The following is a 456,877-nucleotide window of genomic DNA, read 5'->3' on the forward strand; positions in this document are numbered from 1 at the left end:
GCTGCTCCTCGCCGATAAAATAGACATCACCCAGTCTGGCATTGGTCTGCTGAAGGTTATCCGACATCAGTTCCATCACATTCGCCGTGACGAACTGTTGATTGGCATCCAGCTGGGCGAACACCGAAGACCCCCAGTCAATCAGCGCAATATTTTCAGTGCGGGCGTCAAACACCAGGTTGGACGGTTTGATGTCGCCGTGAACAATGGGGCGGCCGGCGGGCCCGTTTTCCCGGCGCAGGCAGCGCAGAATATCCGCCAGTTGGTCCGCAATTCGAATAACAAGTCGGGGCTTCAGGCGGCCTTCCTGCAGGGAGACTTCTTCCAGATTGAGCCCCGCAGCTCGCTCCATGACCAGGATAGGTTGGTTGTTGGCGCGCTGGAAGGCGATCAGTCGCGGCACTCTGGGGTGATGCACCTGCTCCAGAATGAAGGCTTCGTCTTCCAGGCGATCCTGTAGGTGCTGGGGCAGGTTGATGCGAGTGAATTTGAACACATGCTCCGGGCCTGGTGTGTCCAGGCCGGGAAAACGGCCGGCAAACACAAACCCATAGGCGCCCTTGCCAATCAGTTCAACATCCCGGTAACCCAGTTGGCGGAGCTGGGCAACGCAAAGCGCCACCCAGTCCTTGAGCTTCTTGGCATCATCGTGGCTGAGCAGGTAGATCGACTGCTCTTCCGGTATATAGAATTGCTGAAGATGCTTTTCCTGCTCCATCACAGCCCGTCAGCCCATATGCAACAGCATGGTCTGGGGCGACTCCAGATAGCTTTTCCATAGATTGCAGAACCGCGCGATGGTGCCGCCATCAATAATGCGGTGATCGCCGGCCCAGCTGATCGTCATGATCGCCCGCTCAACCACCTGACCATTGGCGTCGAAACGCGGTAGTTTCTGGGTGCGGCCCAGTGCCACAATCGCCACTTCCGGTGCGTTGATGATGGGCGCTGCGTAGGTGCCGCCCAATGCGCCGATATTGGAAATGGTGATGGTGCCGCCTTTGAGATCATCCTGGCTGACACGTCCGGAACGGGCGGCCTCAGTCAACCGAGCGATTTCCTCGGCGATACCCAGCAGGGTGAGCTGTTCAACATGCTTGACGTTGGGCACTACCAGGCCAGCTTTGCCATCTACCGCCATGCCAATGTTGCAGTGGGGCAGGTAGTGGATTTCGGTCACGTCCTCGTTTAACTGACTGTTCAATACCGGGTATTCCTGAACAGCCAGGGCCATGGCCTTCATGAAGAATGGCATGAGCGTTAGCCGGGTGCCTTTGGCTTCAGCCTCCGGCTTCAGCTGTTCCCGAAGCCTGAGCAAGTCGGTTACATCAATATCCTCACTGTAGATAAAGTGAGGGATGGTGGTTGCGGATTGAACCATCGCCTTGGCCATGGCCGCTTTCATGCCTTTGATCGGTTCCACGCGGACTTGCTGATCACCTTCGGCGTGGCGGCGAGGCGCCGTGCTGGGTTCAGCCTGACGTTCGGTGGCGCTGGGCTCTGATTTGGGCTGTTCCAAATGCGCCAGAACATCTGCCTTAAGCACCCGGCCATCCTTGCCGGAACCGGCAATGTCGCCCAGGTTCAGCTCGTGCTCGCGCACCAAACGACGGACCGCCGGGCTTGCTGGAATCCGGGCCCGGGTGCCGGTTTCCACCGGTGTCGCTTTTGTGGGCGCGGCGTCCGCCGACGGCCTGGATTCACTCTTTGGCTGAGGAGTCTCTTCACGATCCCGTGGGATGAAGGCAAACAGCGGTGAATGCACCCGCGCCATGGATTGCTGCTCGTGGTAGAGCTTGGTGATTCGTCCGGCCTTGGGGGCGGTGATCTCAACCATGGCCTTATCGGTCATCACGTCCACGACCGGCTGATCTTCTTCGATCTCGTCGCCCTCGGCGACGCGCCATTCAACCACCTCGCACTCGACAATCCCTTCACCGATGTCGGGTAAAATAAAGTCTTCAGTCGCATTATCGTCCCCGCCTTGTGCGGGTTCCGCTTTGGCTACAGCTTCCGGGGCAGCATCTACCTGCGACGACTCTTCAGCGCTTGCTGGTGCCGGCACCCCGGCCTCGCCACTCTCATCCACCAACTCGAACAGTGGCGCATGCACCTTCGCGATATCGCCTTCCCTGTAATAGAGACGGGTAACCCGGCCCTTGTAGGGGGCAGGAATTTCCACCAGCGCCTTGTCAGTCATCACTTCGGCCACCGGCTGGTCTTCCTCGATGACGTCGCCTTCAGCTACCAGCCATTTGACCAGTTCACATTCCACGATACCTTCGCCGATATCGGGCAGAATAAAATCACTCATGCTTGTTCTCCTGTCCTGATATCCGCCTAGAATTCCACGCTTTCCCTGATGGCCTCGTAGACCTTCAGGTGATTCGGCAGGTGCTCCTTCTCAAGCACCAGCGGGAAGGGGGTGTCCATCCCGGTTACCCGCGCAATGGGAGATTCCAGGTACAGGAAGCAGCGCTCCTGAATGGTCGCTGCAATTTCGCCGGCAAAGCCTCCAGTGAGAGGAGCTTCGTGGGTAATCACAAGGCGCCCGGTTTTGAGCACGGAATTGGCCACGGTTTCCACATCCCAGGGCAGGATCGACCGAAGGTCAATCACCTCGCAGGAAATGCCTTCCTTTTCAGCGCGCTCAACCGCCTGATCAATTACGTCCATCTGGGCGCCCCAGCCAAGAATGGTCACGTCAGTGCCTTCCTTGGTGATCTCGGCTTCACCCAGAGGCAGGCGGTAATCTTCATCAGGCACTTCGCCCACAGACGCCCGGTACAGGCGCTTGGGCTCAAAGAACAGTACCGGGTTCGGATCGTGGATGGCTGCCAGCAGCAGGCCCTTGGCCTGGTGCGGGTTGCGGGGTACTACAATCTTGAGCCCCGGGGTGTGTGCGAAATAGGCTTCCGGGGATTGTGAGTGGTAAAGGCCGCCGGCAATGCCACCACCGTAGGGTGCACGAATGGTCAGACCACCAACGTTAAAGAGGTTGCCGGAGCGATAGCGGTATTTCGCCGATTCGTTCACGATCTGATCGAAGGCCGGGAAGATGTAGTCGGCAAACTGGATTTCAGCCACCGGCACAGAGCCCTGGGCGGCCAGACCGTTGGCAAAACCGATAATGCCCTGTTCCACCAGCGGTGTGTTGAAACAGCGGGACTTGCCGTATTTCTGTTGAAGATTACTGGTAGCGCGGAACACGCCGCCAAAAACGCCCACGTCTTCACCGAAACACAACACTTTGTCATCGGCCGCCATGGCGGTATCCAGGGCATTGTTGATGGCCTGGAGCATATTCATCTTGGTCATCTCACGCTCCTCCCTTAACGTGTTCGGCGCTCTTTGGGTACTCATCCGGATATCGACGAATGTGAGCCTTCAGTTTCTCAAACTGCTCGGCCAGCATGGGAGGTACTTCGTCGTAGACATCGGTAACCAGAGTTTCGAGGGCTGGTGGCGAACGCTTCTGGGCCCGCTTCATGGTTTCCAGCACTTCCCGGCGCATGTTTTCCTGGAACTGTTTTTCGTCGTCCTCACTCCACCATTTCTTGCTTTCCAGCCACAGGCGCATGCGCAGGATCGGGTCTTTCTCGCGCCATACCGCTTCCTCGTCTTTGCTGCGATAACCGGACGGGTCGTCGGAGGAGGAGTGGGCCGCAAGGCGGTAGCTCATGGCCTCGATCAATACCGGTCGATTGTGTTTGACGGCCAGCTCCCGGGCGGTTCTGGTGGCTTCATACATGGCCAGTACGTCGTTACCGTCTACCCGGATAACGTCCATCTTGTAGCCATAGGCTCTGGGTGCTACGCCGTCGGCTGCGAACTGTTCGGCTGCGGGGGTGGAAATGGCATAACCGTTGTTCCGGCACAGGAAGATGACGGGTACGCGATGGACAGCAGCCATGTTCAGGGCCGCGTGAAAATCACCCTCGGACGCGGCGCCTTCGCCAAAATAGGTGATGGTGCAGTGGCCGTCTCCCGCCAGCTTCTGGCCATAGGCATAGCCTGTGGCCTGGGGGATCTGGGTGGCCAGGGGCGAAGAGATGGTCATGTAATTCAGCTTTTTCGAGCCGTAGTGCACGGGCATTTGCCGGCCCTTACCATAATCAAGCTCATTGCCGAAAAGCTGGTTCATGAATTCGTCGATGGAAAAACCGCGGTAGGCGAGGGCGCCTTGCTCCCGGTACTGCGCCATGATCATGTCGTTATCATCCAGCGCGGCGGCGCTGCCGATCACGGCGGCTTCTTCACCGGTACACTGCATGTAGAAGCTTAGACGCCCCTGGCGCTGGGCAGCAAGCATACGCTCATCGAGAATCCGGGTGGTGACCATGGCCCGGTAGATGCGAAGGGCTTTGTCTTTTTCAAGATCCGGCGCTTTGGCGCTCTTATAGAGCTTGCCATCCTGCTTAAGGAGCTTGAACGTGGGAATACGGAATTCCGCACCATCGGTGAACGAGGGGGAATACACAACTTTCGATTTTGTTGTTGTCATAGTCCTCTTCCTGGGGTGTTGGCCTGAGGAAACAAAACACGCCTTGTGGGCGTGTCGTTAATGTCATTGTAGACAACCTGGGGAAATCTGGTGTGGATCATTCCAGGCTTGCCTTTACCTTAACGTAAACTGCATCCGTCGGGTAGGCCCAGAATGCGGATTTTTATTTAACTGTGCCACACCGATGAATTTCCCGTGTTGGCCGCAAGCATGCTAACGTCAACACAGGTACTCTATTGAATAGCTTCATTAAACGGACTCTGGTGGGCAGGCATATGAATGTGATCGTGATCGGCGCAGGAATAATGGGAACCACTTTTGCCACCCTGGCGAAGGAGCTGGCGCCCGAACTGGATATCACCATTCTGGAGCGACTGGACAGCCCCGGCGCGGGCAACTCCTGGTCTTTCAACAATGCCGGCACAGGCCACGAGGCCAACTGCGAGCTTAACTATACGCCGGTGGATGGCGAGGTAATCTCGGTGGAGAAAGCCTTGAAAATCCATGCCCAGTTCAACGTTGCCAAGCAGTTCTGGGCCTACCTTGTTCGAAAAGGTGCGATAAAAGAGCCCACTAGCTTCATCAACCAGACCCGCCATTGCACTCTGGTCTCCGAGCCGTCCATCGAGGAACTCAAGCTACGCTTCAAGGAAATGTCCGCTCACCATTTTTTTGAGCGCATGCGCTTTTCCGAGGAGTTTGACGAGATCAAGAGCTGGATTCCCTACACCATGGACGGCCGGCCCCGGAATGAAAAAATGGCAGCGACCGTTGTGGAAACGGGAACCGATGTGAATTTTGGTGCCCTGACTGAACAGATGGCGGAATACGCGACGAAGCAGTTGGGCGTAAAAGTCGAGTATGGCGTCCATGTAAAGCGGGTGCACCGAAACCCAGCGGGGAGCTGGTTGGTAGAAACACAAAGCCGGGGCGCTGCCGTTCAGCATCGAGCCGACATACTGTTTGTTGGCGCGGGCGGGGGTGCCTTCCCCATTCTCAAGAAAAGTCATTTGCCGTTTGCCCGGCGGTTTACTGGTTTTCCGGTGGGCGGGCGTTTTCTGCAGGCGGAAATTACCGAAGAGCAGGCCCGTCAATACCGCGCAAAAACCTACGGCAAGGCGGAAGTTGGCGCACCTCCAATGTCTGTGCCGCATCTGGACCTGCGGGTGTCTGATGGCAGGCATTATTTGCTGTTCGGCCCATTTGCCTCATTCAAGCCCGTTCTGGAAAAAGGGCGCGGATTCATTGATTATCTGAAGGCCATGCGCCTGCACGATATCCCCGGGTTGCTGAGCGTCGCGATAGAGCATTTCCCTCTCGTGAAATACCTGGTTTCTGAGACCTTCAAAGGTGAAAAAAGCATGCTGGAGTCGCTGGAGAAATTCGCTCCGGGCCTGAGCTCCAGGTTTGACTGGAAGCCTGTTGAGGCTGGCCAGCGGGTTCAGATTATCAAGGATGGGGATCTGCAGATGGGCACAGAGATTATCGTGTCGAAGGATAAAACCTACGGCACAATACTTGGGGCGTCGCCTGGCGCTTCGGTGTCACCTGAGGTGATGCTGCGTGCCCTGGAGCAATTGTTCCCGGCGGTATTTGCCGGAGAATCCGCCAGATCCAAGCTGAAAGAGATGTTCCCTGAGGACAATCTGGATACACTGATCAGCAATCCGGAGCGGTATCGCGAGATTCGGGACGCCGTAAACTCAGCCTTGGGCATCCAGTCAGAGATACCAGCGTAGCCAGGCGTTCTCAGGGACGAACACAAATAGTGAAAGCACTTGAACTCAAGGTTCCACCCGTTGTTCTGGTTATCCTTTTCGGGGCGGCCATGTGGGCTATTTCGAGGCTGTTGCCGTCTGGCTACTTTACGGTTCCGGGCAGGCTGATTCTTTGTACCCTCATGGTCCTGGCTGGCGCAGGTATTGCCCTGGCCGGCGTTCTGGCATTTCGTGCAGCAGGCACCACCGTGGACCCTCGTACGCCTCATCAGTCTGCCAGCCTGGTGGTTGACGGGATTTACCGTTACACCCGCAATCCCATGTACCTCGGATTTCTGCTGATGCTTATTGCGTGGAGCCTGTATCTGGGCAGTGTATTTGCTGCGCTGTTACTGCCTCTGTTCATGCTGTACATGAATCGCTTCCAGATTAAACCCGAGGAACGTCATATGCGGGCATTATTCGGGGACGATTACGCCCATTACACCTCACGTGTTGGGCGATGGTTCTAACCGGGGAGCGGCATATCGCCGGGCTGCACATGTAATGGCATCAGGCAAACCAAGATACCAAGTTCTCGAGGCATCTCTGCGCGAAGGCATACTGTCGGGGCGGTGGCGGCCTGGCGAACGCATACCTTCAATAAGAAAGCTATGCCAGAACCATAGCCTTGCCAAAATTACCGTTCAGCACGCACTGCAACGTCTGGAAGCGCAGGGGTTGGTCGAGGCTCGTGAACGCAGTGGCTTTTTTGTGTCTATGGCGCCAAACCGATTTGAGAGCCCAAGTCATCCTGTAACGCTGGAAGCGCCTCAGCCCGTATCCGTCAGTCAGGTTTTTCAGGACATTATGAGCCGAAGTGCGGCTTTCGATCTGCTACCGGGCTCCGACAAGAATGAAGTACCTGCTGGCATCGTGCAGCTGAATCGCTCTATTTCCCGGGCATTGAGGCGCCAGCGCGGAGACTTTCAATACTATGATGAGCCGGCAGGAGACCCTTCGTTACGGCAACAGATAGCGCTGCGGGCGGCAAAACGTGGTTGGCAGGCAGAAGCAGATGAGCTTTGCATCACGTCTGGTTGCCAGCAGTCACTGTTCCTTGCGCTGATGGCGGTATGCCAAAAGGGTGATGTCGTTGCGGTTGAAGCACCCGGTTTCTATGGAGTTCTTCAGTTGCTGGAGCAACTGGGGCTTCAAGTAGTAGAGATTCCGGCATCGGCGGAAACGGGACTGGATGTCGGTGCTTTTGAGCAAACATTGCAGCGTTGGGACATCAAAGCCTGCGTGGTCTCTCCGTCGTTTGCTACCCCCACTGGCGCTTCAATGTCACTGCATTCCCGAGTACATCTGATAGAGCTCGCAGAACGCCATGATCTGGCGATCATAGAAGACGACATATACGGCGAGTCTGGCTGGCTGGTCGTGCCGGATACACTGAAAGCCGTCGACCACCCGAACAGGGTCATCCACTGTAGCTCGCTTTCCAAAGTGCTTTCCCGGGACCTGCGTTTGGGCTGGATATCCGGAGGGCGATGGCACGACGACATCGTTCGGCTGAAGCTTACATCACAGCTTGCCAGTAGCCGGTTCATTCAGCGCGGAGTTGCAGATTTTTTCGCGGATGGCGGGTATGCGGCCTACCTGCGGCGATACCGCCAGCAACTGCAGTGCCAACGAGACCAGTTGCTCGATTTGCTGGGTACATGGCCCATCCCGATTCGGGCAACTTCTCCGGCAGGAGGGTTGGCGCTGTGGCTGGAATTGCCAGAGCATGTTGACACCATAAAGCTGTATAACCGCGCCTTGGACGAGGGTGTCGTGATCACTCCAGGTGAGCTATTTTCGATGTCCGGGAAATTCTCAAACTGTTTACGGCTCAGTTTTGCGCACCCCTGGACGAGAGCCAGAGCTGAGGCATTAATGCGGCTCCCCGGTCTGATGGCCTGACACAAACCCTCATCTGTCCCTATCAATTTCAAAAAATGTGGTCCTGCCTCTAATAAACCAATACCTCTATCCTGCCGCCACTCGATCACATCCGATGACAGGTAAGGGGTGCAGCGGTGACCCAGCTCATTTCCGTAAAACAGCTCGACCAGGCGCCTGGCGCCAGAGGAAACCAGAAAATACAGCCACGATCCTTTACGGGCCTTTATCGACGCTTGAGGCTCTGCGGAGGAGCTGTACTGTTCGCCCTGTATTTTGGGGTCGTCTGGCTGAACTGGAATGACCGTCAGGCCGTGCTTTGGGATCTGGCGGCGAAAGAGTTCCATATCTTTTCAGCCACGTTCTGGCCAGAAGATCTCATTCTGTTATCGGCAATTCTTCTGATATGCGCATTCGGACTCTTCTTTATCACGATGTGGGCCGGCCGTGTGTGGTGTGGCTATGCCTGCCCACAAAGTGTCTGGACCTGGGTATTCCTGTGGGCAGAGCGCTTAGCCGAGGGCGATCGCTCCCGAAGAATCAAGTTGGACAGAGCCGGGCCAAGTGTAAATAAAGCAGCCCGAAGAGCCTGCAAACATGGCCTCTGGCTCATAATCAGCCTGATTACCGCGATTACGTTTGTTGGATATTTCACCCCGATCCGGGCCCTGACTGGAGATTTGGTGAGCCTGGAGGCGTCTGGCTGGGCTGCGTTCTGGGTCTTCTTTTTTACCGCAGCCACCTATTTGAATGCGGGCTGGCTCAGGGAGAAGGTCTGCTTTCACATGTGCCCTTATGGCCGCTTTCAATCTTCCATGGTCGATGCCGATTCGATGGTAGTGAGCTATGACGCGGCGAGGGGAGAGCCCCGGGGTTCTCGTCGAAAGGGTGAGCAGCGCGCCCCGGACGACGGCCTCGGAGACTGCATTGATTGCCAGTTGTGCGTTCAGGTCTGCCCGACAGGTATCGACATTCGCGACGGACTGCAAATGGAATGCATTGGTTGCGCGGCCTGCATTGATGCCTGCGATTCCATCATGGACAAGATGGGGTACGACCGGGGACTGGTTCGCTATGCGAGCGAGCGGGAACTGGCCGGTGGCCTTACCCGTGTGCTGCGACCCCGTCTGATCGGCTATTTCCTCCTGCTGGTTTCGACGATCGCCTTGTTCTCCTGGGGCGTCGCGTCCCGGCCGCTGGTGACCCTTGATGTAGAGCGGGATCGAGGGATGTACCGGTTTACTGCAGACGGTCAGATTGAAAACAGCTATCTGTTGAAAGTAAGAAACAAGGACAGCGAGGCGAGGTTTTTTATACTTGACGCAGTAGGACTTGAGCATGGCGAATATCAGGGGCCAGGCAGTCTGGCGCTGGAGCCCGGGGAAAAAGCCGAGATTCCCGTATCCGTTACCTATCCGCCCGAATATCTCTCCAGTGCCGATGTGAATATTCAGTTTGAAGTCATCTCAATGGACAGTAAGGGTGCGCCTGTAACCTCCCGATCAACCTTCCTCGGGCCCAGGTAGTGTCTGGCCACGGCGAGCATCCTATCTCTTGCCGTCACTACATGCCAAATGCTGGCATGCCCGAGAGGGTGTGCCAGTTACCGGCATGGCGCGTCACTTGTGCCAGCAGCTGGCATCGCTATAATTGGCGCCCGCTTCGGCGTGCCCAGGCTGCGATTTTACCGCTCGGCCCCGGCTACGCCAGAAACTGGCACCGGCAGAAGCTTGTGCCACTTGTTGGCATGACGCCTCCAGAGAGTCTATGTACCGCGATTTCAAGACCACCCTTGAGCTCATTACCACTGTGCTGGATAACGCTGATCTGACTTCAGATGAGATCCGAAGACGTTATGCCAACATGCCTGACCGGACATTTAAGCGACACATGGCGATTGCCCGCAAACACGGCGCACAGATGGAATGTGTCTCTGATCCTGCCGGCCGCTATACCTGGATTTGTCGCAACAGAAATCAGATAGAGAGCCGAGTCCGAACCTGGCTGATCTTTGAGCGCGAACGAACACTGGTGGGCGATTCCCAGCTCGACCTTTTGCATCAGTCGCTGTAGTGGCTGTCGCCACCATTGCCTCGATTTTGCTAAGCTTTCAGAGAGCAGGGAGAAGATGCAATGGCCTTCCATAACCCGGATCCGAAAATCCGTGAAATCGAACGTGACAATGCCCGACTACGTGCCGAATTTTTCGCCGAACTGTTTGGCGGTGCCTGGCGTGTGTTTCGCCGGGTTTTGTTGCGCTGTCGGGTCCGCCAGCCGCGCGTTTGTTGCATGAAAACGGAGTGCGCACCCCACGAACATTCTGATCAGCGAAGTGCAAGCTGCTCACAGGTACCGCGCTGACGTTTGCCCCGTATACCTGACGAACAACGACGAGATTGGCATTTTATGGCTGCGGCAACCGAAAGTGAGCTTCGGAGTAACCGATATATGCACCCGGTGGTGGCGACGATTGCGGTGCTTTTCAGGAACGATGAGGTTTTGCTGGTGCGCCGTGCTAACCCGCCGGACGCGGGTCGCTGGGGGTTTCCGGGTGGAAAAATGGAACTGGGAGAGACTATCGAAGCCGCCGCTGTCAGGGAGTTGTTCGAAGAGACCGGCATTCGGGCGACCGCCGGTAAGGTATTCAATGCTGTGGATGCCTACGACGTCGGGGCTGAAGGGCATCTTCGTTCCCACTTTGTCTTGATCGCCGTTCTCTGTTATTGGGAGGAGGGTGAGCCGATAGCCGCCGACGATGCACTGGATGCGGCGTTCGTTCCGATGGCGAGCCTGGGCTCAAGCGACCTCGCTCTGAGTCTTGATGTTGAGGAGATTGCGCGAGAAGCCTACCAGCTGACGCTTACAGCTAGCTCTGACACATAGTCAAGTATGTTTTTTGGGGTCGTGGTGCCGCGAAAGGGATAGGGCTTTTTAACAATCATGGCGATGCGATGTAACACCCGAGCCGGCGGGGTTACTGATAGACAGCCTTAACAACGATTGTAGCAACCTTCAGGAGCCCACCATGGCGCATAAATTTGCGGAAATCGCTTTTACCCAGGCTGTTAAGCAGGTTCAGGAGGAAATGGGCAGCCGGTCGGGTTACTCATCCATTGAGACTGGCCCGGACCGAAATCATCTGTTGAGAGAGCGGGAACGCTCGTTCATCGAAGCGCGTGACAGCTTCTATATCGCCAGCGTTAGTGAGACAGGCTGGCCATACATTCAGCACCGAGGTGGGCCAGTCGGTTTTTTGAAGGTAATGGATCAGTCGACGATCGGGTTTGCTGATTACTCGGGCAACCGTCAGTACGTCACAACGGGAAACGTCCTGAACAATGATCGCGTGGCGCTGTTCCTGATGGACTATCCGAACCGTAGGAGGCTGAAACTGCTCGGCCGGATGGCGCTTGTGGGTTCCGACCAGCCGTTGATTCTGGACGATCTGCAGGACGGTCATTATGACGCGAGAGTAGAGAAGGGCATGCTCATTCACGTCGAAGCCTTCGACTGGAATTGTCCGCAACACATAACCCCTCGCTACACTCAAGCAGAGGTCGAAGCCCTGCTCGAGTTCATGCGCGACGAGGTCTGAACCAATATCACAGGGAAGACTGAAGCTTACCGCTGTAGTGCCGGAGTTTGCCTACGGTTACCGACCAGTCATCTGCCCCTACCATATCGGTAAACTCTCCGTGAGCTTCTTCCCATCGTACCAGTGCTTGCTGATATATTTCCTCGCCCTCCGCCGTCAGAGCCAGGCCTAGTGAACGCTTATGGCCAGTTGGCTGGGACTGCAGCAAACCCTTGGCAATCAGTTTTTCAACCGTGCGCTGGAGTGATGTCCGCTCCATGCCGAGTAGCTCCGCCAGCTCGTTGATAGAGTTTGGGGGTGACAGTTTGATGGCGTTCAGAATTGAGAACTGGGTAATCCTGAGACCGGTATCGGAAAGGTGATGGTTGTAGTGCCGGGTTACCAGCCGGGAAAAAACGCGGGAGTAGAGCGCAGCGCAGGTTCTGGCAACATCAAGCGGCGTTGTTTCCTGATCGACAGACTGCTCAGACATGTTGGGCTCCTGCCCTTGAAGTGTATATGCATGATCCTAGGTCGTAGTACATGCATTGTCCAGACAATCGGATAAATGGATTTGCTGCGAATCTGGCGTAGCTCCAGTAACAGATAGGCCCGCTGGACGTCTGTGCAGTAAGGATCACTCTATAACGTCCTCATCAAACACGAGGGAGGCACCATGAAAAACCAGGAACTTAACCTGTTACACGTGTTCAGCGCCATCATGACGGAAGGTTCAATCACACGAGCGGCGGACCGCCTAGGTATGACCCAGCCAGCGGTTTCGAACGTGGTGTCCCGAATGCGGACGGCCTGGAAAGATCCTTTGTTTGTGAAGCGGGGGCGGCAGGTAGAACCGACCTCGTATGCGCAAAGCCTTTGGGAACAGATCCGCAATCCGCTGTACGAACTGTCCAATGCGGTAAACTCCACACGCTTCACGCCCAGTGAATCCCGCAGGACGTTCAGGGTAGCTGTTACCGATCTGATTCTCGAGATGGTCTGGCAACCGCTGGTCTCCGAGCTGCAGAGAAGTGCGCCGGGGATTGATCTCCATGCGGTTCCTTTCTCGCCCGCCACTGCAGCGAACCATCTGCGTGAGGCAAGTGTCGATTTCGTGATCGGTTTTTTCGAGCAGCACGATCACAGCCTGAGAAGCCTCTGGCTGTTCGACACCGGTTATGCATTGGCCATGAGAAGTGGCCATGAACTGAGCGGCCGGGCAGTTGATCTTGATTCCTTTCTCAGTGCTCAACATCTGCTGGCAACCATGTCTGGCGAGGCCCATGGTGTTGTCGACGATACACTCAACCGGCGTGGTCTGGAGAGACGCGTGGCGGTGACGGTAAACCACTTTTCCGCGGTTCCGAATCTGCTCAGGAATTCCGACCTGGTTGCCACCATCCCGGAAGTTATTACCGGAGACTGCGAATTCTGCGCAGGTATTTCCATCACGAGTCTGCCAATTGAGGTGGAGCCTACCAGCCTGTACCTCGCATGGCACACTCGCCACGACCGGGATCCGGGCATTATCTGGATTCGGAGCGTGATCGAACGGGTCGCAAAAGAGCGTTGGGCAAACGCGATGGCGGCCAGAGCGCTCGATTGCGGTCCGCTAACCGTGATTAAACCCGCCCTGGACAATCGGCCCATTAACTAGAACGCTTGTCCCTTTGTGGCGGTGCTCCGGTGGTTACTATTTCTCTCGTAGACATCAACCACTGGATAAACCAACATGAAAAACATCACTGCCAAAGCCTTGCTTCTTGTTTCCATCGCCCTGATCTCCGCTTCCGCCAGCGCAACCCTGGCGGACCGAAAATCAGACATCGAAGATTACAGTCACTCCGTGAGTAGCCTGTACAGCGGTCAAAAAGTCATTCGCGGCCAGGTTATTCTGAAGTAAAGCGCAATACCAACTAAAAAGGGGCAAGGATTCAGAATCCTTGCCCCTTGGCTGTTGCAGCTCTATCAGGCCACGTTTGCGTTTTCCTCAACTACGTTTTTCTCAGCTTCGGCGGCTGTCGCGTTCAGTTTTTTCCACTCCCTCGGCGTCATGCCTGTATTCTTTTTGAAGGCCCTGGAGAATCCAGAGGCGTCCTCATAGCCCACCTCAAAGCAGATAATCGACATAGGCTTGTCCTTCAGGATGAGTTTTTTCGCCGCGGATATCCGTGAGTTCTGAACATATTCGCCAGGTGCCAGACCGAGCACGTTCTTGAAGTGCTGAATAAAGGTCGAGCGGGACATCATCGCAACTTCAGCAAGCTTCTCCACGGAAAGGTCCCCGTTCAGGTTGCTGTCAATGCGATTCAAGACCTTGCTGAGCTGTCGATCCGCAAGCGCGGATAGCATTCCCTTGGGTGTTTCCCCTTCGGAGACAATGTGCCGGAGCACATTCACGAAAATCACCTCGACCAGTCGGTTCATAACCGCGTCCCGTCCCTCCTGGGCAGCTTCGGCTTCAGCGAACAGCACATCCACGAATGATCCGAGGCCCTGAACCGAAGAGAGTGGAAGTACGACTGTTGGAGGTAGCGCACCAAGGACCGGGTTGCGCGACCCAGTCTGAAACTTGATTGACGCGCAAATCATCTCGGCGCCTTCCTTGTTGGCACCGAAAAGCTGATGGGGCTGGGACCGCACTGAGAAAATCATGGTTGGTTCTGTGAGCGTAACCTTCTCCCGGTTGCCTTCCATGATGTCGAGCACCCCCGAACGGAGTACATGGATGTAACCGGTTCCTTCTTCTTCAAAGGAAGCGAGACCACAAAGCTGACCCCGAAAGAACACGCCGGCGTTTACGTTGAGCTGGTCGAGAATGTAAGAAAGCCTGTCCATAAGCCACTCCAGATAATTGGCATAGAAGTTTGAACGATCGTACTCATTCAGTACCGCCCGAGGTCTTAATGTTTCAAACGTAGTCATCATTCATTCAAAGGAGATACCCAATGACTCGTTTCAACAAACTTCGTGCCTTCGTTGCTGTTGCTGCCATGAGCGCTGCCTCTGTTGCTTTTGCTGCTGATATCGACATGAATGCCGACGCCAATGATGTTGCCATCAGCGGCTACGATCCTGTGGCTTACTTTTCCGATTCAGAAGCTACCAAGGGTTCTGCGGAATACACCGCCACCTACAAGAACGCGATCTACCATTTCTCCAGCGCCGAGAATCGTGATCTGTTCCGTGCCGACCCCAGTGCCTATGCGCCTCAGTACGGTGGTTACTGCGCGTTTGGCGTAACCATGGAGAAGAAGTTCGACGTTGATCCCGAAGCCTGGCGGATTGTCGATAACAAGCTCTACCTGAACCTGAACAAAGACGTGCAGAAGCGTTGGCTCACCGATGTGCCCGGTTTCATCGCCAATGCCAACGACATCTGGCCGGAGATCAAAACTGTGGAAGCAGCCGAGCTGTAATTCCCTGCCAATGATATGAGCACGTCCCGGGGTCCTTGGCGTTATTGCTCGGGGACCCTGAAACAAACTGTGAAGGTGATAGATATGAACCAGAAACTTCTTTTCAGCGCGGCACTGGCGGCGGCATTGGCCGGCGCCAGTGCCGCGCCCCTGGCTCACGCAGGTGGCAAAGAAAAGTGTTACGGCATTTCGCCTGTAGGTGGTAACGATTGTGCGAACCTTGCCGGAACCCACTCCTGTGCAGGGCAGTCCAAAGTCGCCAACGACCCGGGTGAGTACAAGATTGTCGAGAAAGGCACCTGCGAGGATCTGGGTGGTTTTGACAAGGAAACGGCCCTGAAAATCATTGCTGAGAAAAGCAAGGGTTAAGCGCCATGAGTAATCGTCAGGCCACAGTCCAGAGCCAGCCGGAACTCAAGAAGACCGCCGTTGGGGTAGGGCTGCGATCCGAGCACTATCAGGACGTACTGGAACAGGCACCCGCGCTCGATTTTCTTGAGGTTCATTCGGAGAACTTCTTCGGAGACGCCGGCATCGCTGTCGATCTGCTACAAGAGATCTCGGCCAGCACGCCGATCAGTCTGCATGGCACCTCGGCAGGTCTAGGGTCTCTTGAGTCTGTTCCTGACGATTACCTCAAAAAACTGAAACGCCTCGTGGAACGGGTGGATCCGGTGCTCGTGTCGGACCACCTGTGTTTTACCTGGGCGAGGATCGGTGGAAGGCTCTTTCACGGTGGTGATCTGCTACCCATTCCCTACACCAAAGACAGTTTGCAGCATGCAGTGAACAATATTGACCGCGTGCAACAGTACCTTGGCCGTCAGATCGCTATCGAGAATGTCTGTGCCTACATCGAGTTTGACCAGAGTGATTTCGACGAGGCGAGTTTTCTCAGTGAAATCGTAGCTCGCACGCAGTGTGGCTTGATCCTCGATATCAACAATCTGATGGTGAACGCCCGAAATGGGCAAGTCTCAAATCTGGAGAACTTTGTTGATCGCTACGTCGGATCACTCGACCACTCTGCGATCACCGAGATTCATCTTGCGGGCTCGACGCCCGTGGGTGAAGAAGAGCTGCTGATCGACGACCACGCCTGCCCGGTATCTGAGGCTGGCTGGCAAACCTACGAACGCGCACTCAATGCGATCGGCCCAAAGCCCACCTTGATTGAGTGGGATAACAACCTCCCATCCTGGCGCGAGCTTCTTGGGGAGGCTACCAAGGCCAGAAAGGCTCAGCGCCGGGTACTGGGGAGGGAGCACAGCCATGAATCTCTCTGATTACCAGGCTCATTTCCTCGAATTCCTGTTCGGCGGCACGAGCAATCCGGTGCGGCCCAATTCAGAGGTGTATCGATTTGGGGTTGAGGCAAAGGCAGTTCGAGCCCTCGAGCAAGGTTATCCAACCGTGAGGGCACTGGTAGGCCCTGCCGACTTTGAAGGGCTGGCCCTCGATTATTTCAGGATGATCCGCAAACAGAGCGGAGACTGGGGCGATTTCGGCTGGGGCTTCCCGAGCTGGATTATCTCGCATCGGATCTCAGACCGCGTTCCTTATCTCTCCGATGTGGCGCGCCTCGACAATTACATCGGGCGAGTCGAGAGAAGCCAATATGAAGAGGTGAACGTCGACAGCTTCGCCGTAATTGGAGAAGACCTGGCGTCCTGCTCTCTGATTCTCAACAAAGGACTCCAGTTTTTCCGCTCCATGTACCCGGTGGTCAGTATCTGGGAGGCGCACAAAAGCGAGACACCGAAGGACACACTCAGTTTTGCTCAGGCGAAGAGAATGATCGCCAGGGGCCGAGGCCAGAATGCGCTGATCTATCGCGCAGGTTGGAAAGGGATGGCGGAACTCATTCCTGAGAAAGACTTATTGTTGCTGGAGTCAGTCAGAAACCAGCGGAGTATTGCCGAAGTCTTTGGCGAGGATGTTCTGAAAGACACCAGCTTTACCCATTGGCTGCAAGACATGATCGCAAAAGGCGTCATTGTTGGCGCCAAAGCCATTCATTAAGAGGAGATTGACATGAAAACGTTGGCATACAGTTTCTATGGTTTGAACGATTCGGTTCAGCGACTGATTGGCAGCCTGCTACCCATTGCACTGCTTCTCGGGCGGCTTTATGTGGCCTGGGTCTTTTTTAAAGCTGGTCTCACAAAGATTGATGACTGGGGAACCACGCTGTTTCTGTTTGAGGAAGAATACAGTGTTCCGCTGTTGAGCCCCGAGTTTGCGGCCTTCCTGGCGACCTTTGGTGAACTGGTTTTTCCGGTGTTGCTGGTCATTGGCCTGTTTTCCCTGGTGTCTTCGTTGGGTCTGTTCGTCATCAACATTGTTGCGGTAATCAGTCTTGAAGCGATCGCGCCAGCAGCGGAACTGTATCACGTGGTCTGGGGCTTGATCCTGATGGCTCTGGCTATGTGTGGTCCGGGTGTGTTCTCCCTGGATAAGCTGATTGGCGACCGGTTGAGAAAAGCCTGAGCCATAATCGTTCACCCCTTGGCGTATTCGGCATTTACCCTCGCATCGATATTGTTCACCGAGTACGCCCTTTTTATTCTTCAGAAAGTTCCCGGAGGAACCTCGTTGTGCCGATTGTAAATCTGAATACGTTTGACGAATTGGGCGATCTCGCCAATAAACACGAATGGTTGCTCCTGGATTTCTGGGCACCCTGGTGTGCGCCATGCAAGGTCATGAATCCCGTGCTTGAACAGTTCAGTGAACTGAATCCTGATAATGCCATCATCAAGGTGGATGTGGATCAGGAGCATGAAATCGCTGCCAAATTTGGCGTCAGGGCCATTCCGACACTGGTTCTGTTGAGACGAGACCAGTTCATGGGCCAGGAAACCGGGTCGAAATCCCTGAAGGATCTGAACAAGTGGATCGACGGCCTGAAACATAAGGTATCGCAGTTGGCGTGAGTTGTTGCCGGTTTTAAGAGTACACTCAGTTTGCTGGGCTTAACCCCGGCTTTTTTATTTGCAAACCGGGTAAGATGTCCACTCATCCTCCATCCCGACGAAACCCATGCACGTGTTTAAGAAATAGATCAGACGATGACAGGCAACATACCGAAATGCCAGTCTTGGGGCTCCCCAGCCTGTACCTAGATGTGTGCGCAGATGTGCCCAACGGGGATTGATATTAGCGACGATTCGCAGATTAGGTGCACCGGATGTGCGGCATGCATGGATTGGTCCGACCAGTGTTGGGACCTAACCCGATTGGCATCGCAAATCGGGGCCGGCTTTTGATCGAAAGGCCGCCCCGAATGAAGCCTACGGATTCATAATGCGCTTGAATTCATTTTCTGGCGGCAGCCCAAGCCGCACTCCAACAGTCCCGGTGCCGTCTTTGTAATAAATTCCGGGAGTGGCACTGACACCAAGCTCCGACATCAGCCGGTTATTAGCTTCTACTTTGGCCTGGCCACGCTCGGACGCATCGTCTACCGGCACAATGCCGCCGCTTCGGAAGGACTCAAAGTTTTTGATGTAGGCTCCGAGGGGCTTCTTCGAACCAAGGATTGTTGCAGCTTTTGCGACGCTGTCGTGGGCCAACACGCCTACCACGATATGTCGGATTTGAACGGTACCGGCATTGAGCCAGGGCAAAGCGGCTGTGCGAAACCTGTGGCAATAGGGGCAATTGGGATCGACGAAGGCGTAAATGACGGTTTCGGCGTTTGGGTTGCCGTCCTGAATCCAATGGCTATTCTCGAGCTTGCTCCACGCTTGCTTATTCTGGGCATCGATGAACAACTCCTGCACCTTTGGCGCTGAGAGGTTGGCGCCATTCTTATCAATCAATGTTCCAACGAATGCGTGTTCGCCATCGCGCGTAACATAGATCGTGACCGGGGAGCCTTTTGAATCCAGTACATATCCGGTCATTCCGTCGACAGCTTTGAAAGACGACACAACTTTCAGGCCTCGATCTGTCACCTGTCTAATGATTTCTGAGTGGCCGCCGGAAGCGTGGGCTGTTGCCGAGAAAAGAAAGGCTGCGCTGATTAAAGCAGACAGCCCGGAGGTTGATTTTTCTATGATTGCTACCCATTTTCACAATTGGATCAATTGGTTGATGGGGTAATGTATTTCGAATCATGGTTGGAAAGGCGGCAGATTATGCCGAAAAATCTGCAGAAGGTTTTAAGTACTCGAACCCCGGCGAGTCTGAATTTAACTATTGCCTTTCACTCTGGCTACGTTTTAATCTAAAGGTAGTTGCAAATAACAACTAAAGAGCATCTGAGACGTTACAGACGCAGGATGTAACAGGGCCCATCTCCGAGGGCAGTGCCATTCCGTATGATGAGTGGACTGAAAAACTGGGCACTGCTTATGGGCTTTGGAAGCCGAGGAAAGCCCCGTCTGATGACTTTACGGCAGGAGTCGTTCATCGTTCCGTTGGTAACTTCGGGATCGTCAACTGCGTTTGCGACCCCTGTGGTGGTGCTCGCCAGGCTAAAGAGATATCCGGCGATGACCTGGAGACAGTCATCTTGCAACTGGTTCTTTCGGGGCAAGAGAGGTTCACGATTGATTCGAAACGCTTCGAACTTATGGCCGGGGATATTATTTTATGGAATACAACGCGCCCAATGACATTCGATGTTACGGAAAAGCTGCACAAGATCTCGGTGCTGATGCCACTGGCGCGTTTAAGGAACTGGCTGCCAGGCTCTTGGCATCTGATTGATAATAAATTCGCCAGAGACTCCACCACAGCATCTTTGTTATGCGCGTTGATACAGTCAATGGCGCCGCAATTTCTAGCCGGCAGGCTGGAGAACAGCGACGCTTTAACGGATGCGCTGATGGGTACACTGGTCAGTACTCTCGGACCGCCGACTAGTCGCGGCGAGTTTTTTGAACGTCATCAACTAATTCGGATCAAGCGTTTCATCGATACACATTTGAATAATCCGGACTTATCCCTCCAGGGTATTGCTTCTGCGCACCAAATTTCCTTGAGGCACCTGCATTCTCTTTTCCAATCGGAAGGGCAAACTGCATTGCAATATCTGATAAGCCAGCGCCTGCTGCGCTGTCGGCGGGATCTTTCGAATCCTGCGATGACGGGCCGAACGATCACGGAAATAGCGCTTGGCTGGGGTTTCCAGCATCCCACTCACTTCAGCAGACGTTTTAAGTCCGAGTTTGGCTTGACCCCCTACGAATTTCGGCATACCTCGAATGCCGATTGACTTTGCCAAGACCGAGTGAACAAGCCTGCACGGACAGTTCAAAGAAGATTCACCCAGAAGCATGCTGCCACCTCTGAATCCCCCTAATGTGGATGCATAACTGATCTATCGAGATGTGTCCCCAAGGCGGAGCTGGAGGAGTGCAGCATGAATATCCAACCAAAAAACATTCGGAAATTAACCGCCTTTGAGCGGGAGGCTGATTTAATAGAAGGCTTGCAAACCGGGCATCGGATCGCTTTCGATGAAGCGTATCGGAAATACCACCCAGTGATGCTGAGGGTGGCAGCTAAATACGCCTCTACAGCGGTTGCCGAAGATATTGCCCAGGAGGCCTGGTTGGCTGCAATTGGGGCTATCGCGTCTTTCGAGGGCCGTTCGTCGCTGAAAACCTGGCTGTGCCGGATAGTGACCAATAAAGCGTTTAATACCTATCGGGAAAAGCGGCCGGAATTCCCTGCGACGCCAAGCCTTGCAATGCTGTCAGACCAATCAGCCGAGAACCAGGGAGTGCTTCCTGTCATCTCAGCGAACCGGAACTCGCTGTGCAGACGTCCAGAGACCGGGAGCGCATTCAGATTGAAATGAAGAATATGAACCGGGAGCACGCCCACGCGATTCTGTTGAAAGGTATGACCCAACTGACGGGCTCGCAGGTATCTGACGTTCTGCAGATTTCCCATGGAAACCTCCGGGTCATTCTGCATCGAGCGAGAAACGAGCTAGCGGCCGTCCTCCAGGCATAAGGGTAGCGACCGCGCTCTTAAAGTTAATAGTCCGCCAGCTCGATAAGGTATCAGAGCCCCAGATCGCTCAAGCCGGGGTGATCATCCGGTCTGCGCCCCAGGGGCCAACGGAAAAGACGATCTGACTCTTTGATGGGACTGTCGTTGATGCATGCAAAACGGCGCTGCATGAGACCGTCCGCATCGAATTCCCAGTTTTCATTGCCATAGGAACGGAACCAGTTCCCGCTGTCGTCATGCCATTCGTAGGCATAGCGCACGGCGATGCGGTTGTCGGTATAAGCCCAGAGCTCTTTGATCAGACGGTAATCCAGTTCACGATTCCATTTGCGGGTAAGGAATTCTTCAACCTCCTCGCGGCCATTGGCGAACTCGGCCCGGTTACGCCAACGGGTGTCTTCCGTGTAGGCGAGGGCGACCTTCGCAGGGTCACGGCTGTTCCAGCCATCTTCTGCAAGGCGGACTTTTTCAATGGCGCTTTCACGGGTAAAGGGAGGTAGTGGTGGACGTTGGGTGCCCATATAGTTTCTCCAGTTTTAGCAAATCACAGATAAAAAGCCGCCTGGCTCAGAGCAGAGCGGCCAGCTCGTTTCGTGCACGGTGCAGGATGACCCGCAGGTTTCCATGGGAAATCTGCAGAACGTCAGATACCTGCGAACCGGTGAGCGGGCTCATCCCCTTCAGCAGAATTGCGTTGGCGTGATCCCGGTTCATATTCTTCATTTCAACGCGAATGCGTTCCTGAACCTTTGCAGTCTGGGTAGCCAACTCAGGTTCGCTGAGATGCCCGGCGGCGCCATTTAATTGGTTATCCGGTGAGTTATCGGACAACAGGGCAAGGCTGGGCGTCGCAGGGAATTCTTTACGTTTTTCCCGGTAGGTATTAAACGCTTTATTGGTCACGATCCGGCACAGCCAGGTTTTCAGCGACGAACGGCCCTCGAAAGAAGCAATGGCTCCAATGGCTGCCATCCAGGCCTCCTGAGCGATATCCTCGGCAACCGCTGCAGAGGTGTATCTGGCCGCAACTCTCAGCATCACTGGATGATATCTCCGGTAAGCTTCCGTAAAGGCTTTTGGTTGCCCGGCCTGCAGGCCATCTATCAAATCAGCTTCAAGCCCAAACACGGGCGCTTTCCGCGTGGTTTTGATTTGTATGTCCATCGTGCTCTTCTCCGTGTCGTATTCGCTGGTGGTTCGTAAATGGCACCGACAACAACACCAGTCAAAAAACACCTTGTTCATAACGCCCGTGGCATTTCCTGAAGTAGACAGGTCGGTCTATTTTTAATTCTAGACAGATCTGTCTAATTTGGTCAAGATATATTCAGTGAAAAAAATAGAGGTCTGGAGATGGGACGAAGACAGGATTTGATCGATACGGCATTGCGACTGTTCTACGAGCACGGAATTCATGCTATCGGTATCAACCAGGTGCTTCAGGAGTCGGGTGTCGCAAAGCAAACGCTCTACAACCACTTCGAGAGCAAGGACAGCCTGGTAGAGGCGGCTGTCGAACATCGAGACAAGCTGTTTTTCCAATGGCTGGAGTCGCGAATGAACAGTCGACCGGCAGGAAGGGAGGCTCTCATGGAAATGTTCGATGCCGTTCACGATTGGTTCAATAACCGCGTACCGACACTGCATCGTTTCTACGGGTGCTTTTTTATCAACACCTGTGGTGAGTACAGTGATCCCGAGCATCCGGTACACAAACGATGTGCGGCTCACAAAAGCAGGATTTTTGAACTCCTGAAGCGGCATGCTCTGGAAATCTACAGTTCAGAAACTGATGCAGAAGAGTTGGCTAACGCTCTGTTTTTACTGAAAGAGGGCGCTATTGTTAAGGCCCACGTTGAAGGTGATCTGGATGCTGCGCTGAAGGCAAAAGCGATTGCCTCAAGGATGATTTCGCCGCACTGAGAGTCAGCGCGGCGAAATCAGGGTAGTTAACGATACCTGGAAACGGGCACATTCAGCCCGGAGGATTTCTGGCAATCCCGCTCGCTGGACAGCTTGCCGAGCATGAAAACGCAGAATGGAACGCAGTAGGTCAAGGCTGCCGGCAGCCACTGAATCTTCTCGTATCCGAACAACGCATCATGCTGGTTGATCAGCGACAGAATCGAACCTACTACGAGGGCAACCTTGGCCGCCTGTTTGTGGTAACGCCTGAACAGTTCAAGCAACTGCATGGGATACCTCCTCACGTTCTATCTTTTTCAGCTGTTCTGCGGCATCCCGGAAGGCGGTGCGGACACCCTCTTCAATAACCGGGTGATAGAAAGGCATCCCGAGTATCTCGTGTACCGTAAGAGACTGCTGCACGGCCCAGGCCAGTAGGTGGCCAATATGCTCCGCAGCCGGTCCAAACATTTCTGCGCCCATTAGAGTGCCGTTGTGCTGGTCTGCGTAGACCTTCAGCATTCCCTGGTTTTTGGCCATTACCCGGCTTCTTCCCTGATTGTGGAAGCTAACCTTCCCGGTAATGAAGGTGTGTGGCACCAGTTCGTGGGCTCGCTTGCCCACACTGGCAATCTGGGGGTCGGAAAAGACAACGCCCAGCCCGGCACGTCGATGACCGGGTTTTACAGTGGGAAAGGTTCCCGCGTTGCTGCCCGCGATACGCCCCTCATCGGAGGCCTCATGCAACAGGGGCAGCTCGTTGTTGGCATCACCGGCAATAAAGATGTGCGATGCACTGGTTTGCATGGTTAATCGATCGAAGACAGGAGCGCCGCGGGTGTCCAGCGCGATTCCGGTATTTTCGAGGCCGAGCTTGTCAGTGTTTGGTATGCGGCCGGTTGCCGCCAGAACATAGTCAACCACAACCGTATGAACGATGCCTCCTTGCGTGCGGTAGGTGACCTGAACACCGTTCAGGATTTCTTTTGCTGCAAGGACCTCGGCATGAAGGACGAGATCAAATTCGGACTGGAAAGTATCCGCCGCAATTTTCCGGATTTCCGAGTCGGCAATGCCTCCGATCGATTCTTTGCGCGACAGCATCGTAACCTTGACGTTGAGCCGGCTTAGAGCCTGCCCCAGTTCCAGACCGATAACACCTGTCCCGACAACCAGTACGGATGCCGGAAGTTGCTCCAGTTCGAATACATCGTCATTAACGAGCAGTCGGTTACCCGCGTCCTTTAGTGCTTCGGGGATAAATGGTCTGGACCCTGTTGCAATAACAATCCGGTCGGCAGTGATTTCGAGACCGTTATCGATCTGCAAACGATGGGCGTCCAGGAAGCGTGCGTAACCACGGACCTTATGGCTATCATCAAAGTCGTCGACGTCTTCGACAACAAACCCGACGAAGCGGTCGCGTTCTCTCTTTACCCGGTCAAGTACCGCTGAACCGTCGGTCTCGACGGTCGGCACATTGAGTCCGAATACCCCTGCATGCTTTGCGCCGTGGGCGGCCTCTGCAGCGGCAATCAAAAGTTTACTGGGCATACAGCCCACACGGGCACAGGTGGTGCCATAGTGGCCACCCTCTATCAGCGCGATGCTGTCGATATGTTTGCGAGCTTCCCGGTAGGCACCCATACCCGCTGTGCCCGTGCCAATGATGGCAACATCCACTTTTCGTTTGAGCATGCTTGCTGTCCTCTATGTCTCTGGGATCTTTCACACGGTTTGTTCGTGATCAGCTGCCTGGGCAGCATGGCGCTGAAGGAAGCGGACGATGTCCTGGGATTCGTAAAGCCAACGCACCTCTTCGTTCGATTCGATTCTGAGGCAGGGAACCTGCGCTCTGCCGCCACCTTTGATCAGCTCAGCCCGATAGACCGGGTTTCGGGCGATATCTCGTTCTTCCACTTTGATGTCGATGTGCTTCATCGCGGAGCGCGTGTATGCACAAAAAGGGCATGAGCGATAGTGGTACAGAGAGAAAGATGTGGTTTGCGAACTGACGGACATGGGTTGTCTCCTTCTTCGTGAATGTGCCTGCCATTCTCTGCTCTTTGGCCGGAATGGAGGCGGCAGGAAGGTTGGAATAGTTGTCCATCTGTTTGAGCGGCCGCTGCTGGTCAACCATATGTGCAAGAAATGAACAATTTCACTTGCATTGCATTAAAAGGTGTATATACACTTTAAATAGGCTGATTCGATATGGGAAGAGGTTGCCCGGAATCAGAGGCTTTTTTCAGGTTGAGGAAAACGGAAATGAATCTTTCTTTGAATCTATTCCAGGCTGCGTTTGGTGTTTACAGCCGATTGCTGCCATCGCGGGCTGCGTCTAAAGCCGTGGAGCTTATGACCAGCCCACGAATCAAGGCTGAACGGCGTGCTTCATCCCGAGAGCTATTCCACACGGTCGTGCCCCTTCGTAACAAAGGCTTTCTGTCGATTTATGGAAGTGGCCCGAAGAAAATTCTGCTCCTGCATGGATGGTCGGGCTGGATCGGACAATTCAAGGATCTATTGAGTGTGATAGATGCTGATGAATACATCGTTTATGCCGTCCATCCGGTCGGGCATGGCGAATCGCAAGCCACCGAATCACATCCGGGTCGCTTTATTGAGTCGGTTCTGGAAGCCCATGAATACGTGGGTGGTTCGTTTGATGTTGGGGTCGGTCACTCACTGGGTGCCGCGGCGCTTGTTTATGCCCAAGCCAACAATGGGTGCTTTGATCGCCTGGTATTGGTCTCAGGCCCGGCAACGATTAAGGGGGTTCTCAGCCGGTTCGCCCGGTTTGTGAACCTTGGCCAGCGGAGTGAACGTGTTTTCGTGCGTGATATGGAAGAAACGGTGGGGCTGAGTGTTGATCGCCTGGATTTGCTTGCGCTTGCGCCTGCGATCAAGACACCTGTGTTGCTCATCCACGATGATCTGGATTCAGAAGTCCCGGTTGCCGAATCCCGGGCCCTCCAAGAGGCTTTTCCGAGGAGCCGTATGATCCATACAACGGGATATGGCCATAGCCGGCTGTTGCAGAATCCAGAAGTGGTTCGCGAAATTGTCGAGTTTACCAGTTCGCCATTCCGGCCTTAATTCGAGATTAAAAACGCACCGTCCCTGGTGCCAAGACGCAAAGCAAACAGCTAAATCTCAACCGTGGCTTTCGGGCTGAACCTGGCCACGGATAACAATCTGACCGCTGTATGGAGCCGGTTTGGCCGTATGGTTCTTAGCGTCGCGATCCTGAATTTCACCGCGAATCACAATCTGGCCGCTGTACGGAGCGGGCTGAGCCTGTTCGGAGCGCGGCTCATCGGATTTACGGTCTGCCAGGGTAGCGTTAGCGGGCAGGGCGGCGGCGGCAAAAAGCGAAGCCAGGGTGATCAGTACAAATTTACGCATAACATATTCTCCAAAGTTCGATGGGTTGATGCTCATACCGGAGTCGCCAATGGACTCGATATCAGATGGAGCGAAGTATGGAGTTGAAGAGTCGTAACGAATAATTCCCAAACGGTATGCAATACATCATTTTGGGTGATGGGCACTTGGCAGAAGAGCTCAAATAATGCACGTATAACTACCTACCCATAAGCATGGGTGATGTTTTGAATACCAACGCTTTATTAGTCCTGAGCGCCAGTCAATCGAAGAATAGCGCCAACTTTACCGACACACTTTTCGGAGTTGGCTATGAATTCTCGTTTTCTGGTACCGATGTTTGCGGTTTCCCTGTTGGCCTTTACCGCCCATGCCGAGTCCTCAGACTCGGTGATGGCCCTCTCTACGGACAACGATCTCTTTGCCCCAACGCAGACAGATCGGGATTACACCGCCGGGGTGGCCATTACGTATTCCTCGAATTCCGAGGAATTCATTAAGAACTCGGTTTCGAGCATCAGTCAGGGACTGGATGGGTATGTGCTGCCATTCCTCGGAGGAAAGGTGGCGGAGCCAGAGAGCGCGGCGCTCGAGTTTGGGGTGTATGGCTTCACGCCCGAGGAGATCAAAGAGTCGGCCATTGACCGGAACGATCGTCCATACAGCAGCCTGGTTTACCTGTCGTCGAGCCAGAGCTATCAGGCCCTGGCCGCGAAATCGGGCTGGACGACATCAATGACCGTGGGCGTGCTGGGGCTGGATGTTTTTAAATCCGGCCAGAATGCGGTTCACAAGGTTGTCAGTAGCGACCGGGCAAATGGCTGGGGCCACCAGATTTCCAATGGCGGAGAGCTGACCTTCCGATATTCAGCTGCATACCATCAATACCTGGATGCCAGTCAGCCGAATCAGCAGTTCAAACTGACGTATTTCGGTTCAGCCGGTTACCTGACTGAGTTCGGTGCGGCCCTGGTTTTCAGGGATGGTTTGATCTCATCACCGGATAACCGCTTTAACCCCGAATTGATGGCTTACGGTGAACGCGCCCCCGGTGTGTCCGCCCCGGGTGGGCGCGAAAACTACTTCTGGGGCGGAATATCAGTCAAAGCTCGTGCCTACAATGCTTTCTTGCAGGGCCAATTCCGGGATTCGGACCATGAGCTGGATGCCAATGAGCTAAACATTCTCCTGGCCGAGGTCTGGGCTGGTTACACCCACAACTTCCTGGTGGGCGCCGAACTGAGTTATGTGCTGCGCGTTCAGAGTTCCGAAATCAAATCCGGCACAGGGAACCGTACGCTTGCGTGGGGTGGGCTGGTGTTTAGCAAACGACTGTGAGAGCCAGACCGGAAATCATCATTACAGGAAATGGAACTTATACAGTCCTGCAATTGGTTTTCAGTGACAGAAGGCCTCAATGTTCGAAACAGATTTAAACGTAGAGGAGGTTTGCCGATGAGCAACATAATAGAAGTAACAGATGTAAATTTTGAGCAGGAGGTTGTGAGGAGCGATCGCCCCGTGCTGGTGGATTTTTGGGCGCCCTGGTGCGGCCCCTGCAAGACGGTTGCACCAATGCTTGAGGAAATCGCAGACGAGTTTGGTGAACAACTGACGATTGCCAAAGTGAACGTGGATGACAGCCCGGACATTACTGCCAAAATGCGTATCCGGGGCATTCCGACACTGTCCCTGTTCCAGGGCGGCGGTGTTGTTGCCCAGAAGACAGGGGCTGGAAGTCTCAGTGAGCTGCGGGCATTTGTAAAAGGCCACCTTTGATGCACATAAAAGCCTCCTGAACGGGGGCTTCTTCGTTTAAGTGGTGAACATCGCCTTTGACGGAATGCCGCAATTGCGGTCGAGTCATTTGCCAGCCAGAATTGACCGGTGCTCAGGATCAGGAACGTTAGATGAAGACACAAGAACTCCAGCTGTTGTACATATTTGACGCCATTATGACTGAGCGCTCGGTGACCCGCGCTGCAGACCGGCTTGCCATGACCCAGCCTGCCGTATCCAATGCGATCTCAAGGATGCGCCAGATCTGGAACGACCCGCTGTTCGTGCGAAAAGGCCGAAACATCGAACCGACATCCTATGCACTCAGTCTGTGGCACCAGGTTGGCGATCACATGTATGCGCTAACCAATGCGGTGAGTGCGACTCAATTCGATCCGGCCACATCAAAGCGAAAGTTTCGCATCGCCGTAACGGATGTAACTGTTGAAATGATCTGGCGCCAGTTGATTGAATTGCTGGAACGTGACGCGCCGGGAGTGGACGTCCACGCGGTGCCGTACACGCCGGAAGGTACGTACGACGATCTGCGCGAAGCCCATGTGGATCTGGCGGTAGGTATGCTTACCCAGCACGATCACAGCTTGCGAAGCACCTGGTTGTTTGAAGGTGGATACGTTCTGGCAATGCGTGCCGACCACCCGCTTGCCGGCCGGCAGATCACCATGGAGGAATTCCTTGAGGCCCGACACCTGCTTGTGACAATGTCAGGGGATGCCCATGGTTTCGTGGACAGTTACCTTGACCAGAAGGGGTGCAGCAGGCGCATTGCTGCCACAGTTAACCATTTTTCGATTGTTCCCCAGATTCTCAGGGAGTCGAACCTTATTACGGCGGTTCCGGAACTGATCAGCCAGGACTGTGGCTTCGTGGATGGCCTATGGATGGGGCAATTACCTTTCGAAGTAGATCCGACCAGTCTTTACCTCATTTGGCACACCCGCCACGACCGTGATCCCGGAATTGTCTGGCTGCGGAACCACGTTGAACGGCTCCTTCGCGAACGCTGGCATGACATTATGACCAGCTCGCCATGTGGCCATTCGACCGTAAAGGCAATTGCCTGAAGCGTGTAGAAGCTGAGTCATCACTTTTCGTGATGACAAAGATACCGCAACAGAATTATTCAGCCTCCCGAAAACCTCCAATAATCCTGTGCAGGTGCCGCAAGTCGCGGCACTGGAAAGGGTTGGTTAAACCGCAGTTTATGCGGTCGGCTTGCCCAATAACCTGCATATCCTGGAATTTGGAGGGGGAATGAGCGGCCAAACAAACTGCCCATCTGTTGACTCACGCTGGAATTCGGCAGCACTCGATGATTCCGGTAGCCAGAAATGGTATAAGCCAATCGTCTCTGTAAACGTCGATAACAGCGGCAACAGGCACATTTACAAGGCGTTCAGATTCTCCCGGGGCCTTCTCGGGAACTACTTCAGATTTCTCGCATCTCACGAATTCAGGATGTTGAGAAGAGTAGAACACCTCGATTTCACGCCTGATCAAGTCTCTCGGCCATCAGACGTCTCGCCCACCGTCCATTATCGCCTGATAGAGGGGCGGCCTATAAAGAACGTTGCGGAAAGCGGCAGTGTCCCAGGCGGCTTCTTCTCTCGACTTTTCAGTGATGTGAAAACCCTGCATCAGCATGGAGTGGCGCACATGGACCTCGGCAATTCCGGAAACATTCTGGTTTCGGAGCACGGCGACCCTGCGATCATTGATTTTGGTTCCGCTATACCTTTGAGCTGGCTTCCATCGTCTGTTCGAGCCTGGGCCTGTCGCAAGGATATCGTTGGCGTTCTTAAGCTCTGGTATCGCTTCGATAGGGGGTCCATGCCGCTGTTCCTTCAGCACTATTACGAGAGCAATTATCGCAAAAACATCTACACGCCAAAGCGTTTTCTGAAAGCGTTAAGGCGGTGGCTATCGGGTGGCGCCGACACGGATGGTGTTTCCGGATTAACGATTGTGATCAGTGTGTTTTTCAGCCTGCTGGTGTTGGTTTCATTCACCTGAAGAGCGGCAAGAGAATATAGAGCAGGGCAGGTTGCTGGAAGTTCTGCCGAAGGTGAACCGCCCGGACCTCACGTTATACGCGCTTTACCCGAACCGGCAGTATACGCAGCCAAAACTGCTTAGCTGCATTGAGTTTCTTCAGTCCTGGTTTCTGTCTCGGGGTCTGGATTAGGGGTGGCTTTTCATTGAGGGAATCAGGGCTGACTCAAGGAGTCCTCTGGCAGTGATCCATCTACCCGGCAACCCGTCGCATGAGCGCTTCGATTGGCCCGCGCTTGAAGAATCGATGCCATATCAAGGCATAGATTGTTGCGATCACACAGAACAATGCGGACGCGAAAAGCGCGGTTACAAGGCTTTGACCACCTAGCATACCGAGTCCCTCCAGCGTTCCCATTCCCACCAAAATGTGGGCGATGTAGAGCGATAAAGTCTGGCGCCCCGCCGGCGTCAAGACATGCAGCAAACCGAGTTTTTCCAACTGGCCTGAAAACCGAAGACAAAGACCAATCACTGCACTCGCGGCTCCTGAACCTGCCAGCAGATAAAGCGGCATTGGCGGTACGGGCTCGGTGGTGGCGAGTATGCCAAGCTCTGGATCAATTGCGTTGAGAGCGCCCGTTAACGCCAGGCTCAATGCTTCAGCGACAACGAAGGCTGCGACCCCGAATAGGATCAGACGATGCTGGACACCGCGTTCCGCAAGTTTGAGCCTGCTGAGTACAATGCCGAGTAGCAGAAAACCTAGCCACGGAATCACCGGGTGCCAGCCGTTGAAAAATAAGTTACGGATAAATCCCGCCGGAGACCAGAAGTCGGAATAGGTATAGTCGTCCCAGTTCCAGCCTTTGTCGTAATCGAGCGACAACATCATGACCACGAACAGAGTATTCAATAGCACAATACTGGTGACCAGCCAGTGATTGCTGAGCGATAGCAGCAACACACCGAAGAGAAAGTAAAAGGCGTAGTAGTGAAGGATGTCCGCATCGAAAACAAGAGAATTCAACAGCCCGACAACGAACAGGAATATCGCTCGCTTGATTGTCACAGATACCGTTTGTCCCAGATCGCTGCGTAATGCTGCCAACCCCAGGCCAATGCCCGCTAAAACGACAAAAGTTGCTGCAGCGCGCCCTTCGAGAGCGCGAGTCAGGAAATTGAGCACGCCAGTGTCGCCTTCGGCACCCATAGCAATCTTGAAATTAACGATCACCATCCCAAAAAACGCGACAAAGCGCGCAAGATCCAAACCATCGAGGCGAGGGGAGGCGCTCTTGTCTGGCGTCAGAGTTCGCTGATTATTAGAGCTCGATGAGCCCGACAAATCCGAGATTCCATTCTTTTGAGGCCGCATGTTATTGAGCCTATCCAAAAAATTCGGTCCATTTTAGATTAGAAAAACCGGCATGACAGAGTCTTGAGCAGGAAATTATCTCCTGAAACGATCCCGTTGCAGCGAAGAGCAGATTGCCTTCGCCCTGAAGCAGGAACAAAAAAGCTGCCCGAAGGCAGCTCTTGATTTCAGGGTGTGCAGGGAAGGTGACCTTAACGGCGGTTCTCCAGCTTGTAGTTGGCGGGCACCTCAAAGCGGCTTGCCCGCTCAGGCTGAACCTGTGCGCTGGTGACATCGTAGATGTAAGTGAAAACCGGCTTATCTTTGCCGTATCCCATGTAGTCTTTGGCTTTGTCTTCAGCCGCGTTTTGCAGCATATTACCGGCCAGTTTGCCAAGGGAGCCGACAGGATCGCTCACGTCAAATCCGCCAGTGCCAGACGTGGCCTGTTTTTGTTGCTGACAGGCCTGGTTGTCGGCGAACCATTCCAGCTTAATGGATACCGGGTAACCTTCCAGCTGGCTCAGCCCTTTGAGAACCTCGGAGTCAGAGTCCAGTTCCTGCTTTTCGATGTCACCTGAAATCATGGCGACGACTTTATACACGTTGTCGGTGAAGAACTTCGACAAGGGATTGTTGGCGTCGGCTACGGCCTTCAGGTAATTATCCTGAAACTGGCCATTGATGCCCCACACGTCTTGCATGGCGGGATCGGTCTCGGTCATCCAGAAATCCATGGTCATGACATGCTTATCTTCACGCCCCAGTTCATCCTGTGACACCATCTTCCACTGGGCAACAAACTGGTCGGCTGAAAAGCCGTTGACGACCCGGCCTTTATCCTTCGGCGTCACCGAAAAGCTGAACTCCGACGTGGTCATCTGGCAGGCATCGCCGCCCGAGGGATCGTACACTTCCTCTTCTTCACTGGCTTCGCCGTCTTCCAGCTGTTCCCAGATACTTTGGTCGCTGCAGCCCTTGAGGGGGCATTCGACGTAGTTCTTCCGGGTGTGATCGACCTGCCACTGGAGGTTTTTATCCAGGCGAGCGATATCCGCTTCGTGGGTTTCTCCAAAGATCTGGCGGGAAATCCAGGAATCAAACTCGACGGTATTTTCGATGGTGCGACGGTCGGCCAGGGTATAAGTAACCTGCTCTCCGTGGGAATCCGGAAGGATGTAACCACCAATGATGTACTTGGCTTTGACAACGCTTGTATCTACCAGCGGCGTATTATCAACCACTTTTGGGGTGGAACACCCCGCCAGCCCCAGAGCCACAACGGCGGCAGACAGCAAGGACAATGAATACTTCACACAAAACTCCCTTTATGGATCTTCATTATAAGGCGATGAGACTGACGGAAGGCCTTGTCAGTCATATGGCGACCAGGAATCTGCCCTGATGCGCCGGGGTAGAATACCGGAGAGAGGTGTCTGATTGGTATGAATTTTTTGAGTTTGACTGGAGCTGAGAGGCCCGGTTATCGGGCACTCTCTTTACCGAGTGTTGGAGAGGATGCCAGGACAAGCTCACCGCGCGCCCCGAAGGTGAAGGTGACCTCCAGTGGTTTGGCCGGGCAGCAGAGTGGGTCTTCAGCTGCATAGCCAAACCCGGACAGGACGAGGCCTGTTCCGGTTTCGCGAACGCCAGTGAACAGACGGTCACCCTTGCCTCCAACGTGACGAACAGAAAGCAAGCGGTAGGTTTTGAGCGGCGACATACCAGCAATACTGTCGTTGATAGCTTACAAGGCAAGGTACTGATTGTTGGTTGCTCCGCCTCCCCAGCCCTCCAGAGTCATGAGCACGGCCACACCGTTGCTGTAACCGGGGCCACTCAGCGATGAGAGGGGGAGGTAAGAGGCACTTTCGGGATAGAATACCGCCCGCCCATCACTGAGTATGCTTCCCAGCATGCCGGCCTCCTCGGCAAGCTCGTCTGGCAGGGCGGCAGGGGCTGCCAGAGCAAAGCCGCTCCAGAGCAGAAACAGCAGCACTAGAAGGGGATTCATGAACGGACGGACTCCTGCCAATAGTGATACAGATCCCGGATGTTACCAGAGCAGAGTGATGGCATCGCAGCCTGAATGGCGTACAGCGGCCAGCCCCACCAGGCCATCAGCCTGCTAATGATTGGTCATGGGGTCTGGAAAGTTCCTGATTCCTTACGTGTTTCCTGGCGTTGAGGGCTAGCCCATTCTGGTGAGTGTGGCGGGCCCAGGGCAAACAAACGAGGGGGCTACATTACTCACAGGTTCCGTTTTGGAACCCCTGGGTGTGCTGGACGATCACACTAAATGCTATATTCGTCGTCCGACCTAGGACTAGTATTCAAGATAGTCGTGGTCCGAAAAGTTGGGGGGGCAGGTCAGAGGGTTAATATTTCTGTCAGAATGACGATAATGAGCCTCTGTAAACAAGGCTGACATCTGATGGGTTTGATTCGCAGAAAGCATCGAATTTTCGGCGCCCGGATCGCCCTTCTGGCCATGCTGCTGATCTACCTTGGGCCACTGGTTACCAAAGCTCAGGTAGCCCATACGTCGAACACGCATTCGGCCCACGCCTCTGCTGCGGAACAGATGGATCATTCCTATCCGTTGCAGCACATGTCTCATGGGGATTGCGGATATTGCGTGCTGCTTACCAAGCTGCCCGCCATGTCTCCCCGGGGAACGGCCGCTTTCCCTAGAAATGCCATAAGTGAGGGCAACCCCAGCGCGCCTCGACTGATTTCAGCTCCGCAGGGGCTTCCCGGATTCCCTAACGCCCCGGTACGTGCTCCGCCAGCCATGGTCTGACTTCACAAATCACGAATCTTGTTACATTTAAGGGAAGACCATGACCGACTCTCAATCTTCCAGCGTTCCGCGCTGGGGGTATGCTTTACTTGCGCGTCTGCATTTCTATGCAGGCCTTCTTGTTGGCCCGTTTATTTTTGTGGCGGCACTTTCGGGGGCACTGTTTGCCCTTACACCTCAGATCGAAAACTGGCTTTATCAGACCGAACTGACGACAGAGACCACGGGCGACGCCCGTCCGCTGGCTGAACAAATTCAGGCGGCCCGAGTTCAGATAGGAGAAAACGCTACCCTGGCCGCGGTCCGGCCTGCACCAAAGGCCGGCGAGACCACCCGCGTAATGTTTGCGACGGACGGCCTTGAGCCGTTCGAGCATCAGGCGATCTTCGTGGACCCGGTTTCCCTGGATATTCGGGGCAGCCTGGTGGTTTACGGTACCAGCGGCACACTGCCTTTTCGCATCTGGATAGACTATGTACACCGGCATCTGCATCTTGGCGAAATCGGACGCTATTACAGCGAACTGGCGGCGTCCTGGTTATGGCTGGTGGCACTGGGAGGCATGGTTCTTTGGTGGAGCCGACGTTCAGCCGCCGGCTCAGGCAAGGACACTGATCGGAACCGGCTTCGCAACTGGCACAGCCGGATCGGTTTGGTCTTGCTGCTGGCCTTTCTGTTCTTCTCAGTGACCGGACTGACCTGGTCCAAGTGGGCCGGGGCAAATATTACCGAACTGCGGGCGCAGCTTGGCTGGGGAACGCCCGGCCTGAATACCGACCTGTCCGGAAGACCGGCTGAGCATGGAAAACATGAACACGCTGGCCACGGTATGACGACTGATGTCGCAGAAGGGCAGGACAACGCACGGATTTACGATCTTGTTCTAGAACGGGCCCGGGCGGCAGGCATCGACGCCGATATGCTGGAAATTAAGCCGGCCGCGAGTACTGGCCGTGCCTGGGTTGTGCGGGAAATCGACCGCAGCTGGCCCACCCAGGTAGATATGGTAGCCGTTGATCCTCGGACAATGACGGTGACCGACCGGGTAGACTTTCAGGCTTACCCGGTTGCGGCCAAACTAACACGCTGGGGCATTGATGCGCATATGGGGATTTTATTCGGCCTGGCCAATCAGTTGTTCGTCGCGGCTTGTGCTCTGGGCCTATGCGTGATGATCGTACTGGGTTACCGCATGTGGTGGCTCCGTCGCCCAACCCGTTCAGCCGCCCATCAGCGCTCCGCCCAAAGGGTATGGACTGAGCTGCGCAAGGCGCCGCCGCTGGTCCTGATATCGATGGCCCTGATAGCGGCCGGTCTAGGCTGGTTTGCTCCGGTGATGGGGGGCAGTCTCGCGATGTTTCTTGTGGTGGATGCCTCGCTGACGCTCAGACAGAGCCCTCGTCGGACATCTTTTTCCGCCGGAAAAGGCCGAGAACATCGTTAACGCCTTGTCATAGCGGTTGTGGCCTCTCCTGTCGCGGCCACAACCCCAGAGGTAATCGACGTTGCTATCCTCCAAAATCTTCTGGTCGCCTTTAGCCAAAAGGGCTTCGGCTAGTTCCTGATGAGTAAGGCAACGCGACCAAAGCATCCCTGAACTCAGCTAAACAAATGCGAACATAAAGAAATCAGCGACCACGCAAAAGATTTAACGTACGTGGCCGCTGTTCACCGCAGATTCTATTGGTCCCAGTTTGGAGCAAAGTCTGGATCTGCTATTCGGTGATTGCTATCCAACGTTGCTATTTCAGACAGTTCCTTGTCAGATAAAACCAATTCCATCCCCTTCAGATTCGATGCCAGATGCGCTCGTTTGGTAGATGAGGGAATCGCGACAATATTCCTTTGTCTTAACCAGGCAAGCACTACTTCTGGGATTCTTGCGTTGTGGCTTTCAGCAATTCTGTGCAGAGTGGCGTCTTCTAGAACTTTGCCGACTGCCAATGGCATGAAACCCGTGACCTCAATACCATTTCGTTGGCAGAACTCGACTACCGCGTCATTCTGTAGGAAAGGATGGACCTCCACTTGGTTAGTCAAAATTTCGCCCTTTCCGGCAATGCCGATGGCACGTCTGATCTGTTCGATGGTGAAGTTGGAGATTCCGATCTCTCGCGCAAGACCCAGTTTTTTGGCTTCGACCAGTTCGGAGATATACTCCTGCATCGGAACTTCCTCACCGGGCGACGGCCAGTGGATCAGCAATAGATCGACGTAGTCTGTCCTCAATTTGGTAAGGCTCTCGCGCACACTGGGAATGAACTTGTCGCGTGCCAAATTTTCGTACCAAACCTTGGTGGTGATGAACAGATCCGACCGATCAATGCCCGAGGCAGAAAGCAGGTTCCCAATTTCATCTTCGTTTTCGTAGATCTGAGCGGTGTCGATGTGCCGGTACCCAAGGTCAAGCGACTCAGTAACAGCGGATTTCAGAGCATCGCCTTTTAGGCGGAAGGTTCCAAGACCGGGATTAGGGATAGCGGTTCTCATATTTTACTCCTGGTTTGCAAAATAGCGGACGTCGATGACCGTCTTTAGCGGACGGTCCTGGGTTGTGGTTGCCTCCAGCGCTTCTGGGAGCGCTGTGATGGGTTCGATGCGTGGTTCCGGGGCGAGCAGTTTTTCACTAGCCACCATTTTGAGAAGTTCCTCTCCGGCTTGACGGAACTGAGCCCATTGGCGCTCGGTGCCTGCGCGAAACAGCGCGTTCAGAGCCACCTCATGCAGAGACAAGGCTTTGTCAAAGGGTGGCACCGGAGGTGTCTCCAAACGATCCTGAATACAAACCAAGTGGCCATTGGCCTCAATCAAGTCGGCCATCGACGCAGCATGCTGCGCGTTGACGGTGTCAAACACGGCGAAGAACTGGCTTTGAGAAGAATTGGTTTCCCAGGCGATTACAGTTTCGGCTCCCAACTGACGAAGCGTCTTGTGGTGCCGGGCCGAGGCCATGGCCGTCACCAGGTAGCCCCGCTGCGCTGCCAGCTGAACTAGAAATCGGCCAACCATGCCGCCGGCTCCCGTGATCAGAACATCCGCCTCCGCTCGACGCGGGACTTTTTCGATCGCCTGCCAGGCCGTCATCAATGGGCAGGGCAGCGCTGCTGCCAGAACCAGAGGCAGGATGTCAGGAACTTTCAGTAGGGCCCGGTTATCGACCACCGTGTGGCTGGCAAAGCTGCCGTTCCGGTGCAAATCCTGGTGGTACGCAACCCTTTGCCCGGGAACAAGACTCTTCACGTTCTCGCCCAATTTGAGCACAGTGCCTGCGCCGTCAACGCCGGGTGCGTGAGCGATATTCCAGTTCTCTGGCCAGTTCCGGATCATTTTCCAGTCAACCGGGTTCAGGCCGATGTATTCATTCCGGATGACCACATCTTCCGGGCCTGGGGTCGGTATAGAATTCAGATTCTTCCGTTGAAGGGCGATGGCGGGTCTGTCTTTTCCCACCACGCCCCAAGCTATTGGTCTCTCAGTTTGTTTCATGAAACACTCCCAGAACATCTTGGGCAACGAGTCGAAGTGACTCATCCACCGGCGCCTGATTGCGCCGGAAATGAAGCCCGATGTGGTTCACGCCTGCACTCTGCATTTCCTCCAGCTCCCGGATCAGGCCATCCCGCCCGGTCTGAAGCCCGAAGCGATGGCGTCTACGCGGCGCCTTGGGATCGTTGAGGTAGTCCAAGTGAATAAAGGACACATAGGGCTTGTCACCGGCGACGTTGCGCCACAGGTTGACGCGATGCACGTGCTCCTCCGGCGTTCCTGGATATGCCAGCCAGCCACTCATATGCTGGCCGATCCACTCCGGTGACTGCTGTGATAGCCCGGCGGACAGCAGGGGTGGCGTTCGGGTATCCGGTAAAATGGCCTGGCCCGGTGACAATCGCGAGTCCTGTTTGCCGGTCAGAATCTCCACGCTGTTCCGGAAGGATTGTCCGCGGTTTTCATAGTCTGCGCCAAACAATGGGTATTCCGAGGGGCGGTCTCCACTCGCCACTCCGAGCATCAAGCGGTCCTGGCTCAGTGCCTGAACCGATGCCGCGGATTTGCGTACGATCCAAGGGCTGCGCAGTGGGAGAACAACTGCCGCAGTGCCAAGCAGAATGTTTCGGGTTATCCCGGACAGGAAACCCAGATACACCAGTGGATCGAAAACTTGGGCGGCGTCGCCGAACGACGGGTCGTATAGAGGAACATCCCGAATCCACAAGGCCCGGAACCCGAGTTCGTCGGCCAGTCTGGCCAGTGACTGATGTTGGCTGAGATCCGGTACACCAAACGGCCGCTTGTCGAGCATGCGTTGACGCTGGCCGTCCTGGGTCCAGTCGTTGTCTAGCGGAAGCTCCAGCCCAATGGTCAGGGGGCCGGCGGTTAGCTTTGAAAGCGTCATAGTACACCTCAATGGACCTCCCTTCCGGGAGGCCTCTGATGGTTCAGGCCGTAGCCGGTTCGCGGTTATCCAGTGTTGAAGAAATCCGGGTCAGTAGCAGGGCGCTCAGTACAATTACCCCACCAATCCAGGGCGTGTTCATCAGCCCCATATCTTCGACCACGTGTCCACCGAGCCAGGCGCCGCCGGCAATGCCGATGTTGAAGGCCGCGATGTTTAATCCGGATGCAACGTCAACGGAATAGGGCGTAAACCGTTCGGCGAGCTGGACGACATACACCTGAAGGCCAGGTACGTTGCCGAAGGCAAAGGCGCCCCAAACAAGCAGGGTGATGACTGCGGCAATTGGATTGTAGGCCGTGAAGGTGAGCACAAAGAGGATGGCGGCCAGGCCACCGAAAATGATGTACAGCGCTGACGTCGGCCCAAGACGGTCAGCCAGCTTGCCACCCCAGATATTGCCAGTGGCTACTGAGATGCCATACACCAGAAGCAGCAGACTGACCATGCCAGGCGCAAATCCGCTGACATCCTCCAGAATGGGTGTCAGATAGGTAAATGCCGTGAAGGTACCGCCATAGCCAACGGCAGTCATGGCGTACACCAGCAGCAGCCGCGGATGGGTGATAACTTCAAGCTGTTGGCGAAGCGTGGCAGGCGCTGATTTCTTCAGGTTTTTCGGCACCAGCAGTGCGCTGCCAATCAGTGCAATGGTACCCAGGGCAGCGACGGTCAGGAAGGTCGCGCGCCAGCCGAAGGTTTGTCCGATAAAGGTGCCCAGTGGTACGCCTGTCACCAGTGCCACCGTCAGGCCGGTGAACATGATGGCGATGGCGCTGGCCTCTTTGTCTTTCGAAACCAGGCTGGTGGCGATCGTTGAACCAATCGAGAAGAACACGCCGTGAGCGAGCCCCGTCAGGATTCGAGCGGTCATCAGAGAGGCGTAATTCGGGGCCATCCAGGCAAGCACATTACCGATGATGAAAAGACTCATCAGGGACAGCAGAACCCACTTCCGATTCCAGCGTCCTGTTAGTGCAGTAAGGACAGGCGCGCCAACGGCGACACCAAGGGCATACAAGCTGATCAAGAGGCCGGCTGACGGCAGGGTAACGCCCAGATCCTGGGCGATTGTCGGGACCAGACCGACAATCACGAATTCGGTGGTCCCGATTGCAAAGGCGCTTAATGTAAGCGCAAATAATGCAATAGGCATAACGTATCTCCATTGGAGTTGATTGACGCTGCCTAGTGTCCTCTTCCATACTTTTGCGATAAACAGTGCTTTTTGAAAATAACTTTTGCGGTAAATGAAATGAAAAGCCGGTCGGACGATCTCCACTTCCTGCTGTCAGTGGTCGATAGTGGGAGCTTCAGCAATGCGGCAGAACAGCTGGAGGTATCGGTCACGCGGGTCTCCAGAGCCGTCACTCGTCTCGAACAGTCCCTGAATACTACTCTGCTGAATCGAACCACCCGAAAAGTGGGGCTTACTGAAGAGGGGCGGGTGTTCGTTGACAAGGTTCGTGAGGGGCTTGCCTCCCTGGAGGAGGCAGAAGAACAGCTGGCTGTTCGAAAGCAGAGACCGGCAGGGCGATTGCGAGTAGACGCCGCGAACCCTTTCCTGCTGCATCAGATTGTGCCCCACGTTCGGAAATTTCGGGACACCTATCCAGATATTGAGCTCGAATTAACGGCCAGCGATCAGATCGTCGATCTTTTGGAGCGACGGATCGATATCGCGATCCGGATTGGCCCGCTGGACGATTCGACGCTTCATGCCAGAGCGCTCGGCCGCTCGCCATTGTCTGTGGTGGCTTCACCGGAGTATCTTCAACGTCGTGGGCTATGCCGCTCTCTTTCAGACCTGGCACAGCATGAAATCATCGGCTTCACTGCGCCAGAATCGCTGAATCTATGGCATCTGGGGGAAGGGTTGAAAGTGAGCCCGACCATCCGTGCCAGCAGCGGAGAAACCGTGCGCCAACTGTGCCTGGAGGGAAACGGACTGGCCTACCTGTCTCATTTCATGATCCGCGAGGATCTCGCCTCGGGCAGATTGGTAGAAGTGTTGAACGATCAGCTGGTCCGACCTAATCCCCGTGAACTGGTCAGCGCCGTTTATTATCGGAACACTTCGCTATCGTCTCGTATTCAGGTGTTTCTCGATTTTTTTGAAGATCGCTGGAATGCCGGCAAGGACTGAAGTCTTTGCCTGCGTGTGGTAGGAATTACCGGTGCCCGGATGCAAGCCTCGATAGACTCTGGCATCATCCGCGTTTTTCTCTCTGTGTTCCCGGCACCGGTTATGAAGATTCCCTATCCGGTTTCGATTCGCCCGTGTTTATCCATCAGATTCAGGACTCGTATGAACCAATCAAAAGGCGCCGCTTTTTTTCTCTGGGCAGCGGCATTTTCTGCCATTTTCATGGGCACCATTGGCGCGATTTCGGTATTCGCGAATGCCAGGGCAGAAGTCGTAACCTTCTTCCGCCTTTTTATCGGCGCCGTGCTCATGGCGGTTTATTTGCTAGTCAGTGGGCAACGCCAGAAGGCGCTGATGTGGCCCGGTGGCAAGGTTCTTCTGACCGGCGCGTTTCTGGCCGGGTTCGTCGTTTTTTACATCATGGCGGTTGATTACACGGCAATGGCCAATGCGGTGATGGTGCTCTATCTGGCGCCAGTCACGGCCTCGCTGGTGGCTCATTTTTTCCTGGGAGAGCGATTGACCTCCTTGGGCGTAGGATTGATTGGCGGGGCATTGCTGGGATTTGCCATGATGATGGAGTTCAATTTCAGCATCAGTGGCCGTGCAGACGAGGCGATTGGGCTAGCTTATGCCGCGCTGGCGATGCTCTGCTACACCGCCTTCATGCTGACCAACCGTCTGATTGATGACCGTATTCCGGTATTGACCCGCAGTGGTTACCAGATGCTGTCGGGTGCGCTATGCATGCTGCCGCTGATGGCGCTAGAGATAGAACCAATGAGCCTCAATCAGTGGGGCTGGCTGGTCGCAGCCGGGATTGTTCCAGGCTTTCTCGCCATCATGTTGGCCGTGATCGCTCTTAAGTCATTGCCGGCTGCAACATTCGGCACACTGGCCTATCTTGAGCCGATTACCGTTGTGGCGCTCGCCTGGGTGCTTTTCGATCAAGGCCTGAACAACCTGCAGCTGGCCGGGTGCGCATTGATCATAACCTCAGGCATTGCTCAGGCCTGGCTTTCTACCCGCTCGGCGGAACCTGAAAATCTAGAAACTCCGCTCGATGAGCTACTGGCCGGGCAGGTCCGTTGACGTTGCCGGTTGGGGTAAAATAGCGATCCATCCGCCTATCCCGACCTGCCTGCTGCCCGATCATGAGTGGCCCGGGCGGCAGCCAGCAGGCATTCGTGAAGAGGTTCATTAAAGCTGGAGCTCAGGGTGCCAGCGGTGATGATATTCATGGTCAATTGCCTCTGCCCCGGCAGTTGGTTCAGTCGAACCGGTCGGACTTTGGGCGAGATTACAGAAGATTCGGGGAGTAGGGCCATGGCCATTCCTGATTCAACTGCGGCGTAGAGATTATCTACGTCAGTGCTTGTCAAAACCGCCTCGTAATTGAGGGAAGCTCGCTTCATTCCCATGCGCTTACACGACCGCAGAAGGCATGCTCGAAAAGGCTGACTTGAAAAATGGCGAACGGATACTCATTACCGGCGCTTCGGGCGGTGTCGGGTCAGCGGCTATCCAACTGGCCAAGCGCCGGGGAGCTGAGGTCATCGCCGTCAGTGGCGAGTCCAAGTTTGAGGAGGTTCGCAGGCTGGGAGCGGATCAGGTCATTGCGCGGGGGCAGTCGCTGCTGAATAGTCTGGAGAAAGACAGTATTCAGGTTGTGGCTGATCTGGTGCCAGGCCCCCAATGGCCGGAGCTGTTGGAGGTATTGGCAAGGGGTGGTCGGTATGTGGCCTCCGGTGCCATTGCAGGGCCAATGGTGGAGCTGGATGTTCGCACTCTGTACCTGAAAGATCTGAGCCTTTTGGGCTCCACTTGGCAGCCCAAAAAGGTGTTCGAGAATCTGATTGGCTATATTGAGCGCAATGAAATTCGCCCCGTGGTGGCAAAAAAATACGCTCTGCGTGATGTTGTAAATGCCCAGGAGGATTTCATGGCCAAACGCTTCTCGGGCAAACTGGCGATTGAGGTCGCCAACCAGAATCTCTGAACAAGAGATGAGCGAGTCCGGCGAGCCTCGTGGTTGCCGGACTTAAACGTTACGGCTTTGAGCGGCCGACCAGCTCTTCGATACCCGCAACTATCGATGCGCACTTCGCTCCGTTCAGTGCGTCCGGATGCGGCGGGCCGAACTGTCCCTTGTCGTTGTCGAAATAAAGGCCTGAGGCACCGGCAAACTCTTCTGAAAGCGCCGCTCGAACGAGGACGTCTGCTCCGATCGACAGGCTTTTCCCCGCAATGCCAAAGCCCTCTTTAACCATTTTGGATGCCAGCAAGGACCCCGGATTAACGGCAACGAATACCGGTCCTTCGTTGCTGTATGATGCGGCCAGAGCGTTGTTCCACATCGTTAATGCCAGCTTGCTTTGGGCGTAGGCCTGCATGTCTTCGAGAAGGCGTTTTTTCCCGCCGAGGGCGTCAAGTTCCACTGGAGCCTGCGCGGCCGATGAGAGGTTGACCACCCGTGATGCTGGCCTCATAAGCGGCAAAAGGCGCTTTGTCAGGAGATAGGGGGCAACCGTGTTCACCGCAAACCGCACATCCAGTCCGTCCTGGGTGATGGTTTCAGGAACCCGCAGGACACCGGCGTTGTTGATGATGACGTCCAATTGGTCATGCTCTTTGGCGATGACGTTTGCGAGTGAATCCACTTCTGACAGGCGCGATAAATCCGCTTTATAGGTGTAGATCAGTCCCGCGCCTGTACCATTTGCCAACGTTTTTTCTGTCGTCGCCAGCTTTTCTGCGTTCCTTCCGTGCAACAGCAAGGTGTGGCCCTCGGAATAAAGACGCTTTGCGGTTTCCAGCCCGATTCCATCCGTGGCGCCGGTGATCAGTATTTTCTTGGTCATGGTGTGTGTCCTTATGCCGGGAATTCAGGGAGCAGGTCTTCTGCCAGGTACAGTAGCGTATCTTCAATATCCACCTGGTTGAATCGCAGGTTCAGCGCTACATGGTTTACGCCGATTTCTTCGAGTGATTTGAGGTAAGCCTTCAGGAACTTCATGCCTGATCTGAAGCCCAGATGAATGGGCTGAGGTGGAGCATTGGGGTCTGCCAGAAGGTCAATGTACAGGGATTGCATCACGGGCTTTGAAAACCCTGTTTCATCGGGGATGCTCTCACGCCAGGACCTCACGGCGTTTGCCTGGTCGTCAATGTTCCGTGGGTAGGTAATCCACCCATCACTGTGGCGAGCGCCCCATTGCGGGGTCTGTTGGCTGCCCCCGGTAATCAGCATCGGAATCTTTTCTGCCGTTGGCTTTGGCGGCATGTCCATCTCACCGTTGGTCTGGCCATAACGGTTTTCGAATGCCGGCGCGCTATCGGCCATCCTGCGGATGTATTCGAAACTGTCCCGAAAACGCTCACCCCGGTTTGCGTAGTTCTCGTTGAGAGCAGGGTATTCATCCGGTCGGTCGCCCGATGCGATCCCGAGTATCAAACGACCACCGGACAGTTGATCGGCCGTTGCTGCGGCTTTCGCAACGTGAGCGGGGTGCCGAAGCGGTAATATCATGCTCGCAACACCCAGGGCGATCCGTTCAGTCTGGCCCGCCAGAAAACCGAGGTAAACGAATGGATCGAATACCTGGCCGGCATCACCGAACGAAGGCACATTGAACGGGACATCGCGCAACCACACCGCGGAAAACCCGGCCTTCTCCGCCAATCGCACGCGTTCAAGGTGGCGATCCATCGTCGGCACGGGTCCCTTGGTATATCTCTCCAGTGGCGCAACCAGACCAATACTCAACCGATTTGGCTGAAACACCTGATTGTAGCCACGATTGATACGGGCGAATGTCTTTGTGCTCTCGTTCAGTGCCGGCATTGCTTAAACCTCCACGACAACCTTACCGATGGCCTGGCCACTGGTCAGACGATCATGGGCCTTGCCCACTTCGGAGAGACTGAATGTCTGCTCATCCAGAAGCGGCTTGACGCCCCCCAGATCCACAATCTGCGCTAGTTGGGCCAGGATTTCACCGTGCGCTTCCCGGTGATGGTTGTGCAGCATGGGAATCAGCATGAAGACAACGTGAATCGACAGGCCTTTAAAGTGAGCGGTGGTAAGATCCAGTTCAACCATGGCGACAGTCGTACTTACATGGCCATTGAGGGCTGCCGCATCAAAGCTGTTGGTCATGTTTGCGCCACCGACCGAATCGAAAACCACGTCAAAGCCGGCACCTGAGGTGTGAGCCTCCACATAGTCTGCAACGGTTTCAGTTCTGTAATCGATCGGTGTAGCGCCGTAGCTTTTGATGATGTCGAATGCCTGTTCACCGGAGGCGGTTGAATAAACAGTGGCACCAAAGTGTTTGGCCAACTGAACCGCGGCATGGCCTACACCACCGGTACCACCGTGTACCAGCACTTTCTGTCCGGCCTTCACGCCGGCTCTTTGCAGGCCCTCAAACGCTGTGATCCCAACCAACGGCAATGCAGCTGCCTCACGCATCGACAGACGTTTGGGCTTGTGGGCAATCAAGCGTGCGTCGGCGGGCATCAATTCGGCGAGCGCGCCCTGCAGATCGGCCAAACCGCCAGCACAACCATACACTTCATCACCGGGCGCAAAACCGCTCACGCCTTCGCCCACTGCCTCAATGGTTCCGGCGAAGTCCATGCCGAGCACTGCCGGCAGGTCCGGTGCCAGCGGGAGGTCCTTGCCCATCTGGCGAATCATGGTGTCGACGGTGTTGATGCTCGTTGCCGCAACGCGGACGATTACCTGGCCGGGTTGTGCCGAAGGCGCCGCCATGTCGGCCTGCTCAAACGCTGCATCAGGGCCGTATTGATTGAGAACCATTGCTTTCATTGTGTGACTCCAGTTTGCTGGTGGTTTGTCCAAGCGTGTGAGAACAGATTAAAGGGTCGCAAAAAACGAATAAATGTCCAATAATGGTTTTCAGAATTCGTAAAATGGATATAAAGTCGTGGACACCGAAGGAATTAAGCTGTTTGTTCTGGCGGCTGAAAGGCTCAACATCAGTGCCGCCGGACGGGAGCTGGGGATGCCGCCAGCGGTTGCCAGCGCAAGGTTGGCAAAGCTCGAGAAAGCTGTCGGAGCAGACCTTTTGCGGCGATCAACCCGCAAGGTGGCGCTGTCTACAGAGGGCGCAGAGTTCCTGCCTTTTGCCAGGGAAATTCTGGCCCAAGAGAACGCTGCGATGGCCGCGATGGGATTTGGCAATGAAAAGGTGTCTGGCACTCTGCGATTTACCGCCTCCAGCACCTTTGCCCAGCAATATATCGTGCCCTTAGTTCCAGAGTTTCTGGAGATGTATCCGGGTATTAATCTGGACTTGCGATTGTCCGATATGGAGCTGGACCTCATCCAGGGCAGTTTCGATCTGGCATTAAGAGATTCGGTGCTGCCGGACAGCAACCTCAAAGCCCGTAAGCTGGCTGAGGACCGCCGGATTTTCTGTGCATCTCCGGATTACCTGGCCAAGTGGGGATGCCCTCAGAGCCCCCGCGACTTGAGTGCCCATCAACTCATAGCCTTTAAGACGCAAGCAGCGATCACTTTAATGGGACGAAACGGCGAAAAAGGAGAGTTCAATCCCCGCAATGGCCGTAACCGACTAATCATTGATGATGGCCTGAGCTACAAGATCGCAACTATGGAAGGTGCAGGGATAGCCATGCACGCACTCTGGAGCGTGCACCACGAGCTGAGTATAGGCGCGCTTGTTCAACTTCTGCCCGAGTACCGGATGGACTCCGAGCCAGCGCTCTGGTTGGTGTACCCGAAATCAAATGTCCTGACAGCAAAAGTGAGAGTTTTTATCGATTTCCTGTTGCAGCGGATTGGTGAGCGGCCACCCTGGTTGGAAGGTTTTGGCGGAAATGAACAACCACGGCTGACCGACCAACAGACATGAAACGCTAGCGGAATACCACGATTGCGCTTGGCAACCCCATGTTGAATTCTTGCCGTTCTTACTAACCGGAAAACAGTGATGAAAACGCAAGAGTTGCAGCTGCTTTACATTTTCGACGCGATTATGACCGAGCGCTCTGTTACCCGTGCGGCAGATCGCCTGGCCATGACTCAACCGGCAGTTTCGAACGCCATCTCTCGGATGCGTCAGATTTGGAATGATCCGCTCTTCGTTCGGAAAGGTCGCAACATTGAGCCAACCTCGTATGCCCTGAGTCTCTGGGACCAGGTAGGGCATCATATGTTCGCTTTGACTAACGCGGTCAGCGCAACCCAGTTTGATCCGAGCACGTCAAACCGCACCTTTCGTGTTGCGGTCACGGATGTAATTGTAGAGATGATCTGGCGTCAATTGGTGCAGATGCTTGAAAGTGAAGCGCCTGGTGTTGATGTGCACGCGGTACCTTACACACCCGAAGGCACCCACGCCGATCTGCGAGAAGCCCATGTTGACGTGGCGGTGGGCGTTTTATCTCAACACGATTACAGCCTCCGAAGTACCTGGCTTTTCGAGGGGGGCTACGTGCTCGCCATGCGCGCCGACCATCCGCTGGCCGGTCGACAGATCACCATGGAAGAATTCCTTGAGGCGCGGCATCTTCTGGTAAGTATGTCAGGCGATGCCCATGGCTTCGTGGACAGCTATCTCGATCAAAAGGGTATGAGCCGCCGGATAGCGGCGACTGTTAATCATTTCTCAACAGTTCCGGCAGTACTCAGAGAAACGAACCTCATTGCTGCTGTCCCTGAATTGATCAGCCAGGATTGTGGTTTCGTGAACGGCCTATGGATGGGTGAGCTTCCCTTCGACGTCGATCCGACGAGTCTATACCTGATCTGGCACGCCCGTCATGACCGCGACCCCGGAGTCGTTTGGCTCCGGGAGAAGATGGAGAATCTGCTCCAGGAACGCTGGCATGACATTATGGTCAATTCTCCCTGTGGACGGCACCAGCTGAAGGCTGTCTGAGTCGATGCAGCGTTTCAGGCGGTGGTTTGCAGCGCCATAGTTGCCGCTTGTGGTGGCTGCCCGTAAAATCGCTTGAACTCCCGGCTGAACTGGCTGGCGCTTTCGTAGCCAACCAGAGATGCGGCCTGGCTGACCTTCACACCCTGATCTGAAAGCAACTCCCGGGCTCGGGTGAGCCGGATGCGTTTGATGTACTGGATGGGGGACTGCGCAGCCACCTGCCGAAAATTGCGGTGGAAGGTCGCCGGACTCATGTTGGCAAGAGCGGCCAGCTGTTCGACATCCAGCGGTTCCGAAAAGTGCGCGTGAACATGCTTGAGCACCGGCTCCAGTCGGGAAAGTTGAGTGTTGTGTCGCACCAGATCCACCAGCGAGGCGCCGTTCGGGCCCCGGAGCGCGTGTAGCAACAGCTCCTTTTTCAGGCCCGGCCCGAGGGCCTTGGCCGCCAGCGGGTCATTCAGCGCCTCGGCCAGCCGCACCACGCTGGCGTTGAAGGCGCGAGTGGCCGGAGCCACGTACAAGGTGTGCGCATTCAACGAAGGAGCGTTGGCGCCGCCGGTCTGCCGGCACTCATCAAAAATCCGCACCAGCTCATGCAATGCCGACAGATCCAGGTCCATGACCAGGGAGAGCAGGGGACCGTCGGGTGGCGTGATTGCCTCGCAGTCAGCGGGCGTGGGCAGGGTCAGCACCAGGTAGTTGTCGGGGTTGTACTCATACACCTGGTTGTCGAGAAACACCCGTTTGGTGCCCTGGGCCATGATAATGATGCCCTGGCTGTAACAGAGCGGTTCTCTGCCCGTGGTTTCGTTGCTTCGGTAGATCCCGACGCCCTCGATCGGTGTTGGGTTGTAGCCCTCGGTCGCTGCAAGTGGGGTCAGCAATTGGGCGAGTGTGGGCATCGGTCGGTCTCCTGAATGGGGGAAGACGCCATCTTACCTGCGACGCTCTAAAATGCCTAGTCGTGTCGTTAATGATAGAAAAAGGCATGCCAATGATCGAAATGCCCATTCTGATCTGTCCTGTCGGCGATACAATCTCTTCACGCTTTGATGAGGAGAGAGGATTATGCAAAATTTCGATTTCTACAACCCAACCCGCATCGTGTTCGGCAAAGACCGTCTGCAGGAACTGGATCAGCTCATTCCCAAGAATGCCCGTGTGCTGGTTCTGTACGGTGGCGGCAGCGTCAAGCGGTTCGGTACCCTGGATAAAGTGCTGGCCGGCCTGGGCGATCGGACGATGTTCGAGTTTGCCGGCATTGAGCCCAACCCGCGCTACGAAACCCTGATGGAAGCGGTGGATCTGGTTCGCCGGGAAAGTGTCGATTTCCTGCTGGCCGTTGGCGGTGGCTCGGTGATGGACGGAACCAAGTTCGTTGCCGCGGCTGCCCCGTTTGAGGGCGACGAGGAGAGCCTGCTGGGGCATGGCTTTGCCGGCCTTCCGGTGGAGCAGGCTCTGCCACTCGGTACCGTTGCCACCCTGCCGGCGACCGGTTCTGAAATGAACATGGGCGCCGTAGTCTCCCATAAGGGTGGGAAATGGCCGGTAATGAGCCCGCTGTTGTATCCGACGTTCTCGTTCCTGGACCCGTCGCTGACCTTTTCCCTGCCCACCAGGCAGGTCGCCAACGGCGTGGTCGACGCCTTCGTGCACGTGGTTGAACAGTATGTAACTTATCCGGTTAACGCGCAGATCCAAGACCGCACTGCTGAAGGTATTCTCAAGACCCTGATCGAGGTGGGCCCGGTCACCCTGGCCAACCCGGAGGACTACGATGCCCGTGCAAATCTGGTCTGGGCGGCTACCTCCGCGCTGAATGGCTACATTGGCGTGGGCGTTCCCCAGGATTGGAGTACCCATATGATTGGGCACGAACTGACCGCCATGTTCGGCATCGATCACGGGCAGAGTCTCGCCATTATCCTGCCGTCGGTCTGGAAACTCCGTAAAGAGCAGAAGCGGGAAAAACTCCTGCAGTACGCCGAGCGAGTATGGGGCATTGTCGACGGCTCTGAGGAAGAGCGCATCAACCAGGCCATCGCCCAGACCAGAGCCTTTTTCGAAAGTCTGGGAGTTGCAACGCGACTGGATCAATACGGGGTCAAAGAAAATCAGGTGGCCGACATCGTCGAGGCGTTGAAAGCCCATGGTATGACCGAGCTCTCGGAGCGGGGCGACATGACACCAGAGATCAGCCACCAGGTTTTGATCGATGCCTTCAGTGAGTGAGAAATCCCGGAGCGTCGATCGATAACCTGCCCGAAGTGAACGCTGTTCTGTATGATGCGAAGCCATGAAGAACGCGCGATCAAAAATCCAACTGAAGAGTTACAGCGATCATGGGCAAACACACGCCCATGATCATCATCAGTTGGTGCTGCCCTTGGTGGGAAAACTTTCTCTGTCGGTAAATAGTCGGGCCGGGGAAGTGGCCGAGGGCAGAGCGGCGATCATCGCCGCCGGTCAGGATCACGATTTCGAAGCCCGGGATGACAACCGGTTTGTGGTCGCAGACGTTCCAGATGGCTTGGCTCCGATGCTGGACCGTCTGCCCTGTTTCGTGCAGCTCGATGCCGGACTGGAGCATTACGTGCAGTTTCTCCATGCCCAGTTGCAACAGGGCGCGGAAGGCTCTCAGACTCAACACCAGATGTTGCTGTTGCTGATCCAGCTGCTGCATGAGCGCTTCGGAGACCGTTTACGGCTGGATCGTCGAGTGGACGTGGCGAAACGCTTCATCGACGAACATTACCATCAGAAGATCACCGTCAATCAACTGGCCACCATCGCGCACCTGAGTGTGCGGCAACTGAACCAGCTGTTCCGGGAGCAGGTGGGCTTGACGCCCCATCATTATCTGACCGAGTTGCGGATGCAGACGGCGTGGCAACTGCTCGAGCGGGGTGACCTGTCGATCCAGCACATCGCCGACGCCGTGGGCTATAGCTCACTGTCAGCCTTCAGTGATCGATTCGCCCAACATTTCGGGCACTCTCCCAGTCATTTTCGCCGACTTTCTAAATAACTGTTCCGAATTCTGAAAGCCTGTCCATCACCGGCTCAATAAGCTGTTGCGTCTGAACTGATTGATCTCTGACTGAGAGGGCGCAACTATGACCGCGGCATCCGCCACCTGGATTGGCTCAATTTCGGTGCTTTTATGGGGCACCCTGGCTCTGCTGACCAAGCTTACCGGCGGGCAGATCCCGGAATTTCAACTCATGGCCATGACCTTTACACTGGCTTTTGCACTGATGTGTGTCCGCTGGTTTAAGGACGGGCACACCGGCATCCGCTTCGCGAAGCAATCCACCTTTGCCTGGGCCATCGGTGTGATGGGCCTGTTCGGCTATCACTTCGCCTACTTCAAGGCCATGACCCTGGCACCGGCGGTCGAGGTCAGCCTGCTGGCCTATCTCTGGCCGCTGTTCATTGTCCTGTTTTCGGCGCTCTTGCCGGGCGAGTCCTTGCGGGCACAGCACGTCGCCGGGGCGGTGATATCACTGGTTGGCTGCTGGTTGCTGATCGGTCGGAACAGCGGCGGCTTCAGTGCCCAGAATCTGGACGGCTACTTGGTGGCGTTCGCCTGCGCCTTGATCTGGTCGTCCTATTCGGTGCTCAGCCGTCTGGTAAAATCTGTGCCTACCGATGCTGTTGGCTGGTTCTGTGGTGTTACCGCGGTCCTGGCTTGGATGTGCCACCTGATGTGGGAGCAAACGGTGTGGCCGGATGGCGCAAGCCAATGGGTCGGAGTGGTCGGCCTCGGCCTTGGTCCCGTGGGCATCGCCTTTTTCACCTGGGATTACGGGGTAAAACACGGGAACATCCAGCTGCTGGGAACACTTGCATACAGCGCACCTCTCATTTCGGTCATCTTGCTCATCGTTTTTGGCTTCGGCGAGGCAACCATGGCCGTTGCGGGCGCCAGCACGTTGATTGTGTCCGGATCACTGGTAGCTGGAAAAACCCGAAACACAGAGACTGCCAAAACTGTAAATTACGAAGCTGTGTAACTACGGAGGATGAAGAATGATTTCCTGGGAAGATTTTGAAAAAGTGGAATTACGGGTTGGCACCATTGTCGAAGTTCAGCCGTTCCCTGAAGCCAGAAAACCGGCCTACAAACTGAAAGTGGACTTTGGCCCGGAAATTGGTGTGCGAAAATCCAGTGCCCAGATTACGGAGCTGTATTCTAAGGAGGGCCTGCTGGGCAAGCAGGTATTGGCTGTCACGAACTTCCCTCCGAAGCAGATCGGTCCGTTTGTCTCTGAATGTCTCGTAACCGGATTCAAAACCGAAGCAGGCGTGGTAACTCTGGTAAGCCCTGATTCTGAGGTCGAGAATGGGCAACGGCTGTTTTAATCTAAAGACTGCCGTTCGCTGCGTCCCCGTGCCTTCTCTCTTACAAAATCGATCAGCGCCCTGACTCTGAGGGCGTTTTGGCTCTCCAAATCCCCCTCCTGCATAAATCCTGAGCATTATCACCGGTGATGATGAGTGCAATACCGCATGGTGATTATTTTTAGCGTGCTCCAGCAAAGATAATTCCCGCCACGAACCACTCCGGCGCGGGTCTCATGACCAATCTGTCCGCGCCGGCGCCGAAGTCCCCATCATGAACGATTAAGGATTTAGTCCATGACTTATCGAATTCTTGCCGTGCTCAGCGCGGCCGTGTTTGTTCTTGCCGGCTGCGAAAGCGCAGCTCAGGGCACCGCGAGCCAGCCGGAGCCGCCTTCGGTAGAGGTGGTTGCCGCCGCCAGTGCCCAGGTTCAGCCCCAGAAAACCTACACCACCCGTATTGAGGCACCGGAAAACGTGGAGCTGCGGCCCCGACTATCCGGTGTGGTTGATGAGGTGCACTTTGTTGAGGGGCAGAAGGTGAGCAAAGGCGACATCCTGTTCCAGCTGGATGATCGCCACCTTACAGCCCGAGTGGAACAGCTGAATGCCGAACTGGCCCGGGCAGAAGCAGCCCTCTATCAGGCCAAGGCGGAAGCTGCACGGGCAGGGCGCCTGCTGCGCAGCAACGCCATCTCCGAAGAACAGGCTGAGCTAAGAGATTCCGCGCGCCAGCAGGCCGAGGCCGAGGTTTCCTCTCTCAACGCCCAGCTCAAGGAGGCGGAACTGCAGCTGAGCTATGCCACGATCCGTTCGCCAATCGACGGGGTTATCTCCCGGGCCAACATTACTGCGGGAAATACCGTGACCGCGAACCAAAGCCGGTTGACCACCATCGCCTCGAATCAGGACCGATATGCGTACTTCGATATGGATGAGGGAACCTGGTATCGATTCTTCCGCGCCCGCGATCGCGCGCTGGGCTCGCCGGTGCGTATTCAGCTAACCGGAGAACAGGACTTCCCCCATGTGGGCGAGATTGACTTCGTCGATAACGCCATCGATACCAACACGGGCACCCTGCGTCTGCGTGCGGTATTGGCCGATTCCGGAGAGGCTCTGGTACCGGGTGCCTTTGCCCGGGTGAAGATTGCTGTGGCCGCAACCGAGCAGAAGATCATGGTTCCTGATCGGGCTATCGCAACCGATCTCGACAGCCGCTTTGTGCTGACGGTCAACGAGCAGGGCGAGACTAACTACACGCCGATAACCGTCGGTGAGCGTTTCGGCAGCTTCCGTGTGGTCGAGCAGGGCATTGCCGAAGGCGATGTGGTGGTGGCGAACGGGACGGCCAAGGTAGGTCCTGGCATGACCATCGCTCCGGTTATGCTGTCAGAAGCACCGTCCGACGTGGCCTTCACACTTGAAGAACACGCACCGGAAGTTCAGCAGACCGCTGGCGTAAAGTTCTGAGGCCCGAACGATGAAATTTCCCCATTTTTTTATCGACCGGCCAATATTCGCCTCCATGCTATCCCTGATCATTCTGATCGGGGGTGGCATCTCTCTGTTCCAGTTGCCGATCAGTGAGTATCCGGAAGTGGTGCCGCCCACGGTGGTGGTCACAGCCAACTACCCGGGCGCAAACCCGAAGGTGATTGCAGAAACGGTCGCCTCACCGATTGAGGATGAGATCAACGGCGTGGAGAACATGCTGTATATGTCGTCCCAGGCAACGGCCGATGGCCGTATGACCCTGACGGTAACGTTTGCGCTGGGTACTGATCTCGACAAAGCGCAGGTTCAGGTCCAGAACCGGGTTGATATTGCTTTGCCCCGTTTGCCGGAAGAGGTGCAGCGCCTGGGTGTGGTGACTGAGAAATCATCCCCGAACCTGAGCATGGTTGTTCACGTTCACTCTCCGGATGAGAGCCGGGACATTACCTATCTGGCCAACTACGCCGAGCTGAATCTGAAAGATGAACTCTCCCGCCTGGGCGGCGTTGGCGACGTTCAGTTGTTCGGTGGCGGTGAATTTGCGGTCCGTCTCTGGCTGCAGCCGGATGAACTGGCCGCCCGGAATCTCAACGCCTCGGATGTGGTGAACGCTGTCCGTGCCCAGAATCGCCAGATTGCAGCCGGTACACTTGGTGCACAGCCTGCACCGAACGACAATCAGTTCCAGTTGATGCTGAACGTCCGCGGACGCCTGACCTCGTTGGATGAGTTTCGGGACATTGTTCTGAAAATCGGTGACAACGGAGCTATCACGCGTCTCTCTGACGTTGCGAGAGTCGAGCTGGGCCAGAACACCTACGCCCTTGAAGCGGGTCTCGATGGGAAGCCGGCGGTTGCCATGCCGATTTTCCAGCGCCCGGGGGCTAACGCCATTCAGCTTTCCGACGATGTTCGGTCAACCATGGCGCGGTTGTCGCAGGATTTCCCGCAGGGCGTTGAGTATGAAATCGCTTACGACCCGACTGTGTTTGTTCGCGGGTCCATCGACGCGGTCATCACCACCTTGTTGGAAGCGATTCTACTGGTTGTGCTGGTCGTGGTGTTGTTCCTGCAAACCTGGAGGGCGTCCATTATTCCGCTCGTTGCGGTGCCTGTATCACTGGTGGGCACCTTCGCCGTGATGCAGTGGTTGGGCGTTTCCATCAACACGCTGTCGCTGTTCGGAATGGTGCTGGCGATCGGTATCGTGGTTGATGACGCCATCGTGGTGGTCGAGAACGTGGAGCGGAACATTCACCGGGGGCTCTCGCCTCGTGAAGCCACCAAAGTGGCCATGAACGAGGTAACCGGCCCGATCATTGCCATTGCACTGGTGTTGTGTGCGGTCTTCATTCCGACGGCCTTCATTTCTGGTCTTTCCGGTCAGTTTTACAAGCAGTTCGCATTGACCATCACGATTTCAACGGTGATCTCCGCTTTGAACTCGCTGACCCTGTCGCCGGCGTTGTCCGCGCTGCTTCTCAAGGGCCACGACGAGAAGCCCGACCGGCTTTCCCGGGTTCTGGAAAAGGTGTTTGGTCGCTTTGTGTTCCGCCCGTTCAACCGGTTCTTTGACCGCACAGGTAATGCCTATGAAGTTCTGGTCAAGAAGCTGATCCGCTACAGCGCCATCGTTGGCGTGGTGTATGTGGGATTGACCGTTTTCGCCGGTGGCCTGTTCAACGCGGTACCGGGTGGTTTCATTCCGCAGCAGGACAAACAATACCTGGTCGCAGTTGCCCAGCTGCCGGATGCGGCTAGCCTTGACCGGACCGTGGACGTGGTCAACGAAATGCAGCAGATCGCGCTGGAGACCGAGGGTGTGGCAAACACCATTGCGTTCCCTGGCCTTTCGGTGAATGGTTTCACCAACAGCCCGAACAGCGGCATCGTGTTCCTGCCGTTGACCGATTTTACCGAACGCACGTCTCCGGAGCTCAGTGCGGGGGCGATTGCAGGCAAGTTGAACGGCGCGTTTTCAGGCATTGACGAAGGGTTTGTGGCGGTGTTCCCACCACCACCGATCCTGGGCCTGGGCACCACGGGTGGCTTCAAACTGCAGATCGAAGATCGAAGCAGCAAAGGCTTTGAAGCCTTGTTTGATACCCTGCAAACCACCATCAACGAAGCTCGCAAGCATCCGGCACTGACGGGTCTATACTCCAGCTTCCGGGTTCAGGTACCCCAGTTTGACCTGGATATCGATCGGGAGCGTGCGATGCTGCTGGGCATTCCGCTGGAGTCCGTGTTCGACACACTGCAGGTGTATCTGGGGTCGGTGTACGTCAATGACGTGAACATGTTCGGCAGTACCTATCAGGTGATTGCCCAGGCCGAGTCCGACAAGCGCCTTGATCCGGAGCACATTCTGAATCTGAAGGTTCGCAACCAGCGGGGCCAGATGATCCCGCTGTCCGCGGTGATGAGTGTCGAATCGACCATCGGCCCGGACCGTGTGATGCGTTACAACGGCTATCCAACGGCTGAACTCAATGGCTCTCCGGCCCCGGGCTTCAGTTCGGACCAGGCTCAGGCTGCTATCGAAGAGGTTCTCGCACAGACTCTGCCCGAGGGCATGGCGTTTGAGTGGACCGAGGTGACTTATCAGCAAAAACTCGCTGGCAACACCATGGTCTATGTGTTCCCACTGGTTATCTTGCTGGTTTTCATCGTACTGGCGGCTCAATACGAAAGCCTGCGACTGCCGTTTGCCATCATTCTGATTGTGCCGATGACCTTGCTGTCAGCTCTGGCCGGGGTCTGGCTGACTGATGGTGACAACAACATGTTCACCCAGATTGGCCTGATTGTTCTGGTGGCATTGGCGAGTAAAAACGCCATCCTGATGGTCGAGTTCGCCCGTGACCTCAACCTCCAGGGACGCAGTCATTATCAGGCCATCGTAGAGGCGTGTCGTTTGCGTTTACGGCCTATTCTGATGACCTCGATTGCCTTCACTGCAGGCGTGGTACCGCTGGTTCTTGCGAGCGGAGCCGGTGCGGAGATGCGTCACGCTATGGGCATAGCGGTGTTTTCGGGAATGATAGGTGTCACCGTGTTCGGCCTGCTTTTCACCCCGGTATTTTACGCGGTGATTCAGCGTGCGAAGGCCGATACCGAGGCGCCTGCCAACGCCAAGGCAATCCCTGAACAGATCACGGAGAACGACCATGCTTAAACGGGCGGTTAGTGTCTTGCTCGGGTCAGCGCTGCTGGTTGGGTGCGCTGCAACCCCGAATTATGAGCCCCAACAGGAGGCGGACGAACGTTACCTCGACAGCCTCGAGTTCGGTGTTCAGAGCACAGACGCCACCACAGCAGAGTGGTGGAAGAGCTACGAGGATGACCAACTCAATCAACTGGTCGAGGTTGCGCAGGCCGCCAACCTCGATCTGTTGGCAACCCGGCAGCGGGTCCGTCAGGCGCTCGCGGATTTGGGTGCGGACAAAAACCGCTTGCTTCCTCAGGGAGGAGTAACCGGGGAATACGAGGCGATCGATCGAAACAGTGTCCAGGAATCCTCTGCCGTCGGTCTGGCGGCCACCTGGGAAGTGGACTTGTTTGGCCGGCTTAGAGCGCTAATCGATGCCAGTGAAGCCAACCTTGAGGTTGCCCTGAACAACCAGCGAGCGGTGTTGAAAGAAGTCACCGTTGGTGTTGTCCGGTCTTATCTGGAGTGGGAAGCCGCTCGCCAGCGGGTTCAGTTGATCAAGGCGGACATTCGAGCATTGGAAGACACCCGGGAAGTCATGGCCCTGCGCGTGGAGGAAGGCATCTCGCCGAACCTGGATCTCGCCCGCGCAGACACGCTGCTGGAACAGCAGCGTGCCAAGCTTCCTGACGCGCGAGCCCAGCTTTATCGTGCCAAAGCGGTGCTGTCCGTGCTCGTCAATGAAGATCCCGAATCCCTGGTCCTGAAACCGGCCCCACGTGCACTGGCCGCTTCCATTGGGGTACCGGAGGCGGAGCGGGCCAACGAGGCCATGCAGCTGCGTGCGGATATCGGCGGTGCGCTCGCAGCACTGGCCCGGGATGTGGCGGTTGGCAACGCCCTTCGGGCAGAACTCTATCCCCAGTTTTCGGTCGAGGGATTTCTGGGCTTGACCAACGTGGCGGAAGTGTCCGATGGCTTTGAGGGTACCGGCAGCATCGCTCCTCGCATCTCCTGGTCTCTGTTGAGTTATCCGGTGATACTGCAACGGGTCGAAAGCCAGAATGCAGTCTCGGAAGAAAGTTACATCCGTTATCGCCAAACCATCATTGATGCGGTCGCCAGTGCGCGGGTTGCGATCTTTGCTTACGGGCGGGCCTTGGAGGCTGATCAGGCAACGGGCAGGGCGTTTGAGGCAGCCAACGAATCGTTCACCATCGCCAGAACTATGCATCGTGAGGGTGCCATCGGCTATCTGGATTTACTGGACGCCAACCGAACCTTCATTTCCGCTCAGCAGGACCGGCTTTCCGCCAGATTGTCCTATGCGGCGGCCCAGCTTGGGGTGATTGAGGAATTCAGTGGGGTTTGGTCGTCGGAGGCGCACCGGCGAATGCTGAAGGCAACGGGTGGCGAGTCTTGAGGAAGAGGGTATGGTTTAGCTGAAAAAGGGGAAGTTCCGGGCTTTAGCGGCAAGAAAGGAAATGGCGCTTTCAAAGGTCATGTTTTCTCCGCAACGAAAAAGGGGGCTAAAAGCCCCCTTTCGATACTATGCTCCGACTCAATACTATGCTTCGGCTAATTCTTCGAGGTAAGGGTAGTCAATATACCCCTCCGCTCCCTGGGTGTAAAAAGTCGAGGGATCTGCTTCATTAAGCTCGGCCCCAAGCTTCAGGCGCTCCGGAAGGTCCGGGTTGGCAATGAAGGGCACACCAAAGGCGACAGCGTCGGCCAATCCGGATTCGATGGCCTGTTCTGCTTCTTCACCGGTGTAGCTCATGTTGAGGATCAACTTGCCCTTGAAGTGCTCGCGGACCGGGGTAATCACGTCTGCTTGCTGCTCCCCAAAAAAGTCGCTGCGCATTAAATGAACAAAGGCCAGGCCGTAGTCGTTCAGACGCTTGGCGAGCCAGGTGACCAGGCCGACCGGATCACTGTCCTTCATGCTCTGGAAACTGTTGAGCGGGCTCAGTCGAACACCGACGTTCTCGGAACCGAACACTCCGGATACGGCTTCAATCACCTCCAGCAGCAGTCGGGCGCGATTTTCGATCGGGCCACCGTAAGGGCCTTCTCGATGGTTGGAACCATCACGGAGGAACTGGTCCAGCAGGTAGCCGTTGGCGCCATGAACCTCAACACCGTCAAAGCCGGCGCGCTTGGCATTCTCGGCGGCGGTGCGGAAACCGTCGATGATGGCCGGGATTTCGTTGTCAGCCAGTGCGCGGGGAACCGTGTAGGACTTCTTGCCTTCCGGTGTGTGCACTTCATCGCTGGTGATGGCAATGGCGCTGGGCGCTACCGGATCCTTCCCGTTGTTTAACACCGGGTGACAGGCGCGGCCGCCGTGCCAGATCTGCAGATAAATCTTGCCACCTTTAGCGTGTACCGCATCACTGACTTTCTTCCAGCCTTCAACTTGCGCCTCGGAATAGATGCCAGGCTCGCGCCAGAAGGCTGAATTGCCTTCGATGGCCATGGTGGCCTCGGCGATGATCAGGCCGGCAGACGCACGCTGAGCGTAATACTCAACCATCATGTCCGTGGGAACGTGATCAGCGTCGGCACGGACGCGGGTGAGGGGGGCCATGAAGACCCGATTGGCCAATTCACTGGCGCCCATTTTCAGGGGAGTAGAAAGTGTGTTCATAGCATCCTCGGGAAATATTGTGCAAAACCATAAACTATCCGCCCGTGGGCCGGGCGGACTAATTCGGATGAGATATATCAATCATCATCCTGGCTGATGCGACAGGCTGGAATCCGCCTTCGCAAGTTTCCCTTGGGGACAGGTTCGATGATGACGTAGCCATCGCGCATCATCGTCTCGAAATCCTGCTCGATCTGCCTCTATTGCGTTCGGGACCTGGCTAGAGCCTGTGATGGGTTTTCGTGGTCGGCTGGTTGCAAAGAGCCTGCAGACCAACCTGATTTTTGCCTGAACCCCGCGCACTTCAGTAGGGCACCTACTTCGGTATACGCCTATATTTTCGGTTTGAAAATAAGTGAACGTTCATTTATTTTAGGCCGACCAATTTGAAGCGTTGAGCAGACAAATGCGGCAAAGAGACGACTCGAAACGAATAGCCTTCCTGGAAGCTACCGTGAGGGAAGTAGCAGATCACGGTTTTTCAGCAACCTCGGTTGGCAAGATAGCCAAGGCTGCGGGTTTGTCACCAGCCACGCTGTACATCTATTACGAAGATAAAGAACAGCTTTTATTGGCGACATTTTATTACGTCAGCGATCAGGTCATTGATGCGGCGCTGGACAGTTTTTCTCGCGGGAAAGATCTGCGTGAAGGACTGCGACGCCAGTGGCACACACTGTTCCGGATCGGCCTTGAGCGTCCGGAACTATTCCGCTACCACGAGACGTTCACGCATTCTGCTTGGATGACTCCCGAGATCCAGGCACGAAACGAAAGCCGAGCCGCAAATCTTTTGAATGCAGTTGATCAGGGAAAGCAATCCGGGCTGATCAAACCGGTACCTTTTCCACTTCTCGAAACGTTTATGTTCCGCCCGATTTACCACCTCGTTCAACGATGCCTGCAAGGGTCGTTCGAAGGTACCGATGAGCATATCGAATTAGCGTTTAATATGGCTTGGGATGCGGTTGCCGATCGTCGGAATACCTAATTTTTTCTGGAGAGTGACGCGTTATGAAATTCAAGATGGTCAGTACCGCCATGCCCTTGAGAGGCCTACAAGCGCTTGCAATGCTTTCGAGCCTCCTGGTGATGGGATGTTCGGCGGAGGCGCCCCCTCTGACACAGCAAACTGTCTACCCGGTAAAGCTCATGACGCTGGAGCAGGCGCAGTCAGGCACGCTCAATCAGTATCCGGGCAGAGTCTCGGCGTCTGACCATTCAGAACTCTCTTTCAGAGTGGGAGGAGAGCTGACGGAGCTGGCCGTTAAAGCAGGCGACACTGTGGAAAAAGGGGAGGTCGTTGCCCGCCTGGACGATCGGGACGCAAGAACCCGCCTGGAAAACGCCCGGTCAAATTTCAATCTGGCACAGGCCACCTTCGAGCGAATGCGAATATCGTTGGAGCGCCAGGCCATCAGTCAGGCCCGTTTCGATGAGGCCGAGGCCGAGTACCTCTCTGCCAGAGCGCAACTGGCCAGCGCGGAGGACCAACTTTCCTATACCGTTCTCAAAGCGCCATTTGATGGCGTCATTTCACGGGTGCCGGTGGATGTCTTTCAGGTTGTATCAGCGCAGCAGGCCATTGCCGAACTGCAACGGCCCGGCTCTATCGACGTCTCGTTCCAGATGCCTGAACAACAGGTCCGCCGCCTTCAGCCACAGAGATCCAGGAACGTTCGCGCCAATGGCAACACTATCGCGTGGGTACAGTTTCCCGAGCTTCCCGATAAACGCTACGCCGCGAGCTACAAAGAGCATGACAGCAATGCCTCTCAGGGGTCGCTCAGTTATGAGGTTACCGTAACGCTCCCTGAACCCGAGGACATCACAGTGCTTTCGGGGATGAGCGCGACCGTTCTGCTTGATTACGGCACATTGGCTGGAGAGAGCGCCCCGTCGTGGCTGATACCAACCGCGGCGCTTGTAACACCTGACGCAGAACCCGGCACTAGCGTGGTTTGGCGATACGTGGCTGCTGCCGATGGTGAGAATGGCGATAACACGGGCAGCGTCGAGCCGGTGGATGTCGAGCCGGGTAAGAAAATGAACGATGGCGTGCTTGTTCGGGGAGAGCTCAGCCCGGGCGACAGAATCGTGGTTGCCGGCGCTCACCGGATGAACAGGGATCGTTCGGTCCGTCCCTGGGAAAAAGAGGGCGGGCTCTGAGATGGTCGATTATTTTCTTGATCGGAAGTCCATCAGCTGGATGGTCACGCTGTTGCTTGGGGTTGGGGGCATGTTCGCGTTTCTGGGTCTCGGCCAGCTTGAATTCCCGGAGTTCACGTTACGTTCCGCCTTGGTGACCACCCAATATCCCGGAGCAACGCCTCTTGAAGTCGAGGAGGAGGTTACGCTGCCTCTGGAAAAAGCGATCCAGCAGATGCCGGGCATCGATGACATTACTTCGGTGAACTCGGACGGCTTGTCGCAGATTACTGTCCAGCTCAAGAAGACGGTCAGAGAAGGGGAGTTAGACCAGTATTGGGATATCCTCCGGCGAAAGATTAATGATGCCCAGCCTGGTCTGCCACCAGGCGTGAACACGTCCATCGTGAACGATGACTTTGGCGATGTCTTCGGCCTGCTGCTCACGTTGCGTGGCGACGGCTACTCGCTGAAAGATCTTGGTGACCATGCGGATCTCATTCAGAGAGAACTGCGATTACTGGAGGGCGTCGCAAAAGTCAGTATCGGCGGCCGTGTCGACGAGCAGATGATCGTGTCCCTGGACCGTGACCGTATGCGTGCTCTTGGCATATCGCCAGAATACCTGGCGAGCCTTCTGAATGCGCAGAATACGGTAGGCAACGCGGGCCACCTGCGCAGTGAGGGACTGTCGTTATCCGTTCAGCCAACCGGTCAGCTTGATTCCGTTCAGGCACTTGAGCAACTGGCAGTTGGAAGCGCTGATTCGGGTATTATCCGGCTCAGCGATCTGGCCGAAGTTCGCAGGGTGACCAATGACTCACCCGCCTTGCTTTACCATTCTGACGGATTGCCTGCTTTGACCATCGGCGTGTCATTTGCAGAGGGCACCAACGTTGTTGATGTAGGTGAGCGTCTCAATGAGGCTTTGAAACGCCTGGAAAAACAGCAACCCATCGGTATGACACTGAACACAGTGTATAACCAGCCTGAAGTAGTCGAGGAGGCAGTATCTGCTTTTCTCATGAACCTTGCCCAGGCGGTGGGCATTGTCATTATTGTGCTTTTGCTGTTCATGGGGCTGCGAAGTGGCCTGCTCATGGGGCTGATCCTGCTGATTACCATCATGGGTACATTCGTGCTTATGGCAATACACGGTATTCAGCTCCAGAAGATTTCATTGGGTGCGCTGATCATTGCGCTGGGGATGCTGGTCGATAATGCCATCGTCGTCACCGAGGGCATGATGATTGGCCTTTCCAAGGGCAAGTCCAAAAGGCAGACAGCCAAAGAAGTGGTCTCGCAGAATCGGTACCCGCTGCTCGGCGCTACCGTGATTGCCATTACGGCCTTTGCTCCTATCGGCCTATCGCCAGACACCACCGGTGAATTCATTGGCTCCCTGTTCTGGGTTCTGTGCTACTCGCTTTTCCTGAGCTGGCTGACAGCACTCACTCTGACCCCGTTTTTCTTTGATATGTTCTATCCCGACAAGCTCGAGAGTGTCGGGCAGTCATCCGATAACGACCCCTATAAGGGAATTGTCTTCGTCGTCTTCCGCCGCCTGCTGACCTACGCAATTCATTATCGCTTCGTGACATTAACACTTGCCATCGCGCTTCTGGCTGGGGTTCTATCGTTCTCGGGACAGGTGAAGAATGCTTTCTTCCCGAATGCCACAACGCCACTCTTTTTTGTTGATTTGTGGTTGCCCGAAGGGACCGACATCTTGCAAACCGAAGAGACCGTGAAGCGGCTGGAATCGCGCATGAATGCAATGGACCAGGTTGTCCAGGTGACCAGTGTCACCGGCGGCGGAGCCCAGCGTTTTACGTTGACGTATTCACCGGAGCAGCGATACGCCAGTTTTGGCCAATTGATCGTAGAGACCCGGGACAAGGCGTCGAGAGAGGCGCGTATGGAGGAAGTCATTCAGCAACTGCGTACAGACTTCCCGAACGTTCATTACAAAGTGCAGGCTTTGCAGGTGGGGCCCTCAGCCAAAGCCAGTCTCGAAGCTCGTATCTTTGGAGAAGATCCCGAAGAACTCCGGAAAATCGGTGCGCGCGTGCAGGCAATTTTTGAAAATGAACCTCTGGCCGACAGCGTGCGCTTGTCCTGGGGTAATCGGGAAGCCGTGATCGTACCGGAGTTCCTCGAAGAACAGGCCCGGCGCCTTGGCGTATCTCGCGAATCACTGCACCAGGCGTTGTTGCTGAATAATCAGGGGCAGCAGGTTGGAGTGTACCGTGAGGGGAGCGACCTCATTCCGATCATTATGCGGTCAAGAGAGGAGCAGCGTTTTGATATCGAAAACCTTACCTCGATCAATGTCTGGAGTGAAGAGCAGGGCCGCTATGTCAGCGCAGGCAACGTCATCAATGCCATCAATACGGAACTGCGGGACCCGCTGATAAAGCGCAGAAACAGGGAGCGGATGTTGGCGGTTTATGCCGAACCCATGCCTTTATCGGGGGAGACAGCGGCGAGTGTGCTGGAGAGGATCCGCCCGCAGGTCGACGCGCTGGAGCTTCCCTACGGCTATTCGATTGAGTGGGGTGGAGAGTACGAGACCTCAACCGAGGCGCAGACTTCGCTTTTCTCCTCGCTGCCTCTTGGACTGCTCGGCATGTTCATTATCTCGATGCTGTTGTTCGGCAGCTTCCGACAGGCTCTCTCGATCTGGATAATTGTTCCTCTCATGATGATTGGAATCATTGGTGGACTGGTATTGCTCGGCGCACCCTTTACGTTCATGGCACTGCTCGGGACTCTGAGTCTGATCGGTATGGTACTGAAGAATGCCATTGTGCTGGTTGAGGAGATCAAGATTCAGGTAGAACAGCAGGATGATGCATTCACCGCGGTGGTTGAGGCCGCGGTAAGCCGGGTACGACCTGTGCTAATGGCGGCCGTAACCACCATGTTGGGAATGATTCCTCTGTTCAGCGATGCCTTCTTCGCGAGCATGGCGGTGGTTATCGTGTTCGGTTTGGGTGTTGCAACGATATTGACGTTAGTGGTGCTACCAGTGGTGTACTGCACGCTGATGAGAATTTCGTACCACGGATAGCCAGCTCACTCAGTATGTTGACGCCAGGCCCTCTAGAGTCTGCGGCCAACAGGCTTTACAGCGGCTACGCAACAAGTCGCTGTGGCCAATGTCTTTCAGGCCAAAACTGCCTGGTTCCAAGAAATGTTTTTTTATCTGGGCGTTGGGCAGCAGGCGCAGAAAGTCTTCCACGTTTGCAGGCACGGCAATGTGGTCATCTGTTGCGGTTAGCGACAGCACGGGGGCTTTTATATCCGCATAGTGATGCTGCCTTATTTCCTCTCCAAAACTGTTTTCTACGTACCCTGGCGAACGGCACCACTGTCGCCATTGCCTGGCGACACCGGCGGGAAGATCCTCACCGAAACCGATAATTTTGGTCGGCCAGTATCCTTTGACTGCAACGGAGAGCGGTTGCCAACCGTGGAACAGTAGTTTGGCGGCCAGCTTTGTTTTCAGTTTCAGGTTATCGAAATGGCCTGACGATGCTGCAATCAGAACGTAGCTGTCTATTTGAGCGAAGTTGGGCATTAAACCGATCAACTGCGCACCGGCGCTATGGCCAACAAGGCTTACCGGCAGACCTGGTGCGAGGGCGATGAGTTCCTCCAGCGCGGCCGGCAGGTCCAGCGAACCCCAGTCGACCAGGTCGCCAGAGATCTCAGCTAGAGGGATACCGTTGCGAGAATCCCCAATGCCTCTGTTGGAAAACGTCAGCACGGCGAAGCCTTGCTCGCTCAGCCAGGTCGCAAAACTGAAATAGACTTGATGTCGAAACCCGGTGGCGGGGGCGATGAGAACGGCACCGCGAGGAACGTCTGTTGCTGGTCTGAAAAAATGCCCGGTGAGCCGATAGCCGTCGTCACAGGTTATTATGGTTTTTTCCATCATTTACCCAATTAGTAAGCCGCTGTTGCCAAAAAAATTCGGCAGTAGTGAAATAAAAGAACAATATTCGGTAAAAGAAGATTATTCTGTTTTTGCCGAAGCTGTCAAACGGTAGAATGAAGGTCACGGCTAGTTCAAACAGGCTAATATCGATTTGATGAACCAATTCCATATTTTAGAAAACAGGTTTCCGGGCCGCAGGGCTGCGCTGAAAAGGGACATCCTGGAACAGGCGCTCTATTGTTTTATTGAGCTTGGGGTGGAGGCCACCACGATCGATGCCATCAAAGCCCGCTGCGAAACGAGTGTAGGGGCGATTTATCACCACTTTGGCAACAAGGAGGGTATTTTAAGCGCACTCTTTTTTGCAGCTCAGGATGATCAGCGACAACATCTGGACCAGGAGTTAGCCAACACCAACAGCCTTCGCGAGGCTGTGTATTCAGTTATCTGTAGTTATCTCGACTGGGTTGTCGCCAACCCCGAATGGGCAAGGTTCCTGTATCAGGCGCGATCAGCAGTCGCCAAAGGGCCATTTCAGGAGGAGCTGAAAGATAGGAATGCGAAAGGCTTCCGGGAACTCAAAGCAAAGTTGCTTGGCTTCGGTAACGAAAGTAACAGCATTGTTCAGCCGTTCGAGATCGTAATCTCTCTGATCGTCGGCCCGTCGGAAAATTACTGCAAAGCCTGGCTGGCTGGCCGGGTACAGACTTCGCCTCGGGATTATCGGGAAGAATTCGCGGAATCCGCATGGCGATCGCTTCAGAGGTGATCCAGCTGAAAATATTTGCCTCGCGTTGTTCCTGGATCATATTCCGCCACAATGGGTGGACGACCACACAAAGTACTAAACTTCCTCCACGGTAATTCAGTGACTTACCCTCCAAAATCCACACAAAGTGCTAAACAGACTTAAAGCTGGTTCGAGAATAGCGCGCTCCTTCCGGGTTCCACACAAAATGCTAAATTTGGCGTCCGGCTCGGAGTACCGAATAATCTCACTGGAACGGAAAGATTGGAGGCAAGCAACAAGCCTTGTTGGCAGGGGACGCTCTTAAACAAAAGCGAACATTCGAGTAAGTGCTTTGCTACAGAGCCGCCAAGCTAATTACCTCCGGAACCGACAGGGATGATCAAAGGGGAGCTTGAAGGCCCACCAAGCCGAATACAGGCCCTAGCGGGAGATCGAGTGGTAAAGTTCGATCGCATCTTCTTTGGAGCGCACAATGTATCTGTGGGGTTCCGGGTCTCTCCATTCGGCGCAGCGCACCACCTGGCAATTGTTTCTGTCAGTGGTTTCAGTGACACATTGCCTTTTGGGAGCGCGGTTGCGGGGGTAGTCCCAGGATGCTTTAAAGGCAGGCATCAGTTCCACGCCCACCCAGACTTTCTCCGGCTTGAACTGGAACCCCCAATGGTAATCGCCCCAGCCATTGCAATGCTCGTTTCCCCGTTTGATGTTGTACTGGTAGCTGTATATTTGTTGAGTCGACGGATACCACCAGCCTCTCTCGTAGTCATACCCGGTCTTGAAGTATTGGGGGTAAGCGGTTTCTACGGTGACTGCTTTAAACTTATACCGGCCGGATTGATCGGCCGGCAAAGTGACAGACATTTTTGACACGCCGTTAACGGATACCAGATACCACCCATCGGGTGAGGTAATCGTGGCTGGTGTTTCCCGTCTTTCCCTCTCTCGTATCCGGGCTTTGGCTGCGGCCAGCTCACGCTGGTTCGCAGCCTTCTGCGCGCGCTCCAGGAGCTCGCCCATGACCTCATACGATATCGCTTCTTCACAGTAATCAGGGTACACCGTCGAACGCGTTTTGCTCTTTTGGGCATTGAGTGAGCCACAGGCTGAGAGATGAAACATCGCGGCAAATTCAGCGCCGCGCTTCCAGGCCAGGTAGGCGTAGTGGGCAGATTTGGTGTAATCCCGGGGCAGGCCCTTGATGTGATCACTGGAATAGACGAGGGCCAGTACCATCAGGGAATCTTTCGTCTTGGCCTTGATCAGCGAATCAATTGAGTTTTGCCGGACTGCCTGGTCATACAGCGCCTGTTGTTTTGTATTGAGTATTTTCAGTGTGCCGGCATGCACTTGCATGACGGGTAGTACCAGAAGACACAGCCATACCAACCCGCCTTTTATCGTCACCTTTGCCTCCTGATTGTTTCATGTGTTGCCTGCCTTCGAAAATTGCCCTGACGGAGAGTATAGGCTGAAGTTAGGTAATAGCGGCAGATTGATTGTGACCGCCTGAAAGACAGCCCTCCACCGGACGCCCTTGTCAGGGCGCCGCTGGACGACCAGGCAAAGAACTAAGCTTCTGCAACCGTTATTCAGTGACTTACCCTCTAAAATCCACACAAAGTGCAAAATTGACTAAAAGTAGATTCGAGAATTGGACGCTCCTTCCGGTTTCCACTCAAAATGCTACATTCGGTGTCCGGCTCGGGGTAAGGAATAGTCTTACTGGAACGGAAAGACTGGGTGCAAGCAACAAGCCTTGTTAGCAGGGGGCGCAACAAACACGGAGGTACCAACCTTTCGTTTCTCCCGCTGGTTGCTCGCTCAAAAGGGAGGCTGAAGACTGGTTTCACGCCAAAGCTGAATGTCCGCTTTGCGACCATTTTGAGCTTTCAGAAAGAATTGAGTCGGCTACTCAGAAGTCGGTGGCGAGGCTTTCGACATACTTGCCTTGTCCTTAACCATCGGCTCGATAGTCACTGCACCGGCTAGGTCTTGCCCATTGTTGATTAATAGAGTGAACTCATCGTTAGGGTGGATGTCTTGCTCCAAGCACTGAGTTTTTCGAAGCCAACCCTCACTGCACAATCCACTGAAAAAAGCCGGTAGTCCGTTCTCTGAGACGTAGGGCTGCTCACGGACCGGGAGGCTCAAAGAAAGGCGTGGAAGTCTTTTGTCCACATAATCAGCGCTGTACTGGAAGCTAACAGAGTTGCCTTTCCTCTCAAGTGTCCCGGCGACGCGATCATACAATTTAACGATAGCTTTCATGACACTTCCATACAGTTATTGTAGATGTCGGCGCGTGCTGGTAGATGCCCCTGCGGCTTTTTAAACCTTGCTGAACATGGTTGAAAATCCTTGATCGCCAGCCCTAGAAGCCTGTCCTTTTCGGAGCAGTTTCTCCAATCGCATTTGCCCCTGAGCGTATTCATCTGCACCCTTGACGATCACACCACGCAAGGAGTCCACAGTTTGACGAGTCCGGCCCCAGACGGTTGATCAAACTCGCGTAGGCGACGGCGAGCATTTCAGCACGCTAGTACATTCGCCGCGTCACGGGTTTTCAGTACTTCTACCGTTACCCAGATCTCGTGATGATCCAGTTTTCGCGGCTCTGACTCCCACCAAGGGAAAAAATCAGAATGCCGCTCGCCAGGCTCGTTATTCTTGAATATGCGGTAGATATCCCTATTAGTGAGCGCTTCAGGGTCAGCGCTACATGTCGGGCCATCGAACATTGTACTTGATCTACTGTTCGCGCAGTGTTGAACCCGTTCCCATGAATCCAGGTTGAGGCGCACATCGTGCAATGGTGAGCCAGGCCAGTATCGAATGGCTATTTGGCCATTTTCTTCACGCACCTCCATGATCTGTGACGGATGGAGCCTTCGCTGGAAGCGATTTTGAGAACCATGATAGCCAGTCATACTGTAGCAAACCGACGGATCGGCTGCTCTTTTACAGAGCCAAAGCGCGTAGTTTAAGAACTCCGAAAAAGCGTAATCTGACGCCCTTATGAACATCCAGCGCTCAAAGCTGGGGGAGGGCCGTAGGTCGCCGGCTGGGCTTTGAACATAGACTCCGAATGGAATTTTTGGATGACTGAAGTAATGACCAAGCCCGAGGAGTGCAGGGAGCTGTTGGTTCGGTTTTTGTCTCGTAAACTTCCGATTGATTAAACGACACCAGAGGGTGAACGCGATGCAAATCGGGCATGGGGCATCGGGCTTCCGAAAATCTTCCGGCCTGAAACACTCCAGGTCAAGCCAGCGAAGTTGGTGGCCTTGGAGTAACACAGTCTGCTGCGATTTTAGGAAACGCCTCAATGAAATCGTCAGGAGTGAGGTGAACTCGTTTTTTGTTTTTTCTCTCTTGGCAAGATGGGTATGTGATTCGAGAGGGACAGGACGCGGTCTGGACGAATTTCCCTGGTCAGACCAGCGATACAACTTGGATGTGCGGCATTTGAGTGCGTGAGGGTGGGTGATTGCCTCTAGGTCTTTCAGTCGCTTTCTCTCCTTCCCGCCCACACGTTCGGCTTCAAAAGCAAGATAAAATGGGCTGTATGCATCGGGAGGAGAGAAAACAGAGTGCTCAAAGGCGCGACCTGGATTCAGCTTGTCGTGAATATCCCGCACCGTTAGTTGGCGATAGCGCCGCTTTTCTTTCTCGCATCGTTCGACCCACCGTGCAAGCCAACTGAGTTTTCGATAGTCGCGGCTCTTGAGTTGTGTTTTCCCCCGGCGCTCTTTCGAAAGTGCGCCACAGGTGCTGCATTTGGCTCCCCCGGATTTCAACGAACGATCCCACGCTAACCGACATTCCGGACAGTCCAACGCAAAGGGACAATGATGTATGGGGCAACGCGCCAAAGCCGGGGCTTGATAGAGTTCGATGTGGAATGCCCGAATAGCGCATTTCGGACATTGACGAACTGGCTCAGTCCAACGTCCCAAAAAGGGTCGAAGGTTGACCCGCACGACCCCCGGGTTCGCGGATAGTAGACGTCGGGCGTGGGCATAGCCACTTTCTAGTGGGTGCTTCCAAAGGAGCCCATCGTTCAGTTTGCGGGCACCCTCATTCCCGTCAGTCATTGTGTCCGACCAGTGTCACGAGGCTTGATACAATACCGGCGCCTTCCAGGCTTTTAATAACGCATGCTTCTAAGGTCAGTAGGTCGTCTTTGTCATCGCAGTGTGGCAGATAGTCCATCAGCAATAGGTGCGTTGTCCTAACAAATTGGGCCATTCCCCAGGATTCTTGGCCCAACGGAATACCGTATCGCTCCCGATAGTTCTGCCAGAAAATCGGGGCAATGTCAGTCAGCCGCCAACTCTGTTCGTACAGCGTCGGGCAAAAATACTCAGTGGCGCAGATTCTCGGTGTCTCTGACACGGCATAGTCGTCGTAACCGGCTAAGCAGTCTTTCAGTTCGGATTCGGATCGAATGCCGTAGAAACGAACGACGTTGTTAAAAAAACGCTCTCTCAAATAGCGTTTTTCCGGGCGCAACAAGGCGTTGGCTAACGAATGGAATTGGTCTGAGTTTGCAATAAACAAAATGCTGCAGTTAATGTGCAGGTTGACCAGATCGTTATAGATTTCGGCGAAGGCATTGAGCTGGTCGATCGTTAATAACTGAGCCTCATCCACGGCGAGCGCGACTTGCCGTGTATCGTTCCCCATGGCGGCATCCGCAAGTCGTATGACGATGTGGTCGAGCAAGGTGTCGGCACTTTGTCGCTTTACGTCAAAACCGAGCGCGCGTGCGGTCTTGGCAAACACCGCACGAATGGTTCCCACGTCCCGGAGCCCGTAATGTGTGTAGAAGACTCGGATGGACTGGCCGCTTCGATTCGTCAGTGCGTGCTCAAGCGCCCTCATTGCATTGGATTTCCCCAGTCGAGCCTCACCGATGATGAGCATCCCGGTGTGGCCACAGCTGACCAAAGCATCGATCTGATGTTTTATCGACTCGAACATGGGCGTCGGTATCCAGAAACCACTGGCGTCCTCGAGCAGTGAAGCAGCTGACATAGGATACCTCACCTCCGCTTTTTAACCATGGCTGGTGACCAGTCCGGCAGCTCCGACAACGCCTGGGCAAGAGCGGGATTATTTGTCGTTTTTGTATACCTCTTTCCGGGTTTCTCTGATGGGGTGACAGCCGGTTGAGAGATAGAATCTGTGAAGCGCATCAGGCTAAGCGCTTCACGAGGCAGATGGCAATGAGCCAGCATATAATCGACAAACCCACCCATGGGATCCGATCGGGACAGTACATGATCACGGACTAGTCGGTTTGCCCGCTTTCGCATCGATACGGAATGGGGATATCTCATCCACGTCCCCGACACATAGACTTCGCCCAATCCCTCACCGCTGAGCGTCGAGACCTTTAACTGACGTATGTCCCGAATGTCGAACACGATCGTCACTTTTTGGTTTATCAACTGGGCGGCGTTGATCGCTGCGCCAGTGTACTGGCAGCCCTCGAAGTTGATGCGCGGTTCGTCCGCTGTAAACCCTTTCCGAACCATAGCCTGCTGACTGCGCTCGTAGGGTCCGAGTCCGGGGACCGGGTTGCTGGCACGCAGAGGCAACAGATGATTAGCCATCTGGTATCGCATCTGGTCGATCGGTGAGATACCGCCCATGTTGGCCAGGGGACGGTGGTTATGTTCGATCAATAGCACAGTTACCGCTTCCTCGAGAGCGCGCAGTGACACAAACGGAGGTTCCTTTTTCAGCCGCCCTGGCTCTCGTCTGACGTCGGTTGGGTGACTGCCTGTGGTCGAGGGTAAACGATGGATGTCCACGTTCAGCTTCTTGAACGCCTGCTCGATGCAGGCTCGCGCCTTGGGATTCTTGGGCAGCCCGAGATTGGTAGTTGCCGCGAGGTGATCGCAAACCATCCGGCGAACCTGGTGGGACAGGTGAGCCAAGGCATTGTCGAAGCGAATTACGCCAAACGCCGGCCGGCAAAATGCTTCATCCAAAGCGGAGGGGAAGCCGATTGCAGACGGATAGGCCAGACCCGGTGTGGTGAGTTTCGGCGGCTCCCAGGGTTGAATCAATTGCTCCAGTAAACCAAGGACATCGGCCGCGTTGGGATGAGCTGAGAGGGCGAATGTCGCTCCGAGGTAGCAGCCCGTGGCAACATCGCGGGCCAACAGTAGTGAAATCCGACCCAGACGCACGGGCTTCATTTGCCCGTGCAGAACCACGGCCGCAGCGCCATGGCAATCGAGATGAGCCTCGTCAATGTGGATTTCTTGGAAAGCACCGACCGGTGGAATTTTGGATCCGATGACTCGCGATGACCCCCATGACATCTGCAGCTCAAGCACAGACGCGATCAGAAAGCGACGACACGATTCGGCCCCTAGCGAGGGATGGTTGAAGGGGTAGGTATCCTGCTCCCAGCCGGCGGTTCGAAGATAGTTTATGAAGCTGGCGTGAAAGGCTTTCGCAGTGAGGTTCTGGCCGCGACGATGGTGATTAACAGACCGCTTTATTTGTTTCATCAAGTAGGAATACAAGCCCGGTACCGAGTGCAGTACAGACTGAAACGAGCATCTTGCACCGCGGGGTTCGGTCAGTGTGCCCAGTTGAGTTTTGCGTTTCGACTGTCTCACGTGTTGGTGGGGGATCAGACCCGCCGACAGGGCCGGCGGCGAGTCCTCGTCGCCGGCCAGACAGCGTTTCATCAATTGCGAAACCCAACTCAAGGACACCTGCGTACTCTGAGCCACATCCTGTAGTTTTTGGCCGTCCAGAACCGCAGTGACGATACGAAGATTTCGGAAATACAGAGTACGGTCTGTTTGCGTTAGGGCGTGAGGATCGACAAACGGCCAACGCTGGATGTTTCCCAACTCGGGTTCCTGTAACAAGCGGGCGCGCCAGGTCAGCTCCATGCGGTAACCTCCGTGTCGTAGTCGAGCGACTTCTCCGACAGGTCGCAATGCAGGTCGTGGCGGTGCAGTAGACGGAACAACGCCAATTGCCGCCGATAGTGCTCCGCATCCAGGGTATCGCCGAGCAGGGTTCCAACGCTTAGGGATGATACTTGTTTTGCGTCGTCAAACAGGCGTTGCTCTTCGACGGCCGTATCCTGGCCCTGATATTGTGCCTGAGCAAGGACTTGAACAATGTGAAGCCAATGCAGGGCCAATCGCTCTTGTGTCAACACGGATTCATTACTGACCACCCGGAACTGCATGTCGTATCGCTCAAAAAACGCTCGCAGCGCCACCTCCTTTTTGGACTCGAACTCGCCCCGAGGCTTCAGTTCCAAGACCTCCATACGCGCATCCCTGACGACGTAGACATCGGGTATATAGGGCTCCCGGCCCACCAGCATGCGGAAAGGTTGGGGCACGAAACTCGTGACCTGGGGGGTCGCTTCTAACAAGAGTGCGTGGAGGAACTCCGTGTAGCAGTGGAAGCAGGCGCGATCGGGGTATTTGACGCATCGCTGTTCGTAATAATCTGCCCGCCGGGTCAGTTTGAGGCTCGTCGGCTGCTGGGTCGGGATCAAGGAGTTCTCCTGAAGGCGAACAGAGAGCTGGCCCAGCGAGGACGTGAGACGCGGATGGGACGGAGCCATGGTATACCCCCCCCCGACGGCTATGGACTTTTAAGTATAGACGGTGATCAACAATTGACCAGTATAGAGCTGCTTGACGTTTACCTGTAGTTCGTCAACCGGCCTCCGTTTCTTGCGGTTTTCCCGCCGGTTGCCATACTTATGAGACCGGAAGAGGGCGCTTGGCCAGGCCTGTAATTCCACCCCAAAATTGACAGAACCCCGGAGGGGAAATGTCAAAATCCATCACCAGCGCGCGGTCATTTCCGCGCCCACGCCCAAACAAGCGCTCGCTCGGGTTTCAGGAGCGTCCGCTGGTGTCGTTCCCGATCACCGAGGTGACCATCGATTGGGACCGGCTCATCGACAAGCGGCCGTTGCTGCTGGAGACCCTCGACACCATGCCCAAGTACCTGCTCAAGCCCGAGGTGCTGACGCTGCTGGAGGCCGAGACCCACCCCATGCACCGGCTGATCCTGGATCTGATGTGGTGCACCGGCGCGCGGGTCTCCGAGGTGCTGGCGATCACGCCGGCGAGTTTCATGGATGACGGCTACGACTTCGGGGTGGTCCTCAAGACGCTCAAGCAAGGGGCAGGGCGGCCGAGCAAACGCAGCCTGCAACGCTCGCCCAAGCGGTTTATCCCGATTCTGGATAGAGACTTTCAGACCCGGATCCAGAGCTACCTGTGGATGGGCAAGTTTCGGAAGGACGAGCGGATCTTTCCGATTACACGCCAGGCGGTCAGCGCCAACATCGACCGGCTGATTGAGCAGGTGGGGGGAGAGCCGCCGTTCAAGATTGGGTGTCACACCTTTCGGCACAGTTTCGCGGTGCATCTGCTTCTGCATGGCCGTCCGCTGAAGTTTGTAAGCCAATTACTCGGGCATCGAAGCGTCGAATCTACAGAGGTGTACACGAATGTGCTGACGTTCGATGGAGCCCATTTTTTGGAAGGCGTGGAGTTTCATTAGCGGGCGCCTACCATTCAAGCCGAGGTTAAAAATTAGACCAAGTATCGCTCTTTCGCTGATAAACCAAATTGCTACTCTCCACGTTAGATGGACGCCGCTCTGTTAAGTAACTCCCAGCAAATGTATTTAACGAGGTCCTCAGAAACAGGGGTTACTTAAACCGAGTAGTTAGCATATATTTATCTGAGTCGATTGTGGTCAACCGACCTCTCTGTCAGCGGAACTCACTAATCTGTGAGTCTCAAAGAAAAACATTAAAATAACGGTTCAATCCGTAAGAAGCTGTTCTTAAGGAATTTATGTCCAAGGTAGACCTCGTTCGACCTAGCAGGGATGGAGACCAATTTCACTATAACTGGGCAGCACGTCAGTGCCTGCAACTATTGCCCGGGCAGACGGATCTTGTAGCGATCACAATTGAAGGAGCGTCGACGCAAGAAGCTAAAGGTGGTGAGATTGATGAGGGAGAAGAGCTGATTGATGTCGGGCTCTATTTTGGTTCCGAGAACATCGATCAAGCTGATTTAATTCGTTATGTTCAGTTGAAACATTCCACGCGTGCGAATGCTGTACCCTGGACCGTTGGCGGACTAAAAAAGACGATTCAAGGCTTCGCCGGCCGTTACAGAAAGCTTACGGAAAATTTCTCCGATGAGGATGTAGCGCGGAGGTTTCGATTCGAATTTACAACGAATCGCCCAATAGATCCCAAGCTTCAAGAAGCGTTAGCCGATTTCGCTTTAGGAACAAAGAAGCGCCATCAGGCAGTGCATAAGGCTCTACTAAATTACACCGGCCTGGAAGAAAATCGCGCAGCGCTTTTCTTTAAGTTGTTTGTAGTTGACGGTGAAGAGGACGATCTCTGGGGACAGCGAAATCTCTTGGTGCAGGATCTTTCCTCTTACCTTCCAGACGCAGATTGCGACGCTCCATTGCAGTTGAAAGACCTCATTACGCGCAAGGCGACTACAGAATTTAAGTCAAATCCGTCCGTTCGCCGATACGATGTGCTTCGCGCCCTGAAGTCATCAGAAGATGATCTACAACCTGCTCCTTGTTTAATTCCGGATCCCTCGGGCACCCTTCCTCGCGACCAAGAAAATGAAATTCTTAGAGAGTTCCTTGCCGCAACATCCCCTATTGTAATTCATGCAGAAGGCGGTGTTGGAAAGTCAGTGCTCGCTTCTAGATTGGCGGCTGAAGTTCCTCCCGATTCTGAGGCTGTTCTTTACGACTGTTTCGGTGATGGTCTTTACCGAAGTTCTCTTTATTCTCGTCATACTCATGCTGACGCCCTCGTGCAAATGGCCAATGAGTTGGCAGCGAGGGGGTTGTGTCATCCGCTGATACCGACTGCGCATGCTGGCACCAAGCAGTATATGCGCGCTTTCATACACCGACTCGCCCAGGCTATTGGGTTGTTGCAGGCCAGGAATTCAGACGCAAAGCTTTGTCTAATTATTGATGCTGCTGACAATGCAGAAATGGCGGCAAAGGAAAAAGGAGATTCTTCCAGCTTTGTTAAAGACCTTATCCGAACCCCTCTACCGGAGGGAGTGCGTCTTGCATTTACTTGTCGGACCCATCGTTGCTCGATGCTTGAAGCACCCCCTGATGTTCAAGAGATAAAACTGCGCCCGTTCAGTGACGAGGAAACTGGGAGACATCTTCGCGGTTCCTATCCTTCGGCAACCGAGCAAGATATTTTGGAATTCGCTGTTCTGAGCAGCTCGAATCCGCGTGTGCAGGCATTGGCACTCTCACAAAACTTACCGCTTCAAGAAATGTTGAAACGACTGGGCCCTGAGCCCACGACTGTCGACCGTGCAATAGGTGACCTGCTTGACCGTGAAGTGGCCAGACTGCGTGATAAAGAGGGGGCCATCGAAGCTTCTCAAATTGAGGTTATCTGCCAAGGGCTTGCGATCCTTCGCCCGCTGGTACCTATCCCTGTTCTCGCCAAGCTTTCTGGAACCTCGGAAAGCGCTGTTAGAACCTTTGCCCTAAGTTTAAGTCGTCCATTGTTGGTGAAAGGGAATAGCCTGCATTTCCGTGATGAGCCCAGCGAAACTTGGTTTCGTGAACGGTTTAAGCCAGAAAGCTCAGACTTGTCTCGATTTCTTGAACGACTGAGACCACTTGCGACACAAAGCTCTTACGCCGCTGCGGCACTTCCACAACTACTTTTGGAAGCTGGGAAGATAGGCGAACTCATAGAGCTCGCCCTTTCTGGAGAGGGCTTGCCTTCTGATAATCCTCTAGAAAAGAGAGATGTCGAGCTTCAGCGCCTTACTTTTGCATTGAAGGCTTGCCTAAAACAGAAGCAATATTTGGCAGCTACAAAAATTGCAATTAAGAGTGGTGCTGAATGTGCAGGAGAACAACGACAGAACAATCTGATTCAAGACAACACTGATATCGTCGCTGAGCTTATGGCTCCTGATCGTGTGGAGGAACTTGTCTCACGGAGAATCTTTGCCTCCACCTGGATGGGGTCTCACCACGCTTACTATGCTGGCATCCTTTCAGGGCGCGAAGAATTCTTTGCTCTTGCCTCCAGCCGACTCCGAATGGCACTTGATTGGCTCTGGACTTGGGCCAAATTGCCTGACGAGGAACGAAGAACTGAAGATGTCAGTAACGAAGATAAAACAGAGATTGCGCTGGCGATTCTTCGCTTACGCGGTCCTGCAGATGCAGCCAGTTTTCTGAGGCGCTGGAGGCCCCGTCGGATTGCTTTTGAAGTCGGGCGCCGGTTGGGAAAACGCCTCGTGGATCTCTGTCAGTACGAGAAAATCGATGCTCTTGCGGAGGCTGCCGGCAACGATATTTGGTTGCTTTTGGGCCTGATTTCGAGCGTGAGTGATACCAATTATTCTATTCCCACTTCTCCTTTAGCAAGGCTGATACATTTGCTCTCTGATCGGCGTGTCGACCCGACAGGATCCGAGACTTGGAATACGAAATGGACCATTCTGGACGCCATTCGATCCGCCATTGAAATGGCTGTCCGTGTGTTGCCGACGAAGCCAGATGAATGGGCTAGGACACTTCAACGTTACCTTCCTGCTCAGCCACCTCCCGATCTTTCCGACCGCTTTGGATCTGGCCGGATGCCATTGCTTCGAGCTTATGCACTTGACGCGGCGCTCAGAGAAAAGCGGCTTAGCCTGAAAGATATCGCTCCCTTAAATGTGCGTGAGCACTTGGATTCCTCACACCATTATGGCCACAGCCGTGAGGTGGATACTTTCCAGAGAGAGGTTGGCGGGCTATTGCCGTGGATTGTTCTATCCGCTGAGATTATTTGTGGCCGTCAGCCTGAAAACTTGGCGGAGACAATAGAACATGCTCTTCAACAGACCTCGGCATCGGAGTCACGAATTTACCGAGAAGACAAGGGTCTCCGACAAGCGATGGTACTTGAGTGGTTACGCATCTTACGAGTATCTTCCTTCGCAACCCCCTCACCACAGATAGAAACCTTCAAGTCATGGTTGGATAGCCAGCAAGACCTACTCTGGCCAAATACACTTACTGCGTTATGCCACGAATCTGCCAGGGTGCCTGGATTCGAGTCATTAGCGGTGGACTTTGCTTCTCAGGCATACCAGGTGTTAGAAGTTTCGCGAGAACCTGCGGAATCACGCTCTGACTCGTACCTGGACCTGGCGCGTGCAATATTAGCGGTAAATCCAGCAGAAGCCCGGGGCTATTTTGATCGCGCTGTGGATATTGCAAGCCGTATTGGTGATGAGAACCTTGATCGCTGGACAGCTTTTCTGCATCTCGCAGAATCTGCAGGTGAGCAGAGCAAACCACTTCCGCATACGGCGTACCGACTTTCACGCATAGCCGAACTTACATACGAGTACGTGGCACGTGATAAGCATTTTGACTGGAACGGAACCACTAGTGCTTTGACCAACCTCTGTGCTTCATCAGCATTGTCCATCCTCAGTCGGTGGCGTGATCGAAGATTCGGTGAGACCGGGCGCCTTCTGCCGATCGTCATATACCATCTTGTTGCCCAAGGACAACTTACGGAAATCACTCCAGTAGCATTCGGTGGGGTAGAAGCGAGATGGGATCGGGTATCAGATCTAGAGCGCCTGCTGAGCACAGAAACTGATACATCAAAGCGTACATTGTTTGCTCAGGTTGCGTATCGCTACATTCGAGTTCAGGAATCCGCTCCGGCAGTTTCGAGTGAAATTAAACATCTCGCCGTTGAATATGGACTGGAGTTTCCGGACATTGACCGTCTTATTGCTGCCGGCAAGAGAAAAGCTTCGGTTGAAGCGTCTAAAGCGCAGACATTCGGGCCTACAGATACGGATACTGAGAGATGCTCACCAAACTGGGACACCCTCTTCCAGAGCGTTGATTTTACTGACCCTGGAGACCTTAGAGCAGCGTATGCTGAGTTGCGAAACTTTGATCCGCCTTTTGAAATTGAGACCTTTTTTCGGGAAGCTTTTGCAAGATTGAAAGTAGGTCAAGAGCCCCAGTTGATTGGTTGTATAAGCTCCTGGCCAGATTTCAGAATCTTCGAGTTAAGATATCTGCTGGATTCAATACCCCATCAAGCGCTCAAACAGTTATCAGTTAAAAATGCTCTAAAAAATTCAGTGCTTTCGGTGTGTCGACGTGAACCCGAGTTTATACAAAGACGTGGCTGGGGCGTGTTCTTGCCCTTCGAAAAACTCGACAACGAGGGTCTGGTTCCAGATTCAGAAGTTATTCAAGCAATCCTGGAAGGCTTCCTCTTGCGGTTAGACAAGCTCGACGCAAGAGGATTATTTCAGTTGGTTGACCCTCTTGCGGACTGCCTTTCCCCTGAAGAGGCCAATGAAGCACTGAATTTCGGTTTTGACCTTCTTGAAGAAGTGCTTCGACCAGAGGACGGAGATGGTGCATGGCGCCCAGAACTGGAACCTCCGGAAACTCTGTTATCTGCCCTTGCCGGTTATGTTTGGGCCGGCTTAGGAGCGCCAGAATCGTCAGAGCGTTGGCAGTACGCGCACGTTGTAAGATCGATTGTCGAGCTTGGATGGACGGAGTTTGTCGAGGAGATCGTTTGCGTTGCTGAATTAAAAGCCGGCGGGCCCTTCATAGATCAGTCACTGCCATTCTATTTATGGCATGCACGCTTGTGGCTACTGATCGGACTTACGCGGGGTGGAATCGAAAATCCGTCTGCCTTGCTACCGATAGCGCCAGTTTTAAGACGATGGCTCAATGAAGAGCATGTTTTGATCAGAGAACTTTCCGCTCAAGCGCTTCGGAATGTCTTGAAGGCCGAGAAAGTCCAAACGCGCGAGTTAGAGGAGCTGGCCTTCATCAATAGTCCCAGCTTACCTGAAGAAGTTTATGAAGGATGGCGTGATCCAGCGGACGATGAAGAATCCTCCGAGGAAGAAGTGCTTAGCGACGACAAAAGGTTTTATTTCGGCATCGATATCGGCCCCTACTGGTTAGCCCCTCTTGGACGCGCATTCGGACTGACAGAAAAAGCTACCGAAAGACGAGCACGTCAAGCTTTGCGGAAGCATATGGGTTGGCAGGGAGAGAATACTCGAAGAGGTGATCCTCGGTACCTTAGGAGAATTTTTGGCGAAAGAGAAACAAGTCATTCACATGGAGAGCTACCCCGAACAGACGACTTGTGCTCTTACCATGGATATCACGCGATGATGTTTTCGGCAGCGGTTTTATTAAATGAGAAGCCAGTGCGACGAAATGTCGATGATCCCCAAAACGAGTTCCATGATTGGCTGTCGCGCTATCTGCCAGCTCGCAATGATGGAGGTTGGCTTTCAGATCGCCGCGATCCAAGACTTGTCGAAGATCCTCCCCTTCGAAACCGCTATAACGACAGCAACTGGTGCTGGGAGGTGACGAAAGAGTATATCGACCAAAAACTTTCTGCTGATGATGGTTCCACTGTGCTTTGGGGGCATTGGACTGGCGGAGAGGACAATCGCGGTGAGACGGTCTCAATTCGTAGTGCCTTCGTCTCAAAATCAGTTGCTGAAGCGCTAGTTGCAGCACTCCAGACTGCGACGGAGTTGGATAGGTTTTCCCTTCCTAGTTTTGAAATGAATGACAATATAGGGCGTACGCCGTTCAACTTGTGGGGATGGGTAACTGACTATGTTGCTGCGCCAGGCCTTGATAAAGGAGACCCGTGGTCTGAAAAACTCGAGTACCCGGGGCCAGCACCATCTGAGAGCATTATTGGACGCCTTAAACTAGAGGCCTCCACTGATGGGCGTATATGGAAAGCCAACAACGGGGCAGTGCTTAGGAGTGAAATCTGGACCCGAAAGCAAGGCTATGGCTTGAATGAAGAGACGGTACCAGGGGCCAGACTTTGTGCAAACCGGGGATTTCTGCGCGACCTATTGGCATCATGTCCTGACGAGCGGCTCATTGTAAGTGTATCGGTCCGTCGGCTTCCCCCGAAATACGGGCCTGACAGGGATATCTTCGAGTCGTACCCCTGGCCCTACGTTCGTTACTATCTGATGGAGGATGATGGTGTCGCTTACGCGCTCTGAAGCAGTTATTCAACTTGGGAAACGTCTTGCTAAACAACTCGATGCCAGCGATGACCTACTGGCTTCCTGGATGGCACATGATATCGCACAGAAAATCGAAGATGCACAAACAGCCACTTCGAGGGAGAAGGAAGAGGCTCACAATGTTTGCGCGAGGGCTATATTCGAACTGTGGGAACATCGCAGCGCGATACCAAAACACCTTCAACCATTGCGCGAGCTGGGGCCCATAGTTCGGACTATTGCCTCTATGGATTTGGACCAGGCAAGTTATCGATATTATCCGGAAGTTCTCCGTAGGGCTGCCACCGCAGAAGCAGACGAAGCTACAAAGAAATGGCTCGAATTAGCAATGGGGTTGGACTATTCGGCACGAGTTCTTATTTCGTTTGCGCTCCGATCTGCTGCTCAAAGCAGTATTTCTGATGCAGAGGCTTGGGTTGAATTAGCTCGAGAGGCGGGGGCGGACGAAGGATATGAATCTCCAGTTGTGCGATTTATTCGCGATAACAATCTTTCCGGAGAAAAGCCTGACGAAACTGAAAAATGGGAAGAGCGTTTGTCTCGCCTCGAGGGTTTTGCTGAGCTTTCCTCCAGTCTCGCTAATGAATTGCGAGAGGAATTAGGGGTAAAGAAGAATGAAGACAGCTAGTCTCGCCGAAGCATCTATGCAATCTGCGTGGAAGTTAAGTACGTTGGCAGCCCCCTCAATGCAGGCGGCAAAAAGCATTCTTTCCAATATAACGAGATAGATTTGGCCTTGAAGCATTGCCAACAGGTCATGACAGAACCGGGTACAGATATCCGGTTGATATCAGATCAGCAAAAACTAAAAAGGACACAGACATTCGAAGTTTAGAAACTGAAAGTCAAAAGGGACAAAGAAGAGGACCAACCTGGGGATAATTTTCGCAGCGGCTTATCGACTGGGACAATCTCCGGGATCATGACTGATGCTTGATAAAGATTCCTCTCAAAAGGTCCTCTACCAACGATAGAGTGAGATTAATGGCTTACCTTTATATCCTTTCAAATAAGTCTATGCCGGGGCTTTTGAAGGTCGGGATGACCACTAACTCGCCGCAGGAGCGAGCAGCCCAGTTGTCTACTACGGGCGTCCCGGGTGAGTTTATAGTTGAGGAGTATTGGGAATGTAGCCCTGATGATTTGCGCAAATCTGAGAGAGATATTCACCGGACGCTTAATCCTTATCGTTATCAGAAGAACCGTGAGTTTTTCAAAATATCACTTGAGAAAGCTAGATCTGAAATTGAGGGTTATTTTAAGAAAATCAGTAATCTTCAGATAGAAAGAGAGCAGCGAAGGGAAATAGCAGCTGCCAAAGAAGCCAGAATTCAGCGTGCGCTTGAAACAAGAAGGCGGCTTGAGGGTGAAATAATAGACGGTGTTAATGAACTCGTTAATAGGATTAACGAAAAAAGCAAAGGTATTGAGTCCCAACTGGAAAGAATAGTTCCTGCAGAGCAGGTAGTCAGATTTATTTACCCTTCGAAGAAAAAGGAGATGAACGGTCGACTTGTTTCTCATTCTGGATGGGAGCTGAAATCGACATTCTTGGGGTTTAATCGGGGAAAGATTCCTCGAGAGTTGCAAGAGGATCAAGTAAAAATTTACATATTTATTGCTGTGACAACAAAGCCTCTTTTTGGTGAAACCCGCAATTATGGAGGCTTTTTTGCTGTCTCCTACATGCTGCACAGCGGAAAGATTGAGTCACTTAGGGAAGATGCTAACGTCGTAAACGATCAATTCGGACACAGCGTATTCCCCAAAACCTTGGCTGAATTCTTTTCCAACCTAGGTTTTGAGGACCTGGCGAATGAATGGAAAAACCGGTTTGGCGAATTTTCAAGACTAAAACAGGAAGTTAAAGAAGGTCTGCAGTGTCCGTCATGCGCGGATGGCACTCTTGTCATGAGACGGAGAAAAAGGGATGGACAGCCGTTTTTAGGCTGCTCTTCGTGGCCCTCATGCAACTTTACGTTCAATGCCCAATCCCCAGATGCTGGAAGTTAGCGATGAGAAGGTCCGAGGACTTAGCGTCACACTCACTCGGGCCATCAAACCGTCGTTAAATGATCAATGTGGCCCAGTTACACTCGTCTAATGGGCTAACCAACATATTTGTACCCAGCGTCCTGCAGTGCTTTCTTAAGTGACTCTTCTGGAGGCTCTTCATAAATCAACGTTGTTGACGGTGAAACATGGCCGGCGATTGTTTGTGCAATTTTTACGGACTTTTTTGATCATGAATGATATTTGTCATCAATGTCCGGCGCCCGCTGTGGGAGCTTGCTCACTCAATTCCTGCCCAGTGCCGCTGCATGAGAGCGAAGTGTTCCTGGAGAGTATTGGGAGAGTATTGGGAGAGTAGGGGCCTCCTTTTTGAGTCAGAAATAGGGGGCGGTCTTTTTCACTGAGGGATGTGCTGCAAGGCGGATCGCAAGGTGATTTTCTATCGCAGTTCTCAGCGCAACGTCATTCATCGGAAGATCACGTGATTTACCACGATGTTTTTTGACCTCAGGATAAAAATCCTCCGGCTTGATCTCGGCACCGGCCTTGACCATGGTTTCAATTCGCTGAATAAGCTGATTGAAATCGTGGACACTAAAGCTGATTCGACGCCGCTGGTACGTGGATTTGGATCGCTTTAACGCATCGGCAGCTTTAGTGTAGGCCGCAGGCAACGCCAGAATTTCTTTAAGCTTGAACGAGCGCTGACCAGAACTTTCAGGGCCGAGCTCGGCGACGTCCTTGATCTGAAGAAGCGCGATCTCCTGAACTCGCAGTCCAAGCTTGAAGCTGATCTGAACCAGCGCCGTGTTCTTTTCCGGGTAGCGATGCTTCTGGATAGCACCTAAGAGGTGGGCGAACTGTTCGGGCGTGAGCACGCGTGCCTGGCCGGTTTTGCTCATCGGATAAGCTCCTGGTAAGCCGCTCGGATGCGAGGAGAGGGTAAAGATATAATCCGTAATAATGTTTTTAACGGATTTTTCCCAGATCGATAGGGAACTCTCACTCCCAGGGGCAGTCTGGGCTTCCCCATTCATTCCCGACGGGGCCGCCAACAGCCCCTTGCAGTTTCCGCTTCTTTATCCAGGCGATCGCAATGTCATCCATAATCGCGGCCGGGATTTCCACGACTAGGTTATCGATAACACCGTCCCGCGTTGTCTCTTTCGAAATCGTGAATTCGCGGGGCCGGGTGAGTTCAAAGAAAACGTTCTTAGGCTCAGTATTCAAATACTCCTGGAAGTAGAGATGGTGTCGTTCACCAGCGGTAATTGATGCTTTGGTACTCATAGGATTCTCTCCGCGAAACACCCACGACCTAAGTGATCGGTATCACCGTCAAATTATGATTCCATGCTCCAAGCGTGCGATCAATGTCCTAACTCGATCTATCCCTTCACGAGTTTCAAAACACTCTGCAGGAGTTTTGTAACCAAGCCCTAGGACGGGGCTTTTCAACCAGCGCTCGGCTTCGTCTTGGTTGCCATGAAACATTTGCAGGGCCTCACGTGAAGCCTTTTCACGTAGCTCCGCAAGGCTTTCTTCAGGGGTAGCCATAAATCCTCCGATAGCATTCGCTGGTAGAGAAACCTGCAATGTTGAAGTACAAGTTTACGCCTCCGACACGGAATTAATAAGGGAACAATGGATTTCCAAGAAATCACGAGCTTCTCACAGAAAAAATCACGCGGTAACAGGGCAAAACGCCTGAATTAGTACTTTGCGTGGAAATTTAGAACTTTGTGTTGAAAAATTTAGTACTTTGTGTGGACGTCTAGTGGTCGTATACCGTAATAATGTTATTTGAACGGATACCAGACTGCGCATAATGTATATTATGTTAAATCATATGTTATGAGGCATAGCGTACGCACTTTATGGAAGCTGTCACTCCCGCCTCTTCGGTACAGACGTTGAGCGCATCCCTGCGTGCGCCAGCCAAACCTAAAAAACATAAATGAAGCCAACGCCTATTTCCGCCTCATAATCATTTCGAGTGATTGGGCTGTCGGATACATCACTCCCGAACGCTTCGTACAGAGCTTCTCCGAAGATCTGCCAGTTCTTGCCCAGGTAATTGCGGTAGCTGACATTAACGCCCGTCGATCTATACCCACTATCAACATCAGTTTCCGGCAGCCCCGAATCGATGGATTGTTGTGTGGTCACGCCAAAGTCCCGGTTTGCGAGCTTACTATCGTGGAAAGTCACGGCAGCACCCACTTCCCAGCCAGTACCATCAGCCTGGCACGCCAAGCACGTTCCTGCGCCGAAAATTCCGAGCGTACCAATTTCTCCTGCTGATACGCGCCCATCCAAAAAGTAACGCCAGTCGTCAGTAAGCGCGTAACGTGCTTCCAGCAGTACTGCTACGCCGGAATCCGACTCACCTAAACCGTCGAGTCTTCCATCTTCAGAGTCACTCTCTTCCCGGCCTTCCTCATACCCTATAGATGTCTGAAATAACCAGGAATCCTTCACCAGCGTTCGCCACCCAACGGCTTCGCCGGCCCAGAAAAAGATGTTTTCTCCGGTTCGCCACTGAACACCACCAGCTGGGTCGGCCTCAAACTCGAACTCATCCGAACCCTCGTAAGCGGTCTCATACTCAACGCTCACCCCAAGACCAAAGCCCAAGCCGTCGCCATTGGTGAAATCATCGATAGAAGGAAGTGGAACGAGAGGAGTTCTAATCTCTGTCGCATTAACCACACCGAGAAACGTGAAAGCGCCAACAACGGTGGCGACTTGGAGGGCTGCTTTCTTCATGGTTCTTCCTCTATCAAACAGTCATCGATATTACGACTTACTCATCGCAATGGATGATTGTGCAGCGATCAAGAGGAAGAAGGCCCGGTTTGATTGGTTTTCGGCGTTACTGGTTTCCCTGGCGCTGATTCTGAAGCATTTGTTCCATCATCAACTGCATCTGGTCCATCCGTTGTTCCATGCGCTGCAGCCGCTGATCTTCGCTCATGGCCGGGTTGCCTTGCCGCATTCCCTGACCGCTGTTGCCAGGCCCCTGATTCTTCATCTGGCCCTGACCAGGATTTCGGTTGCCCATGCCGGGGCCCTGGCCGTTCATTCCCATGCCTTGCCCCATCATTCCCGCGCCCTGGCCCATCATGCCTGGACCCATTCCGGACTCTCGCATAATCTGCAGGTGTTCCTGCATGTGCTCCATATGTTCCTGCCGCAGGCGTTGGCGTTCTTCTCTGGTCGTCGCATTCTGCATCTGCTGCATGGTCTGGTTCATTCGATCCATGTTCTGCTGCATTTGCTGAATCCGTTCCTGGTTCATCATTCCTGCCTGACCGCCCTGCCCGGATCCGCCCTGGGCAAAGGTAGCGAGTGGCAGCGAAATCAGGGTGGCACAGACCAGCGTTCTCAAACTGTGTTTCATAACTTTCTCTCCCCGTTGTGACTGTTCCATCAATAACAGAAAGAGCGAATGCCCTTTTGATGTGCGTCAGATTCAAGTATAGGCAGTGTTCCGTAGTTTACTAATCTTGGAGGCTCCCGCTAATGGGTTTAGAATCGCTGCCTAATCTTCCCCGGGGTTCAGGATTCCAAAATGCCGATTCTTGAAGCTGTTCTGATTGCTGTTGCCATTTTGGCGCTGCTCGGCGTCATCTTTGAAGAAGTCATTCACGTCAACAAGGCGAAAACCACACTGTTCTTTGGCACGCTCAGCTGGGTTCTCCTGTTTCTGTTCAGTTCCGGTGTAGACGAAACCGCTGCAGTTTCCTCTGGCCTTTCGGAAAGCATTGCCGAGATCGCCGGGTTATGGCTGTTTCTGGTGGCGGCGATGACATTTGTGGCCTACCTGAACAAGAAAGGCATGATCGAAAACATGATTTACCTGATCATGCCTCGTCAGGTCACCGAGCGGCGATTGCTGTTTCTGACCGGTCTGTTCTGCTTCGTGTTTTCTTCCCTGGCCGATAACATCACAGCAACACTGGTTTCCTGCTCCCTGATTCTCTCTTTAAACCTGGATCTGAAGAAGCGGTTACAATTTATTGTTTTGGTTGTATTTGCAGTGAACTCCGGCGGCGTTTCACTGATCACCGGCGATGTCACCACGCTGATGATCTTCCTGGCAGACAAAGTGGAAATCCTGACGCTGCTGACACTGGCCATTCCCGCTTCAATCACGGTGTTTTTGCTGGCCGTGCTTCTTTCTGGCGGTCTGTCCGGCACCGTTACCCTGAAAGCCAGTTCCAATGAAGTCCGAACCGTAGACGCGGTAATCGCGGGCCTGTTTCTGGTTACAATCATTGCCACCATTACTGGCAACGCGTTATTCAGTATTCCTCCGGTGCTGACCTTCCTTTTTGGTCTTTCCATCATGTTCCTGGTGTCCCGCTTCATGAGCGACGACTCGGATCTGGACCCGATTCTCGAATACATCCGGGTTATCGAGTTTGAAACCCTGCTGTTCTTCCTGGGTATCCTGCTGCTGGTGGGCATGCTCAAGGAGATTCATGCTCTGGATTCGTTGGTGGCAATTTATAATGTGATGCCGCCGGTATACGCCAACTATCTGATGGGCATCTTCTCCGCAGTCATCGACAACGTGCCTTTAACGGCTGCGCTTCTAAAATCCGGCATCAATATGAGCCCGGCGGAGTGGATGGGGTTAACCTATGCCGTTGGTGTGGGCGGTTCGTTGTTGGTAATCGGCTCTGCGGCGGGAATTGTAGCCATGAGCAAAATCGACGGGCTCACCTTCGCGGCTTATCTAAAGTACGCGTTACACCTTCTGGCCGCGTATACGGTGGGTTATGCCGGGGTCATTCTGCTTGGCTCTGTGATGAACGGCTAAAGTCGAAAAAGCCTGCGAGGTTCCACCCCGCAGGCTGTGGCTATCTTACTGTCAGAAGTTAACCTGAACACCCAGGCCGATGCCGTCTACGGTAATGTCATCGTCATCGTAATAGCGCATGTATTCGAGGTTGCCTGAGAGGTTCTGGGCAAACTTCACGTTCACGCCGGCACCGTACGAGAAATCCGAATCGTCGTCTTCCACTGAGCCAGCTTCGGCCTCAATGCGCGTGAAGCCGAAAACAGCGTAGGGTGTTACCGGGCTCTCATTAACCACGTTCACCGTGCCGTAGCCACCGAAGAAGTTATCGATTTTTACGTCAACACCGCCGATTCGGTCATCATCCACGCCAAAGCCCGCCCGGGCTTCAACACCGAAATAGTCCGTGGCCATCACGCCGACCTTGCCAGACAAGGTGCCGGTGTCGGCTTCTGCCAGGCCATCGAAATCGGTTTCCATGAAGGTGTAATTCAGGCCGGCGTAGAGCCCGCCAACACCGGATTTATACATGTCCTGGGCAGAAGCAAGCCCCGCCAGGGCCAGCCCGGCGAAGGCAGTTGATGCAACAAGAACCTTTCTTGTGGTCTTCATAATCTTTCTCCCTGTTCATACAGGCCTTCACGGCCTGACAGTAAACGTGCATCAGTCCGACGATTCCCGCCATAGGTGGGTTCCGTATTTACCCGTTTTTTACGCCGATTTAATTCCGGGTTAATACTTCTGTCCGGGGCCTGTTTCCTTGCGGTTGAGCAAGCCCGCGGGTATGCTGACGCCGTCTTTTTGTCAGCTGGCTTGAGCGTGCCTTGAGAAACCTAGCCCCTGTCGTCTTCATTGTCAGCGTCATGTTTATACTTCTGAGTGTTTTCATGACGTTACCGGTATTGCTGTTGGCTGCCACCCCTTCCGGTGCACCCAATGCCATCGCGTTTGCCGAATCGGCGGCTATTGTTTGCGTGCTTGGTGTTCTGGGGCTGTTGCTGACCTACCGTGAACCCCGCGAACTGAAACCGCGCTATATGTTCGTGCTCACGGTCTCCAGCTGGTTTGTCATCGCCCTTCTATCTGCCCTTCCCTTTTACCTGAGCGATAACGACATCTCGGCGGCAGATGCGTTTTTTGAGGGCACTTCCGGTATCACCACCACGGGGGCTACGGTGTTCACCGGCCTGGACACGATGGACAAGGATCTGCTGCTCTGGCGCTCGATCCTTCAGTGGCTGGGCGGTATCGGGATTATCGGCATGTTCGTTGCCGTGCTGCCTTTCCTGCGGGTAGGCGGGATGCGCCTGTTCGCTACCGAATCGTCTGAGTGGACGGAAAAGGCTCTGCCACGCATGAAGACTCTCAGCCGGGGCCTACTGTTGGTGTATCTGGTGTTTTCCGTGGTTGCGGTTGTCACCTACTGGCTGTCTGGTATGTCTCTGTTTGATGCGTTCAACCATGGCCTGACCAGCATTGCCACAGGCGGCTTTTCAACCTCAGACCTGTCCATGGGTAAGTTCAACGACCTTATCCTGCTGGAAGCCACCTTTTTCATGATCATCGGCAGCCTGCCGTTCTTCCTGTTTGTGCGGGAAATGCACGGCCAGCATGGGGTTCTGTTCCGTGATCAGCAGGTTCGTCTGTTCCTGGGGATTCTGTTCGCGGTGCCGGCCATGCTCACGCTCTATCGCTGGTGGGTATCCCCGGTACCCTTCGATCCGATTCACAATTACGCAGCCACGCTTTTTAATGTGACTTCCGTTGTTACGACCACGGGCTACGCGTCTGAAGATTATTCCGCCTGGGGGCCTCTGGCCTTTGTGGTGTTCTTCTTCCTCATGTTTGTGGGCGGCTGCTCAGGCTCAACCGCCGGTGGCATGAAAATCTTCCGGTTCCAGCTATCGCTGATCATTCTGCGAGAGCAGTTAATGCGGCTGTTGCACCCACGGGCCGTATTTACCCGTAACTACAACGGCCGTGCCGTCAGCGACGAAATCATCTCCTCGATGATTGCCTATACCTTCATCTTCCTGTTGTGTCTGCTGGTGATCACCGTGTTGCTGGCATCCCTTCAGCTCGACTTTGTCACTGCCCTTTCCGGCGCCCTCACCTCACTGACCAACGTTGGTCCCGGCCTTGGCGATATCATTGGCCCCGCCGGGAACTTCTCGCCGCTGCCCGACGCTGCCAAGTGGATTCTGTCAGTAGGCATGCTGATGGGGCGTCTGGAAATCCTGAGCGTGGTGATCGTGCTCTCACCGGGCTTCTGGCGCGGCTGATTAGCGCAGCCAGAGAATGTGAGCGTCTTCCAGGGGCAGATTTAGCCTGGGTTCATGACTACGGATGCGCGGAGTGAAATGCTCTAGAGGGCGTGGTGGCACGGTGCAGTAATATCGGTACGTTTGTTCGGCTTCCTGTAGTGGCCCGTTAAACGCCATAGACTGCACCAGGCGTGGGCCGAAGCTTGAGGATTCTGCCACCAACTCTACGGCGACCAGTTCCGGGCTCAGGCCATCCAGATACACATCCAGATCGAAGCGCAGTTTTTGGCCTTCCTCCCGTGCGTCCATTGCGCCAAACCTAAGGCGTGGCCAGTGTCGGGCTATGGTTTCTTTTACTGAAACTAGTTCGTCAGCACCTACTGCACTGCGCTCCGCGCCTTGGGCCACCATGGGCAGGTAGAAATCCGTGACATATTCCCGCACCATGCGGTTGGCCGAGTATCGTGCAGTTAACTCGTTCATGCTGGCCCGGATTCTCGCCAGCCAGTTGGCCGGTAAACCCTGTTCATTACGCAGGTAGAACTCCGGCACAACCTGATTCTCCAGCAACTGATAGAGTTCTTCGGCATCCGCCTCATCGTGTTTATCCGTCTGGCTCAACTCCTCGAAGGTGGCTCCCGGCCGAATGGCCCAGCCCAGCTCAGGCTGCCAGGCTTCTGCCCACCAGCCATCATACTGGGACAGGTTCAAACCACCATTTACCAGCACCTTCATGCCACTGGTACCGCAGGCTTCCCAGGGATGGCGGGGGCAATTCAGCCAAACATCCACGCCCTGAATAAGTTCGCTGGCCACCGCCATATCGTAGTCTTCAATGAATACCACGCGCCCCTCTACTTCCGGCAGACGGGTAAACTGCTTCCAGCGTTTGATGATGTCCTTGCCTTCGTTGTCGTGAGGGTGGGCCTTGCCCGCCAATACAATCTGCAGGGGCCGGTCCCGATTGCTGAGGAGTCGGATCAGTCGTTCCGGATCTGTCAGCAGCAAGTCCGGGCGCTTGTAATCGGTAAAGCGGCGAGCAAAACCTAGCGTCAGAGACTCAGTATCCAGAAGCAGACCACACGCCGCTTCCTCGCTGTTGCCGTAGTTGTGCTCACAATGCTGGCTCTGCAGTCGCGCTCGCAGGTAATACACCAATCGATGTCGCTGGTTTCTGCGCATCTGCCAGAGATCATGGTCAGTAGTCTCTTTCAGCGGGCAAAGGTCCGTCATAGGCTGTCGCCAGCGGTCCTGGCCACAGGCCGACGTCCATAATTCGTCCGCCTCCGGAGAATCCCAGCTCGGGGTATGCACACCATTGGTAACGTATTCTGCTGGCACATCGGCCGCCGGCCAGCGCCCGAACCACGGCTGGAAAATGGATTGAGTGACCTGTTTGTGAATCTGGCTGACACCGTTAAAACGACCGCTCATACCCAGCGCAAGCCCCGACATGTTCAAATCGCTTGAACCGCCATTGGCAACGGTCAGTATGGTCTCCAGCGACTGGCCGATCTCCTGCAACCAGGGCTCCAGGTACAATCGGGCAAGTTTCGTCGGGAACCGGTCAAAACCCGCAGCTACCGAAGTGTGGGTGGTAAAAAGGTTGGTGGCTCTGGTTGCCAGCCGCGCCACTTCAAAACTGGTCTCATTCTGCTGTTGCCAGTGCACCGCGCGCTCAACCAACGCCAATGCGCTGTGGCCTTCGTTAATGTGGCACAAAGCAGGTTTGCGCCCCAATTGTGCCAACAAGCGCCAGCCGCCAATTCCAAGCACCATTTCCTGTTGCAGGCGTTTTTCCGGATCGCCGCTGTAGAGCTCGCTGGTAATACCCCGGTCGCCGGGCTCATTCCGGGGGTCATTACTGTCGAGCAGCAACAATTCACAGCGCCCCACCTGTCCTTTCCAGGCCCTCAGGCGAACCGTACGGCCGGGAAAAGGTACGTTTACCCTTGCCCACTCTCCGTTGCTGTCCCGTAACGGAGTAACCGGGAGCATGGTCGGATCGTTATAGGGGTGAAACTCAAGCTGTTCCCCCTCAGCGTTCAGGGCCTGCCGGAAATAGCCCTGCTGGTAGAGCAAGCCCACGGCGGTGACCGGCACACCCAGATCGCTGGAAGCCTTCAGGAAATCCCCGGCCAGAACGCCCAGGCCGCCGCTGTATAACGGCAGGGATTCAGACACCCCATACTCCATGCAGAACCAGGCGACGCCAGTGGCCAGCTGGTTTCCGCAGTTTTCAGAATACCAGGTCGGGCACTGGTTGAAGGCCTCATGGCGATTCAGTTGTTGCTGGTACCGGGTCAGGAATTCCGGGTCTTCGGCCAGCTGTTGCAGCCGCTCTGCCGAAGCGCTGTTCAGCACCAGCCAGGCGTTGTGGGTTGCCTCCCAGATTTCTTCATCGAGCTGCCGCCACAACTGATCACATCCGTGGTGCCAGCTCCACTGCAGATCCAGTGCAATCGCCATCAGCCCAGACAACTGTGCTGGCAGGGCCCTCATGGTATACGCGGCCAGAGTCATGGGGCTTCAGCCGTTAATGCGCGGTATAGCCGCCGTCGATAACCAGTTCGCTCCCGGTCATGAATTTGGACTCATCAGAGGCGAGGAAAACAATGCCCCAGGCAATGTCGTCCGGCTCGCCCATCCTTTCAACCGCCGCTTTGCCAATGCCCAGTGCGCCGCCGGTTACCGCAGCTACTTTTCCTTCAAGTCGTGCCATGCCAGTCGTCCCTTACAGAATCAGTTGTTGTCATTATTAAAGTCAGTGCATTTGCTTGCGAACTCGCCCGGCAAGAAGGTCGGTAGAAGCCTGCTCCTGCAGGCAGGCAATCAGCTCAGAAATGGTCAGCGCATCGTTATCGACGCCGTCAAAATCAACCCCCAGGCCGCCATCATCAGTCCGAACCACATGGGCGCTCAGTGTGCAGTGCCCCCGCTCCGAACGTTCCGGAAACCGGAAGGACAGCTCGATCGTCTGGTTCAGCCTCACATCTGAATAATCGGTCGCGATAAACAGACCACGCCTGGACGCGTCCCGGATCATACCAGTTGCTACTGGCATGCCACGTTTGTAGACCAGAATGGGCAACCCGCCTTCTACTCGTTGGCTTAGTCGATGTTCCATGCCGTTTCCTCCTGTCAGCTTGCCGAGTGGATACCGCAACTCCTCCACTTTACACCTGATCAAATATTGACCATCTTGATTCTGATCAAGAGGGTGATCACTCAGCTATCGACCGTATAGGTTCACAATATTTCTCAGCCCTGGCAGGTCGATCCTCGCTCGATAATCCTCGGGTAAGGTCCATTTCCAGTTACCCTGGATCGTGCCGGGCGTGTTGAAGCGTGCCTCGGATCCGAGAGCCAGAAGATCCTGTATCGGGACGATCACCAGTCGTGATACCGAGCCCATCGCAGCCTGTATCACGGGCCATGGCATATCCGGGCTGTTAATTCTCAGATACCGGTTAACATGCTCCCGGGTTCGCTCATCCAGGCTCTGGTACCAGCCCAGTGTGGTGTCATTGTCGTGGGTGCCGGTATAGACCAGGTCCCATTCCTTGTGGTTGTGCAAAAGATGGGGATTGGTGGCACTGCCATCAAAACCGAATTGCATCACCGTCATACCCGGTAACCGGAAACGGTGTCGAAGGGCTTCCACATCTTCCCCGATGATGCCCAGGTTCTCGGCAACCAGCGGCAAACGGGGTAACTCCCGGAAGCAGGTTTCCAGAAAATCATCGGCCGGGCCCGGCACCCAGTAGCCATCGACCGGGCGCGGATTCTCCGCCGGAATCTCCCAGTAAGCCTGCAGCCCCCGGAAATGATCAATTCTAAGGAGATCGAACCGTTCCTGCTGGCTGGCCAGGCGCTGCACCCACCAGTGGTATCGGTCCTCCGCCATTCGCTGCCAGTCGAATAGTGGGTTCCCCCAGTGCTGACCCTCCGGCGAGAAATAATCCGGTGGCACTCCGGCAATCACCCTTGGCTTGCCCTCACTATCCAGCTTGTAGAGATGGGGCGCCGCCCAGACATCGGCGCTGTCGTGGGCCACAAAAATGGGAATGTCGCCAAACAGCCAGATTCCCCGCTCGGCCGCATAATGGCGCAATGCTGTCCATTGTTCGAAAAACAGGTACTGCTCCAGGCATACCCGTTCCAGTGTACTTTGGTGGGATTCTCTCAGGGCCTCCAGGGCGGCCGGCTTGTGATCGCGCAGGTCTTCCGGCCAGTCCAGCCAGTTCACGCCCGGAAACGCCTCTCTGGCTGTCATGAACAGCGCAAAATCATCCAGCCACTGATGGTGCTCCAGAAAATTCTGATAGGCCTGTGCGTTGAGGGCTTCTGACTCACGATAGCGACCGGCATGGAATCGCTGGCTGGCATGTTCCAGGGCTTCGGTACGGGTAAAGGCGGTAAGTTCCTGGCTATCGAGAAGACCGGGCGCCACCAGTTCCTCAAGGTCGATCAGAACGGGGTTCCCGGCATGGGCCGAGAGCGACTGGTACGGCGAAAGGTCTGCATGAGAGGGCCCCAATGGCAGTGTCTGCCACACCGTGATGCCTGCCTCGGCCAGAACATCCACAAACTGCCGGGCAGCGGCGCCCAGCTTGCCGGAAACGCCAGGTAATGCGGTCGGGTGCAACAGCACACCGGCACGCCGCCTTGCCAAAACCGGATTGGATGGCATTTCTACAGTCATGAATCAGCCTCATGCCCCGGCCGCATGGCACCGCCCTTGGCGGGCTCCCCTCCACCCTGGCTCAGGGGCTGGAACAGGCTGGACGGCGCCGGGTAGCCAATACGCTCATAAAGGTTGGCCAGGTGCCGGCGATACAGCTGCTCGAAATCCCGAACCACCGCTGCCGGGTTGTAATCGCCAAACCACCAGAACCAGTCCGAGCCTTCACACAATCCGAGCTGATGTGTGGCCGCCTGCTTCTGATCCATGTTGAGGGAGCCATTATCAAGCGCCCGGTCAAAATGCTGCTTGGCCTCACACAGCAGGTCCCAGGCCCGGTTTTTGTCGGAGTCGCCTATCCAGGTGGAAAAGGTTCCATAAATCCAGCTTCCAGCCACCAGTTCCGGGAGTTGCACAGGCTCTGTGTAATGCTCTTCCTGAAGGGTCGAATAAGTGGTCAGCCGCAGTTTCGGGTGTTTCTCAAGCACCCGGTACAGCTCGTCAAGAAAATGGAAGCCGTTCTCCGGGTAGTACTCCCAGGCATTCTCGCCGTCCAGAATCACCGAGATCACCGGGTCCTTGTCTTCTCTGGCGATGTTTTCCATGTGATGCACCAGGTCGCCAACCGCGTCCCTGGCGTGCCAGTCGGCATAGGTAAAACCAATCAGATCCGATAACCCATCGTCACGAAAAAAAGCCGTTACATTGGCATCAGTAAACCGGTACGGCTGATGGATGCTGGCACCTTCAGGCAAGGCTTTATTCGCCCTGGCCTTGTTGATGCTGTTATTGATGACTGAATCACCGGAAGCGGTCCATCGAAAGCCTTGCTCGCCAAGCAACAGCAGCGTGGCCTGGCTCAACCCACCTTCAGATGCCCAGCAACCCGCAGGTTCGGTGCCGAAAAAGCGCTTGAAGGCTCGCCTGCCCTCGGTCAGATGCCAGATGGCCCGCTCTTTCCCCCCTGGGTAGTGGTCGTGCTCCGGAAGCGCAATGTCTGGCATCGCTTCTCGGGCGGCACTGAAATCCAGCAACAGGGGCACGATGGGATGGGCCCAGGGGCTCATGGCCAGTTCCACCTGGCCGGTATGCGCCAGGTGGCGGTAGCGCGGACCTATGCTGGCCATCAATTCTGCGATCACGTCCAGCAATGCCTTGCGATCGTCCAGTGTGTACTGATGGGCCTTTTCCTGAAGGCTTTGTACCACGCCATGTTTGCGGCGCACGGTTTCCGCCATCCAGCCCAGGTGGTACCACACCAGCAGATCGGCAAGAAACTGGGTAGAAAGATAGCGCTGAATGTCGGGCCGGGTTCGGTATAGTTCGGCCATTTCCGCCAACCGGGCATAGGCGGGAAAACGCTTGATAATCCGCTCGGCGTTTGCCCTCAGGCACTTTTCCATCAAATCCTGAAATGCCGGTGAGCCAGGTTCCGGCAGCGCCGGATCAACCAGAGCCGCAAGCAGAGGATCGCCGATGGTTTGCCCTCCATGGCGCCATCGCTCAATGTGGTACAGATAGGTCTCAATCTGTTCCAGCAGCACCGGCGCGAAGTTCACCACCGCACGGGCATCCGGGTGGGCTTCCAGGTGCGCAGCCATGTCCACATAATCCTTGATGCAGTGCAGATAGACCCAGGGGAACAGGAACTGCCCATTGCTGTGATCCTGATAATCCGGCTGGTGCATATGCCAGCAAAGTACCACTGGCGTGCGGGGGTCAGAGGCCATGGGGATAATCCTGCCCGAGCATCTCGGGAGTGATCAGCACAACACCTTTAGACGACACGTGGAAGCGTTTTTCATCTGCTGTCCGATCAAAACCAACCCGGGTGCCTTCCGGAATCCGGCAGCCGCGGTCAATCACCGCTTTGCGAATGTGGCAATCGCGTCCAATGTCCACGTCCGGGAAGATTACAGAGTCCTCCACCTCACTGAAGGAATGCACCCGAACCTGGGAGAACAACAGCGAGTGTCGAACGTGAGCGCCAGAAACGATGCAGCCGCCGGCCACCATGGAATCGACGGCCGTGCCCCGACGGTTGTCATCATCGAACACGAACTTGGCCGGCGGTAACTGTTCCTGGTAAGTCCAGATCGGCCAGTCCGAATCGTACAGATTCAGTTCCGGGCTGATACCGATCAGTTCCAGGTTGGCCTGCCACAGGGAATCGATGGTTCCGACATCGCGCCAGTATGCCACCTTGTTGTTGACTGGATCCCGGAACGGGAAAGCCGTAACCCGAAGGCGCTTGATCACCGAGGGAATAATATCCTTGCCGAAATCATGGGAAGAGTTACCGTCCATCTTGTGATCCCGCAGCAGTTCATCAAACAGAACTTTCGTGCTGAACACGTAAATACCCATCGACACCAGCGCTGTCCCCGGTTTACCCGGCATAGCCTTGGGGTGGGCCGGCTTTTCCTCGAATTCGGTAATGCGTAAATCTTCATCCACCGACATCACCCCGAACGCCGAAGCTTCTTCGACGGGCACCTCAATACAGCCCACGGTAATATCCGCCTCCTGCTCCACATGGGCAGCCAGCATGGTGCCGTAATCCATTTTGTAGACATGGTCACCTGCCAGAATCAACACGTACTCCGGCTGGTGGCTGCGAATGATGTCCAGGTTCTGCAGCACGGCGTCTGCTGTGCCCTCGTACCAGGAGGTCTCAATGCGCTGCTGGGCCGGCAACAGTTCCACAAATTCATCCAGCTCCCCCCGCAGGAACCCCCAGCCGCGCTGAATGTGACGGATCAATGAGTGGGATTTGTACTGGGTGATAACGCCTACCTGACCAATGCCGGAGTTGATGCAGTTGGACAACGGGAAATCGATAATCCTGAACTTACCCCCGAAGGGAACGGCGGGCTTGGCTCGCCATTTTGTGAGGTCGTGCAGTCGTGAGCCCCTGCCGCCAGCCAGCACCAGGGCCAGGGTTTGACGAGTAAGGCGACTGACGAAACGCTTGGCGGTTTGCATAGCAGCTTCCCTGTTTAAACCGGATACGCGCCGACACAAATTTGACGTTTGTTCTTTCAGAAAAACACTATCATTGAATTATGACGTACAATTGTCTTAGGTCATATTTTGTACAAACGCAAAAACGATTCATGGTCTAACCTCTGATTTCCACTTTTGTTCAGGAATCTGTGGTCTATGGAAAGCCCCGCCCTGAGTGAGTTCGACCTGCACCTGTTTGCCGAAGGCAGGCACTGGCATATCTATAATGTTCTGGGTGCCCACCTCGGGAATCAGCGAGGAATCGAAGGCGCTCGTTTTGCCGTTTGGGCACCCAACGCCCAGGCCGTGAGTGTGATCGGCGACTTCAACGACTGGGACAGCGGCCGTCATCCCATGGCGGTTAACAAAGATTATGGTGTCTGGTCGGTATTCATTGGGGGAGTAAAGCCGGGAGACCTTTACAAGTTTGCCATCACAACCCGAAACGGCCACGACATCACCAAAACCGATCCCTATGGTCAGGCCTTTGAGCACCGGCCTTCCAATGCCGCAGTGGTGACCGAGCGGGGGCAATACGCCTGGGGCGACGGCGACTGGCTTGAGTGCAGAAACCGGTTCGACTGGCAGCGGAGCCCTATTTCTGTCTATGAGGTACACCCTGGCTCCTGGCGCCATCACGGTTCCGGGCGCTGGCTGACCTATCGGGAGCTGGCCGATCAGTTGGTGCCCTACGTGTTGGAAACCGGCTTTACGCATATTGAGCTGCTCCCGATTACCGAGCACCCGCTGGACGAATCCTGGGGTTACCAGACTACCGGCTATTACGCCCCCACCAGCCGTTATGGCAGCCCGGATGATCTTAGATATCTGGTCGACCTGTGCCATCAGAACAACATCGGCGTGATTCTCGATTGGGTGCCGGGGCATTTCCCCGATGACGACTTCGCCCTCGCCGAATTTGATGGCACGGCACTCTATGAACATGAAGATCCCCGCCGCGGGCGTCACCAGGATTGGGGCACACTCATCTATAACTACGGTCGCCACGAAGTCCGGAACTTTCTCATAGGCAGTGCGCTTTTCTGGCTGGATACCTTTCACATGGACGGGCTGCGGGTGGATGCGGTTGCTTCCATGCTGTACCTGAACTACTCCCGGAATGAGGGAGAATGGCTGCCGAACGAACATGGCGGCCATGAGAATCTGGACGCGATCCGGTTCCTTCAGGATCTGAACCGGGTATGCCAGAGCCGGTTTCCCGGCGTGCTGATGATGGCGGAAGAGTCCACGTCCTGGCCCCGGGTGACGCGGCCGCCGGAGATTGGCGGTCTTGGATTCAATCTGAAATGGAACATGGGATGGATGCACGACACCCTGCACTACCTGCAACAGGACCCGGTGTATCGCCAGTATCACCACGACAAGCTCACCTTTGGTTTGCTTTATGCCTTTTCGGAAAATTTCGTGCTGCCGCTCTCCCACGACGAAGTCGTACACGGCAAATCCAGCCTGATTCAGAAAATGCCGGGGGATGACTGGCAACAAAGAGCCTCCCTGCGCCTATTGTTCAGTTACATGTTCTCCTACCCCGGTGCGAAGCTGCTGTTCATGGGTGGTGAATTTGGCCAGCGCCAGGAGTGGAGCGAACGTCGCGAACTGGACTGGTACCTGCTGCAATACCCCGAGCACCAGGGGCTGCGTAAACTTGTTCAGGATCTCAATGGGCTCTATCGCCGCTACCCGGCTCTGCACCGCAAGAGCTTCACCGGCGAAGGCTTCGAGTGGATTGATTGCCACGATTCCACCCAGTCTGTGATCAGTTTTCTGCGCAACCCGGGAACGCCCGAGCATGGGCCGCTGGTGATTGTTGCCAACTTTACTCCTATACCCAGGCATCACTATCGCATTGGCGTGCCAACAGGAGGTAACTGGCAGGAAATTTTTAATTCAGACTCCACCTGGTATGGCGGCAGTAACCTCGGCAATCCTCTACTCTTGCAAGCTGAGCCCACACCCTGGATGGCCCGCCCGTGTTCCGTGGAGCTTACGGTACCGCCCCTGGGCCTAGTTATGCTGAGGCCAGCGACATGACCCGGGTACTGTTTGCCACGAGCGAAGTCTTTCCTCTGGTCAAAACCGGAGGTCTTGCGGATGTTTCGGCAAGCCTTCCTGAAGCTCTTTGCCGCCTGGGCTACGACTGTCAGATCCTGCTCCCCGGCTACCCTGCAGCGCTGAAGGCTGCGCGCGAGTCCGGGTCCCGCCGTAAAACCCGATTTCGCTACGGCCAGTACGATGTATCCCTGTGGCAAACCCGATTGCCGGGCACCGCCGTTACCCTCTGGCTGGTGGATTGCCCAGCCCTGTTCGACCGTGCTGGCGACAGCCCCTATCAGGACGAAGAAGGCGAGGACTGGTGGGACAACGCTCACCGGTTTCACCTGTTCGGACGAATCGGTGCCATGTTGGCGCTCGGGCAACTGGGCCTGGCCTGGCGGCCGGACATCGTGCACTGTAACGACTGGCAATCCGCACTGATCCCGGTGTTTCTGGCAGATAGTCAGGACGCCCCGAAAACTGTGTTCACCATCCACAATCTCGCTTACCAGGGGCTGTTTTCCCACGAAACCTCTCGCGCCCTGGGCCTGCCGGACTCACTTTGGCGATACGAGTTCCTGGAGTTTCACGGCCAACTGTCCTTTATCAAAGGCGGACTGGTATTCAGCGATGCCATCACCACCGTCAGCCCCAGCTACGCAGATGAAATTCAGACACCCTGGTTCGGTAACGGTCTGGACGGTTTGCTGCGCCACAAGTCATCCCGGCTTCACGGCATTCTCAATGGAATTGATACCCGCCAATGGAACCCGGAAGCGGATCCACACCTGGAGTTCCACTATGGCGCGGACTATCCCGCCAACAAATCACAATGCCAGGCAAGGCTGCAGCAGGAACTCGGGCTGGAGGTTTGCGGGGCTCCATTGCTGGGGTTCGTCGGGCGCCTGGTGGAACAGAAAGGGCTGGACTGGCTGCTTGGGGTCATCAAGCCGTTGCTGGAACGAGGATGTCAGTTTGCCCTGCTCGGCTCCGGCGAACACCACTACCAGGAAAGCCTGAAAACCATGGTTCGTGAATGGCCCGGGCAATGTTCACTCACCCTCGGTTACAACGAAGGCCTGGCGCACCGGATAACCGCCGGGGCCGATATTTTCCTGATGCCTTCCCGGTTTGAACCCTGCGGACTGAACCAGATGTACAGCCTGAGATACGGCACCGTACCTGTGGTGCACGGCGTCGGCGGCCTTAACGATACGGTGTTTGACCCCAATGAGGAAACAACGGAACAAGCCAATGGCTTTGTGTTTCGTGAGGCGACGCCAGATGCATTACATGCCGCCATTACCCGTGCGCTGGCAGCGCGGGAGGACCGGAAAACCTGGCGCAAACTGCAGGAAAACGGCATGAAAGGCGACTATTCCTGGAAGAACCGGGCCGGCGAATACGCGGCCCTGTACCGGAACCTCATTACCGTCAACGACCGGATATATGAAGACTGACACGGTGCCCCTGGCCCAAGGAGGTCATCACCATGCACACCGCAACTGAATTCCGGCTGGAAGCCCGCCCCAGACTACCAGAAGCACTGGAGCGACTTGATGCGCTGGCCAATGACCTGTTCTACAGCTGGGATCATGGCGTGCGCAGTCTGTTCGCGCGGATTGATCTCCGTCTCTGGCAAAAAGTGGAGCACAACCCGAAACTGTTCCTGCGACGGGTGGCCCAGGCCCGGCTCGATCAGGCATCGGAAGACCGCGCCTTTCTCGCCGAATACCGTCGAGTATTATCCGCTTACGACGCTTATCTTGAATCCGAACCCGGCACCGAAGTGCTGGAGGCACTGAACCCTGAAGATAGCCTTGTGGCCTACTTTTGCGCCGAGTTCGGGTTTCACGAGAGTTTCCCGATCTACTCCGGGGGCCTTGGCATACTGGCTGGTGACCATTGCAAGGCGGCCAGTGACCTGGGGTTGCCCTTTGTCGCCGTCGGGCTACTGTATCAGCAGGGTTATTTCATTCAGACCATTGATGCCCAGGGGCACCAGATTGCCCGTTATCAGTGCCACTCCAGCGATGAGCTGCCAATCACGCCGGTAGAGGTAGATGACAAGGCACTGACCGTCTCTGTGCCCTTCCCGGGGCGCGAAGTGCATGCACGGGTCTGGCTGGCCAGGGTCGGGCATATTTCCCTGTACCTGCTGGACACCAACACCGCGGAAAATACAGATGAAGACCGGGAACTTACCTTACAGCTTTATGGCGGCGACTCCGCTACCCGCATCAGCCAGGAAATGCTGCTGGGCATTGGAGGCACCCGGGTTCTGGCCGCACTGGGTGTTCAGCCTACGGTGTGGCATATCAACGAGGGCCACGCAGCCTTCCAGATACTGGAACGGTGCCGTATGGCCATGACCGAAGGGCTGTCTTTTGGTGCCGCCCTCGAGTCGGTAGCCGGATGCACCTTGTTTACCACCCATACTCCGGTGCCGGCGGGCCACGATATCTTCCCCCGCGACCTGGTGGAGCACTTCCTGTCGCCTTTTCTGGACCACTCCGGGCTGGATTTCGATGCCGTTTTCGGGCTGGGTAGCAAAAACGGTGATCAAAGCTTCAACATGACGAGTCTGGGCCTTCGGGGCTCCCGGTTTCATAACGGCGTAAGCCGGATTCACGGCGGTGTAGCCGCTCGGATGGAAGGCGATATCTGGCCACAGATACCGGCGGCCGAGAACCCTCTTGGCTACATTACCAATGGTGTTCACGTGCCAACGTTCCTGGCGCCGGAATGGGCAAGTCTGTTCGATATCCAGGCGCCGACCTGGAAAAGTGAACTGCGAAACCCGACATTCTGGCAGTTCATCGACAAGATCCCGGACTACCATTACTGGAGCGTTCACAAGGCCCTGAAACAGCAGATGGCCGAGTTCATCGTGCGGCGCCTGAAACGCCAGCACAAGCGCAATGGCACGGGCCATTCGGTCACTGAGCGGATGGCCCGCAAGCTGGTGTCGCCGGAAAATGACGCGCTGGTGGTCGGCTTCGCCCGCCGCTTTGCTACCTATAAGCGAGCTACGCTGATTTTCTCCGATCTGGCCCGCCTGGAACGGCTGCTCACCAATCCGGAGCAGCCGGTTGTGCTGGTATTTGCCGGCAAGGCCCATCCCCAGGACAAACCCGGGCAACAACTGATCAAGGTCATACACGACCTCTCCATGCAGCCCAACCTGATGGGGCACATTATCCTGTTGGAGGATTATGATCAGGCCATGGCGCGCCGGTTATTGAGCGGTGTTGATGTCTGGCTCAACACGCCGGAATACCCCAAGGAAGCCAGCGGCACCTCTGGCGAAAAAGCGGCCGTTAATGGTGCCCTGAATCTGAGCGTGCTGGACGGCTGGTGGGGTGAAGGCTATGACGAAACCAATGGCTGGGCGATTACGCCGCGGGACATCGAACTGGATGTGGAGTTTCGCAACCGCGAGGAAGCCCGAGACCTATTGGACCTGTTGGAGCAGGAAGTCATTCCGCTCTATTACAACCGAGCCTCTCAGGGCTACTCGCAGGGCTGGGTAACGCGCTCGAAAGCGTCCATGAAAACCATTACGCCCCGGTTCAACGCCCAGCGCATGGTGATGGACTATGTTCGCAACTATTATCAGCCAGCCACCCGGCAGGGCGCGCGGTTGAGAGACAACAATGCCGCACTGGCGCAGGAGCTGGCAGAGTGGAAAGCCCGGGTGCAAGAGGCCTGGAGCGGCGTGTCCATCCATGTGGACGGCTGCGTGTCAGATCGCTGTCACTGGGATGAATCCGTGGAGCTGAAAGTGTCGGTGGCTCTGAATGGTCTGGCGCCCGATGATGTACGGGTGGAATGCCTGGTTGAGCCTGAATGCACCGGCACTCACACTGGCCCCGGACCAGACGCATTTGTGCTGGAAGCCAGCGGAGAGAAAGACGGTAAAACCCTGTTCAAAACCCGGGTCCAGCCACCCTACCCGGGATTACAAACGCTGCGATTGCGCATCTATCCGCACCACAAGGCGTTAACCCACCCGCTGGAGATGGGGGCCATGCTCTGGGCATGACACTTAGTCGGTAGTCGGGTTCAGCGGTTGCTCGTGGTTATTCGCGGCCAGTGCGTTGACCACCGGGTTGGCATACATATCCAGCAAATAAGGGCGGATCGCCGGGTCACAGGCTTCCAGCCGGCGCTCCATTTCTGCCGTGGCAGCGTCCATATCGGCCGGAGACCAGGTCTCGGCGGTTACCACGCTCTCACTCACACTCCCCGGAGTCTCATGGGCATCCGGATGAACTCCCCGCATCTGGTACGCCACCAGATTGGAGGCGTGCAGGTGGTAATTGGCGTGCATTTCATGGTCAATGCGTGCGGCCAGTGCTTTCGGGTTGTCCGGTGAATCGGCAATCGGGGCCCCGAAATGGACATGAACGTGGCCTTTAAAGCCCGTCAGCCCTTTAACGATCTGGTCTGTGTCTTCGCCTTCCGTCTTCTGATAGGCGCCGGTCCGGCCCCGTACTTCCAGTTCTTTGGCCTTGTCGGCATCGCAGGGGTCGTATTCGTAGGCAATGGATACCGGCACGATGTGAAGGCGGTTCATGGCTTCATCGAACGCCAGCCCCGATTTTTTCCGGCTCATGTAGAACATCTTGATGATCGCCGGGTCGGTAGCGTCAATGCCGTCTTTCGCGCGGCCTTCGCGCTGAGCAATCCAGATGCTGTGATTGGTATCAATGCTGTGATTGATGAAGCCGGAAAGCGTGAGGTAGGCATCACGCATTTCCCTTGGGCTGGTCATGTTACGGCGCACCACAAAACTCTTGTTCAACCGCATCATTTCCGCAAACACCCGATTGGAGAGCAGGTTGTCGCCAATGGCAATCCGGGTTGTGTGGAAGCCGTTCTGGAACAGCAGGTAGTTGACCACCATCGGGTCAAAAACAATGTCCCGGTGATTGGAAATAAACAGATGGGCGCTGTTCTTGCTGAGGTTTTCCAGGCCACTGTGGGTAACGCGGGTGGTGGTATTTTCCACCAGTTCTCCGACGTATTTCGAAACCCCGGCCTGCATATCATCTACCCGGGTGTAATGCCCGAAATGGCCGATCAGCCAGCGGCGAATAAACATCCTCAGAACGCCCGGCGCCCATTTTGCAACGGTTGGCGACTTGAACCGCCCAACCATATCCAGGAATTCCCGGTCGTTAACCAACCTCTGGATGGTTGGCGCGGTTTCTTCATCCGAATAGGGACGGATTGCGTCAAATTCCTGCATGCAAGCCCTGTTGTTGTTCGCAGCGTTGATCACAGTGTACGAAAGGGGCGCTATTGTATCCTTTCTCTTGCCGGTTTGCCTCCACCCGAATGGCCAGTTGACCAAACATCCGGAAGGATCTGGTAGAATCGCGCTGCTTAATCACTCCGCCACGGGCCGACCACTGAATGTACATGGACCAGGACTTCGACCAACTCGCCACTGAACCACCCACCGCTGCGGGCCGAAATCCGGAGCAGGTTCTGCACGAGGTCTTTGGTTACGAGAGTTTTCGGCCCCTGCAGGGGGATATTGTCCGGGAAGTGGTCAACGGCGGTGATGCCCTTGTATTGATGCCCACCGGGGGCGGTAAATCCCTATGTTACCAGGTGCCCGCTCTGGTCCGGCCCGGCACCGCCATTGTGATCTCACCGCTGATCGCGCTTATGCAGGATCAGGTGGCGGCGCTACGCGAGCTTGGAGTGAGAGCGGCGTTCCTGAATTCCACCATGGATTTCGAACAGGCCCGTGCCACCGAATACGCCCTGGCGACCGGCGAGCTGGACCTGCTCTATTGCGCGCCGGAACGGCTGATTCAGCCGCGAACCATTGAGCTGCTGCATAACGCCTCCCTGTCGTTGTTTGCCATAGACGAGGCTCACTGCGTCTCCCAGTGGGGGCACGATTTCCGGTCCGACTACCTTCAACTGAGCATGCTGGCCCAGGAATTTCCCGGCATCCCCCGTATCGCACTGACAGCGACCGCTGATGAGCGCACGCGAAAAGAGATTGCTGAACGGCTGTCGCTGACAAAGGCCCGGCATTTCATCAGTGGCTTTGATCGCCCGAACATTCAGTATCGGATTACACCAAAGACCAACGCAAACAAACAGTTGTTGGATTTTATTAAAGCAGAGCATGAAGGTGATTGCGGTATTGTCTATTGCTTGTCCCGAAACAAGGTCGATGCCACCGCCCGATTACTGAGCAGCAAGGGCTATACCGCACTGCCCTACCATGCCGGGCTTAGCGCCGAAGACCGCGCCCGCAATCAGGAGCGCTTTCTCAGGGAAGAGGGCGTTATTGTGGTGGCAACCATTGCCTTTGGCATGGGCATCGATAAACCTGATGTGCGTTTTGTCGCCCATATGGACCTCCCCAAAAGCCTGGAAGCCTATTACCAGGAAACGGGCCGGGCGGGCCGGGATGGCAAGCCGTCCACCGCGTGGATGGTGTATGGCCTGCAGGATGTCATCAAACTCCGGCAGATGCTGGAGGCCTCTCAGGGTAACGATCAGTTCAAGCGGGTTGAGCGACAGAAACTGGATGCCATGCTTGGGCTGTGCGAAGTGACCCAGTGCCGGCGACAAGTGTTGTTGCATTATTTCGGAGACAATCTGGAGACTCCCTGCGGAAACTGCGATACCTGCCTGAACCCTCCGGAAACCTGGGATGGCACGGTGGCGGTGCAGAAGGCCCTCTCCTGCGTGTACCGCACCGGCCAGCGTTTTGGCGTTAACTACGTCATTGATGTACTTCGCGGGTCAGAGAATGAACGAATCCTGCAATCCGGCCACCAGGCGATCACCACCTATGGCATCGGTCAGGAACTGTCAGCGAACGAATGGAAGTCGGTATTCCGGCAACTGGTGGCGAACGGCTACCTGCGGGCAGACCCTGAGGGCTATGGCGCGCTTCAGCTAACCGAGCGCTGCCGCCCCCTGCTCAAGGGCGCACAGGCGATTGAACTCCGGAAAGACCCGGTTGCCCGCAACACCATTGGTGGTAAGTCATCAACGAGCCGCCGGAGCGGCCAGAACGTGCGGGACCAGATTACCGACCACGCCGGGTGGGATGCGTTGCGGGCCTGCCGCAAAGAGCTGGCGGACAAGCAGGGCGTGCCGCCCTACGTGATCTTCCACGACACAACCCTGTTCGACATGCTTGAACGCCGCCCTTCCACGCTGGAGGAGCTGGCCGAGGTCAGCGGCGTGGGCGCCGCCAAGCTGGAAAAGTATGGCGATGTTTTCCTGCAGGCGCTACGCTCTATCAATCCTGAGGCTTGAACCCCTTCTTGCGCACCCGGTAATGGGCGATGGAGGTGGCAACGTGGTTGCCTTCTTCATCTCTCAGAATGCCTTCCAGAGTAAATTTAGCCCTACCGGTGGCGTCTGCATCGGCAAGGATGGCAGCCACCGCCTCTGGTGGTAATTCAAATTCCACGGTCACATCTGAATTGGCCGGCTGCAGAAACTCCAGAGTCATTTCCTTCAGAATTGGCGTATAGGCAGGGCCAAGGTCGAAGAGGGTCAACACCCCACCGGGAATCTCCGCCACCAGGAAATAGGCGCCAGCATACAGGCTACCAAAGTGGTTTTTATTGCCCTTGAGGCGCACGCGGGCTTTGACGTAGCCCGGGCGAAGCTCCTCAACGCTGAAGTGATTACGGGGCGCGAATGGTATCGCCATACCAATAATGCGGTTAACCGCGGCATAACTGCCGGTCTTCTTGAGCCATTCCAACGGTTGCAGCAGAGTTGCCTTGGGGTCACTGGAGCTTACCCATTGGCCGGCGGAGCCAATCAGAGAATCAATAAGAGCCATAAAGTCATATCCCGAAGTACAGAAAAGGCGATCTTTACAGTCAGATACGGCTACTTCAAGAATCTTTTACAGTTTTTTTGAAACCTGTACGTTTCGAATAACGCTTTCTGATCTAAGCTGTAGCCAATGTCTGTAACGTTACCGTTGCTTGCAGCCGGATAACAGGGAAAGGGCACGCAGTTGTACACATTCAATAAAATGATAACGCGCCTCTGGCCAGTTCTGGCGCTTGCGGCGTGCATTCACGTTCAGCCAACGGCTGCGTCCGAATCCAAATCGGCTCCCACACGAGACTACATACTCTGGTACCGCAACTACGATAACCCGGCCATTCACAATCTGGTTGAACTCGCATTGCGCAAAACCTCGGAGTACGGTGAGTTCCAGATTATCCGCAGCGAAGAAATAAGCCAGGGGCGCGCCCTTCGGGAATTGGCTAACCCTCGGAGTCGGATTCTGGATATTGCGAACGTGGCGACGTCAGAAGAGCGGGAAACATTTCTGAACGCCATTCCGGTACCTGTGGACGGCGGACTGCTCGGATTCAGGGTATGCCTGGTGTTGCCGGAACAGCTCAGTCTGTTTGAGGGGGTATCCAGCCTGGACGACCTGCGCCAGCGAGATATCCGTATTGGCCAGGGGGCACACTGGCCAGACACCCCGATTCTCGAAGCTAACGGCGTTACCGTGATCACCCACACCCGCTATGAAATACTCTTTGGTATGCTTCGCAATAAACGCTTCGACTGTTACGCCCGCGGTGTGAGCGAAGTGCTGTTCGACCTCGAACATAACAAAGCCGACGACCTGGTAATCGAGCCAAACATCCTGCTGGCCTACGCCATGCCATCCTACCTTTTTGTGGCCCCGGACGATCACGAAACCGCGCAACGCCTGCAACTGGGTCTGGAGCGAGCGATCCTGGACGGCAGCTTCGCGGTGTATCTGAAAAACTGGTTTGGCAGAGCGGTATCATCACTGGGCCTTGATCGGCGCACAGTAATCACGTTGGAGAATCCGTATCTTAGTGAAGAATCCAGATATGTCGGGCGTCGAACCCTGGAAAACCTGGAGCGCCGCGTTGAGCTACTGAGTGTCGGAGACTAGCGGGCCATCCCTGGCCGCCACGAATTACACCCGGAAACGGGTTACCTTGTCATTCAGCACACCGCCGATAGTCTCGATGTGGCCACTGTAAACATCGTTCTCGCTGGCCGCCTTGGCCGCTTCCTGGCCCTGGTCAGCAATGCGGGTGATGGACGCATTCAACTCTTCGGTCACCGATGTCTGCTCCTCGGAGGCCGTGGCGATCTGTGAGGTCATCTGACTGATGGCGGTAATCGCCTCCACAATCCGGTTCAGAGACTCCATCGCATCCTGCGCTTTTTCCATACTCACGTTGGATACCGCCGTAGAGGCTTTCATTACGTCTACCGCATCGTTGGCGCCTTTCTGCAGCCGTTCGATCATGTTATTGATTTCTTCGGTGGAAGACTGGGTACGCTGAGCGAGATTCCGAACCTCATCGGCCACCACCGCAAATCCGCGTCCCGCATCCCCTGCCCGCGCCGCTTCGATAGCCGCGTTCAGTGCCAGCAGGTTGGTCTGCTCTGCAATACCCTGGATCACCTCCAGTACAGTTGTAATCGACGAAACATCCTTGCCAAGGGTGTCGATAACCTCGGCGGCGGCATTTATTTCACCCACCAGTTTCTGCACTGCATCCCGCGAGGCGGTGACGGTTTCCAGGGAACCCCGGCTTTCCTGGTCTGCATTCTCTGCGGCTTCCGCAGTTTGCTGGGCATTCTGGGCAATCTCACCCGCCGCCGCGGACATTTCGTTAATTGCCGTCGCGATCATGTCGATCTCATGCTGCTGGTTTTCAACACTGGAGCGACTGTCGCTGGACGTCTGCCGGAGCGACTTCACGTTTTCCTCAAGCTCATCGCTGCCTTCTTTTACCTCTTTAACAACCTGCTGGATGTTGGCGACGAAGGTATTGAAACTTGCCGCGAGCTTGCCAAATTCATCGGAAGCCGAGTCATCCAGCCGCTGGGTGAGGTCTGCATCGCCTGAGGCAATATCCGACATCGCCTGGTTCAGACGACGCACAGGTGCCATCAGAGCTCTGATGCCGAAATGGAGAATAACCAACGCGATCAACAGGCCAACTATAGCGATCGTTATACCCGTAGCACGAGCGGCAACAACAGGCTCGTGAATCTTGTCCCAGTTCACAACAGAGCCCATGTACCAGTCGACGCTGCGGGCATCGGAGATTGGGAAAAAGGCTACGCTCCAGGTTGTGTCCTCGCGGCTGAACTGCGCCGGAACACCGTCCAGTGACGGTGCGAAACCAAGCAGATCATCAACGTTTTTACCGATCAGCGAGTTGTCCGGGTGGAAAAGAATGGTGCCTTGCCGGGTGATCAGGACTGCGTAACCGGAATCGCCTAAGGTAATCGTTGAAAGCAGATCCTGAATGGCGTTCAGGGTGATATCCATTCCGGCCACCCCTTGAAAGGTGCCTGAGGAAACCGGGGCAATAGCGGAGAGCACGGTCTCGCCGGTTTGGGCATCCTGGTAAGTTTCCGTAAACGATGCCCTGCCCTCATTCATCGCTTGTTGATACCAGAGGCGCTGACGGGGATCAAAGCCGGCCGGTAGAGCCTGCTCTGTTTCAACAGTACGCATCATCATGCGGCCATCCGTTGTGCCAACATAGACATCCTTTGCGCCGCTGCCCCGGGTGATGCCATCCAGCAGATTGCGAGCCATGTTATCGGTGCGAATGTCCCGCAGAGATGACGCGGCAGCTTCTGTCATATCCAGTCGCGTGTTGAGCCAATCCGCGATGCTCGCCGTACTCTGCTTGACGGCATCATCAAGCATTGCCGTCACGTAAGTTTCGGTAGTGTTTTGAAGGCGCTGATCCGCTGCAAATGTAAATACAGACATGATCACAACGATAAGAACGCCTACTGCGACAAGCAGTTTCTGGCCAAAAGATAGCTGCACGATGGGAACTCCTCCTGAAGAAGGTGGGCCATGATAATGATCACGGTTGCTCTGCGCTGTTACTGTTTGTTTCGGCCGAAAATGAAAAGTCTTTAATTCCTGTGATGCGGTAAGCCGAATGAACGGCTCGTTTGAGGGCGAGAGCTAAAGCAGCCTGTCTGCTAGAATGCTCGAAACAGCACCGCATTACTGCCAAAGCTAATTGATGGAGAGTTTGTTAATGGCTCACGAAGAATTGCACCTGAATCTGCGTAACCTGACACTGGACGACTACGCCCAGCTGCAAGAGCTAATGGATCGGGTTTACGACGATATCGGTGGCGCGTGGCCAAAAGAAACCATCAAGGCTCTGGTAGAACAGTTTCCGGATGGCCAGATCTGTATCGAAGACAACGGCCAGTTGGTGGCGGTGGCGCTCACGGTATGCGTGAAATACGAAAGATTCAGCAACCCTCACGCCTACGACGACCTGATTCTGCGTAACGAGAAAATCTGGCACAACCCCAACGGCGATTCGCTTTACGGCCTGGATGTGTTTATAGACCCCGAATACCGGGGCTATCGACTGGGGCGTCGCTTGTATGAAGCACGAAAAGAGCTCTGTCGTTCCATGAACCTGCGGGCCATCCTCGCCGGCGGGCGGATTCCCAGCTACTTCAAGTACGCCGAGCAATACACTCCGGAAGAATACATTCAGCGCGTTGATCGCAAGGAAATCTACGACCCGATCCTGACGTTCCAGCTTTCCAACGATTTCCAGGTTACCCGGTTGATGCACAAATACCTGCCGGAAGACCAGAAATCCCTCGGATATGCGACGTTGCTGGAGTGGAGAAACATTCTCTATACGCCTCCCTCATCGGTACTCAACGTCAAAAAAACCCAGGTGCGCATGGGGGCGGTGCAGTGGCAGATGCGGGAATTCACCTCGGTGGAGGAAGTGCTCAAGCAGGTTGAGTACTTCGTGGACGCACTGTCGGATTATAAAAGCGACTTTGCCCTGTTCCCGGAATTTTTCAACGCGCCGCTGATGGGGCTGACCGACCAGATGGATCAGACTCGTGCCATTCGGTTCCTCGCCGGCTTTACCGAACAGTTCCGCAACGAAATGTCGGAAATGGCCGTCAGTTACAACATCAACATTATCACCGGCTCCATGCCGCTGATTGAAGATGACCGGGTCTACAACGTCTCATACCTGTGCCACCGTGACGGTCGTGTAGACGAGCAGCGCAAGGTCCACATTACCCCTCACGAACGTCGCGACTGGGTTATTGAGGGTGGTGATAAATTCCAGGTCTTCGATACCGATGCCGGCCGTGTCGCCATCATGATCTGCTACGACATTGAGTTTCCGGAACTGGGCCGTATCGCCGCCAGTCAGGATGTGGACATCATCTGTGTCCCCTTCTGGACCGATACCAAAAACGGCTATTTGCGCGTGCGCCATTGTGCCCAGGCCCGGGCCATAGAAAACGAGTGCTACGTGGTGATTACCGGTAGCGTGGGCAACCTGCCGAAAGTGGAAAACCTGGATGTTCAGTACGCCCAGTCTTCGGTATTCTCGCCGTCGGATTTCGCATTCCCACATGATGCAGTGATGGCAGAAACCACACCGAACACTGAAATGATCATGTTTTCAGACATGGATCTGGAAAAGCTCAAACTGGTCAGAAACGAAGGTTCTGTCACCAACCTGAAAGATCGACGTGTTGACCTTTACGAGCTGAAAACCCGGTAATGGGCAGATTTGGCCCCGCACAGGGGGCCAAATCCTGATTATTTCCATGAACGGGCTGCGGTAGATAGCTGACGGCATTGCCAAAAGTTTCTGGCCCGTCTATTGTTTAATTAATGTTCAGCATATATCTGGCCGACCTCAATAGCAGAGCAAGCGTTCCATGAACGAAGAACTACCCGACCTGGTCGCGCGTTTCCGAATCCGACACGGCATTTTTCGCAAGGAAACCGTGGAAGCGCGACTTTATGAACTCGACAGTTACGGCTGCGTGATGAAAACGGACAAGCTGTTTGAACCCGGGGATACCGTGGTTCTCGACCTTGTTATGGATATGCCGTTTGAAGAAATCCGTGCCGAAGGCTTGACCGGCCTGGTTACCGAAAAGAGAAAACACTGTAGCAACTTCTTCTACTCACTTGATTTTGTTGAGCTAAATGCTCGAGACGAATCGCCGCTCTCTGACAAACTGCGGCGGATAAGAGAAGTTGTTCTCAAGAAACAGAGCCTGAAATCCCGGCGTGGGTCGAGTCCCGCTTCCGGTATGCGACAAATGGCCTGATGCCCGTTCACTTCACCCGCACTTCCCTTCCGTAAGGAGACACTCCATGGCAAAGAAAGCCAAGCCAAGCGTTGATAAGATCGTCAAGAAAGTAAACAAAGAGTTCGAGAAAACATCCTCCCAGATTGAAGGGCTGATTAACGACGCCCTCAAGCAGTTCGACAACCTGCAAAACCAGGTTCAGGAGCCGGTACGCAAGCTCCTGAAAGACATGGATGAGCTGCGTGATCGTGAAATGAAGCGCTTTAACGACGAATTTGAGCGCCGCATGAATGAATTCCACGAACTGCAGTCGGCATTGCTGGAGCGCCTGGGTATCGCTTCAAAGGAAACTGGCAAGTCAGTGTCCAAGTCCGGCGAATCAACCTCGAAGGCCAGTGGTACCAAGAAAGCGGCTCCGGCCAAGCCGGCCGCCAAGAAAACGAGCACTGCCAAGCCCAAGGCCGCAGCTCCGAAGAAAGCGGCCAAGCCGGCAGACAAGTCTGACCTTACCCGCGTGAAGGGCATTGGCCCGGCAACCGCAAAGAAAATGAAAGAGGCTGGCATTACCTCCATCGAGCAGATTGCCAACCCCAGCGATGCGGACAAGCAGAAACTGGAAGCATTCAAGAGCCTGAAAGGGTTCAGCGAGTTGTCTGCCGAAGCGAAAAAGGTACTCTGAAACCTGTCTCGCAACCCAATGCCTTGAAATAAAGGGTAGGCCCGTCGGCCTACCCTTTTTTGCATCTGACCAGGGCCAGTTCCAGGCTTTCCAGCTCGCGCTCCGGGGTAAACGTAGACGCAAGAGCGGTTACCTTCGCCCGCAATTCCGCAAGAAATTCCGCGTCGGTTTCCGCACGCAACATCAGCCTCGCCAGAGCCTCATCGTCTTTGACCGGAAAATAACCAGGATAGTCATCGCCCAGCAAACCACGGTTGCCGGGAATGTCAGACGCCAGAATCGGCAAACCCGCCCGGCAGGCTTCCGACACGACATTCGCCCCACCCTCCATAACGGAACTGATCACCATAAGATTGCTTACGGCCATCAGGTGTTCCAGTTTTGGCGTGTCCAGCTCACCCAGATAATGAAACCGGGGATTGGACCGGCTCTCTTCCAGCGCCTTTACTCGCCACTCCTCGTTGTGGGCCTTGCCGGCGCAGGAAACCACGATGCGGGAATCCTCCGGCAGGTGGTAGCAGGCCCAGGCTGCACGCAAAGAATCCTTTTCATCACGGAGATGGCCAATAACGCAAACGTGGAACTGGTCTCGCTCTGCGCGGGCGCTGCCGGCGACTGAAGGCTTGGGCGCGGATTGCCGCAGGCACAGCAATTTGTCGTGGTAGCGTTCGGGAATATCCTCGGCCACCAGATCATGCAGCCCGATCAACAGATCAGCGGCGTCCATGGAGGCCCATGTGATGTCCGGAAACTCGTGCTGAAAGCGGTATATGTCTGTGCCGGTAAGTACCACGATCACAGGTTTCTCGGGCCATGTTTCCCGGTACCGCTTAACCGCGTCAGCACTTCGCCAGGCGTGCAGGGCAATCAGGCAGTCCGTTTCCTGGCCCTGGTATTCTGTCACCACTTCCACCTGATGACTGGCTGCTTCCAGCAGACTCTGCCAACGCAGTGCGGTGGCCCGATTACCTGCTTTCGAATCCGGGCCGGCTGGAGTTACTATGGTCAATCGCATGGCGGTCACTTGTTCTGTTTTTGAAAAATTCTGCATGTGGCACTGCGCCAGGTAAAGCCTTCCCTCGTATACCGGTTCAGACTTGATAGAAATCACGGTATCCTGACTGGGTTTTCAAGTACATGGCAACGTTTTTCACCAAACCCCACCTCGCAAAGGAATGATTCATTATGGCAATCAGCAACCTCAGAAAATGGCTGGCGACGGGCTTGCTCTCCCTGGCAGCCGTAACCACCGTTCAGGCAGACACTTTCGTGTTCACTGCCATTCCGGATGAAGATGAAACCAAACTGGTCGAGCGCTTTCGTGGCGTGGCTGACTATCTTCAGGAGCAGCTGGATGTTGAGGTGCGTTACATCCCGGTGAAATCCTACGCCGCTGCGGTCTCCGCCTTCCGCAATAACCAGGTACAACTGGCGTGGTTTGGGGGCTTGTCTGGTGTTCAGGCCCGTCGACTGGTTCCGGGTTCCGAAGCCATTGCTCAAGGCGTTGAAGACGAAGCCTTCGAGACCTACTTTATCGCCAACACCAGCACTGGAATTCAGCCGGCCGACAGCCTGGATGAGCTGGAAGACGAACTGCGCGGCAAAACCTTTACCTTCGGTTCAAAAGGTTCGACCTCGGGCCGCCTGATGCCGGAGTTCTACATTCGGGATGTCTTCAATGAAGCGCCGGATTCCCTGTTCTCCCGGGTTGGTTTCAGTGGCAACCATACCCGTACCCTTCGCCTGGTCGAGGCCGGAACCTATGAAGTGGGCGCCCTGAACTTCCAGGTTTGGGAAAAAGAACTGGAAAACGGCAACATCGATACTGATTCCGTTCAGGTAATCTGGAAAACGCCTTCCTACCCGGATTATCAGTGGACCATCCGTGGCGATGTCGACGAGCGTTTTGGTGATGGCTTCAAGCAGAGGGTCACCGAAGCCCTGCTGAAGCTAGACGATCCTGCCTTGCTGGAGAGCTTCCCCCGCTCCGGCTTCATTCCGGCGTCCAATGACGACTACGAGCCCATTCGTGCAACAGCGGAAAACATCGGAATTCTCGATTGATGTCAGGCTTTGATTTCCATGGACTGACCGCCAGTTTCGATGGAGAGCGGGTTATCGGCCCGCTCTCCTTCCGAATCAATGAAGGAGAACACGTTGGTCTGGTTGGTAAAAGTGGTGCCGGCAAATCCACGCTTATCCGCTTACTTTATGACCGGCTCGAAGGCAAGGCTTCACTCGTTCCCCAGGGTCTGGGATTGGTTAACGCCCTTCCTGTCTTCCACAATGTGTTTATGGGGCAACTTGACCAGCATGGCACCTGGTACAACACGCTCACGTTGATCCGCCCGTTCCGGCGGGACAAAGACGCCATCCGGGCGTTACTGACCGAACTGGGTATACCAGAAAAACTCTGGATTCCGGCGGCGGCATTGTCTGGCGGGCAACGGCAACGGGTGGCCATTGCGCGGGCGCTTTATCGGCAGGCACCGACGCTGTTGGCGGATGAGCCCATTTCCGCCCTGGACGGGCCAATGGCTCAGCAGGTGATGACCATGCTTACCAATCAATTCACCACCAGTATTGTTGCGCTGCACGATGTCGAAATGGCGCTGGCGCACTGTACCCGCATTATCGGTATTCAGGATGGCCAGATTGCTCTGGACCAGCCGGCCAGCGAGCTGACCGCCGCTGATATTTCCGTTCTCTACTGACAGGCACCGACTCTCAGCATGTTCGCCTACCCGACCGTACGAGCCAGCCTTATCTTTCTTGCCGTTGCGCTGCTCGGGCTGTTGGTTGCGGACATTGCCATTACCACTGCCAACCCCTGGCAGGATCTCGGCCGCTTCTTTCTGGGCGTGGCCACACCGAATTTCTTCAGCACTGAAGGCTTACTCACCGCCCTGCTGCGGACCGTGGCTTTTGCCTTTGTAGGCGTAACCCTCGGGAGTATCTGCGGCTTCCTGCTGGCGCTGGTGTACCGTTTTCTGCCGGTACGAATCTTCTGCGCCTTTATCCGCGCCATCCATGAGCTTTTCTGGGCGCTGATCTTCCTTCAGTTTTTCGGCTTCCACCCGCTCACCGGCGTGCTGGCTATTGCCATTCCCTATGCCGGCATCTTTGCCAAGGTTTATTCCGAAATTCTGGAAGAGGCGGACCCGGAACCCGGTCGTCTGCTGCCACCGGGAACCTCCTCCATTGCGGCTTTTCTATACGCCCGCATCCCCGATTGCTGGGTTCAGATGCGCACCTACACGGCCTACCGACTGGAGTGTGGCCTGCGTTCCTCTGCCATTCTGGGCTTTGTGGGGCTACCGACGCTGGGCTTCTACCTGGAGTCCTCGTTCTCCCAGGGGCTGTACTCAGATGCCGGCGCCATGCTGATTCTGTTCTATGTGCTGATCGCCACCATGCCATTGTGGCTTCGCCCAAAACTGCTGCCGCTCTACATTCTCGCGGCGCCGTTTTTCCTGGGGGATGGTCTGCCCATTGTCTGGGGCAACGTGGAGCGTTTCTTCACCCAGGACATCATCCCTTCACCCATCCGGGATGGCGAGGGGCTTGCGGCTATCTGGGCCTGGCTGTCGGATGTGATGGTCACGGAAGCGCTGCCAGGCATCTGGAACACGGTGGTACTGACCCAGATTGCGCTGGTGGCCACCGGCATTCTGTCACTGCTGGCGTTCCCGCTGATCTCGAATCATTTCGGTGGCCCGGTGCGGCGTACCTCCGGCCATGTTCTCCTGGTGATCGCCCGGTCCACGCCGGAATACATTCTTGCTTACATTCTGCTGCAGTTGTGGGGGCCTTCCATGCTGCCGGCGGTGGTAGCTCTGGCCCTGCATAACGGTGGCATAATCGGTCACCTGATCGGCCGGCAGACCAACACCATCCACCTGCGCCCGGACGCCCCGGTGGGCTTTTTCCGCTACAGCTGGGAACTGGTGCCTCGCATCTACCGCTCATTCCTGGCATTCCTGTTCTATCGCTGGGAAATCATCATGCGAGAAACAGCGATACTGGGCATCCTTGGCATTTACACCCTCGGCTTTTACGTCGACAGCGCCATCCAGAACATCCAGTTTGATCGTGCGATGGTCCTGATCCTGATTACCGCCCTGCTGAACATTGGTGTTGACGCTCTGGGCCGGTTTATCCGCCGCAAACTGGCCCTGCAGACCATGCCCACCTGCTGATCCCCTGGGACTGGCATCACATTTTTCAAAGCTAAACCGGTCTTCAGTGCCATTTTCGGGGTTTGCCCACTGCCCTACCGATTACACAACGTTACAATCACCCGATGATTCAGCTTGTCGCTCCGTTTTCAGAGGAATACCACGATGGTCAATGGATTGGTCACAATGACAGAACTGGGGCTGATTGCCCTGCTGGCGCTGTTAGCCGCGCGGGTGATTAACCTGTCCCGGACAGAATCCTTTGTTCCAGCCGGTGCCGCAAGCGCCGATCCGCAAGCCGATAATTCCGGGAGTTCCGCGCGCAGGGTCGCCAGTTCGGGCAATGAAGCGCGTCGCTACAAAGGCATGACGGCACCGGATCGAACTGAACTCTTTACCCAATTGCACATTTTGGCGGGATTGCAGGAGCGGGATTGCCGGGTGAAAGGCCTGGTACTGTCAGAATCGCCAGAGGCGGTGCGCACTTATGCCGCGGCCTGGCTTTACGGTGCCAGCTGTGCCCTGAGCCCGAAACCCGTTCGCCACTCAGAAGCGCTGGCCGGTATGGTTGCGGGCATTGTCAGCCGAAAGACAGGTATTCGGCAGCCAGAGGCGCTGCAGGCTATTTCGACGCTTACCGGTAGCAGTGTACTGATGGCGTGTTACCGTGCCGGGCTGGAAGGAGCGGAATTCTGGCAGGCCAACCATTTTGTGCCTGCCAGCTCGAGCCTCTATGAGGCGGTGACCAGTAACGCGTTTATTTAGCGCTTTCCAGAGTCCAGTCGCTGCCCAGGTTAACGGTCTCCCGGCTGGACTCATCGTTGGCAGGTGTGCCGGTAACTACAGGTTTGGTGAATTCGCCATCATCGGTGTAAGCCATGGATTCCACATCCACAGCGCGCACTACCCAGGACTGGCCATTGGCAGATACGGTAGCCCGGTGGGTAAGCCCAAACACGAAGCGGCAGTAATCCAGCTTGAGCTGAACGAGATCCTGCTCGGCCTTGCGGATTTTGCGCAACAGCACCTTCTGAACACTTTCCCCGTAATCCATCACTGTTCCCTGGAAATCATCGAAATTTGACGGGATTTAACTATTTCTCAGCCCGGAACACCAGTGCCCAGGGCACATTTTCCATTACTTTCTGGCCATCCTGCAGGTCAATGCGCCAGATCATCTCCGCGCCCGTGGTGCAGAACGGCGCCGTAAACGTTGCCTGATAGCTCAGGGGCTGCTGACGCTCCATGGGCACCGGATATTCACCCATGTACATGGACTGCCCTCTCAGTACCGCCAGAAAGCGGTCCGGCGCTTCCGGCACGGTAATCGCCAACCGGTATTCCATGCCCTGATCGCCTTCTTCGAGGGTTTTCAGCTCCACTTGCCACGTGCCTTCGTCGGTCTCCCAGGTACAGGCGCGGGAAAGCAGGTCGCATTCTGGTCGTTCCTCGGCGGTGCCGGCAGTTTCCAGCCATTGTGGGCCAAACGCCAACGCCACAATTGCAGCCAACACTAAACCCAGAACCACGATGGTTCGTACCATACCCTGCCTCACAACCAGATCCGAAACCGGCATTATGGGGATAATTCCCGACATAGCAAAGGTTTCTAAACTGCTGCCAGCATGAGAAAATGTGCGGCTTTCTGGTCTACCACCAACAGAACAGGACACGCCCGTGCAACCGGACATATCCGTTAAGCACCTGAACAAGATCTACGAAGATGGCTTCCAGGCCCTCAAAGACGTCAACCTGGAAATCTACCCCGGCGAGATCTTCGCGCTGCTCGGCCCCAACGGTGCTGGTAAAACCACCCTGATCTCTATCATCTGCGGCATCGTCAACAAGAGCGATGGCGAGGTCAAAGCCGCCGGCCACGACATCGTCAAGCAATACCGCAAAGCCCGGGAGGCCATCGGCCTGGTACCGCAGGAGCTGAATACCGACTCCTTTGAAACCGTCTGGGATGCGGTATCTTTCAGTCGCGGCCTGTTCGGCAAGGCACCCAAGCCTGCCCATATCGAAAAGGTTCTGAAAGACCTTTCCCTCTGGGACAAGCGCAACAACCGCATCATGTCACTGTCTGGCGGTATGAAACGCCGGGTGATGATCGCCAAGGCGCTGTCCCACGAACCGCGCATTCTGTTCCTGGATGAACCTACCGCCGGAGTGGATGTGGAGCTACGGCGCGACATGTGGGAGATGGTGCGCAAACTCCGCGAGAACGGCACCACGATCATTCTGACCACCCACTATATTGAAGAAGCGGAAGAAATGGCCGACCGCATTGGCGTTATCCGCCAGGGCGAGATCATTCTGGTGGAAGACAAGAACCGCCTGATGTCCAAGCTGGGCAAGAAAGAACTTCGCCTGCAGCTTCAGCAAAAACTGGACAAGCTGCCCGGGGAACTCACCCTGGAGCCAATCGAGCTTTCAGAAGACGGCTACGAGCTAATCTACACCTTCGACTCTCAACAACAACAGGCCGGCGTGGCCCGACTGCTTCGCACCCTGGGTGATCTGGACATTGAGTACCGTGATCTGCAAACCCGGGAGAGTTCCCTGGAAGAGATATTCGTGGGCCTGGTGCACGAGTAACCTCCCGCCCGAACGGTCCTCACGGAGAGAACAATGAATCTTTACGGTGTTAAAGCAATCTACAAGTTCGAGATGGCACGCATGAAACGTACGGTCATGCAAAGCGTGCTGTCGCCCGTTATCTCCACCTGCCTGTACTTTGTGGTATTCGGCTCAGCCATCGGATCCCGCATGGGCGATATCGACAACATCAGCTACGGAGCCTACATCATTCCCGGCCTGGTGATGCTGTCACTGCTGATGCAGAGCATCTCCAACGCCTCCTTCGGCATTTACATGCCGAAATTCTCCGGTACCATCTACGAGGTGCTGTCTGCGCCAGTATCCTACGTGGAAATCGTGCTGGGTTATGTGGGTGCCGCAACCACCAAAGCCGTGATACTGGGTCTGATCATTCTGGCCACCGCGAAACTGTTTGTAGACTACTCAATACTCCATCCGTTCTGGATGTTTTCGTTCCTGGTGCTCACAGCCATGACCTTCAGCCTGTTCGGCTTCATCATCGGTATCTGGGCGGATGGCTTCGAGAAGCTGCAGATTGTGCCAATGATGATTGTGACGCCACTGGTGTTCCTGGGCGGCACCTTCTATTCCATCGAGATGCTGCCCGAGATCTGGCAAACCATCAGCCTTTTTAATCCAGTGGTGTACCTGATCAGCGGCTTCCGGTGGGCCTTCTATGGGGTTTCGGATGTGCACGTGGGCATCAGTGTGGGCATGACCATGGTATTCCTGACCATGTGCATGACCGCCGTCTGGTGGATCTTCAAAACCGGCTACCGTCTGCGTTCATGATGACTCGCTTTCTCTCCCTGCTGGTTGTAAGTGCCCTGCTTGCAAGCTGTGGCTCGGCAGGGGCCAAAGATTCCGGGCACCTGCCGGTGACCCAGGCCTGTTTCGTCACAGAGACAGCGCGACATCCAGTGGTGCTGGAAGTGGCGAGTGACAGCAAAGACCGACAGAAAGGCCTGATGGGTCGGGAAGCTCTGGCAGAAAACGCCGGCATGCTGTTCATCTACGATTATGAGCGCAGCCCGGAGCAAGGCTTCTGGATGTACCAGACCCTTCTACCGCTGGATATTGCCTTTCTGGACAACGAGGGCGTGATCGTCAGCATCCGCCAGATGCACCCCTGTGCATCGTCGCGCAGCAACGATTGCCCCAGCTACCCCGCAGGCGCCTCCTACTGGCACGCCGTGGAAATGAACGCCGGTTACTTCAGTAGCCGGCAAATCGAAGCAGGAGACCGATTGGTCCGGGACCAGCCAGCCTCCTGCAATCGCTGATTACTTGTGTTGCCAGTCTGGGTCCCGCTTATCCAGAAACGCAGAAATTCCCTCCCGGGCATCATTCGATTGCATGTTCTCCGCCATCACATTGGCGGTGTAGTCATAGGCATGGGCCAGCGGCATTTCCAGCTGCTTGTAGAACGCCTCTTTACCAATTTTCAGGGTATGCCCGGACTTTGCGGCGATGGTGGCTGCCATGCCGTACACGGTCTCATCCAGAGCTTCCGGCTCGACCGCTCGATTAATCAGCCCGATCTGTTCTGCCCGGGCCGCATCAATCAGCTCACCGGTCAAGAGCATCTCCATGGCATGCTTGCGGCTGACATTGCGGGACAGAGCCACCATGGGCGTTGAGCAGAACAGGCCAATGTTCACACCTGGCGTGGCAAAACGGGCCCCCTTCTCGGCCACTGCCAGATCGCAACTGGCCACCAGCTGACAACCAGCGGCCGTCGCTACGCCAGCGACGCGGGCAATCACCGGTTTGGGCAGGTTCACAATCTGCTGCATCACCTTGCTGCATTGCCGGAAAAGCCGCAACTGGAAATCGTGGCTGTCGAACTGCTCGCGCATTTCACGAAGATCGTGTCCGGCACAGAACACCTTGCCGGCAGCAGCAAGTACCACCACGCGCACATTACCGTCCCCGACAATCTGCTCAAGTACCTCTGAAAGCGCTTCCAGCAAGGCCATTGAAAGACTGTTACGCCGCTCCGGTTGGTTCAGGGTTACTGTGGCCACGCCGTTTTCAGCGTGCAGTCGCACCAGTTCATCAGATGCCGCCGTCATACAACACTCCCCTTGTTTTTTTCGAATATTTCTTGGTGTCAGTATTCCCAAGGCCGCCGCCTATGTCGAACCGACCTTCGGCGTATGGTTGCAATGCCAGGAATTGCCCTCAGGGTAATAACATGTACCCGACACAGGAGGTGATGCATGTCTCGCTCAACATTGCTCAAAGCCGTTGTTGGTCTTGCCATTATCGTTGGCGGTATCGTCGTGATTATCAAGGATGAACCGGCCGCCCCCACCGGCGACATCAACAGCATTGAGCCCCTGCCAGAACAGGACAGCCCGGATCGTTAGCCTCTGGGTATGTCCGTTTTTTTTACAATTAAGCTGATCAAATATCACCCAGTCGCAAAGGTGACACTCCTTTCATATTGTTAAACGGGCAGTTTTTAAGATCAGGCATCCCCGTTGCTGATTGTCTACCGGAGCTCAAGGATTACACCTTCGAGCGACGGTAAACAAATGACGAAGCCCACAGGGAGTGTCACCAATGAATAAGAAACTATTGATCGCCAGCGCCGCCGTGGCCCTGTTTGCCGCAGGCTCCGCCCAGGCCGCGGTGATTCAGCTAACCGGTGTTAGCGGAATCTGGACCGCCACCAATCCCGTAAGCCCGGCCGTATCGGGTGGTGGAACCAATGAAATCCGTTGGGGAACACCGGCCATTTTCGGAGGACAGCAGAGTGGTTACCGTTTCGACGGCTCAGCGCCCCCAGCCGTCAACGTCAATGAGAACGTTGACTTCAACCTGGGTACCTTCACCCACTACAACTGGCCTATCTTCGAACCGTCACTGAATACTGCCCAACTGACCGTCGAAACCAACCTGACCATCGACGGAATGGCAGAAACCATTTACTCCGTGTTTGAGTTCGAACATTGGGAAACACCCAACAATGACCGGCCCTGTGCAGACGGCGGCACCAATGGTGTCGGCGTTAACAGGAACGGCTGTGCAGACAGAGTGACCTTCGCGCTCAACGTCGGTGCCTCTGATTCTTTCCTGATTGATGGCGTTAACTACTTTGTAGATATCTCAGGTTTCTTCTACAACGGCGCACTGGCCAGTGAATTCTGGACCAAGGAAGAGAAAGACAACGATGCCACACTCAAAGGTGTCATCACCTCACGGCCGGTTTCCGTGCCGGAACCCTCTACCCTCGCCTTGCTGGGCCTGGGTTTGCTGGGATTTGGTGTAAGGAAGCGGATGGCTAAGGCTGCTTGATAGCTTTCCACCACAAACAAGAAAGCCGCGCAGGAGAACGTGCGCGGCTTTTTTATCTGAAATCAAAGTTTGCTGAACTTCGCGTCAAAATCCGTTGCAGCAGCGTCTGTAAATTCAAAATGTTTTCGTATGTACGCCAGCGTCGCTCTTTCTGTGTCGGTAACGCCCGGGCCATCATGAGCCGATGCGAAAAGCTCCGCAACTTCATCCTTGGACAACTTGCCTTCACCTCGCCCCGTGGTGTGTTTGCGGGCCAGATCCAAAAGTTCTTTTTCGTATTTTTGCCCATCTATATTTTCGTAAGCCATAGCCTGCAACTCCGTTTAAGACAGCTTTAGCCCAAAAACCTGCATGAATCACATCAGTGGGCCAGAAGCTCGGAAAAGGCTGCATCCAATCCTCAGCCCGTCTCTTTGATCAAAGCACAGACGAGCGGATTGCTCAATTTTTGAACACACAATATAGATGTGGATTGGAGTGCCACTATGTAACTTGCTGAATTAACTCATCAGAATGGTGCCCGGAGCCGGAATCGAACCGGCACGGCCTTGCGGCCGAGAGATTTTAAGTCTCTTGTGTCTACCAATTTCACCATCCGGGCATCGGAGGGGAGATTCTTGAAGGGCGGAATTGTATAAGGGCCGGTGGCGTAACGCAATTCTGTTTCCCAGCGGCCTTTGAATCCGCTTTCTATGCCGCCTCCGGCTTGGTCGCCCTGCCCTTGTAGATGTAGCCCGCGATTTTGGGCGCTTTGGGGATGTAGAGGTTTTCCAGCTCCCGGATTTCGAAGCCCGCTTCTTTGATCAGGTCCGCTATATGGCGGTTCAGGTGGCAGCCACCGGCCAGTTTGCGCCAGCCAGGTGTGATGCGGTGCTGCCATTTGCGGGTGGCGTCGTGGGGGGATTCGCCGTGTTCCAGGAATAACAGGTTTCCGCCCGGCCGGAGTACCCGTTTCATTTGCTGCAGCGCGGCGTGCCAGTCCGGGATGGTGCAGAGGGTGAAGGTCAGCAGCACGGTGTCCACGCAGTTGTCTTCCAACGGTATTTTCTCCCCCGGCAGATCCAGCCACTCTACTTTTATGGGGGAACGTTGCAGGTTGGGTAGCGCTTTTCGGCGCATGCCTTCTGAGGGTTCGAGACCGTATACCATCTCAACGTGGTCCTGGTTGTAGAACTCCAAGTTGATGCCAGAGCCCATGCCCACTTCCAGTACCCGGCCCCGGGCCTGGGGAACCACCTGGCTGCGCAGTTTCATCACCTGGCCCATTGAACAGGCCTTGTCTATGATGTGGGGGAGAATTCGTTCCTCGTAAAAGCTCATCTGGCTCACCATAATTGTTTTATATCAAGGGGTGCGACAAACTGCCCTATCGAAATCTGCTACGATTTGCGTAGCATCGTAATCATCTGCCGGTAATAACAACATAACAAAATCAACTAAGGCAGCGGCTGAACGGGTTCGCTGACCCGTTTGTTATGACTTGTGCGAGTTACCGGAGGTTCCTATGGAACTAGATCCTCTCATCCTATCGCGAATCCAGTTCGCGTTTGTGGTGTCATTTCACGCCATTTTTCCGGTGTTTACCATCGGGCTTGCCTCCTACATTGCGGTACTTGAGGGCCTGGCCTTCAAAACCCGTAATCCGGTGTGGACCAAATTGTCGACCTTCTGGACCAAGGTATTCGCCGTGGTCTTCGGTATGGGCGTGGTCTCGGGCATTGTGATGTCATTCCAGTTCGGTACCAACTGGAGCGCGTTCTCTCAGGCCTCGGCTAACTTCCTGGGCCCCATCCTGAGTTATGAGGTGATCACCGCATTCTTCCTGGAGGCGGCGTTCCTGGGGGTACTGCTGTTTGGCCGCGACAAGGTACCCGCCGGCGTTCATCTGTTCGCCGCCATCATGGTGGCCACCGGCACCTTTATCTCGTCCTTCTGGATTCTCGCAGCCAACAGCTGGATGCAGACACCGGCCGGTGTCGAATTCCGTGAGGGCGTGTTCCATGTAGTGTCCTGGAGCGAGGCCATCTTCAATCCGTCCTTCCCGTATCGCTTTATGCACATGGCACTGGCGTCTTTCCTTACCGGCGGTTTTGTGGTGGCGGGTGTCAGCGCCTGGTACCTGTTACGGGGGCGTGAGTTCGAAGCCAATCGCAAGGCGCTATCCATGTGCCTGTGGTTGTTGCTGTTCATTGCCCCCGCCCAGGCGGTTGTAGGTGACTTCCATGGTCTGAATACTCTGGAACATCAGCCCACCAAAGTCGCAGCCATGGAAGGCAACTGGGAAACCTCCCGCAATGTGCCGCTGTTGCTGTTTGCCATTCCCGACCAGGAAAACCAGACCAACCATTTCGAGATTGGCATTCCCAGTCTGGCAAGCCTGATTCTTACCCACGATTGGGATGGCGAAGTGCCGGGTCTGAATGAAGTGGCGGTCGAAGAGCAACCACCGGTGGCGATTGTGTTCTGGTCCTTCCGGATTATGGTCGGCATTGGCGTCCTGATGATTCTGTTTGCACTCGCAGGCCTGTTTCTGCGAGCGGGTGGCCGGCTTTACAAGACCCGCTGGTATCTTCAGGGGATGCGTTTTATGAGTATTGCGCCCTTCTTTGCCGTGCTCACCGGCTGGTTTGTGACTGAGGTGGGCCGGGCACCCTGGCTGGTGTACGGCATGATGACCCAGGCCGAATCGGTAACACCTTCGCTTACCGGTGGCATGGCGCTGTTCACGTTGATCGGCTATATCGTTGTCTATGCCCTGGTGTTCAGTGCCGGCGTGTATTACCTCATGCGGGTGCTTTACGTTGGTCTTGAAGATGCTGACGACGAAGAGCACGCCTCTGATCGCCCTGCCCGTCCGCTCTCTGCGGCCCATGTGCCGTTCGAGATTGAATCTGGCTCACACGGCGTTCATCAGGCAAAACCGGCTAACGAAGGGGGGCACTGACCATGGAACTGTTTGATCTCGCCCTCATCTGGGCATTCATTATCGGCTTCGGCATCATCATGTATGTGCTGATGGACGGCTTTGACCTGGGCGTGGGTATCCTGTTCCCGTTCGCTCCGTCGGAAGAGGACCGGGACACCATGATGAATTCGGTGGCTCCGGTCTGGGACGGCAACGAAACCTGGCTGGTGCTGGGCGGTGCCGGCCTGTTAGCCGCCTTCCCGATGGTGTATTCCATCTTCCTGCCGGCACTCTACATTGGTGTGTTCCTGCTCCTGGCAGGGCTTATCTTCCGGGGTGTGGCGTTTGAATTCCGATTCAAGGCTCGTACCTCAAGGTACCTGTGGAACTGGTCGTTTGCCGGTGGCTCTACCATTGCCGCATTCGCTCAGGGTGCTGTGGTCGGGGCTTACATCCAGGGTTTCAATACCGTGAATGGCGCCTACGTTGGCGGCGCGCTGGACTGGCTGACACCGTTCACCGTGCTGACAGGCCTGGGGATGCTGGCCGGTTATGCCCTGCTGGGTTCTACCTGGCTGATCATGAAAACTGAAGGGCGCCTGCAAGAGTGGGCCTACCGGGTAAGTGCACCACTGCTGATTGCCGTGTTAGTGGTGTTCGGCATTATCAGCGTATGGACGCCATTTGTTGACGACATGGTGCGGGAGCGCTGGTTCTCCAATCTGAGTGTGATCTGGATTCTGCCGGCCCTGACCCTGCTGTGTGCCTTCCAGATCTGGCGTTCGGTACGCAACCGGTTTGAAGGTATGCCATTCGTGGCCACCATGGGCCTGTTCATCACCACCTACCTGGGACTTGTGGTGAGCAAGTGGCCGTATGTGGTTCCGCCCAACTACACCCTGTGGGACGCAGCTTCCGCCTATGAATCCCAGCTGTTCCTGCTGCTCGGCCTGCTGTTCGTCATCCCCATTGTTCTGGCCTATACCGCCTGGACCTACTGGGTATTCCGCGGCAAGGTGCGTGCGGGCGAAGGGTACCACTGAGTGGCAGATCCGGCCCGGTCAAAGATTCGCGCCTGGCTATCGGGTCTGGCCCGCAATAGCCAGCGCTGGATCACCGCAACCGTTCTGGCCGGTGTTCTTGCCGGGCTGGCCACCATCGTACAAATGGTGTTGCTGGCCTGGCTGATTCACCAAGGTGTGATTGAAAAAACGCCGGTTTCCGAACTCACGCCCGTATTTCTGGCCCTGCTTGCGGTTCTGGTGATTCGGTCCGCAGGCCAGGGGCTGCAAACCCGCTTTGCAGCCCGCTGCAGCGAGCAGGTGCGGCGCGATGCCCGCCGGCAACTGCACCATCACTGGAAAGCCACTGGCCCGGTGAATCTGGCAGATACGTCTGCTGCATCCCTGGCCCGGGAGTGGCTGGATCACGTGGAGGCGCTGCACGGCTATTTCGCCCGTTTTCTGCCGCAGATGACCCTCTCTGTGGTGATTCCCCTGGCAATCCTAGTTCTGGTGTTCTGGCTGGACTGGCTGGCTGGCATTTTCCTGGTGCTTTCTGCCCCGCTGATTCCGCTGTTCATGGCGCTGGTGGGCATGGGCGCAGACAAGCTGAACCAGCAGCATTTCGAGACGGTCAGCCGGTTGTCTGGCCAGTTTCTGGATAAGGTCCGGGGGCTGACCACGCTTCAGCTGTTCGGGCAAACAGAAGCGGCCAGCCGCACGCTGGAAGTCCGTTCCGACCAGTATCGAAAGATCACCATGAAAACCCTGAAAGTAGCGTTTCTGTCATCGGCGGTACTGGAGTTCTTTGCCTCCGTCGCGATTGCCGTGCTGGCCATCTATATCGGCTTCGGATTGCTGGGTTATATCGAATTTGGCCCCAGCGACGAACTTACGCTGTTCAGTGGTTTGCTGATTCTGCTGCTGGCTCCGGAGTTCTTTCAGCCCTTGCGCACGCTATCCCAGCACTATCACGACCGGGCAGCCGCCCTGGGGGCCGGTGCCGAGATTCTGGCCAGGCTGGAACAGTCTGTCGACAACGCAGAGCCGATCCGGCCAGACAACAGCATTAGCAATCAAGGCATTCAGATCTCCGGGGTCACGCTCCGTTACGGCGAGGGCCCGGTCATCTTCGATAACCTGGATATCCGCATCAAGGCCGGTCAGGTGATCGCCCTTACCGGCCCCTCTGGTGGAGGCAAATCGACCCTTTTGCATCTGCTGGCTGGCTTTATTCAGCCAGAGGCAGGTGCTGTGTCAGTATTCGGCGAGGCTCCCGGCAATCAGCCGTTCGGATGGCTTGGCCAGCGCGGTTTCTGGATTCAGGGCACCTGGGCCGACAACCTGCGGCTAACCACCCCGGATGCCACGGATATTGCCATCGACTACGCGTTGCGGCAGGTCGGCCTGGGTGAACTGGTGGATAGCCGGGCTGAAGGCATTCACAGCCGCATTGCCGAGGATGGTTTGGGGCTGTCCGGTGGTCAGGCCCGCCGTTTGAGCCTCGCCCGCATCTTCCTGGCGGACTATCCCCTGATTTTGCTGGATGAACCGACGGCCGGGCTGGATGCCACCAGCGAGGTGTTCATTCTGGAGGCCCTGCACAAACTCAGCGAATCCGGCAAAACACTGGTGTTCTCAACCCATCATCAGGCACTGCTGACATTGGCAGACCGGGTACTGATTGTGAATGACGGCGAGGTGCGCGATGCCTGAACTGCGGCCCTGGCTGGCACTGATCTTTCGTCGAAAAGGGCGCCTTACGGTTGGTGCCGGTTTGCTGCTGGGCACCCTGCTTTCCGGTATCGGTCTGCTAGCGTTGTCTGGCTGGTTTCTGACCGAAACCGCGCTGGTTGGCCTGTTGCTGGCGACAGGGATACAGGCCTACATCAATCTTTATGTGCCGGGCGGCGGTATCCGTTTTTTTGCGGTGTCCCGAACGGTATTTCGGTATCTGGAGCGTGTGTATAACCACAATACCGTACTGCAGCTACTCACCGATATTCGGGTGGCTCTGTTTGACCGACTGGCGGCCCGGCCGCGAACGGAGCGCAGTTCCCGCTCTGGCGCCCAGTGGCTTTCCCGACTCACCGCCGATGTCGATGCTCTGGACACGCTCTATCTCAGGCTGATTGCCCCCGCCGCCCTGGCAGCGGTGGTTACCTTGCTGCTCACCGCAATGGCCTGGCTGTTGTTTGATGGTGTGGTAGCGTTGATTCTTCTGGCGATTCTGTCGCTATCATTCCTGATATCCACCTGGCTGGTGTATCTGCGCACCTGCGCTGCCTCCGGGCAGTTGAGTGATCAGCAGGAGAGCCTTCGGGGCGAGCTGATTGAACATCTTGAAGGCTTTGCCGAACTCACCGCCGCCGGCCGCACCGGCAAACACACGGCCCGGCTGATGCGGCGTAGTGTTGAGTTGTCCCGGGATCAGGCCCGGATCGACAGCCGAACCGGGTGGCATCAGGCCGGCTCTCATCTGCTGATCAATGTCGCAGCAGTGGCGGCCTTGTGGCTGGGTTTTCGCCTGTTCCAGGAAGGTGCTCTGAGTGGTCCGGTACTGGTGCTTCTGCCCATTGCCCTGCTGGGCCTGGCCGAAGTCTACGCCATGCTGCCGGATGCCTTTGGCAAACTGGGAGCGACTCGTGCTGCTGCGCGCCGCCTGAACTCTGACCACGGTCTGGAAAGGGCCGCGACATCACCCGCTGGTTCTGCTGGCGAACTGCCGGAGGGCTTCTCTCTTCAGGCCTGCGATATCACCGTGGGTCACGCGGGTTATTCGCCCTTACTCAGTCACTTCACGCTGACGCTTCGCCCGGGCGACACCGTCGGTATCGTTGGCGTCTCCGGCAGTGGCAAATCCACCCTGGCAGATACCCTGGCCGGGCTGGCAGAGCCATGCCGGGGAGAACGTCATTCCCTGCCCTGCGCCTATCTCACGCAAGCGACCGTGGTGTTCGAAGACACCGTGAAAGCAAACCTTCTGTTGGCGAGTCCAGACGCCGAGGACGGCGATTTGTGGCGGGTACTGGAACTGGTGGAACTGGCCGAACGCTTCGCTCAGGAAGCCGAAGGCCTGGATACCTGGCTGGGCAGTGCCGGCAACCGGCTGTCCGGCGGGGAGGCCCGGCGATTGGTGCTTGCCCGGGTATTACTGAGCCGGGCACCGGTGGTGATTCTGGATGAGCCTTTCACCGGTGTGGACGAGGCAACCCGTACACGGATTTCACCCCAGATCAGCCGTTGGCTACAGGGGCGCACCGTGGTTTGTCTCGGGCACGGGCCGGACGCCCTGCTGGCCTCCGACCGTATTCTGCACCTGGGTTGATCAGCGGGTTTCGACCACTTCAAACGTCAGACCGGCATTGGCCTGCAGGCGCTCGAGCAATTTGCCATCGAGGGCCGAGGCCGGTGTCCAGAAGCCACCTTTGACGTCCTCTTTCACATCAAAGGCCAGGCACAGGCCGGCTTCACCCAGCATTTTCGCGGTGGAACCGTAACCGGGGTCGCGATCGCCGGTTACCTTGGTGATCATGGTCTTGCCATCGGTGGTTTTGCCCACGAAACGCAGATCGTAGAAGCCTTTTTCCTGATCTTCGGGGCTCGGGCCCTCACCCGGCTTGGGTACGAGCTTCTCGACCACCCAGCGTGTTGGCTTAATGGCGGACGCGGTGAAGAACGCACCCAGCGCGCCGACCATACCGTAAGCGGTCAGGCGGCCTTTGGTGCCCTTGCCGGTCATGATGGCTTCGTCGTAGGTAAACTCTTTGCCGTAGCGGGCACCCTGCAACGCATTGGAGCGGTGCACCACTCGTGTGTTGATGGCGCCCATCACAAACGGGGCCAGCCAGGCATTGAAGTTCTTGTCGAACTCAGCAGATTTCAGGCTTGGCTGGCGCTTCTCGGAGCGATGCTCCTGCGGGCAGATAGAGAACGGGTTGGCCAGTTCCTTGCGCAACTTGGGGTCGGCTCCGGCTTCCTTGGCTACGTTGATCATGGAAGCCACCGTGCCGCCAGAAAGGCCGCCCTTGGCCACTTTCACTCTCATGCGCACGTCCTGACAGGGCTTGCCGAAGGTTGCTTCCGCTTGCTGCTGCAGGAACCACACGCCCATGTCCGAGGGAATCGAATCAAAGCCGCAGCAATGCACAATCCGTGCGCCGCTTTCTTTGGCCTTGGCCTCGTAACGCTCGATCATCCGGCGGATCCACTGCACTTCACCGGTCAGGTCGCAGTAATCCGTTCCTGTCTCGGCGCAGACTTTAACCAGGGTTTCGCCGTAAAGGGCGTAAGGGCCCACGGTGGAGATGACCACCCGGGTCTGGCCGCACAGGTCGCGCAGCGCAGGTTCGTCTGCGGCGTCTGCCAGAATCACCGGGATCGATGCAGCGGCCCCGCCCAGGTCCGACTTAAGCTGGTTCAGCTTGCCTTCAGAACGGCCGGCAATGGCCCATTTGATGTCCTTGTCTGCACCGTAGTTTTCCAGCAGGTAGCGAGCCAGAATCTGGCCGACGAAACTGGTGGCACCGAACACGACAAGGTCATAGTTCGCAGCTGTGGTGTCTGTCATGGTCTGTCCTTGTTCAAACAAATGTATGAATGGATGGTAACAGGTTTATTCTGTGGTGCTACTTCCCGTGAACTCGTTAACCGGCGTCGGGCCGGCCAATCGTTTGTCCTGCGGACTGCGGCACACTCTGCCCAATCATTGAAGGAGGAGAGCCCCTTTGACCGTCTTTCTGATCATTATCAGCCTGTTTCTCCTGACTTGCAGCGCGCTGCTGCTCTGGCAAGTGCTTGAGCAGCGAAAGATGATTACGCAAATGCTGGAAAGCGAGGATATCAGCGACACCCATCAGGATCCGGAACTGGTGCTTACGTTACGGGTACGAGATCCGATTGCCCTGGCCAAACGCGAATCCCGCACCGGACGGGTGCTGGCCGACCGCCTGCCAGTAATGACCCGGAAAATGGTCTATCAGGAAGTGATGAAAGAGCTGGAGCGGGAGCTGGACGAGCGGGACATTGAGGTAGATATGCACATTGAGTATCGCTAGTACAAGAGCAACAGGAGCCCTGCCATGCTGTTACTGATCGTTAGCCTGATGTGTCTGGCCGGCAGCTCAATACTGTTGTTTGCTGCATTCCGGCTGTCCAATGGTAACCGGCGCGACCTGAGAATCCTGAATGCCCATCGTATAGGTGCCCTGAGCGCTATTCAGAAAAGCCGGATGGACCTGATGGAGGTTCGCAACCGCGCCCGGTTGTTGGAAGAAACGGTGTCCGGCGGCGCGACTGCAGTCGAGAAAGTCCACAAAGCCATCGCCAACACCACGTTTGGCCTGATTGACCTGTTTTCCCGGGACGATGAGTTCCGGGACAGCGCCCGCCGGATAAAGCAATCCCACCACCAGAAGAGCGAGCAGGTGTACAAAGCGGTGAGAACCTCTAACCGGGCACTGCATATCCTAGCGGATACACTGATCATCGGCAAAGCGGAAAAACGCATTGTTTCAAAAACAAAGAAGGCGCCCTGAGGCGCCTTCTTTTTCTTAAACTTCAGAAAGTTACAGAACTTTCTTCAGTTCCTCTTCCAGCTGCGGAACTGCTTCGAACAGGTCTGCAACCAGGCCGTAGTCGGCCACCTGGAAGATCGGGGCTTCTTCGTCCTTGTTGATCGCAACGATCACCTTGGAATCAGACATGCCCGCCAGATGCTGGATGGCACCGGAGATGCCAACCGCAACGTACAGCTGCGGAGCAACGATCTTGCCGGTCTGACCAACCTGCATGTCGTTCGGCACGAAGCCGGCATCAACAGCGGCACGGGAAGCACCAACCGCAGCGCCCAGCAGATCAGCAACCTGCTCCAGCATCTTGAAGTTGTCGCCGTTCTGCATGCCACGGCCACCGGAGATAACGATACCGGCAGAAGCCAGGTCCGGACGATCAGACTGGGCTTTCTCTTCACCAACGAAGGAAGACAGGCCAGCGTCTTTTACTACGTCCAGCTGCTCCACAGAGGCAGAACCACCTTCAGCGGCTACCGGGTCGAAGGCGGTCGGACGAACCGTCACAACCTTGATGCTGTCGCTTGCCTTGACGGTCGCAATGGCGTTACCAGCGTAGATCGGACGCACGAAGGTGTCTTCGGATTCAACGCGTATAATGTCAGAAACCTGGGCAACGTCCAGCAGCGCAGCAACACGCGGCATGAAGTCTTTACCAGTGGTGCCGGCAGAGGTCAGGATGTGGCTGTAGCCCTTGCCTACTTCAGCAACCAGCTCAGACAGGTTTTCTGCCAGGAAGTGACCGTAAGCAGCGTTGTCGGCAACCAGTACCTTGTTCACGCCTTCTGCCTTGGCAGCGGCTTCAGCGACGGCGCCTACGTTCTCACCGGCAACCAGCACGTCGATGTCGCCACCGATGGCCTTGGCAGCCGCTACAACGTTCAGAGTAGCCTGTTTCAGGCTGCTGTTGTCGTGTTCAGCAATTACCAGGATGCTCATTTAGATCACCTTCGCTTCGTTCTTCAGTTTATCCACCAGCTCAGCTACGTCAGCCACCTTGATACCAGCCTGGCGTGCAGCCGGGGCTTCGACTTTCAGGGTGGACAGGCGAGCGGCAACGTCAACGCCCAGGTCAGCCGGAGACATGGAGTCCAGCGGCTTTTTCTTGGCTTTCATGATGTTCGGCAGAGAAGCGTAGCGCGGCTCGTTCAGGCGCAGGTCTGTGGTAACAACCGCCGGCAGGTTCAGAGCAACTGTCATCAGACCGCCGTCTACTTCGCGGGTTACGTTAACCTTGTCACCGTCAACAACCACTTCAGAGGCGAAGGTGCCCTGGCCCATGCCAGTCAGAGCAGCCAGCATCTGGCCAGTCTGGTTGTTGTCGGAATCGATGGACTGCTTGCCAAGAATAACCAGCTTGGGCTCTTCTTTCTCAACAACAGCCTTCAGCAGCTTGGCCGCTTCGAGGGACTGAACTTCTTCGTCAGTCTCGATGTGGATACCGCGGTCAGCACCCAGAGCCAGGGCAGTACGGATCTGCTCCTGAGAAGCCTTCGGGCCAATGGATACAACAACGATTTCACTGGCAACGCCCTTCTCTTTCAGACGAACCGCTTCTTCAACTGCGATTTCGCAGAACGGGTTCATTGCCATCTTGACGTTGGCGAGATCAACGCCGGTGTTGTCCGGCTTGACGCGCACCTTCACGTTGTAGTCGATAACTCGTTTTACAGCGACCAGAACCTTCATAGATTCCTCGTTCTTCTACGATGGGTTTAATGAGTCTTCACAGTCAAAGGACCGGGTTGACCCGACCTGACAATGAGACGATACTAAAAATCGACTCAAAACACACGATATTTCGGTGTGTACGTACAATGCCAAAGGTTAGTGCAGATTTCAAACAAACGTTTGTTTGATTCTTCAAATGCGTTATCCTTTCGGGACAAATAGCCGTTTTGAGCGGTTTTGGGCTGTCGTCTATACGCATTTTTACCGGTATGATGGCGCCCCTGATGAGGCCTGCGGGCAAACAATATCCATTAAAAGCTGTTTGAGGAGACCAACGTGGAACGCGAATCGATGGAATTTGATGTTCTGATCGTCGGCGGCGGCCCTGCGGGCCTGTCGGCAGCCTGCCGCGTCATGCAACTGGCGCAGGAAGCCGGCGAAGAACTGACCGTTTGTGTGGTTGAAAAAGGTTCTGAGATCGGCGCGCACATCCTCGCCGGCACCGTATTCGAGCCCACGGCCCTGAACGAACTCTTCCCGGACTGGAAAGAGAAAGGCGCCCCCCTGAATACCCCGGTTACCCGGGACGACATTTTCCTGCTGAAGAATCAGGAAAAAGCCACCAAAGTACCCAATGCCTTTGTGCCCAAGAACATGCACAACCACGGCAACTACATCATCAGTCTTGGCAACCTTTGCCGTTGGCTGGCTGAGCAGGCCGAACAGCTGGGCGTTGAAGTGTATCCGGGCTTTGCCGCCTCTGAAACCATCGTTGAAGATGGTCAGGTAAAAGGCATTATCACCGGCGATATGGGCGTTGCCCGTGACGGTTCCGAGAAAGACGGCTATATGCCGGGCATGGAACTGCGCGCCAAGTACACCCTGTTTACTGAAGGCTGTCGCGGTCATCTGGGCAAGCGCCTGATCAACGACTTCAAGCTGGACGAAGGCAAGGATCCGCAGCACTACGGCATCGGTATCAAAGAGCTGTGGGACATCGACCCGGCCAAACACGAGCCAGGTCTGGTTGTTCACACCACCGGCTGGCCGCTGAACGAATCTGGCTCCACCGGCGGCTCTTTCCTGTATCACCTGGAAAACGGTCAGGTTTATGTTGGTCTGATCACCGATCTTTCCTACAGCAACCCGCACCTGAGCCCGTTCGAAGAGTTCCAGCGTCTCAAGTACCATCCGGAGATCAAGAAATATCTGGAAGGTGGCAAGCGTGTTGCCTACGGCGCCCGTGCTATCGCCAAGGGTGGCTACAACGCCCTGCCCAAGATGAGCTTCCCGGGCGGTCTGTTGCTGGGTTGTGATGCCGGCACCCTGAACAGCTCCAAGATCAAAGGCTCCCACACCGCCATGAAATCTGGCCTGCTGGGCGCGGAAGCTGTATTCGAAGCTCTCAAGGAAGGCAAATCCGGTGAGGAAATCACCAGCTTCCAGAAGCGTTTCGAAGACAGCTGGCTGTACAAGGAGCTTTACGCCGAGCGTAACTTTGGCCCGGCCATGCACAAGTTCGGCAATATCGTCGGCGGTGCCATCGCCTTCTTCGAGCAGAACATTCTGCGCGGCAGCCTGCCGATCACCTTCCACGACACGACTCCGGACTACGCCACCCTGAAGCCGGCGTCTGAGTGCAAGAAAATCGACTATCCGAAGCCGGATAACAAGCTGACGTTTGACCGCCTGTCCTCGGTGTTCATCTCCAACACCAACCATGAGGAAGATCAGCCGGTTCACCTGAAGCTGACCGATCCGGAAATTCCGCTGAAAGAGAACCTGCCGAAGTACGACGAGCCAGCGCAGCGTTACTGCCCGGCTGGCGTATACGAAGTGGTCGAGAAAGACGACGGCAGCGGCAAGAAGTTCCAGATCAATGCCCAGAACTGTGTTCACTGCAAGACCTGTGACATCAAGGATCCTGCCCAGAACATCACCTGGGTAACGCCGGAAGGCGGCGGTGGTCCGAACTACCCGAACATGTGATCCACGATCACTGTTTCAGAAAACCGGGGCTTGCCCCGGTTTTTTTATGCTCGCAGATTATTCCGGGCATAAAAAAACGGCCCCCGAAGGTGCCGTTTTCTGATCAACCATCAGAAGGCATATCAGTGCACGTGGCCGTGCTCTTGCTCTTCGTCGGTTGCTTCACGGGTTTCTACCACTTCAACGTCGAAGTGCAGAGTCTGGCCCGCCAGCGGGTGGTTGGCATCGATGGTAACGGTTTCGTCGCCAACTTCTACCACGCGAACGACCTGGGGGCCGCCCGGAGTCTGTGCCTGGAACTGCATGCCTGGCTCGATGGTGTCTACGCCCTCGAAAGCAGAGCGCGGAACCGGCTGGATGAGCTCTTCGTTTACTTCACCGTAGCCTTCAGCTGGCTCTACGGAAACTTTAACCTGGTCGCCAGCGTTCTTCTCGGTCAGCGCACTTTCCAGTCCGCCGATGATGTTCTGTGCACCTTCCAGATACGCCAGTGGCTCACGGCCTTCTACGCGGGAGGAATCGAGTTGCTCTCCCTGGTCGTTAGTGAGCGTGTAATGGATGGTGACAACACGAGGTTGGGCCATGTGATCTCCTTGCGTGTCGCAATGACTGTGTATTTAGATTGTAGGCAATCGAAAGTGATCGTGAACAGCCAGACTGCACAGAGGGACTAACGACCACCGGGCCTCGTTAGAGAGCCAGGCTCGATAACAAGTAAGAAACCACAGTTTAACAAGTGACAGACTGCGTTTTCTACCTTATTCATTGGGGTGGTCAGGCGCTTTTCAACCGCCCTGCCCGATTTCCCAGAATTTTCCGTGACTAAGCACCCCGTACACGGTTTTTCCCGCCGCTTCGGTTTCCTCGGCCAGCTCGGCGAGGTCATAGAACGCCGAGGTAACCAGCCGGGCTTCAACGCCGTGGCGCACCTGAATAACTGGCCGAGGTTCGCCAGTCTCGGAGTAGGAACCCACATGTAACGGGTGCTGCTCGCCAATCTCCAGGGTTTCGCCCATGTTGGTGGCCAGGGTGATAACCTGCTCCGCGCCCTCGCCTTTCACCTCCAGACCATGGGCCAGCAGTGGTGCGTCCTCAACCTGGATACGCCATTTCTCGACCGGCGTAACCAGGTAGTACTCGCCGTCGCTTTCCCGCCTGAGAATGGTAGAGAACAGCTTTACCGTGGCCTCCCGGGCGATGGGCTCACCTTTGAAGATCCACTGGCCATCCCGGGTGATCACCAGATCCATGTCGCCGGAAAGTTCGGGGTGCCATTTATCCAGCGGTGGAAGATCCCTGCTCTTGCCGGCGTCTTCGAGGGATTTGGCAATGTCATCGGGTGTCCGGTTCATCGTTTTCTCCCTGATCAGAGCCCACGCATCCATTCTGCCCGCAGAGGCACAGTGCCAGGCTGGGTAATGGCCATGTTTACCTGCTGCAGCAGGCGGTCTTTATCGCGGCCCAGCGTGCCTTTGAGCACGAGGTAATTGGAGGCGTGATCGCTTCGGAAAATGGTGTTGTCCAGTTCCAGGTGCTCCAGAAACACACGAATTTCCTCGAACAGGGCCTGCTGGCCCAGGGGCACGAAATCCGCCCCGAAACCCTCGCGGAATCGCTCTTCACCCTGCGGGAAGCTGACCACCAGGGTAGACAGGTAATCGGGCTGGGTTTCATTGCACAGTGTGGCAGTGTTAATGGCATGCTGCCGTGAAAGAGCTTCACCGCCCAGACCATTGAGCACCATCACCGAGCTCACCAGGCCCGCTTCCCGGATCTTCACCAGGGCCGACCGGGTGGATTCCCAGGTTTCACCTTTGTTAACGCGCCGAAGAATCTCGTCGTCGCCGGATTCCATGCCCACATAAAGGATTTTCAGGCCGGCTTCCCGGAGCTGCGCCAACTCTTCAACCGATTTTTTCGCCAGGTTTCGTGGCAGGCAGTAGCTGGAAACGCGTTCCAGGCCGGGAAAAGCTCGCTTCAAGTCAGCGATTATTTCCAGCAGGCGCCGGGTGGGCAGCACCATGGCGTCTCCATCGGCCAGGAAAACCCGGCGGACGTCGCCAAATGCCGCTGCTGCTTTCTCGATGTCTGCCCTGATGTCTTCGGGCTTTCGAGCCCGGAATTTCTTCTGGGGCTGGGTATACATCTCGCAGAAGGTGCACTGGTTCCAGGAACAGCCATTAGTCACCGGCAGAATCAGTGATTTCGCCTCGCTGGGCGGCCGGAAGACTGGCTCAATGTAATCAATGGGAAAACTGTACATAGGTTCGTTCAGTATCAGAAATGAGTGATGTACTGATTAGATCAGGGAAGAAACTGGGCTTTCAAGTCGGCGCAGCCTGGCCCCACTACAGGCATATCCAGCAGTACAGCCTGAGACGTCATAAAGGGAATGCCCTGCCGATGGCCATCCACCAACAGAGTGGAGAAGCTACCCACGAATGGCATGTGGGAAACCAGCATCAATGGTGAAACCTGGTTGTCCAGAAGCTCATCCAGACAACGGCCAGGGTCATCATCGGGTGTGATAAAGGCTTTTTCCTGGACCGGGCAATTCAGCACTTCCGCCACAATCGCGGCCGTTTGCCGGGCCCGAACATAGGGACTGGACCAGATCTGGGCGGGACGCCACGGGGAAGAGGCAATTTGCGCCGCCACGGCTGCCACGCCGCGGCGACCCGCCTCGGTCAGCTCACGCTCCTGATCCAGCGAATGCCAGCCGGCCTCACCATGGCGCATAACAATCAGATGCACGTGCCTCTCCTTCCGGATGACAATCCCGGGTCACTGGGTAATGGTGCGCGGCAGAATGAACTCCACATCAGAGTTCTGCACGGCCATCATCAGGCTGTTGATCACCGCATTGATGGAAGCGCTTTCATAGAGAATCTCGTAAAGCCCCCGTACCAGAGGCATGTAGATGCCAATAGCCTCAGATTTTTCGCGTACCAGTTTCAGGGTATAGATACCTTCGGCCACCTGCCCCAACTCCTGCACGGCTTCTTCCAGTTTCTGGCCCTTGCCAATGGCATAACCAACCCGGAAATTCCGGCTTTTGCTGGAGGTACAGGTGGCAATCAGGTCACCAACACCCGCAAGGCCCATAAAGGTCATCGGGTTGGCGCCAAGGCTAACCGCGAAACGGCTCATTTCGGCCAGGCCACGGGTAATCAGCATGGCTTTCGCGTTCTCGCCCATGTTCAGGGCCGATGCCAGGCCGGCAACAATGGCGTAGATATTCTTGAGTGCGCCGGCCAGTTCCACACCGTAGACATCAACATTGGCGTAAACCCGAAAGTATTCGCAGCCCAGCAGTTCCTGCACTGTGCGGCGCACATCCGGGTCTTTTGCTGCGATCACGGTGGCGGTCAGTTCCCGGTTGACGATCTCGCCAGCCAGGTTCGGCCCGCTCAGAACACCGGAGCGACACCTGGGAAGCTCCTCCAGCAGGATTTCGCTCATCAATTTAAAACCGTGCTCTTCGATGCCTTTGGTCAGGCTGACGACGATCTGGCCATCGCGGAATTCGCTGCTGTGTTCGCGAATGACCGACCGAAACGCTTTCGATGGGATCGCAACCAGCACAATCTCCGCTTTGCGCACCGCATCGGCCAGGTCTGTTGTCGGCTGAATGTCACCCTCAAGGGTAACGGCGGGCATATACCGGCGGTTAATGCGGGTGCTGCGTATTTCCTCTGCCTGTGCTTCATCGCGCATCCAGAAATGCACAACGTGGCCATTCTCGCCCAGTACTTTTGCCATGGCAGTACCGAAACTGCCGCCACCAAGTACTGCCACATCGTAGGAATTCGCCCCGTGATTACCGGGCGTCGGGTTATCAGGCATAAACGTTCCGTTCTGTTTCTGTCAGGGCCGGGCCCGGTGTAGGACTGGCGTTTCAGCCAGTTTCCTCGCATTCCAGCGCCCGTACCAGATTCTTGAATTCTTCCCTGTTCCGGCTATTCATGCCCATCAGTACTTTATGGGCATCAAGAACTTTATCGCGAACCTGCTGTTCGCTCGCCTTGAGCACGGGGATTTCTTCGAGTTCTTCAATTCGGGAAGCTGGCTCACGGACAATAATGAAAATCTTGTCGAAGCCCATGGACGTAATAATGCGGGTGATATCGGGGTTGGTGGAAATCAGCGTTGGCAGAAAATGACTTTGTTTCTGCGCCGCCAGCGCAATCTTGGCCAGCAGGCCAAGCGTCGTGCTGTCGATGATTTCGGTCTCGGTGAGATCGATAACCACGGTTTTGAATGCCGGATCACGGGTTATGGACTCAACCAGATTGTCCAGCGTCGAACACAGGTTCAGCCGGATTTCCCCAATAAACTTCAGGACGTATATTCCCTGCTGTTCTGCTTGCAGGATTTTATAACCAGCCATTTTTCACACTGCCACTAAGTCGACGACGTGTTATCTGACCCGTTTATGGTATCAGTTACCGATACTATCGCGATATCGTCAGGCAGCTCCGAGATCTTATCCAGCCCCAGAGCGTCGCTCAGCGATGCGATAGTGTGACTACCTCCTGAAACGAGTTCAAGTAGTCTGTTCTCCTTTTCATCCAGAGATTTGGCCGGGATCACTTCCAACAGGCCATCAGAGAACAACAAAAGCCGGAATGGTCGGTCCAGCTTCACCTTGTAAAGCTCCCATTCCGGCGTTTCGAACAGCCCTACCGGCAGCCCGCTGCCTTCCAGAAAACGGGTTTCACCATCTTCAAACGACAGGATGGGCATGGGGAAATGCGCTCCGACCGCATAACTCAATGTACGTTCTGTTGTTGAAATAATGCCAACAAACACGGTGACATGCTTGCCAAGCCCTGTATCCAACAGCTCTGAGTTGATGCGCTCCAGGAAACGTTCCGGGTGCAGGATGTCTTCACTGGACTGACGCCGAAGATTCCGCTGCAAACGATTGGTGAGGTTTCGCAGTAACACGGTAACGAATGCGGAACTGGCGCCATGGCCAGAAACGTCGGCGATATAAACGAGGACCTTGTCTTCACTGATGCGAAAATAGTCGAGAAAATCGCCACTGAGATACAGGGACGGCTTGATGAGGTAATCAACGCTGAGCCCGGAAAGCGTGAGCTGATGGTCTGGCAACATTTTTAGTTGCACCTTGCGACCGGCATTCTGGTCGGCCCTTAGCTCGGCAATACCGTTGCGCAGGTCCCGGTTGGCTTCTTCCAGTTCCTGCCGGTACAACTGGTTCAGGCGGTTTACCCTGACCCGGTCAAACAACTTGCCGATAACGTCGTCCAGTGCATTGCGGTCGTCATTGCAGGGTTTGAGCACCACATCGGCGGCTCCGGCCCGCATGGCCTGGACCACATCGGCGCTGGACTGGCTGCTGGTGCAGGCCACTATCGGCGTGAAACTTTCTGTTTCATCAAGGCGCCGGGACAGGTCTCTGATGGCCTCTGGAGGGAGATCTGCAAAGATCACATCCGGGATATTGTCGTCGAACAATCCTCGGGCAGCGTTTACCCCCGCTGCACCAGTTACGTAAAACCCCCGCGCCTCCAGGTAACGGGACAGATCGGCTCGGGCCTGTTCATCGGCGTCAATTATCAGAATGCGCTCGGTGCGCGAGGTCATGTTGGCTGCCCTAAACTACCAGCGGTAAAGAAAAAAGGCTTTATATGGCCTATTCTGGCATGCCCCTGTGATATAACAAGGCCGCAATCATCATTTTGGGAGAATTGTAACCATGAGACGTGCCGTTAACGATCTGCTCGGAGCCTATGACAAACTGATCATGGACCCGGTGCATGGCGGTATCCCGCTCTACCGGCACGAAATCCAGGTGATTGACCATCCACTGTTTCAGCGCTTGCGAAACATCTGCCAGAACGACATTCTGAGTCTGGTTTTCCCCGGCGCCACCCATTCCCGTTTCCTGCACAGCATCGGGGTGATGCATGTGGGCACACGGATGTTCCGGGCCATGATCGATGCATACCTTCGGGAACGGCAGCTGAGTGAGCAGACCGATCTCAGCCTGAGCCAGCTCGATGCCATTGATTACCTGGCCAAGACCATCCGGCTTGGCTGCTTGCTGCACGACAGCGGTCACTCCAGTTTCTCCCATCAGTTCACCCAGGCCCGGAAGATTCGCGACCTGATGTCTCGCCCTGAACGGTTCCGGGATTTGTGGGAAGGCGTTGACTATTCGGCCTACCACGCCAGTGAACCGGAAGAGCTGGAGCATGAACACTACTCTGTTCGAGTCGCCCATGACGTACTCTCGTCTGTGGATCTGGAGAGCGCCGGGCTGGCTGCTATCGATGTCATCGGCATTATGGAAACCACCGATGTTACGCCCAGCGAAACCTTCTGCCGCCACGCCCAGACCTTCTGGGAATTTATTGCTGGTGATGATGCCATTGCCGGCACTATCCCGCCCCGGGATGTACCGCAGCTGGTGATGGGCCTGCTGTCATCCATTGTTTCGGGGGAAATTGATGCCGACCGGGCCGATTATATGTTGCGGGACGGCTTCCACAGCTCGGTCACCATCGGCGGTTTCAATCTCGATCACCTGCTGAGCAACCTGCGGTTCGGCTGGGACGTTTCTGAACCCTGGATGGGGCTTGCGATTACACAGAAAGGCCTGGGCGCCCTGGAAGACTTCGTGTACAGCCGCCACCAGATGTATCGCAAGGTATATGCGCACAAGACCGCTCTGGGCTTCGACTGGTTGCTGCGTGAGGCCATTAACGAAGTGCTGGAGGACCCGGAAAGCTTCGACTGGGTGGATACCTGCCTGAGCAACATGAAATGGTTTGCCGAGCTGACCGATAACTTTTTCTGGGAAGCCTTCCGCAAGGTGGCCCGCCGGGAGGCCAGGAGCTACTCGTTCTGCATTGTGAACCGCGTGAAGCTGGACCATATCGACACACGAGAGAATCTGGGCAAGACCGAAATCCTGAACCACAGCCGCTGGCTGGCATCGGAGCTGGGCATTAACCCGGACAACGTGGTGACCTGCTCCATGAAGGCCCGCTTCTCGAACATTCAGGACAACTTCAACGGCATCAAGGTGCTGGTGAAGAACCCGATCACCCGGGAGCGCAGCCTGAGGAAAATCACCGAAGTGAGTGCCTTCTTCTCAAAATTCGGCGACGGCACCATCACCCATTTCTACCGGCGGCCGGAGGTCGCAGAAAAAGCTCCCTCGGACCTCACGGAGTAGCCGCACTTACGGCTCAGGGTTTCGGCCCATTGCCTGCACCAGTTGCGAGGCACTTTCCCAGGCGCCTTCGACCCGGCCGCCCGCCAGCCAGTCGCCTGCCAGACCAATGCCAGTATTCTGGTCGAAAAGATAGCCGGGGTTATCGGCGGCTTCCGACCGTGCGTACAGCCAACGATGAGGTACCCAGTCATCCGGAGCCTCTTCATGCCCGGTCAGTGCCTTGAATTCCGCCAGCAGAGCTTCAGCAATGCTTTCCGGAGCGTCATCCACGTGCTCATATGTCCACTCAGGGTTGGCGTGCAGCACCCACCACTGGCCCTCGTCTTCGCGACCGGGTTTGGAGGAGTTGTTTGCCACCCAGAACAACACGTCAGAGTTGGGGCGCGCAGCATCGAACGGGAAATCAACGGGACGATTAAAATGGGCAGCTATCGCCCAACACGGCAGGATATTACCCACGTGCTCCGCTAATGCTTCCGCCAACCGCTCCAGGCCACTGTCCCGGAGCAGTTCCTGGGCCTGGGCCGGCGGGGCCGTGATCACCACCTGATCAAAGCCGTCATATTGGCTACCTTCTGTATCGGTAAGCTGCCATTTTGCATTGCTCTGCGCCAATCGGGCTATCCGAACCCCAGACTCCAGCGTAATGTGCTCAGACAGAGCTCGGGAAATGGCCGTCATTCGCGGAGTCCCAACAAACCGGTGGTCTTCCGGAAACGCCTGCCAGCTGCCCCCTTCCGTCTGATAGCCGAACCGGGCATTCCAGCTCTGGTAGCTCTGGGGCCCGGCCCAGCGATCCAGAAACCGGGTGAAGCCGGGATTGCGGGAAGTGAAGTATTGCGCGCCGATATCGGCGGAGCCGTTCGCTACGCGCTTGGACGCCAGACGACCACCGGGGCCGCGACTTTTCTCGAATACCCGGACATTATGGCCCGAATCGCCAAGAAGAATTGCAGCCGTCAGCCCCGCCAGCCCTGAACCAATAACCGCGATGCTGCGTATTGATGTGGTGTCTGATGTTACTTCACGCATGGTTGTATATGACCCGAGTAAATAGTTGGTTAACAAACATTCTGAGATGGTTCGATTCCGAAGCTGGATCAGATCACCTGGATACGGACTCCCGCACCTTTAACTGGGTACGAGTCCTTCCCTTCATCGCTCTCCACCTTGCCTGTTTGCTGGCACTTTACACCGGTGTCAGTACCTTCGCAGTGGTTTTTGCCGTTGCATTCTTCCTGGTAAGGATGTTCGCGATCACGGGCTTCTACCATCGCTATTTCTCCCACAAAACCTTCAAAACCAGCCGGCCTGCACAGTTCGCGTTTGCCATTCTGGGGGCCAGTACGGCCCAGCGGGGTCCTTTGTGGTGGGCCGCGCACCACCGGCACCATCACCAACACTCGGACAACGAGCAGGATCTGCACTCACCACACCAGGGTGGGTTCTGGTGGTCCCATATGGGATGGTTCACCTGTGATGCGGGCTTTGCGATGGATGAACGCCGGGTGCGCGACTGGCTGAAATTCCCGGAACTCCGGTTTATCAACCGCTTTGATTCACTCGTACCCGCCGCGTTCGCAGTGGCTATTTACCTGTTTGGCGAGGCACTGGCCCTGTGGGCGCCCGGGCTCGGCACCAACGGGCTTCAGCTCCTGGTATGGGGTTTCTTCATATCAACCGTGGTGCTTTTCCACGCAACGGTATCGATCAACTCCCTGTCACATGTCTGGGGCAAAAGGCGGTTTGAGACCGACGACGACAGCCGCAACAATTTCTGGCTGGCCCTGATCACCCTAGGCGAAGGCTGGCACAATAACCACCACCGGTGGCCGCAATCGGTACGCCAGGGTTTCCGCTGGTACGAAATAGATGTGACCTGGTATGGCCTGTGGTTGCTTTCCAAGCTGGGCATTATCTGGGATCTCAATCCGATTCCGGCTCATATCCAGAAAGAAACCCGGGAACTGGATAACAAGAGGAGGAACCGCTCATGACGACGTCTGCCTCTGCCATTGAAGTCGGGGCACCGGATTCCGGATTGCCTGTGGTACTGGACCGTTTCTGTTCGCTGTATAACGCGCTCGACAAAGGCAATCTCAACAAGCTCCAGCAGGTATACGGCGAGGATATCGAGTTTCAGGATCCTTTTGGCCGGGTGCATGGCCTTGATCAACTAACCGAATACATGGCGGGTGCCTACGGCAACGTTATCCGCTGCCAGTTCAGTTTCCACGAGCCGGTCATTCAGGAATGCTGGTGCAGCCTGCCCTGGGTAATGGAGCTTCAACACAAGCGTGTCCGCGGCGGCAAACCGGTGTTTGTGGAGGGTATCAGCCATCTGGAAATCCGGGATGGAAAAGTGCGTTATCACCGGGACTATTTCGACGCCGGCCAGCTTTTATATGAGAACCTGCCGGTGCTCGGCCGCATGATTCGCTGGGTTAAGGAGCAGGCAGGATGAGCCAATTACTGACGTCACCCAGCAACATCTGGTTAACCGGTGCCTCATCCGGTATTGGCGAAGCGCTGGTTCACGAACTCGCCGGTGCCGGTCACAAACTGATTGTGACAGGCCGCCGGCAGGAGCCATTGGATGAGCTGCTGCAAGCCTTCCCGAACCAGATCGCAACGGCTGCTGCGGACACCACCAGCAAGGACGACTTGCAGCGCGTTAAGTCGCAGCTTGACCACTTCGGCGACCTGGACATGGCCATTCTGAACGCCGGTACCTGTGAGTATCTGGAAGTGGCGGAATACAACAGCGATGTTATTGCCAACAATGTGACCACCAACGTGATCGGCACAGCGCGCTGCCTGGATATTGCCCTTCCGGCTCTGCGTGCGACCCGCGCCAAAGGCAAGCCGGCTACTCTGGTGATTGTGAGTTCCTCGGCCTGGTGGTTTCCGTTCGGGCGGGCCGAGGGCTATGGCGCCTCCAAGGCAGCGCTTACCTATTTTGCACAGTCTATGAGAGCCGATCTGGCGGCCGAGGGGATTCGGGTTGTGGTGGTATCCCCGGGGTTTGTCAAAACGCCACTGACGGACCGAAACGATTTTCCCATGCCGTTCATCATCTCAGCCGGGGATGCGGCACGACGAATCCGCACCGGGCTTGAGAAAGGCCGTAACGAAATCGCGTTCCCCAAACGCTTTACCTGGTCCCTGAAGCTGCTAGCCGCCCTGCCCCGGAGCGTTATCGACCGCATGGCCGCCTCCATGGCCCGCAAAACCGATCATTGAAGTTAGACCACAGGAATTACCTTGCATGAATCAGGAACGTCAGCGAATTGCCGTAATTGGCGCTGGAGTATCAGGTTTAACAGCCGCCTGGCTGCTGGCCGACAAGCACGATGTACATCTGTTTGAAGCCGGCGACTATGCCGGAGGTCACACCAACACGGAACAGGTTGAAGCTGGTGGCCGTACCTGGCCGGTGAATACCGGATTTATTGTGTTCAACGACTGGACCTACCCCAACTTCATCAAGTTGATGGATCGGCTCGGGGTGGCCTCTGAAGTGAGCAACATGAGTTTCAGCGTGGACTGCCATGCCAGTGGACTGCAATACAACGGCACCAGTCTGAACACACTGTTCGCCCAGCGCCGGAACCTGTTTAATCTGAATTTCCTGAAAATGATCCGGGAGATTCTCCGGTTCAACAAGGAAACCCGTGCCGACCTGGCCGCCGGCACGATTCCGGACGGCGTGACACTCGGGGAATACCTGAACCGCAACGGCTACAGCCGGTACTTCCGAAACTACTACATTGTCCCCATGGGCGCGGCTATCTGGTCTGCGCCGGAGATTGTGCTGGAACAGTTCCCGATCCGGTTTTTCCTGCAATTTTTTAACAACCACGGCATGTTATCTGTGGATGACCGGCCCACCTGGCGAGTGATTTCCGGAGGTTCGGCTACCTACGTAAACCGGATGATGGACAAGCTGGGCGAACGTACCCATCTGAACAGCCCGGTAACTTCGGTAAAACGGGATGACGAGGGCGTTACCCTAACGGCCAACGGACAGGAACATCGTTTTGACCAGGTCATTTTCGGCTGCCACAGTGACCAGGCCCTGGCCATGCTGGATGACGCCACTGACGATGAGAAAAGCATCCTCGGAGCCATCGCATACCAGAAGAACGACGTGGTTCTGCACACGGACGCCAGCGTGCTGCCCTCGAACCGTCTGGCCTGGGCCGCCTGGAATTACATGATCCCGGAACACAGCACGCAACCGGTTTCCGTAACCTACAACATGAACGTTCTTCAGAACTTCGACGACGCTCCGGAAACCTTTTGCGTCACCCTGAACCGCAGTCGGGATATTAATCCGGAAAAGGTGATCAAACGGTTTGAATACGATCACCCCGTCTTCACTCTGGACGCCGTTGCCGCACAGGAGCGCTACGATGACATCGGTAACCGGAACCGCACACACTTTTGCGGTGCCTACTGGTTCAATGGCTTCCACGAAGACGGTGTGCGCAGCGCACTGAGAGTTACCCGGGCATTCGGGGTGGAGCTCTGATTATGGCCAGTGAATGGCTGGAAGGCACCGTAAGGCATCGGCGCAAGCTACCGGTTCAGCATGAGTTCAGCTACAACATCGGAATGCTCGCCCTCGACCTTGATGACTGGTCCACGGTAACCAGAACCAGCCCGTTCTTCTCCCTCGAACGTTTTAACTGGCTGGGACTCTACCGCCGGGATTACCTGGACCCGGAAGTGCCCAGCCTGCGCCAGGCCGTATTCAACCGCGTTAAAAGCGCCACTGGTTGGGCACCGGACGGGCCAATAGAACTGGTTACCCACCCACGCTATCTTGGCTACATTTTCAATCCGGTCAGCTTTTACCTTTGCTATGAAAGGGGCTGCAGGCCGGAAGCAGGCGCCATACCCCGAGTGATCGTCGCCCAGATAACCAATACACCCTGGAAGCAGCGCCATGTGTACTGCATGGAGTGCATCCAGCCAGGGCCAGGCTCCGATAGCGCCTGGCATACCGAGCGTTTTGCCTTCAGCAAACGCTTCCACGTGTCGCCATTTAACGGCATGAACCAGCACTACCAGTGGCTGTTCAGTTTTCGCGGCAAGGACATGCGCGTTCACATGAATGTGGAAGAGGAAGGCCGCAAGCATTTTGATGCCACGCTGGTAGTCCAACGCACCCCTCTTGATCGTAAAACCCTGCACAGGAGCCTGAGACGGTTTCCCCTGGAAACCATCAAAGGCATTGCCGGTATTTACTGGAATGCCCTGAAGCTGAAACTCAAAGGGGCACCCTTTTACACCCACCCGGACAAACTCGATGCAACCGACAGCGCCTACCAGCGCGGTATCGAAGATCTGGGGCTGGACGTAACGGAAAAAGCACCGGCACAACAAGACAACGCATTTGATTCGGCAGGAAGGGTAAGCTCATGGAGAACCTGAACACCTCGGTTGAACACCAGCGCACTGGAAACACGGGGCTTTCGTTGATCAGCCGTGTCGCAAAGAGCCTGGTTTGCCAGCAGCTGGCGCAGCTTGGTCATGGCAAGCTTGTGATCAGGGAGGCAGGTGCACAGGACCTTGTATTCGGTGATGGCGATGAACGCTATCCCCAGGCCGAGTTGGTAATCCACAATCACAGCACCTGGCGGGATCTGGTGACCGGTGGCAGCATCGGTGCTGCTGAATCCTACGTGGCAGGTGACTGGAGCTCACCAGACCTGACCGCCCTGCTCCGGTTTTTTACCCGTAATATCGACACCATGAACCGGTTCGAAGACCGCTTTGCCTGGATCAGCAAACCTGCGCTCAAGGCGCTGCACTGGCTGAACCGCAACACCCCGGAAGGCTCCCGCAAGAACATCAGCGCCCACTACGATCTGGGCAATGACCTGTTCCGCCTGTTCCTGGACCCGACCATGATGTATTCCTCCGCCATTTACCCCCGCGAGGATGCAACCCTGGAAGAAGCGGCCGTTCACAAGCTGGATACCATCTGCCGGAAGCTGGATTTGAGGTCGGAGGACCGGGTGTTGGAAATCGGTACTGGCTGGGGTGGTTTCGCCATTCACGCCGCCAAACACTATGGCTGCCATGTCACCACAACCACCATTTCCAGGGAGCAGCTGGAGCTGGCCCAGGTGCGGGTGAAAGCGGAAGGTCTGGAAGACAGGATTACGCTGTTGTTTGACGACTACCGCGATCTGCAGGGACAGTTCGACAAACTGGTGTCCATCGAGATGATCGAAGCCGTTGGCCCTCAATTCCTCGACAGCTACCTGTCCCAGATCAGCCACCTGCTGAAGCCGGATGGCCTGGCGCTGATTCAGGCCATTAACATGCCGGAACAGCGTTACCACCGGGCATTGAAGAATGTGGATTTTATCCAGCGTTACATTTTCCCTGGCAGCTTTATCCCATCATTCGGCGCTATTCTGGGCTCTATGAACCGGGGCTCGGACCTGGTACTGACCCATGCCGAAGACTTCGGCTTTCACTACGCCCGAACGCTGAGGGACTGGTGTGATCGGTTCATGGCGCGCCGTCAGGAACTGGAACAGCTGGGATACGACCAGGCCTTCCAGCGCCTGTGGCATTTCTATTTCGCGTACTGCGAGGCTGGCTTCAGCGAGCGGGCGATTGGCGTTGCCCATCTGGTCATGGCCAAGCCGGCCAACAAACGCGCGAACATTCTGAGTGTATGATCACTTCAAAAACAGCCCGTAACCTGCTGAACTTTATACTGTTCCAGGCAGGCTGGCTGGCCTGCGTGCTGTACCCCGGGCTAGCTACGGTGGGGCTGATCCTGGTGTTCCTGGGCCTGCATCTTGCTCTGGTCAGTCAACGGCGGTTTTCCGAACTGCAGTTTATTGGCTTTGGCGTGGTGCTCGGCGGCCTGATGGACACGCTCTGGTTCCGGACCGGGGTTCTGGCCCTGGATTCAGGAGCCGAGGTGCTGGCGGCCCCGCCTTGGCTAATCGCGATCTGGGCCATCTTCATGACCACCCTGTGCCATTCCCTGGGCTGGATTGGCCAGCGCCAGTGGCTGCCGTGGGTTCTGGCCCCCATTGCCGGGCCGTTTGCCTATTGGTCTGCCAGCCAACTCGGCGTGGTGGCGCTGCCGGACCTGACCATCTCCCTGGCCGCCATGGCCGTCGGCTGGCTTGCACTGTTTCCGTTGCTGCTGTTCATTCGAAAGGCCCTGTATACGGAGCTCGAAACATGAAGCCAAGTACTTCAGCCGTTCTCGCTCTTCTGGCAGCCGCCGCGCCCCCCGCTGCTGGAGCCGTATTTGAATTCACAGGTACGGCCAAACAGGATGGGAACGTGCTTTACCAGGAGGATCATCGGGTTGATGGTACCTGCTCCGAGGGGGTCTTTGCCCCGGTTGATCACCAGGTTTCCTACCGGAATCCGGAAAGCGGTGACGAGTTCGCCAGCAAATCGCTGTCTTACAATAAATCTGCGTTCAGGCCTCAGGTTGAGTTCCGCCAGCCAAGCTTCGGTGAAGCGTTAACCATCACCTACCCCCAGGAGCAGGCTCTCAACATTGTCTGGCAGGAGCCAGCGGGAGACACCCGTGAATTCACGGTGCCCTTCGACCAACGCCTGGTGGTGGATTCAGGGTTTGACTACTTTGTCCGGGCCAACTGGGAACAGATCCAGCAAAGCGAGTCGGTGGAATTCCGGTTTCTGGCGCCCACCCGGGGGGAACACTACGGTTTTGTTCTCGAGCCCGCCACCTCCGTCAAGGTGAACGCAGAGGTGACCGTGCAGATCCGCCCCACAAGTCTGGTATTACGGTTTCTGGTGGATCCCATCGTGCTGGGCTATAGCTCAGACGGCGCACTGACCGACTATCTGGGGTTAACCAACATCCGGCAAGATGCCGAATCCAACCACATCGCCCACATTCGCTATCAGGTTGCCCGCTTACCGGATTGTGAACTGACACGGTAATCCGGTCGCCGCTGCCAGACGGCACCGGGCCTGGGGTGTGTTAAACTCCGGAAAATTTTTCCGGAGATTCTGCGCCCATGATGTTTGTGTCGTTCAATGTGAACAGTATCCGCACCCGCCTGCATCAGCTCGAAGCCGTGATTCAGCAGCTTAATCCGGATGTCATCGGTCTTCAGGAAACCAAGGTCACTGATGAGGAATTCCCGGTCGAAGCCATTCGCGAGCTCGGTTATCACGTTCACTTTCATGGCCAGAAAACCCACTACGGTGTTGCCCTGTTATCCCGCGCGGAGCCGGAAGAGGTCATCAAGGGCTACCCCTCCGATGGCGAAGACTCCCAGCGGCGCCTGATTACCGGCCATTTCACCGTTAACGGCGAGCCCCTGACCGTCATCAATGGTTATTTCCCCCAGGGGGAAAGCCGGGACCACCCTGTAAAGTTTCCTGCCAAGGAAAAGTTCTACGCCGACCTGATGGCCTACCTGGACGAACTGGCCAAGAAACCCGGCCATATTATGGTAATGGGCGACATGAACATATCGCCCACAGACCGCGACATCGGCATTGGCGCCGACAATGCAAAACGCTGGTTGCGTTCCGGAAAATGCAGTTTCCTGCCGGAAGAGCGGGAATGGCTTGGGCAGGTTGAACAACGGGGCTTTACCGATGTATTCCGCCATCTGCACCCGGACGAAGCCAACACCTTCAGCTGGTTTGACTATCGCAGCAAAGGCTTTGAGCGTGACCCGAGGCGAGGCCTGCGCATTGACCTGATCATGGCCAGTGACAGCCTCCTGCCCAAGGCAAAAGCAGCAGGAGTGTCCTACGATATCCGGGCCATGGAGCGACCATCCGATCACTGCCCGGTGTGGGCCTCATTCGACCTCTGATTGACCGGGCCATTACGGATGAAGAAAGTCAAAACCAGGGATCGGATCCTCGACACCAGCCTGCTGCTGTTCAACAGCCTTGGGGAGCCCAACGTCACCACCCTGCTGATCTCCGATGAGCTGGAGATCAGCCCGGGCAACCTGTATTACCACTTCAAAAGCAAAGGCGATATCGTTGAGGAATTGTTCCGGGCCTATGAGGCAGAGATGCTGGATCTTCTGGCGGTGCCCGAGGAAGCAGACGTGCCCATGGACCAGTTCAGCTTCTTCCTGCATCTGCTGTTTGAAGCCGTGGCCCGCTACCGTTTCCTGTACCAGGATCTGGTCAATGTCCTGTCCCGTTACGATCAGCTTCAGGTTCGGTTTCGCAGGATTCTCAAAAAGAAGGAATTGGCGTTCAACACGCTGTGTGAGAGTTTTCGCCGGCAAGGCATCATGAACATCGGTTCGGATGAACTGGCTTCGGTGTGTGAGCAGCTTACCCTGACGGTGTGTTACTGGAGTAGCTTCGACACGCTTTCGCATCTGGATGACAGGGAGTCAGTGGACCCGGGCCGCGGGGTCTATCAGATGCTGCACCTGTTGCTGCCCTACCTGAACGAGGACGAGCAGGAACAGGTGCGGCTCACCAGCCAGACCTATCTCTAAAGTTTATTCTTCCTCGTCGCGCGCAGTGTTCTGGCCGCGCAGTCTGGACAGCTCACTTTCCAATGCCTCGATACGGCGCTCCATAGCTTCGATTTCTTCCCGGCGATGAATGCCCAGACGACGGAGTGCGCCAGAAACCCGCTGGTCGAACATATGCTCGAGCTTGTCCCAGGTACCGGTGGCCCGCTCACGAACCTCGCCTACCCGATCTTCCACGGTGCGGATCTGTTTCTCGACCACACCCCGGGTTTTGCTCTCCAGCTGTTCGCCTTCCTGAACCAGACGATCAAAGAACTTGCCGGCGTCCTCTTCCGCTTTGGTGTAGGCGCCAAGCCCAGCCAGCCAGATTTGCCGGGCGGAATCCTTGATCTTGCCCGCCAGTTGCGGATCATTTTCAGGATTTTTGTCGTCGTGCTCAGACATGCATACCTCATGGGAGTCGGGCATTAGCGGTAGCTGTCATTGTATTACAGCCGGGGCCGGATTGCAGTGGTGGCCCTGAGAACCGCATAACGAAAGGCCGCAGTATAACCACTGATGCAATATGAAAAAATGTTTTCAAACGAAAGCGCCTCTCACTTGAACTGTTCGAATTATGGTCAATACTTCCCAATACCGGCATCCCTGTTGATGTCGGTTTGTCTGGAAGTCTTTCATGGATACTACTCGCACGCCTCTGCCCGGCATTCCCTGCCGGGCTTTTTTTGTTATTATTTCTCCCCATTATATGGTTATTCCAAAACCGATATCTCGCGGGAGTCTATGAATGATTGATATTGCCTGGAGCCAGTTTACCCCTGGCGCTGCACTGACCGGCGGCCTGCTGATCGGCCTCGCCGCTGCAAGCTTCCTGCTTTTGAACGGCCGCATTGCAGGAATAAGTGGAATACTGGGTAGCCTGTTGGTGCCTGCTCGCCGCGATATACTCTGGCGGGTGGCTTTTCTCGCCGGGCTTGTAGGCACCCCAAGCCTGTGGCTGCTGTTTTCTGAACTTCCACCCATTCAGGTTGACGCAGGTTATCCAGCCCTGATCGTTGCCGGATTGCTGGTGGGTATAGGCACTCGCTACGGCTCAGGCTGCACCAGCGGGCATGGTGTCTGTGGATTGTCTCGTCTGTCGCCTCGCTCACTGGTCGCAACCCTGAGTTTTATGGCAACAGGATTTTTAACGGTGTTCGTAATTCGCCACCTGATGGGAGTCTGAATGATGAAGTACTCTGTCACCTCACTTCTGGCAGGACTGATTTTCGGGTTGGGGCTCATGGTATCGGGTATGGCCAATCCGGAAAAAGTGCTTGGTTTTCTCGATATCGCCGGGCTTTGGGACCCTTCACTGGCTTTCGTGATGGGAGGCGCAATCATCGTCGGACTGGTCGCTTTCGCCGTGGCGCGCAGGCGTACCCTGTCGTTCCTCGGATTCACCATGAAAATGCCGGCGAACAACCGTATTGAGCCCAGACTTGTTATTGGCAGCATGATGTTCGGTATTGGCTGGGGCATTGCCGGTTTTTGTCCAGGGCCCGCCCTGGTGGCTCTTGGTGCCGGAGAAATCAAGGCCGTGGTCTTTGTTGCGTCCATGGTGGCCGGTATGATGGCATTCGAAGTGATCGAGCGGATTAAACGACCGTCGTTGGGAGACACGCGTGGATATCAGAAAAATTGATGACAGTATTTCCGTAGCGCCACAAATCGCTATTGATGACGTTGCCGAAATTGCGCGTCTGGGGTTTCGGACCCTGGTCGCCAATCGGCCCGACCATGAAGAATACGGCCAACCGGCCATGGCCGACATTGAGGCCGCAGCGAAAGCAGAGGGCCTTGAATGGGTCTACATGCCGGTTGAGTCTGGCAATATTACCGACCAGGACGTAGAACGTTTCGCTCCCATGATCCGTGATGCCGAGAAACCCGTACTAGCCTTCTGTCGTTCCGGCACCCGCTGTACGGTACTATGGGCCCTGAGCAGTGCCCGCGACCACCAGCCTGAGGAAATCCTGTCCCGGGCACGGAATGCAGGTTACGACATTACCGGGCTTATTCCCCGCCTGATGCAGCAGGCCGGCAAGCGTTAATTTTCACCTCACGGAACGTCTCAATGCCTTACAACGGGATCGATAACTACCGCCACAATGAGCCGGACCGGCTCGGTGTGCTGATCACCAACCTTGGAACCCCCGACGCACCTACTACTCCCGCCTTGAGGAAATACCTCGCGGAATTCCTCTGGGATCCGCGGGTTGTCGAGGTACCGCGCCCCCTGTGGTGGCTGATTCTGCACGGCGTCATTCTCCGCATCCGCCCCCGGAAAAGTGCGGAAGCCTATGCCAGTGTGTGGGAAAAGGAGGGTTCTCCCCTGCTGATTCACACGGCGAAACAGGCTGAGGGTATCCGTGAGGCCATGAAACGGCGTTTCGGTACCAATGTGGTGGTTGGGTTCGCTATGCGTTATGGCAACCCTTCCATCCCCCGGGTACTGGAAGAGATGCAACAACAGGGCGTGCGCAAGCTGCTGGTACTTCCGCTGTATCCCCAGTATTCGGCCTCAACCACAGCCTCAACCTTCGATGCCATTGCAAAAGACTTTACCCGGCGGCGTTGGCTGCCCGATTTCCGGTTTGTTTCCCATTACCACGATTTCCCGCCGTACATCGAAGCCATGGCGCGCCATATTGAATCGCACTGGGCTGAACATGGCCGCAAGGAAAAACTGATTCTCTCCTACCACGGCGTACCGCTGAAATACCTGCTGAAGGGCGACCCCTACCACTGCGAATGCCATAAGACATCGCGGCTGCTGGCGGAGCGCCTTGGTCTCGGTAAAGACCAGTACATGACCACTTTCCAGTCCCGATTCGGGCGGGAGGAATGGCTGCAACCCTATACCGATGAAACCCTTAAAGCCTTGCCCGAAAAAGGGGTAAAATCCATTGATGTATTTTGCCCTGGTTTCTCCGCCGATTGTCTGGAAACGATCGAGGAGATTAACGAGGAAAACCGCGAATACTTTATGGAGTCCGGCGGCGAAGGCTTTAGCTATATTCCCTGCCTGAACGCCACTCCGGGGCACATCGATGCCCTGGTGACACTGGTTGAGGAAAATCTGCAGGGATGGGGTATTCCCGAGAATTCGCCGGAGTCCCTGGAACAACGGGCCAGACTGGCGGAAGAGCGCAAACAGGCCACCTTCCCGGGCCGCAGCGACATCTGAGGAGAGACAGGACAGCGCCATGAAACTGAATTGCGATCTGGGGGAAAGCTACGGCGCCTGGCAAATGGGCCAGGACGACCTGGTTATGCCCCTGATCGACATGGCCAACGTGGCCTGTGGCTTTCACGCCGCAGATCCTATGGTGATTCGCAAAACACTGGCACTGGCAGCTGCCCATGACGTGGCGGTTGGCGCTCACCCGTCCTATCACGACCTGCCCGGCTTCGGCCGGCGCTCGATTCACCACACGCCGGAAGAAATCGAAGCCCTGATGCTTTATCAGCTCGGGGCGCTCGAAGGCATGTGCCGCAGTGAAAGCCTGACGCTAAGCTACGTCAAACCCCATGGCGCCCTGAACAACGACATGATGCGGGACAATAGACTGCTTCGCGCCGTGATGGAGGCCGTACGCACCTTCCGGACCGATCTGGCACTGATGATTCCGGTCACCAGTAACTACCGCGAACATCAGCAAATGGCGGCCGACGTTGGCCTGCCCCTGCTGCTGGAAGCCTTTGCAGACCGCGCCTACGATGACGAAGGCCAGTTGGTTTCCCGGCGCCAGGCCGGCGCCGTACACGAGGATCCGGACATCATCGTTCGCCAGGCAAAGTCGTTTGCTGACAAAGGTGGTGTGTTCAGTACCACCGGCCACTGGCTTGAGCTTCCCGCAGACAGCCTGTGCGTGCATGGCGATAATGATGCCGCACTGGAGGCGATCAAAGCCATCCGCAAGGCGCTCGGCAAACCCGGCCAATGATTGAACCGGTTTCCGAAGACACCATCCTGATTACCCTGGCCCCGGCCATTGACGATACCCTGCCCGCTCGCATTGCCAGCCTCGTCGACAATATTTGGCGTGCCGGTTTTCGCTGGCTGGTGGATATGGTGCCCTCATACACGACATTGATGGTGGTCTACGACCCCATGCTCATCGATTTCCGGCAGTTAACCGCCGAACTCAGGCCCATCATTCACAGGCTGAGCACACAGGCGCACCAGGCGGAATTGAAAAGCCGCCTGGTGGAACTGCCGGTATATTACAGTGTCGAGACCGGGCCTGACCTGCAATGGCTGGCCGCGGAGAGCGGCCTCGATTGCGAGGAAGTGATTCGTCGACACAGCTCGGTTGAATACCGGGTGCATGCGCTCGGTTTTGCCCCCGGCTTCGCCTTTATGGGGCAGGTTGACCCCACCATCGCCGCGCCCCGGAAAACCACTCCTCGCAAACAGGTACCCGCCGGAAGCGTTGGCATTGCCAATCGGCAGACAGCAGTTTACCCGCAGGTTTCTCCGGGCGGCTGGCAGCTGATTGGCCGCTGCCCGACACGCCTTTTTGATCCAACGAACCTGTCGCTCCTCAAGGTGGGCGATCGGGTGCGCTTTACCCCCATCAGCCGGGAGGCGTTTCTGGCCGCCGGTGGGGAGCTCATTTCATGAGCTGGCTGGAGGTCATTCATCCCGGCGTGCAAAGTTCTGTGCAGGACAGTGGTCGCCGAGGTTATCGCCACCACGGGCTGGCCGCAGGCGGCGCCCTTGATCTGATCAGCTTTACCTGGGCCAACAAACTGCTGGACAATCCTCGCCATGCTGCCTGCCTGGAAATCATGTTAGGGGGATTCCGCGCCATTGCCCACGGCTCGCTCCAGATTGCCATCACCGGCGCCAGAACCAGGGTGGCCGTGAACGGTGAACCGGTTGAGCTGTGGCGAACCCTGAACCTGAATGACGGTGACGAGCTGACCATCAGCCACTCGGTTCATAACCGGCTTATCTACCTGGCCGTGGCGGGGGGATTGGATTCACCGGAGCAGTTCGGCAGTCGTACGGTGGTTGTTCGGGAAAAGTTCGAGGGCCGGGGCCCGTTAAAGCGCGGAGATAAACTGGTACCACGGGAACCGCAACGAAAAGTGCCGAGCCGGGAAGTGCCCGCACACCAGCGCCCTGATTTCAGTTCAGAGGTGGTTATCGGCCTGATAGCGGGCTATCAGTACGCTCAGTTTCAGCGTTCAGATATCCTGCGGCTGACAACCAGCAGCTACACCGTTAGCGATCAATCCGACCGTATGGGTTTCCGGCTTCAGGGCCCGGCCCTGGACTGCCCTCCTCCCGGCATCATATCCGAAGGTATTGCACACGGATCCGTTCAGATTCCCGGCGATGGTCAGCCTATCGTACTGCTGAACGATGGCCAGACGATTGGAGGGTATCCCAAGCCCGGCGTAGTACCAGCGCTGGATTGCAGCCGCCTGGCTCAGCAACTACCCGGTGGCCGTGTCCGGTTTGAATTATGCGATCTGGCTACGGCGCAGAATCAGCGTCGGCTTTTTGAGCTTCACTACCAGAACACTCGCTGGTGTCAGAATGGCCAGGCACTTGAGTGGCTTTAATTCCCCCGGCATGCTCAAGATCGGGAACGGCCTGGCAAAAAGTGCATTCTTCCGTATCTACGGCGGCCCCACCCGTCTCTACATAACGCACGCGATGGCTCGCCCTGCCTCGATTGGCTGACACGGCGAAGCGGCGGTTTTTGCGTTCTGTCTGTTCCTGGTTTTCCGGCTGTTCAGCCATGGACGAATTCTCCCAATTATGGAGAGTGACGTTTAGAATCCAACTGGGATATCAGTGTAACTAAGGTATTGGGGTATCGAGAGGAAAAACAAGAAGAAAATGGCGGTGGGCCAGGGATTCGAACCCCGGGACGGCTATTAACCGTCGGCGGTTTTCAAGACCGCTGCATTCAGCCACTCTGCCAGCCCACCGTCTTGTCGAAGCATTGGGAAACGCTTCGGCTTGCTGCCTTGTCGACAGCGGGAGGAATGATACCGGATTTGCCTCCTCTGTCAACGCCCTGCAAGAAAAACAAAGTAAATTCCGTGGCTTCTGGTCAGCACTTAGACAAGATTACCGCGTTTTAATGGAATCCATTTGGTGTTTCTCTGTCGTAAATGATTGAAAGTTGCGGTTTCGACATTATGATGGTCTACAGTATCCAGTTGCACTAGAGCACTAAACGGAGATGACAATGGAAGACAGACGTTTCGGCGTTCAGAACAACCAGGCGGCCTACTCGCCGGCTAGCGAGACCAGTCGCGCAACGACAGGTATCAGCGACGACGCCATGAAGGTGTTGCGTAACACCTACATGCTGCTCGGTATGACCCTGGCGTTTTCAGCCGTGACTGCGTTCCTGAACATGAATGGCACGCACCCGGGCTTCCTGATTACCATCGTGGGCTACATCGGCCTGCTGTTTGCCACCTATAAACTGAAGAACAGCCCTTGGGGCATCGTCACCACCTTCGCACTGACTGGCTTCATGGGTTATACCCTTGGCCCGATCATCGGTGCGTTTGTTGCCGCCGGCGCCTCGCAGATTGTTGCTCAGGCACTGACGCTGACTGCCGTCGCGTTCGTGGGCCTGTCCGCAACCGCTATCATCACCAAGAAGGACTTCAGCTTCCTGTCCAGCTTCCTGACCGCTGGCGCATTCGTGCTGATTGGCGCCATGCTGCTGGCTTTCTTCATGGAAAGTTCCGCACTGCACCTGGCCGTTTCCGCAGGCTTCACGATCTTTGCTTCGATCATGATCCTGTTTGAGACCAGCCAGATCATCAAGGGTGGCGAGCGTAACTACATCATCGCCACTGTGGGCCTGTATGTGTCCATCTACAACCTGTTCGTCAGCCTGCTGCACCTGCTGTCTGCGTTCAGCGGCGAAGACTGATCATCAATCTCAGTCCAATGCCTTGAGAAAACCCCGGCCTATGCCGGGGTTTTTGCTTTAGGTAAACTTGCAAGGTTTCCATCAGCCAGCATTCGAATCCATGCCGCAGTCTCTCAGTTACACACTCGTGATTACCGGTGCCCCCTGGGCAACACAGGCACCCCAGACTGCCCTGTCATTGGCTCAGGCCCTATTGAAAGCGGGCCACCGCATCGACCGGGTATTCCTGTATGGCGATGGCGTGCACCTGGCGTCAGCCCTGAGCGCTCCTCCCTCCGATGAGCAACACTGGCCGCGACTGTGGTCTGAATTCCTTTCCGGGAACAACATCGCAGCGGTCGCCTGCATTGCTTCGGCACTGCGCCGTGGCATTGTCGATGAGACCGAGCAGGCCCGTTACGAGCTGACCGCCAACAATCTCAGGGCACCCTTCGAGATTGCAGGTCTTGGTGAATGGGTAGAGGGTAACCTGAAGTCCGACCGGGTTCTTTATTTTCACGGGGCGCACTGACCATGACCACCCTGATTGTGATCGATCTGCCACCCTATGGCTCCTGGACAGGGCGGGAAGCGCTGGACATGACTTTCTCCCTGGCGGCCTTCGACCAGCCAGCCGCCATGCTGTTTCTGGGGGCTGGCGTCAACTGGCTGTGCAAAGGCCAGGCAGCAGAAGCCGTCGGACAGAAATCCGTCGAGAAGAATCTCTCTGCAGCCGCCCTTTTCGGTGTTGAACAGATATTGGTGGATACCCGGGCTTGCGCAAAGTACGGGCTGGAGACCGGCGATTTACTGCCAGGGACTACGCCAGCGGAGTCAATTTCCGAAACCCTGGGCCAGTATAGCCGCGTCGTTTTTGCCGGATAGGAACCTGTCATGCCTGAGAACGTCAACACTACCCTGCACATCATCAATAAGGCTCCGGAACACGCCAGGTTTCGGCATTGCCTGGCATCGGTTCAACAGGGTGACACGTTACTGCTGATTGAGGATGCGGTGCTCGCACTGCTTGATCGGGAAAGACAGCTGCCAGGGGCGTCTTATGGCCTGGAGGCAGACGCGAATGCGCGCGCCGTGGCTAACCGCGTGCCCTCAGAGCAGCTGGTCGACTACGCCGGTTTTGTGCAGCTGACCGTCAATCATTCACGAATCATCAACTGGTAAACCATGAGTGCTTCGAATTCGCCTGTGAGAAACAACGAAGGTTTTCTGGAGGACGCGGCCACCTGGACCAATGAGGTAGCCCAGGAAATCGCTCAGGAAGACGACATTGAGTTAATGGAAAAACACTGGGAAATCATATACTTTTTAAGGGATTTTTATAAACAGCATGAGATGTCGCCACCGTCGAACCGGTTGTTCGTGAAGGCCGTAAGAGAGGCACTGGGGGACGAGAAAGGCGACAGCATCTACCTGATGACGCTGTTCCCCGGAACACCCGCCAAAACGGCCTGCCGGATAGCCGGCCTGCCTCGCCCTACGAACTGCCTCTGAACCAGTGGGAGATATCTCCCCTGTTATCTGTCCCGCTTTTCGGCTGACCGTGCCCGGGCCGCTTGCTGCTCTTCGGCAGCGGCACCCAGAAAGGTGCTCAGCCCGTTTTCAAACAGGTTCGAGCCAAACTTGAGGAACTGGCGAGTGGATTCACGGGTTGCACCGTCCCAGGCGCTTTGGGGTATCTGCCGGATAGATTCTGCAACGCCCTTCTGAACGCCACTGGTGACCTTCGGCTCAATCTCATTGGCGGTGTCGATCAATTCCTGGATGCGCTCAGCCAGCCATGGCTTTACCACCCAGAACCAGAAACCGAAGAGAACGGCCGTTACGGTGGCCGCTGTCAGTAAAACCTGCGTGAGGATCTGTGCCCAAACTGGCATACGCTATTCTCCCTGGTGTGGTCAGCCCAGTACGGCCTGGGGCAAGCCGGTCATGGCAAGAAACTGAACGAGCCCGGCCACGGCACCAAACAAGCCACCTACGAACATCAGCTGAATTTCTTCCTCCCGGAACGCCGGCCTGAGGATGTCCTGGAACTCTTCCGGTCGCAGGGCTTTCATCTGGCTTGCCAGCACCCCCGCGACGACCGGCGCGCGCTCACGGTTGAAAGCGGGATCACTGAATACATCCCGGGTTGCCAGCACCGCTTTCTGATTCATCACACGCTTGAGCTCGGTGTAACCGGTCATGCCTACAGACACCTGAGCCGCCAGCTTCATGACCATGGAATTGTCGAGCATGGGGCGCAGGTGTTTCTGGATAATGGCACGGGTTCGGTCACCGTGCTGGCCATTGATCATGGCATCGGCGACTTTCTCAACCGTGATCAGTTCCTCCGCCACCAGGCGCGCCCAGATATCACTGATTTCATCCTGGCGCCGCAGAAACAGCCCCTGCAACTGCCAGAAAAATACCCGGCGCGGGCGCACCGGTGCAAAGATCAGGTTTATGGCAATCCAGTTAGTGATAAAGCCAATGAAAAAACCGCCCACCGGCAGTAACCAGGGCTGGGGGTAGAACACCGAAACCGGCGCCAGCACTGCGCCCATCAAGGCACCAATAATCGCGCCCCGATTGATGACGGATCTGAGTTCAACCGCGCCGGCCTGCTGGAAGATACGATTCATCAGGTCCGGATGGTTCTGCAACTCCCGACTCAACAGCGCCTTGAGATCGACCAGCTCATCCAGGTCGTCACCAAAATCCTCCACCAGTTCTTCTACCCGATTGGGTAACTGTTGCCGCGCCCACTGATAGATCCGGGCACGAACAAACAGCGGCAGGTTATCCCAGAGTACCGGCTGGATTTCATACATGACTTCATCAATGTACTCATCCATACGGGGCGTTACCTGAGCCACCACCTGTTCCACAATCCGGTTGGGCTCCAGCTTCTGGTACACCGAATTCAGGTCGCCAAACTTCTGCAAGGTGCGGTCGATGCAGATATGGGCCATCTTCTCCGCCTTGCGTGGAATTACCCCTTGCCAGCCAATAACCCCAACGCCGATAAATCGGACAGGATGAAAGGACATCTGAATGGCCAGCCAGTTGGTGAACCATCCCACCACTGCAGCCATTACAGGCACGGACACAAGAGCAAGGTCAGTCAAGCGTTACCCCGAAATCAAGAAAAGCGTTCGCTCATACGGCACGGATAATACCCGGGCTTTGGTTCTGTTTATGTGACCGATAATGAAGTATTGCGCTTAACAGGCCATTGGCCGTGTAGCCAGGTAAGGCAGGTGTTTCTGGCAGCCGCCAGCAATCGAGCGGCTGCCGGAGGGAGGGTGCAACTTATTGATAGTAAGCGTTTTCAGTGTTTGAGTGGTCGGTCACATCCCGCACTGCGGAGATTTCGGGAACGCGTTCCTTCAAGGTTTTCTCAACGCCCTGCTTCAGCGTCAGGCTGACGGCAGAACAACCCTGACACCCACCACCAAAGCGCAGTACAGCCACCGATTCCTCGACGATTTCAACCAACGACACATCGCCGCCGTGGGCCGCAAGGTTCGGATTGATTTCAGAGGCCAGAACGTAGTTCACACGGTCCGGCAGCGGCGCATCGTCAGCCACCTGCGGCACCTTGGCGTTGGGCGCCTTGATGGTCAGCTGGCCGCCCATCTGATCCTTGGAATAGTCGACGTAGGCGTCTTCCAGGAACGGCACCGAATTATGGTCCAGGTACAGGGTGAACTTCTCCAGGTCGACCTGCTCATCGGTTGGCACAACTTCATTGGGCGGACAGTACGCCAGACAGGTTTCTGCGTTGCGGGTGCCGGGCTGGGTCACGAAAATGCGTACGCCCATGCCTTCAACATCCTGCTTTTCAATCAGTTGCGCAAGATAATCCCTTGCGGAATCAGTCACAGTTACCAGAGCCATGCTTCCTACCTGTTATCAAGTGTGACTGCCATTTTATGAGAGATCGCGGGAACATAAAAGACCAAGTAAAATAGTCGGGCATTAATGGGGTAATCAATTTCCCTTATGCCAGCGAACGACTGCCAAACCGGAACTTGATAATGATCATCCGTACTAAGACGCCTTTCGGCATTTTTGCTATGATCCCGCGCCAAAACGTAAAACACGACGTTAATAACGACACCCGGAAGAGTTTTCTATGACCGATCGTAATACACGCCTGGAACAGCTGCACCAAGCCCTCAAGGAACGTATTGTCATTCTTGATGGTGGCATGGGCACCATGATCCAGAACCAGAAGCTGGATGAAGCCGCATTCCGGGGCGATCGGTTCAAAGATTACGAACGGGAAGTTCAGGGCAACAACGACCTGCTGAACCTTACCCAGCCTGCCCTGCTCCGCAACATCCATGCAGAATACCTGGATGCGGGCGCCGACATTATCGAGACCAACACCTTCAACTCCACCAAGCTGTCACAGGCCGACTACGGTCTGGAAGAGCTGGCCAGGGAACTCAACGTGGCTGCGGCGAAGCTGGCACGGGAAATCGCCGACGAGTTTACGGCCAGGAATCCCGACAAGCCGCGGTTTGTGGCCGGTGCCGTGGGCCCCACCTCCCGCACCGCCTCAATTTCACCGGATGTAAACAACCCCGGTTACCGGAATGTGGATTTCCAGACTCTGGTCGACAATTACTACGAGGCGGTCTCCGGCCTGGTCGAGGGCGGCTCAGACCTTATCCTCATTGAAACCATTTTCGACACTCTGAACGCCAAAGCGGCAATCTACGCGACCCAGCAGTTCTTTATCGACAGTGGTATTGAGCTGCCGATCATGATTTCCGGCACGATCACCGATGCCTCTGGCCGAACGCTTTCCGGGCAAACCACCGAAGCTTTCTACAACTCGGTTGCCCACGCAAAACCGATTTCCGTGGGCTTGAACTGTGCACTTGGCGCGGACGCACTTCGGCCTTATGTGGAAGAACTGTCGAACAAGGCCGAAACCTACGTATCAGCCCACCCCAATGCCGGGCTACCCAACGAGTTTGGCGAATACGACCAGACCCCGGAGGAAATGGCCGAGATCATTGAAGGCTTTGCCAAAGACGGCTTTCTGAACATCATCGGCGGCTGTTGCGGCTCGCGCCCGGATCATATTGAAGCCATCGCCAGGGCAGTGGCCAAGTATCCGCCCAGACAGATTCCTGAACGCCCGAAAGCACTCAGACTCTCCGGCCTGGAACCGTTTACCGGTGACGAAAACACTCTGTTCATCAACGTGGGTGAACGCACCAACGTAACCGGCTCCAAGCGCTTCCTGCGGCTGATCAAGGAAGAACAGTATGAGGAAGCCCTGAGCGTTGCCCGTGATCAGGTTGAGAACGGTGCGCAGATCATCGATATCAACATGGACGAGGGCATGTTGGATTCCAGGGAGGTGATGGTTACGTTCCTGAACCTGGTGGCCTCTGAACCGGACATTTCCCGCGTACCCGTCATGATCGACTCGTCCAAGTGGGATGTGATCGAATCAGGTCTGCGCTGTATTCAGGGCAAGGCCGTGGTGAACTCCATCAGCCTGAAAGAAGGTGAAGAGGAGTTCATCAAACGTGCCAGGGACTGCATGCGCTACGGCGCTGCCGTGGTGGTGATGGCCTTTGACGAAGACGGCCAGGCCGATACCTTCGAACGCAAAACCGAAATCTGCAAGCGCTCCTATGATGTGCTGACCGGCATCGGCTTCAACCCGGCCGACATTATCTTTGACCCCAACATCTTTGCCATTGCCACCGGCATTGAAGAGCACAACAACTACGCGGTGGACTTCATCAACGCCACGCGCTGGATCCGGGAGCATTGCCCCCACGCCTCTATCTCCGGTGGCGTCAGCAACGTGTCATTCTCGTTCCGCGGCAACGATGCGGTACGTGAGGCCATTCACTCCGTCTTCCTCTATCACGCGGTCAAGGCCGGCATGAATATGGGCATCGTGAATCCCGGCCAACTGGTGATTTACGACGAGATCGAGCCGGATCTGAAGGAACTGGTGGAAGACGTGGTGCTAAACCGCCGGGATGACTCCACCGATCGCCTGCTTGAAGCCGCCGAAAAGTTCAAAGGTAAAGGCGGCCAGGCCAAAGAAGAAGACCTTGCCTGGCGTGAGTGGCCCGTTGAGAAGCGCCTGGAGCATGCCCTGGTTAAAGGCATTACCAGTTACATTATCGACGACACGGAAGCCTGCCGTCAGAACGCCAGCCATCCCATTGAAGTGATCGAAGGCCCTCTGATGGCCGGCATGAACGTGGTCGGCGATCTGTTCGGTGACGGCAAGATGTTCCTGCCTCAGGTGGTCAAGAGCGCCCGGGTAATGAAGCAGGCCGTGGCGCACCTGATTCCGTACATCGAAGCTGAGAAAACCGAGGACCAGCAGGCCAAGGGCAAGATCCTGATGGCTACGGTCAAGGGCGACGTACACGACATTGGCAAGAACATTGTTGGCGTTGTCCTGCAGTGCAACAACTACGAGGTGATCGACCTGGGCGTAATGGTGCCCTGTGAGAAAATCCTGGAAACGGCCCGAAAAGAGAATGTCGACATGATCGGCCTGAGCGGCCTGATCACACCGTCACTGGATGAGATGGTGCACGTGGCCCGGGAAATGCAGCGGCTGGACTTCAATATCCCGCTGATGATTGGCGGTGCCACCACCTCCAAAGCCCACACTGCAGTCAAAATCGAGCCCCAGTACAAGAATGACATTGCCCTCTACGTGTCTGATGCCTCCCGCTGTGTGAACGTGGCTTCCCAGCTGTTGAGCAAAACCGCCAAGCCGGCTTTCGTGGAAGCAGCCCGCACCGAATATGATGAAATCCGTGAACGCCGGAAGAACCGTGGCGACCGCACCAAACTGGTGTCGCTGAAAGAAGCCCGTGCTCGTGCACCGGAAATCGATTTCGAGAACTACCAGCCACCCAAGCCGGCTTTTACCGGTGTCCAGGTATTCGAAGACTATGATCTGAACGAACTGGTGGACTACATCGACTGGACACCGTTCTTTATTTCCTGGGACATCGCCGGCAAATACCCGGCCATTTTTGACGACCCGAAGCGTGGCGAAGCCGCCCGCACCCTGTTTGACGATGCCCAGAAACTGCTGAAGCAGATGATCGGGGAAAAACGTATCTCCGCAAGAGGCGTTATCGGGTTCTGGCCCGCCAATCGTCGGGGTGATGACATTGTGGTGTACACCGATGAGTCCCGAACCGAAGAGCTGACTACCCTGCACCACTTGCGTCAGCAGGATGAGAAAGCTCCAGGCAAGCCAATGATGGCGTTGTCCGACTTCGTGGCGCCGGAGAGTCTGCATCTGGGCGATTACGTGGGCGGCTTTGCGGTGACCACCGGCATCGGCGTCGACGAACTGACCACTGAGTTCAAAAACGCCCACGATGACTACAGCGCCATTATGGTCCAGGCCCTGGCAGACCGACTGGCCGAAGCCTTTGCCGAACGCATGCATGAGCGCGTGCGCAAGGAGTTCTGGGGTTATGCCACCGATGAACAGATGGCCAACGAGGACCTGATCAAGGAACGCTATCGTGGTATCCGCCCGGCCCCCGGCTATCCCGCCTGCCCGGACCATACGGAAAAGGCCACCCTGTTCAAATTGCTGGACGCCACCGCCAACACCAGCCTGCAGCTAACGGAGCATTTTGCTATGTATCCAACCGCAGCAGTCTCCGGTTGGTACTTCGCCCACCCGGAAGCCAAGTACTTTGCCGTTGGCAAAATTGGCGTTGATCAGGTTGAGGACTATGCTGAACGCAAAGGCCTGACCAAAGCCGAGGCCGAACGCTGGTTGATGCCAAGCCTGGCGTACGATCCGGCGGAATAACCTGAGGCGGATTCCATGAATGACGTGACCGAAAACAACAATAACAATGAACGCCCCCGCAGCCCGGGGGTTCTGAAGATCATGCAAAGCATCCTTGCAGGCGCTTTCGGTGTGCAGTCTGACAAGCGCCGCCAGGAAGACTTTTCACACCACAGCCCGCTGCCCTATATCATTGCCGGCGTTCTGTTTACCGTCGCGTTTGTGGGCGGGCTGATCATCGTGGTCAAACTGGTATTGGCCGGGCAGTAGCCTACTGCCCGGATACCCAGACCACCGCAAAAGCAACTGCCAGCAGCACGAGCAATACCGCCGCCACTGCATCGGCCTGACTGTCTGATTGCACGGATTTTTTCATGGCACTTCCTCCTTCCTACCCGAAGTTGTTGTTTTTCTGGCTTTCCCGATCAAGTAAAGCAGCAAATTGACATTCGTCCAGTTCCGGCGGCGATCACTTATCACCTGAATCGATAATGTTATGTTGAAATAATCATTTTGAGAATAAAAACACGATGGTATCCTGCCTCGCAGGAATAAGGCCCGGTCCATGAAACCCGGCCGGAAATTTGAGCTCTTCTGATGTAGCAGGCAGGACGTTCCACTATGTACGTTTATGATGAGCACGACCGGCAGATAGCCGCAGAGCGTGTTGCCCAATTCCGCGACCAGACCGAGCGCGCCCTTGCCGGCGAGCTGGCTGAAGAGGAATTTCTTCCACTTCGACTGCAGAACGGCCTTTATGTTCAGCGTCTTGCGCCCATGCTGCGTATCTGTATCCCTTACGGCATGCTACGTTCCGAGCAGCTTCGGCGGTTGGCGCGCATCACCCGGGACTATGACAAGGGCTATGCCCATTTCACCACCCGCACCAACATCCAGCTGAACTGGCCGAATCTGGAAGACGTGCCGGATATTCTGGCAGAGCTGGCTGAAGTGGAAATGCACGCGAATCAGACCAGCGGCAACTGCATCCGGAACACCACCACGGATCCGTTCTCCGGTGTCCAGGTAGACGAAATTGCTGATCCTCGCCCCTACTGCGAGATTATTCGCCAGTGGTCGACATTCCACCCGGAATTTGCGTTTTTGCCACGTAAATTCAAAATTGCCGTGAATGCCTCTGAACACACGGATCGTGCGGCTATCCGGGTCCATGACATCGGCTTGCAGCTGGTGCGCAATGACCAGGGCGAACTCGGCTTCCGGGTGCACGTCGGTGGCGGACTTGGTCGCACCCCCATGGTTGGCCCGGTCATCCGCGACTTCCTGCCGGAACTGGATCTGCTGACTTACCTGGAAGCCATTGTCCGGGTTTACAACCGCTACGGCCGCCGTGACAACAAGTTCAAGGCGCGTATCAAGATACTCGTTAAGGCACTGAGCCCGGAAGGCTTCGCCGAGAAAGTGGAAACAGAGTGGGCCCACATCAAGGACTCTCCTTCAAGGCTGACACCGGAGGTGGTGACCAAATTCCAGGGCTACTTTACTGAGCCGTCCTATGATGCACTGGACAATGCCACCGACCTGCTGGCAACGCAGCGCTTTGAGAACCGTGAGTTCGACAAGTGGCTGACCCACAACGTCAACAGTCACAAAAAGCCCGGCTACGCCATTGTGACCCTGACACTCAAGAAGACCGGTACGCCCCCGGGGGATGTCACCGACTTCCAGTTGGAGCAGATTGCCGACCTTGCGGATGAGTACAGCTACGGCGAAGCCCGGGCCACTCACGAGCAGAATGTGGTGCTGGCAGACGTCCGCCAGGATCGGCTGTTTGAGCTCTGGCAAAAGCTTGTGCCTTTGGGCTTCGCAACCGCGAACCTGAACACACTGAACGACGTCATCTGCTGCCCTGGCGGCGATTTCTGTGCCCTGGCGAACGCCAAGTCGATTCCAGTAGCTGAGGCGATCCAGCGCCGTTTTGATGACCTGGACTTCCTGTACGACCTTGGCCCCATCGACCTGAACATTTCTGGCTGCATGAACGCCTGTGGCCACCATCACGTGGGCAACATCGGTGTTCTGGGTGTCGACAAGAAAGGCGAGGAGTTCTATCAGATCAGCCTGGGTGGATCGTCACACCACGACGCCACCATTGGCAAGATTCTGGGGCCCTCCTTCGCTCGCGAGGAGATGCCAGAGGTGATCAGCAAGCTGATCAATGTCTACGTGGAAAACCGGACGGAAGAGGAAACCTTCCTGGACACCTATCGCCGGGTCGGTCTGGATCCTTTCAAGGAGCGGGTATATGCCTGATGTAATTGCCGCTGACGGCACGATTCGTAATGACGACTGGGTTGTGGTGCCCCGCCCTGCGGCGGGTGAATCCATGGATATTCCTGAAGATAAGCCGGTCTTGATTCCGGCAGATCTGTGGCTGGCCGGCCATGAGCACTTTGCCGGAAAGCCCTCCGTGGGTGTCTGGTTTGACAGCCACGATGAGCCGGAGCTGCTTGGTGAGAAAGTGAATGAATTGCCGCTGATCGCGGTTAACTTCCCGCGCTTTGTCGATGGCCGTGGTTACAGCATTGGCCGTTTGCTACGTGAACGGTTTGGTTATAGCGGCGAGCTGCGAGCCATTGGCGATGTACTGCTTGACCAGCTTCAGTTCATGAAGCGCTGTGGTTTTGACAGCTACGTGCTACGCGCTGACAAGGATATTGCGAAGGCACCGAAGTGCCTGAGCTTCTTCACCCAGACTTACCAGGCTGCGACCGACACGGATCAGCCCCTGTTCCGCCGTCGGGCCTCCTGAGAGCAAGCACCAGCGCATGAATCTTCATGCGCTGGTATTCACTTCTGATTTACTGAATTTTCTGATTCCGGAACGCACTCAGGATTTTCCAGACGGTATGTTCGAGCGCCGCGCTGGTAGCCAAACCGAGCTTTTCCGGCAGTGTACGTTTGCGCTGGAAAGACACTGAGATCACGTCTCCCCGCTCACAAGCCTCAATCAGGTATTCGTCAGACGTTTTGATCTCATCGATCAGCTTCACGTCCAGGGCGCGTTTGCCGAACCAGATATCTCCATTGGCAACCGCCTGAATATCCAGATCCGGACGCCGCTCACTCACATACTCCTTGAACAGGACATGGGTATCCTCCAGGTCCTCGAGGAATTTCTGGCGTCCCTTGTCGGTATTCTCACCAAAGATTGTCAGCGTTCGCTTGTGTTCACCCGCGGTGAGCACCTCAAAGTCAACGTCGTTCTTTTTCAGGAACCGGTGGAAGTTCGGGAGTTGCGCCACCACCCCGATGGAACCGAGCACGGCAAACGGCGAAGCAATAATGCGATCAGCCACGCAGGCCATCATATAGCCGCCGCTGGCCGCAACCTTGTCGACGCAGGCGGTCAACTTGATACCTTTGCTGCGAACACGATCCAGCTGGGCTGCCGCCAGCCCATAGGCATGAACCAGACCACCGCCGCTCTCCAGGCGAATAACCACTTCGTCCGTTTCCGGATTGGCAACACTCAGAACCGCCGACACCGAACGCCGCAGGGTATCGGTATCGCTGGCTTTAATGTCACCGTCGAAATCGAGCACGTAAACCCGCGCCGTTTTCTCTTCGGTAGCGTCAGATTCTGGCTGCTTCTTCGCGGCTTTCTTTTCAGCCTTGTCCTCTTTTTTCTTTTTCTTCTGCCAGGCCTTTCGTTCCTGGTCTGTCATCAACCTGGCCTGGATTGACTCTCTGAGCCGGCGATACTGATCGTTCAGCTTGCGTATTTTCAGCTCACCCTCACCTTCGTGATCGTCCCGGTCTTTCTGGGTTGCCGAGACAATGATGGACACGAGCACAATCGCCGCCACCACGAAAGTCGCCACCTTGGCGAGGAACAGGCCGTATTCGGTCAGAAATTCCAAAATGCAGTCTCCACACGTATTTGCAAACCCCGAAGTGTACCGCCTCGGCACAGGCCTGATAAGCCCGCGATAAAATTAAAACAAGCGTTCGATCAAGCTTGACACGAACCGGCTCTAACCATAAAGTCGGATTGCGAGGTTGGCGCTACCCCGGCTGCTGTACAGGCTGCCTCTGCCAGGGATCACTAGTCGTCACCACCATGACAAGACAACCATCAAAAAGGGTAAAACAATGTCTGTAGCTCAGGTATTTGAAAAACTCGAACAGAACTTCAACGCAGACGCAGCACAGGGCCTGGACCTGGTATTCCAGTTCGACATCGAAGACGACAAGACTTACCACCTCGTGATCAATGACGGCACCTGCAAGCTGCACGAAGGCGCACACGACGATCCTTCTGTTACCCTGATCATGAACTCTGAAACCCTGCAGGGTATTGTCTCTGGCGAGACTGACGGCATGCAGGCGTTCATGGCTGGTCAGCTGCGCGCCGAAGGCGACATGATGCTGGCAACCAAGCTGGGTGAACTGTTTAACATGGGCTGAGCCCGGTTAAACACCAGCTATAAAAAAACCTGCGCGAACCGCAGGTTTTTTTTATGCCATTCAAAAATTCAGGCCAACCTTGGCACCTACAGACCAACGTCGTCCAGCGAACTCTGAGCCAGCTTGAGCAGGTCAATATTCCGATCTTCCCGCCGACCAACGCCTTCAATGTAGTATTCAAGAGAAGTGAGAGCATCTGCCAGCGCTTCCAGCACTTGTGACGCGGGCGCTTCCCGGGCATCCAGCAAGCGCTCCTGAATAGACGTCGCCACTCTGGCAATGACGTCTGCTGCAATGGGGTCGTCCACCATTTGCAAGCCACCCCAGATACTGCGCAGCGTCCCCGGCAGGTTGGCCAGATGAAGCTTGTCGTAATCAGATTCGATAAACGCTGTAATCGCTCGCTTGGCAAGGGTCAACGCACTACGGGCCTCGTCCGCTACTACCCAGATGGCTTCCTGCAGATACACGGATTCGTCCCGGCTCCGGTCTGCACCAGCAAGGGCATCGGTCTCTGAGGTAATGCCACGGGTCACAATCTGCATGACCGCATCCTCTACCCCCAGCACGGAATCCGCCAGACGATAGAGCTCCTCCTCCGCCGGCAGGCGGTTTTCCTCTTCCCATTTACGCAGTTTGGCCGCTTCTTCACGGGAAATACTGGCCAGGCGGTTCAGATCGAGCATCACCAGCGTATTGGCCAGGCGCTCCAGAGTATCGGCAATCGAGGCAAGTTCGGCCAGATCCGGTTCTATTCCGCGCTCGATGATGTCCAGCTTGTCTTTCAGCTGATTAAGCTCTTCCTGCAAGGCTTCAGACAGGGATTTGAGCACATCCGTGCCAGGGCCATAGAGGCGCCGGGAATGAGCCTCAAGAAGTGCGTCCGGGAATTCGGCAGGACCGAGCTGATAAGCAGAGAGTACCCGCGTCACCTCAGGGTTGGCTGAGCCACTGCGGTAAAGCAGATAGACCAGATCTTTGATCAGCGATTCGGGGGCGTCCTTGGCGGTAGCTACCTTGCCGACATACACCACTTCCCGCGCGTATTTCTCGATTCGCATCAGCAGACGCTTGCGGGCCTTGCTAAAGCCCATGGCACGATCCAGCATGGTATCGGAGACCAACGCCAGCAGGCACCACATCTGCCCCATAGGCACTCCCTGACACAGCCGTGCGAGACCACGGGCAGCCCTGGCAATGAGCTTCTTGCTAACCGCTTCGTTGCGCTCGCGGAGAATGCCGAGCAGTGCCACCTGGAAGGTCAGGCGCATGCGACGGGCCAGGATTTCATATTCAGACTCTGCATCATCCATGGGCCTGAGTCCCAGATCGCTGCAAAAGTCCGGGCGCTCCTTGATGTCGATATCAAAGAAGCAGGATTCGGGATAAGGTTTCTCACGACGGGCTTCACGCAGATCATTGATCACGGGCAGCAGCAGCTCGGGATGATCTTCACGTTGCTGATGGTAGTACTCGACGTAACGGCGGAGAATGAACAGCGCGCTGTTAAGTGCTGTCAGCAGTATATTCTTGTCGTCGTTGGCACCAACTGGCACATCATTGGCGAGATTAACCGCCTCCTGGCAAAGCAGGGTTCCGCCCCGGAGCTCCACCAGAATGAAGATTCCCCGAAGCTGGTTCAGGTAATCAACACAGTTCTGCAGATCTTCCCCGCTCTCGCGGTTTTCCTGAAAGCGCTCAAGGCTGGATTCTGCCTGCTTGATGGTCTGTTCGATTTCACTTTTGACCAGATCAAACGACTGCGATTTCGTCGCCAGAGACGATTGAACCATAAACGCTTCCTGTTAATTTGCGGAGACTACCGCATCCTGTTCATGAACTGCAGCCTGCATAGGGGCAGGTCCTTCCTGTTCAGCGAGGCAGCCCTTGCCCATATCTGAACGGTTCGCAAAAAACTGGCGAACTTATCATTACTTATAACACAAAACTCAAGTAGCTCAAGAAAGCCGGAATGTAACAAATGGTACAGCTGAACGTGGTTCTCATTCTGTTGCCTGCAACCGGGACCACACCGTTTCGCCGGCCTGCTTCTCCATCATCGCCATGAACTCATCATGGGCAGAGGCTTCATCACTGGTGGCCCGAACCACCGCCAACGGCGCGCGCTCACCGGAGATCCGGCGAATACCGCCATCGCCACCTTCATCGCCGGAGCCGGCATCCAGGGACAGCGCGGTCTGACCGCCGGTCATCAACAGATAGACGTCTGCCAGAATCTCGGCGTCCAGCAATGCCCCGTGAAGGTCACGGTTGGAGTTATCCACTCCATAGCGCTTGCACAGGGCGTCGAGATTGTTTTTCTGGCCCGGGTGCTTTTTCCTGGCAATGGCCAGTGAATCGACAATGCCGCAGTGGTCTGCTGTTTTCCGAACCGGTTTCAGGCGGGCGAATTCGGAGTCCATGAAGCCCACGTCGAACGCGGCGTTATGGATGACCAGCTCTGCGCCCTTGATGAACTCAAAGAACTCGTCGGCAACCTCCGCAAATTTTGGCTTGTCGGCCAGAAATTCATTGGTGATACCGTGAACGGTGATAGCCTCCGCTTCTACCTCCCGCTCAGGGTTAATGTATACGTGATAGTTGCGACCGGTCAGCTCGCGCTCGATCACTTCCACGCAACCAATTTCGATAATGCGGTGACCTTCGTTCGGATCAATACCCGTGGTTTCGGTATCCAGTACGATCTGTCTCATGCAACTGCGCTCTCACTCACTGCTCATTAATCGGTTTTCCAGGGGGCCAGGGTTCAGGCCCCGTTCAGTTCGCGGACTCCGCGGTTGGCCAACTCATCCGCCAACTCGTTATCAGGATGCCCTGAATGTCCCTTCACCCAATGCCAGTTAACGGTGTGCCTGGCAGTTTCAGCATCGAGCTCCTGCCACAGATCCGCATTCTTGACCGGTTTCTTTGCCGAGGTTTTCCAGCCATTGCGCTTCCAGCCGCTCATCCATTCGGTAATGCCCTTGCGCACGTATTGTGAGTCCGTATACAACTCCACCTGGCAAGCGCGCTTGAGCTCCCTCAAGCCTCGAATGGCCGCCATCAGTTCCATCCGGTTATTCGTGGTCTGCAGCTCGCCACCGTGCATGGTCTTGCACGCATCGCCATAGCGCAATACGACACCCCACCCCCCGGGCCCAGGGTTACCTTTACAGGCTCCGTCGGTATACATCACTACCTTACCAGCCATTACTGCTCCTGTTCTGTTCTCCGCCTGTCCACCCTGCCTGAGCTATGGCTGGCACAGCCACTGGATACCCCCACGGTTCCGGGCAAAGATATTACCTTGCCCTTGCGCCAGGATGCCCTGGTCCGGATCCGGGCGTATTCGCGTTTGCGCGCAAGGATACAGTAATAGGCGCCCGTGGGCAGTAAATGAGGGCGGCTACTGGCGGCCAAACGCTGGCGTCTTCCGGATGCCCCGTGTTTTCGCTGCAGCGGAAGGGTACAGAAATAGGTGCCACTGTTTTCCAGCTCGAACCCCAGCAACCTGAGCCAGTCCTCCATTCGTGATCGCATCAGGAACCGACCACCCCAGGGGCCAAACCGATGGCGGGAAACCAGTCTTCGTACGCCCCAGAGACTGAGGGGGTTGAACCCAACCAGAGCGATGCGCCCCTCACCTCGCAATACGCGGGCGGACTCGCGAAGCACCTGGTGCGGATCCGGGGAAAAGTCGGCCGTATGATGAAGGATCACAAGATCCATGGAATCACCGGGAAACGGCAACTCGTCTGCATCACAAACCGCCACGCCCTCCGGCATATGGGCATGCCAGGCCGGGCAGGTAATAATCTTCTGGGCAAAATCGGTACCACTCGCCAAAGGCAATCGGTGACTCAGGCCAACCTGAAGTTGTCTTGCCCCGGTAAGGCCTTGCAGCTCCTTATCAAGTACTGCTCTCTGGCTGGCCAGCAGGGAGCGGCCAAGGGGGGTCTGCACCCAACGTTCAAAACTCTCATGTCGTGCTGAATAGTCAATCACGCCGCTGGTTGTCACGCTGGCTCCCCTACCCGGTCCACTAAAGGCTTGATTGCTCGAGCAACCTGCCGCTCCTTGGGCTGTACTCGCTGTTGCATTATCATAACAGGCACATTCATTGAACACATGGGGTGGCCACCTTGCGCATTCATCCGGTTCCGGCATTCTCAGACAACTATATCTGGTGCCTTACCAACCTTGAGTCCGGCAAGACCCTGATAGTCGATCCCGGCCAGGCAAAGCCGGTGCTGGATTATCTCAGTGACAGCGGTTTCTCAGCAGACACTATCCTGATCACCCATCACCACCCGGATCACACCGGCGGTGTGAAAGAGCTTCAGCAACAGTATCCGGACATCCGTATTGTTGGCCCGACTGATTCGCCCTTCAAGGGTGCCACAAACACGGTCCATGCCGGCGATGAAGTCGTCTGGGAAGGCATCACGTTCAATGTCCTGGCAGTTCCCGGCCATACACTGGATCATATTGCCTATTACAGCGACACCCAGGTAAATGACAAACCCGTCCTGTTCTGCGGCGACACACTGTTTGTCTGCGGCTGCGGACGACTGTTCGAAGGCACACCGGAGCAGATGCACACCTCGCTCCAGACCCTGCGGGACCTTCCGGATGACACTGCAGTATACTGTGCTCATGAATACACCTTGGCAAACCTTCGCTTCGCCCGTCACTGGCTACCCGAAGATAAGGCGTTGGCCGAGTTTGAGAACGCCTGCAAAGACCTTCGGGAACGGGGTAAGCCCACCGTGCCGACCACGATTGGCCAGGAGAAACAGCTGAATCCATTCCTTCGGTGGGATGATGCCATGGTCATAGAGGCCGCCGAGAACTACAGCACCACACACCGCCTTGCCACCGGCTCGGATTGTGCGGTTTTTGCAGCCGTGCGGCACGGCAAAGACAACTTCTGAGCGTGCGGGCGGTCACTGCTTAACAATTTATCTCACAGCCGTAACATGGCTCAGCTTGACCGCCCGGAAAGCGCTCCCATAGAATTTCGAGCAATTATCGAACGTAACCTGTTAAATATGCCGGCTATTTTTACAGATACCCGCCGGCTCCACCCGGAACCCTGTGTTTATGCCGGTAAAACGACTGCCCTTCATTCTTCTCGCGTCAACCCTTTTCAGCGGCTGCAGTACCAGTCAGATCGTCGAAAACTGGCATACACCTTCGGCCTGGTTCGGGACCGAGGAAAAGAATCAGCAAAAAGACCCCCTGGACTCACAGCAAGTGGTTGTTGCCAAGGGCGATGAGGACCTCAAGGCTGACGTCGCTGCCGGCAATGGAGAGGACAGTGCCAGCGGGGCACCATTAGATGACGCCATCTCCCCGGAGCTTCAGGCCAAGGCCCAGCAAGCTCGGGAAAAACTGGACAATCCCGCCCGGCAATCTGACGCATCCACCAGAACAGACGATCTGTGGTCACGACTTCGCGACGGTTTCACCATGGACCACTCCGTCGACAATGCCAGGGTACAGGCTCAATTGGACTGGTACGTGCGCCACCCCCGTTACATCGATCGCGTGGTGGAAAGAGGCTCCCGGTACCTGCATTACATTATCAATGAAACCGAAAAACGCGGCCTGCCCAGCGAACTGGCTCTGTTGCCAGTGGTAGAAAGCGCCTTTGATCCTTTTGCCTACTCCCACGGTCGCGCTGCCGGGCTTTGGCAGTTCATCCCGTCTACCGGCAAATACTTCGGGCTGACCCAAAGCTGGTGGCATGATGACCGACGGGACGTGATTGCGGCTACCGATGCTGCCCTGACTTACCTGGAGCGCCTGGCCAACCGGTTCGATGGCGATTACACCCTGGCCCTGGCCGCTTATAATTCCGGGGGCGGGACCGTATCCAGCGCCATGCGTCGTAACCGCAACGCCGGAAAATCCACAGATTACTGGTCTCTGACATTACCGACGGAGACCCGCCACTATGTGCCCAAACTGATTGCCCTGGCAAAAATTTTCGACGATCCGAAAGCCTACGGTATCGACCTGCCACCATTAAAAGACGAACCGTATTTCGAAGTGGTGGATACCGGCTCCCAGCTGGATCTGGCCCAGGCCGCAGAATTAGCTGGCGTGGATATTGATGAAATCTATCTGCTGAACCCGTCCTACAATCGCTGGGCAACCAATCCGGATGGCCCCCATCGCTTGCTGGTACCCAAGCAACAGGCCGAGGCATTCCAAACCGCACTGTCAGAGTTCCCAAGCGAACAGCGTGTATCCTGGCAGAACTATAAAGTCCGCAAGGGTGACAGCCTGAACACCATTGCCCGCAAGTTCGCCACTACCCCATCGGTCATTCAACAGGTCAACAAACTCAACAGTGACCTGATCCGGATTGGCCAGCAACTGCTGATTCCGTCTTCCACCAAGGGCTCCGACGCCTATGCGCTAAGCCAGGCCCAGCGACTGGAGCGGACACAGGATCGCAAGCGCAGCGGCAACAAGGTACGGTACACCGTGCGCCGGGGCGATACCTTCTGGGATATCGCCAGGGAGCACCGGGTTTCGGTTCGGGAAGTGGCTGCCTGGAATGGCATGGCACCGGGAGACCCCCTGATTCCAGGCAAGGAACTGGTCATCTGGTCGAAAACTTCAAAGCCGACCATGGTAGCTTCGAATACCCGTGGCAAGGCCATGGTGCGCAAGGTGGGATACCGGGTTCGCAGCGGCGACTCCCTGTCCGCCATCGCCAGCCGGTTTTCGGTGAATGTGCGTGACATCGCATCATGGAACGATCTTAATACGGACCGTTATCTCCAACCCGGCCAAAGTCTGGTACTCTACGTGGACATAAGAAACAGTCCGTAACGTGCGAGAACCATGACAAAAAAACCAGAAGCACCCTTGCTGACCAGAATTACCGCGACGCTGGCTCTGGCAGCGTCTGCCTGTTTCGCCTCAGCCGATGAAGGCGTCACCGAAAACCCCACTCCTGTGCATGGCATCGCCATGCACGGTGAACTGAAGTACCCTGCGGATTTCAGTCACTTCGACTACGTCAACCCGGAGGCCCCGAAAGGCGGCGAACTGAAGTTATCCGTGGTTGCCAACGGCTTCGATAGTTTTAACCCCTTTGTCATCCGGGGTATCTCTGCGGCGGGTATTAACGCCTACGTGTACGATACCCTTCTGGAGTCTTCTGCCGACGAGCCGTTTTCCGAATATGGGCTGATTGCCGAATCCGTTGAAGTGCCGGAAGACCGCAGCTTTGTCATCTTCAATCTGAATAAAGAGGCCCGCTTCCAGGACGGTGAACCAATCACCGCTGAAGACGTGGAGTTTTCCTACCGGATTCTGACCACCGAAGGCCACCCGTTTTACCGCAACTACTACGCGGATGTAGACAAGGTCACCATTGAAAACAGTCACCGGGTCCGCTTTGACTTTGCCCAAACCAACAATCAGGAACTGCCCCTGATTCTTGGCCAGATGCCCGTCCTGCCAGAACATTTCTGGCAGGATCGAGAGTTTGAAAGCAGCGGCCTGACCATCCCGGTGGGCAGTGGCCCTTACCGGATTGCCTCTTTTGACGCAGGCCGCTCCATTACCTATCAGAGGGTTGACGACTACTGGGCAAAAGATTTGGATGTACGTAAAGGCCGTTTTAACTTCGACACCATTTCCTATGAATACTACAACGACGACACCGTCGCCCTGGAGGCTTTCAAAGCCGGTAATTTCCATTTCCGCCAGGAAACCTCCGCCAAGAACTGGGCCACTGCCTATACCGGTCGTCAGTTCGAGAGCGGCGATATTGAGAAAGAAGCCATTGAGCACCACCGCCCCACCGGCATGCAGGGCTTTATCTTCAATACCCGCAAGCCGGTGTTTCAGGATCCTCTGGTTCGGGAGGCGCTGACCTACGGTTTTGATTTCCAGTGGGCCAACCAGAACCTGTTCTTTGGCCAGTACACTCGCACCAGCAGTTATTTTGAGAACAGCGATCTTGCCTCGTCGGGCTTGCCTGAAGGGCGAGAGCTTGAAATTCTTGAAGCCTATCAAGATCAACTAAGCCCCGACGTTTTCACAGAGGCCTATGTCCCACCGGATACCGGAAACGGCGTCAGCCTGCGGGACAATCTGCGTACCGCACTGAAACTCCTGACGGAAGCCGGGTATCAGATCAAGAATGGCAAAATGGTCCATCAGGAGACCGGCAAACCACTGGCATTCGAGATCCTTCTGTTCCAGAAAAGCTTTGAACGAGTGGTTCTGCCCTTCAAACAGAATCTTGGAAAGTTAGGTATCGACGTCTCGGTGCGCCTGGTCGACAGCAACCAGTATGTTCAGCGGGTTCGGAGTTTTGATTTCGACATGATCACCCAGGTGCTGCCTCAATCTGATTCTCCGGGTAACGAACAACGGGACTACTGGCACTCGAGTAATGCCGATGTAACCGGCTCCCGCAATTTCATGGGCGTTAGCGATCCCGTCATCGATGAACTGGTCAACATGGTCATTCAGGCGCCGGACCGGGAAGAGCTTGTACACCGGGTGCACGCGCTGGATCGTGTACTGCTGAATGGCCATTACGTGATCCCGCACTGGCATTTGCGCAAGGATCGGGTGGCCTACTGGAACCATCTGAAACGCCCGGCCAACACGCCCAAGAACGGCATCGACCTTAACAACTGGTGGACTGAACGCTGATACCGTTCGCTATCACGACGCTGTAGTAAGGACTGCTCCCTGAATGGGCATTTACATACTCCGCCGCCTCGCCCTGATCACCCCCACCCTGGTGGGGATCATGCTGTTGAATTTTGTCATTGTTCAGGCCGCTCCCGGTGGCCCCATTGAACAGATTCTCGCGGAGATGGAAGGCCACGGCAGCAGCGCTCTGGCGCGCGCCGGTGGTGGCGATGTCGGCAGTGAAGTGGCAAGCAGTTCCGGAGACAGCCGGGCCTCCCGGGGCCTGCCGCCCGAACTTCTGGAAGAACTTGAGGCCATGTACGGCTTTGACAAGCCTGCGCACGAACGCTTTTTCAAAATGCTGGGCGATTACGCCACCTTCGATTTCGGCGATTCCTTTTTCCGGGACAGAAGCGTCGTCGAACTGATTCTCGACAAGATGCCGGTCTCCATTTCACTCGGCCTCTGGTCCACGCTGATTATCTACCTCGTGTCCATTCCACTGGGCGTCCGTAAGGCGGTCACAGATGGCTCCCGGTTCGATGTCTGGACCAGTTCTGCGATCGTGGTCGGCTACGCCATTCCCGGATTCCTGTTTGCCATCCTGCTGATCGTATTGTTTGCCGGCGGTAGCTATTTCGATCTGTTCCCGCTCCGGGGCCTGACCTCGCCGGATTTTGACCAGATGACCTGGTACCAGAAGGTTGCTGATTATTTCTGGCATCTCGCCCTGCCCGTGACCGCAAACGTGATCGGCGGGTTCGCTACCCTCACGCTGCTGACCAAGAACTCGTTTCTGGACGAAATCAGCAAGCAGTATGTGGTCACCGCCAGAGCCAAGGGCCTGGAAGAAAAGCAGGTGCTTTATGGCCATGTGTTCCGCAATGCCATGCTGATTGTCATTGCCAGTATGCCCGGCGTTCTGGTGGCGCTGTTCTTTACCGGCTCGTTGTTGATTGAGGTAATCTTCTCGCTGGACGGCCTCGGCCTGCTTGGTTTTGAAGCTGCCCTCAACCGGGATTATCCGGTCATTTTCGGCACTCTCTACATCCTGACGCTGATGGGGCTGGTCATGAAGCTGATCAGCGATCTCACTTATGTCGCTGTTGATCCGCGCATCGATTTCGAAAGCCGGGAGGGTGCGTAATCATGGCAACCCTCTCGCCGATTCAGCGCAGACGACTCAATAACTTTACCGCCAACCGGCGCGGTTTCTGGAGTCTCTGGATTTTTCTGGTGCTGTTTGGCCTTTCGCTATGTGCCGAACTGATCGCCAACGATAAACCCCTTGTGGTTTCCTACCACGGCAACTGGTACTTTCCCGTCATTCAGCAGGTGCCCGAAGAAACTTTTGGTGGGTTTCTGCCCACGGAAGCCGATTATCGCGATGACTTCATAGCGGGCGAAATCGAAAGCAATGGCTGGATGCTTTGGCCTCCCATCCGCTTCAGCTATAACACCATCAACTACGATCTGACTGTTCCCTCACCTGCGCCGCCCAGCGCCGAGAACTGGCTGGGAACCGATGATCAGGGTCGGGATGTGGCCGCCCGGGTGATCTATGGTTTTCGCATTTCGGTGTTGTTCGGCCTGACGCTCACCATCGCCAGCTCCATCGTTGGCGTTGCCGTTGGTGCACTGCAGGGCTACTACGGTGGCAAGATCGATCTGTTTGGCCAGCGTTTTATCGAGATCTGGTCTGGTTTGCCTATGCTGTACCTGCTCATCATTCTGTCTTCGATTGTTCAGCCCAATTTCTGGTGGTTGCTGGGCATCATGCTGCTGTTCAGCTGGATGGGGCTGGTGGATGTGGTCAGGGCTGAGTTTCTCCGCGCCCGTAACTTCGAGTATGTGAAAGCCGCCAGAGCGCTCGGCCTGGACAATCGCAGAATCATGTTCCGGCACATTCTGCCCAATGCCATGGTGGCAACCCTCACGTTCATGCCGTTTATTCTCACCGGCGCCATAACCGGGCTCACGTCTCTGGATTTCCTGGGGTTCGGCCTGCCCTCGGGTTCACCGTCACTGGGCGAGCTGATTGCCCAGGGTAAAGCCAACCTTCATGCACCCTGGCTGGGTATTTCCGCATTCGTGTCACTGGCCGTCATGCTTACGCTGCTGGTGTTTGTGGGAGAAGCGGTTCGCGATGCCTTTGACCCGAGAAAGAACTGATATGAGTGACCTGCTTTCCATCTCGGACCTGTCCATCACCTTCGACCACGGCCCACGGGTGGTTGACGGGCTGTCATTCAGCATCGACAAAGGCCAGACTCTCGCGCTGGTTGGCGAAAGCGGCTCCGGCAAGTCGGTATCTGCCCTGTCGATACTTCGGCTGCTGGATGAACGTCATGCGGATTATCCCGCCGGACAGATCCTCTACAAGGGCGAAGACTTGCTGCAGGCGCCGGAAAAGCGCCTGCGTCAGATTCGTGGCCGGCATATCAGCATGATCTTCCAGGAGCCGATGACCTCGCTCAATCCGTTGCATACCGTTGAAAAGCAGATTTGCGAGACCCTGGAACTACACAAAGGCATGCGCGGCCCCCAGGCCCGTAAACGCTGCCTGGAATTACTGGAACTGGTCGGGATTCCGGCCCCGGAGACCCGCCTGACGAGCTACCCACACCAATTATCGGGTGGGCAAAAACAGCGGGTAATGATTGCCATGGCGCTGGCCAATGAACCCGATCTGCTGATTGCGGATGAGCCCACCACGGCACTGGATGTGACGGTTCAGAAACAGGTGCTGGAGTTGCTGAAATCATTGCAGCAGAAGCTGGGCATGGCAGTGCTGTTAATTACCCACGATCTGAGCATCGTCCGCCGGTATGCCGATTACGTGGTGGTGATGGAACGGGGAAAAATGGTCGAACAAGGCGCGACAGAAGCGCTGTTCAGGTCGCCCTCTCATACCTACACCCGTAAACTCATTGACGCGGAACCACCGGAGCACCCTCTGCCAGCCACCAGTGGTACCGAAACCCTGATGACCGTAAACAACGTGAATGTGCATTTCCCCATTCGCAAGACCCTGCTGGGCAAGGTAAAAGAAAGCTTCCACGCGGTACAGGATGCCAGCTTCGAGCTGCGGGCCGGTGAAACCCTCGGTATTGTCGGCGAAAGTGGCAGTGGCAAAACCACACTGGGCCACGCCTTGCTGAAACTCACTCCGAGCACAGGCCAGTTCAGCCTCTGCGGCACAGAGCTGTCCGCCCTTTCCCAGAAAGCGTTCCGGCCATGGCGCCGGCGCGTTCAGATTGTCTTCCAGGATCCGTTTGGCAGCCTCAGCCCGCGGATGTCCGTTGAAGAAATCATCCGTGAAGGACTGGAAATCCACGAGTCCGGGAGTTCCGGGCAGCACGAAGCCAGAGTTATCCAGGCCCTTCAGGATGTGGGGCTGGATCCAGACGCACGGCATCGGTATCCACACGAATTCTCCGGCGGCCAGCGCCAGCGTATTGCCATAGCACGCGCGCTGGTTCTCCAGCCAGACCTGATGATTCTGGATGAACCCACCTCCGCCCTGGACAGAACGGTACAGAAGCAGGTGATCGAGCTTTTACGGGAAATTCAGGCCCGATATAGGCTAAGCTACATCTTTATCAGTCATGATCTGGCCGTTGTTCGCGCACTCAGCCACAAACTGCTGGTACTCAGGCAAGGCCGGATTGTGGAATACGGCGATGCAGAGACCATTTTCCGGGAAGCGCAACAGCCGTATACCCGGGAACTGCTGAATGCCGCATTTTTCTATCAGTCTACGACCAATTGAGCGTTACCCGACCCTGGCAGGTCGGGGATAATGCGCCGAAACCACGGAACACAGGGAGCAGAAACCCATGGGAATCCTCAGTGGCAAAAAAGCACTGATTGTTGGCGTCGCCAGCAAACATTCCATTGCCTACGGCATTGCCGAGGCCTTCGCTCGTGAAGGCGCCGAAATGGCCTTCACCTATCAGAACGAGAAACTGCAGTCCCGCGTTGAGAAGTTCGCGGAACAATGGGGCAGCAAACTGACTTTCCCCTGTGACGTCGCCAGCGACGAGCAGATTGACCAGGTATTCGAGCAACTGGGCAAACACTGGGACAACATCGACATCATCATCCATGCGGTTGGTTATGCCCCAGCCCATGAGCTGGATGGAAACTACGTGGACGTCACCACCCGTGACGGATTCCGGATTGCCCACGATATCAGCTCATACAGTTTCGTGGCCCTCGCCAAGGGCGCGCGTAAGATGATGCACGAAGGCAGCAGTCTGCTGACCCTGAGCTACCTGGGCGCCGAGCGGGTGCTGCAGAACTACAACGTGATGGGTCTGGCCAAGGCGTCTCTCGAAGCCAACGTACGCTATATGGCCGCCAGCCTGGGCAAGGAAGGCATCCGGGTGAACGGTATCTCAGCGGGCCCGATCAAGACCCTGGCCGCTTCAGGCATCAAGAGCTTCCGCCGCATGCTGGCCGAGAACGCCAAGCAGGCCCCCCTGCGTCGTAACGTGACCACAGAAGAAGTCGGCAACGCCGCCGCCTTCATGTCGTCCGACCTGGCCTCAGGCATCACCGGTGAAATCCTGTACGTGGACGGTGGTTTCAACATCACCGGCATGGCGGAGATGGACGCCTGATCGGTTCCTGACTTCCGCCATAGCAAAAGAGCCGGCGCGATGCCGGCTCTTTTCGTTCAGCTTTCCGAGAGCGCTCTTGCAACCGCCTCGATCCAGTCCAGATAGTCGGTTTCATCAGACTCAAGTACCCGGACGCCAATCAGGTACCCCCACTCAGCCTCGCGGCACCACATCACCTCAACACTCAGCCGGAAGTGCTCTGCGTGTTCGCCCAGACTTACCTCCGCAATCAAAATCGAACCGATGCTGAGCGACGCCTCGCACAACAGGCTGATTCCACGGGCCGATATGTCACGTACCTGGCATTCCAGTCTGCCGGACACGCCATCCGGTGTAGTCGGCTCGACCTCTGGTTCCGGAGATTCCGGCAGTATCCAGGCCCGAGCCCGGGCCGTTAACCGATATTCCTCCCGAAGGTCTTTCCCTGACGGCAACTCGTCCTCTATTCCGAACCCATAATCATCATCGATCATCGTTCACCTCAGTTCCGACCAACACGGATACGCCCGACAACGCGGCTCAGGGTGTCATCAAACTCGGCCGAACTGCCAAGCACGCGAATTCGACCTTCCACGATTCCGTTAACCAGTTCGTCCTGGAGAAACTCCCGGCGATTGAGCCCCAGACGATCCACAAACACATATTTCCGCGAAGCAGAAATCTTGACGGCGAGCTTGAGCCGGACGGGGTCGTCATCCCGGGTTTCCTGAGTGAGCACAATCCAGCCGCCGAGCGCGATACCTTCAACCTGTTTGGTGGCCACCAGCTCTGCCTCTTTTCGCAAACGCTCCTGCTCTGCCTTTTCATCTGCCACCCTTTGGCGCTCGGCCTCTTCACGTTCCCGTTCGAGTGCCTGCTGGCGTGCAAGCTCCTCTTCCCGACGGCGTTGCTCGGCCGCTTCCCGTTCCTTTCGAAGCGCGTCGGCCCGGGCACGGGCTTCCTTGGCCGCCTTTTCCCGTTGTTCCAACTGCCTGGCGCAGACTTTAGACAGCACTTCGAGGGTTTCGGCAAGCACCTGGCCAAAGGCTGTGGACTCCGGAAGCGGCCTGAGTCCTCCGCTGGCAAGCTCGGCCTGGAATTCCTTCCAGGGCTGCAGCCCAAGTTTGACGCCGGCACCATTGGTCCAGAGCACTTCTCCGCTGTCAGGTAACAGAGCAAAGAAGAAACGTCGCTGCTCCCGTGCACCCTCACCCTCTACAAACCACTGACCGACCAGAGGTTCGGATTCATCGGCCGGCACCGGCTCATTCACCAGCCAACTGCTATCCCAGGAAAAATCGGAATCGGGCAAAAGCGCGGGCTCCAGTTCTGGTGTTTCCCCGCGGATCCGAGCCACAATCACCGCCTGGATATCGTGCAATGCCTGTTCGGGGGCACCCTCACCCAAGGCTCTGGTCCAGACATCGCGGACACGGTCGCCGAGTTGCTCTCCGACGTGATACAACCGGTTACGATCGCGATCAGAAAGCTGGGGGTCGCCCACCCAGACCAGCCACTCCAGTAACTTGTTGGCGTGCCGATGCACTTCACTGTCAGTGCCTTCGGCCCAGACACTCTGTTTCAGTACCTTGTGCCAGTCAGTGAGGATAAAGCGGGTAATCGGCGGCGGCAGCTGGCGACCCGTCAAGGCCCGGCCGATCAGTGCTCTGGCCACCTGATCGGACAAACGCTGGCGTGAAGCCCCCTGCTCGGTTTCCAGCAGCCGTTCCCGGAGCCGCGCCACCTGATCATCCCGCTTTCGGGTATCGGCAAGCCATTGGCTGCAGTAGTGCTCCAGCGGATCGCGGCTGCCGGCCTCAAAGCTGCCGGATACAGTAATAACCAGGCTATCAAGCTGATCCAGCAATACGCGGGATGATCGACCACCGGTATCACTCCAGCCACGCCATTCCTGAAGGTTATCAAGCCAGTCCAGAAGCACCCCGCTGAACACCTCCGCACCACACAGATCCAGTTGCCATGCCAGCCAGAACCGCAAGCGCGCTATGCGCCCCACCAGGGCGGCATGCAGGCCTGAGGTTTTCAGGAAGACATCCATGATCCGGTCGGAGAGGTAGGCCGCATTCACCTGTCGGACGGTCCACTCAATCTGAACCGAACGCAGCACTTTGGTTACCCGCTCATCCCGCTGTTCCGTCCAGCAGGACATCAATAAGGGACGCCAGTCCGGTTCCTGCTCCGGAGAAGACTTACTGGCGGGGTATGGCAGATCGGGCACCCGGATCCCGGACAGAACCTGGGTAATCCTTTCTGAAACCACCTTTCGGGAGGGAGCGACAGCCTGTGGTTTCGTTGATGAGGGCGACATCCGTTACCTGTTGTCCTGAAGCGTTGAGAAGCGTTGAAAAGGGCCTGCAAATAACGCAGTATAACCAACTCGCCGGGGTTTACTGCAACCTAGTATCCCACTCGCACTTATTATTCAATCATCCGGACAAAAGAATGAATATACCGGGTGAGGTAACGACAAGATTCGGGGAAGCACAACAAGATGTCGGGTAAGAAACTGGAAAACCTGAACGTGGCCAGCCAGGAAACACTGATCACTCCTGAAGCACTGAAGCAAGAGATGCCACTGTCAGACAAGGCAGCCGAAACCGTTGCCAATGGTCGGCAGGCCATCTACGACATTATGGATGGCAAGGACCACCGTCTGTTCATTGTGGTGGGCCCCTGCTCGATTCACGATGTTGAAGCTGCCCGCGATTATGCGGCCCGACTGAAAAAGCTCGCCGATGAAGTCAGCGATACACTGTTGATCGTCATGCGCGTGTACTTCGAGAAACCACGCACCACCGTAGGCTGGAAAGGCCTGATCAACGATCCGCACCTGAATGATACCTTTGATATCGAGCAGGGGCTGCACATTGGTCGGCGACTGCTGCTGGATATCAATGAGATGGGCCTTCCGGCTGCCACCGAAGCCCTGGATCCGATCTCTCCCCAGTACCTGCAGGACACCATTGCCTGGTCTGCTATCGGTGCCCGTACCACCGAATCCCAGACCCACCGGGAAATGAGCAGCGGCCTGTCCATGGCCATTGGCTTCAAGAACGGCACCGACGGCAGCCTGGACGTTGCGGTTAACGCCATGAAGTCGGTCTCTCATCCCCACAGCTTCCTGGGCATCGACCAGCAGGGCAAAGTTGCCATTATTCGCACCAAGGGCAACAACTACGGCCACGTCGTGCTTCGTGGTGGTGGCGGCAAGCCAAACTACGACTCCGTCAGCGTAGCCTTGTGTGAACAGGCACTGGATAAGGCCAAGCTGCGCAAATCCATCATGGTGGATTGCAGTCACGCCAACTCCAGCAAGGATCCGGCTATTCAGCCTTTGGTAATGCAGGATGTGACTCACCAGATTCTGGAAGGCAATCAGTCTATCCAGAGCCTGATGGTGGAAAGCCACATCAACTGGGGTAGTCAGTCTATTCCGGAGAACCTGGCTGACCTGAAATACGGCGTATCCATCACCGACGCCTGTATCGACTGGGAAACCACCGAAAAAGCCATTCGCGACATGCGTGAGAAGCTGAAAGACGTTCTGCCCAAGCGGACCGCCTCTGCCTGAAGTCTGAAGCCGGGCCTCAGCGCCCGGCTTCTGCTCCCAGCCAGTCCAGACGGTTTCGAAGAGAAACCACATTGCCGATAATCACCAACGTCGGCGCCTGAGCCCCCTTCTCCTGAACCCGATCCACAATTGTTTCCAGAGTGCCGGTAATCACTTCCTGTTCCGGCGTGGTGCCGCGGGATACCAGTGCCACAGGCATATCCGCCGGCATGCCGTGTGCCATCAGCTCCCGACTGATGATCGGTAAACCGACCAGGCCCATGTAAAACACCAGCGTCTGGTTATTCTGAACAAAATCCTTCCACGGCAGATCACAGGTGTCATTCTTCAGGTGCCCGGTAATAAACCGCACCGACTGGGCGTGATCCCGATGGGTCAGCGGAATGCCGGCGTAAGCAGCACAACCTGAGGCGGCAGTGATACCCGGCACAACCTGGAAACGGACGCCGGCCGAGGCCAGGGTTTCAATCTCCTCGCCACCACGGCCGAAGATGAAAGGATCACCACCCTTCAGGCGCACCACCCGATAGCCTTCCCGGGCCAGATCCACCAGCTGCTGATTGATCTGATCCTGCGGCAACGTGTGGTTCGAGCGCTGTTTGCCAACGTGGATTTTCTGGGCGCTCTCAGGGATGAGCGCCATGATCTCCGGAGAAACCAGGCGGTCGTACAACACCACCTCCGCCGACTGGATCAAACGCCAGGCTTTCAGGGTGAGCAACTCCGGATCGCCGGGGCCGGCACCGACCAACGCCACTTCACCGGCCGAGTTGTTTGGGTTATCCGTAACCGGATTGGCACTGTACCGCGCCGGTGCAGACCAGACGGGTACGCCCTTTACTGGTGCATCCCTGGATTGATCATTCATTGAATACGCTCGACGCCTCCCATGTAGGGTTTGAGTACCTCGGGCACCAGAATACTGCCGTCCGCCTGCTGGTAGTTCTCCATAACCGCAATCATGGCGCGACCTACGGCCAGGCCGGAACCATTGAGGGTATGGACCGGTTCGGGCTTTCCGGTGTCCGGATTACGCCAGCGGGCCTGCATACGCCGTGCCTGAAAATCACGGGTGTTGGAACAGGAAGAAATTTCGCGGTATTTGCCCTGCCCCGGCAGCCAGACTTCCAGGTCGTAGGTTTTGGCGGCGGAAAAGCCCATGTCGCCGCCACAGAGGGTGACCACACGGTAAGGCAGTTCAAGCAGCTGCAGGATCTTCTCGGCGTGTCCGGTCAGTTCCTCTAGCGCCTGAGTGGATTCCTCCGGGCGAACAATGTGCACCAGCTCCACCTTGTCGAACTGATGCTGACGAATCATGCCCCGTACATCCCGGCCGTAAGACCCTGCCTCACTCCGGAAGCACGGCGTATGACAAACCAGGCGCAGCGGCAGTTCGGCATCATCCAGAATGGTATCCGCCACCAGGTTCGTGGCCGGCACTTCCGCGGTAGGAATCAGGTACAGAGGATTGTCGCCGGCTGTGCGGAAAAGATCTTCTTCAAATTTCGGCAGCTGGCCCGTACCAAACAGAGTGTTGGCATTCACCAGATAAGGCACATAGGCCTCGGTGTAACCATGCTGCAGAGTATGCTGATCGAGCATGAACTGAGCCAGTGCACGGTGCAGGCGCGCCAGCTGTCCGCGCATAACAGCAAAACGGGAATGGGCCAGCTGAGTCGCCTTCTCAAAGTCCAGGCCTTTCAGCTGCTCACCCAGGGCCACGTGATCCTTAGGCTCAAAATCGAATTCACGGGGCGTACCCCAGACACGCGTCTCGACGTTGTCGTCTTCACTGGCGCCCGGTGGCACGTCGTCGTCGGGAAGGTTGGGAATACCGGCAAAGAAGGCATTCAGGGATTCCTGCACGGAACGCAGTTCGTCCTCGGCGTCACCACGTTGCTGCTTCAGGCTTTCGACTTCTTCCAGCAACGGTTTGATATCCTCACCGGCCGCCTTGGCTTTGCCGATGGATTTCGACCGTTTGTTCTGCTCGCTCTGCAAGTTTTCCGTACGAACCTGAATGGCCCGGCGGCGTTCCTCAAGCTGCTCGAAGGTGGCAATATCAAACTCGAAATTCTTGATAGCCAGCCGACGGGCGATCTCTTCAGTCTGTGTACGGACACGTTTCGGATCGAGCATGTTGTTCCTGATTTCCGGTTAACGAATGAATGGTTATGCGGGCATTATACCTGCCGTGAATGCGCTGACCACCACCGGCCGGGCACAGGCGGGAAAATTGGCAAGGGATGGGGCTTAGTACCGCTTTTTCGGGCTGTTGGCATCCAGCGAGTCCAGTCGTTCGCGCTTCTCAGCCAGCTTGATTTCCAGCCCCCGCTGGACCGGTTGGTAATAGCGGCGCTGATGGATCGCCTCCGGCAGGTAGGCTTCTCCTGCCGCATAGGCATCCGGCTCATCGTGGGCGTATCGGTACTCTTCTCCGTGCCCCATGCTTTTCAGCAATTTGGTGGGCGCATTACGCAGATGTACCGGAACTTCATAGTCCGGATCGCTGCGGATATCCGCGATGCATTGATTGTAAGCTTTGTAAACGGCATTGCTTTTGGGGGCAAGGGCCAGGTACGTAACGGCCTGCGCCAGTGCCAGCTCACCCTCCGGGGAGCCCAGACGTTCCTGAGCATCCCAGGCCTGCAGGGTAATCTGGAGCGCCCTCGGGTCGGCATTACCGATGTCTTCACTGGCAATACGAACCAGGCGCCGGGCGACATACAGCGGGTCGCAACCTCCGTCGAGCATCCGGCACAACCAGTAAAGTGAACCGTCCGGGTTGGAGCCCCGCACCGATTTGTGCAGCGCCGAAATCTGGTCGTAGAAGACATCCCCACCTTTATCGAAACGGCGGAGACTGGTCTGCAGTACCTGTTCGAGAGTTTGAGCGGTAACCCGATTATTCCCGTCATCGTCCGGCTCAGCGAGGTCGGCGGCCACTTCCAGAATGTTCAGCGCTCGCCGGGCATCGCCACCTGACGCTTCCGCCATGGTCGCCAGCACCGACTCCTCTACCCGAAGCTGGCCAGCAAAGCCCTGTTCGCTCTCAAGGGCACTGTCCAGCAGCCGTCGTATATCCGCTGCCTCCAGGTTTTTCAGGACATAAACACGGGTACGGGACAGCAAGGCACTGTTCAGTTCGAAGGATGGGTTTTCGGTGGTTGCGCCCACGAAAATGAAGGTGCCATCTTCGATGTGGGGGAGGAATGCATCCTGCTGGCTCTTGTTGAACCGATGCACTTCATCCACGAACAAAAGCGTATCCCTGCCCTGGGACTGTTTACGGTTGCGAGCGCGCTCCACCACCTCGCGAATTTCCTTAACGCCACTGAGGACTGCAGAGATGGTTTCGAAGGAAAGGTCGCCGACATTGGCCAGCAGGCGAGCAAAGGTGGTTTTTCCGACTCCGGGCGGACCCCAGAGAATCATGGAATGCAGCTGCCCCTGTTCCACAGCCCGGCGCAGGGGTTTTCCAGGGCCGACCAGGTGAGCCTGGCCGACATAGCCTTCGAGAGAGGTCGGCCGCATACGAGCGGCCAGGGGCTGAAAGCCGGTCTCAGTCTGAAACAGGCTGTCCTGCATCAGGCACCATCCCGAATCACGTCAACCCCCTCCGGATAATCGAGGCGGAAGACACTGGAGTCGAGTGCCTGATTCAGTTCAATATGGTCGAAGCTGAGAATGCTCATCTGGGACAATGAATCCCGCATGCGCATTTCCTGCAGCTCTCCGTCATAGAAGCTCAGTCGCAGAGAGGTAAACAGAGAATCCTGGCTACGGGGTACCAGAGTGAACTCACGGGTGCTTTCGCCAAGATCCCGAACGCTCACTTCGTAACTCTCATCCAGGTTCTCTACTTCGCCGCTTAACAGCAGTGCCGGCGTGGTCTGAACCCGTTCATCAAGGGAATGAACGGTTACCTGCTCCAGATCCGGATCGTAGACTTCGACTTTGTCGCCATCGCTGACAATAAACTGGGACAAGGGTGCACCGGTCTCCCAGTAGAACAAACCAGGCCGTTTGGCTTTGAGCGATCCACGGGTTTCCTGAACCTGACTGCCATTCTCGTTGACCACAATCTGTATGAAATCCGCCTGATAGGTCTCGTAGCCTTTCAGAATGGAGGTCAACTGCTCAGCCGCGCCCCGGGATGCCTGTACGCTCTCAGCCTGGGACAGGCCAGACCACGTTGCTGCCAGCATCAACAGGATTCCTGAAAACATTCTGATCATCTGATAACTCCTAGTCTCTGGGAGGCGGCGGTGCGAGAACTTCTCTGGCACCGTTGTGGCCCGCCGGGCTGACTACCCCCGAGGCTTCCATGGCATCCACCAGATTGGCGGCACGGTTGTAGCCGATCTTGAATTTACGCTGGACCGACGAAATCGACACCCGCCGGTTTTCGGTAACAAAGGCGACAGCTTCGTCAAACAGGGCGTCGCCCTCTTCGCCACCACCGGCGCCGCCCTCGCTAAGCGTGGGCACGCCAGGAAGGTGCTCGCCCTCGGCGCCATTCAGTACATCATCCACGTACTCCGGCTCACCCCGGGCCTTCCAGGCACTGACGACGCGGTGAACTTCGTCATCATCGACAAAGGCACCGTGCACCCGCACCGGTAAACCTGACCCAGGTGGTAGATAAAGCATGTCGCCATGGCCCAGCAACTGCTCTGCACCGCCCTGGTCGAGAACGGTACGGGAGTCGATCTTGGAGGACACCTGGAACGACATCCGGGTGGGAATGTTGGCCTTGATCAGGCCGGTAATCACATCAACGGAGGGCCGTTGGGTTGCCAGAACCAGGTGGATGCCGGCCGCCCGTGCCTTTTGGGCAATCCGGGCAATCAGTTCTTCCACTTTCTTGCCGACGATCATCATCATGTCGGCAAATTCATCGATCACCACCACAATAAACGGCAGTGTATCCAGCTCAGGGCGTTCCTGCTCCTCATTGGCCAGGTATTCATCCGGCTTCCAGAGTGGGTCCAGCAGCGGTTCTCCCTCCGCCCGGGCATCTTTCACCTTCTTGTTGTAGCCGGCAATATTGCGAACCCCCAGGCTGGCCATCAGCCGGTAGCGGCGCTCCATCTCGGCCACACACCAACGCAGGGCATTGGCGGCCTCTTTCATGTCCGTGACCACTGGCGCCAACAGATGCGGGATCCCGTCGTAAATGCTCAGCTCAAGCATCTTCGGGTCAACCATGATAAACCGGACCTCGTCCGGAGTGGCCTTCAGCAACATACTCAACAACATGGCGTTCACCCCCACCGATTTGCCGGAACCGGTAGTGCCGGCGACCAGCAGGTGGGGCATCTTGGCCAGATTGGCAACCATGGGGTTGCCCCCGATATCATTCCCCAGAGCCAACGTCAGTGGAGAGGAAGATTCGGTGAACACTTTGGCGCCCAGCACTTCGCTCAGGCGTACAATTTCACGCTCCTCGTTGGGAATCTCGATGCCGACCACGGATTTGCCCGGAATCACCTCGACCACCCGCACACTGAGCACGGCCAGGGATCGGGCCAGGTCTTTTGCCAGGTTGGAGATCTTGCTGACCTTGACCCCGGGCGCCGGTTTGATCTCAAAGCGGGTAATCACCGGGCCGGGGTTAACCTCGACTACCTCAACCGAAACCCCGAAATCGCTGAGCTTCTCTTCGAGCAAACGGGACATGTGCTCCAGAGACTCTTCCGAATAGCCTCGTTCCTTGTGCTCCTCGGGAGGATCCAGCAATGAAATCGGCGGGATCGGGCTTTCAATGTCTTCCAGCAGCGAGCCCTGGCGATCATCACCCTTTTTCGGCGCACCGCCCTGCTCTTCTTTCTTGAACGGCGAAATCTTCAGGGAACGGGCCTTGGCCTTTTCAGCCGGGGGAGGCGATGGCTCTGACTTTTCATCCCGAGAGCTGAAACTCTCCAGGTGCTCTGGTTCCGCTATGGATGCAGGCAGCCCTTCGATAGCCGGTTCTTTCCGCTCGCGCTGGGGCTCCCGGGTCCTGGTATCCTCTGCGGGTTTTGCACGACGACCAAATATCCGCTGCCACCAGCTCCGCCGGTCTGACTTGTGGTCATTTTTACCCTTCTCGCGAGCCCGGACTTTGTCACGCACAACCGGGGGTTCCGGTTCCGGCTTTGGCACCTCCGCCCTGACTGCTGGAGTTCCCTGGCCGGTGTTTTTTTCAGACTTCTTTCCTGCCCCGGCGAATAAAGCTTTGGCGGCCAGGGCAAACTTCAGAGTCAAGCCTCCCACCTGGTCCATCAGTCGGAACCAGGACAAGCCGATCGTCACCGTCAGGGCAAACAGAAAAATGGCAATCAGCAGCAGCGTGGTCGCCGGAAGATTAAAAAACCGCACCATGGCCTCAGACACCGCCGTGCCCAAAACGCCACCAGAGGAAGCCCCCAGGCCAAAAACGGAGTAGAGAGAAAGCAGACTGGTCGCAGACAGCAGAATAAGAACAAAGCCACCAAAGCGAACCATGAATAGTGGCCAGTGCATATCCAGCGGTTGGTGCCGACGACGAATCAGCATGATGGCGTAACCGGCAACCATCACCGGAAACAGCCAGGACACATGGCCGAAAAAGTCCATGAACAGGCTCGCCAGCCAGGCACCGGTGCGGCCTGCGTAATTCTGCACACGGATATCATGGCCAATACTGGCCCAGCCTGGGTCAGCCGGATTGAAGGTAAACAGGGCCATGGCGAGATAGATGCACAGCACAATCAGCGCAATAACCGCGCCTTCTCTGGCTCCCTGGGCCATCAGGCGACGAAATCGCTTCTGCTTGTCGGTCAGTTCTGTGGCTACTGCTTTCTTCGCTTTCGCGGATTCCGCCATGAATGCTCAAACCGTCCGGTTGTTAGTCTTTCAACGCCTGGAAACCTCTGTCCAGATCGGTTTTCAGATCCTTGATGGATTCGATACCGACGGACAGACGAATCAGGTTCTCGGTAATGCCTGCCCTCGCCTTGTCCTCGGGAGAGAGGCGTCCATGAGTGGTTGTCGCCGGATGAGTGATGGTGGTTTTCACATCTCCCAGATTGGCGGTGATGGAAATCATCCGGGTCGCGTCAATGAACTTCCACGCCTGTTCCCGACCACCCCTTACCAGGAAGGAGAGCACGCCACCAAAGCCGTCCTGCTGTTTTTTCGCCAGCTCGTGCTGCGGATGGCTCTGCAAGCCTGCATAGTAAACTTTCTCCACACAGCCCTGCTGTTCCAGCCACAAAGCCAACTCTAACGCATTGTCGCAGTGGGCGCGCATACGAATCGGTAAGGTTTCCAGGCCCTTCTGAAACACCCAGGCATTGAACGGACTCATGGTCGGGCCCGCGGAACGGATGAAACCATAAATCTCGTCCAGGTACCTGGCCGGCCCAACCACCACGCCACCGACACAACGGCCCTGGCCGTCGAGATACTTGGTGGCTGAATGGATAACGATGTCGGCGCCCTGCTCCAGTGGCCGCTGCAGCACAGGTGTGCAGAAGCAGTTGTCGACCACCAGCAAGGCATCGCTTTCGCGCGCGATCGCAGACAAGGCGGCAAGATCCGCCACTTCACACAGCGGATTGGACGGGGTTTCCAGAAACAGCATCCGGGTGGCGGGACGAACCTCAGCCTTCCACTCATCGGTGTTCGTCAGGCTGACAAAGCTGGTTTCTACGCCAAATCGGGCCATGTACTTCTGAAACAGGACATTGGTCGTCCCGAACACACCTCGGGAGCAGATCACATGGTCGCCGGATTTCAGCAAGGACATGCAGGTGCTGAGAATCGCAGCCATACCCGAAGCGGTCGCAACACCACGCTCTCCCCCTTCCATGGCGGCAATTCTGGCTTCAAATGCCTGCACGGTCGGGTTGGTAAACCGGGAGTAGATATTGCCGGGCTCCTCGCCGCCAAAGCGGGCAGCCGCCTGGGCCGCGCTGCCATAGACAAAGCTGGAGGTCGGGAAGATTGCATCGCTGTGTTCGAGCTGCCCGGTACGAATCTGCCCTGCCCGCACGGCCAGGGTATCGACTGACATGCCTTCCAGGTCCGATTCGGGAATCCAAACGTGTTCGTCTCGGCCGAACGTCATGACAGTCTCCTGGCGTAGTTGCGGGTGTCAGTCTTCATCATTGTGCAGGTCAATAATGGCGTTGTCGTCATTGGCCACCTGGCTGGTTGAACGCGTCTCATCCTTGCGAAGATCCTCCAGCCTGGTCAGGTAAGCTTCATCCACGTCGCCAGTAATGTAATCCCCGGTGAACACCGAGCATTCCCAACCATTAATGTCTTCGTTGACATCGTTGACACAGGAAATCAGGTCATCCAGGTCCTGATACACCAACCAGTCGGCGCCGATCAGATCCCGAACCTCTTCCACCGTGCGGTCATGGGCAATCAGTTCGCTGGCCGAGGGCATGTCGATGCCGTAAACGTTGGGATAGCGCACGGGGGGCGCCGCCGACGCAAAATAGACATTGCGCGCTCCGGCATCCCGGGCCATCTGCACAATTTCCTTACAGGTAGTGCCCCGGACGATGGAATCGTCCACCAGCATGACGTTCTTGCCACGGAATTCCAGGTCAATCGGATTAAGCTTCTGGCGTACCGATTTCTTGCGCATCTTCTGGCCGGGCATGATAAAGGTGCGGCCAATGTACCGATTCTTGATAAAGCCTTCCCGGTACTTCACGCCCAGCTGATGGGCCATTTGCATAGCCGACGTACGGCTGGTGTCCGGAATCGGAATCACCACGTCGATATCATGGTCGGGCCGCTCGCGCAGAACCTTGTCTGCCAGCACTTCGCCCATCCGAAGCCGGGCCTTATAACAGGAAACGCCGTCCATGATCGAATCCGGACGGGCAAAATAAACATGTTCAAAGATACACGGATAGAGCTTGGGCGATTCGGCGCACTGCTCTGAATACAAGGTGCCATCGGTTTCGATATAGACAGCCTCGCCGGGAGCGATGTCACGAACGATGGTGAAACCAGCAGCATTGAGGGCGACGCTTTCCGAAGCAATCATGTATTCCTTCTGGCCCTCTTGATTTTCCCGGACACCGTAACACGCTGGCCGGATACCGTTCGGGTCCCGGAAGCCAACGATGCCATAACCGGTGATCATGGCAATAACGGCATAGGCACCCTTGCAACGCTTGTGCACTGCGCGGACCGCCGAAAAAATCTCATCTTTGGTGGGGTTCAACTTGCCCAGTTTCTGGAGTTCGTGGGCGAACACGTTCAGCAGAACTTCAGAATCAGAATTGGTGTTGATGTGGCGCAGGTCGGTACGGAACAGATCACTGCTCAGTTCGTCGGCATTGGTCAGGTTGCCATTGTGCGCCAGGGTGATGCCGTAGGGACTGTTTACATAGAACGGTTGGGCCTCCGCTGAGCTGGAGCTGCCCGCCGTGGGATAGCGCACATGCCCGATACCCACGTTACCCACCAACCGGCGCATATGGCGAGTATGGAAAACATCACGCACCAGCCCGTTGTCTTTACGCAGAAAGAATCGGTTGTCCTGGAAGGTAACAATACCCGCCGCATCCTGGCCACGGTGCTGAAGAACAGTCAGTGCATCATAAAGAAGCTGATTGACGTTGGAAGTACTGACGATACCGACAATGCCGCACATGGCTGGAAATATCTCCGAGTGTTAAAACTGAATGTTAACGGGATGCAGACGCGGGTTCCACGCCTTCAGGTTCTGCGGACGCCTCCGGGGCGGCCTGAGCACCCTGCTCCGGACCGAGGAAGCGGGCAAATTCGTCGCCGAGCGTGCGTCTGGACCAGTCCTCAACTACCGCAAGGCGTTCAATCATGATCGAGGTTCTCCACCAGGTATCCTCGGCCAGCGGCGTATAGCGCGTGAAGGCAATGGCCACGATCACAACCACAACCCCTCTGAGAAGACCAAAACCCATGCCGAGTACCCTGTCGGTCGCTGACAGACCGGTGGCACGCACCAGGTGGCCAATCATATTGTTGATGATCGCGCCAACGATCAGGGTGCCAAAGAAAAGGATGGCAAACGCTGCAATCAACCGCACCAGCGGTGTTTCCACCGTGGACTCCAGAAGAGATTGCATCTGGGGGTGAAACGTCCGGGCGATGATAAATGCACCAACCCAGGTAACCAGCGACAGCGCTTCACGGACGAAGCCCCGCTTCAGACTGATAAGCGTGGAGACGGCAATGAGGGCAATGATGACCCAGTCTATCCAGATCAGCGCTTCCATGGAAAACCCGGTGGAGAAAACGAAAGGCGGATTCTAACAGGAAACCGGGTGACACCAAACTGCCGAAGCCAGATTAAATCCGGCAACGGCCAGTTATTTGTCGCCGGTGGTGACCAGGCTGTTCAAGCCGAAGGCTTTATCAAGGGCCGCCTTGGCTTTCTGGGCATCGTCTTTGTTGACGAACGGGCCGCTGAATACCCGGGTCAGGGTGCTATCGCCGCGATCAACCTGTTGCAGGTGGGCGCCGTACCCCATGTCGAGAACCTTGTCCCGCAAACGCCGGGCGTTGTCCTGGTTACCAAAACTGCCAAGCTGCACCACCCACGCACCTTCAAGTGAACCGGTAAACTCGGCCTTATCGCCAGGTTCTGCAGCGCCTGTGGAGGCAGCATCTTGCTGTTCGGCTGGCGCCGCAGGCTCCGGCTCAGCGGAGGATTCTGCCGGTACTGGTTCCACCTGTTGGGAATTCGGCTCCGGGGCGGGCTCCTCCTCGGCAACAGCGTCTTCCTCGATGATCCGGAAACCGGCCGCCGGCTCGTCGTTAACGGGCGGCGCGGAACTCCTGGGTACCTCTGCGCCGACGGTCTCGTTATCCGGATACTGAGATTCAGGCATCTCAACTTCGGGGAACGGAGGTTCCTCGGGAATGGTGATGGGGGTTGACTGTCTCTGGGAATGGGGCTCGTCAAAAATCATCGGCACGAAAATAACCGCGAGTGAAACCAGCACCAGTGCGCCAATGATCCGCTGCTTCAGTCCATCCACCTGAGAGGGCTCCCGTTAACAACCTGTTTGATCACGATACTAACCGGCCACTCGCCAGAACTCAAAGCTTCCCAGGGGCCTATGGACAAACTTTAAGACGCTTCCGAAGCCGGCAGAAGCTCTTCCCTGGCCAGAGCAACCGTGAAGAACGAACCGAACACCACGACCCGATCACCGGACACTGCCTCGCCCATGGCCGCTGCGAGAGCCTCAGACACAGAATCAAAAACGCCGGGCGTTCCCTGAAATGGCACGCTTGCGATACGCTTCATCAGGCTGTCGGAATCAAGCCCTCTGGCAACATTCAGGCCCGCCAGGTACCACTGATCAACGACGGACGACATGGCACCGACCACACCCTCCACGTCCTTGTCTCCCAACGCGCCGTACACAGCCAGAATACGCCCGTGGCCATCACCATCACATCGAAGGCTACGGAGGTTGTCAGCGAGCCAGGCAGCAGCATGGGGGTTGTGACCAACGTCTATAATGACATCCGGATCGTGATGAATGGTTTCAAACCGGCCTGGAACCCGCACGCTATGTATCGCATGCTGAAGGCTTTCCACTGAAAGCTCCGGTACGAGTTGCCGGGAGAGCACCGCCGCAGCCGCCACACTCTGGACAGGCAAGGGACCGGCTGGCAACTCTATCTGCTCGGCGCCAATAGTGAGCAAAACCTGTCCGGGAGCACCGGGCGCAAGCATATAATCACGGCCGGTGAGCTTCAGCGCCACCTTCTGCGCCGCGGCCTGTTGAAGGACCGAGGATGGAGGATTTGGATCCGCACAAACGGCGGGAATACCCGGCCTGAGGATCCCCGCTTTTTCAAAACCAATGACTTCCCGGTTATCCCCCAGAAAACCAATATGATCGATATCTACTGACGTGATCACCGCGTAGTCCGGATCCAGCACGTTGACTGCATCCAGGCGACCTCCCAACCCGACTTCCAGCACCCAATTCTCAACGCCGGCGTCTGCAAATGCGACAAAAGCGGCCAGCGTTCCGAATTCAAAATAGGTCAGAGTCACCCCGCGGCGAGCCGCCTCCACCCGCTCGAAGGCGGTCACCAGGGCCGCATCGGAAATTTCCTGGCCACCAATCCGAACCCGCTCGTTATAGCGAAACAGATGGGGGGACATATAAGCCCCGGTGCTCCTGCCGGCTGCCAGCAAAATCGACTCAAGTGCCGTAACCGTGGTGCCTTTGCCATTGGTCCCTGCCACGGTAATGATGCGAGCCTGAGGCTTGCGCGGGAACAACCGCCGCAGAACCACCAGTACCCGGTCCAGACCGAGATCTATTTCTGTGGGGTGAATGGCTTCGAGCCAGTGCAGCCATTCTTGAACAGACGCCCCGCGGGCCGGAGGCCCAACGGGGGCTGAGGAGGATTCACTGCCCTTCTGGTTCATCAACGTCCGGCTTTTCAGTAACTTCAAATTCGATGGGGGCTTCGGTGCCGGGCTTTTCCTGGGCAGTAAACTTCGCCAACAGATGGGCGATGCGCTCACGCATCTGATGACGATGCAGAATCATATCAATGGCACCATGTTCCAGCAGAAATTCGCTGCGCTGGAAACCTTCCGGCAGTTTTTCGCGCACGGTTTGCTCGATAACCCGCGGGCCCGCGAAACCAATCAGAGCGTAAGGTTCAGCAATATTGAGGTCACCCAGCATAGCGAGGCTGGCCGATACACCACCAAAGACCGGATCGGTCATCACTGAAATGTATGGTATGCCTTCCTGCTTGAGCTTCTCCAACACCGCCGCGGTCTTGGCCATCTGCATCAAAGATAGTATGGCTTCCTGCATGCGGGCACCGCCACTGGCGGAAAAGCAGACCAGGGGAATCCGGTGCTCAAGAGCCACATTCGCTGCCTGGACAAACTTCTCGCCAACCACCTGACCCATCGAACCACCCAGGAAGTTGAACTCGAACGCGCAGGCAACCAAAGGGACACCCATGGTTGTGCCACGCATGGCAATCAGCGCATCTTTTTCGCCGGTCGCTTTCTGCGCCGCCGCGAGTCGATCCTTGTAGCGCTTGCTGTCTTTGAACTTCAGCCGATCTGACGGTTCGAGGTGAGCTGCCAGCTCCTCACGCCCGTCTTTGTCCAGAAAGATATCCAGTCGACGACGTGCAGACACCCGCAGATGGTGATTACACTTGGGGCAAACGTCCAGGTTCTTCTCGAGCTCCGGCTTGTACAGGAATGCGCCGCATTTGGGGCATTTCTTCCATAACCCTTCCGGCACTCCGGTACGTTGCCGCGATTCCGAGCGAATCTTGCTCGGCATGATTTTGTCCAGCCAGTTACTCATGCTCTCGTCCTGTCCTTTGATGCCTGGATAATGCCCGCTCAGTGAGCGAGGCTGTCCAGCGCTTCGCGCATCGGGTGCAGCAGATCCGTCAGTGCGTTACGCAAAGCGTCAGGATCTGTCTGATGTCGGGCTATTGTATCGACCAGAACACTGCCAACAATTACACCATCGGATACTCTGCCCACTGCAGCGGCAGTTTCCGCATCCCGGATACCAAAGCCCACACCCACCGGTAACGCCGTGAGCTCGTGCACGTGGGCCACTTTCTTCGCGACTTCATCAACATCAATGGTTGCGGACCCGGTCACGCCCTTGATAGAAACATAGTACACATAGCCGGATGAGTGCTCGCTGATCGCCTTGATCCGGTCATCCGTGGTTGTCGGCGCCAAAAGGAAAATCGGATCCAGATGGCGGTCGGCAAACAGCGGTGCTACCTGATCAGCCTCTTCGGGAGGCAGGTCAACCGTCAGAACGCCATCGACACCTGCGTCCGCTGCCGCATCTGCAAACGCTTCATAGCCCATGGCCTCCATCGGGTTCAGATAACCCATCAGCACCACCGGGGTATCCGGATCGGTCTTGCGGAACTCCTTGACCATCGCCATCACCTGACGCAGCGACGTACCGTGCTTGAGCGCCCTTTCACAGGCCAGCTGAATCACCGGACCATCAGCCATCGGGTCCGAGAACGGCACGCCCAGCTCGATAATATCAGCACCGGCAGAGACCAGGGCATGCATCAGGCTGACCGTCTGATCCGGATGTGGATCGCCCGCGGTAATATAGGGAATAAGCGCCTTGCGGCCCTGCTCTTTCAATGCTTTCAATACGCCTTCAATTCGGCTCATGCCTGCTCCTGATACCTTCAGATCTCAATGCCATCAAGCTGGGCAATGGTGTGAATATCCTTGTCGCCGCGACCGGAGATGTTGATCACCAGCATTTGGTCCTTGTCCATGGTTGAGGCCAGCTTCACGCCATAAGCCACGGCATGGGCGGTTTCAAGTGCCGGCATAATCCCCTCCACGCGTGTCAGTTTACGGAAGCCATCCAGGGCCTCGTCATCAGTCACCGACACGTAATTGGCTCGGCCAATGTCTTTCAACCAGGCATGTTCGGGGCCGACCCCGGGGTAGTCCAGACCAGCACTGACGGAATGCGTTCCGGCGATCTGGCCATTCTCATCTTCCATCAGGTAGGTCCGGTTACCATGCAGCACGCCGGGGCGACCGGCACAAAGCGGCGCCGCATGTTGTCCGGTTTCAATACCCAGACCACCGGCTTCAACACCATAAAGCTCCACGGACTCATCCGCCAGGAACGGATAGAACATACCAATGGCGTTAGAACCGCCACCGACGCAGGCCACCAGTGCGTCCGGCAGTTTACCCACTTTTTCCATGGCCTGTTTACGGATTTCACGCCCAATCACCGACTGGAAATCACGCACCAGTAAGGGATAGGGATGCGGCCCTGCCACTGTGCCGATGATGTAGAAAGTATCATCCACATTCGCGACCCAGTCACGCATGGCATCATTCATGGCGTCCTTGAGGGTTTTCGTACCGCTCTGGACGGCGTGGACGGTCGCGCCTAGCAGTTTCATACGGTAGACGTTCAGGGACTGACGCTTGACGTCTTCTGCCCCCATGAATACGTGACATTCAAGGCCCAGACGGGCACACACCGTGGCGGTGGCCACACCATGTTGACCGGCGCCAGTTTCGGCAATAATGCGCTTTTTACCCAGAAAACTGGCCAGCAGGGCCTGGCCAATGGTGTTATTCACCTTATGGGCACCGGTGTGGTTGAGGTCTTCGCGCTTGAGCCAGATTTGTGCGCCTCCGGCTTCCCGAGTCAGGCGCTCTGCGAAATACAGCGGGCTGGGACGGCCAACATAATCGGCGAGGTCACTATCAAAAGTCGCCTGGAATTCCGGATCCTCCTTCAACCGAAGGTACTCCTTTTCCAGGGTCATCAGAGAATCCATCAGGGTTTCTGAAACAAACCGTCCACCAAAGGCACCGAAGTGACCTCTCGCATCAGGAAGCGCCTTCAACATTTCTTCAGTCAGTTTTACAGACACGGTGAACCTCTTTGAAAAATTGAGACAATTTGGTGGCGTCTTTCTTACCCTTGCTCTCTTCCACCCCACCGCTGACGTCAACAGCCCAGGGGCGTACCTGCTCAATCGCGCGGGCTACGTTATCAGATGACAACCCACCGGCCAATATCAGGGGCAAGGGCCTGCTTTCAGGAATCAGTGACCAGTTGAACGACTGGCCGGTACCGCCATAGCGGTTTGGATCCCAGGCGTCCACCAACAAACCGGAAGCCTGATGATAATCGGCAAACGCCTGTTCGATCTGCCCGGGCTCACGCACCCTGACGGCCTTGATCCAGCGCCGGCCAAAAGACTGGCAGAACTCCGGACTCTCATCGCCATGGAACTGCAGGAGATCCAGTGGCAAAGCATCCAGAACTGCTTCGACATAATCGCGCTCAGGATTCACGAACAGTCCGGTAGCCGACACGAACGCAGGAACCTTGGCGGCCAGGATTCGGGCCTGCTCCAGATCGACCGCTCTCGGGCTCGGCGCATAAAACACCAGACCTATGGCATCGGCGCCACAGGCTACCGCGGCTTCCACATCCTGCGGGCGCGTCAGGCCACATATTTTTACGCGGGCTGTCATGCAGGAGCCTTTCCCTGTTTCGGGTGTATGTGAGTTGGTATGATCGGCGCGTTGCTGGCCGGGTCAAACCAGGGAGTAACGAACGCCGGTCCGCACAATGCCTTGGGAATCCCGAAGGACTCAGGGTAACCGACATCCACCAGGTAGAGCCCGTAAGGAGGGGCGGTCACACCGGCAAGTTTGCGATCACGGCACTCCAGAATATCACCAATCCAGTCTTCAGGCTGCTGACCATTACCAACCGCCATCAAGGCACCGGCAATATTGCGTACCATATGATGAAGAAAGGCGTTGGCCTGCACATCTATTACGACAAACTCTCCGCATCGGGTTACCGAAATCTGCTCCAGAAACCGAACCGGGGTCCGGGACTGGCAACCGGCAGCGCGAAATGAGGAGAAGTCATGCTCGCCGACCAGTGCCTGGGCTGCACGATGCATTCTTTCGGCATCCAATGGACGAAAGGTCCAGGACACCTGTCCACGCTGGATCCCCGGGCGCACCGGATGATTGTAGATCACATACCGGTAACGTCGGTAAATCGCGGAAAACCTGGCGTGAAAATCGCCCCGGCCGTTCCCTGCCCAGTGCACAGAAATGTCATCAGGTAATGCCGTGTTCATCCCCATGACCCAGGAACGAAGGTTTCGAACCGATGGCGTGTCAAAATGGGCTACCTGAAAACTGGCATGCACGCCGGCGTCGGTGCGACCTGCACACACCAGGTCGACCGGATGGTCGGCAACGCGGGCCGCGGCCCGGGAAAGTTCTGCCTCCACCGAACGCACGCCACTCTTCTGCAATTGCCAGCCATGAAAGGCCTGACCGTCGTACTCAAAGATGATGGCAACCCGTCCATTACCAATGGCGTTATCTGTGGTGAGAGGCTGAGGCGTGAGGAACAAGTGCTGACCCGATTGCTGTCCACTGAAAAAGCAAAACGCCGGCTCAATGGCCGGCGCTTGCCGCGGTTAGTTGATTATAACGAATCAGGAGAGATTTTTAAGAAGCTCTTGTGCTTCTGCCTTCTGTTCTTCGTTACCCTCAAGAGCAACTTCCTCCAGAATATCCCTGGCACCGTCACTGTCACCCATTTCGATGTAGGCCCGTGCCAGATCAAGTTTGGTGGCGGCTTCATCGGTACCGGCGAGGAAGTCAAAGTCATCCTCGTCGTCCAGAGCGCTCTCATCAATATTCAATCCGCTATCACTGCGAGCGAAGCCTTCATCGAGTGAGTCTGACGCCACAGGCACTACTTCGTCCTCCAGCTCTTCAGGAGCCGGTTCGGCCTCAGCAACCTCTTCTGTCTGCTCCGCCAGCTCTTCCGGATTCTGCTGATCAACGCCCGGCTCATCAGCCTCGGATTCGCTGAGTGCATCTTCCAGCCCAAGCTCATCTTCCAGGGATGGTTCGTCTTCCTGAGGACCTGCAGGTTCTCCGTTATCAGAGAACTCTTCCATCAGCGCCAGATCTTCATCAGATACATCCAGCTCCAGGTCATCCAGATCGGATTCTCCAAGCTCCAGTTCAGAAGGCTCATCGTCCTCGCCGGCAACCTTATCCAGCTCCGCATCAAGCTCGTCCAGGAAGGACTCGTCAAGCGAATCAGACTCCAGGTCCAGATCCGATACCTCGGTGCCTTCCTGCTTAACTGGCTCTTCTTCCGTCGACTCAAGGTCGTCATCAAGATCGAAGCCCAGCTCAAGATCGTCTTCCTGATCCGAACCTGTACCAGACAGATCCGCCCCAACCGGCTCCGCTTCATCGGCTTCCAAGGAGGGCTCACCTGAACCGGCGAGCGCGTCGTCTTCAAAGGCCGACTCGAAATCCAGACTGAAGTCATCTTCTTTGGATTCGGAAGTCCCGGTTGCCTCATCCAGACCGGAATCCAGATCCAGGGAAGCGTAATCGGTTTCGGTGGCGGACTCGTCTTCAGACTCCGATTTTTCACCAATGCCGGACAGATCGTACTCAATCATGTCATCCCGGCCATCGGATTCTTTGCTGACATCGGATTCCAGCTCACCGAACTCATTTTCGTCGGCGGACCCTGAAGTGGCTTCAAATTCGTCCGCTTTCAGTTCGTCGGAGATATCCCAGTCATCCGAAGCCTGCTCGGTAGCCGGCTCCTGCTCTGGCTGACTGCCGAACGAATCCGAACGCAGTTGAGATTCAAGGTCGTCGATGCTGGGCATCGCTTCAGCTTCAGCAAGGCGCTCCCGGAGCGATTCAGCTTCCTGGATAGCGGCCTCATCATCCAGCGCTTCAACTTCACGGTACTGCTTTTCAAACGCGTCACGATCCTGATTGTCCGCATACACAGACAACAGCTTCAGGCGCAGATCAGTGCGGCTGGGCTCACGTGAAATGGCGTTTTCGAGCACCTGGGCTGCCTGATCGTGACGACCGTAGGCAACATAGGTTTCTGCTTCGGCAATGGCATCACCGGCTTCCGCCTCTGCCTCACCCTCATCTTCGAGACTGAGGTCGAACGAATCACCGCCTTCGCCCTCATCACTGTTCAACTGGTCGTAGAACTCTTTCTCGCGATTGGCATTGCGTCTTGCCACGAGCAGCAACAACAGAAGCAGAAGGATAAGGCCACCACCGAGGGCAATCTGATACATCGGATTGTTCAGAATACCGTCAATAACGTTACCCGGAAATGCCTTTTCAGGCGCCGTTACTGGCTGCTGCGGTTTTGGCTGCTGGGCCTGGGGGACGGCCGCTGGCTCAGGTTCAGATGATGATTCCTGCTCGGTAACGGCAGGCTGCTCTGCCACCACCTCATCCGCAGCGCCCGCGTCGACATCACCACCAAACGGCTCTTCACCTGCAATATCTGGTTCGTCCGGGGCCATGACGCTCTCTTCTTCCGCCATCGCTGTGTCGGCCGATTCACCATCAGCGGCTTCATCAGCCTGGCCGTCTGCTACCGGTTCTTCGCCGGTGCTGGCACCCAGATCACCTTCTACAGGTGCTGTCGCTGGGTCAGCGTCAGACTCGGTCACGCCAGTGTCGGTCGGGGCCGGAGACTCTTCCTCCGACACCATACCCTGCATGTCCGCCAGTTGGCTGTTCTTCAGCTCCAGCAACCGCTGCAGGGTCTCAACCTGGTCCTGCAGATCCTGGACACGGGTATTGAGCTCGTCATTTTCGCGTTTTGCGGCTTCCAGCTCTTCCATCGCAACTGCGGAACCGGCATCAACACCGCCAGGCAGATCACCATCACCACCGGCAGAACCACCGTCTTCGGTAGACCGGGATTCCGATTCATCGGCAACCAGCAGGCGCAACTCATCACCCGCTGCCGCCTGAGTAGCACCCTGGCCTGCTGCGGCCTGGGCGGTATCCGTTGCATCAACGGTTCTCGGAGACTGGAATTCCTGGTTCTGCTGTGCAACTACCCGGTTGGCTTCAGCGCGGCTACGGCTCCGAATCTGATCCAGAGAGGGAATCCGCAACACCTCACCACGCTTCAGGCGGTTAATATTCCCACCAATGAACGCGTTAGGATTCTGATCCTGAATCGCGAGCATAACCTGCTGCATGGAAACCGAACCATCCGGACGTACCTGCTGGGCAATAGTCCAGAGTGTGTCGGAGGCACCTGTCGGACCAAACGTATCTGCCCGATAGCCCCGCGACACTGAGCCTTCAGCTGCCGCCTGACGGCGGACAGATTCCTGGCTGCGCGCCGGCTGCTGTCGGGTGGCTGTCGTGGCCGGAGCACTGATTTGCTCCTCAATACCAGATTCCTCGGCGTAGACCGGAGGATCGACCAGCACGGCATATTCCCGCATCAGGCGACCATTGGGCCAGGTCAGCTCGAGGAGGAAATTCAGATACGGCTCGCGTACCGGCGCCCGGGAGGAAACATTGATGGCCAGGTTGCCATCCGTCCCGGTAACCACTTCAAACCTTAATTGACTCAGAAACTGGTGGCGGTCCAGGCCGACGCGCTCATAGGCGGCCTCCGGTGCCACATTGACGAACACTTCACCGGGATCAACACCGCGACTCTGATTCAGTGATATTTCTGCATCCAGTGGCTCATTCAGCCAAGACTGGAGCTCAATTTCTCCAAGTCCAAGCGCCTGAGCCATTCCAGAGCCGAGCCCTCCCGCCAGCGCCAGGGCAACCGCAAGCTTGCGTACCTTCATGCTTATTCCTTTCCAGTCTCCGTTATTCTTTACTGCCGTATCTCAACAGAATCGGACGAGGTTGGATGACTTTCGCCTTGTTATTTCTCGTTTTTATATCGCAATTATACCGTTCGGTTTGGCAAGTATTGTTGATAAAACCCGTTTTATCAATCAATCAGCTGCAATCCTTGCACCGTTTTTTTATCTATCGGGCGGAACTCCTTAGCGCCCTTGAAAATAACAGGGGCGGACGCTGAAATCAGCCTCCGCCCCTGACCGGCTTGCAAAAAACCGGACACAGTTGGCATTAATTACCGCTGTGTAACACTTTTTAACGTTCCTGAAGGATTCGCAGCATCCGACGCAGCGGTTCTGCAGCACCCCACAGCAACTGGTCACCCACTGTGAAAGCGGAAATGTATTCCGGCCCCATAGACAACTTGCGAATACGACCAATAGGAATGCTCAATGTGCCGGTCACTTTCGCCGGAGTGAGCTCCTGCATGGTGGCATCGCGATCATTGGGAATGACCTTTACCCAGTCGTTGGCCTTGGCCAGAATGCCTTCGATTTCGGAAACCGACAGATCTTTCTTCAGCTTGATGGTCAGCGCCTGACTGTGGGAGCGCATGGCGCCAATCCGCACGCAGATACCATCAATAGGAATCGGGTTATCGCTACGACCCAGAATCTTGTTGGTCTCGACGCCCGCTTTCCACTCTTCCTTGCTCATGCCGTTATCGAGCTGCTTGTCGATAAACGGAATCAGACTGCCCGCCAGCGGCACACCGAAATACTCGGTAGGGAAATCGCCGGAACGCATGGTATCGGTCACCTTGCGATCGATGTCGAGGATGGCAGAAGACGGATCATCCAGCTCAGATTTGACGCTCTTATTCAACGCGCCCATCTGGTTCAACAGTTCCCGCATATTCTGGGCACCAGAGCCGGACGCCGCCTGGTACGTCATCGGGGACACCCACTCGATCAGATCCTGCTCCAGCAGGCCACCCAGGGCCAGCATCATCAGGCTCACGGTGCAGTTACCGCCGATATAATCCTTTACGCCCTTATCCAGGGCCGCATCAATCACGTTACGGTTAACCGGATCCAGCACGATCACAGAGTGATCGACCATACGCAGGGTGGATGCCGCATCAATCCAGTAACCGTCCCAGCCTGCATCACGCAGCTTCTGGTAAACCTCGGTGGTGTAATCGCCGCCCTGACAGGTAACGATCACATCCATCCCCTTGAGGATGTCGATATCGAACGCGTCCTGCAGTGGTGGAACGCCGTCTTTGCCTACGTCCGGGGCCGGCTTCCCTGCCTGGGAAGTGGTAAAAAACACCGGATCGATGTCGGCAAAATCATTTTCTTCACGCATGCGTTGCATGAGGACCGAGCCCACCATGCCACGCCAACCTACAAGTCCAACTCGCTTCATGTGCGACCTTTGAACCTCGTTTTATGCCCACCCTCTACCGTTATCGCTGGCAGGGACAGGATGGATGATCCCGCAACGGCTGCATCCTGCCGTTGTCGGGTCTCGATTAAGTAAACCAGTGGTGCGTTAAAGCGCGTTCAGAACCGCTTCACCCATGTCGCGGGTAGATACCTTCTGACCGCCTTCCGACATAATGTCGGCGGTACGCAGCCCCTGGTCCAGCACCTTGCTGACCGCCGCCTCGATGGCCAGGGCAGCTTTCTCCTTATTCAGGCTGTAACGTAACATCATTGCAGCACTGAGGATGGTAGCCAGCGGGTTGGCAATGCCCTGTCCGGCAATATCCGGCGCCGAGCCGTGACACGGCTCATACATACCCTGCTTGTCGGAATTCAGTGACGCAGAGGGAAGCATGCCGATAGAACCGGTAAGCATTGCCGCTTCGTCAGAAAGAATATCACCAAACATGTTGCCAGTCACAATCACGTCAAATTGCTTTGGCGCACGGACCAGCTGCATGGCAGCGTTGTCCACGTACATGTGGGAAAGCTCCACATCCGGGTACTCGCGCTTCAGGTCTTCCATGATTTCCCGCCACAGCACGGTTACTTCCAGCACGTTGGCCTTGTCAACCGAACACAACTTCTTGCCCCGTTGCTGGGCCGCCTCGAAGGCAACCCGGCCAATACGCCGAATCTCGGACTCGGTGTACTGGTAGGTGTTGTAGCCCTGGCGCTCACCGCTTTCCAGCTCACGCACACCACGAGGCTGTCCGAAGTAAATACCACCGGTCAGTTCGCGGACGATCAGAATGTCCAGCCCGGAAACCACCTCAGGCTTCAACGACGAAGCAGACGCCAGCTGCGGATACAGAATGGCCGGACGCAGATTGGCGAACAGCTCAAGGTTGGAACGCAGGCCCAACAGCCCTTTTTCCGGGCGCTTCGCCATCGGCAGGCTGTCCCACTTTGGACCGCCTACGGCCCCCAGCAGAATCGCATCGGCCTTACGGGCCTTCTCCAGGGTTTCTTCAGGCAGCGGCGTATCGGTTTCATCAATCGCCGCACCACCAACGAGAGCAGACTCAAAACTCAGACCCAGACCGAACTGGTCATTCACCTTATGCAGAACCTTCTCCGCTTCTGCCACAATCTCCGGACCAATGCCGTCGCCCGGCAGGAGCAATACATTACGGGACATAATCCAATTCCTTGTTAGTCAGTTTCCAGTATTAAACAACCAGGGAGCGGTCTTGCGCCGGGATTCTTCATAAGCGCGAATGGTATCCGCATCTTCCAGGGTCACGCCGATGTCGTCCAGACCGTTCAGCAGGCAATGACGACGGAAATCGTCCACCTCAAAACTGAACGACTCGCCACCGGGCGTCGTCACCGTTTTCGCTTCGAGATCGACCGTCAGCTGATAGCCTTCATTCTCTTCAGTTTCCCGGAACAGCCTATCAACCACTTTTTCATCTAAAACAATGGGTAAAAGTCCATTCTTAAAGCAGTTGTTGTAGAAAATATCAGCAAAACTCGGCGCAATAATCACCCGGAAACCGAAATCATCCAGCGCCCATGGCGCGTGCTCACGACTCGAACCACAGCCAAAATTGGTCCGCGCCAGCAACACGCTGGCGTTTTTGTAGCGATCCTGGTTCAGCACAAAGTCCGGATTCAGGGGGCGGTTGGAGCAATCCTGATCCGGATTGCCTTCATCCAGATAACGCAGCTCATCGAACAGGTTCGGGCCAAAGCCCGTGCGCTTGATGGACTTCAAAAACTGCTTGGGAATGATCATGTCCGTGTCCACATTGGAACGGTCCATGGGGGCAACAGTGCCCTGGTGTTGCGTAAATGCTCGCATGGTCTCTCTCCTGTGGCTCAGTTCATCAATTCACGGACATCAACGAAGTGGCCAGTCACCGCTGCCGCGGCGGCCATGGCCGGGCTCACCAGGTGAGTACGGCCACCAAAGCCCTGACGACCTTCGAAGTTCCGGTTGGAGGTAGACGCACAATGCTCGCCCTGCCCCAGCTTGTCGGCGTTCATGGCCAGACACATGGAACAACCCGGATCACGCCACTCCAGACCCGCCTCGATAAAGACCTTGTCGAGACCTTCCTGCTCCGCCTGGGCTTTTACCAGACCGGAACCCGGAACCACCATCGCCTGCTTGAGGCTGGCAGCCACCTTACGGCCCTTAACCACCGCCGCAGCTTCCCGCAGATCCTCAATCCGGCTATTGGTGCAGGAACCGATAAACACGCGATCCAGCTTGATATCGGTAATCTTCTGGTTCGGCTGAAGGCCCATGTACTTCAACGCGCGGACGATCCCCTCGCGCTTGATGGGATCCTCTTCCTTTGCGGGATCCGGCACCGCGCCTTCAACACCAACCACCATCTCCGGCGACGTACCCCAGCTCACCTGAGGCTGAATGGCGGAACCGTCCAGCTCAACCACTTTGTCGAACACCGCATCATCGTCGCTGTGGAGTGTGCGCCAGAATTCAACCGCCTTGCCCCAGGTCTCACCCTTGGGAGAAAACGGACGACCTTTGACATACTCGATGGTGGTGTCATCCACTGCCACCATACCCACCCGGGCACCGGCTTCGATGGACATATTACAAATGGTCATCCGGCCTTCCATGCTCAAACCACGGATCGCCTCGCCACCAAATTCAATGGCGTAACCGGTACCACCGGCGGTACCAATCTCGCCGATGATCGCCAGAACCACATCCTTGCCGGTCACACCCGCGCCCAGCTTGCCGTTCACCTTTACCAGCATGTTCTTCATCTTCTTCTGGACCAGGCACTGGGTCGCCAGAACATGCTCCACTTCAGACGTGCCGATACCATGAGCCAGACAGCCAAAAGCACCGTGAGTAGAAGTATGAGAATCACCGCAGACAATGCTCATGCCCGGCAACGTCGCACCCTGCTCCGGCCCAATCACGTGCACGATACCCTGGCGCTGATCCTTGATCTTGAACTCGAGAATCCCGAATTCGTCACAGTTCTTGTCCAGCGTCTCCACCTGGGTGCGGGACACCGGGTCCACAATCCCGTCGATGCCTTTGTCACGATCCGTGGTCGGTACGTTATGATCCGGCGTGGCGATGTTGGCATCAATCCGCCAAGGCTTACGGCCGGCCAGACGAAGGCCTTCAAAGGCCTGAGGTGATGTCACTTCGTGCAACAATTGACGATCAATGTAAATCAACGCGGAACCATCGTCCCGCTGCTTGACCAAATGGTCGTCCCACAATTTGTCGTATAAAGTCTTGCCCGCCATGATTCTCTCTCACTCTCTGGGGGTTTCTGTTTCTGCTTCGAATGGTGACATCATACCCCTGCGTCACGAATAACCTCAATTCATGTTTTTTATGCTTTGCATTCCAAACAGGAATCAACAATAGTAGAGCCATACTTCGGCGCAGGTCACGAACGGGCGGGTAAGGCCCCATACGCTCTGCGCGCCTGCTGGCATTTGTCACCAGACGGCATGCTGTGATTACCGATAGCGGGTTTGGGTGGCCTCTCCCGAAAATGTCGGAGGCCATGGATGGCCGGAGAGAAGCGCACATGGATGTGCTTGTAGCGGTTTTCGGGAGAGGCCACCCAAAGCCGCGCTCACACCAACGTCAAAGGTTCTGCCCAATGGACGCAAACTCCCTGAAAGCATTCCTGACAATCGTCGACCAGGGTTCCTTCTCAGAAGCCGCTGAAACCCTGCACCTGACACAGCCGGCCATCAGCAAACGCCTGGCCGCCCTCGAAGGCCAGCTAGGCACCCGACTGATCGACCGCAGCAACCGCGAAATCCGCCTGACCGAATCCGGCACAAGGCTCCTCCCCCATGCCCGCAAAATCCTCGACGAAATCCACAACGCCCGCATGGCCCTCACCACCAGCGCCGACAGCATCGGAGGTGAACTCCACGCCATCGCCAGCCACCACATCGGCCTGCACCACCTGCCCAACTGGCTGCGCCGCTACCGCCGGGAATACCCTCAAGTGGATCTGCATCTGCAATTCATGGAATCCGATGCCGCCTACGACCAGATGAATAAACGCAATGCTGAACTGGCCTTTGTGACCCTCAGCGACAGCATGAATCCGGAGTTCTCCATCCTCGCCCAGTGGCCAGACCCAATGGCCTTCGTGGTTGGGAAAGAACACCCTCTCGCAACACTGGCGAGCCCTTCGCTTTCTGACCTCGCGCCACACCCGGCGCTGCTACCGGATACCAGTACCGCCACCTACCGGGTGGTCAGCCGTCTGTTCCTGGAAGCCAACCTCACCCTGAGACCCCTGATGCCAACCAACTATCTGGAAACCATCAAAATGATGGTAAGCGTTGGCCTTGGGTGGAGCATTTTGCCGGTCAGCATGCTCGATAACAGCCTGAAAGTGCTTGAAGTTCCCCACCCTGTTACCCGGGTTCTGGGTGCCGTGGCGCTGTCCCGCCGACAACTGGGTAGTGCCGCGCAGGCATTGCTGCAGATAGTGGAAGAGGAAGAAACGCGACCAGAGTCCGGTCAATGAGCTAGCTGGGGTTCCGGCGGCGGCTGCAAGCCCCGCCAGGTCACGATAATCGCAAGGGCCATTGCGGCGGCACCACCCCAGAACGCCGCGGAGGTACTGAAACCATCCACCAGGAAACCGGATAACCATGCACCGAGCGCCCCGCCGGCGCCGAAGGTCAGGCCACTGTATAGAGCCTGACCCTGGCCATGATGGTGCTTACCGAAAAAGCCCTGAATGTATTGGACGGATACTGCATGCAACGCGCCGTAAGAAGCCGCATGCAGCAGTTGGGCAAAGATCAGTACCGGCAATACCGACGTCAGCTCGGCAATCAGGCCCCAGCGGATCATCGTCAGCACCAGCGCCCCCAGCACCACCTGCCGTACACTAAAACGCCGGGATAGCCTGTGCATAATCAGAAACAAGCCTATCTCTGCGATGACTCCGAGTGACCACAGTAACCCGATGGCCAGTTTGCCGTATCCATGTTGTTCCAGGTGGATACTGAAGAAGGTGTAGTAGGCACCATGTGATACCTGAAGCAGAAAATTCATCGCGAAAAAAGCGATCACAGCCGGATGAGTGACAATTGCTTTGAGGCTACCGACAGGTGCAGATTGCTGCTTGCGCTCGCCACGCTCGGAAGGCACCAGAAATGCCGAGACCGCAATCCCTGCAAATACCGGCAATAACAGCCACGGCAAGTACTGAATCTCCACCAGTTCCAGTAGCCCGCCGACCAGAGCCACTGCGCCGATAAATCCTACAGAGCCCCAAAGACGAACCTTGCCGTACTTGTCCCGATGCTTGCCGAGTACCCGCAGGGTAATGACTTCATACAGCGGCAAAATGGCGTTCCAGAAAAAGGTGAACACCAGCATGACCAGCAACAGACCGTAGAATCCGGGTTCCAGAAACACGCCGGCGAAAAACAGCGAGCCGAAAATAGCACCAAATCGTACCAGGCGGACCCGCTGGCCGGTCCGGTCACCGATGTAACCCCAAACGCTGGGTGCCACGATCTTGGTTAGCTGGATGGTCGCCATCAATGTGGCAATCTGGAGATAGGAGTAGCCCTGCCCCTCAAGATAGAGGGACCAATAGGGCAAAAGCCCTCCAAGGAGGGCGAAAAACCAGAAATAGAGGTTCGACAGCCGCCAGTAGATGGTAGCGCCTCCCCTGAATCAGAGCTGGCCGAGGACCGGCGTGGTGACTTCTACATCGCCGTTCTGACCGCGATGACGCAGGTAATGGTCCATCAGGACGATCGCCATCATGGCCTCGGCGATGGGCGTCGCGCGGATACCTACACAGGGGTCGTGCCGACCAGTGGTGATCACCTCCACCGGGTTGCCGTCTACATCAATACCCTTGCCGGGCAACCGCAAGCTTGATGTTGGCTTAAGGGCGATACTGGCAACAATCGGCTGGCCGGAGGAAATGCCGCCCAGTACACCACCGGCATTGTTGGAAAGGAAGCCTTCTGGCGTCATCTCATCCCGGTGTTCTGTTCCTTTCTGCTCGATGCAATCAAAACCGGCACCGATCTCCACACCCTTGACCGCGTTGATGCTCATCAGGGCGTGGGCAAGATCGGCATCCAGACGATCAAAAATCGGCTCACCGAGGCCTGGAGGAACCCCCTCCGCAACCACATTGATGCGGGCGCCAATCGAATCCCCTTCCTTACGCAAAGCATCCATGTAGGCTTCCATTTCGGAGACCTTGTCTGCATCCGGACAAAAGAACGGATTCTGGTGAACCTGCTCCCAATCCAGCTTGTCTGCCTTGATCGGCCCTAACTGGGAAAGATAACCCCGAACTTTGATCCCGAGACGCTGCTCAAGAAACTTCCGGGCGACGGCGCCGGCAGCAACCCGCATGGCGGTTTCCCTGGCGGAAGAGCGGCCACCCCCACGATAATCCCGGGCACCGTACTTATGGTGATAGGTGTAGTCTGCGTGGGCCGGGCGGAACTGGGCAGCAATCTTGGAATAGTCCTTGGAACGCTGGTCGGTGTTTTCGATAATCAGACCAATCGGTGTGCCCGTGGTTTTGCCCTCAAACACACCAGACAGAATCCGAACCTCGTCCGCCTCACGACGCTGGGTCGTATGCCGGGAAGTACCGGGTTTGCGGCGATCCAGGTCCCGCTGCATATCCTCTTCTGACAGCTCCAGGCCCGGAGGGCAACCGTCGATAATGCAGCCCAGGGCCGCGCCGTGACTTTCACCAAAGGTGGTGACGGTGAACAGCTTTCCGAATGTATTTCCCGACATAATTCAGCACTTTATACAGGTTTTGTAATTTACGATCTTAGCTTTTTCGGGCCTGCCATTCACGCAGATCCCGGGCAGTGACCAGGAATACGCCATCGCCGCCGTTCTCGAATTCCAGCCAGGTTAACGGCAAATCCGGGTAGGCATCATCCATGGCACCCCAGGAGTTGCCAACCTCCACAATCAGGAGTCCGTCGTCGGTGAGGTAATCGGCAGCCTGGGCAACTATGCGGTGGGCAATGTCCAGCCCATCGTCTCCGGCAGCCAGGCCCAGTTCGGGCTCATGGTGATACTCGGCCGGCATGTCTGCAAGGTCTTCCGCATCCACATAAGGCGGATTACTGACGATTACGTCGTAGCGACCTTCAATGTTGTCGAAAACATCCGACTGAATCGCGCGTACGCGACCCTCCAGTCCATGAAGTTCAATATTGGACTCAGCTACGGCGAGGGCATCCGCCGAAACATCAGACAGATCCACTTCCGCCTCGTCAAAAACCGTCGCCGCGCCAATACCGATACAGCCGCTGCCAGTACACAAATCCAGAATTCGTTGAACCTGCGTAGCGCCCAACCAGGGCTGAAGACCGTTCTCCAGCAGTTCGCCAATCGGCGAACGGGGAACCAGAACGCGCTCATCAACGTTGAACGGCATCCCCATAAACCAGGCTTCGCCAAGCAGGTAAGCAATCGGAATACGCTCGTTGACCCGACGCTCTACGCGCTCGAGAATCAGTTCCCGCTCTAAACGGGTCAGTCGCGCATCCAGAAACAGATTGTTGTTTTCCAGCGGCAGATGCAGGCTGCGCAATACCAGCTGAACGGCCTCATCCCAGACGTTATCAGTGCCATGGCCAAAGTAGATTGGCGAAGCCGCAAAACGGGAAACCGTGAACCGAAGCAGGTCACGGATAGAGTGCAGGTCGTCAACGGGACTGGTCAAAACTTAGCTTCCTGGTCTGGCTAATGGTGCGCGGCATTATACGCGCATTGCGGCGCGGGCTGCAGCTCTTGTGGCTCAGAGAGCCAACGGGCCGGAGCTGCTGCGGCTTTGTTCAAACCGGTCCAGAGCGGCCAACATTCGCTCCCGGCCCAGTTGTATCAGCTCCGGGGCCTTGTGATAGTCGTAGCTTCTGCAGGCATTCTTGGGAATGTTAACCAACAGATCCGGTGGGTAGCCGGCAATCTTGTACTGCACTAACGCGCTTTGCATGGTCTCGATGGTCAGGTTCATTACATCGAATTTGCCAATGCCCAGCTTGTCCCAGTCGATGGTCTCGTGCTCGTCACGATGTCTGGACCGCCCCGATTCGTCTTCACGCTTTTTCTCGGGCGCCGTCTTTTTTGCCATTTCCCGGCTTATTTTCTGTTCCGGCGACTCACCGCTCTCGGATTTTCGTGAACCCAAGGTTTTCAGGGTATCCCAATCAAACCAGCGGGACGCCTTTTCGCGAATGGCATCGACCCATTCATCCATATCGCTACTGGTTTCTTCCGGAGCAAACGCCGCGTCTGGAATGCGCCTTTGTTGGTCATCCTCACCGCTCAGGTTAACGGCCATTACCAGATCTGCATGGGCTGAGATGGTGGGAATAATAGGCAACGGATTTAGCAGTGCGCCATCCACCAATACCCGGCCGTTGAGCACCAGAGGCGTCACCACGCTGGGTATGGCAATGGAGGCGCGGATAGCCTGGTCCAGCGGGCCTTCCTGAAACCAGATTTCCTTATGGGCCAGAAGATCTGTTGCTACGGCGGTGTAAGCAATGGGCAGATCCTCAATACGCGTATCGCCCAGAATATCCCGCACCACAGAAAAGACTTTTTCTCCACGAATAGCGCCGACAGAAGTGAAGGTCACATCCAGCAATCGCAAGACATCAAACTGGCCGAGCCCGGTCACCCAGTCCTTGTAGTCTTTCATCTTACCGGCACCGTACATGCCACCGATCAGGGCGCCCATGGAGCAGCCGGAGATGGCAACGATCTCGTAACCACGCTCCTGAAGGACTTCAATCGCACCGATGTGGGCATAGCCACGGGCGCCGCCGCTACCAAGGGTGAGTGCAACGGTTTTGCCCTTGCCAGGCAATGGCTCCATGCGCTCGGTACTGGCCGGCGCTGACGCCGCAGAAATACCAGAACTGGTCACTACCGACGTGACGCCGTCCTCCGCGGCTGCGGTTCTGCCGGACGCCTCCTTTTCCGGGCTATCCTTTTCTGCCATTTCCTTACCTCTTGATAACCAGCACCTCAACCCGGTTACCCTGCCGAGTCGGGTCATTCATCGGGACGGCCGGCCCAACCGGAACAATGCGTATCTGACTCAGCGAAATACCCGTCTTGCCCAGCAGCGCGGCCAGGCTTTCGGCCGCAGCGCGGGAACGCTCCAAAGCCGCTTCGAGCGGCTCATCCTGCTCGAGATCGGTGAACGAGGCCAGCACCACTTCCGCATCATCGCCAGCCCAGTCATTCAGGGTTCGCCGATCATCCGCTGACCACTCAAAACGAAACGTCACTCCGCCGGACCAGGGGATCACCAAAGGCCCCTGAATCGGGCCAACTCCAATGGTATACCCGGGAATGGCCGCACCGAAACCAACATTCAGATGCTCAACCCAGACATACTCTCTCAGGTTGCCTCTTGTCACGGTGTAGACAAGGGTCAACCACTGCTGTCCGTCCTCTGCCGTTGTGGCGGCAACCAGGTAATCCTGAGTGGCGTCCCGCCCCAGAAGGCGGGATTGCTGGAAAATCTGGTTGGCCCAGACATTACTGCGGCCACAGGCGATGCCGGCACACTCAAATAGAATTTTCGCACCACCGGCAGACAATTGCTGGTAGTAATGGGCCCGCGCAGCCTGACGATTCGCATCCCTGGAGATTTCAAACAGCTGGCCCTGCCCCTGCACCGGCAAACGAGCCATGGTCTCGGAGCGGATTTCATCACGGATTTCCCGAACCGGACTAAAAAGCACCAGATGGCCAGCAGACTGTATCTCGACCGTGGATTCAAGCGTTGACTGCGGAAAAGGGGCTGGCGCGTCTTCAGGCCACGCCGCCATTGCAGGAATGGTAAAACATAACCATACAAGGCCGGCCAGCGCACCGACCATCGAGGAATTACCACGATCAATCATGTAAGAGAAACCTGTTAATCGCTTCGGCAACGGGAGTCACCTCCCCGTCAAGATGACAATGATGCCCACCGGGCACATCGACTGTTTCAAGGTTGGGGACCAGATCGGCACGACTATCGAGCCCGCCGCGGGAAACCAGCAACCCTTCTTCTGCCCTTACGAATAAAGAGGGTGTCTGGATGGCAGACAAAGACGCCCTCACCTGTTCTTCGGTCATCATCAGCGGTGTCGGGTGGCGTAAACGGGCATCCGTGCGCCATATAAACCCGCCAGTTTCCGTGCGCATGTTTCTGGGCACCAGCGTTCTTGCCGCCTCGGGGCTCAGGGGGCTCAGCCCGCCCTCACGGATTCGGGCCGCGCTCTGAATATCCGGATAGACCGCCGGAGCAGCCGAACCAGCCCTGCGTTTCTGTAATGCCCGCCGCAACTGGGGGATCGTCTCACGTGCTGGCCGACTGAGCGCGCCCAGACTGTCAATCATCACCAGTCTGCGCACCCGTTCCGGGAATGCGGCGGCGTAAAGTGCGCAGACAATCCCGCCGAGAGAATGCCCCACAAGATCCAGAGGGTAACGTTCGCTTTCAGGAAAATGCCGTTCCACCAGTTCGGATAGATCCCCGACGTAGTCCATCAGCCAATAGCTGTAACCCGGTGGCCGGTGGCCCGAGTGTCCGTGCCCTGCCATATCCACCGCATGTACCGTGGTGTTCTCGGCCAACAACGGCGCCAGTCGGGCAAAAGACATGGCGTTGTCGAGCCAGCCGTGCAGAAGGATTGCAGGTGGTCGTGAGCTTTCCTCGCTGGAGCTCGGCCAGGTCAGACCCGAAAGAGTTATGTTATCCAGGGGCCAGTGCATTTCATGGCAGCCGGCCTGTGGTTCTGGAACGCTACCGGGCAACGAGGTCTCCGTCATTCGGTAGCGGCCTTACATGGTGTGGGTGGGACGATCGGAACTCAGCGAGCCGGCCAGGTAGGATTCAATCTTGGTGCGGGCAGTTTCGTCATCGCCATTGAACTGCACGCCAATGCCTGCGGCCCGGTTTCCCTGAGCACCCTTGGGGGTAATCCAGATCACCTTGCCAGCCACCGGAATTTTCTCCGGCTCATCCATCAGGTTGAGCAGCAGAAACACCTCATCGCCCAGCTGATATTGCTTCTGGGTAGGAATAAACAGGCCTCCCTGGCGGATATAGGGCATGTACGCCGCATAGAGAACCGCCTTGTCCTTGATCGTCAGGGTTAGAATACCGCTGCGTGCTCCGAATCCGGGCCCCATATCAAATACCTTTTACGCAAATTTACTGATATTTCGCAATGATAGCAGTTGATCCTGAACAACGCTCACGTTGTCTGCCGCTTCCGGGGCATCAACTCCCGCCAGGCCAGTAGAAGCTGAGTGGCCTCAAGCTCCGGGCTTGCGTTATATACGCCCGCACTCCGGCTTTCCCGAACCCGCTCCAGCAATTGATGAGCGCGCCACGGCGGGTTGGATCTGGCCAGATAGCCCAACATGTCTGCTGCCTCCGGGTCCTGAACTTCGCCCCCGGCACCACAACGGGCCAGGTCCGCGGCCCAGCTTTCAAACAGCCATAATGTATCGTCCAGTCCCAGCGTTTTGAAGCGGCGGGCGGCGTCTCCTACCGTCATCTGGCCTTTCATGAACTGTCGAAATGCCTCGAAGGCCTCATCCCTCTGCGCAAGAAACTCGCCAGTGGCATACTCCAGCGCCAGCCTGGGAGCATTACCCGCCAGCATCAGGCTTTTGGCCAGAGTGTCCGGCGACGGGCGGATGGATTCCTCCAACTCGGATACCCGGGCAGACAGCCATCGCCCGGCATCCTCGGCATCAGGTAACGGTATTGTCAGGGCCTGGCAGCGGGATCGTATGGTGGGAAGTACCGGCCGCCCGGATTCCTGGAGCAGCAACAGGGTCACATCCGGCAAAGGCTCTTCCAGAGTTTTCAGCAATGCGTTGGCGGCGTTGATGTTGAGCTGATCCGCCCGGTCGACTATGGCCACCTTGCGGTGTGCAACCTGTGGCGAGGCCACGGCAAACGTCGACAGCGCGCGGATCTGGTCCACCTTTACCATCCGGGACTTTTCCGGTGAATACACCCGGACATCGGGATGACTGTTCGCCGCGATCAACTGACACTGACGACACTGACCGCACGCTATCGGTGCTCCGTTGTCTAGCCCGACCTGCTGGTCGCACAACAGCAGCCCAGCGACGGCTTCTGCCCACGCCCTTTTCCCCACGCCCTGCTCACCAACGACCAGCAGCGCGTGAGGCAACCGATCCTGGGCAAGGCGTTGCTGCACCGTGCTCCAGGCGCGGCCGAGCCAGGGCATGTCCTTCGCGATATCAGTCATGTCGGAACGTCCGTGAAGCGGGTTCAGGTTTACGACGGAGCTGTCGTTTCATCGTTTTCAATAGCCGGGTAAGCCTGCGCGCTTCGTGCGCGGAAGCTTCCTGTGTTGAGGCCGTATAGTAATGGCTGTTTACCGCCCGGGCAAAGAGACGGGCCGAAGATTCAACCTCCGGGCGCGCATCCGCCAGGCGTTCTGCCAGCGTCGCAGGGGTTTCACCGGTACGGACCGGCACGCCAACCTGTTCGCACAGCCGATGCCAGGCCAACACCACCCGACCGAATGCATCCTTGCGGGCGCCGCGGCGAATCGAAAGAGCCGAGACAATACCTGCGATCAGCAGGGTGAAGCCAACCACTCCGGCCGTCAGGTAGCCAAGTTCCTTGAGCCCGAAATTGCCCGGCAACCGGGACATCAGATCCATCTGACTCTGCCCCTGGTAACCTACCACCCATCGCTGCCAGTGATAATTGATGCGATCGAGCTGGAGCGACGCCCATTGCAGGATCGCGACATCACCGTAGCGCTGCGGCGAGGTCAAATCATTTTCCAGGAACGAGCCCTCATCGGCCACCGCATCCCGCAATCCGGATTCAATCCTGCTTGGCGCAATGGCAGCTGTCGGGTCCACCCTCACCCAGCCCTGGCCTTCCAGCCACACCTCCACCCAGGCGTGGGCATCGTACTGACGGACAATGAGGTAATCTCCGCCCGCCCCGGCGTCGCCGCCCTGATAGCCGACCACAATTCGGGCAGGAATCCCGGCGGCCCGGAAGACAAAGGTCGCCGCACCGGCATAGTGGGCACAAAAGCCCCGTTTTTCATCAAACAACAGCGCATCAACACCGTCGTCTGGCATGGTGGGCGGGCGCAACGTATAAAAATAGGCTTGCTCCCGAAAACGGCGGAGCAACGTGTTGACGACTTCCCAATGGGACAGATCTTGAGATAGTTCTCGTGCCAGCTCCCGGGCCCGGGGGTTCCCGGATGGAGGAAGCTGGAGATAGCGCCGGGTTTCTGCCGGGGAAAGGACTTCAGCCGGCGCTGGCACAGCGGAAACCCGGGCCAGGCGATAACGCACCGGGCTGTCGGCGGGGCGCTGAAAGCGGAACAAATCCTCCGGCGTACTTACCACGTTGCCCGAGACGGCTACCGAGTTATCAAGAGCAAACGCCCACCGCTGGTCTGTTGGCTCCAGCAGGATATCGTATTCATTACTTCGCAACGGCCCGACACCACCGTCGTTGTCTACCCTGGCTGGCCGCCGGAAACCGTCGGGGTCGCTCTGGCGCCAGGTCTCATCATCCAGATAATCGAGAATCAGACCCCGCCAGTAACGCTCCCGATATGGTGGCGACTCGCCCCCGAAGGTTACCCGGAACGCCCTTTCACTACTCTGGGCCAGATTGGAAATGTCGCCTGGTCGCATGGTATCGGAAATCCCGCTGCGGGCCTGACCGGACACCAACGGAACACTCCAGAGCGGCGCCATCCGTGGGAAAAAGACAAACAGCAGGACAACCACTGGCAGGGTTTTCAGTAGCAGCACACCCAGGCGCTTCCAGCCAGCCCTCAGGCTGCCGGGTAGATCCGGTGCATTGAGAATCTGAAGGCCCACCATCAGGCACCCAATGGCGGCGAACGTCAGCAATGCCCAGGCAATGTCCTGTTTGAACAGGAAGTTCACGGCCGCAAGATAAACCTGAATAAAAAACAGCACATAGAAATCCCTGGCGGACCGGGTTTCGAGCCATTTCAACCCAACGGCCAACACAAAGAACGACGCGGCGGTATCCACGGTGAATCGCCCCTGCACGGTGGCCGCATAAACACCAATCAAAGTCACCATGATTCCTGTGCGCAGCAGCCGCCCTGGCAGTTTCACCCGGCCCTTTTGTGCCAACCAGCGCCAGCTTGCCAGCACAGCGCAGGCCGCGATGAGCCACCAGGGCAGGCGATCCCATTGGGGAACCAGGAGCAGTGCAAAACTGGCAATCAACCACAAAAGCGCGTTACCGGGGATGGCTTCGATGGGCGCCTGTTCTGCCGGTTTTGCGGAGAAAACTCTGGCTATGGTCAATCTCATCCAGATACTCCCGCTTTCGCATTCTCGGCCTGACGGGTACCAAAAGGCTGACCATCTGGATCCCTCGGCGGTTGCTCGCCCCACACCGCTAGCGCACGCAGACAACGCTCTCCATGCAGTGAACCACTATCCGGCTCTATGGTATCGCCGGGCAAACTGAGACCAAACCTTGCATTCTTCTGTACCCGGTCCGCCACCATCCAGGCCAGATAACTCAGCCGCAACTCGGCATCAACGCCAGGAAACGCCTGGAAATCCAGCCAGTGCGGACTGCCTTGCTCTCCCTGCCAGTCGGCCACAATCATCTGGCCTGTGCGGGCAAAGCGTTTCCACATGACCCGCTGACTCATATCGCCTTCACGCCAGGGACGAAGGTCGGCATTGTCCTGGCCGGCCAAAGGCGCAGACGACGCGGCTTCGCTACCATCCTGCACGGTCCCGGCAGCATCGGGTGCCGGTAGAGGCCTGGGAAAGGCCACTCCGGCAGACGAAGGACGCAACCATGACCAGGCCTTTAACAGCCCGAACGGAAAACGGGTTTCGATACGGATCCGATCCGGACGAAGATAGCCGCGATGGGCAGACGGCACTGGCAGCACCACGTCCCGGGATTCACCCGGCGATACATGCACGCTCTCAACCGATGAATCCTCAACCGACAGGCTCAGGCCAAGGCCTGGGTACTTGCCTGCAGTTACCCGCAGCACAAACGGAATGTCATCACCCGCCCGACCTTCACCGGGACGGACCAGGGCAACAGAAAGACCGGACAGATTTCTGTGGGTCTGGTGCATGGCCCCCACAAACAAGGCTCCGAGAATAAACGTAAGCAGATAGATAAGGCTGTTCTGGTAATTGATTCCGGTAATCAGCATAACCAACAGCAACAAGCCGTACACCACGCCGGCCGCGGTGGGCAGAATGAAGATGTTCTTCTGGCTGAGGGTCTGGCTGTCTGCTCTCGGGATTCGGCGATTGATCCATCGTCGCCAACGGGCGTTTAAAGAGTTTCGCATCATGCTCCTGCGACTGGGTTCAGGCCCAAAAGTTCATGGAATGTGGTTGCCAGTAATCCGGACATAAAACCATAAAAATAATGGTTCCTTAACTATTTACCCTCGAGCACCGGATTCTGATCACACACCAGGCACTTTACGGTTGAAAAACTGTCGGACAAACCGAATACTGAAAAGTGATAGTATGAAGCGTATTGACTGAAGCAGTACACTCAGCAGCGCCTCTTTTGAACCGATTCAGCATGAGGCATTCACAAATGCGTCGCACACTGCTTGCAGCCGCGATCACGGCCACCACATTCACACCGTCCTGGGCCGGTGTACAAACCATGACCTCCGACGAGATGGTAGAAACCTACGTGGAGGATTCCGCCGTTATTATTGTCCCACGCCAGCAACAGAAGTCCGAAGCGGATCGTGAAAAGATTATCCGTGCCCTTACCATCTCGCCAGGTGAGCCCGTACTGAGCGAAGCTGAAGAGGAAGCGTATCGGGAAGCTCTTCGGCGTTATCTTGATGAGGGCAAGAAAGATGCGCTCTCCGATGCCGAAGAGGAATTCCTGCGCAGAGCCCTGCTGCTTCCGGTCGACGAACTGGCCAGAGCACAGCCTCCGGCGGACTTTACCCCGAGGACACTGCCCATTATCTTTGGTCAGCAACCGGAAATTCCGGATGAGCCCTTCACCCAGACGTTCCTGAATGATCAGTTGGGCATTGGCTTCGATGGCCAGAATCTGAATTTCAGTATCGGTAACCCCCCGGGCATCGATCAGATCCAGATCCCCGAAGCGATCAACGAAGGCCCCATTACATTGACTCCCCGTCCGGGCGGAGGGTTTGACCTTTCCATTCAGGTGCCCGACCAATAATTACTCAACCCCTGAAACGAAAAGCGGCGACCAGAACGGTCGCCGTTTTTTTTGTCTGCTGATTCGGTCAGACAAAAAAACGCCCCGCAGTGCGGGGCGCTATCACCACGTTAAGGTGTCAGGTCAACTTACTGGTGACCATAAACCTTCATAGTGGTGTTGGTTACAGCCAGGTTGTCTACACGGAAAGAACCGATAGACTCACCGCCGATCTCAACCGCGCCAACACCGATGTCAGCTACGAACTGAGGAATGCTGATTTCCAGAGCGTCGCCACCGGTGGCAGCAGAGGTGCCCTTGCCAACAGTGATCTGAGCCTGAGCGAACATGCTGGCTGCGTCAACAGCGCCGCCGTTCTCATAGTAGGTAGCACCGTAAACGGTCAGGTCACGTACGTTGACACCCAGGAAGTCCACGTCCATATCCATATCAGTCACGTTGAAGCCAACGTTCATGATCAGGTTGTCAGTGGCGGTATCCACACGGATGTTCAGCAGGCCGAGGTTACCCTCGATACCGATGTTGCTGGCCAGCAGAGTGGAGTCACCGCTGCCGTCAGTGGCGTTCAGAGAGGCAGAACCAACAGCCATGGCGAAATCGATCGGAGCGCCAGAGATGCTGTGAACGTCGATGAACGCGTCACCGTCGGCTTCTACGTCGATGTCGATAACCAGGTCATCCAGCATGCCGGATACGCCAGTTACCGCGCCGTTGGCATCACGCTCAACGGAGCCGCCACCGATGGAGATGTCGTTAACTGCCAGGTAACCTTCGTCAGTGTAGCGGAACTCACCGATGGAAACTTCGGTTTCCAGTTCGATGGTCACACCGGCCTGACCGGTCACGTTACCCATGGTGGTGTCGTCAAGCGCTTTCAGATCAGCTTGAGCGGCAAAAGGAGCTGCAGCAACGGCCGTTGCCAGTGCGATTTTTTTCAGGCCTTTCATAACGTTCTCCTAATTGGAACAGTTTGTTGTTATTTCCATCTTGTGCAGACTGTTTGGTGTACTTTTGTATCTGCACGGCTACAGAGTACTGCAGAGGTAACTGAATGTTCCGTGACCACCTTCACGTAATCGATACTTGGATTGTCGGACACAAAAACACTATTCAGCCGGCTCCTCATCCACATTGATGTTGAAGATCTTGTTCTCCATCTCCACAACAACCTGCTCGCCAAAAAGCGCTTTGCCTTCATCAATGGTGAAAGGCACCAGTTGGGCCAGCGTTGGTCCGAAGATATGCTCCATCTCGACCACCAGTACCCGGTCCGCCTCCGACTCTTTATTGGGATTGGCGGTTGTGTAGAACACTGCGGTCGCGCCGATCTTGCCTTTCTTTACCAGTGCAACGAGCGAACGCCGGAGTACCTCAAGGGCGACATCCGCCGGCATTTCCTCAATCTGCTTGATCCGAATCGTTTTGGTCTTGTCTCCCGTGTCGGTTACCACGGCAAACGGCTTTACCCCACCCGTCACCACGATCCGGTTTTCAAGGTCATCGACACCCTTCTGGTACATCCGCTCAAACTGTTCCTGAATCATCTCCTTGATTTCAGTTTCAGACGGCTGCTGGGCATTGACGTATCCGGGTGCCATCAGCAGGGGAACCAGAAACATCAGAAAGGTCATCAAACGGGATTTTTGCTGTGTCATACCTACTCCACTTTCCTCAGAAAGCTCGCGCAACAGGAGCGCACGGCTTTTACATTGTTTTTATGCTGGGGGTGCCCTGCTATCTCGGTTAGAATAGCCACCGGCTTTTTCTCCCCGTCCGAACAGGACGCTATTTCATTAGATCAGTGCCGCCGCAAACGCTACAACGCTGTTTTTGTGGCCTGTTTATCATTTCAGCAAGATTCCGGAGGACCCTTGGGCCGGGCAACAACACGGGAACTTACCCGGGCGACCTACCACCAGCTTATGATGCATGCCTGCCGGGCGTCTGATTTCGCCTTTCTGGGTAGCGCAGGCTATGGCTCCGGTCGCGGCACCTTATGTGGTTTCTCGGCCTTGGCCGTATGCTCGCAGGAACTGCCTGGTGCCAGTTCGGCCGCCGTTGATACCGCCAGTCTCGCCCGGGAAATGGAAGATCTTGCCGCACCATTTCAGGTAGAGCGCGGTACCGACCCGAATCATCTCACTGGCGGCTGGATTGGCTATCTGGGGTACGAACTGGGCTACGCCCGGGAACGGCGGCTGGCGCAATTGCACGAGGCCTCCACCGTTCCGTTAATGCACGCCGGGCTCTATCTCTGGACCGCAAGTTTTGACCGGAATAGCGGTCGCTACTGGCTCTGGATTCACCCGGCATGCCCTGCTTCGATTCAGGAGCAGATTGAACAATGGCTGTCGACCCCGGCAAACCGCCAGATGCACTGGCACATGGAAGCCCGGTTTGCTCCAGTACAAACGCCAGAAGAATTCAAATCGGGTGTCGAAGCCGTCAAGCGCTACATAGAAGCTGGCGATTGTTATCAGGCCAACCTGTCCCAGGCATTCTCTGGCAAATTCTGCGGCTATCCATGGCTCGCCTTCGAGAAGCTCACGGAAGCCAATCCGACGCCCTACAGCGCCTTCCTGAGAGTCGGAGACGACTCGATTCTTTCCATATCGCCAGAGCGGTTTCTGAAAATAGATCAGGGTGTAGTCGAGACCAGCCCCATCAAAGGTACACGCCCCCGGGGCTCCTCGCCGGAATCCGATGTCAAATTGGCAAATGAACTTCAGGCATCCGAGAAAGACCGCGCCGAGAACCTGATGATTGTGGACCTGTTGCGGAATGATCTCAGCCTCCATGCTGAGGCCGGAAGCGTGCAGGTTGAGCAGCTGTTTGCCCTTGAATCCTACGCCAATGTCCACCACCTGGTCAGCCATATCAAGGCCAGTTTAAAACCGGGAATCAGCCCACTTCAGGCGTTGTTCGATGCCTTTCCTGGCGGCTCCATCACCGGCGCTCCGAAAATCCGGGCGATGGAAATTATTCGCGAACTGGAACCTCACTGGCGAGGGCCCTATTGTGGTTCTGTCTTCTATTACGGACTTGATGGCCGGCTGGACAGCAACATCGCAATACGAACTCTGCTGTGCGAGTCCAACGGTACGATTCGTTGTTGGGGGGGCGGAGGCATCGTGGCGGATTCTGACCCGGAGGCCGAGTATCAGGAGACACTCACCAAGGTCAAACCACTGATGGACTTTCTGGAAAAGCTGAAGCTCTGATCTGCACCACAGCCGCACAGCCGCGGCACAGATCAGCGATTCGAAGGATCAGGCGCTGTGAATCGCGCTCGCCTTCAAAAATTCCTGTTTCAGATCGTCAAAGTTGTGCACCGCCGGGAACTGCGGGAACTCATCAATAACGTTCTGGGGCGCGTGGAACAGAATGCCCGCCTCTGCCTGGCCGAGCATGGTGGTATCGTTGTAGGAGTCACCAGCGGCAATTACCCGGTAGTTCAACAACTGGAATGCACGCACAGACTGGCGTTTCGGATCCCGCTGACGCAGCAGGTAATTGGTGATCTGACCACTCTCCGCCACTTCCAGTTTGTGGCACAACAACGCCGGATAGCCGAGCTTCTTCATCAGCGGCATGGCGAACTCGTAAAAGGTATCCGACAGAATCACCACCTGGAAACGCTCACGCAGCCAGTCGAGGAATTCCCGGGCGCCCGGCAGCGGGTCCAGAGTACCGATGACTTCCTGGATTTCCGGCAGCCCATAGCCGTGCTGGTCCAGAATACGCAGGCGCTGCTTCATCAAGACATCGTAATCAGGGATATCCCGGGTGGTTGCCTTGAGTTCTTCAATGCCGGTTTTTTCTGCAAAGGCGATCCAGATTTCCGGAATGAGTACGCCCTCAAGGTCAAGACATGCGAGTTCCACAACGGTCTCCTGAACGATAAATAAAAAGATGAGGCACCTGCGCCCCGGTTGGTGGGCGTATGATATGAAAAAGCGCGGCCAAATGCATCGTGTATCCGGTGTTGCCCATCTTTGATGGCATAAAGATATAGATCCTCATTCCTTCAGAGCATTAAAGGTTTACTGCTAAGCTAGCCACACAAGTTATTGGTACAGACTGGATGATTATGACTGATATCGACTCTCTCCGGGCCGAACTGGATGGTCAAAGCCCCAGGGCGATCCTGAAAGCCGCCCTCGCCCACTATGGCAACATTGCCATTTCGTTCAGTGGCGCCGAGGACGTCGTGCTGATCGAAATGGCTCACAAACTGACCGACAATCTCAGGGTGTTTACCCTGGATACCGGCCGACTGCACCCGGAAACCTACGAGTTTGTCGATCGGGTGCGAAAACACTACGGCATCGATATTGAAGTCCTGTTCCCGGATGCCAAAGAAGTTCAGGACATGGTCAACCGCAAAGGCCTGTTCAGTTTTTACGAAGAGGGTCATTCGGAATGCTGCGGTATCCGCAAGGTTAACCCGCTGCGCCGTAAGCTTGCCACACTGGATGCCTGGGTCACAGGCCAGCGTCGGGACCAGAGCCCCGGTACCCGGAATGAGGTGCCGGTGGTCCAGCTGGATACCGCCTTCTCAACTGATGCAAAACCACTGATAAAATTTAACCCGCTGGCAAACTGGAGTTCCAAAGAAGTCTGGGATTACATCCGCATGTCTGAGGCGCCCTATAACCGGCTACACGAGCAGGGCTTCGTCAGTATTGGTTGCCAGCCTTGCACCCGCCCGGTGCTCCCTGGCCAGCACGAGCGCGAAGGACGCTGGTGGTGGGAAGAAGCCACACACAAGGAATGCGGTCTGCATGCCGGCAACCTGATCGGCAAGTCTGGCTGAACGGCCCGAAGCTGCGCCCACAAAAAAGCCCGCGTCGCCTTAACGGCCCGCGGGCTTTTCATTGGCCCCAACCTCAGTAGGTAGGCAGCTCGATATCCTTGAACAGCTCCTGAATCTCGGAACGGCTACCTTGGTGGGCCACGGCTTCATCCACCTTTTCCTTGGTGAGATGGGGCGCGAACCGTTCCATGAAGTCGTACATATAGCCCCGCAGGAAGGTGCCTTTACGGAAGCCAATACGGGTGACCGAGGGCCTGAACAGCTTGCTGGCATCCAGCGCCACGAGATCGGTATCCACCTTGGGATCGAACGCCATACTGGCAATAATGCCGACACCCAGCCCCAACCGCACGTAGGTCTTAATGACATCGGCATCAGCTGCAGTGAACACCACTTTCGGGGTCAGTCCCCGTGACTGGAATGCCTCATCCAGCTTGGACCGACCGGTGAACCCGAATACGTAGGTAACCAGCGAGTACTCCGCCAGTTCCTCCAGAGTGAGTTCCTGGCCCTTGGCCAGAGGATGATCCTTGGGAACGATCACGCAACGATTCCACTTATAGCAGGGCATCATGATCAGGTCGTTGAACAGGTCCATGCCTTCCGTGGCGATGGCAAAGTCCACCGCACCGTTGGCGGCCATCTCTGAGATCTGCATCGGCGTGCCCTGATGCATATGCAGGGACACATCCGGGTATTCCTCGATAAAACCCCGGATCACCGGCGGCAGCGCATAACGCGCCTGGGTGTGGGTGGTCGCGATGCTCAGGTCGCCTTTACGCTGGTTACTGAACTCCTGGGCAATTTTCTTGATGCCCTCGACCCGACGCAGGATCTCCCCTGCCTCCCGGATGATGATCTCTCCTCCGGGAGTAATGCGAGTCAGGTGCTTGCCGCTGCGGGCAAACACCTCAAGCCCCAGCTCGTCCTCGAGCAAACGAATCTGTTTGGAAATGCCCGGTTGTGAGGTGAACAGGCTCTGGGCGGTGGCGGACACATTCAGGTCGTGGTGCGCAACTTCCCAGATATAACGCAGCTGCTGTAATTTCATTAATCTTGTCGCTCCCTGGATTTCCGGCCCTGAGTCAGTGCCTCAGGCTCAACTCGTGAACGCTGGTGGATTCATAACCGGATAATACGCATAAAGGATCAATTTTTCATTCTTTTTTGGTATACAAGGCAATCTGTATTCAGTGTAGACCAAATCTCTGGTTTCGCTGGCCCGACAACACCTTGCGTCAACACAGCCCTTGACTTGTGTGTGACAAAGCACACAATCGCTAGTCAAACGTGCCCAGATCCCGGGAAGCCATGCTGCTGACAACCAAATTCCTCCGGCCAACACCCGATTCCAGAGCCGTTCAACGTCAACGGCTGGATACCCTGCTGCAACCGGAATCCGGCAAACGACTGAATCTGGTTATTGCTCCGGCGGGTTATGGCAAGACCACACTGGTCAGCCAGTGGTGCGCCGGCAACAGCATGCCCACCGCCTGGCTCTCACTGGACGAGCAGGACGACAAGCCAAGGCAGTTCTGGCAGTACGTAATTGGCGCCTTCGAGCATGCCGGCCTGATAGGACTGGAGGACTGCAAGAAACTGTTGGCCAGGCAGGACGACGACGAACTCACACCCGCCATTACCGGCCTTTTGAATGTTCTCGCGGCAGATGGCAATGCCTGGTCTCTGGTGGTGGATGACTACCACGTTATCAGTAACGACACCCTCCATCGCCAGCTCGCGTGGTTTCTGGACTATCTGCCACCCGGTATCCTGGTGACCCTGGCGTCACGAACTGAGCCACCGCTGCCACTGGCCCGCTGGCGCGTCCGTCGTCAGGTTCAGGACATCCACCCCGGTCTGCTGGCGTTTTCCGAAGAGGAATGTCAGGAATTCTTCCGTAGTACGATGGCCATGGAGCTGTCCGAGGACGACATTCGGTCGATATGCCGTAAAACCGAAGGCTGGGTAGCCGCCATGCAGCTTTCAGCATTGGCCGGAAAGAAAGAAGCCGTCCTGCCCGGTCAGGCCTTGAGCTCACCGGACAGCCGACTGATTTCCGATTATGTCCTTACAGAAGTGCTTGAGCAGCTTCCCGAAGATTTGAAGGACTTCCTGCTGGAAACGGCTTGTTGTCCGCGCTTATGCGCCCCTTTGTGCAATGCCGTCAGGCAGCGCCAGGACAGTCAGGAAAAGCTGTCCAGCCTTCTGTCCCAGAATCTCTTTCTGATCCCGCTGGACAACAGCAATGAGTGGTTTCGTTACCACGACCTGTTTCGGGAAGCCCTGTTACAGCGAATCCAGAGTGCCGCCCCCTCCCATGCCTCGGAACTGCAATCCCGAGCCATTGACTGGCTACTACGCCATGGCCATGTCCAGGAAGGGATTGTCCAGATTGTCCGGCGCAACGATACAGACCATCTGGCGGCGGTTCTGGCGGAACACGGCAACAACCTGATTCATGGCGGCTATCACCTTCCGGTACTTGAATGGCTGGATGCTATCCCTGCCCACAAGATTCAGGACAGCCCGCAACTGCAGATGCTCAGAATCTGGGGCCTGTTTTTCGCAAACCGGGTGGAAAGCCTGGACCCGCTTCTGCTGGAAGTTGAGGACCTGCTGGACCGCCGTGTTGCCGATTCACACCCTGACGCGGAAGGCGCCCTGGCGTTGCACAGCGAGATTTCGCTGGTGAGATCCTACCTGGCCCGCACCCGCAACGATGAGAAAAACGCCTCGGATCTTACCCGCCAGGTGCTGAAGGACATTGATCAGATCAGCATTCCCCTGAAGTCAGTCACCTATTACGGCCTGGGCCTGGATTATTTCGGGAAGGGCGAACTGAATGACGCCGAGGAGGCTCTGGAGTCTGCCGTTCATTATGGCCAGGTAGAGCGCAAAGCCAGTACCGTTCTGTCATCCGGCGGCCTGCTCGCCTGGATTCAATACCACCGTGGCGATACCGATCTTGCTCTTGAGACGACGGGGCGAGTACGACAATGGGTGGACGAACACTATGCGGACCCCAGCCAGCCGAGACTGATCTCCTGCTGGCAAAACAGTGCATTGACAGAAATCTATCGCGAGCGAAACCAGATCAGCACCGCCGACGGATACCTGGCCCCCCTGCTCGATCATGTACGAAAGGGTACCGAACCGGGCCAGCATGTGGTGATCCAGTACGTACGGGGACACCTCGCCTTTACCCGGGGTGACCTGGAAACGGCGGTTGAGGCACTGGAAGATGCCGTGACAACCGGCCGGCGCCGGAGGGAACACATTGTATTCGAGCCCCCGGCCGCTTCCGCGTTGCTGGCAAGGTGCTACCTGAGTTCCGGCCATGCCGAAAAAGCTCGCGCCTGTTTGCAGCCCACCCTGGATCAACCAGCCACCAACCCGCTAAACCGGGAGCAGAACCAGATTGCCCTGGCCCGGGTACAGAATGCACTGGGCGAATATCAGCAGGCTCAGGACACCCTGTCCGCCCTGATACCAGCCGCAGAACGCAACGCGCACAATCGACACCTGGTAGAGATTTTACTGGTGTACGCCGAGGCGCTGGCCCACGAGGGCCGCAATGACGAGTCCGATGCCATGCTGGAGAAAGCACTGGACCGGGCCGAAAACGCAGGCTTTCTGCGCCTGTTTGCGGAAGAGAGCACTGCACTACGGGACATGCTACTGGATTTTCCCAGACTACGAACCCCGGGGCGGTGGAACCGGGAACTGCTCGGGATGCTCAGGGATCTGGCCGCCGGACAGCCTGGCGAGGCGTCTTTTAATGGCTCCCAGGAAGCCAATCACCCCATCGATACTGCCCGCCCGGGGGGCGAGCATGTAAATGCCCTGACAGAACCGTTGAGCCAGCGTGAGCAGGAAGTTCTCGTGCTGATCCACCAGGGGCTTGCCAACAAAGAAATTGCTGAGCGCATGTCCGTTGCCCCGGCTACCGTGAAAGCGCACATCAGGAACCTGTACGGCAAGCTCGGCGTGAGCCGGCGCACCGAGGCGCTGGCGAAAGCAAGGGAGGTGGGGTTGCTGGAGGATGTCGCAAAAACGTGATAAACATCACATTTGACACCAATTAAGCCTGGTCACTACGCCCTTTGGACGATCCGTTTACGCCCCTTTAAGCCCTATCATTTAACCATGGTGAGGTTAACGCCTTACCTCGAAATCTGAAATTCAGGCCTTCAGACTTCTTGTTCCGCGTTGTTTCGACGCCCGGGTTCGTTAAGAACCCCTTCCATGAGAGCCACCCCTTGCGGGCTGGCTCTTTTTTTATGGGTCAACTTACAGGCATGAGAGAAATCTAGTGTTCAATGATGCGGCGAAACGGCGGGAGTGCATCCAATAGCAACTGCCCGTAGCGTCGTGCCACAATCCTGCGGTCCAGAATGGTCACCCGCCCCGTGTCCTGTTCCGTTCGCAGCAGGCGGCCAACGGCCTGCACCAGTTTGACAGAAGCGTCCGGCACCGTGATTTCCATAAAGGGATTGCCTCCACGTTGGGTCACCCACTCGGCCAGACTGGCTTCAATGGGGTCATCCGGTACCGAAAAGGGCAATCGAGTGATCACCACGTGGTGCAGATAGCGCCCCGGCAGGTCAATGCCCTCTGCAAAACTGGCCACACCAAACAGTACACTGGGCTTACCTTCGTCAACCCGGCTGCAATGCACCCTGAGCACCTCATTCTTGGCCATATCGTCCTGGGTCAGGATCAGTTCCGGGTACTCAGGCGCCAGCGCATCACGAACCTGCTGCATCTGACGGCGCGACGTAAACAGCACCAGTGTCGCCTTTTCTCCGGCCCAGAGCTCCGGTAAACGCTTGACCAGGGCATCGGCGAAACCATCGTCGGTAGGCATCGCGACCATGGCCGGCACTTCCACCGTCGCCATTTCGGCGTACCGGAAAGAACTGGGCACTACCAGATAACGGCTGGCCTCAGGCAATCCGGCCCGTGAACGAAGGCGATCAAAGCGCCCGAGCGCCGTCAGCGTGGCGCTGGTAAGTACCGCTCCGTAAGCCCTCGACCACAATCTCGAATACAGCAGGTTATCGGCCAGTACCGGCGAGCTGAACAAGGTAATGTCTTCAGCATGGTCCCAACGCTGGCGCACTGCCCACCTTGCCGCCGGTGGGCCTTTACGGGCAGGAGCTTCGACCACCGGCTCCTCTTCATCACTGACGATGGCGACACCTTCGCTCCAGGCAATCCACAACCGCAGTTGATCTTCCGCCCTTGCATGAAAGGAACCTACTACCGGATACCAGGAATCTGCTGTGTCCCGGTCCAGCTCGGGATCCTTGCGCTCATCGAATGCGCTCTGGAGTTCATCGACCAATGTTCCGAGGTGCCGACACAGCCCTGCCGTGGCGATTCGTGTTTCCCCAGCCAGTTCGGCCAGCTTCTCGGGCAAGGCACCATCCGGATATCGCCACTGGGCACTGCGGCGCTCTTCGTTGAATTCCCAGCCGGTATTCTGCTCAACCTCTTCGTACACGCGAGTGAGAGCCAGGTCCAGGTCCCGGCCCGCGGTACTGATCTTTTCAACCGCTTTGGCGGCCTGGGAGCCCGCTGGAAGCCAGGGCTGCATCTTGACCAGCGCCTGGGAAAGCTGTTTCAGCCATTGCCGGGTGGAGTTCAACGGCACTGACGCGGCGAAATGGTTCAGGGCCTTGTCTGGCAGGTGATGGGCTTCATCGAAGATGAACAGCGCGTTCTCCGGCTCCGGAAGAATGGCGCCACCGCCCAGGGCCAGATCCGCCAGCACCAGGTCGTGATTGGCCACCACCACATCGGCATCGTCCAGATCCTTGCGGGCATCAAAGAACGCACAACTGTCAAAGTAGGCGCAGTGCCGGTTGGAGCACTGGCGATGATCAGTCGTCACCTGACGCCAGATTTCATCGGGAATCTGTTCCGGCCAGTGATCCCGGTCGCCGTCCCAGTCCCGGGAACCATAACTGGCAAGCATGTTTTCAAAGGTGGCCCGGCTACGGGCTTCGTCGTATACCGGCTGATCCAACAGGAACAACGGCATGGTATCGCTGTCACCATGGCCCTCATCGTGCAGCCTCGCTTCCAGTCGCGACATACACAGGTAACGACCACGGCCTTTGGCAAGAGTCCAGCTGAAATCCAGCTTGCTGTGTTTACGCAGGTCTGGCAGATCTTTCAGAACGATTTGATCCTGAAGCGCCACCGTGGCGGTGGAAATCACCAGAGTCTTGCCAAGGGCTTTCGCCACCGGAATGGCGGCGATGAGGTAGGCCAGCGTTTTACCTGTACCGGTACCAGCCTCCACCACGCAGGTAGCCGGCGGGGAAGTGCGCTGGCCATCGTTATCGGTGATTTCCCCCATATACCGGGCAATCTCCGCAATCATCAAGCGCTGGCCATAACGGGCACGGATATCCTTGCCCGCCAACACATCCCGATAGGCTTGCTGAATCTGCTGTTTAACGTCCTCTGTCAGCGCCATTATCTCGGGCTCACCCAGTCACGTACGGTACCTACACGGAAAAACTGGCCGTTCTTGCTGAGCACCACGCCGTCTTCGGTAATACGTTCTACCAACAGCGGCCCAAAGCCATCTCCCGGCTTCAGGTAATGGCCATTGATCATGACACGACTGGCAGAGGGATCGGATGCAAATATGTGACTGTTAAAGGTCAAATCAGGGACACTCTTCTGAAAAGAAAGGGGTAGTTCCACAAGGTGAGGCACCCTGCCCTGCGGCACCCGTTCCGTCAAGGCAGATTGTGGCAACGGCTCACTTTCGGACCGACTTGGAACAATGACTACAGGTTCGTCCCAGGACTGCTGGTTGACGCCGGACTCATCTGACATGGCATCATCACCTGCCTCAGTGACCACGCCCGTACCTTTTGCCTGAGACAGGTCCTGCCCTCCGGAAACCCGGACCGGATCCGCTATTTCAGTCTCTGGAAGCGGCTCAGGCTCATGCTGAGCCGCCGGCACATCGGGTACCGGTTCGGACTGTTCCTGGGCTACAGCAGGAGCCTCCTGCACCGTCACGATCTTTGCGTCTCGCTCCGGCCAGAACAACCAGGCCAGCACACCCGCGTTCACTAACAAGGCCAGTGCAATCCACACCACGGCCGATACCGGCTTACGTTTGGGGTGGTATACCATCTGTACCGGTTGTCCGAGATCAGGCGCTTTGCCCTGTCGGCGCTCCGCTTCGGATTTTCGGAGCGCATCGAGAATATACGACATACGCTACCCGCTCCTGGCCATCACCGACGAAACCAAACGTGGAGTATTCTCGGCCAGATCGTTGTTCATCTGGATAATGGTCATGGCGCCTGCAATACCATCCACAGTGAGCCCACGTTTTTCCTGATACCAGCGCACCTGGTCCGTCATCTCCATACGCTTCACCCGGGCCGCCTCCTGCCCACCACTGCTCAGACGCTCTGCAAGCTCCATCATCCGGGCACCGATCCATAACTGCTGGCCAGAATCATCGCCGTAGAAACCATCGCCGGTCATGAATTCAGGAATTCGCCAAAGTACCCTGAAATCACCGTACCAGTATTCCTCAATCTCGCGAAACGGCACTTGTTGGCTGCCCACCGGCGTCGCAATCATGGCCAGCTCACCATCCAGCTGTTCCACAACTACCTGGCGGGTACGACCGCGTTCATCCCTTAACTGAAGGATGGCCGGCCGATTGATAAACTCCAGGCTTCTCCGACTGCCCTGGCGTTCAAGGCAGGCCAGCCCTACCGTTGCGGCGTAATCACAGGCGATCGGGTTGGCCGACGGTTCATAATTCTTGCCCCACAGATCAAACAAAGCGCCGAAGGCCTCAGCCAACGACTGGGTGTGCTGGTTGAACACGAACCCCTGCGATGTTGGCTCCGGCGCCACGATTTCCGGCTGGTCAGAATCTGATACCGTTTGCGGCTCAGGCTCTGCCTCCCGTTCAATCACACCTGCAACGGACCGTTCGGCCTTGGGCTCGGCGAGTGCCGGGGTGGGTGAACCAGGAAGTTCAAGCAGCCACAAGGTGCCAATGATGGCCAGTATGACCGAGGCGACAACCAACCATACATGGCTGCCCCGGCTTCGGAACGTCCGGCCGGCCGGGGCCATCGCCAGCCCGCCATTGACCTCTTTTGCCGCTTTGCGAATGTGGGTGACGGAGATCAGATGATCTCCCTCCGCATAGGCGCCGAGCAGTGCCCGGTCGCTGATCAGATTGATAAGCCGGGGTACGCCCTGACTTTCCCGATACAGTCTACGGACCGCCCCGGGGGTAAAAATATCACCCCGCATACCGGCAACATTAAGCCGGTACTGCAGATAAGCAGGCAATTCCTGCCGGTCTATTGCATCCAGGTGGTAGCGTGCCGTGACCCTTTGATTAAGCTGGCGAAGTTCCGGCAGAGCCAGGATCTCCTGCAATTCCGGCTGGCCAAGCAGAACAATCTGCAGCAGTTTCTTTTCCGAGGTTTCCAGGTTGGTCAGCAGGCGCAGCTGTTCGAGCACCTCAGCGGAGAGGTTCTGGGCCTCGTCAATAATCAAAACCTTGTGCCGGCCCGCAGCGTGGGCTTTCAACAAATCCTGGTTGATGCTGTCGACCAGGGTTTTGATACTGGCATCAGGTTGATGCGCTATTTCCAGTTCATCACAAACGGACGACAACAGTTCCCTGGCGGACAGGCGCGGATTCAGGACCAACGCAATATCCACATGTGCCGGCGCGTTTTCTATGAAGCAGCGACAAACCGTGGTTTTACCGGTGCCCACCTCGCCAGTGATCACAATGAAACCGCCCTGCCCCTGCACACCGTACATCAGGTGCGCCAGTGCTTCCTTGTGGCGATCGCTGAGGTAGAGATATCGGGGGTCGGGAGCGATTGAAAATGGCGGCTCACGAAAGCCGAAGAAATCGTAGTACATGGTTCCTCAGGGCCTGGCCGGGGTATCACCGCTTACCAGTTTGAGTTCCGCTGCGCGCCGGTTTTGCTGTTTCAGGCGGCGAACGCAACGCTCCAGGGTTTTCGAGATCCGTGCGTGGGAGCGGATCATGGATATCTTGGGCCAGGTCGCCCGCTCACCTTCCAGAATCATCTCACGAACATACTCAGGGCTCGGGTTGGCAAGCATACGCCGAAAATGTCGCAGGGAATAGTTTGGTGCGATGGTCACATCGCCGGAGTATCGCTGAGCCATAATGGTATACATCTGGCCGGAAAGCTGCCGCAGGATCTCTGGCCGAACACGTTTTCGAAGGTAATCGAATACGCCTTGTCCGTGGAACTGTATCTCGGATTTCAGCAAGTGGGACGGCAGATTGGTCAGCGACAGTTTTTCATCCTGGCCACGATCCGTCAGAAACGGCACCACGTGAGGGTTGGTCTGGCTGACAATGGTGAAATTTACATCATAAAGGTGCATCAGTCGTTCAATAGGCAGATCGCTCACAACAGAGCCGTCCACAAACTTGAGCCGCGGCATGTAGGGCAGCGAATTACCGTTAAGATCTTTTTTCATCAGCGTTACTGGCGGGAAAATACCCGGTACAGCGGCACTGGCCAGGGCGGCACTCCACACCAACAGGTACGGTGACGTGTAACCGCACAGCAAGCGGGCTTTCTGATGCGCCTGCACCGGAGACACACTGATATTAATACTGCGCCCCGTGCGCTGGTAGGCTTCCTCAAAGGTATAGTCGCCAATATTCTCCCGCAGGCATCGGCGCAATGTGTCCTGGTCCATCAGTCCGGTTCCGCGCATGGCGCTTAACAACCCCCGCCATTTCCATGCTTTCAGGTTATGGCTTTCAGGCACCAGCATTTCAGGAATTTCAGCATCGGTATGAACCCCCAGAATGCCGGCGATAATGGCGCCGATGCTGGAGCCGGCAATCACCTGCGGCAAAAGGCCTTTCTCCCAGAGCGCCTTGATAACCCCAAAATGGAACATGCCCAGACTGGCGCCACCACTCAACAGTAAGGTGGGCCGCCCGTAGCTTGTCAGGGTGTCGCGGAAAAACTGCAGTTTGTCATACACCGGGAAACCAGGGACCGGGTGGTCACACAGGTAATCCAGCGACTCACAGACCTGAGTGATGTATTCTTCAATCAGGTGTTTGGTACCGACGCGGGAGCGGGTGTACAGCGCCGGATTCCCCATGTTGCCAAGGTCGTGATGCAACCCTTCCCTGAGCGCGCGCTTCAGGCGCTCGAAATCATTCTGTTGGCGATACTGCTTGAGATTGGACAGGCGATCATAGATCAGCTCGTAATGGTAAAGATCGGAGGCAAAATCCTCTTTCCATTCGGCATTGCCCTCAAGAAAATCCAGCTCCAGTGCGGCCGCTTTCCACTGTTCATAATTCGTGGCCTGCGCCAGCATTTTTCGGAAACGGGTTATTCTCGGGTCCTTGATCACCTGTCGCCTCCCGGCTTGTACACTCAGAAATCGTCGAGCATCAGATCGTCATCATCACTCGCGAAAGGATCTTCGGTGATCTTACCATCGTTAATCAGGAATTCACGACGCTGCAGGAAGGCATTGCGCATAAACGTGTACCGATCCCCGGAAATGAAATTCTCCGCCGGGATCAGGTCTGCCCGCTTATCCACAATCTGGAGCATTCGCAGGTAATACCATTCGGGGTTCTCGACCGAGTCCCACGCCGAAGGCAGCATGAACCCGTCCGCCGCCATACCCGTGAAATACCGAGGCGTGGACGGCCCAAGCAACGGCAGCATCAGGTAAGGACCGGAATCCACTCCCCAGGTTGCCAGGGTCTGGCCGAAATCCTCTGGCCGCTCGGGCAGCTCGAAGGCGTTGGCAACATCAAAGAAACCACCAAGGCCGAAAACCGTGTTGTAGGTAAAACGGCCAACCGCCACAACCGCAGACTCACCCTTCAGCTGCAGAAGGCTGTTGGTGAAGTTACGGATTTCGGTCAGGTTATTGAAAAAATTGGTAATCCCCCGGTCCACCAGATCTGGTGTGACGGTGCGATAGCCCTTGGCTACCGGCCGGAGAAACCACCGGTCAATAGCATCATTAAAGGCGAAGACCTTTCGGTTCCAGTTTTCATAGGGATCGCCGGTTTCAACCGGCATAGTCTGTTCACCCGGGGGCTCCTGGAGATTCTGGGCCGTGGCCGGATTAAAGACCGCCAGGGCCGGGAAAACTGCGATGACCATCCAGGATGACCAGCGCCGGGACTTACGCTCTTTCATGTCGCTCTCTTGGGTTGTTTAACCTGTTCAGTTTCGTCAACAATACCGGCGCTTTATTATTATTTTTCAACCTTCCGGAGGAAATCCGATGTCAGTACCGGGAAATCCCGTCAGCTCCCTCGCCATGGCACTGCGATGGGGTGATATGGATGCATACGGCCACGCCAATAACACAGTTTACTTTCGTTTCTTTGAAGAAGCCCGGATTGTCTGGCTTGCCTCACTGGAACTCGGTGGTGCCGAAGACGCCACCGGGCCGGTCATTATAAAGACCAGCGCCACATTCCTGAAGGAGCTGACTCACCCCGCCAATGTGGTGGTGGAAACTTACGCGGACAAAGCCGGAAATACCAGCCTGGACACTTACCACCTGTTGAAAGACAAGGATACCGGAGATATCTACGCGGAAGGCTATGCGAAAATCGTCTGGACGGACCGGGCGACACGCAAATCCACCCCGCTGCCAGACACCTTGCGGGCGCTGGCAGCGAGATAAACAGGCTCAGCGGTGGCGAACCACGACGCTGCCAATGGAATAGCCGGCGCCGAATGAGCAGATCACGCCCAGATCGCCGGCTTTCAGATCGTCCTTGTATTTGTGGAACGCGATGATGGAACCAGCGGAACTGGTGTTAGCGTATTCGTCCAGAATCACCGGAGCCTCTTCCACACTGGCATCGCGACCCAGAACCTTGCGCGCAATTAACTGGTTCATATTCAGGTTGGCCTGATGCAGCCACATCCGGGTGAGATTATCCGGGCTGAGGGAAAGGGATGCCAGGTGGCCCTGAATGGTCTCGGCCACCAGGGGCGAGACTTCCTTGAACACCTTCCGCCCTTGCTGGATAAACAGTTTGTCCGCCTTGCCAATGCCGGATTCATCGGCACGATTGAGGAAGCCGAAGTTATTCCGGATGTTGTTGGAAAACTTGGTTTTTAGACGAGTACCCAGAATTTCAAAACCCTGGCCGGCTTTAGTGTCTTCCTCACGCTCAACCAGTATCGCCGTGCAGGCATCACCGAAGATAAAGTGGCTGTCCCGATCCCTGAAATTCAAGTGGCCGGAGCAGATTTCCGGGCTGACCACCAGCACCGAACGTGCTGCACCATTTTCGACCGAGTTGACTGCCGCCTGCAGGCCGAAAGTGGCAGAACTGCACGCCACGTTCATGTCATAGGCAAAGCCTTCAATACCCAGGGCTTCCTGCACTTCAATGGCGATGGCCGGATACGGCCTTTGCAGGTTGGAACAGGCAACAATGACGGCATCGACATCGGCCGCCGTTTTACCCGCCTGGGCCAGGGCTTCCTTGCTCGCGGCCACAGCCATATCGCACTGTACCGACGGTTCATCGTTGCTGCGCTCCGGAATGTAGGGGGTCATCCGGTGGGGATCAAGAATACCATCCCGATCAATAACATGCCGGCGCTTGATACCGGAGGCTTTTTCAATAAAGGCAGAAGACGAGGGTTGCAGGGCAGCGACCTCACCACGGGCAATTTCGTCGGCATGCTCGTTGTTGAACAGCTCCACGTACTGATTGAACGCTTCAACCAGTTCATCATTCTCGATAATGGCGGGCGGCGTATACAGGCCGGTCCCGCTGATGACGGCTTTAATCACAATAACCCCACGTCACAATTATAAAAACGGTTTCTGACATCACGATGTCAGAAATACTAACACAGTCCGGCAGAATTGCCCGTGGGACTATCGTCCAGTGGCCCCGTTATAGTGCATCCGAAAACGTTATATACGGGTCTTTTCCCATTGTTTATCCAACCGCTTCGCCGAAACCGTCATTACCGTGCCCAGTTGTTGGGCAAAAAACGACACCCGGAACTCCTCCATCATCCAGCGGTAGGTTTCCAGCTCCGGGTCTCGCACGCCCTGGCGCTTCTGTTGCTCCAGTTTCGCGGCATACCGCGCCCATAATGGCTCAATGATGTGAAGAAATTCCCGCTCACGCCCCATTTCCCGCGCCATTTTTTCCAACCGGATGTCCGCCGCTTCAAAGTAGGTGCCGAACCGTTCCAGCCACTGAGCCGGGGCATTGACCAGGAATCCCGGGTACACCAGATGTTGCAACTGGAATTTGAGGTCGGCCATGCTTGCCGCCAGCGCCAGATTGATCTTGCCCTTGAGCTGTTTCGCGACTTTCTGGTAGCCGTTCATAGCCTGAAACAGACGCTCGTCAGCAGCTTCCAGAGCAGGAATGAAGTCCCCCCGGTGGCGGTCGAACAGCTCTGCGAACGCCTGTTCGGTTCTGGGCAGTTGATCCGCCAGAAAATGCTGCATAACCGTCGACAACACCAGATCATCCAGCAGTCCCTTTGCCTGGCCGATCGGTGCAAACATCAACGCAGACTGCTTGAACCGGGGCAGCTTTCGTTCAAGATCCGCCAGGGTATTGCCGAACCGGTTCACAATCAGCCGCGCAACGCCGCGACGATGGGTATCCTCTGCGGTGAGCTTGTCCAGACAACGAGAAGCCCGCACCTTATTACCCAGATCCTCCAGAGCCGGGTAAACCGTGACCTGCATACCGCCTTTTTCTGTTTGAACCTGCTCCGGGAAGGTGCCGAATTGCCAGTCGGTGTATTCACCCGCCTGTTTTTTCCCGGGTTCATCTCTCGTCGCCGAGGCCAGCGCTTCTTCGGCCCGGCCCTCCAGTCTGGCCTGGAGCTCATCGGTGTCTCGGCTTTCGGCGATGACCTTGCCTTTATCGCCGGTCACCCTCAGGTTCATCCTCAGGTGGCGGGGCAGTTCCTCCTCCGGCCAGGCATCCGGATCAATCTGGACCCCGGTCATTCGTCGCAGCTGTTCACCCAGTTTGATCGCCAGAGGCTCGTTGCCCGGCTGCAGGTTGGCCAGAGCCGCGTCGACAAAGTCCGGCACCGGCACAAAATTCCGGCGCAACGCTTTCGGCAATCCCTTGACCAGGGCAATGCATTTTTCCCGAAGCAACCCTGGCACCAGCCACTCCAGACGCCGGGCGGGGATCTGTCGCAGAGCCATCAGGGGCACATTCAGGGTTACGCCGTCGCGCTCACTGGTTGGCTCAAATTCGTAGCTCAGAGGGTACTTCACCCCCTCCCATTCCAGGTAGTCGGGATACTGCTGGGCCGCGGATTCATCCAGAGGCCTTTGCAGAACGTCGGCCTCTGTCAGCTCCAGCTTCTTCAATTCCTCAGCAGATAATCCTTTCCACCAGGATTCAAAATGTCGGCCACTGACGATATCCGATGGCAGTCTCTGGTCGTAGAACGCCACCAAAACTTCATCATCCACCAGAAGATCCCGCCGCCGGGTTTTCTTCTCCAGATTCTCGACGGTATCCAGCATTTCGCGGTTACGGGCAATAAACGGCGCCCTGGACTGGAAATCCCCCTCAACCAGGGCACGGCGAATAAACAGATTCCGGCACTCGGCGGGGTCAACCTTGGCGTAGGGAATACGGCGCTTGGGGACCACATCCAGGCCATAAAGTGTGACCTTCTCGTACCCCATCACCTGGGCACGCTTCTGCTCCCAGTGGGGCTCAAAATAGTGGTGCTTTACCACGTGGCCTGCCAGCGGCTCCACCCATTCGGGCTGAATGGCCGCCACCATTCGGGCAAACACCTTGCTGGTTTCGACGATCTCGGCCGCCACAATCCACTTGGGTGCCGTCTTGCCGACTTTGGAACCCGGGAAAATCATTACCTTGCGGTTTCGGGTGGCCAGATACTCCCGCTTTTCCACTTTCACCGCCACCTGGCCAAGCAAGCCGGCCAGAATGGCTTTATGCACTGCGTCGTAGTTGGCCGGCTGGCTATTCAATGTCAGCTTCTGCTCCCGGCAGATCAGAGTGAGCTGGCGGTGTATGTCCCGCCACTCACGCATTCGCATCCAGCTCAGGAAGGTTTTCTGGCACAGTTTTTTGAGCTGGTTCTGGGACAATTCCTGGCGCTGCTCTTCGAACCAGCTCCAGATATTCAGCAGGGTGGCGAAATCCGATTCCTTGTCGTTGAACGGTGCATGAGCCTGGTCGGCCGCCTGCTGCTTGTCCTGTGGGCGTTCCCTGGGGTCCTGAACGCTCAGGCCGGCAATCACAATCAACACTTCCGCCAGACTGCCCTGCTCTGCTGAGGTCACCAGCATCCGGGCTAACCGGGGATCCAGCGGCAATCGGGCCATGGTGCGCCCAAGCCTGGTGACACGCCGTTTGTCATCGACGGCGCTAAGCTCTTCCAGCAGCTTGTAACCATCGTTGACCTGACGACGATCCGGCGCCTCAAGAAACGGAAAATGCCGGATCTCACCCAGTCCGGATGTCGCCATTTGCAGGATAACGGAGGCCAGGTTGGTTCTCAGGATTTCGGGATCGGTGTATTCCGGGCGGTTCAAAAAGTCCGTTTCGTCGTACAGACGGAAACAGATCCCCGGCGCCACACGGCCACACCGGCCTGCCCGCTGGTTGGCACTGGCCTGGGAAATCGGTTCAATTGGCAGCCGCTGTATTTTCGAGCGCACACTGTACCGGCTGATGCGCGCAACGCCAGTATCAATCACGTAGCGAATACCGGGCACGGTCAGCGAGGTCTCAGCCACGTTGGTGGACAACACAATCCGCCGTCCCTTGTGGCCCTGAAACACCCGGTTCTGTTCCTGGTTGCTCAGGCGGGAATACAACGGCAACACTTCGGTATGACGCAGGTCGGCGTGGCGCAGCACCTTGCTCAGGGCCCGGATCTCGCGCTCGCCTGGCAGAAAAACCAGTACATCGCCCGGAGGCTGCTTTTCCTGCCGTTCATGCTGTTCAATCTCGTCCAATGCCGAGAGAACACCATCGGTCCAGCCCTGATCCCTGTCGTCCTCGTCCCCAACCAGGGGGCGATATCGAATATCTACCGGAAAGGTACGACCGCTGACTTCGATCACCGGCGCTTCGTTAAAAAACTCGCTGAAGCGCTCCACCTCGATCGTGGCCGAGGTGATGATGACTTTCAGATCCGGGCGCTTCGGCAACAGTTGCTTGAGATAGCCGAGCAGAAAATCAATATTCAGGCTGCGCTCGTGGGCCTCATCGATAATCAGCGTGTCATAGCGATCCAGAAAACGGTCATGCTGCACTTCTGCCAGCAGGATGCCGTCGGTCATTACCTTGACCCGGGACGATTCCGAGGTGTTGTCGGTAAACCGCACCTGGTACCCGACCTGCTGGCCTACCGTCTCACCCAGTTCTTCGGCAATCCGGCTGGAAACACTGCGCGCGGCGATACGCCGGGGCTGGGTATGGCCAATAAGCCCGCGGATACCCCGCCCCAGGTTCAGGCAAATCTTCGGAATCTGAGTGGTTTTACCGGACCCGGTCTCACCAGCAATGATCACCACCTGATGGTTGTTGATGGCATCACTGATGTCCTCGACGCGATCGCTGACCGGCAACCCTGCGGGAAAGGTCGCCGGCTTGTGCAATGCCTGACGCTTACGCACCTTATCGAGCCCCTGATCCAGCCATTGCGCCATCTTTTCCAGGTCCTTGTTACCAGGGTTACCCTTGCAACGGCTTACACGACGAATGATGCGGGCGGCCTCCTGCTGGTTACAGGCGTCCAGCTGGCTCATCATCGCTTTGACAGCGGCCCGGGAATCAACGGGAGTTTCGGAACGAGTGTTGTCAGTCATTAACAGCTGCAGGCTCATCAATGGATAGGTGGAACGTCAGGGCGAAACAGTCTAACGAAAACCGGAGCCAAGAAACACAAAGACCCCGCCGAAGCAGGGTCTTTGGTTGGTATGCGGGCCTCGCCTGTTACTTGGCGTTGGCCTCGTCCCGCAGCTCACGGCGCAGGATCTTGCCTACGTTGCTCTTTGGCAGTTCATCACGGAACTCAAAGTGCTTGGGTACCTTGTAGGCGGTCAGACGCTCCCGACAGAACTCCTTGATTTCGTTAGCGGTTACACCTTCTTTGGTGGGCACTACATAAACCTTCACCGCTTCGCCGCTCTTGGCATCGGGGATCCCCACGGCGGCACACTCCACCACTTTCGGGTGTGTAGTCACAACATCTTCGATTTCGTTCGGGAACACGTTGAAACCGGACACGATGATCATGTCCTTTTTACGATCCACAATGCGGATATAGCCGTCTTCCTGGATCAGGGCCACATCGCCGGTCTTCAGGAAACCGTCATCGGTGAACGACTTCTGGGTATCATCGGGACGCTGCCAGTAACCGCGCATCACCTGCGGGCCTTTCACGCACAGTTCGCCCGGCTCGCCGACCGGTGTTTCGTTGCCGTCGTCATCAATGGTTTTAACCACAGTGGACGGAATCGGCAGACCAATGGTGCCGATCTGGATGGCGCTGCGGGGATTGAAGGTAACCACCGGAGAAGTCTCGGTCATGCCGTAGCCTTCGCTGATTTCGCAACCCGTTACACGCTGCCACATTTTAGCGGTATCGCTGGTCAGGGCCATACCACCAGAGGCAGTCAGCTTGAGGCCAGAGAAGTCCAGATCCTGGAAGTCCTCGTTGTTGCACAGGGCCACAAACAAGGTATTCAGGCCAATAAAGGCAGAGAACTTCTGCTTCTGCAGCTCTTTAACGAAGCCGGGGATATCACGCGGGTTCGGAATCAGAACGTTATGGGCACCTGCTTCCAGCATAATGCCGCAGTTCAGGGTGAAGGAGTAAATGTGGTACAGGGGCAGCGGCGCAATCACCACTTCCTTGCCCTCTTCCACCTGATCTTCCAGCATCGGCCGGACTTGCGTCAGGTTGGCCACCAGGTTGGCGTGAGTCAGCATGGCACCCTTCGCAACACCAGTGGTACCGCCGGTGTACTGCAGCACGGCCAGGTCATCCAGCTTGATATCGACCGGGGTAAACTTTTCACGGGCACCGGCGCTGAGTACCGCCGGCAGCTTATGAGCACCCGGAATGTTGAACGCCGGAACCATCTTCTTGAGGTGCTTCACCGCGGCATTCATCAGGGTACGCTTGATGGGAGAATGCATATCGGCAACCTCGGTCACGATCACGTGCTCGATGCCGGTATGGGGCAAAACCTTCTCCGCGTTGTCCGCCATATTGGCCAGAACAACCAGTGCCTTTGCGCCAGAATCGTTAAACTGGTGTTCCATCTCACGAGTGGTGTACAGGGGGTTGGTGTTCACCACAATCAGGCCAGCGCGCATGGCCCCAAACACAACCACCGGATACTGGGTTACGTTCGGCATCTGTACCGCAATGCGGTCGCCCGGTTTCAGGTCAGTTTTGTTCTGCAGCCAGGCCGCGAAGTTACGGCTCTGAGTATCAAGATCCCGATAAGTCAGGGTAACACCAACTGCTGTAAACGCAGGCTTGTCTGCAAACTTCTGTACCGCCTGCTCAAAAACATCCACCATGTTCTTGTATTTATTGAGATCGATTTCCCGGGGGATGCCAGCTGGGTATTTGTCTTGATAGAACTGCTCAAAATCCATCACCATCTCCTGTCTGATTGGCGCTGTGGGGTACTACCGGATGGGTTCAGAAGCCCCCTGATTGTAATGTTTTGCCAAGACCGATCGCTCGGGAAAATCAACCCGACGAAAGTATCAGCCTCAAAAAAGTGGGGAGAGAATAGCAGTTTTGTTAACGATGAGGTAGTTTTCAGATCAGCAAACGGTACAACCGTACTCGAACACTGAATCACCGGAGCCTGTGATGAGCGATACCCTGGATACGCTGGAAAACATTACCTACAACGAACTGAACGAAGGCGATTCAGCCACGTTCACACGCACCCTCACCGAAGATGAGCTGGTGCTGTTTGCTGCGGTATCCGGGGACGTAAACCCGGTGCACCTGGATTCGGAGTTTGCCGCAGAATCCATGTTCCGGGAGCGCATCGCTCATGGTATGTGGAGTGGCTCACTGATTTCTGCCGCCCTGGCCACGGTCATGCCCGGCCCCGGCACCATCTACCTGGAACAGAGCCTGTCGTTCAAACGACCGGTCAAGCTGGACGACACACTGACCGTCACCTTGTCGGTGCTTCGCAAGGAACCTAAAAACCGTGTCTCTTTTGGCTGCGATGTGCGCAATCAGAACGGTGATCAGGTGGTTACCGGCGAGGCCAAGGTGATTGCCCCCACCGAAAAGATTTCGTTGCAAAAACCCCGCTTGCCGAAAATTACCATCGAAAGCTGAGTTTCGGCCGGCATTACCCCGGAAGGAAATCGATGGGGAATCGAACCTTCCGGGTCTCCACATTGGCGGCACCAAAATTGAACATCTGTACGCGCAGTGCAATGCGCTTTTCCAGCATCGGGTGATCCAGTTCAGAACCCACCACGTCACAGGCTGAGACACTGCCATCCGGCTCAATCACCAGTTCCAGGGTAACCTTGCCCTCAAGGGTTGGATCCTGCCTTAACTCCCGCTGGTACAGGGAATAGAGCACGCTCTTCTGGGCATCAAATACCTGCCGGATATTACTCATGGCACGCTCGCCCACTGACGGCCGGGCGGGTTCCGGCTGGCTTGCCACCTGAGGCGCGGTTTCCCGGGGAGCGGCTACGTCACTGGTTTCATGCTTTGCCAGTTCGACTTCCCGAACTGGCCCTTCGCGGGTTTCAACACCGCCGCTGCCTTGCAGTACCGAATCATTCGGCGTTTCCGGTGCCAGGCCAACCGCCTGACTGTTATTAACATTCGCGACACGCTGCACCTCAGGTGCCGGAGTGTCCACAGACGTCAGAGCACTGAGCCGGTCTTTCATGGCAAACAGGCCGGAACGTGAGGCGGTTTCACGAGCCTGCTCGGTCGTCTGCGGCGCAGGCTTCGGCTCCGTTTTTGCGACAGTCGGCTCAGGACGGGTCTGTGGCGGCTCCTCAACCTGCGTCGGTTCCGGCTCTGGCTCTGGCTTGGGTTGCTCAGGTTCTGGCTCCACAACCGGCTCGGGTGGCTCAACCGGCTTGGGTGGCTGTACCAGCTTCGCCAGCCGAGGCGGCAATTGCTCCGCCTGTTCACGCTCAGGTTCCGGTACCTGCAGGCCCGGAATAATGAGGGCAGGAATCAGAAACAGCGCCAGCATCAGCCCGGTTATCAGGCCGAAGCGGCCTGACTCTGCTCTGTCCCTGGACCAGGGCAGCCGGGAAGGTTGCGACAGCTCCCTGTGATCAACCATTACGAACCTCCGACTCCACCGCCAGTCGTACCTGCCGGAACTGCTCATCGACACAGGTCTGCATGATCTTTCTCAGCAACCGGTAATCGGTATCTTTCGCTGCCATAATCGTAACTTCAAGACCGTTTTCCGGTACCTCAGCCCAACGGTTCCTTCGGTACGCCAACTCTTCGGACAAGCCGGCAATGCGAGTATCCGTGGCTTCTATGCCGTCCAGGCGCGCCACTTCCCGGCCCTGAACCAGAATGGACTGGCCGACCACCTGTACCGTCAGATTTTCCACGGCTTCCTGTTGGGCGGTCGAACTGGGCAGGGGAACATCCGCAGTGTTCTGCATGACCTTAACATCCGAGGAATTCACCATCAGGAAGAACACCAGGATGGTAAAGATATCCATCAGTGACACCAGGTTCAGGCCACCCGCCTTGTGCATCCGGCCATAGTGTCGCTGGCGCAGTCGGGCTCGTCTCGACAACTTCACGCGCCTTCTCCTTTGCCTTCCATGGGTCGCGCGGCAAGATTGCGATCCTCACCAGCATCCATCAAAGACACATCCGGAAAGAGCTCTGCTTCCACAACGCTCGCTGCCACCACCGCCTGGTAAGAGCGCACCGTATCCATAACCGACACCAGAGTCTGGTAGTCAACGTCTGGTCCGACTTCCAGGATCACGTCCGTCTTGTCGGGCATCCGGGATTTAATCCGCTGCAACAGTTCACTCAGTCGTGAATAGGCCTGGCCCTGCCCGGTAACAGGCAACACGTCAATGAGGCCGCGGTCGCTGTCCGCCACCTCAATACCCTCCGGGAGCACCGTCACCACCAGCCGGAACGATTCGGCATCCGGCGCCTGCCCCGCTTCCATGCCCGGAAAGTTAAGCTCGATCATCCGGATCTGGCTGAACACCATGCCCAGAAGCAACACCGGCACCAGCACAATCATCAGATTGAGAAAGGCGGTAATGTCGAGGTCTGCCGAGGCCGTCAGTCTGCGATGTCGACGTCTCATGTTCGGCTACTCCTGATCAGATCCTGGAATGCCGGCACCATCAGGCGGCCGCCGCCGGCCGGTTTGCGGACTCAGACACCATGTTAAGGAGCTTGACCCCCGCCATTTCAAAACTGTCGACAATCTCGTTGGTGCGGGTCTGCAGTACCGCATGGAACAAGAGCAGCGGAATGGCCGACATCAGGCCAAAAGCAGTGGTATTCATGGCCACGGAAATACTTTCCGATAACAGCGATGCCTTCTGCGCGGGGTCTGCGGCAGCAACCGCGGTGAATGCCGCAATCAAGCCAATGATGGTGCCAAGCAAGCCTAGCAGCGTCGCAATGTTGGCCAGGGTGGCGAGATACTGCGTGCGCTTTTCCAATCGGGGCAGCACTTCCATCAGCCCCTCTTCCATCGCGTATTCGATGTCTTCACGCCGGCAGTTATTGATCAACCGGGCAATGCCAGCGCCAAGCACTGAGGCAATTGCGCTGTCTGAGCTGGACGCCGCCTTCATGGCGCGCTGGTAATCACGTTTTTGCAGGGCGGGCAGAATGCCGCGCTCAAATGCCACCCGGTTTCGACGGCGAACCGCTCCGAGATACAGGAAACGTTCCAGAGTGATCGCCAGCCCCAGTGCAAGCACAATGGCAATCGGGTACATGAAGGGACCACCCTCCTGGAAAAAGCGGATAACGGTATCAAGCATGGTGTAGTTCTCCATCTACTGCGACGTTACGGTTGCGACTCGACTGGTGCGGCGCCCTGCCCTGCAGAAAGCGTTGGTGTCAGCACAAGGGGGTTCAGGGTTTCGCGGAACTGGCGGTGGTTCTCCAGAATCGGTTGAGGTACCGGATGCAAGAGTTCCGGTGCCTGTTGATTGAGTTCGGTTCTCGGGCGCCGGGGCAGGCTCGGCGTTTGCCAGGGCAATATGTACAGAATCCTCGGATCGTCTTCGCCGGTGCCAGCGGAGAGCCCCCGTACCTGCAGAACGTTCTGTTGGCTCTGCCCCGCCTCACTGTTGCCTTCTACGGAATAGCCGATGGCCGGCCAAAGCAACAGAACAGACAGGGGGAAACCGCAGCACGTTAACCTGGACAGCATCATTCCAGCCTCCGTTCAAGATCTGCGATCCAGCCGGCAACCTGCGAGCCTTCCTCCCCCACCAGGGACTGGTAGTGCTGGTAATGTTCCAGCGCCTTGTCGAGGTCCAGCAGGTAGAGCTCCGATATCACCGCCAGGTTGTAATGCAGTTCCGCCACCTTCGGCGTCACCTTCAACCCCGCTTCCAGCATCTCGGCGGCTTCCTCAAAGCGCTCCTGCTCTTTAAGAAGCAGTGCCAGATTGTTGCGGACCCTCACGTTGGCAGGATCCGCCGCAACCGCCTGGTGCCAGGCCTCCAGCGCCATCTTCCGGTCACCGGCTTCGTAGGCCTGCCGGCCCTGCCGCTCCCACTCTTTTGACTGTTCCGGCTGATACACCGGCGCCACTTTTTCAGGTGCCGGCGCTTTGGAAGCGCAGCCAGCCAACCCCGCAAGAACCAGAAGAAGTAAAAACCGGAAAACCTGGGGTATCCCTCTCAACCTCATCATGAGCCTCCCTGATTGGTGTCCGTCGTCCAACTCATCCAGCGAAGCTGTCGGTCGTAGCGCCCGGGGTGCATGGTGGCCAGGGCCTCCAGGCTGCGCTGAATCCACTCATCGAAACCCTCCGTGGGGATACGTTCGTGGTTGCGGGCGTGCAGCGCCATGGCCTCTTCCTCAAGTGGAAACGCTTCCTCTTCCAGGAGCATCTGATACTGCATGGCTTCCATTTCGTTCAGTTCCGCAGGTACTTCAGAGGACATGAGGTCAGACGCCAGTGTTCGATAGAGTTCAGCACGGCGATATAAAACCTCCGAACGTACTCCATCGCCGGCAAAGGACTCTGCCTCCTGGAGATACTCCTGAGCCTGCTGCATGGCCGCCTGTTTTCGTGCAAGGGCCTGCTCCAGCGGGTGAACCAGTGCAATGCCGGCAAAACGCTCTGCCGTCTGGGCACCAAAGAACAGTGCAGCATCGGCAGCCCATTTCAGGGTGCCATCGGAATGCCACTGGCTGGCTCTTTCCCGAGCCAGCAGTTGTTCACGTACGGCAATCACCGAGTCTCCCGATTCGATCAGCCGTTGGCGCATGGTCTGATGTTGAACATGCTCGTCGGCGGAATCGGGCGTGGGTGCAACCGCCAGCCAGTTTTTGTAGAGCTGGTTTCTGGAAGCGCTGTCACCCTCTGCGTGGAAAATGGCCGCAGCACGCAGTCTGGTGGGCCACGGGTTCGCAAGCGTTTCTGAGCGATTCAGCAGCTCCTCCGCTGCTTTTAGACCCTGGCCAGATTCCTGATAGGCAAGAACCAGCTTCTCACTGGTTTCAGGCGTAAGCTCATGACTCGGATAATCTATCCGGAAGCGTTGGAGTTCGTTGATTGCAGCCAGCCAGTCGGATGCCCGAAGCAGGGTATTCGCGGCATCATAGCGAGCCTTGATCGCAATTTCAGAGCCCGGCATAACGCCCTCAACCCTCTGGAAATGCGCCACGGCCAAAGTTGCGTCGCCGGCGCGAGCAGCCTTTTCACCCTGCTGATAGATAGCGGACGCAAGTTGTTCCAGAAGACTGCGCCTCTGGCTTTCTGCATCCTGGCTGGCTTCGTCAGCCAATGGCAAAGCCTCGCGCCACGCACGTTCAGCTAGCCCAAATTCGTTGTTTTTCTGTCGAATACGCGCGGTCACCAACCACGCGGCGTAACGCTCGGTAACCCCCGCCCGCTCCCAGGTCAGTGTAGAACTGGCGTAATGCAGGGCACGCTCGAATTCGCCCAGGTCGTACCAACGGTTGGCAAGGTCGGCACGGAGCCCCGACAGACGTTCATCCGGGCCAAACGCCTCTGCATATCGCTGCTCTTCGTTGCTCAGGACGAGCAGCGCCGCGGTTCTGCTCTCTCCTGATGCCAGCTCAAGATCCTCACGAACAATTCGGATAGCGGCCCAGGCCGAATCCCGGGAATGCCCATGGCGATGGTCGTAGGCTGCGGCCCGGAAATTCCTGACGGCTTCAGTCCGATCGCCAGCCAGTAACCGGGCATCGCCTGCGAGATGGAGCAGTTCCCCGGCTTGTTCCGAGCGAGGTGCAAGCCGCTCGTAATAGTGGGCGGCTTTGGCCCAGGCTTCACTGGCGGCAGCCGTTTGGTTCCGGCTACTGAGATCTGTACCGGTGGCGTAGTAGTGATCAGCGAGGAAGCGGCTGTATTGCGCCCAAAGCCCCTTCTGCTCAGGAGTCATCGTCTGGAATCGGGCCTCTGCCCCCAAACGCTGGATGTAATCATCCCGCGCCGCCAGAGCTTTTGAGGTATTACCGGCCAGTTGCCAGTAGGACACACTCTGGGCCAGGAAATCCGGGCTCGCTGTATGGCCCGCAAACTCGGACACAAAGGCGTTGTTGACCGACACCGCCCGTACATAACGGCGTTCCACCGCATGCAGATCCGCAAGCCGGTCGTATAACAGATGCTGCCATGCTGATGACTCACGACCATCCAGCCAGTCGGCGAGGGTCCGGGCATCACTCTGGCGGGACGCCATCAAGGCCAGCACCCGGAAGGTGTCCTCCAGCATATCCATGGAGTGCGCCGGCGGGTTGGCCAGGGCGGAGTGGTCTGGTAACTGCTGGTCCAGTACCGCCATGAAGCTGGCTGACGCACGGGCCCAAGCAGGATTACCCTGTTTGAACTGACTCCAGCCGAGCATGTAGCGAGCTTTGGCGGCGAGTTCCTGGTGGCTGTCATGCTCCAGCAACTGTCGGTAACCGGCCTCTGCCTCCGCGTAGCGCCCGGCCGAGAAAGCCGCTTCCGCAATGCGGAAACGGGCCTCAGGTACCAGTTCCGAGTTCGGGTAAAGTCCAACAAGCTGTTTCAGTCTTGCGATGGACTGCTCCGGTTGCCCGATCAGCGCGTGGGCCTTGGCCATCTGGTACAGTAACTCGTCGAGACGCCCGGAAAAGGACCCTTTAGCCAGAATGCTTTCGTAGCTCTCGAGCACTTCCTCATAGATGGCCGCTTCCCGCTCTTCGGAGAACCCGACGTCCTCTCCCGACCTATCACGGATGTTGTTGAGCCGATTCAGGGCGTCTATCCGCACTTCAGGCTCATCCGAGGACTCAAACAGCTTCTGATAACGGCGAGCTACTTCAAGAGGCGAAATCGCCGGCAGTGGCCGGCTCTCAAATTTCAGAAACACCGGGCGCATATCCCCCAGGGTTTCACCATCCCGCCCCAACTCCACGCGGAACGATTCCTGCGCAGAAACCGACCCATGGGCCAACGTCATAACCGTGACAAGGAGTGCCGCGAAGGACTGCGGAGCAAAAGGCAGATTCACTGTGCACCCTCCCCGAGATTTTCCAGAGCCAGATACTCGTAGAGATGTGCGATTTGCTGCTCGGTTTTGTCCAGCGCGTGAGTCATGCGCTGGGTCTGCTTTTTAACAAACGCCAGTGCCAGTGCATCCAGTTCTCGCGCAGCCTGCTCCCGGAGACTAAGGGTCTTGTAACGTAAATCCTTGGTGGCGTCTCTCAATGCACCAGCGTCGTCCAGAACCGTTTCCAGGCGCTCAGGCCTTTGGACGACCTGCTGATTCAACGCTCCCATTCGGCGGCCGGCTCCTGCCAGGGACTGTTTTAGCTGACGCAACTCTGCGACCTGGGCAGGCGTAGCCGCCTGCTCCACCAACCCATTCAATCTGGATTCCAGATCACTCTGCTGCTGCTCAAGCACCACGGTTTGTGACGCCGCCCCCCCTGAACCGGCCGAGGCCATAAAGCCTTCAAGGGCCTGGATGAAAACCTCCAGGTTGTACTTGCTCGCATCCAGTGTTGCGACCATCTCATCAAGGCGCGCCACCCTCCGCACCGCCACCTGGGCCCCGGGTTCTTCCATGAAGCGCAGAAGATACGCCATTCGTGGCTGGGTTAACGTTCGGTTATCGGCCAAAAACCATTGAATGTCGTCACTACGGGCATCCTGAACCAGAGCTTTGTAGGCTCCTTCAGCCGTGATCCTTTCGGACAACTTGCCAAGGGTAACCCGTTCTCCCTCATAGGCCGCGTTGGCTGCCAACCAGGATTCTCCCGCCTGGCCCGGATACCCGGAAAGATCGTAACCACGGCCCATACCGATCCACGCATCTGAAACACCGGGAAATGCCAGCGGAAATTTCTTGGCACGGTGCCAGCTCTGCATGGCGGCACGGTGGTTGCCTTTGCTCGAGAGGGCAAGGCCATGAAGATAGAGAGCCTGAGGTGTGTGATAACTTTCCAGAGAGACCTTCTCCAGGAAATCAATCGCTTTGTCGTAATCGTCGCTACCCAGTGCGAGATAGCCGGCCCGGAGATTGAGCTGATCCAGCAGTGCCCGGCTCCGGCTGGTGTCGGTATCCTTGGCAGCCATGGCCATGGCAACCCGGAGCGAAACCAGGGCCCGTGACGAATCGAGATCATCGCGGGCGAAATCCGCCGCCAGGTTCATATAGCCCACAGCCGCCCAGTAGCCATCTTCCATACGCGCAAGGTATTGACCGGCCGCGTCGGTCTTCCCTTGTATTCTGGCCAGCTGTGCCAGACCAAGAAGCGCTTTTTGAACCACTTCGCCATAGCCGGTTCTGCGCGCCTGTTGGTACCAGTCTTCCGCACCGGTGAGATCGCCATCTTCCTGTGCCATTTCAGCCAGAGCCAATGCCGCTTCGCCACGGTGAGACGCACCGTTAAATACACCCTCAAACCCAGCCCTGGCCTCGTCGTGCTGCCCCGAGGCCAGCATAAGCCGGGCCTGGAGGTAATCGGCCGATTCGCCTTCAAGCTTCATTGCCAACCCGACAACCGACGAAGCCTCACCGGTATCCAGCGCAAAGCGAACCACACCGGATGCCAACGAGTTATCCATGGCATTTGCTACCGGCGTTGCCACACCTGCCAGCATCGCTGTCATGACACCAATACTGTTTCGGAGAAACAGAGACATGCGCCCATTCATGGCCGGTTATTTCCACTCAACAAATGAGACTTCCGGTTCATAGTCCGGTGCCTTGGCGTTCAGCGTCATCTGCAGGCGCAAAGTGCCGGGCTGTTTCCGGAAATCGTGGACAATCTCCCGGCGCACGAAACGATTGTTGGCCGCCCGGGCGTTGATCACTGCCTTGAGAGTATGTCTTCCATCCGCGAGGTTGCCGATAAACAGTTGATGTACACCGCCCTGGCCCAGTGAGCTCCGTTCGTTTTCTGTGTACAGATGAGCGGTAACCGGCTGCTCATTGACGAACAGTTCTACCGAATCCAGCTCAAGGGCTTGCCTGTTCGCCAACGACAGAAAGACCGCCACCCGGGTATTCACCGGGTGCAGCAGTTTCTGCTCGAGGGCATGCACACTTGCGGTATGCCGGGTAATGTCAGCGTTCAGACGCTCGATCTGCTCATCGAGCGACGATGCGTGGGAGGTTGCCGCCATCGCGGCAATGATCATTCCGGATATACAAAGCCCCCTGATCCCTGGGGCAATCCGGCACTTTTGTGGTTTTTGTCTGCCGAACATCACTTTCCTGCCTTGCCGGGCCGCGCTGGTGCGCGGCTCAGGTAACATTTCGAAATAAAGAGTAACACCCGCTAACAACCAAGAACGGTATCCATTTCACCAAATGAGCATTTGGCCGGGTATCGGCAACGAAAAGCGTCGACTAATTTGACAGAAACAAAGAAAAGGGAGGCGGATCACAAAGGACCGGACGGCCCTATGACGAGGCAACTTATTGATACTAAAAGCAGATACAGGGGCATGGCCCCGGAATTGCTCTACCAGAGATGGCGGGAGCGCCTTTCGGGCAACCCCCGCTTGAATATGCCGAGCCTTGCCGATGCCCTCAACCGCATCGGCTTTTTTTTATTTACTCAACTGCCTCATGGCCGATTCGAGCCCCTCAATGGTCAAAGGGTACATATGATTATTAACCAATTGCTGGGTAATGCCCAGTGAACCACCCGATCCCCAGTAGCTTTCCGGTAACGGGTTGAGCCACACCACCTTTCGGAAATGCTCGGCCACACGCTGGAACCAGGTGGCGCCTGCTTCCTCATTCCAGTGCTCGATAGAGCCACCGGGATGCGTGATCTCATAAGGCGCCATGGTGGCATCCCCGACAAAGATCACCTTATAGTCCGGCGTATATTTATGCAGGATGTCCCAGGTGCTGAGCGTCTCGTTCATGCGACGGATGTTATTCTTCCACACGCTTTCATAAATGAAATTGTGGAAGTAGAAATACTCCATGTGCTTGAACTCAAGACGTGCCGCGGAGAACAGCTCTTCACACACCCGAACGTGAGGATCCATTGAACCGCCCACATCAAAAAAGATCAGAACCTTCACGGCGTTGTGTCGCTCCGGAACCATTTTCAGGTCCAGGTATCCTGCATTGCGGGCCGTTGAGCGGATGGTGTCATCCATGTCGAGCTGGTCTGCCGCGCCCTGTCGGGCGAATTTACGCAGCCGGCGCAAGGCGACCTTGATGTTGCGGATGCCGAGGGTGATGCTGTCGTCCAGATCGCGGAATTCACGCTTTTCCCAGACTTTAACCGCCCGGCCGTGGCGACCTTTGTTCTGGCCGATGCGGAAGCCTTCCGGGTTATAACCGTTGGCACCAAACGGTGAGGTTCCGCCGGTACCAATCCATTTGTTACCACCGGCGTGACGTTCCTTCTGCTCTTCCATGCGCTTCTTGAAGGTTTCGATCAACTCTTCCAGCCCGCCGAGAGACTCGATCTTGGCTTTCTCTTCATCGGTCAGGTGTTTCTCGAATTCGGCGCGCAGCCAATCGTCCGGAATCAGCGCCTCGAGCAGATCATCGAGATTCTCGATGCCCTCAAAATAGGCCTGGAAGGCGCGATCAAACTTGTCAAAGTGCCGCTCATCCTTAACCAGGCACACCCTGGCCAGGTAATAGAACTCCTCCATGTCTGCGAATGCCAGGCGCTGCTGAATGGCCTCCAGCAGGTCCAGGAATTCCCGCAGACTGGCCGGCACCTTGGCCCGCCGTACTTCGAGGAAAAAATCAATCAACATAAAGCAGGGCTCTTGTCGGTGATCAGTTTCGGCGACGCGCCATGAAAGCCAGCTTCTGAAGCAAATGAACGTCCTGCTCATTCTTCACCAGGGCACCATAGAGCGGTGGCAGAGCCGAGCTGGAGTCTTTCTCCTGCAGGGCTTTGGCAGAGAGCTCATCCGCCATCAGCAACTTGAGCCAGTCGATCAGCTCGGATGTCGACGGCTTCTTCTTGAGCCCCGGCACCTTGCGAACGTCAAAAAACACTTCCAGCGCATCCCGCACCACCTGCTGCTGAATTCCCGGGAAGTGAACATCCACGATGTTCTTCATGGTGTCGTGATCCGGGAAGCTGATGTAGTGGAAGAAGCAGCGGCGCAGGAAGGCATCTGGCAGCTCTTTCTCGTTGTTACTGGTGATGACCACAATCGGGCGTTTCTTCGCTTTCACAAACTCCTGGGTTTCGTAAACGAAAAACTCCATTCGATCCAGTTCCAGCAACAGGTCGTTCGGGAACTCGATATCCGCCTTGTCAATTTCGTCGATCAGCAGCACCACCTGCTCGTCTGCCTCAAAGGCTTCCCAGAGCTTGCCCTTCACAATGTAGTTGCGAATGTCTTTGACCTTCTCGTCCCCGAGTTGGGAATCCCGAAGGCGGGACACCGCATCATATTCGTACAGGCCTTGCTGGGCCTTGGTGGTCGACTTGATGTGCCAGGGAATCAGAGTCATTCCCAGCGCCGCGGCCATTTCCTCCGCCAGCAGGGTTTTACCGGTGCCGGGTTCACCCTTGATCAACAACGGACGCTGCAGCGCGATCGCTGCATTGACTGCCATTTGCAGGTCATCGGTGGCTACGTATTTATCGGTGCCGGTAAACTTCATGTGTCTGATTCCTGTTGGTTACTTTTTCGGATTCTCTTTCTTGTCCGCCGGTTTGGATTTTTCGTCCTCCGGAGACTCTTCATTATAATCGGGCAAATCGTCGAATTCGGAGAGGTCGAAGTCTTCCAGACCAAACTCGTCCTCATCAATGTCGAACTCCGACTCGCTGATCTCATCAGCTTCAGAAGGATCTGGCTCCGCCTCGGCGCCAACCGTATCGTCTGCCAAGGGGATGTCATCCTCTTCCGGTTCCAGTTCAGCCGATGGCAGCTCTTCCGTTACTTCGGGTACGGCCTCATCCGGAATCTCGTCCGGTTCGCTGTCAGCTTGCGAGAGTTCCGGAATGTCTTCAGGTTCCGGCTCTTCGGCAGACGCCAGCTCTGGCTCTGTTTCCGGGGCAGGTTCAGGTTCAGCCTCCGCTTCCACCGACTCTGACGCCGCCGCTGCCGGAGGCTCCGGCTCAACCACTGGTGGCTCCTCAGATTCTTCAGCCAGGTCTTCCAGGGTTTCTCGCTCAGCCGCTGCCGCCTGCTCCTGTTCTGCCCTCGTTTTTTTCTGACGCCATGCAAACAAACCAAGGCCCACGATAGCAACCAGCAAGGCTGCGCCAGCACCCCAGGCCCAAACCGGGATACCCAGAAGGGTACCCTTCTCCGGCTCCGTGTCAGCAATCGGCTGTTCGGCCGGCGCTTCGGGCTTCGGCTCAACGACCGGTGCTGGCTCTGGTTCCGGCTCAGATTCCTGAACCGGAGCTTCGACCGGAGGCTCAGCTTCCGCTGGCGGCTCCGGTTCTGAAGAGTTGGCTCCGCCATCAAAATCCGGCAGCGGCTCCGCCTGTTCAGACAGGTCTGGCACCATGGGTTCGGTCACCACCTCCAGAGGTGGCTCTTCCCCTGGCACGGTAAACGTCGTCATGGCGCTGAATTTGCGGGAGAAAGTTCCGCCATCCGCCACCACATCAACCTGATAGCGGCCAGGTGCAGGCAATCTGGGTACGGTGTCCCGATATACGCCGTCTTCCGGCGGGGTATCGGGAGACAAAACCTTGGTACCTTGCCGACCATCACTCGCGGTTATCGACAAGCTAACGTCCATGACCGAGAGAAAGTCTGACCCGGTAATCTTTTCGGCTTCCTCAAAAAAAGCCACTTCAATGGCCAGAGGCTGCTCTTCGGTAAACTCAGCGGGAATCGGATTCACGGCCATGCGCAGATCACTGACCACCGTCACGCGGCTCCCCTGGCCAAGATCGCCAACGATACGCCAGCGGCCCGAGACCGGTTCAGTAACGGTGATCAGATCATAGCCCGGCTCAGATGCCCAACGGACATTATCCGGAGCGCTCTCCCGGGTGAACGGCTCACCACCAGGCTGTGCAAGTGCCAACGGCTCTTCGCCAGAAGCATCCTGTCCTGAGAAGATCAGTGCCGTAAACTCGCTGATGCCATCATCAACGGCAAAGCCATCGCCCTCAATGGGAACCTGTTCCTGCGGCACTGCGGTATTCAGCGCATTGGCAAACGCCAGATTCAACGCCTCGGCAGATTGCGCCAGCTGGAAACTGCCACCGGTTTCCCGGGCCAGGTTACGAAGAAACCGGATGTCCGCTTTCTCAGACAGACCAACCGTATGAATCGTGGCGCCCTTGTCTTTCAGCGCTGGCAACAAGGAATCGACTATGCGTTTTTCCTCTGCCTGACTTGCGTCGTCACCGCCTGGCACGTCGACCTTGCCATCGCTGAGGACAATAAGATGGGTGTTCTCGAGGGTACCGCCAGACAACCAGTCGTTGGCGGCTTTCTCCATAGCCAAACCGAGGTTCGTATGCAGAGCTACCGAATTGATCTGCTCGGAACGCTCAATAGCAGTGTCGCGCCAGGACTGGTCAACCACACCGTAGGGCACCAGCATGTTAACGTACTGCCCGAAAGTCCAGAGACCGGCACTGGCACCTTCCGGCAATGTCCGGGCCAGCAGACGAACCGCCGGGCGGCGGAGATTCTGTGGATCGGTTTCCTTCATGGAGCCGGAAATATCCACCACAATGCGCACATCTGCATTGCCGGGCAGAGACAGTGCCGGGTCCTGCGCACCTGCTTGCCAAGAAATCAGCAGCAAAGCTGCAGCCACCCAAATGCGTTTGAACCCGTTCATTGAACTGCGCCCTTATCTTTTGTAGTTCTCAGAAATCGTCTATTTGCGAACCAGCCGGTACCGAACCAGATCAAGTATCCATACCAGTAGCATAACAATCGCGGCGATGCTGAAATTGAACAGCGCGCGACCGGCGGCATCGGTGTCGCCAAGAATCAGCTCATAGCCCGCAAACAGCCAGGCCGGTATCCACCAGCCGGCCACGTCTGGCGATTCCACGGGGGTCAGCACCAGCACCACAAGCGCAGACAAAAGCAGTGTCCGCAGACCGTAAAAGGGCAATACCCGGAACAGTGATTTCATCATGTAGAAAAACACAACGAAAGCGACTGCATAGGCCGCCCAGAAAACTCCATAAGCGAGTGAAGCGTCTGTATCCATCATTACAGAATCCAGTGAATAATGTGTTCTTCCCAATCCTCTTCCGGCACAGAATCTTCCGACACCACGTTTCCCCGCACCGAAACACGGGCTTGATGAACGGTATCAGGATCTCCGCTGCGAAGCGGGTGCCAGTCCGGCAGAGGCCTTCCCTCGGCGAGGGTCCGGTACGCACAGGTGTATGGTAACCAGTGGTAGCTGAGAACCGTATCGGCGGTCAGTACCGTACACCCCGGTACCTTTTTCAATCGTTGCTCATAGACCGTACAGCCACAGGTATCCAGGTCCATGTAACGGCATACAAGATCGGTGTGATACACCTCCCCCGTATCCTCATCCTCCAGCTTTTGCAAACAACACTTACCGCAGCCATCACACAGGGATTCCCATTCCGGCTGGGTCATCTCTGCCAGTCGTTTGCGCTGCCAGAAGGGAATCTGTGCAATCATTTCCGGTGTTGCTCGATCTTGCGTTTGAAGTCCACGATGTAGGTGTCCTGCTCTTCCGGCATCTGCAGGAAAAAGTCCTTTTCGTCGATTGCTGCCAACACTTCCTTCCCGGTTGTGCGCGCAAGCTTTTTGTCTGGCGTTAGCAGCAGATCCATCGAGTGGATGGGCGAACCGAAAATACCTCTCAGCGCCTCTGGTAAATCGTCCCACTTTTGCCCGCGGCGAACAAAGAGATAGGCGTCGCCTTTCTTGCTGCTGCGAAACACCGATACAAATTCACGTTCAGTCATTGGCTGAGCAGTTCCTCAATATCTTGCTTTACCGGCGCGATAATCTGCGCGCGCCAGCCCTCAAAAAACGCCTGGCCTGCCAGGGTGCCATCCTGGATCAGCTTCTCAATACGCTTACGCGGCGCCAACAATTCCATTGGAATATCAACGCGTTCCGCGGCATTACTAAAGTAACGCTTAACTTTCTTGTAAAGCGCTTGCTGATCCCGGCTCAGCGGTCTTGGAATGAGCTCAAGCCCTGAATTATCGGTATCACGGGCGGCCTGCACAAGCTCAACCAGCTGCTCACCATAACGTTTAACGAAACCACCGGGTACGCCCTGAACATCCCTGATCACGGCAGCTGATGACGGCAACCGCTCAGCAACGGCAATCAGCAAGCCATCGTTCAGGACCCTGTTGCGGGGCCGGTCCTGGCGACGACACTCCTGCTCACGCCACGCGACCAGTGCCCGGAGCACCGCTTGCTGTTCCCGGTTCAGGGTCCAGCCGCCCCGGAGTTTCAGATAATGCTGCTCCGGATCTTCCTGGGTAGCGGCCTCACTGGCAAACCGGCTGGATTCATCCGCCAAAGCATGCTCCAGGTTTCTTTGCCTCAGGTTGGTCAACACCCAGCCGTAGAGTGGCTCCAGAAAACGGATATCGTCCAGGGCGTAGCGCTCCTGGGCCGGCGTCAGTGGCCGTGACACCCAGTCCGAACGGGTGGCTGATTTATCGAGCGCCTCTCCGAACAGGGTCTCAACCAGGCGGGCATAACCAACGGAAAATCCGGCACCGGCCAGTGCGGCACCGATCTGCAAATCCAGCACACCCGCTGGCTCCACATTCAGCCAATGGCGAAATAACTCCAGATCCTCGCTCATGGCATACAGCAGTTTTGGTCGGCTTTCATCGGCCAGCATGGCCCGGAACGACCCAGCGGCCTCGGCTACCTCCGGATCCACCAGCCAGAAATGTCCGTCAGCGCCTAACTGCACCAGGCCTGGAATCGGGTAGAAGGTGGAAACCCGTTCAAACTCGGTATCAAGTGCAACCGGAATGCCGGGTTCAAGACAGCCGAGCCACTGATCCAGTTGCTCGGGTGTCTCCAGCCAGCGAACGGTATCCGGGGCCGCTGGAATGGTTACGGCCGGGTCGGTGTGGGTCATAGACAGAACCTGAGGACTTATTCAGACAGGGGTTTGCGACCCCGGAATGCATGGGTGAGTGTAAAGCCGTCGACATAGCCCAGCTCACCGCCAACGGGAATGCCATGGGCCAGGCGTGTGATCAGGATATTCTGGCCATCAAGGCGGTCAGCAATGTAGTGGGCGGTAGCTTCACCTTCCACCGTGGGGTTGGTGGCCAGGATCAATTCGGTTACGCCTTCACGGCGCACTCTATCAAGCAGACGCTCGATCCCGATCTCCTCCGGGCCCACGCCATCGATGGGCGACAGGTGCCCCATCAACACGAAGTAACTGCCTTTGTAATCACCGGCCTGCTCAATGGCAAGCAGGTCTGAAGGGCTTTCAACGACACACAGTGTGCCATTGCGGCGCTCGGGTTTTTCGCAGATCTGGCAGATTTCAGTATCCGAAAAATTCTGGCAGCTGTCGCAACGGCGCACGCCGTCCATCGCATGATTCAACGCCGCTGCCAGCCGGGTTCCACCAGAGCGCCCCCGCTCCAGCAGATGAAAGGCCATGCGCTGGGCCGTTTTCTGGCCAACACCGGGCAGGCATCTCAGGGATTCCACCAATTCATCAACCAGAGGGCTGAAGGCCATGACTACTCCTCAAAAAATCGATGGCAGGCCGGCTCAGAACGGCATCTTGAAACCGGGCGGCATCCCCATGCCAGACATCATGCCGGACATTTTGTCTTTCTGGTTTGCTTCTACCCGGCGAACCGCATCGTTCACGGCAGCAGCCAGCAGGTCTTCCAGAATTTCCTTGTCTTCAGACAGCAGGGACGGATCGATATCCACCTTGCGGACATCGTGCCGGCCGTTCATGGTGACTTTCACCAACCCTGCGCCGGATTCACCGGTGACTTCAGCTTTGGCGATCTCTTCCTGAGCCTTCTGCATCTGCTCCTGCATCTGCTGGGCCTTTTTCATCAGGTCGCCCATATTATTCATCATCTGCTTATCTCCTGGCTGTTTCTGCGGGGCGGATACTTTCTTCGACGACCCGCCCTTCAAATCGTTCCACAATACTCTTGACCAGAGGATCCTGCCGGATGGACTCTTCCGCGGCTTTCTGGCGCGCAGCTCGCTGGCGCTCCTCAAAGGCGGCGGGCGTATGTAACCCCGGCACACCCTGCTCTATCTTCAACTGTGTGGCGTCGCCGAAGCGTGATCTCAAGGCCGCCAGTATTTTTTCTTCGTGGCGAACATTGAGCAGCCGCGCATGCCCCTCATCCAGAGTCAGCACAACCGCCTGCCCTTCCATTCTCATGGACGAATAGCTGGCCAGGTTTCCAGGCATGCCGGTAATACCCAGCGAGCGAAAATCACGTTCCCAGACAAACCCGTCGGCGGTGACCGGTTGCTCGGGCTCGGCAGGTGCCGGCTCAGGTTCGTTCACCATGGTCTGGTCAGCATTTTGCTCTGACTGCACCGGATCAGGGGCCAAAACTGGTTCCGGCGCTGACTCTGGCGCGGATGTCGCGCTTGCGTCAGGCTCAATACTGGAATCCGATTGCGGGACCGGCTCTTGCCACTCGGGTGATTCAGCCTGAACGCCGTAGTCTTCTGGCTCCCAGGGTGGCGGGTCATCCACCATGGGTGGCTGTGGTTCAAGTTCAGCTACCGGCTCCGGACTGGGAACCGGCTGAGGCGCGGGCTCGGGTTGCGGTGCCGCGGCGACAGCCTGGGTGGGCGCGGTTTGCGAAACCGGGCCAGGCTCAGGTTCTGACTCCGCCGGGCCATTGTTACTGTTGCCAGAGGCCAGCGCCGGCGGTTCCCGGCGATCGGTACCCGGTCGAAACGCCAGCATGCGCAGCAAGGTCATTTCAAAGCCCATACGGGCATCCGGTGTCACCGACAGATCTTTCCGGCCAATCAACGCGGTCTGGTAAAACAACTGGGCATCTTCGGCACTCAGACGGCGGGCCAGTTCCTGCACCTGGGCAGCATCGCCCATGGCGTTGTCGGCACTGCCCGGCACCACCTGCTCCATGGTGACGCGATGAAACAGAGACAGCATATCGGACAGGATGACGCCGTAATCCGGGGCAAAATCCGAGATCCGGTTAATTTCAGACAGCAGGCCGGGGCCATCACGCTCAACCAATGCGTTAACAATGCGCTGGATATCGCGCTGATCGATGGTGCCCAGCATATTGCTGACATCACTGGCAGCCAGGTTCTCGTTGCCGAATGCAATCGCCTGGTCGGTCAGGCTGAGGGCATCCCTCATACTGCCATCGGCCGCCCTCGCCAACAGCCACAGGGCCGGGTCTTCAAACGGGATCTGTTCTTCGGTCAGAACGTGCCTCAGGTGGCCAACAATGTGCTCCGGCGTCATCCGCTTGAGATTGAACTGCAGACACCGGGAAAGCACCGTCACCGGCAGCTTCTGGGGATCGGTGGTGGCCAACAGGAACTTGACATGTTCAGGAGGCTCTTCCAGGGTTTTCAGAAAGGCGTTGAAGGACTGGTTGGTGAGCATGTGCACCTCATCGATGAGGTACACCTTGTAGCGGCCGCGCGTGGGAGCGTACTGCACGTTGTCGGTCAGTTCCCGCATGTCATCTACACCGGTGCGGGAGGCAGCATCGATTTCGATCAGATCAACAAAACGGTTCTCCAGGATCTCCTTGCAGCTGTCGCATTCACCGCAGGGATTCGGCGTTATGCCGGTCTCACAGTTCAGACAGCGGGCCAGCAGGCGGCCAATGGTGGTTTTGCCCACGCCCCGGGTGCCGGTAAACAGATAGGCATGGTGCAGGCGCTGGTGTTCCAGGGCGTGAATAAGCGCCTGTAACACATGTTCCTGCCCCACCATGTCTTCAAAGGTACGGGGGCGCCATTTCCGGGCTAAAACCTGATAGCTCATGATCCATCAACTGCTCTGAAAAATGGGAACAACTCTAGCATGGACAGGCAATGAGAAGAAGCATGCGCTTGCGCAACAAACGGGAGAGGAAACAGGCAAAACAAGTGGCAGGATATGGGGGTGACCCCACCAGCGATCCCCCGGCACACACATCCACCGCTTCGGCTGCTCCCTTCCGGGCCTGACCGGGTTCACGGTTTCATGTTGCGGAGGCACCAATGGGGCCACCATAACGGCGTTTCGGGGCATTTCCCTCGAAAGCGGCGCGCATATTAACAGAAGGGTATAAGGACTACAACGGCAAAGGGACTTCGTCCTGCCGGAACCAACAGGCAATGCTGTACCGGGTGCGATTGGCGGGTAATACCTCGTGGGGCACATCCTCACTCAGAAACAGTGCCGCACGCCCTGCTTCCGGCCGCACCAGACCAACCATCTGATCTTCGTTGTCGGGGCTGAACACCCGCAACTCTCCCCCGTCTTGCAGCTGCCATCCTTCATTCAGATACAGCACCAGGCTGACCACTCGGGATGCCCTGCCCCGGAAACTGTCCAGGTGGCGCTTGTAGAAATCGCCAGGCTGGTAGGTGGCATAATGCGCTTCATAGCGCTTCAGCCCAAGAAACAGGCGCTGGTTCAGACCAACCCGCAGGGCATCAAAGAACCGGAACAGCTCCGACTGGGCGGCGGTATAGCCATCAAGCCAGGCGATTTTATCCCGGCGGACGCTGCGATCACGGGTCAGATCGGCACCGCGCCCAATCCCTGCTCGCCCCATGGCTTCGGTACGGTCCAGTATCTCTACCTCGTTACGAAGCGCAGCGATCAGGCCAACGGGCAAATGACCGAGCAGATCCAGCTCAATCCAGGCTTTCTCGCTCAGGCTATCGGCGAGTTCATCCAACCAGCCATCGGAGACCAACAAAGAATCACAGCGGCCAGCTGCCCCGATAATGTCTCCAGCCACCTTGTCCAACTGGCCCGCGGACTGCTCGAGAAGCGGCTCCGGCATCGGCAAGACCGACGCTACCGGATTTTCTGATTCCATGTTCAGACCCTCACAAATTTGACGCATTGTATTCAGAAACTCGCCGCGCGCACGGTTTTAAATTACTCTGAAGCTACGGAGTTTTACCTAAAGGAAGCCGTTTCTGAATATGTCGGACAGCAGTAGCAAGCCGCCAGCAACCGGAGGCCCGGGCAACTGGTCATTTACCCGCTGGAGTACCATCGGGCAACTGGAGGCACTTGAAGTTCATCACCCATTGTTCCAGGCCACGTTGTTTCTACAGGGGGCACACCTCACCCATTTCGCGCCAAAGGATGAACGCAACTGGCTCTGGCTCAGTGAACTCGCCCGTTTTCAACCTGGCCGAGCAATTCGCGGTGGCATTCCCGTGTGCTGGCCCTGGTTTGGAGACCCACTCCGGAACCCGCCGGAAATCCGCAAGCGCATAGCGTCATCCTCAGCCCATGGCTTTGCCCGCACCGCTTTATGGCGGCTGGAAGATGTTCGGGAAAGCGCCCACGAGGTAGAAGTCAGCCTGTCCCTCAGCGCCAACGACGATTTCCAGGAACACTGGGACGGCCACGCCCTGGCCCTGATCACCTTCAGTTTTTCCATTCGCGGTTGCCAGATCGCACTGACAACCACCAATCTTTCGAAAGCGCCGCTGGCGTTCAGTCAGGCCCTTCACACTTACCTGCCCACTGACGACATTCAGCGAACCCGCGTGCTGGGCCTGGGAAACAGCCAGTACATCGACACGCTGAAAGACTGGGACTACGTCTCACAGGAAGGGCCAGTGTATTTCGAAGGTGAAGTGGACCGGATATACGAAACCGGCGAAGCACTGACCGTAGTAACACCTTCCGGCAAGCGAAAGCTTACGTCTGTGGGTAGCGATTCAACCGTGGTCTGGAACCCGGGCCCGGGAAAAGCGCAGCGTCTTTCTGATTTTCCAGACTCTGCCTGGCAGAAAATGCTGTGCGTCGAAACAGCCAATGCAGCATCGGATTATCGGGTATTAAATGAAGGCCAGAGCCACACACTGGGCGTATTCATCGGCCGCGCCTGAGCGGCAACTTCTTTGACACAGGGAGCGGGCATGGGCCTGGCATCGTATCTGAGATCGAAACTGATACCAGCGGAACTGGACGAACAGGTAAACCGCATTCGCAAACCCATCGGCACACTGGGCTACGATCCATGGGGTTATAACAACGAAGCGGTGAAGTACGGTTTTTCCGTTGCCCGACAAATCTACGAGAAATACTTTCGGGTCAGCGCCTCCGGCGTTGACAATGTGCCGGCAGAGGGCCCGGTGCTGATTATTGCCAACCACTCCGGCCAGTTACCCATCGACGGCCTGCTCATTGGTTATGCCCTCGCCTCACGGGAAAAAAATCCTCGAATTCCCCGCGCCATGATCGAGCGTTTCTTTCCGACGGTGCCGTGGCTTGGCAATCTCCTGAACGAAATCGGCGCCGTGCTCGGAGACCCGGTCAACTGCGCGAAGATGCTCGCCAACAATGAAGCTGTGATTGTGTTTCCGGAGGGCGTAAGAGGCTCCGGCAAGCTCTACCGGGACAGGTATCAACTGAAACGTTTCGGCAACGGTTTTATGCATCTGGCCATGAAGTACAAGGCGCCCATTGTGCCTGTGGGCGTAGTGGGCTGCGAAGAGACCATCCCGGCCATTGCCAACATCAAGCCACTGGCCAATGCCCTGGGCGTACCCTACGTTCCTGTCGCCCTGCCCGTGGTGCTCCCCGCCAAGGTACACCTGAATTTCGGGGAACCCATGTATTTTGATGATACCGAAATCCCTGAAGAGCAGGTCACCGAACGGGTAGAGGCTGTGAAAGCCGAGATCAGCCGACTGATTGACAAGGGACTGAGCGAAAGGAAAAGGCTGTTCTGATGAGCAAGCACCAAAGACCCCGCATTCTGATCACAGGTGCTGCCGGTGCGCTGGCCCAGCAAGTGATCCGCCGCCTGCGAGAAAGCTGCGACCTGGTGGCCGTCGATTTCCGGGAACAGGTTTACCTGGGCGACGACATCCCCAGCTACTGCATTGACTTCAACAAGCGGGTCTTCGAAGACCTGTTCCGACGCTATGAGTTTGATGGCGTGATTCATCTCGGCCGCATCCTCTCCAGCCAACTGACCCGCATGCGCCGCTATAACGCCAATGTACTGGGCACCCAGAAGCTACTGGACCTGTCCCACAAATACGGCATACGCCGGGTGATTGTGCTCTCCACCTACCACGTCTATGGTGCCGTGGCCTATAACCCGGCGCTGATTGACGAGTCCGCCCCCCTCAAAAGCGCGGGCCTGAGCGCGGACCTGGTGGATTCAGTGGAGCTTGAGAACCTCGCCAACATCTATCTTTGGCGCTACCCGGAACTCAACATAACTATTCTTCGGCCCTGCAACATCGTGGGCCCCGGTGTTCGCAATACCATGAGCACCCTGCTCAGCAGTGAGCGGGCACCCGTATTGGCTGGCTTTTCGCCGATGATGCAGTTCATCCATATCGACGATATGGCAGACGCCATTGTCGCCGCCTGGGCAAAGCCCGTAAAAGGCGTGTTCAATGTCGCGCCGCAAGACTGGGTCGCCTACCAGCACGCCCTGAAGCTCTGCGGTTGCAAAACCATACCCATTCCCTCCATTCCACCGAGCGTGCCGAAGGCCATTGCCCGGGTTCTGAACCTGCGCAGCTTCCCTCCCTACCTTATGGCATTCTTCAAATATCCGGTGGTGATTGACGGTCGCGCCTTCGCCCGGGAATTCGGTTTTGAGCCCAAACGGCCATTGAAAGAGATTTTCCGGTATTATCGCGATAACAAAAAACCGGTGTGAAACTCATCGGTAATTTGAGTATTCAAATAGACGAACGGCCCTTTTCGGCGCTACCCTGTACATATTAAATACAGTACCCGGGCACCGGCAGGCCCGGGATTCCCGGTGTTCAAGGAAAGAGCTAATGTTCAGGGATCTCAGCGTGATCAGTCACGGTGCGGCAGCCGCTGTCTTTGCGGTTCTGGCCGTTCTTGTGGCAACCCGTTATCTTCGCCGCGACATTGATCGTGCTCTGTTCCTTGCCGCCATTGTTACCGCCCTGTGGGCCTCCGTCCTGGTTACCCAAAGCCTCTGGGGATCGCCCGGATTCTTCACCCGCTACCTCCTGGAACTGCTCAGAGACACAGCCTGGTTACTCCTGCTGTTCGCCATGCTTCGCGACGGCTTTCGCCAAGGCCGGTTCACCAGTCAAATAAAGAAGGTATTGGGTGCCGCGACGGCGATACTGATCATCACCTTGCTGGCCCTTGGTACACTTGAGTTCGCCCTCCACATCGATCTGGTCAGCGGTAAGACCAAGGTGATTGGCCAGATCGCCCTGTCACTTCTGGGCCTGTCGCTGGTCGAGCAAATCTGGCGAAACTCTACTGTCTTCGGCCGCTCCAGCATGAAATACCTGTGCATTGGCGTTGCCACCATCTTCGCCTTTGATTTCTTCATGTATGCCGATGCGCTGCTGTTCGGGCAAGTCGCGGATTCGTTCTGGAATGCGCGCGGTTTTGTGAACGCCGCACTCATGCCCCTTTTTGCCATCAATGTGGTGAACACACGCAAACAACCTGTGGACTTCCAGTTGTCCCGTTCGGCCGTATTTCACGCTGGCACACTCATCTTCGCGGGCGGATACCTGTTACTGCTGGCCATCGGCGGTTACTACGTACGCGCCCTGGGTGGTGAGTGGGGCGAAGCCCTGCAGGTTTTGTTCATCACCGTTTCCCTGGCGTTTCTGGTCACACTTCTGCTGTCGCGGCGTATTCGCGGCCGCCTGATGGTCTTCATCAGCCAGAACTTCTTCGACTACAAGTACGACTATCGCGATGAATGGCTCAAGCTCACCAAGGAACTTGCCAACCTGAGCAACGAACCACCCCTGCCCGAGCGAGTAGTGCGCATTCTGGCCGGACTGGTGGAAAGCAATGCCGGCGCGCTCTGGATAAAGGGCGAGCAGAAAGATTTCCACCTGAAAGCAAGCGTCAATATCGCGACTCCGAAGTACACCATCATTGACGAAGACTCGGATATGGTGAAGTTCTTTAAAGATCGTGAGTGGATCATTGATCTGAGTGAATACCGGGAAGACCCGGTGAGCTACAACCTGCTGGAAATACCGGACTCCATCACCAAGACCCCGGAAGCCTGGCTGGTCATCCCTCTGTATCTCGATAACGAACTCTACGGCATTGCCATGGTCGGCGCTCCCTACGCCAGGGTGGAGCTTAACTGGGAGAACTTCGACCTGATCAAGGTGGTAGCCCGCCAGACCTGCAACCTCATCGCCCAGAACGATGCCCAGAACCGGCTCTCACGGGCCATGCAGTTTGAAGCCGTCAGCAAGGCCAGCGCGTTCATGGTGCATGATCTGAAAACACTGATCGCCCAATTGTCTCTACTGGTCAAGAATGCGCCCAAACATCGCAACAACCCAGCCTTTATCGACGACATGATTGCCACCACCGATCATGCGGTCCGTAAAATGTCGAACCTCGTGGATCATATCCGCAAACCATCCTCCGGGGCGGACGAGCAACGTGCTCCCATAGACCTGACCCAACTGGTCCGCGAGCTGATTGAAGACAACAGCCGCCGCAGCCCGGCACCGGTGCTACTGGGTGCTCCACCCGCCATCCAGGTATGCGCCGACAAAGAACAGCTGCGCAGCGTGCTGGGCCACCTGATTAGCAACGCCCAGGACGCCACGGCTCCAACCGGGGAAATCACACTGAACCTGAAAACGGCCAAAGGCAGCGTGGTGCTGTTTATCCAGGATACCGGCAGCGGCATGACGGAAGAGTTTATCCGCACCCGGCTTTTCAAACCCTTCGAAAGCACCAAAGGGCTTACCGGTATGGGGATTGGAGCCTATCAGGCCCGGGAATACATACAGGAACTGGGCGGTTCGATCGACGTAACCAGCGAGCCCGGCCTGGGCTCCTGCTTTTCGGTACGTATTCCGCTGGCCAATGCAGCAACCGGCGAATCAGCCGGGAACAAGCCGGAACCGACAGATTCCGGCTTGCAGGAAGGCAGGCAAGCCGTCAATTAACCGACGGAGAAGACTATTTTATTAAGCGAGCATTGCAAAGTGTCAATGTTCAGTTAAGAATCAGAGTCATGGAATCGCGTTCGCCTCATGGGCGTCTATCCGATATGAACACGGAACAAAGGACTGGTTGTTGTTGTGAAGCAGTTATTGATAGTCGAGGATGATCCTGGCCTCCAGAGCCAGATGCGATGGTGCTTCAGTGAAGACATTGAAGTCTCGGTGGCCGCTGATCGGGAGGCAGCGCTAACGGCACTTCGGCGTCTCGAGCCTGAAGTGGTGACGCTGGATCTTGGCTTGCCACCCGACCCCGGCGGCGCCACTGAGGGTTTCGCCCTGCTGGAAGATATCCTTCGCCTGGCGCCCATGACCAAAGTGATCGTGGTGACTGGGCGGGAAGACAAGGAAAACGCCGTCAAGGCCATAGGCATGGGAGCCTGCGACTTCTACCAGAAGCCGCTGGATGCCGACATCCTCACCTTTGTGGTAAATCGAGCATTCCGCCTCGCGGAACTGGAAAAAGAAAACCGCGAGCTGTCCTCGCAAGGCAATGGCACCAACATCAAAGGCATTGTTGCCGCCAGCCCCGAAATGCTGGTGATTTGCCGCACGGTTGAAAAGGTTGCGCCTACCGATGTCACCACCCTGATTACCGGCGAAACCGGTACCGGCAAGGAACTCCTGGCCCGGGCCCTGCACGACCTGAGCCATCGCGCCGACAAACCCTTTGCGGCCATCAACTGCGCCGCCATTCCGGAAAACCTGCTGGAGAGCGAACTGTTCGGGTTCGAGAAAGGCTCCTTTACCGGCGCGACCCAATCCAAGAAAGGCAAGATTGAGAGCGCCAACGGCGGCACCCTGTTTCTCGACGAGATTGGCGATATGCCGATGGCACTGCAGGCCAAACTGCTTCGCTTCCTGCAGGAACGAGTGGTCGACCGGGTAGGTTCGGTAAAACCGATTCCCGTTGATGTCCGGGTGGTGTGCGCCACCCACCGGAATGTTCAGGACCTGATTGCCCAGGGCGATTTCCGGGAGGACCTGTATTACCGGATCAGTGAAATCACACTGGATGTGCCTGCCCTGCGTGAACGGGATGGCGACCCACTGGTGATTGCACAATCCCTCCTGAAAACCCTGGGGAAACAAATGGACCGCCCTAACCTCACGTTCTCGGACGATGCGGTTCAGGCCATCAATGCCTACAGCTGGCCAGGCAATGTGCGTGAAATGATCAACAAGGTGAAGCGGGCGATCATCATGGCCGATGGCAAGCGCATCACCGCCGAGGACCTGGTTCTGCCGCTCGAAGGCTGCGACACCGACTTTCAGCTCAACCTGCGCCAGGTACGTGAAGCGGCAGAACGAAAGGCGATTATTCAGGCCCTCACCACCAGTAATTTCAACATGGCTCAGGCATCGCGCCTTCTGGGCGTTACCCGCCCGACGCTATACAACCTGACCGACAAGTACCGGATTGAGACCAACACCGCCCCGAACGAGGCCTGAGACACCCAATGCTGGAACAGAACAAGACCCGACGAAGGAAGGACCAGGGCATGAAGATAAGAACTATTGCGCGTGCATCACTGCTATCCGCTGCCATCGCTTTGGCCGTGACGGGGTGCAACAGCGAACCGGACATGTCTCAGGAAGACATTCAGTACATCAGCCATGTAGACCAGGCACGGTTTTTCCAGCGCCAGGGTGAGCTGAAAGCAAGCACCATCGAGGCCAGAAGCGCCATCGATCTCCAGCCGAATCGCGCCGCCCCCTACTTTGTCATCATCCACAACCTGCTAACTGCCGGTGATGCGGCGAACGCTGAACGGCAACTGGACAAGCTCCTTGAGAAGACGAACATTGAGGAGCTGGGCCAATCGGAACGCAACCAGGCTGCGTTGATCCGGGCTGAAGCCCGTATTCTCCAGGGTAAACACCAGGAAGCCCTGGAATCTCTGGACCAGATTTCATCGCCCTCTCCGGATCAACAGTTGCAGGCAGACAACCTGAAAGGTCGCGCCTGGTTGACCAGCGGCGACTTTGACAAAGCCGAAGAGGCCTACCAGAGCGCGTTCGACAAACACAGCAATAACGTCGTTGCCATGGTCGGCCTGTCCCGGGTTGCCACCGCCAAGGGCGACTTCGACACTGCAAAGGAACGCCTTGAGAAAGCCATAGAAATTGACGCTGAACACGAGGACGTCTGGCTCTGGAAAGCGCAATTCGCCCATGCCCAGCAACAATGGGCCGAAGCAGAACAGGCGTACATACGCGCACTGGAGACCATCGGCCAGTTCGACGTTATGACCTTCCGGAAATACCAGACCATTTCGGCCCTGATCACCGTTTTGCGTGAGCAGGGCAAATCGGCGGAGGCATTTGTCTACGAGGAAATCCTTGCCAAGTCCGGTCCGGGTACGATCAAAAGCAACCTGGAAGCCGCGGCCTCAGCCTATAATGATGGCGACCTGAATACCGCCGCCAGGTATCTGCAGGAAGTCCTTAACCAGGTTCCCAACCATCAACAAAGCGCATTGATGCTGGGCGTAATACGTTATCGGCAAGGCCGCCCCGAGGAGGCGGAGAAACTGCTTGCACCGCTGGCCGATATGGAAAACGCCGATGAAGTACGCAAACTCCTGGCCGCCACCCGCATATCCATGCGCGACCCGGCTGGCGCAAAATCACTGCTGGAAGACCTGGAGGGCAGCGACGCCGATCCACAAACACTGGCACTGGTAGGCATTGCAAGCCTGGCTTCTGGCGATGACCAGAGTGGCCGACAGCTCCTGGAAAAGTCGCTGGAACTGGCACCAGACAACCACAACCTGCGTTTGCGCTATGCGGCTTACCTCACTCAAACCCGAGATTTCGCCAATGCCATCAAACAGGCCAGACAGATTCCGTCGGATGCCACGGAGGCCCTGCAGGCGACAATCCTGACATCCCAGGCCCAGGCGTTGTCTGGCAATTCGCAGGCGGCAACAGAAACCCTGGATACCTGGCTTAAAGCCAATCCGGACAGCATGGCTGCCCTGATTGCCCGCGGAAACCTGGCCAGCAGCCTGAACAACACCCAACAGGCGGCCAGCTACTTTGAGCGGGCGCACAAGCAACATCCGGAAGAAGCAGCTCCTCTGGTAGCTCTGGGCAACCTTGCCCGCGAACAGCAGAACACGGAGCAGGCGATTGCCTGGTACCGCCAGGCGGTCGAAACCAACCCGAACAACCTGCCCGCCATTCAGGCCCTTGCCGGTGTGATGAAGCGCGATCAACTTACCGGGCTGATGCAGGAAATCAGCACGCAACATCCTGAGGCAAACGGACCGCGGCTGATCCTCCTGGAATCCGCGCTGATCAACAAAGATACGTTGCGAGCCGATGAACTTACCGCCCGGTTGATGGAAAGAGAGCGCGAAGACCAGCCCTCACCGTCTGAACCGCTGGTCGCTGCGGTGTATGAAGGCATTGCCACTCAAATGGCACAGCGCGACAACAGCGAGCGCGCTCTGGAGATCCTGAGCCGCGGACGAGCGCTCTTCCCAGAGAACGAGGCCATCGCCCTAAAAGTGGCGGCCATCGAATTCAGCAATGGCAACGCAACCGCCGCGCGAAGCGCGCTGCAGGATGCCAAGCAGCATCACCCGGACTCCCCCGCGCCCTACCAGGTAGAAGCCAGCTATTACGAAAACCAGGGCGAACATCAGCAAGCTGCTGAGCTTTATCAACTGGCGCTGGCCAAGCGACAAACGGCGGAACTGGCCATCGCCCATGCTCGCGCACTCTCTAACGCCGGCCGATCTCAGAATTCGATAGAAGCACTGCAGGAAGCCAACAAACAATTCCCGAACAATTCGTCAATTCTGCTTACACTGGCGCTTCAAACCCAGCAAGCAGGCCAGACGGATGCGGCCATTGAGCACTACCAGCAGGTTCTGCAACTGACCCCGGACAACGCCCTGGCGCTGAACAATCTCGCCTGGCTGTATTACGAGGCCGGCAACAGCGAAGCGGCATCACTGGCCAAACGCGCCTACGAACTGGTGCCCGAAAATGCTGCGATTGCAGATACCTACGGCTGGATCCTGTTCGAGGCTGGTGAACACGAGCAAAGCCTGGCGGTACTGGAAAGAGCCCATTCCCTGGCACCGGGTTCCCAGGAAATTGCCATGCATCTGGCCGAAGCTTATCGAGCCACCGGCCGCACGGATGCCGCCCAGCAGATCATGGACAAGTTCAGCACAGGCAACAACGGCTAATCATTACTCACGCTATAACCAAAGAGAGGACATAACGAAACGTTCCTAGCCGCCGGTGGCAGCCCTGACACACTGCAACAATACTTTACATATTGTTTCCAATAGCAAGGAAGGTGGGTTATGGCTGCTATCAAAGTGTTGAGCGTAGGCACCGTGGTGGTTCTGCTCAGCGGCTGTCAGCACTGGCAGTTCAGGGATATTGAGGATTTGCCACCGACAGCCGCGTTACCTGAGACGAGCGAGCCTGGAAAGGTCGAGGTCTGGTATTTTGACGGTATCTCCGGGAACTACGTTCAGGGCATGCTGGACGCAGAGAAGTATCCGGATTCGCCCGATGAAATCACTGAACTCACCCAGCTGCGCCAAGCCACCAGCCGAGCCAATAATTACGGCACGCTGATCCGGGGCTTTATCGAGCCCCCCGAAACGGGCGAATACACCTTTTACATCAGCGGCGACGATCAGACACAACTGTGGTTATCTGACTCCCAGAACCCGGACGGTGCGGTTCAGATCGCCTCCACTATGTCCACGCCCCTCGATAATTTCACCCGCTACGCCTCACAAACCTCCGGCGTACAATATCTGGAGGCCGGCAAAAAATATTACTTTGAATTCAGACACAAGGAAGGTGGATGGGACGACCACTTTACCGTCGCCTGGTCCGGCCCCGGCATCTCTCAGCAAGTGATCAGCGGCAGCGCGCTACACAGCTACGCCCAGAAAGCCCCTGACTCGGCCCCCGAGATGACAACTGAAGATGCCTACCATCTGGGTTACCGAATCGGCTACTTTGACGCTGAACAGGGCCTCTCATTCAACAGCCAATACCCACCACTTGATGCGGACAGTGATGATCTGTACGACAACTGGGAGATCGTGTACGGGCTGGATCCATCCAATGCGGCCGACGCCAAATCCGATACCGACAATGACCTGCTTACTGCCATGGATGAGTTCTGGGCCAGGACCAATCCTGGAACCGAAGATACCGATAACGACGGTATTCCGGATGGGTACGAATACGCCTATGGCACGGACCCCACCAACCCGGGCGATGCCAATGTAGATCTTGACGGTGATGGCTACACCATCCTGCAAGAGTACCAGGCGGACACCAATCCCACCGATGCCAGCGACTTCCCTGCCCCTCAGGAAGTGTATGCAACCGGATTCGTCGGCCAGTACTTCACAGGCACCGAGTTTGACAGCTTCGTTTACAGTCAGCGGGATGCGACCGTCAACTTCAACTGGAATAGTGGAAGCCCGTCAGGGGAACTCCCAAGGGACCGGTTCAGCGTGCGTTGGCAAGGATGGTTTACACCACCCCACAATGAAGGAACCCGGGACTACACCTTCACCACCACCACGGATGATGGTGTTCGGCTTTTCCTCAACGGGTCTACCGTCATTGATCAGTGGAAGAACCAATCCCCCACCAGCTACAACGCCACAGCGAATCTCGAAGCGGGGACCCCCGTTGCCATCACCATGGAGTACTTTGAGTTCGGCTGGGGTGCCACAGCACAACTGGCGATTACCGACGCCGCCACTGGAGATGCCATATCCACGACCAACACCGTCCAGCATCTGGCATTGGACAGCGAGTTCGCCGAAAGCACCTTGAACGACGGCATCGACGATCTTTACAAACTTCGCTACGGACTCCCCCTGATGCAACCATCAGCCAGCCGGGTGCTTAACGATAGCGGCGTGACGGTTCTTGAGGCTTATCAATCGGGCCTGCACCCGTACACGCTCGAAACCGTATCGGAGCCAGAATCACCGGTCACCAGCCAGCCCGGTGGTACCGGCGATGCCAGCGGCAGTGTGACACTGTCGTGGACGCCTCCCGGCACCAGGGTAGACGGCAGCAGCATTTCGCTGAGCGAAATTGACCGTTACCGGATCAACTACGGACAGGATGCTGCAAACCTGACTCAAACTCTGGAGGTGCCGGCAGGCACAACCTCAACCACGGTTACCGGCCTGGCGCCCGGCACCTGGTACTTTACGATTCAGGTAATTGATATCAATGGATTGAGTAGTGAACCGTCTGATCCGGTAGAGCATCAGGTTAACTGAGCGAGCATTTTAGTTGTCGAGTTATTTTACAACCAAACAGCAGCGACCAGAAAAGTTCATTAATATTCAATGACTTAAAATCTGGCACGAAGCCTGCTTATTAGAGGATGACGTAACGCAAAGACCACTCACTGGAGGAGTGACTCAAATGAAAAAATTGACTCAAGGCTTGGCAATGGCTGCAGCCGTCGGTTTTGCGGGAGTAGCTCAGGCTGCCTATATCGATTCTGTTGCCAATGCAAACGCACCTGGCGCTGTAGCTGAGCAAAGTGTTCCGGGAGACAACGATTACGCCACTCGCGTAGGTGGTACCTGGACAGCGGATGCACCTCTGTACAACGTAGGTGATACCGTATTGTTCGGCCACAACCTGAAATCCACCAGCTCCGATCCGTTCAAGCTGACCTTCACCTACCTGGGTAAAGAAGCGAACGACAACAACCAGTTTTACTGGGGTAACACTCTGGTATTCGATACCAACAGCAATCCTGATGACCAGTTCAGCGCCGTATTCTACGGTGGTCTTGACGCCCTGCTGAACTTCAAGTTCATCAATGGCAGCGGAGTTACCATCAACAACGATGGCGCCAACGGCAGTCAGTTCAACAACATCGCCAAACCGAACTCCAGCACCAACTTCAACCTCTTCTATGTTGAAGAAGATTACTTCGTAATCAGCCTGGACGATGGCTATGTTGGCGATGACAACCATGACGATATGGTGATCGCAGTTCGTGCCACCAAGGTTCCCGAGCCTGGCACGCTGGCACTGCTTGGCCTTGGTCTCGCTGGCATTGCCGTCCGGATGAAAGGCCGTAAAAAAGCCTGACATCGAGTTCTATGCTACGCTTTAAAAGCCCTGCACTTGCAGGGCTTTTTCATTTCAGGTCAGGTTCATGGATGTACTGATTGTTTATGCCAATAGCGGCAGAGGGCTGCAAAAAGATGCCAGGATACTGGAAGCAGCCCTGCAGCGGCTTGGGCACCAGACCAGGCAGGTTCAACTGCCCCCTACTCCCGTATGGCGTTCCCGCCTTTCAGCCTATCGATTCAAGGCATTAGAACGATTTTGCCCCGGATTTCTCAGCAAACTCTTCTATCGCAGTCAGATCGGCTTGCTCAGGCTGCTACGTCCGGTTCAACAGGCAGATCTCGTCATTCACCTCGAGAATATCTGGATATCTCAATTGGTTGCTGGCCGACACCACTGGCTCATCCCTAACCAAGAATGGTTCGTTGAATCGAGAGGTCCCTATCTCAGCTTTATCAACCGTATACTCTGCAAAACACACCACGCGGTATCGATTTTTTCCGCCTTACATGCAGACACCCAATACCTGGGGTTTACCGGCGGTGAAGTTAGCGCTCAGACCGGCTCAGAGAGGAAAGACTACCGTTTGGCTTTGCATGTAGCCGGCAACAGTCAGTTCAAGGGCACGCAGCGTGTTATGGCATGTTGGCAGAGGCACCCTGAATGGCCAGAACTGGTCGTTGTCTCCCAGCATCTGGACACCACCCCCGCCGCCAATATCAGGATAGAGAAAAACCTCACGAACAATGAACTGAACACACTCTGGGCCCAGGCCGGTTTCGCAGTACTCCCTTCTGAGGTGGAGGGTTATGGCCAGGTACTGGCAGAGGCCATGGCTTACGGCTGTATTACAATATCAACTGATGCACCGCCAATGAACGAGCTGGTTGGGAAGGACAGAGGCTTTCCGGCACACGTGGAAAGAAAGCTGACGTTTCGCCTGGGCACCCGTTACCTTGTCTCAGAGCAAGCTCTGGAGCAGAGTATTCAAGCTGCGATAGACCAGCCACCGGCCACGCTGGCCCACATGTCCAGGCGGGCAATCGAATGGTATTCAACCAATCACGAACAGTTTCTGTCCCGATTAGAGAGCCAACTCAACGATCTGGTCGCGCCACCTCTTGATCAATCTGCTCAAGAATCACCGGAAAGGTAGACTCAATAAACTCAGCGAGCGTTGCAGCGACCTCACAGCCATCGCATGCCACTGCAGAGATGAGTAAAGAGGCATCATCACGGCCACTGAAGAACCCGCCCACCTGAGCAAGCTTCGCGCGCCACTGATCGGTTTCCCACTGCCCCTGAACAAAGTAGCTATACCCCAGATGCACACGTTGTCCGGAAACACGATGTTTCAGGGTGACTCCCTGCACCGGGATATTCAGGCTGTTTTTAACATCAAAGAAGCCTTCCGGAATCCAGAATTCACGGTCATAAAGGCGGTTACTGTACTGGATGAGTTCCGCACGATGCCTCTGATAGTCATAGGTAAACGCGCCGAGATAGTAGGTTGTGCCCAAACCTTGCCCTGCGCGGGCCTGCAAACGGTTGAACAGGGTCTGCGCATACACCCTGTCTGGATTGAGAACGTTGGGGCGCCACCCCTCCAGTGCAGATCCGAACACCGGGGAATACCTTTCAATTAGATCAATGGCGTACCCTTCGGGTTCAGGAGCAATGCTGCCTCGCTTGTCCGGCAAAGCAACCCAGGTAACCAGCCCCAACAGCGCGACAACCGTTACAGCAACGGTAGCTTTACCTGCGGGTTTAGCGTGATATTGCTTCTCGTCATTGTCTTGGCTGGCAACAACCTGGTCATCCCGTTTCTCAAGCTGACGAGCCAGAAAATAGAGGGGAACAAGCGTGCCCGCAAACACCCACCAGCCAAAGTTTTCATGATCCTCGATCAGGCCGGACTGCATGTTCGTTTCATACCCCATGTAAATGATGACGAACACCCGGATCCAGTTGGCAAGTAGAGCGAATGCCACCCCCAAACAGAATAACGTGACGCGGGATCGTAACCTCGACAGGTATAACTCGCCATAAATCAGAACCAGCGCCTGTCCCACCAGCAGATACCGGAGTCCAGAGCACCCATGAGCAACTTCAAAGGTTCCGACACCGATGAGGTAAACGAAAACGCCCTCCACCTCAAAATCAATATCGAAAAAACCCAACAGGACCTTATTAACGGCAACGGTAATTACCTGTAGCGTCCAGGCCAGGAAATCCCACACAGGAATGGTCAGAAACAGCAAACCCAGCGGCACAATGAACCAGCGAGCCTGGCGCCACCCCATCAGCGTCGCGCAGGCAGCAAACAAAAGAGGCACCAACGCCAATTGCTGAAGCGCCTGAAGACGAATCAACCCGCCGACCCAATAGGCAAGCAGACAGGCTATCAAAGGAAGAACCCAAACCGGGGCGAAGCCCGGGGCCACCGGATTGGTCTTCGCCTTTCGCCAGATCAGATACAGCGACACGCCGGCTAACAAAAGACCATGAGAGTATGATTCGTCCCACTTTAACCATCGCGTCACGATTCCCTCCAAAGTAGGGAAAGTAACGAATGCCAGCACACACAAGACAAGCAGGAACGGCCACAGGCGACTCATCAGGCTGATAGACGGCATCCTTTCCATATTCATGACAACACCCGCTCAGAGACGAAAGAAACGATTAATTGAGGACACTAAACGGGGCGGCATACACCCCCTTGCCCCATAAGCCATTTTAAGAATGGGAGAACGAACATACTCAACGGTGGTAAACAACACCTGTTCCCCTCTGAAGTGCTGTTTGTAGAACGTGTTTTTCCCGGACCCGGCCAGCAAGTCGTAACTGACAATACTCGAATCCTGAAAGGATCGCTCAATGGCGTAACCCAAATGGAGCGTGCCCAAGGACAATTTGTTGTGGAAATCCTGCATGAACCCCGCCTGCAGGTTGTATACCCGATTCCCGGCGCGGATATCATAAAGTACAGACACAATCTGATTGTCGGCTCTCAGTACCGACATTCTCGCGGATTGGCTTCCGGAGAGCCGGTTCAGAAGTGCCTCATGGAAGCGAACGGCATTGTCGTCAAAGCAGGGCTTTCCCCAACGCTCGCAATGAAAACGATTGAGTAATGCCAGAAACGTCTCCGGGGTCTGCCATTCCTCGAAGGAACCATTCAAGGTACCTTCAAACAACTCTCGCCGATTATAGGCTTTCAGACGGGTATTCTTTCCAAGCCTGGATAACCAGTCCGTAAACTGCCCCTGAGTTGGAATCACCACACCTTCCGACTCACTCCGAACCACCCGGGAGAGAGCCAGCGTGTGGCTCAGGCCAGATTCGATCATACTCATTGATCTCGCGGAGGCATCCGCAATAATCATCTCATCCCACCGGACCTCAGCGAGATAACTCCCGAGCGCCTGCAGGATGGCCAGTTGCTCACGCCGATCCACAATGACGCCCACATATTCCGTGCGCACCGTAGGCCCCAGCTTCCAGGCATTGCCTACCACATGCAGCCTACGAACTTTCCATCCCAGCGGCGTGCTGACGGCACTCAGGTAGAGCGGAGCCAGGCCAACCAGCGTATCGCCCGGGGCGTATACGCCCAGCAGCAACAGATCAAGGTTCAGTCTATCGCCCCAGGTTTCCCACCAGGACGCCTGCCAGGCCCAGCTCATGAACAGCGGGTCGGCATTACTCTGCTCCAGCAGATGGTCCCAGCTTTCCTGCAACCCGAAAAACTCTTTCTCAGACAAGCGACGAACGGTATATGTCACATTCGCCTCCCTCGGCTGGAAGTTAGCAGCATTTTTACAGCGAACCGCCAGGGGCCCATCCAGAACGGGTCTTTCGACAATGAGCGAAGCAAAGAACGAAAGGCCTGGCGACGCTGACCAGACGAGTACTCATATCGCCCTTTCCGAATAAAAAAATAACTTAACCCCCGGCGGGCCTCACCCCGGGTAACTGCTGAAGGAAAGGCTTTCAGAAAACCCTGGACCAGCTGTTCGTTCGCTCGAAACCTGCTCTCCTTGTCAGAGGAAATCTGGTTTTCCATAACCCGGTAATACCCAAGCACCGCTGGAACATATAGAAACTGATAGCGGGTGGAAAAACGCAACCAGAGCCCGTAGTCCTCCGCCAACCGATCGGCGCTGTCAAAGCCCCCCATCTCGTCAAAGCAGCGCTTGCGGGTCATAGTTGTGTTCATGCTCACAAAATTATCCCGGAGCAACTGCGGCGTGATACGGCCGGAATAACGGGCCATACGATTCACACCATGTTCGTGCCCTTCCCCGTCTATGGTTATGAAATCACCATAGACGATATCCGCCTCGGGATGTTCCTCAAAGGCCTTAAGACTGGTTTCCAGCTTTGTACTCACCCAGGCATTATCAGAGTCGAGAAAGCAGATGAACTGGCCACGCGCCTCGGCAATTCCGCGATTCCGGGCCACACTCTGCCCCTGGTTCTCCTGCTTAAGATATCGAATGCGCGAGTCCGCCAGATACCGCTCCATCAGCTCGGCGGTGCCGTCCGTGGAACCATCGTCAATAACGATCAATTCGAAATCAGGAACCGATTGAGACAGAACGCTCTCAACCGCAAACGGCAGGTAGTCAGCCCGGTTAAATGTTGGCGTAATAACCGACACCAGAGGATTAGAAGACATGACTGCTTACTTCCCTGTCTTATTCATCATTGTTTTTATTTCAGTGCTACCGCAAGCAGCGCTCGCCAGACGTTAGTTTCTGCCGGCGCATACTTCAGCGCTTTCATGATTTCTTTAATGCCCGCAAGCTTTTTACCCACGGCGCCCAGGTAACGCCCCTTCCTGATGTAGAAATGGGCAAATCCCTTATCGAATTCACTAGCACTGAGGGCCTCAGGATACTCTCGGCGAAAGTCGCGAATGATAGCTTCATTGACCCGGAACCGCTGTGTTTTATCCGACGAAATCTGATCTTCCATCACTCGATACCAGGCCCAGTATTCCGGCTCATAGCGAAACTGATACCGGGCGGAAAACCGTAGCCACAAATCATAGTCGTCAGCCACACGTCGTTTTCCGCTCATGCCGCCCATCTCATCAAAGCAGCGGCGCCTTGCCATTGTGGTGTTCATGGCAACACAGTTGTCCCGAATCATCCTCGCGGCAATGCGTCCCGAATAACGCGACATATTCTTGCGGCTGATCTCAGCACCCTGTTCGTTGATAATCACATTATCGCCATATAGCACATCCACTTCCGGATGCTGTTCAAAAACCCTGACTTGTTTCTCCAGCTTATCAAGCGGCCAATAGTTATCCGAATCCAGGAAGCATATGAAGTCGCCGGACGCCTCCGCCAGAGCCACATTTCGGGCCACACTCTGCCCCTGGTTTTCCTGCTGGAACAGACGGACGCGTTCATCCTGCAGGTAGGGTTCAAGCAGTTCCACCGTATTATCCGTTGAACCGTCATCGACGATCAGAAATTCAAAGTTTCCGTACGTCTGCCCCATCACACTATCAACCGCCTGGAGAATAAACTCCGCACGGTTATAGGTAGGAGTGATAATAGTGATCAAAGGGTCTTTAGCCGACATCCGTCATCGTCCTTGTTAATACGTTCTTCATTCCACGCTTCCCGGGCAGACTGCAGCAGTTCGCCATCAGAATCCCCCCCCATAATGAACCAGCCGCTGGTGCAATCTCCGCTTGACGAAACTCGCTGTGGTGATTCCCACACAAAAAATCGGGGTTGCTCACGACCTTGATAGAACCCGTGCGCTTTCATGACCTGCTTCAGCTCCAAATCAGACGTCATGGCAGAATAAGAGGCTGCATTCGGCCATTCCCGCAGCATTGCCCCTACCACCGCCGATTTCAGCGCTGCTGATGCTGCTGGCCCGATGTAATCGACCAGCCGAACCTGTCGGTCATCCGCACGGACAACCCCCAGAGCTTTCAGGGAATCATTCTCGTCCCGTACTTCCAGAAATGAGTACTGTGCAAACGGATGCCGCTGATAGCGCCAGTCAAGGTAAGCCCAGTCTCTCACAACAACCTTGTCGTAGCTTTGCGCAACTGCCGCCCACAACTCATCAATCTGTTCTCTGGGTGGCAATTGCTGCAGGAGAGACGCACGCATGTGTCGGCTCTGCACTGGGCGATTAACCAGTCGAGTGCAAAATTGCAGAAGCATCAAAGCCCAGTCACGAGCGCTACGAGGCTGACGGATTTTACGAAGAAAATGCACCTGGTCGCTGGCACGCCAACCCATCCGCTGCAATACAATGGCGGCGACCGGGCTGATGCCAAACGACATAAGAATAGGAGAGCGTTGTGCCAACTCTACTTTGATCAGCCGACCTACGCCCTTTCCGCGCTGGCGCTCAGACACCTTGAAGTCGCAGCTCCACATGGCCTGTGTTGGCCGGCCATTCCATAGAATACTTACCGGCACCACCCCGTTGAAGCCGACAACCGAACCGTTCTCCTCTGCCACCACCGGAGCAAAGCCACGATCACGCGCACCAGGATTCTCCTGGAACTGATAACTCCAGATATCACGTTTGAACGCCACATCAGCAAACAGGTTCAGCACCTGCTCCCGATGGCGTTGATCATCATAGGGTTTGATTTCAGCCACCCGTGCGCTCCAGCCATGCCAGAAACATCAGAATGCCCCATAGCTCTGCAGAGTAATCCTCCCGCCCTTTGAGGTGCTCCTGCCAATAGGCATTCACAACTGAGCGGTCCAGATAGTCCTGCTTGTCAAAGACAGACGGTTGCAGCAGCGCCTCCGCCCAGGGGCGCAGTGGGCCCCGTAACCATTGCCCCACGGGCACCGCAAACCCCTGCTTGGGCCTGTCCACCAAGGCCTTTGGCACGTGGCGATACAAAACACTACGCAGTACCTGCTTGCCAACGCCGCCATTAAGGTTATAGCTCAACGGTAACGACAGCGCGAAGGAAACCACCTTCGGGTCTAACATCGGTATCCTGGTTTCAAGGCTACAGGCCATCGCTGCCCGGTCGACCTTCACCAGAATGTCATCGGGCAGATACCAATTCAGATCTCGCCACATCAACGCTTTCAAGCCGTCGAGGGGAACACCGCGCGGGATTGCCTGGGTCAGACCATATGTGGGTTCCTGAACATCCCTCCGAAAACACTCGGGCTCATTCCAGAAAGAGACAGACTGCCGATAGAAATCTGACAGATCCGTGGCCGAGGCCAGCGCACGCTCCGCTTTAAGGCGATGACGAATTGCCAGCGTCGACCGACCTCGCTGGGAAGGTACCAGAGCCCGGATCGCCTGAGCCGTCGCCGCCTCTGGTAAGCAGGATAACCAGCGCCGGGCGACACCGGCCGGCTTGCTTCGGCTCCGCCAACGGTTATAAACCGAAGGATACCGAGTGTAGCCACAGAACAACTCATCTCCGCCATCACCTGACAATGCAACCGTGACATGCTTCCGTGTCATCTCGCTGACAAGAAAAGTAGGCAGCTGCGATGAATCCGCGAAAGGCTCGTCGTATAGATCTGGCAACCGCGGCACGAGGTTAAGCGCATCCTCGGGAGTTACATACAACTCCGTGTGTTCGGTTCCCAGATAACGGGCAACCTCTGCGGCATGCTCTGCCTCATTAAAGCCCGGCTCATCAAAGCCAATACTGAACGTTCTCGCGTTCTGGCTTGCACGGGCTTGCATAAGTGCAACCACGGTGGAAGAGTCGATACCGCCGGAGAGAAAAGCACCTAAAGGAACGTCCGATACCATCTGGTCTTCAATCACGTTCCCGAGTAAAGCCTCCAACTGGTCACTGGCAGCCTCAAAGCTTTCCGGCGCCCGGCTCTCTGTAAAGCAATCCTCAAGGCACCAGTAGCGTTGCGGTTCCGGTAACGTACCCGGTGAGGATCCATCAAGAGGAAAACGAACCAGTGAGGCAGGCGGTAGTTTTAAAATCCCTTTGTGAATACTGATCGGTGCTGGTATCACGTTGTGCCGGAGCAACAGCGCCAGCGCCCCAGGCTCTACATCGCCTTGCCATGCAGGATGTGCCCGAAGCGCCTTGAGCTCCGAACCAAACAACAGAGTGTTGCCTTGCCATCCATAATACAGTGGCTTTTCACCCATTCGGTCTCGGGCCAGAATCAGATCCCGGCTTTTCAGATCCACCAGGGCAAAAGCAAACATTCCCGAAAACTTCGGTAGGCTCTCTTCCAACCCCCAACGCTCAATTGCGTGGAGCATCACTTCCGTGTCTGAGTGGCCCCGAAAGGTGCATCCCTCCTTTTCAAGCTCTGCTCGCAGCTGCCGAAAGTTATAGATTTCCCCATTGAAGGCAATAACAAAACGCCCGCTCGCTGACGCCATCGGCTGCGCACCAGCCGGTGACAGATCCTGAATGGCCAACCTGCGATGCACCAGACCCAAACCAAGGTCTGCCTTGAGCCAGATACCTGAATCGTCGGGCCCCCGGTGAGCTATGGCAGCCCCCATGCCCTCCAGGGTGGCCTCCGGGGCTCTACCCACATCCCTGTTTACGAATCCTGCAAAACCGCACATGGACTATTTCCTTCCTGCGATGCGAGCCAGTCGAGCGCCCACGTAATCTCGTTCTTCTCGGTTCAACACCAGCAGCCAGAAGGCTGCCAGCCAGCCAATACTTCCCAGAATCGCACCCAACAAAATATGGCGGTAACTGTCGTACATCAGATATTGACCAACACCCAGAATAATAACTGCCATTAACCCAGCCGGGACGAAGCCAGGCAGCACAGACGAGCGCAAATACTCTCTGACGGGAAGTTCGAGATGGCGGCAGGTATATCGGAGATATAAAGGGACAAAGATCAACCCGGGAACGACGGAAGCAAAAGCTACGCCCTCAAGGCCATACGGGTGAACAAGAACAAGGCTCAGGCCAATATTCAGTGCGGCTGCCAAAGGAGTGAGGCGTGCAAAAATCCCGTGTTTGTCAATCGCCGTCAGATAACGACTGGCGAACGGATTGATGAAAGGCAGCACCGTAAAGAACACCAGAAACACGATAAGCCATTCCGCCTTCTCACCAAACTCGGGCCCCAGCCATACTGAGATAAAAGGCACTCCCAACAACAGAGCCCCCGTGCCCATGGCCAAAAGAATGCTGACAACGTAACGGGACGAAATCAGAAAAACCCGCCGGATGGTGTCGTTCTCAGCCCTCGCACTCAAGCCGCTGAACAACGGCATAAAAGCATGAGTTAGTGTCCACCCGAGGTTTCGGATGTGCTGAGTCAGGTTCGCGGGAATACTGTAGAACGGAACCATAGCAGGCCCCATAATCAAACCAATCACCAAAACGTCCGTAGCATTTTCAACACGGGTGGCAATACCTTGAACGAATGATTTAAAACCGAAAACAATCAGCTCTTTCAGACGCACCCAGGAGTATGAACGCCAACGGGCTCTGATCGCACCAAAGGCGGGGCGTGACAGCAACCACATAAAGAGGATGTACTTTATGGAAATCCCAATGGCGTTGATGCCTGCCAAGAGCACCAGACCGTTTTCAGGAGTGATGAACAGGTAAAGGAGCGTGGAGCCCACGATCGAATTGATAATCGTAATGTTGTTTTTTAGGTAGTACTTCTGGAAACCTTCCAGGTAGCTCTCTGCAACATATCCGGGAAACGAGATTAACAAGTGGGCGCCGATGATGATCAGAAACAGCGTGTATTTCTGATACGGCTCTCCCTCCGGGGCGATCGCACCGGAAAACCAGATTCCCCAGCATAAGAAAAAGGCGAAGAGGAGCAGCCCGACCACCATCATGAACACAAAGGCGGACATGTACACAGACTCAAGTGCCTGTGAATCCTGCTCGGCGTGGTGTTTTGCGGCATACCGACTGATGGCCGGCCGCAGGCCCAGGTCCAATATCCCCATGTAGCCGATTACAGCGCCAATCATCTCCCACAGACCGTAGTCGTACTTCCCAAGGTTGTGAACGAAAACGGGGGTCATAATGAAGGTGATGACCAATTTAACGAGCATCACCAGGACATTTGAGCCGGTGTTGACTAATAAAATACGAATCACCTACCGGACTCCGTATTCGCCAACACACCATCAAAAAGATGTGCCAACTTGCTGGAGGTTTGGCTAACATCAAATCTTAACGCTGCTTCCTCCCTGAATCTGTCCGATTCAAGTTGAAAAGCATTCTGATTTGCCTCAAACAACTGGATCTTCTCGAGAAGCCCACCCAACGAACCGACCTCGAACACCATTGCTGGAGAATCAGCGACCACCTCCTTCATTCCTATACAATTGGATGCAATGAGCGGCCGACCGGATACCATAACCTCCATCGGTAGGAGTGGGCACGCTTCCCACTTCGAAGGCATAACAACGACATCAACTCCCCGTATGGCTTCGGCCATCGAGTCTGTCGCCGGAAAGAAATGAAAAAAAGAATCCAAACCCCGGCTGCGGATATCTGCCTGTTCCTCCCTGATAAAACCTCCCCAGCCGAAGCAACAGACGTGAACCGGCTTTCCACTACTGTGACGATTCAACTGTTCAACAGCATCAACCAGCAGGCCAAACCCCTTCTGGGCCATGAAACGCCCAAAAAAACCAAGTACTAACGCATCGTCAGGAATACCAGCCTCATTTCGAAGGTTCCTGACATGGTCACCAAGAAAGGCCTCAGTCTTAATGCCGTTGCGAATTCCCTTCACGCGCCCGCTAGAGCCCAAAGTGGGGAATGTCTCATCAAAATTTGAAACAGCGTCTTCGCCAACAGGATTGATGACATTCGCCAGGGAAAACAAGCGGGCCATAATCAGCTTCTTTAGCCTTCCAAACCTCCCCTGGAAATGCCCCGGCATAAACACATCATGAGTTGTTATGATGTGAGGAATACGAAGTACCCAAAGCGGAAACGCCGCAATCAGGCCAGCGGTGAATCCATGCGAGTGGACTAATTCCGGCCTGGCTTTGACAACCTGCTTTAACAGCGTCATCAATAACACAATCAGGTTTTCAGAAGACTGGCCAACGACATCAACATTAGGCAACGGCGCGACAAGATTCTGCAGTGCTTCGGACTCTGGTGTCACTAAGCTGAAACAATTGGCACTCTGAGCTTGATCGCCATAAACGTAGGAAAAGTATGTCCTAATACCACCCCCAGGGTGCCTGGCAAAAACTACAATTCTCATCAGAAAATCCTTTTAAATACTAACTTCAATATCGTCGCGGCAAATCAACCAAATTACTAAACTTATTATAATTCTTCATGCCGGCCTCACTCCCGGCTTCAGAATTATCACTAATCCTAATCATTCTATGAGACACAACTACAGAACCAGCAAACAAATACCAATAATATTGTGACAGTCCCCAGTAGTTAAAACTATATGCAGCGTACATCCAGAATACAGCAACTAGAGCCTTATTCAGGTTTATGTAAAAATTTTTGTTTTCTCCCTGCCTGGAAACAAGAAATTTAGAGCTATCCAGCAAACGCCTATAAACTTTAACCAGAAAAGCAATGAATATAAATGCACCCACAAATCCCAACTCAATCAATAGTTCAGCATATAGATTGTGAGATGCTTGTCGGCTACCAATAATATGTGTTTTTGCTTCAGGGGTTGTCCCTAATCCGTGTCCTACTATCGGTCTTTCCAAGCCAAGCGAAAACTCTCTCAACATCCCCTGAATTCGTCCATCTACCGATGCTGCGTTTGATGTTTCCGACTTTCCTACTAACGATAAGTAGCGATCCTTCTGCTCATCAGTCATGACCTGCCAACCAAGCACTGCAACCAGAACGGCGACAATGATCAACATCATTTTTCGCTTTGATTCCTTAAATATAAAAAAACCAATAACGAGCAAAGCTACGAAAGCCCCACGTGATTGAGTTAGAATCAATGCATACATAATTGGAGGCAGCAAGACTAGATAAAGCAACCTTCCCTTAAGATTTGACGACCAAAGGATATAATGGAGGAAAGGAATTACAGTTACGATCACAAACCCCAATTCATTAGGGTTTATTACGTCAGATGGCGCACCTGCTAGACGCTGAGAAAACTCGCCGTGTCCCAAATGGGTACTACTACCCCAATAGCCTTGAGTAACATTGAGAGCCAAAGGCTCGAGAATTCTTAAAATTTGACAAACGACGAACACCAAGAAAAAAATTTTCAGCCTTTTCTCGGTGTCTACCAAAAGCACAGTAAAATAAAAAAATACTACTGCTTTTACAAAATCTCCGAGATTATTCTTTAAAACACTTCCTGGCCACTCAACCAAGGGCAGAGAGAACAAGATGTAGAGTAAAAGCACTCCGAGCGTAGAGACTACCGGGTCTTTGGTCCATCCTTTAAATTTATCTCTTTGTAAAAATAGGCATAAACTAATAATTAAGACAAGAACCAAAGTCGGGCGTATCACACCATAGGCAGGAAATCGAGCCGACAAATGCAGAAAAAAATCGATCAGAAAGAAGATAAAGATTCCGAACGAAAACGAACTGGCAGGCGATCTGTCTCCAGACAACAAACCGGGCGCGGCTTTAGCATTAGAAATAACGCTAGCCATATGGCGTCTCCAGCACTCGCCCTCTCCATTTGAGCCCCAACAACTCGACACCCGATACTGCTTTCAAAAACTGAAACTGATCGGCTGAGACAGAGTGCCTTCGCATCGCATACCGCTGCGCATGCTCCTTGCTATCTGAAAAAGCAACTGCCGCACACATAAACCCGGCTTTTTTAACAGCTTCTACCTGTTCACCGACAAAATCATCGGGGGTGCCGTTTGGATAACAAAATGACCTGACACTCTTCCCCAGGTGCTTCTCCAGATCCTCAGAACTGCCGACAATCTCACTTTCAGCCTCCATTAAAGAGACTCGAGCTAGTGACGGATGCGTTACCGTGTGACCTCCGACTTCAACGCCAGACTGTTGCATTTCCTGCAACTCCTGCCAGGTTACAGCTTCAAACTCTTTCGGAGGCCTGAGTGGAAGCATAATACTCCAAGCATTTTCCATAGCCCTCAAGCAATCAAGTTTGTCACTGTTTTCGGCACGAAGCATTAGCTGGTTTATGCGCCAGTATTCAGACTCAAAATCGGCTTCCAAAATGGGAGTCTGGACTTTAAGAAGCCCGAGATCATATGTACCCGGGGTGCTTGGAGATCTCTCGAGTAGATAACGTAGTTGGTCCGGCCACAACCACAAATCACCGGATACAAATCCTGTTGTTACGTAAAACGTCGCTGGGATCCCATATTTTTTCAGGATTGGCCAAGCCACATTGTAGAAATCACGGTACCCATCATCTACGGTAATCGCGATGCTGTTTTTCGATGCCACGCCACGAGAAAAAATCTCTTCCGCCAATCCAGACACCGTTATCGCATTATAGTGTTGGGCGATATGTCTAACTTGCCACTCAAAAGCTTTAGCGTCCACATACCCTGGTTTCGGCTCTTTCGAAAAACGGTGGTACATGAGGATTCTGGGGTTTCTGGCCGTCAAAAACCGTGCAAAGCGGTAACCTCCACATTCGCCCGCAAGCTTAACCAACCGGGAAATCTTCACTTGACCTCCGATGGGGAGGCTTTGCCAGCGTTCGATATCACATTTTCGTAAAGTGTTGTGTGGCGTTTGACCATATGACCGATCTCATGTCGACTTTGTGCTAATTCAAAACCCGCCTCACCCATTCTTTCCGCGATACCTGTTAAAGGGTCCAGTAAATCTGCCAGGCAAGAGGCCAACGCTGAAACATCACCACACGGATATAGATAACCAGTCTCACCATGGACCACCGCCTCAGCATTTCCGCCAACATCGGAAGCCACAACCGGCAATCTAGCATTCATATATTCGACGATCGCATTGGAGTACCCTTCCGATTGCGAACACAACAAGCCAACATGCATAACCGACAGAATCTCTTTTACATCTGATCGGGCACCCAAAAAGTGAACTCTATCCAGAACACCCTCTTGATTTGCCGTTTCTCGATAGGCGGTTTGGTCGCCACCACCTATAAGAACCAGCTGCGCTTCAGGCACGGCATTCAAAACCACCGGCAACGCTTTTATCGCGTCATTGATCCTTTTGATCTCGCGCAGATTCGCGACCAATACGATAAAACGCCCCTCCTCCGGCAGACCCAGTTCTCTGCGGCGATTCCGCTCTTCACCTTCAGATAGCGCGTGATCTGATCCAACCTCATGAGGATAGCCGTTGTAAATGACGGAAACGCTATTGCTTGTATAGCCTTCCTTTTCGACAGTCACGTTCTTCACCGCCAAACTATTGGTAACCACATGACTTACAAAGCGACGGGTTAACCGAAGGATGCGCAGATACGTCTGCGTGTACCAGAACCCCATATCCCTGCGAGATATGATTGTGGGTATACCTGCTATAAACATGGCAGGTGGAATCAGAATGGAGGAATCGTTGAAAAAAACCTGGCAGACAGATATCCCCTCCGCCCTTTTTCTGACGGCCATGCGGATGACGGAGAGCCAGGTTAATGGGCTCATGACCTTGGAGTGTCCGAGAACCGAAACAGGGCAAGGAAACCCTCCCGCGTCTGTATGCTCGGACGGTCGCAAAACCAAAAGCTCCGGTACAAAACGCTCTCTAGGAAGGTTTTTTATGAGCTGGAGCAATTGACCTTCTGTGCCAGCGTGAGGACTAACAAATTGATCGATAACAAAAAGGATTCGAATTGGACTTCCACTATCCATACAGCTCTCTCTAGCGTTAGCGGGCTTTTTCGAAACCCAGGATTACCGCAATTGACCTCTTGGGGTCACCCAGCCCAGCCCGAATAAAGTGCCAGAGAGCACTCAGTAGCCTACGCTGAAACCAACGCACCTGTCCCATTCTGAAATGCAAGAGCGCCTTACGTTTGCGAATGGTGCTGCTCCGATAGGAAAAACGTTTTTTCGCTCTTGCCAGGATCTCAAACCCCACCATCCACCGACGCTCTAACCCCTGCTGGCTGATTGACTCAGCATGCTTGCGGTAATAGAAGACAATGCCAGGCAGATAAACAAACGGTGCAACTTCAGCGATCCGAACGACCATGTCATGATCCTGGCTTGCCCGGAACGACTCCTCGAAAAAACCAGCTTGATCAAAAACCGACTTTCGCACCATGGCGCCGCCTGGCAGGGCCATATAGCAGTCAAGTAGCAATCGGTTAGGATCTCCCGGCTCAACATGATCATTTGGGGGAATGGGGAATAGCTCTTTGCCATCATTCGAGATAGCCATGGCTTGCCCGTATACCATACCTATGTCCGGGTGACTTTCGAGATAGGCTACCTGTTTGCTGATTTTTTCCGGATGCAACACATCGTCACTATCCAGAATAACGATGTACCGCCCGCTGGCATGTCTTAAACCGAGATTCAATGCAGCTGACTGACCCAGATTCTGTCTGTCCGGGTGAGTAAAAAGACGAAGCTCTCCCCTGAAATCACATTCAGAAAGTAGCTCAAATGTACCGTCCGATGAGCCGTCATCTACTACTATAAATTCGATCTGTGAGTAAGTTTGCGATAATACCGATTCTATAGCTTGGCGAATGTAAGTGACTCGGTTGAACGCCGGTGTGATTACACTTACTAATGGCTCCATGCCTTTACAACCCTCATGGTTCATACAGCGGCCGTTTCAGTCGCCAAAACGAAGCTGAAAGGCCCTTGACCTATGACCTATCGATTCTTGTGTGTAACGCCCAGCAGACACCGCAGTATAGTTACTTGGAGCGCTGTTACAAATTCTAACATACTAGTGACCGAACAGAATCCTCAGTTGGAAGCCCGAAGCCGCATCCGATCAACTTACTGTTCCCAACCTTGACGCTTCGACAAGCCGTGACCCCATGTTTTATCTAGTTTTATTCTCAGCAAATCACCCTTAGAACAGTTTGATGTTAGTGACGAAAAGTACGACACTTTTTGGTGCTGAGACTTTGTAAATTCCTGTTACGGCGTCATACTATTAGTTAGAAATCGTAATACTGGGATGCGCGCCCGCGCAGGAATGATGTCGGTTGAGTAAGCTGACAACCTGAGGGAAATAACAGTTGAAGGTGCCCCTGATGAACGCCCAGAGTCTATACCGAAAAGCAAAAGCGGCCCCAGTGCTGATGTTCGCAGCGCTGTCAGCCGTCGCATTCCATATAAAAGCTGCTCCAACAGTTAGCGGAGCGGTACTGGGAGAAGGGAGTTCAACGCTGACTATTGTTGGGGCGGGATTCGGGCAAAAGTCGCGAGCCGCGCCAATTTTGTTGGATAAGTTGGATACTAGTTATGAAAACGGGGCTGAAAACTCCGCCTACCAGATACTTGATCACGGAGACAAAGTTCCTACATATTCTGAGAGCAGCTCTTCTATCTGGGCGGCTGCATCGAGTGGAGCTTGGGAGTCTGTCAGGCCAGTCGTAACATCCGCCCATCAGCCTCGTCACGAACAGTCAAAAGAGCACTATTTTTTGCAGGGTCAAAACTCTACTCTGGGCAATCCAGTTGCGTATGGTGGCCAGACCGGCTGGAATACGCCTATCGATAATAAACAGCTCTATGTATCTTGGTGGTATAAACCAAAGTATCCACCCCAATGGTATTGGCGCATCTCTCCTGTCGACATGACCGGCCAGTACATACCTGGTGAACCGTTGGTTATTGGCGGAATCACCAAAGGCACCTTTATCGGAGTTGATCCAGACCGCCAACTCAATTTCACCTTTAATCAAGCGCCGCCACCAATTAAAGAGCTGGTCGGTTCAACGATTGTAGGTGTGTCTTCTGGTGCAAAGTCACGTTTTCCAGACCAACACATAAGCACTTCTTCAATCGGGTACGAGAGTCCCGGGTCACAGAAATATATCAGGGTCTGGGAGGATCCGGCGGGCAAAGATGGAATTCGTTTCTCTTGGACCCAAATGCACCAGACAATAGGCACTACTGTAAACTGGGCCGAGGCTCCGCTCCAAGGTGGCAAGTGGAATCATCTCGAACTTGAACTCGACACACAAAAGGGGTTCGCTCGCCTTCACGTCAACTCAAAGAAATTGACGGAATTTTCTTTTGACCCTGCACTTGATCGTGAGGGAAAGTGGAGCCCAACAGTTGCACTCATCGGACTTGAAGGTAAAGTCGGCAGGCTACAAGAGAGTCATCTTGACGACATTTACATTGACAACACCCTACAGCGTGTAGTCCTTGCAAATGCCAAGTCAATCAACGATGCAACCCATTACGAGGTCCAGCAACCCGTAAAATGGGACGATCAATCAATTACCGTCAACATTCACAAGGGTGCAATCCCTGATATTTCCGCATACTATATCTTCGTTTTTGATGATCAGGGCAATCCGAACAAAGAAGGCTATCCAATCTGCGGCGACTGCAAGCTACCGCCTGTAAAGATTGATTTATCCATTGAGTAAAAAAGAACCTCTGCCGGGTCAACTTTCAAGATCCGCCCGGTAGAGCGCTCATTATTAGCTCTGCTCCGATGCAGTAGCGCTCCGAGCCCGGAAAAACCCATTTTTATGTCAAGGAGGACACAAGCTTGAACATCCTTTTGGTCTATAAGGAAGATTATCCGTGGGACGTTCGAGTAGAAAAAATTGCTTTAAGCCTGATATCGAGAGGGCATGACGTAACCATTGTCGCCCGCAACAGGCAATGTAGCAAAACAACGGAGACAGTAAACGGCATTGAGATAGTCCGCTTGCCTGCCCTCTTTAAACCTGATGGTCTACTGAACAAGTTATTGAACCTCCCTGTCTGGTTTAATCCTTTTTGGATCTGGACACTAAGGTCAGCACTCCGAGGAAAGCCTGGAGCTTTGATCATCGTTCGAGATCTCCCCCTAGTAAAAACTGCCCTGTTAGTGGCCAGAGGTGAACGCGCAAAAATTATGCTCGATATGGCCGAGGTGTATCCCTATATGTACGAGTCGGGCCGGCAGTTTTCTAAAGGAACCAATCTTGAATCAATGATAAAAAGCCCTGCCCTGGCCGCAAGATATGAGGCCAAGGTCTTGCCCAAAATAGATCACACCTTAGTAATGATTGAGGAATCCAGAGACCGGCTCTTACAAATGGGCCTGAGCCCACAAAGAGTGTCAATCGTAAGCAATACACCACCATTGGACAAATTCTCAGGCAACACACACCAACATCAAGGGCGAAAACTACGCTTAGTCTATGTAGGATTCCTGACCAAGCTTAGAGGTTTAGACCTGCTAATCGAAGCGGCCTACGAATACGTGAAACTCGGAAACGAGCCGAGTTCTCTTAAGATAGACATAGTTGGAAAAGGAGCAGAACGGGAACATCTAATTGCTTTGGTGAGAGATCTGAAACTCGAAGAATCCGTGACCATTCACGGTTGGCTCGATCATCAACGGGTGGATGAACTAATGGCGCAAGCAAACGTTGGCGCCCTGACATATCGGGTTTGTCCTCACTGGAACCACACGATTCCAAACAAGATATTCGACTATATGCTTGCCGGGCTACCGGTATTGGCTACCGAAGTAACACCAATTAATAGAATAATCAACGAGACAAAGTCGGGGTTAGTGTGTCGAGATCTCGATATTAGAGATATTGCCGAAAAACTCCAGACACTGCGCTGTCCGGAGCTTCGGTCGACTCTCGGCAATAACGGGGTTAATGCCGTTCGAGCAAAGTACAACTGGGCTAATGATGAACAGCGCCTTCACGCTGCCGTCAATTCAATAGCACCCTGAGGTTCAAGTCCCAGTGAGCCGTCTATAAGCAGTGCGAGCCAAGGATTGAATCAGAAAGCCGGGAGGATACCTAAAAAAGTTACGAATAAAGTAACGATAACTGGAATACCTGAATCGTGACTCCTCGACTTTATACCTCCTGACATACTCCTCCTCAGTGGCGGGTTTGTCCTTAATTTCTTGAAAACGCTCCCAAGACAAAAGGGAATCGACTTTTTTCTTAGTCGCTTGGTCGGCCACTCTTAGGCAAAAATCACTTCCGATAATGACAGGCACCCAGCTAAACCGTGGCGGCTCGCCGATCTCAAGTTCAACATTGGCTACCAGAGTTTGCTTTGTGCTGTCAGACCAAAGGTCAAAAACAAAGTTTCCAAGAGAATAGAAAATCAGCCCCTTTTTGTACCTCTCAACTGGCTGCACGACATGCGAATGATGACCAAAAACCACATCAACTCCAGCATCCACTAGCGCCCGACCAAACTCTACTTGTCTCGTAGAGGGGTAATCCAAGAATTCAAGTCCCCAGTGGATTGAGCAAATAAGAAAACCAGGGCAGTTGGCTCTGAGCCTTTCAACTTCCGCAAGCAATGCTTTGTGGTCCTGCCGGTTACTGTAAGGGAGACTATCTTTGTCTTCTGCCCATTCTTCAGGTCTCAATGAAACGTTAAACAAATGGCTATCCAGGCCACCGTGCGAAATGACATGGACATTAGTGCTTCCTGAGGCCTCGAGACCGATTACGTCCATACCAGATTTTCGAATGTTGGAAACTGTGTCCCAAAACGCCGGTTCTCCATGCTGCATAGCGTGATTGTTAGCAACACCCAGAACATCAATGCCGACCTGGTTTAGGAATCGAAGGTGCTCTGGATTGCCACGCATTTCGAATGAGGCCAATTTCCGCGATTCCAACCCGACATCAGAGGTAACTGTCTCCAGATTACCGATAACAATGTCTGCGCCCTCAAAGCACTCCGTCATTTCTTCAAGAATACTAAATCCTCGCCTGCTGAACGCACTTCTCATACCGTGTCCAACACAGACAGGGTGGTCTCCAAGCGAAATATCTCCAACCGCCGAGATCTTTAGGTTTTTATTTGCCTTCGTCATTTATATCCAGATCCTGAAAAAAATAGGTGTGCTTTCCGCTGCGCATAAAACGCTCTCCGGCGTAAACGGCTTTAATCAAATCCTGCGACACGCTCAACTGCGCCTGCAACTCTGTGTTAATCCAGCGTCTGAGATGCGCATCACCAAGATGAGGTTCGGAAGATACATGGAGATGAAAAATGCCGTATTCGGTTTGTGATACCGTGAACCTAAAGCAGTCGTTAAACTCTTTCATATACGCATCTATAGCCCGGCCAAATACAACAGCGTGGAACTTAGTGTTTTTTGTCAAATAGGCGAATTGCTGTGCAGTCCGCCCATGCAGTTCCTCAATGACTCCTTTTCCGCCAAGCAATTCGCAACCACTATCACGAAGTTCCGCAGCATCTCCCAACTTGTAACGCACTATGCTTTGAGATTTGCGAGAGACATCCGTGATCAACACCGTGTCTTCTTCTTCCTCAACCCAAAGCCAGGGATTCACCAAGTGCAAATGCCCTCTTGAACATTCAAAGGCGATGACATCGAACTCGGTGGACCCATATTCCTCAAAAACCGGAGCTCCAAACACCTCTGCGATAAACTTCTTCTGCGCGGGCAGGATCGACTCCGCCGTGCAGATCACGGCTTTTACGCCCCTTGGCTTAAGTCCCTTCTTTTGCGCAATCTGCGCGGCCTCAAGGATGAGCGACGTATATCCATACAGATACTCAGGGCTCCACTTGACCAGTTTTTCAACCGTTTCTTCAGCGCCATCCTCCGCCGGGTAGAACACCTTACGGTTCAACAAAAAATCGCGGATCTTTGCCGTTAGGGAATTGGCTGCCCTACCCCATACTCGCGCTTCTCTCTGACCCAGTTTCAGACCGTGCTTGTTATAGCAATACGCCCTGACGGCAAGCATCTGCGCCAGCTCAGTTCTGGACAGAGAAATATGTGTTGGCTCTCCGGTAGTGCCCGCAGTGTGCCGGGAAAAACCCGATGCCACAGCGCTGCTGGCAGCGGACATTGCTCTGAGATCAGCCTTGCTCATTGGCGGTCTATCCGGCAATTCCGACAGAGAATGCACTGCCACACCCTGGGCATCTTTAGGCTGATTCTTGTTGAGTATACAAGACAGCCGCTGCAGTCTTTCGTTTGGCTCTACCCCCCAAAGGTCCTCTACTTCAGCCTGAAACCTGGCAACAGGAAGCCGCAGAACCAGGTAGGTTAAGCGCGCCAAGACATACCGAAAAAAGAACAAAGCCTTCAAGATGCCACCACCCCGTTATATACGCGCAGATACTGTTCGGCCATTGATCTTGCAGACAACTCTCCGGAGACTTTATGAAAAGCTTGCTCAGTTTTCCGATGAGTGGCCTCTGTCTCGTTGAGCACGAGTTCTATGGCATCAACCAACTCTGAAGCAGGATCCTTTACCAGAACGCCGCTATCCCCTTCATCCAGAACAAACGAGATCTCGCCAACGTCGGTAGATACAACGGGCAGGCGGACAGCCATCGCTTCTAGCAAGGTGATCGGCAAGCCCTCGGTAGACGAGGAAATAACCAAAGCAGACGAGCGCGCCATCAAAGCAGGCACATTGTCGCAATACCCGGGCAAGCAGACATCGCTACCAAGACCGAGACGTGCAACCTGGTCTTCCAGATCCTTACGCAGCATTCCATCGCCAACGATCAGCAATCCAGCTTTAGGAGCAGATTGTTTGATCTCACGGAAGCTATCAACAAGATGACTGAAGCCCTTTTCCTTGGATAGACGACCAACCCCGATAATCACCGGCTCATGGGTGCTAAAAAAGTCTTCCAACGCCTCTGGCAAGGGTTCAGATGCCTTGCGCTGGGTGTCGTCTACCGCCAGTCCGTTTCTTATTGTCGTTAGGCGACGGGGGCGAATCAGGCCCGTTGATAGTTCCTTCTTCATCGCCGCGCCAACCATGATCACTCCATCCAACCGACTGATCGCCAGTCGATCAAGCAATTCATATACCCACATCCTTGAAAAGCGAGGCGCGTGAACGTACCCGTGCAAGGTACTCACAACGGGAACCTTCCGACTAAACCGACCAAAGAGAGACATCAGAATATTGAACTTGTACCCGTGAGAATGCACCAGTTCGACGCCCCAATGCTCGGCCCACTCACAAATTTTCCGAGTTTCCGGGTAGTTCAAGCCCGGAGTCATTCGCCAAACTACAAGCGGCAATCCCAGTTTCTCAGCCTCGATCTCAAGCGGCTTTTGGTGAATCCCCTGCTCGCCGGCACTGAGAATCATGGGCTCCAGCCCCTGCTTGATTTGCTCTGCTACCAGAGCCAACAGCATTCGCTCTGCGCCGTACAGGCCGCCACTATCAATCAGGTGCAATACCTTCAACTGGAACGCTCCCTGGCCGCGAGGCTCTCCATTCCGGATGGATTACCCGCCTTCGGTGAGCGTCCAGGCTTTGCTCCCACTACCTCATAGCGGTGCTTTAATCGCAGGAATCGTTTTTCGAGAAAATGGTAAGACGCTGAGGCAAGCACACCACTGAGAATCACGCCAGCCAGGAGCTGTAACCACTCGGGGAGAAAATTCAGTTTGTCGCCGGCCTGCAGGCCCCATACATGCCACAGATAGATCGGGTAGGATATAACTCCGAGATAGACCGACACAGGGTGATTCATCCAGCCCCAGAAAGCCCCTGAGCTGAGCCTGATCAATTGCAGCAATAGAATCGCGAGTAACAACGCATCAACCGTAAACGCCGGGCCGTAGGCATAATCGCCGCTGCCGTACTCTTTTGACAGGAACAACAGGCCCAAGGGGATAAAAGGCATCCAGAACCGGCTGCTGATGCTATTGAACACAGACAGCCAACGCGGCTTTTGCGCCAGAAACGCCAAAAGGCATCCCAGAGCCAGATTATCAAATCGCGTATCAAACGCGTTGTAGGCGTAGGATGGTCCGTAGTCGAGGTAGGTGTAGGAATAGGAGCGCCAGGCCAATACAACCAAACTGGCAATAATCAGGAAAGCAACCGCGTACTCTCGGCCGCGCCTCATCAGAAATACGAAAAGCATCGGCCAGATCAGATAGAACTGCTCTTCAATGGCCAGAGACCACACATGCGCAATGGACGACGACGAATGTCCCTCCAGCGCGTTGTGGTAGTTCATAAAATAGAACAAGCCGGGGACTATGGCTTCTTTGATGTCGTCATTTCCGCGGAACAAATCCCACGAAATCGATACCAGTAAGAAGGCGTAGTAAGCCGGGAAGATGCGAAGAGACCGGCGCATGTAAAACTTTCTGAATGAAACGGTTCCCGTTTTGGCATGTTCCTTTAGCAAGAGCCAGGTAATCAAAAACCCACTCAGAACGAAGAAGCCAGCCACGCCATGGCGTGCCGAAAAGAACAGCGTGCCTACCCCTGAGTGAGCCAGTACCACGGCCATCACGGCAACCATTCGAAATCCATCAAGCCCGGGGAGTTTTTTCTCCTCCAGCAAGGCTTCCAGGTTGGGCAATGCCATTATCCCTTCCTTGGATTCCAGACAACCTTCTTCTCGCCCTTGGAGAAGGCGACAAATGCCTTAAAGGACGCAAGGTTTAACAACACGAAGTAGTAAGGCAGGGCATAAATGGTAGAAAGCGATTGCCCCCGGCTCTCTTTTTGATAGCCCGCCCACGCGAAATAGAGAAACAGGCCGTACCCTATCGCGGCTAACGCATACAACCCTTTCACCGGCGCCAGGTAAAGGGCAGCAATCGCAAGGGTTATCATGGGTGCAAAGGCCGCGTAGCGCAGCAGCTTGTGGGAGATAAGCTGCCAGGCAAACACTGGATCGTTGGTCGGGCTCATGAGCTGTTTCATGTCTTTGAGCGCCCACAGTGCACGCAGGCTTACCCGCACCCGCATGCTGAATTCACTGCCCCCATCGCTTAACGCTTCTTCCTTAAGCAGCGCCCCAGGTTCATAAACAACGCGGTACCCCTGCTCAACCACTTTGAGTGGCTGAACAAAATCCGGCAACTGATCGGCATTCAGCTCGGAGTGCAGTTCTTTACGCATGGCGTCAATGCCACCGTCTACGCCTACCACAGAGCCTACCAGAGTCTCCTGTGCCCTGAGCCAGTTCTCATACTTCATGTAAGCGCTGCAGCCGTCGCCAATCAGGGCGCCCTCCGGGTTCACGTAGACCATTTTTCCGGTTACGTAACCCACGGATGGGTCGTTGAAGTTACTCACCAGTGCTTTCAGGGCTTGTTGATCCCATTCGGAGTTGGCATCCGAAAACGCCAGGATATCCCCCTCCGCATGCTGTTTGAGCATGTTGAGCCCTGCGGTTTTGCCCTGACGGGGTACCTGACGAAACAGTTTGACCGGGAAAGGCGCATCCGCGGCAACCGCCTGGACAATCTCGTCGGTTCCGTCCTCCGACTCATCGGAAACCACCAGGATCTCCAATTGCTCCCTGGGATAGTCCAACGCCAGCTTGTTTCTGAGCGTAGCCTCAATATCTTTGGCCTCGTTGTAGGCGGCGATAAGAATCGAGACTTTCGGCTGGTCAGCGCCGCTTTTGTTTACGGGCAAGGGTCGTGCGGATGCCAGCAGTCTGATACAGACGGGATAGCCGAAGTAGATGTAAGCCAACAATAGGAAAGATATCCAGAATACTGCGACCATCATGCCATCCCTGCCACAGAGCTGGAACCTAGGGTGTTCGATGAGGGCTCAAGAACCCCTTCGCTTTCCAATACCTGGCTCATGGTGGTAAACCGGAAATCAGAAAGTAATCTGGCCAATCTCTGCTCACACACATCCAGATTGTTGTAATGACGGAAGCGGGAGAACCACTTTACATCCAGACGCGGCTGGTCCGGATCTACTTCCCAGGGGTGAAGGTAGAACACAAAAGGCCGTCCCTGCCGGTTGATGGAGCCCAGTCCGTATCGACTGAACCAGTACGGGAAAAGCCGGAAATATCCACCACCAGCAATTGGAAGGGTGTAACCCGGCAACTTGAACGTGCTTAGCGGGAACTCCGCCAGCTCATATCCTTTATCGGTGGTCAACCGATGGGGCCAGCGTGGCGTGCCGGGCATGCCATAGCGGTCGTGATGCACTGGAAAGATGGACGAATCCCAGGTAAACCCCTGCTCGGCAAGGATATCCAGCGCCCAACGCGATTGATTGGTGATGGAATAGCTGGCCGCGCGATACCCTGTTACTGGCGCACCGAGAATGTCCTCAAGAATCACCTTCGATCGCCGGGTTTCTTCTTTGAAAACGTCCGGCGTCTGGTTATAGATCAGTTGATGACTGTAACCATGGCTGGCAACTTCATGGCCTTGAGCCGCAATCCGTTTCACCAGCTCTGGAGATCGCTCAGCGACCCACCCAAGGGTAAAAAAGGTCGCTTTTACACCTGCCCTCTCGAATAACGCGAGAATGCGATCTGTATTCGCTTCAACCCGATACTCCATGGAGGACCAGTCGTCGTAGCGAACGGCCTCTGCCAACGCAGCTACCTGAAAGTAGTCTTCCACATCAATTGTCAGGGCGTTCTGTATCGGTTCTTTCATGGCCATAGCCTCACACTTCCTGTGTTGATCAGCGCAGTCGGTATTCCAGACCAACCAACACCCAGTTCTCATCGTATTCCCGGCTGGAAATATCGCTGGACTTGGTGTCGTGCCCTACCCTGGCCAACAAGCTCAAATCCCTGGTTGCCTGGTGCTCAGCGCCGATCACAAGCCGGGCAACTTCGTCCTGGGTGTCGTCGCGTTCATAACTCAGGTGGTCGAAGCCCAGCGCCAGGTATCCGGTAGTCAGTTCCGAGAACTGGCGGGAATAGCGGGCATTAATGCCGGCTTTGTCTTCTTTCTCGTCGCTTTCCAGGTAATCCGAGCGATAAGCATAGAGGTCAAGATTCAGTGAGGAGGCGTCGGAAAACTGCTTGTTGATGCCGGTCGACAAAACGCTGTTTTCAACGGTGATGCTTTCGCGGAGGTTGAACTCGAACTCTCCGAAACGAAGGTCAAGCGTGGACGTGCGGTCTGTCAGCTCCCTTGAGGCATTCAGGTACCATTCGGTACTCGGATTGATTTGCCGGGTAAGGTTTATCTGGCCTACCAGCCCATCGCTCGACTGGTTGGTATTGGCGTAATCCGTTTCGATCTCACTCACGCCAACAGAACCGGAAAGAGACGTGGTCGCCCAACGGTTCTCGAAGGTAACCTGGGCACTATTCACATCCACTTCTGCGCCATAGTCGAACTCGGTTTGACTGTGGGAAACGCTCAGCCCCCCGGTGAATGTTGAACTGAACAGGTGGTTCCAGGCGATAGAACCGGTATAGCGCTCACTGTCCGTTTCCTCCGGTTCGTCGTACTCGGTGTTGGCGTAGCGGGCAGAAAGATTGAGCCAGTTGGTGTCATTCAGACGCCAGAGGTATCTGGGGCCAGTGCTGAACACGTTTTTTCGGGTTCGGTTGTCCGGTGTGTCACTCTGGCGAGTGTCCTGGTTCACTTCCCTAAGGTTGTTGTCCACTTCCCAGTAAAGCTGGTTGGCGAGCTCGCAATCGCCCTGGAAGTCCATTTCCGCGAAGCTCTCGCTGTCAAAGCTATCGTCCTGCCACCAGGAATACCCCAGAGTGCCTTGGAAATCAGCGTTGCAGCGTCCGGGATCTGTCTGGTAACCGGCGGTAAGGTAGGCACGGGTCTCGAAATCGCTGTCTTCATTCGTATCTGCTTTGCGGGCATTGTCGGTGAAGCGGCTGTCCAGCCCGAACGTGACCTCACTTTGCGCAAACACGGGGAACGAGCAGGCACCAGCCAGTAACATTACTGGTATTGCCTTTACTGCAACGGGTGTCCCTACCCTCTGCTGATCAGCCATTGATCACCGCTCCTACAAACTTGTCCGGATTGAAAGCCGTCGCAGCTTGTTCGGCCGTCGCCGCAGTGATCTTGCCGTGCGGTACCACCAGCATGGCGTAATCGCAGAGTTCGGTCAGAATGCGGGCATCCGGAGATTCGGATATCGGCGCCGTGTCCAGGACGATGAAACGGTCCGGATAGCGACGACGGATTGCCTGCAGGAATTGCTTCATCCGGAAGGAGGTAAAAAACTCGCCCGGTGTTTCACGGCGACTGCCCGCCGGAATCAGCCTCAGCCTGGGAATACCGGTCGGATAGAGAATCCTGGAAATGTCGTAGTCCGGGTCATCCAGAAAGTCGGTCAGGCCTGTCTCGGGCATCACATCCAGTGTGGAGTGCAAAGACGGTTCGCGCAGGTTGCAGTCGATGATCAAAGCCGTCTTGGCCTGATCAAAGGCAAAGGCCGCAGCAAGATTCAGGGCTACAAATGAGGAACCGGCGCCAGAGCTGGCACCGCTCACGACCAGAGTGAAGTTATTGCCTCCGGAAACCTCCAGCAGCTTGGTTCTCAGATCCCGGAAACGGTTGACCAGCGCGCGGTTGCGGGACTCGGGATAGATAATCCGACGCTCGTCGAGGTCGTCGTGCGTGAGCCTTCTGGGCTCCTGCATACGCACGATCTGCTTACTGATAACGTATTTATCAACCGCGCCGGGGCCCAGTTCCAGAGAGCTTGGCACCAGCATGCGGGAGTCTTCGTCATCCCGGAAATCCAGCTCTTGTTTCAAACGCTCCTTGCGCTTCAGCCAAAAGGAATGCTCTTCACTGCCCGCCGGGCTGCTGCCGGTTGTCTCATTGCCAGAATTCTGGGAACCCTCGGGATCAAATCCGGACCGATCATTTCGTTGTTCTGGCATCAGATCACTCCCATTTGAGCTAGCACAACGATGGTCACATACACTGTTACCGTGAGCACCGCGAAAATTCCGATCAGTAACGTAACCTTTCGATCCCGTCGCTTTTCGTAGGGTGTTCGTACCTCCGGAATCTCAACAAGAACCGGCAAACCAATGTCTTCTTCCAACTGCTTCCTGGCACGAATCCGGGGATCTACCTGTAACAGACCCGCAACCGCTCCGAAGGGTGCCGCCAGCCCCAGGAACAATCCAGCCGCAGCAAACATGGAGAACTGGGGGCCAGAGGGCGTGCGCGGGAACTGAGCGGTTTCATTAATGCGGTAGTTGAGCCCCTGCCCTTCAATGTCGAGGTGCATGGAGACCCGCGCTTTTTCCCGGCGTTTGAGCAGGTCATCGTAAATCTCACGGTTCACTTCCATGTCGCGGGTGAGCTCGGAGTACTGGGCCTTGTTGGCCTGGATGCGCTCCATACGCTTTGCTTGCTGTTCCAGCAGGCGGGAAAGCGAAGTAATTCTTGTATCCACGGTGGCCATATCCGCCCGCGTGGTAGAGAGGTTTGCCCGCAGTTCCTGGTAGAGCGGGTTAACGGCTTCTTCGCCCTCAAGTGAACTCACGTCTGTCGGCCGTTCTGCCGCCTGATCTCGTTGTTTGCGCAGTTCCGCCAGCTGTTCCCGGAGTATCACGATATCCGGGTAGGTATCGTGATATTGCAGCCGCAGACTATCCAGGCGCTCTTCCAGGATCCGGATCCGCTCTCTGTAGGTATCCTCAGTTCGGCCTTGCGTGATCGTGGGCCGGATACCTCCGAGCTGGCTCTGAAGCGAAGCCGCACGGGTTTCAAGTTCTTTTTTCTCGAGTTCGGCCAGTTCCAGCTGATTACGAAGCTGCGCCATGCGGGCATTAGCCTCCTGCTCCGTTCCATCGGTGTTTTCAGAGAGGAACTCCTTGAGCCGGTTCTCAGCCTGGGCCAGTTGCTGCTCGTAGCTTTTGACCTGTTTGTCGATGAAATCGTAGGCGTTGCGGCTTTCGGCCCGCTTACGGTCTTTGGTTTCTTCTATAAAGACCTGCCCCAGTTTCTGGGCAACGCGAAATGCTTCCATCTGGGAAGTGGACGAGAAGCCAATACTGAAATAACTGTCGCCCCGGGGCCTGACCGACAAACCCGAGCGAATGTTAGCAATCCGGTACTCAAGTGCCGCCGGGTCAGAGGGCGCATCCGGATAGATTTCAGGATCCAAAGCCACTTTCTCGATCAGGCTCCGGCTCATCAGTAATTCTTTTGCAGCCGAGGTACGGTCGTTGATCTCCGTGGCCACGGCGCGCCCTTCCATCAACGGCGCAATGATGTTGCGGTCGTCTACGAAGATGATGGTCTCAGACTGATACTTATAGGGCCATACAAAGCCTGCGCCAAGCACTGCAAAACTGACAATCACAAACGCAAGGAACGCGAGGCCCTTCCGGCCCCGGACCTCGCGAATGATCTCCTGCGGTAACTGGGACAACGGTAATGCCATAACCTAACCCGCCTTCAGACCTTTTAGCTCTACAACCACTCAGAAACTGCGCTCTGGAATGGTAAGAATGTCACCCGGCCGCATGCCGTAGTTGGTTTCAACCCGGCCTTTGTTAAGGATGTCGTCCAGTTTTACGGGAATGGCAACCACCTCGCTCTCAAGCTTCCGATACAGCATGGCGTTGTTCAGCGCGGCAAACTCGTTCGCACCACCGGCATTCAGGAAGATATCCAGAACCGTCATGCCGCTCTGGTGAGGCACTGAAATGGGCTGGCGAACCGCACCGGTTACCCGCACCCGGTCTGTGAATTCATGGCTGCCCATGGAGGTCACAACCACACTCACCTGTGGCTCACGAATGTACTCAGTCAGGGAAGTACGAATGGAGCTGGCCAACTCTTCGGGCGTGCGGCCACTGGCCTGCACGTCGCCTACCAGCGGTACGGAGATCTTGCCGTCAGGCCGAACCGGAACGGAGATACTGAGATCCTCGTTGCGCCATACAGAAACCCGTACGACATCGGTTGCGCCCAGTATGTACTGATCCACGCTATCCCGGGTATCAACGGCCAATGCACGCTGGATCTGTTCTGAAGAGGAAGCGGAAGGGCCGGCACAACCCGTTGCCAAAACTACCGCCATGAGGGACACAATAAGCCCTTGGATGAGATACTTCCGTGACATCTTTATTCCTCTCTTGTGAGGTCCGTGCTCTATTCCATGTTCCGGGAACAGCTGACTCCCGAAACTACCTTGATCCTTTTTTGAACAATACCACTTCTACTGTCTGAATTATAATCAACAGATCAAGAAGTAAACTCTGGTTCTTGATGTAGTAGAGGTCGTAGCGCAGCTTTTCCCGGGTGTCCTCTTCGTTGTCCGCATAAGCGAAACACAATTGAGCCCAACCGGTCAGCCCGGGCTTTACCCGGTGCCTTTCTGCATAAAACGGAATCTTTTCAGACAGCTGCTCAACGAACACCGGCCGTTCTGGCCTCGGCCCGACAAAGGCCATGGTGCCATTCAGTACATTAAAGATCTGTGGCAATTCATCAATCCGCACCTTACGGATAAATTCGCCAACGCGTGTCACCCGGGTATCGTTCTTCCGAGCCCAGACTGCGCCGTTCTTTTCCGCGTCGGTAATCATGGACCGAAACTTGTGCACCTTGAACACCTGGTTGTTCAGACCTACCCGTTCCTGGCTGTAAATCACCGGTGCTTTCAATCCGTCTTCCAGTTTGATGGCGATGGCGGTGAGAATCATGATCGGGAACGTGGCCAGCAGAAGCGTACCGGAGGCCAGTACGTCCAGCGCCCGCTTGCCAACGCCATACACCGAAGAAACCGTGAATCCGTCAGAGAACACCAGCCAGCCGCGGGTGATCATCTCCAGAGCCACCTTACGGGATTCACGCTCGTAGAAGTTGGCACCATCGATAATGTTCACACCTTCCATTTTGCATTCCAGAAGGTCTTCCATCGGCAAGCCCCGACGGCGGTCGTCCACCGCAACCACGATCTCCCTCACCGGGTGTCGAAGTACGTAGTCATGCAAGGAGGTTGGAAGATTAATGAGGTACTGCTCATCCACTTCCACCGTGTCATCCGGCATGGGAACGAAGCCGTCCAGTGAAAAACCTTTGCGGTTGAAGGGAGTGGTCAGGTCCTCGAACATCTGTTTTGCCCGGCGGCCGGCACCCAGCACCAGAACCCGGCGCTTGAAGCGGTCCTTGCCGACCACAGCAAAGAACACCACTCTGGCAATGCCCAGCGAAAATATCGCCAGCACAGTCGCCGATGTCAGTAACCCGAAGCTGCCCAGATACCAGAGCCAGTCATCAGCCACGAAATAGGCAAAGCCGTGCAGCGGTATGGCGAGAATCATGGCCATGATGGTGCGTAGCATCATGCCGGACATGCCTTCTTCCACACGGGACTGGTGCACGCCCAGCGCGATCATGACGATCAGATTGAACAACGCAAAGATCGTGATGGAAGGGAGGACAAAAACAAGATTATCGAGGAAGAATTCGAGCTCGCCGAAGAAGCGGAAAAACACCGCCAGTGCGAACGCAAGGCCCATGACGATCAGATCGATCAGGCCGAGAATAACAAAAGGTAAGTGTATATAGTGTCTGAACAACCTGACGTGCGCCACGTCGACTCCTTGTGCGGTTCACACTGCCTGTACTGCAAGCATCCTTTGCTACACACTGTAACAAACCGTTACGGGATTGTACGGCAATTCATTGAAACTGCAATGTGGGCCACTCGCCCATTTCGTTCAATTTTACAAATATTTTATAGTTGCGACACAAACTCGTGCACCGGCATCACCTCAAGCCGCCCCAGACTAGCACAACTGTCCATAATGGCGTCGCACTGTTGGGCAGGAAAGCGTGTCTGAAGATTGGCCCGGAATTTCTCCACCAGCAGCGGCATACCTTCCTTGCGCCGGCGTCGGTGCCCTATCGGGTATTCCACTGCAATCTTGTCGGTACTGGAGCCATCCTTGAAGAAAACCTGTATCGCATTGGCGATTGATCGTTTATCGGCCTCGAGGTATTCACGGGTATATCGTTCATCCTCGATGACCCGCATTTTTTCTCTCAGGCGGTCGATTTCTGGATGGGCCTGGTGAAAGCTGTCTTCGTAATGCTCTGCCGTCAGGTTGCCAAAGATCAGTGGCACCGCCGTCATGTACTGCAGGCAGTGATCCCGGTCTGCCGGATTGGCGAGTTTGCCCTGCTTGGAAATAATGCGAATAGCCGACTCGTGGGTGGTAATCTCTATGCGATCAATGTCTTCCAGCCGGCCCTTCACTTGTGGGTGCAGTGTTACTGCGGCCTCGGCGGCGGTCTGGGCATGAAACTCTGCCGGGAACGAGATCTTGAACAGGATGTTTTCCATCACGTAGGAGCCGAAAGGCTGTGGTAATGCGAAGCTACGTGATGATTCGGGTTTCAGGGCCTGATCTCGATTGGTCTTGCTGAAGAGGACGTCGTAGAAGCCCCATTGTGGCGCCGTCAGCACCCCGGGAATGCCCATCTCCCCTCGCATGGCAATATCTGCCAGGCGAACACCCCGCGAGGTGGCATCGCCTGCCGCCCAGGATTTACGGGAACCGGCGTTGGGCGCGTGGCGATAGGTGCGCAGGGCCTGACCATCGACCCAGGCATGAGACAGCGCGGAGAGCATCTGTTCCCGGTTGGCGCCCATCAGTTTGGCACTGACGGCGGTCGACGCCACCTTCACCAACACAACATGATCCAGCCCGACCCGGTTAAACGAGTTCTCAAGGGCAAGTACACCCTGAATTTCATGGGCCAGAATCATGGCCTCAAGAACGGCCTTCATGGCTAGTGGCGCCTGGCCATTGGCAACGCGCTTCTGCGAGAGGTGATCGGCAACTGCAAGAATGGCGCCGAGGTTATCGGAGGGGTGGCCCCATTCGGCCGCCAGCCAGGTATCGTTGTAATCCAGCCAGCGGACGATACAGCCAATGTCCCAGGCGGCTTTCACCGGGTCCAGGCGGTATGGAGTGCCAGGCACCCGGGCGCCGTGGGGAACGATCGTGCCTTCCACCAGCGGGCCCAGGTGTTTGGTGCATTCCGGAAAACGCAACGCCAGCAAACCGCAGCCCAGGGTGTCCATCAGGCAATAACGGGCCGTTTCCCAGGCTTCTTCGCTTTCTATGCGGTAATCAAGGGCATAGTCGGCGATTTGTTGCAGTACGTCGTCGTAGTCCGGGCGTTCGTTGAGATCGTAAGTGGCAGACATATTACGGCCCTCCTGTCCCAACTATAGGAGCCATCAGAAGCTGTCGCCAGGTACCCTCACCCAACCTTCCATGATAATCCGCGCACTGCGGCTCATGATCGCCTTGGTGGCAGTCCACTGACCATTTACTTCCTTCGCTTCCGCCCCCACCCGAAGGGTTCCGGACGGATGCCCGAAAGTCACATGGGTACGGTCTCCGCCGCCAGCTGCCAGATTAACCAGCGTACCGGGAATAGCAGAGGCCGTTGCAATAGCCACCGCAGCCGTACCCATCATGGCGTGGTGCAGCTTGCCCATGGACAGCGCCCGAACCAGTACATCGATATCGGCCGCATTGATCTGTTTACCGCTGGATGACACGTAATCCGAAGGTTTGGCCACAAACGCCACTTTCGGGGTGTGCTGGCGACTGGCAGCTTCCGCGATATCCGAGATCAATCCCATTTTCACCGCGCCATGGGCGCGAATGGTTTCGAACATGGCCAGCGCCTTGGGGTCGCTGTTGATGTCGTTCTGCAGCTCGGTGCCCTTGTAGCCAATGTCTTCGGCATTGATGAAAATGGTCGGGATTCCGGCATTGATCATGGTGGCTTTCAGGGTGCCGACACCCGGCACTTCAAGTTCATCCACCAGGTTTCCGGTGGGGAACATGGCCCCTTCGCCATCGGCCGGGTCCATAAACTCGATCTGGACTTCCGCCGCCGGGAAGGTTACGCCATCCAGTTCAAAATCACCGGTTTCCTGCACTTCACCGTTGGTGATGGGCACGTCGGCCACGATGGTTTTGCGGATGTTGGCCTGCCAGATACGAACGGTACAGATGCCGTTTGCAGGAATACGCTCTTTGGCAACAAAGCCGCCGTTGATGGCGAATGCGCCTACGGCGGCGGTGAGATTGCCGCAGTTGCCACTCCAGTCGACAAAGGGTTTGTCGATGGACACCTGGCCAAACAGATAATCGACGTCGTGGTCCGGTTGCGTGGGTGCTGCCAGGATCACCGATTTGCTGGTGCTGGAGGTGGCATTGCCCAGGCCGTCGATCTGTTTTTCATAGGGATCGGGGCTGCCGATCACCCGCAGCAGCAGCTTGTCGCGGGCTGCACCGGGTACCTGGCAGGCTTCCGGCAGGTCTTGCAGGCGGAAAAACACGCCTTTACTGGTGCCGCCACGCATGTAGGTAGCAGGAATACGAACTTGGGGAGCAAAACTCATTGAGCGAGCCTCACTTGAATGAATGTTTCAGGCGGGAGCCGGGAACAGCTCCCGCCTGACCTTGCCAAGGCGATCAGGCTGCGCTTTCAGACGCCAGGAAGTCCTGGGCGAAGCGCTGCAGTACGCCACCGGCAGAGTACACGGTGACTTCTTCCGCGGTATCCAGGCGACAGATCACCGGCACCCGGTCCACTTCACCGGTTTTGCGGTGAATCACCAGCTCGAGCTTGGCGCCCGGTGCGGGCTTGCCTTCCACATCGTAGGTCTCGGTACCATCCAGCTGAAGCGTGTGGCGCGTGGTGCCCTCTTCGAACTGCAGCGGCATCACACCCATACCGATCAGGTTGGTGCGGTGAATTCGCTCGAAGCCTTCGGCGACGATGGTTTCCACACCTGCAAGGGCAACACCCTTGGCCGCCCAGTCACGGGAAGAACCCTGCCCGTAGTCTGCACCGGCAATGATGATCAGCGGCTGCTTGCGTTCCATATAGGTTTCAATGGCTTCCCACATACGCATGGTTTTGCCTTCCGGCTCCACACGGGCCAGGGAACCCTGCACCACTTCCCCGTTTTCGTCCCGAACCATTTCGTTGAACAGTTTCGGGTTGGCCAGGGTCGCACGCTGGGCGGTCAGGTGGTCACCACGGTGGGTGGCGTAGGAGTTGAAGTCTTCCTCCGGCAGGCCCATCTTGTGCAGGTACTCACCGGCAGCCGAGTCCATCATGATGGCGTTGGATGGCGACAGGTGGTCTGTGGTGATGTTGTCCGGCAGGATCGCCAGCGGGCGCATACCCTTGAGCGCGCGCTCGGCGGCCATGGTGCCTTCCCAGTATGGCGGCCGACGGATGTAGGTGGACTGCGGGCGCCACTCGTACAACGGGCTCTTGGCCTGCTCGGCTTCATCCAGGTTGAACATCGGAATGTACACCTGCTTGAACTGCTCCGGCTTCACGTATTCGCCGACAATGCGGTCGATTTCTTCATCAGACGGCCACAGGTCTTTCAGGGTGACGGGGTTGCCATCCTTGTCGTAACCCAGGGCGTCCTGTTCGATATCGAACCGAACGGTACCGGCGATGGCATAGGCGACGACCAGCGGAGGTGACGCCAGGAAGGCCTGTTTCGCGTATGGGTGAATCCGGCCATCGAAGTTCCGGTTACCGGAGAGAACGGCAGTGGAATACAGATCCCGGTCGATGATCTCCTGCTGGATTTTCGGGTCCAGGGCGCCAGACATGCCGTTACAGGTGGTGCAGGCATAGGCCACGATACCGAAACCCAGTTTCTCCAGTTCTGGTAACAAACCGGCTTCTTCCAGATACAGGCGGGCCACTTTGGAACCCGGTGCGAAGGAAGATTTCACCCAGGGTTTGCGCACCAGCCCCAGTTCGTTGGCTTTCTTGGCCAGCAGGCCAGCCGCCACCACGTTGCGGGGGTTGGAAGTGTTGGTGCAGGAGGTAATGGCAGCGATGATGACCGCGCCATCCGGCATCAGGCCCTTTTTCTCCTCTTCCAGTGCCTTGTCCAGATTCACGGCAATGCCGCGATCGTGCAGATCGGACGTGGCGACACGGCGGTGCGGGTTGGACGGGCCGGCCACGTTACGGACCACGGTAGACAGATCAAACTCCAGCACGCGCTCGTACTGGGCCCCGGTCATCTCGCTGGCCCACAGGCCGGTTTCCTTGGCGTACTTCTCAACCAGGTCTACCTGCTCTGGCTCACGACCGGTCAGCTTCAGGTAGTCGACGGTCTGCTCGTCGATGTAGAACATCGCGGCCGTAGCACCGTATTCCGGGGTCATGTTGGAAATGGTGGCGCGGTCGCCGATGGTCAGGCTCGACGCACCTTCGCCGAAGAATTCCAGGTAGGCGCCGACCACGCGCTCCTTACGCAGGAACTCGGTAATCGCCAAAACAATATCGGTGGCGGTGATGCCCGGCTGGCGCTTGCCAGTCAGCTTCACACCCACGATATCCGGCAGACGCATCATGGACGGACGGCCCAGCATCACAGTTTCCGCTTCCAGACCGCCCACGCCAACGGCGATAACACCCAACGCATCAATGTGCGGCGTATGGCTGTCGGTGCCCACACAGGTATCCGGGAAGGCAATCGGGTGACCGTCTTCATCCGGGCGGTTCTGAATCACCGGCGACATCTTCTCCAGATTGATCTGGTGCATGATGCCGTTACCGGCCGGAATCACGTCCACATTCTTGAATGCGGTGCGGGTCCAGTTGATGAAGTGAAAACGATCTTCGTTACGGCGGTCTTCGATGGCGCGGTTCTTCTCGAAGGCATCAGGGTCAAAACCCGGGGCTTCAACGGCCAGGGAATGGTCAACAATCAGCTGGGTCTGAACCACCGGGTTGACTTTGGAGGGATCACCACCCTTCTCGGCAATGGCATCACGCAGTCCGGCCAGGTCCACCAGGGCGGTCTGGCCCAGGATGTCATGGCACACCACCCGCGCCGGATACCAGGGGAAATCCAGGTCGCGGCGACGCTCAATCAGCTGCTTGAGGGAATCCGTCAGGGACTCCGAATCACAACGGCGCACCAGCTGCTCCGCCAGAATCTTGGAGGTATAAGGCAGCTTGGCGTAAGCGCCAGGCTGGATGTCTTCTACCGCCTGGCGCGTATCGTAGTATTTCAGTTCCGTGCCCGGCAGGGCTTTACGGTATTGGGTATTCATAGTCTCTCTCAGCTCCGCTTGTCGATGGGCAACCAGTCCTGATGTTCAGGGCCTGTGTACTCAGCGCTCGGGCGGATAATTCGGTTGTTGGCGCGTTGCTCTTTCACGTGGGCGGTCCAGCCGGATACCCGGGACATCACGAAGATGGGTGTGAACAACTCGGTCGGAATGCCCATGAAGTGATAGGCCGAGGCGTGGAAGAAGTCGGCGTTACAGAACAGCTTCTTCTCGCGCCACATGACTTCCTCACAGCGAACGGAAACCGGGTACAGCACGGTATCGCCCACTTCCTTGGCCAGCTTTTCAGACCACTTTTTGATAATGGCATTGCGCGGGTCGGATTCGCTGTAGATGGCGTGTCCGAAGCCCATGATTTTTTCTTTGCGTTCCAGCATGCCCATCAGGCCGGCTTCGGCCTCTTCCGGGGTCTTGAACTTCTGAATCAGTTCCATCGCCGCTTCGTTGGCGCCGCCGTGCAGCGGGCCGCGCAGGGAGCCGATAGCACCGGTCACGCAGCTGTGGATGTCAGACAACGTGGAGGCGCATACACGGGCCGTGAAGGTGGAGGCGTTGAACTCGTGCTCCGCGTACAGAATCAGGGAGACGTTCATCACCCGCTCATGCAGCTCGCTGGGCTTCTTGCCATGCAGGAGCTCCAGGAACACGCCACCAATGGAATCGCATTCGGTATTGGCGGTATCAATGCGAATGCCTTCGTGGGCAAAGCGGTACCAGTAAGTGATGATGGCCGGGAACACCGCCAGCATGCGGTCGATCTTGTCGTCCTGCTCGCTGAAATCCTGTTCGGTTTCCAGGTTACCGAGCATGGAGCAACCGGTACGCATCACATCCATTGGATGCGCGTCCTTGGGGATCTGCTCCAGCACCAGCTTCAGCGCTTCCGGCAGGTTACGCAGGCTCTTGAGCTTGGTTTTGTAGGCATCCAGCTCGGCCTGGTTCGGCAGTTTGCCTCGCAGCAGAAGGTAAGCCACCTCTTCGAACTGGGCGTTATCCGCCAGGTCGGTAATATCGTATCCGCGGTAGGTCAGGCCGGTACCGGTTTTGCCAACGGTGCACAGGGCGGTTTCACCAGCTACCTGGCCACGCAGGCCAGCGCCACCGAGTTTCTTTGCTTCAGCCATGTTGGTCTCCCAGATTTTCTGTTTATATTTTGTTCAGTTTAACGCAATCAGTCTTTTTTCTGAGCGAACAGCTGGTCCAGCTTCTGCTCGAAGTCGTGGTAGTTGAGGAAATCGTACAGCTCCATACGGGTCTGCATCAGGTCAACCACGTCTTTCTGGTCACCTTTTTCCAGAATATTCTGGTATACCGTCAACGCTGCCTTGTTCATGGCACGGAAGGCGCTCAGCGGGTACAGCACCATCGCCGCGCCGGCATCCGCCAGTTCTTTCCGGTTGTACAGCGGCGTGGCGCCAAATTCGGTGATGTTGGCCAGAATCGGCGCATCGATCGCCTCGGCAAAGGCTTTGTAGTCACTCAGTTCGTGCACGGCTTCAGCGAAGATACCGTCGGCCCCGGCTTCGATACAGGCTTTGGCACGGTCAATCGCCGCTTCCAGCCCTTCCTTCTGGAACGCATCGGTACGGGCCATGATGAAGAAGTCTTTGTCTTCACGAGCGTCGGCTGCGGCTTTAATACGGTCTACCATTTCCTCTTTGGAAACGATTTCCTTGTTCGGGCGGTGGCCGCAGCGCTTCTGGGCGACCTGGTCTTCAATGTGCACGGCAGCGGCGCCGGCACGCTCCATCTCCCGAATGGTACGGGCAATGTTAAACGCCCCGCCCCAGCCAGTATCGATATCGACCAGCAGCGGAACATCAACCGCGGCGGTAATCCGGCGCACGTCTTCCACCACGTCATTCATGGTGGTCATGCCCAGGTCCGGCAAACCATAGGAGGCGTTCGCTACACCACCACCAGACAGATAAATGGCCTGGTGCCCTACCCGCTCGGCCATCATGGCCGCGTAGGCGTTGATGGTACCAACAATCTGCAGTGGCTGGTTTTCTTTCAGGGCTTTACGAAAACGGGCGCCCGGGGAGAGTTTGTTAGCCATGGGTTTTTCCTCTCTTATCAGATGGTGAGAACGCCTTCTTCGATTTTCTTCTCGATATTCTGGCGTGCTGCATTAATGTGTCGTTTCATCAGGAATTCGGCGAGTTCGCCATCGCGCTGGGCAATGGCCTCGACGATACGGCGGTGTTCACCCAGCGCCAGATGGGGGCGCCCGGCCGAGGTGCTTAACCGGTAACGGTACATCCGCACCATGTAGTAAAGATCACCCAGAAGCATCTGGGCCAGTTTGGTATTGCGACTGCCGGTGGCAATCCGGTGGTGGAAGTCGTAGTCACCCTCGGCCTGGTAGTAGGCCTGGCCCTGAGCTTCCTCAATCATTTTTTCATGACTATCGAGCGTGGCCAGGAGATCACGGATTTCTTCATCGGGCATGCGTTCGGCCGCCTGACGGGCTGCCAGCCCCTCCATGACTTCACGAATTCGGTACAACTCAAGAAGTTCTGCGGCACTAACGGACACCACCTTCACACCGGCGTGAGGGCGCCTGACCAGTAATCCACGGGATTCAAGGCGGCCCAACGCTTCACGCAGCGGGCCTCGGGTAAGGTTAAAGCGGGAACAGAGCTCGACTTCGCCGATTTTTTCGCCCGGCGCCAGATCGCCCTTCACAATCGCCGTTTGCAGACAATCAAAGGCCTCATCGGCGCGGGTTTGGGTTTGCAGCTGTGCCTGAATCATACTTTGTTAACAATCCAGAGGTTATTTAGCGTGAAACTACGCCTGCATTCCTTGATTGTCAACAATTGTGAGTTAGGCTTAAGTATGATTGTTTACAGATCCTGCAAACCTTGCGCGTGCAGTACGAGATTGCGAACGCGTTGCCCCCAGAATGAGTCCGAAGGCGCACTCCAGGCTCGCCGATGCAGGGCTGTCAGTGCCTGCGGGTCTTCCAGCAAAAGCGAAAGCCGGCCCTTTTCGATTCCCCGGTAGCCTCGGCTGACGCAGGCATCGAGCTCTCCCTCAATGACTTCTTTCTTCAGGCCCTTGGCGCCACGCCCGGCAAGCTGGCGGTGCAGCCGATTGACCGCAGGGACCAGTACCGCCTGTTCCACCGGCGTGAGAGCAACCTTACTCTCTGCTTCCTCTCGAAAGCCCCTTGCATCATCAAGCAACGGCATACGGGTTCGCTCTTCAGGTGTTAACAATAAGCCCCTGCGACTCAGGGACTCACCGCTGCTTGACCGGCTCAGCCAAACCGTTGTTGGCGCTGCCAGTGCCAGAGGGACAGACACGGGTAATGACCATAAAAAGAACATCGGGTCCAGGGTCCAGGCAAAGGCCGACCAGGCGCTACCGATGATAAGTCCGGGCAGATGTCGCATAGCAGCCTCCCGCCAACCGGTCTCCTCGGTACGATTCTGGCCTGCCCAACTCAGCCGAACGTTTAACAGAGCCGAAACGACGGAATGACTGTGGGCAAGCATCCGGATGGGGGCGAGCAACACTGAGACGACGATTTCGAGCAACACGCTGGACAACAACCTGAAAAAGCCGCCAAATCCACTCAGAGCCCGATGGGCGACGACATCAACAATGGCCAGAAACTTCGGCAAAAACAACAGCGCCATGGTGCTGACGACCAGGGTGATGGCCCATGTCGGCCGCCATTCTGGCCACAAAGGAAAGGGGCTCTCGCGCCCGTCCGGAAAATAATCGATAGGCGCGATGGTCAGTTGCACAGCAGCAATCGTTGTCAGTACCAGGAACAACAACCACAACGGTGACGACGCGTACGCCATGATGCCATTCAAAAAGGCAAAACGATGTGCCAGGCGCAATCGAGGCGAGAAGAGCATCAGCGCTGCGTGCTGCAGATTCCCTTTCGACCAGCGCTGATCTCGGGCAAGTTCGTCATCAAGCGTGGGCGGAGATTCTTCATAGCTGGCCCCCAAAGCCGGTTCCAGCCAGACTTCATACCCTGCTCTCCCCAGAAACGCTGCCTCTACGAAATCATGGCTCATGATCGGCCCTTGCCAGATACCAGCGCCTTTGAGCTTTGGCAAACCACAATGCGCCATAAATGGAGCAACGCGTATCACAGCGTTGTGGCCCCAGAATGCAGCATCCCCCATCTGGATGGCAGCCAGGCCCGTGGCGAAAAGCGGCGAGTAAAGCCGATTGGCAAACTGTTGGATACGAGCAAACGCAGAGCGGGCGTTAATAATGGTAGGTGCAGTCTGAAGGATACCAACCTGCGGTTCCCGGTTCATCACCTGCACCATGGTCCGAATAGTGTCACCGGCGAGGAGGCTATCGGCATCCAGAACGACCATATACTGATACTGACTTCCCCAGCGCCTCAAGAAATCAGCTACGTTGCCGCTTTTATAGTTGAGATTAACCCGACGCCGGCGATAGAAGAGCCGACCGTGAGCGCCGAGCTCTTCCACCAGTTTCAACCAGACCTGCTGCTCTTGCAGCCAGACATCAGGATCCTGACTGTCTGAGAGAATATAAAAATCAAAATCATCCAGGCGGCCTGATCGCGCCAGATCGAGGTAAATGGCTTTGAGCCCCTTCAGCGTCCAGCTTACCGGCTCGTGATACAAAGGCATGACAATTGCGGTTTTCGACAGCGGCGTTGCCGCCAGCTCATTCGGCGTATGGCGCTTCAGTAACGATGCCCGATCTCCGCCCAGTAAACGCAGCAGGAAGCCGTATACTGCGATCCAGAAGCCAAAGGCAATCCAAAGGTAAAGCACCGCGAAAACAGCAACAATCAGCCACTCCACCACGTTGCCCCCGTGATAAGGCAGCACCTGGAGCAGAAACCAGGACGCCAGCCCCGTCTGTCCAGCCACAAACGCAGTCAGCACCAGGCGTCGGATCGTCGCCTGCAGGTGCCAGGAGCGGGACGCAGTCGCTGACTCAGTCATCGGTAAAATACCCGATACTGCTGCGGCGAATAGGCGGAGCTACCGGCGGAATACTTGGCTCACCCAACTCGAAGTAGTCAGGAATGCGGGCCAAAAGGTCCTCAAACCGAACGCTGTGTTCGTTTCCGGCGACGCCGTCCGCGAGCAAGGCCAGCGCGCCATTGAACGTTTTACGGTCGTTACTGGCGCCACTCAATTCAAGGTACACCAACAGCTTTCCCAGCAACTGGTAAGAGGTTTGCGCGTCCATACGATCCTCCAGGATCAGGGTTCTGCCCGCAGGCCTGTCCCGGGCGGCAAGGAATAGCTCCACGTCTCCGTGGCGACCTCATCATCCACCATCAGAAAACCCCGCAGCTGAAGTATCTGATCCGGCGCGGGCTTGGCCAGGATCGACAATCGCCAATGATTCTCTGGCGCTACCCACTCCACAAAGTGTTCAAGCACCTCAACACCCTCGCCCCCGGTCACTTTGCTGACTACGGGAGACTCCGCGTTGAGTTCCGACAAGGGACCGCCGGCAAAATCCACCAGAATCCGATAGGCACCGGCCTGATCACCGCCGCCTATACGATCCCCTGCGCCGACGAAGGTGTTCACCACTTTTCCGCCAGGATGTGGCGCCACGCCGGGACCGCCGAACTGAATCGAGTAGTTCAGATCCCGCGACGTGCCTGCGGACACTTCACCTCCCGGACTCCAGAAAGCGACTATGTTGTCATTGGTCTCGTCGTCGGTAGGAATCTCCACCAGAACCACATTTCCTTTCCCCCAGTCCCCCTCGGCGCTCACCCAGGCGCTGGGCCTGCGCTCATAGCGGGCCTCCAGATCTTCGTAGTGACGAAACTCCCGATCACGCTGAATCAGACCAAAGCCGCCGACACGACGGACACTGTGGAAACTTGCGGCAAGTCGATCCGGGTTCATCAGCGGGCGCCATAGCCACTCGCCGGTTGCATCATCATGGATTAACAATCCGTCCGAATCGTGGACCTGGGGGCGCCACTCACCAAGCGGCCTGGGAGTATGTTCCCCGTAATAGAACATGGAAGTGAGTGGAGCGAGCCCCAGCAACTCGATGTCTTCCCGCATAAACAGGCGGGCTTTCACATCTACCCGGGTCTGCTCCCCGGGGTATACCGTGAACTCATAGGCCCCGGTCAGGCTTGGACCATCCAACAATGCGTAGACACGAACATGATCGCTGTCGGGAGCGGGGCGCTCCAACCAGAACTCCGTGAAATCAGGAAACTCCTCACCGGTCGGCAAACCCGTGTCTACAGCGATACCCCGCGCAGACAGCCCGAAGGAGGTTTCCTTACTGACGCCGCGAAAATAGCTTGCGCCCGCGAACACCAGGAACTGATTGGCTACGTCGGGACCATCAAAAGGGAACGTCAACTTGAGTCCGGCATAGCCGAGATCGGCCGGCACCCGTTTTCTGAGCGCCTCGTCGTCGACATTGAACAGACTCTTATCGAACGACAGTGGATGGACGCCCTCGCTGTCCACTACGTGGATGCTTACTGGACGGGTGTAAAATTTACCAGCGGGAATGAGCATTACCTGGAAACGGGAATCCCCTTCTCGCCAGAGGCTTTTTGAAGGATCAAAGCGGATAGACTGGTATTCGTCGTAGCTCAGGCCTGCCATGAAGTCGGGAATTCCAGGGACCGGCTCGTACGCCGCACTCGCCTTCGATTTCGCTTTTTCCACAACATCCTGAAACTGGAACGCCTGGGCATAAAGGGGAGCAAACAAGAACAATCCCAGAACCACCAGACCTACTTTCCCTGCGTGCATCGTTTCCTTCCTCGGTTCACGGTTTGTCCATTCAATGTAGCACCGCGCCCGTGGGCTGCTACAAGTGACAAGTTCGTAAGCGAATCGAAATCAAATGAAACGACGTGAGGCAGAGTTGCTTCAGATCTGCAAGCTCATGGTAAAGCGGACATCCGGTTGATCAGGTACGGCTATGGCATCTGTGGTTGTGTTCAGCACCCGCCCCAGGCTGACATCGGCGCTGAACTGCCGCGCAGATAGCCCCCATGAGACCTCTCCCGACGTCACATGTCCTGCCTGATGCTGCTGGAATGATTCATCAGGAATCCAGCCGCGCAGGACAGAAAGACGAACACTCGACGAAAACCGGGGAAAGAACGGAACGTCGAATTCCGGGCTACGGCTACCCAGGCGCAGCCACCCACCTTCGGCTACGCTAAGTGACTGGCCATTGAAACCCGCCACTAGCCCTGACCCGGCAACCCTCAGGTGCTGAGAACCCGGAATATCGGCAGACGCCAACTGGTATTCCCCGTCCAGCCCCCATTGCCAGGCCAGCAACTCTCGGTCAAGCGATGCACTGAGAACCATGCGCCCAAACTGCTCTTCACGCCGCCCCTGTTCCGAATCGGTCGCACGCTCTATCTCGGCCTCAATACCCGTGACCGCCCGCAGTCCGCTGCTCAGGTCAAAACCACCGTACAGATTGTGATGTCCGTTAGCCTCAAACCCCACAGTCGATAACTGGTAACTGGATCGATGCACTTCATCCGTTCTTCGGGTCCAGTACTGGTTTACGGAAGAGTATCCGGCGCGGCCGAGGAACTGGTAGCCGAACGTAGAGAACAGGGCCCGCCTGCCGGTGATAGTCAGATCCCGGGTGCGTCCTTCTTTCTGAAAACGGGAACCGTCTGCCCTGGACACCTCTTCATAAGCGGTATTCCGGAGTTCAATATCCAGATGGTTACGACCTACAGGAAGGCCATAACTGAAGCCGAGTACGCGGCGCTCATTGCCCACCCGATAGGTCTTGGCATCACTGTAGCGCACGCCGGCACGATGATTCGCCCAGAAAAGGCCATTCAGGCCCACGTTCAGCGCCCCATCCCGATGATCGGTGTCCCGGTTGGTACGCCCGGAAAACTTCATCTTGGAGCGCAGCCAGTGTTCGCGGGTCAGCTTCAGACTGTTCTCGGGAAGCAACGCCTGCCGGCTGGTTTCCGGGGTAGCACCATCAAGCGCTTCCTCTGAACCATAGGCTGGCAGACACAAGCTCGCCGTCGCGCACAGAAACAGTGCAGACAATGAGGAGTGACGAACAGGCAGTTTGAAGATCAATGGCGGCACTCTGGAAAACCCGAAGCAATGTCAATTTCATGTAAACCTATTAATTCGGTGCAACTTTAAAAGATAGGCCGCTCTCAGGCCACCATTATCATCATAAATTTACAAATTTAATGTTACGTAAAATCATGTAGTTAAAAGCGGGACTGAAACAATTTTCTAGGCATTTCAGTCACCCCGGACAGATCGGAACCAGTCGACAGAATTACCAGAAATCAACACTCGGAAATGAAACCCTCCAACTCGGCATACAACTTGGTTACACTTGGCACGCTTTGTGGGTAAACAAAGCGGTAAACCATCTGATTAAGGACGAACAATCATGATCAAAAAGTGCCTCTTCCCGGTTGCCGGATACGGCACCCGTTTCCTTCCGGCCACCAAGGCCATGCCCAAGGAAATTCTGCCGATCGTTAACAAGCCACTGGTGCAGTACGGGGTGGAGGAAGCCGCAGATGCCGGCATTCATGAATTCGGCTTTGTCACCGGCCGCGGCAAACGCGCCATCGAAGATCATTTTGATATCAGTTACGAGCTTGAGCACCAGATTGCCGGTACCGGCAAGGAAGGCCTGCTTACCTCTATCCGGGATCTGATCAACAACAACTCTTTTGCCTTCACCCGTCAGAATGAAATGAAGGGACTGGGCCACGCCATCCTGACTGGCCGCAACCTGGTGGGCGACAACCCGTTCGCCGTTGTGCTGGCGGATGACTTCTGCGTGGGCCCGGAAGATGGTGACGGCGTTCTGACCCAGATGGTCAAACTGTATAACCAGTTCCGCTGCTCCATTGTGGCCATCGAAGAAGTACCGGAAGACGAAACCCACAAGTACGGTGTAATCGCGGGTGAATCCATGAAGGATGGCCTTTACCGTATTACCGACATGGTGGAGAAACCAGCACCGGAAGACGCGCCCAGCAACCTGGCGATTATCGGGCGCTACATCCTGACCCCGGACATTTTCGACATTATCGAGCGTACACCGCCGGGTAAGAATGGTGAGGTTCAGATTACCGATGCCCTGCTGGAGCAGGCGAAGAATGGTTGCGTGCTGGCCTACCAGTTTAAAGGTCAGCGTTTTGACTGCGGCAGCATCGACGGTTTCGTGGAGGCCACCAACTTCGTGTACGAGAATATCTACAAGAAGGGAAAATAGAGGCGACCCGGGCCCTTTAGCGCCCCAATAGCTGCAACACCATGCGCCGGTTATCTGCACTTGCCTTGCGGAACCGGCGCAACAGCTCGGTTTCGTCATCACTGAGCTGGATTCGATTGATCTCCTGCTCAAGCTCTTTCAGCGCCACTGACAGATCATCACTGTTGCTGAACGCCAGCCCTGGCAGTTCCAGTTGCCCATCTTCACCGTCATCGACCATATCCAACAGACGTTCCAGCGGTGTTTCGGTTTTCAGGCAAAAATCCAGCAATTCACTAACCCCGGGGTACCCTCTCTGGCGTGCGTCCGTCGCCTCCCAGCTGCGGACACGGGCCTCGTCCACGCCACACATTTCGGCCACATCCCCCAGGGACAACTGGCCCTGCTCCCGAATACGACGCAGACGACGGTTAAAAGATTGCAGGTACCGCATGGCTCCGTGCCCCTGAAAAGTTGGTCGAAAAAGTGAATCAAACCGGAAATGTATCGTACATATAGCTTTGGACACAATCTGCCTATACTAAAACGAACAACGAACGAGCAGGTACCACATGGCAAATGACGCACTGGACACCGATAACGCTTGGGATCTGGTACTCAGCGCGATCAACCGGAGCAATATCACCCTGCCCGTGCCCGGTTCTGACCAACCCGCGGTGAAGATCAACGGCAAAAGCTGGGAACTCATTCAGCCGGCAACCGAACAGGCAAGAAACCTGTTGTCGTTGTTCCTGCCTCTCTGTCAGCCGGTGAGCACCAACAGCCGGGTGATCGGCCAGCTTGGCCAAAGCCTGGATGGACGGATCGCCACGGTCACCGGCTGCTCCCGGTTTATCAACGGTGACGACGGCATCACCCACCTGCACCGAATCCGCGCCCTGTGTGACGCTGTGGTGGTCGGTGCCGGAACGGCCAGCACCGACAATCCGCGCCTGACCGTGCGCCGAACCTCTGGCCGCAACCCGGTGCGCGTCGTGATCGACCGCCGGCAGCGGGTGCCTGCCAGCCACCACCTGTTCACCGACGGCGATGCTCCTACCCTGCACCTGATTGCCGGCGATTATCAGCCAGGCCCGAAAACGCTGGATCCGACCGGGGTTACAACAGTGCCTTGCCTGGGCTCCGCAGAAAACGAAACCCCTGCTTCTCCCGAACGTATCCTGCAGGTGTTACAGGATTTTGGACTTCGCAAGATTTTTATCGAGGGCGGAGGCGTTACCGTCTCGTCTTTCCTGAAGGCGGGATTACTGGACCGCTTACATGTGATGGTTGCCCCCATGATCATCGGCAGCGGCCGGCCAGCGTTCTCCCTGCCGGAGATTGACCAACTGGATGAGGCGCTTCGCCCCAAAGCCCAGTTGGTGAATCTTGGCAGCGATATGCTTTTTGATCTGGCGTTCGACACCGCCAAACCCTGATTACCGGCGGAACAGCAGCGCCAGGGCACCCGGCAGACTCACCAGAAACACCGCCGCACCATAGCCAACACTCAGCGCCACGCCCTGCTCTGCCGGCAGCCCCACCAATGGCCACAGAATAGCCGCTACGCCCTCTCTGACGCCCCAACCAGACACCGTTAACGGGACCACCATGGCCAATAACAGTAGCGGGCACAGGGCCACGACCAACAGCCAGGGTGTGCCGTCGACAAACAAGCCCATGCCAGTGGCCATCAACATGAACACCGCCATATAGGTCAGGAAAACCAGAACCGAGGTACCAACCTGCACCAGGGCATTCCGCCAACCCAGAAAAGCCCGACGCACATCCCCGCTTAATCGTCGGACATAACGCCTGAACCGGGCCCCGAACCCCGTCATAGAGACCAGCAAAACCCCGAGCACGGCCAACGCGGGCAGAATCAGCCAATAGCCCAGGTTCAGGGATACGCCTGCGTCACCGAACTGGCTATTTAACTGCCCGGTCCACCAAAGCCCGGACACCGCAATCAGTACAACCGGTACCAGCACCAACTGGCCTGACAGGCGCTCCAGCACAACCGCATGGACAATCGCCAGTTGCTGCAAACGCTTCGCCGAACGGCTGTGGCGCCAGGCTCGATTTACGTCCCCCATCACGCCCCCGGGAAGCACCTGATTCAGAAACCCGGCCAGGTAATACTCCCGAAAGGCAAAGCCAAAGCCCATGACTACACCGAGCCGGTTCGCGGTATACCGCCAGCGCCAGGCCGACAGTGCGATCTGAATCAGCGAGACCACCAATACCGCAAGGACGATCGTTGGCGGAACCATCGTCAGCCTCTGGGCTAGCCTATCGATGTCGACGAAAACAAAAACAATCCCCAGGAGCAGCAAGGTGACGCACCAGCGAAACACCCCTCGCCCAAAGCCGGGGACCGGCCTCTCCGGGTTCAGACCTGCTTCGGCCATGCCAGCAGATCCGTATGGCTCACGGTAATGGCGAGGGCGCCGGTATCCAGCTGTTGCCGACGGGTTTCGAGCCAGAATTGGATATCGTTCGCCTGTTCCGGCTGCTGTTCTGTGGCAGCCTCCGCCCAGCCCTCAAGCAACATTGCGGCGAGGCTGGCCTGCTCACCCGTCAATACCCAGGGACTATCTGCCGTTTGGATGTGATAGCCCTTGTTAGACATCAGACGGCTCAAACAGGCCGTGGCGTCCGGGCCGAGCGCAGCGCCACTGCCCTTCTCCCGATGTTGATGGGCATTGACCAGAGCGCGCAGTGTGTCATCGAAGGGATGAGCAGGTTCCAGAGTAAAAAAGCCGTTGTAACTGATGACGACCAACAATGCCGCCTGACGTTTGGCTACCGCTGCAGACAAGGCGCTCAACCAGGGTTCGGAAACCAGGTCGATCAAGGCCGAAGACGTCACCAGGTCGGCGTCTGCGGGCAACGCCGTACTGAGGTTATCTTTCGTCAAGACCATTGTTTCCAGCACAGCCGGTGCATCCAGCTTTTCAACCCGCTGAAGGGCGATCCCGGCCAAAGCTTGGTCCGGCTCAACCAGCGTCCAACGCTGGGGTACCGGTAGTTTCGGGCTAAGGTAGACGGGATTGGAGCCCCGACCGGTACCGAGATCCACAAGGTGAAGGGGCGCCCCCGGTTTACTACCCGACGCCCGACAGTCATATCGTTCGGTAAGCCATTCGGCGAGTCGGGCCGTCAGCCCATCATCACGGGCCTGGTGATCGGCGGGCTCCCTTGCTTCCAGCCAATCCGCGGCAAATTGAACCGGATTACGCGGCCTGCCCTTTTCCAGCCCGGCAATGAAATCTTGCGCGGTTTCAGACCAGCGACGGATCTCGCACCGGGCCTGCATGACGCCGGCGACCAGTACTTCAACGGCATCCGGTTCCGCAATCAGCCGGGTCAATCTGGTGGCCAGAGCCGCTACATTGCCCGCTTCATACAACTCAACCCCTGGTTTGGCGCCAGTCAAAGCCAGCGCGCCACCGTCGGAACTCAACACCGGCAGACCGGCTGCGAGGGCCTCATCGATGACCATGCCATAGCCCTCGTAAAGCGAGGGAAACACAAACAGATCGGCTTGCTGATAAGCCTTCAGCACATCTGCTTCTCCCAACTCGCCAGCAAACTCAACGCGGCTTTCCAGCCCGGATTCACGGACCAGGGCACGAACCCCCGAGGCATAATCCGTGGCTCGCCCGGCACTGCCAACCAGCCTCAAGCGCCAGTCCAGATGTGTGAGTTGAGCAAGCGCCTGAATCAACTGATGCTGCGCTTTTCGTGGAGACAGATGACCGACACACAACAGGTGAATCGCCCTGGTGGCATCACGCCGGCCAATCCGGGGCGACTGCTGAAAAAAAGCATCGTCGACAGCGGGCAAGGCAGTGGTCACCCGCGCCGGCGTCACTCCGAATGCCTGCAGCCGTTCCGCCGTGTAATGACTGGTGGTAAAAACGGCGCCGACACAGGCCAATGCCGTCGTTTCCGAATGCTTGAACCAGGCCTGCTCCTGCTCACTCAGGCCGTTCTCATCCGCCAGCGGGTGATGTACCAGCGCCATCAGGTCCAACCGGCTCTGGTGCCGCTGTAAAACCTCAGGCAGGCCGCTCATCGCCAGTCCATCCAGCACGACCCGGGTTCCGTCCGGCAAGCCCGCAAGGAACCGATCCAGCGACTGCCGGGCAAAGTCATCCGGTTTGGGAAACGCTCCCTCCAGCCCGGCCAGCTTTACCGAAATGCCCGCCTTGACCAACGCCTCGACCAGGCGCCGAACATAACGGTAACCGCCGGTGTTCTGGCCGGGGTCTCCCGGCACCACGAACCAGAGTTCAGATGCCGGCATGGTAGCTGGCCCACGCGATGTGCGACTCGCTGAGGGTCACTTTCAAGCTGACCACGCCTTTACCGTCGTCACCCAGACGCCCGGCGTGAATGGCCGCTGCCATGCGGTCGAACACAACCTTGGTCATGAACTCTGTGGTGGTGTTTCGTCCCGCAAACTGGGGAATATCATCCAGGTTCTTCATGTTGAATTCCGACAACACGTCCTTGAGCAACGCCGAAGCCTGCCCGATGTCGACAATCAGGTCGTTGTTGTCGAGTACGTGGCGCTCGAAAGTAACATCCACCACATAGGTTGCCCCGTGAACGCCCTGGGCAGGCCCGAAAATCTCACCGTTAAAGCTGTGGGCGATCATCATGTGATCACGAACGGTCAGGCTGAACATAGTCTCTCCCTGGTTAGTAAACGATTCGGTGGCAAAGCGCATCGGCGCCCGGCATCAGGATATCTCTGGCGACTTTCGGAAGCTGGTCAAAGCTCGACTCTCCACTGATCAGCGCATCCAGAACCGGCTCTGACAGCAGGGAAAGCGCCAGTTCCAGGCGTCGGCGATGGTGCCAGCGCGGTCTGCGCTCCGGCGATAGCTGGCCCACCTGGCTTGATTTCAGAGTCAGCCGGTTCGGGTGAAACGCGTGGCCCAGCGGCACGGAAACAGGCGTGTCGCCATACCAGCTCAATTCAACCACCCGGGCATCCGGCCCCGCCAGCGACAAGGCTTTGGCCAACCCCGAGGGGTGCCCGGAAGCATGAAATACCAGGTCACAGTTCTGGATGTCCGGCTCGGTAGTGAACCGTACGCCAAGGGCTTGAGCCACCGATCTTCGCCCTTCATTGGTATCAACCGCAATCAGTTCCACGCCGGGAATGCGATTGACCAGCCAGGCCACCAACAAGCCCACCACGCCAAGACCAATCACCGCGACCCGGTCACCAACCGCAGGCTGCCCATCCCAGACTCCATTAACGGCGGTCTCCATGTTGGCCGCCAGCACTGCTCGCTCGGCTGGAACCTTGGCTGGCAAAGGCAGAACCGCGGATGCGGGCACCGCGTATCGCTGCTGGTGAGGATAGAGGCAGAATACGTTCTGCCCCAGCAGGGCTTCCGGCCCGTCCACAACCTCTCCTACACTGGCATAGCCGTATTTCACCGGAAACGGAAATTCGCCTTCCTGAAACGGTGCCCGCATTCTCTGGTATTCGTTTTCAGGAACCTGGTTGTTGTAGACGAGGGATTCCGTCCCCCGGCTGATGCCGGAATAGCGGGAACGAACGATCACATACGGTGTTTCAGAAGCGGGAAATGTCGGCTCGGGCACTGGCCCTAACCTGGCCTCCTGATACCCGGTAATCCAAAAGGCAGTGTTGTTCTCAACGTCCATGAATAGTCCATTTGATGAATGGTCGCGTACGCAAAAGCAGTCTCTCCAAACTATAGTCATAGAATGGGAGCTTGCTAACGCCACTCACAGGCTATACGGACGCAATGGCGTATGGATTCCACCAGCACCTCAATGAAAGGAAGTTTCAGCCCCATCAGTGATCTGATCCTGGGAATGCTGGGCCTGGCTGGCGTTTCGTTTTTTCTGGCCAAAGCCTTTGATCTGCCAACCGGCTTCTGGTTAATCACCTTTGCGTTCTATCTCGGGCAAAGTGTCCTTGTCCTCCGGCACTGGCGTTGGAGAGCCGACTTCGGCTGGGCCAACCGCGCCACGCTGCTGCGCTCGGTTCTGGTGCTGGCACTGATTGGCTGGGCTCCGTTCCTCGGTGACCACTCCTCTTCAGCAGCCTCACCCGCGCTCTGGAGTTATGCGGTTATCAGCCTGATCGCTCTGTTGTTGGACGGTGTCGACGGCAAAATCGCCCGGGCAACAGGAAGCCATAGCGCCTTCGGTGCCCGTTTCGATATGGAGCTGGACGCGCTCTTTATCCTCGGGCTGTGCGTTGCCACACTGGCTCTGGAGAAAGCCGGTAGCTGGGTACTTGCCCTGGGCCTGATGCGCTATCTGTTCATATTGGCCAGTTGGCCGCTGCCCTGGCTGAATAACCCGCTGCCAGACAGCTTCCGACGGAAGACCATCTGTGTCTGGCAGGTGGTCACACTGATGGTCGCCGTTGTGCCCATTACCCCTGCATTGTTCGCCAGCCTGACGCTCGGGCTCGCTCTGGCGTTGCTTGCCTGGTCCTTTTATCTGGACGTGCGCTGGCTCTACCAAAGGAGACAAAATCATGAAACTGTCATTTCCTGAAGCTCTGACAACCTCAATCCTGCTGGCCACCGCTACCAGTGTGTCTGCAGAGCCGGCTAAGTTCGAAGTGGACGAAGAGCACTTTTCCATGAGCTTCGAGATCATGCATATCGGTTATGCCCCGGTGATGGGCATGTTCCGGGATATTGAAGGCCAGTTTGAATACAACGAAGAAACCGGAGAACTGAATTCCGGGAAGCTGGTTTTCAAAGCCAGCAGTGTCTTTACCAACCACGATAAACGGGACGACCACCTCCGCAAGCCCGATTTTCTGGACGCCAGCAAATACCCGGAGATTACCTTTGTGGTGAGTGACTTTGAAAAAACCGGTGACAATACTGGCGTAGTGACCGGCGACCTGACCTTGCTGGGGCAGACCCGGCCGGTCGATGTGAATGTCACCCTGAACAAGGCCGCGGAGTATCCCATCGGCCATGAAGACTACACCCTGGGCATAAGCGCGGAGGCTGTCATCAACCGCAGCGATTGGGGCATGACCTACGGCCTGGAAAACGGGCTGGTGGGAGATGAGGTGCGGCTGCGCTTCGGCTTTGAAGCCATCAAAGACAGTGGCTGGTTCTGACTTTGAGAACCGCCTCTCAAAACGACACAAAACCTCCGCAACTCCGGCCTAAATTTTTGCCGTTTAGGACAATCCGACCCTATGGTTAAAAGTTAACCCAACCATCAACAACAATAACGGGGTCTGACAATGCCGTACCGGGCATTAAGCCTAACCCTGGCCATCACCGCCGGTGTGGCCGGCACCGTGTGGCTGCTCTCTGCCGAGAACGAGGGCAGCTTCCGGGGCCTGCTGCAAGACACCAACTCTTCCGCGCCCCAAATGGCTTCTAATCAGGATACCGTAGCTCCGGCCACACCTGCCGGGCCTGTTCCCGAGCCACCCTCTGAAAACGCGCTGGGCTTCATGCTGGCAAGTGTTGCAGAGGAATACCAACAGACCATTCGGTACCCGGATTATTCGGTGCCGCTGACCAAAGCTCAGGCAGAGGCTTACCAAGGCAACCGCTACCACCCGGTCGTGCTTCCGCTCGAGGGTGATGGCCGCTTTGTGGTGACGCTGGACAAATTCCGCTTCAGCCAGGGTGAGCCGATTCTGGTGGTGGCGTCCCTGAATGGTCGTCAGGTGTTCGGCCAGTCTCTGTCCGCCACCCTGGAGACCGCCGGAGAGCGGGACCGGGTAGCCTCTGCCGAGCTCGAGAATGCAGACCCCGGTTATTTCCAGGGCGCCGTCAGTTCCGATCATCCCCCCGGCGAGTACCGGTTGATTGTGGAGGCCCGGGTAGACGGCAAGCCCGTTCGACATGTGTCTTCACTGACCATTGAACCCGATCTGGGCAGCTTCGAGGGTCTGGAGACTGCCTATGTGTCTGGGAACGACCTGGTCATCCCTGTGCGCTTCGATCCGGAGCAATCCGGCTATTACGCCCTCTCTGCCCAGCTCTACAGTGGCGAAACCCCGCTGGCCCAATTGCAACAGGAAACGTCTCTGGGCAGCAGCTCGGCCGTCATTCGCCTGAAAGCCCATGGCAGCGTGTTAGCCAATCGCGACATTCAGGGGCCCCTGCAACTACGGCATTTGCAGATACGCCGTTTACCCGCCACCCCGGGCGACCGGACCGATTACGCCTTCGGCCCCGAGGAAGGCTATGAATTTTCACCGCCGGATCTGGACGGCCTCCGAGACCAGCCGGCGATGAATCCCGAATCAGAACAACGTGCTGCCCTGCTGCGGCAACTGGCGGACAAGTTCTGATAACACCACAACAATAAATCGGAAAGAAACGGAGCAACCAATGACAATGAAAAGAAGAGGATGCCTGACGAAAACCGCCCTTGCGACAGCGCTGGCTGGCGGCCTGTTTGCCACTGGCGCAAGTGCGCAGTTGGCCGGCCACAATGTGATTCTGGTTCACGGCTTCATGATGGATGATCTTTCCAATCCACCGGCCAACTTCCAGGAAGTCCAGCAGGCCGGCGAAGATAACTGGCGGGAATACTGGCTGAACCGGGCCGAAGCCCGTATCGACTGGGCCAGCAATGGCCGGGTAGAAGGCCAGATCGCCCAGCAGGCTTTTCAGCAACTGCGGCAGATCAGTCAGCAAGGGCTGTGTAATGACTACTGCGTTGTTGTTACCCACTCCACCGGCGATCTGGTAACCCGCCATCTGCTGGAAAACCAGGCGCGCTGGCTGCAATCGGAAGGCCTGCAACCGCTGAAAATCCTGGCAGTACTGGACATGGCCGGTGCCGGTGGTGGCACGGAACTGGCCGACCTGGCCGTGAGCATTGCCTACAACGACAGCTGGTACAACTGGCCGGTGAAACAGGCGGTCAAAGCCTTTACCGGCATTGACCCGGAGCCGGATAATCTGGGTGTGGTCAACGACTTGCAGACCAACGTTGCCCGCAACCTGGCCGTCAGCCCCAACAGCATTCCGCGCCTGCGGTTCGTTGGCGGTGGCTCATCCTACGGAGGTATCACCAAACCCTTTATTGATGGCACCGACGATGGCGTGGTTCCCACCCATTCAGCCTGCGGAGCAACCAGTGCCAGCGGTATTGATTCCTGCGCCAACAGCATCAGCCTGGCCGGTAAAGTCAGCGGACAGAACGGCCCGTCCGGGTTGTATTACAACCACTACCCCGTGCTGATGAGCGAGGGCGCCAACCATGGCGACGTGATCAATACCCAGACCGGCAACACCGCTGTCCCCGTGGTGAACAACACCACCCTGAACGGCCTGCGTGTGGACTTCGCCAGCCGCACCTACAATCAGCGTGCGTGGTGGCAGTTCTGGGGCTCTGGCGATCAGTACATTGAAGTGCCGAACTCCAGCCAGACCAGTCTGTCCAATCTTGTCTACACCACACTCAACAACTGATCGATCGTTGTTGCAAAGGCTCAGGGATGAGCCACTCCCTCGGTTTTCGCTGCTATCTTTTTTAGTTCGCAAACTATAGATTGAGCCCGATGATTTCTATTGATGCCGGTTCAATCATGTCTGACGCCCACAAATCTGATCTTTACCTGGTACTCGTTACCCTGCTGGCGGCGATTGGCTGGATGCTGTCTAAAGAGGCGGTATTGATGATGCCGCCGCTGATGTTCATGGCGGCTCGCTTTCTGATTGCAGGCTCCTTTCTCGCCCTGCTGGCCCTGCCCTCACTGTTGAGGCTTACCCGGGACCAGATACTCCGAAGCCTGGGTGTGGGCTTTGTGTTCGGTATTGCCATGACCTGCTGGATCATGGGGCTGTACCACACTGACAGCATGGGCGAAGGCGCGTTTCTGACCAGCCTGGGCGTGGTGATTGTCCCGATCATTGCCCGCACAGTATTTGGCGAACAACAGCCCCTGAGCACCTGGCTGGCGATACCGATTGCGGTGGCCGGTCTGGCGCTTTTGTCCCTCGAAAACGGCTTCAGGCCAGACCCGGGGCAGCTCTATTTCGTTCTGGCGGCAACCATCTTTGCCCTGTACTTCACGCTCAATACGCGCGCCGCCAACCAACGCATCGTGGTCGACAAGCAAGGCAAAACGGTGGAGAAAAAGAAAGTGCCGGCACTGCCCCTGACCGCCATCGCCCTGCTCACCGTGGGGACCGTGACGTTGGCGGAGTCATCTATCAGTGAGCGTTGGACTCACACCCTGACTAACCCCGAACCCATGCTCTATGTCTGGGTACTGGCCAGTGCCTTGATCGCCACGGCGGGACGGTTCCTGCTGCAGACCTATGCCCAAAGCCTGTCGGTGAACAGCCATGGCGTCGTGATACTGGTACTGGAGCCGGTGTGGGTTGCTGTCTTCGCGGTTGCCTGGTTCGGCGAGACCATGACCCTGCTGCAAATGGCCGGCTGCGCGCTGATTTTTGCCGCACTTCTGGTCAACCGCTGGAGCGCCCTGCGCCGCGCCATCAAGGCTCTGATGAAAGCGAAAAATCCCCCGCAAAGAGGTTGACCAGGGGAACCGAAATCCGTATATTTCCACCCCGTTGCAGGACAGGACCATAGCTCAGTTGGTTAGAGCGCTACCTTGACATGGTAGAGGTCCGCGGTTCGAATCCGCGTGGTCCTACCAATCTTTCAATAACTTAGATTGGACCTGCGAAAGCCTTGGCAAAATTTTGGCAATAAATTGGCAAAATAAAAGGCTTATACAGTATTCAAAAGAGCCGCCCATTGGGCGGCTTTTTCATTTCTGGGAATTGCTAAAGTGGCAACTGATTGGGCCAGTAATATGGCGCAAACAATAGCCCCGAGATCACCACCAAAATCGCCCTGCGTTCAAGCCAATCAAGCGTTTTTTGTAATGGGGTGATAAGTGTTGCTATGGCAAGTACCAAAGAATATTTGCCAAAGCATATCTTCAATAGTATTTTCAAGCGTAAGTCTCCTATGACTTATCTCTGGTTGCCGCGCAGTGTCTTGGTCGGTGTTGCGCGGCGGCTTCCCCTCCTTGGCTTCAATCTCCATTCCTGACAGTCTAAACAGGAAGGCTTGCCTGGGCACCCTTAACTTCCCGAGAATCACTTTAAACTTTGTTACCATCAACCAGCGCATGAGAATCACCACCGCCATGCTCCAAGAGTTGGAGCAATCCATTGCCCCTGACGCCAAAGCAGAAATCCGAATCTATGCCGGCGGGTGTGATATCCGTGTTCGGTGGGATAAAGGCATGAAGGAAGTGAACCAGAATCTGGCCGCGGCTCAGCTGGCCCAGATCGAGGAATACAGGGAGGAAAAGATGCGGCGGGTTTGGGATAGGCTGATTCGGAAGTTCCAGGGGCTGCGGGATCAGGGCTCAAACAAGCCCAACTGAGCAAAGCAAGTAACCGTCCGCCAAGTTGCGCTCGAGTATTTCGTCAATCGGATCCTGGTAGCCACTTACGTGCTGCAGAAGCATCGGCTTTCTGGTTGTGCTGCTGGTCCGGTAGTTCATGCCCACAGAACTGATCGCGTGCACACCTGATCGATAACCTGCGGCCGTCAGCAAATAAGGGCTTCCGATCTTCAACGGCAGCTCCGGATAGACAGTTTCCTGAACACTCTCATTGCTGGCGTTGATACCCGTCACAGCTATTGGGTCCTGACTGTAGGCGCTAATCTCAATGGGGCCCGCCAGCCGCAAAGCCTCTTCCCTTTGGTGCAGCGATCCACCCATCCAGACTTCCACCACTTCAACAATTTCATTCCCGCTGATCGAGCCCGAAGCCTGAACGCCGCCGGTGCCGAAATCCGGATTATCTGAGCTGGTGCTAATGGATTCGTTCAGGTCGTAGTCATAGCCGCCATAGGCCACAGCGCAGAACTCAAACCGGATATCGATGGCCAGCAGGTTTTCTTCCCAATCAATGCCGCCCACTTGGGCAGTGACACTGTTGCTCAAGGTAAACGTGCCGTAGCCAGGCTGAACAAAACTTCCGTTAGCATCTGAACCGGAAACCGTGGCCACGCTGAAATAGTCATACTGGAAGTTGGAGTTTTCCTGCGGCGTGAATGGCATCTGAAACAGCACGCGGCCAGCGCTGGTCACCACAGAGAATGGCGCGCTTCGGGCTTCTGAGGATGATCGGCTTCCAGACCACTCGGATATGGGCGCCGGATGCTCCCTGCTGTAATCGAAGCTGCCCTCTTCAAAATCGTAACGGGCTGAAGCATTGCTGTTCACCGCCGGGCGCACTTCATAGGCAATCACTTCATCGTTGCCGACGAAATCGCAGTAGATGGGCACACTGTGAGGGGCCGCCTGATAATTCACGGTAAGGGTACCGGTTTTGGTCAGCAGCCCACCGGTACCGGTGTTGTTCTCTTGAGTCCAGGTGCTGGTCCGGCTACGCGAACCAATGGGCTGCGCTCGGCTCCAGATCTGCTCAACCGAGAAACCCGATTGAAGATCGTACCTCAGTAGGTCGATATGCAGGTTGTCCGGGTCCAGCAGATCACCGACGATGGTGCAGACCGCCTTCGTTCCGTCTTCGGAAAAGTAGAAATGGCTCTGGTACATCATTTCCACCGGCATCGTGTACTGGTGCAGGAACTCCAGAGCGCCAGTGGGCTGCATGTTCCCGTCAACAGCAACACGGAACACCTTGAACGTTTGCCCAGGGAGGCTGTCACGGACATCGAGGGGGATGAACTCGTTATCAGATGCGACAACAATCAGCCAGCGGCTACCCTCTGTGTCGGTGTGAACGGCAGCACCAAGCACATGATCGAAATTGCCGGCGGCGGCCTCGTTGGTCAGGTCCAGTATGATATCCAGATCATGGAACACATAAGGCCGCGTCTTCCAGACCCGCTTGAAGCCCGAGAAGTCAGGGTCGTACTGATCCAGGCGATGCGCTCGCCCCGGTGGGCCAGACCAGGACAACACCAACTTATCGCTGTTGAACCAGTTCTTGTTGCCATAATTCCTGGCCTTGCCCCGCTCGATGAACAATTGGCCGCCATTGGGTAAAGCCGTCCATGCGCTATCTGTTCCGGAAACGGTGCCAAGCGGGTAGTTGATCGGCCCGTTCACATCGTCGAAGGGCTTACCGTAGGTCTCTTTCACTGCCGTGTAGTTGGTGCCTTGAACACCGGCATACCGGGCAGGCTCGAAGACGAAACCGAACAGACTGCAAGGCACCGGCTCTCGCTCAAAGCCGACAACCAGAGGCCCCGACTGGGTAAAGCGTACCAACACCCGGTCACCGGTTTTAAAGGCGGCCCCATCGCAGTCCATGTAGAGAATCGGTACTTCCGCCAGCACATCCTTTACGTTAATCGGCAGGGCCTGAGCGCTGGAAACTGCAGTATCCAGAGTCACATTGCAGACATCACCGGAAATGCTGGTTATCACGCCAACGCGGTACCGTGGTAGCCACTTCTGAACACCCGGGAGCAAGGCCGCATTGAAGTAGGTCTGAATGCCGGTCTGGGCAAGCGCCGGAAACAGGGCGCCATCGCGCCGGCGGTCATAATCAGCTGCTCCATTGAAGCCAGGCTGTATGATCACGCCCTGCCCGCCCTCGTCATTCACATCGACCAGACCAACCGTCCCGGACAAATCCAGCGTGTAATCGGCACACCAGGCTTCCAGCTCTCGTCCTTCCGGAATCGACTGCAGGAGATTCCTGCGCTTGAGCGCAGCCAGGTTCTCTGCGGTCAGGTCGGACACTTTAATCTGGGCCTGGCGGGCAGCGGATTGCAGCGGCACCAGCTCCCTCTGCAAGTCCACAATCTGTTTCCGGGCGCCATCTACCCCGGCCCGGTAGTCTGGAATCAACAGGTCGATCTTTCGCGCTACGTCTTTAACAGCATCCTCGGCTTCGATCAGTGCCACCTGAGCCGCGGGCAAATCAGTCGCAAGCTTGGCGATGCGCTCGGAAAGCCGGGTGATTTCATCCTTGATGCGCTGAATCGCAAGCTCTTGGCGCACCAGGTAACGCCCCTCCCCCAAGTGCCCCAGAATCACGCCCTTGCTCACCGCTCACCCACCTCGCAGAATTTGTCGTTTTCATTCACGTAGTAGTTAATGAAGTCGGCCTGAAAGGTTTCGCCCAGGGCATCAACCGTCATACCAGGCTGCAGGAAAAGATCGATCTCACAGAAGACCCGACGCTTGCCGTTCTGGGTGGTCTTCGATCGAACGGCTTTAAGAACCCGGTGACCGTTAGAAAAGGGCTTGCCGCGCCGGTATCCAGAGACAGTTAAGGTTCGGGAAAAACGACCGGCTGTTGGCTGAGCATTCTGAAAGTAGGCGCGCATTATTTCTTCGAAGTAGGTTTCCCCAGAAAGCAGCTTGTAGCCCTTCTGGATCACAAGGTCACCATCCTGTCTCGCATCAATCTCTGCCATGTATTGGTCAGCAGCAGGGATCACCGCCTGCAGGTAAGCCGAACGGCTGCCGGCCTGATTGGTGGCTTGCCAACTGGAGATCCCGCCTATAACCAGATCATTGAGGCCATTACGGGATCCGGTGATCACCAGGCGATAGAGCTCCTGAACCTCTACCGGAGGAAGCTTTGCCACCCAGTCCTGGTAACCGAGCACACTAACCTCAAGAGGAAATATGAAGTCGAATCCGACCTCAACGGGGTTAGATATCGCAAGGAACTCGGCCGTGATTGGGAAATCAACATCAACCTCTACGTCGTAGGTGATCGCATTGAGGCTGGTAACCAGCGGCTCTGCCACACCGTCCGTATTCATGGCGGTGACTTCAGTCGCTGTCACCTTTCTGTTCCAGATCGAGAAGTCCTGGAATATTCCGTCCAGCAGGGAGACGCCCAGGTATTCGTTGGCGGAGTCCTTAAAGGCGCCAATGAAGGAAAGGTCTGGATTCTGAGCCGTGTTGTAAATCAGAAACTCCGAAGACCCGGCCATCGTGAACACCTGGCTGCCATTGACGTAGATCTCGGTGCTTGTGGCGTTACCGGTAATGACGACATCGTGCCACTGGCCAGCGGTGAAAGGATCGGAGAACGCTGTGTATCCGGCATCGGTCGTTCCAGCTACAGCCCAAACATCACCGCTGTATACGTCCAGCAATACCCCTTTATCATCGCTCTCGCCCAGAAGGAAGATGGTGGACTGGCGCCCAGAGACCGTGTCGTAAACATGACTCCGGTGAAAGTACCTGAAACGAATGGTGATCGCAGACAGCGCCGAGCTTTCAGGCGAAGTCTGGAGCCTTATTGCGCAGATCTTGTTGGATGTCGCGCTGTTGCCGCCCCAGTTTGCACTTACGTCGCGCCCCTTCCCTGCTGGCGTCGTGACCACGGTTGCATCGAATTCCCCGGACGTGAGAGCCGCGGAAGCGACACACTCCCCATTCCACCCTCCGATTACGTCCTCCACGACTACACCGGCCGTTTCTTCCATCGGCCAGTAGTGGATCAGACCGTCCGCGTTGGCGGTAGCAAGATCAGGATACTTCGCCATCAGACAGGCATCCGGACGACACCAAAGGTGAGGCTCACAGGTTCCCCGGCAACGATGGTGCGAGGATTCACCGTAATCGGCGCCCCATCACCCGAACCGCCAGCCGGCAGATACATAATCTCTTCGCCGGACTTATTGAGGAACCGGGCCCACCCTGCTTCACCACCTGCCGGGGCTGCATCTTCATCAGTCCAACCGCTAAACGTGATAACGCCGTTGGACTCAGCGCCCACCGCGGCGCTCAACACAAACTCCGCCAGCAAGGTGTCTGAAATGGTGTTACCCATCGCAGCGGGCACGGTACCGGTATACAGCTGAATCTTCGGGCTGGCACCAGCGCCAGACGCCAGGTCATTCAGCACGGCCTGGGCCAGCGTGGTTCCAAGCGACACGCGAATCTTCATCCATCAATCCTCTTTTCAACCAGAATCTGAATCTGTGCCTCACCACTGCGCAGGGAGAACGGGCCAGGCGCACCCAGAAAGCAGCCTTCCTCCGTGGCAACGATCAACCGGTTGTAGGTCTTCGCCAGCCTCATCACCGTTTCTACCTTCTGGCGGTCGATTGCCGGCCAACTGATCGTCAGCGTTCGATCCGAGTCTGAGTACCCAAAGTCAGGAATGGCCGCCAGGCCGTCCAATGTGGGGGTGCGGCTGTTACGGCGCTCGAAGTTGGCCAGCCCGTCTGGGTCAACATCGGTCAGCCACACATGGCCTTCCAGATCAAACAGGGGTGCGGTTATGGAGACGTTCATTGGTTAAGCCCCAGCAGCATTTCTTCACCCTCAGCATTCACTTTCACCTGCAGTTGGCCGAGGATCTGATACCAGATGGCTTCTAGGTGCGGCTGAAGTCCAGGAGCGTTTACAGTGATGGCGGATTCGCCCCGGGATATCTTGCGGATCTTCTCTCTGATCAGGTCTACCTGCGCCTGGGTCAGCTTACTCTGGTCATCCAAGGCCTGCTGACGGTATTCATTTTCTTGACGGATCTGCCGGGCCAGATCTATCTGAGTTGACCGACTGGCGTTGTCGAATCCACCGAACAGATTGCTAATTACCGTGCCTGTGTTTTCGAACGTCTTGCCGATAGTGTCCAGCAAAGCTTCAACCTGTTTGGCATTGGCCTCCACCTCAGCAATATCCAAAGACACCTTAGCTTCGACGTTCTTGATCCGTTCATTGCTGGCGATCTTTTCCATCGCCACATAATAGTCTTCGGATTTTTCGACGAGCTTTTCGGTTTTCTTTGCGGCTTCCTCTACCGACTTGCCGGATTTCACGATGGTGCCGGAGAACGAGTTAACCTTGCCGGTCGCCTTGTCGTAGCCCAGCTGCAGCGACTTATTGTTGTCAGACAGCTCTTTCGTCGTTCTGGAGACTTCACCCAGAGCGCCACCGGAATCCCTTGCTGTGCGCTGAAGTTCGTCAACGGCGGTAGTTACTTTTCTCTGACTTTCGGCGACGTCCTCGCCAGACTGGGCGGCCCGGACAAGTTCATCCGCATAAGCCTGCCATTCTGACTGCTGCGCAGAAGTGGCAACCGTTGTCTTCTCCAGAGCTTGATTCAGAAATTCGCTTATTTCTCTGAGGTCAGCAGCGTCTTGTGATGTCCTGCGCAGCTCTGATGCATAGCCTTCCCATTCGCCTTTAGCGATGGCGATCTCTTCAGCGTTCAAATACTCATAAAGGGCACCGCCAATGGAAACACCAAGCGCATCTTCGATTTCGCCGATGATCCCATTGATAACGCTTCCGATACCGTAACCGATCCCCCCCGCACCCAAGAGAGCCAAGCCAACAAGGCCATATTGCCCAGCACCAGCAGCAATACTTTTAACGCTGTTGAGGTTACCGATCAGGGCCTTAAAGCCCTGAGCCCCGGCCAGAGCTGTTAGTCCAGTACCGATAGATTCCAGGCCAGAGCCCAGTCCACCAAGAAGCGGCAGAACCGTATCAATGGCCTTAGATAGGCCAAGCAACTCACCCACGGTCTGCTGCGTAGCGGAATCGAGATCCTGGAATTCCTCAATCCCTGCCCCAATCGCCGAAAACAACGGCTGCAGACCGCTGATAATCCCGGTTGAAACATTTGTCAGCGCTGTAAAAGCATCAACCACCTTTTGTAAGGCCTGCTGCAATCCATCCACAGTGCTCAGGTCGATATCACCGAAAACAGCAGAGAACGAATCCCCAAGCTCATCCCCGAGCCCGTCAAAGGCGGTCAGTAACTGGGAAAAATCCAGGCCCTCGAAAGCTTCAGGCAGATTTTCGGCAATGATATTCACCTGTTCAGAGAAACGTTCCAGGCCACCCCGAAGAGCGTCAAACAGCTTATCCGCGTTGTCACCCTGCAGGGCTTGCTGGAAGGCTTTCACCAGGTTAGTGGTTGCCTGTGTAGCTGCCTTCGTCTCGTCGATGTACTCCATTCCCGTGACTTTGGCCGCCGTGGTAAATGCGGCTCGAAGTTGGTTCAGGGCGAACTCTGCGGACTGGGTGCGAACCTCAAACTCCTGGAGCGTGGAACCACTAGCCTCCATTGCTACCTTGAGAATTTCCTCAGAGCGTTCAGCACCATTCAAAACCGCCAGAAATCGGCTCATCTGCTCGGCGCCGGCAATGACCGTTGCCACGCGCTGTTTCTCGTTGTCATCAAGGCTCTGGGTGGCTTCAATCAGGTCATACAGAACATCTTTGGTGTTTCGGCGCTGGCCGTCGATTTCAAGCTGAATGCCGAGCTCATCCTCCAGCAGCTCCTTTCGCTCCTTGGTTGGCTTGATGAGATTGGAGATTGCCGTTTTCAGGGCGTTGGCGGATTCGGAGCCTGAGCGAGTGACTTCCACCACGGGTGTGAGTAATGCGGCGGTTTCCTCGAAACTCAGCCCAAGCGTTTTGGCTACCGGGGCCAGAACCTTGAAGCCGTCTCCGAGCTGGGCCACTGAAGCGCCAGCATTGTTGGAAACGGCGTTCAGCACGTCCAGCAGGTTGGCGGCATCGGCAGCCGGAGCCTTGAAGCCCGCCAGCGTACCAATCAGCAGGTCTGCTGATTGCTGGGTGGTCAGATCCGCAGCGTTAACCGCCAGCAACGACTGTTCAACAAGGGTTAACGAGTCGTTGATATCGAAACCGGCCTGGCGAAAATCTGCCGTGCTTTGAACGATAGCTCCGGCATCCACTCCAAAGCGGGTAGACAAGTTGCTGAATGTGTCCGCGTAGTCGGCTGCAGCTCCCTCGTTGTCGCCCATCACTTTCTGCAGGTCAATCAGGGCCGCCTCAAAGCTAACGGCTTCCTTGGCTGCAAAGGTGAGAGCGGCAGCGCCCAGGGCAACCAGTGAGGTCTGCAACTTCAGAATACTGTCGGCTGCGCTCGCCAAGGGGCCGGTTATATTGCCAGTTTTATCTGCAAGCGCATCCAGATTCCTGCCTACAGAGGTGATGGCAGGACCGGTTTTATCGACACCGCCAAAAATCAGCTCAACCGTTTTTTTGAGGTCTGCCATGTTTTCTCCGGGCATAAAAAAACCCGGCACATGGCCGGGTTTTGGGAATCTGGTTTACTTAGCGGCAGATATTGTCTCTGTGCCGCCGGGCTTCTCGTATGCGTTGTTCGTGGTACACCTTGTCACTCTGGCTGTAGCCTTGGCGCCTCTGGTCTTCCCAGCGTTCCTCGGCACTTTTCAGCCTGTCCTTCGCTCCCTGGCACACGTAATCAGGGCGGTTGTCGTAACCCTGGCGGATATCAGACACCCTCTGTTCGTAACGCTGCTGGGCGTTGTCCAGGCGCTCCTGCCGGTTCTTAACCTCCAACTCCCGGGCGCGGCGAACAATATCCGACTCCACCGGCTGATCCGGGGATGAGCTGATGGTGTCTCGGATCTTCACTTCCTGTTGCTGACCGGCCGGCGGTTGGGTACCGAAGTGCGTAACACCGTTCTCATCAGTCCATTTGTAGACCTGGGCAACGGCGGAGAATGAGAGTGAAGCCAAAAGCAAGGCAAGAAAGCGCATGGGTTTACCTCCATGTAACGGTTTGTAAAAACCTAGCATACTAACTCTTGCTGTGCGCCTCCAGCCATCGGCACCACAAACACATCTCGGTTTCCGTAAGATAGCCCTCTGGGAAGACATCGGGCCGCGTCTGGAACAGGTAGCTGCCCTTGCGATCCGCCAGCGCTAGGCTGGCTTGGATGCCCGGGTCTTTCCAGAGGGCCTGCGCTTTACCTGGGCAACCTTGCCCTGGCCGGTCAGGTCGTAGATGTGATTGGAGACTTCAAGGAAATCCATAGGGTACGCATCGGCAATGCGCACCACATCCTGAAACTTCAGCTGCGGCTCAACCACCGCCATCTGCACATGGGCCAACTTTTTGGCCAGGGCCTGCGGCGTGTCATCGCCCAGGCCGAGCCCGTCCAGCAGCGCTTGTGCCTTTTCAGACTCAGAGCCCGCCAGCCGTTCAGCAACCTTCACCAGCAACTTGCTGTTGTCCGCCTCGGCATCGGCGCGGGCCAGCTCATCCGCCGTCAGGCCCCGAACCTTGAACACCACCGGCACAGGCTGTGCCTGATCGCCCTCGCCTTCATAGCCGCCAAATCCGCCAGCGGTAAGCCCAGCCAGGGGAACGTCCTGTTCCCGCGGCTGAAACTTCGCCTTGCGAAATGCAGCAAGGTCGAAATTGCTCACAGTGCTACCTCTTTGCCTTTCTCATCCACGTTGATGGTGCAGGCCGCCACAATGTCGCCGCCGGCCGGGTAGGTCCGGGCAATGGACAGAACGCCCTGTTCAATGAAGTGCTGCGGGCGGGTCTTGTCCGGATAGAACCGGAAGTACAGGTTCTGGCCCTGAACGCTGGCGATGGTGTCGCTGATACCGTCCGTCAGGTCAACGCTGAAAGTGGCGTTGTTCAGGCTCTGGGAACGGGTGTTCTTAACCCGGGTGTAGGTCTGCTTACTGGATGAGGAATAACCCACCTCAGAAGGCACGAAGTCGTATGCGTCGAACGCCTCAATGAACTCTGGCGTTGCGAAGCTGGCGAACACACCCTTGGGAGTCTCACCAGTGTGGATCTTTGGCAGTGGCGAACTGAACTGAACCGCGCCATTGATCGGGTCGATGGTCGGGATCGGGAAGGCTGCGCTTTCCTTATGCCGGTTGACCAGCTGGAAGATTTCGCCTTGGGCCACAGGGCCGGCAGTGCCGCTGCTCAGGCGCACCTGGCCAAGCTCGATAGAACCAACCGGAATCAGCGGAGGGCCGCCAGCCGCGCCACGGGTTTCCACGAAGCTGGTGCCTTCAGTGCCAGCCACTGCAGTTACATCACCGGCAGCATTACAAACGATGCTGTTGATCATATGGGTATCGGTGCCGGCCCGGGTAACGGCAACGCTGGCTTCTGCAGCAACCGCCAGCTCCTGACCACTCACGAACGCTGTGAACGCAGCAACCGCCACCGCATCATTACCGCTGGCCGGGGTGATGGCCGCTCCAGTGATCACGCCATCAGGCCGAACCACCGGGGCAAAGCCAGCGGCCTGGGACCACAGCTCTTCACCAGATTCGAAAAGCTGCGCATCACCAGAATCGTTGGTCAGCGCAGTCATAGGAAAAGCATTCTGCCCGCCTTCAAATTCGAGCAGCGCGTTGTCTGTAGACATAATTTATTCTCCAAGTGCTGGAAGCCCGAGCGGGCGTTTACGGACGTTTGGGCACAAAAAAGCCCGCTCGGGGCGGGCTCGTTGTGCGAGGGGTTGGGTTATTGGCTGAATGGGTCACCGTTGGCGGTTTTGAACACCACATCAATGGTCACTGAACAGCCGATGACTTTCAGGCCGGATACTGGCGTGAGCACCATGGCATTTACTTCTGTCATGGACTCAGCCAGGCCGCCCAGAGTGGTCTCAGGATTGCCAGAGGAGTCATTGAAAAGGGCCTGCATCACCTGGCCATACATCGCATTGGCGGCGACAGCGTACGGCTTCGCCGCATCCGCCTTCAGGAACTCAACGACCACCGGCATGGTGTGCTGGTTCGTTCGGTACCGGGTCTTTTCCGTGTCGTGCTCCCCGTCCCACACACAGACAAACTCGTCTTCATCGGCATAGGTTTCACGGCGCAAAACATCAACGGCAGTTAGGCCATCCAGTCTCGCGACGATGGCTTTCACAACCTGCTCACGAATGGTGTCCACTACAGGAATCCTCGATCAATTAGCCCAACCTGACGTTTGAGTTCACCCATCATTTTCTCCGCGGCAATCTGCTCTACTTTGCCCGCCAGCCCTGGGGTCTTCTCGTAAATGGTTGGAACACCTGGGCCAGACTTCCGCCGATATGGACCAAATCCGTTGAAGCGTGGGCTGTCCACGTTGGGCTCGAACACCCCGGTGTATCGCTCTTTGATCAGGGTCCAGATAAATGCGTGACGGTAACGTTCGAGTGGCTGGCCCTTCCAAATTCTGAAAGAGACGCCTTTGGCCGTTTGCCTGGCTTTGTATTCAATCAACGAAATTGGCTCACCCTTGAGTACAACCTTCGCACTCAGGGCGCTAATGCTGGTCGGATAAACCTTGGTGTGTTCCCGAATTGTCTTCTTGGTGAGATTGGCCTTCTTCGCCATCTCATCAACGCCGGTCTTCTGTCCTTGTTTCGCGCCGAAGTTAATCGAACGCTGGATGGCTTTCCGGCTGCTGTTTCGGTACGCAGTCATCAGAGCCCGAACTTCAGCCAGGCTACCCGGCTCAATCTGAATCGTTACCCCGCTCATTCCTCAATCACCACCGCTCGAATGGTATACCCGTCATTGCTAAGCTTTTCCTCCACCACCCAGGACTGAGCGCCCACATCGATCACGTCGCGCTTTTTGAGGGTGCCAACGTCCTCGGTGAGCATTTCTGCCTCGGTTCGGCGTTCCGGGGTTTGAGTCTCGCCAGCGGTGGTGAACTCCACATCACGGGAAAGGTGAACGTGCAGATCGGGCACCACTTCACCGCCGTTGTACCGGGTCAGCGCGCAGGGTACGCCCTGACTTTCCAGCAGGCGGCGGGCCGATCGCTTGAAGGTTCTTTCGCTCATAGGTCAATCTCCACAAACTGAAACGGCCCCGGAATGGGGCCGCTTGGATTTGCAGAGATCAGGCGGTGAGCTTGATCACTGCGCCAGGGCGGGTGCAGATCATGAGCAGGTTGGACTGAGACTCCAGCTCAACCCCTTTATTCATCCGCAGCGGTTCTACCTTGGAGTAGTACGGCAGGCCGTTGGTGCCCACAGTCTCCATGTAGTTCGCCGGAGCGAAGCGACCGATGAACAGATCAGACACACCTTCAGGAACAGCGTAGGCCTCGCCGTCAGCGATGAACTTCACGCCGCCAACCTGGCCGCGATACTGCTCGAAGATCGCGCCGCCAAACTCAAAGCCACCGCGAACGTCATCGCGCAGTGCGGCGCCGTCCTGCCAGCGCTCATAGGCCGCTTTAACTTCAGGATGGCCTACCAGGTTTTTGAAGTAGTCGCGGCCACAGAAGACGCGAACTCCAGTGAACGGCACGCCGTCCAACTTGTCCTCGATCTTGTCCAGCAGCTCCAGCACCTTGTTGCGCACCTTCGTGGTGTTGGTACCCAATACCAGCGAGTGGGTGGTCTGGCTCACGCCGAAGCGGTTGAACAGGTCCAGAAGGACGGTGCTACCGTCAGCGTCCATGATCTGGCCCTTGATAGCGCCAATCATGTGATGCTCAAAGGTGGCATCCAGCTGACGCCGGTGCTTGGCTTGGCGCTTGGCAACGTAGTTTGCCACCGCCTCTACCTCGGTCTCCGTGCCAAAGGCCCGAAGGTTCTGGATCTCATCCGCCATGATGGTGGATGTCTGCGGCAGGTGCAGAGTGTTGAAAGGGATGCTTTCACGCTTGTCGGCGTTAACAACAAGCCCCGGGGCGCCACGGTCACCAGCTGGCACCAAGGCAAGCGTTGCGCCTTCCTTTTCAATGCTCAGAGAGGTGGTGTTGATGCCGTCGTTGTCGAAAAGGCCAAGGGCACCGATGCGGCCGGGTACGTGCGCCTGCTCCATAATGGAAGCAGTCAGGCTTTGCAGGCTGAATGCATCGTCGTTGAAAATGTCCAATGAAGCCATGTTGTTTCTCCTGATTTCAGAATTGGTTCAGCTGTTGGCAGCGATCAGCGGGCGATAATGCCCACGGCGGCCAGATCGGTGATCGCGTCGGCGTCTTCGCCAGTCAGCAACGCTTCAGAGACTTCGGCGTCACGGACAATAGCCGCGGCTGAAACGTCAGCGTCGGAGCCGTCAGCGGCGGACCAGAGCACGGCGGCGGCAGTTTCGGTTCCGTCAGAGGCGCCAGCCGCGTAGGCGGTGTACTTTCCAGACGCGGTGATTTTTCCCAGCACCTGGCCGGCGGGGTATGGGCCGCCAGTCACAGTGATGGATTCACGGGAACGACTGCCGTTAGCTTCTGAGACCAGAAATTCACCGGCGCGGGTTGCTTCAGTAGCCATGATTAACCTCCAGGGTTATCGTTGGTTCAGTTGGTTGTATGCCTTCGAGAAGTCAGGCTGTTTTGCTTTGCCCGGGCCGGGCGTGTGGTGATGATCCAGATCCTGATCAGTCAAAGCTTTCGCCTCAGTGATCGCGGTCCGGAGCATCTGTGTGGGATTGGAGATGTGCTGCATCAGGACATCAGCGTCCAGTCCGCCAGCAGCGGCAATGTCTTTCACTTCTGCGGCGAGCTTCAGGCGGGCCTCAACGGTGGCAAGCGGGAGCTTTTCCTTGGCCATGGCAACGGCCATGGATTCCAGGCCAGCCTCGGCACACATGGAGATCACTTCGTCTGCAGTTGCGACTACTGGGTTTTTGAAGGCTTCAAGTTCTGCCTTTAGCTCGCCAAATTCCTTCGTCAATGACTCAGCCTTGGCCTCGAACGCTGACGCGGTAGCCTTTGCGGCCATAAGGTCAGTTTGCATCTCAAACACGACTGCATCAGTGCATGCAACAGCTTTAAGCTTCTCGCTCTTGGCAGTGGCAAACCCCCATTCAAGGGCTTCGTCCGCACCCATATAATGATCACCCTGCTCAAGCAAGTTGCGAATTTCTGCTTCCGACTTACCTGTTCGGCTGGTGTAGATCTCGATGATGGCGCTTTCGATATCATCAACCCGATCTGCATGATTCCTCAGATCCTCAGAGGTGAACCAGCCCTGCAAGCCGGTGGAGGGCTTGTGCGTCATTACGCGGCTACCCAGAAGCATGGTCCTGGTATCGCCGGACAGAAGGATTACAGAGCCAATACTTCCGGCCAGCCCTTCGACTGTTACGTGCACCTTGGCTTTGTGCTCAATGAGGTAGTTGGCAATCCTGATTCCGGAATAAACATCACCACCCGGGGTATTCAGTTTCAGGTGGATATCGGTCAGATCGCCAAGGGCATCAATTGCTTCAATAAAATCCCGAGCCGATTTCTCGCCAAAGAAATCCACCACCCAATCAGGGGTCCAATCTGAGGCAATGATTTTGTCAATGGTCACGTCAGCCTTACCGTCTCCGGTGGCCAAAGCTTTGAACCAGGTCATGGCTGTTCCTCTTCGGTGAGCTCCGCCTTGCGGAGCATGTCTGACTTGCGTTTGCGGGCGTTGACGTTGGCCTGCTGGATATCCTTACCGCGATAACCACGCTTGGCGGTGGCGGCGTCCAGGCTTTCCAGGTCGTTCTCGATTTCCTTCACGACTGCGTTAACGTCTTGCTCAGGGTGAATGTGCGGCCAGCGCTGGGTGCGCCAGTCACGGCGGTTGTAGTCGTCATACCGCTCGGCATAGCCAGGGGCGCGAACGGCACCGGTCAGAACGGCGGCATCGGTGAACCAGAACCCAACCCGCTCACACACCTGATGGATGGCCAGATGATCCTGGGCCATTTCGATCTCGCGGCGGTATTCGTTGATCATGGCCCGGTACACACGATCATTGATGTTCTTCCAGTCACCGGTCATCAACTCATAGAGCGACTTGGTTCCGGCAGCGATGGCCAGCAGTTGCTGGCGCTGGAAGTCGGAATAGCCGGCACCGGTGTTGTCGCCATCGAACAGAGTGAGCTTCTCGCCGGCGGCGCCAGTCAACACAGTGCCGGGCTGGGCGTTAATCTCTGGCAGAGGGTCGTCGCCATCCACTGGCTCACCGGTGATCGGGTCAAAGTTCCAGTCGTTTTCACCGGAGTATTCTTTCTGCAGAAAGCCAGTGAAAGGCGCCCGGGTTTCCTTACGCACCAGTTCGCTGTCTTCGTAGCTGTCATAGGTCTTGGCCCGCAGTAAGGCCTGAACTACGTCCGGCTCTCCCCTCACCTGCCCGGGGCGAATCGGCAGATAGTGGTGAATCACCTGGCTTGCCGGAACCCGGATGGTTTGCCGCGACATCATGCTGCCGTCCGCATCCTGCGGATGCTCGGTATACATGTGGTAGGCCACGCGCTGACCGCGCTTATTGAACTCAATGCCGGCGATGATGCGGTTACCATTCGGGCGGGTTTCGTTCATCGTCTCCGGCACATGGTCCGGTTCGATAACCTGCAGCTGAATCGGAACGGCCATGCCAAACGATGCCGGCCGGGAGCGCAGACGGATGAACACTTCGCCCGCACTGCGGCGGCTACGACAGGCCTGTGCCAACTGGCCGTAGAAATCCAGAACACCGTCCGGGCTGGACATTCCCGTCCACGGCGTCCAGAGATCGGACAGCCCTTCGTTGAAGTCATCGTTGCTAGACTCGAACAGCGGCGTAATTCCGGTGCCGATCTCGTTGGCCACGTTCCGGCTAATGGCGCGTTCAAGCCACGGGTTATTCCGGTAGGCTTGGCGGGCCCGGTTGCGGAGGGTATTCAGGCTGCCATTCAATGCGCGGTTCGGGCCGGTGGCCGGGGCGCTCCATCCGGAGGCCCGGCGGCCTTGGGTGGCGCCTTCATACGCCTGGGCTTTGAACTGTGGCACTTCACCAGCGCGAACACGGATTCTTGGCTTGGTCACCTTAAACCCCCTTGTTCACATTCAGGCGAACCCCGCGCTTGGGCGCTTTGCCGCCTTTTGCATCGAGCGATTCTTGAATGTGTTGCTTTGATCGCATCAGCTCGTTCATGGAGCGGTACCGGACGCGCTTTCCGTCCGCAAACTGTACTTCCAGCTCGCCGGTCGCAATCGCGTCATTGATTGCTGTCAGATCGTCCTGTGTAAATGCCATCACTGAAACCTGATTCGGGAGCGCCGTTTCTGGCGTTGAGCCGGTGGCACTGTTGATTTGCGGGTTGCGGAGCGTTCGCCATCGGCCTGGATCTCGGAGTTGTTGTCCCAGTCCCGGGCCCACGGCGGGGGCGACGCCCAGTTGATCTTGTCGTAGCCGTAGAGCGTGGCCACCACATCGGCGTACACACAGAGGTCAAAGGCTTCGTTGGGGGCTTTACCTGGCTTCTGCCACTTACCGTTGGTCAGTCGCTGTTCGTACGTCAGCTCGTCAAAGAACCATTCACCCAGCCAGTCCGGGAAATGGAAGTAGTTCGGGCCGGGTTCTTCTCGCTCAAGGGCGTTGCTGATCGTGTCTTTCACCAGGTTGGTGTTGATCAGGTACAGCGGTACATCGCCCTTGGCGCTGGCGTGTCGGTCTTTCCGGCCGGTGTTGTCTGGCCAGGTTTCCTTAACCCGGGGCGCCGAGCGGGAACTGCCGCCCTTTAGTAGCCGTACCTTTCGGTGCAGGCCCTGGCGTTTCAGGATTCGGTAGAACTGGTATGCGCTTTCAGTAACCGAGGCGTGGCCGCCGTTCTTGCCTTCACCACCAGTATCGATGCCAGTAGCCAGCACCGGCATTTCACGGCCACTGCCGTCCGCCAGCGGATACTTTCGGGTGATCACGTGGGTGATCAGCAGGTTCCAGTCCTCGATATGGCCTGCAGGATCAATTCGCAGTTTTTCACCGTTGTCGTCGGTTCTCTCCGACATCCGAAGGCTAAACCGGTCGATAACCCAGCGCTCCCGGTGTTCGCCGTAGCCAAATACCTGGACCACGAAGCGGCGCTTCTTGCCGCCCTGCACATCCACTGAAGCAAACAGGCTGCGAACACCTTCCGGCACCACACGTTCACCGAGAGATTCCGCACGCTCCTGAATGGCGTCACGGCTGCGAACGTTTTCCGCTTTCCGGTATCGGTACGGGCGGCCCCAGTCAACATTGACGACTGTTTTCAAGTCTTCTTGGGAACCAGTCCTTTCGTATACTTCCTCAGCCCTGAGATACTTGGCCGCTAGCTCTTCCCATGTTTGGAATGTTGCTGCAGGACCTTCCATCCAAAAGGATGCAATACGACTTTCCCGCGGGGATCCTATCAGTTCGCCAGAAGTCGTCAGCGTGCAACCTTCTGGAACCCATTCTGCCGATTTGTTTCGCTCTCGCTTCCCTTTCGCAAGTACCCCGCAGTGAGGACAAAAGGGTTTCGCTGCCTGGATGTTAAAGTGCTCAAAAATCGGCTGATACCATTCAGAACAGCTTTCACACTGCCAGTACAACCGCTCCCTGGTTCCAAGATCATAGAGCGCCATAGCCCCTTTTACCGGGGGAGCTGCGTGCGGGTATTTAGGGTCCGGCTTCCAGTCTGCATCCTCTATGTCCCAGCCAGGCGATGTTTCAACAAGGGTCATGCCTGATGACATAAAGGTCTGTGTCCGCTTGCTCGCAAGTTGAAACGGGCTACCGCCTCGGTTCAAGCTGAGCGCAAGCCGGTCATAGTCAGTGAGGGTTACAAAACGATAGTCAGAGCTTGAAAGAACATTTTCCGTTGGCCACTTAATGCCGAGATAGTTTCCAGCCTTGAATGTCTTGTCATGGACGTTATTGTCATGCCCTTGTGAGCTCATTAACGGCGCCAACTTTGGGGAGTTGCGCAGCATCCGATCAATACGCTTCTTGCTGTACTCTCGAGCCTTTTCCTCGCTGATCTGAACAATCAGCATATCGCCGGGATCACAGCTGACCACGTAGGCCACCCACCCATCCAGAAGGCAGTTGGTCTTTCCGGAACGGGCAGGACCAATAAAGATCACAGCGTCATACTTCCGGCTGGACAGGCAGTCCATCGGCCGATTCATGTAGGGCGTTAGATCTTTGCGGAACTGATCGATCTTTCCGCCGCCATCTACGACCTTCATGTTCTCTACGCAAGCATCGCTAACGTTGATGCGACGAGGCGGCTTGATAAGTTCAGCGACTTGGCGCTTGATTTGTGATGCGCTGGCAAGGGAGCCCATTACTCGGCCTCGTCTTCCTCATCCTGCAGGATTCTCATATACATCTGTTCGCGAAGCGTATCGACCGTCTCCTGGACGCGAATTACAGAATCAGGGGGAAGCTCGCAATCGCGCTCAAGAATGTCTGGCAAGCTGTCGAGCGTCGTTGTCACCGACTTTGCAAGCTGACTCATTTCGAGATGAACCTCATCGACCGGGATAAGCTGACGAAGCTCTTTCTCAAGCTTTACCCGTTCGTTCTCCGACTGATACCAGGCTTTCCGCTCTGAGGGCGGTAGGTTCGACGGGTCATCTTCCGGGTCGAATAGAACATGTTCAGAAAACAGGGCCGGCCCAACGTCACGAAGTGCGTATGTGGGATAGCCGTTCTTTTTGCCGCTCGGTGTTATCCGACTGTCTTCAAGGCGTCGAGCAACAGTCTTGCGGTCCATGCCGAAGGCACGGGCAATCTGACTGATCGACCAGTTGTGCGCATCAGCAATGCTGTTGACTTCGCCTGCCACATCGTTCTCGCTCGTTGCCTCGGATACTCAGATGAATCAGATTTAAGTGATTGTTTTTACAGGCACAAAAAAAGACCTCTGGTGAGGCCTCATATGGCGCCAAAAATTTTACGAAAACCGCGTGGTTGCACCGTCCCCGCGGGGTTTTGCCGGCCCCAGGGTCCCCGGAGATTTCCGGCCAGGGACAGCCGGGGCGGGCTTCACAGCTCGGGCGGGCGCTGTAATCTTCACGCCGACACCACAAACTCGGTGGGGCCATCGGAAACGCAGCGCACCGCAGTCACAACTGAGGCCATCACAGCGCTTGTGAATGCAGAAACATCCCCGGCATCCCAGGGACGGGCCTGGGGGGAGCCGGTTTCCAAATCCTCAACCGTGGCCTGGGTCCACTCAACGCGGGCGGATCCGCTGGAAGGCGCGACACTCAGGCAAACATCGCCAATACCGGAGGGGATGATTAGCCAGTCACCTGTAGCGGCGTTCACTGTTTCGGAGTGGAAATAGTGCTGCTTTGCGTCGGCATTGGTTGCAAAGGCTTTGTCTGTCTCATCGGCGGTAAGTGTGTTCACTGGCATGGCGGATTACCTGAATAGTGGCTTAAACAATGACTTTTCGAGCGCTGAGAATAGGGAGTGGAACAGGCCTTCACCCTCAACCACAACGCTGCCACCTGATACCGTTATGGTCCGGTTGAACTGATAGGCCTGGCCGGTCTCAGGAACGAACACGCCCAGCGTGACCGTGGTTGAACCATTGGCAACCGGGGTGGCATAGCTGGAAACGTCCTTGTGGAAGCCATCGTCTGCTTCCAAGGCGTTCCAATTGATGGTGACGACAGAAGCATTGGCATCCGCGATCACCTTCCACTCATAGGGCTGAGTGGTTGCGTAGGCGTTGGGATAGCTCAGCGAGTTTTCGCTGTACTCCGCCTCAGTCGCTGGGTGTGTCAGCTGGTCCCGGTCGTAGCTGTTGGCGTAGGCAATGGTTGCGCCGGCGGTGGTGCCATCCACGCCGACCACCAAATCGGCCGTGTCATCGTCGGCAATCAGGGGTGGTTCGTAACTGTAGGTTTCGGTACCGGCCCCGGTGTTTTCAGAAACAAAGGTGATGTTGCTGCCGGCTTCACCGTTGATGGTGATTCCTGTTGGCGCATTCTCGTTGCCAGACAGGGTGAAAGTAGCTGTCTGGGATTCGTCGGTGATGTCGTCAGCGGCGGTGATTGAGGGGCCGGCTGCCACCTGTACATCAAGACTGAAGCCGTTGGTGTAAGCAAAGGCGTTCAGCTCAGTGTTCGTCAGAGTCAGTATACCGTCGCCAGGTACAGTGCCGGTAAATACAACAGGCGCTTCTACTGGATCAAGAGCCCCGGAATCCGTATAGGACTGGGGCGTCGTGTCGGCGTTTGTTACACCGTACTGGGTGGACCGGCTGCTTCCGTTATTGCCTGCAGCCTTCAGCGTATACGGAGCACCAGCTGGCAAATTCCCAATCTGAGCCGTGTTACCCACATCAACGTAGAAGGCCGAGCGCCACCACTCGAGCGGAAAGTCTGGATCAGGACTTGAGGTTGCCCAAGCCAAAGCCCCAGTGGCCCCGCCGAATGCTGTTGGGTGGGTGAGCGTATAGCCAGTGGGGGTGCCGTCAGGCTCTTGCATATCAGCAACCACCACCCCGGTTGCTGACGGGTCGCTGACATTGTTAAAACCCGCTAGGGCGCTAAAACCACTCGCAGAAGCGTAATAGTTGACCTTTACAAACGGCATCAGTCCCAGCTCCCGATGAGAATCTTGTTGTCGTCGTTATCAGCAACCCACAAGTGCTTACCGGACAAGCTTGAAAACTGCCCATTCCGCTTGAAGAACGTTAGGTCATCAGCGATCCATGCTGTTGGCACCTGGATCTCCATTGCCTTTTGCTCGCCCGGGTTCCATGCCGGCTTGTCCGTAATGTAAACGCGGCACCAGGAGTCATCGATATAAAGGACGTTTGTAAACCAGCGGGCATAACCAGGATCCGCCCAAACCTCGAAATTCATTACCTTGTAATGATTCCAGCGATAAGCAGGGTCTGACGGATCCAATCCGTTATGGGAGTCCTGATTGAGTCTGGAGAATTTCTCTACACCATCCAAAACGCCATACATGCTGGCGTCCGTTGCCCCAGCTGCCGAGGAAATCTCGTGGTACTCCTCTTGTACCTCCCAGTGTTTCGCAGCCCAAGCTGTTGAAAGCTTGTACATCTCTGAGTCGTATTCGCCCGCCGCGTCGCCGAGGAATTGAAACCTATAACTATTCGCTTGATAGTAGTTTGGCGTGTAGGGGGCTCCCGCAACACTCTGGGCGGACTCTGACTGCCAGCGGTTTGCCTTTAGGTTGGGTGCGTAGAAGGTGGGGTCAGATGTAATCGCTTCGATTCTGGCGTTCAGATCAGCAATCGTAAAATCATTATAGGTATCCAAATACCTGAAATACTTTCTCCCGGCATTCGGGGGAAGAGTCAGCGTCTTGTCGCCATCACCGGCGAACAGCGGATCAGTGCCTTTACCACCAATGCCGGCGTCCATAACCATGGCATGCGTTGCGTTAGGCCTTTTGATTTCTGTGCTCGGCCCTGAAGAAGCATTCCAGACAAGAGCCTTTTGATTGCGGCTCAGAGCAGGATGCGGCTGATCCGAACCTGATCCGAAGTCAAAGAACCAAACCGGTTTCGCCGCATTGGGCTTGATGCCAAATCTGGATTGAGCATCGTTGATCGTGAATGTGCCATCACCATTGTCAGTCAGGGTGAAGCCTGGTTGCGCGGCAAAGCCGGAGACCGCACCACCACCTTGACTCAGAGCCATCGCCAGATTCCGAGAAGCAAGGATGTTCGCCGGCGAATCTGAGGTCAGCATTCGTATTCCTCACTGGATTTGATAACACCAAGCCACGCTACCCCGTCAACATTCTTTACATGAATGCGCAATCACTGGCTCTAACGCCCTGTTTTAATTGACTAGGCAGGTTTCTTGCTTTGGCTTCGCCCTCGTCATTTATCAAGGACAGAACCATGAAATGGATGCTTTTCGTTGCACTTATCGTCGCTGGGCCAGCTAAGGCAGCACTTATTGAGTATTCGTATGATATGGAAACCTACAAGCTCGGCCTTGGAACCGGTGTAGTTGAATCTAAAGCCGGAATCGCGACACTGCTTGTGGATACCTCTACCGAAACATTTCTGCAATTCTCGTACAACAGTGGCTTTGCTAACCTTGTCGCAACGAGCGCAGTCGCACCGATCATATCGATCCCACCAGTCGGAACTGCCCAGTACGGCTTTTCTCTGATTGCTTCGTTCAGCGATCCCAGCACCAAGATCTGGCAGTTCTACATGGAGCACAATCAAGGAGACTTTAACGGCTCGGTCCTCAATTACCTGGACACGCTCAACTCTGCTGAAACAATTTTCGACTTTCAGCTTGTGGGCGACGAACACTGGTACGGGGGCGTGATCAGGGCTGCCACGAAACGCGTAATTTCAGTTCCTGAACCAGCCGCTCTATCCCTGCTCGCCCTTGGTCTAGCGGCTATCGGTCTCAGGCGCCGACTGGTTTAACTGGTTGACTCGCTCGGCCTGGTCCTTGTCCCAATCCAGAGCGTCCAGCTTGTCGTCATTGCAGGAGGTGATCGTGTCTTTCAGAACTTCCACGTAGTCCGGGCAGTAGCCAATCACATTAACCTCCGGCCCGGGCGTTGGAGTCGGTTGCAGGTACTCCGCTGGCACCGGCTCCCGAACGTACACGGTCCGGGTCAAGTACTGTGTCTCGGCGCATGATGTCAAAAACAGCATCAGGCCAAGGCTGGTTAACGCAGTCCGGAGCATCTTTCATTGCCTCTTCGAGTTCGCCGCGCACTTGGGCCAGTTCGTGTTCGCGCTTTGCAAGGCGATCCTGGCGTTCCAGGGCTTTCTGATCTCGCCATGCAATGGCTGCGGTCAGGGAATCAATGGCCAACAGGTTCTCGCGGCTGGCATTGGCTGCCTGGCTGAGTAGCTGGCTTTGGTGAGCGGTCTTCTGCAGCAGCTGCTCCCGGTCATTCCAAAGCCACCAGAACGCCCCAGCAGCAACCACCACCAGAGTTCCGATGACCGGCAGCAGGTATGGGGCTGCTTTGGCCTTGAGGGCTTGCAGGATCATTTCTTCTGCCACTCAGCGACGGCATTGCCGCCGTAGTAGTACAAAAGGTTCACGGAGAACACCCAGGCCAGGGTTTCAGCCAGGGGGAGCATGGCCACCGGCACACGGCCGCCGAACATGCCAATCAGCAGCGCGGTCAAACAGGCCAGACTGAAGTAGGCCATCAGGCGGCGGTGATACCACCACTGATTGGGATTCGGGTGACTATCTGCCATTGCTGCGGCTCTGGTATTCGATCAGACGATCAAGCTTGGCGTTGATCATCCGGAGATCGGTTCGGAATTCGTCGTACTGGCGTTGTGCGCTTGCCTGGTCTGAAACGCGGGCTTCCTGCAGGTGCTTGATGTTCAGTTCTGTTTGACTGATGCGGCTCTCCTGGCCAGCCAGGTACCAGATACCCCACAGCACAAAACTGAACGTGGTCAGGATATGGGCAACACCAATACCCTTATCGAGGTGCCAACGGTCTGAGCGGTCAGTGTCAGGCATCCGTAGTCCTTAGAAGCTGATTCGGTGGTCAAACCACCCGAAAACAAAGGATTCGTTGCGTTCGCGCTCCTCGGCAAGCTCTATATACCGGGTGCCCTGCAGGCAGTTCAGCGCTTTCATCAGAACGTCTTCGCCAGTCCTGCCCCGGCGGTCCAGGTAGTCCTTGAGTGCACCAAGGGTGCTGTTCCCGATCAGGCCGTCTACCGACAGGTCGCTGTAGTGCGTGCCCTGGCTGTTCAACGCGTTCAGGCTGCGCTGCAGGAACTTGCCCGCCCATGCAATACCCATGTTGACCCCGGTATCCAGCAGTTCCTCGGCAACCTTCTGGCTCAGCATGGCCACGCGGTCGAAGTTCGGAGCGGTCCAGTACTGATCCTTGTAGATGGCGATAGCCAAAGTCTTCGGCATGTGCGACATAGGACCGTCGAACTTATGCAGCCGCGCCACCTTCTCGGTGATGCCATACATGGTGGGGCCGCCCTTGTCGTCTGCGTGATCGACATAAGCGCCTTCGCGCTCAATCAAGTCATCGATGATTTGAGTGAGTCGGCGCATGGCCGGGCCTCCAGAAACAAAAAAGCCACCGCAAGGGTGGTAGGGGTCTGCTGGCGCACAGGTCGTCAGGTATTCGGGCTGGCCGCGCTGAACGGGGCCGTAACTCTGTCTGCACTTACGGACTGGCAGAAGAGATAAACAGGCACAAAAAAACCGCCAGCTCTTTCGAGGGCGGTTTCTTGTGGGGCAATACTTTGAAGTTACTAATCAGTGTATTCGTTTGTGACCGGTTGTCAAGCAACCTGGCTGACCGGTTGTAGAACATTTTCGATCTGCTGATAAGCACGGCTCACCCGCTTACGGTAGGTGTCCTGGGACAGCCCCAAAAGCTCGGCGCAGTAGGCAGTGGTGTAGGTGATCTCCAGCCGCTTCTCGTTGAGAGGATCGATGGCCACAATCCGAGTTTTTCCGCGCAGGAGCTTGTCCAGGCATACTGCTTCCTGGTGGTCTTCCGCCAGCTGGCCGACGATGCTGTCTGCTTCAACCATTCGGCTGGTTACTTCCTGGAAGCGGATACGATCGACTTTCGCGGCCAGGGTGCAAAAACCACTGAAGCCAGAGCCCCGCGGGATCTCACCGTGCGACTGGTAAATACCCAGAATGTGCCGCCCCTCATGGGCGATATCATCTACCCGGCGGATGGCCAGCAAGTAGTCGATGAAGTTATCCACCACGGCCTCGGCCTTTGCCCGCAACTCTCTCTGCTCTGCCGTCTTCCGGTTCTGCTCAGCCATTCGATTCGCCCTCGCCCTTTCTCTCATTGATCCAGTCAGCCCGCCAGCCAACATACCGATAATCGTTCACTTCGCTTTTGTACTGCCTTGCGGCATTTCTGGTGATGGATTCGTAGACTGCTGGCGGATACTTCTTCTGCAACTCCGCCAGCCGGGCCTTGTAAGATTCACGGTCTCCGGTGTGCGCCAGATCGATCAGCTTGTTGGCCTCGATGTGTTCCTTCAGCACGGAGCTGCCTTACGCCACGCTGCCCAGCCGGCCGATAAACTCCCGGCTCAGCTCGTTATACAAGTCATCGATGGTTCCGTTGTTCTCGATCAGCCAATCACCGTCCATGAAGCACACGCCGGATTCCGACTTGTGAGCTTCCACCAGCTGCAGGTCATCCCGGAACATGTGAATCACCAGCCCGCCATTACGGCGAATAAACGCGGCTTCTTCCTCGAAACGGATATCCGGAACAATCATCCCGCCATTGAATGTGTCAGCCGTTGGCTGGCGGATCTGATCCCATTGGCGCTGGGCCAGCATCACCCAGAGATCAGGGCGGATCATTTCCCGGCCCCATTCGGTGCCCAGGGTCTGCATCAACCGCCGGGGCGAAACTCCCAGCCAGGGAATGACGATCTCTTTCAGGTCGCCGTTTACGTGCTGCTCTGTCAGCCCGAACATTTCCTTGATCCCGGCCTTCATCGGATCCGCAAAGCTGTACTTCAGCAGGCCATGCTTTTTCACCAGGTAGGCAGCTACCGTGTCTTTCCCGCTCCGGGCCTTTCCTGCAATGCCGATCAGTCGCATATCAGAACTCCTACTGAACACCAGAAATTTCAGGGCCATCCCAGTCGAGAACCCCCGTGATCTTGATCGGGAACATCGGCTCGAAGTCAGGGTCAGCCAGCGAGATCAGAAAGCAGCTCACCTCGAAAACCAAATCACAGGCGGTCAGCAGTGTTTCGCAGCCCCAGAACCTGCCCTCAACACCCGGACATTGAGGAATGGTGAAGTCCAAATAGACCGGCACGATGCCGTACATCAGGCCCTTGTGGGTTCGCTTCATCTTCATGCGTTCACCTTCGCCAGTTCCGGCAGCACATGGCTGCTCATGTAAACCTTCAGGCCCATTTTCCGGGCTTCCTCAATCTCAGCCTTTGCACCTGAGCTGTACTGCCAGCCATCCACCAGAACCACGGCATCACACCGGCGCATCATTTCCATGGTTCCGTCCAGCCAATACTGATCGTCAGCCAGCCCGGGGAAATCGTGGTCGAGGTGGGCGGTGTTTACAGTGGGCAGAACGGGGAACCAGCCTTTTTGAACGCACAGGCGGCCAACGTGACGGGCGGCAGCTACGTTCTGGGCAACACCTTCACGGGTTTCGGCGCGATAGGGGCCGGCTACGTAAACCAGTTTCATGCCCTGCTTCTTCTCAGGCTCTGGGTGTCCGCAGATCAGTTCGTGATATGGAACGCCGGGCTCTGCTATAGCAGCAGCGAGGGACGGGTTCCTGCCCAGAATGCCCTCGATTAACCGTTCATATTCCGGTGTTCCTCCTGCCTCTGTCGGCTCGGTGGTTTGGTCGGAGGCGCCTTCGGGCTCATCGTTAACCGTGGGCGGCCGACCATTCAGGTAGTCATTCAGCGGCTCAAAGCATCGAGCGATGTCCTCCGATGAGGGCCACTTAATCGGAGGCATGGTCACCTTGATCGATCGACTGCCGTTCGTATTGACCTCGCCATCCAGAACAACCTTTGCCACCGGGCATGACGCTTTGTGAACGGGAGACAACAGGCCGCAATAGCCGCACTCTCCACCGAGATTTACTGTTTCAACCTCACTCACCGCGCTATCCCCCACCCAATCAGGGCCCAGACCAGCCAGGCAATCAGCGAGACATTCAGAGCTGCAAAGACCGCGAAAACCGTGGCGATCGCTTTGCCGATACCCTCCTGGCAGCCTCTAACCCATATCCGGTGAAAGTGCATGAATGCACCGATGGTGATTGCCAGCGGCAGGAGCCACCAGCCGAGTGTTATGGTCATGCCGCCCCCTTGAGCATTTCTGGCCGAACGTGAATCCGGGAGACTTCCCCAAGCTCACGATGATGGACGATGGCCTTCGTATCCCGCTGAGCGCGGTAGCCACCCCAGTGTGCGTATGCGTCTTTTGCCGCCAGCGTTCGGAACGACTCGACGGTTACCCCGGCATATTCCTTGAGGGCCTGGTGATGAACGTGCCCCATATACCAGTATCTGTGCTCGCTCTCGCCCCAATCCTTGGCGCGGTCTGTGGCCATAACGCCGGGGAGCGCATCAGGCTTGCAGCTGTGGCCGTGATGGCAGCCAATCAGAACCTTTCCGTGGCGGATGTAGTGGAATGCAGAGGGTGAAGTATCCACGATCACTCGCGGCTCATTCTCGTAGACGTTGTGAAGACAGATGGAAAGGAACATAGCGCCGGTATCGTCGTGGTTGCCAATCACGTTGATAACGTGCACTTCGCGGTGCTTGTCCAGCGCGCGTTCGATACACAAGCGCATCACCTTCACACCTACCCGCACCATCTTCGCGTAACGGCCATCCATATCCAGGCTGTGGCCGCTGCGCTGGGTCACGCCCTGCATATTGTCTGCGTGGAACCAATCGCCAAGATTGATCACCACCGCCTTATCGCTGGCCGGTGACCGGTCCACCAAATCGGCCATCGCTTCACAGTGAACACGCTCGGCAATTTCAAGATTCCAGTCCTCGCCAGTTTCTTCCGGCCAACTCAGCATGCCGATATGGGCATCTCCAATCGGGTAAACCGTCATCAAATCGGCGTTGATATCCTCTGGCCCGGATTTCCTGGGCTTTATCCTCGGGAGCGTGTCGGCCATACCTTCAACGGCTTCGCGGAAAATCTCGGTTTGGCGCTCGTGGTCGATATTGGATTTAACCCACTGCAACTTCTGGTTTCCGTCGCCATCGTAGAGGGTGGACGTTCCTTTCAGGTGGAAACCGTCAGGCACAGGGCGCTTCATGTCATGTTCCGGGGAGTAGCCCTGCCTGGAAGCTCGGTTCTTCAGGCGGGCAATAGCCTTATCAACGGCTCGGCGGTTAACGCTCAAAGCCTGAGCGGCCTTCTTCTGAGAACCGTGCTTGTTCACCGCCTTGAGATATTCCTTTTCGCGGTCAGTCGCAAAGTCCAGCAGGGCTTCATCCAGTTTCATGCTCACGTCCTCGCTGCTTCGATCAGTTCTCGAATCGTCTTCACCGCTTCGCCGTTCTTGATCAGCTCGCCGGCCGTCCGGTAAATCGTCCAGCCCATGCGCTGGGCTTCCTGGTACTTCTTCAAATCCTCAATGAAGCCCTTGCCTCGCGTATGACGCCCACCCACCCAGGCACCGCCTTCAACTTCCACCGCCAGCATCAAACCAGGCCAAGCAAAATCGAAACGCCAATCCTTCAATCCGGAATCCGCCAGCCTTTTACGAACGCCAGGGCCGGTGCCGCCAGTTGCCTCTGCCGCAAATCGGTATTCCCGAACTGGCGCTGGTAACTTCCGGGCGCGAATGTGAAAAGCTAGGGTTCGTTCCAGCTCGCTCATGCCGCCACCTTCACGAACTTGTACCCCTGCTCTACCAGCAGGCGCTGTGTGTTGATCACTCCTTCCAGGTGGTACAGATCACGCTCGGCCCGGGTGTGGGTCTTCACGTAACCACCATCCAGCCATTCGTGGCAGGCACTGCAGGCGTAGGCCGCTTCGTGGTCATGGGCTTTCAGGGCCAGGCCGGCGCCATTCAGGTGGGCCAGAACCGTGGTGGACGAATCCCCGTTGCAGATGAACGGCACCCGCACCTGGCAAGGCTGGCCATTTGCGCTCTGGCGAATGGGCGTTGCCTTTGGCCGGCTGGAACGCTTCATCGGGGCCTTGGCCTTGAGCGGAGTCTTTCGTTTGAGAGGGCTACGCTTCATTGTTCCGCTCCCCGAATGCGCTGGCGGCATAAGCTGCCCACGTTGGCTTGAACTCGGACTGCCGGTTGTCCAACTCCTGAATCCGGCCACCACGGGCAATGAAGGCCTCTGTATCACGGCGCAGTTGCTCGGAAATCTGTTGTTTGTCCTGCTTGCGGGTCTGGCCGGTGCCGATGCTGGGCGTATGCACTCGGGCCTTCATCACTCGCTTGAATTCTGCTCGGTTCACTGCTCAGTCTCCCCGGTAGTAGGTGCCCATCGGGCCGTGTTTGTTCTCGGTGGGGCTGGTGTTCAGCAGCTGGCGGCGTAGTCGTTCGATCTCGGTAGCCTTCTCGTTACATTCCAACCTGAGTTGTAGAATTAGATCCTGAACCGACAGAGCGAGATCTGCGTCTTTCGCGACGTAACCGCTACTCTCGCAATCAGGGCACGGCATTTCATGGAACAGGCCACTAACGACTCCCCTGCCGTGGCAGGCCGGGCACGTCTTCAGCTCTACCTGCTGCTGGCGGAATGAAGGGCCAGATCTCTTCACGCAGCCTCCGGCTCTGGTGAATACCCGCCAGCGTTCAGACGGAACAATTCAGGGCCATCCGCCCGGCCAACCATCAACACCATTCCGCTGTCCGCCAGCCGGTGAAGCGATGCCCGGGAATCCTCGGCAGATTCGCTGATGCCGATCGCCACGTTGCAAACGGTCTGGGGCGGCTGCCCCACCAGGAACTCCAGAACCTTCTTGTCGAAGGCCCGCTGTTCAGTCAGGCTTCTCACGGTTTCAGCCCTCCATCCAGTTGACGTACTGCTTCAATCCGGGATTCCAGCCACTGGCCATAGCGCTCGTCGGTTACAGGAACCAGAGGGGCGGTGCAGGTGCCGAGCGGGCACCCTTTGCAGCCCGGGTGCTTCTGGCAGTGGTCGATAACGTCCTGGGGCAACTGGGTCATGGCTTGCCTCCGCAGGTGAACGGAGCCGGGGAGCGGCGACGCGGCTGGTGCCATACGTCGCGCTCTTTGGGCTCAAGGGCCAGTTGATAGCGGGCGCGAGTGCAACCGAATACCTCTGTCTCGGTGCGGTGAAAGCCCTCCGGCGTCACAGGTAGGCCGCGCTGGCAGCCGTCACATTGGTTGGTCACGCCGCCACCCCCATGCCCTGCTCTTTCCGGCGTTCATCCGCCAGCTGGTCCAGCATCCACTGCGGTGCGTTGTGCACCTGGTAAACGTGCACGGTCTCCCCCGCCCTTTTCTCCGTCCAGTGGCGAACGTCCAGGCAGTAGCCCTCGGGCTCGTCTTTCCGGTAATCCCTCAGCCGGGCGGTAATTTCTTTGGCTGGGTGCAGGCCAAGGGCGTCGGTAATGTCGAGCTTGCTGCGGGCCTTGCCGTCCAGCATCAGGCGCAAAACCTTGCCGGCAATGCTGTCGTTGCGTGGAAGTTTCATGCAGCCACCTCCTTCTTCCGAGAGGTCAACGGGTTTACCCAGTCCATCATCCACAGCTGGGCGTCCAACGCCTGAACCGAAATCTGGTGGATCTTGGCGATCTGATCCTTTGAGCGGTATGGGCTCAAAGAGGCCAGGCGGTCACGCTCTTTTGCGCATGCCACGATCAGGCGGCAGTCATCATCAGAAAGCCCTGGAACGTCCTGGCCTTCCAGAACCCGGCAGATTGCGCGTCGGCTGCACTCGAATTTCACCGCCAGGCGACGATCTGAAAGCTGGTTTTCCTCGGCCCTGGCTTCACAGCCAGCGATGTACTCTTCTGCAGCGGCTCTCAGCTTCTTCCCGTACTCAGAATGACTCATGGCTGGGGCGCTCCTCGATGAAACAGGCACGGCCGGCAAGGACGGCTTGCACGGTTTGGCTTGCGAGCAACCCGCAACGGCGGCGCTGTTCTTTCCGCCAGCCAGGCTCAGGCAATGCAGTCGGGAACACGGCATGTGAGCTGTAGGCTTCTGGCTCTGTGGCGAGTGACAGGATTTTGGGAATGTCAGGCCATTCGAAGCGGCGATCATTCCTTGCAAGGCGGCGTTTGAGTTTGTCAAAGATGACCTCCAGCTGCTCGAGAGAAAGCTTGCCAATGTCTTTGGCCCATTCCCGGCGAGTGGTCCGGAACTGGTCTTCGCTGTCGCCCCAGATGGTTTTGGTTTTCGACCTTCCATAGATCGTGACCAATCTGCCGAAAAACATGGAGGTCTTGTCGATTTCTTCATCGGTGAACCTCCTAGTCTTCGAACGTGTTGCGAGCGTGGTTGAGGTCTGTGAACTGTCTGTCGAGCCCAGAGCCTGCTGAATGATCAGTCCCGCCTTTTGCATTGCCTGTACCCCCTTCGCGTAGCGCCTTGCGCTTCATAGCCAACTTCGTCCAGTTCCTCCTGAGTGCACCCGGAGACTCGATATTCCCCTTCCAGAACGAGTCGTTCATGGCGAAGGCGAATAGCGCCTTGATCATCTGATCGGTTCGGTTGTCTTGCTCTCGCATCAGGCGAACGGTGTTTGCCCAGTTGGCCATGTTGCGATTAGCGGGAGCGTCCTGACCCAGACGGTGATCGATCACCTGGGCGATCATTTCCGCCAGCTCGAGATCAGCGGCGTAGCCGTATTGGGTGCCGGATTTATTCTGGATGGCTGCCCCCTCCCGGATTTTTGGAGAGGATTTCGTTGGGGAATTCTGCGAGGAAGAACACGCAGTGTTCTTACTTACTTTTCTTTTGTCTTTGGTGTGAACAGAATTTGTGTTCGTTGAGTGAACAGAATTACTGTTCACTGAACAGTTTTCATTATTACTGTTCACTGAGGGGGTAAAACGGCCCTTTGTGTCCTTCTTTGGAAAGCTCCATTCGGATGTTTTGGTGTTCACCTTGATGGGCGAACGGCTGCCCCCTAGCCGAATCACGACGCCGTATTCGATCAGCTGACTGAGCGCGGTATTACACTGCTGCCTGGTCAGCCCTGATATCTCCGCCAGCTGAGAACAGGCGATAACGTCCTTGGGCTTGCCCCACCCGTAGGTCATGCGAATAACAGCCCACACCACGCGCTGCTGAATCGATGTAAGGGGGTGACTGGCCAGGCCTTCCGCCAGCGCATTAACGACACGGCAGTAGCCTTCATCAAGGCGCGGCTCAGACACGGAAACCTCCGGCTTCAATTGCACTACCTCGCCCATCATCCGGCCCTCCGCTTCGTGGCACGGCCGTGAGGCCTGTTAAACCACTGCCCATTGCTTGTCGGCATAAGTTGCTGCATACTTCCTCCTATCTCGTCCACAGAACCCCGGTAGGCCTGCCAGCCCATGACCCGGGGTTTTGTCTTTTCTAGGCGGTCACTTCCGCCCGTTTCGGTGCCAACACTTCCCTGACTCCGTTATGGTCAGCAGGGCTCACCACTCCATTTACTTCCAGCTCATCCATGAGATGGCTCGCCCGGGTGTACCCAATCTTGAAAACGCGCTGGATTCTGCTGATCGATGCTCGGCGGGATTCGGTAACGAGCTGCACGGCTTCGAAGTACAGCGGGTCAGCGCCCTCCCCCTCCCCATGCCCGGGCATGCCGGCTGATGTGTCCGGCCCGGATGCCATATCCACTCCGATCACCAAGGGGTCATCCTCAACAATCGCAGACCGATCCTCGCCGCCCAGCGCTTCCAACAACGCCGGAATCATTCGCTCCAGCTCCAGAGTCATCAGGCAGAACCCGGCGTCGAACTTCGCCAAAGCGTCATCGGTATCAATGTCGTCCAGCTGCTCTTTCAGGGTGTCGCCGAACTTCACGCGGGTGATCGCCAGGGTTTCATCCAGGCAAAAGGAAACGTTGTCATCCCAGGTCAGAGCCACCTTGGTGACCTGCATCCCAGCTTCCAGGTGATTGCGTACTTCGTCTGCCTTCAGGTCCAGGCCGCGGGCAATGACCTTACCGCCGTCTTCTGAGGGGTCAGCCATCCAGCAGTCGGCGCCAAGCACCGCCACATCGGGCAGATCAATGGTTTCGTTAATCCAGCCGGTGAACGTGAACGCCGGGCTTTGCTCAACAGCAGGCGGGCGTACAGGCAGGGATCCGAGCGACTTGCGCAGTGTGCTGGCGAAGTCTTCCGCCGCTTTGGCGCTTCCGGCATCAACGATCAGGTAACCGTTTTTCGCGGACAGGTAACCGTAGGTCTTGCGGTTACGCGGGAATGCCTGGGGTAGCATTTCCAGAATCACCTGTTCCCGGATCTCGTCTTTCTCTTTCCGGCGCACCTTTCTGCCCTGCTCGATCTCGATGGCTTCGGCACGCTCTTCAACGAATTCCTTGACCACCGGGCCCGGTAACAGCTTCTCCTGGTGCTGCAGACAGATCAGCAGGTCGCCATTGGCAGCGTGCACCAGCTGTTCACTGTGCTTGCCCAGCGGAGTACACCAGCCGCGGCGGTTCTGCTCTTGTGGACCACACGGCTTGAAGGCATCCGCCTGCAGTTTTTCCTCCAGCTGCTCGGCGGTGATCTCGATTGGCCGGGTGAAACGGAACATTCGGATATTTCTGAAAAACATGTGATCCCCCAGTTTGTTGTTCCTCGAATCCGAAGGAGTGGCCTCATTAAGAAGCCACTCCCGGCTTCGTGCTCGTCTGAGCAATTCATTTAGGCGGTGTCAGGGCCGCGTATACCGGTGGCGGCAACGCCAGCTGCACCCCCGGGCAGCGTCTCTTTTGCAGCTACGGTGAGCTTGGAATTGGAGCTACCGCCCCCGATCACGTGCACCCCGCCGGGTGACCCTGGCAATCGTTCCGGTTGGATCAGGTTTTCAGTTACTTCACCCAGGCCACAAACCGGAGTAGTCGCAGCGGATTGCTCCGCCGGAACGAGCTGCAGAACGTGCTCTTCGCTCACTTCCGCAGCAGCTGGCGCTGAGGCCAGCGAACACAACGCAAATACCGCAGAAGCCGATAAGAGAAGTGCAATTCTCCGTCGTGCCATCCGATGTACCTCGTCGTCAGTTGCCGGGCTTTAAGGCGGGCCCGGGTTCGCCTCGTAGGTTTTCAACATGCAGCTTGTCATCGCTGGTGATGCCATTGGCATCGGTGAAATGCCCTCTTGGAAGGTTCCCGTTTTAAACGGAAAGGACACTTCCCGATGCCGGCTCCACCTGGAGCCAAACCACTGGTTGTTTATCCACCCCCAAACAACCGGGTAATCCGCCAGCCCGAATTTGTTGAAATAAACTCATCACGCTGCTTCTCCGTCACGCTTGCTCAGCGGGAGGCCGTCGGCAGGATGTGGGTAGATATCTGGACGAAGTTCATGCGGCGTCACCGCCCAATCGACACTTCTCGATACAGGTATGACGAACTCCGCAGGAACGGCATGGTCTCGATTGAGCCAGTTCCAGATATATGGCTGCGATAGCCCGAGGCTTTTCGCTAAAAGTGTTTGGCTGCCTGCAATCGAAATGGCCTTTCTCAGGGCTTTCGTACTCATCAATGCCTCCCTCCGCATCGGCACAATAACAACACTAGTTGTTTTTGTTGTCAACAGTTGTTGTTGGACGCTTTTATAACATTTGTTTTAAATTGGGTTTTTATGCACTTGAGGTCGCAATGGCATTAGGACAGAGACTCAAAGAAGCCCGGCAAGCCGCGGGCATGTCCCAGAGTGAATTGGCTGAGGCTGTCGGAATGACGCAGGCCGCTATTGGCGCGCTCGAAAAAAGAGACAGCAAGCAGTCCAGCAAGGCCTCAGAACTCGCGAAAGCGCTGAATGTAAGTGTGGAGTGGCTGCTGACCGGCAAGGAACCCGCTCGAGACCAAGTAACGGGATTGTTTGAAAGAATTATCAAACAGGTCGCCGACAAGCATCGTCGGCCAGAAGATAAGGATCTAACTGACCGTGAGATCTTCGACCGATTCAATGACGAGAATATGGGCGGCTTCGACCCGGAGCTTGATGAAGAGCTAATTCAAAGTGCCGCCTATCATGACCAACTCGACAGACAACTAGTCAGAGAGCTCCGACAACCCAAAAAAGACGAGCTTGAGTTCTTCGGGCATATGGACGCTTGGGATAGCCAAACGCCATTGGATGAGGATGAAGTGGAATTGCCTCTATTCAGGGAAGTCGAGTTGGCGGCCGGTGCCGGCGCCACTCAGGTGATAGAGAATCACGGTGCAAAGCTACGGTTTGCAAAGTCCACATTGAGCCGGGCCGGCGTTCCAGCTGAAGCCGCGGCCTGTGCCTTTGTTCGTGGCAACTCCATGGAACCAGTCATGCCGGATGGTACTTGTGTTGGTGTGAACACTGCCGATAAGACCATCAAGGATGGCGAGATCTACGCGATCGACCACGGCGGCATGCTTCGGGTGAAGTATCTGCACCGCCGACCAGGTGGTGGTATCAAGATCGTTAGCCAGAATGCGAGTGAACATCCAGTTGAAGAAGTGACCGCTGAAGAAATGGCAGCCAATGTGCGCGTGATCGGCAGAGTGTTTTGGTGGTCAGTATTGCGATGAGTTACAAGCTTGCAACTAAAATCTAGTTGCATTTCAGATTTGGGAACCTAGAATTGTGGGCAAGCAAGATAAGTTCGCTGAAAAACTAAGGAAGACCCCAACACCGAAGGATGTGCAATGGAGGGAGTTGCGTGCTTTTCTGTTATCTAAAGGTTTTGAAGAGATTCAAAAAGACGGCTCAAGGGTCAGATTCATACTGAATGAAGCGCCCGATGGAGGTGAGCCGGTCAGGTTATTTTTCCACGTTCCGCACCCAAGCCCTGAGGTTAAGCCCAGGGCTCTTCGTGCTGCTGTTGATACCCTTACGAATAGGGGAGTTCTATGAGTGATCAAGTTTTTAAATATAGAGGCCAGATAGGTTCTATGGAGATTGATGCAGACGACTGCTGTCTGCACGGCAAGCTTCTGTACATCAATGACTTGGTAACTTACGAATCAGACTCTGTGGATGGTCTGCGAAGGGAATTTGAGGCCGCTGTTGATGATTACCTGGAGACTTGTGCAGAGCTTGGCCAAGAGCCAAACAAGCCGTTCAAGGGAAGCTTCAATGTTCGGATCGGCCCAGAGCTCCACAAAAGCCTTGCGTATAAGGCTTCAGAATTAGGCATCAACACTAACGAAGCGGTTATAAAGGCCGTTTCCGAATTCGTTCAAGAGGCTCCCTCTTCATCTGATCTTCTGAACGACGTACGAGACAACTTGAAGCGCTATGTGTTCGAGTATCAATCTCAATATCTCGATATAAGCCAGGCTCATTCCGGGTCTACCATTCGTAGAAGGGAGTCACAGCCATCGAGAAACTATCCTTCAATGAAAGGGACATCTTTCGTTATAGAGGTGAGTAGCGCTAATGGCCACTGAAATCAGCGCGTATGACTACAGGCTTTGGGAAATAAGATTTCACCAAATCGACTTCAACGTCCCTGGATACGATGACGATCCGGCGCCTGGTCGCGTCAGTGTAGAAACCACCTTGAACTTTGGGATGGATGAGAATTTTGTTTTCTGCACATTATCGCTCGACCTTGACCTTATCAAAGGCAAAGAAGGCGAAGTCACAGACGACAGTATTGCCGCCTCTCTCAAGTTAAGTGGCACCGGACGTTTTGAGTTGCCGCTTGAGCACGGTTTGAGTGATGATGATTTTCAAGACTTGGATGACAGCGCAGTGCGTAGCTTTAGTAAAATCATGGAACCTTTGATGGTCATGAAGGCTAGATCCATTCTGGCTGACGCAAGCATAGACGCAAGCGGTGTACCGCTACAGTTGGTAGCACCCGAGTAAAAAAGCCCGCCTTTGAGCGGGCTTTTTCTTATCCGCAATAATCCGCCAGCTGCTGCTTGTAACGGTTGAACTTGGCCTGATCTGGCTGCAGGCCGTAGACCTTCACTATCCTCACAAACCGACTGACGTATTGGCATTTGCCGGAGGGCGGTAACCAGCTTTCCGGGCCTTGGGCGCCTTTGCTGCGGTTCAGGCTGGCCTCTACTGGTATCAGGTTTACCGGATCGTTTGCGAATTTCTCCCGCTTTTCCTTCGTCCAGGAGCTGGCGCCGTGATCCCAGGCCCACTTCAGGGGCACCACGTGGTCGATGTCGATATCCCCCGCATTCTGGATCACGGCGCCGGTAAACATGCTGATCCAGCGGCCTGTGACCACCCTGCACCGCTTTTCATCCGCAAACCTCACAGGTGTTGTTGAAGCCGAGATCAGCGCCTCTGCCCTGCTGTCCTGGCAGTCTCCGTCTGCATCATCCCATCCGTGGCCGAACTGGGCTCTGTCATAGCCAGGGCTGGCGGGTTGCCGGCTGATCGGCTCTGCATTGGCAATTGCCGGGTACCCGCTCAGGCTCTTTGGCAGACGGCCCCCAGACTGTAGACACGCATAAACCGAATCGAACGCCAGGTAACTCTTTGTGCGCTCATAGTGAGAGCTTGCTGGCGGATGACAGATTCCGGACTTCGACTTCTTGACCAGCTGGGCCGCAGCGCTGGCCGACCCGAACACCAAACAGACAACAACAACTTTGAGCAAAACTCTCAACTTCACACCCTCCCCTCTTGAGGCGCGCAACGATACCTCATTTCTAAGTCGGTCAAAAACAACTTAAACAACATTTGTTGTTGACACCATAAACAACATCTGTTGTTATTGTTGTTAGTGCAATGACGGAGAGAGTTGTCATGACCCGCAAATTGAAACCGAACTATCCGCGAATGGAAGTGGAGCTTGCCGAGCAGGAATCGCTGCCGCCACGCCGGGCCGAAGTCGTGATGCTCGCCGCTCGCGGAATGAGCGCCAAAGAAATCGCCCGGGAGCTGAGCATTTCACCGGAGACCGTGAACTGGCATCTGGATGAAGCCAAAGACCAGTTCCACGCACACAGCCGGGTCGATCTGATCTGTCAGATGTGGATGCACGGGATTCTGCAGGCGCGGGTCATGAGCTGCGTGCTCGTTTGCTTCCTTTGCATCCTTTCCACCTTCCCCATGGCCAGAACCAGCCGCCCGAACCAGAACAACCGCCAGGTGGTGAGCGTTGTTCGGATTGGTCGGAAGGAAGTGGCCGCGATTATCGGAGGGCTTCACTGATGACTTCCAAGTTTCATGTGGCGCGCCAGGAGGGCGTTAAGGGGCAGAACGCTGTCGCCCCTCTTTTCTCCCTGATTGCCCGCATCACCAAACGCAATACCCTGCGATCTTCCCCGGCTCAGCAAGTAGTCGAGCCGGTCTTTTTGCGGGCCGCAGAGGGCGAATCCGGGTTCTACGAAATCCCGGCCTACATTCGCAAGCGCATTTTCCGGATTGACGACGACAACCGGGCCCGGCTGGCAGCTTATGCCGAGCGCGTTCGGGCCCACTTTGAGGATGCTGCGTGATGGAAGGCTACAACCGTCTTTACGACATCCTACTGCTCGGCATACCGACACTGATGATTGGCGGCTACCTGGTCTGGGACTGGGCTTACAACAAACTGGAGGCGAGAAAGCCATGGAACAACTGAGAATCCACAGCGAAATTCTGATGATCGTCAGCCTGGTGATGCTGATCAACGATCTGAACTCCGACAAGACACTGCACATTTCCGTCACGGACAAGCGGGTAAGCCTTACCTGCTTTGATTGCCACGACAAGATTGAGTTTCAGCGTGATGTTTACGCCTGGGCCCGCCAGCAGCCATTCCTTCCAAAGTTGCGGGTTCTCCGGCATGAGCTGGAACAGATCCGGGATGCGGAGTTCGCACAGAAAGCGGCTGAGGTGTCGGCATGAACTTCAACGATCCCTCAGAGTTCGGCAAAGCGTTTCAGCGCTTGGTGACAGACCCCAAGGAAATCCGGGCGGCCTTTGAAGCGGACCAGATGGCGGAAGACAACTTCGACCTGATGACCGCTGAGGTATTCCAGGCGCCGGACGGCGAGCATTTTGAAGTGGCCTATGTCCGCGAAGACGGGATCCGGGTCACCGATCAAGGCCGCTGGCTCTCCCCCGAGGAATGGACCCTGTGCCGCCAGGTACAAGTTCAGAAGAAAGTGGAGGCCTGATATGTGCAGCCTGAAAGATCTGACAAGCAACGAGCTGCAGGCGCTTGATGAAGACATCCTTCAGCGCCTGACCTTACAGCGCGCCATGGCCGCGAACACCCGGGCCGTGCTGGAGCTGGAACTGGGCATCAGCGATCGCACCATCAGCAACATCGAGGCCGGCCAATACGAGCACGTTTGCCCCTACAAGGTCTCTGCCGAAATCCGCCGAGAAGTCCGGGCCCGCCGAAAGCTCTGGCACATGGGCAACAAGGCCATGCAGGGGTTCACGATTGAAGCCCTGGTTAAACGCCACCGAGTAAGCAGCCGAGTTATCGAAAACCGGATCCGTTACTTGAAGACGGTGGCCAACCGGGTGGAGGTACAGGCGGCATGAATATTCAGGACCTATCACCAGACCACCCGCTTCGCACCGACCCGTCACGGCCATGGCCATACAAGGTGCTGGTGGGCTACCGGGCTCAGGGCAACCGCAAGATCGTGGCCACCCGCTCGGTATATGTCCGGGCCACCAGCGAGGACCAGGCGGAGCAAGCAGGCTTCCGGGAAGCCAGGGTCATGATTCCGATGGTGGTCGATGGCCGCCGACTGAAAGCAAGCCGAATCGTGAGCAGTCGTCCGCTGGATAAGCAGGATGCGATTGGAGGTGTGATGTGAACCAAATGGCTCTGATCGAAATGCCAAAAGCCGCGGGGCCGGTCATCCCTCCAGTCGGTTACTACCTGGACCGCCCCAACATGCGGGAGCTGGTTCAACCGATTATCCCGGGAGTAGTGAGCGGAATCATGCGAGCACTGAAGCGGGGAGCGGCTGGCCGCCAAGAGCTGCACCGGGCGGCATGCCCATACATCTGCTCACACACTCTGGGCAAGCACCTGGACATGCTTATTCAGACCGGTTTCGTAACCGAAACCCACAATTTCAACGCGCAGCTTTGGGAAGAACCGGCCCTCTATTCCCTCGGCGGCGGCCATGCCCGGGCCGCAGGATTCATGATGCCCATTGGCTGGGAAGGCGAGGCGTGAGCTGCGAAAAATGCAGCGCCCTACTGGAGCGCCTGAGCAAACTGCGTGACCGGAAAGACTACTACGTGCGCGAGAACAAGCGGTTGCGTGCAAAGGTGAAGAATCAGCGGAAGAAGCTGGACGAATGGGAGAAGAAGCATGGAGACAATTGAGCAAGATACAGATGGCCTGACTGAGATCGAAATCGAAATCCCTGTTGTATCCGGTGAGCGAAAGATGGTGCCAGCCCTGATCCACCAGTCATGCCCGGGGCTTGCGGTGACCATGATTCCTTTTGGCGTATTTCAAGTTACCCACATCAACACAGGCAGAAAACTGTGCCGGCTCTACCAGAGAACATCATCGGCGCTACTGGCAATGAGCCAGTGGGCCCTTATAGCGCACATGAAAGGCAAGTCTTGGGCTGCCTTGAGCCAGAGCGGAGCTGCCGATCTGCTCAACGAAACAGCTGACGAGGAAGTGCCGTTCGACGACTGCACCAGCACATCCCAGGGCGTTACCCGGAAAATGACTGTTAGTGAGTGGTTCCAGCACCTGCGCATGCCGCTTTTTGATGAATTCCCCTGGGAAGAAACCGACCCGTTTGAACTGGCTATCAGCAACCTGGAAAAGATCGAGGTGCCGGCATGAGCAACGAAAAACCAATCCTGTTCAAAGACGACATGATCAGGGCGATTTTGGAAGGAAGGCAATGCCAGACGCGGAGATTGCTCAAGTTTCATCCAGTGCAACCAGGTCCGGGCTACTACTTTGATGCCTACAACGGTGGCCCTCAATGGAACTGGTGGGACAAAAATCACCGCCAGCACCTGGGCCAGATATTCAAGTGCCGGTATGGAAAGCCCGGTGACCACCTATGGGTTCAGGAGGACTATGGCTACAAAATCCGCAACGTTGGCGGCACACCTCATGAGCAGGCCGCATATCGCGCCACCGATCCTGATGCAGTCTCCTGCTACGACTGCAACGGGAAAGAGCAGCCATTGTTGTGGCAGCCAGCAGAAACCATGCCTCGCGAGGCCAGCCGCATCACGCTGGAGATCACCAATGTTCGAGCGGAGCGGCTGCAGGATATCAGCGAGGAAGATGCTCTGGCCGAGGGCGTGTGCTGCACCGAGTCGTTGGGCGGGTGCCCGAACTACTGGCACTCATGTTATGGCGAAAAATTCGCCACAGCGAGAAGTGCATTCTGTGATCTCTGGCAATCCATCTACGGCCAAGACTCCTGGGACGCCAACCCCTGGGTGTGGGTAATAGAGTTCAAACGCATTGATCAGGGGGCAAAGGCCGCATGAACATCGAACTGAAACCCTGCCCATTCTGCGGCGGCGAAGCCGAAATGATGGGTGACCAATATCCGTATGTTGAGTGCCAGGAGTGTGCTGGAGGCTTTACAGCGAACCATTCATATGACGCTGATGAGGGTGACGCTGCGAACAAGTGGAACGCTCGATCAGCGGCTGGCCGTAACCTAAAACCAATCGCAGAATCCAAAGTCCGCCAGCTGGGCGGCGATGTTTGCGGGGTGCTGGTGCGGACGCAGGCCAGCGAGGTAATGGCTGTGTCCGAGCATGGGCGGTGCACTCGTCTTGATGCTGGGGTTATGGGGCCGGTTGACGGCGCTCAGGGTGGCCAGGGTGCGAAGCCTATTGGATTCACTTGGGATGCAGGACGGTTCGGGCGCCAGTTCACTGCCGATGCAGGCGTTGCCGATAGAGTTAGAGTTGATGGCGTTGCTGTCTCGCCGGTCTACACCCAGCCCCAGCCTGACCGCGCTCAGGGTGGCCAGGGTGCGGAGCCGGTGGCGGAGATTGTCCACGACTACAACGGGATCAGCGTTCAGTGGCTGGAGCCAGCTAAATACGGTCGGTTTCAGTCTGGGCAAAAGCTCTACACCCAGCCCCAGGCCGCCATGCCGGAGGGGTGGCTTGTACGGCGTGTTGATGACCGGATAACGGTTCAGCATCCAGACATTGGCGGATACTGCGCATCGAAAGACGGCAATGATCACTCAGCTATCGCGCCTGTGATCCTTTACCACTTCGCAAGCGCCCTACTCTCCACCCCCACCACGCCCCGGCCAGAGGTCGAGAGCTTTCAAAGCCGAGTTGCCCCATGGATGCAGGAGTGTTTTGGCCCCGAAGTTTCAGCCGACAAGGTGGAGCGCAACCACAGATTCCTTGAAGAATCACTAGAGCTCGTCCAATCCCTTGGCTGCACCAAAGCAGAAGCGTTGCAGCTTGTTGATTACGTGTACGGTCGCCCAGCCGGTGACCCGCCCCAGGAAGTGGGTGGTGTGCGCGTGACCTTGGCGGCCCTGTGCCTTGCGACCGGCATGGATCAGGACGAATGCGCCGAAACCGAACTGGCTCGGATATGGACCAAGGTGCCGCAAATCCGTGCAAAGCAGGCCGCCAAGCCGAAACATTCACCGCTACCCCAGGCTGATGGGTGCCCTGAATGTGGTTCAACTGACCTGAGTTGGCACACCCAATCATCCGTAACAAACGGCACACCGGACGGGAAGTTGCGCGCTAATGAAGTCAGCACTTTGTTTGTTCTTGGCTGTGGCCACTGCTCGGAAACCATCAAGACTCTGACCGCCGCCCAGGTTGCGGAGAACATGAGCCCACAACCACCAGCCGGACGGGAGGGCAATGCATGAACCTTCGCATCCTCAAAAAGCTGAGCAAGCGCGCGCTGCCACTGGCCAAAGAGGCCGGGATACTGCTAGAGCAAGAGCTGTTCCCGGCTGACAAAGGCGAATGCCTTGTTACGCTTCGAAAGCCAGAACGAAAGTCTCTGGATCGAATGCGAGTGAGGCCGCGCGGATTTGTGGGTGATCGCTACGTACCGGGAAAGAGCGGTGAATTTTACATTGCTCTTTACAACCACCCGGCAGCACTAAAGGGCACGCCCATGGCTGGCGCTATGATGGGTTACTACGAGCCCGAGTGGGAAGAAGAGACCGTATGGAATCAGCTGTGTGCCTGGACGCATTGCCAGATAACCAATTGGCGCGCCGATCCACCAGAGTTGGAGTGCCGCAGGCCTAAAAACCCGTCTCAGATTCTGGCCAAGGCGCGGGAGCTGATCAAGGAGGGCTCTGGCGATGAGTGATTACACAAAGCTCCCCCGCGACATTGCAGAGTGCATGAGGCGGGCCGGATCACCGCTGAGTGAAGACCAGAGACTGCTTTTGGCCGGATACCTAGCGCCGGTTCAGCAAAAGCTAGCAGATAGTGAGGCGCGGGTGGCCGAGTTGGAAGGCAGTATCAAGCACGCCATCGGCTGGATTGATGGCGATCTCCGAGAGCTGATCCGGGACATGGGTAACACGGTTTGCACGTACAACGATCTTTATGATGCCGCAGACCGCATTGAAGCGATTCTGGCTCAAAGCCTGAGACAGAAAGCCGCCGAAGCCGAGCGGGCGGGAGGTGAGAAGTGACCGAAACACCAGAAACTATCTACCTGATTCCGGGCGAGGACATAGACGGAGCGCCATGCATGGTCTGGTGCGAAGATCCAGCGCCCGGCGAAGGCATGGACCCGGCTGATGCGGTGAAATATATCCGGGCGGGATCAGCGAGGGCCATTGAGCGTGATGTGGCTTTCCGCCAGCGCGATCTTGCCTATCGGCAGCGCGATGAAATTGAACTGAAGTGGTCGAAGGCTGGCCAGCAACTCCGTGAGAGTCAGATGGAGGCGGATAGAGTCAAAAAGCTCGCGGAAAAAATCAGGGATATCGCTATTGATTCGCCAGCATCCAACAACATGCAGCTGATCTATCGGCTGGCCTGTCAGCAAGCTGAGCATGCGGGAGGTGACCAGTGAGCAGAATCCCACTGAGCGACTGGAAGGAAAAGAACTACCCGGGCAAATGCCCGAGTCTACGCACCTGCCGGAATTGGGCCAACGATGGCTTGATCCCGGGCGCGGTCAAGGTGGGTGGTCTATGGTTCGTGGATGAGTCCATTGAGAAACAGGCCAATGGCAACAACCGGGTGGCAAGGATACTGGCAGCGTAATGGCACCACGTAAGCGGCTTCGCCGAAACACCGATCTCCCCGACAACCTTTACCCCAACAAGGTGGGCGGGGTGATCTATTACCGCTACAAGCGGCCAGATACCGGCACCTTCCACAGTCTCGGAACGGTCAAAGGCCAGGCAATTGCGGATGCCCGCCAGCTGAACGCCATCCTGATGAAACCGGCCGATCGTGTCGGCCAGGTCCTGGGCACGGCTGAACAAACAATGTCGCATCTTATCGGCCGGTACCGGAAAGAGTTTCTGCCAGAGCAAACGTTGGCGCCGAGTACCGTGAAGCTGATCGGTTACAGGCTCAACCGTTTTGAGAAGGATCTGGGCGACAAGCTGGTGGAATCCATCGATGTGAAGGCGCTGGCCGAGTACCTGGACGACAACTTCAAGCGCGATGCCTACATCAAGCACCGGACCACACTGATCGACCTGTTCCGGTTTGCCCAGATGAAAGGCCTGTATCCGTCCGATCTGGACAACCCGGCAGCAGTCACCTACCCCAAGGCCAGCTACGAGAAGCAGCGCCAGAGGATGACCCTGGAACAGTTCAAGGCCATCCATGCCATCGCCCCGACGTGGATGCAGAACGCCATGGAGCTCGGCCTGGTGACGCTGCAAGGACGAACCGAAGTCATCAACATGCAGTTCTCAGACTTCGACGAAAAGACCGGTGTGCTTCGCGTGGTTCGGCAGAAGGTGAAGAAGCACGAGCATGCCTACCTTGAGATTGAAAGCCCATGGCTGAAAGGCATCATTGCCCGGGCTCGGAAATCTGATGTGGCCAGCCCCTACATCGTGCACCGGGTACCGGTTCGCAAGAACGAGGCACAGGACCGCCAGCACTGGACCCAGTTAACGGCCAACCATTTCTCTGCCGAGTTTCGGAAGTGGCGGGACAAGACCACGCTGTTTGACGGTGTGCCGAAAGAGCAGCGCCCTACTTTTCACGAGATCCGGGCCCTGGGCTCATGGCTCTACAAGAAGCAGGGATTCGATACGGAGAGCTACGTTCAGCCGCTCATGGCCCACGCCACGGAGGCGATGACAGAGCATTACCAGAAGGGCCACGAACAGGAATGGGTGCGCGTAAAAGCAGAGCTGGACATCACGAAATTACTGCCGCGGTGACTGGATTTATACAGTGCGTAATTCCCTGATTTCCTTGGTTTCCCCTCTTGCCGTTATTGCCCACCGGGATTAAGGGCATTTCGCTTTAACATCATGTGCTTAGCGGCGTAATGTCGGCACCTTGACATGGTAGAGGTCCGCGGTTCGAATCCGCGTGGTCCTACCAATCCTGCAGAGAAAGTCACTTACAGCTTTGCTGGGCGGCTTTTTTTGTGCCTCGTATTTGCTGTTAGCAGTCGTAGAGGGCAGACCAGAGAAGCCTGCCCTCCTCCTGTCAAAAGTACACAACCACACCTATTTCGTGCCAATCCTCATAACTCTCGACAACCGCACCATCAATCCAGACAGCCGCTGCCTTAGCCGTTCCGCCGGCACTACTGCCGAACCGAACCTCAGACTCACCGTTGCTGGACAATTTCACGATACCCGATATCGGACCGTCGACGTTTTCTGACATCTCCAACGGATCCAGCGTCTCCAGCTGCACATAACCACCAATCGCTGAACCAACAATGGTGCCCCGAACCTCGTATTCCCAGTCCGCGTCCGTTCCCGAGTCCCGGTTCTGAGCATCGGCGATGGCAACGTATCGGCTACCCAGTTTCCTCTCGTACGTTTTGACATCGCGGATATAGCGCCAGCTCGTAACGCCCCCACTCTCAGTCAGATAGTCACTCATGCGGATAACGCCACTGAATCTAAACAGCTCACCACTGAACTTAATCGATCCGGACAGGTCATCGGTGATGGAACTTTTCCAACTTGCTGATGTTGCCGTTTCGCCAACCAGGGCGCTCTCATATCGTGTACTACCGCTTAAAACCACATCCCCAAATGTCATAGTGTTAAAGCTACACTGGTTAAACGAGGTCGTTTTTTCCAGGGTTGTCTCGGTCTCTTGCCAGCGGAACTCAACGGTACCACCGCCCTCACAAGGGTACGTCCCGGCGTTGGTCACTGGCATGCTCTCTGAAAACGCGTTAATTTCGTACAGCAGATGCTGCGTCAACTGAAGGTCTCCCCTCAAGGCCTGGAAGCTTTCCATGCCACCTGAACTGGTTATCGCAACAGCCTTCGAAGCAAGGTCGTTTCTGTCGTAGCTCAACTGAGGCCCAGTCTGCTCTTCAGGCTGATCATTACCCCCACCCCCGCTTCCGCCACCGCAGGCAGATAATACAAGCACCATGGGCAATACGGGCCCCCATCCAATACGGCTCAACTGGATCATGTTCTTTCCTTTTTTCTTATGATTTCAGGCTTATTCTTCAGGCACGATCACTGCCATTCCCGAGGCGACACAGTCTGTGCGCTTCTGGTTGCGGCATTGATGAAAAAGACGGGAGAACTCTTGCAGGAATTACGCACTCGTAGCGGCGACATCCGGTGTCGTCTAGTCCATATCCGGGCAGTGATGTCTAATCATGCGACATATCGTTAGGTCGCGAAAGGTTCAGGCGGGGGCAGACTCAAAAGTCGTGGACTGGTTCATGGTTCTGGCGTTACCAGCTATCCCCCTCTTTTTTATCTTTCGCGTCCTGTTCTGCTTTGCGCTGACGAATCTTCTCAAGCTTTTCTTTGGGGATTTTCATATTGGCCCCATCTCTGAGTAGCAGCAGGCTTCCCACAATCATCGCGAATGCGGCGAGTATAAACAGCCAGCCAATCATTGGCATGTCGATATCTCCTTGAGGTGGCTTTTCATCAGTGTACACCCTCAGCGCTCACTGTCATCAATGTGCCTTGAGGTACAAGCGCCTTGTCGATACATTCCCCGCTCCGTATCATTGCCGGCAATCATCTTGGATCTTCTCCTTCCGGATAAAAACGCCGATGCGCAAACAGTTTGATGTCACCGTAGACCAGAGCACGACGGCTGTAGATGCGCTTGCAGACGCCTCGGGCCTGCCCAAGCAGCGCATCAAGGATGCCATGGCCAAGGGCGCGTGCTGGTGGACTCAGAAGGGAAAGCAGGTGCGTTTACGCAAGGCCAAGCGGGAACTGAAACCCGGTACCCGTATTCAGCTGTTCTACGATGATCAGGTGCTCGCGCGCAAGCCGGAAGCTCCGACGCTGCTGGAGAACAAAGGTCGTTACAGTGTCTGGTTCAAACCCCGCGGGCTGTTATCACAAGGGTCTCAATGGGGCGACCATTGCAGCCTGCTGCGCCTGGCGGAAATTGAACTGAATGCACCCTGCTTTCTGGTACACCGCCTGGACGCCGACGCTGCAGGTCTGATGCTGATCGCCCATGACGGCAAGGCTGCGGCGGCCCTTTCAGAATTGTTTGCCGGGCGCGCCATGACCAAGACCTACCGGGCGCGGGTCGCCGGCAACCTGATGGCGGATGATCTTCGCCTCGACACGCCACTGGATGGCAAGGACTCAATCAGCCGCGTGACGACACTGAGCCGGGATGAAGAATCAGACACAACGGACGTGCAGGTAAGAATCGAAACCGGCCGTAAACACCAGATCCGTCGACACCTGGCTGGCATTGGCCACCCGATTGTGGGAGACCGGCTGTATGGCGCGGCATCTGCGGATGGCCTGCAACTCACCGCCGTTGAATTGGCTTTCCAATGTCCTATTACCCGAAACGCACAGGTATTCAGGCTTCCGGAACAGCGACCATAAACAAATAAGGCCAGCGTCTCGGCTGGCCTTATTCATAAGCTGTGATGGACGCTCAGGCGTTGTAAAAATCCCGATACCAGTCCACGAAGTTGGCAATGCCCTCTTCCACCGTGGTAGACGGCTTGTATCCCACATCGTTGATCAGGTCATCGACATTGGCGTAGGTGGCCGGCACGTCACCCGGTTGCAACGGCAGCAGATTCTTCTCAGCTTTCTTGCCCACCCGCTCCTCAATAATCTCGATAAAACGGGACAACTCCACAGGGTTATTACTGCCGATATTGTAGATTCGGTAAGGCCCCTTGCTGGTGCCCGGGTCCGGCTGGGCACCGCTCCAGTCCTGGTTCGGCTGGGCTACGTTGTCCAGAGTGCGGATAACGCCTTCGACGATGTCGTCGATGTAGGTGAAGTCCCGCTTGTGATGCCCGTGGTTAAACACGTCGATGGGCTCACCGGCCAGGATCCTTTTGGTAAAGATAAACAGCGCCATATCCGGCCGGCCCCAGGGTCCGTAAACAGTAAAGAACCGCAGCCCGGTGGTGGGCAGGTTGTACAGATGGCTGTATGTATGGGCCATCAGCTCGTTGGCTTTCTTGGACGCCGCGTACAGGCTCAGCGGGTGATCCACGTTATCGTGCACGGAGAATGGCATGGTCTCATTGGCCCCGTACACGGAGCTGCTGGAGGCATACACCAGGTGCTTGACCTCGTTATGACGGCAACCCTCAAGGATGTTCATGAAGCCGACCAGATTGGCATCCACATAGGCATGAGGGTTCTCCAGGGAATACCGGACCCCGGCCTGTGCCGCCAGGTGCACCACCCGTTCGGGCTTGTGCTCACGGAAAACCGCTTCCATGGCCTCGCGGTCGGCCACGTCCTGGCGTACTTCAGTGAAACCGGGCTTATTCAGCAGCCGGGCCAGGCGTGCTTCCTTGAGATTGACGTCGTAATAGTCGTTGACGTTGTCCACGCCAATCACTTCATCGCCACGATCGAGCAAACGGTGAGCAAGATGCGAGCCGATAAAGCCGGCGGTTCCCGTAACGAGGATTTTCAAGATCTGTTCTCCATGAAAAATGGCGCCCGAAGGCGCCTTTTAGCGGTCCTGGTCAGAACGCCACGCCAACACTGGCGAAGGGTCCGGACATTTCGACATCCAGTTTGTCGTCATCATCTTCATAGTCGATGGCCATCTGACGATAGCCCGCCCGCAGCTGCAGCATGGCGAATTCGTACTGGCCATAAGCGTTGAAGTCGTGCAGTGAGTCGCCGCTGTAGCTGATGAAATTGCCCTCGGCACCTACGGACACGCCAGTTAACGGCAGGTCAAAACGGGCGGCGAGGTAGCCCATAGGGACGACGGCGTCGACGGAGGTTTTACTGACATTGGCAATATCATTCACGTCCCGCAGAACCAGCTCACCATCAAAATTTCTGGCGGTCAGGCCCAGATCGAGATTCACCCAGTTATCAAGCACTTCGTAGTACAGGGTGACGTCCAGTTGGTCGATATCCAGATCCGAACGAACCGGAGCTCCTGGAAGAATTCCATCAAACTCTTCCAGCCCGATCTCACCACGCCCACTCTGGGAAATGCTGGTGTAATTCAACCGGACGTTCGGCAGCACCGGAATCGGATGCTCGAAAAACGCCGTGAAGTTCGCGTTGCTGTCGCTGTCGAGGTTGAGATCCTTTTCAATATCAACGGCCGAATCCTTGTTGACCACTTCGCCAGAGAAATCGGAATCCCAATAGCTAACGTTGGCGCCAACGCCCAGTACATCAGCATTGGCCAGCGGCGCGGCCAAAGCCAGTGAGCCACCTACAACAATCATCAGTTTACGCATAACGCACCCGTTTTTTGTGGTTGTATTGCCCGGTCAGTCAAACTTTATGCCGAGACGACGACCGACTTCTTCATAGGTTTCGATCACTTCACCAAGGCCCTGGCGGAAGCGATCCTTGTCCATCTTCTTGCGGGTTTCCTTGTCCCAGATACGACAGCCATCGGGGCTGAATTCGTCACCCAGAACGATCTGGCCACCACTGCGGCCGAATTCCAGCTTATAGTCCACCAGCAGCATGCCGGCGTCGTCAAACAGTTTTTTCAGTACGTCGTTGACCTTATAGGTCAGCTCTTTCATCCGGGCCAGCTCATCGGCCTTGGCCCAGCCAAAGCTGACTGCCAGGGATTCGTTCACCATCGGGTCATGCAGGGCGTCGTTTTTCAGGAAGAGCTCAAAGGTGGGTGGGTTCAGCTCCTGGCCCTCTTCCACGCCCAGGCGACGGCACAGGCTGCCCGCAGACACGTTGCGTACCACACACTCAACCGGGATCATCTCAAGCTTCTTGACCAAAGACTCGGTATCAGACAGCAGTCCTTCGAAATGGGTAGGCACTCCGGCCGCTTCCAGCTTTTCCATGATGAAGGCATTGAACTTGTTGTTCACCATACCCTTGCGGTTCAGCTGTTCTTTCTTCTCTCCGTCAAAGGCCGAGGTATCGTCCCGGAACACCAGAACAAACCGCTCGGGATCGTCCGTGCGGTAAACCGATTTTGCCTTGCCGGCATAAAGCTCTTCGCGCTTTTCCATTACTTTCTCCAAACGGCCGGTGGCCACGGCCACCCCGTTAATCAATACAGATGTTCAAAGAGTCGGGTAAGCAGATCTGCTGAACTGCGCTCACCCTCGTAGCTGTCGTGCTGCTCGGCGGTAACGCTCATGGCGTCGGCACCCTGCTGAATCCGGATTGTGTGGGTGTGGACCGGCTTTTCAGCATCGCTGAACCACGAGAACCAGCCCGGACTGCGTTCGCCTTCTGTGCGGAAATCCACCTGCAACCAGCCTTCGCTCCGGTTCAGATCCAGTACCGGCAGCCCCATTTCCTCCAGGGAACGATTGACCTCTGCCCAGGTACGGCCGAAGTCCAGCTCTACCCGAATGGCAACCGCTTCTTCCTGTTCAGACTGCAAGCGTACCAAAGGCTTGGAGACCATGCCCGAGGCCGCCCGCGAGAAGGATTTGTTGTCCTCACGCTGTTTGAGGAAATCCCCCAGCTCGGCCAGCAGCGCCCGCTGGTGTTGCTCGGAGGTTGCATCGGCACCGGTGTCACTGTCCCAGGGCATGAGTTCTTCCGGGGCTTGCTCCAGCTCCAGAATACGCACGCGGATTTCGGTGGTTTTACGACGGATGCCTGGTGCCAGGCGGGCCTGCATCACCACTTTGGGTTCTGTTGCGGTCGGACTGTCAGCGAGCCCCAGCAGCGTTCGGCTGCGCTTGCTGAAGTTTGCCAGTTCACTCTGGAGAATCCCCAGTTGCGGGCTGTCATGGGCAATGCCCAGGCCGCTTTCATTCATCCAAGCACTGACCACGGGCCAGAGTCGGCCCGGCACCTCATTGACCAGCAACCAGATACGGCCGTCCAACTCTTCAATCACATAGTTTTCATCCAGAATCTCGGATGTCATATCTGGCGGACGGGGAATCGACGACGGGTAAAGATTGCGGGAATCGGCCGTGTTGATCGACCGTATCGGCATGGTCTCGCTCAGCCGGGAGCTGTCGAGACCGTCAGGCACCTGAATCGGCTCGCCTTCCGGTGCGTTGACATAGCCTTCGGAACGATCATCGATCAGGCTGCAACCGGCCAGGGCACTGGCAAGCACCAGCGCCGAAACAGGTCGAACGAACAAAACGGTTTTCTTACGGGCTCTTGCAGGAACCTGCATCGGGTTACTCCGGTTAACGGTAACGGTGGCCTCAGAGAACACCTGAGGCCTTGAGCGCGTCTTCCACCTCGCCGTGGAACTTCTCGCTGAGCGGCGTCAGAGGCAGACGAATGCCCTCACCGATCATGCCCATGCGGTACAGCGCCCATTTTACCGGAATCGGGTTGGCTTCCAGGAACAGCTTGCGATTAAGCGGCATCAGCAGTTCGTTCAAGCGACGGGTTTCGTCTTCGTTGCCCGCAATGGCTGCTTCACAGAGCTCAGCCATGGCTTTCGGAGCAACGTTGGCCGTTACCGAAACATTACCTTTTGCGCCCGCCAGCATCAGATCCGCCGCTGTGGCGTCGTCACCGGAATACACCGCAAGGCGGCCACCCAGGGCTTCGATCAGCTCGGCGCCACGGGGAATGTTCCCGGTCGCATCCTTGATACCAACGATATTGGGGATATCGGCCAGGCGAACCACCGTCTCGTTCAACATATCGCAGGCAGTGCGGCCCGGTACGTTGTACAGAATCTGGTTCATGCCCGGTACCGCTTCCGCGATAGCCTTGAAGTGCTGATACAGGCCTTCCTGAGTCGGCTTGTTGTAGTAAGGCACCACGAGCAGACAGGCATCGGCACCGAGTTTGTGGGCTTCGGTGGTCAATTCGATTGCTTCGCGCGTACTGTTACCACCGGTACCGGCAATAACGGGAATCCGGCCGTTTACACGTTTTATGATGTGCCCGATCGTCCGGATGTGTTCCTCCGGATCCAGGGTTGCGGATTCGCCAGTGGTGCCCACAGCAACAATGCCATGGGTGCCGTTTTCGATATGAAAGTCCACCAGCTTGTCCAGATCCTCCCAGTGAATATCACCGTTTGGATACATGGGCGTGACCAGTGCGACAAGGCTACCCGTAATCATAAAAGCTCCGTCCGAATAAAACCGATATGGTAATGTTGGGCTCGAACTGACACAAGGGAATTAAAGGAGATGTCATGTCATCCGTAGCATTGAATCAACCCGTGCCAGAATTTCAGGCTGAGGCCACTGGCGACCAGACCGTTCGCCTGAGCGACCTGAAAGGCCGGAACATCGTTATTTATTTCTATCCGAAAGACAATACACCGGGCTGCACCACCGAGGGCCAGGACTTCCGGGACAGAATGGAAGCCTTCGCTGCCGAGGACACCGAGATATTCGGCGTCTCGCGGGATGGCCTGAAAGCCCATGATAACTTCCGGGCGAAATACAGCTTTCCGTTCCACCTGATTTCCGACAAGGACGAATCCCTGTGCAAGCTGTTCGACGTCATCAAGCTCAAGAAGCTTTATGGCAAGGAGCACCTTGGCATTGAACGCAGCACCTTCCTGATCGACAAGGAAGGCGTGCTGCGCAGGGAATGGCGCGGCGTCAAGGTAAAAGGGCACGCCGACGAGGTGCTGGAAGCCGTCAAAGCCCTTTAACGCCCTATTCCGCAATGGCTGGTGGCGGAGGCGACTCCTTCACCGGCCAGGCGGCGAAGACCGCTTTCAGCATCGTCGCCAGCGGAATCGCAAAAAACACGCCCCACAAGCCCCAGATTCCGCCAAAGAACAGTACGGCAACAATAATCGCCACCGGGTGCAGGTTGTTCACTTCCGAGAACAGAATCGGTACCAGGACATTGCCATCAAGCGCCTGAATAATGCCGTAGATAACCATGACCCAGATAAAATGGCTGCCCCAGCCGAACGCAAACAGGCCGATCACTGCCACCGGAATGGTGACCACCGCAGCGCCAATGTAGGGAATCACCACGCTCAGCCCCACCAACAGGGAAAGCAATGCCGCATATGGCATACCGAGAAACTTGAAGGCGACATAGGTGACGCCACCCACTATCAGGATCTCCACCGCCTTGCCACGGACGTAGTTGGCACATTGCAGATTAACCTCGTGCCAGATGCGAACCATCATTGGTCGCTGCGGAGGTAGCAGGCGGGCAAATGAGTTCACCAGGACCCGACGGTCTTTCAGAAAGAAAAAGACCAGGATAGGCACCAGAACCATGTAGATCAGCAAGGCCACAAGGTCCGGAATGCTGGAGAGCGAGAAAGACACCAGCCATTGAGTCAGGTGCCCTACTTCGGCCGAGATCTGCTGATACATGGTATTCACAGATTCAGCAGAAACCAGATGCGGATATTGTTGCGGCAGAACCTCCAGATAGGACTGCAGCTCGCGGATGATCCGTGGCGCTTCGCCGGCAAGGGTACTCAGCTGGGTCCAGATCAACGGCAACAAACCGAAGATAAAACCCACCAGCACGCCCAGAAACACCACAAACACGCCAATCACGGCGATCAGCTCAGGCACACCCATCCGGTTCAGTTTTGACACCAGTCCCTGCAGAATGAACGCGACAATCAGGGAAGCGATGGCCGGCGCCAGCATGGCCCCGAACCAGATGATAAAGACAGTGCCTGTCACCAGCAGCAAAAACAGGATGACGGCTTCTTCGTCTGAAAAATACTTGTGGGCTAGACCGCGCAGAATTCTGACCATGAATGACTCCGGAAATTAACCGCCGCACTTTATCACGAAACGGTATTCCCCATTACTCTCCGATTGGCTGACAAGCGTATGGGCCGACAACGCCAGCCAGGCAGGTATGTCCCTCAGTGAGCCGGTATCCGTGGCGACAACCACCAATTCCTCCCCGGGCGTCATGGAGTTGAGTTCCAGCTTGGTTTTCAGCAGCGGCATGGGACAACGCAGGCCGCTGGCATCCAGGGTTCTGTCAGCCATAATCAGCATTTACCATTACGTTTCATACAGTAATCAGGCAGGCATTATGCCGCTGGTGTTACTCTATTGCATCACAAGAGTTGGTAATACTCCGGAGAACTTGCCGGCTGCCGCCTTGTCAAACGGGCAACACGAATTCGAGGCATCCTCAGACATATGAAGTACCAGAACGAAGGCCAACACCGCTCCCCCTGGGCCCTGATCGTTTTTCTGGCGCTCAGCATGGCGGTCACCAGCCCGGCCACACGCGCGCAGTCGTCAGACCTGCCAAGCATCGGCGGTAGCGGCGGCCTGATCTCCGGACAGATGGAAGCTGATATTGGCCAACAGGTTATGGCCTCCATTCGCCGTTCAGCCCCGCAACTTCAGGACCCACTGGTCTACGACTACCTGAGCGCGATCATTTATCGTCTGGTGCCGTCCGCACCGCTGGATAATCGCGACCTTAAACTGGTGCTGATTGACAGCCCGGCCATCAACGCTTTCGCCGTGCCCGGCGGCGTAGTAGGCGTAAATGGGGGCCTGTTTCTGAACGCCGCCACCGAACAACAGTTTGCCTCGGTCCTGGCCCACGAACTGGCCCACCTCAGCCAGCGCCATTTTGCTCGCCGAATGCAGCAACAGGAAACCAGCGCTCCGTTAACCCTGGCCGGCATGATCGCCGGTATCGTGCTTTCTGCGGTTACCCAGTCAGACATTGGCATTGCCGCCATCGCCGGCACCCAGGCCATGGCTGTGCAGAACATGCTGGCCTACAGCCGCTCCCACGAACAGGAAGCCGACCGGGTTGGCATGGACATCCTGGCCAGTGCCGGCATGGACCCGAGAGGTATGCCCGAGATGTTCGAAATCATGATGAGACAGAACCGCCTGCAGGGAAATCGCCTGCCGGAATACCTTTCCACTCACCCGCTGACCCAGAACCGGGTTGCCGACACCCGCAACCGGGCCGAACAATACCCTGATACCCGGGTGCAGGACGGACAGGAATATCACCTGGTTCGCAGCCGCCTGCAGGTGCATTACAGCGAATCCCCGGAAACGGCGATAGAAACGTTCGAGGCTTACCTGGCCCGGGAAGACGCCCAGCGCAACGATGCCATTCGCTACGGCCTGGCGGTGGCTTATCAGGAAAGCCGGCGCTATGAGAAGGCGGAGCAGCTAATGCGGGAATTATTGAAAGCCAACCCCGGGCGCATCACGTTCCAGGTATCACTGGCGGAAGTTCTGCTCAGCCAGAAACGGTATGCCGACGCCAGAGCGCTTATGCAGGAGGCCCTGGCGCGCAATCCCGGCAACTATCCAATAACATCCACACTGGCGGCCATCGAGATTGCCGATGGTAACGGCGCCGCCGCTGCCGACTACCTGAGGGAGCTGACTCGCCGCCTGCCCAGCCAGGAGCAACTGTGGCTGAGACTGGCCGAAGCCGAAGGTATGGCGCGGAATATTGTCGGCGTACACCGGGCGAGAGCGGAATACGATGTACTGATGGGCGATCTGAAATCAGCACAGCGGCAATTGCGCCAGGCCCAAGAGAAACTGCCAGCCGGCTCCGCCGAACGCCAGGTGGTGAGTGAGCGCCTTGGTGAGCTGACTAACCGGCTTCAGGCGCGCGAAGCCGGTTAGGAATAACCCCGAAGCCTTCAGGCGTTGCCGGCAGCCTTGAGGTTCATGTTGGCGGTAAAGTCCAGCATCCGGCGCAGCGGGCGCAGCGCGTCTTCTCGCAGCGCATCGTCCACATGCACTTCCTGGTCGCCATGTTCAAGCACGTGCAGCAGGTTCTCCAGGCCGTTCATGGCCATCCAGGGACAATGGGCACAGCTTCGGCAGGTTGCGCCGTTGCCGGCGGTGGGCGCCTCAATCAACGTTTTGTTCGGCGCCAGCTGTTGCATCTTGTAGAAAATGCCGTTGTCGGTTGCAACGATAAACTCTTCGTTCGGAAGCGTTTGCACCGCGTGAATCAGTTGCGAGGTGGAACCGACCACATCCGCCATCTGCACCACCGCATCGGGTGACTCCGGGTGCACCAGGATTGCTGCATCCGGGTACAGAGCCTTGAGGTCTTCCAGGCCACGGTACTTGAATTCCTCGTGCACGATGCAGGAGCCGTCCCACAGCAGAACGTCTGCGCCTGTGGTTTTCTGTACATAGCCGCCCAGGTGTTTGTCTGGCGCCCACAGGATTTTTTCACCTTTGGCGTCCAGATGCTCAACAATGGCCTGGGCGCAACTGGAGGTGACCACCCAATCCGCCCGGGCTTTCACCGCGGCCGAAGTATTGGCATAAACCACGACGGTGCGATCCGGGTGCTGATCACAGAACTCGGAGAACTCGTCTGCCGGGCAACCAACATCAAGCGAGCAAGTTGCCTCCAAAGTCGGCATCAGAACCTTTTTCTCCGGGTTCAGAATCTTTGCCGTCTCTCCCATGAAACGAACGCCGGCAACGACAACGGTGGAGGCCGGGTGCTGGTTACCGAAGCGCGCCATTTCCAGGGAATCCGCCACACAACCACCGGTCTCCTCTGCTAGCCGCTGGATGTCCGGGTCGGTGTAATAATGCGCTACCAGAACGGCATCCTTCTCCTTCAGAGCCACCTTGATCCTGGCCTCGAGATCAGCCTTCTCTGAGGCGCTCAGGGGCTTGGGCTCCGCCTGATGGGCGAGATGTTCCTGAACCAGAATGCGGTCTTGCGCTTTAGTCATCACTTATTCTCTGATTGACGTTAACGGCCAGAGTATATCACTTCTGCCTTTGGTTTCATGATCCTGCAATGTGGGTATGCCAGGCTGCAGGATAGCGTCCGTCCTGTGGGTATAGGTGGGTTCGTGCGGGCAAAAAAAAAGAGCCTTTCGGCTCTTTTTTCCGCAAACCCCGTGGTGACGGCTTGCCTTGTTGGTGGGTCGTGAAGGATTCGAACCTTCGACCAATTGGTTAAAAGCCAACTGCTCTACCAACTGAGCTAACGACCCCTAACTGGCTGTGCTGGCTTTTCATCCAGCGAACGCGCGGCCAAAACCTCGCACTCTGAATTTGGTGGGTCGTGAAGGATTCGAACCTTCGACCAATTGGTTAAAAGCCAACTGCTCTACCAACTGAGCTAACGACCCAAACGAGGCGCACATATTACTGATATTTTTTTGGTGATCAACCCCTTTTTTTCATGGTCGACCAACTTTTTTCAATGACCGATCAAGATCCGTGCAAGTTGACCAGATACCGATCAACCCTGGGCGGAATCAAGATACTTCTTCGCCAACTCTGCCGCCCCTGAATCGGGGTACTGCTCGACAACGGAGGTCATCCGACGCCGCGCCTCGTCTTTTTCGCCCAGGCGATCCAGGGTCACCCCCAGCTTGTACACAGCGTCCGGCGCCTTGCGATGATCACTATAGCGCGTCGCAACGATGGTAAAAGCCTGACGGGCCTGCTCCAGCTGGGGTTTCGCCAGATAGACTTCACCAAGCCAGTAATAGGCATTAACGGTGAGGTCGCCCTCGGGATAGGTATCCACAAACTCGTACAGGCGGGTTATCGCCGTGTCGTAGTCTTTCTTGTTGCGGATAAGGTCGATAATGTCGTTATAGGTTTTCTGCTCTTCCGGTTCCGGCGAGCGATACACCCGGGTCGGCTTCAGTCTTCCACTGTCTGCTGAAGCTCCCGCTGCAGCCGGCTGCTGTGCAGCACTGGCCCCGGACTCGACGGCCTTGGACAGCTCCAGTATCCGCTGATCCAGATCCACATAGCGGTCCCTGCCCTGCTGTTGCAGGCGACCAATCTGGTGCTGCTGTTCTTCAACCTGGCCACGCAGGTCTCGGACTTCGCGCTGCAGTTGCTGAATCATGTAGAACAGCTCTGCCGTGGCCTGGTTGTTGCCAGCCTTACGCTGGGCCTCGGAGCTGTTGTTCTGGAATGCGGGTGTGGACGACTGTGCATGGGCGACTCCCGCCAGGCCAAGGCCCAGCGGGATCAGCACGGCCGCCATGAGCTGTTTTCTCATGGATACGTCCGTCTAGGTCGGTTTTACTGGAATACCAGCTCTACGCGACGGTTCTGTGCCCAGGCACTTTCAGTGGAACCACGCACGGCCGGCTTTTCTTCACCATAGCTTACGGTTTCAATCTGGCCACGGGAAGCGCCGTTTACGATCAGGAAGCGCTGTACGGCGTTCGCGCGGCGCTCACCCAGAGCCAGGTTGTATTCCTTGGTGCCACGCTCATCCGCATGACCTTCCAGGCGTACCTGCTGACGCGGGTTGTCCGCCAGGTAGCGAGCGTGGGCAACCAGCACGTCACGGGCGTCCGGCTTGATTTCGGACGTATCGAAATCGAAGTAGAAGGTGGTGATGTCACGCAGGGCTTCCTGCTCGGCTTGCTCCTGAGCGGCCCGGCGCTCGTCATCGGTCAGCTCGGAGGCGGAAACGCCGGAGCCATCCGCACCACCGTAAACGGTAGAACCGCCATCCTGATCAATCGCGGCCACGTCAGAACCGTAAGCACCCTCTTCCATGTTCTCACCGGTGGAGCTACAACCAGCAACCAGGCCGGCGGACAGGAGCATGGCAAACGCTTTTGTAGAGAAAGACATCTTCATCACGTTATTTCCTCTTTTCAGGTCTTCGTTGAATTAATTCAGTTCAGTACATTTTCAGCGGGTAACCGGCCCCCAGGCCGGCTCCCGCACTTCGCCCTCGGAGGCCGGCAGGCTATACGCCGCACCTCCGTCTGCGGATACCACGGTCAGTACGCCTTCCCCGTTCTGACGGGTTGCGTAGATCAGCAACCTGCCATTGGGAGCCACACTGGGTGATTCATCGGAGCCGGTGCGGGTAATAACCGTCTCTTCGCCGGTCTCCAGGTTCGTTCTGGCAATATGGAAGGCACTGTCGCGCTGATGAACGTAATAGACATAGTCACCCGTGGGGCTCGGTCGCGGCCTTGCGTTGTAGCGACTGCCAAAGGTAATTCGACGCGGCTCAGCCCCCGGGCGTTCCATGTGATAGAGCTGCGGCCCACCGGAGCGATCAGAGGTAAAGTAGATACCCCGGTCGGCATGGTCCCATGCGGCTTCGGTATCAATCGCCCAATGGTCGGTCAAACGCGTCAGATTGCGGCTGGCAAGGTCCATTCGGTAAATCTCGGCGTTACCGTCACGGGAAAGCGTCATCAACAGGGAGCGGCCATCGGCCGACCAGGCCGGTGCCGAGTTCAGCCCCGGGAAGTCTGCGACCTTCTGGCGCTCACCGGTAGCCAGTTCGTGGACAAAAATAACCGGTTTGCCCGTCTCAAAGGAAACATAGGCCAGTTTCTTTCCATCCGGCGACCAGGCCGGTGACAGAATCGGCTCCCGGCTTTCCAACCGGACTTTGGAGCGCTTACCATCCACATCGCTGACCTGAAGCCGGTAACGGGTCTGCTCGCCCTCACCAGACACGGTGATGTAAGCCAGCTTGGTGGAGAATACACCGGGAGCTCCGGTAATAGCCTCATACACCCGGTCACTGATGTGGTGACCCAGCGATCGCAGGTTAGAGGCAGGAACTGCCGCCGTTTCACCAAGAATCCGCTTCTCCTGGTTAACATCAAACAACTCGTAGCGGGCCTGAATCCGATCACCATTGCGGGTCAGCTGCCCAACCAGCACATAGCGCTGCCCCAGCATGCGCCAGTCCCGGAAATACACCTCGGAGCGCTCAGAGGGAAGGCTCAGCATTTTTGATGGTTCTAGCGGACGAAACTCACCACTCATGGTCAGATCTGCCTGCACGATACTGCCCACCTTGTCCCCGGCGGGCATACTGCCACTTTCTGCGAACGGTACAACGGCAATCGGAATGGCCGACCCCGCACCTTCGGTAATACGGATCAACAGTTCCGCCCGGGCACTCAGAGATGCCGTTAAAAACAGCACCAGGCAGGCAATAACCGGTGTCTTCAGAAAGCTACCAGAGCAACGGGATCTGCTTTTCATAAACATTATCAACCTCACCGCAGTCTTTGCGGGTTGAATTCAATCGTGAACTGGCGGAAATAACGCTCAAACGTGTCACGATTATCCGGAATGGGATAGCGGTTCAATGATCGGACCGCACTCAGGGCCGAGTTATCAAACGCAGTGTTGCCACTGCTACCGACCAATTTCACACTGGCCAGTTCACCGGTGGGCAACAGTGTGATCTGCAACCTCGCCGTCATGTTTTCAGTCGCTGAGGACGGCGGATACCACGCCTGGCTTAACCGCTCGCGAATCAACGCCTGGTATTTCTCACTCTCGCTCAGCATCTGTGCTTCTCTGGCACGTGCTGCCGCGGCTTCCTGCTGGCGGCGGGCTTCCGCTTCACGCTCTTGCCTGGCCTGATCCGCCAGCGCTTCCAGCTGCTGTTCACGCAGGCGCCTCTCAGCCTCAAGACGTTTCCGCTCCGCCTCTTTGCGAGCTTCCTCTTCGCGGCGCTGGCGTTCAGCCTCTTCTTTCTTTCGCTGCTCTTCCTGACGGCGCTTTTCTTCCTCGGCCCGGCGTTTAGCTTCTTCTTGCCGCTTGCGCTCTTCCTCAGCTTTCTGCCGTTCCCGCTCTTTGGCTTCGGCTTCCGCTTTCTGGCGCGCCGCTTCACGCTCTCTGGCTTGCTTCTCTGCCAGCTCCTTTGCCTGCGCCTCTTGCTGACGACGCTCTTCTTCGCGCCTGCGAGCTTCTTCCTGAGCCTTCCGTTCCGCCTCCTGCCGGGCTTTTTCTTCAGCCTGGCGCTGGCGTTCAGCTTCTTCCTGCTCGCGCGCCTGTGCCTGCTTGCGCTCCTGCTCTTTATCCGCCTCGTCCTGCTCTTCCACCACCGGTGTCGGCCTTGGTTCAGGACTGATCAGCCGGGCCGAAATACTTCTGGGCTCCGGTTCTGGTGGCGTATTCCACGACCACCCGGCCAGAGCAATACCGAACACCAGCAGGTGCAGCCCTACCGAGACCGCCACCGGCGATTTCAGAGGTGCTTTTCCGGTACTGACGATGTCCCGCTTGTGGCCCTTCAAAATGTCACCATCATCCAATTACTGATTATCATTGGGCGCGTCGGTAATCAGGCCAATCCCGGTGGCCCCGGCAGCCTGAAGCTCAGCCATCAGGCGCACCACCACACCGTAGTCCACGTACTCATCGCCCCGGACGAGCACTTCACCGTTGCTCCGTTGGGACAGAATCTTTGCCACCTGGTTGCGCACCTCGTCCAGCGCCATCGGCTCGCTGGCGTCGTCACCCACTTCCAGGTAGTAGGCCCCATTACTATCCACAGACACGGTGATGGATTCCACGTCTTTGTCCTGCTGAATCGGATCGGAGGTTGTCTCCGGCAGATCCACCTTTACGCCCTGGGTAAGCATCGGTGCCGTCACCATGAAGATCACAAGAAGCACCAGCATCACATCGATGTAGGGGACTACGTTGATCTCAGACATCGGCTTGCGCCGTTGCTGAGGCATCATTCCCATACCTTTCATCTCGCTACACTCCTGTTACCGCCAGATGGCAACTCATGCTGCGGCCTGATCGCTGTTGTGGACCCGGCGATGCAGAATGCTGGAAAACTCTTCCGCAAAGGTTTCATAGTTCTTCAGCAAGGCGTCGGACATGGCCGAGAACCGGTTATAGGCAATGACCGCAGGGATGGCCGCGAACAGGCCCATGGCGGTGGCAATCAACGCTTCAGAGATACCCGGCGCCACCGTGGCCAGCGTGGCTTGCTGCACCTGCGCCAGACCGCGGAAGGAGTTCATGATGCCCCACACGGTACCGAACAGGCCAACGTAGGGGCTGGTGGAACCGACCGTGGCCAGGAACGGCAGATGGGTTTCCAGGCGCTCCTGCTCCCGGGAAAAAGCCACGCGCATGGCTCTTTGGGTACCTTCCATCACGGCGTCGGCATCCCTGCTCTGCTGACGAAGGCGGGAGAACTCTTTGAACCCTGCCCGGAACACAGACTCCATACCGGAAAACGGCGTTGGCACCGCACTCACTTCTTTGTAGAGCTGGCCCAGATCCATGCCGGACCAGAACCGGTCCTCAAATTCCAGCTGAGCCTGACGGGCTTTCCGGAAGACCTGCAGGCGCTGGAAAATCAGAGCCCAGGAGACGACCGATGCCAGCATCAGCAACAGCATGACCAACTGCACCAATATCCCTGCATTCGCAATCAGATGCCAGACTGACAGTTCCGTTTCCACTGTTCACTCCCAAGTAGTTTTGTAAATCTTTCAACAAATTATACGAAATTCTTAAGAATTTCCTGCATATTTTCCGGAAGACGCCGGGGTTTGCCGGTATCCAGTGCAACACAGGCCACACGGACGTCTGCATCACACAGTAACTGCCGATCATCCGCCCGATACACGCATTGCCGAAAGCCCATCCAGACCCGGGATGCCGCTTTCAGCTCAGCCGTAACCAGCAACTGATCATCCAGCTTCGCGGGCATCCGGAAGTGCAGATTCATCTTTTGCACCACGTAACTGATGTTGTGCTCCAGCCCCGCACGAAGCCCAACGCCCTGGCTACGGACCCACTCCGTTCTGGCACGCTCCATGTAGTGCAGGTATTTGGCATGAAAAACAATGCCACCGGCATCCGTATCTTCTATGTAGACCCGAACCGGCAGTTCAAAGCTGGCAGAGGGATCACTCAAAAAGGTCGTCCTCCCGACCGGATCTGGGCGGCACTACTCCGAAATGCTGGTAGGCATTCGACGTTACCATACGCCCTCTCGGTGTACGCACCATGTATCCCTGCTGAATCAGGAATGGCTCCAGTACGTCCTCAATGGTACCCCGCTCCTCACTGATTGCGGCCGCCAGACTCTCCACACCCACCGGGCCACCATCAAATTTCTCGATCATGGCCAGTAACAGGCGACGGTCCATGTGGTCAAAGCCCTGGCTGTCCACTTTCAGCATGTTCAGCGCCTGGTCGGCGATTTCCGCAGTGATATGGCCGTTGGATCGCACTTCCGCAAAATCCCTGACCCGGCGCAGCAGCCTGTTGGCAATCCTCGGGGTCCCCCGGGACCGGCGGGCAATCTCGAACGCCCCTGCCTCGTCGATTTCCACCGACGACAGCCGGGCCGAACGGGTAATGATATGGGTGAGGTCCTGGTGATTGTAGAACTCCAGGCGCTGGACAATGCCGAACCGGTCTCGCAGCGGCGACGTCAGCAGACCAGCACGTGTGGTTGCCCCCACCAGCGTAAACGGCGGCAGATCCAGCTTGATAGACCGTGCAGCTGGCCCTTCACCAATCATGATATCCAGCTGATAGTCTTCCATGGCCGGATAGAGCACTTCCTCCACCGCCGCACTCAGGCGATGGATCTCGTCGATAAACAGGACGTCACCTTCCTCGAGGTTGGTGAGCATGGCAGCCAGGTCTCCGGCCTTTTCCAGTACTGGGCCGGACGTCGTCTTGATCGAGACACCCATCTCATTGGCAATGATGTTGGCCAGAGTGGTTTTACCAAGCCCGGGAGGGCCGAAAATCAGCACATGATCCAGCGCTTCCTGGCGGCCCCGGGCAGCGGAGATAAAAATCTCCATCTGTTCGCGTACCGTAGGCTGGCCCACATACTCGGAAAGCAACGTCGGACGGATGGCCCGATCATGCACTTCCTCATATTCTCCGGCCTTGGCCGATATCAATCGGTCCGATTCAATCATGGCATTATCCGCTTGCTGGGAATAAACAACATGCCCGCTGGCTCACCCTGTAAGTCAGGTTGCACCAATTGTACAAAGGGGCGCTTGTGAGTCACGTTACGCTCTATACACATTGGTGTCATGGTTCTGTGGCCATAGCCGACACAAAAACGCCGGGTTGTTACCCGGCGGGAATCATATTCTTCAGGGCCAGACGTATCAGCGTTTCGCTGTTCATATCCGGGCCGGCCACCTTGCTGATCGCCTTGGCCGCCTCCTGGGGCTTGTAGCCAAGGGCAATCAATGCGGCCTCAGCCTCCTCCCGCGGGTCAGGCCCAGCCTGACTCGCCGTAGCCGCCCCGGCTCCAGTCGGCACATCGGGCTGAGACGGGACGAACTGCCCTTCCAGCTGCCCTATCCTGTCGGCCATTTCAATCAACAGCCTCTCGGCCGTTTTTTTGCCGACACCGGGCAGCTTAACCAGCGAATTCGCGTCCCGAGCCTCGACACAGCGGATGAATTGCTGTGCATCCAGGCCCGACAGAATGCCCACCGCAAGTTTGGGCCCAACACCGTTAACCTTGATCAGCAGCCGGAACAGATTTCGATCCAGACGGGAGGCAAAACCATAAAGGCTCTGGGCGTCTTCACGAACGGCGAAATGGGTATGAAGGGTCACTTCCTGCCCGGTCTCGGGCAGATGAAAAAACGTGGTGTAGGGAATGTCAATTTCGTAACCCAGGCCGGAACATTCCACCAATGCCTGCCCGGGAGACTTTTCAATCAGCATTCCTCGGATTCGACCAATCAAACGGGCTCTCCTGTCGCGGCAAACCGCCGCTTATGGTTGGCGTACGCGGCCGCTTCTGACCTTACCTCCGGTCCTGGCCATACGTAATACACTCTGGTTCATATGGGCATGGCAGAGGGCAATGGCCAGGGCATCGGCGGCATCCGCCTGTGGTTTTCGGGACAGCCCCAGAAGCGCCTGCACCATGTGCTGCACCTGGGATTTATCCGCTCCACCAGTACCCACCACCGCCTGCTTCACCTGCCGGGCAGAATACTCATGGACTGCCAGGCCACTGTTGGCGGCACTGACGATTGCAGCTCCCCTTGCCTGACCGAGCTTCAGGGCCGAGTCCGGGTTGCGCGCCATGAACACCTGCTCAATAGCGAACTCCTCCGGGCGATATTCGCCAATCAGCACGGCGAGACTGTGGAAAATAGTCTGCAGCCTCTCCGCCATTGGCTTTTCACCTACTCGGATGCAGCCACTGTCGAGGTACTCAAGAAGCCGGCCTTCAGAACGAATAAGACCGTAGCCGGTGATGCGGGAGCCGGGGTCTACCCCCAGGATGATTGCCATCCGCCTGCCCTCGGAAGTGAGAGAGTCTGGCCGTGCCGGAGATGGCGCGCCACCTCCGGCATCGTGCCTTTACTCTTTATCTTGTGCCTTGTTGCCTTCAACGGCTTTAGCAGAACGGCGCAGACGAATATGCAGCTCCTTCAGCTGCTTCTCGTCTACCTCGCCCGGCGCCTGAGTCATCAGACAGGTGGCGCTCTGGGTTTTCGGGAAAGCGATGACGTCGCGGATTGACGAAGAACCGGTCATCAGCATCACCAGACGATCCAGACCAAAGGCCAGACCACCGTGAGGCGGGCAACCAAATTTCAGGGCATCCAGCAGGAAGCCAAACTTGGCACGAGCCTCTTCCTCTTCGATACCCAGGATACGGAACACCGCTTCCTGCATTTTCTCGTCGTGGATACGGATAGAACCACCGCCCAGCTCGGTACCATTGAGCACCATGTCATAGGCACGGGACAAGGCGTTCGCCGGGTCTGCTGCCAGATCTTCCGGACTGCAGGACGGTGCTGTGAAGGGGTGGTGAATGGCGGTCAGATTGCCATCCGGCAGCTCCTCGAACATCGGGAAGTCCACAACCCACATTGGCGCCCACTCGCAGGTAAGCATGTTGAGGTCGTGTCCTACCTTGATACGCAGAGCGCCCAGGGCTTCATTCACGACGATAGCCTTATCGGCGCCGAAGAAGACGATATCGCCATCTTCCGCACCTACGCGCTCCATGATGGCCAGGGCAACGTCATCACCCAGGAACTTCACTATCGGAGACTGCAGGCCTTCGGCACCCTTGGCAAGTTCGTTCACCTTGATGTAGGCCAGACCCTTGGCACCGTAAATACCAACAAATTTGGTGTAGTCATCAATCTGTTTACGGGTCAGCTCAGCGCCCTTGGGCACGCGAAGGGCGGCGACACGGCCTTTCGGATCTTTGGCGGGACCTGCGAACACCTTGAAGTCCACGCTTTCCACCAGATCACCCACATCCTGAAGTTCCAGAGGGATACGCAAGTCCGGCTTGTCGCTGCCGTAACGCTGCATGGCTTCAGAATACGGCATGCGCGGAAACTCCGGCAGCTCAACATCCAGCACATCCTTGAACAGGGAACGAATCATTTCCTCGTTCAGGCCCATCAGGGTTTCTTCATCGATGAAAGAAGCCTCGATGTCCACCTGGGTAAACTCGGGCTGACGATCGGCGCGCAGATCCTCATCGCGGAAACACTTGGCAATCTGGTAGTAGCGATCTACACCAGACACCATCAGCAACTGCTTGAACAGCTGCGGCGACTGTGGCAGAGCGAAGAAGGAACCTTCGTGGGTACGGCTTGGTACCAGGTAGTCACGGGCACCTTCCGGGGTGGCACGGGTCAGAATCGGGGTTTCCACATCCATGAATCCGCGGCTGTCCAGGAAGTTCCGGATGTAGCTGGTCACACGGGAGCGGAACCGCAGACGGTTGATCATCTCCGGACGACGCAGATCTACGAACCGGTAGCGGAGGCGAACATCCTCGCCCACGTCGACGTGCTCATCCAGCGGGAACGGCGGGGTGGCGGCTGCGTTCAGAATGACCAGCTCTTTGCCCAACAGCTCGACCTGGCCAGTGGGCATGTTGTTGTTCTCGGTACCCGCGGGGCGACGACGAACGCGGCCGGTCACCTTGATAACAAATTCGCTGCGGACTTTCTCCGCCAGAGCAAAACTTTCAGGGGTGTCCGGATCGACCACAACCTGAGACATGCCATCCCGATCTCGCAGATCCAGAAAGATGACCCCACCGTGGTCACGGCGGCGGTGTACCCATCCGCAGAGTGTGACTTCCTGATCGATGTGAGATTCGTTAATCCCACCGCAATAATGGCTGCGCATATCGGTTCCCGTTCGTTCTGAATGTGTTCGCGTTGAATCAAAGAATTTGGGCGGCTATAGCCGAAAAGCCGCCCATTATAAACACAATGGCTTTGAAAATCAGGCGTCCGGAAACAGAATTGACACCGGATATCCGGCAGCGGGATGACTATCAAAAAACCGGGGGCTAGAATGCATGGTTTGACCGGACCATGGAGTAAGACGTTGGCCACCCGAGCGGAACAGAAACTGAAAACCCGTCGAGCACTGATGGACGCTGCCCTCGCCCAACTGAGCGCAGACCGGGGCTTTGGCAGCCTGAGTTTGCGGGAAGTCGCCCGGGAGGCCGGCATTGCCCCCACATCCTTTTATCGGCACTTCGCCGAGCTGGACGAGCTTGGCCTGGCCCTGGTGGACGAAGGCGGCGTGGCTCTGCGGCAGCTGATGCGCCAGGCCCGTAAACGTATTGCCCGGGACGGCAGTGCAATTTCCACCTCGGTGGACACCTTCATGGAGTACCTGGGTAACAACGCCAACCTGTTCCGCCTGATGCTGAGGGAGCGCACCGGCGTATCCAAGCCTTTCCGGACGGCGGTGAAAGCAGAAATCGACCATTTCGTAACGGAGCTGGCCGACGATCTTGGCCGGTTTGCCGACGAACAGAACAAACCCCTGGCGGAAGCCAGGATTGTCGCCGAAGCCATGGTCACACTGGTCTTCAATCAAGGCGCCGAGGCGCTGGATGCAACCCCGAAAGAGCGAGAAGAACTCAAGCAGAAATTGAAAACCGAGCTGAGAATGATTCTGGTGGGTTCCCAGACCCTGGCCCAGTGGCAGCAGGGTCTGGATTGAGCTACTAAATCTTAGGCAAGTTGCTCAAGTAGCGGCTGCAGCTTTGCTTTCACACTGACTAGCTGCTCTTCTGTGTAAGGTACAGGAGGCTGCTTGCCCCACACCGGGCCCGGCCAGGCCGGGTCGCCCTGATAGCGGACAATATGATGCAAGTGCAACTGGGGCACCATATTGCCCAGCGCTGCCACATTCATCTTGTCTCCCGCAAACAGATCCATCATCCCCTCACTCAGCACCGAGGACTCCGCCAGCAATTGTTGCTGCTGTTCGCTCGCCAACTGGTAGATTTCCCGGATGCCGGATACCCGGGGCACCAGAATGATCCAGGGCCAGGTGCTGTCGTTCATCAGCAAGACATCGCAAAGACGACTCTCTCCCAGCTTGTGGGTATCCGCCGCCAAACGCTCATGAAGCTGGAACATCAACACCCTCCCCGACCATCAGACCGCTGAATGGAACTGGTTACGGCCGCGGCCAATGGCGTAGTAGATCAGGCCATGACGCTCCAGCATTTCCGGCTCGTACAGGTTGCGGCCGTCAAACACCACCGGCTCACTCAAGGTGGAGGCAATCACATCAAAGTCCGGTGAGCGGAACTCTTTCCACTCGGTGCAGATCACCAGTACGTCAGCACCCTTCAACGCCTGTTCTTTGGTACCGCACAAAGTCAGTCCGTCGTGATCCCCGTAGATGCGCTGGGTTTCCTCCATGGCTTCCGGATCGAAAGCCTGCACCTTCGCACCGGCTTTCCAGAGATCTTCCATCAGGGTGCGGGAAGATGCTTCGCGCATGTCATCTGTGTTGGGCTTGAACGCCAGACCCCAGAGCGCCACGGTCTTGCCCTTCAGATCACCCTGAAAGTAGTGCGAGACCTTGTCGAACAGCACATGCTTCTGGGCATAGTTCACTGCTTCCACCGCGTTCAGCAGCTTGGACTCGTAGTCGCAGTCGCGGGCGGTGCGAGCCAGGGCCTGCACATCTTTCGGGAAGCAGGAACCGCCGTAACCGCAACCCGGGTAGATAAAGTGGTAACCGATACGCGGATCCGAACCGATACCCCGGCGCACTTCTTCAATATCCGCGCCCAGCCGCTCGGCCAGGTTTGCCACTTCGTTCATGAAGCTGATCTTGGTGGCCAGCATGGCATTGGCCGCGTACTTGGTCAGCTCAGCAGAACGGATGTCCATGAAGATCATGCGATCGTGGTTGCGGTTGAACGGGTAGTACACTTCCCGCAACAAATCCGCCGCCTTTTCGCTCTCGGTGCCGACCACAATCCTGTCCGGCTTCATGAAATCGTTGATGGCAGCACCTTCTTTCAGGAATTCCGGATTGGACACCACATCAAAATCCAGTTCCAACCCCCGCTTGTCCAGCTGGGCACGAACCGCCGCCTTTACTTTGTCGCCAGTCCCGACCGGTACGGTGGACTTGTCCACCACCACCTTGTAATCCTCCATGTGCTGCCCAATGGATTTCGCCACTGCCAGAACATACTGAAGGTCCGCAGAACCATCTTCATCCGGTGGCGTGCCAACGGCGATAAACTGAAGGGTACCGTGCTTGACCGCTTCCTCGGTGTCCGTGGTAAATGCCAGGCGACCTGCCTCAACGGTGTGCTTGACGATGTTGTCCAGGCCTGGCTCGTAAATAGGAATCTGGCCGTTCTTCAGTTTTTCGATCTTGCCCTGGTCCACATCCATGCACAGCACGTGGTGCCCGACATCCGCCAGACAGGCGCCGGTCACAAGGCCGACATAACCGGTTCCGAAAATCGTAATCTTCATGCAACTCTTCCTGAAAATTTAGAATGAAAACTGTCAGTGGCCTGCTTTCTTTTGCTGCCAGATCTTTTCCCAGGCCAGCGCGGTCCGCACAATGGTATTCAGATCATCAAAATCCGGCTGCCAGCCCAGAACACTCTTGATCCGTGTGTTATCGGCCATCAGCGCAGCCGGGTCGCCGGCTCGGCGTCCGGTTTCCTGTACCGGGAAGTCAACACCGGACTCGGTTTTCACCACATCAATCACTTCACGCACAGTGAAGCCACGACCATAGCCGCAATTAAGCACCTGAGACTCACCGCCTTTGGCCATATAATCCAGCGCCATAACATGGGCCTTGGCCAGATCTTCCACATGGATGTAGTCGCGGACACAGGTGCCGTCACGGGTCTCGTAGTCGGTGCCAAACACGCTCATACCATCTCTCTGCCCGGTCACGCACTCGCAGGCTACCTTGATCAGGTGCGTTGCCTCCGGCGTTGCCTGCCCCAACAAGCCGTCCGGGTTGGCGCCGGCCACATTGAAATAACGCAGAATCACGTAATTCAGACTGCTGGCAGCGGCGAGGTCCATCATCATGCGCTCGCTCATCATTTTCGAGGCACCGTAGGGGTTGATGGGCGCCAGCGGAAGGTCTTCCGTCAGTACGGTTTGTTCGGGCATACCGTAAACCGCTGCGGTGGAGGAAAACACCATGTAGGGAACCTGATAGCGCTCAACCATCTTGAGAAGATTCAGGGTGTTACGGGTGTTATTGCTGTAATACTTGAGGGGGTTGGCAACCGATTCCGGCACCACAATATTGGCGGCAAAATGCAGCACCGCCTCGAATCTGTGTTCGGAGAACACCGCTTCAAGCGCCTGCTCATCGGCGAGATCACCCACCACCAACTCGCCGGCGGTCACGGCCCAGCGATAACCGGTAGACAAGTTATCAAAAACGACAATGTCGTGACCTGCCGCCGCCAGTTGACGCACAACGTGACTGCCAATATACCCGGCGCCACCCGTTACCAATACTTTCATGGAGCTTCGCTTCCCTTCCCTGAGTGTTGTTTGCGACGTTGCCGGATTTCACGGCGACGCCGGCTGAAAAATTCAGATATCACCTGACCACACTGCTCTGCCATCACCCCGGCGGAAACCTCTACCCGCCAGTTCAGGTGCGGTTCTTCCAGGGTTCGCCTGGCTGATTCCACAGCTCCGGCCTTGGGCTCCAGAGCGCCAAATACCAACCGGCTGACGCGACTGTGAACGATCGCGCCGACACACATGGTGCAGGGCTCCAGTGTCACGTACAAGGTGGCACCGGCCAATCGATAATTGCCAACCCGGGCCGCCGCATCCCGTAACGCCCGGATTTCCGCATGGGCCGTAGGGTCACAGCCGGAAATCGGTGCATTGAAGCCCGCACCCACTTCCTTGCCATCAAGCACAACCACGGCCCCTACCGGCACTTCACCGACAGCATCCGCCTGGCTGGCCAGAGCCAGCGCCCGGGCCATCCAGAATTCATCTTCAGCGGCTGTCGTCACCGTCAAACAGCTCCCAGCCGATTATTCCCACTCAATGGTTGCAGGCGGCTTGGAGGAGATGTCGTAGGTTACCCGCGAAACACCGGAGATTTCGTTGATAATCCGGTTTGACACCGTTTCAAGCAATTCATATGGCAGGCGCGCCCAGCGAGCCGTCATGAAGTCGACAGTTTCAACCGCGCGAATCGCAATGACATATTCATAGCGGCGGGCATCACCCACTACACCCACCGATTTCACCGGCAGGAAGACGGCAAACGCCTGACTGGTCTTGTGGTATAGGTCAGCACGGTGCAGTTCTTCCAGGAAGATCGCGTCGGCACGACGCAGAATGTCCGCATACTCTTTCTTGACCTCGCCGAGGATACGAACGCCCAGCCCCGGCCCCGGGAACGGATGGCGATAAACCATGTCATATGGCAGACCCAGCTCAAGGCCGATCCGGCGCACTTCGTCTTTAAACAGCTCACGCAGGGGCTCGACCAGCTTCATCTTCATGGTTTCCGGCAGGCCACCCACATTGTGATGGGACTTGATGACGTGAGCTTTACCGGTTTTGGACGCCGCAGATTCGATCACGTCCGGGTAAATTGTGCCCTGGGCAAGCCAGTTCACGTCTTTGATATTGGCCGCTTCGTCGTCGAACACGTCAATGAAAGTATTACCGATGATCTTGCGCTTCTGCTCCGGATCGTTCACGCCCTTGAGCTTGGACAGGAACAGGTCTTCAGCGTCTACACGGATAACCTTAACGCCCATGTTACTGGCAAACATGTCCATCACCTGATCGCCTTCGTGCAGGCGCAGCAGGCCGTTGTCCACGAACACGCAGGTAAGCTGGTCACCGATGGCTTTGTGCAACAACGCCGCCGTAACCGAAGAATCCACACCACCGGACAGGCCCAGCAACACCTTGTCGCTGCCGACCTGCTCCCGGATCTGACGAACCGCGTCATCCACGATTTTTGCCGGCGTCCAGAGGGCTTCACAGCCACAGATGGTCATCACGAAGTGTTCCAGGATACGCTTGCCTTGCAGCGTATGCGTCACTTCCGGGTGAAACTGAACACCGAACAGGCCGCGACTCAGATCCTGCATGGCTGCAATCGGCGCACTTTCAGTGGAAGCCAGCAGTTCAAAACCTTCCGGCATGGCCACCACTTTGTCACCGTGGCTCATCCACACATCCAGCAGGGACTCACCGGCCGGCGTGAGGTGGTCTGTGATATCCGCCAGCAATGGTCCCTTCGCCCGCACTTTCACCTGGGCGTAACCAAACTCCCGCTTCTCGGAACTGGCTACCCGACCGCCTAGCTGCTCTGCCATGGTCTGCATGCCGTAGCAGATACCCAGCACCGGAATACCACGATCGAACAGACCTTCCGGGGCACGCGGGCCACCGAGCTGGGTGACCGATTCCGGGCCGCCCGCCAGAATAATACCCTGGGGATTGAACTCGTTAAGTTCGTCATCGGTGATATCGAATGCCTTGATCTCGCAGTAAACCCCGATTTCACGAACGCGACGAGCGATCAACTGGGTGTACTGGGAACCGAAATCGAGAATCAGGATACGGTGGTCGTGAATGTTCTGGGCCATGGAGTCCTCGGGCTGTAAAGAAACAACGCGGCCCGGAAACCGGGCCGCGTCTGATCAGGCAAAGATTAACCGATTCGGTAGTTGGGCGCTTCTTTGGTGATGGTCACATCGTGGACGTGACTCTCACGCATACCGGCATTGGTAATGCGAACAAACTCGGGCTTGGTACGCATTTCGTCCATGGTGGCGCTACCGGTGTAGCCCATGGAGGCCCGGATACCGCCAACCAGTTGATGCACGATATTACGCATCGGGCCTTTACAGGCCACGCGGCCTTCAATGCCCTCCGGCACCAGTTTCTCGATGCCTTTGCTGGCATCCTGGAAATAACGGTCGCTGGAACCCTGCCCCATGGCGCCGATAGAGCCCATGCCGCGATACGCTTTGTAGCTGCGGCCCTGGAACAGTTCGACTTCACCCGGAGCCTCATCGGTGCCTGCCAGCAGGCTGCCGATCATGACGCAGTGAGCGCCAGCAGCAATGGCCTTGGCGATGTCTCCGGAGAAGCGGATACCGCCGTCTGCAATCAGTGGCACACCGCGGTCCTTCAGGGCAGCGGCGACATTGGAAACCGCAGAAATCTGGGGCACACCAATGCCGGCGACGATCCGGGTGGTACAGATGGAACCGGGGCCAATACCTACCTTCACGGCGTCTGCGCCAGCTTCGGCCAGGGCGATGGCCGCATCACTGGTGGCGATATTACCGCCAATGACCTGAACATCCGGGTAGTTTTGTTTCACCCAGCGAACCCGATCGATCACGCCCCTGGAATGGCCATGGGCGGTATCCACCACGATCACATCCACGCCGGCTTCTGCCAGTGCGGCAACGCGAGCTTCGGTGTCGCCGCCAGTGCTGACCGCGGCACCAACTCGCAGGCGCCCCTGCTCGTCCTTGCACGCCAGCGGATAGTCCTTGGCTTTCTGAATGTCTTTTACCGTGATCAGGCCACGAAGCTGGAACTCATCGTTTACCACCAGAACTTTTTCAATGCGGTGACGATGCAGAAGCTCTTTTACTTCTTCCAGATCGGCGCCTTCCTTTACGGTAACAAGCTTGTCCTTGGGCGTCATAATGTCCCGGACGGGGGTATCCATGCGGCTTTCAAAACGGATATCACGGCCAGTCACGATACCGACAAGGTCATTGCCATCGACAACCGGGAGGCCGGAGATATTGTTGGCCATGGTGATATCGACCAGCTCACGCACGGTGGTACCCGGAGATACGGTGATCGGATCCTTGACCACACCACTTTCGAACTTCTTGACCTTGCGGACCGCAGCCGCCTGCTGCTCCACCGTCATGTTCTTGTGCATGATACCGATACCGCCTTCCTGGGCCATGGCGATGGCCAGCTCCGCCTCGGTTACCGTATCCATGGCCGCCGAGACCAGCGGAATATTCAGGGTAATACCCTTGGTCAGCTGGGTTTTCAGGTCGACCTGGTGAGGGAGAACTTCAGAATATCCGGGCACGAGCAGAACGTCGTCAAACGTGAGGGCTTCTTCGGCAATACGCAGCATTGGGATCCGCCTTTTGAACATGCTAAGTTGGGAATTTCCGTGCCGCACCCGCGGCGGTGCGACAAAGCAAAATCCTTAATCGATCTATTATAAAGTGGTGCGTAAAGACAGTAAACCGCGCGGTTTTTGCCATTTGGTTGCATCTTTTTGAATTTCCGTTATTTTTGGCCATCTCTTTCGGCTATTGCTTATGAATAATCCTGGAGCCCGCCCTGTGAGCACCCCCTACCCGGACACCCGCCCACGAGCACTCACAGTCAGTGAGCTCAACCACCAGGCGCGCCACCTGCTGGAATCAAGCTTTATGCAGGTCTGGGTGGAGGGAGAACTCTCAGGCTTTTCCAGACCCTCGTCAGGGCACTGGTATTTCTCACTCAAGGATCAGAAATGCCAGATCCGCTGTGCCATGTTCCGTGGCGCTAACCAGCGCATACGCACCCTGCCCCGGGAAGGTGACCAGATCCGGATTCGCGGCAAGGTGACCCTGTACGAGAACCGCGGGGATTTCCAGATCATCGTGGAACACCTCGAACCCGCCGGGCTGGGCGCCCTGCAGCAGGCTTTCGAGGCCCTCAAAGCAAGACTCCAGGGCGAAGGCCTGTTTGACCGGGCCCGAAAGAAACCGATTCCCGCCACGCCCAGACATATTGGCGTGGTTACCTCGCCAACTGGCGCCGCCATCCACGATATTCTGACGGTACTCAAGCGGCGCTGCCCGGCTATTCCGGTCACGCTCTATCCCACCGCCGTCCAGGGCCAGCCGGCCACCGCAGATATTGTCCAGGCCATTGCCCGGGCGCAGCAGCATGGTCTGGCCGATGTCCTGATCATCGGCCGGGGCGGCGGCTCCCTGGAAGACTTGTGGTGCTTCAACGAAGAAGCCGTCGCGCGGGCCATTGCCGCCTGCCCCATCCCGACCGTCAGCGCCGTTGGCCATGAGGTCGACGTTACCATTGCTGATTTTGTCGCGGACTTGAGAGCCCCCACGCCGTCGGCCGCCGCTGAGAAGATCTCGCCCGACCAGCAGGACTGGCTCCGTCGACTGACCGAGCAGCAGGGGCGTCTTGGCCAGTCTGCACGCCGCTTATTGCAAAGGCTGGATAACCAGTTGGGGCACCTGTCTGCCCGGCTCCGGGATCCTCGACGGGAACTACTGGAAAAGGCGCAACGCATGGATGAGCTTGAGCTGCGGCTGAACAAGGCGATCCGTGACAGACTGGACCAGCAGAAGCAGAAAACCGATTACCTGCTTCAAAGGATGAGCGCACAATCCCCACGCCGAACCCTAAAAACGGTAAGAGAACAGACCCAACGTCTCGAGGAACGCCTGACACTCGCGACCCGTCACCAGCTACGCCAAAAAGACGAGCGATTACAGCACATTGCACAAACCCTTCATGTTGTCAGCCCCCTGGCCACCCTCGGAAGAGGCTACGCCATCGTCAAAGACGACAATGACCGGATCGTTCGCAAGGCTGGTGATCTGGAAACTGGCAGTCAGATTACCGCAAGACTTGGTCATGGCTCGGTGTCCGCCCGGGTGACAGAGATCAATTCTTCGAGCGAATAGAGCCGCAGAGCCTGGCAACTACGCCTATGGTCTACTAGCCCCGGATTTCAAAGCTCCTAAAGTTGTCGATAACAACGATAAAACAACAACACGGACAACCGAGGTGGAGCACAATGAGCTACAACTCCGAATTTCGCCGGTCCATTGACCAGCGGGATGATTTCTGGCGTGAGCAGGCGCAGCACATCGACTGGATCAAAGCCCCGAATACGATCTGGCGCGCCCTCGATAACGGCCATGGCGAATGGTTTCCGGACGGTGAGCTGAACACCAGCGACGTAGCCCTGGACGCCAATATCCGTGCCGGCCGCGGCGACCAGAAAGCCCTGATTTATGACTCCCCGGTCACCAGCACCAAACAGTCATTCACCTACAACGAACTGCGTGATGAAGTTGCCCTGTTCGCCGGCGCCCTGCGTGCCCGCGGAGTAGAAAAAGGTGACCGCGTAATCATCTATATGCCGATGATTCCTCAGGCAGCCATCGCCATGCTGGCCTGCGCCAGGCTGGGCGCAGTCCATTCGGTGGTCTTCGGCGGTTTTGCAGCACACGAACTGGCCGTTCGCATTGAAGATGCCAAACCCAAGGCACTGATTACCGCCTCCTGCGGCATCGAAGTTACCAAGGTGATCGAATACAAACCGCTGGTAGACAAGGCTATAGAGCAATCCAGCCACAAACCGGACGCGTGCGTGGTATTCCAACGGCCACAGGTCAAGGCAACCATGCAGGAAGGCCGAGACTTTGACTGGAACGAGATCGTGGCCAACGCCACCCCGGCCGAACCGGTACCCGTCAAGGCCAACGACCCGCTTTATATTCTCTACACCTCCGGTACCACCGGAAAACCCAAAGGCGTAGTCCGTGACAACGGGGGCCACGCCGTTGCCCTCACTTACAGCATGAAGCTGGTCTACGACGCCAAACCCGGAGACGTTTACTGGGCGGCCTCAGATGTTGGCTGGGTGGTAGGCCACAGTTACATTGTTTATGCACCGCTCTTTACCGGCTGTACCACCATTTTTTACGAGGGCAAACCGGTAAAAACCCCGGATGCCGGCGCATTCTGGCGCGTGGTCCAGGACCACAAGGTCAATATGCTGTTTACCGCGCCCACCGCATTCCGTGCAGTGCGCAAGGAAGACCCGGAAGCAGATCAGTTGAGCCGCTACGATGTTTCCTCCCTCAAACGGATTTTCCTGGCCGGAGAGCGCCTGGATCCGCCCACCTATGAGTGGCTGAAGGAGCACACCGGGCTGCCAATCCTTGATCACTGGTGGCAGACCGAAACCGGCTGGGCCATTTGCTGCAACCCGGTCGGCATTGAAATGATGACTACGAAACCCGGCTCTGCAACCGTGCCCTCACCCGGCTTCAACGTTCAGGTAGTGGACATGGAAGGCAGCCAGGTACCAGCAGGCGAACAGGGCCAGGTTGCAGTCAAACTGCCATTACCCCCGGGCTGCCTGATGACCGTATGGGGCGACGACCAGCGCTTCCAGAACAGCTACCTCAAGCCAATCCCTGGCTTCTACAGCTCCGGCGACGGTGGTTTTATCGATGATGACGGCTATGTCTTCATCATGGGGCGGACGGATGATGTAATTAACGTCGCCGGGCACCGGCTCTCTACCGGCGAGATGGAAGAAGTCGTTGCATCCCATCCGGCGATCGCGGAATGCTGCGTAGTGGGCGCTCATGACGATATGAAGGGTCAGATTCCGGTTGGCCTGGTGCTGATCAAAGATGGCGCCACCATTGACCAGGATGAACTGGAGGAGGAGCTGGTAGAGATGGTTCGCGAGAAGATCGGGGCTATTGCCTGTTTCCGCCGGGCCATCGTTGTTGACCGTTTACCCAAAACCCGCTCCGGCAAGATCCTGCGACGTATTATTCGCCAGATTGCCGATGGGGAGGAGTACACGGTACCCAGCACCATCGACGACCCGGCCATTCTGGAAGAAATCAGCGAGAAATTCGGTCGCTGATCAAACCTCCATCCGCTGAGCCAAAGAACACCCGGGGCGCTCTTGATCAAGAGCAGCCCCGGGTTTCACCTTGATTACAACTTATTGTTTTTTATCAATTAAAAAACACTTACTGATCATAAAAAAAACAATTGACGCCTTTCAAAGTCGGTCTATACTGAAAATTGCTGTGTACTTCTGCAGCGTTATTTGGCGAATGCGTTACAACGTCCTGCCCTTGGCTTTTCGTTGCCCCTTCCTCAGTGCGCTCCGGATGTCCCAGCTCGAAAGAAGGTCCCGTGAGGGAAAATTATCAGTAAGACAGGAAAGATCGATGTCCGATACCAAAACCGGCCACGTGAAGTGGTTCAACGAATCCAAGGGCTTTGGCTTCATCGCCCAGGAAGGCGGCAGTGACGTTTTCGTTCACTACAGTGCAATCAACGCAAACGGTTTCCGTACTCTGGCCGAAGGTCAGCAGGTGCAGTTCACCGTAACCCAGGGCCCGAAAGGCCCGCAGGCCGAAAACGTAACACCGCTTTAAGCTGTTATGTCAGCGTCCTGATGCCCCTCACGGGCAGAAACAAGAAAGGCCGGCAGTCCCTGGATTGCCGGCCTTTCTGTTGGTAGAAGGGATTATCCGCTCAGACAGTTTCTGCCGCTTCTGCAGAAACAGACTCGGACCGGCTACCATCGAGCACCTGAGCTACAGCCGAGAACAGGGCCTGCAATGTCGCCGAGGTAGTATCCTCCGCCAGGGCTGCCGCGCTGCAGTGCCTGCCATTAGCTGTCAGCCGGATACACGCCAGAGCATTGGCATTGGTACCTTCGCCCAGCGCGTACTCATCATAGGCTTCGACCGCCACCGAGACCCCAAACTGCCTGGACAGTGCGTCGGAAACCGCCTCAACGGCTCCCAGCCCTCGACCTTCCAGGGTAGCCGGAGCCGCATCGCCACCGACGACCACTTCGGCCCGCACACCATTGTCATCCCGATGCAGGTCGTAGGAGCGAAGAGCCCAGTCGCTGTGTACTTTCAGATAACGCTCTTCAAACAGACGGTGGATAGTATGTGAATCGATCTCTCCACCATTGGTTTCAGCTTCGCGCTGGACCACCTTGCTGAACTCGATCTGCAGCCACCGCGGCAGGGTAATATCGTAGTCGCGCTCAAGTACGTAAGCGACGCCGCCTTTGCCGGACTGACTGTTGATACGGACCACTTCCTCGTATCGGCGCCCGACATCGAACGGGTCGATGGGCAGGTAAGCCACGTTCCAGGCATCGCCCTCTTTCCGACGGGAGAGACACTTGCGAATGGCGTCCTGATGGCTGCCGGAGAAAGCGGTAAAGACCAGCTCACCAGCATAGGGATGACGCGGATGAGTGGAAATTTCGGTGCACGCCTCCACCACTTCGGTGATTTCGGCCATGCCGGACAGATCCAGGGTAGGGTCAATCCCCTGGGAATACAGGTTCATGGCCATGGTGACCAGGTCCATGTTACCGGTGCGCTCGCCGTTGCCCATCAAGGTACCTTCCACCCGGTCTGCACCCGCCATCACCCCAAGTTCGGCAGCTGCCACCGCGCAGCCCCGGTCATTGTGGGTATGCAGGCTGATGCTGATGTGCTCCCGGTAGCGAATATTGTCACAGATCCACTCCACCTGGTCTGCGAACACATTGGGCGTTGCCATTTCAACGGTCGCCGGCAGGTTAATGATGACCGGCTGGCCCTGGTCCGGGCGCCAGACATCGTTGACGGCATCAATCACACTGGCCGCAAAGTCCAGCTCCGTACCGGTAAAGCTCTCCGGCGAATACTGGAAGGTCCACTCCGTGTCCGGATAGCGGGCAGCGATATCCCTCACGATAGTGGCGCCACGTACCGCGATATCGCGAATACCTTCCCGGTCGAGACCAAACACCTGTTCCCGCTGCACGGTCGAGGTGGAATTGTAGACGTGCACAATCGCCCGCTTGGCGCCTTCAAGTGCCTGATAAGTCCGTTCAATCAATTCCGGGCGAGCCTGGGTCAGCACCTGGATTTTCACATCATCCGGGATCCGGTTTTCTTCGATCAGCTTGCGGCAGAAATCAAAGTCCGGCTGGCTGGCTGCCGGGAAACCGATTTCGATCTCCTTGAAACCCAGCTTGACCAGCAAATCAAACAAGCGCTGCTTCTGGGCAACAGACATGGGTTTGACCAGGGCCTGGTTGCCGTCCCGAAGATCTACAGCGCACCACGCCGGGGCTTTCTGGATAACCTGATCGGGCCAGCGACGGTCTTTCTTGGCGACCGGCTGGAAAGCAACGTATTTGCGATGGTCAAAAGCCATGATGAAAATTCCTTCCGAGATCAGACAGTGATTGGAACACACACAGTGTAAAGGCTGGGCCGAGCTATTTGGTTGCCATTTTCTGGCCGCACAACCAAATAATGCCATATAATTCCAGAAAACCGCCAATAAGAGACAGAAAATGCCCGATACAGAGAAAACGCTTATCAAAATTGACAAGCTCGACCGAAAAATACTCGAACAATTGCAAAAAGACGGCTCCCTGACCAATCAGCAGCTGGCCGAGAAGGTTGGGCTGTCCCCCTCTCCCTGCCTGCGCCGGGTTCGCGCCCTCGATGAGGCCGGCATTATCGTGCGGACGGTCACCATTCTGGATCACAAAAAACTGGGACTGTCGCTCACGGCGATTATTCTCATTGGCATGGACCGGCATACACCAGAGCGCTTTGCTGCGTTTGAGGAACAGGTGGGAGAATACCCGGAGGTTCAGGAGTGTTATCTGATCACTGGTCAGAGCGCGGATTACATGCTCAAAGTGGTCGTGCCGGATATGGACCACTACCACCACTTTCTGTTGAACCGGATAACCCGCATTCCCGGTGTCAGTGGTGTTCACTCCAGCTTTGTTCTTCGGCGCGTCATCGACAGCACCGCCCTGCCGCTGGGTTATCTGTCCTGAGCCACCAGGTTGTCCAGATAGGCACGGGCCATGGCTTTCATTTCCTGCACCAACAGCACGCCCTGCTCGTCCGGGAGGGTGGCCGCCAGCCGAAGAATCGTGCCGGCGGAACGGGGTAACAGCAAACTGGCTGTCCAGCGGCGATCTGCCGGCAAATCGGGATACTCCTCCTGCAGGCGGGCATCCAGATCCCGGGCATTGCTGTAGAGTTCGCGAAGATCCAGCTCCCTCAGTTCCGGCATGGCTTCCACGCCGCTCCAGATGGCGGAATAGGCAGGCTCGGTTCGGTAGAAGTCATAAAACAGATCAATCAGGACATCCACTGCATCGCTCAGGCTCAGTTGAGGCAGTTTGGCCCGCAACGCCTGTTCCATCTTCTCGACATGCCCCTCTGCGATGGCGTGAACGATCGCTGCTTTATTGGGGAAATAGCGATAAAGCGATGCCAAAGACATGCCGGACTGGCGGGCAATGGCAGACATACTGGTACTGTCGACGCCCTGCTCGTGAAAGATCCCGGCGGCATGGTGCAGTATGGTGTTCACCCGTTCCCGGCTGCGGGCCTGAACCGGGCGCCGGCGGGGTGACACATCGATGGATTCGTCAGTCATTATCTGTACCTTGTGATGCAGGCTCCGTACAATAACGCCCACTCTACGACAATGAAAGGCTGTGGCGGGCATCCCGCCTTGCCAATTAGTCTGACTCCCACTTTTCTGATGACAGCGGAAGACACGATGCGAGCGAGCCGTTACCTGATAGCTACCCAGAAAGAGACCCCTTCCGACGCCGAGATTATCAGCCACCAGCTGATGCTGCGTGCGGGCATGATCCGTAAACTGGCCGCCGGCCTCTATACCTGGTTGCCACTGGGGTTGCGTACCCTGCGCAAAGTAGAGCGAATCGTCCGTGAAGAAATGGACAAGAGCGGTGCCCAGGAAGTTCTGATGCCGGCGGTACAACCCGCCGAGCTGTGGCAGGAATCCGGGCGCTGGGAACAGTACGGCGGTGAACTCCTGCGCCTGAACGACCGCCATGGCCGGGATTTCTGCTTCGGCCCCACCCACGAGGAAGTCATCACTGATCTGATCCGGAACGAGCTGAAAAGCTACAAGGAGCTACCGGCCAATTTCTACCAGATCCAGACCAAGTTCCGCGACGAACGTCGCCCCCGGTTTGGAGTGATGCGCGCCCGCGAGTTCATCATGAAGGATGCCTACTCCTTCCATCTGAACGCGGAATCCCTGGATGAAACCTATAAGGTCATGCACCAGACCTACTGCAACATTTTCGATCGGCTGGGGCTCGACTACCGTCCGGTACAGGCGGACTCCGGTTCTATCGGCGGAAGTTCATCCCATGAATTCCACGTCCTTGCCTCCTCTGGCGAAGACGCGATCGTGTTCAGCACCAGCGGTGACTACGCCGCCAACATCGAAAAAGCCGAAGCGGTGGTACCAGCCGGTGAGCGCCCTGCCCCCGGCGAAGATCTGAAAGAGGTCCATACCCCGGGCCAGCGCACGATCGACGCCGTTTCCCAATTCCTCGGCATGCCGGCTGAGCGCAGCGTGAAAACGCTGCTGGTGAAAGCAGAAGCGGATGAGAATGGTGAATCCGGCCTGGTGGCATTGATTCTGCGTGGCGATCACACCTTGAACGAGATCAAGGCCGAGAACCTTCCCGGCATTGCCGAGCCGCTGACCATGGCAACCGACGAGGAAATCGAGAAAGCCATCGGCTGCAAGCCAGGCTCCATCGGCCCGGTCAAGCTGCCGGTACCGGTTATCGTGGATCGCAGCGCTGCCCACCTGGCAGACTTTGTCTGCGGTGCCAACAAGGATGACTATCATCTGACCGGCGTGAACTGGGGGCGTGATGCAGAGATCAGCCGCGTGGAAGACCTTCGCAATGTGGTCGAGGGCGATGCCAGCCCGGACGGTAACGGCACACTGGAGATCCGTCGTGGCATTGAGGTTGGCCACATTTTCAAGCTGGGCAACAAGTACAGCAAGGCCATGAACGCCTCGGTTCTGGATGAACACGGCAAGACTTCGATTATGGAAATGGGCTGCTATGGCATTGGCGTTTCGCGCATCGTGGCCGCGTCCATCGAACAGAATCATGATGACAAGGGCATCATCTGGCCAGACGCCATCGCGCCGTTTGAGGCGGCCATTGTCACCCTGAATGGTCATAAATCTCCGGTGGTGGCCGAAGCTGGCGACAAACTATACGAACAGCTTCGCCAGGCCGGTTACGATGTCCTGCTGGACGACCGTAACGAACGCCCGGGCGTAAAGTTCGCCGATATGGAGCTGATCGGTATCCCCCACCGCTTCGTGGTCTCAGAACGCGGCCTGACCGCCGGAACCCTGGAATACAAGGGTCGGCGGGACGAGGAAAAACAGGATATTCCGGTTGATGAGGCCCTCTCGTTCCTGGTAAAGGCGTCGCCCAAAGGCGGCCTGTAACCCTGAACCAAATTCACCGGAAGGCTGTTCCCGGCCTTCCGGTGTCTTGACGACGTCTCCGCAGATCAGGCGTTGCCCACAATCCCCGGTTCCATCTCCAGCTCAACGCCGAATTTCTCAAGCACAGACTGGCGCACGTCATCAGCCAGGGACAGCACATCCTGGCCGGTTCCACCGGAATGATTGATCAGTACCAACGCCTGGCGGTTGTGAACCCCGACCCGACTGTTGCGAAACCCCTTCCATCCGGCCTGGTCAATAAGCCAGGCTGCCGCCAGTTTGACCTGACTATCCGCGGGATAGGACACAACATCCGGAAACCGGGCCTGAAGCTCCCGAAACTGAGTCAATCCTATAACCGGGTTTTTGAAGAAACTGCCCACATTCGGCAATACCGCAGGATCCGGCAGTTTGCGATGACGGACAGCCATCACGGCCTCGGCCACCGCCAGGGGTGTTAACTCAGCCTCGTTAACGTCGCCAAAGTAATCCTGAAGATCCCGATAGCCGATATTCAAAGACGCATCGCGGGACAACCGGAGCCGGATTTCAAGAATGATGTAGCAGCCCGGCCGGTGCTTGAACAGGCTGTCGCGATAGCCGAACTCGCAGGCGCTTGCGGGCAGGTTTTCTACCTCCAGAGTCTGGCGGTTCAGTACCGTGACACTCTCCAGACAGTCACACAACTCGGTGCCATAAGCCCCGATGTTCTGTACCGGGGCGGCGCCGGCCGTGCCCGGGATCAACGCCAGGTTCTCAATCCCGCGATAACCGGAACGGGCGGCATAAAGCACAGCCTCGTGCCAGTTCTCACCGGCTTTCAAGACCAATACCGCGCCGTGGTCGTCTACCTGCTCCCAACTGCGGCCACGCAATGCCATCCGGATGACCAGGCCGGGATAATCGCCGGCAAACACCAGATTACTGCCACCGCCAAGTACCAGAACGGACTGTTCGTGGTTACAGGCCCAGGAAAGCGCCTGTTTGAGCTGCACCGCGTTTTCGACTTCAACCAGGTATCGGGCCGTTGCAGGCACAGCCAGGGTATTCAACCCCTGAAGGCTGGCCCGCTCCTGAATCTCCAGAGCCTGACTCAAGCCAGCCGCCTCCGGATTTCTTCCAGAAGGCCGGAACTGGCGTCGTGAATCAGATCAAGCACGTGCTCAAAGCCATCCTCTCCGCCGTAGTAGGGGTCCGGTACCTCGGCCAGCCGAGAGCCGCCGAAGTCCAGAAACAGTCGGGGTTCGGTACCGCCATTCTGGTGCCAGACCTCACGAACGTCGGCGAGATTAGACCGATCCATCACCAACACATAATCAAACTGATCCAGATCTTCCGCACGGAACTGGCGGGCGCGCAGGTCGCTGATATCGATACCTCGGCGCGCCGCGGCAGCAGTTGCCCGTTCGTCCGGGGATTTACCGATATGCCAGCTGCCGGTGCCGCAGGAATCAATATCCAGTCTGTCGAACAGGCCATGCTCCTGGGCGAGGTGACGGAAAACTCCCTCGGCACTGGGAGAGCGACAGATATTGCCCAGGCAGACAAACAGCACACTTACACGATCAGCCATGGGAACCCCCTCTTTCCATCAGTGCCCGCAGACGGGCCAGATCCTCTTCGGTGTCCACCCCCGGAGCCGGCGGCCGGTCCGCCACATCCACATGAATAAGAGCGCCATTATAAAGTGCCCGCAACTGTTCCAGGGATTCCACCCGCTCGGTGGGGGCCGGCAGCCAGGTGACGAACTCACTGAGCACACTGGCACGATAGCCATAGATACCAATGTGCCGGAAATAGCCAATGCCATCCGGAAGGTCCACATCCTGGGTAGCCGCCCCCGCGGGCCAGAAGTCTCTGGCCCAGGGAATCGGTGCCCGACTGAAGTAATGGGCCATGCCCCGGGCATCGAACACCACTTTCACGACATTGGGATTGAAAACCTGACGAGCATCGTGAATCCGCTCGCACAGTGTTGCAATGGCGGCCTCCTGGTACTGTTCAAGGTTATCGGCGACCTGATTGATCAGTTCCGGCGGTATCAGAGGCTCGTCCCCCTGAACGTTGACCACACGATGGTCCGGATCCAGCTGCAGCTTTCTCGCCACTTCCTCGAGACGGTCTGTGCCACTGGCATGATGGGGCGAAGTCATGATGACTTCGGCACCAAAACCGCGACACGCCTCTTCAATACGGGCATCGTCGGTCGCGACCACCACGCGGCTTGCGCGGCTCTCATTGGCCCGCTCACAGACATGCTGAATCATCGGCTTGCCGGCAATCATGGCCAGAGGCTTGCCGGGCAAACGGCTGGAGGCATAGCGGGCGGGAATGACAACGGTAAATGACATGGTTGCGTCCTGCGGGGTGACTCAGTGTTTGTCGAGGCGCTCGTCCGTGCTGAGGGTGCGGGCTTCAACCGCCAGCATAACCGGAATCCCCTCACGAATGGGGAACGCCATGGCATCCTGGTAGCAAATCAACTCGGTACGGGCGTCGTTGAGCTTGAGCTCTCCCTTGCACACCGGGCAGGCCAGCATGGCCAGCAGTTTCTTATCCATGGTTCGATTCCTCGCTGATATCAGTTTGCAACTGGCCAGAGCTGGCTCTGAGCCGTTCCAGAAAATGCTGTTCAAAAGGTTCCGACAACCGGGCCTGAACCGTCAAGACCCAGGCGTTGTCCGGTGCAAAGCCATGGCACTTCACCGCATCCTTGGCCGTCATCACCAACCATTCAAGAGCACCGGATGCCAGGTCTTCGGGGCGAAAATGATGATGGTCGGGAAAGGGAACTTCATTGACGTGAGCGCCAAGGTTCCGGAGGGTCTCGAAAAATCGACCGGGATTACCAATACCCGCTACTGCCCGTACCGGCTTGCCTTTGAGCTGCTCCGGAGACAGGGTCTCACCGGAATTCAGGTTCACGAGAGCCGAAGGCACCAGCTCCATGGCATGAATCTCCGGATGATCAACGCCGGCAAAACTCTCTATGGTCTCGCCGGCCTCCGGAAACTCAGCTCCGTTAAGAACGACAAAGTCGACACCGTTCAAGCGCTCAACCGGCTCCCTCAGCGGGCCTACCGGAATGATGGCACCATTTCCGGTACCGCGCCGGGCATCGAATACAGCCAGTTCGATATCCCGGGGCAGGCGGTAGTGTTGCAGGCCATCATCACAGATCAACACATCGCCCAGGCCATTCTCCAGCGCCCAACGGGCCCCTCGACAGCGATCCGGGTCCACTATAACGGGGCATCCGGTGGCCCGGGCCAGCATCAGGGGTTCATCACCACAGACACCCGCCGGGGTCCCGTCAGCGACCAGCAAGGGATACTGAGAACTCTTACCACCGTAGCCACGGCTGAGAATCACCGGTTTCCAGCCGTGTTGATTCATGCACTGAACCAGACTGGCAGTAAGAGGCGACTTGCCGGTGCCGCCAGCGGTGATATTGCCCACCACCACAACCGGCACCGGCAGCGATTCATTGCGCGCATGCCAGGCCTTTCGGCGTCTGGACTCAGACACCGCCCGATACAACCAGGCCAGTGGTGTGAGCAGGGCAAGAGGTCTGCCCTGCCCGTACCAAAGCCGGTCAACCAGGCTGGTACTCATGCGTGCTCGCTGAACTGAATCTGATGCAGCTGGGCGTAGGCACCCCCCGCAGCCAGCAGCTCTCCATGACTGCCGGATTCGACAATGCGGCCATTATCCATGACCAGAATTCGGTCGGCTTTCTCAATGGTGGATAGCCTGTGTGCGATCACCAGAGTGGTACGGCCCTGCATAACCGTTTCCAGCGCTTCCTGAATATGGCGTTCGGATTCCGTATCCAGCGCCGATGTCGCCTCATCCAGAATGAGAATTGGGGCGTCTTTGAGGATGGCCCGCGCAATCGCAAGACGCTGGCGCTGGCCACCGGAAAGCATCACACCATTGTCGCCAATCATGGTGTCGAGCCCTTCCGGCATACGGTTGATAAACTCGAGCGCGTGGGCCTTTTCAGCCGCTTCCATAATTTCTTCCCGGCTGCAGTCGCGCAGGGAACCGTAGGCAATGTTGGCGGCGATGGTATCGTTGAACAGCACCACGTTCTGGTTCACCAGAGCAATCTGGGCACGCAGGGACTGAAGCGAAAACTCCTTCAGTTCATGGTCATCAATGCGGATAGCTCCCCCGGTGTACTCGTAGAAACGGGGTAACAGGCTAACCATGGTCGACTTACCACTGCCTGACCGGCCCACCAGTGCAACGCTCTGGCCGGCTGGAATATCGATGGTTATCCCTTCAAGCACATTGTCGAGCTGATCCCGGTATCGGAAAGACACCTGGTCAAATGTGATGTCGCCTTTGACCCGCTGCGGGTTGTAGGAGCCTGGGTCCTCTTCCGGCTTTTCATCCATGGTCTCGAACACATCAAACGCAGCCGCCACACCCTTCTGAATCTTGGCGTGCACGGAAGTGACCTGGCGAATGGGCTTGGCCATCGTCGTCGCCGCGGTGATGAACGCAATCAGCTGACCAGTCGACATCTCACCCCGAATCTCCGGCGCAAGCATGGTCCACACCAGCGCGGCGATAGCAAAAGCCACCAGCACCTGAATGACCGGGACACTGATCGCCTGAGTAGAAGCCATTTTCAGGCTCTGTTTCAGGTTACGGGCACTGACCTCACGAAACCGCTCCCGTTCATAATCTTCGCCTCCGAAGGTGCGCACCACCCGGTATCCGGTGATCGACTCGGAGGCCACATGGGTGATATCGCCCATGGAACCCTGAATACGCTTACTGATTCGACGAAACCGTTTGCTGGCATAATTCACGACCAGACCAATGACCGGACCGGCAGTAAGAAAAATCAGGGTCAACTTCCAGTTGGTGTACAGCATGAAGCCGAGCAGACCCAGTATGGTCAGCCCTTCGCGAAGGGTGATAGTCACCGCATTGGTCGCAGCATCCGCGACCTGCTCAACGTTAAAGGTGAGCTTCGAGACCAGACGCCCGGATGCGTTCTCATCATAGTATCGGGACGGTAAAGACATCAGGCGATCAAACACATCGTTGCGTAAGGCGTTGATCACGTTGCGCCCAACGTAGCTGATAAAATACTGGCTGAAAAACGTACCAACGCCTCTGAAGGCAAAAACACCCACAATCAGCCCGGTCAGTAACATCCGGTTCTGGTCAGACGGATTCTCAATAGCCGTGATCACATATTCCATCGCCGCGGCCATCCCGGTGGATGCAGCGGCGTAAATGATGTTTCCGAACACGGCGAGGGAGAACGCAAACCAGAAAGGCTTGACGTACTTGAGCAGGCGTTTGTAGGTGGTCCAGCTACCGGCAGGTGGCGTCTTGAGCGGCTCCGGCCTTGTCTGCATCACTGGCTTTCAGCCTCCCGCTCTGTGGTTATGCTCAGCTTGGCAAACCCCAGGCGACCGGCAACATCCATGGCCCGCACCACAAATTCATGGGGGGTTTGGGCGTCTGCAGTGATGATGAACGGCAGGCTGTTGTCGCCTTCGGCCAGCTCACTGACGCCACGCTCGAGGGTTTCCCGGCGATTGTTAACCAGTGGTCGGTCGTTCAGAAAGTACTGGCCCTCGGCATTGATCACCACATCAATCTGCCGGACCTCAGACGGAGCTGCCGGCTCTGCACTGGCTTCCGGAAGCTCCACCTGCAGATGACTCTCCCGGGTAAATGTGGTCGACACCATGAAGAAAATCAGCAGCAGGAACACCACATCAATCAGTGGCGTCAGATCTACCCCGACTTCCTGGCTTCGTTGGCGCTTGAACTTCACGGCGTTCAGGCTCCTTCAACGTCGATTTCGCGGTCTCCGTGGACCACTTCCACCAGTTTGATGGCTTCCTGCTCCATGTTGACCACCAATTCGTCTACGCGACGAATGAAATAGCGGTGACAGATCAGAGCAGGAATCGCGACACTCAGGCCAGCCGCAGTGGTGATCAATGCCTCGGAAATGCCACCGGCCAGGTTGCCGGCATTGCCGACGCCGGCCAACTGGATTTCGGCAAACACTTTGATCATGCCGATAACGGTACCCAAAAGGCCCAACAGTGGCGTGATTGTGGCGATAGTGCCCAGGGGATTCAGAAAACGCTCCAGCTCGTGGATAACCTGGCTGGCCTCGTGTTCGATGCTTTCTTTCATGATCTCGCGACCATGCTTGGCGTTGATCAGGCCGCCGGCGAGAATCCGGCCAAGTGGCGAAGATGCCTGCAAGGCTTTCAGCTTGCGACCGTTAAGCTCTTTTTTCTTGATCCAGCGCCAGAGTTCGTTAATAGACTGCGGGGGCGCAACCCGAGAGGCCCGCAAGGTCCAGATTCGTTCCAGAATGATGGCAAGTGCCAGGATGGAACAGGCAACAATGGGCACCATCAGGATGCCACCGGCTTTCAACAGCTCGAACACGCTTGATCTCCCTGATTAGTTACAAGCCGCGCTACTTTAGCATAGCTGCCGGTGCAGGCCACACCCGGATTGTCACGGTATTTTACATTCACTCCTGGCAAGCCCCGGAGACGCTATCCAGAAAGGCTGTGTCTGCCAGAGCTCACTTATAAGCAGGCCTGAATCTGCGAACCTGAGTGTGATCTGGCCGGAGCAGGCCGTGTTCAACGGCACGGCACCACTGGCTCGGTACCGACCGGTTACTTCCGGATGCGGATGCCCGAAATGGTGCCGGTAGCCCGCCGTATAGATCACCTGATCCGGCGCCACCGCCTGTACCCAGCTTGTTGAAGATGAAGTTTTGCTGCCATGGTGTGGCGCCAGCACCACCCGCTGCGCAACGCGGTTCTCAAGCCACTCTGGGCCGCCGCCACCGAGCATCAGTTGCTCAACCTTCCGGCTGATGTCCCCGGTCAATACGAAATCGCTGTTGCTGGACGGGTCGTACACGCGTATCACGCACGAAGCGTCATTCCCGTCCGCAGGCAACGGATTTTGCCACAGCGACATCACCAGACCCGGCCACCGCATATTCCCCGGGCGACAATCTTCCACCGTCGCCGGCACGCGCCCGGCAATAAGAGCAGGCTCTCCGGAAATCACCCTTTTGATCGCGAAGTGTTCAGACAACGTCTCGAGACCGCCGGCGTGGTCATTATCAGCATGGCTCAAGACCAGCAGATCAATAACCTCGACGCCCATTGCCCGGAGATTCGGAACCAGCACCGAATCGGCGGCGGAGTAGACGCCCGCAACTTCCGGCCCGGTGTCATACACCATCACCCGGCCACCGGCGCGAACCACAACCGACAGCCCCTGCCCCACATCCAACACCCGGACTTCAGGTGCCCGTGCGACGGAATTGCCTGCTCCCGTACCTGACCAGGGAACACTGAGCAACAGGAAGGTAACGCCCAGCAATGCCCGCCATCGCCAGTCCCTCCAGCGAATCCCCCAAAGCGCCAGCAACGCCAACCCCGCTGCCAAAGGCAGTGGCAGAGGCTGCATCTGCCCTGCCGGGAACCGGGCCACCAGCTCCAGCCACCACCATAGCGCCCCCAGGACAAGGTCAAACCCGGCCAACACCCAGGGCAGGAGCCCCCCCCCGGAAAGAACGGCGATGATGGACCCCAGGAACAGTACCGGCATGACGGCAAAGGACACCCAGGGCACCGCCAATAGATTGGCCGCGAAGCCTGCAAGAGGTTGGCCCTGATGCACCAGCATCAACATTGGCCACAACCCGAAAAAGACCGCCAACTGGGCTATCAACAAAGCCGATAACCAACCCGACGAACCCAGACGCCCTGAAAATACCGCCAGCAGCACCCCGACAGCGCCAAAAGACAACCAGAAACCCTGGTCCAGAGGCGCAAACGGATCCATCAGAAGCACCACTGCCAGAGCCAGCACAAAGGGCCGCCAGCCGCTCTGTTGTCTTGCCTTGAGCACATACCAGCCGCCGGCAACCACCATCACCAGGGCCCGTCGGGTTGGTACGGTAAAACCGGCCAATAGCGAATAGACAAGGCAACTGAGCACAACCACCAGAAAAACCAGAGAACGCCGGCCCTGCTCACTCAGACAACCAACCGGCAGCAACAGCAAGCCCCAGCGCGCCAACAGACCAACTCCGACCGCCACCAGACCGAGATGCAAACCAGAAATAGCCACCAGATGAATGGTGCCGGTTGACTTGAGTACCTGCCAGTGATGATCTTCCAGAGAACCCCGGTTACCCATTAGCAGAGACGCAATCAGGGGGTAGTATTCCGCTTCACCAAACCAACGCTGCAACTTCTTTGATGCTCGCCAGTGCCAGGCGTGGTACTGACATTGCAGTGCGCATGACAGCTCCGGTGCCACAGAGACCTGTTTGACAGAACCGGTCGCCCGATAGCCGTGACGGAACAACCAGTCTTCGTAGCGAAACCCCTCTGGATTCAGGTTGCCGTGAGGACGCTTGAGAGAAACCTCCAGTGTCAGGCGATGGTCGGGTAGACTGCGCCCCTCCCTGCCATACCAGGATAGGCGCAGGACGCGGGGCAAGTTGTTATCTACCGACACGCCAGGTGCCTGCCAGTGCAGGACACAGAATCCGAATCTCAGACTGTCAAAGCTTCCCGGCGTCGGCAAATCACAGAGATAGCCGGAAACCACAATGCGCTTGGTTTCCCACTCCGAAGGCAGGCGCTCGGCCAGTCTCATATCGGCATTCCAGCCGGCCCAGACCAACCCCAGCGTCGCAGCAACCACCACGGGCCCGAGCCTCTGTATGCGCTGGTATCGACAGGCCATAGCCAGCAACATTAACCCAACCAGCACAAACAGCCATGGATATGGTGGCAAGGTTGCGAGCCGATACAGTAAGATAACGCCGCAAGAGAAGGCGAGAATGCTGGCGAGTCCAACACCGAGCCTGCTGACCCGGTTGGAAACTGGGTTTTCGGACAATCCTTGTCCTCCGATTTTCGATAGCGCTGGCAGCCTCTGGGCTCCAGTGATTACTCAAAGCCAGGAAACAGGCCGAACTTCCTATGCCGAAGAAGTTCATGAAACGGTATTTGCCCACCCCTGAAAAGGTGCAGTCGATGCAATCGCTGCGTTTTCTGGGCGATATCCTCCATGAACCCAACCTGTGGCACATCAACCGGCACTGTGTTGCCAGGGCCTTCCTGGTGGGCGTCTGGTTCTGTTTTATTCCGATGCCTTTCCAGATGCTGGCAGCCGCATTCTGCGCCATCTGGTTTAACGCCAACCTGCCTTTATCCGTGGTTCTGGTCTGGATCAGCAATCCGCTGACCATGCCCCCGATGTTCTACTTCAATTACAAGGTGGGGGCCTGGATACTCAATCGGCCCGTTCTGGCGTTCGAATTCGAGCTTTCCTGGGACTGGATCAGCCACAGGTTGATCGATATCGGCGTGCCGTTGTACCTGGGTTCTCTGGTTCTGGCCACGGTGACCGCCTGCGTCGCTTACCTGATCATCCAGTATCTATGGCGCCGCAAGATCCGCACTGAATGGCAATTACGGCGTCGCCAGCGCAACAAGCGAACGCCCGCGAGCAATCAGGCCTCCTGAACCAATCGCCCCTGCTCCAGTCGCAGTACCCTTCCCAGGCTCCGGGCCATGGTCATGTCGTGGGTAACCATGATGAATGACGTCCCGGAATTATCCCGCAGGTCGCCGATCAGGGCACGGATACCCTCCCCTGTGTGCTCATCCAGATTGCCGGTAGGCTCATCCATCAACACACACTCCGGACTGTTAACCAGCGCTCTGGCTATCGCTACCCGCTGACGCTCACCACCGGACAACTCGCCGGGTTTGTGCCTGAGCCGCTCACCCAGCCCCACCCGTTGCAGCAGTTGCTCCGCCTTCGGGCGGGCCTGCCTGGGTGGCATGCCGCCGAGCGCGCAGGGCAACATGACATTCTCAAGAGCGGTAAATTCCGGCAGCAGATGATGGAACTGATACACAAACCCCAGGTGCTGATTCCGGAACCGCGCCCGGCCTGCTTCCGATAGCTGATGAATATCCTTGCCACAGATCCGGATATGCCCGGACGAAGGGCGATCCAAACCGCCCAGCAGGTTCAGCAAGGTGGTTTTCCCTGCCCCGCTACTGCCCACAATGGCAACCGTCTCGCCGGCCTTAACCTGAAGTGAGATGTCCGAGAAAATCGTCAGTGTTTCCGGCCCTTCACTGTAGGTGCGGGTAACCTTCTGACAATCAATCACCAGAGATGTCGTCTGCCCGTCACTCATAACGCAATGCCTCCGCCGGTTCGACCCGCGACGCACGCCAGGCCGGATAAATAGTTGCCAGCAGGCTCATGGCAAGGCCCGCACCGCTGATAATCAGTACATCCTGCAACTGGAGCTGCGACGGCAGGTAGCTGATAAAATAGACATCAGCGCTGAGAAACTGATGCCCCAGTGCCGATTCAAGCCACGAAATAAAGCCACTGATGTTCAGGGCACCGAAGATCCCCAATGCAGTACCTGTGAGCGTGCCAAACACACCAATCACGGCACCCTGGATAATAAAGATCCTCATAATGCGCCCGGGCGTGGCGCCCATGGTTCGCAGGATGGCGATGTCAGCGGTCTTGTCGGTCACCACCATGACCAGCGTTGACACAATATTGAAGGCCGCCACAGCCACAATGAACATCAACAGCAACCCGATCATGGTTTTTTCCATGCGAATTGCCTGAAACAGGTTGCCGTGGGTGCGGGTCCAGTCCGATACGTAATAGCGGCCTCCCAGGGTCCGGGCAACATCATTGACAACTTTGGGCGCCGCAAACAGGTCATCCATTAAAAGCCGGATACCCTCCGCGCGGCCACCGGTACGCATCAAACGCGCCGCATCATCCATATGAATCAGCGCGTAGTTCCCATCAAGCTCGGCACCAACGCTGAAAATGCCCTTGACGGTAAAGCGCTTGAGTCTGGGCAACACGCCGGCCGGCGTTACCGAAGCTTCGGGCAATACCACCGTGAGTTTATCGCCTACCCCCAGTCGAAGGCTGTTTGCCATCAACCGGCCAATGATGATTCCGAATTCCCCGGACCGAAGCTCCTCAAGGCTGCCTTCGATGAAATGGTTCTCGATAATCGAAACGCTGGCCTCCTGCTCCGGCAGGACACCGTTGAGCATCACGCCCCGGACGTTACCACCACCGGTTACCATGCCCTGCCCCTGGATAAAGGGAGCGGCCGCCAGCACTCGCGGGTAGGCTTCAACCTTCTGGTCAATCTCCTGCCAGTTCTCCAGGGGACCGGAAGCCCCCTGAATCGTGGCATGAGGCACCATCCCAAGAATGCGCTGCTTGAGTTCGCGATCGAACCCGTTCATGACCGAGAGCACGATGATCAGTACCGCAACGCCCAGCATCAGGCCAATCATTGAGGTCAGGGAGATAAAGGAGATGAAGTGATTACGTCGTTTGGCGGCGGTATATCGCAGGCCAATATAAAACGATAAGGGTCTGAACATGTAGGGGTGCCTGTCGCTACCTTGCGGTCCGTCGATTATTGAATCCCCGCTGGCCTCGATCATTACCTGGCCCGGAGATTTGCCAGGCCTCTTACCAGCCGTCGGGAAACTGCTAAACTTCTCTATAATCAATAAAAACCCGTCCGGAGACAGGATGCCAAGCCAGAATAAAACGCCACCGAGCGGAGACAGCCAGCGGGAGCGCCGGGAGTTCTTCCGGATAGACGACCGTATCGGGCTTGAGGTACGCCGCCTGGACGACGCCCATCCCGGCGACGATCCGTTCAATAACTCTCCACTGGAAGCCCTGAAAGCCGAGTTCCGGAGGCTGGACCAGGACGTACGTGCACACCTGGCAAGCCTGGCTGAGCGCGACCGCCTGCTGGCCGGGCTGGTCAAATCCCTGAACAGCAAGGTCGACACGCTGGCGCGCATTATCGCCTTTGAGCAAAATCCGTTGCAACCGGAGGACTGGCAGGATGTAACCCTGAGTGAGGGCGGGCTCTCATTCCGCTGGCCGACAGCAACCTTTGGCGCGGGTGACCGACTGGCCATTCGGATGACTCTACCACCAGAGCTATACCAGCCAAGAGCCATTGCTGAAGTACTGGATACCGAGCACGACAACCAAGGCGGCACACGGGTTCACACGCTGTTTGTTGAACGGGATGACAGCGACCGTCAGCAAATTGCCCGGCATGTGATGCGTTGGCAGATTCGGCAACGCCAAAAAGAGTAAGATACTGAAAAAGTGCTGACTTTTGCTAAGCTTTTCGGGATATTACGTTTTATTCATCTGCCGCAGACAGTGCGCAGTAATCATGCATTATTGGAGACTCCTCTATGACAAACTACCGCAATGTGATGGCTGCCGCCGTTTTGGCTACGGCTGTATTCGCCGGCTCAGCGCCACTGGCCCTTGCTGAGGAACTGAGGGTACCGGTCGGCAGCCAGGCCGACAGAAGCCAGATCAGCCTGCCCGCGAACGGCATGAGTGAAGACTCCGTCCGGAATCGCTGGGGCGCCCCCCAGAACATCAAAGGCCCGGTCGGAGAACCCCCCATCAGTCAGTGGCATTATCAGGATTTTGTCGTCTATTTCGAAGGTAACCGCGTAATACATGCAGTGGTAAAGCAACACAAAGACTGATAAACACCCGCTTCATCAAACACCGGCCAAGGAATGACAATGCACGGGCTGCATTGCTCAGATAGAATGGCGGCTTTTGCAAACCAAGGTGACTTATACAGTGACTTCCAGACGTACGTTGCCTGCGGAGTGGGCTTCCCAAAGCGCAGTCATGTTGACCTGGCCTCATCCCGGAACCGACTGGGCAAAGCGCATGGCCGACGTGGAGCCCGTGTTCGAGGCCATTGCCAAAGCGGTCCTCCGTTTTGAACACCTGGTGATCAGCTGCGAGTTCGTGGCACGTCTCCAGCAACTTGGCCAGCAGCTGAACGCTTATGCCGAAGGCAACGGGTTACCAGGTCGCGTAATCACTGTGCCAGCCCCGGCCAACGACACTTGGGCCAGGGACCACGGCCCCATCACCGTGGATACCGCTGACGGCCCCGCTCTGCTGGACTTCCGGTTCAATGCCTGGGGAGACAAATTTCCCTGGGAAAAAGACGATGCCCTCAACCGGCACCTGGCGAACGCGGGCATTTTCGGCAAACACCCACTGCAGCCAGTGGATTTTGTCCTGGAAGGCGGCTCTATAGAATCCGATGGCGCCGGCACCTTGCTCACTACCAGCGAGTGCCTGCTGACTCCGTCCAGAAACCCATCCATGGATCGGACGGCTATCGAGCAATTGCTGGAGGAAGTCCTCGGGGTCGATCGTATTCTCTGGCTCAACCACGGATATCTGGCGGGCGACGATACCGACAGCCACATCGATACCCTGGCACGGTTCTGCGCGCCTGATCATATCTGCTATGTGACCTGCCCGGATGTTGCGGACGAGCACTACAGCGCCCTGGCGGCGATGGAAGAAGAGTTGCAGGAATTCCGTCAGGCCGACGGCACCCCCTATCGCCTGACGCCCCTGCCCTGGCCCGACCCGATTTACGATGAGGACGGCGAACGGTTGCCAGCGACCTACGCCAACTTCCTGATCATCAACGGCGCAGTTCTGCTGCCAGTCTACGATGTGCCGCAGGACGAAGAAGCCGTTCGCATCATGGCGGGCATCTTCCCAGACCGGGAGATTATTCCAATTGACTGCCGCCCGCTCATTTACCAGCACGGCAGTCTGCACTGCGTAACCATGCAAATTCCTGCGGGGGTGGTAACGGTATGACCAGCACGAACACCAGCTCCAACCTGAAGGTCGCCGCCATTCAGCAAACCTGCAGTCCCGACAAGAACCAGAGTCTCGCGACATCCGAACGCCTGATACGGCAGGCTGCGGCGGATGGCGCGCAGTTGATTGTCCTGCAGGAGCTGCACGCCACCCAGTATTTCTGCCAAACGGAAGACACCGCCATTTTTGAGCTTGCCGAGCCCATTCCCGGGCCCACCAGCAACTATCTGTCTGGTCTCGCAAAAGAATTAGGCGTTGTGCTTGTGGGTTCTATTTTTGAAAGGCGCATGAATGGCGTTTACCACAACACATCTGTGGTGTTCGACACCGATGGCAGCCTGGCCGGGCTGTACCGGAAAATGCACATCCCGGACGACCCGGGCTTTTATGAGAAATTCTACTTTACCCCCGGCGATGCCACGTTCAACGATGGTCGCAGTGGGTTTACACCTATCCAGACGTCGGTTGGCAAACTGGGCGTGCTGGTGTGCTGGGACCAGTGGTACCCGGAAGCGGCCCGGCTGATGGCACTGGCCGGCGCGGAAATACTGATCTACCCGACCGCCATTGGCTGGGATGTGACCGACGATCCAGACGAACAGGCCCGGCAACTGGACGCCTGGGTGACCGTTCAGCGTGGCCATGCGGTAGCCAACAACCTTCCGGTTATCGCCCCGAATCGCGTTGGGACCGAGCCAGATCCTTCCGGCCAAAGCGATGGCATCCGGTTCTGGGGGAACAGTTTCATCTGTGGCCCTCAGGGCGAGTTTCTGGCCCGCGGCAACGAGACTGACGAGTGTATCCTGTCGGTAACCCTGAACCGCCAGCGCACCGAATCCATCCGGAGAATCTGGCCGTACCTCAGGGACAGGCGCATCGATGCCTACGGCGACATTCTGAAACGGGTGAGGGACTGAAACCGGCATGAAACAGAAAATGGACACGGTCGTCAGCGCCCTTAACAAGGTACTGCTGGGCAAGGAGAATCAGGTTCGTCTGGCGCTCTGCGGCCTGCTTGCCCACGGCCACCTGTTGATTGAAGATATTCCGGGCATGGGCAAGACCACCCTCTCCCATGCGCTGGCAAAAATCATGGGGTTAAGCTATCAGCGAATCCAGTTCACCAATGACCTGCTGCCTGCAGACGTCCTCGGCTACTCCATGTATGACAAGCAGGCCGGCGGGCTCGTGTTTCACCCCGGCCCCATCTTCGCCCAGGTGGTTCTGGCAGACGAAATCAACCGCGCGTCACCGCGCACCCAAAGCGCCCTGCTGGAAGCCATGGAAGAAAGGCAGGTATCCATTGAGGGGGAAACCCGACCACTACCTACCCCGTTCTTTGTGATCGCAACCCAGAACCCCATAGAGCAAGGCGGCACCTTTCCCCTGCCTGAATCTCAGCTTGACCGGTTTCTGATGCGCCTTCGGTTGGGCTACCCCGACCCGAAAGCGGAACGGGAGCTGCTGGAGGGCGAAGACCGCAAACACCTTACCGATCGTTTGCAGGCCATACTCCCGCACGATGAGCTGGTGGCCTTGCAGCAGGCCGTGGAAAAGGTATCCGCCAGCCCGGCTTTGCTGGATTACCTGCAACGCCTTCTTGAGCAGAGCCGGCGCATGCCCGGATTGCTTTACGGTTTGTCCCCGAGGGCGGGCCTCGGCCTGCTGAGAGCCGCCAAAGCATGGGCACTGATGGAAGGTCGTAATCACGTACTGCCCGACGACGTGCAGGCCGTCTTCCCCGCCGTAGCCGAGCACCGGCTGGAACAGGGGGAATCCGGTAAAGCCCGGGAGCGGGTGCGCCAGCTGTTAACGACCGTATCGGTGCTTGAATAATCCGGGTCTGACCACATAGCAAGGTTTTATAAGCCGCATTGGCGTAAACAAATGGCAGTCCGGTCATTTCATGTTAGCCTTTTGCCAGATTTCAGATGAGCGGTTCCTGTTCTGCCCTCCGCAGGGACAGAGGAGAGCCGTCGAATACGCATACTTCATTTCAGTGAGACACAGATGAGCGAAACCCGACATTCCCGACTGATCATTCTTGGCTCCGGCCCGGCCGGCTACACCGCTGCAGTCTATGCCGCGCGCGCCAACCTGAACCCGACCCTGATCACCGGTATCGAAGTTGGCGGCCAGCTGACCACCACCACTGACGTAGACAACTGGCCGGGCGACAATGACGGCGTTCAGGGCCCCGAGCTCATGCAGCGCATGCAGAAGCACGCCGAGCGTTTTGAAACCAGCATCGTGTACGACACCATCAACGAAGCTGACCTGAACAACCGCCCGTTCCGGCTCAAAGGCGACAACGGCGAATACACCTGCGACGCTCTGATCATTGCCACTGGCGCCTCTGCCATGTATCTGGGGCTTGAGTCGGAAGAGAAGTTCAAGGGTCAGGGCGTGTCGGCCTGCGCCACCTGTGACGGCTTCTTCTACCGCAAGCAGAAAGTCGCGGTTATCGGCGGCGGCAATACCGCTGTGGAAGAGGCGCTGTTTCTCTCGAACATCGCTGATGAAGTGACCCTGGTTCATCGCCGTGACAAGCTTCGGGCCGAGAAGATCCTTCAGGACAAACTCTTCGAGAAAGCAGAAAACGGCAACGTCAACATCATCTGGGACCACACCCTGGACGAAGTGCTCGGCGATGGCACCGGTGTTACCGGCATGCGCATCCGGAACACCAAAGATGGCAGCACCCAGGATCTGGAGCTGGCCGGCGTATTCATCGCGATCGGCCACAAGCCGAATACCAGCCTGTTTGAAGGGCAACTGGATATGGCTAACGGCTACATCCGGATTCGCTCCGGCCTGGACGGCATGGCCACCCAGACCAGCATTCCAGGCGTGTTCGCGGCTGGCGACGTAGCCGATCACGTCTATCGGCAGGCTGTGACGTCCGCCGGGTTTGGTTGCATGGCTGCGCTCGACGCCGAAAAGTTTCTTGATCAACAAGGCTAACTACTCAGGAGCAGAATGACGTCGCTACCCTGGCTGGATCCTGATCAATTCTGGTTTCCTCCCGCAGAAGAAGCGCTGGAGGATCCCGATGGACTGCTTGCCCTGGGTGGCGACCTGTCTCCGGAACGCCTGATTCTGGCCTATCGGAATGGCATTTTCCCCTGGTTCAGTGACGACCAGCCCATTCTCTGGTGGTCACCGAACCCTCGTTGCGTGCTGTTTCCCTCTGACATCCACATCTCCCGGAGCCTGCGCCGGACGCTGAACCAGCGTCGATTCCATATCACCACCGATCAATGCTTTGGCCGCATCATTCGGCTCTGCGCAAACACCCGCGCTGAGGGCACCTGGATTACTGACGACATGATGGCAGCGTATACCGAGCTGCATAAACGTGGTATCGCCCACTCCATTGAAGTCTGGAATCGCAACAATGAGCTCGCAGGCGGTATGTACGGTCTGGCTATCGGCCGCTGTTTCTTCGGCGAATCCATGTTTTCACTGGAAACCAACGCCTCCAAAGTACTAATGGTGCATCTGGCCCACCAGCTCGGCGAATGGGGTTACCAGCTCATGGATTGCCAGGTAGAGAGCGACCACTTGCTGACGATGGGCGCGCGCAGTATTCCGAGGGCGGAGTTTTTATCTATACTCAGGGCATGTGTCGATCGGAAACCGGACCAGCCAGACTGGAACTTCAGCTGGCAATGGCCCTGCCCGGAGGTGAAATGAGTAATCTCAGAACGCTCGTTTTCTTTGCCACCCCTCCTCACGATTGCAGTTACCTGCCAGACCGTGAAGCGACCACCATGTTTGTGGACCCACGCGCCCACATCGACAGAAAGCTCTACAGCCAGTTAACCGCACTGGGTTTCCGCCGCAGCGGCTCACACTACTACCGTCCGCACTGCGAAAGCTGTAACGCGTGTGTTCCGGTACGCCTGCAGGTAGGCCAATTCGAGCCAGACCGGAATCAACGCCGGGTGCTTCGCAAAAATGCCGACCTCGACTGCAAGCTGGTGCCAGCAGCATTCAGTGAACGCTATTACCGGCTGTATGCCCACTATATAGAGGAGCGTCATCGCGACGGTGACATGTATCCACCTTCAAGAGAACAATTTACCTCGTTCCTCGTGGAGGGGGCTACCGACTCCTGGTTCCTCGAAATGTCTCTTGATGGTGACCTCGTGGGACTGGCAGCCGTCGACCTGCTGGATGATGGCCTCTCGGCCATCTACACCGTCTTCGCGCCGGAACTGGAGCACCGGAGCCTGGGCACTTTCGCAGTGCTCTGGCAGATTGAGGAAGCCAAACGGCGGGAATTGCCGCATCTGTATCTGGGGTACTGGATAAAAGAATGTCGGAAAATGAACTATAAAACCCGATTTAAGCCCATTGAGGCCTTGCGGGATGGCCACTGGCGCGAGATGTCGACCGACTGAGTTTTGCCAAACGTGGAGAATTCAGGCAGAATTGCGCAATTTAAAATCACCGAAAAGTATTCCGAACGAGGTTTCTACTGAATGGCGAAATCAGATGTCATTGAAATGGAAGGCGTTATTGTCGATACCCTTCCCAACACCATGTTCCGCGTTGAGCTGTCCAACGGCCACGTTGTGACCGCACACATCTCCGGAAAAATGCGCAAGAACTACATCCGCATTCTGACTGGTGACAAGGTCAAGGTTGAGCTGACTCCCTACGACCTCAGCAAGGGCCGCATCGTTTACCGCGCCCGTTAATGGTCCGAGCTGACATCTGAAAAGCCCCGCAAGTGCGGGGCTTTTTTTGTATCACACGGCTTCAGCCGGTTCGTCCTCGTAATCAAAGGTCAGCTCGTCGTCCTTGAGCTGAATGAACACATCACCACCGTGCTCCGATAGCCGGCCGAACAGGATCTGCTCCGCCAGCGGACGCTTGATCTTGTCCTGAATCAGGCGCGCCATCGGCCGGGCCCCCATGGTCACGTCATAGCCTTTTTCCGCCAGCCAGAGCTTGGCCGCATCGTCAACGTGAAGCACCACATGCTTCTCGTCCAGCTGGGCCTGAAGCTCGGTGAGGAACTTGTCTACCACGTGCGTGATGGTGTCCTTCTGCAGATCCGCGAACTGGATAATGCCATCCAGCCGGTTCCGGAACTCCGGCGTGAAGGTTTTGCTGATCACCTCCATACCGTCGGTGCTGTGATCCTGCTCATTGAAGCCAATGGAGCGGCGGGCCATGCTTTCAGCGCCCGCATTGGTGGTCATCACCAGAATCACGTGACGGAAATCTGCCTTACGGCCATTGTTATCCGTCAGGGTACCGTGGTCCATCACCTGCAGCAGCAGGTTGAAGACTTCAGGGTGCGCCTTCTCGATCTCATCCAGCAGCAACACGCAGTGCGGGTGCTTGTTGACCGCTTCGGTCAGCAGGCCGCCCTGGTCATAGCCGACATAGCCCGGAGGTGCGCCAATCAGGCGTGAGACAGTATGACGCTCCATGTACTCTGACATATCGAAGCGAACAAGCTCGATGCCCAGCACCTTCGCCAGTTGCTTGGTGACTTCCGTTTTACCGACACCGGTCGGCCCGGCAAACAGGAAGGCACCTTCCGGCTTCTCAGGCGCTTTCAGGCCTGCCCGCGCCAGCTTGATGGCGGTTGACAGGGATTCGATCGCCGGATCCTGACCGAACACCACCATTTTCAGATCGCGTTCAAGATTGCGCAGCAGATCCTTGTCGCTGGTGGAAACATTCTTCGGCGGAATTCGCGCAATATTGGCGACCACGTCTTCGATGTCGGTCACGTCAATGGTCTTCTTGCGCTTGTCTTCCGGCTGCAGCCGCTGCCGTGCACCGGCTTCGTCGATCACGTCGATGGCCTTGTCCGGCAGGTGCCGGTCGGTGATGTACCGGTCTGCCAGCTCTGCGGCTACCCGCAACGCCTTGTCGGTGTACTTGAGATCGTGATGTTTCTCGAAGTTTGGCTTGAGACCCTTGAGGATCTGGTAGGTGTCCTCAACGCTCGGCTCGTTGACATCAATTTTCTGGAAGCGACGCGCCAGGGCGCTGTCTTTCTCGAAAATACCGCGGAACTCCTGAAACGTGGTCGAACCAATGCAACGGAGTTCGCCTGAACTGAGCATAGGCTTAAGCAGGTTGGAGGCATCCATCACGCCGCCCGACGCAGATCCGGCACCGATGATGGTGTGGATCTCATCGATGAACAGAATGGCATGATTCTGCTTCTTCAGGTCACTCAAAAGGCCCTTGAGGCGTTTTTCAAAATCGCCACGATACTTGGTACCGGCCAGTAACGCGCCCATATCCAGTGAGTAGACGACGGCATCCGAGATAATCTCCGGCACCTGCCCGTCCACAATCCTCTTGGCCAGACCCTCGGCAATGGCTGTCTTGCCAACGCCGGCCTCGCCCACCAGCAAGGGGTTGTTCTTGCGGCGGCGAACCAGAATCTGTACCACCCGCTCAACCTCATGCTCACGGCCAATCAGCGGATCAATACGACCCTGCCGTGCCTGTTCGTTGAGGTTAGTGGCGTAGCTCTCCAGCGGACGGGAATGACCGCCCTCTTCCGCTGCTTCGTCCTGGGCAGCGTGATCCGCGCCTTCCTGGTCCTCTGCTCCCTGAACCCGGGAGATACCATGGGAGACGAAATTAACCACGTCAATCCGGGCGATATTCTGCTTTTTCAGCACATAAACCGCCTGACTTTCCTGCTCACTGAAGATGGCTACCAGTACGTTTGCTCCGGTTACCTCCTTCTTGCCAGACGACTGCACATGGAATACCGCTCTCTGCAGTACCCGCTGGAACCCCAATGTGGGTTGGGTTTCGCGCTCACTGTCGGAGCTAGGGATCAGGGGGGTGGTGGAGTCCACAAACTCTACCAACTCTTCCTCAAGGCGCTTCAGGTCTGCACCACAGGCTTTCAGGACACCCACTGCCGATTCATTGTCGAGAAGGGCCAGCAACAAATGCTCGACGGTCATGAATTCATGACGCTTGTCCCTCGCATTTTTGAAGGCCGTATTCAGCGTAATTTCCAGATCTTTACTCAGCATGGGCCACCCCAACGTCTGTCAGTCCGCACGTTCAATCTCGCAAAGGAGCGGATGTTCGCATTCCGAGGAATACTGGTTCACCTGTGCTGCCTTTGTTTCCGCGATGTCTCGGGTATATACCCCACATACGGCTTTTCCCTGCGTATGGACGAGCAGCATCACCTGCGTCGCCTTTTCTTCGTTCATGGCGAAGAACTTCATCAGTACGTCCACCACAAAATCCATGGGTGTGTAATCATCATTCAGGAGCACAACCCGGTAACGCGCCGGGCGCTTCAGGGCAGGCTTCTCCGGCGCAACACTGACCCCCTCATGGCGACCGGGTTGTTCATCCTCCCCCTGATTGAATACTAGTAGAGAATTCTCAATTGTCCGCATGGTTCCATATACCGGTTATTCGGTTCCTGACTTAAATGTGGATGCGTGGCAGCGTGTTTTCAAGCCAACACTGCCCACAAGCGTGCGTTGTTTATCAATACGAACATGATACCGCTTCCAGACCTGCCAGAACCACCTGTTCCGCAGTATCCGGCACTTGACTCAGGCGCCGGTTTGGCCGACAGTTAATGTGCATTGTTAAAGATTGTAAACTCATGCTTCATCGTGTAACCGGAAACCACAGCCAATACCGGTTTCACGTTGTTGGCAACAGTTCAGGCGCCACCAGGGCGCTGTGAATTCAACACACAAGACCAATAATAAGGGAGCACCTGCCGAGCCTCTGGAACTTGCCCGCCATACACGGGCACCAAGTACAGAGGAACAGTCAGCGCCTCCCAAAGTGACAGCAAAGGAACAGGGGAGTTCATCATGCCAAGAGGCAAAGTCAAATGGTTCAATAATGCCAAGGGATACGGCTTCATCATTGAAGATGGCTGCAGCGATGACCTGTTTGCCCATTTCTCCTCAGTCCAGATGGATGGCTACAAAACCCTCAAGGCCGGTCAGACGGTAACGTTCGACAAGAAGCCCAGTGACAAGGGCGTCCACGCCATTAACATTGTTCCGGACGAGGTTCCGGCCAGAGAGTCCGGGGCGAAAACGGCATCGGATTCGTCGGATCAGGCGGCTCAATCCAGCAACAGCAACGAGAGCTACACGCCCCGTGCTGTAAACGGCTGATGCCAGGCGTTGCCTGAAGCCCTCAGCCAACGCTGGCAGCCTGCCATTTCTTTCCTTTTCCCACCGGTTCTGCCGGTGGGCTGGCTTCGTGCTTTTTAATCAACGGTGATTGCAGTAGTCTTGGCGCTTTCGCGCATTTCCGGCACAGGACTTCACCCATGGCGAAGCTGATTCTCTTCAACAAACCGTTTCACGTATTGAGTCAGTTTACCGACGAGCGCGCCAGCCATCCCAGAGCTACCCTAGCCGACTGGATTGATCAACCCGGCGTTTATCCGGCCGGTCGACTCGATTACGATTCCGAAGGGCTTTTACTGCTCACCGACGAGGGCGCAGTACAGCATCGTATCGCATCGCCCACCAACAAAATGCCCAAGACTTATTGGGTTCAGGTCGAAGGTGAGCTCACAGACGAGGCCCTGCAAAAACTTCGCAAAGGCGTAGTGTTGAAAGACGGGATCACGCGGCCGGCCAGAGCGGATCGACTTGAAACACCCGACCTGTGGCCCCGCAACCCGCCGGTGAGATTTCGACAGAATGTGCCTACCACTTGGCTGGCGCTGACGATTACCGAAGGCAAAAACCGGCAGGTACGCAGAATGACGGCGGCGGTAGGCTACCCTACCCTGAGACTGATCCGGGTCCGCATCGGGGACTGGACCCTGGATAACCTGAAGCCCGGCGAATACCGAAGTGTTACGGTCAATCTGCCCGACACTCCCCCGAAACTATCAACCAGGCCCAAAAGGAGGCGTCACCGATCATGACCTGGAAACCCCATGCCACCGTGGCGGTGGTTGTTGAAGACGATCAGGGCCGGTTTCTTCTGGTTGAGGAAGTCAGTGGCGGGAAGGTGGTTTTCAATCAGCCCGCAGGCCATATAGAGGAAAACGAGGCCATTCTGGATGCCGTACGCCGGGAAACCCTGGAAGAGACCGGGTGGGAGATAGAACCGGTTTTTTTCCTCGGCATCTACACCTACAAGGCCCCCGCCAATGGTGTCACCTACTACCGGTTCTGTTATGCCGCCAAAGCCCTCCGGCACGCCACCGACAAGCTGGATACCGGCATCATCGGCCCACACTGGCTGACGCCGGAGGAAATCCGGGAACTCGGTGACCAGCTTCGAAGCCCGCTGGTGCTCCAGTGCATCGAGGATTACCGAAACGGACGCAAATTCCCTCTTGATGTGGTTGTGGATGGACAGACGTAATCACCGGATGATGTTAAAATTCGCGCTTTTGACCGGTTCCCAGACGAAATGACCCAGAATACTGAGCCCCAATCCCCCGAGCACACCCGCGTGATCGTCGGCATGTCCGGCGGCGTGGATTCCTCCGTTGCGGCCTGGCTCCTGAAAGATCAGGGGTACCAGGTGGAAGGCCTGTTTATGAAAAACTGGGACGAGGACGACGGGACCGAATACTGTACGGCAATGACTGATCTGGCAGATGCCCAGGCTGTTGCCGACGCCATCGGCATCAAACTGCACACCGCCAGCTTCGCCGCGGAGTACTGGGACCGGGTATTCGAGCATTTTCTGTCGGAATACAGTGCCGGCCGAACCCCCAATCCGGACATCCTCTGCAACAAGGAAGTAAAATTCCGGGCATTTCTGGATTACGCCGTTACTCTGGGCGCCGACTATATCGCGACCGGCCATTACACACGCCAGCGCCCGCTCAACGATGGTAGCGGCAAGGCCCAGTTGCTCAAGGGGCTGGACCCCAACAAAGACCAGAGTTACTTCCTCCATGCCGTCTCCGGCGAGCGCATCGCCCGCACCCTGTTTCCGGTGGGCGAACTGGAAAAGCCGGAGGTTCGCCGAATTGCTGAAGAGCAAGGGTTCGTTACTCACGATAAAAAAGATTCGACAGGAATCTGTTTTATCGGGGAACGGAAGTTTACCGATTTTCTGAAACAGTACCTGCCCGCTCAGCCCGGCAACATTGAAACACCCGACGGCACGGTGATTGGCAAACATCAAGGCCTGATGTACCACACCATAGGGCAACGTCAGGGCCTTGGCATTGGCGGTCTTGCGGAGTTTGGCGACGATCCCTGGTATGTGGCAGAAAAGGATCTCAACCGGAACGTATTGATTGCCGTTCAGGGCAAGCATCACCCGCTGTTATTTTCGCGGGGACTGGTCTCGGGCCCTGTTGACTGGGTGGCCGGCGAACCTCCGGCACAGAAGTTCCGCTGCAAGGCGAAAACCCGATATCGCCAACCGGATCAGGATTGCGAGGTTACCGTCATAGACGGTGGCGTGAAGGTCGTCTTCGACGACGCCCAGCGCGCCGTAACTCCCGGCCAGTCCGTGGTTTTCTATCAGGGTGAGGTGTGCCTGGGCGGCGGCGTTATTGAACAGACCTGGCGCGATAACGAAGCCTTACCGGCAAGACTTGAGCACCAGGCAAGTGAAGGATCTGACACATGAGCCGCTCCCTGCATGACCAGACCCTGGCGCTGGCCGGCCTGTGTCAGGCTGCGACCCTGGTGCAGCAGATTGCCCATAATGGCAACTGCAATGAAGACAGCCTGGAAACCTGTATTCGCTCATTGTTTGCCACCAACCCGGCCTCCACGCTGGATGTCTACGGCGGCGAATTGTCTGACATACGGGAAGGATTGACGGTACTTTCGACGGTACTGGCCCAGCACGGCCAACCCCATGACGTAGAAATCCTGCGGTACATGTTCAACCTGATCCAGCTTGAAGCCAAACTCAAACGCTCCCCGGACATGCTGGACGTTATCGGCAACAGGATCGAGCAGGCCCGGCATACGGCCAGCCATTTCGGTTACAGTCACAGCAACCTTCTGGGCAATCTGGCCTCAATCTATGCCGACACCATCAGCACCTTTCGTTTGCGCATTCAGGTAACCGGCAACCCGCAGATACTCCAGCGTAATGAAAATGCAGACAAGGTACGGGCCCTGTTGCTGGCCGGCATCCGATCTGCCGTGCTGTGGAGGCAAAGTGGCGGCCACCGCTGGCAACTCATTTTCACCCGCAAGAAGGTCATCAGCCATGCCCGGGAGTTGCTGCGCTGATTCAGCGAGCCGGCTGGTGTATCATTAGCAGCTTCATTTTCCTGTCCCGCTTTTTCTTTGATGAACTGAGAGGTTTTCGATGGAACTCACCGCCCTGACCGCTATTTCTCCGGTCGATGGCCGCTACGGCAGCAAAGTCAGTGTATTTCGCAGCATCTTCAGTGAATACGGCCTGATCCGGAACCGGGTAACCGTCGAAATCCGCTGGCTGCAGAAACTGGCTGCCCACCCCGCGATTACCGAAGTGCCCGCGTTCTCCGCCGAAGCCAATGCCTTCCTGGACAAGCTGGTCAGCGAGTTCAGCCTGGCCGATGCTGAGCGCATCAAGGAAATCGAGCGGACCACCAACCACGACGTCAAAGCGGTTGAGTACCTGATCAAAGAAAAAATTGCCGACGTGCCTGAGCTGCACGCCGTAACCGAGTTTGTTCACTTTGCCTGCACCTCCGAGGACATCAACAACCTGTCCCACGGCTTGATGCTGCGCGAAGGCCTGGATCACGGCCTGCTGCCGGCCATGGACAACCTGGTCGAAAAGCTGGCCGAGCTGGCCCGGGAGCACGCTGAACAGCCCATGCTATCCCGCACCCACGGTCAGACCGCCTCCCCGACCACAGTCGGCAAGGAACTGGCCAACGTGGTCTATCGCCTGCGCCGCCAGCTGATGCAGATCCGTGAAGTGGAAATCATGGGCAAGATCAACGGTGCGGTGGGTAACTACAACGCCCACCTGTCTGCCTACCCGGACGTGGACTGGGCTGCCAACGCCGAAGAATTCATCGAGAGCCTGGGCCTCGACTGGAACCCGTACACGACCCAGATCGAACCCCACGACTACATCGCCGAGCTTTACGATGCCATTGCCCGCTTCAACACCATTCTGATCGATCTGGACAGGGATATCTGGGGCTATATCTCGCTGGGCTACTTCAAGCAGAAGACCGTGGCCGGTGAAATCGGATCCTCCACCATGCCCCACAAGGTGAACCCGATCGACTTCGAGAATTCCGAAGGCAATCTGGGCATCGCCAATGCCCTCTTCAGCCATTTGTCCGCCAAGCTGCCGATTTCGCGCTGGCAGCGTGATCTGACCGACTCTACCGCACTACGCAATCTGGGCGTTGGCTTTGCTCACAGCCTGATTGCCTACGAAGCCACCCTCAAAGGTCTGGGCAAGCTGGAAATCAACCCTGCCCGTCTGAACGAAGACCTGAACAACGCCTGGGAAGTGCTGGCGGAGCCGATCCAGACCGTGATGCGCCGGTACAACATCGAGAAACCCTACGAAAAGCTCAAGGACTTGACCCGCGGCAAGGCCATGACGCCCGAAGTCATCAAGAATTTCGTGGAAACCCTGGAGATCCCGGAACAGGCGAAGGCCGAGCTGCGCGCCCTGACCCCGGACAACTACATCGGTAACGCGATCGACCAGGCCAAAGACATCTAGGCAGGAGCAACACCATGGATATGCTTGGCGGGCTGACAGCCAATGAATTTCTGCGCGACTACTGGCAGAAAAAGCCACTGGTTATCCGCCAGGCGTTTCCCGGTTTTCAGTGCCCGGTCAGCCAGGATGAACTGGCCGGACTGGCCTGCGAGGAAGCCGTTGAATCCCGCATCGTCATTGAGAACGATGCAGGAAAACCCTGGCAGCTTCACAATGGCCCGTTCACTCCCGATCGTTTCAGCGAGCTGCCGGAGCAGGACTGGACCCTGCTGGTTCAGGGCCTGGACCACTGGGTACCGGAAATCGCTGATCTGCTCGACAACTTCCGGTTCATCCCCAACTGGCGGCTGGACGACATCATGGCCAGCTACGCACCGACAGGCGGTAGCGTTGGGCCCCACTACGATATGTATGACGTGTTTCTGCTGCAGGCCCAGGGCCACCGACGCTGGACCTTCGGCGGACACTGTGACCACAGATCGCCCCGGGTAGAAGGTACACCCTTACGGATTCTGAGCAGTTGGGACGGTGAAGAAACCGTGACCCTGGCGCCGGGTGACATGCTGTACCTGCCACCGGGCGTTGGCCATCATGGGGTGGCGGAAGACGACTGCATTACCCTGTCTGTGGGTTTTCGGGCACCTACCGTCGACGACGTACTGACCAGCTTTACCGACTACCTGAGCCAGAAGGAAAAAGCGGCTGAACATCTGGATGACCCGGATCTTCAGGTTCAGGATAACCCCGGAACCATCGGCGCCGATGTCGTCGACCGTCTCGACGCCGTGATTCGGGAGCAACTCGGTGATCGCCGCAATCTGGCGCTTTGGTTCGGGCAGTTCGCCACCGCCCCCAAAAGCATGGACATCGTCGTTCCAGCCGACGAGCCAGCTGAGCCTGATGATCTGGCCGAAGCCATCCGGGCCGGCGAACAGCTGCGCTGGAACGAAGGCTCTCGCTTCGCTTACCATGAGCTGAATGATGAGACCGCTCTGTTTGTTGATGGCGAACAGTTCCTGCTCAAGGGCGACGCCCGTCCGCTGGCTCCCCTGCTCTGTGCCCGCTCCCGTATTGATATGGCGACACTGGCAGAATTTGCCGGCGACGAAGCGTTGCTGGGACTGTTGACCAACCTCTACAACCAGGGCTCGATCTATTTCGAGTAAGCCATGGATCTGAGATTTCGCAAATACAGCTGGCAACTGGCACCCGGGTCGATTCGCGAGATTCGCCAACGGGTGTTTATCGATGAGCAGAAGGTGCCGCCAGAGCTTGAGTGGGATGACACCGACGAGATTGCGGATCACTATCTTGCCGTCGATGCGTCCAACCAACCCGTGGCCACCGCCCGCCTGTTTTCCGCCCTGGAAGAAACCGGCTACATCGGCCGCATGGCCGTGGTACCGGAAGCCCGGGGCAAAGGTGTTGGAGAAGCCCTGCTCAGGCACCTGATCGCCGAGTCTGCCGGCCGTTACCAGGAACTCCGGCTCTCAGCCCAGGAACATGCCACTGGTTTTTACCAACGATGCGGCTTCCACATCTGTTCGCTTACCCCCTATGAGGATGCCGGCATTCCGCACCTCGACATGCGCTGTCTGGCACCGGATCTCGCCCATCGGGCCGGTGCAGGACGCAGCAACCCGTTAATCCTGGGAGCCGATGAGGAATCCTGGCTGTTTGACCAGCCCTCATCCTTCATGAACCTGATGGATTCCCTGGTTGGCCAGGCTGGCCAGCGCCTATGGCTTTACGACCGGATTCTGGACCATGAATTCTACGACCGGCATCGCCTGCGGGAATTGGTCTCTGCCCTCGCCCGTCGCCATCGACTGAGCGAGGTCCGTTTATTGATTCACGACGACAAGCCATTAGTGCAACGACGACACCAACTGGTAGAACTGATGCGCCGGCTCACCAGCCGCATTGAACTCCGGCTGGTGAACGAGGACTACCCCATGGAAGACCAGCCTTTCCTGCTGGTCGACCGCCAGGGCGTGTTGTACCGACACAGTTTTGACAAGCCCGAGGGCTTTGCCGATTTTTCCGCTGGCCGCCGGGTCCGGCTGATGGAGGAGGCGTTCCAGAAAATGTGGGACGCCGCGCGCCCCTCTCTGGAGTTACGCGAACTACCGCTCTGAGTGGGACACCTGAACTGCCTGGGGTGATTCGAAACTGGCCCCGAATGGCGCAAATTCCTCATCCACTTCTTCCGCCACTTCCACAATCAGTTTGCGCAGCCACTGATGGTCCGAGTTGTGCTGCAGCAGCGGGCTCCAGGCCATCTTGAGTTCAAAGGGCGGAATCTCAAAAGGCGGCACCTTGACCACCAGATTTGGATTATCTTTTTGCAGCCAGGCTGCTCTGGATGGCAGCGTGGCGATCAGATCGTGTTGTTCCGCCAGCAGCATCGCCACCTGATAATGGCGCGTAAACACGGAAATCTGGCGCTTGCGCCCCATTCGGCCCAACGCCTCGTCCACCCAGCCCAGGCGTTGAACATCCTTCGGGTTTACTCCCACTCCGACGCCAAACCCGGTCTTGCTGACCCAGATATGGCTGGCGTCCAGATAGGTATCCAGCGTAAACGGCTCTTTCAGGATCGGGTTCCGGGCGTTCATCAGGCACGCAAAGTATTCCGTCCAGAGGGTTTTCTGATGAAACGACTGGGGAATCTTGTCGAAACGGTTAATCGCCATGTCCAGGCGACCCTGCTCCACATCCAGAAAACTGACGTCACTGGGCGTCAGAACATCCAGCGTGACATGCGGTGCTTCCTGTCGGATACGGCGCAACACCCGTGGCATCAGGCAGGATTCCGCGTAATCACTGGCCATGATCCGGAACACCCGCTGGCTCTCACCGGCCGCAAACGGTGTTTTTTCCTGCACCGCCTGCTCGATATCCGATAGAATCCCGCGAACCAGTGGCTGCAATTCCCTGGCCCGCTCGGTGGCCGTCATGCCTTCACTGGTTCGCACCAGCAGGGGATCGCCAAACAGATCCCGCAGCCTCCGCAAACCGTTACTCATGGCCGGCTGAGTGATGCCAAGGTGATTAGCCGCCTTGGTTACATTGCGCTCCCGCAACAGCACATCCAGGTACACAAGCAGGTTCAGATCAACACGGGAAATGTCCATAGGCAGCCAGACCTCACCGTCAGCAGCAGAGTGTATTATTCATTTCCGCAATATACAGGAATCTGAAAATTCACGTAATAAATGAGCCTACTGCCCTGATTACAACCTGAAAAGGACGGGATAGCATATTTCTGCTAGGCTTTCAGGGCGTTACCGAATAATATCAAAACCAATAAAACAAGCCCTCGGGCCAGACGTTCATTCAATCCGGAGCCTAACCCCACACCATGGATACCACTACCATTGTGCTGCTGCTCGCCGCGATCGTCACCGTTTCCCTGGTTATTATCGTTTTCAGCCAGATGCGGGAAAAAGCGAGGATCGAACGCGTTCGCAAAATGACGGCTCAGGAAGATGCCTACAACAAGGCCTACCGCCTGCTTACCGATATTCCCGGCCAATACCTCACGCCAGACCTTAAACTGCTGCTGCTCAAGCGCATGGAAGACGCCTGCCAGGAACTGACCGCGCTGAAGAGTGATCAGCCGGTAAAACAGTGGCTGGAGAACATTGCGCAAACCAAAAAGCAGATTCTGGAAAAGAACGACCAGCGCCCACCCGTAAAAGTCGACTCTCCGGAAAAGTCCACCTACATCAAAGAACTGCTCCAGGCCTTGTTCAAGCTGATTGAGGCTATGCATAAAGCCGGCCGGATAGACTCTGCCACCGCCAAGAAGAATCTGAAGTATGTTCTGTTTCTGGTGCACAAAACCCACGCCGACCTGCACGTTTTCCAGGCCCGGGATTTCATTCGCCAGAACCAGATCCGCAAGGCCATTCACGCTTATCACCTTGCCAGTACTGAGATGGGCAAATCCCGGGACAACCCTCTGGCCATGAAAGCGGTGAAGAGTTTCCGTACCCGCATCAAGGAACTTGAGGAAATGAGCACAGAGGGCAAGATGAATGAGGAAAGCCATTCCAAGCTGGACAAGGAATGGGACAACTTTCTGCAGGACGACGGCACCTGGAAGAAAAAAGCGGATTACGACGACTGAACGCAGCTTCGTAAACGCCCATATCTCAAGGATGACGCAACATCGTGTTTAACAGAATCAGGCAACGGCTCTCCTATCGCCTCACTCGGGACACGGTCCTGGTCGCCATGGTGCTGGGCCTGGTACTGAACCTGATCCAGATCACCCTGGACTACTTCACCGCCCGGGAATCGATGGATCGCGAAGTTCGCGCCCTGATTGAAATCAGCCAGAGCCCGGCATCCCAGATTGCCTACAACATTGATGTCCGGCTCGCGGAGGAGCTGCTCGACGGCCTCTTGCAACACCCTGCCACCATAGACGCCCGAATTATTGACAGCGATGGCCAGACCATGGCTGCGGCCAGCCAGAGCAGCCCGGTTTCCCGCTATCGCTGGATCAGCGATCTGCTGTTTGGCGCCAGCCGCGTGTTCAATGAGGAACTGCAGGTGCCGCAATTGGCGGATCTGCCTCTGGGCCAGCTTGTTGTAACTATCGACACCTATCATTACGGCATACAGTTTCTCACCCGGGCGACCAATACCCTGATTATCGGGCTGCTGAAAAGCCTTGCGCTCTCCGGTGTACTGCTCGCCATTTTCTATTTTGTGTTGACCCGGCCCATGATGAACGTCATCAACGCCCTCAGTCAGGTGCGGGCAAGTTCTCCGGAGAAAGTCCGGCTTCCGATTCCGGAAAACCACAAAGGTGATGAAATCGGCACCATGGTGGGCATCATCAACCAGCACCTGGAAAACATGGAAGTGAGCGTGGCCAAGCTGCGATCCGCCGAAAGCGCCATGAAAAACTATTCCAGCCAGCTGGAACGGGAAGTGGAGGACCGGACCCGGGAGATTTCGGAAAAAAATGAAGCTTTGCTGCGCGGTAACCGGGCGCTGGTCCGCGCCAAAGAAGACGCTGTTCGCAGAGCTCGCGCCCGGGCCAACTTTCTGGCAAGCATGAGCCACGAAATCCGCACACCACTCAACGGTGTTCTGGGCATGTTGGGTCTGGCACTGGAAAGCGAGAAAGACGCAGGTCAACGCAATCGCCTGGAAATCGCTCTGAATGCCGGTGAGAGCTTACTCGGCCTGCTCAACGACATTCTCGACATCTCCAAGGTAGAGGCTGGCAAACTCTCCCTGGAAAGCATTCCTTTCAGCATGAGAAAACTGATTGAAGAATGCGCAACCCTGCACGCTCAACAAGCCCGGCGCAAAGGCATTAACCTGGTTAACGAGACTGCGCCGGATTTGCCAGAGCATTTTCTGGGGGACCCCACCCGTACCCGTCAGATTCTGAACAATCTGCTCAGCAATGCCATCAAATTCACCGATGCAGGCACCGTAAAGATTCGCACCAGCTGGTCCGGTGGCAGCTTGCGACTGGAAGTCATCGACACCGGGATCGGTATGTCGAGAGAAGGCCTGCACCGGATATTCTCACCGTTTTCCCAGGCCGATACTGACACCACCCGCCTCTACGGCGGAACCGGGCTTGGGCTGACACTCTGCCGGCAACTGGTGGAGCGAATGCATGGCCAGATTCTGGTGGACTCCAAGGAAGGCGCCGGAACCCACTTTACCGTGACCCTGCCGCTTCCGGTACACCAGGGCGATGAACCGGAGATCGCAGAAGGCGTTCTACGACGCCTGAGCGATATTGGTATCGCCATGGCCCTGCCCCAGAGCAACCCTCACAGACTGGCCATCGAGTCCCAGTTGCGCTCCTGGAACATACCGGTGCGCAGTGCCAGTCGGCATCCGGAAGGAATCCTGCTGATTGATGCTGCAGATTCGCCCCGGGAAAGCCTTGCCTTTGCCAATGACTGGCGAGGAGAAGGGGTGATTCTGGCCGATCAGTCCGGAACCGCAACCAGCAATCACCCCAGACACTGCGTCGTGGCACTGCCGCTGCGAAGGGACGACCTGTTCCGATGCCTCTGCGCAGCCGGCGGACTGGATTCGGGTGGGCAATCAACACGCCCGGATCGGTCCCTTGGCACAGGCCAGCAACCGATACCGGCTTTAAACATCCTGTTGGTGGAAGACAATCAGGTCAACCAGTTGGTGGCCAGCAGCCTGTTGAAGAAACTGGGGCACCGGGTAGATCACGCGGAGAACGGGCGCAGAGCCCTTGAGGCACTGCAAAACAAAACTTACGACCTGGTACTGATGGACTGCCAGATGCCGGTTATGGACGGTTACGAAGCAACCCGTGCTATCCGCCAGAACCCGCAATGGCAAACGCTACCTGTCATTGCGGTAACCGCCAATGTGATGCAGGGCGATCGGGAGGATTGCCTGGCATCGGGCATGAATGACTACATCACCAAGCCCTACAATCGTGACGAACTCAGAGCGGTTATCGCTCGCTGGGCTCCGCTGTCTCCAGAACCTCCAACAGACTCCTGAGTTCCTGTCGCAGTGACAGCAATCGCTCTGGTTCAATATCCAGACCACACATAAGGCGGCCGGGCACGTTCGCCGCCTTGGCCCGCAGCGCCCGTCCGGCATTGGTCAGCCTCAGCCGAACCACCCGTTCATCCTCGGCTAGCCGAGCCCGTTGCAACAGATCCCGCTGCTCCAGGCGTTTAAGCAGCGGC

General features: G+C 56.3%; 452 protein-coding genes, 5 tRNA genes, 1 other RNA gene and 2 pseudogenes (2 of these 460 running past the window's edge). 187 read left to right on the forward strand and 273 right to left on the reverse strand.

Annotated elements, in window-relative coordinates:
• The 4 genes in view from C7436_RS01390 to C7436_RS01405 are tightly spaced (at most 26 nt apart) and all read right to left on the reverse strand, a layout consistent with a single transcriptional unit that may run on beyond the window.
• Positions 1-718: the 5' portion of a protein kinase domain-containing protein gene (locus C7436_RS01390; protein ID WP_121206422.1), read on the reverse strand. Its footprint begins 1,124 nt before the window's first position; only the first 718 of its 1,842 coding nucleotides appear in the window; it begins with the start codon at positions 716-718; its stop codon lies off the left edge, out of view.
• Between the two features lie 9 nt (positions 719-727).
• Positions 728-2,314, reverse strand: coding sequence for a dihydrolipoyllysine-residue acetyltransferase (locus C7436_RS01395; RefSeq protein WP_121206423.1), 1,587 nt, complete (start codon positions 2,312-2,314; stop codon positions 728-730).
• A 26-nt stretch (positions 2,315-2,340) separates the two neighbouring features.
• Positions 2,341-3,318 carry an alpha-ketoacid dehydrogenase subunit beta gene (locus C7436_RS01400; protein ID WP_022992373.1) on the reverse strand — a complete coding sequence of 326 codons (978 nt, stop codon included), beginning with the start codon at positions 3,316-3,318 and terminating at the stop codon, positions 2,341-2,343.
• Between the two features lies 1 nt (position 3,319).
• Positions 3,320-4,504, reverse strand: a complete 1,185-nt coding sequence (locus tag C7436_RS01405) for a thiamine pyrophosphate-dependent dehydrogenase E1 component subunit alpha (protein ID WP_121206424.1) — start codon at positions 4,502-4,504, stop codon at positions 3,320-3,322.
• A 275-nt stretch (positions 4,505-4,779) separates the two neighbouring features.
• Here C7436_RS01405 and C7436_RS01410 point away from each other — a divergent pair, with 275 nt between their 5' ends.
• From C7436_RS01410 to C7436_RS01445, 8 genes and pseudogenes are all read left to right on the forward strand, one after another.
• Positions 4,780-6,243 (forward strand): malate:quinone oxidoreductase, encoded by a 1,464-nt coding sequence (locus C7436_RS01410; RefSeq protein WP_121206425.1) that lies wholly within the window; start codon positions 4,780-4,782, stop codon positions 6,241-6,243.
• A 29-nt stretch (positions 6,244-6,272) separates the two neighbouring features.
• A complete protein-coding gene (locus C7436_RS01415; RefSeq protein ID WP_121206426.1) occupies positions 6,273-6,734 on the forward strand; it encodes a methyltransferase family protein in 462 nt (153 codons plus the stop codon).
• Positions 6,735-6,768: 34 nt separating this feature from the next.
• Positions 6,769-6,966, forward strand: a pseudogene (locus C7436_RS18875) (GntR family transcriptional regulator); the annotation flags it as partial.
• A gap of 105 nt (positions 6,967-7,071) precedes the next feature.
• A complete protein-coding gene (locus C7436_RS01420; protein WP_228198065.1) occupies positions 7,072-8,169 on the forward strand; it encodes an aminotransferase-like domain-containing protein in 1,098 nt (365 codons plus the stop codon).
• 116 nt (positions 8,170-8,285) lie between these two features.
• Positions 8,286-9,674 (forward strand): cytochrome c oxidase accessory protein CcoG, encoded by a 1,389-nt coding sequence (gene ccoG / locus C7436_RS01425; RefSeq protein ID WP_121206428.1) that lies wholly within the window; start codon positions 8,286-8,288, stop codon positions 9,672-9,674.
• A 241-nt stretch (positions 9,675-9,915) separates the two neighbouring features.
• Complete coding sequence (locus tag C7436_RS01430) at positions 9,916-10,221, forward strand: hypothetical protein (protein ID WP_014421613.1); 306 nt, start codon at positions 9,916-9,918, stop codon at positions 10,219-10,221.
• Positions 10,222-10,554: 333 nt separating this feature from the next.
• Positions 10,555-11,031: an NUDIX hydrolase gene (locus C7436_RS01440; RefSeq protein ID WP_121206431.1), complete on the forward strand. Its 477-nt coding sequence runs from the start codon at positions 10,555-10,557 to the stop codon at positions 11,029-11,031.
• 142 nt (positions 11,032-11,173) lie between these two features.
• The gene (locus C7436_RS01445; protein ID WP_121206432.1) at positions 11,174-11,743 is read left to right on the forward strand and encodes a pyridoxamine 5'-phosphate oxidase family protein; all 570 of its coding nucleotides are present in this window, start codon (positions 11,174-11,176) and stop codon (positions 11,741-11,743) included.
• Between the two features lie 7 nt (positions 11,744-11,750).
• On the opposite strand, the gene C7436_RS01450 is transcribed toward C7436_RS01445, so the two are convergent.
• Positions 11,751-12,215 (reverse strand): MarR family winged helix-turn-helix transcriptional regulator, encoded by a 465-nt coding sequence (locus C7436_RS01450; RefSeq protein ID WP_121206433.1) that lies wholly within the window; start codon positions 12,213-12,215, stop codon positions 11,751-11,753.
• Positions 12,216-12,398: 183 nt separating this feature from the next.
• On the opposite strand from C7436_RS01450, the gene C7436_RS01455 reads away from it, so the two are divergent.
• Both C7436_RS01455 and C7436_RS18785 read left to right on the forward strand, forming a co-directional pair.
• Positions 12,399-13,379, forward strand: coding sequence for a LysR family transcriptional regulator (locus tag C7436_RS01455; protein WP_121206434.1), 981 nt, complete (start codon positions 12,399-12,401; stop codon positions 13,377-13,379).
• 75 nt (positions 13,380-13,454) lie between these two features.
• Entirely contained in the window at positions 13,455-13,625 is a 171-nt protein-coding gene (locus C7436_RS18785; protein WP_170155409.1) for a hypothetical protein, read from the forward strand.
• Positions 13,626-13,690: 65 nt separating this feature from the next.
• Here the strand turns inward: C7436_RS18785 and C7436_RS01460 are convergent, their stop codons facing one another.
• Complete coding sequence (locus tag C7436_RS01460) at positions 13,691-14,560, reverse strand: AraC family transcriptional regulator (RefSeq protein ID WP_121206435.1); 870 nt, start codon at positions 14,558-14,560, stop codon at positions 13,691-13,693.
• Between the two features lie 110 nt (positions 14,561-14,670).
• Between C7436_RS01460 and C7436_RS01465 the strand changes: the two genes are divergently transcribed.
• The 7 genes from C7436_RS01465 (at position 14,671) to C7436_RS18995 (ending at position 18,410) form a co-directional block, all read left to right on the forward strand.
• Complete coding sequence (locus tag C7436_RS01465; RefSeq protein WP_014421588.1) at positions 14,671-15,141, forward strand: YHS domain-containing (seleno)protein; 471 nt, start codon at positions 14,671-14,673, stop codon at positions 15,139-15,141.
• Between the two features lie 84 nt (positions 15,142-15,225).
• Positions 15,226-15,510 (forward strand): BufA1 family periplasmic bufferin-type metallophore, encoded by a 285-nt coding sequence (locus C7436_RS01470; protein ID WP_121206436.1) that lies wholly within the window; start codon positions 15,226-15,228, stop codon positions 15,508-15,510.
• Between the two features lie 5 nt (positions 15,511-15,515).
• Positions 15,516-16,427 carry a DUF692 domain-containing protein gene (locus tag C7436_RS01475; protein ID WP_121206437.1) on the forward strand — a complete coding sequence of 304 codons (912 nt, stop codon included), beginning with the start codon at positions 15,516-15,518 and terminating at the stop codon, positions 16,425-16,427.
• Positions 16,414-17,163 carry an HvfC/BufC N-terminal domain-containing protein gene (locus C7436_RS01480; protein WP_121206438.1) on the forward strand — a complete coding sequence of 250 codons (750 nt, stop codon included), beginning with the start codon at positions 16,414-16,416 and terminating at the stop codon, positions 17,161-17,163. The genes C7436_RS01475 and C7436_RS01480 overlap by 14 nt, the downstream gene beginning before the upstream one ends.
• Before the next feature lie 12 nt (positions 17,164-17,175).
• Positions 17,176-17,631 carry a DoxX family protein gene (locus C7436_RS01485; RefSeq protein WP_121206439.1) on the forward strand — a complete coding sequence of 152 codons (456 nt, stop codon included), beginning with the start codon at positions 17,176-17,178 and terminating at the stop codon, positions 17,629-17,631.
• 107 nt (positions 17,632-17,738) lie between these two features.
• Complete coding sequence (locus tag C7436_RS01490) at positions 17,739-18,077, forward strand: thioredoxin family protein (protein ID WP_121206440.1); 339 nt, start codon at positions 17,739-17,741, stop codon at positions 18,075-18,077.
• Between the two features lie 201 nt (positions 18,078-18,278).
• The gene (locus tag C7436_RS18995) at positions 18,279-18,410 is read left to right on the forward strand and encodes a ferredoxin family protein (RefSeq protein ID WP_370257175.1); all 132 of its coding nucleotides are present in this window, start codon (positions 18,279-18,281) and stop codon (positions 18,408-18,410) included.
• A 24-nt stretch (positions 18,411-18,434) separates the two neighbouring features.
• Here the strand turns inward: C7436_RS18995 and dsbG are convergent, their stop codons facing one another.
• Positions 18,435-19,205: a thiol:disulfide interchange protein DsbG gene (gene dsbG, locus C7436_RS01500; RefSeq protein WP_322934335.1), complete on the reverse strand. Its 771-nt coding sequence runs from the start codon at positions 19,203-19,205 to the stop codon at positions 18,435-18,437.
• 281 nt (positions 19,206-19,486) lie between these two features.
• Here dsbG and C7436_RS01505 point away from each other — a divergent pair, with 281 nt between their 5' ends.
• Both C7436_RS01505 and C7436_RS01510 read left to right on the forward strand, forming a co-directional pair.
• A complete protein-coding gene (locus tag C7436_RS01505; protein ID WP_228198068.1) occupies positions 19,487-20,365 on the forward strand; it encodes a helix-turn-helix domain-containing protein in 879 nt (292 codons plus the stop codon).
• A gap of 147 nt (positions 20,366-20,512) precedes the next feature.
• Positions 20,513-20,953, forward strand: a complete 441-nt coding sequence (locus C7436_RS01510; protein WP_228198026.1) for an RNA polymerase sigma factor — start codon at positions 20,513-20,515, stop codon at positions 20,951-20,953.
• 208 nt (positions 20,954-21,161) lie between these two features.
• On the opposite strand, the gene C7436_RS01515 is transcribed toward C7436_RS01510, so the two are convergent.
• Positions 21,162-21,632 carry a nuclear transport factor 2 family protein gene (locus C7436_RS01515; RefSeq protein WP_014421578.1) on the reverse strand — a complete coding sequence of 157 codons (471 nt, stop codon included), beginning with the start codon at positions 21,630-21,632 and terminating at the stop codon, positions 21,162-21,164.
• Positions 21,633-21,678: 46 nt separating this feature from the next.
• Entirely contained in the window at positions 21,679-22,356 is a 678-nt protein-coding gene (locus C7436_RS01520; protein ID WP_228198027.1) for an RNA polymerase sigma factor, read from the reverse strand.
• 108 nt (positions 22,357-22,464) lie between these two features.
• On the opposite strand from C7436_RS01520, the gene C7436_RS01525 reads away from it, so the two are divergent.
• Positions 22,465-23,034, forward strand: a complete 570-nt coding sequence (locus C7436_RS01525) for a TetR/AcrR family transcriptional regulator (protein ID WP_121206445.1) — start codon at positions 22,465-22,467, stop codon at positions 23,032-23,034.
• 26 nt (positions 23,035-23,060) lie between these two features.
• Here the strand turns inward: C7436_RS01525 and nrtS are convergent, their stop codons facing one another.
• The 3 genes from nrtS to C7436_RS01540 are packed head-to-tail and all read right to left on the reverse strand — an operon-like array spanning position 23,061 to position 25,038.
• Positions 23,061-23,306, reverse strand: coding sequence for a nitrate/nitrite transporter NrtS (gene nrtS / locus C7436_RS01530; protein ID WP_121206446.1), 246 nt, complete (start codon positions 23,304-23,306; stop codon positions 23,061-23,063).
• Positions 23,293-24,714, reverse strand: coding sequence for a dihydrolipoyl dehydrogenase (locus C7436_RS01535; RefSeq protein WP_121206447.1), 1,422 nt, complete (start codon positions 24,712-24,714; stop codon positions 23,293-23,295). Before C7436_RS01535 ends, nrtS begins: the two co-directional genes overlap by 14 nt.
• A 30-nt stretch (positions 24,715-24,744) precedes the next feature.
• Positions 24,745-25,038, reverse strand: a complete 294-nt coding sequence (locus C7436_RS01540; protein WP_228198028.1) for a glutaredoxin family protein — start codon at positions 25,036-25,038, stop codon at positions 24,745-24,747.
• A gap of 246 nt (positions 25,039-25,284) precedes the next feature.
• On the opposite strand from C7436_RS01540, the gene C7436_RS01545 reads away from it, so the two are divergent.
• On the forward strand, positions 25,285-26,115 hold the full coding sequence (locus C7436_RS01545) for an alpha/beta fold hydrolase (RefSeq protein ID WP_121206448.1): 831 nt from the start codon (positions 25,285-25,287) through the stop codon (positions 26,113-26,115).
• A 57-nt stretch (positions 26,116-26,172) separates the two neighbouring features.
• Here C7436_RS01545 and C7436_RS01550 read toward each other — a convergent pair whose 3' ends face one another.
• Positions 26,173-26,424 carry a hypothetical protein gene (locus C7436_RS01550; RefSeq protein WP_121206449.1) on the reverse strand — a complete coding sequence of 84 codons (252 nt, stop codon included), beginning with the start codon at positions 26,422-26,424 and terminating at the stop codon, positions 26,173-26,175.
• Positions 26,425-26,715: 291 nt separating this feature from the next.
• Between C7436_RS01550 and C7436_RS01555 the strand changes: the two genes are divergently transcribed.
• The 4 genes from C7436_RS01555 (at position 26,716) to C7436_RS01570 (ending at position 30,216) form a co-directional block, all read left to right on the forward strand.
• On the forward strand, positions 26,716-27,741 hold the full coding sequence (locus tag C7436_RS01555; protein ID WP_121206450.1) for a lipid A-modifier LpxR family protein: 1,026 nt from the start codon (positions 26,716-26,718) through the stop codon (positions 27,739-27,741).
• Positions 27,742-27,858: 117 nt separating this feature from the next.
• Entirely contained in the window at positions 27,859-28,182 is a 324-nt protein-coding gene (gene trxA, locus C7436_RS01560; protein WP_121206451.1) for a thioredoxin, read from the forward strand.
• Between the two features lie 131 nt (positions 28,183-28,313).
• Entirely contained in the window at positions 28,314-29,267 is a 954-nt protein-coding gene (locus C7436_RS01565; RefSeq protein ID WP_121206452.1) for a LysR family transcriptional regulator, read from the forward strand.
• A gap of 190 nt (positions 29,268-29,457) precedes the next feature.
• Positions 29,458-30,216 (forward strand): BUD32 family EKC/KEOPS complex subunit, encoded by a 759-nt coding sequence (locus C7436_RS01570; RefSeq protein ID WP_121206453.1) that lies wholly within the window; start codon positions 29,458-29,460, stop codon positions 30,214-30,216.
• Between the two features lie 232 nt (positions 30,217-30,448).
• Here C7436_RS01570 and C7436_RS01580 read toward each other — a convergent pair whose 3' ends face one another.
• The 4 genes from C7436_RS01580 to C7436_RS18890 all read right to left on the reverse strand — a co-directional run bounded on the left by C7436_RS01580 (position 30,449) and on the right by C7436_RS18890 (position 33,566).
• Entirely contained in the window at positions 30,449-31,591 is a 1,143-nt protein-coding gene (locus C7436_RS01580) for a DUF418 domain-containing protein (protein WP_228198029.1), read from the reverse strand.
• Positions 31,592-31,764: 173 nt separating this feature from the next.
• A complete protein-coding gene (locus C7436_RS01585) occupies positions 31,765-32,868 on the reverse strand; it encodes a hypothetical protein (RefSeq protein ID WP_121206454.1) in 1,104 nt (367 codons plus the stop codon).
• 167 nt (positions 32,869-33,035) lie between these two features.
• Positions 33,036-33,275 carry a hypothetical protein gene (locus C7436_RS18885; RefSeq protein WP_228198030.1) on the reverse strand — a complete coding sequence of 80 codons (240 nt, stop codon included), beginning with the start codon at positions 33,273-33,275 and terminating at the stop codon, positions 33,036-33,038.
• Positions 33,276-33,299: 24 nt separating this feature from the next.
• A complete protein-coding gene (locus C7436_RS18890) occupies positions 33,300-33,566 on the reverse strand; it encodes a hypothetical protein (RefSeq protein ID WP_228198031.1) in 267 nt (88 codons plus the stop codon).
• Between the two features lie 420 nt (positions 33,567-33,986).
• Here C7436_RS18890 and C7436_RS01600 point away from each other — a divergent pair, with 420 nt between their 5' ends.
• On the forward strand, positions 33,987-34,355 hold the full coding sequence (locus C7436_RS01600) for a DUF2946 domain-containing protein (RefSeq protein ID WP_121206455.1): 369 nt from the start codon (positions 33,987-33,989) through the stop codon (positions 34,353-34,355).
• 40 nt (positions 34,356-34,395) lie between these two features.
• The gene (locus tag C7436_RS01605) at positions 34,396-35,799 is read left to right on the forward strand and encodes a PepSY-associated TM helix domain-containing protein (protein ID WP_121206456.1); all 1,404 of its coding nucleotides are present in this window, start codon (positions 34,396-34,398) and stop codon (positions 35,797-35,799) included.
• A gap of 236 nt (positions 35,800-36,035) precedes the next feature.
• Here the strand turns inward: C7436_RS01605 and dkgB are convergent, their stop codons facing one another.
• The 4 genes from dkgB to C7436_RS01625 are packed head-to-tail and all read right to left on the reverse strand — an operon-like array spanning position 36,036 to position 39,964.
• The gene (dkgB, locus tag C7436_RS01610) at positions 36,036-36,845 is read right to left on the reverse strand and encodes a 2,5-didehydrogluconate reductase DkgB (protein ID WP_121206457.1); all 810 of its coding nucleotides are present in this window, start codon (positions 36,843-36,845) and stop codon (positions 36,036-36,038) included.
• A 3-nt stretch (positions 36,846-36,848) separates the two neighbouring features.
• A complete protein-coding gene (locus C7436_RS01615; protein WP_158595251.1) occupies positions 36,849-37,841 on the reverse strand; it encodes a zinc-binding dehydrogenase in 993 nt (330 codons plus the stop codon).
• Positions 37,828-38,748, reverse strand: coding sequence for a TIGR03571 family LLM class oxidoreductase (locus tag C7436_RS01620; protein WP_121206459.1), 921 nt, complete (start codon positions 38,746-38,748; stop codon positions 37,828-37,830). The genes C7436_RS01615 and C7436_RS01620 overlap by 14 nt, the downstream gene beginning before the upstream one ends.
• A gap of 43 nt (positions 38,749-38,791) precedes the next feature.
• Positions 38,792-39,964, reverse strand: a complete 1,173-nt coding sequence (locus C7436_RS01625) for an MFS transporter (RefSeq protein ID WP_121206460.1) — start codon at positions 39,962-39,964, stop codon at positions 38,792-38,794.
• Between the two features lie 99 nt (positions 39,965-40,063).
• On the opposite strand from C7436_RS01625, the gene C7436_RS01630 reads away from it, so the two are divergent.
• The 3 genes from C7436_RS01630 (at position 40,064) to C7436_RS01645 (ending at position 42,953) form a co-directional block, all read left to right on the forward strand.
• Positions 40,064-40,954 carry a LysR family transcriptional regulator gene (locus tag C7436_RS01630; protein WP_121206461.1) on the forward strand — a complete coding sequence of 297 codons (891 nt, stop codon included), beginning with the start codon at positions 40,064-40,066 and terminating at the stop codon, positions 40,952-40,954.
• Positions 40,955-41,116: 162 nt separating this feature from the next.
• The gene (locus C7436_RS01635; protein WP_121206462.1) at positions 41,117-42,046 is read left to right on the forward strand and encodes a DMT family transporter; all 930 of its coding nucleotides are present in this window, start codon (positions 41,117-41,119) and stop codon (positions 42,044-42,046) included.
• Positions 42,047-42,398: 352 nt separating this feature from the next.
• Complete coding sequence (locus tag C7436_RS01645) at positions 42,399-42,953, forward strand: zinc-binding dehydrogenase (RefSeq protein WP_228198032.1); 555 nt, start codon at positions 42,399-42,401, stop codon at positions 42,951-42,953.
• 49 nt (positions 42,954-43,002) lie between these two features.
• Here C7436_RS01645 and C7436_RS01650 read toward each other — a convergent pair whose 3' ends face one another.
• Genes C7436_RS01650 through C7436_RS01660 form a run of 3 tightly spaced genes read right to left on the reverse strand, consistent with a single transcriptional unit; the run spans position 43,003 to position 45,788 of the window.
• Positions 43,003-43,815 carry an SDR family NAD(P)-dependent oxidoreductase gene (locus C7436_RS01650; RefSeq protein WP_121206464.1) on the reverse strand — a complete coding sequence of 271 codons (813 nt, stop codon included), beginning with the start codon at positions 43,813-43,815 and terminating at the stop codon, positions 43,003-43,005.
• Positions 43,816-43,826: 11 nt separating this feature from the next.
• Positions 43,827-44,798, reverse strand: coding sequence for an LLM class oxidoreductase (locus tag C7436_RS01655; RefSeq protein ID WP_121206465.1), 972 nt, complete (start codon positions 44,796-44,798; stop codon positions 43,827-43,829).
• 3 nt (positions 44,799-44,801) lie between these two features.
• Positions 44,802-45,788, reverse strand: a complete 987-nt coding sequence (locus C7436_RS01660) for a zinc-dependent alcohol dehydrogenase family protein (protein WP_121206466.1) — start codon at positions 45,786-45,788, stop codon at positions 44,802-44,804.
• Positions 45,789-45,906: 118 nt separating this feature from the next.
• Between C7436_RS01660 and C7436_RS01665 the strand changes: the two genes are divergently transcribed.
• Positions 45,907-46,857 (forward strand): LysR family transcriptional regulator, encoded by a 951-nt coding sequence (locus tag C7436_RS01665; RefSeq protein ID WP_121206467.1) that lies wholly within the window; start codon positions 45,907-45,909, stop codon positions 46,855-46,857.
• Positions 46,858-46,935: 78 nt separating this feature from the next.
• On the forward strand, positions 46,936-47,886 hold the full coding sequence (locus C7436_RS01670) for a LysR family transcriptional regulator (RefSeq protein ID WP_121206468.1): 951 nt from the start codon (positions 46,936-46,938) through the stop codon (positions 47,884-47,886).
• 14 nt (positions 47,887-47,900) lie between these two features.
• On the opposite strand, the gene C7436_RS01675 is transcribed toward C7436_RS01670, so the two are convergent.
• Positions 47,901-48,788: an AraC family transcriptional regulator gene (locus tag C7436_RS01675; RefSeq protein WP_121206469.1), complete on the reverse strand. Its 888-nt coding sequence runs from the start codon at positions 48,786-48,788 to the stop codon at positions 47,901-47,903.
• Positions 48,789-48,954: 166 nt separating this feature from the next.
• Between C7436_RS01675 and C7436_RS01680 the strand changes: the two genes are divergently transcribed.
• The 7 genes from C7436_RS01680 (at position 48,955) to C7436_RS01710 (ending at position 58,301) form a co-directional block, all read left to right on the forward strand.
• Positions 48,955-50,118, forward strand: a complete 1,164-nt coding sequence (locus C7436_RS01680; protein WP_121206470.1) for an iron-containing alcohol dehydrogenase — start codon at positions 48,955-48,957, stop codon at positions 50,116-50,118.
• A gap of 64 nt (positions 50,119-50,182) precedes the next feature.
• Positions 50,183-50,914: an AraC family transcriptional regulator gene (locus C7436_RS01685; protein WP_053115238.1), complete on the forward strand. Its 732-nt coding sequence runs from the start codon at positions 50,183-50,185 to the stop codon at positions 50,912-50,914.
• Between the two features lie 88 nt (positions 50,915-51,002).
• The gene (gene yddG / locus C7436_RS01690) at positions 51,003-51,902 is read left to right on the forward strand and encodes an aromatic amino acid exporter YddG (protein ID WP_121206471.1); all 900 of its coding nucleotides are present in this window, start codon (positions 51,003-51,005) and stop codon (positions 51,900-51,902) included.
• 16 nt (positions 51,903-51,918) lie between these two features.
• Positions 51,919-52,251: a tRNA-binding protein gene (locus C7436_RS01695; RefSeq protein ID WP_121206472.1), complete on the forward strand. Its 333-nt coding sequence runs from the start codon at positions 51,919-51,921 to the stop codon at positions 52,249-52,251.
• A gap of 276 nt (positions 52,252-52,527) precedes the next feature.
• On the forward strand, positions 52,528-53,703 hold the full coding sequence (locus tag C7436_RS01700) for an efflux RND transporter periplasmic adaptor subunit (protein WP_121206473.1): 1,176 nt from the start codon (positions 52,528-52,530) through the stop codon (positions 53,701-53,703).
• A gap of 10 nt (positions 53,704-53,713) precedes the next feature.
• Positions 53,714-56,905 carry an efflux RND transporter permease subunit gene (locus C7436_RS01705; RefSeq protein ID WP_121206474.1) on the forward strand — a complete coding sequence of 1,064 codons (3,192 nt, stop codon included), beginning with the start codon at positions 53,714-53,716 and terminating at the stop codon, positions 56,903-56,905.
• Positions 56,898-58,301, forward strand: coding sequence for a TolC family protein (locus C7436_RS01710; protein WP_121206475.1), 1,404 nt, complete (start codon positions 56,898-56,900; stop codon positions 58,299-58,301). Before C7436_RS01705 ends, C7436_RS01710 begins: the two co-directional genes overlap by 8 nt.
• Positions 58,302-58,445: 144 nt before the next feature.
• On the opposite strand, the gene C7436_RS01715 is transcribed toward C7436_RS01710, so the two are convergent.
• A complete protein-coding gene (locus C7436_RS01715; protein WP_121206476.1) occupies positions 58,446-59,528 on the reverse strand; it encodes an alkene reductase in 1,083 nt (360 codons plus the stop codon).
• A 454-nt stretch (positions 59,529-59,982) separates the two neighbouring features.
• On the opposite strand from C7436_RS01715, the gene C7436_RS01725 reads away from it, so the two are divergent.
• Genes C7436_RS01725 through C7436_RS01735 form a run of 3 tightly spaced genes read left to right on the forward strand, consistent with a single transcriptional unit; the run spans position 59,983 to position 64,749 of the window.
• Positions 59,983-60,519, forward strand: a complete 537-nt coding sequence (locus tag C7436_RS01725) for a TetR/AcrR family transcriptional regulator (RefSeq protein ID WP_014420756.1) — start codon at positions 59,983-59,985, stop codon at positions 60,517-60,519.
• Between the two features lie 23 nt (positions 60,520-60,542).
• A complete protein-coding gene (locus tag C7436_RS01730) occupies positions 60,543-61,697 on the forward strand; it encodes an efflux RND transporter periplasmic adaptor subunit (protein ID WP_008172291.1) in 1,155 nt (384 codons plus the stop codon).
• Between the two features lies 1 nt (position 61,698).
• On the forward strand, positions 61,699-64,749 hold the full coding sequence (locus C7436_RS01735; RefSeq protein WP_121206477.1) for an efflux RND transporter permease subunit: 3,051 nt from the start codon (positions 61,699-61,701) through the stop codon (positions 64,747-64,749).
• Positions 64,750-64,758: 9 nt separating this feature from the next.
• On the opposite strand, the gene C7436_RS01740 is transcribed toward C7436_RS01735, so the two are convergent.
• Positions 64,759-65,619: an alpha/beta hydrolase family protein gene (locus C7436_RS01740; RefSeq protein ID WP_211329835.1), complete on the reverse strand. Its 861-nt coding sequence runs from the start codon at positions 65,617-65,619 to the stop codon at positions 64,759-64,761.
• Between the two features lie 154 nt (positions 65,620-65,773).
• Here C7436_RS01740 and C7436_RS01745 point away from each other — a divergent pair, with 154 nt between their 5' ends.
• Positions 65,774-66,388, forward strand: a complete 615-nt coding sequence (locus C7436_RS01745; RefSeq protein ID WP_121206478.1) for a TetR/AcrR family transcriptional regulator — start codon at positions 65,774-65,776, stop codon at positions 66,386-66,388.
• Positions 66,389-66,790: 402 nt separating this feature from the next.
• Here the strand turns inward: C7436_RS01745 and C7436_RS01750 are convergent, their stop codons facing one another.
• The 5 genes from C7436_RS01750 to C7436_RS01770 all read right to left on the reverse strand — a co-directional run bounded on the left by C7436_RS01750 (position 66,791) and on the right by C7436_RS01770 (position 73,913).
• Positions 66,791-67,774: a hypothetical protein gene (locus tag C7436_RS01750; RefSeq protein ID WP_147423414.1), complete on the reverse strand. Its 984-nt coding sequence runs from the start codon at positions 67,772-67,774 to the stop codon at positions 66,791-66,793.
• A 504-nt stretch (positions 67,775-68,278) separates the two neighbouring features.
• Positions 68,279-68,638 carry a HipA N-terminal domain-containing protein gene (locus tag C7436_RS19085; RefSeq protein ID WP_121206480.1) on the reverse strand — a complete coding sequence of 120 codons (360 nt, stop codon included), beginning with the start codon at positions 68,636-68,638 and terminating at the stop codon, positions 68,279-68,281.
• A gap of 1,818 nt (positions 68,639-70,456) precedes the next feature.
• Positions 70,457-71,407: an ATP-binding protein gene (locus C7436_RS01760; RefSeq protein WP_121206481.1), complete on the reverse strand. Its 951-nt coding sequence runs from the start codon at positions 71,405-71,407 to the stop codon at positions 70,457-70,459.
• An 8-nt stretch (positions 71,408-71,415) separates the two neighbouring features.
• The gene (locus C7436_RS01765; protein WP_121206482.1) at positions 71,416-73,290 is read right to left on the reverse strand and encodes a hypothetical protein; all 1,875 of its coding nucleotides are present in this window, start codon (positions 73,288-73,290) and stop codon (positions 71,416-71,418) included.
• Complete coding sequence (locus C7436_RS01770) at positions 73,281-73,913, reverse strand: hypothetical protein (protein WP_121206483.1); 633 nt, start codon at positions 73,911-73,913, stop codon at positions 73,281-73,283. Before C7436_RS01770 ends, C7436_RS01765 begins: the two co-directional genes overlap by 10 nt.
• A 281-nt stretch (positions 73,914-74,194) precedes the next feature.
• Between C7436_RS01770 and C7436_RS01775 the strand changes: the two genes are divergently transcribed.
• The 4 genes from C7436_RS01775 to C7436_RS01790 all read left to right on the forward strand — a co-directional run bounded on the left by C7436_RS01775 (position 74,195) and on the right by C7436_RS01790 (position 83,535).
• Complete coding sequence (locus C7436_RS01775) at positions 74,195-74,935, forward strand: tyrosine-type recombinase/integrase (RefSeq protein WP_121206484.1); 741 nt, start codon at positions 74,195-74,197, stop codon at positions 74,933-74,935.
• A 299-nt stretch (positions 74,936-75,234) separates the two neighbouring features.
• On the forward strand, positions 75,235-81,498 hold the full coding sequence (locus tag C7436_RS01780) for an ATP-binding protein (RefSeq protein ID WP_121206485.1): 6,264 nt from the start codon (positions 75,235-75,237) through the stop codon (positions 81,496-81,498).
• Positions 81,473-82,150 carry an AVAST type 3 anti-phage proein Avs3b gene (gene avs3b, locus C7436_RS01785; protein WP_147423415.1) on the forward strand — a complete coding sequence of 226 codons (678 nt, stop codon included), beginning with the start codon at positions 81,473-81,475 and terminating at the stop codon, positions 82,148-82,150. Before C7436_RS01780 ends, avs3b begins: the two co-directional genes overlap by 26 nt.
• A 356-nt stretch (positions 82,151-82,506) precedes the next feature.
• On the forward strand, positions 82,507-83,535 hold the full coding sequence (locus tag C7436_RS01790) for a GIY-YIG nuclease family protein (protein WP_121206487.1): 1,029 nt from the start codon (positions 82,507-82,509) through the stop codon (positions 83,533-83,535).
• 374 nt (positions 83,536-83,909) lie between these two features.
• Here C7436_RS01790 and C7436_RS01795 read toward each other — a convergent pair whose 3' ends face one another.
• The 5 genes from C7436_RS01795 to C7436_RS01815 all read right to left on the reverse strand — a co-directional run bounded on the left by C7436_RS01795 (position 83,910) and on the right by C7436_RS01815 (position 86,938).
• Positions 83,910-84,437, reverse strand: coding sequence for a hypothetical protein (locus tag C7436_RS01795; protein ID WP_211329836.1), 528 nt, complete (start codon positions 84,435-84,437; stop codon positions 83,910-83,912).
• Positions 84,438-84,537: 100 nt separating this feature from the next.
• The gene (locus C7436_RS01800) at positions 84,538-84,825 is read right to left on the reverse strand and encodes a hypothetical protein (protein ID WP_121206488.1); all 288 of its coding nucleotides are present in this window, start codon (positions 84,823-84,825) and stop codon (positions 84,538-84,540) included.
• A gap of 48 nt (positions 84,826-84,873) precedes the next feature.
• Positions 84,874-85,092: an MbcA/ParS/Xre antitoxin family protein gene (locus C7436_RS01805; RefSeq protein WP_121206489.1), complete on the reverse strand. Its 219-nt coding sequence runs from the start codon at positions 85,090-85,092 to the stop codon at positions 84,874-84,876.
• Positions 85,093-85,479: 387 nt separating this feature from the next.
• The gene (locus C7436_RS01810) at positions 85,480-86,304 is read right to left on the reverse strand and encodes a MipA/OmpV family protein (protein WP_121206490.1); all 825 of its coding nucleotides are present in this window, start codon (positions 86,302-86,304) and stop codon (positions 85,480-85,482) included.
• Positions 86,305-86,410: 106 nt separating this feature from the next.
• Positions 86,411-86,938 carry a hypothetical protein gene (locus C7436_RS01815; protein ID WP_121206491.1) on the reverse strand — a complete coding sequence of 176 codons (528 nt, stop codon included), beginning with the start codon at positions 86,936-86,938 and terminating at the stop codon, positions 86,411-86,413.
• A gap of 171 nt (positions 86,939-87,109) precedes the next feature.
• Here C7436_RS01815 and nhaD point away from each other — a divergent pair, with 171 nt between their 5' ends.
• Positions 87,110-88,363, forward strand: a complete 1,254-nt coding sequence (nhaD, locus tag C7436_RS01820) for a sodium:proton antiporter NhaD (protein WP_121206492.1) — start codon at positions 87,110-87,112, stop codon at positions 88,361-88,363.
• 51 nt (positions 88,364-88,414) lie between these two features.
• Here the strand turns inward: nhaD and C7436_RS01825 are convergent, their stop codons facing one another.
• Entirely contained in the window at positions 88,415-88,954 is a 540-nt protein-coding gene (locus C7436_RS01825; protein ID WP_121206493.1) for a porin family protein, read from the reverse strand.
• A 251-nt stretch (positions 88,955-89,205) separates the two neighbouring features.
• Here C7436_RS01825 and C7436_RS01830 point away from each other — a divergent pair, with 251 nt between their 5' ends.
• Entirely contained in the window at positions 89,206-90,624 is a 1,419-nt protein-coding gene (locus C7436_RS01830) for a TrkH family potassium uptake protein (protein WP_121206494.1), read from the forward strand.
• On the opposite strand, the gene glgP (C7436_RS01835) is transcribed toward C7436_RS01830, so the two are convergent.
• From glgP (C7436_RS01835) to glgC, 6 genes are all read right to left on the reverse strand, one after another.
• On the reverse strand, positions 90,625-93,129 hold the full coding sequence (gene glgP / locus C7436_RS01835; protein WP_121206495.1) for an alpha-glucan family phosphorylase: 2,505 nt from the start codon (positions 93,127-93,129) through the stop codon (positions 90,625-90,627). It abuts the gene before it with no gap.
• 13 nt (positions 93,130-93,142) lie between these two features.
• A complete protein-coding gene (locus C7436_RS19035) occupies positions 93,143-93,328 on the reverse strand; it encodes an SDR family oxidoreductase (protein ID WP_121206496.1) in 186 nt (61 codons plus the stop codon).
• Between the two features lie 42 nt (positions 93,329-93,370).
• Positions 93,371-93,733 (reverse strand): PilZ domain-containing protein, encoded by a 363-nt coding sequence (locus C7436_RS01845; RefSeq protein ID WP_121206497.1) that lies wholly within the window; start codon positions 93,731-93,733, stop codon positions 93,371-93,373.
• A gap of 105 nt (positions 93,734-93,838) precedes the next feature.
• Positions 93,839-95,311 carry a 4-alpha-glucanotransferase gene (gene malQ / locus C7436_RS01850; RefSeq protein WP_121206498.1) on the reverse strand — a complete coding sequence of 491 codons (1,473 nt, stop codon included), beginning with the start codon at positions 95,309-95,311 and terminating at the stop codon, positions 93,839-93,841.
• Positions 95,308-97,020, reverse strand: coding sequence for a glycoside hydrolase family 57 protein (locus C7436_RS01855; protein ID WP_121206499.1), 1,713 nt, complete (start codon positions 97,018-97,020; stop codon positions 95,308-95,310). Before C7436_RS01855 ends, malQ begins: the two co-directional genes overlap by 4 nt.
• Complete coding sequence (gene glgC / locus C7436_RS01860) at positions 97,010-98,275, reverse strand: glucose-1-phosphate adenylyltransferase (RefSeq protein WP_114434095.1); 1,266 nt, start codon at positions 98,273-98,275, stop codon at positions 97,010-97,012. Before glgC ends, C7436_RS01855 begins: the two co-directional genes overlap by 11 nt.
• A 177-nt stretch (positions 98,276-98,452) precedes the next feature.
• Here glgC and glgB point away from each other — a divergent pair, with 177 nt between their 5' ends.
• The 3 genes from glgB to glgP (C7436_RS01875) are packed head-to-tail and all read left to right on the forward strand — an operon-like array spanning position 98,453 to position 104,396.
• Complete coding sequence (glgB, locus tag C7436_RS01865) at positions 98,453-100,348, forward strand: 1,4-alpha-glucan branching protein GlgB (RefSeq protein ID WP_121206500.1); 1,896 nt, start codon at positions 98,453-98,455, stop codon at positions 100,346-100,348.
• The gene (gene glgA / locus C7436_RS01870) at positions 100,345-101,811 is read left to right on the forward strand and encodes a glycogen synthase GlgA (protein ID WP_121206501.1); all 1,467 of its coding nucleotides are present in this window, start codon (positions 100,345-100,347) and stop codon (positions 101,809-101,811) included. Before glgB ends, glgA begins: the two co-directional genes overlap by 4 nt.
• Before the next feature lie 32 nt (positions 101,812-101,843).
• Positions 101,844-104,396, forward strand: coding sequence for an alpha-glucan family phosphorylase (gene glgP, locus C7436_RS01875; protein WP_121206502.1), 2,553 nt, complete (start codon positions 101,844-101,846; stop codon positions 104,394-104,396).
• A gap of 3 nt (positions 104,397-104,399) precedes the next feature.
• On the opposite strand, the gene C7436_RS01880 is transcribed toward glgP (C7436_RS01875), so the two are convergent.
• A complete protein-coding gene (locus C7436_RS01880; protein WP_121206503.1) occupies positions 104,400-105,605 on the reverse strand; it encodes a 1-acyl-sn-glycerol-3-phosphate acyltransferase in 1,206 nt (401 codons plus the stop codon).
• Positions 105,606-105,772: 167 nt separating this feature from the next.
• On the opposite strand from C7436_RS01880, the gene recQ reads away from it, so the two are divergent.
• Complete coding sequence (gene recQ, locus C7436_RS01885) at positions 105,773-107,650, forward strand: DNA helicase RecQ (protein ID WP_121206504.1); 1,878 nt, start codon at positions 105,773-105,775, stop codon at positions 107,648-107,650.
• Here the strand turns inward: recQ and C7436_RS01890 are convergent.
• Complete coding sequence (locus C7436_RS01890) at positions 107,634-108,188, reverse strand: YiiD C-terminal domain-containing protein (protein WP_121206505.1); 555 nt, start codon at positions 108,186-108,188, stop codon at positions 107,634-107,636. The two genes, recQ and C7436_RS01890, sit on opposite strands and share 17 nt — an antisense overlap.
• A gap of 180 nt (positions 108,189-108,368) precedes the next feature.
• On the opposite strand from C7436_RS01890, the gene C7436_RS01895 reads away from it, so the two are divergent.
• Entirely contained in the window at positions 108,369-109,295 is a 927-nt protein-coding gene (locus tag C7436_RS01895) for a transporter substrate-binding domain-containing protein (protein ID WP_228198033.1), read from the forward strand.
• Between the two features lie 24 nt (positions 109,296-109,319).
• Here the strand turns inward: C7436_RS01895 and C7436_RS01900 are convergent, their stop codons facing one another.
• Complete coding sequence (locus tag C7436_RS01900) at positions 109,320-111,206, reverse strand: methyl-accepting chemotaxis protein (protein ID WP_121206507.1); 1,887 nt, start codon at positions 111,204-111,206, stop codon at positions 109,320-109,322.
• Positions 111,207-111,426: 220 nt separating this feature from the next.
• Here C7436_RS01900 and C7436_RS01905 point away from each other — a divergent pair, with 220 nt between their 5' ends.
• The 3 genes from C7436_RS01905 to C7436_RS01915 all read left to right on the forward strand — a co-directional run bounded on the left by C7436_RS01905 (position 111,427) and on the right by C7436_RS01915 (position 114,167).
• A complete protein-coding gene (locus tag C7436_RS01905) occupies positions 111,427-112,947 on the forward strand; it encodes a bifunctional GNAT family N-acetyltransferase/carbon-nitrogen hydrolase family protein (protein WP_121206508.1) in 1,521 nt (506 codons plus the stop codon).
• A gap of 160 nt (positions 112,948-113,107) precedes the next feature.
• Positions 113,108-113,506, forward strand: a complete 399-nt coding sequence (locus tag C7436_RS01910) for a hypothetical protein (protein ID WP_014421463.1) — start codon at positions 113,108-113,110, stop codon at positions 113,504-113,506.
• Between the two features lie 46 nt (positions 113,507-113,552).
• The gene (locus C7436_RS01915) at positions 113,553-114,167 is read left to right on the forward strand and encodes a helix-hairpin-helix domain-containing protein (protein ID WP_121206509.1); all 615 of its coding nucleotides are present in this window, start codon (positions 113,553-113,555) and stop codon (positions 114,165-114,167) included.
• 49 nt (positions 114,168-114,216) lie between these two features.
• Here C7436_RS01915 and senB read toward each other — a convergent pair whose 3' ends face one another.
• A complete protein-coding gene (gene senB, locus C7436_RS01920; RefSeq protein WP_121207020.1) occupies positions 114,217-115,182 on the reverse strand; it encodes a selenoneine biosynthesis selenosugar synthase SenB in 966 nt (321 codons plus the stop codon).
• 170 nt (positions 115,183-115,352) lie between these two features.
• Between senB and C7436_RS01925 the strand changes: the two genes are divergently transcribed.
• The 4 genes from C7436_RS01925 to C7436_RS01940 all read left to right on the forward strand — a co-directional run bounded on the left by C7436_RS01925 (position 115,353) and on the right by C7436_RS01940 (position 119,110).
• Positions 115,353-116,231: a putative selenate ABC transporter substrate-binding protein gene (locus C7436_RS01925; RefSeq protein WP_211329837.1), complete on the forward strand. Its 879-nt coding sequence runs from the start codon at positions 115,353-115,355 to the stop codon at positions 116,229-116,231.
• Positions 116,231-116,881, forward strand: a complete 651-nt coding sequence (locus C7436_RS01930; RefSeq protein WP_121206511.1) for a phosphonate ABC transporter ATP-binding protein — start codon at positions 116,231-116,233, stop codon at positions 116,879-116,881. Before C7436_RS01925 ends, C7436_RS01930 begins: the two co-directional genes overlap by 1 nt.
• Positions 116,882-116,899: 18 nt before the next feature.
• Positions 116,900-118,366: a PhnE/PtxC family ABC transporter permease gene (locus C7436_RS01935; protein ID WP_121206512.1), complete on the forward strand. Its 1,467-nt coding sequence runs from the start codon at positions 116,900-116,902 to the stop codon at positions 118,364-118,366.
• A gap of 165 nt (positions 118,367-118,531) precedes the next feature.
• Complete coding sequence (locus C7436_RS01940) at positions 118,532-119,110, forward strand: hypothetical protein (RefSeq protein ID WP_228198034.1); 579 nt, start codon at positions 118,532-118,534, stop codon at positions 119,108-119,110.
• Here the strand turns inward: C7436_RS01940 and C7436_RS01945 are convergent.
• Positions 119,103-119,399 (reverse strand): hypothetical protein, encoded by a 297-nt coding sequence (locus tag C7436_RS01945; RefSeq protein WP_121206514.1) that lies wholly within the window; start codon positions 119,397-119,399, stop codon positions 119,103-119,105. The genes C7436_RS01940 and C7436_RS01945 overlap by 8 nt on opposite strands.
• A gap of 40 nt (positions 119,400-119,439) precedes the next feature.
• Positions 119,440-119,922: a hypothetical protein gene (locus tag C7436_RS01950; protein ID WP_228198035.1), complete on the reverse strand. Its 483-nt coding sequence runs from the start codon at positions 119,920-119,922 to the stop codon at positions 119,440-119,442.
• Positions 119,923-120,022: 100 nt separating this feature from the next.
• Here C7436_RS01950 and C7436_RS01955 point away from each other — a divergent pair, with 100 nt between their 5' ends.
• Genes C7436_RS01955 through C7436_RS01965 form a run of 3 tightly spaced genes read left to right on the forward strand, consistent with a single transcriptional unit; the run spans position 120,023 to position 122,229 of the window.
• Positions 120,023-120,943, forward strand: a complete 921-nt coding sequence (locus C7436_RS01955; RefSeq protein ID WP_011784939.1) for an ABC transporter ATP-binding protein — start codon at positions 120,023-120,025, stop codon at positions 120,941-120,943.
• A gap of 33 nt (positions 120,944-120,976) precedes the next feature.
• On the forward strand, positions 120,977-121,738 hold the full coding sequence (locus C7436_RS01960) for an ABC transporter permease (protein WP_011784940.1): 762 nt from the start codon (positions 120,977-120,979) through the stop codon (positions 121,736-121,738).
• Positions 121,735-122,229, forward strand: a complete 495-nt coding sequence (locus C7436_RS01965; RefSeq protein WP_113880077.1) for a DUF192 domain-containing protein — start codon at positions 121,735-121,737, stop codon at positions 122,227-122,229. The genes C7436_RS01960 and C7436_RS01965 overlap by 4 nt, the downstream gene beginning before the upstream one ends.
• On the opposite strand, the gene C7436_RS01970 is transcribed toward C7436_RS01965, so the two are convergent.
• Entirely contained in the window at positions 122,230-123,021 is a 792-nt protein-coding gene (locus C7436_RS01970) for an enoyl-CoA hydratase (RefSeq protein WP_121206515.1), read from the reverse strand.
• Positions 123,022-123,168: 147 nt separating this feature from the next.
• Between C7436_RS01970 and C7436_RS18790 the strand changes: the two genes are divergently transcribed.
• On the forward strand, positions 123,169-123,318 hold the full coding sequence (locus tag C7436_RS18790; RefSeq protein ID WP_014421453.1) for a hypothetical protein: 150 nt from the start codon (positions 123,169-123,171) through the stop codon (positions 123,316-123,318).
• 196 nt (positions 123,319-123,514) lie between these two features.
• Positions 123,515-124,249, forward strand: coding sequence for a THxN family PEP-CTERM protein (locus C7436_RS01975; protein WP_121206516.1), 735 nt, complete (start codon positions 123,515-123,517; stop codon positions 124,247-124,249).
• Positions 124,250-124,311: 62 nt separating this feature from the next.
• On the opposite strand, the gene C7436_RS01980 is transcribed toward C7436_RS01975, so the two are convergent.
• The 3 genes from C7436_RS01980 to C7436_RS01990 form a co-directional block, all read right to left on the reverse strand.
• On the reverse strand, positions 124,312-124,557 hold the full coding sequence (locus C7436_RS01980) for a hypothetical protein (protein WP_121206517.1): 246 nt from the start codon (positions 124,555-124,557) through the stop codon (positions 124,312-124,314).
• Between the two features lie 206 nt (positions 124,558-124,763).
• Positions 124,764-124,850 (reverse strand) — tRNA-Leu (locus C7436_RS01985).
• An 89-nt stretch (positions 124,851-124,939) separates the two neighbouring features.
• Complete coding sequence (locus C7436_RS01990; protein ID WP_121206518.1) at positions 124,940-125,569, reverse strand: class I SAM-dependent methyltransferase; 630 nt, start codon at positions 125,567-125,569, stop codon at positions 124,940-124,942.
• A gap of 184 nt (positions 125,570-125,753) precedes the next feature.
• On the opposite strand from C7436_RS01990, the gene C7436_RS01995 reads away from it, so the two are divergent.
• From C7436_RS01995 to cydC, 4 genes are read left to right on the forward strand one after another with little or no spacing between them, the layout of a single operon-like run.
• Positions 125,754-127,193: a cytochrome ubiquinol oxidase subunit I gene (locus tag C7436_RS01995; protein WP_121206519.1), complete on the forward strand. Its 1,440-nt coding sequence runs from the start codon at positions 125,754-125,756 to the stop codon at positions 127,191-127,193.
• Between the two features lie 2 nt (positions 127,194-127,195).
• Positions 127,196-128,197 (forward strand): cytochrome d ubiquinol oxidase subunit II, encoded by a 1,002-nt coding sequence (gene cydB / locus C7436_RS02000; RefSeq protein ID WP_014421447.1) that lies wholly within the window; start codon positions 127,196-127,198, stop codon positions 128,195-128,197.
• Complete coding sequence (cydD, locus tag C7436_RS02005; RefSeq protein WP_121206520.1) at positions 128,198-129,871, forward strand: thiol reductant ABC exporter subunit CydD; 1,674 nt, start codon at positions 128,198-128,200, stop codon at positions 129,869-129,871. It abuts the gene before it with no gap.
• A complete protein-coding gene (gene cydC / locus C7436_RS02010; RefSeq protein WP_121206521.1) occupies positions 129,864-131,483 on the forward strand; it encodes a thiol reductant ABC exporter subunit CydC in 1,620 nt (539 codons plus the stop codon). The genes cydD and cydC overlap by 8 nt, the downstream gene beginning before the upstream one ends.
• Here cydC and C7436_RS02015 read toward each other — a convergent pair whose 3' ends face one another.
• Positions 131,484-132,725: a saccharopine dehydrogenase family protein gene (locus C7436_RS02015; protein WP_121206522.1), complete on the reverse strand. Its 1,242-nt coding sequence runs from the start codon at positions 132,723-132,725 to the stop codon at positions 131,484-131,486. It lies immediately after the preceding gene.
• Positions 132,726-132,882: 157 nt separating this feature from the next.
• Here C7436_RS02015 and C7436_RS02020 point away from each other — a divergent pair, with 157 nt between their 5' ends.
• Positions 132,883-133,212 carry a hypothetical protein gene (locus C7436_RS02020; protein WP_121206523.1) on the forward strand — a complete coding sequence of 110 codons (330 nt, stop codon included), beginning with the start codon at positions 132,883-132,885 and terminating at the stop codon, positions 133,210-133,212.
• Positions 133,213-133,236: 24 nt separating this feature from the next.
• The gene (locus C7436_RS02025; RefSeq protein ID WP_022991234.1) at positions 133,237-133,692 is read left to right on the forward strand and encodes a hypothetical protein; all 456 of its coding nucleotides are present in this window, start codon (positions 133,237-133,239) and stop codon (positions 133,690-133,692) included.
• A gap of 30 nt (positions 133,693-133,722) precedes the next feature.
• Here C7436_RS02025 and C7436_RS02030 read toward each other — a convergent pair whose 3' ends face one another.
• Both C7436_RS02030 and C7436_RS02035 read right to left on the reverse strand, forming a co-directional pair.
• Positions 133,723-134,664, reverse strand: a complete 942-nt coding sequence (locus C7436_RS02030) for an electron transfer flavoprotein subunit alpha/FixB family protein (protein WP_014421441.1) — start codon at positions 134,662-134,664, stop codon at positions 133,723-133,725.
• Positions 134,665-135,414, reverse strand: a complete 750-nt coding sequence (locus C7436_RS02035) for an electron transfer flavoprotein subunit beta/FixA family protein (RefSeq protein WP_011784958.1) — start codon at positions 135,412-135,414, stop codon at positions 134,665-134,667. It lies immediately after the preceding gene.
• Positions 135,415-135,732: 318 nt separating this feature from the next.
• Between C7436_RS02035 and C7436_RS02040 the strand changes: the two genes are divergently transcribed.
• Positions 135,733-137,385 (forward strand): electron transfer flavoprotein-ubiquinone oxidoreductase, encoded by a 1,653-nt coding sequence (locus C7436_RS02040; RefSeq protein ID WP_022991232.1) that lies wholly within the window; start codon positions 135,733-135,735, stop codon positions 137,383-137,385.
• A 122-nt stretch (positions 137,386-137,507) separates the two neighbouring features.
• Here the strand turns inward: C7436_RS02040 and C7436_RS02045 are convergent, their stop codons facing one another.
• The 7 genes from C7436_RS02045 to C7436_RS02075 form a co-directional block, all read right to left on the reverse strand.
• Positions 137,508-137,969, reverse strand: coding sequence for an FKBP-type peptidyl-prolyl cis-trans isomerase (locus C7436_RS02045; RefSeq protein ID WP_011784960.1), 462 nt, complete (start codon positions 137,967-137,969; stop codon positions 137,508-137,510).
• Positions 137,970-138,170: 201 nt separating this feature from the next.
• Entirely contained in the window at positions 138,171-138,737 is a 567-nt protein-coding gene (locus C7436_RS02050) for a DUF1285 domain-containing protein (RefSeq protein WP_121206524.1), read from the reverse strand.
• A 14-nt stretch (positions 138,738-138,751) separates the two neighbouring features.
• Entirely contained in the window at positions 138,752-139,648 is an 897-nt protein-coding gene (locus C7436_RS02055; RefSeq protein WP_121206525.1) for a radical SAM protein, read from the reverse strand.
• Between the two features lie 41 nt (positions 139,649-139,689).
• Positions 139,690-140,139: a SixA phosphatase family protein gene (locus C7436_RS02060; protein WP_022991229.1), complete on the reverse strand. Its 450-nt coding sequence runs from the start codon at positions 140,137-140,139 to the stop codon at positions 139,690-139,692.
• A 30-nt stretch (positions 140,140-140,169) separates the two neighbouring features.
• On the reverse strand, positions 140,170-141,231 hold the full coding sequence (locus C7436_RS02065; protein WP_121206526.1) for an NAD(P)H-dependent glycerol-3-phosphate dehydrogenase: 1,062 nt from the start codon (positions 141,229-141,231) through the stop codon (positions 140,170-140,172).
• 52 nt (positions 141,232-141,283) lie between these two features.
• Positions 141,284-141,775 (reverse strand): STAS domain-containing protein, encoded by a 492-nt coding sequence (locus tag C7436_RS02070; RefSeq protein WP_011784965.1) that lies wholly within the window; start codon positions 141,773-141,775, stop codon positions 141,284-141,286.
• Positions 141,776-141,789: 14 nt separating this feature from the next.
• Positions 141,790-142,998, reverse strand: coding sequence for a PP2C family protein-serine/threonine phosphatase (locus C7436_RS02075; protein WP_121206527.1), 1,209 nt, complete (start codon positions 142,996-142,998; stop codon positions 141,790-141,792).
• 112 nt (positions 142,999-143,110) lie between these two features.
• On the opposite strand from C7436_RS02075, the gene C7436_RS02080 reads away from it, so the two are divergent.
• On the forward strand, positions 143,111-144,595 hold the full coding sequence (locus tag C7436_RS02080; protein ID WP_121206528.1) for an HD domain-containing protein: 1,485 nt from the start codon (positions 143,111-143,113) through the stop codon (positions 144,593-144,595).
• A gap of 6 nt (positions 144,596-144,601) precedes the next feature.
• Here C7436_RS02080 and C7436_RS02085 read toward each other — a convergent pair whose 3' ends face one another.
• On the reverse strand, positions 144,602-145,627 hold the full coding sequence (locus tag C7436_RS02085) for an NAD(P)/FAD-dependent oxidoreductase (protein WP_121206529.1): 1,026 nt from the start codon (positions 145,625-145,627) through the stop codon (positions 144,602-144,604).
• Between the two features lie 8 nt (positions 145,628-145,635).
• On the opposite strand from C7436_RS02085, the gene C7436_RS02090 reads away from it, so the two are divergent.
• The 10 genes from C7436_RS02090 to C7436_RS02135 all read left to right on the forward strand — a co-directional run bounded on the left by C7436_RS02090 (position 145,636) and on the right by C7436_RS02135 (position 154,089).
• The gene (locus tag C7436_RS02090; RefSeq protein WP_121206530.1) at positions 145,636-146,592 is read left to right on the forward strand and encodes an acyl-CoA desaturase; all 957 of its coding nucleotides are present in this window, start codon (positions 145,636-145,638) and stop codon (positions 146,590-146,592) included.
• The gene (locus C7436_RS02095) at positions 146,589-147,059 is read left to right on the forward strand and encodes a nuclear transport factor 2 family protein (RefSeq protein WP_121206531.1); all 471 of its coding nucleotides are present in this window, start codon (positions 146,589-146,591) and stop codon (positions 147,057-147,059) included. The genes C7436_RS02090 and C7436_RS02095 overlap by 4 nt, the downstream gene beginning before the upstream one ends.
• Positions 147,056-147,838, forward strand: coding sequence for an SDR family NAD(P)-dependent oxidoreductase (locus C7436_RS02100; RefSeq protein ID WP_121206532.1), 783 nt, complete (start codon positions 147,056-147,058; stop codon positions 147,836-147,838). Before C7436_RS02095 ends, C7436_RS02100 begins: the two co-directional genes overlap by 4 nt.
• 25 nt (positions 147,839-147,863) lie before the next feature.
• The gene (locus C7436_RS02105; protein WP_121206533.1) at positions 147,864-149,129 is read left to right on the forward strand and encodes an NAD(P)/FAD-dependent oxidoreductase; all 1,266 of its coding nucleotides are present in this window, start codon (positions 147,864-147,866) and stop codon (positions 149,127-149,129) included.
• A 2-nt stretch (positions 149,130-149,131) separates the two neighbouring features.
• On the forward strand, positions 149,132-150,034 hold the full coding sequence (locus C7436_RS02110; RefSeq protein WP_121206534.1) for a DUF1365 domain-containing protein: 903 nt from the start codon (positions 149,132-149,134) through the stop codon (positions 150,032-150,034).
• The gene (locus C7436_RS02115) at positions 150,022-151,296 is read left to right on the forward strand and encodes an SAM-dependent methyltransferase (protein WP_121206535.1); all 1,275 of its coding nucleotides are present in this window, start codon (positions 150,022-150,024) and stop codon (positions 151,294-151,296) included. The genes C7436_RS02110 and C7436_RS02115 overlap by 13 nt, the downstream gene beginning before the upstream one ends.
• On the forward strand, positions 151,293-151,817 hold the full coding sequence (locus C7436_RS02120) for a DUF2878 domain-containing protein (protein ID WP_121206536.1): 525 nt from the start codon (positions 151,293-151,295) through the stop codon (positions 151,815-151,817). Before C7436_RS02115 ends, C7436_RS02120 begins: the two co-directional genes overlap by 4 nt.
• A complete protein-coding gene (locus C7436_RS02125) occupies positions 151,814-152,551 on the forward strand; it encodes a hypothetical protein (RefSeq protein ID WP_121206537.1) in 738 nt (245 codons plus the stop codon). The genes C7436_RS02120 and C7436_RS02125 overlap by 4 nt, the downstream gene beginning before the upstream one ends.
• Positions 152,552-152,628: 77 nt before the next feature.
• Positions 152,629-153,441: an exodeoxyribonuclease III gene (xthA, locus tag C7436_RS02130; protein WP_121206538.1), complete on the forward strand. Its 813-nt coding sequence runs from the start codon at positions 152,629-152,631 to the stop codon at positions 153,439-153,441.
• A gap of 18 nt (positions 153,442-153,459) precedes the next feature.
• Positions 153,460-154,089 (forward strand): TetR/AcrR family transcriptional regulator, encoded by a 630-nt coding sequence (locus C7436_RS02135; RefSeq protein WP_121206539.1) that lies wholly within the window; start codon positions 153,460-153,462, stop codon positions 154,087-154,089.
• A gap of 3 nt (positions 154,090-154,092) precedes the next feature.
• On the opposite strand, the gene C7436_RS02140 is transcribed toward C7436_RS02135, so the two are convergent.
• Entirely contained in the window at positions 154,093-154,512 is a 420-nt protein-coding gene (locus C7436_RS02140; RefSeq protein ID WP_011784979.1) for a phasin family protein, read from the reverse strand.
• Positions 154,513-154,855: 343 nt separating this feature from the next.
• Between C7436_RS02140 and C7436_RS02145 the strand changes: the two genes are divergently transcribed.
• The 7 genes from C7436_RS02145 to C7436_RS02175 are packed head-to-tail and all read left to right on the forward strand — an operon-like array spanning position 154,856 to position 159,687.
• Complete coding sequence (locus C7436_RS02145; protein ID WP_121206540.1) at positions 154,856-155,293, forward strand: YeeE/YedE family protein; 438 nt, start codon at positions 154,856-154,858, stop codon at positions 155,291-155,293.
• A gap of 3 nt (positions 155,294-155,296) precedes the next feature.
• On the forward strand, positions 155,297-155,752 hold the full coding sequence (locus C7436_RS02150) for a YeeE/YedE family protein (RefSeq protein WP_031210549.1): 456 nt from the start codon (positions 155,297-155,299) through the stop codon (positions 155,750-155,752).
• The gene (locus C7436_RS02155) at positions 155,733-156,161 is read left to right on the forward strand and encodes a protein tyrosine phosphatase family protein (RefSeq protein ID WP_022991214.1); all 429 of its coding nucleotides are present in this window, start codon (positions 155,733-155,735) and stop codon (positions 156,159-156,161) included. Before C7436_RS02150 ends, C7436_RS02155 begins: the two co-directional genes overlap by 20 nt.
• Before the next feature lie 23 nt (positions 156,162-156,184).
• Positions 156,185-157,297, forward strand: a complete 1,113-nt coding sequence (gene hemH / locus C7436_RS02160) for a ferrochelatase (RefSeq protein ID WP_121206541.1) — start codon at positions 156,185-156,187, stop codon at positions 157,295-157,297.
• 19 nt (positions 157,298-157,316) lie between these two features.
• A complete protein-coding gene (locus C7436_RS02165; protein WP_121206542.1) occupies positions 157,317-158,057 on the forward strand; it encodes a 5-oxoprolinase subunit PxpA in 741 nt (246 codons plus the stop codon).
• Entirely contained in the window at positions 158,054-158,737 is a 684-nt protein-coding gene (gene pxpB, locus C7436_RS02170) for a 5-oxoprolinase subunit PxpB (RefSeq protein ID WP_121206543.1), read from the forward strand. Before C7436_RS02165 ends, pxpB begins: the two co-directional genes overlap by 4 nt.
• Positions 158,734-159,687 carry a 5-oxoprolinase subunit C family protein gene (locus C7436_RS02175; protein WP_121206544.1) on the forward strand — a complete coding sequence of 318 codons (954 nt, stop codon included), beginning with the start codon at positions 158,734-158,736 and terminating at the stop codon, positions 159,685-159,687. The genes pxpB and C7436_RS02175 overlap by 4 nt, the downstream gene beginning before the upstream one ends.
• A 281-nt stretch (positions 159,688-159,968) precedes the next feature.
• Here the strand turns inward: C7436_RS02175 and C7436_RS02185 are convergent.
• Positions 159,969-160,059, reverse strand: a tRNA-Ser gene (locus tag C7436_RS02185).
• A 263-nt stretch (positions 160,060-160,322) separates the two neighbouring features.
• On the opposite strand from C7436_RS02185, the gene C7436_RS02190 reads away from it, so the two are divergent.
• The 5 genes from C7436_RS02190 (at position 160,323) to C7436_RS02210 (ending at position 162,515) form a co-directional block, all read left to right on the forward strand.
• On the forward strand, positions 160,323-161,024 hold the full coding sequence (locus C7436_RS02190) for a Bax inhibitor-1/YccA family protein (protein ID WP_011785004.1): 702 nt from the start codon (positions 160,323-160,325) through the stop codon (positions 161,022-161,024).
• Between the two features lie 100 nt (positions 161,025-161,124).
• Complete coding sequence (gene tusD / locus C7436_RS02195) at positions 161,125-161,535, forward strand: sulfurtransferase complex subunit TusD (protein WP_121206546.1); 411 nt, start codon at positions 161,125-161,127, stop codon at positions 161,533-161,535.
• 2 nt (positions 161,536-161,537) lie between these two features.
• Complete coding sequence (locus C7436_RS02200) at positions 161,538-161,888, forward strand: DsrE family protein (protein WP_121206547.1); 351 nt, start codon at positions 161,538-161,540, stop codon at positions 161,886-161,888.
• Between the two features lie 9 nt (positions 161,889-161,897).
• Entirely contained in the window at positions 161,898-162,185 is a 288-nt protein-coding gene (gene tusB / locus C7436_RS02205; RefSeq protein ID WP_121206548.1) for a sulfurtransferase complex subunit TusB, read from the forward strand.
• A gap of 3 nt (positions 162,186-162,188) precedes the next feature.
• Positions 162,189-162,515 (forward strand): TusE/DsrC/DsvC family sulfur relay protein, encoded by a 327-nt coding sequence (locus C7436_RS02210; protein ID WP_121206549.1) that lies wholly within the window; start codon positions 162,189-162,191, stop codon positions 162,513-162,515.
• A 23-nt stretch (positions 162,516-162,538) separates the two neighbouring features.
• On the opposite strand, the gene C7436_RS02215 is transcribed toward C7436_RS02210, so the two are convergent.
• The 3 genes from C7436_RS02215 to nfuA form a co-directional block, all read right to left on the reverse strand.
• Positions 162,539-162,898 (reverse strand): hypothetical protein, encoded by a 360-nt coding sequence (locus tag C7436_RS02215; RefSeq protein WP_022991205.1) that lies wholly within the window; start codon positions 162,896-162,898, stop codon positions 162,539-162,541.
• A 21-nt stretch (positions 162,899-162,919) separates the two neighbouring features.
• Entirely contained in the window at positions 162,920-164,131 is a 1,212-nt protein-coding gene (locus C7436_RS02220; protein WP_211329838.1) for a DUF445 domain-containing protein, read from the reverse strand.
• A gap of 184 nt (positions 164,132-164,315) precedes the next feature.
• Complete coding sequence (gene nfuA, locus C7436_RS02225; RefSeq protein WP_029653412.1) at positions 164,316-164,903, reverse strand: Fe-S biogenesis protein NfuA; 588 nt, start codon at positions 164,901-164,903, stop codon at positions 164,316-164,318.
• A 238-nt stretch (positions 164,904-165,141) separates the two neighbouring features.
• Here nfuA and metH point away from each other — a divergent pair, with 238 nt between their 5' ends.
• From metH to C7436_RS02245, 4 genes are all read left to right on the forward strand, one after another.
• A complete protein-coding gene (gene metH, locus C7436_RS02230) occupies positions 165,142-168,840 on the forward strand; it encodes a methionine synthase (protein ID WP_121206551.1) in 3,699 nt (1,232 codons plus the stop codon).
• 15 nt (positions 168,841-168,855) lie between these two features.
• Positions 168,856-169,089, forward strand: a complete 234-nt coding sequence (locus tag C7436_RS02235; protein ID WP_121206552.1) for a DUF2970 domain-containing protein — start codon at positions 168,856-168,858, stop codon at positions 169,087-169,089.
• Between the two features lie 351 nt (positions 169,090-169,440).
• A complete protein-coding gene (locus C7436_RS02240; RefSeq protein WP_121206553.1) occupies positions 169,441-171,093 on the forward strand; it encodes a nitrite/sulfite reductase in 1,653 nt (550 codons plus the stop codon).
• The gene (locus C7436_RS02245; RefSeq protein WP_121206554.1) at positions 171,086-171,592 is read left to right on the forward strand and encodes a DUF934 domain-containing protein; all 507 of its coding nucleotides are present in this window, start codon (positions 171,086-171,088) and stop codon (positions 171,590-171,592) included. Before C7436_RS02240 ends, C7436_RS02245 begins: the two co-directional genes overlap by 8 nt.
• Before the next feature lie 49 nt (positions 171,593-171,641).
• Here C7436_RS02245 and sohB read toward each other — a convergent pair whose 3' ends face one another.
• Positions 171,642-172,703, reverse strand: a complete 1,062-nt coding sequence (gene sohB / locus C7436_RS02250) for a protease SohB (RefSeq protein WP_121206555.1) — start codon at positions 172,701-172,703, stop codon at positions 171,642-171,644.
• A gap of 232 nt (positions 172,704-172,935) precedes the next feature.
• On the opposite strand from sohB, the gene C7436_RS02255 reads away from it, so the two are divergent.
• Positions 172,936-173,250, forward strand: a complete 315-nt coding sequence (locus C7436_RS02255; RefSeq protein WP_011785017.1) for an SCP2 sterol-binding domain-containing protein — start codon at positions 172,936-172,938, stop codon at positions 173,248-173,250.
• An 86-nt stretch (positions 173,251-173,336) separates the two neighbouring features.
• Here the strand turns inward: C7436_RS02255 and C7436_RS02260 are convergent, their stop codons facing one another.
• From C7436_RS02260 to C7436_RS02275, 4 genes are all read right to left on the reverse strand, one after another.
• Positions 173,337-175,043: a chemotaxis protein gene (locus C7436_RS02260; protein WP_121206556.1), complete on the reverse strand. Its 1,707-nt coding sequence runs from the start codon at positions 175,041-175,043 to the stop codon at positions 173,337-173,339.
• A gap of 210 nt (positions 175,044-175,253) precedes the next feature.
• A complete protein-coding gene (dnaQ, locus tag C7436_RS02265) occupies positions 175,254-175,964 on the reverse strand; it encodes a DNA polymerase III subunit epsilon (protein ID WP_011785019.1) in 711 nt (236 codons plus the stop codon).
• Between the two features lie 53 nt (positions 175,965-176,017).
• On the reverse strand, positions 176,018-176,461 hold the full coding sequence (gene rnhA / locus C7436_RS02270; protein WP_011785020.1) for a ribonuclease HI: 444 nt from the start codon (positions 176,459-176,461) through the stop codon (positions 176,018-176,020).
• Positions 176,461-177,270, reverse strand: coding sequence for a class I SAM-dependent methyltransferase (locus C7436_RS02275; RefSeq protein ID WP_121206557.1), 810 nt, complete (start codon positions 177,268-177,270; stop codon positions 176,461-176,463). The genes rnhA and C7436_RS02275 overlap by 1 nt, the downstream gene beginning before the upstream one ends.
• A 122-nt stretch (positions 177,271-177,392) precedes the next feature.
• Here C7436_RS02275 and gloB point away from each other — a divergent pair, with 122 nt between their 5' ends.
• The 7 genes from gloB (at position 177,393) to C7436_RS02310 (ending at position 186,545) form a co-directional block, all read left to right on the forward strand.
• On the forward strand, positions 177,393-178,184 hold the full coding sequence (gene gloB / locus C7436_RS02280; RefSeq protein ID WP_121207022.1) for a hydroxyacylglutathione hydrolase: 792 nt from the start codon (positions 177,393-177,395) through the stop codon (positions 178,182-178,184).
• A 169-nt stretch (positions 178,185-178,353) separates the two neighbouring features.
• Complete coding sequence (locus C7436_RS02285) at positions 178,354-180,096, forward strand: LysM peptidoglycan-binding domain-containing protein (protein WP_121206558.1); 1,743 nt, start codon at positions 178,354-178,356, stop codon at positions 180,094-180,096.
• A gap of 12 nt (positions 180,097-180,108) precedes the next feature.
• Positions 180,109-181,938: an extracellular solute-binding protein gene (locus C7436_RS02290; protein WP_121206559.1), complete on the forward strand. Its 1,830-nt coding sequence runs from the start codon at positions 180,109-180,111 to the stop codon at positions 181,936-181,938.
• 43 nt (positions 181,939-181,981) lie between these two features.
• Positions 181,982-183,067 carry a microcin C ABC transporter permease YejB gene (locus C7436_RS02295; protein ID WP_121206560.1) on the forward strand — a complete coding sequence of 362 codons (1,086 nt, stop codon included), beginning with the start codon at positions 181,982-181,984 and terminating at the stop codon, positions 183,065-183,067.
• A 2-nt stretch (positions 183,068-183,069) separates the two neighbouring features.
• A complete protein-coding gene (locus tag C7436_RS02300; RefSeq protein WP_121206561.1) occupies positions 183,070-184,092 on the forward strand; it encodes an ABC transporter permease in 1,023 nt (340 codons plus the stop codon).
• A gap of 1 nt (position 184,093) precedes the next feature.
• Positions 184,094-185,692: an ABC transporter ATP-binding protein gene (locus tag C7436_RS02305; protein WP_121206562.1), complete on the forward strand. Its 1,599-nt coding sequence runs from the start codon at positions 184,094-184,096 to the stop codon at positions 185,690-185,692.
• A gap of 67 nt (positions 185,693-185,759) precedes the next feature.
• Positions 185,760-186,545 (forward strand): enoyl-ACP reductase FabI, encoded by a 786-nt coding sequence (locus tag C7436_RS02310; protein ID WP_014421393.1) that lies wholly within the window; start codon positions 185,760-185,762, stop codon positions 186,543-186,545.
• A 56-nt stretch (positions 186,546-186,601) separates the two neighbouring features.
• Here C7436_RS02310 and C7436_RS02315 read toward each other — a convergent pair whose 3' ends face one another.
• Together C7436_RS02315 and C7436_RS02320 are read right to left on the reverse strand one after the other, a co-directional pair.
• Entirely contained in the window at positions 186,602-187,018 is a 417-nt protein-coding gene (locus C7436_RS02315) for a PilZ domain-containing protein (RefSeq protein WP_121206563.1), read from the reverse strand.
• An 8-nt stretch (positions 187,019-187,026) separates the two neighbouring features.
• Positions 187,027-188,853 (reverse strand): DUF1631 family protein, encoded by a 1,827-nt coding sequence (locus C7436_RS02320; RefSeq protein ID WP_121206564.1) that lies wholly within the window; start codon positions 188,851-188,853, stop codon positions 187,027-187,029.
• Positions 188,854-189,036: 183 nt separating this feature from the next.
• Between C7436_RS02320 and C7436_RS02325 the strand changes: the two genes are divergently transcribed.
• Complete coding sequence (locus C7436_RS02325; protein WP_011785031.1) at positions 189,037-190,116, forward strand: 3-deoxy-7-phosphoheptulonate synthase; 1,080 nt, start codon at positions 189,037-189,039, stop codon at positions 190,114-190,116.
• 16 nt (positions 190,117-190,132) lie between these two features.
• Here the strand turns inward: C7436_RS02325 and cobA are convergent, their stop codons facing one another.
• The 20 genes from cobA to leuC all read right to left on the reverse strand — a co-directional run bounded on the left by cobA (position 190,133) and on the right by leuC (position 215,049).
• A complete protein-coding gene (gene cobA / locus C7436_RS02330; RefSeq protein WP_121206565.1) occupies positions 190,133-190,984 on the reverse strand; it encodes a uroporphyrinogen-III C-methyltransferase in 852 nt (283 codons plus the stop codon).
• Positions 190,981-192,255 (reverse strand): serine--tRNA ligase, encoded by a 1,275-nt coding sequence (serS, locus tag C7436_RS02335; RefSeq protein ID WP_113880119.1) that lies wholly within the window; start codon positions 192,253-192,255, stop codon positions 190,981-190,983. The genes cobA and serS overlap by 4 nt, the downstream gene beginning before the upstream one ends.
• Before the next feature lie 114 nt (positions 192,256-192,369).
• On the reverse strand, positions 192,370-193,704 hold the full coding sequence (locus C7436_RS02340; RefSeq protein WP_014421389.1) for a replication-associated recombination protein A: 1,335 nt from the start codon (positions 193,702-193,704) through the stop codon (positions 192,370-192,372).
• Positions 193,704-194,324 (reverse strand): outer membrane lipoprotein chaperone LolA, encoded by a 621-nt coding sequence (gene lolA / locus C7436_RS02345; RefSeq protein ID WP_014421388.1) that lies wholly within the window; start codon positions 194,322-194,324, stop codon positions 193,704-193,706. The genes C7436_RS02340 and lolA overlap by 1 nt, the downstream gene beginning before the upstream one ends.
• 40 nt (positions 194,325-194,364) lie before the next feature.
• Positions 194,365-196,965 carry a DNA translocase FtsK gene (locus C7436_RS02350; RefSeq protein ID WP_121206566.1) on the reverse strand — a complete coding sequence of 867 codons (2,601 nt, stop codon included), beginning with the start codon at positions 196,963-196,965 and terminating at the stop codon, positions 194,365-194,367.
• A 22-nt stretch (positions 196,966-196,987) separates the two neighbouring features.
• Complete coding sequence (locus C7436_RS02355) at positions 196,988-198,211, reverse strand: O-succinylhomoserine sulfhydrylase (RefSeq protein WP_121206567.1); 1,224 nt, start codon at positions 198,209-198,211, stop codon at positions 196,988-196,990.
• A 27-nt stretch (positions 198,212-198,238) separates the two neighbouring features.
• Entirely contained in the window at positions 198,239-199,762 is a 1,524-nt protein-coding gene (gene purF / locus C7436_RS02360; RefSeq protein ID WP_121206568.1) for an amidophosphoribosyltransferase, read from the reverse strand.
• Between the two features lie 34 nt (positions 199,763-199,796).
• Positions 199,797-200,366, reverse strand: coding sequence for a CvpA family protein (locus C7436_RS02365; RefSeq protein ID WP_121206569.1), 570 nt, complete (start codon positions 200,364-200,366; stop codon positions 199,797-199,799).
• Between the two features lie 93 nt (positions 200,367-200,459).
• Entirely contained in the window at positions 200,460-201,131 is a 672-nt protein-coding gene (locus C7436_RS02370; RefSeq protein ID WP_121206570.1) for an SPOR domain-containing protein, read from the reverse strand.
• A 92-nt stretch (positions 201,132-201,223) separates the two neighbouring features.
• Complete coding sequence (gene folC, locus C7436_RS02375; RefSeq protein WP_121206571.1) at positions 201,224-202,546, reverse strand: bifunctional tetrahydrofolate synthase/dihydrofolate synthase; 1,323 nt, start codon at positions 202,544-202,546, stop codon at positions 201,224-201,226.
• Positions 202,527-203,456 (reverse strand): acetyl-CoA carboxylase, carboxyltransferase subunit beta, encoded by a 930-nt coding sequence (accD, locus tag C7436_RS02380; protein WP_023010323.1) that lies wholly within the window; start codon positions 203,454-203,456, stop codon positions 202,527-202,529. The genes folC and accD overlap by 20 nt, the downstream gene beginning before the upstream one ends.
• A 38-nt stretch (positions 203,457-203,494) precedes the next feature.
• Entirely contained in the window at positions 203,495-204,307 is an 813-nt protein-coding gene (gene trpA, locus C7436_RS02385; RefSeq protein WP_121206572.1) for a tryptophan synthase subunit alpha, read from the reverse strand.
• 17 nt (positions 204,308-204,324) lie between these two features.
• Entirely contained in the window at positions 204,325-205,533 is a 1,209-nt protein-coding gene (gene trpB / locus C7436_RS02390) for a tryptophan synthase subunit beta (RefSeq protein WP_211329854.1), read from the reverse strand.
• A complete protein-coding gene (locus C7436_RS02395; protein ID WP_121206574.1) occupies positions 205,526-206,155 on the reverse strand; it encodes a phosphoribosylanthranilate isomerase in 630 nt (209 codons plus the stop codon). The genes trpB and C7436_RS02395 overlap by 8 nt, the downstream gene beginning before the upstream one ends.
• The gene (truA, locus tag C7436_RS02400) at positions 206,152-207,060 is read right to left on the reverse strand and encodes a tRNA pseudouridine(38-40) synthase TruA (protein WP_121206575.1); all 909 of its coding nucleotides are present in this window, start codon (positions 207,058-207,060) and stop codon (positions 206,152-206,154) included. Before truA ends, C7436_RS02395 begins: the two co-directional genes overlap by 4 nt.
• Before the next feature lie 84 nt (positions 207,061-207,144).
• Positions 207,145-210,318, reverse strand: coding sequence for a FimV/HubP family polar landmark protein (locus C7436_RS02405; RefSeq protein ID WP_121206576.1), 3,174 nt, complete (start codon positions 210,316-210,318; stop codon positions 207,145-207,147).
• A 313-nt stretch (positions 210,319-210,631) separates the two neighbouring features.
• Positions 210,632-211,747, reverse strand: coding sequence for an aspartate-semialdehyde dehydrogenase (asd, locus tag C7436_RS02410; protein WP_121206577.1), 1,116 nt, complete (start codon positions 211,745-211,747; stop codon positions 210,632-210,634).
• A 126-nt stretch (positions 211,748-211,873) separates the two neighbouring features.
• Positions 211,874-212,947, reverse strand: coding sequence for a 3-isopropylmalate dehydrogenase (leuB, locus tag C7436_RS02415; protein WP_121206578.1), 1,074 nt, complete (start codon positions 212,945-212,947; stop codon positions 211,874-211,876).
• 18 nt (positions 212,948-212,965) lie between these two features.
• On the reverse strand, positions 212,966-213,613 hold the full coding sequence (gene leuD / locus C7436_RS02420; protein ID WP_121206579.1) for a 3-isopropylmalate dehydratase small subunit: 648 nt from the start codon (positions 213,611-213,613) through the stop codon (positions 212,966-212,968).
• Between the two features lie 17 nt (positions 213,614-213,630).
• Complete coding sequence (gene leuC / locus C7436_RS02425; protein WP_121206580.1) at positions 213,631-215,049, reverse strand: 3-isopropylmalate dehydratase large subunit; 1,419 nt, start codon at positions 215,047-215,049, stop codon at positions 213,631-213,633.
• Positions 215,050-215,414: 365 nt separating this feature from the next.
• Between leuC and C7436_RS02430 the strand changes: the two genes are divergently transcribed.
• Entirely contained in the window at positions 215,415-216,302 is an 888-nt protein-coding gene (locus tag C7436_RS02430; protein WP_121206581.1) for a LysR family transcriptional regulator, read from the forward strand.
• Here C7436_RS02430 and C7436_RS02435 read toward each other — a convergent pair.
• The 10 genes from C7436_RS02435 to C7436_RS02480 form a co-directional block, all read right to left on the reverse strand.
• On the reverse strand, positions 216,296-217,450 hold the full coding sequence (locus tag C7436_RS02435) for an MFS transporter (RefSeq protein ID WP_041656303.1): 1,155 nt from the start codon (positions 217,448-217,450) through the stop codon (positions 216,296-216,298). The genes C7436_RS02430 and C7436_RS02435 overlap by 7 nt on opposite strands.
• 18 nt (positions 217,451-217,468) lie before the next feature.
• Entirely contained in the window at positions 217,469-218,563 is a 1,095-nt protein-coding gene (gene aroC, locus C7436_RS02440; protein WP_121206582.1) for a chorismate synthase, read from the reverse strand.
• A 37-nt stretch (positions 218,564-218,600) separates the two neighbouring features.
• Complete coding sequence (prmB, locus tag C7436_RS02445) at positions 218,601-219,506, reverse strand: 50S ribosomal protein L3 N(5)-glutamine methyltransferase (RefSeq protein WP_121206583.1); 906 nt, start codon at positions 219,504-219,506, stop codon at positions 218,601-218,603.
• A 75-nt stretch (positions 219,507-219,581) separates the two neighbouring features.
• Complete coding sequence (locus C7436_RS02450) at positions 219,582-220,790, reverse strand: patatin-like phospholipase family protein (RefSeq protein WP_121206584.1); 1,209 nt, start codon at positions 220,788-220,790, stop codon at positions 219,582-219,584.
• Positions 220,791-220,794: 4 nt separating this feature from the next.
• The gene (locus C7436_RS02455) at positions 220,795-221,703 is read right to left on the reverse strand and encodes a DUF4892 domain-containing protein (protein WP_121206585.1); all 909 of its coding nucleotides are present in this window, start codon (positions 221,701-221,703) and stop codon (positions 220,795-220,797) included.
• Positions 221,696-222,616, reverse strand: coding sequence for an alpha/beta fold hydrolase (locus C7436_RS02460; RefSeq protein ID WP_121206586.1), 921 nt, complete (start codon positions 222,614-222,616; stop codon positions 221,696-221,698). Before C7436_RS02460 ends, C7436_RS02455 begins: the two co-directional genes overlap by 8 nt.
• Positions 222,617-222,628: 12 nt before the next feature.
• Positions 222,629-222,979, reverse strand: coding sequence for a PilZ domain-containing protein (locus C7436_RS02465; RefSeq protein ID WP_008171779.1), 351 nt, complete (start codon positions 222,977-222,979; stop codon positions 222,629-222,631).
• A 65-nt stretch (positions 222,980-223,044) separates the two neighbouring features.
• On the reverse strand, positions 223,045-224,076 hold the full coding sequence (holB, locus tag C7436_RS02470; RefSeq protein ID WP_121206587.1) for a DNA polymerase III subunit delta': 1,032 nt from the start codon (positions 224,074-224,076) through the stop codon (positions 223,045-223,047).
• Positions 224,069-226,159 (reverse strand): transglutaminase TgpA family protein, encoded by a 2,091-nt coding sequence (locus C7436_RS02475; protein ID WP_121206588.1) that lies wholly within the window; start codon positions 226,157-226,159, stop codon positions 224,069-224,071. The genes holB and C7436_RS02475 overlap by 8 nt, the downstream gene beginning before the upstream one ends.
• Positions 226,156-227,178: a DUF58 domain-containing protein gene (locus tag C7436_RS02480; RefSeq protein ID WP_121206589.1), complete on the reverse strand. Its 1,023-nt coding sequence runs from the start codon at positions 227,176-227,178 to the stop codon at positions 226,156-226,158. The genes C7436_RS02475 and C7436_RS02480 overlap by 4 nt, the downstream gene beginning before the upstream one ends.
• A gap of 254 nt (positions 227,179-227,432) precedes the next feature.
• Here C7436_RS02480 and C7436_RS02485 point away from each other — a divergent pair, with 254 nt between their 5' ends.
• Positions 227,433-228,044, forward strand: a complete 612-nt coding sequence (locus tag C7436_RS02485; RefSeq protein WP_121206590.1) for a hypothetical protein — start codon at positions 227,433-227,435, stop codon at positions 228,042-228,044.
• Positions 228,045-228,172: 128 nt separating this feature from the next.
• Here the strand turns inward: C7436_RS02485 and C7436_RS02490 are convergent, their stop codons facing one another.
• Positions 228,173-228,991 carry a DUF6160 family protein gene (locus tag C7436_RS02490; protein WP_014421358.1) on the reverse strand — a complete coding sequence of 273 codons (819 nt, stop codon included), beginning with the start codon at positions 228,989-228,991 and terminating at the stop codon, positions 228,173-228,175.
• 159 nt (positions 228,992-229,150) lie between these two features.
• Entirely contained in the window at positions 229,151-229,699 is a 549-nt protein-coding gene (locus tag C7436_RS02495; RefSeq protein ID WP_121206591.1) for a hypothetical protein, read from the reverse strand.
• Positions 229,700-229,915: 216 nt separating this feature from the next.
• On the opposite strand from C7436_RS02495, the gene pabB reads away from it, so the two are divergent.
• A complete protein-coding gene (gene pabB, locus C7436_RS02500) occupies positions 229,916-231,265 on the forward strand; it encodes an aminodeoxychorismate synthase component I (RefSeq protein ID WP_121206592.1) in 1,350 nt (449 codons plus the stop codon).
• Between the two features lie 48 nt (positions 231,266-231,313).
• On the opposite strand, the gene thrH is transcribed toward pabB, so the two are convergent.
• On the reverse strand, positions 231,314-231,928 hold the full coding sequence (gene thrH, locus C7436_RS02505) for a bifunctional phosphoserine phosphatase/homoserine phosphotransferase ThrH (protein ID WP_011785066.1): 615 nt from the start codon (positions 231,926-231,928) through the stop codon (positions 231,314-231,316).
• A gap of 206 nt (positions 231,929-232,134) precedes the next feature.
• Between thrH and C7436_RS02510 the strand changes: the two genes are divergently transcribed.
• Positions 232,135-232,860, forward strand: a complete 726-nt coding sequence (locus C7436_RS02510) for a phosphoadenylyl-sulfate reductase (RefSeq protein ID WP_081496559.1) — start codon at positions 232,135-232,137, stop codon at positions 232,858-232,860.
• A 73-nt stretch (positions 232,861-232,933) separates the two neighbouring features.
• On the opposite strand, the gene cysB is transcribed toward C7436_RS02510, so the two are convergent.
• Positions 232,934-233,911 carry an HTH-type transcriptional regulator CysB gene (cysB, locus tag C7436_RS02515; RefSeq protein WP_014421354.1) on the reverse strand — a complete coding sequence of 326 codons (978 nt, stop codon included), beginning with the start codon at positions 233,909-233,911 and terminating at the stop codon, positions 232,934-232,936.
• 260 nt (positions 233,912-234,171) lie between these two features.
• On the opposite strand from cysB, the gene C7436_RS02520 reads away from it, so the two are divergent.
• Complete coding sequence (locus C7436_RS02520) at positions 234,172-236,922, forward strand: LuxR C-terminal-related transcriptional regulator (protein ID WP_121206593.1); 2,751 nt, start codon at positions 234,172-234,174, stop codon at positions 236,920-236,922.
• A gap of 250 nt (positions 236,923-237,172) precedes the next feature.
• On the opposite strand, the gene dinG is transcribed toward C7436_RS02520, so the two are convergent.
• From dinG to C7436_RS02545, 5 genes are read right to left on the reverse strand one after another with little or no spacing between them, the layout of a single operon-like run.
• Positions 237,173-239,350 carry an ATP-dependent DNA helicase DinG gene (dinG, locus tag C7436_RS02525; protein WP_121206594.1) on the reverse strand — a complete coding sequence of 726 codons (2,178 nt, stop codon included), beginning with the start codon at positions 239,348-239,350 and terminating at the stop codon, positions 237,173-237,175.
• Positions 239,350-240,108, reverse strand: coding sequence for a general secretion pathway protein GspB (locus C7436_RS02530; protein WP_121206595.1), 759 nt, complete (start codon positions 240,106-240,108; stop codon positions 239,350-239,352). Before C7436_RS02530 ends, dinG begins: the two co-directional genes overlap by 1 nt.
• 3 nt (positions 240,109-240,111) lie before the next feature.
• Positions 240,112-241,800 (reverse strand): ExeA family protein, encoded by a 1,689-nt coding sequence (locus tag C7436_RS02535; protein WP_121206596.1) that lies wholly within the window; start codon positions 241,798-241,800, stop codon positions 240,112-240,114.
• Positions 241,801-241,806: 6 nt separating this feature from the next.
• The gene (locus C7436_RS02540) at positions 241,807-243,294 is read right to left on the reverse strand and encodes a DUF3336 domain-containing protein (RefSeq protein WP_121206597.1); all 1,488 of its coding nucleotides are present in this window, start codon (positions 243,292-243,294) and stop codon (positions 241,807-241,809) included.
• A gap of 23 nt (positions 243,295-243,317) precedes the next feature.
• Positions 243,318-244,100, reverse strand: a complete 783-nt coding sequence (locus C7436_RS02545; RefSeq protein ID WP_022991148.1) for an MlaA family lipoprotein — start codon at positions 244,098-244,100, stop codon at positions 243,318-243,320.
• Between the two features lie 88 nt (positions 244,101-244,188).
• On the opposite strand from C7436_RS02545, the gene C7436_RS02550 reads away from it, so the two are divergent.
• Entirely contained in the window at positions 244,189-244,596 is a 408-nt protein-coding gene (locus C7436_RS02550) for an acyl-CoA thioesterase (protein WP_011785075.1), read from the forward strand.
• Positions 244,597-244,602: 6 nt separating this feature from the next.
• Here C7436_RS02550 and C7436_RS02555 read toward each other — a convergent pair whose 3' ends face one another.
• The 3 genes from C7436_RS02555 to C7436_RS02565 all read right to left on the reverse strand — a co-directional run bounded on the left by C7436_RS02555 (position 244,603) and on the right by C7436_RS02565 (position 251,575).
• Positions 244,603-245,724 (reverse strand): beta-ketoacyl-ACP synthase III, encoded by a 1,122-nt coding sequence (locus tag C7436_RS02555; protein WP_014421346.1) that lies wholly within the window; start codon positions 245,722-245,724, stop codon positions 244,603-244,605.
• A gap of 126 nt (positions 245,725-245,850) precedes the next feature.
• On the reverse strand, positions 245,851-249,771 hold the full coding sequence (gene hrpA, locus C7436_RS02560; RefSeq protein ID WP_211329839.1) for an ATP-dependent RNA helicase HrpA: 3,921 nt from the start codon (positions 249,769-249,771) through the stop codon (positions 245,851-245,853).
• A gap of 127 nt (positions 249,772-249,898) precedes the next feature.
• Positions 249,899-251,575 (reverse strand): long-chain fatty acid--CoA ligase, encoded by a 1,677-nt coding sequence (locus C7436_RS02565; protein ID WP_121206598.1) that lies wholly within the window; start codon positions 251,573-251,575, stop codon positions 249,899-249,901.
• A gap of 223 nt (positions 251,576-251,798) precedes the next feature.
• Here C7436_RS02565 and C7436_RS02570 point away from each other — a divergent pair, with 223 nt between their 5' ends.
• Positions 251,799-252,284 (forward strand): MaoC/PaaZ C-terminal domain-containing protein, encoded by a 486-nt coding sequence (locus tag C7436_RS02570; protein ID WP_121206599.1) that lies wholly within the window; start codon positions 251,799-251,801, stop codon positions 252,282-252,284.
• Between the two features lie 13 nt (positions 252,285-252,297).
• Here C7436_RS02570 and C7436_RS02575 read toward each other — a convergent pair whose 3' ends face one another.
• The 21 genes from C7436_RS02575 to C7436_RS02675 form a co-directional block, all read right to left on the reverse strand.
• The gene (locus C7436_RS02575; protein ID WP_014421342.1) at positions 252,298-253,263 is read right to left on the reverse strand and encodes an AgmX/PglI C-terminal domain-containing protein; all 966 of its coding nucleotides are present in this window, start codon (positions 253,261-253,263) and stop codon (positions 252,298-252,300) included.
• Entirely contained in the window at positions 253,256-253,744 is a 489-nt protein-coding gene (locus C7436_RS02580) for an ExbD/TolR family protein (protein ID WP_011785081.1), read from the reverse strand. Before C7436_RS02580 ends, C7436_RS02575 begins: the two co-directional genes overlap by 8 nt.
• Positions 253,741-254,271: an ExbD/TolR family protein gene (locus tag C7436_RS02585; RefSeq protein WP_011785082.1), complete on the reverse strand. Its 531-nt coding sequence runs from the start codon at positions 254,269-254,271 to the stop codon at positions 253,741-253,743. Before C7436_RS02585 ends, C7436_RS02580 begins: the two co-directional genes overlap by 4 nt.
• A 40-nt stretch (positions 254,272-254,311) precedes the next feature.
• Positions 254,312-254,962 carry a MotA/TolQ/ExbB proton channel family protein gene (locus tag C7436_RS02590; protein WP_014421339.1) on the reverse strand — a complete coding sequence of 217 codons (651 nt, stop codon included), beginning with the start codon at positions 254,960-254,962 and terminating at the stop codon, positions 254,312-254,314.
• Positions 254,963-254,988: 26 nt separating this feature from the next.
• Positions 254,989-255,360 carry a hypothetical protein gene (locus tag C7436_RS02595; protein WP_228198037.1) on the reverse strand — a complete coding sequence of 124 codons (372 nt, stop codon included), beginning with the start codon at positions 255,358-255,360 and terminating at the stop codon, positions 254,989-254,991.
• Entirely contained in the window at positions 255,357-255,845 is a 489-nt protein-coding gene (locus C7436_RS02600) for a tetratricopeptide repeat protein (RefSeq protein ID WP_011785085.1), read from the reverse strand. Before C7436_RS02600 ends, C7436_RS02595 begins: the two co-directional genes overlap by 4 nt.
• On the reverse strand, positions 255,842-258,661 hold the full coding sequence (locus C7436_RS02605; protein WP_121206600.1) for a tetratricopeptide repeat protein: 2,820 nt from the start codon (positions 258,659-258,661) through the stop codon (positions 255,842-255,844). Before C7436_RS02605 ends, C7436_RS02600 begins: the two co-directional genes overlap by 4 nt.
• Positions 258,658-260,298, reverse strand: a complete 1,641-nt coding sequence (locus C7436_RS02610) for a tetratricopeptide repeat protein (RefSeq protein WP_228198038.1) — start codon at positions 260,296-260,298, stop codon at positions 258,658-258,660. Before C7436_RS02610 ends, C7436_RS02605 begins: the two co-directional genes overlap by 4 nt.
• An 18-nt stretch (positions 260,299-260,316) precedes the next feature.
• Positions 260,317-260,781, reverse strand: a complete 465-nt coding sequence (locus C7436_RS02615; RefSeq protein ID WP_224848565.1) for an AraC family transcriptional regulator — start codon at positions 260,779-260,781, stop codon at positions 260,317-260,319.
• Between the two features lie 429 nt (positions 260,782-261,210).
• Positions 261,211-262,389: a vWA domain-containing protein gene (locus C7436_RS02620; RefSeq protein WP_121206602.1), complete on the reverse strand. Its 1,179-nt coding sequence runs from the start codon at positions 262,387-262,389 to the stop codon at positions 261,211-261,213.
• A gap of 22 nt (positions 262,390-262,411) precedes the next feature.
• Complete coding sequence (locus C7436_RS02625) at positions 262,412-263,254, reverse strand: AAA family ATPase (RefSeq protein WP_011785090.1); 843 nt, start codon at positions 263,252-263,254, stop codon at positions 262,412-262,414.
• A gap of 18 nt (positions 263,255-263,272) precedes the next feature.
• Entirely contained in the window at positions 263,273-265,408 is a 2,136-nt protein-coding gene (locus C7436_RS02630) for a vWA domain-containing protein (RefSeq protein ID WP_121206603.1), read from the reverse strand.
• A 39-nt stretch (positions 265,409-265,447) separates the two neighbouring features.
• Positions 265,448-265,792 (reverse strand): hypothetical protein, encoded by a 345-nt coding sequence (locus tag C7436_RS02635; protein WP_011785092.1) that lies wholly within the window; start codon positions 265,790-265,792, stop codon positions 265,448-265,450.
• A complete protein-coding gene (locus C7436_RS02640; protein WP_121206604.1) occupies positions 265,792-266,238 on the reverse strand; it encodes a YcgN family cysteine cluster protein in 447 nt (148 codons plus the stop codon). The genes C7436_RS02635 and C7436_RS02640 overlap by 1 nt, the downstream gene beginning before the upstream one ends.
• The gene (locus C7436_RS02645; RefSeq protein ID WP_121206605.1) at positions 266,235-266,528 is read right to left on the reverse strand and encodes a YcgL domain-containing protein; all 294 of its coding nucleotides are present in this window, start codon (positions 266,526-266,528) and stop codon (positions 266,235-266,237) included. The genes C7436_RS02640 and C7436_RS02645 overlap by 4 nt, the downstream gene beginning before the upstream one ends.
• A complete protein-coding gene (locus C7436_RS02650) occupies positions 266,525-267,676 on the reverse strand; it encodes a ribonuclease D (RefSeq protein WP_121206606.1) in 1,152 nt (383 codons plus the stop codon). Before C7436_RS02650 ends, C7436_RS02645 begins: the two co-directional genes overlap by 4 nt.
• Before the next feature lie 17 nt (positions 267,677-267,693).
• The gene (gene recR, locus C7436_RS02655; RefSeq protein ID WP_011785096.1) at positions 267,694-268,296 is read right to left on the reverse strand and encodes a recombination mediator RecR; all 603 of its coding nucleotides are present in this window, start codon (positions 268,294-268,296) and stop codon (positions 267,694-267,696) included.
• A 33-nt stretch (positions 268,297-268,329) separates the two neighbouring features.
• A complete protein-coding gene (locus tag C7436_RS02660; RefSeq protein ID WP_011785097.1) occupies positions 268,330-268,653 on the reverse strand; it encodes a YbaB/EbfC family nucleoid-associated protein in 324 nt (107 codons plus the stop codon).
• Positions 268,654-268,657: 4 nt separating this feature from the next.
• Positions 268,658-270,571 (reverse strand): DNA polymerase III subunit gamma/tau, encoded by a 1,914-nt coding sequence (dnaX, locus tag C7436_RS02665; protein ID WP_121206607.1) that lies wholly within the window; start codon positions 270,569-270,571, stop codon positions 268,658-268,660.
• Between the two features lie 124 nt (positions 270,572-270,695).
• Positions 270,696-270,792: signal recognition particle sRNA small type (ffs, locus tag C7436_RS02670), an RNA gene on the reverse strand.
• 71 nt (positions 270,793-270,863) lie between these two features.
• Positions 270,864-271,619: a 2OG-Fe(II) oxygenase gene (locus C7436_RS02675; protein WP_023010073.1), complete on the reverse strand. Its 756-nt coding sequence runs from the start codon at positions 271,617-271,619 to the stop codon at positions 270,864-270,866.
• 109 nt (positions 271,620-271,728) lie between these two features.
• Here C7436_RS02675 and C7436_RS02680 point away from each other — a divergent pair, with 109 nt between their 5' ends.
• From C7436_RS02680 to C7436_RS02720, 9 genes are all read left to right on the forward strand, one after another.
• Positions 271,729-272,649 (forward strand): D-hexose-6-phosphate mutarotase, encoded by a 921-nt coding sequence (locus C7436_RS02680; RefSeq protein ID WP_014421327.1) that lies wholly within the window; start codon positions 271,729-271,731, stop codon positions 272,647-272,649.
• A 30-nt stretch (positions 272,650-272,679) separates the two neighbouring features.
• Positions 272,680-273,495 (forward strand): lysophospholipid acyltransferase family protein, encoded by an 816-nt coding sequence (locus tag C7436_RS02685; protein ID WP_022991126.1) that lies wholly within the window; start codon positions 272,680-272,682, stop codon positions 273,493-273,495.
• Positions 273,495-274,442 (forward strand): SDR family oxidoreductase, encoded by a 948-nt coding sequence (locus C7436_RS02690; RefSeq protein WP_011785102.1) that lies wholly within the window; start codon positions 273,495-273,497, stop codon positions 274,440-274,442. Before C7436_RS02685 ends, C7436_RS02690 begins: the two co-directional genes overlap by 1 nt.
• A 124-nt stretch (positions 274,443-274,566) precedes the next feature.
• On the forward strand, positions 274,567-276,705 hold the full coding sequence (prsK, locus tag C7436_RS02695) for an XrtA/PEP-CTERM system histidine kinase PrsK (RefSeq protein ID WP_121206608.1): 2,139 nt from the start codon (positions 274,567-274,569) through the stop codon (positions 276,703-276,705).
• A gap of 135 nt (positions 276,706-276,840) precedes the next feature.
• Positions 276,841-278,211: a PEP-CTERM-box response regulator transcription factor gene (gene prsR / locus C7436_RS02700; RefSeq protein WP_014421323.1), complete on the forward strand. Its 1,371-nt coding sequence runs from the start codon at positions 276,841-276,843 to the stop codon at positions 278,209-278,211.
• Between the two features lie 50 nt (positions 278,212-278,261).
• Complete coding sequence (locus C7436_RS02705; protein WP_121206609.1) at positions 278,262-280,964, forward strand: tetratricopeptide repeat protein; 2,703 nt, start codon at positions 278,262-278,264, stop codon at positions 280,962-280,964.
• A gap of 120 nt (positions 280,965-281,084) precedes the next feature.
• Positions 281,085-283,049 carry a PA14 domain-containing protein gene (locus C7436_RS02710; protein WP_121206610.1) on the forward strand — a complete coding sequence of 655 codons (1,965 nt, stop codon included), beginning with the start codon at positions 281,085-281,087 and terminating at the stop codon, positions 283,047-283,049.
• 148 nt (positions 283,050-283,197) lie between these two features.
• Positions 283,198-283,878 (forward strand): PEP-CTERM sorting domain-containing protein, encoded by a 681-nt coding sequence (locus tag C7436_RS18900; protein WP_226538098.1) that lies wholly within the window; start codon positions 283,198-283,200, stop codon positions 283,876-283,878.
• 67 nt (positions 283,879-283,945) lie between these two features.
• Positions 283,946-285,016, forward strand: a complete 1,071-nt coding sequence (locus C7436_RS02720; protein ID WP_121206611.1) for a glycosyltransferase — start codon at positions 283,946-283,948, stop codon at positions 285,014-285,016.
• On the opposite strand, the gene xrt is transcribed toward C7436_RS02720, so the two are convergent.
• The 12 genes from xrt to C7436_RS02780 are packed head-to-tail and all read right to left on the reverse strand — an operon-like array spanning position 284,958 to position 299,557.
• Entirely contained in the window at positions 284,958-286,511 is a 1,554-nt protein-coding gene (gene xrt / locus C7436_RS02725; protein WP_121206612.1) for an exosortase, read from the reverse strand. The two genes, C7436_RS02720 and xrt, sit on opposite strands and share 59 nt — an antisense overlap.
• A 12-nt stretch (positions 286,512-286,523) precedes the next feature.
• Entirely contained in the window at positions 286,524-287,645 is a 1,122-nt protein-coding gene (locus tag C7436_RS02730) for a GNAT family N-acetyltransferase (protein ID WP_121206613.1), read from the reverse strand.
• Positions 287,642-288,541, reverse strand: a complete 900-nt coding sequence (locus tag C7436_RS02735) for a glycosyltransferase family 2 protein (protein WP_121206614.1) — start codon at positions 288,539-288,541, stop codon at positions 287,642-287,644. Before C7436_RS02735 ends, C7436_RS02730 begins: the two co-directional genes overlap by 4 nt.
• Before the next feature lie 35 nt (positions 288,542-288,576).
• Complete coding sequence (locus C7436_RS02740; RefSeq protein ID WP_121206615.1) at positions 288,577-289,458, reverse strand: glycosyltransferase; 882 nt, start codon at positions 289,456-289,458, stop codon at positions 288,577-288,579.
• Positions 289,437-290,504, reverse strand: coding sequence for a GNAT family N-acetyltransferase (locus tag C7436_RS02745; protein ID WP_121206616.1), 1,068 nt, complete (start codon positions 290,502-290,504; stop codon positions 289,437-289,439). The genes C7436_RS02740 and C7436_RS02745 overlap by 22 nt, the downstream gene beginning before the upstream one ends.
• Positions 290,497-292,428 carry an asparagine synthase (glutamine-hydrolyzing) gene (asnB, locus tag C7436_RS02750; protein ID WP_121206617.1) on the reverse strand — a complete coding sequence of 644 codons (1,932 nt, stop codon included), beginning with the start codon at positions 292,426-292,428 and terminating at the stop codon, positions 290,497-290,499. Before asnB ends, C7436_RS02745 begins: the two co-directional genes overlap by 8 nt.
• A gap of 3 nt (positions 292,429-292,431) precedes the next feature.
• On the reverse strand, positions 292,432-293,946 hold the full coding sequence (locus C7436_RS02755) for an oligosaccharide flippase family protein (protein WP_121206618.1): 1,515 nt from the start codon (positions 293,944-293,946) through the stop codon (positions 292,432-292,434).
• Positions 293,943-295,073 carry a glycosyltransferase family 4 protein gene (locus C7436_RS02760; protein WP_121206619.1) on the reverse strand — a complete coding sequence of 377 codons (1,131 nt, stop codon included), beginning with the start codon at positions 295,071-295,073 and terminating at the stop codon, positions 293,943-293,945. The genes C7436_RS02755 and C7436_RS02760 overlap by 4 nt, the downstream gene beginning before the upstream one ends.
• Before the next feature lie 25 nt (positions 295,074-295,098).
• Positions 295,099-296,463: an O-antigen ligase family protein gene (locus C7436_RS02765; RefSeq protein WP_121206620.1), complete on the reverse strand. Its 1,365-nt coding sequence runs from the start codon at positions 296,461-296,463 to the stop codon at positions 295,099-295,101.
• A complete protein-coding gene (locus C7436_RS02770) occupies positions 296,456-297,469 on the reverse strand; it encodes a polysaccharide deacetylase family protein (protein WP_121206621.1) in 1,014 nt (337 codons plus the stop codon). Before C7436_RS02770 ends, C7436_RS02765 begins: the two co-directional genes overlap by 8 nt.
• Positions 297,466-298,635: a glycosyltransferase gene (locus C7436_RS02775; RefSeq protein WP_121206622.1), complete on the reverse strand. Its 1,170-nt coding sequence runs from the start codon at positions 298,633-298,635 to the stop codon at positions 297,466-297,468. The genes C7436_RS02770 and C7436_RS02775 overlap by 4 nt, the downstream gene beginning before the upstream one ends.
• 16 nt (positions 298,636-298,651) lie before the next feature.
• Positions 298,652-299,557 carry a glycosyltransferase gene (locus tag C7436_RS02780; protein WP_228198039.1) on the reverse strand — a complete coding sequence of 302 codons (906 nt, stop codon included), beginning with the start codon at positions 299,555-299,557 and terminating at the stop codon, positions 298,652-298,654.
• A 442-nt stretch (positions 299,558-299,999) separates the two neighbouring features.
• On the opposite strand from C7436_RS02780, the gene C7436_RS02785 reads away from it, so the two are divergent.
• Both C7436_RS02785 and C7436_RS02790 read left to right on the forward strand, forming a co-directional pair.
• Complete coding sequence (locus tag C7436_RS02785) at positions 300,000-301,349, forward strand: hypothetical protein (protein WP_121206623.1); 1,350 nt, start codon at positions 300,000-300,002, stop codon at positions 301,347-301,349.
• A 125-nt stretch (positions 301,350-301,474) separates the two neighbouring features.
• Positions 301,475-302,662: a glycosyltransferase family 4 protein gene (locus C7436_RS02790; protein WP_121206624.1), complete on the forward strand. Its 1,188-nt coding sequence runs from the start codon at positions 301,475-301,477 to the stop codon at positions 302,660-302,662.
• A gap of 3 nt (positions 302,663-302,665) precedes the next feature.
• Here C7436_RS02790 and C7436_RS02795 read toward each other — a convergent pair whose 3' ends face one another.
• From C7436_RS02795 to C7436_RS02895, 21 genes are all read right to left on the reverse strand, one after another.
• Positions 302,666-303,772, reverse strand: coding sequence for a CapA family protein (locus C7436_RS02795; RefSeq protein WP_121206625.1), 1,107 nt, complete (start codon positions 303,770-303,772; stop codon positions 302,666-302,668).
• A complete protein-coding gene (locus tag C7436_RS02800) occupies positions 303,756-304,805 on the reverse strand; it encodes a class I adenylate-forming enzyme family protein (protein ID WP_228198040.1) in 1,050 nt (349 codons plus the stop codon). Before C7436_RS02800 ends, C7436_RS02795 begins: the two co-directional genes overlap by 17 nt.
• A gap of 215 nt (positions 304,806-305,020) precedes the next feature.
• The gene (locus tag C7436_RS02805) at positions 305,021-306,145 is read right to left on the reverse strand and encodes a glycosyltransferase (RefSeq protein WP_121206626.1); all 1,125 of its coding nucleotides are present in this window, start codon (positions 306,143-306,145) and stop codon (positions 305,021-305,023) included.
• Entirely contained in the window at positions 306,142-307,284 is a 1,143-nt protein-coding gene (locus C7436_RS02810) for an acyltransferase family protein (protein ID WP_121206627.1), read from the reverse strand. The genes C7436_RS02805 and C7436_RS02810 overlap by 4 nt, the downstream gene beginning before the upstream one ends.
• Positions 307,284-308,405 carry a glycosyltransferase family 2 protein gene (locus C7436_RS02815; RefSeq protein WP_228198041.1) on the reverse strand — a complete coding sequence of 374 codons (1,122 nt, stop codon included), beginning with the start codon at positions 308,403-308,405 and terminating at the stop codon, positions 307,284-307,286. Before C7436_RS02815 ends, C7436_RS02810 begins: the two co-directional genes overlap by 1 nt.
• A 32-nt stretch (positions 308,406-308,437) precedes the next feature.
• Positions 308,438-309,337, reverse strand: a complete 900-nt coding sequence (locus C7436_RS02820; protein WP_011785139.1) for an XrtA system polysaccharide deacetylase — start codon at positions 309,335-309,337, stop codon at positions 308,438-308,440.
• A gap of 28 nt (positions 309,338-309,365) precedes the next feature.
• On the reverse strand, positions 309,366-310,652 hold the full coding sequence (locus C7436_RS02825; RefSeq protein ID WP_228198042.1) for an outer membrane beta-barrel protein: 1,287 nt from the start codon (positions 310,650-310,652) through the stop codon (positions 309,366-309,368).
• Positions 310,645-311,550 (reverse strand): P-loop NTPase family protein, encoded by a 906-nt coding sequence (locus C7436_RS02830; RefSeq protein WP_228198043.1) that lies wholly within the window; start codon positions 311,548-311,550, stop codon positions 310,645-310,647. The genes C7436_RS02825 and C7436_RS02830 overlap by 8 nt, the downstream gene beginning before the upstream one ends.
• Positions 311,550-313,067 carry an XrtA system polysaccharide chain length determinant gene (locus C7436_RS02835; protein WP_121206629.1) on the reverse strand — a complete coding sequence of 506 codons (1,518 nt, stop codon included), beginning with the start codon at positions 313,065-313,067 and terminating at the stop codon, positions 311,550-311,552. Before C7436_RS02835 ends, C7436_RS02830 begins: the two co-directional genes overlap by 1 nt.
• A 39-nt stretch (positions 313,068-313,106) precedes the next feature.
• A complete protein-coding gene (locus tag C7436_RS02840; RefSeq protein WP_022991121.1) occupies positions 313,107-313,709 on the reverse strand; it encodes an XrtA/PEP-CTERM system exopolysaccharide export protein in 603 nt (200 codons plus the stop codon).
• A gap of 106 nt (positions 313,710-313,815) precedes the next feature.
• A complete protein-coding gene (locus tag C7436_RS02845) occupies positions 313,816-315,228 on the reverse strand; it encodes a TIGR03013 family XrtA/PEP-CTERM system glycosyltransferase (RefSeq protein ID WP_121206630.1) in 1,413 nt (470 codons plus the stop codon).
• 143 nt (positions 315,229-315,371) lie between these two features.
• Positions 315,372-316,850 (reverse strand): 2-methylcitrate dehydratase, encoded by a 1,479-nt coding sequence (prpD, locus tag C7436_RS02850; RefSeq protein WP_121206631.1) that lies wholly within the window; start codon positions 316,848-316,850, stop codon positions 315,372-315,374.
• Positions 316,851-316,883: 33 nt separating this feature from the next.
• Positions 316,884-318,062, reverse strand: a complete 1,179-nt coding sequence (gene prpF, locus C7436_RS02855) for a 2-methylaconitate cis-trans isomerase PrpF (RefSeq protein WP_121206632.1) — start codon at positions 318,060-318,062, stop codon at positions 316,884-316,886.
• Positions 318,063-318,135: 73 nt separating this feature from the next.
• On the reverse strand, positions 318,136-320,760 hold the full coding sequence (acnD, locus tag C7436_RS02860) for a Fe/S-dependent 2-methylisocitrate dehydratase AcnD (protein WP_121206633.1): 2,625 nt from the start codon (positions 320,758-320,760) through the stop codon (positions 318,136-318,138).
• 8 nt (positions 320,761-320,768) lie between these two features.
• Positions 320,769-321,902: a bifunctional 2-methylcitrate synthase/citrate synthase gene (gene prpC / locus C7436_RS02865; protein ID WP_014421292.1), complete on the reverse strand. Its 1,134-nt coding sequence runs from the start codon at positions 321,900-321,902 to the stop codon at positions 320,769-320,771.
• A 47-nt stretch (positions 321,903-321,949) separates the two neighbouring features.
• On the reverse strand, positions 321,950-322,837 hold the full coding sequence (gene prpB, locus C7436_RS02870) for a methylisocitrate lyase (RefSeq protein ID WP_023010395.1): 888 nt from the start codon (positions 322,835-322,837) through the stop codon (positions 321,950-321,952).
• Positions 322,838-322,854: 17 nt separating this feature from the next.
• Positions 322,855-323,535 (reverse strand): GntR family transcriptional regulator, encoded by a 681-nt coding sequence (locus C7436_RS02875; protein WP_022991114.1) that lies wholly within the window; start codon positions 323,533-323,535, stop codon positions 322,855-322,857.
• 92 nt (positions 323,536-323,627) lie between these two features.
• Positions 323,628-325,733, reverse strand: a complete 2,106-nt coding sequence (mdoH, locus tag C7436_RS02880) for a glucans biosynthesis glucosyltransferase MdoH (RefSeq protein ID WP_121206634.1) — start codon at positions 325,731-325,733, stop codon at positions 323,628-323,630.
• Positions 325,726-325,983 (reverse strand): hypothetical protein, encoded by a 258-nt coding sequence (locus C7436_RS02885; RefSeq protein ID WP_023010038.1) that lies wholly within the window; start codon positions 325,981-325,983, stop codon positions 325,726-325,728. The genes mdoH and C7436_RS02885 overlap by 8 nt, the downstream gene beginning before the upstream one ends.
• 14 nt (positions 325,984-325,997) lie before the next feature.
• Positions 325,998-327,536 carry a glucan biosynthesis protein G gene (locus C7436_RS02890; RefSeq protein ID WP_113880193.1) on the reverse strand — a complete coding sequence of 513 codons (1,539 nt, stop codon included), beginning with the start codon at positions 327,534-327,536 and terminating at the stop codon, positions 325,998-326,000.
• A 120-nt stretch (positions 327,537-327,656) separates the two neighbouring features.
• Positions 327,657-328,862 carry a ShlB/FhaC/HecB family hemolysin secretion/activation protein gene (locus tag C7436_RS02895; RefSeq protein WP_121206635.1) on the reverse strand — a complete coding sequence of 402 codons (1,206 nt, stop codon included), beginning with the start codon at positions 328,860-328,862 and terminating at the stop codon, positions 327,657-327,659.
• 319 nt (positions 328,863-329,181) lie between these two features.
• Here C7436_RS02895 and galU point away from each other — a divergent pair, with 319 nt between their 5' ends.
• Complete coding sequence (galU, locus tag C7436_RS02900; protein ID WP_011785155.1) at positions 329,182-330,018, forward strand: UTP--glucose-1-phosphate uridylyltransferase GalU; 837 nt, start codon at positions 329,182-329,184, stop codon at positions 330,016-330,018.
• Between the two features lie 16 nt (positions 330,019-330,034).
• Here galU and C7436_RS02905 read toward each other — a convergent pair whose 3' ends face one another.
• Positions 330,035-330,451, reverse strand: a complete 417-nt coding sequence (locus C7436_RS02905; RefSeq protein ID WP_121206636.1) for a helix-turn-helix domain-containing protein — start codon at positions 330,449-330,451, stop codon at positions 330,035-330,037.
• Positions 330,452-330,569: 118 nt separating this feature from the next.
• Between C7436_RS02905 and C7436_RS02910 the strand changes: the two genes are divergently transcribed.
• Positions 330,570-331,436, forward strand: a complete 867-nt coding sequence (locus tag C7436_RS02910) for a RibD family protein (protein ID WP_113880195.1) — start codon at positions 330,570-330,572, stop codon at positions 331,434-331,436.
• Here the strand turns inward: C7436_RS02910 and C7436_RS02915 are convergent, their stop codons facing one another.
• From C7436_RS02915 to C7436_RS02930, 4 genes are read right to left on the reverse strand one after another with little or no spacing between them, the layout of a single operon-like run.
• The gene (locus tag C7436_RS02915) at positions 331,437-332,408 is read right to left on the reverse strand and encodes a lysylphosphatidylglycerol synthase transmembrane domain-containing protein (protein ID WP_228198044.1); all 972 of its coding nucleotides are present in this window, start codon (positions 332,406-332,408) and stop codon (positions 331,437-331,439) included.
• Complete coding sequence (locus tag C7436_RS02920) at positions 332,390-334,309, reverse strand: glycosyltransferase family 4 protein (RefSeq protein WP_121206637.1); 1,920 nt, start codon at positions 334,307-334,309, stop codon at positions 332,390-332,392. The genes C7436_RS02915 and C7436_RS02920 overlap by 19 nt, the downstream gene beginning before the upstream one ends.
• On the reverse strand, positions 334,296-334,694 hold the full coding sequence (locus tag C7436_RS02925; protein ID WP_121206638.1) for a 6-pyruvoyl trahydropterin synthase family protein: 399 nt from the start codon (positions 334,692-334,694) through the stop codon (positions 334,296-334,298). Before C7436_RS02925 ends, C7436_RS02920 begins: the two co-directional genes overlap by 14 nt.
• Positions 334,695-334,707: 13 nt before the next feature.
• Complete coding sequence (locus tag C7436_RS02930) at positions 334,708-335,688, reverse strand: zinc-dependent alcohol dehydrogenase (protein ID WP_228198045.1); 981 nt, start codon at positions 335,686-335,688, stop codon at positions 334,708-334,710.
• Between the two features lie 111 nt (positions 335,689-335,799).
• Between C7436_RS02930 and C7436_RS02935 the strand changes: the two genes are divergently transcribed.
• The 7 genes from C7436_RS02935 to C7436_RS02970 all read left to right on the forward strand — a co-directional run bounded on the left by C7436_RS02935 (position 335,800) and on the right by C7436_RS02970 (position 341,398).
• The gene (locus tag C7436_RS02935) at positions 335,800-336,555 is read left to right on the forward strand and encodes a CDP-alcohol phosphatidyltransferase family protein (RefSeq protein WP_121206639.1); all 756 of its coding nucleotides are present in this window, start codon (positions 335,800-335,802) and stop codon (positions 336,553-336,555) included.
• A complete protein-coding gene (locus C7436_RS02940; RefSeq protein WP_011785163.1) occupies positions 336,536-337,138 on the forward strand; it encodes a YceI family protein in 603 nt (200 codons plus the stop codon). The genes C7436_RS02935 and C7436_RS02940 overlap by 20 nt, the downstream gene beginning before the upstream one ends.
• Before the next feature lie 129 nt (positions 337,139-337,267).
• Positions 337,268-338,332, forward strand: coding sequence for a hypothetical protein (locus C7436_RS02945; protein ID WP_121206640.1), 1,065 nt, complete (start codon positions 337,268-337,270; stop codon positions 338,330-338,332).
• Positions 338,333-338,372: 40 nt separating this feature from the next.
• Positions 338,373-339,461 carry a hypothetical protein gene (locus C7436_RS02950; protein ID WP_121206641.1) on the forward strand — a complete coding sequence of 363 codons (1,089 nt, stop codon included), beginning with the start codon at positions 338,373-338,375 and terminating at the stop codon, positions 339,459-339,461.
• A gap of 116 nt (positions 339,462-339,577) precedes the next feature.
• Complete coding sequence (locus tag C7436_RS02955; RefSeq protein ID WP_121207029.1) at positions 339,578-340,537, forward strand: DMT family transporter; 960 nt, start codon at positions 339,578-339,580, stop codon at positions 340,535-340,537.
• 43 nt (positions 340,538-340,580) lie between these two features.
• A tRNA-Val gene (locus C7436_RS02960) sits at positions 340,581-340,657 on the forward strand.
• Between the two features lie 498 nt (positions 340,658-341,155).
• Positions 341,156-341,398 carry a hypothetical protein gene (locus C7436_RS02970; protein WP_121206643.1) on the forward strand — a complete coding sequence of 81 codons (243 nt, stop codon included), beginning with the start codon at positions 341,156-341,158 and terminating at the stop codon, positions 341,396-341,398.
• Here the strand turns inward: C7436_RS02970 and C7436_RS02975 are convergent.
• The 21 genes from C7436_RS02975 to C7436_RS03075 form a co-directional block, all read right to left on the reverse strand.
• The gene (locus tag C7436_RS02975) at positions 341,381-344,047 is read right to left on the reverse strand and encodes a hypothetical protein (protein WP_121206644.1); all 2,667 of its coding nucleotides are present in this window, start codon (positions 344,045-344,047) and stop codon (positions 341,381-341,383) included. The genes C7436_RS02970 and C7436_RS02975 overlap by 18 nt on opposite strands.
• The gene (locus C7436_RS02980; RefSeq protein ID WP_121206646.1) at positions 344,044-345,504 is read right to left on the reverse strand and encodes a LamG domain-containing protein; all 1,461 of its coding nucleotides are present in this window, start codon (positions 345,502-345,504) and stop codon (positions 344,044-344,046) included. The genes C7436_RS02975 and C7436_RS02980 overlap by 4 nt, the downstream gene beginning before the upstream one ends.
• Positions 345,504-345,908, reverse strand: a complete 405-nt coding sequence (locus tag C7436_RS02985; protein ID WP_121206647.1) for a hypothetical protein — start codon at positions 345,906-345,908, stop codon at positions 345,504-345,506. Before C7436_RS02985 ends, C7436_RS02980 begins: the two co-directional genes overlap by 1 nt.
• Entirely contained in the window at positions 345,905-346,258 is a 354-nt protein-coding gene (locus tag C7436_RS02990; RefSeq protein WP_121206649.1) for a hypothetical protein, read from the reverse strand. The genes C7436_RS02985 and C7436_RS02990 overlap by 4 nt, the downstream gene beginning before the upstream one ends.
• The gene (locus tag C7436_RS02995) at positions 346,255-349,002 is read right to left on the reverse strand and encodes a phage tail tape measure protein (protein ID WP_158595252.1); all 2,748 of its coding nucleotides are present in this window, start codon (positions 349,000-349,002) and stop codon (positions 346,255-346,257) included. The genes C7436_RS02990 and C7436_RS02995 overlap by 4 nt, the downstream gene beginning before the upstream one ends.
• Before the next feature lie 58 nt (positions 349,003-349,060).
• Complete coding sequence (locus tag C7436_RS03000) at positions 349,061-349,510, reverse strand: DUF4124 domain-containing protein (RefSeq protein WP_121206651.1); 450 nt, start codon at positions 349,508-349,510, stop codon at positions 349,061-349,063.
• 165 nt (positions 349,511-349,675) lie between these two features.
• Positions 349,676-350,182, reverse strand: a complete 507-nt coding sequence (locus C7436_RS03005) for a hypothetical protein (RefSeq protein WP_121206652.1) — start codon at positions 350,180-350,182, stop codon at positions 349,676-349,678.
• Positions 350,179-351,153: a hypothetical protein gene (locus C7436_RS03010; protein WP_121206653.1), complete on the reverse strand. Its 975-nt coding sequence runs from the start codon at positions 351,151-351,153 to the stop codon at positions 350,179-350,181. The genes C7436_RS03005 and C7436_RS03010 overlap by 4 nt, the downstream gene beginning before the upstream one ends.
• A gap of 98 nt (positions 351,154-351,251) precedes the next feature.
• Positions 351,252-351,686: a hypothetical protein gene (locus tag C7436_RS03015; RefSeq protein WP_121206654.1), complete on the reverse strand. Its 435-nt coding sequence runs from the start codon at positions 351,684-351,686 to the stop codon at positions 351,252-351,254.
• The gene (locus C7436_RS03020) at positions 351,686-352,261 is read right to left on the reverse strand and encodes a hypothetical protein (RefSeq protein WP_121206655.1); all 576 of its coding nucleotides are present in this window, start codon (positions 352,259-352,261) and stop codon (positions 351,686-351,688) included. Before C7436_RS03020 ends, C7436_RS03015 begins: the two co-directional genes overlap by 1 nt.
• Positions 352,258-352,569 carry a head-tail joining protein gene (locus tag C7436_RS03025; RefSeq protein WP_121206656.1) on the reverse strand — a complete coding sequence of 104 codons (312 nt, stop codon included), beginning with the start codon at positions 352,567-352,569 and terminating at the stop codon, positions 352,258-352,260. The genes C7436_RS03020 and C7436_RS03025 overlap by 4 nt, the downstream gene beginning before the upstream one ends.
• A 58-nt stretch (positions 352,570-352,627) precedes the next feature.
• Positions 352,628-353,623 carry a major capsid protein gene (locus tag C7436_RS03030; RefSeq protein WP_121206657.1) on the reverse strand — a complete coding sequence of 332 codons (996 nt, stop codon included), beginning with the start codon at positions 353,621-353,623 and terminating at the stop codon, positions 352,628-352,630.
• A 44-nt stretch (positions 353,624-353,667) separates the two neighbouring features.
• Positions 353,668-354,003, reverse strand: coding sequence for a head decoration protein (locus C7436_RS03035; RefSeq protein ID WP_121206658.1), 336 nt, complete (start codon positions 354,001-354,003; stop codon positions 353,668-353,670).
• A gap of 15 nt (positions 354,004-354,018) precedes the next feature.
• Positions 354,019-355,074 (reverse strand): head maturation protease, ClpP-related, encoded by a 1,056-nt coding sequence (locus C7436_RS03040; protein WP_121206659.1) that lies wholly within the window; start codon positions 355,072-355,074, stop codon positions 354,019-354,021.
• Positions 355,071-356,516 (reverse strand): phage portal protein, encoded by a 1,446-nt coding sequence (locus C7436_RS03045; RefSeq protein WP_121206660.1) that lies wholly within the window; start codon positions 356,514-356,516, stop codon positions 355,071-355,073. The genes C7436_RS03040 and C7436_RS03045 overlap by 4 nt, the downstream gene beginning before the upstream one ends.
• A 1-nt stretch (position 356,517) precedes the next feature.
• Positions 356,518-356,727, reverse strand: a complete 210-nt coding sequence (locus tag C7436_RS03050) for a phage head-tail joining protein (protein WP_121206662.1) — start codon at positions 356,725-356,727, stop codon at positions 356,518-356,520.
• A complete protein-coding gene (locus C7436_RS03055; RefSeq protein ID WP_121206663.1) occupies positions 356,727-358,781 on the reverse strand; it encodes a phage terminase large subunit family protein in 2,055 nt (684 codons plus the stop codon). The genes C7436_RS03050 and C7436_RS03055 overlap by 1 nt, the downstream gene beginning before the upstream one ends.
• Positions 358,781-359,284 (reverse strand): DUF1441 family protein, encoded by a 504-nt coding sequence (locus tag C7436_RS03060; protein ID WP_211329842.1) that lies wholly within the window; start codon positions 359,282-359,284, stop codon positions 358,781-358,783. Before C7436_RS03060 ends, C7436_RS03055 begins: the two co-directional genes overlap by 1 nt.
• A 227-nt stretch (positions 359,285-359,511) precedes the next feature.
• Positions 359,512-359,859, reverse strand: a complete 348-nt coding sequence (locus C7436_RS03065; protein ID WP_121206665.1) for a hypothetical protein — start codon at positions 359,857-359,859, stop codon at positions 359,512-359,514.
• A 6-nt stretch (positions 359,860-359,865) separates the two neighbouring features.
• A complete protein-coding gene (locus C7436_RS03070; RefSeq protein WP_121206667.1) occupies positions 359,866-361,047 on the reverse strand; it encodes a hypothetical protein in 1,182 nt (393 codons plus the stop codon).
• Positions 361,047-362,177 carry a hypothetical protein gene (locus C7436_RS03075; protein WP_121206669.1) on the reverse strand — a complete coding sequence of 377 codons (1,131 nt, stop codon included), beginning with the start codon at positions 362,175-362,177 and terminating at the stop codon, positions 361,047-361,049. The genes C7436_RS03070 and C7436_RS03075 overlap by 1 nt, the downstream gene beginning before the upstream one ends.
• A gap of 155 nt (positions 362,178-362,332) precedes the next feature.
• On the opposite strand from C7436_RS03075, the gene C7436_RS03080 reads away from it, so the two are divergent.
• On the forward strand, positions 362,333-362,878 hold the full coding sequence (locus tag C7436_RS03080) for a PEP-CTERM sorting domain-containing protein (RefSeq protein WP_121206670.1): 546 nt from the start codon (positions 362,333-362,335) through the stop codon (positions 362,876-362,878).
• Here the strand turns inward: C7436_RS03080 and lysC are convergent.
• From lysC to C7436_RS03190, 27 genes and pseudogenes are all read right to left on the reverse strand, one after another.
• Positions 362,843-363,112, reverse strand: a complete 270-nt coding sequence (gene lysC / locus C7436_RS19125; RefSeq protein ID WP_458367881.1) for an Rz1-like lysis system protein LysC — start codon at positions 363,110-363,112, stop codon at positions 362,843-362,845. The two genes, C7436_RS03080 and lysC, sit on opposite strands and share 36 nt — an antisense overlap.
• Positions 362,997-363,458: a hypothetical protein gene (locus C7436_RS03085; RefSeq protein WP_121206672.1), complete on the reverse strand. Its 462-nt coding sequence runs from the start codon at positions 363,456-363,458 to the stop codon at positions 362,997-362,999. Before C7436_RS03085 ends, lysC begins: the two co-directional genes overlap by 116 nt.
• The gene (locus tag C7436_RS03090) at positions 363,455-363,673 is read right to left on the reverse strand and encodes a hypothetical protein (RefSeq protein WP_121206673.1); all 219 of its coding nucleotides are present in this window, start codon (positions 363,671-363,673) and stop codon (positions 363,455-363,457) included. The genes C7436_RS03085 and C7436_RS03090 overlap by 4 nt, the downstream gene beginning before the upstream one ends.
• Entirely contained in the window at positions 363,663-363,947 is a 285-nt protein-coding gene (locus tag C7436_RS03095; RefSeq protein WP_113879706.1) for a hypothetical protein, read from the reverse strand. The genes C7436_RS03090 and C7436_RS03095 overlap by 11 nt, the downstream gene beginning before the upstream one ends.
• 9 nt (positions 363,948-363,956) lie before the next feature.
• Positions 363,957-364,502 carry a glycoside hydrolase family 108 protein gene (locus C7436_RS03100; RefSeq protein ID WP_121206675.1) on the reverse strand — a complete coding sequence of 182 codons (546 nt, stop codon included), beginning with the start codon at positions 364,500-364,502 and terminating at the stop codon, positions 363,957-363,959.
• Between the two features lie 233 nt (positions 364,503-364,735).
• Positions 364,736-365,236, reverse strand: coding sequence for a hypothetical protein (locus tag C7436_RS03105; RefSeq protein WP_121206676.1), 501 nt, complete (start codon positions 365,234-365,236; stop codon positions 364,736-364,738).
• Positions 365,229-365,465 (reverse strand): hypothetical protein, encoded by a 237-nt coding sequence (locus C7436_RS03110; protein ID WP_121206678.1) that lies wholly within the window; start codon positions 365,463-365,465, stop codon positions 365,229-365,231. The genes C7436_RS03105 and C7436_RS03110 overlap by 8 nt, the downstream gene beginning before the upstream one ends.
• 9 nt (positions 365,466-365,474) lie before the next feature.
• On the reverse strand, positions 365,475-366,035 hold the full coding sequence (locus C7436_RS03115; RefSeq protein ID WP_121206680.1) for a deoxynucleotide monophosphate kinase family protein: 561 nt from the start codon (positions 366,033-366,035) through the stop codon (positions 365,475-365,477).
• Between the two features lie 10 nt (positions 366,036-366,045).
• The gene (locus C7436_RS03120; protein WP_121206681.1) at positions 366,046-366,300 is read right to left on the reverse strand and encodes a hypothetical protein; all 255 of its coding nucleotides are present in this window, start codon (positions 366,298-366,300) and stop codon (positions 366,046-366,048) included.
• The gene (locus C7436_RS03125) at positions 366,297-367,076 is read right to left on the reverse strand and encodes a DUF1937 family protein (RefSeq protein ID WP_147423417.1); all 780 of its coding nucleotides are present in this window, start codon (positions 367,074-367,076) and stop codon (positions 366,297-366,299) included. Before C7436_RS03125 ends, C7436_RS03120 begins: the two co-directional genes overlap by 4 nt.
• Positions 367,073-367,276: a hypothetical protein gene (locus C7436_RS03130; protein WP_121206683.1), complete on the reverse strand. Its 204-nt coding sequence runs from the start codon at positions 367,274-367,276 to the stop codon at positions 367,073-367,075. Before C7436_RS03130 ends, C7436_RS03125 begins: the two co-directional genes overlap by 4 nt.
• The gene (locus tag C7436_RS03135; RefSeq protein ID WP_121206684.1) at positions 367,273-368,445 is read right to left on the reverse strand and encodes an oxidoreductase; all 1,173 of its coding nucleotides are present in this window, start codon (positions 368,443-368,445) and stop codon (positions 367,273-367,275) included. The genes C7436_RS03130 and C7436_RS03135 overlap by 4 nt, the downstream gene beginning before the upstream one ends.
• 2 nt (positions 368,446-368,447) lie before the next feature.
• A complete protein-coding gene (locus C7436_RS03140) occupies positions 368,448-368,822 on the reverse strand; it encodes a hypothetical protein (RefSeq protein ID WP_121206685.1) in 375 nt (124 codons plus the stop codon).
• On the reverse strand, positions 368,819-369,190 hold the full coding sequence (locus C7436_RS03145) for a nuclease domain-containing protein (protein ID WP_228198046.1): 372 nt from the start codon (positions 369,188-369,190) through the stop codon (positions 368,819-368,821). Before C7436_RS03145 ends, C7436_RS03140 begins: the two co-directional genes overlap by 4 nt.
• Positions 369,180-369,419 carry a hypothetical protein gene (locus C7436_RS03150; protein ID WP_147423418.1) on the reverse strand — a complete coding sequence of 80 codons (240 nt, stop codon included), beginning with the start codon at positions 369,417-369,419 and terminating at the stop codon, positions 369,180-369,182. The genes C7436_RS03145 and C7436_RS03150 overlap by 11 nt, the downstream gene beginning before the upstream one ends.
• Positions 369,420-369,422: 3 nt before the next feature.
• A complete protein-coding gene (locus C7436_RS03155) occupies positions 369,423-369,725 on the reverse strand; it encodes a hypothetical protein (RefSeq protein ID WP_121206688.1) in 303 nt (100 codons plus the stop codon).
• Positions 369,722-369,961 carry a hypothetical protein gene (locus C7436_RS03160; protein WP_121206689.1) on the reverse strand — a complete coding sequence of 80 codons (240 nt, stop codon included), beginning with the start codon at positions 369,959-369,961 and terminating at the stop codon, positions 369,722-369,724. The genes C7436_RS03155 and C7436_RS03160 overlap by 4 nt, the downstream gene beginning before the upstream one ends.
• Complete coding sequence (locus C7436_RS18725; RefSeq protein WP_158595254.1) at positions 369,958-370,134, reverse strand: hypothetical protein; 177 nt, start codon at positions 370,132-370,134, stop codon at positions 369,958-369,960. The genes C7436_RS03160 and C7436_RS18725 overlap by 4 nt, the downstream gene beginning before the upstream one ends.
• Positions 370,131-370,322, reverse strand: a complete 192-nt coding sequence (locus C7436_RS18665) for a hypothetical protein (protein ID WP_147423419.1) — start codon at positions 370,320-370,322, stop codon at positions 370,131-370,133. The genes C7436_RS18725 and C7436_RS18665 overlap by 4 nt, the downstream gene beginning before the upstream one ends.
• On the reverse strand, positions 370,319-370,624 hold the full coding sequence (locus tag C7436_RS03165) for a hypothetical protein (protein WP_121206690.1): 306 nt from the start codon (positions 370,622-370,624) through the stop codon (positions 370,319-370,321). The genes C7436_RS18665 and C7436_RS03165 overlap by 4 nt, the downstream gene beginning before the upstream one ends.
• Positions 370,621-370,986, reverse strand: a complete 366-nt coding sequence (locus tag C7436_RS03170) for a hypothetical protein (RefSeq protein ID WP_121206691.1) — start codon at positions 370,984-370,986, stop codon at positions 370,621-370,623. Before C7436_RS03170 ends, C7436_RS03165 begins: the two co-directional genes overlap by 4 nt.
• Positions 370,973-371,371, reverse strand: a complete 399-nt coding sequence (locus C7436_RS03175; RefSeq protein ID WP_121206692.1) for a hypothetical protein — start codon at positions 371,369-371,371, stop codon at positions 370,973-370,975. The genes C7436_RS03170 and C7436_RS03175 overlap by 14 nt, the downstream gene beginning before the upstream one ends.
• Before the next feature lie 34 nt (positions 371,372-371,405).
• A complete protein-coding gene (locus tag C7436_RS03180) occupies positions 371,406-372,353 on the reverse strand; it encodes a replication protein (protein ID WP_121206693.1) in 948 nt (315 codons plus the stop codon).
• A 145-nt stretch (positions 372,354-372,498) separates the two neighbouring features.
• Positions 372,499-372,762, reverse strand: coding sequence for a DNA translocase FtsK (locus C7436_RS18905; RefSeq protein WP_322934336.1), 264 nt, complete (start codon positions 372,760-372,762; stop codon positions 372,499-372,501).
• A 24-nt stretch (positions 372,763-372,786) separates the two neighbouring features.
• Positions 372,787-373,710, reverse strand: a pseudogene (rdgC, locus tag C7436_RS03185) (recombination-associated protein RdgC); the annotation flags it as partial.
• A gap of 89 nt (positions 373,711-373,799) precedes the next feature.
• Positions 373,800-374,135, reverse strand: a complete 336-nt coding sequence (locus C7436_RS18670; RefSeq protein WP_147423421.1) for a hypothetical protein — start codon at positions 374,133-374,135, stop codon at positions 373,800-373,802.
• A gap of 249 nt (positions 374,136-374,384) precedes the next feature.
• On the reverse strand, positions 374,385-374,636 hold the full coding sequence (locus C7436_RS03190) for a transcriptional regulator (protein WP_211329843.1): 252 nt from the start codon (positions 374,634-374,636) through the stop codon (positions 374,385-374,387).
• 47 nt (positions 374,637-374,683) lie between these two features.
• Between C7436_RS03190 and C7436_RS03195 the strand changes: the two genes are divergently transcribed.
• The 4 genes from C7436_RS03195 (at position 374,684) to C7436_RS03210 (ending at position 376,949) form a co-directional block, all read left to right on the forward strand.
• On the forward strand, positions 374,684-375,664 hold the full coding sequence (locus C7436_RS03195; RefSeq protein ID WP_147423422.1) for an XRE family transcriptional regulator: 981 nt from the start codon (positions 374,684-374,686) through the stop codon (positions 375,662-375,664).
• 112 nt (positions 375,665-375,776) lie between these two features.
• Positions 375,777-375,989 (forward strand): type II toxin-antitoxin system HicA family toxin, encoded by a 213-nt coding sequence (locus C7436_RS19090; protein ID WP_410110926.1) that lies wholly within the window; start codon positions 375,777-375,779, stop codon positions 375,987-375,989.
• The gene (locus tag C7436_RS03205) at positions 375,986-376,525 is read left to right on the forward strand and encodes a type II toxin-antitoxin system HicB family antitoxin (RefSeq protein WP_121206698.1); all 540 of its coding nucleotides are present in this window, start codon (positions 375,986-375,988) and stop codon (positions 376,523-376,525) included. Before C7436_RS19090 ends, C7436_RS03205 begins: the two co-directional genes overlap by 4 nt.
• Entirely contained in the window at positions 376,515-376,949 is a 435-nt protein-coding gene (locus C7436_RS03210) for a hypothetical protein (RefSeq protein ID WP_121206699.1), read from the forward strand. The genes C7436_RS03205 and C7436_RS03210 overlap by 11 nt, the downstream gene beginning before the upstream one ends.
• Before the next feature lie 28 nt (positions 376,950-376,977).
• On the opposite strand, the gene C7436_RS03215 is transcribed toward C7436_RS03210, so the two are convergent.
• Positions 376,978-377,715, reverse strand: coding sequence for an HNH endonuclease family protein (locus tag C7436_RS03215; protein ID WP_228198047.1), 738 nt, complete (start codon positions 377,713-377,715; stop codon positions 376,978-376,980).
• A gap of 134 nt (positions 377,716-377,849) precedes the next feature.
• On the opposite strand from C7436_RS03215, the gene C7436_RS03220 reads away from it, so the two are divergent.
• Genes C7436_RS03220 through C7436_RS03300 form a run of 17 tightly spaced genes read left to right on the forward strand, consistent with a single transcriptional unit; the run spans position 377,850 to position 385,405 of the window.
• A complete protein-coding gene (locus C7436_RS03220) occupies positions 377,850-378,257 on the forward strand; it encodes a helix-turn-helix domain-containing protein (RefSeq protein ID WP_211329844.1) in 408 nt (135 codons plus the stop codon).
• On the forward strand, positions 378,257-378,544 hold the full coding sequence (locus C7436_RS03225) for a hypothetical protein (RefSeq protein WP_121206701.1): 288 nt from the start codon (positions 378,257-378,259) through the stop codon (positions 378,542-378,544). The genes C7436_RS03220 and C7436_RS03225 overlap by 1 nt, the downstream gene beginning before the upstream one ends.
• Positions 378,544-378,669, forward strand: coding sequence for a hypothetical protein (locus tag C7436_RS19000; protein ID WP_265936656.1), 126 nt, complete (start codon positions 378,544-378,546; stop codon positions 378,667-378,669). Before C7436_RS03225 ends, C7436_RS19000 begins: the two co-directional genes overlap by 1 nt.
• A complete protein-coding gene (locus tag C7436_RS03230; RefSeq protein WP_121206702.1) occupies positions 378,657-378,935 on the forward strand; it encodes a hypothetical protein in 279 nt (92 codons plus the stop codon). Before C7436_RS19000 ends, C7436_RS03230 begins: the two co-directional genes overlap by 13 nt.
• Positions 378,932-379,207, forward strand: a complete 276-nt coding sequence (locus tag C7436_RS03235; RefSeq protein WP_121206703.1) for a hypothetical protein — start codon at positions 378,932-378,934, stop codon at positions 379,205-379,207. Before C7436_RS03230 ends, C7436_RS03235 begins: the two co-directional genes overlap by 4 nt.
• Before the next feature lies 1 nt (position 379,208).
• Complete coding sequence (locus C7436_RS03240; RefSeq protein ID WP_121206704.1) at positions 379,209-379,583, forward strand: hypothetical protein; 375 nt, start codon at positions 379,209-379,211, stop codon at positions 379,581-379,583.
• Positions 379,580-379,864, forward strand: coding sequence for a hypothetical protein (locus C7436_RS03245; RefSeq protein ID WP_121206705.1), 285 nt, complete (start codon positions 379,580-379,582; stop codon positions 379,862-379,864). Before C7436_RS03240 ends, C7436_RS03245 begins: the two co-directional genes overlap by 4 nt.
• 5 nt (positions 379,865-379,869) lie before the next feature.
• On the forward strand, positions 379,870-380,232 hold the full coding sequence (locus C7436_RS03250) for a hypothetical protein (protein ID WP_121206706.1): 363 nt from the start codon (positions 379,870-379,872) through the stop codon (positions 380,230-380,232).
• Entirely contained in the window at positions 380,229-380,384 is a 156-nt protein-coding gene (locus C7436_RS18730; protein ID WP_158595255.1) for a hypothetical protein, read from the forward strand. Before C7436_RS03250 ends, C7436_RS18730 begins: the two co-directional genes overlap by 4 nt.
• On the forward strand, positions 380,371-380,862 hold the full coding sequence (locus tag C7436_RS03255; protein WP_121206707.1) for a hypothetical protein: 492 nt from the start codon (positions 380,371-380,373) through the stop codon (positions 380,860-380,862). Before C7436_RS18730 ends, C7436_RS03255 begins: the two co-directional genes overlap by 14 nt.
• Positions 380,859-381,527 (forward strand): ASCH domain-containing protein, encoded by a 669-nt coding sequence (locus tag C7436_RS03260; protein ID WP_121206708.1) that lies wholly within the window; start codon positions 380,859-380,861, stop codon positions 381,525-381,527. Before C7436_RS03255 ends, C7436_RS03260 begins: the two co-directional genes overlap by 4 nt.
• Positions 381,524-382,897, forward strand: a complete 1,374-nt coding sequence (locus C7436_RS18845; RefSeq protein ID WP_211329845.1) for a Lar family restriction alleviation protein — start codon at positions 381,524-381,526, stop codon at positions 382,895-382,897. The genes C7436_RS03260 and C7436_RS18845 overlap by 4 nt, the downstream gene beginning before the upstream one ends.
• Positions 382,894-383,352: a hypothetical protein gene (locus C7436_RS03280; RefSeq protein WP_121206709.1), complete on the forward strand. Its 459-nt coding sequence runs from the start codon at positions 382,894-382,896 to the stop codon at positions 383,350-383,352. The genes C7436_RS18845 and C7436_RS03280 overlap by 4 nt, the downstream gene beginning before the upstream one ends.
• On the forward strand, positions 383,345-383,683 hold the full coding sequence (locus C7436_RS03285; RefSeq protein ID WP_121206710.1) for a hypothetical protein: 339 nt from the start codon (positions 383,345-383,347) through the stop codon (positions 383,681-383,683). The genes C7436_RS03280 and C7436_RS03285 overlap by 8 nt, the downstream gene beginning before the upstream one ends.
• A complete protein-coding gene (locus tag C7436_RS03290; protein ID WP_121206711.1) occupies positions 383,680-384,069 on the forward strand; it encodes a hypothetical protein in 390 nt (129 codons plus the stop codon). Before C7436_RS03285 ends, C7436_RS03290 begins: the two co-directional genes overlap by 4 nt.
• Positions 384,066-384,263, forward strand: a complete 198-nt coding sequence (locus C7436_RS03295; RefSeq protein ID WP_121206712.1) for an excisionase — start codon at positions 384,066-384,068, stop codon at positions 384,261-384,263. The genes C7436_RS03290 and C7436_RS03295 overlap by 4 nt, the downstream gene beginning before the upstream one ends.
• Positions 384,263-385,405: a phage integrase Arm DNA-binding domain-containing protein gene (locus tag C7436_RS03300; RefSeq protein ID WP_121206713.1), complete on the forward strand. Its 1,143-nt coding sequence runs from the start codon at positions 384,263-384,265 to the stop codon at positions 385,403-385,405. The genes C7436_RS03295 and C7436_RS03300 overlap by 1 nt, the downstream gene beginning before the upstream one ends.
• Positions 385,406-385,679: 274 nt before the next feature.
• Here the strand turns inward: C7436_RS03300 and C7436_RS03305 are convergent, their stop codons facing one another.
• Both C7436_RS03305 and C7436_RS03310 read right to left on the reverse strand, forming a co-directional pair.
• Positions 385,680-386,633: a hypothetical protein gene (locus tag C7436_RS03305; RefSeq protein ID WP_228198048.1), complete on the reverse strand. Its 954-nt coding sequence runs from the start codon at positions 386,631-386,633 to the stop codon at positions 385,680-385,682.
• Between the two features lie 271 nt (positions 386,634-386,904).
• Positions 386,905-387,078 (reverse strand): DUF2897 family protein, encoded by a 174-nt coding sequence (locus C7436_RS03310; RefSeq protein ID WP_011785168.1) that lies wholly within the window; start codon positions 387,076-387,078, stop codon positions 386,905-386,907.
• A 157-nt stretch (positions 387,079-387,235) separates the two neighbouring features.
• Here C7436_RS03310 and C7436_RS03315 point away from each other — a divergent pair, with 157 nt between their 5' ends.
• Positions 387,236-388,039 (forward strand): RluA family pseudouridine synthase, encoded by an 804-nt coding sequence (locus tag C7436_RS03315; protein ID WP_121206714.1) that lies wholly within the window; start codon positions 387,236-387,238, stop codon positions 388,037-388,039.
• Positions 388,040-388,091: 52 nt separating this feature from the next.
• Here the strand turns inward: C7436_RS03315 and C7436_RS03320 are convergent, their stop codons facing one another.
• Genes C7436_RS03320 through dapA form a run of 5 tightly spaced genes read right to left on the reverse strand, consistent with a single transcriptional unit; the run spans position 388,092 to position 392,682 of the window.
• Positions 388,092-389,099 (reverse strand): NAD-dependent epimerase, encoded by a 1,008-nt coding sequence (locus C7436_RS03320; protein WP_121206715.1) that lies wholly within the window; start codon positions 389,097-389,099, stop codon positions 388,092-388,094.
• Positions 389,100-389,151: 52 nt separating this feature from the next.
• A complete protein-coding gene (locus C7436_RS03325) occupies positions 389,152-389,889 on the reverse strand; it encodes a TIGR04219 family outer membrane beta-barrel protein (RefSeq protein ID WP_121206716.1) in 738 nt (245 codons plus the stop codon).
• A 33-nt stretch (positions 389,890-389,922) separates the two neighbouring features.
• Positions 389,923-390,636, reverse strand: coding sequence for a phosphoribosylaminoimidazolesuccinocarboxamide synthase (gene purC / locus C7436_RS03330; protein ID WP_031210967.1), 714 nt, complete (start codon positions 390,634-390,636; stop codon positions 389,923-389,925).
• Positions 390,637-390,677: 41 nt separating this feature from the next.
• Positions 390,678-391,772 carry an outer membrane protein assembly factor BamC gene (gene bamC / locus C7436_RS03335; protein ID WP_121206717.1) on the reverse strand — a complete coding sequence of 365 codons (1,095 nt, stop codon included), beginning with the start codon at positions 391,770-391,772 and terminating at the stop codon, positions 390,678-390,680.
• 31 nt (positions 391,773-391,803) lie between these two features.
• Positions 391,804-392,682: a 4-hydroxy-tetrahydrodipicolinate synthase gene (gene dapA, locus C7436_RS03340; RefSeq protein WP_022991091.1), complete on the reverse strand. Its 879-nt coding sequence runs from the start codon at positions 392,680-392,682 to the stop codon at positions 391,804-391,806.
• Positions 392,683-392,756: 74 nt separating this feature from the next.
• Between dapA and C7436_RS03345 the strand changes: the two genes are divergently transcribed.
• Complete coding sequence (locus tag C7436_RS03345; protein ID WP_022991090.1) at positions 392,757-393,224, forward strand: peroxiredoxin; 468 nt, start codon at positions 392,757-392,759, stop codon at positions 393,222-393,224.
• Positions 393,225-393,228: 4 nt separating this feature from the next.
• On the opposite strand, the gene C7436_RS03350 is transcribed toward C7436_RS03345, so the two are convergent.
• Both C7436_RS03350 and C7436_RS03355 read right to left on the reverse strand, forming a co-directional pair.
• On the reverse strand, positions 393,229-394,305 hold the full coding sequence (locus tag C7436_RS03350) for an AI-2E family transporter (RefSeq protein WP_011785176.1): 1,077 nt from the start codon (positions 394,303-394,305) through the stop codon (positions 393,229-393,231).
• 15 nt (positions 394,306-394,320) lie between these two features.
• Positions 394,321-394,548, reverse strand: a complete 228-nt coding sequence (locus C7436_RS03355; RefSeq protein WP_011785177.1) for a sulfurtransferase TusA family protein — start codon at positions 394,546-394,548, stop codon at positions 394,321-394,323.
• 156 nt (positions 394,549-394,704) lie between these two features.
• Here C7436_RS03355 and C7436_RS03360 point away from each other — a divergent pair, with 156 nt between their 5' ends.
• Positions 394,705-396,177: a M48 family metalloprotease gene (locus C7436_RS03360; protein WP_011785178.1), complete on the forward strand. Its 1,473-nt coding sequence runs from the start codon at positions 394,705-394,707 to the stop codon at positions 396,175-396,177.
• A 17-nt stretch (positions 396,178-396,194) separates the two neighbouring features.
• On the opposite strand, the gene nadA is transcribed toward C7436_RS03360, so the two are convergent.
• The 14 genes from nadA to aspS all read right to left on the reverse strand — a co-directional run bounded on the left by nadA (position 396,195) and on the right by aspS (position 407,451).
• Positions 396,195-397,256, reverse strand: coding sequence for a quinolinate synthase NadA (gene nadA / locus C7436_RS03365; protein WP_121206718.1), 1,062 nt, complete (start codon positions 397,254-397,256; stop codon positions 396,195-396,197).
• A 191-nt stretch (positions 397,257-397,447) separates the two neighbouring features.
• Positions 397,448-397,523: transfer RNA gene (locus C7436_RS03370), tRNA-Lys, on the reverse strand.
• 62 nt (positions 397,524-397,585) lie between these two features.
• A tRNA-Lys gene (locus tag C7436_RS03375) sits at positions 397,586-397,661 on the reverse strand.
• 113 nt (positions 397,662-397,774) lie between these two features.
• Positions 397,775-398,551 carry a tol-pal system protein YbgF gene (ybgF, locus tag C7436_RS03380; RefSeq protein WP_022991086.1) on the reverse strand — a complete coding sequence of 259 codons (777 nt, stop codon included), beginning with the start codon at positions 398,549-398,551 and terminating at the stop codon, positions 397,775-397,777.
• Positions 398,552-398,574: 23 nt separating this feature from the next.
• Positions 398,575-399,144 (reverse strand): peptidoglycan-associated lipoprotein Pal, encoded by a 570-nt coding sequence (pal, locus tag C7436_RS03385; protein WP_011785181.1) that lies wholly within the window; start codon positions 399,142-399,144, stop codon positions 398,575-398,577.
• Positions 399,145-399,198: 54 nt separating this feature from the next.
• The gene (gene tolB / locus C7436_RS03390; RefSeq protein WP_228198049.1) at positions 399,199-400,521 is read right to left on the reverse strand and encodes a Tol-Pal system beta propeller repeat protein TolB; all 1,323 of its coding nucleotides are present in this window, start codon (positions 400,519-400,521) and stop codon (positions 399,199-399,201) included.
• A gap of 14 nt (positions 400,522-400,535) precedes the next feature.
• Entirely contained in the window at positions 400,536-401,564 is a 1,029-nt protein-coding gene (gene tolA, locus C7436_RS03395) for a cell envelope integrity protein TolA (protein WP_221277582.1), read from the reverse strand.
• A gap of 18 nt (positions 401,565-401,582) precedes the next feature.
• Complete coding sequence (tolR, locus tag C7436_RS03400; protein ID WP_011785184.1) at positions 401,583-402,029, reverse strand: protein TolR; 447 nt, start codon at positions 402,027-402,029, stop codon at positions 401,583-401,585.
• A gap of 33 nt (positions 402,030-402,062) precedes the next feature.
• Positions 402,063-402,752 carry a protein TolQ gene (gene tolQ / locus C7436_RS03405; protein WP_121206720.1) on the reverse strand — a complete coding sequence of 230 codons (690 nt, stop codon included), beginning with the start codon at positions 402,750-402,752 and terminating at the stop codon, positions 402,063-402,065.
• Between the two features lie 38 nt (positions 402,753-402,790).
• Positions 402,791-403,210 carry a tol-pal system-associated acyl-CoA thioesterase gene (gene ybgC / locus C7436_RS03410; RefSeq protein WP_011785186.1) on the reverse strand — a complete coding sequence of 140 codons (420 nt, stop codon included), beginning with the start codon at positions 403,208-403,210 and terminating at the stop codon, positions 402,791-402,793.
• Positions 403,203-404,234, reverse strand: a complete 1,032-nt coding sequence (gene ruvB, locus C7436_RS03415; RefSeq protein ID WP_121206721.1) for a Holliday junction branch migration DNA helicase RuvB — start codon at positions 404,232-404,234, stop codon at positions 403,203-403,205. Before ruvB ends, ybgC begins: the two co-directional genes overlap by 8 nt.
• A 160-nt stretch (positions 404,235-404,394) precedes the next feature.
• Entirely contained in the window at positions 404,395-405,024 is a 630-nt protein-coding gene (gene ruvA / locus C7436_RS03420) for a Holliday junction branch migration protein RuvA (RefSeq protein ID WP_011785188.1), read from the reverse strand.
• A 30-nt stretch (positions 405,025-405,054) separates the two neighbouring features.
• Positions 405,055-405,582 (reverse strand): crossover junction endodeoxyribonuclease RuvC, encoded by a 528-nt coding sequence (gene ruvC, locus C7436_RS03425; RefSeq protein WP_011785189.1) that lies wholly within the window; start codon positions 405,580-405,582, stop codon positions 405,055-405,057.
• Between the two features lie 69 nt (positions 405,583-405,651).
• Entirely contained in the window at positions 405,652-407,451 is a 1,800-nt protein-coding gene (gene aspS / locus C7436_RS03430) for an aspartate--tRNA ligase (RefSeq protein WP_121206722.1), read from the reverse strand.
• A 204-nt stretch (positions 407,452-407,655) separates the two neighbouring features.
• On the opposite strand from aspS, the gene fabR reads away from it, so the two are divergent.
• Positions 407,656-408,282, forward strand: a complete 627-nt coding sequence (gene fabR / locus C7436_RS03435) for an HTH-type transcriptional repressor FabR (protein ID WP_014421258.1) — start codon at positions 407,656-407,658, stop codon at positions 408,280-408,282.
• 11 nt (positions 408,283-408,293) lie between these two features.
• On the opposite strand, the gene C7436_RS03440 is transcribed toward fabR, so the two are convergent.
• The 6 genes from C7436_RS03440 to guaB all read right to left on the reverse strand — a co-directional run bounded on the left by C7436_RS03440 (position 408,294) and on the right by guaB (position 414,729).
• Positions 408,294-408,704 carry an HIT domain-containing protein gene (locus C7436_RS03440; RefSeq protein ID WP_121206723.1) on the reverse strand — a complete coding sequence of 137 codons (411 nt, stop codon included), beginning with the start codon at positions 408,702-408,704 and terminating at the stop codon, positions 408,294-408,296.
• A gap of 18 nt (positions 408,705-408,722) precedes the next feature.
• Entirely contained in the window at positions 408,723-410,069 is a 1,347-nt protein-coding gene (locus tag C7436_RS03445) for a UDP-glucose dehydrogenase family protein (RefSeq protein ID WP_023010014.1), read from the reverse strand.
• A gap of 33 nt (positions 410,070-410,102) precedes the next feature.
• Positions 410,103-411,092, reverse strand: a complete 990-nt coding sequence (gene galE, locus C7436_RS03450) for a UDP-glucose 4-epimerase GalE (protein WP_121206724.1) — start codon at positions 411,090-411,092, stop codon at positions 410,103-410,105.
• A complete protein-coding gene (gene tadA, locus C7436_RS03455; RefSeq protein WP_121207035.1) occupies positions 411,089-411,601 on the reverse strand; it encodes a tRNA adenosine(34) deaminase TadA in 513 nt (170 codons plus the stop codon). Before tadA ends, galE begins: the two co-directional genes overlap by 4 nt.
• Positions 411,602-411,622: 21 nt before the next feature.
• Positions 411,623-413,200 (reverse strand): glutamine-hydrolyzing GMP synthase, encoded by a 1,578-nt coding sequence (gene guaA / locus C7436_RS03460; protein ID WP_121206725.1) that lies wholly within the window; start codon positions 413,198-413,200, stop codon positions 411,623-411,625.
• A gap of 65 nt (positions 413,201-413,265) precedes the next feature.
• A complete protein-coding gene (gene guaB / locus C7436_RS03465; RefSeq protein WP_022991076.1) occupies positions 413,266-414,729 on the reverse strand; it encodes an IMP dehydrogenase in 1,464 nt (487 codons plus the stop codon).
• A gap of 190 nt (positions 414,730-414,919) precedes the next feature.
• On the opposite strand from guaB, the gene xseA reads away from it, so the two are divergent.
• The 3 genes from xseA to C7436_RS03480 all read left to right on the forward strand — a co-directional run bounded on the left by xseA (position 414,920) and on the right by C7436_RS03480 (position 418,810).
• A complete protein-coding gene (xseA, locus tag C7436_RS03470; RefSeq protein ID WP_121206726.1) occupies positions 414,920-416,299 on the forward strand; it encodes an exodeoxyribonuclease VII large subunit in 1,380 nt (459 codons plus the stop codon).
• Between the two features lie 62 nt (positions 416,300-416,361).
• Complete coding sequence (locus C7436_RS03475; RefSeq protein ID WP_264673077.1) at positions 416,362-418,287, forward strand: propionyl-CoA synthetase; 1,926 nt, start codon at positions 416,362-416,364, stop codon at positions 418,285-418,287.
• Positions 418,288-418,600: 313 nt separating this feature from the next.
• Positions 418,601-418,810, forward strand: a complete 210-nt coding sequence (locus C7436_RS03480) for a cold-shock protein (protein WP_011785214.1) — start codon at positions 418,601-418,603, stop codon at positions 418,808-418,810.
• 100 nt (positions 418,811-418,910) lie between these two features.
• Here the strand turns inward: C7436_RS03480 and leuA are convergent, their stop codons facing one another.
• The gene (gene leuA / locus C7436_RS03485) at positions 418,911-420,605 is read right to left on the reverse strand and encodes a 2-isopropylmalate synthase (RefSeq protein WP_121206727.1); all 1,695 of its coding nucleotides are present in this window, start codon (positions 420,603-420,605) and stop codon (positions 418,911-418,913) included.
• Between the two features lie 142 nt (positions 420,606-420,747).
• Here leuA and C7436_RS03490 point away from each other — a divergent pair, with 142 nt between their 5' ends.
• Positions 420,748-421,245 (forward strand): Lrp/AsnC family transcriptional regulator, encoded by a 498-nt coding sequence (locus tag C7436_RS03490; protein WP_121206728.1) that lies wholly within the window; start codon positions 420,748-420,750, stop codon positions 421,243-421,245.
• Here the strand turns inward: C7436_RS03490 and C7436_RS03495 are convergent.
• The gene (locus tag C7436_RS03495) at positions 421,233-421,856 is read right to left on the reverse strand and encodes a TetR/AcrR family transcriptional regulator (RefSeq protein WP_121206729.1); all 624 of its coding nucleotides are present in this window, start codon (positions 421,854-421,856) and stop codon (positions 421,233-421,235) included. The two genes, C7436_RS03490 and C7436_RS03495, sit on opposite strands and share 13 nt — an antisense overlap.
• A 126-nt stretch (positions 421,857-421,982) precedes the next feature.
• Here C7436_RS03495 and C7436_RS03500 point away from each other — a divergent pair, with 126 nt between their 5' ends.
• The gene (locus C7436_RS03500) at positions 421,983-423,716 is read left to right on the forward strand and encodes a proline--tRNA ligase (protein WP_121206730.1); all 1,734 of its coding nucleotides are present in this window, start codon (positions 421,983-421,985) and stop codon (positions 423,714-423,716) included.
• A gap of 65 nt (positions 423,717-423,781) precedes the next feature.
• Here C7436_RS03500 and murB read toward each other — a convergent pair whose 3' ends face one another.
• The 9 genes from murB to C7436_RS03545 form a co-directional block, all read right to left on the reverse strand.
• Entirely contained in the window at positions 423,782-424,813 is a 1,032-nt protein-coding gene (murB, locus tag C7436_RS03505) for a UDP-N-acetylmuramate dehydrogenase (RefSeq protein ID WP_121206731.1), read from the reverse strand.
• Positions 424,810-425,289 (reverse strand): low molecular weight protein-tyrosine-phosphatase, encoded by a 480-nt coding sequence (locus C7436_RS03510; RefSeq protein ID WP_121206732.1) that lies wholly within the window; start codon positions 425,287-425,289, stop codon positions 424,810-424,812. The genes murB and C7436_RS03510 overlap by 4 nt, the downstream gene beginning before the upstream one ends.
• Positions 425,282-426,067 carry a 3-deoxy-manno-octulosonate cytidylyltransferase gene (kdsB, locus tag C7436_RS03515; protein WP_121206733.1) on the reverse strand — a complete coding sequence of 262 codons (786 nt, stop codon included), beginning with the start codon at positions 426,065-426,067 and terminating at the stop codon, positions 425,282-425,284. Before kdsB ends, C7436_RS03510 begins: the two co-directional genes overlap by 8 nt.
• A gap of 21 nt (positions 426,068-426,088) precedes the next feature.
• Positions 426,089-426,277 (reverse strand): Trm112 family protein, encoded by a 189-nt coding sequence (locus C7436_RS03520; RefSeq protein ID WP_011785222.1) that lies wholly within the window; start codon positions 426,275-426,277, stop codon positions 426,089-426,091.
• On the reverse strand, positions 426,270-427,331 hold the full coding sequence (gene lpxK / locus C7436_RS03525; protein WP_121206734.1) for a tetraacyldisaccharide 4'-kinase: 1,062 nt from the start codon (positions 427,329-427,331) through the stop codon (positions 426,270-426,272). Before lpxK ends, C7436_RS03520 begins: the two co-directional genes overlap by 8 nt.
• Positions 427,328-429,097, reverse strand: a complete 1,770-nt coding sequence (gene msbA / locus C7436_RS03530) for a lipid A export permease/ATP-binding protein MsbA (protein WP_121206735.1) — start codon at positions 429,095-429,097, stop codon at positions 427,328-427,330. Before msbA ends, lpxK begins: the two co-directional genes overlap by 4 nt.
• The gene (locus tag C7436_RS03535; RefSeq protein ID WP_014421240.1) at positions 429,097-429,522 is read right to left on the reverse strand and encodes an ExbD/TolR family protein; all 426 of its coding nucleotides are present in this window, start codon (positions 429,520-429,522) and stop codon (positions 429,097-429,099) included. Before C7436_RS03535 ends, msbA begins: the two co-directional genes overlap by 1 nt.
• A 5-nt stretch (positions 429,523-429,527) precedes the next feature.
• A complete protein-coding gene (locus tag C7436_RS03540; RefSeq protein ID WP_014421239.1) occupies positions 429,528-430,154 on the reverse strand; it encodes a MotA/TolQ/ExbB proton channel family protein in 627 nt (208 codons plus the stop codon).
• A gap of 72 nt (positions 430,155-430,226) precedes the next feature.
• Complete coding sequence (locus tag C7436_RS03545; protein WP_121206736.1) at positions 430,227-432,647, reverse strand: DNA internalization-related competence protein ComEC/Rec2; 2,421 nt, start codon at positions 432,645-432,647, stop codon at positions 430,227-430,229.
• Between the two features lie 83 nt (positions 432,648-432,730).
• Here C7436_RS03545 and C7436_RS03550 point away from each other — a divergent pair, with 83 nt between their 5' ends.
• Positions 432,731-433,276, forward strand: a complete 546-nt coding sequence (locus C7436_RS03550; protein ID WP_022991069.1) for a DUF2062 domain-containing protein — start codon at positions 432,731-432,733, stop codon at positions 433,274-433,276.
• Here C7436_RS03550 and C7436_RS03555 read toward each other — a convergent pair.
• Positions 433,264-433,962: an ABC transporter ATP-binding protein gene (locus tag C7436_RS03555; RefSeq protein ID WP_022991068.1), complete on the reverse strand. Its 699-nt coding sequence runs from the start codon at positions 433,960-433,962 to the stop codon at positions 433,264-433,266. The genes C7436_RS03550 and C7436_RS03555 overlap by 13 nt on opposite strands.
• Positions 433,955-435,199, reverse strand: a complete 1,245-nt coding sequence (locus C7436_RS03560; protein WP_014421235.1) for a lipoprotein-releasing ABC transporter permease subunit — start codon at positions 435,197-435,199, stop codon at positions 433,955-433,957. Before C7436_RS03560 ends, C7436_RS03555 begins: the two co-directional genes overlap by 8 nt.
• A gap of 154 nt (positions 435,200-435,353) precedes the next feature.
• Between C7436_RS03560 and C7436_RS03565 the strand changes: the two genes are divergently transcribed.
• From C7436_RS03565 to infA, 9 genes are all read left to right on the forward strand, one after another.
• Complete coding sequence (locus C7436_RS03565; RefSeq protein WP_121206737.1) at positions 435,354-435,938, forward strand: PilZ domain-containing protein; 585 nt, start codon at positions 435,354-435,356, stop codon at positions 435,936-435,938.
• A gap of 104 nt (positions 435,939-436,042) precedes the next feature.
• Positions 436,043-436,348: a hypothetical protein gene (locus C7436_RS03570; RefSeq protein WP_121206738.1), complete on the forward strand. Its 306-nt coding sequence runs from the start codon at positions 436,043-436,045 to the stop codon at positions 436,346-436,348.
• A 100-nt stretch (positions 436,349-436,448) separates the two neighbouring features.
• Positions 436,449-437,501, forward strand: coding sequence for an agmatine deiminase family protein (locus tag C7436_RS03575; RefSeq protein WP_121206739.1), 1,053 nt, complete (start codon positions 436,449-436,451; stop codon positions 437,499-437,501).
• Complete coding sequence (locus tag C7436_RS03580; RefSeq protein WP_121206740.1) at positions 437,498-438,421, forward strand: carbon-nitrogen hydrolase; 924 nt, start codon at positions 437,498-437,500, stop codon at positions 438,419-438,421. Before C7436_RS03575 ends, C7436_RS03580 begins: the two co-directional genes overlap by 4 nt.
• Before the next feature lie 7 nt (positions 438,422-438,428).
• Positions 438,429-439,340, forward strand: coding sequence for an AAA family ATPase (locus C7436_RS03585; RefSeq protein ID WP_121206741.1), 912 nt, complete (start codon positions 438,429-438,431; stop codon positions 439,338-439,340).
• A gap of 174 nt (positions 439,341-439,514) precedes the next feature.
• Positions 439,515-440,468 carry a thioredoxin-disulfide reductase gene (gene trxB, locus C7436_RS03590; protein ID WP_121206742.1) on the forward strand — a complete coding sequence of 318 codons (954 nt, stop codon included), beginning with the start codon at positions 439,515-439,517 and terminating at the stop codon, positions 440,466-440,468.
• 15 nt (positions 440,469-440,483) lie between these two features.
• A complete protein-coding gene (aat, locus tag C7436_RS03595; RefSeq protein ID WP_022991060.1) occupies positions 440,484-441,200 on the forward strand; it encodes a leucyl/phenylalanyl-tRNA--protein transferase in 717 nt (238 codons plus the stop codon).
• Entirely contained in the window at positions 441,197-441,910 is a 714-nt protein-coding gene (locus tag C7436_RS03600; protein WP_014421227.1) for an arginyltransferase, read from the forward strand. The genes aat and C7436_RS03600 overlap by 4 nt, the downstream gene beginning before the upstream one ends.
• A gap of 81 nt (positions 441,911-441,991) precedes the next feature.
• Complete coding sequence (gene infA, locus C7436_RS03605) at positions 441,992-442,210, forward strand: translation initiation factor IF-1 (RefSeq protein WP_008938619.1); 219 nt, start codon at positions 441,992-441,994, stop codon at positions 442,208-442,210.
• 51 nt (positions 442,211-442,261) lie between these two features.
• On the opposite strand, the gene clpA is transcribed toward infA, so the two are convergent.
• Positions 442,262-444,532 carry an ATP-dependent Clp protease ATP-binding subunit ClpA gene (gene clpA, locus C7436_RS03610; protein ID WP_022991058.1) on the reverse strand — a complete coding sequence of 757 codons (2,271 nt, stop codon included), beginning with the start codon at positions 444,530-444,532 and terminating at the stop codon, positions 442,262-442,264.
• A gap of 18 nt (positions 444,533-444,550) precedes the next feature.
• A complete protein-coding gene (clpS, locus tag C7436_RS03615; RefSeq protein WP_011785238.1) occupies positions 444,551-444,910 on the reverse strand; it encodes an ATP-dependent Clp protease adapter ClpS in 360 nt (119 codons plus the stop codon).
• Positions 444,911-445,342: 432 nt separating this feature from the next.
• On the opposite strand from clpS, the gene C7436_RS19040 reads away from it, so the two are divergent.
• The 8 genes from C7436_RS19040 to C7436_RS03655 all read left to right on the forward strand — a co-directional run bounded on the left by C7436_RS19040 (position 445,343) and on the right by C7436_RS03655 (position 452,296).
• Positions 445,343-445,654, forward strand: coding sequence for a cold shock domain-containing protein (locus C7436_RS19040; protein WP_011785239.1), 312 nt, complete (start codon positions 445,343-445,345; stop codon positions 445,652-445,654).
• Positions 445,655-445,812: 158 nt separating this feature from the next.
• Entirely contained in the window at positions 445,813-446,421 is a 609-nt protein-coding gene (locus C7436_RS03625) for a pseudouridine synthase (RefSeq protein WP_121206743.1), read from the forward strand.
• Positions 446,418-446,867, forward strand: a complete 450-nt coding sequence (locus C7436_RS03630; RefSeq protein WP_011785241.1) for an NUDIX hydrolase — start codon at positions 446,418-446,420, stop codon at positions 446,865-446,867. The genes C7436_RS03625 and C7436_RS03630 overlap by 4 nt, the downstream gene beginning before the upstream one ends.
• A gap of 48 nt (positions 446,868-446,915) precedes the next feature.
• Positions 446,916-448,094 (forward strand): tRNA 2-thiouridine(34) synthase MnmA, encoded by a 1,179-nt coding sequence (gene mnmA / locus C7436_RS03635; RefSeq protein ID WP_121206744.1) that lies wholly within the window; start codon positions 446,916-446,918, stop codon positions 448,092-448,094.
• On the forward strand, positions 448,091-448,711 hold the full coding sequence (hflD, locus tag C7436_RS03640) for a high frequency lysogenization protein HflD (protein ID WP_121206745.1): 621 nt from the start codon (positions 448,091-448,093) through the stop codon (positions 448,709-448,711). Before mnmA ends, hflD begins: the two co-directional genes overlap by 4 nt.
• Before the next feature lie 79 nt (positions 448,712-448,790).
• Positions 448,791-450,158 (forward strand): adenylosuccinate lyase, encoded by a 1,368-nt coding sequence (gene purB / locus C7436_RS03645; RefSeq protein ID WP_121206746.1) that lies wholly within the window; start codon positions 448,791-448,793, stop codon positions 450,156-450,158.
• Between the two features lie 14 nt (positions 450,159-450,172).
• Positions 450,173-451,324 (forward strand): ribosomal protein uL16 3-hydroxylase, encoded by a 1,152-nt coding sequence (locus tag C7436_RS03650; RefSeq protein WP_121206747.1) that lies wholly within the window; start codon positions 450,173-450,175, stop codon positions 451,322-451,324.
• Positions 451,325-451,327: 3 nt separating this feature from the next.
• Positions 451,328-452,296, forward strand: coding sequence for a GNAT family N-acetyltransferase (locus C7436_RS03655; protein WP_121206748.1), 969 nt, complete (start codon positions 451,328-451,330; stop codon positions 452,294-452,296).
• Here the strand turns inward: C7436_RS03655 and C7436_RS03660 are convergent.
• Entirely contained in the window at positions 452,285-453,295 is a 1,011-nt protein-coding gene (locus tag C7436_RS03660) for a LysR family transcriptional regulator (protein ID WP_011785247.1), read from the reverse strand. The genes C7436_RS03655 and C7436_RS03660 overlap by 12 nt on opposite strands.
• 227 nt (positions 453,296-453,522) lie before the next feature.
• On the opposite strand from C7436_RS03660, the gene C7436_RS03665 reads away from it, so the two are divergent.
• Entirely contained in the window at positions 453,523-454,293 is a 771-nt protein-coding gene (locus C7436_RS03665) for a hypothetical protein (RefSeq protein WP_011785248.1), read from the forward strand.
• 44 nt (positions 454,294-454,337) lie between these two features.
• Positions 454,338-456,686, forward strand: a complete 2,349-nt coding sequence (locus C7436_RS03670; RefSeq protein ID WP_121206749.1) for a hybrid sensor histidine kinase/response regulator — start codon at positions 454,338-454,340, stop codon at positions 456,684-456,686.
• Here C7436_RS03670 and C7436_RS03675 read toward each other — a convergent pair.
• Positions 456,637-456,877: the 3' portion of a MarR family winged helix-turn-helix transcriptional regulator gene (locus C7436_RS03675; protein WP_121206750.1), read on the reverse strand. The gene runs 227 nt beyond the window's last position; 241 of the gene's 468 nt are visible here — the last part of the coding sequence; its start codon lies beyond the right edge, outside the window; it ends in the stop codon at positions 456,637-456,639. The two genes, C7436_RS03670 and C7436_RS03675, sit on opposite strands and share 50 nt — an antisense overlap.

This window comes from Marinobacter nauticus (assembly GCF_003634635.1).
Lineage (GTDB): Bacteria > Pseudomonadota > Gammaproteobacteria > Pseudomonadales > Oleiphilaceae > Marinobacter > Marinobacter nauticus.

What these genes read in the sequence shown, in the direction of transcription:
- C7436_RS01395 (WP_121206423.1), bottom strand. Translation starts at nt 2,314, where the DNA reads ATGAGTGATTTTATTCTGCCCGATATCGGCGAAGGTATCGTGGAATGT.
- C7436_RS01400 (WP_022992373.1), bottom strand. Translation starts at nt 3,318, where the DNA reads ATGACCAAGATGAATATGCTCCAGGCCATCAACAATGCCCTGGATACC.
- C7436_RS01405 (WP_121206424.1), bottom strand. Translation starts at nt 4,504, where the DNA reads ATGACAACAACAAAATCGAAAGTTGTGTATTCCCCCTCGTTCACCGAT.
- C7436_RS01410 (WP_121206425.1), top strand. Translation starts at nt 4,780, where the DNA reads ATGAATGTGATCGTGATCGGCGCAGGAATAATGGGAACCACTTTTGCC.
- C7436_RS01420 (WP_228198065.1), top strand. Translation starts at nt 7,072, where the DNA reads ATGAGCCGAAGTGCGGCTTTCGATCTGCTACCGGGCTCCGACAAGAAT.
- C7436_RS01430 (WP_014421613.1), top strand. Translation starts at nt 9,916, where the DNA reads ATGTACCGCGATTTCAAGACCACCCTTGAGCTCATTACCACTGTGCTG.
- C7436_RS01440 (WP_121206431.1), top strand. Translation starts at nt 10,555, where the DNA reads ATGGCTGCGGCAACCGAAAGTGAGCTTCGGAGTAACCGATATATGCAC.
- C7436_RS01445 (WP_121206432.1), top strand. Translation starts at nt 11,174, where the DNA reads ATGGCGCATAAATTTGCGGAAATCGCTTTTACCCAGGCTGTTAAGCAG.
- C7436_RS01450 (WP_121206433.1), bottom strand. Translation starts at nt 12,215, where the DNA reads ATGTCTGAGCAGTCTGTCGATCAGGAAACAACGCCGCTTGATGTTGCC.
- C7436_RS01455 (WP_121206434.1), top strand. Translation starts at nt 12,399, where the DNA reads ATGAAAAACCAGGAACTTAACCTGTTACACGTGTTCAGCGCCATCATG.
- C7436_RS18785 (WP_170155409.1), top strand. Translation starts at nt 13,455, where the DNA reads ATGAAAAACATCACTGCCAAAGCCTTGCTTCTTGTTTCCATCGCCCTG.
- C7436_RS01460 (WP_121206435.1), bottom strand. Translation starts at nt 14,560, where the DNA reads ATGGACAGGCTTTCTTACATTCTCGACCAGCTCAACGTAAACGCCGGC.
- C7436_RS01465 (WP_014421588.1), top strand. Translation starts at nt 14,671, where the DNA reads ATGACTCGTTTCAACAAACTTCGTGCCTTCGTTGCTGTTGCTGCCATG.
- C7436_RS01470 (WP_121206436.1), top strand. Translation starts at nt 15,226, where the DNA reads ATGAACCAGAAACTTCTTTTCAGCGCGGCACTGGCGGCGGCATTGGCC.
- C7436_RS01475 (WP_121206437.1), top strand. Translation starts at nt 15,516, where the DNA reads ATGAGTAATCGTCAGGCCACAGTCCAGAGCCAGCCGGAACTCAAGAAG.
- C7436_RS01480 (WP_121206438.1), top strand. Translation starts at nt 16,414, where the DNA reads ATGAATCTCTCTGATTACCAGGCTCATTTCCTCGAATTCCTGTTCGGC.
- C7436_RS01485 (WP_121206439.1), top strand. Translation starts at nt 17,176, where the DNA reads ATGAAAACGTTGGCATACAGTTTCTATGGTTTGAACGATTCGGTTCAG.
- C7436_RS18995 (WP_370257175.1), top strand. Translation starts at nt 18,279, where the DNA reads ATGTGCCCAACGGGGATTGATATTAGCGACGATTCGCAGATTAGGTGC.
- C7436_RS01510 (WP_228198026.1), top strand. Translation starts at nt 20,513, where the DNA reads ATGAATATCCAACCAAAAAACATTCGGAAATTAACCGCCTTTGAGCGG.
- C7436_RS01515 (WP_014421578.1), bottom strand. Translation starts at nt 21,632, where the DNA reads ATGGGCACCCAACGTCCACCACTACCTCCCTTTACCCGTGAAAGCGCC.
- C7436_RS01520 (WP_228198027.1), bottom strand. Translation starts at nt 22,356, where the DNA reads ATGAACAAGGTGTTTTTTGACTGGTGTTGTTGTCGGTGCCATTTACGA.
- C7436_RS01525 (WP_121206445.1), top strand. Translation starts at nt 22,465, where the DNA reads ATGGGACGAAGACAGGATTTGATCGATACGGCATTGCGACTGTTCTAC.
- nrtS (WP_121206446.1), bottom strand. Translation starts at nt 23,306, where the DNA reads ATGCAGTTGCTTGAACTGTTCAGGCGTTACCACAAACAGGCGGCCAAG.
- C7436_RS01535 (WP_121206447.1), bottom strand. Translation starts at nt 24,714, where the DNA reads ATGCTCAAACGAAAAGTGGATGTTGCCATCATTGGCACGGGCACAGCG.
- C7436_RS01540 (WP_228198028.1), bottom strand. Translation starts at nt 25,038, where the DNA reads ATGTCCGTCAGTTCGCAAACCACATCTTTCTCTCTGTACCACTATCGC.
- C7436_RS01545 (WP_121206448.1), top strand. Translation starts at nt 25,285, where the DNA reads ATGAATCTTTCTTTGAATCTATTCCAGGCTGCGTTTGGTGTTTACAGC.
- C7436_RS01550 (WP_121206449.1), bottom strand. Translation starts at nt 26,424, where the DNA reads ATGCGTAAATTTGTACTGATCACCCTGGCTTCGCTTTTTGCCGCCGCC.
- C7436_RS01555 (WP_121206450.1), top strand. Translation starts at nt 26,716, where the DNA reads ATGAATTCTCGTTTTCTGGTACCGATGTTTGCGGTTTCCCTGTTGGCC.
- trxA (WP_121206451.1), top strand. Translation starts at nt 27,859, where the DNA reads ATGAGCAACATAATAGAAGTAACAGATGTAAATTTTGAGCAGGAGGTT.
- C7436_RS01565 (WP_121206452.1), top strand. Translation starts at nt 28,314, where the DNA reads ATGAAGACACAAGAACTCCAGCTGTTGTACATATTTGACGCCATTATG.
- C7436_RS01570 (WP_121206453.1), top strand. Translation starts at nt 29,458, where the DNA reads ATGAGCGGCCAAACAAACTGCCCATCTGTTGACTCACGCTGGAATTCG.
- C7436_RS18885 (WP_228198030.1), bottom strand. Translation starts at nt 33,275, where the DNA reads ATGTCGCCGCTCAAAACCTACCGCTTGCTTTCTGTTCGTCACGTTGGA.
- C7436_RS18890 (WP_228198031.1), bottom strand. Translation starts at nt 33,566, where the DNA reads ATGAATCCCCTTCTAGTGCTGCTGTTTCTGCTCTGGAGCGGCTTTGCT.
- C7436_RS01600 (WP_121206455.1), top strand. Translation starts at nt 33,987, where the DNA reads ATGGGTTTGATTCGCAGAAAGCATCGAATTTTCGGCGCCCGGATCGCC.
- C7436_RS01605 (WP_121206456.1), top strand. Translation starts at nt 34,396, where the DNA reads ATGACCGACTCTCAATCTTCCAGCGTTCCGCGCTGGGGGTATGCTTTA.
- dkgB (WP_121206457.1), bottom strand. Translation starts at nt 36,845, where the DNA reads ATGAGAACCGCTATCCCTAATCCCGGTCTTGGAACCTTCCGCCTAAAA.
- C7436_RS01615 (WP_158595251.1), bottom strand. Translation starts at nt 37,841, where the DNA reads ATGAAACAAACTGAGAGACCAATAGCTTGGGGCGTGGTGGGAAAAGAC.
- C7436_RS01620 (WP_121206459.1), bottom strand. Translation starts at nt 38,748, where the DNA reads ATGACGCTTTCAAAGCTAACCGCCGGCCCCCTGACCATTGGGCTGGAG.
- C7436_RS01625 (WP_121206460.1), bottom strand. Translation starts at nt 39,964, where the DNA reads ATGCCTATTGCATTATTTGCGCTTACATTAAGCGCCTTTGCAATCGGG.
- C7436_RS01630 (WP_121206461.1), top strand. Translation starts at nt 40,064, where the DNA reads ATGAAAAGCCGGTCGGACGATCTCCACTTCCTGCTGTCAGTGGTCGAT.
- C7436_RS01635 (WP_121206462.1), top strand. Translation starts at nt 41,117, where the DNA reads ATGAACCAATCAAAAGGCGCCGCTTTTTTTCTCTGGGCAGCGGCATTT.
- C7436_RS01645 (WP_228198032.1), top strand. Translation starts at nt 42,399, where the DNA reads ATGCTCGAAAAGGCTGACTTGAAAAATGGCGAACGGATACTCATTACC.
- C7436_RS01650 (WP_121206464.1), bottom strand. Translation starts at nt 43,815, where the DNA reads ATGACCAAGAAAATACTGATCACCGGCGCCACGGATGGAATCGGGCTG.
- C7436_RS01655 (WP_121206465.1), bottom strand. Translation starts at nt 44,798, where the DNA reads ATGCCGGCACTGAACGAGAGCACAAAGACATTCGCCCGTATCAATCGT.
- C7436_RS01660 (WP_121206466.1), bottom strand. Translation starts at nt 45,788, where the DNA reads ATGAAAGCAATGGTTCTCAATCAATACGGCCCTGATGCAGCGTTTGAG.
- C7436_RS01670 (WP_121206468.1), top strand. Translation starts at nt 46,936, where the DNA reads ATGAAAACGCAAGAGTTGCAGCTGCTTTACATTTTCGACGCGATTATG.
- C7436_RS01675 (WP_121206469.1), bottom strand. Translation starts at nt 48,788, where the DNA reads ATGCCCACACTCGCCCAATTGCTGACCCCACTTGCAGCGACCGAGGGC.
- C7436_RS01680 (WP_121206470.1), top strand. Translation starts at nt 48,955, where the DNA reads ATGCAAAATTTCGATTTCTACAACCCAACCCGCATCGTGTTCGGCAAA.
- C7436_RS01685 (WP_053115238.1), top strand. Translation starts at nt 50,183, where the DNA reads ATGAAGAACGCGCGATCAAAAATCCAACTGAAGAGTTACAGCGATCAT.
- yddG (WP_121206471.1), top strand. Translation starts at nt 51,003, where the DNA reads ATGACCGCGGCATCCGCCACCTGGATTGGCTCAATTTCGGTGCTTTTA.
- C7436_RS01695 (WP_121206472.1), top strand. Translation starts at nt 51,919, where the DNA reads ATGATTTCCTGGGAAGATTTTGAAAAAGTGGAATTACGGGTTGGCACC.
- C7436_RS01700 (WP_121206473.1), top strand. Translation starts at nt 52,528, where the DNA reads ATGACTTATCGAATTCTTGCCGTGCTCAGCGCGGCCGTGTTTGTTCTT.
- C7436_RS01705 (WP_121206474.1), top strand. Translation starts at nt 53,714, where the DNA reads ATGAAATTTCCCCATTTTTTTATCGACCGGCCAATATTCGCCTCCATG.
- C7436_RS01710 (WP_121206475.1), top strand. Translation starts at nt 56,898, where the DNA reads ATGCTTAAACGGGCGGTTAGTGTCTTGCTCGGGTCAGCGCTGCTGGTT.
- C7436_RS01715 (WP_121206476.1), bottom strand. Translation starts at nt 59,528, where the DNA reads ATGAACACACTTTCTACTCCCCTGAAAATGGGCGCCAGTGAATTGGCC.
- C7436_RS01730 (WP_008172291.1), top strand. Translation starts at nt 60,543, where the DNA reads ATGAAATTCAAGATGGTCAGTACCGCCATGCCCTTGAGAGGCCTACAA.
- C7436_RS01735 (WP_121206477.1), top strand. Translation starts at nt 61,699, where the DNA reads ATGGTCGATTATTTTCTTGATCGGAAGTCCATCAGCTGGATGGTCACG.
- C7436_RS01740 (WP_211329835.1), bottom strand. Translation starts at nt 65,619, where the DNA reads ATGATGGAAAAAACCATAATAACCTGTGACGACGGCTATCGGCTCACC.
- C7436_RS01745 (WP_121206478.1), top strand. Translation starts at nt 65,774, where the DNA reads ATGAACCAATTCCATATTTTAGAAAACAGGTTTCCGGGCCGCAGGGCT.
- C7436_RS19085 (WP_121206480.1), bottom strand. Translation starts at nt 68,638, where the DNA reads ATGAAAGCTATCGTTAAATTGTATGATCGCGTCGCCGGGACACTTGAG.
- C7436_RS01760 (WP_121206481.1), bottom strand. Translation starts at nt 71,407, where the DNA reads ATGTCAGCTGCTTCACTGCTCGAGGACGCCAGTGGTTTCTGGATACCG.
- C7436_RS01765 (WP_121206482.1), bottom strand. Translation starts at nt 73,290, where the DNA reads ATGGAGCTGACCTGGCGCGCCCGCTTGTTACAGGAACCCGAGTTGGGA.
- C7436_RS01775 (WP_121206484.1), top strand. Translation starts at nt 74,195, where the DNA reads ATGTCAAAATCCATCACCAGCGCGCGGTCATTTCCGCGCCCACGCCCA.
- C7436_RS01780 (WP_121206485.1), top strand. Translation starts at nt 75,235, where the DNA reads ATGTCCAAGGTAGACCTCGTTCGACCTAGCAGGGATGGAGACCAATTT.
- avs3b (WP_147423415.1), top strand. Translation starts at nt 81,473, where the DNA reads ATGATGGTGTCGCTTACGCGCTCTGAAGCAGTTATTCAACTTGGGAAA.
- C7436_RS01790 (WP_121206487.1), top strand. Translation starts at nt 82,507, where the DNA reads ATGGCTTACCTTTATATCCTTTCAAATAAGTCTATGCCGGGGCTTTTG.
- C7436_RS01795 (WP_211329836.1), bottom strand. Translation starts at nt 84,437, where the DNA reads ATGAGCAAAACCGGCCAGGCACGCGTGCTCACGCCCGAACAGTTCGCC.
- C7436_RS01800 (WP_121206488.1), bottom strand. Translation starts at nt 84,825, where the DNA reads ATGAGTACCAAAGCATCAATTACCGCTGGTGAACGACACCATCTCTAC.
- C7436_RS01805 (WP_121206489.1), bottom strand. Translation starts at nt 85,092, where the DNA reads ATGGCTACCCCTGAAGAAAGCCTTGCGGAGCTACGTGAAAAGGCTTCA.
- C7436_RS01810 (WP_121206490.1), bottom strand. Translation starts at nt 86,304, where the DNA reads ATGAAGAAAGCAGCCCTCCAAGTCGCCACCGTTGTTGGCGCTTTCACG.
- C7436_RS01815 (WP_121206491.1), bottom strand. Translation starts at nt 86,938, where the DNA reads ATGAAACACAGTTTGAGAACGCTGGTCTGTGCCACCCTGATTTCGCTG.
- nhaD (WP_121206492.1), top strand. Translation starts at nt 87,110, where the DNA reads ATGCCGATTCTTGAAGCTGTTCTGATTGCTGTTGCCATTTTGGCGCTG.
- C7436_RS01825 (WP_121206493.1), bottom strand. Translation starts at nt 88,954, where the DNA reads ATGAAGACCACAAGAAAGGTTCTTGTTGCATCAACTGCCTTCGCCGGG.
- C7436_RS01830 (WP_121206494.1), top strand. Translation starts at nt 89,206, where the DNA reads ATGTTTATACTTCTGAGTGTTTTCATGACGTTACCGGTATTGCTGTTG.
- glgP (WP_121206495.1), bottom strand. Translation starts at nt 93,129, where the DNA reads ATGACTCTGGCCGCGTATACCATGAGGGCCCTGCCAGCACAGTTGTCT.
- C7436_RS19035 (WP_121206496.1), bottom strand. Translation starts at nt 93,328, where the DNA reads ATGGCACGACTTGAAGGAAAAGTAGCTGCGGTAACCGGCGGCGCACTG.
- C7436_RS01845 (WP_121206497.1), bottom strand. Translation starts at nt 93,733, where the DNA reads ATGGAACATCGACTAAGCCAACGAGTAGAAGGCGGGTTGCCCATTCTG.
- malQ (WP_121206498.1), bottom strand. Translation starts at nt 95,311, where the DNA reads ATGACTGTAGAAATGCCATCCAATCCGGTTTTGGCAAGGCGGCGTGCC.
- C7436_RS01855 (WP_121206499.1), bottom strand. Translation starts at nt 97,020, where the DNA reads ATGGCCTCTGACCCCCGCACGCCAGTGGTACTTTGCTGGCATATGCAC.
- glgC (WP_114434095.1), bottom strand. Translation starts at nt 98,275, where the DNA reads ATGCAAACCGCCAAGCGTTTCGTCAGTCGCCTTACTCGTCAAACCCTG.
- glgB (WP_121206500.1), top strand. Translation starts at nt 98,453, where the DNA reads ATGGAAAGCCCCGCCCTGAGTGAGTTCGACCTGCACCTGTTTGCCGAA.
- glgA (WP_121206501.1), top strand. Translation starts at nt 100,345, where the DNA reads ATGACCCGGGTACTGTTTGCCACGAGCGAAGTCTTTCCTCTGGTCAAA.
- glgP (WP_121206502.1), top strand. Translation starts at nt 101,844, where the DNA reads ATGCACACCGCAACTGAATTCCGGCTGGAAGCCCGCCCCAGACTACCA.
- C7436_RS01880 (WP_121206503.1), bottom strand. Translation starts at nt 105,605, where the DNA reads ATGCAGGAATTTGACGCAATCCGTCCCTATTCGGATGAAGAAACCGCG.
- recQ (WP_121206504.1), top strand. Translation starts at nt 105,773, where the DNA reads ATGTACATGGACCAGGACTTCGACCAACTCGCCACTGAACCACCCACC.
- C7436_RS01890 (WP_121206505.1), bottom strand. Translation starts at nt 108,188, where the DNA reads ATGGCTCTTATTGATTCTCTGATTGGCTCCGCCGGCCAATGGGTAAGC.
- C7436_RS01905 (WP_121206508.1), top strand. Translation starts at nt 111,427, where the DNA reads ATGGCTCACGAAGAATTGCACCTGAATCTGCGTAACCTGACACTGGAC.
- C7436_RS01910 (WP_014421463.1), top strand. Translation starts at nt 113,108, where the DNA reads ATGAACGAAGAACTACCCGACCTGGTCGCGCGTTTCCGAATCCGACAC.
- C7436_RS01915 (WP_121206509.1), top strand. Translation starts at nt 113,553, where the DNA reads ATGGCAAAGAAAGCCAAGCCAAGCGTTGATAAGATCGTCAAGAAAGTA.
- senB (WP_121207020.1), bottom strand. Translation starts at nt 115,182, where the DNA reads ATGCGATTGACCATAGTAACTCCAGCCGGCCCGGATTCGAAAGCAGGT.
- C7436_RS01925 (WP_211329837.1), top strand. Translation starts at nt 115,353, where the DNA reads ATGGCAATCAGCAACCTCAGAAAATGGCTGGCGACGGGCTTGCTCTCC.
- C7436_RS01930 (WP_121206511.1), top strand. Translation starts at nt 116,231, where the DNA reads ATGTCAGGCTTTGATTTCCATGGACTGACCGCCAGTTTCGATGGAGAG.
- C7436_RS01935 (WP_121206512.1), top strand. Translation starts at nt 116,900, where the DNA reads ATGTTCGCCTACCCGACCGTACGAGCCAGCCTTATCTTTCTTGCCGTT.
- C7436_RS01940 (WP_228198034.1), top strand. Translation starts at nt 118,532, where the DNA reads ATGACAGAACTGGGGCTGATTGCCCTGCTGGCGCTGTTAGCCGCGCGG.
- C7436_RS01945 (WP_121206514.1), bottom strand. Translation starts at nt 119,399, where the DNA reads ATGGATTACGGGGAAAGTGTTCAGAAGGTGCTGTTGCGCAAAATCCGC.
- C7436_RS01950 (WP_228198035.1), bottom strand. Translation starts at nt 119,922, where the DNA reads ATGCCGGTTTCGGATCTGGTTGTGAGGCAGGGTATGGTACGAACCATC.
- C7436_RS01960 (WP_011784940.1), top strand. Translation starts at nt 120,977, where the DNA reads ATGAATCTTTACGGTGTTAAAGCAATCTACAAGTTCGAGATGGCACGC.
- C7436_RS01965 (WP_113880077.1), top strand. Translation starts at nt 121,735, where the DNA reads ATGATGACTCGCTTTCTCTCCCTGCTGGTTGTAAGTGCCCTGCTTGCA.
- C7436_RS01970 (WP_121206515.1), bottom strand. Translation starts at nt 123,021, where the DNA reads ATGACGGCGGCATCTGATGAACTGGTGCGACTGCACGCTGAAAACGGC.
- C7436_RS18790 (WP_014421453.1), top strand. Translation starts at nt 123,169, where the DNA reads ATGTCTCGCTCAACATTGCTCAAAGCCGTTGTTGGTCTTGCCATTATC.
- C7436_RS01975 (WP_121206516.1), top strand. Translation starts at nt 123,515, where the DNA reads ATGAATAAGAAACTATTGATCGCCAGCGCCGCCGTGGCCCTGTTTGCC.
- C7436_RS01980 (WP_121206517.1), bottom strand. Translation starts at nt 124,557, where the DNA reads ATGGCTTACGAAAATATAGATGGGCAAAAATACGAAAAAGAACTTTTG.
- C7436_RS01990 (WP_121206518.1), bottom strand. Translation starts at nt 125,569, where the DNA reads ATGAGCTTTTACGAGGAACGAATTCTCCCCCACATCATAGACAAGGCC.
- C7436_RS01995 (WP_121206519.1), top strand. Translation starts at nt 125,754, where the DNA reads ATGGAACTAGATCCTCTCATCCTATCGCGAATCCAGTTCGCGTTTGTG.
- cydB (WP_014421447.1), top strand. Translation starts at nt 127,196, where the DNA reads ATGGAACTGTTTGATCTCGCCCTCATCTGGGCATTCATTATCGGCTTC.
- cydC (WP_121206521.1), top strand. Translation starts at nt 129,864, where the DNA reads ATGCCTGAACTGCGGCCCTGGCTGGCACTGATCTTTCGTCGAAAAGGG.
- C7436_RS02015 (WP_121206522.1), bottom strand. Translation starts at nt 132,725, where the DNA reads ATGACAGACACCACAGCTGCGAACTATGACCTTGTCGTGTTCGGTGCC.
- C7436_RS02025 (WP_022991234.1), top strand. Translation starts at nt 133,237, where the DNA reads ATGCTGTTACTGATCGTTAGCCTGATGTGTCTGGCCGGCAGCTCAATA.
- C7436_RS02030 (WP_014421441.1), bottom strand. Translation starts at nt 134,664, where the DNA reads ATGAGCATCCTGGTAATTGCTGAACACGACAACAGCAGCCTGAAACAG.
- C7436_RS02035 (WP_011784958.1), bottom strand. Translation starts at nt 135,414, where the DNA reads ATGAAGGTTCTGGTCGCTGTAAAACGAGTTATCGACTACAACGTGAAG.
- C7436_RS02045 (WP_011784960.1), bottom strand. Translation starts at nt 137,969, where the DNA reads ATGGCCCAACCTCGTGTTGTCACCATCCATTACACGCTCACTAACGAC.
- C7436_RS02050 (WP_121206524.1), bottom strand. Translation starts at nt 138,737, where the DNA reads ATGAACCGGACACCCGATGACATTGCCAAATCCCTCGAAGACGCCGGC.
- C7436_RS02055 (WP_121206525.1), bottom strand. Translation starts at nt 139,648, where the DNA reads ATGTACAGTTTTCCCATTGATTACATTGAGCCAGTCTTCCGGCCGCCC.
- C7436_RS02065 (WP_121206526.1), bottom strand. Translation starts at nt 141,231, where the DNA reads ATGCCTGATAACCCGACGCCCGGTAATCACGGGGCGAATTCCTACGAT.
- C7436_RS02070 (WP_011784965.1), bottom strand. Translation starts at nt 141,775, where the DNA reads ATGGCTGGTTATAAAATCCTGCAAGCAGAACAGCAGGGAATATACGTC.
- C7436_RS02075 (WP_121206527.1), bottom strand. Translation starts at nt 142,998, where the DNA reads ATGACCTCGCGCACCGAGCGCATTCTGATAATTGACGCCGATGAACAG.
- C7436_RS02080 (WP_121206528.1), top strand. Translation starts at nt 143,111, where the DNA reads ATGAGACGTGCCGTTAACGATCTGCTCGGAGCCTATGACAAACTGATC.
- C7436_RS02085 (WP_121206529.1), bottom strand. Translation starts at nt 145,627, where the DNA reads ATGCGTGAAGTAACATCAGACACCACATCAATACGCAGCATCGCGGTT.
- C7436_RS02090 (WP_121206530.1), top strand. Translation starts at nt 145,636, where the DNA reads ATGACCCGAGTAAATAGTTGGTTAACAAACATTCTGAGATGGTTCGAT.
- C7436_RS02095 (WP_121206531.1), top strand. Translation starts at nt 146,589, where the DNA reads ATGACGACGTCTGCCTCTGCCATTGAAGTCGGGGCACCGGATTCCGGA.
- C7436_RS02100 (WP_121206532.1), top strand. Translation starts at nt 147,056, where the DNA reads ATGAGCCAATTACTGACGTCACCCAGCAACATCTGGTTAACCGGTGCC.
- C7436_RS02105 (WP_121206533.1), top strand. Translation starts at nt 147,864, where the DNA reads ATGAATCAGGAACGTCAGCGAATTGCCGTAATTGGCGCTGGAGTATCA.
- C7436_RS02110 (WP_121206534.1), top strand. Translation starts at nt 149,132, where the DNA reads ATGGCCAGTGAATGGCTGGAAGGCACCGTAAGGCATCGGCGCAAGCTA.
- C7436_RS02115 (WP_121206535.1), top strand. Translation starts at nt 150,022, where the DNA reads ATGGAGAACCTGAACACCTCGGTTGAACACCAGCGCACTGGAAACACG.
- C7436_RS02120 (WP_121206536.1), top strand. Translation starts at nt 151,293, where the DNA reads ATGATCACTTCAAAAACAGCCCGTAACCTGCTGAACTTTATACTGTTC.
- C7436_RS02125 (WP_121206537.1), top strand. Translation starts at nt 151,814, where the DNA reads ATGAAGCCAAGTACTTCAGCCGTTCTCGCTCTTCTGGCAGCCGCCGCG.
- xthA (WP_121206538.1), top strand. Translation starts at nt 152,629, where the DNA reads ATGATGTTTGTGTCGTTCAATGTGAACAGTATCCGCACCCGCCTGCAT.
- C7436_RS02135 (WP_121206539.1), top strand. Translation starts at nt 153,460, where the DNA reads ATGAAGAAAGTCAAAACCAGGGATCGGATCCTCGACACCAGCCTGCTG.
- C7436_RS02140 (WP_011784979.1), bottom strand. Translation starts at nt 154,512, where the DNA reads ATGTCTGAGCACGACGACAAAAATCCTGAAAATGATCCGCAACTGGCG.
- C7436_RS02145 (WP_121206540.1), top strand. Translation starts at nt 154,856, where the DNA reads ATGATTGATATTGCCTGGAGCCAGTTTACCCCTGGCGCTGCACTGACC.
- C7436_RS02150 (WP_031210549.1), top strand. Translation starts at nt 155,297, where the DNA reads ATGAAGTACTCTGTCACCTCACTTCTGGCAGGACTGATTTTCGGGTTG.
- hemH (WP_121206541.1), top strand. Translation starts at nt 156,185, where the DNA reads ATGCCTTACAACGGGATCGATAACTACCGCCACAATGAGCCGGACCGG.
- C7436_RS02165 (WP_121206542.1), top strand. Translation starts at nt 157,317, where the DNA reads ATGAAACTGAATTGCGATCTGGGGGAAAGCTACGGCGCCTGGCAAATG.
- pxpB (WP_121206543.1), top strand. Translation starts at nt 158,054, where the DNA reads ATGATTGAACCGGTTTCCGAAGACACCATCCTGATTACCCTGGCCCCG.
- C7436_RS02175 (WP_121206544.1), top strand. Translation starts at nt 158,734, where the DNA reads ATGAGCTGGCTGGAGGTCATTCATCCCGGCGTGCAAAGTTCTGTGCAG.
- C7436_RS02190 (WP_011785004.1), top strand. Translation starts at nt 160,323, where the DNA reads ATGGAAGACAGACGTTTCGGCGTTCAGAACAACCAGGCGGCCTACTCG.
- tusD (WP_121206546.1), top strand. Translation starts at nt 161,125, where the DNA reads ATGCCGCAGTCTCTCAGTTACACACTCGTGATTACCGGTGCCCCCTGG.
- C7436_RS02200 (WP_121206547.1), top strand. Translation starts at nt 161,538, where the DNA reads ATGACCACCCTGATTGTGATCGATCTGCCACCCTATGGCTCCTGGACA.
- tusB (WP_121206548.1), top strand. Translation starts at nt 161,898, where the DNA reads ATGCCTGAGAACGTCAACACTACCCTGCACATCATCAATAAGGCTCCG.
- C7436_RS02210 (WP_121206549.1), top strand. Translation starts at nt 162,189, where the DNA reads ATGAGTGCTTCGAATTCGCCTGTGAGAAACAACGAAGGTTTTCTGGAG.
- C7436_RS02215 (WP_022991205.1), bottom strand. Translation starts at nt 162,898, where the DNA reads ATGCCAGTTTGGGCACAGATCCTCACGCAGGTTTTACTGACAGCGGCC.
- nfuA (WP_029653412.1), bottom strand. Translation starts at nt 164,903, where the DNA reads ATGGCTCTGGTAACTGTGACTGATTCCGCAAGGGATTATCTTGCGCAA.
- metH (WP_121206551.1), top strand. Translation starts at nt 165,142, where the DNA reads ATGACCGATCGTAATACACGCCTGGAACAGCTGCACCAAGCCCTCAAG.
- C7436_RS02235 (WP_121206552.1), top strand. Translation starts at nt 168,856, where the DNA reads ATGAATGACGTGACCGAAAACAACAATAACAATGAACGCCCCCGCAGC.
- C7436_RS02240 (WP_121206553.1), top strand. Translation starts at nt 169,441, where the DNA reads ATGTACGTTTATGATGAGCACGACCGGCAGATAGCCGCAGAGCGTGTT.
- C7436_RS02245 (WP_121206554.1), top strand. Translation starts at nt 171,086, where the DNA reads ATGCCTGATGTAATTGCCGCTGACGGCACGATTCGTAATGACGACTGG.
- C7436_RS02255 (WP_011785017.1), top strand. Translation starts at nt 172,936, where the DNA reads ATGTCTGTAGCTCAGGTATTTGAAAAACTCGAACAGAACTTCAACGCA.
- C7436_RS02260 (WP_121206556.1), bottom strand. Translation starts at nt 175,043, where the DNA reads ATGGTTCAATCGTCTCTGGCGACGAAATCGCAGTCGTTTGATCTGGTC.
- dnaQ (WP_011785019.1), bottom strand. Translation starts at nt 175,964, where the DNA reads ATGAGACAGATCGTACTGGATACCGAAACCACGGGTATTGATCCGAAC.
- rnhA (WP_011785020.1), bottom strand. Translation starts at nt 176,461, where the DNA reads ATGGCTGGTAAGGTAGTGATGTATACCGACGGAGCCTGTAAAGGTAAC.
- C7436_RS02285 (WP_121206558.1), top strand. Translation starts at nt 178,354, where the DNA reads ATGCCGGTAAAACGACTGCCCTTCATTCTTCTCGCGTCAACCCTTTTC.
- C7436_RS02290 (WP_121206559.1), top strand. Translation starts at nt 180,109, where the DNA reads ATGACAAAAAAACCAGAAGCACCCTTGCTGACCAGAATTACCGCGACG.
- C7436_RS02295 (WP_121206560.1), top strand. Translation starts at nt 181,982, where the DNA reads ATGGGCATTTACATACTCCGCCGCCTCGCCCTGATCACCCCCACCCTG.
- C7436_RS02300 (WP_121206561.1), top strand. Translation starts at nt 183,070, where the DNA reads ATGGCAACCCTCTCGCCGATTCAGCGCAGACGACTCAATAACTTTACC.
- C7436_RS02305 (WP_121206562.1), top strand. Translation starts at nt 184,094, where the DNA reads ATGAGTGACCTGCTTTCCATCTCGGACCTGTCCATCACCTTCGACCAC.
- C7436_RS02310 (WP_014421393.1), top strand. Translation starts at nt 185,760, where the DNA reads ATGGGAATCCTCAGTGGCAAAAAAGCACTGATTGTTGGCGTCGCCAGC.
- C7436_RS02315 (WP_121206563.1), bottom strand. Translation starts at nt 187,018, where the DNA reads ATGATCGATGATGATTATGGGTTCGGAATAGAGGACGAGTTGCCGTCA.
- C7436_RS02320 (WP_121206564.1), bottom strand. Translation starts at nt 188,853, where the DNA reads ATGTCGCCCTCATCAACGAAACCACAGGCTGTCGCTCCCTCCCGAAAG.
- C7436_RS02325 (WP_011785031.1), top strand. Translation starts at nt 189,037, where the DNA reads ATGTCGGGTAAGAAACTGGAAAACCTGAACGTGGCCAGCCAGGAAACA.
- cobA (WP_121206565.1), bottom strand. Translation starts at nt 190,984, where the DNA reads ATGAATGATCAATCCAGGGATGCACCAGTAAAGGGCGTACCCGTCTGG.
- serS (WP_113880119.1), bottom strand. Translation starts at nt 192,255, where the DNA reads ATGCTCGATCCGAAACGTGTCCGTACACAGACTGAAGAGATCGCCCGT.
- C7436_RS02340 (WP_014421389.1), bottom strand. Translation starts at nt 193,704, where the DNA reads ATGCAGGACAGCCTGTTTCAGACTGAGACCGGCTTTCAGCCCCTGGCC.
- lolA (WP_014421388.1), bottom strand. Translation starts at nt 194,324, where the DNA reads ATGCTGGCAGCAACGTGGTCTGGCCTGTCCCAGGCTGAGAGCGTACAG.
- C7436_RS02350 (WP_121206566.1), bottom strand. Translation starts at nt 196,965, where the DNA reads ATGGCGGAATCCGCGAAAGCGAAGAAAGCAGTAGCCACAGAACTGACC.
- C7436_RS02355 (WP_121206567.1), bottom strand. Translation starts at nt 198,211, where the DNA reads ATGACGTTCGGCCGAGACGAACACGTTTGGATTCCCGAATCGGACCTG.
- purF (WP_121206568.1), bottom strand. Translation starts at nt 199,762, where the DNA reads ATGTGCGGCATTGTCGGTATCGTCAGTACTTCCAACGTCAATCAGCTT.
- C7436_RS02365 (WP_121206569.1), bottom strand. Translation starts at nt 200,366, where the DNA reads ATGGAAGCGCTGATCTGGATAGACTGGGTCATCATTGCCCTCATTGCC.
- folC (WP_121206571.1), bottom strand. Translation starts at nt 202,546, where the DNA reads ATGAACCAGAAGGGCAGTGAATCCTCCTCAGCCCCCGTTGGGCCTCCG.
- accD (WP_023010323.1), bottom strand. Translation starts at nt 203,456, where the DNA reads ATGAGTAACTGGCTGGACAAAATCATGCCGAGCAAGATTCGCTCGGAA.
- trpA (WP_121206572.1), bottom strand. Translation starts at nt 204,307, where the DNA reads ATGAGCCGAATTGAAGGCGTATTGAAAGCATTGAAAGAGCAGGGCCGC.
- C7436_RS02395 (WP_121206574.1), bottom strand. Translation starts at nt 206,155, where the DNA reads ATGACAGCCCGCGTAAAAATATGTGGCCTGACGCGCCCGCAGGATGTG.
- C7436_RS02405 (WP_121206576.1), bottom strand. Translation starts at nt 210,318, where the DNA reads ATGAAGGTACGCAAGCTTGCGGTTGCCCTGGCGCTGGCGGGAGGGCTC.
- asd (WP_121206577.1), bottom strand. Translation starts at nt 211,747, where the DNA reads ATGAAGCGAGTTGGACTTGTAGGTTGGCGTGGCATGGTGGGCTCGGTC.
- leuB (WP_121206578.1), bottom strand. Translation starts at nt 212,947, where the DNA reads ATGTCCCGTAATGTATTGCTCCTGCCGGGCGACGGCATTGGTCCGGAG.
- leuD (WP_121206579.1), bottom strand. Translation starts at nt 213,613, where the DNA reads ATGCGAGCATTTACGCAACACCAGGGCACTGTTGCCCCCATGGACCGT.
- leuC (WP_121206580.1), bottom strand. Translation starts at nt 215,049, where the DNA reads ATGGCGGGCAAGACTTTATACGACAAATTGTGGGACGACCATTTGGTC.
- C7436_RS02430 (WP_121206581.1), top strand. Translation starts at nt 215,415, where the DNA reads ATGGACGCAAACTCCCTGAAAGCATTCCTGACAATCGTCGACCAGGGT.
- aroC (WP_121206582.1), bottom strand. Translation starts at nt 218,563, where the DNA reads ATGTCGGGAAATACATTCGGAAAGCTGTTCACCGTCACCACCTTTGGT.
- C7436_RS02450 (WP_121206584.1), bottom strand. Translation starts at nt 220,790, where the DNA reads ATGGCAGAAAAGGATAGCCCGGAAAAGGAGGCGTCCGGCAGAACCGCA.
- C7436_RS02455 (WP_121206585.1), bottom strand. Translation starts at nt 221,703, where the DNA reads ATGATTGATCGTGGTAATTCCTCGATGGTCGGTGCGCTGGCCGGCCTT.
- C7436_RS02460 (WP_121206586.1), bottom strand. Translation starts at nt 222,616, where the DNA reads ATGACGGAGACCTCGTTGCCCGGTAGCGTTCCAGAACCACAGGCCGGC.
- C7436_RS02465 (WP_008171779.1), bottom strand. Translation starts at nt 222,979, where the DNA reads ATGGGGCCCGGATTCGGAGCACGCAGCGGTATTCTAACCCTGACGATC.
- holB (WP_121206587.1), bottom strand. Translation starts at nt 224,076, where the DNA reads ATGACTGATATCGCGAAGGACATGCCCTGGCTCGGCCGCGCCTGGAGC.
- C7436_RS02475 (WP_121206588.1), bottom strand. Translation starts at nt 226,159, where the DNA reads ATGAGATTGACCATAGCCAGAGTTTTCTCCGCAAAACCGGCAGAACAG.
- C7436_RS02480 (WP_121206589.1), bottom strand. Translation starts at nt 227,178, where the DNA reads ATGATGCGAAACTCTTTAAACGCCCGTTGGCGACGATGGATCAATCGC.
- C7436_RS02485 (WP_121206590.1), top strand. Translation starts at nt 227,433, where the DNA reads ATGCGTCGCACACTGCTTGCAGCCGCGATCACGGCCACCACATTCACA.
- C7436_RS02490 (WP_014421358.1), bottom strand. Translation starts at nt 228,991, where the DNA reads ATGAAAGGCCTGAAAAAAATCGCACTGGCAACGGCCGTTGCTGCAGCT.
- C7436_RS02495 (WP_121206591.1), bottom strand. Translation starts at nt 229,699, where the DNA reads ATGACACAGCAAAAATCCCGTTTGATGACCTTTCTGATGTTTCTGGTT.
- C7436_RS02510 (WP_081496559.1), top strand. Translation starts at nt 232,135, where the DNA reads ATGACTGATATCGACTCTCTCCGGGCCGAACTGGATGGTCAAAGCCCC.
- cysB (WP_014421354.1), bottom strand. Translation starts at nt 233,911, where the DNA reads ATGAAATTACAGCAGCTGCGTTATATCTGGGAAGTTGCGCACCACGAC.
- C7436_RS02520 (WP_121206593.1), top strand. Translation starts at nt 234,172, where the DNA reads ATGCTGCTGACAACCAAATTCCTCCGGCCAACACCCGATTCCAGAGCC.
- dinG (WP_121206594.1), bottom strand. Translation starts at nt 239,350, where the DNA reads ATGGCGCTGACAGAGGACGTTAAACAGCAGATTCAGCAAGCCTATCGG.
- C7436_RS02530 (WP_121206595.1), bottom strand. Translation starts at nt 240,108, where the DNA reads ATGTCGTATATTCTCGATGCGCTCCGAAAATCCGAAGCGGAGCGCCGA.
- C7436_RS02535 (WP_121206596.1), bottom strand. Translation starts at nt 241,800, where the DNA reads ATGTACTACGATTTCTTCGGCTTTCGTGAGCCGCCATTTTCAATCGCT.
- C7436_RS02545 (WP_022991148.1), bottom strand. Translation starts at nt 244,100, where the DNA reads ATGAAAGAGCGTAAGTCCCGGCGCTGGTCATCCTGGATGGTCATCGCA.
- C7436_RS02550 (WP_011785075.1), top strand. Translation starts at nt 244,189, where the DNA reads ATGTCAGTACCGGGAAATCCCGTCAGCTCCCTCGCCATGGCACTGCGA.
- hrpA (WP_211329839.1), bottom strand. Translation starts at nt 249,771, where the DNA reads ATGACTGACAACACTCGTTCCGAAACTCCCGTTGATTCCCGGGCCGCT.
- C7436_RS02565 (WP_121206598.1), bottom strand. Translation starts at nt 251,575, where the DNA reads ATGGATTTTGAGCAGTTCTATCAAGACAAATACCCAGCTGGCATCCCC.
- C7436_RS02570 (WP_121206599.1), top strand. Translation starts at nt 251,799, where the DNA reads ATGAGCGATACCCTGGATACGCTGGAAAACATTACCTACAACGAACTG.
- C7436_RS02575 (WP_014421342.1), bottom strand. Translation starts at nt 253,263, where the DNA reads ATGGTTGATCACAGGGAGCTGTCGCAACCTTCCCGGCTGCCCTGGTCC.
- C7436_RS02585 (WP_011785082.1), bottom strand. Translation starts at nt 254,271, where the DNA reads ATGAGACGTCGACATCGCAGACTGACGGCCTCGGCAGACCTCGACATT.
- C7436_RS02590 (WP_014421339.1), bottom strand. Translation starts at nt 254,962, where the DNA reads ATGCTTGATACCGTTATCCGCTTTTTCCAGGAGGGTGGTCCCTTCATG.
- C7436_RS02595 (WP_228198037.1), bottom strand. Translation starts at nt 255,360, where the DNA reads ATGATGCTGTCCAGGTTAACGTGCTGCGGTTTCCCCCTGTCTGTTCTG.
- C7436_RS02600 (WP_011785085.1), bottom strand. Translation starts at nt 255,845, where the DNA reads ATGATGAGGTTGAGAGGGATACCCCAGGTTTTCCGGTTTTTACTTCTT.
- C7436_RS02610 (WP_228198038.1), bottom strand. Translation starts at nt 260,298, where the DNA reads ATGTCTCTGTTTCTCCGAAACAGTATTGGTGTCATGACAGCGATGCTG.
- C7436_RS02615 (WP_224848565.1), bottom strand. Translation starts at nt 260,781, where the DNA reads ATGGCGGCAACCTCCCACGCATCGTCGCTCGATGAGCAGATCGAGCGT.
- C7436_RS02620 (WP_121206602.1), bottom strand. Translation starts at nt 262,389, where the DNA reads ATGTTGATTGATTTTTTCCTCGAAGTACGGCGGGCCAAGGTGCCGGCC.
- C7436_RS02625 (WP_011785090.1), bottom strand. Translation starts at nt 263,254, where the DNA reads ATGAAGTTTACCGGCACCGATAAATACGTAGCCACCGATGACCTGCAA.
- C7436_RS02630 (WP_121206603.1), bottom strand. Translation starts at nt 265,408, where the DNA reads ATGAACGGGTTCAAACGCATTTGGGTGGCTGCAGCTTTGCTGCTGATT.
- C7436_RS02635 (WP_011785092.1), bottom strand. Translation starts at nt 265,792, where the DNA reads ATGATGGATACAGACGCTTCACTCGCTTATGGAGTTTTCTGGGCGGCC.
- C7436_RS02640 (WP_121206604.1), bottom strand. Translation starts at nt 266,238, where the DNA reads ATGATTGCACAGATTCCCTTCTGGCAGCGCAAACGACTGGCAGAGATG.
- C7436_RS02645 (WP_121206605.1), bottom strand. Translation starts at nt 266,528, where the DNA reads ATGACTGAACGTGAATTTGTATCGGTGTTTCGCAGCAGCAAGAAAGGC.
- C7436_RS02650 (WP_121206606.1), bottom strand. Translation starts at nt 267,676, where the DNA reads ATGACCCACACCGACCCGGCCGTAACCATTCCAGCGGCCCCGGATACC.
- recR (WP_011785096.1), bottom strand. Translation starts at nt 268,296, where the DNA reads ATGGCCTTCAGCCCTCTGGTTGATGAATTGGTGGAATCCCTGAGATGC.
- C7436_RS02660 (WP_011785097.1), bottom strand. Translation starts at nt 268,653, where the DNA reads ATGATGAATAATATGGGCGACCTGATGAAAAAGGCCCAGCAGATGCAG.
- dnaX (WP_121206607.1), bottom strand. Translation starts at nt 270,571, where the DNA reads ATGAGCTATCAGGTTTTAGCCCGGAAATGGCGCCCCCGTACCTTTGAA.
- C7436_RS02675 (WP_023010073.1), bottom strand. Translation starts at nt 271,619, where the DNA reads ATGGAATCAGAAAATCCGGTAGCGTCGGTCTTGCCGATGCCGGAGCCG.
- C7436_RS02680 (WP_014421327.1), top strand. Translation starts at nt 271,729, where the DNA reads ATGTCGGACAGCAGTAGCAAGCCGCCAGCAACCGGAGGCCCGGGCAAC.
- C7436_RS02685 (WP_022991126.1), top strand. Translation starts at nt 272,680, where the DNA reads ATGGGCCTGGCATCGTATCTGAGATCGAAACTGATACCAGCGGAACTG.
- C7436_RS02690 (WP_011785102.1), top strand. Translation starts at nt 273,495, where the DNA reads ATGAGCAAGCACCAAAGACCCCGCATTCTGATCACAGGTGCTGCCGGT.
- prsK (WP_121206608.1), top strand. Translation starts at nt 274,567, where the DNA reads ATGTTCAGGGATCTCAGCGTGATCAGTCACGGTGCGGCAGCCGCTGTC.
- C7436_RS02705 (WP_121206609.1), top strand. Translation starts at nt 278,262, where the DNA reads ATGAAGATAAGAACTATTGCGCGTGCATCACTGCTATCCGCTGCCATC.
- C7436_RS02710 (WP_121206610.1), top strand. Translation starts at nt 281,085, where the DNA reads ATGGCTGCTATCAAAGTGTTGAGCGTAGGCACCGTGGTGGTTCTGCTC.
- C7436_RS18900 (WP_226538098.1), top strand. Translation starts at nt 283,198, where the DNA reads ATGAAAAAATTGACTCAAGGCTTGGCAATGGCTGCAGCCGTCGGTTTT.
- C7436_RS02720 (WP_121206611.1), top strand. Translation starts at nt 283,946, where the DNA reads ATGGATGTACTGATTGTTTATGCCAATAGCGGCAGAGGGCTGCAAAAA.
- xrt (WP_121206612.1), bottom strand. Translation starts at nt 286,511, where the DNA reads ATGAATATGGAAAGGATGCCGTCTATCAGCCTGATGAGTCGCCTGTGG.
- C7436_RS02735 (WP_121206614.1), bottom strand. Translation starts at nt 288,541, where the DNA reads ATGTCTTCTAATCCTCTGGTGTCGGTTATTACGCCAACATTTAACCGG.
- C7436_RS02740 (WP_121206615.1), bottom strand. Translation starts at nt 289,458, where the DNA reads ATGTCGGCTAAAGACCCTTTGATCACTATTATCACTCCTACCTATAAC.
- asnB (WP_121206617.1), bottom strand. Translation starts at nt 292,428, where the DNA reads ATGTGCGGTTTTGCAGGATTCGTAAACAGGGATGTGGGTAGAGCCCCG.
- C7436_RS02760 (WP_121206619.1), bottom strand. Translation starts at nt 295,073, where the DNA reads ATGAGAATTGTAGTTTTTGCCAGGCACCCTGGGGGTGGTATTAGGACA.
- C7436_RS02765 (WP_121206620.1), bottom strand. Translation starts at nt 296,463, where the DNA reads ATGGCTAGCGTTATTTCTAATGCTAAAGCCGCGCCCGGTTTGTTGTCT.
- C7436_RS02775 (WP_121206622.1), bottom strand. Translation starts at nt 298,635, where the DNA reads ATGGATAGTGGAAGTCCAATTCGAATCCTTTTTGTTATCGATCAATTT.
- C7436_RS02780 (WP_228198039.1), bottom strand. Translation starts at nt 299,557, where the DNA reads ATGAACCATGAGGGTTGTAAAGGCATGGAGCCATTAGTAAGTGTAATC.
- C7436_RS02785 (WP_121206623.1), top strand. Translation starts at nt 300,000, where the DNA reads ATGAACGCCCAGAGTCTATACCGAAAAGCAAAAGCGGCCCCAGTGCTG.
- C7436_RS02795 (WP_121206625.1), bottom strand. Translation starts at nt 303,772, where the DNA reads ATGACGAAGGCAAATAAAAACCTAAAGATCTCGGCGGTTGGAGATATT.
- C7436_RS02800 (WP_228198040.1), bottom strand. Translation starts at nt 304,805, where the DNA reads ATGAGCAAGGCTGATCTCAGAGCAATGTCCGCTGCCAGCAGCGCTGTG.
- C7436_RS02810 (WP_121206627.1), bottom strand. Translation starts at nt 307,284, where the DNA reads ATGGCATTGCCCAACCTGGAAGCCTTGCTGGAGGAGAAAAAACTCCCC.
- C7436_RS02820 (WP_011785139.1), bottom strand. Translation starts at nt 309,337, where the DNA reads ATGAAAGAACCGATACAGAACGCCCTGACAATTGATGTGGAAGACTAC.
- C7436_RS02825 (WP_228198042.1), bottom strand. Translation starts at nt 310,652, where the DNA reads ATGGCTGATCAGCAGAGGGTAGGGACACCCGTTGCAGTAAAGGCAATA.
- C7436_RS02830 (WP_228198043.1), bottom strand. Translation starts at nt 311,550, where the DNA reads ATGCCAGAACAACGAAATGATCGGTCCGGATTTGATCCCGAGGGTTCC.
- C7436_RS02835 (WP_121206629.1), bottom strand. Translation starts at nt 313,067, where the DNA reads ATGGCATTACCGTTGTCCCAGTTACCGCAGGAGATCATTCGCGAGGTC.
- C7436_RS02840 (WP_022991121.1), bottom strand. Translation starts at nt 313,709, where the DNA reads ATGGCGGTAGTTTTGGCAACGGGTTGTGCCGGCCCTTCCGCTTCCTCT.
- prpD (WP_121206631.1), bottom strand. Translation starts at nt 316,850, where the DNA reads ATGTCTGCCACTTACGATCTCAACGAACGCCCGGACTACGACGACGTA.
- prpF (WP_121206632.1), bottom strand. Translation starts at nt 318,062, where the DNA reads ATGAGTTTTGCTCCCCAAGTTCGTATTCCTGCTACCTACATGCGTGGC.
- acnD (WP_121206633.1), bottom strand. Translation starts at nt 320,760, where the DNA reads ATGAATACCCAATACCGTAAAGCCCTGCCGGGCACGGAACTGAAATAC.
- prpC (WP_014421292.1), bottom strand. Translation starts at nt 321,902, where the DNA reads ATGGCTGAAGCAAAGAAACTCGGTGGCGCTGGCCTGCGTGGCCAGGTA.
- prpB (WP_023010395.1), bottom strand. Translation starts at nt 322,837, where the DNA reads ATGGCTAACAAACTCTCCCCGGGCGCCCGTTTTCGTAAAGCCCTGAAA.
- C7436_RS02875 (WP_022991114.1), bottom strand. Translation starts at nt 323,535, where the DNA reads ATGATTCAGGCACAGCTGCAAACCCAAACCCGCGCCGATGAGGCCTTT.
- mdoH (WP_121206634.1), bottom strand. Translation starts at nt 325,733, where the DNA reads ATGACTGAGTCAGCGACTGCGTCCCGCTCCTGGCACCTGCAGGCGACG.
- C7436_RS02885 (WP_023010038.1), bottom strand. Translation starts at nt 325,983, where the DNA reads ATGGACGCGCAAACCTCTTACCAGTTGCTGGGAAAGCTGTTGGTGTAC.
- C7436_RS02890 (WP_113880193.1), bottom strand. Translation starts at nt 327,536, where the DNA reads ATGCACGCAGGGAAAGTAGGTCTGGTGGTTCTGGGATTGTTCTTGTTT.
- galU (WP_011785155.1), top strand. Translation starts at nt 329,182, where the DNA reads ATGATCAAAAAGTGCCTCTTCCCGGTTGCCGGATACGGCACCCGTTTC.
- C7436_RS02905 (WP_121206636.1), bottom strand. Translation starts at nt 330,451, where the DNA reads ATGCGGTACCTGCAATCTTTTAACCGTCGTCTGCGTCGTATTCGGGAG.
- C7436_RS02910 (WP_113880195.1), top strand. Translation starts at nt 330,570, where the DNA reads ATGGCAAATGACGCACTGGACACCGATAACGCTTGGGATCTGGTACTC.
- C7436_RS02915 (WP_228198044.1), bottom strand. Translation starts at nt 332,408, where the DNA reads ATGGCCGAAGCAGGTCTGAACCCGGAGAGGCCGGTCCCCGGCTTTGGG.
- C7436_RS02920 (WP_121206637.1), bottom strand. Translation starts at nt 334,309, where the DNA reads ATGCCGGCATCTGAACTCTGGTTCGTGGTGCCGGGAGACCCCGGCCAG.
- C7436_RS02925 (WP_121206638.1), bottom strand. Translation starts at nt 334,694, where the DNA reads ATGTTCAGCCTGACCGTTCGTGATCACATGATGATCGCCCACAGCTTT.
- C7436_RS02930 (WP_228198045.1), bottom strand. Translation starts at nt 335,688, where the DNA reads ATGGACGTTGAGAACAACACTGCCTTTTGGATTACCGGGTATCAGGAG.
- C7436_RS02935 (WP_121206639.1), top strand. Translation starts at nt 335,800, where the DNA reads ATGGATTCCACCAGCACCTCAATGAAAGGAAGTTTCAGCCCCATCAGT.
- C7436_RS02940 (WP_011785163.1), top strand. Translation starts at nt 336,536, where the DNA reads ATGAAACTGTCATTTCCTGAAGCTCTGACAACCTCAATCCTGCTGGCC.
- C7436_RS02945 (WP_121206640.1), top strand. Translation starts at nt 337,268, where the DNA reads ATGCCGTACCGGGCATTAAGCCTAACCCTGGCCATCACCGCCGGTGTG.
- C7436_RS02950 (WP_121206641.1), top strand. Translation starts at nt 338,373, where the DNA reads ATGACAATGAAAAGAAGAGGATGCCTGACGAAAACCGCCCTTGCGACA.
- C7436_RS02955 (WP_121207029.1), top strand. Translation starts at nt 339,578, where the DNA reads ATGTCTGACGCCCACAAATCTGATCTTTACCTGGTACTCGTTACCCTG.
- C7436_RS02970 (WP_121206643.1), top strand. Translation starts at nt 341,156, where the DNA reads ATGCTCCAAGAGTTGGAGCAATCCATTGCCCCTGACGCCAAAGCAGAA.
- C7436_RS02980 (WP_121206646.1), bottom strand. Translation starts at nt 345,504, where the DNA reads ATGGCGAAGTATCCTGATCTTGCTACCGCCAACGCGGACGGTCTGATC.
- C7436_RS02985 (WP_121206647.1), bottom strand. Translation starts at nt 345,908, where the DNA reads ATGAAGATTCGCGTGTCGCTTGGAACCACGCTGGCCCAGGCCGTGCTG.
- C7436_RS02990 (WP_121206649.1), bottom strand. Translation starts at nt 346,258, where the DNA reads ATGAACGTCTCCATAACCGCACCCCTGTTTGATCTGGAAGGCCATGTG.
- C7436_RS02995 (WP_158595252.1), bottom strand. Translation starts at nt 349,002, where the DNA reads ATGGCAGACCTCAAAAAAACGGTTGAGCTGATTTTTGGCGGTGTCGAT.
- C7436_RS03000 (WP_121206651.1), bottom strand. Translation starts at nt 349,510, where the DNA reads ATGCGCTTTCTTGCCTTGCTTTTGGCTTCACTCTCATTCTCCGCCGTT.
- C7436_RS03010 (WP_121206653.1), bottom strand. Translation starts at nt 351,153, where the DNA reads ATGTCTACAGACAACGCGCTGCTCGAATTTGAAGGCGGGCAGAATGCT.
- C7436_RS03020 (WP_121206655.1), bottom strand. Translation starts at nt 352,261, where the DNA reads ATGAGCGGGGTAACGATTCAGATTGAGCCGGGTAGCCTGGCTGAAGTT.
- C7436_RS03025 (WP_121206656.1), bottom strand. Translation starts at nt 352,569, where the DNA reads ATGAGCGAAAGAACCTTCAAGCGATCGGCCCGCCGCCTGCTGGAAAGT.
- C7436_RS03030 (WP_121206657.1), bottom strand. Translation starts at nt 353,623, where the DNA reads ATGGCTTCATTGGACATTTTCAACGACGATGCATTCAGCCTGCAAAGC.
- C7436_RS03035 (WP_121206658.1), bottom strand. Translation starts at nt 354,003, where the DNA reads ATGGCTACTGAAGCAACCCGCGCCGGTGAATTTCTGGTCTCAGAAGCT.
- C7436_RS03040 (WP_121206659.1), bottom strand. Translation starts at nt 355,074, where the DNA reads ATGACCTGGTTCAAAGCTTTGGCCACCGGAGACGGTAAGGCTGACGTG.
- C7436_RS03050 (WP_121206662.1), bottom strand. Translation starts at nt 356,727, where the DNA reads ATGGCATTTACACAGGACGATCTGACAGCAATCAATGACGCGATTGCG.
- C7436_RS03055 (WP_121206663.1), bottom strand. Translation starts at nt 358,781, where the DNA reads ATGGGCTCCCTTGCCAGCGCATCACAAATCAAGCGCCAAGTCGCTGAA.
- C7436_RS03065 (WP_121206665.1), bottom strand. Translation starts at nt 359,859, where the DNA reads ATGCCAGTGAACACACTTACCGCCGATGAGACAGACAAAGCCTTTGCA.
- C7436_RS03070 (WP_121206667.1), bottom strand. Translation starts at nt 361,047, where the DNA reads ATGCCGTTTGTAAAGGTCAACTATTACGCTTCTGCGAGTGGTTTTAGC.
- C7436_RS03075 (WP_121206669.1), bottom strand. Translation starts at nt 362,177, where the DNA reads ATGCTGACCTCAGATTCGCCGGCGAACATCCTTGCTTCTCGGAATCTG.
- C7436_RS03080 (WP_121206670.1), top strand. Translation starts at nt 362,333, where the DNA reads ATGAAATGGATGCTTTTCGTTGCACTTATCGTCGCTGGGCCAGCTAAG.
- lysC (WP_458367881.1), bottom strand. Translation starts at nt 363,112, where the DNA reads ATGCTGTTTTTGACATCATGCGCCGAGACACAGTACTTGACCCGGACC.
- C7436_RS03085 (WP_121206672.1), bottom strand. Translation starts at nt 363,458, where the DNA reads ATGATCCTGCAAGCCCTCAAGGCCAAAGCAGCCCCATACCTGCTGCCG.
- C7436_RS03090 (WP_121206673.1), bottom strand. Translation starts at nt 363,673, where the DNA reads ATGGCAGATAGTCACCCGAATCCCAATCAGTGGTGGTATCACCGCCGC.
- C7436_RS03095 (WP_113879706.1), bottom strand. Translation starts at nt 363,947, where the DNA reads ATGCCTGACACTGACCGCTCAGACCGTTGGCACCTCGATAAGGGTATT.
- C7436_RS03100 (WP_121206675.1), bottom strand. Translation starts at nt 364,502, where the DNA reads ATGCGCCGACTCACTCAAATCATCGATGACTTGATTGAGCGCGAAGGC.
- C7436_RS03105 (WP_121206676.1), bottom strand. Translation starts at nt 365,236, where the DNA reads ATGGCTGAGCAGAACCGGAAGACGGCAGAGCAGAGAGAGTTGCGGGCA.
- C7436_RS03115 (WP_121206680.1), bottom strand. Translation starts at nt 366,035, where the DNA reads ATGCGACTGATCGGCATTGCAGGAAAGGCCCGGAGCGGGAAAGACACG.
- C7436_RS03120 (WP_121206681.1), bottom strand. Translation starts at nt 366,300, where the DNA reads ATGAAGATGAAGCGAACCCACAAGGGCCTGATGTACGGCATCGTGCCG.
- C7436_RS03130 (WP_121206683.1), bottom strand. Translation starts at nt 367,276, where the DNA reads ATGACCATAACACTCGGCTGGTGGCTCCTGCCGCTGGCAATCACCATC.
- C7436_RS03135 (WP_121206684.1), bottom strand. Translation starts at nt 368,445, where the DNA reads ATGAAACTGGATGAAGCCCTGCTGGACTTTGCGACTGACCGCGAAAAG.
- C7436_RS03140 (WP_121206685.1), bottom strand. Translation starts at nt 368,822, where the DNA reads ATGAGCGAGCTGGAACGAACCCTAGCTTTTCACATTCGCGCCCGGAAG.
- C7436_RS03145 (WP_228198046.1), bottom strand. Translation starts at nt 369,190, where the DNA reads ATGAAGCGTAGCCCTCTCAAACGAAAGACTCCGCTCAAGGCCAAGGCC.
- C7436_RS18725 (WP_158595254.1), bottom strand. Translation starts at nt 370,134, where the DNA reads ATGACCCAGTTGCCCCAGGACGTTATCGACCACTGCCAGAAGCACCCG.
- C7436_RS03165 (WP_121206690.1), bottom strand. Translation starts at nt 370,624, where the DNA reads ATGAAACTTCCACGCAACGACAGCATTGCCGGCAAGGTTTTGCGCCTG.
- C7436_RS03170 (WP_121206691.1), bottom strand. Translation starts at nt 370,986, where the DNA reads ATGAGTCATTCTGAGTACGGGAAGAAGCTGAGAGCCGCTGCAGAAGAG.
- C7436_RS03175 (WP_121206692.1), bottom strand. Translation starts at nt 371,371, where the DNA reads ATGTTTTTCGGCAGATTGGTCACGATCTATGGAAGGTCGAAAACCAAA.
- C7436_RS03180 (WP_121206693.1), bottom strand. Translation starts at nt 372,353, where the DNA reads ATGATGGGCGAGGTAGTGCAATTGAAGCCGGAGGTTTCCGTGTCTGAG.
- C7436_RS18905 (WP_322934336.1), bottom strand. Translation starts at nt 372,762, where the DNA reads ATGGCATCCGGGCCGGACACATCAGCCGGCATGCCCGGGCATGGGGAG.
- C7436_RS18670 (WP_147423421.1), bottom strand. Translation starts at nt 374,135, where the DNA reads ATGGCACGACGGAGAATTGCACTTCTCTTATCGGCTTCTGCGGTATTT.
- C7436_RS03190 (WP_211329843.1), bottom strand. Translation starts at nt 374,636, where the DNA reads ATGAGTACGAAAGCCCTGAGAAAGGCCATTTCGATTGCAGGCAGCCAA.
- C7436_RS03205 (WP_121206698.1), top strand. Translation starts at nt 375,986, where the DNA reads ATGAGTGATCAAGTTTTTAAATATAGAGGCCAGATAGGTTCTATGGAG.
- C7436_RS03210 (WP_121206699.1), top strand. Translation starts at nt 376,515, where the DNA reads ATGGCCACTGAAATCAGCGCGTATGACTACAGGCTTTGGGAAATAAGA.
- C7436_RS03220 (WP_211329844.1), top strand. Translation starts at nt 377,850, where the DNA reads ATGACCCGCAAATTGAAACCGAACTATCCGCGAATGGAAGTGGAGCTT.
- C7436_RS03225 (WP_121206701.1), top strand. Translation starts at nt 378,257, where the DNA reads ATGACTTCCAAGTTTCATGTGGCGCGCCAGGAGGGCGTTAAGGGGCAG.
- C7436_RS19000 (WP_265936656.1), top strand. Translation starts at nt 378,544, where the DNA reads ATGGAAGGCTACAACCGTCTTTACGACATCCTACTGCTCGGCATACCG.
- C7436_RS03230 (WP_121206702.1), top strand. Translation starts at nt 378,657, where the DNA reads ATGGAACAACTGAGAATCCACAGCGAAATTCTGATGATCGTCAGCCTG.
- C7436_RS03235 (WP_121206703.1), top strand. Translation starts at nt 378,932, where the DNA reads ATGAACTTCAACGATCCCTCAGAGTTCGGCAAAGCGTTTCAGCGCTTG.
- C7436_RS03240 (WP_121206704.1), top strand. Translation starts at nt 379,209, where the DNA reads ATGTGCAGCCTGAAAGATCTGACAAGCAACGAGCTGCAGGCGCTTGAT.
- C7436_RS03245 (WP_121206705.1), top strand. Translation starts at nt 379,580, where the DNA reads ATGAATATTCAGGACCTATCACCAGACCACCCGCTTCGCACCGACCCG.
- C7436_RS03250 (WP_121206706.1), top strand. Translation starts at nt 379,870, where the DNA reads ATGGCTCTGATCGAAATGCCAAAAGCCGCGGGGCCGGTCATCCCTCCA.
- C7436_RS03255 (WP_121206707.1), top strand. Translation starts at nt 380,371, where the DNA reads ATGGAGACAATTGAGCAAGATACAGATGGCCTGACTGAGATCGAAATC.
- C7436_RS03260 (WP_121206708.1), top strand. Translation starts at nt 380,859, where the DNA reads ATGAGCAACGAAAAACCAATCCTGTTCAAAGACGACATGATCAGGGCG.
- C7436_RS18845 (WP_211329845.1), top strand. Translation starts at nt 381,524, where the DNA reads ATGAACATCGAACTGAAACCCTGCCCATTCTGCGGCGGCGAAGCCGAA.
- C7436_RS03280 (WP_121206709.1), top strand. Translation starts at nt 382,894, where the DNA reads ATGAACCTTCGCATCCTCAAAAAGCTGAGCAAGCGCGCGCTGCCACTG.
- C7436_RS03285 (WP_121206710.1), top strand. Translation starts at nt 383,345, where the DNA reads ATGAGTGATTACACAAAGCTCCCCCGCGACATTGCAGAGTGCATGAGG.
- C7436_RS03300 (WP_121206713.1), top strand. Translation starts at nt 384,263, where the DNA reads ATGGCACCACGTAAGCGGCTTCGCCGAAACACCGATCTCCCCGACAAC.
- C7436_RS03305 (WP_228198048.1), bottom strand. Translation starts at nt 386,633, where the DNA reads ATGATCCAGTTGAGCCGTATTGGATGGGGGCCCGTATTGCCCATGGTG.
- C7436_RS03310 (WP_011785168.1), bottom strand. Translation starts at nt 387,078, where the DNA reads ATGCCAATGATTGGCTGGCTGTTTATACTCGCCGCATTCGCGATGATT.
- C7436_RS03315 (WP_121206714.1), top strand. Translation starts at nt 387,236, where the DNA reads ATGCGCAAACAGTTTGATGTCACCGTAGACCAGAGCACGACGGCTGTA.
- C7436_RS03325 (WP_121206716.1), bottom strand. Translation starts at nt 389,889, where the DNA reads ATGCGTAAACTGATGATTGTTGTAGGTGGCTCACTGGCTTTGGCCGCG.
- purC (WP_031210967.1), bottom strand. Translation starts at nt 390,636, where the DNA reads ATGGAAAAGCGCGAAGAGCTTTATGCCGGCAAGGCAAAATCGGTTTAC.
- bamC (WP_121206717.1), bottom strand. Translation starts at nt 391,772, where the DNA reads ATGCAGGTTCCTGCAAGAGCCCGTAAGAAAACCGTTTTGTTCGTTCGA.
- dapA (WP_022991091.1), bottom strand. Translation starts at nt 392,682, where the DNA reads ATGATTACGGGTAGCCTTGTCGCACTGGTCACGCCCATGTATCCAAAC.
- C7436_RS03345 (WP_022991090.1), top strand. Translation starts at nt 392,757, where the DNA reads ATGTCATCCGTAGCATTGAATCAACCCGTGCCAGAATTTCAGGCTGAG.
- C7436_RS03350 (WP_011785176.1), bottom strand. Translation starts at nt 394,305, where the DNA reads ATGGTCAGAATTCTGCGCGGTCTAGCCCACAAGTATTTTTCAGACGAA.
- C7436_RS03355 (WP_011785177.1), bottom strand. Translation starts at nt 394,548, where the DNA reads ATGGCTGACAGAACCCTGGATGCCAGCGGCCTGCGTTGTCCCATGCCG.
- C7436_RS03360 (WP_011785178.1), top strand. Translation starts at nt 394,705, where the DNA reads ATGAAGTACCAGAACGAAGGCCAACACCGCTCCCCCTGGGCCCTGATC.
- nadA (WP_121206718.1), bottom strand. Translation starts at nt 397,256, where the DNA reads ATGACTAAAGCGCAAGACCGCATTCTGGTTCAGGAACATCTCGCCCAT.
- ybgF (WP_022991086.1), bottom strand. Translation starts at nt 398,551, where the DNA reads ATGAGAAAACAGCTCATGGCGGCCGTGCTGATCCCGCTGGGCCTTGGC.
- pal (WP_011785181.1), bottom strand. Translation starts at nt 399,144, where the DNA reads ATGAAGATGTCTTTCTCTACAAAAGCGTTTGCCATGCTCCTGTCCGCC.
- tolB (WP_228198049.1), bottom strand. Translation starts at nt 400,521, where the DNA reads ATGAAAAGCAGATCCCGTTGCTCTGGTAGCTTTCTGAAGACACCGGTT.
- tolR (WP_011785184.1), bottom strand. Translation starts at nt 402,029, where the DNA reads ATGAAAGGTATGGGAATGATGCCTCAGCAACGGCGCAAGCCGATGTCT.
- ruvB (WP_121206721.1), bottom strand. Translation starts at nt 404,234, where the DNA reads ATGATTGAATCGGACCGATTGATATCGGCCAAGGCCGGAGAATATGAG.
- ruvC (WP_011785189.1), bottom strand. Translation starts at nt 405,582, where the DNA reads ATGGCAATCATCCTGGGGGTAGACCCCGGCTCCCGCATCACCGGCTAC.
- aspS (WP_121206722.1), bottom strand. Translation starts at nt 407,451, where the DNA reads ATGCGCAGCCATTATTGCGGTGGGATTAACGAATCTCACATCGATCAG.
- C7436_RS03440 (WP_121206723.1), bottom strand. Translation starts at nt 408,704, where the DNA reads ATGTTCCAGCTTCATGAGCGTTTGGCGGCGGATACCCACAAGCTGGGA.
- C7436_RS03445 (WP_023010014.1), bottom strand. Translation starts at nt 410,069, where the DNA reads ATGAAGATTACGATTTTCGGAACCGGTTATGTCGGCCTTGTGACCGGC.
- galE (WP_121206724.1), bottom strand. Translation starts at nt 411,092, where the DNA reads ATGAAAGTATTGGTAACGGGTGGCGCCGGGTATATTGGCAGTCACGTT.
- guaA (WP_121206725.1), bottom strand. Translation starts at nt 413,200, where the DNA reads ATGGCCCAGAACATTCACGACCACCGTATCCTGATTCTCGATTTCGGT.
- guaB (WP_022991076.1), bottom strand. Translation starts at nt 414,729, where the DNA reads ATGCTGCGTATTGCCGAAGAAGCCCTCACGTTTGACGACGTTCTGCTC.
- xseA (WP_121206726.1), top strand. Translation starts at nt 414,920, where the DNA reads ATGAATAATCCTGGAGCCCGCCCTGTGAGCACCCCCTACCCGGACACC.
- C7436_RS03480 (WP_011785214.1), top strand. Translation starts at nt 418,601, where the DNA reads ATGTCCGATACCAAAACCGGCCACGTGAAGTGGTTCAACGAATCCAAG.
- leuA (WP_121206727.1), bottom strand. Translation starts at nt 420,605, where the DNA reads ATGGCTTTTGACCATCGCAAATACGTTGCTTTCCAGCCGGTCGCCAAG.
- C7436_RS03490 (WP_121206728.1), top strand. Translation starts at nt 420,748, where the DNA reads ATGCCCGATACAGAGAAAACGCTTATCAAAATTGACAAGCTCGACCGA.
- C7436_RS03495 (WP_121206729.1), bottom strand. Translation starts at nt 421,856, where the DNA reads ATGACTGACGAATCCATCGATGTGTCACCCCGCCGGCGCCCGGTTCAG.
- C7436_RS03500 (WP_121206730.1), top strand. Translation starts at nt 421,983, where the DNA reads ATGCGAGCGAGCCGTTACCTGATAGCTACCCAGAAAGAGACCCCTTCC.
- C7436_RS03510 (WP_121206732.1), bottom strand. Translation starts at nt 425,289, where the DNA reads ATGGCTGATCGTGTAAGTGTGCTGTTTGTCTGCCTGGGCAATATCTGT.
- kdsB (WP_121206733.1), bottom strand. Translation starts at nt 426,067, where the DNA reads ATGTCATTTACCGTTGTCATTCCCGCCCGCTATGCCTCCAGCCGTTTG.
- C7436_RS03520 (WP_011785222.1), bottom strand. Translation starts at nt 426,277, where the DNA reads ATGGATAAGAAACTGCTGGCCATGCTGGCCTGCCCGGTGTGCAAGGGA.
- lpxK (WP_121206734.1), bottom strand. Translation starts at nt 427,331, where the DNA reads ATGAGTACCAGCCTGGTTGACCGGCTTTGGTACGGGCAGGGCAGACCT.
- msbA (WP_121206735.1), bottom strand. Translation starts at nt 429,097, where the DNA reads ATGCAGACAAGGCCGGAGCCGCTCAAGACGCCACCTGCCGGTAGCTGG.
- C7436_RS03550 (WP_022991069.1), top strand. Translation starts at nt 432,731, where the DNA reads ATGCCGAAGAAGTTCATGAAACGGTATTTGCCCACCCCTGAAAAGGTG.
- C7436_RS03555 (WP_022991068.1), bottom strand. Translation starts at nt 433,962, where the DNA reads ATGAGTGACGGGCAGACGACATCTCTGGTGATTGATTGTCAGAAGGTT.
- C7436_RS03560 (WP_014421235.1), bottom strand. Translation starts at nt 435,199, where the DNA reads ATGTTCAGACCCTTATCGTTTTATATTGGCCTGCGATATACCGCCGCC.
- C7436_RS03565 (WP_121206737.1), top strand. Translation starts at nt 435,354, where the DNA reads ATGCCAAGCCAGAATAAAACGCCACCGAGCGGAGACAGCCAGCGGGAG.
- C7436_RS03570 (WP_121206738.1), top strand. Translation starts at nt 436,043, where the DNA reads ATGACAAACTACCGCAATGTGATGGCTGCCGCCGTTTTGGCTACGGCT.
- C7436_RS03580 (WP_121206740.1), top strand. Translation starts at nt 437,498, where the DNA reads ATGACCAGCACGAACACCAGCTCCAACCTGAAGGTCGCCGCCATTCAG.
- C7436_RS03585 (WP_121206741.1), top strand. Translation starts at nt 438,429, where the DNA reads ATGAAACAGAAAATGGACACGGTCGTCAGCGCCCTTAACAAGGTACTG.
- trxB (WP_121206742.1), top strand. Translation starts at nt 439,515, where the DNA reads ATGAGCGAAACCCGACATTCCCGACTGATCATTCTTGGCTCCGGCCCG.
- aat (WP_022991060.1), top strand. Translation starts at nt 440,484, where the DNA reads ATGACGTCGCTACCCTGGCTGGATCCTGATCAATTCTGGTTTCCTCCC.
- C7436_RS03600 (WP_014421227.1), top strand. Translation starts at nt 441,197, where the DNA reads ATGAGTAATCTCAGAACGCTCGTTTTCTTTGCCACCCCTCCTCACGAT.
- infA (WP_008938619.1), top strand. Translation starts at nt 441,992, where the DNA reads ATGGCGAAATCAGATGTCATTGAAATGGAAGGCGTTATTGTCGATACC.
- clpA (WP_022991058.1), bottom strand. Translation starts at nt 444,532, where the DNA reads ATGCTGAGTAAAGATCTGGAAATTACGCTGAATACGGCCTTCAAAAAT.
- clpS (WP_011785238.1), bottom strand. Translation starts at nt 444,910, where the DNA reads ATGCGGACAATTGAGAATTCTCTACTAGTATTCAATCAGGGGGAGGAT.
- C7436_RS19040 (WP_011785239.1), top strand. Translation starts at nt 445,343, where the DNA reads ATGCCAAGAGGCAAAGTCAAATGGTTCAATAATGCCAAGGGATACGGC.
- C7436_RS03625 (WP_121206743.1), top strand. Translation starts at nt 445,813, where the DNA reads ATGGCGAAGCTGATTCTCTTCAACAAACCGTTTCACGTATTGAGTCAG.
- C7436_RS03630 (WP_011785241.1), top strand. Translation starts at nt 446,418, where the DNA reads ATGACCTGGAAACCCCATGCCACCGTGGCGGTGGTTGTTGAAGACGAT.
- mnmA (WP_121206744.1), top strand. Translation starts at nt 446,916, where the DNA reads ATGACCCAGAATACTGAGCCCCAATCCCCCGAGCACACCCGCGTGATC.
- hflD (WP_121206745.1), top strand. Translation starts at nt 448,091, where the DNA reads ATGAGCCGCTCCCTGCATGACCAGACCCTGGCGCTGGCCGGCCTGTGT.
- purB (WP_121206746.1), top strand. Translation starts at nt 448,791, where the DNA reads ATGGAACTCACCGCCCTGACCGCTATTTCTCCGGTCGATGGCCGCTAC.
- C7436_RS03650 (WP_121206747.1), top strand. Translation starts at nt 450,173, where the DNA reads ATGGATATGCTTGGCGGGCTGACAGCCAATGAATTTCTGCGCGACTAC.
- C7436_RS03655 (WP_121206748.1), top strand. Translation starts at nt 451,328, where the DNA reads ATGGATCTGAGATTTCGCAAATACAGCTGGCAACTGGCACCCGGGTCG.
- C7436_RS03660 (WP_011785247.1), bottom strand. Translation starts at nt 453,295, where the DNA reads ATGGACATTTCCCGTGTTGATCTGAACCTGCTTGTGTACCTGGATGTG.
- C7436_RS03665 (WP_011785248.1), top strand. Translation starts at nt 453,523, where the DNA reads ATGGATACCACTACCATTGTGCTGCTGCTCGCCGCGATCGTCACCGTT.